The organism is Streptomyces sp. SAI-135, assembly GCF_029893805.1.
Classification (GTDB): domain Bacteria; phylum Actinomycetota; class Actinomycetes; order Streptomycetales; family Streptomycetaceae; genus Streptomyces.
Genome location: NZ_JARXYP010000002.1, coordinates 403,700 through 865,072, shown reverse-complemented (window position 1 = coordinate 865,072; position 461,373 = coordinate 403,700). Strand labels below are relative to the sequence as shown.

Below are 461,373 nucleotides of genomic sequence, written 5' to 3'. Positions count from 1 at the left end.
TGTCCGTCGCCTGGTGGGTGGACGTCGTGGTCCCCGCCGGCGCGTTGCTGGTCGTGGGGATCGCGGCCTTCGTCCCCGCGCTGCGCGCCGGGCGGCTGCGCACGGTCGAGGCCATCGCGGTCGGCAGGGCCCCCCGCACCGGACGCGGTCAGTGGGCGCACCGCGCGGCGGGCCGGCTGCCGCTGCCCCGAGCGGTGACCTACGGCCTCGCCAGCCCCTTCGCGCACCCGGTCCGTACCCTCGCGATGCTGCTCGCCGTGGCCTTCGGCACGATCGCGGCGACCTTCGCCGTCGGGCTCACCTCCTCACTGAACGAGGTCAGCGCCGTACAGGACCCCGAGAGCCGTTCAGCGGTCACCGTCTTCACCGGCGGGCCGTCCGTCGCGGGCGGTGAGCACATCCCGGCGCCGGGCACCCCGGTGCCCGAGCCGGCCGACCCGGCGAAGGTGAGCGCCGCGATCGAGGCGCAGGCGGGGACCGCCTCGTACTACGGGGTGGGCCAGCAGGACGCCACCGTGGCCGGGGTCTCCGGAACCGTCCGGGCGACCCTCTTCCAGGGCGACTCCACGCGCGGCGGTTACGCCATGATCTCCGGGCACTGGCTCACCGGCGCCGGCCAGGTCGTGGTGCCCGGCCGGTTCCTGGACAGCACCGGCACCGAGATCGGCGACACCGTACGCGTGAGCGTCGGGAAGGAGACGGCGACCCTGCGGATCGTCGGGGAGGCCTTCGGCACCTCGGACGACGAGCTGGAGATCCAGGCGAACCTCGCGGACTTCCCCGCGACCGCGCCCCAGCAGTTCATGGTCGACGTGAAACCGGGCGTCACCCCGGCCGCGTACGCCGAGAAGCTCGCCGCGCAGGTCGAGCCCCTCGGCGCCGACGCCCGCGCCAACTCCCCTTCCCAGCAGGACAACTTCGTGTTCATCCTCAACACGATGGCCGTGCTCCTCACCCTGATGCTGGTCAGTGTCGCGGGCCTGGGCGTCCTCAACTCGGTCGTCCTGGACACCCGGGAGCGCGTCCACGACCTGGGCGTGTGCAAGGCGCTCGGCATGTCGCCCCGGCAGACCGTGAGCCTCGTCCTCGCCTCGGTGGCCGGCATCGGCGTGCTGGGCGGTGTCGTCGGCGTCCCCGCCGGCTACGCGCTGCACGGGTTCGTGCTCCCGGTGATGGGACATGCGGCGGGCACCGAACTGCCCAGGTCCGTCCTGGACGTGTACGCGACGCCCCAGCTGGTCCTGCTGGGCCTGGCCGGTCTCGCCATCGCCCTGCTGGGGGCGCTGCTCCCGGCGGCCTGGGCGGCCGGGGCCCGTACGGCGACGGCCCTGCGCACCGAGTAGCCGTCACCCCTCGCCACGCAGGGTCAGCACCAGGTCGCGGGGCAGACCATGGGTGTCGTGGAGGTAGTCGTAGTCCTCCTCGCTCAGCGGCCCCCGGTACCGCGGCCCGGACAGCAGCCGCCTGCCGCGCTCCAGCAGATCATCGAAGCGGCGTTCCTCCTCCAGCAGCACGTCCCGCACGAGATCCGTACCGCGGTCGGTGCGGAAGTGGTCCAGCGTGTGCTGGAGGAGCCCCACCGGCAGGTCGGCGAGGGTGCGGGAGGGGTCGTCGCGCCGCAGGGCGGTGAGCAGGCGGCGCACGACACGGCGCAGGACGTAACCCCGGCCGGTGTTCGACGGCCGCACCCCGTCGCCGGCCACGACGACGGCGGAGCGCAGATGGTCGCAGACCAACCGCAGTGACGGTCCGTCGAGCGGCCACAGGGGCGGCAGCAGCCGCATCCAGGGTTCGAACAGATCGGTCTCGTAGACCGAGTCACGGCCCTGCAGGACGGTGACCAGGCGCTCCAGCCCCATCCCGGTGTCGACGCCGAGGCGCTCCAGGGGCTGGAGCGAGCCGTCGTCGAGGCGTCGGTAGCGCATGCCGACGTGGTTCCAGATCTCCACCCAGCGCGGATCGGTGGTGGGGGTTCCGCGGGGCGGGGTGCCGCCGGTCCACACGAAGATCTCCGAGTCGGGGCCACAGGGCCCGACCGGGCCGTTGGACCACCAGTTGTCCTCCCGGGTGAGCTCCACGGGGACGCCCAGCTCCTCCCAGGTGCGCTGGGATTCCAGGTCGGGGCCCACCTGCTCGTCACCGCCGAAGACCGTGACGTGGAGCCTCTCGCGGGGGATCCCGAAACCGTCACGCAGCAGCTCGTACCCCCAGCGCAGGCTCTGCGAGTGGCCGTAGTCGCCGAGCGACCACGAGCCGAGCATCTCGAACACCGTCAGGTGCGTGGAGTCACCGACCTCGTCGAGATCGGTCGTGCGCAGGCAGCGCTGCACGTTGACGAGACGGCGGCCCCGCGGATGCGGGCGGCCTTCGAGGTGGGGGGTGAGCGGATGCATGCCCGAGGTGGTGAACAGCACCGGGTCCCCGGGCGGTGGCAGCAGCGTGCTGCCCGTGATCAGGTGGTGTCCGCGCTCGCGGTAGAAGTCGGTGAAGACGCGCAGGGTGCGGTCGGTGTCCATGGTGTGGTCCTTCGGGTCTCAGGACCGGAAACGACCATGGAACGGCGGGCCCCGAAGCCCCGCACCGGCGGTCCGTTTCCGGCCGCCGGGGGAGAGGGGTGAGGTCAGGCGTCGGCAGCCGGTGAGCTGGTCGCTCGCGCGGCTGCGGTGCTGGTACGCCTGAGGTGCTTCATGTGATCAACGGTACGCACCGGCCCGTCGGCGCGTCACTCGGTTTTCCCGGAGAGGGCCCCGCCACGGCCCTTGCACCGCTGTTCCGGCCGCACCAGTGGTCGGCCACCGTGCACCGCGCGTGCCTCGACCAGCGCGGCGCGCAGGGCCCGGCGGATCTCCGCGGGCAGGCCGCCTGCCTCGGGCCAGCGCACCACGTGTCGCGCTACGTCCCGCAGCTTGGTGTTGGTGTGCTGGGACACGGTCTTGAGGACCTCCCACCCCTGCTCGGGACGGAGACCGCTGAGGGCGATGACGACACCGATCGCCTGGTCGACGACGGCGTGCGAGACAAGGGCCTGCCGGAGCTGGGCGACTTCCTCCTGAAGTTTCTCGACCTGCTCAGCCGGCTCTTCGTGTTGCGTCATCCACCGTCCTGTCGCCCTCTCCCCCTGTTGCCCGGCGACTCCTACGGACGCCGTCCGTCCAGCCTGCACGCCCTGGCTCGCCGACGACGAGCCGACGGACGCACGCCGTGTGACCTGGCAGGACAGAAAACGAAACGCCACCCGCAGCATCGGGACATTCGCGGGTATGTGCGAGTGAGGAGCAGAGCATGGGAGGCCCTGGCGCGATGGAGACGCTGACGTTCGACAGCGAGGATCTGGACCGGACCGAGGAGTTCCTCAGCCGTGCCTACGCGAAGATGCGCATCGGCAACGGCAGCGCGGACAGCAGCCGGGCACGGATCCACCGCAGCGCCATCGACTCGGTCAGTGTCGACGAGCTCGACCTGGACTTCGACATGAGCTACGCGGTCACCCCGCTGGGCCGGATCTGCCTGTGCGTGGTCCACGAGGGCACCATCGAGGACCACGTCTACCAAGGCGTCTCGGACTCCTTCGGCCCCGGCGACGTGGTGTCCTTCGCCCCGCCCGAGCTATCCTACGCGGGCCGGATCCACGCGGCCCGCTACAACATCACCATGCTGGACCCCGACCTGCTCACCCAGGTCGCGGCGACCGCGGACGGCCCGCGCCCCGAACCGGTCCGGCTCACCGGGCACCGGCCGCTCAGCCCCGCTGCGGGCGACCGGCTGCGGGCGACCATCCGCTATGTGCAGGACCACGTCCTGGTGGACGCCGCCGTCGCCGACCAGCCGCTGGTCGCCTCCACCGCCGCCCAGCACCTGGCCGCGGCCGTCCTGGCCACCTTCCCCAACACCGCCGTCACCGACCCCACCGGCACCGACCGCCAGGACGCCCACCCCGCCGCCCTGCGCCGCGCCCTCGCCCACATCGACGACCACGCCGACCGGCCCCTCACCGTCGCCCAGATCGCGGAGGCGGCCCACATCAGCGTCCGCGCGCTCCAGTACGCCTTCCGCCGGCACCTGGACACCACCCCGCTCGCGTACCTCCGCCAGGTCCGCCTCGCCCACGCCCACGCCGAGCTGGCGGCAGCCGACCCCGAGAGCGGGGCCACGGTCACCGACATCGCCGCCCGCTGGGGCTTCTACCACCCGGGCCGCTTCGCCACCCTGTACCGCCACACCTACGACCGCTCACCACGCCGTACGCTGCGCGAGGGCTGAGACCTCTCTGCGGCTGGTGACAAAGCGTCCACCGGGCCCTGCGTTCTTGTGAGCAACTGCCGGGGGCACGGCCCGCACCGCCCTACGGTCCCCGCATGAACACGAGTCGCAGCACAGGAAGCAGGTGGCGCACCGGGGCGCTGGCGGTATTGCTGACCGCCGGGGCGCTCACCGTGTCGTCGCCGACCGCCCAGGCAGAGAGCGCGAGAACCGAGACGGCCGTGGGCACGAGCGGCGGCGTCACCGAGACCCTGGTGCGGGTCAGGGCCCCGCTGCCCGCGTCCTTCGGTGCCCGGCCCGCGGCGTGCGACTGGCTGTCGTACCTGCGCTACCGGTCCGCCGACGGCCCCGCGGCGGCGGCCGACGCCGACCGGGTCCTGATCGCCCAGCCGGGCATCCTGGAGGGCGCCGGAGCCTTCGACAGCGTCGCCCGCAACACCGTGGCCCGCGCCGCCCGGCAGGGGCGGCACATCGAGTTCTGGGCCCTGGACCGGCGCTCCAACTGCCTGGAGGACCGCACCGGCATCGCCTCCGGCGACCAGCACACCGCGGTCGACTACTACTACCGCGGCAAACAGGTCCAGGGCCGCACCTTCGCCGGCTTCGTCGGCAACGACAAGCTCGGATGGATGGCGAAGCTGGGCATCGAGCAGACCGTCCGCGACGAGTACGACCTGCTCACCGCCGAACTGCCCGACCCGGGCGTGCGCAGGACCAAGGTGCTGTGCGGCGGCCACTCCCTCGGCGGAGTCGTCACCGGCTACTTCGCCACCGCCGACTTCGACGGCGACCGGGCCACCACCGCCGACGCCGGCCAGAACCAGTGCGCCGGCTGGTTCGCCCTGGACACCACCGTCTCCACCTCCCTCGGCGACCTGAGCGGCAGCATCCCCGACGACACCGACCTGCCCGACGTGGGCCTCGGTTACGGCGTCGTGCAGGCCGGACTCGACAGCGGTGTGCTCCCGCGCTCGCTGTCCGCACCCGTCCTGCTCAACCCCGAGACCATGACCCTGCTCGCCATCGCGGGCGTGGGCGCCCTGCAGGACCCGGGCGGCGAGGCCGACCTGCCGGGCTATCTGCCCGCCAACGCCAACATCGAGGCCACCAACCGCTTCCTGTTCTCCAAGGACACCGCCACCTTCCTCACCGGCTCACCCGCGGTGAAGGACTTCCGGCTCACCAACCAGGCGGTGCTCGGCGCCCTGATGGACGACCAGTCCGTACCGCTCGCCTTCCTCCAGAGCAGCGTGGGCTTCTTCGACGGCGGACCGGTCACCGACAAGAACTTCCCCGCGGCCAACGGGAGTTCGGCACAGCCGGGCCTCTTCGGCACCGAGTACAAGGCAATTCCGGCCGTGCCCCACGGGCCCCTCTACACATGGCGCACCTTCGACCGGGTCGGCGATCCGGACGACCCCGGTCACCGGTCGTCCGACGGAACGCCCTTCACCGCCGCGGGCAAGGAGGTCACCGACATCCAGGAGCTGGCGCGCAGCATGGCCGCGCAACCGCTGGACTTCACCGAGCAGTATTTCCCGACCAAACTCGTCACCGACCTCGAACTGTCCACCTCCCCGCAGGTGAAGAAGCTCGTCGTGCACCCGGACGGCCTCACCGCCAACCCGACGCTCACCGTCCTCGCGGGCGACGGACTGCTCGCCGGCCGGGTCCCCGCCGATCTGCACCCCGTGGTCGCGGACGGCTACCAGCACCTCGACGTGCTGACGGCGGCGCCGGTGCAGAACAACGGCCGGCCCGAACCGGTGTCCACCGCGCTGACGGAGTTCGCCCGATCACCCCGATGACCTCCGCAAGGGGGAAGGGCCCGGGAGGAGTTGTCCCCCCCCCCGGGCCCTTCCGTGTGCGGTCGACCCGCTCAGACCTTGCCCGCGGCGAAGGCCGCCGCCGCGTCGGCGTTCGCCGTGTAGCCGAGGTGCGCCAGCGTGTCGTTGCCGCCCGCCTCGCAGACGGGGTCGCCCTTGGCGCAGAAGTCGATGGTGCGGCTCTGGTACGTGCCGGTGACGCTCTTGCCGATCGCCCGGATCGGATTGCCGAACAGCAGCACGGCGGCCACCCGTGACTCCAGTGCGGCGGGAAGGGAGGCCACGATGGGGCTGCCGACCACCGCACCCGCACTGCTGATGCCGATGGAGTTGTCGACGACATTCGCGCCCTGCGAATAGCCGACGAGGATGAAGCGCTGGTTCGGACAGGCGGACGCCTGGCTGTTCACGTGGTTCACCAGGTCCGCGTTGCCCTGCGCGGCCGACGTGAGGGAAAGGTCCGCGGGGTAGTTCACCTTGTAGCTGCTCAGACTCCGGCCCGTGATTTTCCGCTGGAGGGCGGAGTACACCGGGTCGCCGACGATCAGGCCGAGGGTGCCCGGCTCGAACGTGCCGCGAGCTGCGACGACGTCAATGTCCGAGCAGGCCGCGGCGGCCGCCTCCGGTGCCGTGAGGGTGGCCGCGCAGGCGCCGCCGACCAGCGAGAGCGCGGCGAGGCACAAGCGAATACGCATGGGGGGATCCTTTGAGGGTGGGGCGTGTGAAACGCCTGCGGAAAGGATGTCCCGAAGGTATTCGCTGAACCAACCACGGTGTTATGGACGGGAATTCAGGAATTCCTCGTTCTTTTGTGCGGTGGTGAGTGCCAGAATGAGATCAAGGCGCGAAGGGGGATCGTGCAGGGCGTCGCCGAAGACCTTTTCCAACTGGCGCAGCCGGTAACGCACGGTCTGCGGATGGACATGGAGACGGGCGGCGACATCGGGCACGTTGCTGCCGCTGAGCAGCCACGCCAGCAGCGTCTCGGCGAGCCGCTCCCGCTGCCCCTCCGAGACCCTGTCGAGCGGTGCGAGGGCCCGCGCCCTCAGCTGGTCGAGCATCGGTTCGTCGCTGTGCAGCAGCAGCGTCGACAGGTGGTCCGCGCAGCGCACCACCCCCTGCCGGGGGAGGAGGCCACGCCCCATCAACCCGAGCGCCCGGGTGGCCCAGCGCAGCGACTGCGCGGCCTGTGCCAGCGGGACCGTGGGCCCGATCGCGGCCGGCCGCCCGCGCAGGGCGAGGCCGAACGCCCGCCCGCCGAAACGCCCGCAGCCGTCCGGGTCGGGGATCAGCATCCGCGGCGGCCGCGACTCCATGTCCACCAGGGCCCCCGCCGCGGCCAGCGGCCGGTCCTCGTCCCGCTGGTCGGGGGTGGCCGCGAGCGCCACGACCGCGACCTGCGCGGGCACCGTCCACCGGGCGCCGTGCGCCAGGTCCTGCACCGCCGCCGGGGCGGCCGGCCCCTCGCCGAGCAGCAGGTCCAGCAGGCGTCTGCGCCGCCGCTCCAGCTCGTCCGTGTTGCGCGCACGGGCCTCGGAGTACCCGGCCGCCGCGGCCTCCGCGACCTCGTGCACCGTGCGGAAGGCGAGCTCGCCCAGCGCCGTGACCACCGCGGAGTCCAGACCGAGCTGCTCCGCCGTGCGGCCCATCAGCCGCCAGGCGTGCAGTCCACCGACCCGCAGCGCGGACTGCAGCGCGTCCAGGCTGCGCCCCTCCAGGGCCTCGCCGCGGCCGAGTTCGTAGTACGTCGCCGCGATCGCGTCCCCGCGGCCGCGCGGGTCGGCGATGTGGTCGACGAACAGGGTCAGCGCCTGCACCACTCCGGCTCTGAGGTGTTCGCGGTAGGTGCCGTCGGCCGGGCGCGCGTACTCGGGCACCTGCCGGCGGACCTCCTCCTCGACCTCGTCGGCGACCTCCTCCAGCTGGGCGCGCAGCAGTTCGGCGAGGTCGGGCGGGACCGGGGCGCCGCCGAGGCTGTCCGGAGCGCCGTGCGGGACGGGGGTGGCCAAGGGAGACCCTCCTTTCACCCGGAAGCGGCTCACCCGCGGGGCGTTGCCCGTGGGGCGAGGGGTGAGTCCTGGGTTGGACGGGCGGCCCCTGCGTTGCGTTCCGTGCCCCGACGGTAGCGACTTCACTCCGGCACCCCCAGCCCCCGGGCGAGCAACGGCCACGACGCGGTGAACTCCCGCTTCCAGTAGTCCCAGCTGTGCCCGCCCCCTGCGTAGAAGTGCGTGGTGACCGGGATGCGCAGCAGCGCGAGCGTGTCGGTGAAGCTGTGCGCGGAGGGCCACAGGGCGCTCTCCAGGGCCTCGGGCAGCCAGTCGCCGGTGCCGCCCGCGAGTCCGCTGCCGCCGGAGACGTACAGGGCGGTGCCGCGCAGGCCCACCGCGCGGTTTCGCGGGTTGAAGTCGCGCCAGGTGAGCAGGTTCAGGAACGGGTTGCCCCACAGGGAGGCGGGCGCCAGGTTCTCGCGGGCCACGATGGCGTCCATGAGCGGGGGCACACCGGGCGCCGTGGTGTCGAGGATCCCGCTGTAGGAGGCCGCTGCGGTGAACGTCCCCGGGTGCCGTGCCGCGTGCGCCATGGCACCGTAGCCGCCGGTGGACACCCCCGCGACGACCCGTGCGCCGGAGGCACGGTAGTCGCGGGCGAGCAGCGCCGGGACCTCCTCGATCTGGAAGGTCTCGTAGTCGGGCCCGTCGCGCCAGGCGGTGGGGATGCCCGTCGGTCCCGCGTCGGGCATCGCCACGATCAGGTTCCGGCCCTCGGTGAAGGCCTCGATGTCCGTCTCCCGGGTCCAGGACGTGTAGTCGTCGTGGGCGCCGTGCAGCAGGTACAGCACCGGGTAGGTGCGGGTGGGTTCCGCGTCGAACCCCGACGGCAGGATCAGCCGCACCGGGGCGCTGCGGCCGAGCGCGGCGGAGGACACGGACACGTCCCTGGTGCGGGACCCCAGCGCGGCGGCGGTCCGGGCGCCGAACAGGACGGACAGACCTGCTCCGGCCGCGGCCCTGGTGACGGTACGTCGGGACACTCCGGTGGTGCGTCGGTGCATGGCGGCTCTCCTCGGGTCACGTGCGGCGGGTCCCTGCGGCGAGCTCACGCCCCAGGTGGGCGGCGATCTCGTCGACGTGCGGCGGGTCGAGCAGCGACAGATGGTGTCCCGCGACCGGTACGACGGTCAGGCGCGGGCACACCTCGTCCCAGCCCAGCGTCCGGTCGTCGCGCTCGTAGGCGGGGTCGCGCACGGTGTGCGGAGCGGGCTCGGTGGCCCGGTACAGGACCACCCGCCCGTCGTGGCGGCCCGGCTCGTGGGCCTCGCCGATCCTCAGGTCCAGGTACGAGGAGCGCTGGTGCTCCAGGGCGGCGGCCGGCACGTCCGCGGCCGCGCGCAGGATCTCCAGCACCGTGTCGATGCGCTCGCCGTCGTCGTCCATCGCGACGAGGTCCTCGTACGGCAGCTCCAGCGGGACCCCGTAGGCGTCCTGGACGTGACGGGCGAAGCCCTCGAAGTGGTCGCGGAGCCGCTCGGCAGGTGTGCGGCCGGGCCGGCGCAGGGGCCGCACAGAGTCGATGAGGACCACCAGCTGAACGTCCCGGCCCGCGGCGGTGAGGTGCCGCGCGGTCTCCTGGGCGACGAAGCCGCCGAAGGACCAACCGCCCAGCAGACAGGGCCCGTCGGGGTGCACGGCGGTGACGGCCTCGGCGTAGCGGCGGGCCTTCTCGGTCACCGTCGGCGCGTCTTCCAGGCGTTCGAGCCCGTACACGGGCCGGTCGTCGCTCAGGCGTTGGGCGAGGGCCCGGTAGACGTCGGTGGTTCCGCCGGCCGCGTGCACGAGGAAGAGCGGCGGCCGGGTGCCGGTGACGCGCAGCGGGCGTACCGCTCCCGGCCGGACGCGGTCGGCCAGCTGTTGGACCGTGGTGGCGCCGAGCAGCTCGCGAAGCGGCAGCTCGACGGCGAACTCGCGCTCCAGGGCGGTGCGGACGGCGGACCGCCATCAGCGAGTCGAGCCCGAGCCCGGCCAGCGCGGTGCCGGGGGTGACCCGGCCGGCGGGATGACCGGTGACGGCCGCGATGTGGTGGCACAGGCGGGCGGCGACAGAGGTGTCCTGCCCGGCGGGCGCCTCCTCGGCCGGCGCCTGCGGGGAGGCGGGCGTCCGGGCCGGTGAGGCTCCCCGTCCGTCCGTCCACCAGTGCCGCACATGCCTCCAGCGCGGCGCGGGCAGGTCGACGACCCGGCCCGCGGGCAGCGGCAGCCGTGCGCCCGCGCAGTACAGGGCGCCCACCTGGGTGAGGAAGTCGGCGCATCCGTCGGCGTCCCGCCGCAGCGTGCCGAGCGCGAGGGCCCCGGGCGCGTTCTCGGTGACGGCCCGGCCCAGGACCGGGTGCGGGGAGATCTCCACGAAAGCGGTGTGGCCGTCGGCGGCGGCCGCGGCGACGGCCCGGTCCAGCCGCACGGGCCGCCGCAGGTTCGCGGCCCAGTGGGCGGCGTCGAAGACGCAGTCACCGCGCGGGTCGTCCAGGACGGTGGAGTACACCGGCACCCGGGGCGCCCTGCCGCCGACGTCGGCCAATGCCTCGGTCAACTCGCCAAGCAGCGGCTCCACTTGGGGCGAATGACCTGCGCCGACGACCCGCATGGACCGTGCGGTGCGCCCCTGCCCCTCCAGCCGTTGCACCAGACGCGCCACCGCCGGCTCCTCGCCGGTGACGACCTTCTGCCCGGGCGAGGAGTGGACGGCGACCTGCACACCGGGGAAGTCCCGTTCCAGCGCGTCGAGTTCACCGTCGGTGAGGTCGACGACCGCCATCGCGCCGCCCCGCAGCCGGCCGAGCAGCGCTGCCCTGACGGAGACGATCCGGGCGCCCTCCGCGGCGTCCAGGGCGCCCGCGCAGACCGCCGCGGCCACCTCGCCCAGCGAGTGGCCGATGACGGCGGCGGGTTCGACGCCGTAGGAGCGCCACAGCTCGGCGAGCGCCACCTGGAATCCGAACAGGACGGGCTGGGCCACCTCCAGCCGGCCCAGTCCGCTCCCGGACGCGAGACGGTCGTACAGGGACAGTCCGCACTCCGCGTCGAGTTTCTCCACGGCGGCGGCGAAGGCGGGCTCCTCGGCCAGCAGCCTGCGTCCCATCCCGGGCCACTGGGTGCCGTAGCCGGAGAAGACCCACACGGGGCCGGGGCCCATGAGGTCGCGCTCACCGGTGACGACCCGTGCGTGTGGGCGCCCGTGTGCCAAGGCGTCCAGTCCGTCCGCGAGTTCGCCCGGATCCCGGGCGACCACGGCCGCGCGCACCCCTCCGCGGTCCGCCCGCCCGGCCAGCGTGCGAGCCACGTCGGCGGGGTGCGCGGACGCCGTCCGCAGCCAGTCGGCGAGCCGGGCCGCGGTGTCGCGCAGCCGCTCCCCGTCCATGTCGGACAGCTGATGGAGCCGCGCGCCGGGTTCGTCGGCCGGGCGCGCGGGCAGGACGCCGGGCCGCCATTCCTCCAGGACGGCATGCGCGTTGGTGCCGCCGAACCCGAACCCGGAGACGCCCGCGGTGGCCGTACCGGCGTAGCGCGGCCAGGGCTCGCCCTCGGTGACCAGGCGCAGCCGTTCGTCGTCCAGGGCGCTGCCCTCGGCGCAGTGCAGGGTCGGCGGGATGACGTCGTGGTGCAGGGCGAGCACGGTCTTCACCAGTCCGGCGATGCCCGCGGCGGACTCCAGGTGACCGAGGTTCGACTTCACGGAGCCGAGCAGCAGCGGCTGGTCGGGGTCGCGGTCCGCGCCGAGCACCGCGCCGAGGGCGCCCGCCTCGATGGGGTCGCCGAGAGGGGTACCGGTGCCGTGCGCCTCGACGTAGTCGACGTGGGCGGGGGTGAGTCCGGCCCGCGCGTACGCGGTGGCCAACAGGGCTTGCTGGGCGGCCGGGTTGGGGGCGAGGAGGCCGTTGGAGCGGCCGTCGGAGTTGACGGCCGTGGCGCGGATGACGGCGAGCACGCGGTCGCCGTCCCGTTCGGCGTCGGACAGCCGCTTCAGCAGCACGGCCGCACACCCCTCACCGCGTCCGATGCCGTCGGCGTCCGGCGAGAAGGGTTTGCACCGCCCGTCCGGGGCGAGGGCTCCCGCCCGCCGGAACGCCATGCTGACGGTGGGGGAGAGCAGCAGGTTGACGCCCGCGGCGATCGCCGTGTCGCTCTCGCCGGTGCGCAGGCTCACGCACGCGTGGTGCACGGCGACCAGCGAGGAGGAGCAGGCGGTGTCCACGGCCATGCTCGGCCCGCGGGTGTCCAGCACGTACGCCAGCCGTCCCGCGGTCACGCTCAGTGCTCCGCCCGCCGGGGCCCACGGGTCGACGGCGGCCGGGTCGGCGCCGGTGAGCGAGCCGTACTCGGGGGCGGAGACGCCGACGAAGACCCCGGTGGCGGTGCCCGCGAGGGAGGAGGCCGGGACGGCGGCGTGGGCGAGGGTCTCGTGGACGACCTCCAGGAGGATCCGCTGCTGCGGGTCCATGACGGCCGCCTCGCGCGGGGTGATCCGGAAGAAGTCCGCGTCGAACCCGGCGATGTCGTCGAGGTAGCCGCCGTACCGGGGCGCGTCCTCGGGCGGGAAGGCGGTGAAGTCGCGCCAGCGGTCCTCCGGGACCCGTCTGACCGCGTCGACGCCGTCGGTCAGCAGCCGCCAGTAGTCCGCCGGGCCGTGCACCCCGCCGGGGAGCCGGCAGCCGAGGCCGATGACGGCTACGGGCTCCGCGGCGGGAACCGCGGTGGCGCCCACCGGCGGCAGGGTCTCCGGCGGCGTACCGCACAGGTGCGCCACCAGCGCCTCCCCGGTGGGCGCCTCCCACAGCAACGTGGGCGGCAGGTCCCGCCCCGTCAGCCGGGAGAGGTCCCCGGCCAGCACGACCGCCTCCCGCGAGGACATGCCGAGGTCCGCCAGCGGCCGGTCCATCGCAACGTCCGCCGCGGGCGTGCCGGTCCATCCGGCGACGCGCTCCGCGACCAGGCGGCGCACCGCGCTCGCGTCGACGGCCCTCACGCGGCCCCTCCCGCCGCGTAGGCACCTGCGAGATACCGCTCACGCGTCAGCGCCCGTGACACCTTGCCGCTCGACGTCCGCGGCACCGTGCCCGGCGGGACGAGGAGCACATCGGCGAGCCGCAGCCCGTGCCGCCCGGACACGGCCGCGCGCACCTCCCGCACCAGGGCCGGTACGTCGATCTCGGCGAGGCTCGTGGTCCGCGCGTGCTCGGCCACCACGACCACTCGCTCACCGGAGGCGCCGGCCACCCCGAACGCGGCGAGCCGGTCACGCCGGACCGCCGGGTGCGTCTCCTGGACGGTGGCCTCCAGGTCCTGTGGGTAGTGGTTGCGTCCGTCGACGACGATGAGGTCCTTCAGCCGGCCGGTGACGATCAGCTCTCCCTCCAGGACGGTCCCCAGGTCACCGGTGCGCAGCCGGCCGTCCGTGCCGAAGACGCGCCGGGTCTGCTCGTCCCGGTTCCAGTAGCCGCGGCCCACGTTGGGGCCGCGCACCTGGATCTCACCGACTTCGCCCTCGGACAGGTGGGCGCCGGAGACCGGGTCGACGACGGAGACCTCCTGGCCCACCGGGGTTCCGCAGCCCGCCAGCAGCACGGCCCGGGGATCGTCGGGCCGTGCGGGCAGCGCCTTGCCCTCGGCGAGCGCGTCCCGGTCGAGGGCGAACCGGCGCACCGGGTCGCCGGGCCGAGCGGCGCTGACGAAGACGGTCGCCTCGGCGAGGCCGTACGACGGACAGTGCGTGGTGGCCGCGAGCCCCTGGCCGGCGAAGGCGGCCTGGAACCGGTCGGCCGTGGTGGGCCGGACCGGTTCGCTGCCGTTGATCAGCGCGACGACCCCGTCCAGCCGCAGGTCCGCCTTCTGGTCCTCGGTCACCGTCGAGGCGCAGTAGTCGTAGGCGAAGTTGGGCGCCGCGCTGAGCGCCCGCGGGTGGGCGGACAGCAGCCGCAGCCAGCGCGCGGGCTCGTGCAGGAAGGCGACCGGGTCCATGAGCACCGACAACAGCCCGCGCACGACCGGGGCGGCGACACTGAGGACGAGCCCCATGTCGTGGTAGAGCGGCAGCCAGCCCACGCAGGTCACCTGGTGGACGTCGGCGCCGTAGGCGCCCAGCGCCTGCCGGGCGTTGGCGACGACGTTGGTGTGCCCGATCTCCACGCCCGCCGGGGTGCGCGTCGACCCGGAGGTGTACTGGAGGTAGGCGATCCCACCGGCCGGGGGCGGGAGTTCCCGCGCGGCGGCGTCGGGCACCTGGTCCACGGCGACGACCCGAGCGGCGGCGCCCCTGCACAAGTCCCTTACCTCGTCGATTACCTGTTGGACCGTCACGACAACGGCGGGGCGCGCGTCGGCCAGGACGGCCGCCAGGCGGTCGCCGTGCCCGGGCAGACCGGGCGGGTACATCGGTACGGCGACCATGCCGGCCGCGAGCGCCCCCAGGAAGCCGGTGACGTACTCCAGCCCCTGGGGGCACAGCACCGCGACCCGCGCCCCGGGCCCGGCCTCCTCGGCGAGCCGTGCGGCCACCGCCCGGACGCGCACGTCCAGCCGGCGCCAGGTCAGGGTGCGGTGGACACCCCGGGAGTGCGGAGCGGGATGGTCGACGAAGGTGAACGCCCGGCGGTCCGGGGTGGTCCGGGCCCAGTGGCTCACGTACTCCGGCAGACTCCGGAACGCGGGGGCGAGCGGGGGACGGCGCATGTCCATCGGGCAGGTCTCCTCGCGAGGCAGGTCAGAGCGGGATGTTGCCGTGCCGGCGTTCCGGCATCGGGGCGCGCTTGCCGCGCAGCGCACGCAGGGCACGGCAGACGTGGGCGCGGGTCTCGCGCGGGGCGATGACCGCGTCGACGTAACCGCGCTCGGCGGCCAGGTAAGGCGTCCCGTGGGTGCTCTCGTACGCGTCCACCAGACGGGCCCGCAACGCCTCGGGGTCCTCGGCGGCGGCGAGTTCACGCCGGTGCAGCACGCCCACCGCCCCTTCGGCGCCCATCACCGCGATCCGTGCCGTGGGCCAGGCGAGGTTGATGTCGGCGCCCAGGTGCTTGGAACCCATCACCGCGTATCCGCCGCCGTACGCCTTGCGCACCACCACCGTCACCTTCGGCACGGTCGCCTCGGCGTACGCGTACAGCAGTTTGGCGCCTCGCCGGATGATCCCGGCCTGCTCCTGACGGACTCCGGAGAGATAGCCCGGCACATCGGCGAAGGTCAGCAGCGGAATGCCGAACGCGTCGCAGAACCGCACGAACCGCGCGGCCTTCTCGGAGGCGTCGATGTCCAGCACCCCGGCCGCGTGCAGCGGCTGGTTGGCGACCACGCCGACGGACGTGCCCTCGACGAGGGCCAGCGCGCAGATGATGTTCGGCGCGAACAGCTCCTGCACCTCCAGGAGTTCACCGTCGTCGACGACCGCCCGCAGGATGTCCCGCATGTCGTAGGCCTGTCCGAGCCGGTCCGGGACGATCTCGTCGAGCGCTATGCCGTCGCGGGGCGGCAGGGGGCCGTACTGCGGTGGCCGCTCCAGGTTGTTGACGGGCAGGTACGACAGCAGCTCCCGTACGGTGTCCAGGGCCTCGGTCTCGTCGGCGGCGAGGAAGTGGGCGTTGCCGTTGAGGGAGTTGCTGGTCCGGGCGCCGCCGAGCTCCTCGGCGCTGGTGCGCTCCCCGGTGACCGCCTCGATGACGTCGGGCCCGGTGACGAACATGTGCGAGGCGCCGTCCACCATCACGGTGAAGTCGGTGATGGCGGGGGAGTAGGCGGCGCCGCCGGCACACGGACCGAGCACGACGGAGATCTGCGGGATCACCCCGGACGCCCGGACGTTGCGGCGCACCAGTTCGGCGTACAGGGCGAGCGAGACGACGCCCTCCTGGATGCGGGCGCCGCCGCCGTCGTTGAGCCCGATGACCGGGCAGCCGGTTCTGAGCGCCAGGTCCATGAGGGCCACGGTCTTCTCACCGAAGGCCTCGCCCATGCTGCCGCCGAAGACCGTGGAGTCCTGGGAGAACACGCAGACGGGACGTCCGTCGACCGTGCCGTACCCGGTGATCACACCGTCGCCGTAGGGGCGTCGGGCGCTGTCCCCGGCGGGCCGGGCCCGGACGAACAGACCGGTCTCGGTGAAGGAGCCGGGATCCAGCAGCAGGTCGATCCGCTCCCGGGCGCCGAACTTGCCGCGTCTTCTCGGCCTGTTCCCGGCCACGGCCTGCGCTCGGCGGGCTTCGAGCGCCAGGACGCGGTCGGCGGTGCGGTCGGGCGGACGTGTCGTCGTCACCTCTAGTGTCACAGCCACCTCCGAAGTGGCCTTCGAATATGGCAGCGCCTCCGGCGCGGGCCGAGCCCCACGCCGTTCTGTTTGCGTGAGGTGAGTCCCGGGAGGCCCGCCTTAGTCCGTCGGTGACAAGGGTCCGCGTCCGCCAGGCGTTCGCTCTGTGCGCTGCATTTGAGACAACCTGGCCGACGGGAAGGTGCAGACCTATTCCGGACTCCGGCCTTTTCGCAGGCCCCAGGATGCCGCGCAGGGAAATCGAAGCACATGAATGAGTCAGTTTCCCGATTCGGTTCGACCTCCCGGTTGATAGTGCAACGGAGGCGCTGCAACAATCCCGGTCCTGACCTCGGCGCCACCCCCCGACCCCCCGGCCGACCGCCCTCACCGGCTTGTCGGCAAGCGCGCAATGCGCATCACGTGAATTTTGGATTCACGAATTCCCCACACGTCCGCACGGAGCACGACTCCGGCGTGCCATTGATGTCACGACCGGCGCGGCAGCAAAGAAGGTGCATGTGTCACGGCACTCCCCGGGGCTCGGCGGGCCTCCGTCCCCCTACGAAGCGGGCCCCGAAGCGGCGGACCGTCGATCGGTGTCCCGACAGCCCGCGTACCGGTCCTTGCGCCAACGTCACCGGCGCTTCGGTGTCCGGGCCACGGCCGTGGCCGTCGGCGGCTTCCTGCTGTACGTCCTGCTGTCGGGCTTCGCGCCCGGTCTGATGAACACCTCCGTGAGCGGCCCTCTCACGATCGGACTCGCCCTCGGGCTCGGGCAGTTCGTGCTGATGGGCGTGATCGTGTGGCGCTACCTCGTGCACGTGCGCACCCATGTCGACCCGGTGGTCCGGGGGTTGCGCGGCCTGGTCCGCCACCAGGAGAGCGCGGAACGCGAACGCGCGGCCTTCGAGGCGCGCACGGCCCCTCGTGAGGAGGGGTTCCGCCCATGGTGACGTTCGGCGCCTCCGTCGTGGACCGCCTCAGCCTCCAGCTGACGCTCGTGCTCTTCCTCTCCGTGGTCGTCGTGACCCTGTTCACCGCGCTGCTGACCGCACCCCAACGCGACGAGATCGGCGAGTTCTATCTCGGCAACCGCGCCATGTCCCCGCTGCGCAACGGGCTGGCGATGTGCGGCGACTACCTGTCGGCCGCGACCCTCCTGGGCAGCACCGGACTGGTCGCCCTGACCGGCTACGACGGACTGCTCTACCTGTGCGGTACCGCCGTGGCCTGGATGATGGTCCTGCTGCTGATCGCCGAACCCCTGCGCAACGCGGGCAGGTTCACCCTCGGCGACACTCTGGCGATGCGGCTGTCGCGCATGCAGCGGCCGGTCCGTCTCGCCCTGGCCCTGTGCACGCTGGCCATCGCCACTCTCTACCTGGTGGCCCAACTCGTCGGCAGTGTGGCCCTGCTGACCCAGTTCACCGGCGAACCCAGCACGGCCACCCGCACCCTGTGCGTCGTCGTCATCGGCACCGTCGTCATCGTCTACGCCGCCATCGGCGGCATGCCGGGCGCCACCTTCATCCAGGTCGTCAAGGCGGTCATGCTCATCTGCGGTGTCACCGTGGCCGGCGTGATGGTGCTGCACCGCTTCGACTGGAACGTCGAGAACCTGCTCGGCGCGGCCGCGGACAACAGCGGTCAGGGCACGCGGTTCCTGGAGCCGGGACTGCGCTACGGAGCCAGCACCACCAGCAAACTGGACTTCTTCAGCCTGCAGTTGGCCATCGTGCTCGGCCTCGCCGCCCTTCCGCACGTGATGATGCGCCTGCTCGCCCCGAGGTCGGTCGGCGTCCTGCGCACCTCGGTGGTGTGGGCCATGGGCCTGGTCAGCCTCGTCTGCCTGGCGGCCGGCATCCTCGGCCTCGGCGCCACCGCCGTCCTGGGCAGCGACACCATCGCGGAGAACGACCGCACGGGCAACGCGGCCGTCCTGCTGCTGGCGCACGAACTGGGCGGTGCCGTCCTGACCGCCCTGCTGTCCTGCCTGGCCTTTGTCACCCTCCTCGCGGTCGCGGCGGGTCTGACGCTGGCCGCCGCCTCCTCGCTCGCCCACGACCTCTACGGCGAGGTGATCCGCAAGGGCCGGGCGACGGAGACGGAGGAGCTGGCCGTGGCCCGGCTCGCGGCGGCCGTCATCGGCGTGCTCGGCATGCTGCTCGCCCTGATCTCCTGGGGTGCCAACTCCGCGACCCTCGCCTTCCTCGCCTTCGCCATCGCCGCGTCCGCCCTGCTCCCGACCCTCGTCTTCACCCTGTTCTGGCGACGGTTCACCGCACAGGGCGCCCTGCTGAGCCTGTGCGGGGGCCTGCTCACCTCGGTCCTTCTCGTCGTCTTCTCCCCGGTGGTCTCCTCCGTGCCCGCCTCGCTCTACCCGGACGCCGATTTCGCCTGGTTTCCCTTGCAGAATCCCGGAATCGTCTCCATCCCGGCCGGCTTCCTCCTCGGCTGGCTGGGTTCAAAACTGGGCCGGCCCGAAGCAAAGGAGACATACGAGGACTTCGAAGTGCGGACCCTTGTCGGAGTCGACTAGCCGATTTCCCCCGACTTTTCCGGGAAGTGTGTGGTGAACACGTGGATATTTCGTCGACGACGGAGCACGGCTTGCGGCAACAACTCCCGTGCAGTAATTAGGTGATGTATGAACTTGTTCAACCGTGGCACCATGTTCCGTCGTACGGACCGCACGGAACCCGCCGACGATTCCCAGCCCCCCACCGGGTCGTCGGCCACGGCCACAGCCGTCCTTCCCGACCCGGGACTGGCGGCCCTGACCGGGGAATGGGCCATCGACCCCGCCCACAGCAGGATCGGCTTCTCGGTACGCCACGCCATGGTGACCACCGTGCGCGGGGCGTTCCTGGAGTACCAGAGCCGTCTCTACTTCGACGGCCGTGACCCGTCCCGTTCGAAGGCGGAGATCATCATCAACACCGGCAGCGTCGACACCGGCGTGGAACAGCGCGACGGCCATCTCGTGGGGCGGGACTTCCTGGACGCCTCGGCCTACCCGCGCATGCGGTTCGTCAGCACCGCGGTGGAGGTGGTCGGCCCGGACGTGTACCGGATGACGGGAGACCTCACCATCAAGGCGACCACCCGCCCCGTCGTCCTGGAACTCACCTACATAGGCCATGTCACCGACCCGTTCGGCTACCAGCGGGCCGGCTTCGACGGCACCACCACCATCAACCGCTCCGAGTGGGGTCTGACCTACAGCACCCGGCTCGCCGAGGGCGGTGCCATGGTCAGCGAGAAGGTACGCCTCCAGTTCGACATCGCCGCGATCCGCACCCCTCCGGCCGGCTGACCGGTACCTGCCGCGAGGAGCGGGCCACGGACCCGTACGAGTCCGTGGCCCGCTCCGGTGCTTCCCCGGTGGCTCAGCGCCCGCGTACCAGCCCGGCCAGATAGCGCCACAGCGACGAACGCGGACGTACGGCGGACTCGTCGGCCGGGGCGGAGTCCGCCGCGGCGGGCAGGGGCGGGAGCGGTGGCACGGGCAGGGCGGGCGTGCCCGAGAGCGTGTAGCGCACCGGAAGCGACCGCAGGCCGCGCATGAAGGGCGAGGAGCGCCACGGCAGTTGATCGACGGGCAGCGACAACTCCAGCCCGGACAGCCGCTCGAAGAGCCTGCTCACACCGATCGCCGCCGCGCCCCCGGCCAGTTCCCTGGCCGGGCACTGCCGCGGACCGGCACCCCAGGACAGATGGGCCCGCGTGCTGATGGTCGACTCGGGGCACACCTTCCCCGCGAAGGCCGGATCGGCGTGCGCGGCGCCGACCGACACCCACACCGGATCGCCGGCGGCGATGGTGTAGTCGCCGAGCCGCATGTCCTTCAGGGGGAACCGCGGCACGAAGTTGATCAGCGGCGGCTTCTGCATCACCACCCGGTTCATGGTCTCCCTGATCAGCCCGGCCGACAGGCTGGCGCTCGCGGGGAGGTTCCCGGTGATGACCTCGACGACCGTGTTGGAGATCAGGATGCCGACGTGGTCCGAGGTCATCCCGAGCAGCATCATCAGCTCGCGCGACAACTCCTCGACGCTCAGGCCGGGATGGGAGGCGAGCAGATAGGAGGGGAAGTCGTCGCCGGGCTCCTTCATCTTCGACGCGCCCAGCTCCGACAGGGTGGCGAGCAGCCGCTCCAGCGCGGGCCCCGCGTCCGGACCCGCGTCCAGCACCCGCCACATGTCCATCAGTGCGTCGTCGTGCTGCGAGCCGGGGAAGCCGAGCAGATGACTGGCGACCATGAGCGGCAGCGGCCGGGAGAACTGCGCGGACAGATCCGCCCAGCCGGTGCGGCCGCCCTGGGTGAACAGCGAGATCAGTTCGTCGGCGTCCCTGGTGATCTGGGCCTTGAGCCGCTTGGCCACCGGGTGGCGGGGGTCCTGGAAGGGCCGCAGCGCGGTGTCCCAGGCCACCTTCAGGCCGCGGTAGCCCTCACCGCCCTGGATCAGCACATGGTTGACGTCCAGCGACGGCGCGAGCGGCCAGTCCTCGGGCAGTCGCCCCTCCCGCCGCGCCCGCCAGTTCTCCAGCCCCTTGGGCCAGGCGTGGTCGTCGCGGAGGACCTCGTACGCCTCCTCGTAGCCCAGCACGAGCCAGACGGGCACCCCCAGCAGGTCGACCGGCGCGACCGGGCCGTGCGCCCGGCGCAGCCGCTCGTACACGATCGCGGGGTCCCGTTCGTAGTCCCGGGTCATGAGCGGTTCGAGGCTCATCGACTCCAGCGACTCGTGGCCGGCCGCCGATCCACTGTTCAGTTGAACCCCCATGGCTTCCTTCCCTCGCTCAGGCGCTACGCCAGGGTAATGTGACCCCCTGCACTGCCTCCATGGCGGGGGGTGATTGACGGCCCGTCGATCCGGGGAGCCGGGGGAGCGGCGAGGGGCACCGCCCGGGGACGGTGCCGCTCCGGTGCGAAGTCGCCTGCTACGGGGTCCACTTGATGTTCGGGTTCACATTCCCGGTCCAGTTGAAGACGGCCATGTTGTCCCAGCCGTTGCCGCTGTTGTCGATGTCGGCCGGGTCCCAGCCGTTGCCGCTCACGGCGTACCAGGTGGGCTCCCAGTAGAAGACCCCGATCGCGCCGTTGCTGCGGGCCGCGTTCTGCACGGCGGTGAAGTTGTCCGCCTGGCCCTGCCAACTGAGCGGGTAGCCCGAGCAGCCCGTCGTGATGGAGTTGGCGGTGCCGTCGGCGTTGGCCGAGGTGAACGGGTAGGCGGTCTCGGCGATGACGACGTTCTTGCCGTACCGGGACTTCATGTCGGCCACGACACTGCCCATGTTGGCGATCGTGCCGTGCCACGGGCAGTAGTAGGAGAGCCCGGTGATGTCCCAGTTGACGCCCTTGGCCTTGATGCCGTCGTAGAACCAGCGGGCGTTGGCGTCGCTGTCGGCGTCGGCGGTGTGGATGATCACCTGGGTGCCGCTGTTGCACGCCTTGGTCGCGTTGTAGCCCGACTTGAGCAGCAGGCTGAGGTTGGTGAAGTCGTTGTTGACGACCTTGCCCTCGTTCCACAGCATGCCGACGTTGATCTCGTTGCCGATCTGCACGCTGTCCGGGGTGGTGCCCTGCGACTTGAGGCTGGTGCAGACGTCGTACGTGTAGTTGTAGACGTCGGTCTGCAACTGGCCGATGGTGTGGCCGGCCCAGGCCGCGGGCTTGTTCTGGTTGCCCGGGTCCGCCCAGGTGTCGGAGTAGTGGAAGTCGACCAGCAGTTGCAGCCCCTTGGCCTTCACCTGCTTCGCGTACGACAGCACCTTGGCCTTGTTGTTGTAGCCGCTCGCGGGGTTGTTCCAGACCCGCAGGCGGACGTAGTTGACGCCGAGGCCCTTGAGGACGTCCAGCGGGTCCCGGGCGGTGCCGCTCGCGTCGTAGTACTTGGCACCGAGGTCGAGGGCGCGCTGGGCGGTCGACACATCGGCGCCGCGCATGGTGAGCGTCCCGGCGGCGGAGGCGCTGGTGGACGCGGTGAGCAGGGATGCGGGCAGGGCGAGTGCCGCCAGGAGCATGGCGGCCTTCGTCAGGCGACGCGGACCTTTGACGGTCATCCCGACCTCCTTGTCTGACATGACCATGTAGATGAGTTCCGTGAACGTTCACAGTAAGGAGTGCTGTCGGGGCTGTAAATACTCGGGTCCGCTGCATTTCTGCGAGGTTAAAGACGTGTCGAGTTGGGAGATCAGTTGTGTACGTACACAGAGGAGCGAGGTGGGTGGTCACTCCCTATGCGTGGCACGCATAGGGAGTGCGCTCGGAGTGGTAGGTTCCACCCCATGCGGATGACGCTCGACGAACGGGTCCGGTCGGCGGTGGCCGCCCTGCTGTACGCCACCGGTGAGTCGCAGACGGAGCTGGCCTGCGCGCTGGGTGTGAGCCAGGCCCAGGTGAGCCGCCGTCAGTCCGGCACCGCCGCCTGGAGCCTGGCCGACTGCGACGCGGTCGCCGCGCACTACGGCATCGACCCGCTGGACCTCCTGGCCGGCCCCACCCGGGCGACCGAGACCCTCCCCGCCCAGCGGCGCCGCGTCCCCGGCCGAACCCCGCGCCCCGCGACCGCGCCGGACGGGGGAGTGCGATGACCGGCTTCGACGCGATCGACGCGCTGCTCGCCGAGGCGAAGCGGGAGGTCCCGCTGCCGCCGGCCGAGGAGCGGCGCGCGCTCCGCGAGGAACTGAACGTCTCGCGCGCGCAGTTGGCGAGGGTTCTGGACGTCAGCGCGTCCACGGTGGGGGGTTGGGAGACCGGCCGGGAGCCGGGCGGGGAGGTGCGGGAGAAGTACGCGTACTTCCTGGAGGGGGCCCGGACGAAGCTGGCGGCCCGGGAGGCCGAGCCGGAGGCGGCCGACCTGAACGACGCGGCGGTTGCCGAGGCGGCCGACGGGAGCGACGCGGCGGACGCCCCGGCGGAAGCGCACCTCGACGACGTGGACCTGCTCTCCGAGCCGCGGCCCTGTGTCCTGTGCGGGCAGCCGGCCCGTCACCAGGTGGAGGGATTCCCCCAGCACCTGGACCCCGCGGACTGCGGCACGACGGACTACGGCACGACGGACCGCGGTACGGGCGACACCTCGCCACCGCCTCGGCCGGCGCGCCCCGCCCCACGCGGTGTGCAGGTCGTCCCCGTCGGGCGCCGGGTGCGGGCGGCCGACAGCCCGGACCTGATCGCCTCCGCCGTGGCGGCCGCGCTCGACCAGCACTCCGGCGACGTGGAGGCGGCGACCGCCGCGCTGGTCAGGCGGGCGATCCCGGACGCGATGGCGCTCCTCGACGACAGCCGCAAGGGCGGCCGGTACGACGTCGTCGCCCACCCCTGGCTGCCCGACATCCTGCGCAAGCAGACCGCGCGCGGTGCCGACCAGATCTGGGAGGCCCGCCCCAAGTGGACCCGGCCCGAACTGCCGCCCGGCGAGCACGAGGTGACCGCCCTCGACGTCAACGGCGCCTACCTGTCCGCACTCAAGACGCATCTGCCGATCGGCCAGCTGGAGCACTCCACCGGCGGCGACCACGACCGCCGTCGCGCCGGCGTCCACCTGATCACCCCGTCCGCCTGGGACCACGACGCCTACCTGCCGAACCCGCTCGGCAGCCGGGACGAGCCGGGCCCGCTGTGGGTGACCGAGCCGACCCTGCGGCTGCTGCTGCGCCTGGCGGGCCCCAGGTACGGGCTGTGCGACCCGCCGGAGATCCACGAGTCCTGGACCTCCGGTGCCACCGAGAACCTCCTGGAGAAGTTCCGCATCGCCCTCAAGGACGCCCGCGACCGGGCGATCGCCGAGGGCGACGAGGTGACGCTGGAGTACGTGAAGGCCATGTACAGCAAGTTCGTCTCCACGATGGGGGAGTCGAACTACAACCGGGAGCTCTACCGCGCCGACTGGATGCACCTCATCCGCTCCCAGGCCTTCGTGAACCTGTGGTGGAAGGCGCACCGGGCCTACGACGAGGGCCTCACGGTCGTCCGCGCGATGGGAACCGACGAGCTGCACGTGGTCGGCGACTGGCGCGCGGTGTTCGCCGAGGGGCGCGGTGTCACCGAGGTGAAGGTGAAGGACGTCTACACCGTCGGCGCCGAGCCGCCGAACGGATGAGCGTGGGGGGCGGTAGCCTCTGGATGTTCTGCGGTGCAGGCCGGCGAGCATCCTTGGACCAGCGGCGGACGTGAGGAGACGGGGTGCCGGAGAGGAACATCGAGTTCGGGAAGTACGGGGCTCGGGGCATCAGGGGACACGAGGCGGTGGCCCGGCAGCTCGACGCGCTCGCCACCTTCATCGCCACCCCGATCACCACCCGGCGCGGCCTGCTGGCCCGGCTGCACTACCTCACCCGCACCGAACACGCCCGCGCCACCGCCCGGGAGGCCGGGCTCACGGTCACCGACCGCACGCTGAGGGCGTGGCTGGAGGAGCGCCGCAGCCCCTCCAAGCGCAACCTGGAGAAGATCGAGAGCGCCTACCGGACCGTGCGCCGGCAGAACGTCGCCCGGTATCTGCTCGTACGCCTGACCCGTGAGGGCCGCGGCACCCGGGTCGAGTTCCATCCGCTCAACCAGAGCCAGGTGCCCCGGCCCCGCCAACGGGCCGTCGAGTACCGCACTTTGAACGTCCGTCACTGGGACCGCATCGTGCGGGCGTGGGCCGCGGGCGACGACGCCGCGCTCGACGAGGCCTGGGTCAACGACGTCGTGGTGGACCTGGGCAGTCAGTGGGGGGAGTACGAGTTCGTGACCGCCATCGGGTTCGCGGCCTGAGGCGCCGCCCCGGCAGCACGAGCACCACGGTCGACGGCCCCCCGGTGACGGGGACCGCCTCAGCGGGTGGGGATCCCCAGATCCGCGGAGACCGAGTCCGCCCGTACGAAGACCGAGACCGGGAACTGCTCGTCGCAGTACTTGTTGCCGGACGACACGATGCCCACGACCTTGCCGCCGCTGATCAGCGGACCGCCGGAGTCTCCGGGGCAGATGCTGTCGGTGGTGCCGGGGCGGGGCATGCCGCACAGCATCTCGGCGGGATCGGTGTCCTGGTCGGTGTACGGCCGGCAGGCGGTGACGGGCGAGATGACGAGGGTGGCCTGCTTGAGCCTGGTTCCCTTGACGCCGGGCCCGGTACGTCCCCAGCCGAGCACGGTGGCCTTCCGGCCGTCGGCCACCAGCTTGGCGTCGCCGGGGCCTGCCACCTTGATCGTCCGGTACGGCATCGGCGCGTCCAGGGTGAGGACCGCGGCGTCGTGGGCGTAACCGGGCGATCCGTAACGCGAGTCCATCCGGGCCGAGGTGACCGCCCGCTCCGTGCCGCCGGTGCCGTCCACCTGGGTGCGGCCGCCGACGACCGTCAGCGAGGACACGTCACCGGCGCTCTCCACGCAGTGCCCGGCCGTGAGCACCTTCGTGGGCGCGATGAGCGTCCCGGTGCAGAACTGGCTGCCCTCGAACTCGATCAGCATGGCGTACGGCCTGGCCGCCGTGGTGACCGGGCGGCCGCCCTTGACGGCCGAGGCGGGAGCGGCGGTGGACAGAAGCGCGGCCGCGGCGAGCACGGTGGTCGTGACGGCACCGGCCGTGCGGGTGCCCGCACGGGTTCTTGCGGAAGGGCGGATCGGCATGGTGGTTTCCCCCTGGACTGCTCGGCGCGGGGCGTGGACCGGCCCGCGTGATGTGGTCGGTGGGGAGGACGAGCGTCGAGGGCCGATCGGTTTCACCGCGCGCCGTGCTCACCGAGCCTCACGGGATGCAAAAGCCGCGGAAGGTCACGGGCCTGCGGGTGCCGAAGCCGAGCCGTTCGTAGAGCGCGATCGCGGCGGTGTTGGCCTCCGCCACATGCAGGAAGGGGCGTTCGCCGCGGGCGAGGATGCGTGCGCTGAGCGCGTTCACCAGGCGGGCGGCGTGGCCCTGTCCGCGTGCCTCGGGTGCCGTGCACACGGCGCTGATCTCGGCCCAGCCGGGCGGCCGGAGCCGCTCGCCCGCCATGGCCACGAGCCTGCCGTGGGCACGGATCCCGAGGTAGGTGCCGAGTTCATGGGTGCGCGGCCAGAACGGTCCCGGCCGGGTCAGCGCGGCGAGGGCGAGCATCTCGGGCACGTCGGCCGCACCCAGTTCGACCACACCGGTGTCGATGCCCTCGGCCGAATCGGTGGCGGCCCGGATCATCTGCCGTCCTTCGAGGGCGAAGACCGGCGCCCAGTCCGGGGGCGGGGTCCCCTCGGCGCTGAACATGTCGGCGAACGCGCCGGGGCCCAGCAGCCGCGCCAGGTCTTCCCAGTCAGCCGCCTCCGGCTCGGGCGACACCGCGGCGAAGGTCGCCACCTCGGGCAGATAGGCGGCGGCCCGGCCGTGCCTGCGGGCCAGGCTCGTATGGGGACCGCGCAGCGACGCGCCCACCGGATCGTCGAGTACGGCGGCGTCCCGGCTCGTCATCGTGCTGTGCCCCTCTCGGAACGGATGGTCGTGCGCCGTCGCGGCCCACTCGCTCACCGCGAGTACCGGCACGCCCAGTAAATCAGCGAGGTCCGCGCCGGATCGTCCAAGGGGTCGGTGAGCCGGTGGTCAGGTTGGCTGCCGTTGCGCACGTCCGCGTGCAGCACCAGTGACGCCTCCCCGACCAACTCCCCTCGGCTGCGACCACGTAGTGCGTGCGCACCAGGAGGCGTGTCCGGCTGGTCCGGGTGCACCAGGCGGAGACGGCGGCGCAGGACGATGTCCCGTCGGGCGCCGGAAGGAAGGGTTGGAGGCGTGCGCATCCCGCACATCCCCCCTGCCTAGCGGCGTCTGGAGTGATCGACAGGTGGCTACTTTTCTCTACCGGATCGGACGGTGGGCCTTCCGGCGGCGCCGCCTCGTGGGTGGTCTGTGGCTGGGTGTCCTGGTGCTGGCCGTCGGCGCGGCCGCCCTGGCGCCGGCCGGCGAGGAGGAGGACCTCGCCATGCCCGGCACCGAGTCCCAGAAGGCGTTCGACCTGCTGGACGAGCGGTTCCCGCAGAGCAACTCCCAAGGAGCCGAGGCCCGCCTGGTGTTCCAGGCGCCGGACGGACAGCGGGTGACGGCCGGTCGGAACAAGGCGGCCGTCGCGGACGCGCTCGGCTCGCTGGACCGGGGCGAACAGGTCGCCTCGGCCACCGATCCCTACACGACCGGTGCCGTCAGCAAGGACGGCACCATCGCCTACTCCACGATTCTCTACACCGCGGACGCCGTCGATCTGACCGCCTCGACGAAGAGCGCCCTGGAGGACGCCGCGGGCCGGGCCCGTGACGCGGGGCTGACCGTGGAGATCGGCGGCTCGGCCCTGGACGCGGAGGAGGAGCTGGGCGGGACCACGGAGATGATCGGCGTGGCGGTGGCCGCGGTGGTGCTGGTCCTCGCCCTCGGGTCGCTGGTCGCCGCCGGACTGTCCCTGCTGACCGCCTTCGTGGGCGTGGCCATCGCCTTCGGACTGGTCTCCGCGCTGGCCGCTCCACTCGGCCTGACGTCCACCGTCGCCGTCCTCGCGCTGATGCTGGGGCTGGCGGTCGGCATCGACTACGCGCTGTTCATCACCTCCCGCTTCCGTGACGAGCGCGCCCGGGGCAGTGAGCCGGAGGAGGCCGCCGGCCGGGCCGTGGGCACGGCAGGGTCCGCCGTGGTCTTCGCCGGCGCGACCGTGATCATCGCCCTGGTCGGGCTGGGGGTCGTCGGAATCCCCGAACTCACCAAGATGGGCCTGGGGGGCGCGGGTGCCGTGGCCCTCGCCGTACTCGTCGCCCTGACCCTGGTCCCCGCGCTGTTCGGCTTCTTCGGCCGGCGGGTCCTCTCCCGCGCTGCCCGCAAGGCCGCCCGGCGAGGAACCCCGCCCCCGGTGCCCGGCACACCCGCCCGGGCCGGGCTCGGCAGCCGCTGGGCGCGGTTCGTGCTGCGCCGGCCGGTGGCCGTGCTGATGGCCGCCGGGCTCGGTCTGGGCGCCGTGGCCCTGCCGGCGCTGAGCCTCGAACTCGGGCTGCCCGGAGACGAGTCCAAGTCGGTCGAGACCACCCAGCGTCGCGCCTACGACCTGCTGTCCGAGGGGTTCGGCCCCGGCTTCAACGGCCCGCTGACCGTGGTCGTCGACATGTCCGGATCCGCCGACACCCGGGCCACTACGGACCTGGTCGCCAAGACCGTGCGCGCCGTGGACGGGGTGGCGTCGGTCGGCGAGCCGGTGCTCAACCGGGCCGGGAACACGGCCGTCCTCACCGCCGTCCCGCGCACCGCACCGAACAGCGGCGAGACCAAGGACCTGGTGCACGCGATCCGGCACGCGGCTGAGGGCGTCGAGGCGGACACCGGCTCCGGCATCCTGGTGACCGGGACCACCGCGCTGAACATCGACATCTCCGAAGCCATGTCCGACGCCCTCGTCCCCTATCTGAGCGTGGTCGTCGGCCTGGCCGTCCTCCTGCTGACGGTGGTCTTCCGTTCGGTTCTGGTCCCGGTGAAGGCGGCTCTCGGCTTCCTGCTGTCGGTGGGTGCCGCCTTCGGTGTCCTCGTCGCCGTCTTCCAGTGGGGCTGGGCGGCGGACCTGCTCGGCATCGAACAGACCGGACCCGTCATGTCCCTGATGCCGATCCTGATCATCGGCATCGTGTTCGGCCTCGCCATGGACTACGAGGTCTTCCTCCTCACCCGCATGCGGGAGGCCTACGTCCATGGCGCGTCCCCCGGCGAGGCGATCGTCCACGGGTTCCGGCACAGCGGACGGGTGGTGGCCGCGGCGGCGATCATCATGGTGAGCGTGTTCGCCGGATTCGTCGGCATGAACAGTCCGACGATCCAGACGATGGGCGTCGGTCTGGCCGCCGCCGTCGCCTTCGACGCCTTCGTGGTGCGGATGGCGATCGTGCCCGCCGTCCTGGCTCTGCTCGGCCACCGGGCCTGGTGGCTGCCCCGTATCCTGAACCGCGTGCTGCCGAATGTCGACATCGAGGGTGAGGCACTGAGCAGGCGTGTCCCCGCCCCCGCCGGCGCCTCGGACCCCGCGGTGCGGCGACTGCCCGTCGGCCGGGACTGAGCCGGCCATGACGAACACGGGGGGCGGCGGCCCGCGACCGCGCGGCAGGTGGTGGCGGGAGGCGGCGATCACGGCGACGGCGTTCGCGCTCTGTCTGTTCGGCGGTGTGGTGAACGACGGCAGCACGCTGTCACCGCCGTCCGCCACCGGCTACGTGATCGCCGTGGTGTCCTGTGCCGTGCTGCCGGTACGGCACCGGGCGCCGCTGGCCGCCATGGCCGTCACCACCGCGAGCGGTGTGCTGGCGCCCTTCCTGGGGCTGCTGCTCAGCCCCCTCATCGTGGCCCCCGCCGTGATCACCGCGTACTCCTACGCGCTCACCGCGCGCACCGAACGGCGGGCGGCCGGCGCGGTGGCGCTCGTCTCCACCGCACTGCTGGTCGCCTCGACCCCCCTGTTCGGCGCCCTCTCGTGGAAGGACGCCAGCAGGGTGGGGGCGGTGGCGGCGTTCCCGCTGGTGGCCGGAGTGCTGGGGCACTCGGTGCAGAACCGGCGGGCCTACCTGGCGGCCATGGAGGAACGGGCCCTGCGGGCCGAGCAGAGCCGGGACAGCGAGGCGCGTCGCCGGGTGGCCGAGGAGCGGGTGCGCATCGCCAGGGAACTGCACGACCTGGTGGCCCACCAGATCACCCTGGCCAACGCGCAGGCCACGGTCGCGGCCCACCTCTTCGACACCCGCCCGGAGCAGACCCGCAAGAGCCTCCACGAGCTCGTCGAGACCACCAGCGACGCGCTCGACGACCTGCGGGCCACGGTCGGTCTGCTGCGTCAGTCCGGGGACGCGGCCGCGCCCGCCGAACCGGCACCCGGGCTGTCCCGGCTGCCCACCCTCCTGGAGTCCTTCCGCCGCGCGGGACTTCAGGTGTCGGTGCACCAGGAGGGCACGGCCAGGCCACTGCCGCCAGGAGTGGACCTCACCGCCTACCGCATCGTCCAGGAGGCCCTGACCAACGTGACCAAGCACGCCGGCACCGGCACCGCCCGGGTGGGACTGGTCTGGAACCGCGATCGGGTGACCATCACCGTCGCTGACGACGGCGGGGGCGCCCGTACAGCGTCGACGGCGTCCACGGGGCCGAGCGTGCCCGTGGTGGGGGACCGTCCGTCCGGATACGGTCTGATCGGAATGCGGGAACGTGCCACCGCGGTCGGGGGGCAGCTCTCCGCGGGCAGGCGCCCGGAGGGCGGTTTCCTCGTCTCCACCGAGCTGCCCCTCCCGACCGGCAAGGACAGACCGCGGGGGACCGGTGGAGCCACGGTCGCCGAGGGACGGACGGCCGACTCGGCGACCGTCGAGGCGGAGACGGGGGAGGCGCGGTGACGCTGCGGGTGCTGCTCGCCGACGACCAGGCCCTGTTGCGCGGTGCCTTCCGGATGCTGCTCGACTCCGCCGACGACATCACCGTGGTCGGTGAGGCCGCCGACGGCCGGGAGGCGGTGCGACTCACCCGGGAGCTGCACCCGGACGTGGTGGTCATGGACATCCGCATGCCCGAGGTGGACGGACTCACCGCCACGTCCGAGATCTGCGCGGACCCCGGCCTGCGGGCCAGCCGCATCCTGATCCTCACCACGTACGAGACCGACGAGTACGTCGCCCAGGCACTGCGGGCCGGGGCCGGCGGCTTCATCGGCAAGGGCATCGGGGCCGAGGACCTGCTGGACGCGGTGCGGACGATCGCCGCGGGCGACACCCTTCTGTCCCCCGCCGCGACCCGCTCCCTGGTCGCCCGCTTCCTCGCCACACCGGACGACCTCCCCGCGCACCGCCCCGAACGGCTCGCCGTGCTCACCCCGCGCGAACGCGAGATGGTGGCCCTGGTCGCGACCGGCCTGTCCAACCAGGAGATCGCCGAGCGGATGTTCCTCAGTCCCTTCACCGTCCGCGCCCACGTGCAGCGCGCCATGACGAAGCTCGACGCCCGCGACCGCGCCCAACTCGTCGTCATCGCCTACCGCACGGGCCTGGTCCAGGCCGCTCCCGACAGCGGCACCGACGGCAGCCCGTAGGACCGGGCAGGCACTCAGGTCAGGTTCAGGCCGCCGTCGAGCACGATGACCTCACCGGTCAGATAGCCGCTGGCGATGACCGACGCCACCAGGCCGGCCACGTCCTCGGGCCGGGCCGGGCGGTGCATCGGCGCACGCTCCCGCCACAGCTCGTGCGCCTGCGCCCAGTCCTTCGTCATGGGCGTGTCCACGAGTCCCGGTGCCACCGCGTTGACCCGTACCTCGGGCCCGAGCGCGGCCGCGAGCAGCCGGGTCACGTGGTTCAGCGCGGCCTTGCTCGCCGCGTACGGCACCGAGGAGCCCTTGGGCCGTACGCCGGCGTGGCTGGTGATGTTGACGATGCTGCCGCCCCCCGGGGACCGCCGTAGCGCCGGAAGGGCGGCGGTGCACAGCAGCCAGGGCGCGATGAGGTTGACCTCCAGCAGGTGCCGCCAGTCCTCCGCGGTGGCCGCCGCGAGGTCCGCGTGCGGGATCGGCCAACTGATGCCCGCGTTGTTCACCAGGACGTCCAGCCGCCCGAAGTGGTCCAGCGCCCTCTCGACCAGCCCTGTGGCCTCCTCCTCGACGCCGAGGTCCGCCTGGAGGTAGAGGCCGCCGAGCTGCGCCGCCAGCGCCTGCCCGGCCTCAGCGCTGCGCCGAGAGTGCACGACGACCCGTGTCCCGTCCGCCGCGAGCCGCCGTACGACGGCCTCGCCGATGCCCGACGTGGATCCGGTGACCAGGGCGACGGGCCGGTCTCCCGCTTCGATGCTCATGACAGCGGATCCTGTCACGGCACGGCCGGGGCCCGTCGCCGGGTCAGGTGGACCGTCCGCGCCCCCAGGCGGCCAGCGGCCGGAGCGCGTCGTTGAGGCGCTCGCCGTCCTCGGTCAGGGAGTACTCGACGCGCGGCGGCACCTCGTCGTAGGAGACGCGGAGCACCACGCCGTCCGTTTCCAGCTCGCGCAGATGGGAGGCGAGCACCTTCTCGGTGATCCCCGGGAGCAGCCGGCGCAGCTCGCCGAAGCGGCGGCAGGGGTGCTCGTGGAGCGCCCAGAGGATCAGCACCTTCCACTTGCCGCCGATCACCTCCATCGCCGCGTCGATCCCGCAGATGTGCCCGTCCGGCGCGCCGGGCCGGTTCAGCGTCGTCATGTCCCACCCCTTCGACGTGCTCGCTCACCCCGGGGTAACCACCCACTCCGAAGTGCGTACTTGATCTCCCGCGGGCCTGTGACCAGCCTGATCGGCATGACACAGAACACTGTTGAGAAGACCTCCCTCTCACTCCTGGGCCTCGGCGCGATGGGATCGGCACTGGCCCGGGCCTGGCTGGCCGCGGGCCATCCGCTCACCGTCTGGAACCGGACTCCGGCCCGTGCCAGGCCTCTTGCCGCAGAGGGCGCCAAGGTCGCTGACAGCGCGGCCGACGCGGTCTCCGCGAACTCCCTGGTCGTGATCTGCCTGTTGGACGACGCCTCGGTCGAGGAGACGCTGGCCGGCGCCGACCTGGCCGGCCGGGACCTGGTGAACCTGACCACCGGGACCCCCGCCCAGGCTCGCGAGCGCGCCGAGTGGGCCCGCGAGCGGGGAGCCCGCTACCTGGACGGCGGGATCATGGCCGTTCCGCCGATGATCGGTGCCCCCGAGGCCGGTGGCTACGTCTTCTACAGCGGCTCGCAGGACCTGTTCGAGCGGCACCGCGAGACGCTGGCGGTGCCGGCCGGCACCACATACGTCGGCCGGGACGCGGGCTTCGCCGCGCTGCACGACGTGGCCCTGCTCAGCGCCATGTACGGCATGTTCGCGGGAGCCGCGCACGCCTTCGCCCTGATCCGCAAGGAGGACATCGACCCCGCGTCCTTCGCCCCGCTGCTCGCCGACTGGCTCACGGCGATGGCCCCGGCCGTGCACCTGACCGCCGAGCAGCTCCGGAGCGGCGATTACACCCAGGGGGTCGTCTCCAGCCTCGCCATGCAGGTGGCCGGCGTCCCGACCTTCCTGCGCACCGCGCAGCAGCAGGGCGTCAGCCCGGAACTGCTCAGCCCCTACTTCGCGTTGATGCGCCGCCGGCTGGCCGAGGGCAGCGGTGAGGAGGACCTGACGGGGGTGATCGACCTGCTGCTCCGCTGACGGCCGCCGACCGCCCGGGCCGTCCGGCCGCGCGGGTGCGTCCGGGCCCCCGCACGGCCGGCGCCGTGTCACGGCTTGATGCCCACCCCGGCCCATGCGCTGACCTCGGCGTCGGTGAGCTCCGGGCCCGGGCCCTGCGGGTCGTCGGGGCGCCAGCGGTGGGTCAGGGAGACACCCGGGTCGAGCAGATCCAGGCCCTTGAAGAAGCGGGCCACCTCCGCCTGGCTGCGCACCTGGGCCCGGGTGCCGCCGGCGGCGTAGATGCCGACCAGCTTCGCCCAGAGTTCCGGGGCGAAGTCTCCCGTGCAGTGACTGACGGCCAGGGCGCTGCCCGAGGGCAGGGCGTCCAGGAGGCGCGAGACGATGCCGTACGGGTCCCAGTCGTCCGGCACGAAGTGCAGGATGGCGTTGAGGGACAGGGCCACGGGCCGGTTCAGGTCCAGGGTCCTGGCCAGCTCGGGGGAGCCGAGGATGGCCTCGGGGTCGGTGAAGTCGCCCTGGACGTACGCCGTGCGGCCCTCGGGGGTGTTGCGCATCAGGCGCTCGGCGTACTTGAGGACCAGCGGGTCGTTGTCGGCGTAGACCACCCGTGCCTCGGGTGCCACGGACTGGGCGACCTGGTGCAGGTTCGGCTCGGTGGGGATGCCGGTGCCGATGTCGAGCCACTGGCGGATGCCGTACTCCTGCGCGAGGACACGGGTGGCGCGGTGCATGAACGAGCGGATCTCGCGGGCGCACGTGAAGATGCCGGGGTAGGTGGCCGCGACGGTCTCGGCCGCCTGCTTGTCGACGTCGAAGTGGTCCTTGCCGCCGAGGTAGTAGTCGTACATCCGGGCGGAGTGGGGCCGGCTGGTGTCGATCTCCCGCGCGGCGTGGGAGTTGGTCATCCTGTCCCTTTCAGGTGGTGTGCGTGGGGGTGTCGGGCAGGTCGCTGCCGGGGCAGGTCCGGCTCGGGTCGTGGGTCAGCCGGCCGTGAGGTGGTCGGCGAGGCCCCGCTTGACGCCCGCGACGAACGCGGCGATCTCCTGCGGGGTGTAGATCAGCGCGGGTCCGGCCGGATCGGTCGACTGCCGCAGCGCCACCCGGCCGTCGGCCAGGAGCTTGGTCTGCACGCACTGGCCGCCGTTGGGTCCGCTCCACGGGGACTCCCAGCCCTGCTCGCCGAGTTCGGTGGCGGGCATCCCGTTGTAGACGTGACAGTCGGTGCTGGTCATGAGTACTCCTTGCGCATGCGGTTCAGGAGTGCCTTGCTGTCCGCGTCCGAGGTCAGCAGGGACATGCGGTTGTGCGCCTCCAGATGCGCCGCCACGTCGGAACGCTGGTCCAGGTACATCGCCCCGGTGAGGACCTCGGTGTAGACGACGTCCGGGAGTTCCGGCTCCTCGAAGCGGAAGTAGGTGAACGGCGCGCACGCGCCCACGTGGGCGCCCGCGGTGAACGGCACGACGTCCACGCTGACGTGGTCCAGTTCCGAGACCTCCAGGAGCCGCTCGATCTGCTCCCGCATCACCTCGGGGCCGCCGACCACCCGGTGCAGCACGGCCTCTTCCATGACCACCCACAGCGTGGGCGCGTCGGGTCTGTCCAGCAGGCTCTGGCGGCGCAGCCGCAGGTCCACGCGCCGCCCGAGGTCCTCGTCGGCCTCGTTCGGGAAACCGCCCCGCAGCACTCCGCGCGCGTAGGCGTGGGTCTGCAGCAGCCCCGTGACGTAATGGGGTTCGTAGGTGCGCAGGGTCCTGGCCCCCGCCTCCAGGCTGACGTAGGCGCTGAACCAGTTCGGCAGGACGTCCCGGTAGGTGTGCCACCAGCCGGGTTCGTTGGCCCGCTCGGCGAGCACCACGAACTCGTCGATCTCCTGCCGGTCCGCCCCGTAGGTCTCCAGCAGCTTCTCGACGTAGAGCGGCTTGAGGGCGACCTCGGCCTTCTCCAGGCGGCGGATGGTCAGGGAGGTGACCCGGAGCGCCTTGGCCGCGTCCTCCAGGGAGGCGCCCGCGTCCTGTCTGCGTTCCTGCAGTCGCCGGCCCAGGATCATGCGCAGCACGGTGGGAGCACTGGTGCCACCCGTGCCCGTACGGCCTTCGCTCACGTCCTGACCTCCTGAGGGGCTGTCACCGGCCCGAGTGTGTCAGCGACTTGCTGACGCGACCAGGCGGATATCGGCTTTCTGAAATTATCAGGGAGCCGGTTGCAGGTTGAACTTGGGTGCGAGCATGATTACTTGTGTGAACCGTGCCGCCGAACGCGCGCACAGTGACGCCAACCGTCCCCACCCGCGGGCGGGTTGGCAAGACTCTGTCCCCGATGCGTCTCGCCCGGCCGCGCCGCCGCCCCCACGGAAGGCCAACACCGTGTCCCCCCACACGACCTCGTCCCCGCAGCTGTTAGACGCCGTGGACCAGGAACGCACCCACTGGATCGAACTTCCCGCCCACCGCTCCAGCGTCGGGGTCGCCCGGCGCTCCGTCGGCACCCGGCTCAAGGCCTGGAGCCTGCCGGGCGAGCTGTGCTCGGACGCGGTGCTGCTCCTGTCCGAACTGGCCACCAACGCCGTGTGCCACACCCTCAGCGCGCGCATCCTGTGCGGCATCGGACTGGTCACCGACGAGATCCTGCGGCTGGAGGTGCACGACCACGACCACTCGGGTCCCCGGCTGCGCCGGTGCCGTGCGGGCCTCGACGACGAGGGCGGGCGCGGGCTGTTCCTGGTGGAGGAACTCGCGGACACCTGGGGGGTGGACCGCTCAAGACTCACCGGCGGCAACGCCGTGTGGGCGAACCTGATGGCCTGAACTAACGCTTGACGGGCTGGAGTTCGGCGAGCAGCAGGGTCCGGTCGTCGGCCCCGGCCGGATCGGAGGGGGCGTGCAGCAGCCGTCGGCACAGGGAGGGGAGCGGGTCGTGGTCGACGGCCGCCGCGTCGAGTGCCCGGGCCAGACGGGCGATCTCCTGGTCTATGTCGGCGTCCCGGGACTCGACCAGGCCGTCGCTGTAGAGCACGAGCAGGGCCGGATCCTCGATGCTCAGCACGGTCGGCTCGTAGGTGCCCGCGGCGAGGCCGAGCGGCAGGCCCGCGCCGGCCAGCGCGACCGGAGCGGTGCGCCCGTCCGGACCGCGCAGGAGCGGGGGAGGGTGACCGGCGCCCACGAGGGTGCAGGTGCCCTGCCGGGGATCCCACTCGGCGTAGATGCAGGTCGCGAAGGAGGCGCCAGGGGTGTCGCTGGCCAGCGCGTCGAGCCGGCGTACGAGATCGGCTGCGGGGATGTCCATACCGGCCAGGGTGCGTACGGCGGTGCGCAGTTGGATCATCGCCACCGCGGACTCCGGGCCGTGGCCCATGGCGTCCCCGACGATCAGACTGACCCGGTCGCCCGGCCTCCTCAGCACGTCGAACCAGTCGCCGCCGATGATCGAACCCTGTCCGGCGGGCAGCGAGCCGTGGGCGATGCGGCACCCCTCGACCTCCTGGATCGTCCCGGGCAGCAGGCTGCCCCGGATGGCAAGGGCGGTGCGGCGCTCGTGCTCGTAGCGGCGCGCGTTGTCCAGGGCGACGGCGGCCCGCGCGGCCAGCGACTCCACGGCGGCGATCTCGGCGGTCAGGAACGGCCCCCGGTCCGGTCCGCGGGAGCAGGCCACGAAGCCGATCGCCCCGCCCCGCAGCCGGAGCGGCACCACGAGGAAGGAGCGCGTCTTGAGGAGTTCGCCGATGCGTGCGTCCTCACCGGCGGAGGCGGCGAGCCGCTCGGCCGTGTGGTCGTCGACCGAGTCGAGCAGTTGCGCGTGCCCGTCGGTCAGCGCGCGGGCGTACGGGGTCGCGCGGGGGAAGACGAGCACCTCGCCGACCGGCAGGATGCGTTCCCAGGACTCGGGCGCGTCCGTGCCCACGCGCAGGGCCAGTCGGCGCGCCTCGATCTGGGCGGGGTCGGCGCCGGCGTACGTGATCTCCTCGCGCCGCCACCGCTCCAGCAGGTACAGGGACGCGGCGTCGCAGAAGCCGGGCGTCAGCGCGTGCACGACATGGCTGCCCGTCAACCCCAGGTCGAGCTCCGAGCCGATGACGTCGGCCGCGGGGGAGAACGCCGAACGGCGGGGCTGGGGCTTGGCGGTGGGGGTGTCGTCGGAGCGGCTGTGCGGTTCGTTCCGCAGGGTCCTGGGGCCTTTCCGGGTGGGGGTCCGGGCGTCCGGCGGGGCCATTGATCGCCGGACGTCGCAGGGCAACTATATGATGGGGCGTCAAGTAGCTTGGTGCGGAAGGACGTTCTGGTGACCGACTCGGATGCTCTGCCGCCAGGGACGGATCCGGACAAGGCGAGCGTAGCCCGGATGTACGACGCCTTGCTGGGCGGGGAGCACAACTTCGCCATCGACCGGGAGGCGGTCGCGGCCGTCACCGCCATCGACCCCCAGGTGCGGGCGCTGGCCCGGGCCAACCGCGCCTTCCTCGGCCGGGCCGTGCGGTTCCTGGCCGAGACCGGTGTGCGCCAGTTCATCGACCTGGGCTCGGGCATCCCCACGCAGGGCAACGTCCACGAGGTGGCCCAGGCGGCGGACTCGCGGGCCCGGGTGGTCTACGTCGACAGGGACCCGGTGGCCGTCGCCCACAGCACCACCCTGCTCGCCGACAACCCGCGCGCCGACATCGTCGACGCCGACATCCGCCGACCGGACGACGTCCTGTCCTCTCCGCAGGTGCGCAAGCTCATCGACTTCGACCAGCCGGTCGCCGTGCTGATGGTCGCGATCCTGCACTTCGTCGCGCCCGAGGAGAACCCGGCCGGCATCGTCGCCGCCTTCCGGGACGCCCTGCCCGGGGGCAGCTGGCTGGCCCTGTCCCACGCCACCGACCAGGACCGCCCCGACACGGCCGCCGCGGTGACCCAGCTGTACCGGTCCCGGGCCACCTCACCCGTCACGGTCCGCTCCCACGACGAGATCCGGGACCTCTTCACCGGGTTCGACCTGGCCGAACCCGGCCTGGTCCACGTCCCGTTGTGGCGCCCGGACGCGGGTGAGGACATCCCGGAGAACCCCTCCGAGTACTGGGTGTACGCGGGAGTCGGCCGCAAGAGCGAGTGACCGTGCGCACGAGCCACTGAGACCTCGCCCTTGCTGTGCCACGCTCGATCAACTCCCTTGCCCGGTGATCGAGTCGGAGGTGCGAGCATGACTGTTTCCCTGGCGCCCCGCCGGTTCGACACCGGCACCCACGACCTCGGTTGCCTCTTCTACCCTTCCTGGGTCACCGCCTGGCGGCTGACCGGCGACGACACCTCGCGGACGGGTGCCGTGGAGGCGGCCGGCTTCCTCATCCGGCGCTACAACCCGCGCGGGCGGTTCACCCTGGCCTGGGGCGTCCTGACCGACCCGAAGAACGCGGGCCGGGTCATCATCGACACGATGACCAATCTCGACCTGCTGGCCTTCGCCCGCGCGCTCGCCGACTTCGCGGTGCGGGCGCTCGGCCCGGACCACGTCCCGGTGTGGGACCACCGGGCGCCGCAGCAGGCGTACGACATCAAGGACGCGTCGGCCGGCGCGATCATGGCCTGCGGTCTGCTCGACCTGGCCGCGGCCACCGGCCGGACCGGATGCCGGGACGTGGCGTTGCGGCTGCTCACCGCACTGTCGGAGACCTGCCCGGCGAGGAACTCGGCCCGCGCGGAGGCGGTCGTCGCGCGCTGCACCCGCAACCACCCCGCAGAGAACGGCATCGAGATCTCGCAGCATCCTGCGGGTGCTGCGGCCGCAGGACGCGACCGGGCGATCGACCTGTCCACGACGCCCTGACGGCGGCCTTCACCCTGCGATGGAGTCCAGCTGTTCCGCCGCCGGACGCAGTGCCCACAGGTCGCCGCCCGGCGGCGCCTCCAGCGCCGGAACAGCCTCCCGCGCCCGCGCGTCACCCGCGTCCGCCGCCGCGTGCACGACGTCGGTCGCCGCGTACCGGTGGAACTCCAGCTCCGGATGGGGCCAGGCGGCGGCACCGGTCGCGGCGGGCAACAGGTAGTCCACCGCCTTGAACAGGCTCTGCCCCTCCGGACCCTGCCAGGCCCACAGATCGACGCCGACGTGTCGCCCGACGGCGGCGAGCCTGGTGTAGGCGACCAGGTCGAAGGTCGAGTAGTGCCAGCTCCGGGTGCGGGTCAGCTCCTGGGGCTGGCTGCCGTCGGCCGCGATCTGCGGCGCGACGCGCTTGGCCCGGGCGTCCAGGACCGTCCGCCGGGCCAGGGCCCTGTCGCCGGTCGCGCAGGCGAGTGAGGCGAGCAGCAGGTCGTAGAAGGTGCCGTGGTTGTTGGCCGCGGCGCCCTCCTGCCTGCCGAAGTCGCTGTCCCTGAGCCAGCCGAGGAAGTCGCCGTTCCAGCGGGCCATGCCGGCACGGTCCTTCCCGCTCCAGCCCGGCGCGCCGGTGTCCAGGAGGGCGAGCGCGTCGATCACGCTCGTGTACGACTGGGAGAAGTCGATGATGCCGATGGCCCGGCCGTCGTACTTGCAGGGGATGAACTGGGCGTGCTGCAGGTGGGGGTTCATGCGTGTGGCCGGGTCGAGGAACCAGGTGCGCAACACCTGCCCGGCCTTGCGGGCGTACCGCTTGTCCCCGGTGTAGTACCAGGCGAGGGAGAGGTCGTAGGCGGAGTCGACGGTCTTCTCCAGGTCCTGCCGGTCGGTGCCGCTGTCGACCTCGGGGTTGCGCTCGCCGTCGCGCTGGACGTACGGGCAGCCCCACGGGTTGTCGGCGGTGGGGGTCCGGGAGGGCCACCAGTACGGGGCCTGGCTGAGGTAGTCGTGGACGTCGCCGCCGGGAGCCGGCCTCGGCTTGTCGACGACGGTCCAGGGCCCCTGGTCCAGCCACTTGTCGGCGCGGGCGGTCAACGCCTCGACCGTACGGCGGAGTTGCCGGTCACCACGGTCGAGCCGGGCTTTCGTCTGCTGCAGACGGACGCCGTCCAGGACCACGGTGTGCGGGGCGGCGGTGCGTGCCGCCGCCGGGGTGCCGAGCCCTGCGGCGCACGCGGCGAGAACGGTCAGAACGACCACGCACCAGCGGTGTCGCGCGCTCATCGGTCCACCCCCTTCAGCCGGCGCTGCGCCTCGTACAGGTTCCGCGGCCGCACCGCGCCCGGACTGCCGTACAGCTCCAGGCGTGTGTGCAGATCGCCCGTGAAGTCCGGGACGTCGATCTGGTCGAACTCCCTGACCTCGTCGATGCCGACGGTCGCGGACCAGGGCGCCAGCCCGTCGATCCGCACCAGGCCAGCGCGGCCGTTGGTGACGCGGATGTTCCAGTGGGTGAACCGGGCGCCGAAGAGGGGCCCCGCGGACGCGTCGCCGCCGTGGCGGCCGTTGTTGTTCAGGGTGATCTCGGTGCGGACATCGGCGAAGGGCAGGCCGCGATGGCTGTCGAAGGTGCCCATCCGCATGTCGCCGCGCGACCAGACGTTGTACGACGACAGCCCCTCGACGTTGATGCCGTGCAGCTGGGTTCCCGCGGGCGCCGGGCTGGTGCGCTCCTCGATCGTGAAGTCCTCGACGAGGTTGTCGTGCGAGCCCTCGCGACAGAAGTAGGGGTGATGCGAGCCGCGGCCCGCCACGCGGGTCCGGCGCAGGGTACAGGCGGAGGCGGCCACCAGGCCGAACCCGTTGTCGACATGACGGACCGTCACGTCGTCCACCCAGCAGTCGTACGCGCACTGGAGCACGACGCCGTTGTGGCCCTTGTCCAGCAGATGCGGCTGCTGCGGGACCTCGGGCGCCTCCAGGGTGAGCCCTTCGACGCCGCTGCCGCTCAACTCGGGCACGTGGGTGGTCAGTTGCGGGGACCATTCCGGGCGCAGGTCGAGCGGCAGGGGACGTTCCAGGGTGACCTTGCGGCCGTGGACGCGGGCGATGCGGACGGGCCACTCGTAGGGCACGTACGACGTCAGCTTCGTCTTGTCGTCCCAGACGTAGGCCTCGGGGCCGGGCCCGCCGCCGCACATGTGCTCCAGGAGGGTGTGGTCCGCGTCGTCCGCGAGCCGCAGGAGGACCAGCGCGCCCCGACGCAGCGAGGAGGAGTCGGCGACCGTCACCGTCCAGGAACCCTGCCGCGCCGGGGCGAGTGCGGTGAGCGTGCGCCACTCGTCGCGCCGGTTGCCCGTCCAGCCCTCGAACGGCCATGCCCTGGCCCTGATCGCGGCGACGAGCGACTCCAGGCGGCTGCGGGGCGCCAGCCAGATGAGCCCGCCGGCCCAGGACCAGGCCGACTTGTCCCCTCCGTAGCGCGAGCCGTAGGTCCCGATGAGCTCGGTGAGGTTCTTGGTCGCGTACAGCGTCGTACGACCGCTGCCGGCGCCCCTGAGGACCACGTTCGAACGGTCCACGCGGATCACGTCGTCGATGCGGAACGTGCCCGGCGGGATGGTGACCGTGCCACCGCCGGCCTTTCCGGCAGCGGCGAGGGCACGGTTGATCGCGGGGGCGGAGTCGGTCGTCCCGTCCGCCACGGCTCCGAAGTCGCGTACGTCGGCGACGACTCGGCGGCGTGGCAGGTGTGCCGCTCCGCCGTGGCAGCCGGCGCGGCCGACGTACGGGATCTGCGGATGGGTGAAGGGGGTGCGGCTGAACTCCCGCCACAGCGGTGCCGCCTCGACCGCCGATGCCGGACCGGCGCCCACGGCGACGGCGACGGCGCCTCCCAGCAGGGAGCGTCTGCTCATGCGCATGACATTCGGGTTCCTCATGGCGGATCGTCCTCCCATGGGGTTACATGTATGTGAACGTCGTTCAGAAGAGCGTTGAGCGGTGAGAATGCCATGCCGTCGTTGCGCGCGAAAGAGGCTGCGCAGGGATTGCCGGGTCATGTCCCTGAACCGGCGCACGCGGGAAGCCCCGCCGACAGGGTGCTTGTCGGCGGGGCCCGGTGGGGTGGTGAGGTGAACTAACGCCGGCTGCCGCCGAGGGCGATGAACCCGGTGATCTTCGAGCCGGTGGTGTTGTCGTAGACGACCTCGCCGCCGGACTTCTTCCAGATCCGCAGGCGGAAGGTGTCCGGATCCTCGGTGGCGGTGACGCGGAAACCGAATCCGCTCCTGCCGTCGACCGTGCCGGAGCCCTGGTACACGGCCTGCGAGCCGGTGACCACGAGCCAGTCGGAGCCGGTGGAACGGAACTTCAGCCTGGCCGGACCGAAGTCGAAGGAGGCCTCGCCGGCAGGTGCGACCGCTCCGGGCAGATAGACCGCGGCGAAGGAGAAGGCGGCCTTGCCGACCAGGTCCGGCTTGGCGGGGTAGGCGCCGGCGGGGGAGGCGAGGACGCCGGCACCGAGCGCGGGACCGGCCGAGCGGTCGTAGACGATCAGCTCGGGAAGCGTCCTGCTGTCGGAGGCGCCGTCGTCGTCGGTGACGGTGATCACCGGACGCCGGATCCCGGCCTGTGCGTAGACGTGCTCGGCCCGGCAGCCGGAAGCGGTGACCGTGCCGGCCCGGGGCGCGCTCCCGTCCTTCCAGTCGACCACGCAGGTGTGGGTGTCGCCGGTGCCCGGGTCGGTGAACTCGGCCGTGACGACCGTGCGCCTGCCGACCGGGACCGGGGACTGCGGGCCCGAGACGGATACGACGGCGGGAGCCGCGTTGGCCACCTTCACCGTTGCCGTGTCCCTGCTGCGGCCGCCCGCGAGGGTGACCGTGTAGGTGCCGTCGTCCGTGCACGTGACCGTCGTCGCCGCTGAGTTCGGGTCGGCGAACGAACACGGCGCTCCCGCCTCGACGGACCACGTCGGGCCGCCCGCACCCGAGAGGGTGCCGTGCAGCGCGATCGCGTCGCCCTCCGTCCCGCTGACGTCGGCACCGGCGTGCACGACGGTCACCGGGTCGACGCCAGTCAGGGTGGGCGCGACCTTCCTGATCAGGCCTTCCGAGTCGAACTCCAGCCTGTCGACGGTCGTTTCGCGGTGCGTGCCGTCACCGCCGGGAACGGCGAACCGGTGGTAGGCGATGTACCAGTCGTCGGTGTTCGGCACCTGGACGACCGAGTGGTGACCGGGGCCCTTGATGCCGAGCGAGAGGTCCTTCTCCAGGATCACGCCCCGCTTGGTCCAAGGACCGGTGGGGGACGGGCCGGTGGCGTAGGCGACGCGGTAGTTCTCGTCGCGGGTGTCGTTCTCCGACCACATGAAGTAGTAGGTGCCGGACCGCTTGACGACGAACGAGCCCTCGTTGTAGCCGCTGGGCGTGATGTCCTTCGTCTTCGTGAGGTCGACGGAGGTCATGTCGGCGTTCAGGGGCGCCACATAGGCGTGCCCGTTGCCCCAGTAGAGATACGACTGCCCGTCGCCGTCGGTGAACACGGCCGGGTCGATCATCTGGCCACTGAACTGGCCCGCCTTCAGCAGCGGTTGACCCAGCGCGTCCTTGAAGGGGCCGGTCGGCGAGTCGGACACCGCGACACCGATGTTGGCGTCGGCGCAGAAGTAGAAGTAGTACTTCCCGTCCTTCTCGGCGATCGTCGGCGCCCAGGCCCGGCTGTCCGCCCACGCGACGTCCGGACCGAGGTCGAGGATGACGCCGTGGTCCTTCCAGTGGACCAGGTCGGTGGAGGAGTACGCCTTGAACTGCGTGCCGCTCCAGCCCTCGAAGCCGTCGGTCGTCGGATAGAGGTAGAAGGTGTCGCCGAAGCGCACGATGTTCGGGTCGGCGTTGAGCCCCGGCAGCACCGGGCTCCTCATGATCAGCGCCGAGACCGTCCAGGTGCGCTTCTTGCCGTCGGACCCGGTCACCTCGTACGTCACCGGCTTGCTGAAGTCCTGCACGCTGCCGGAGGCGGGGCTGATCGCCGCTCCGTGCGCGAGGGTGAACTCCGGTGCCAGCGCGGTGAGATCGGTGCCCTCCTTCATCGGCAGCGTGACCTTGCTGTCGGCGTTGTCGACGAGGGCGTCGACCTTCAGCTCCGGGTGCGTGGCCTTGGCGATGCCCGCGGTGTTGCCGCTGAGCTCCATGACCTCCGCGGCCGTGAGGGCCCGGTCGTAGACGCGGAAGTCGTCGACCTCACCGCCGAAGTACGGGTCGGCCGAGTACAGGGACCTGCCGATGTAGCCGCTGTAGTCCTTGTTCGCGTCGTAGAGCTCGGACGGCTTGACGGTGGTCGTCGTACGGGCCGCCTCGACGCCGTCGACGTAGAGGACCAGCGTGCCGGTCGCCCCGTCGAGGGTGACGGTGACGTGCCGCCACTCGCCCGGAGTGAGCTGCGAACCGGCCGTCAGCTTCGACTCCGCCGACCAACTGGCCTTGGTGATGGCCGAGTAGAGGCTGTTTCCGCCGTTGGAGGGCGTGGCGAACAGGTACTTGTCGCTGTCCGGACCGAGCCCGAACAGCCACTGGAAGCTGCTGCCGCCCTTCCATTTGGCGAAGGTCGACACCGTCACGCTGTCGGCGCCCTTCAGCACACCGTTCGGTATTTTGACGTACGGCGATCCGGTCGCGTCTCCCGACATCCTGAAGGAGCCGCCCCGCACGCCGGTGCCGAAGGCGGGCGTACCGGCATAGGTGCCGTGATGGCCGTGGCCGCTGGAGTCGAGCGCGATGGTGCCGCCCGACTCGTCGAAGCCGTAGTGCACGAGCAGGTCGGCCGGGACGTCGGGGCCCTCCTGCGACACGGTGACCTCGGCCCGGACCGGGATCGCCGCGCCGTCGGGAAGGCTGCCGGTGACCGCGAAGGTGCCCGCCTGGGCGTACTTCGACGCCGGGACGTCCTCCCACGCGACCGCGACGGGACGCCTGACACCGTCGGCGTAGGTGGCGACGACGGTGGCCGGCAGCACCGGTGCCTCGCCGATCCGCGTCTTGACGGAGATGTCCTCGACGCTCTCGACGAGCCGGTCCGGCTGGTAGGCGCGCAGGAGGCGGTCGTACTCGGCCTGGGTGACCGGCAGGACGGTGCCGTGGCGCGGTCTGGCCGGCAGGTCGTAGTCGGCGACCGGGGACCAGTCGCCGGAGGCGAGGTCGGTCGTCTCGAAGGGGATGTACCCACGACCGCCGAACTCGTCGAGGAACGCGTACCACTTGTCCTCGGTGTTCGACTTGAAGACCAGCGGTCCCTCGGCCGCGCTCATCGCGCCCTTGCCGATGCCCTCCGCGACGGCCGTCCAGTTCGGGTCCAGGATCGAGTCGCTCTTCTCCTCGAAGATGAACTTGCTGTTGGGCGTCGAGGAGCTGTTGTTGCGCTCGTCCTTCGACAAGCGGTAGTAGGTGCCGTCGTGCTGGATCATCGTGGAGTCGATGACCGAGTAGCCGCGGTCGATCCAGACCCTGGGCTCGCTGAAGGTGTAGAAGTCGCGGGTGGTCGCGTACATCATGCGGTTGTACGTGTCGCCGGAGTGGGCCTCGTTGTCGTACAGCTTCGACGCCCAGAAGACGACGTACTCGCCGAGCTTCGCGTCGTAGAACGCCTCCGGTGCCCAGGTGTTGCCCGCGCTGTCCGGGGAGACCCTGACCAGCCGCTGGTTCGTCCAGTGGACCAGATCGGTGGACTCCCACACCATGATGGACTTGCTGCCGGTGCGCTGGGAGGCGTCCCAGTCGCCGTTGCCGTAGATCCTGAGGTCGGTGGCGATCTGGTAGAACTTGTCGCCCTCGGGGGAGCGGATGATGAACGGGTCGCGCAGGCCCTTCTCACCGAGCGTGGAGGTCAGGAGCGGCTTGCCGTCGTTCAGCTCCCGCCACTTGAGGGGGTCGTCGCCCTTGCTGAGCGCCGCGTAGAGCTGCTCGCCGTCCGCGGTGCCCTCGCCGGTGAAGTAGCTGAACATGTAGCCCTTGAGGGCCTGCTCGGCGGGGAGTTCGGGGACCTTCGCGGTGAGGACGCGGGTGGCCTCGGCGTCGCCCTTGGTGACGGTGGCGGTCAGCTCGACGGTGGTGGCGCCGTCGCCGTGCGCGGGGCGGTGGACCACGCCGTCGTCGTCGATGACGTGCTGGTCGGCGGAGGACCAGGTGACGGTGGTGCCGTAGTCGCCCGAGCCCGGGAGCGTGAGGTTGCCGCGCACGTCGTCGAGGTTGTGGACACCGAGGGTCTCGGCCGCCCGCCGGGTGGCCGTCTCGTCGTCGAAGTCCGGCAGGACCGTGACCTCGAAGCTCTTGGTGTCGGTCACGGAACCCTTCTTGAGGATCGCTGTGAGCGTGGCGTGGCCGTCCGGAGCGCCGGCGGGAGGGCGGGTCACCCTGCCGGAGCCGCTCACCACGTCCGTGTTGTCGCTGGTCCAGGTGATGGCCGACCCGCCGGCCGTGCCGGTCCTCGGCAGATCCAGGTCGGCCGTGACCTTGCTGGTGTCGCCGAGGCTCAGCGCGGCCTTGTCGTCGGCCACGCCCTGGACGGCGACGGGGAGGGAGAGCTGCTCGACCTCGGAGGCCGCCAGAGCCCGGTCGTAGACACGGAAGTCACGGATCCGGCCCTTGAAGAGCTTGTCGCCCGAGTACACCGACCTGCCGATGTAGTTGGCGGTGGTGGTGCCGGAGCCGATGGCGCCGGGGGTGAGGGTGACGGCCGTGTTGCGGCCGACCTCGACACCGTCCTCGTACAGGACCCCGGTGGTGCCGGTCTGTGTGTAGGTGAGCTGCTTCCAGACGCCGCGGGCGAGGTTGTGACCGTCGGCGGGCTTCGTGGTCTGCTCGGTCGACCAGTTGCCGCTCGCGACGGAGGTGCGCAGGGAGTTGCCGGTGGTGAACAGGTACCCGTTGCCGTTGCCGCCGCTGGAGTTGCCGAAGCCGTACAGGAAGTACGGCGTGCTCTGGGCGGGGTCGATCAGCACGTCCGTGGAGACGGTGACGGAGTCGAGGCCCCTCATGACGTTGTCCGGCACCTTGATGTAGGTGTCGGAGCCGTTGAAGGCGAGCCCGCGTGCGGGGTCCGACCAGTCGGCGGTCCCGTTCACCGTGCCGTCGCGGCCGTTGCCGGAGGCGTCGGTGACGGTGCTGCCGGTGGCGGCGTCCAGCTTGTACCAGAGGGCCAGGCCCTCGGTGACGTCCGCGGTGTCCGCCGCCCGGGCGGGGATCATGGGCGCGGCGAGGCCCAGGAACAGTGACGCGGCGGTCAGACCGGCGAGGCGGCCCGCCCGGCGTCTCGCGCGCATGCGCGGACGTGCGGTGTACGTCATGTGGGGTTCCCTGCTGAGGCGTGGAGGGTGTGGCGGGGCCTCGGCCGTGGGCGCCCTGCCGTTTCGGCTGTGTGACGTCGTGTTGCGAGAGTGTCAATCGGGTCGTACGGCAGCGTCAAGAGGTTTCGAACGATGTCCGACCAGCCGAACAAGCGGTTCTTCGGCCCCCAACGGTCGGCATGCTCGGACAAGTTGGGGGAATTCGATGGGCACGGGGCGTCAATGACCTCAGTCATGCGAAGGGATGGACACCCATGCTGGCCATCATCTCGGCGGTCCTGTTCTTCATCTCCTTTCTGATCAACGCCGCCGACATATCGACCAACGACACCTTCACCTCGACGAACATCATGCTGCTCGGCCTCATGGTGCTCGCACTGCACCTGGCCGGCATCGGCAGCGGCTGGAACGTGCGCGGCCGCAGGTCCTGAACCTCGTCACGCGCGGGGCAGCCCCGACGAGGGGCTTGCCCCGCGCTGACGGATCGTCAGGGCCTTTGGAGCCAGGCCCGGGTGCCGAACGAGGCACACGCCCGCGAGGCCACCGCCGCCGCGGCGCGCAGGGCCTCCTGGAAGCCGTACGAGGTCAAGTGCCCCTGTGCGGCCAGGTGATGGGTGAGTGCCCCGTGCAGGACGTCACCCGCGCCCAGCGTGTCCGCGACCCGGACGGAAGGCACCTCCACGGTGCCACCGCCGTCGGGGCCCGCCCACTCGATGGGCCGCCCTCCGCGAGTCACCGCGGACCAGGCCACCCCGTGGTCCCGCAGGAACCGCAGAACGTCCTTGGGGGTGTCCGTGCCGGGTGGGCGGAAGTCGTTGGAGCACACGGCCACCTCGATCGAGGGCAGCAGCCGCTCCGTGCCGGCCTTCCAGCTGCCCCCGTCGAGAACCGTGCGCCTGCCGGTGGCCCGCGCGAGGCGGGCGGTCGCCGTCGCCAGCTCCATGTGGTGGCCGTCGAACTCGACGATGTCGCAGGCGGCCACCAGCGCGTCGAGGTCGGGAGGTGGCGCGAGCCGGTACCCGCTCGCGTTGGTCGACGCGACGGCGCGGTCCCCGGTCGAGGCGGTGACGAGAATGGAGGACACGGCGGGCGGCTGAGTCGAGCCGGCCGCCAAGTCCCGCAGCGTCACGCCCAGTTCGCCCAGTTCGGCTGCGACCGCACGGCCCAGCGGATGGGCGCCGACACCGGTCAGCAGACCGGCCGCGCCGCCCAGGTGGGCGAAGGCCACGGCCGCGTTCGCCGCCGGACCGCCCGCCGCCACCACCTGCTCACGGGCCGTCAGTTTCTCGTCGGCGCCGGGCACATGGTCCACCAGCTGAATGACATCGAGCGTGCACAGGCCGACGAACAACCCTGCGGGACGTCGGCTGTTCGTCGGCTCCACCCTCCGGTACCTCTCCTGCTCGCGGTTCCCCGGGCCTCAGCCCGCCGCCCTCTTCACCAGCTCCCCGATCCGCGCCTCGTCGGCGGCGGTCAGCTTCGTGAGCGCGAAGGCGGTCGGCCACATCGTGCCCTCGTCGAGGTTCGCCTTGTCGTTGAAGCCGAAGGTCGCGTACCGCGCGTTGAACTTCTGCGCGCTCTGGAAGAAGCAGACGACCTTGCCGTCCTTGGCGTAGGCGGGCATGCCGTACCAGAGCTTCGGTGCCAGGCCGGGGGCGCTCGCCTTGACGACGGCGTGGATCCGTTCGGCCATGACCCGGTCGGAGTCCTGCATCTCGGCGATCTTCGCGATTACCGCGGCCTCGTCCTCCGCCGCCTTGTCGGCACGCGAGCCGCGGCGTGCCGCCGTCTTGACCTCCTGGGCGCGCTCCTTCATCGCGGCCCGCTCCTCGTCGGTGAACGTCTCGGTCTTCCTGGTCGTCCTGCGGGTGCTCGTCATGTCGTTCCCTCCTGGTTCACTGACGGTCGGATACATCTTGGCGCCCAGCGGGCGCCGCACGGCTCATCCCCAGGCGCCGGCGATCTGCCGGGTCGTGGCGTTGAGCCGGTTGAACAGGTTCGTGACGCCGATCATCAGGACGATCGCGGCGAGCTGCTTCTCGTCGAAGTAGGTGGCCGCCGTGTCCCAGACGTCGTCGCTCACCGCGTCGGGGCGGTCGGCGAGGCGCGTCGCCGCCTCGGCCAGCGCGAGTGCCGCCCGCTCCTCGTCGGTGAAGTAGGGCGCCTCCCGCCACGCGGCGACCGTGGCCAGCCGCTCGTCGCTCACCCCTGCCTTGCGGGCGGTCCTGGCGCCGCCGTCGACACACGCACTGCATCCGTTGATCTGGCTGACCCGCAGATGCACCAGCTCCAGCGTCTGCCCGTCCACCCCGCCGGAGTGCACGGCCTTGAACAGCTGCTGGACGGGCTGCATCGCGTCGGACAGGACGACGGCGGGGTTCTGCATACGGGGCTGCATCGGGAGTCTCTTCTCTGTCGGGCGGTGCCCCGTCGAGGTGGGGCATGACCCCATCTCAGCCTCAAGGGCTTGTCAGGACGACGGCCGTGGGACACCGTGGGACAGCCGAAACGGCCTTGATCAGGCACGATCCGGCCCGGACAAGTTCTGCCGGGGCGGGACAGGGGGCGGGGGACAGTGGTGGAGCACGACAGGACAGTGGGCGGCGACCCGCAGGAGGAGCTGGCCGGACGGCTGCGGCTGCTCCAGGAGCTGTCGAAGCGTGGTGTACGGGCTCTCGCCCGGGACACCGGGCTCAGCTCGTCGTCCCTGTCCCGGTATCTCAGTGGCCGAACGGTCCCGCCGTGGCCCGCGGTCGTCGCCCTGTGCCGCCTCGTCCAGCGCGACCCGCGGCCGCTGCGCCCCCTGTGGGAACGGGCCTCCAGCCCCCTTCCCGCCCCGCCGAGGACCAGTCGCCAGGTCCCCCCGCCGTCGCCGCCCGCCGGGGCCCCGCGCCCGCCCCGCAACGACCTGCCACGGGACGTGCCCGACTTCACCGGCCGTGCGGCCCAGCTCGCGGCGGTGCTCGACGGGGTGACCGCCGGCCGGGTCATCGCCGTCGACGGCATGGCGGGCGTCGGCAAGACCTGCCTGGCCGTGCACGCGGCGCACCGGCTCGCCGCCGACTACCCGGACGCCCAGCTCTACCTGGACCTGCACGGCTTCACCGAGGGCCGCAGACCGCTCGACCCCGACCGCGCCCTGCGGACACTGCTCGCCGCCCTCGACGTCCCCTCCGAGAAGGTGCCCCAGGACGGCGGTGTGGAGGAGCTGGCCGCCTGCTGGCGGTCCGAACTCGCCCACCGGCGGGCCGTCGTGGTCCTCGACAACGCCGCCGACGCCGACCAGGTCCGCCCCCTGCTGCCCGGCGCCGGCCCCTCCGTCGCCCTCATCACCAGCCGCAACCGGCTGCTCGGCCTGGACGAGGTCCCGCCGGTGTCGCTGGACGTACTGACCGAGCAGGAGAGCGCCGAGCTCCTCGCCCGCGCCAGCGGCGAGACCGACAGCCGGGAGGGACGCCTGGCCCGAGACCCCGGGGCCACCGCCGAGGTGCTGCGCCTGTGCGGTCGTCTGCCGCTGGCCCTGCGGCTGGCCGCGGCCCGGCTGCGGCACCGGCCGGGCTGGACGGTGGGCATCCTCGTGGAGCGGATGGCGGAGGGAGCGAGCGAGTTCGACACCGCGTTCGCCATGTCCGTACGGCAGTTGGACCGCGCCAAGGCCCGGCTGTTCCGGCTGCTGGGCCTGCTGCCCGGGTCGTCCTTCGACGAGTACGTGGCGGCGGCGCTGGCGGACGTGCCGCTGCGCAGCGCCCGCGCGATGCTGGAGGACCTGCTGGACGCCCACCTGGTCCAGCAGCCGGCGGCGGGCCGCTACCGCCTCCACGACCTGGTCCACCAGCACGCCCGCCGCGCCACCACCGAGCAGGACTCCCCGGCGGACCGCGAGCGGGCCCTGACCCGGGTGCTCGACTACTACGTGCACGCGGCCGCCGCGGCGGATGCGGCGATGCCCTTCCTGTCGCTGAGCCGCGAGGCCACCGTGGACCGCCCGCCGACCGAACTGCCGGACTTCCACGACAAGATCGCGGCTCTCGTGTGGTTCGGCACCGAGTACCTGAACCTGCTGGCCGCCTTCGAGGCGGCGGAGGACGCCGGGGCCGACCGCCACATGTGCGAACTGCCCCGCTTCATGCGGGCGTACTTCGCCCGGCGCTGCGGCACCACGATGCTCAACGGCCTCTTCGAACGGTCCCTGGCCGCCGCCCAGCGCCTGGCCGACCCCCTGCAACTGGCCGAGGCGCACAGCGACTTGGGCTTCGCCCGGTACAACGCCGGCCGCATGGCGGAGGCGAGCGCCGCGTACGAGGCGGCGGCACCGCTGGTGCTGCGGGCCGGGGACGTCCGGGCGGAGGCCGAACTGACCATGCGGCGCGGCTACTTGCGCTGGGACCAGGGATACGTCGAGGAGCCGCTGGACCTGTTCCGGCTGGCGGGGAAGCTGTACGCGGACGCCGACTGCCCCATGGGCACGGCCCACGCGACCGCGTACGAGGCCTGGGCGCTGCTCCAGCTGGGGCACCGTGACGAAGCGGCGCGGCTGGCCCGTACGGCACTGGAGATCCCGCACGCCGACGGAGCGTGGCCGCCCGCCCTGACGGCCCTGATCACGCTGGGCGTGGCCCTCGCGCACGAGGACCCCGACGAGGCCCTCGGCCACCTCCACCGGGCGCTCGCGCTGGCCCGCGAGGACGGCCACCGGCACAACGAGGCCTGGTGCCTGAACTGCCTCGGTGTCGCCCTGCGCCGGATGGGCCGCCACGACGAGGCCCTGGCGTGCCACGAGCAGGCGTTCGCGCTCCTGGAGGAGCTGTTCGAGGACCACTGGAAGATCCACTTCCTCAGTGCCTACGGCGAGACTTGCCGCCTCGCGGGCCGGCCCGAGCAGGCTCTGCGCCTGCACCGCGAGGCCCTGGAGCTGGCCCCGAAGCTCGGCTACCGGCATGCCGAGTCCCTGGCCCACGAGGGCATCGCGGCGGTCCTCGACGCGACGGATCCGGAGGTGGCGGCCGAGCATCGGGCGGCGGGCCGGGCCGTCCTGCCGGAGGTCGGATCGGGGGTCTGAAGCGCAGGCGCTCCTCTGCACGGGTGCCTCCTCCTTGCAAAAACGGAACCGCGTTCCGTATCGTTGTCGGAACAAGGTTCCGTTTCGTCGTGCCGACGGGGCGGGGCCCGGCAGTCAGCCATGGAGGAGAACGCTCATGCAGTACCGCACCTTGGGCCGCACCGGTGTGCAGGTCAGCTCGCTCGCGCTCGGCGCGATGAACTTCGGCAGGATCGGCCGCACCACCCAGGACGAGGCCACCGCGATCGTCGACGTCGCTCTCGAGGCCGGTGTCAACGTCATCGACACCGCCGACATGTACGGCGACGGCGAGTCGGAGGAGATGGTCGGCAAGGCCATCGCCGGCCGCCGCGACGACATCGTGCTGGCGACCAAGGCCGGCCTGCCCATCGGCGACGAACGCAACCACCAGGGCAGTTCGCGCCGTTGGCTGGTCACCGAACTGGAGGCCAGCCTGCGCCGTCTCGGTGTCGACCACGTCGACCTGTACCAGATCCACCGCTGGGACCCGAGGACCAGCGACGAGGAGACCCTCTCGGCCCTGACCGACCTGCAACGCGCCGGAAAGATCCGCTACTTCGGCTCCTCCACCTTCCCGGCCCACCGCATCGTGCAGGCCCAGTGGTCGGCACGCGAGCACCGCCTGAGCCGGTACGTCACCGAACAGCCCAGCTACTCCGTCCTCCAGCGCGGCATCGAGTCCCATGTCCTGCCCGTCACACAGGAGTACGGCCTCGGCGTGCTCGTGTGGAGCCCGCTGGCCTCCGGCTGGCTGTCGGGGGCGGTCCGCGCGGGGCGGGACATCGCCACCCACCGTTCGGCGATGCTGCCCGAGCGGTTCGACCTGACGGTCCCCGCCAACCGGGTCAGGCTCGACGCCGTGGAACGACTGAGCCGGGTCGCCGACGAGGCCGGCCTCACGCTCATCCAGCTCGCGCTCGGCTTCGTGACCGCACACCCCGGCGTGACCAGCGCCCTGGTCGGCCCCCGCACGGTCGACCACCTGCACGCCCAGCTCGCCGCCGCGGACACCGTCCTGAGCGCGGACGTCCTGGACGCGATCGACGAGATCGTCACCCCCGGCACCGACCTCGCCCCGCAGGAGAACCACGACACCCCGCCGGCCCTCCTCGACCCGTCCCTGCGCCGCCGCTGACCGCCTGGGCAGACCCGCACGAGAGCGACCTGCCGGCGTGGGGCGCGCTCACACCACCGGCTCGCCTCCGCATGCACGAGGCCCCGCCGGCCCGGGCGACCCGTCTGCGTGCCACTGCTGACGACCGGGGGAGTGAAACGACGGCGCCCCGTCGGGCTGGGCGACCCGTCTGCGTGCCGCTGCCGACGGCCGGGGGAGTCCGCGCGACGGTCTACGGGCAAGGGGAGATCGGCGCCCTCGGCACCTCCGTGGCAGGAGAAACGACGGCGCCCCGTCGGGCTGGACAACCCGTCTGCGTGCCGCTGCTGGCGACCGGGAGTCCGCGTACGGCCTAGGGGCAGGGGCAGATCGCCGCCGCGTGGCACCTCTGCGGCAGGAGGACCACGGCGTCCCGCCGGGCCTGGGGGACCCGTCTGCGTGCCGCTGCCGACGGCCGGGGGAGTCCGCGCGACGGTCTACGGGCAAGGGGAGATCGGCGCCCTCGGCACCTCCGTGGCAGGAGAAACGACGGCGCCCCGTCGGGCTGGACAACCCGTCTGCGTGCCGCTGCTGGCGACCGGGAGTCCGCGTACGGCCTAGGGGCAGGGGCAGATCGCCGCCCCTTGGCACCTCCACGGCAGGAGGACCACGGCGCCCCGCCGGGCCTGGGCGACCTGTCTGCGTGCCTTGCTGGCGACCGGGGGAGTGCGCGCAATGGTCTACGGGCACGGGGAGATCGGCGCTCTCGGCACCTCCGTGGCAGGAGAAACGACGGCGCCCCGTCGGGCTGGACAACCCGTCTGCGTGCCGCTGCTGACGGCCGGGGGAGACCCACGGGCAGGGGCAGATCGCAGCCCCGGCACCTCCGCGGCAGGAAGACCACGGCACCCCGTCTGCTTCTCATCCGTCCCTGCGCCCCCGGCCGGCGTACCGGTCCGCCGTCTCGCGCCCTCGCGCGCCCGTCGCGATCCGGCCCGCCAGATCGGCCCCGCACGAGAGCGACGCACCGCCTGACCTGACCGCTTACGCGATCCTCGCCCCGCGCCCCACCGCCTGACCCCACCGTCGCCTCCCAGAAGAGCCACGACACCCCGCCCGCCCTCCGCGACCACTCACCGCACCGTCGATGACCCCCTCGGGGGAGACCCCGTGCCAATCCGAAGGGACCCGCCGTCCATGCCGCAAAGCCCCCCGCCCAGTTTCGGGATCATGACCGCGCCCATGCAGGTCGACTACCACGACGTCCTGCGGGTCTGGCGCGAGGCGGACACCGTTCCCGCCATCGAGCACGCCTGGCTCTTCGACCACCTCATGCCGATCGGCGGTGACCCCGGAGGGCCGGCCCACGAAGGCTGGACCCTGCTCGCGGCGCTGGCCGCGCAGACCCGACGGCTACGGCTCGGCGTCATGGTGACCAGCAACCGCTTCCGGCCACCCGCGATGCTGGCCAAGATCGCCACGACCGTCGACATCGTCTCCGGCGGCCGGCTCGACTTCGGCATCGGCGTCGGCTCCCGCCCAGACCACCCCCTGGCCAGACGCGAGTACGAGGCCCACGGCCTGCCCTTCCACGACCCCGCCCACGCCGTGGAGAGCCTCGCCGAGGCCTGCGGGCTCATCAAGCGCCTGTGGACCGAGGAGAAGCCCTTCGACCACCACGGCACCCACCACCACCTCACCGGCGCCTTCGCCAACCCCAAGCCGGTCCAGCGCCCCCACCCGCCGATCCTCATCGGGGGTCGCTCGTCCGCGACCCTGCGCATCGTCGCCCGGCACGCCGACCTGTGGAACATCCCCGGTGGCGACATCGACGACGTGATCCGTCGCAGCGCCCTGCTGGACCGCTACTGCGCGGAGATCGACCGCGACCCCGCCGAGATCACCCGCTCGATCCACGTGCCGGTCTCCTACGACCGTCCCGGCGCCACCCGTGAGGCGATCACCGAGGCGACCGACGCGGGCTTCACCCACATCGTCCTCGGCCTGCCCTCGCCCTACCCCGCCCACGTCGCCCAGTGGGTCGCCGACGAACTCATCGGCCCCTCGGCCCGCCCGGTCACTTCCAGCCGTACGCGTACGCCGCCACCCAGGTGACGTCGAGCTGGGCGCTGCTGCCCGGGGCCGCGCCCGGTCCCTCCAGGGCGCTCTCGTTCTGGAGCACCCAGGACAGGGGGAGATCGGGCACCCCGCGGGTGTCATGACCGGTCAGCCGGCCGTCGACGTAGAACCGCACATGGCCCGGCGTCCACTCGGTGGACACCGTGTGCCACCGCGTCCAGTCGTCGCTCCCCGGGAACCAGCCCTGCTCACCGCCGCCGCAGGGATGGTGGAAGGAGCTGAGGGAGCCGGTCCACTCACCCTCGGGGTGGTCCATCTCGCAGCCCCCGCCGTAGTGCAGCCAGGCCGACTTGTAACCGGGAGCCGGCTTCGTGACCTTGATGCGCGCGCTGTACTTGCCGTACTTCATCTCCATCACCGCACGCGGCACCACCGCCGCGGCGTGCACGGGGCCGCCGTCCGCGGGCCGCCACATCCGGATCGACATCCGCCCGTCGCCGTTCGCCGCGGGACCCACGCTCACGGTGTCCTCCGGGTGGTAGACACCGACCACGTCCCGCCCCCGGCTGACCGCCGTGTCGGGCCAACCCGTCGGATACGCCCACCAGTTGTCGCGGTACGTCCCCGTCAGGCCCCCGCAGTGGGCCGCAGAGGTGTCGACGTCGTGATCGCAGTCGCTGAACGAACCCAGCGGCACCCGGTCGCCGTTGAAGTCCTCGGCCAGGACCTGCCAGAAGGGCCCGCAGTCACCACGGGGCAGGTGCGTGGCGGTGGTGCGGCACGCGTCGGCGGGAGCGGGGGCCGCGTCGGCCCGGGGGAGGCCGAGGAGGCCGCCGCCGACGAGCAGGAGGCTCGCAGCCGTCACCAGGACCCGCGTGCGGTGGTGCGGCGCTGCGTGTGAACCCATCCCGAGGCTCCTTCAGGCGGCCGGCACCGCCCGCCCCTGCCGCGCCGGACACCGGACAGGCCATGAACCGCGGCGGAGCGGACGGCACTTCGCGAAGGAACATCCTCCGCCCGCCGCACCCCGTCGCGCCATCCCCCGGACGGGCCACGAACCGGAAGGCCCGCTCCGCCGCCCTCGGTGCCCGCTCTCAGAACTCGCTGTCGATGCCGGTCACGACCGCGGGCCCCAACGGCGCGTCCTCCTCCGCCAGGCCGCTGTCACGCAGAGCCCGGGAGACCAGCCGTACCGCCTCCGCCTCGGCCTGCAGCCGGTCGGGGGCCTCGACCTCGACCCGGGCGGCGAACATGCCGTCCTCCTCCGTGGTCAGGACACTCAGTTCCTCGCTCTCCCCGAGATCGGTGTTCCTGGGGTCCTGGGGCCGAAGCCGTCGTCCGATGTCCGAGCGGACGCCGTCGGTCACTTCGCGCAGGAACGTACCGGGGACAGTGATGACGTAGGTGGTCACGGGGACTCCTTTCTGACGTCCTACCCGGTTCCCCGTGAGACCGATCGGAACCGAAGGCGGGGCAGGGACTCCGGATGTGGAGGAGCCGTGTCGCCCAGGGTGATTTTCTGGAACCGGCCCTGCATGGTCCCGCCCGTCGCGGGTAAACGCGGCCAGAACACCGGAATCTCGGGATGGGCGGACGATGACGACGTCGGGGACGACTGACACAGGTACGGCGCAGCCGGGGAGTGAGCGCCGCGCACAAGGAGGCACCGGGCCCGGCCACGCTCCGCGTGACACCGCCGGGCTCCTGGCCGTCCGCCCCGGGCCCCGTGCGGAACCGACCAGGGAGTGAAGATCGGTCACGAGGATCAGGACCGCACGGGCGGCCGCCGGGCCTGCCCGAGCACCGGCCCGCGCGGGGAGGTGTCGTCCCACGGCCGTGGGCGACGGGTGGAGATCGGATCGTCGCTCTGACCGTGTTCGCGTCGTTGTCCTGGGCAACGGCCGGCGTCGGGCGACCTGGATGGAGTGGGGAGGCCGGGACGAGGGTGTTCTCGGGGACTGAGGCTGCCGAACTGGTGGCGACGACGGCAGCCGGTGCCGAGACGGCATGGGAGCACTGGGAGCCGTCGGTTCTCCTCGTGGAGGACGATCCCGGCGACGCGCTGCTCGTGGAGGAACTGGTCGCCGACGGCGCCGTGAAGATGGGGCTGCGATGGGTGCGGTCCATGACCGAGGCGGCCGAGGTGCTGGCGACCGAGACGTTCGACTGCGTGCTGCTCGACCTGCACCTGCCGGACGCCCAGGGACTCGAGGCCGTCTCCCTGGTCCAGGGGCTGGCCGAACGGGTCGCCATCGTGGTCCTCACGGGGCTCGCCGAGGAGCAGACCGGCCTCGCCGCGGTCGCGGCCGGCGCACAGGACTACCTGGTCAAGGGCAGGGTGGAGCCCGAGCTGTTCGGGCGGGCGGTGCGCTACGCGATCCAGCGCAAGCAGACCGAGCAGGCGGCGGTCGCCCTCCAGGCCGGCGCGCTCCAGGCACAGGAGAACGCCCGCCTGGAGCGCGGCCTGCTGCCCCGTCCGCTGCTGCGCGCCGAGGGCGTCCAGGTCGTGGCCCGCTACCGGCCCGGACGCGCGCAGACCCTGCTGGGCGGTGACTTCTACGACATCGTGCAGAGCGCCGACGGCACCCTCCACGCCCTCATCGGGGACGTCTCCGGGCACGGCCCGGACGAGGCGGCCCTGGGCGTCGCCCTGCGGATCGCCTGGCGCACCCTCGTCCTCAGCGGCATCACCGGCGCCCAGCAGATGGCCAGGCTCGAGGAGCTGCTGATGGCCGAACGGGCCCGCGACGAGGTCTTCGCGACCCTCGTGAGCCTGGCCGCCGTACCGGGAGAGCAACAGGCCCACGTGGTACGCGCCGGCCACCACGGCCTGCTCCGGCGCACCGGGACGGACGTGGACTGGGTGGAGGTGCCCGGCGGGCCGGCCCTGGGCATGGTCCCCGGCGGCGCGACGTGGCCGACCGCGGAACTTCCGGTTCCGGCGGGCACGTCGGTGGTGCTCTTCACCGACGGCCTCTTCGAGGGGCACGTGAGCCGGGGCACGGAACGCCTCGGCGAGGAAGGACTGCTGGCCCTGGCCCGGGAGGCGTCGGCACTGGAGCCGGAGTCCTTCGTGGACCGGCTGATCGAGAAGGCCGAGAGCCTCGCCGAGGCGCAGGGCGGCCTGGCCGACGACGTGGCCGTCGTCCATCTGAACTGGAACTGAGTGAGTGGGAACGTGGTGTCGGAGCACAGGGTGAGACGAGGGACGGGCGCGGCGTGGAGCGGACGCCGGCTGACGGTGCAGGGGTGGTTCTACCTGCTCCTGGCCGTCATGACGCTGCTGGTGGTGATCGGCAGCGTGGTCGGCGCCCATCTGCTCGGCCGGACGGCGGAGGCGAGCGACCTGCTGCTGCGCCGCATCCAGCCCGCCCAGACCGAGGCGTACCGACTCCAGACCGCGCTGGTCAACCAGGAGACGGGCCTGCGCGGCTACGCGATCACCGCCGACCGGCAGTTCCTCGCCCCGTACACCCAGGGCAAGAAGGACGAGGCCGACTCGGCCGCGCGGTTGCGCGGGTTCCTCGGCGACCGGCCCGAACTGCTGGCGGACCTGAAGGCGATCGAGATCCAGGCGGCCGACTGGCGCCGTACCTACGCCGAACCCCTGGCGGCCTCGGTCACTCCGGGCCGTCCCGAACCGCTGAACCAGCGGAAGGCCGACCAGGGCAAGAAGGAGTTCGACCGGCTGCGCACTCTGTGGAGCAGGCAGGACACCGACCTGACGAAGGCCGTGGAGCAGGGCCGTTCCCATCTCGCCCATGAGCGGGCGGTGCGCAACTCGGTCCTGGGCGGCATGCTGGCAATCTTCCTGCTGGCCGGAGTCGCCTGCGCGGTCCTGGTCCGGATCCTGGTGACCCGGCCTCTGGAGGCTCTGCGCACGGCGTCGATGCGAGTGTCGGGAGGTGACTTCGCCCATGTCATCACCGGCGGCGGTCCGGCCGACCTGACCGCGGTGAGCAACGCCGTGGAGGGCATGCGCTGGCACATCGTGGCCGAACTCGAGGCCTCACGCGAACAGCAGCGGGAACTGACCCGGCAGGCCGCCGACCTGGACGAGCAGGCCGTGGAGCTGCGCCGCTCCAACGCGGAACTGGAGCAGTTCGCCTATGTCGCCTCGCACGATCTGCAGGAGCCGTTGCGCAAGGTCGCCTCGTTCTGCCAGCTGCTGGAGAAGCGTTACGGCGACGTCCTCGACGACCGCGGCCGGCAGTACGTCGACTTCGCCGTCGACGGGGCCCGGCGCATGCAGGTCCTCATCAACGACCTGCTGACCTTCTCCCGGGTCGGGCGGGTCAACGACGCCCGGGTGCCCGTCGGACTCGACCAGGCGCTGGACAAGGCGCTGGCCAACCTCGGGACGGCCGTGGAGGAGTCCGGCGCCCGCGTCGACCGTCCGGAGCACCTGCCCGAGGTCGTCGGCGACCCGACCCTGCTGGCCATGCTCTGGCAGAACCTGGTCGGCAACGCCCTGAAGTTCCGCCGGCCCGACCGCGCCCCGCACGTGTCCATCACCTGCGCAGCGGACCCCGACGAACCCGACAGCCTGCTCGTGGCCGTCACGGACAACGGCATCGGCATCCCCGAGCAGTTCACGGAGAAGGTCTTCATCATCTTCCAGCGGCTGCACGGCCGGGACGCCTACGGTGGTACGGGCATCGGTCTGGCACTGTGCAAGAAGATCGTGGAGCAACATGGTGGCAAGATCTGGATCGACACCACGTACACGGACGGCACGCGGTTCTGCTTCACCCTTCCGTCCATCGCCGAGAGCCCGGAGGATTCCGGTATCGGCACCGAGGAAAAGGTTCTGACATGACCACCCCCGCCGCCAACCCCATAGACGTGCTCCTCGTCGAGGACGACCCCGGCGACGAGCTGATGACACGTGAGGCCTTCGAGGACAACAAGATCGGCAACACGCTCCACGTGGTCCGGGACGGCGAGGAGGCACTGGACTTCCTCTACCGGCGCGGCGACCACACCGAGGCACCGCAGCCCGATCTCATCCTGCTGGACCTCAACCTCCCCAAGTACGACGGCCGTCAGGTCCTGGAGAAGATCAAGTCCGACCCGGAGCTGGCCCACATCCCGGTCGTCGTCCTCACCACCTCCGCGGCCGAGGAGGACATCCTGCGCAGCTACAAGCTGCACGCCAACGCCTATGTCACCAAGCCGGTGGACCTGGACCAGTTCATCGCCGCGGTGCGTCAGATCGACGACTTCTTCGTCCAGGTCGTCCGTCTGCCACGCCACTTCTGACAACCCGCCCGACCGCGGGCGCCCGAGGACCCGCCCCGTTGGGTCCGTGACGGGCCCTCACCCGCGCTCGCGGAGGTACGCCTCCAGCTCCGCTGCCCCGGCCAGCATCGCCCGGCCGCGGGCGGAGAGCCGGCCGTGCCAGTCGCGCAGCGTGTCCTCCAGCGGCTCCAGTCCGCCCGCCTCGCGCACCTGGGCGATCAGCGGGGCGATCTGCTCCAGCAGACGGCCGCCGCGCCGGAGCTGGTGGACCAGCCGGGCGTCCCGTACGGCGGCCTCGTCGTAGACGCGATAGCCGGTCAGCGCGTCCCGGCGCGGCCGTAGCAGCCCGGCGCGCTCCCACTTGCGCAGCGTCGCCGGCCGGATCCCGAGCCTGCCGGCCAGCGGACCGATGAACGTCCCCCCGGCCCCTGATCCGCCGGTCGGCTCGGCGACCGTGGAGGGGTCCAGGTCGCGCAGTGCCCGCTCCACCGCCTGGAAGGTCCGCCGGTCCTCGAGGAGCTCGACGTGGCTCTCGTCGATGAGACGGAACGCGTCGCCGACCGAGCCCTCGTTCACCGCCCGCATGATCGCCGACGCCCTCCGGTGGCCGTGGCCCGGCAGCAGGGCCAGGAAGGCGCGCAGGGCGCCGGCGTGCAGCCGGGTGTAGACGCGGTATCCGTGAGGCGTGCGTTCGGCGGCCGGGAGGATGCCGGCGTCCTCGTAGTTGCGCACCGCCTGGGTGGACAGTCCGTGCCCGCGCGCCAGGTCGACCGGCCGCAGTCGTCCCTCGGTTTGAAGCTTTTCTCCCACATCAGGGACCATATCGCGGAAAAGTTTCCACCGAAGGTTCAACGATAGCGTTGAAGGCATGGCGACTGACATCAAGGACACCGCCCACGCCGTCGACGCTGCCGCCCTCATGGCACTGCTCCCGTCCCGGCCCCGGCTGCTCGCCCTGGGCGAGCCCACGCACGGCGAGGACTTCCTGCTGGAACTGCGCAACGAGATCTTCCGGCAGCTCGTCGAGCGCGAGGGGTACCGCACGATCGCGCTCGAGACCGACTGCCTCCGGGGCCTGGTGGTGGACGACTACGTCACCTCGGGGACGGGCAGCCTCGACGAGGTCATGGAGCACGGGTTCAGCCACGGCTGGGGTGCGTCCGCGGCCAATCGCGCACTCGTGCGCTGGATGCGCGCCCACAACGACGGCCGGCCCGCGTCGGATCGGGTCCGTTTCGCGGGCTTCGACGGCCCGCTGGAGATCACCGGCGCCGCGAGCCCCCGTGAGGCCCTCACCGCACTGCACGGCTACCTCGCGGACCATGGGGAGGCGGACCTGCTTCCGTGCGGCGCGCGGACGCTCGACCGGCTGCTCGGCGACGACGAGCGGTGGACCGACCCGGCCGCGATGAGGGACCCGGCCCGGTCGGTGGGCCGGTCGGCCCGGGCGGACCGGCTGCGGCTGCTGGCCGACGAGCTGGTGACACTGCTCGACGCGCAGGCACCCCGGCTGATCACGGCGACCTCGCGGGAGGACTGGGACCGGGCGTGCCTGTACGGGCGCACGGCGACCGGTCTGCTGCGCTACCACCACGCGACGGCGGACACCTCACCGGCCCGCATGACGCGCCTGTGCATGCTGCGGGACTCGATGATGGCCCACAACCTCCTCGCTTCGGCCGCCCGGGGCCCGGTTCTCGTCCACGCCCACAACTCCCATCTGCAGCGGGAGAAGAGCTCCATGCGGATGTGGGAGGGAAGGGTGGAGTGGTGGAGCGCCGGTGCGCTGGTGGGCGCCCGGCTCGGTCAGGAGTACGCCTTCGTGGCCACGGCCCTCGGCACGATCCGTCACCAGGGAGTGGACACACCGTCCGAGGACACCGTCGAGGGTCTCCTGTACACCCTCCCGCGGGACGCCTGCCTCATCGGCTCTCGGCGCCTGTCCGAAGCGCTCGGCGACACGCTGCCGGCGCCTCGCGTGTCCCCGTGGTTCGGCTACGCCCCGTTCGACCCGGCCCACGCGGCGGGCATCGACGCCCTGATGTTCGTCAAGGACGTCCCGCGGAGCTGGCCGCCGCCGTCTCCCGGTCGGTCGAACTCCCGTTAGGGCGACCGTCGTTCGTTCGAACCTACGAAGTTCCCGCGCAGTGGGTTACTGATCGCGTCCCGCACTGGTAGGAAACATTCCTAACAATCAGGTCCGGACCAACTCTCCACCCCCCACCTCCACTTGGAGCCCCCGTGGAACCTGAGACAGTGACCCCTGCCGTCCACCCGTCCCGCCGCACCCTCCTCGCCCTCATGGGGGCGGCGACCTGCGTCGGAATGCTCGGCCCGGCGCCCACCGCGGCGGCATCCGCCGCCGCACCGGGTCTCGACGACCCGGCGAAGAAGGAGATCGCCATGAAGCTGGTGTCGAGCGCGGAGAACTCCTCGCTCGACTGGAAGGCGCAGTACGGGTACATCGAGGACATCGGTGACGGTCGCGGGTACACCGCCGGCATCATCGGCTTCTGCTCCGGCACCGGAGACATGCTCGACCTCGTCCAGCTCTACGCCGACCGCAAGCCCGGCAACGTCCTCGCCAGGTATCTGCCGGCACTGCGCCGCGTCGACGGCACCGACTCCCACGACGGCCTGGATCCGGCCTTCCCCGACGACTGGCGCAAGGCCGCCCGGGACACCGTGTTCCAGCAGGCGCAGAACGACGAACGCGACCGCGTCTACTTCAACCCCGCCGTCCGGCAGGGCAAGGCGGACGGGCTGCGGGCCCTCGGCCAGTTCGCCTACTACGACGCCATCGTCATGCACGGCGACGGCGGCGACGCGACCAGCTTCAGCAGCATCCGCCGCCGGGCCCTGCGTCAGGCGAGCCCCCCGGCGCAGGGCGGCAACGAGACGACGTACCTCAACGCCTTCCTCGACGCGCGCGTGTGGGCGATGAAACAGGAGGAGGCGCACAGCGACACCAGCCGGGTCGACACCGCCCAGCGGGTCTTCCTGCGCCAGGGCAACCTCGACCTGAACCCGCCCCTGGACTGGAAGGTGTACGGCGACAGTTACCACATCGGCTGACAGTCCGTGGGCGACGGCCCGGTGCGTCAGGGTGCCGGGTCGTCACCCACGCGAAAACGCGCTCGACGGAGGGTGTTTGCCGTCGATGCGAGCGGTAACGCGATGTCCATGAGTGAATCGAACGAGCAGACGAAACAAGATTCCGCGAGCACCGGGACCGCGGCGGCGAAGGCCCGGCGCAGCACGGCCAAGGCCACCGCCCCGGCGACGAAGGCGGCGAACAAGGCCGCCGGCAAGGCGGATGACGCCGCGTCGGCGGGCACGGAGGCCACGGAGCGGGCGGCCAAGACGGTGAGCGGGGCCGCGCAGACCGCCGCCAAGGGCGTCGAGGCCGGTCGCCAGACCGTCATCGCCGCCTCGGGACAGGCCGCCGCCGTCGCCAGGACGGCCTGGACGGTGATCGCCCAGCGCAAGCTCATCGCCGCGGGCGTGGGCGCGGGCCTGACGGCGCTCACCGCCACGTCCTACGCGGTCGGCCGACGGTCCGGACGCCACACCCACGGTCCGATCACCCGCCTGACCGGTGGGCGGATCTGACGCGGGAGGGACAGGCCGGGAGGCGGTCCTTCGCGGCGGGGCGCACCGACTCGTTGTCACCGTTCCTGCGACAGCAGGTCGTTGAGGCGGGCGCCCGCCGCCCACCGCCGCAGCGCGGAACCGTCCAGCAAGCGGATCGTCCGCTCCCGGCGTGCCCACCGGATGTCGCGGTCGGTGAAGACACCGCGATGCACCACCAGACGCAGCGCCGGCACCTGGCCCCCGCGGTGCGGGTGAGGATGCGGCACGTCCTCGTCGGGGAGGGGTTCGGCCACCGGCCGGAAGGCCACGTCGACACGGCGGCCGGCCGCGTCCCGGGCGCACAGCCGCGGCCGGTCCGGCGCCGGCAGCAGCCGCACCCGCCACCCGTCCCGGCGCAGCATCCGCGCCACCGCCAACGCCAGTTCCTGGGTGTCCAGTTCGAGCAGCTCGTCCGCGGTGTAGTAGCCCAGACGGCGGCGGGCGTCAGGGCGCCCGTGCCGTATCACAACCGCCACCACCAGGGTCAGCAAGGCGACACCGGCCACAGGGACGACCGGCCCCGCGGCCCGGTACCCCGCGGCGAGCACGGCCGCCACCGCGCACACGGCCACCACCACGCCGGCGAATGCGGGCAGCACGTCACGGAACCGGGGCCCGTAGCGCCCCTGGGCCCGCAGCGCGCGCACGTCGTGCCGTGTCCCCGATCGGCGCGACGGGAAGCGGCCGGCCGTCCACGATAGGCGTGCCACAGCCCAGCCCTCCCCGTGCCGCCGATGCGCACCCGTCACTTCACGGATACCCAGCGGACGGCCAAGTGCCGTGCGGGCAGCGGGAATTCGGCCACGCGCGGGCAGCGCATCGAAGCGCCAGGGGGCGCGTTGGACGGCGCCAGGACACTTCTCTTCTCGTGAGCGTCGGTTTTCGCCCTCTTGCGCGAGCATGGACGTTCGCCTCGGCCCAGGCCCGTTCAGCGGGCCCGGAGGCCCGACCCGTGGCCGCTGGGACCACCGGCTCCCCCGACCGGTTGCGCCTGCTCGCTCACAGGCGAGGCTGGATACATGGGCGCCGGGGCACACGGGAAGGACACGGCAGCCGGGTGAACATGCCACGGACCGGCAGGAGCGGTGGCCGACCAGCGAGGAGAGGAAGACATGGCAGGGGTGGAGGACACGGGGAGCCTCGGACGACGGCCGGCACCCGCTGCGGGGCTGACCAGCGCGCTGGAAGCCATCGGGACCGCGGCCTACGTCGTCGACGAAGAGGGCCGTGTCGTCGCCGTCAACAGCCACGCCCAGCAGCTGCTCGGCCGCCCCGCCGAGGAGTTCCTCGGCCGCGACGCGCACGACCTGCTGCACCGCGACGCCCACGGCCATGCCCTGCCGCGCAGCCGGTGCAGCATGCGGCAGGCATTCCACGCCGGGCACACCGCCCAGGCCGACGAGGACCACTTCGAGTGCGGCGACGGCTCCCTGCTGCCCGTCTCATGGCTGATCACGCCGTACGCGGTGGACGGTCCGGAAGCCCGCACCCTCGTCCTCGTCCACGCCCGGCGCCCGCCGGAGAACGACAGCCGGCCCGGGGCCGCGGCCCAGCCGATGCCGGAACTGGAGCGGCTCGCCCTGCTCGCCGAGACCACCACCCGCCTGACGTCCACGCTCGACGTCGAGGAGACGCTGTGGCGACTGGTGGCCCTCGTCGTACCCCGTCTGGCGGACTGGGCCGTCGTCGACCTGATCACCGAGCGCGACGAGGTGTGGCGGACCGTGGTCGTCCACGCGGAGGGCGACACCCTGGTCCGCCACGAGGACCTTCAGGGGCCGATGCCGCCGGTCCCGGAGGAATCGCCGATGCCCCTGTCCCGGGCTCTGCGCGGGGTCGCCTCCGCCCTGGCCGGCCCGCAGACCTACCGGCGGGACCCGGACTCCGGGATCGCGGTGGAACAGCGCCGCCTCCTCGAAGCCACCGGCATCCGCTCCGCCGCCATCGCCCCCATCCGCAGCACGCGCTCCGTCCTGGGGGCCCTGACGCTGGGCCGGGCCAAGGACCCGGTGGACTTCACCACCGCGGATCTGCCGCTGATCGAGGACATCGCCCGCCGAGCGGGCCTGGCTCTGGACAACGCGCGTCTCTACCAGCGTCAGCGCAAGGTGGCCGAGACCATGCAGAACCACCTGCTGCCCCAGATGCCACGGGTGCCCGGACTGCAGATGACGGCCCGCTACCTGCCCGCTCCCGACGCCTCGCAGGTCGGCGGCGACTGGTACGACGTCTTCACCCTCCCCGACGGCGCGACCGCGCTGGCCGTCGGGGACGTCGTGGGCCACGACCTGGAGGCAGCGGCCGGCATGGCACAACTGCGCAACATGCTCCGTGCCTACGCCTGGGCCCATCAGGAACCGCCGAGCCGGATCGTCGCCCGGCTCGACGCGGCGGTCATGCACATCACCGACGTCTCCATGGCCACGATGATCTTCGCCCGGGTCGAGGAGCGGGACGACGGCCACCGGGAACTGACCTGGACCAACGCCGGCCATCCGCCACCCCTCCTGATCACCCACGACGGCCTGGCCCACTACCTCACCGACGGCCACGGCATCCTGCTGGGCACCGGAGTGGGCACCCCCCGCACCGACGCGACCGCCCTGCTGCCGCCCGGCTCCACCCTGCTGCTGTACACCGACGGCCTGATCGAGGCGGTCGGCCATTCCCTCGACGAGGGGCTGCAGAACCTGCGCCGGCACGCGGCCGCCCTCGCCCACCGCCCGCTGGCCTCCTTCACGGACCAGGTGCTGCGCCGGGTGCGCCACGTCCGCAACGACGACGACGTCGCCCTGCTCGCCGTACGAGTGCCGACCAGACCGTGACGCGGACAGCGGACCGGGCACTCGCCCAGGGCGTCGCCCGCCGGTACCCCGCGCCACCCCGGCGACCCACGACCGTGATAGACAACGCCCGTGAACCCACGGGCCATTCGCGCCCGACACCTGGGCGACCGCCCGACAACAGGACTTGGTGCCAGTGATTCTGAAGACCTTTCGCTGGGCGTTCGCGGTCACCGCGCTCGGCCTGGCCGCAGGAGTGCTGTACGACGGCTGGGCCGCGTTCGGCATCGTGGCGATCCTGGCCGTGCTGGAGATCTCGCTGTCGTTCGACAACGCCGTGGTCAACGCCGGAATCCTGAAGAAGATGAACGCCTTCTGGCAGAAGATCTTCCTCACGGTCGGCGTCCTGATCGCCGTGTTCGGCATGCGACTGGTCTTCCCGGTCGTGATCGTCGCGATCACCGCGAAGCTCAATCCGTACGACGCCGTCCAGCTGGCCGTGACCGACAAGGACCGATACCAGCAGCTGGTCACCGACGCGCACCCGGCGATCGCCGCGTTCGGTGGCATGTTCCTGCTGATGATCTTCCTGGACTTCATCTTCGAGGACCGGGACATCAAGTGGCTGGCCTGGCTGGAGCGGCCGCTGGCCAAGCTCGGCAAGGTCGACATGCTGTCGGTCTGCATCGCGCTGATCGTCCTGCTGATCACCGCCTTCACCTTCGCCACCCAGGCCCACCAGCACGGTGGCGCGCACGCCGACAAGGCGCAGACCGTCCTGATCTCCGGTGTCGCGGGCCTGATCACCTACATGATCGTCGGCGGTCTCTCCGGCTACTTCGAGGACAAACTCGAAGAGGAGGAGGAACGCGAGAAGGAGGCCGACCGCTCCGGCTCGCCGGTCAAACTGGCGGGCCAGGCCGCGTTCTTCATGTTCCTCTACCTGGAGGTCCTGGACGCCTCGTTCTCCTTCGACGGGGTGATCGGCGCGTTCGCCATCACCAACGACATCGTCCTGATGGCGCTCGGCCTCGGCATCGGCGCGATGTACGTCCGGTCGCTCACCGTGTACCTGGTCCGCCAGGGCACCCTCGACGACTACGTCTACCTGGAGCACGGCGCCCACTACGCGATCGGCGCCCTCGCGGTGATCCTCATGGTCACCATCCAGTACCAGATCAACGAGATCATCACCGGTCTCGTCGGCGTGATCCTGATCGGCTGGTCCTTCTGGTCCTCCGTGCGCCGCAACAAGGCGCTCGCGGCGGGGGAGGCGGCGACGAGGACGGACTCGGTGCCGGTGCCGTAGGCCCCGACCGCCCGCTCCCGCCCTTGCCATGGCCACGGCGAACGGGGGCATCCGACGGGGTATGAAGGCGATGCCGACACGGCGCCTGACGCGTCTGATGGTGGTACTGGCCCTGCTGCCCCTCGCCGGGGCGTGCAGCGACGATCACGACGGGGCGTCCGGCGGCCCGCGCGCGGAGGACACGCTCCGTGTCGCGGGCGCCGGCGAACAGGTGGTGATCGCCACCGACAACGGTCTGCGGCTGCGCCCGGCGGACGGCCGTGGCGTCACCGTCGACGACCGTGTCTCCGAGCACTGGTCCCACCACGGGAAGGTGTGGACGCTCGACCTGTCCTGCTCCGACCGCGGCGCGGGCGAGGGGGCCTGTCCCCGGATGCCGTACGTGGAGATCCCGGACGGCGTGCGCGTCACCGCGACCGCCCGCAACGCCGGGGTCGACGTGGCGGGAGTCGCCGCCGCCCTGGACATCACGACCGTCAACGGCGATGTGACGGTGACCCGTTCCGGCCGCGACGACGTCGAGGTACGGCTGTCCACCCGCAACGGGTCCGTGCGCGCGACGAGCCTGGAGGCGCGGCGGGTGCACGCGGCGACCACGAACGGTGACGTGGTCGTCGGCTGTGCCGCGGTCCCCTCGGGCGTCAGCGCCGCCACCGTCAACGGCTCCGTCGACGTCACCGTGCCCCACGACAGCCCGCCCTACCGGGTCACCGCCGCCACCGACAACGGCCGTACCACCGTCGCCGTCCCCGTACGCGACGCCGACCGGGCCCACAGCATGACGCTGACCACGGTCAACGGCGATGTCGGCGCCCACCGCGACTGACCCCGGGCGGGCCCCGGCGGCCGACCTCGTCGGCCGAGTGAGACCTCACAGGGCCGGCCGGGCGCCCGTGCCGTCCGCGAGCGGTGCGGCCGTGAACGGTTGAAGATGTCAGCACTGGTTTGAGCTCGAATCGCCAGGGCATTCGGCGGTTCAGGTGCTTGGGATCACAGGCCCACCGCGGAAGCGGCCGAATGCGGCTCTCCTGGTGCGTGCCGCCGAGGCCTCTCCCGCAACAGTCCGAGTGACGGCGGACCCGACCGCCCCACTCCCACTGCGCATACGGAGGAGCGAATCATGCTCATGGCCCACTGCGCATACGGAGGAGCGAATCATGCTCATGGCCCACCCCGCCCTTCTCACCGACCTGCTCGAGCGCTACGAGGCGCTGCACGTCCTGCACGCGGAGGACGGCAGCGACGGAGCGCGTCAGCGCCTCGAGGACGTGTCCTACACCCTGTGCATCGCCACCGGCACCCGCGACATCGAATCCGCCCTGGCGGCGGCCCGCCGCCAGCTCTCCGGCAGCCGCCCCGCGGACGACTCGCTGGTGGCGGGCGCGTGACGTGAGTGGTGCGACGCGATCGGGTACCCGGGTGATCCGCCGAACACCGGCCGGAGGCCGCCCGCTGCGCCAGGGGCTGTCCCCCGCCGGGAACCCGAGAACCCGAAGGAGTCCTCGATCATGACGGACGTGTCCGGTACCGGTCCCGCTCCGGCGGACGACCGCAAGGTGCTCACCAACCGCCAGGGCCACCCGGTCCACGACAACCAGAACCAGCGCACCGTCGGCGCCCGCGGGCCCGCCACGCTGGAGAACTACCAGTTCCTGGAGAAGATCAGCCACTTCGACCGGGAGCGGATCCCCGAGCGCGTCGTGCACGCGCGCGGTGTGACCGCCTACGGCTATTTCGAGTCCTACGGCGCCTGGGGCGACGAACCGATCAGCAGGTACACCCGGGCCAAGCTGTTCCAGGAGCGCGGCAAGCGCACCGACGTGGCGGTCCGCTTCTCCACCGTCATCGGCGGCCGCGATTCCTCCGAGGCCGCCCGTGACCCGCGCGGCTTCGCCGTGAAGTTCTACACCGAGGACGGCAACTGGGACCTGGTCGGCAACAACCTGGGTGTCTTCTTCATCCGGGACGCGATCAAGTTCCCGGACGTCATCCACGCCCTCAAGCCCGACCCGGTCACCTTCGAGCAGCAGCCGCGGCGCATCTTCGACTTCATGTCGCAGACACCGGAGTCGATGCACATGCTCGTCAACCTGTTCAGCCCGCGCGGCATCCCCGCGGACTACCGCCACATGCAGGGCTTCGGCGTCAACACCTACAAGTGGGTCAACGCCGACGGCGAGACCAAGCTGGTCAAGTACCACTGGATGCCCAAGCAGGGCGTCCGCTCGATGACCGAGGAGGACGCCGCCAACGTGCAGGCCGACTCGCTCGGCCACGCCACCAAGGACCTCTACGAGGCGGTCGCCCGCGGTGACCACCCCGAGTGGGAGCTCCTGGTGCAGATGATGGACGACCACGAGCACCCCGAGCTGGACTTCGACCCGCTGGACGACACCAAGACCTGGCCCGAGCAGGACTTCCCGCCGAAGCCGGTGGGCCGGATGGTGCTGGACCGGATGCCGGAGAACTTCTTCGCGGAGAACGAGCAGATCTCCTTCGGCACCGGTGTCCTCGTCGACGGACTGGACTTCTCCGACGACAAGATGCTGGTCGGCCGTACCTTCTCCTACAGCGACACCCAGCGCTACCGGGTCGGCCCGAACTACCTCCAACTGCCGGTCAACCAGGCGAAGAACGCCGAGGTGCGCACCAACCAGCGCGACGGCCAGATGGCGTACCACGTGGACGGCGGGGGAGAGAACCCGATCGTCAACTACGAGCCGTCCATCACCGGCGGTCTGCGCGAGGGGCAGTACCCGACGCACGACGAGCAGGGCCCGGAGATCCACGGCCGGCTCACCCGCAAGCGCATCCCCCGCACCAACGACTATCTGCAGGCGGGCCAGCGGTACCTCCTCCTGGAGGAGTGGGAGCGCGACGACCTGGTGAAGAACCTCACCGGTCTGCTCGCCCAGTGCGACCGGCCCGTGCAGGAACGCATGGTGTGGCACTTCCTGCTGGTCGAGAACGACCTCGGGCTCCGGATCGGCGACGGCCTCGGCATCAGCCCCGAGGACGTGGCCGGCCTCGAACCGCTGGCCGGCCAGGACCTCACCGACGAGGACCGCAAGCGGCTCTCGAACCTCGGCAAGAACCCGCCGCGGGACGTCGAGGGCCTGACCATGACCCACTGCGTGCCGGACGAGCGGCACGTCGTGACCCGCTGAACCCCGGCGGACCGGGGCGGCACCGGCGGCGAGAGCGACAGCATGAGATCGTTGGGCCACCGAGCGGTGAGAGGCGACCCGAACGATGAACGAGGTGGAGCCCGAGGGCTCCGGTACCGCGGCGCGGACACTGGCCCGGCTGGCTCTGCTCTGCCTGGCAGGAGTGGTCGCGGCCGTGGTGGCCGCGGGCCAGTGGCTGCTGTTGCTGCTGGGCCTCGTCGGCCTCGGTCTGGCCGGTGCCGGCCTCTGGTGGGCGCTGGCCCACCGGGGCCTGGCGCGGCTGTGCGGTGCCCTCCTGGCGGTGGCCGCACCCGTCGCCGTCCTGGTCCTGTACGCGGTGTCCGGCCTGTGGCCGTTCGCCGCTTCGGCGCTCGGCCTGTGGGTGGCCGCACTGGCCTGCGCCCGCAGCGCGCTGCGCAGGCTGCGCGCGCCGCGTGGCCCGCACTCCCGTCCGGTCCGGCCGCCCCGCCGACCGGTCCTGATCATGAACCCGCGGTCCGGCGGCGGCAAGGTCGGCGAGCACGGGCTGGTCGAGCGGGCCGAGGCGTTGGGTGCCCGGGTGATCCTCCTCGACGTGGACGGCGACCCCGACCCGGCGGCGCTGGCCCGCCAGGCCCTCGCCGAGGGCGCGGACCTGCTCGGTGTGGCGGGCGGGGACGGCACGCAGGCACTGGTGGCCGGTGTTGCCGCGGAGCACGACGTGCCGTTCATGGTGCTCGCCGCCGGGACCCGCAACCACTTCGCGATGGACCTGGGCCTGGACCGTGACGATCCCGCGAGCGGTCTGGACGCCCTCACACACGGCGTGGAGATCCGGGTCGACCTCGGGGACGTGGCGGGCAGGCCCTTCGTGAACACGGTCTCCTTCGGTACGTACGCGGAGATCGTGCAGAGCCCCGAGTACCGCGACGCCAAGGCGTCCACCACGCTCGACCTGCTGCCGGACCTGCTGGTCGGCGGAGCCGGGGCACAGCTGACCGCCACGGCGGACGGCCGGCTGCTCGAGGCGCCGCACGCGCTGCTGGTGAGCAACAACCCCTACGCGCAGGCCGGCCCGATCGGCGTCGGTCGCAGATCGCACCTCGACGGGGGCCGGCTCGGTGTGATCAGTGTGCGGATCGAGGGCGCGGCGCAGGCCGCCGAACTCGCCCTGCTGGGGGAGCGGGCCAGCGGGATCACCTCGTCCACCTCGCGCCGGGTGACCGTCGCGGCCGACACGGAGACGATCCCGGTGGCCGTGGACGGAGAAGCACTGCTGCTGCCCCAGCCGGTCGTGTGCACCGTACGACACAAGGCGCTGCGGGTGCGGGTACCGACGGACCGTCCCGGTGCGCCGTACACCGCCCCCTCCGTCGACTGGCGCCGTGTGGTGCGCCTCGCCCTCCCCCGGACCCCCTTTTCGGCCGTCAAGAACCAGGAGCAGAGCGATGCTTGACCGACCGCAGCCCGAACAGCGGACCGCCCGAGCGCTGTTGCGGGATCTCGCCGCCCTCGACCAGGCGCTGTACGAGGCCGTCACGGTCACCCGGACACCGGCCCTGGACCACGCCCTGCGGCGGCTGTCGGCGGCGGCGGACCACTCCAAGATCTCCTTCACGATCGCCGGAGTGCTCGCCCTGTGGCCCGGCCGGCCGCGGCGCGCCGCCGCCCTCGGGGTCGCGGCCATCGGTGTCGCCTCGGCGAGCGCGAACATGCTCGGCAAACGCCTGGTGCGCCGGCCCCGTCCGCACCGGGCCGTGGACTCGCCGTTCCCGGGACGGCATGTGCCGATGCCCGAGTCCGCTTCGTTCCCCTCGGGGCACACGGCGTCCGCGGTCGCCTTCGCGGCGGCGGTCGGGCCGGCGCTTCCCGTCGCCACCCTGCCGCTCGGGCTGCTGGCCTGCGCGGTGGGCTACTCGCGGATCCACACCGGCGTGCACTATCCGGGCGATGTCGTCGCCGGTGCCGTGCTGGGCACCGGTGCGGCGGCCGCGGTCCTCGCGGCCGCCGGACGGCACGGAGGCGGCCTCCGTCCCGCGCGGCGCACCGGCTGAACGGGCCGCGGCGGGGCGCCCGTCAGCCGGACTGCTCGGAACCGTCCTCGACGCGTGCGGCAGGTCCGTCCGCGTCGGGTGACGTGTAGAAGACCGAGGTCCCCTGCTTGGTGCGCTGGGCCTGGTTCCTGGCCACCAGCCCCTCGAGGGTGGTGCGTACGACGGTGGCCTTGACCGTGCGCTCGGGGTGCTGCCTGCCGAGCGCGGTGGCGATCTCGGCCGCCGAGCGGGGCTCCTTCTGCTCGCCCAGATGCTCCCGGACCAGGTCGACGAGACTGGGCGCCGACCGTGTGGGCGACTCTTTGCCGGGCGACTTCCGCGCGGGTGACTCTTTCCCGGCCGCCTTCCTCGCGGACTGCTTTCCGCCCGGCCCGGCGGACTTGCGGCCGCCCGACCGCGCGCCCGCGGCGGCCGCCTTCTTGCGGGGAGCGGGCACCGTGGCGCCGGCCGCCGGGGTGCCCAGGACCTGCTGGATGCTCAGCAGGACGGTGTGATCGTGCCGCAAGGCGGCCAACTGGCCCTGGAGCGCCTCGATTTCCCCGCTGAGACGCTCCTGTTCCTTCAGGTTGCGTTCGAGGTCGCCGGCCACCTGAGTGCTGTACTGCGAGGTCAACTCGGTGGTGTCGGGAGCGGATTCGGACATGGGCTCGCACCTCTTCCTGGGGCATGGGCGTGCTGGGTCGCCTGCTTACGGATGCGCGGCGACATCTTCTGCCGCACGCCCATGTCGTAGTGATACTACGCAGGACACCTGTCTTGTTCTGCCCTTGCGTCACACCCACAAGTCTGTGCGGGCAGGGGTGGGGCACGCACAGACGTATGTGCGCCGACACCGTCGCCGTGATCCGCACCGGTAGGTTGGCCGCCATGATGGTGGGCACCGAGGAGACTCGGCTGATCGTCCTGCGCGGAAACTCCGCCTCCGGGAAGTCGAGCGTGGCCGCCGGCCTGCGTGAGCGCTTCGGGCGTGGCCTGGCCCTGGTCGGCCAGGACAACCTGCGCCGGACCGTGCTCCGGGAGCGCGCCCGGCCCGGCGCGGCGAACATCGGTCTGATCGAACTGACCGCGCGCTACGCCCTGGACTCCGGCTACCACGTGGTGGTGGAGGGCATCCTGTCCGCCGACCGCTACGGCGAGATGCTCGCCCGGCTCCGGGCCGACCACCGCGGCCCGACCCACGGCTACTACCTGCACGTGCCGTTCGAGCAGACCCTCGCCCGCCATGCGACCAAACCGATCGCCCACGAGGTGAGCGAACCACAACTGCGCGACTGGTACCGGGAGTTGGATCTGCTGCCAGGTGGCGTCGAGACCGTCGTAGGAGCCGACAGCACCCTGACGGAGACGGTCGGCCGCGTCATGGCCGAAACGGGGCTGGCCGGACTGTCCCCACTCGATCGCTGAAGGTCTGTCACCCGTTCTCCTGCGCGACCGGTGGACCGCGGTGATCGGGGTACACGGGGCGGCATGACTCACACTGACGATCCCACGGTGGGCAGGGCGGCGAGGCAGCTGCGCCGGATACGGTCCTTCTACGCGGCCGGCGTCGTCCTGTGGACGGCGTCCTCGGCCTGGACGATGTGGGATTCCCCCGGCAGCAGGCCCATGTGGACCTCCGTGCTGCTCCTGGCCGTCTTCACGGGACTGCTGGCCATGGCCTCCCGGTGGCTGCGGCACCTGGAGCCCACCGGCCCGGCCCGGACCTCTCACCACGTGTTCTCCGCGGGCGCCGGGCGGCACGCCGTGTCCAAGTCCTGATCACCCGGTGGGTCGTTTGCCGCAGGCGAGGGGGGAGACCCGGCTGCGCATGAGCGCGCCACGACGTCATCCACGGACCCGAGAGAACCGGATGCTGCGGCTGTTCGCCCGCCTGGAGCGGCAGCCGCGGCAGGACCCCCTGATCGACACACTCCGGACGGGGATACAGGCCCTGCCGCTCGGCCGCGGCCGGGACGTACTGCACGGCACATGGCTGGGGCACCCCGTCCACCCGCTGCTGGTGCAGGTGCCGATCGGCAGCTGGCTGTCCGCCGCCGTCCTGGACGCGACGAAGGGCCGCCCCCGCGAGGCGGGTCTGCTGGTGGGCGTCGGCCTCGCGGCGGCCTTCCCCGCCGCGGTGACCGGCGCCGTGGACTGGGCGGAACTCCAGCGCCCGCAGATGCGTGTCGGGCTGGTCCACGCCGTGTCCAACACGGTGGCCGTCGGCCTGTACGCGGCCTCCCTCGCCTGCCGGGTCACCGGCCGTGCGCGCGCCGGCCGGACCCTGGGCCTCCTGGGACTCGCGGCCGTGGGATCCGGCGGCATGCTGGGCGGCCACCTGGCCTACCGGCAGGCCGCCGGGGTCAACCACACCGAGGCCGTACCGCATGTCGTCGCCGACCGCTGGCACCGGATCGGCGCGGTGGACGACTTCCCGGTCGGCCGGCCGGTGCGGCGCAGCGTGGACGACGTACCCGTCGTGGTGGTGCGTGAGCCCGGCGGGGCGATCCACGCGCTGGCCGACCGGTGCAGCCATCTGGCGGGGCCGCTGTCCGAGGGGACGGTGTCCGACGGATGCGTGGAGTGCCCCTGGCACGGCAGCGTCTTCCGCCTCTCGGACGGCCTGAACGTCCGCGGCCCTGCCCTGGCGCCCCAGCCGGCCTTCGACACACGGATCACCGACGGGCAGGTCGAGATACGACTGGTCCGGCATGCCGGGGAGGACGGACGAGAAGAGCGGGCCGGGGATCGCACGGAACCGGACCCGCACCGCAACGAGGCAGGACGGGGACCCGCTCATGGCCACACCCACTGAGCACCGCATCGGACACCGGGCGCAGGCGTTCCTGCGGCGCACGGGCCGTGCCTACGCACGCACCCACGACCGGCCCCTGCGCGGCTACCTCGCCGCCATGGCGGCGTTCGGCACCTACACCGCGGGCTGGGCCACGGCGGTACGGCTGCGCGGCCGGCCCCTGCCCGACCGGCCGGAGCCCTGGGACGTGCTCCTGACCTCGGTGGCCACCTTCCGGCTCAGCCGGCTGCTCAGCAAGGCGTCGGTGACCAGCCCTCTGCGCGCTCCCTTCACGAGGTACGTCGGCCCCCAGGGCCCCGCCGAGCTGCACGAGGAAGCCCGGCCCGAGGCGGGCAAGGAGACCGTCGGCGAGCTGGTGACCTGCCCGTTCTGCATGAGCGTGTGGGTGGCGTCGACCCTGACCGCGGGCCAGCTCCTGTGGCCCCGCGCGACCCGCACCGCGATGGGCGCGCTGACGGCGCTGGCCGGGGCGGACACGTTGCAGCTGGCGTACGGCGCGCTGGTCGGCCGGACCACCGACGGCTGACCGCAAAGCCCGCTCATCTGCGGACCACCTTCTCCAAACGCGCAAAGCCGCGCTTATCCGGCGATCTCCTGGGCACTTGGGGGTCACCCCCCGAGAGGGACGGGACCTTCGGCACATCTCAAGGAGCGACTGTGGCCATGCGTATCGGAGTGGAGGAGGAGTTCCACATCCTGGAAGTGGAAAGCGGGCTGCTCGTGCCGCGTGCCGACGCGGTCCTGCGCCGGCTTCCCCCGCGCACCTTCACCACGGAACTGCACCAGTCCACCGTGGAGTCGAACAGCGGCGTGCACACCACCCTGAGCGGCCTGTACGCCGACCTCACCAGAACCAGACGGCGGCTCGACGCGGCCGCCTCCTCGCTGGGGCTCGCCGTCGTGGCCGCGGGCACGGCGCCCATCGCCCCCGCCGCCTCCGGACACCCCTCCGCCGGCGATCGCTACCGCCACATGGTCGAGGAGTACCGCCAGGTGGCCGACGAGCAGCTCATCTGCGGCGCCCAGGTCCACGTGGACATACCCGACCGGGACACGGCCGTGGCCGTGATGTGCGCGGTCTCGCCCTGGCTGCCCGCGCTGCTGGCGCTCTCCGCCAGCTCACCGTTGTGGCAGGGAGCCGACACCGGCTACGCCAGCTGGCGCACGCTGCTCTGGCAGCGCTGGCCCACCGCGGGCCCCGTCGGCTGCTTCGGCGACGCGGCCGACTACGACGCGGCGGTGGGTGACCTCGTACGGGCCGGAGTCATCAGCGACCCGGGAATGATCTACTACGACGTCCGGCCCTCCGCACACCTGAAGACCCTGGAACTGCGTGTCTGCGACGCCTGCCCACGGGTGGAGACCGTCGTGCTGGTGGCCGGCCTGTTCCGCGCCCTGGTGACCGAGGCCCTGGAGCGCCGCGCGGCCGGCAAGGCCCTGTGCGACGGCCGCCACGACTGGCTGCGCGGCGCCTCCTGGCGGGCCGCCCGCTCCGGTCTGGAAGGCGTGCTGGTGGATCCCCGGACCCATCGGGAAGCACCGGCCGCCGACGTCGTGTGCTCGCTGCTGGCCCGGCTGCGGCCCGCGCTGGAAGCCCACGGCGACTGGGAGACCGTCAGGGACCTGACCGCGGCGGCCCTCGCGGAGGGCAGCGCCGCCGAGCGGATCCGCCGCAAGGCGCGGGAAGAGGATCTGCTGGCCTGCGCCGACCTGCTGATCGCGGAGACCCGCGGCGAGCGGCGCCGCCCCCGGCCGGCCCCCGTCGCGCGCCGGAACGTCCCGCACTCCGTCGCGGGCACGGCGGGCTCCGGCGCGCCGGAGGTCCTGGGCAGCTGACCCGCTTCCCCGCGCCCGGCTGCCCCGTCCGTCCTTCACCCACAACCCTGAGGAGTGTTCTCGTCATGTCCAGCAATTCCGCCCGGGTCACGGTCGGCAGGCCCGACCCGGGAGTCCTGTCCCGGCGCGGAGCCGACGGCTCCAGGGAAGGGGGCAGCACGTCATGTGCGGTCTGAGCGGCGAGATCCGCTTCGACGGCAGCCGGCCCGACCTCGCGGCCGTCGGACGCATGACCGACCGGCTCGCCCCCCGCGGACCCGACGGCGAGGGCGTCTGGACGCGGGGCGCGGTGGCGCTGGGACACCGACGGCTGAAGATCATCGACCTGTCCGACCTAGGCGCCCAGCCGATGACCGACGCGGACGACGAGATCACCGGCGTCTTCAACGGCTGCGTCTACAACTACCAGGAGCTGCGCGAGGAGCTCGGGCGCCTCGGGCACCGCTTCAGGTCGACGTCCGACACGGAGGTCGTGCTCCACGCCTACCGGCAGTGGGGAACCGCCTGCGTGGAGCGCTTCCACGGCATGTTCGCCTTCGCCCTCGTCGAACACCGCACCGGCCGTGTCGTCCTGGGCCGCGACCGGCTGGGGATCAAGCCGCTGTATCTGGCGCCGGCGCCGGGCCGGCTGCGGTTCGCCTCCTCGCTGCCCGCCCTCCTGGCCGCCGGGGACGTGGACACCTCCCTCGACCCGGTGGCCGTCCACCAGTACCTGAGCTGGCACGCCACCGTCGCCCCGCCGCACACCGTCCTCAACGGCGTGCGCAAGCTGCCGCCGGCGACCGTACGGGTCGTAGAACCGGACGGCAGCCACCGCGACCACCGCTACTGGCAGCCGTCCTACACCCGGCGGCCCGAGTACGCGGACATGGGGCCCGACGAGTGGCGGGACGCGGTGCTTGAGGCGCTGCGCACGGCCGTGCGCCGCAGGATGGTGTCCGACGTGCCGGTGGGCGTCCTGCTCTCCGGCGGCCTGGACTCCAGCCTGATCGTCGCGCTGCTGGCCGAGGAGGGGCAGCGCGGCCTGAAGACGTTCAGCGTGGGGTTCGAGGCCGAGGGCGGGGAGCAGGGCGACGAGTTCCGCTACTCGGACCTGGTCGCCCGGGAGTTCGGCACGGACCACCGCCGGATGACGGTGCCCTCGCAGCGCGTCTCGACCGCCCTCGACGACGCCGTCACCGCGATGAGCGAGCCGATGATCAGCCATGACGTGGTCGCCTTCCACCTGCTGTCCGAGCAGGTCGCCAAGGAGGTCAAGGTCGTCCAGAGCGGCCAGGGCGCCGACGAGGTGTTCGCCGGGTACCACTGGTACCCGGAGCTGGCCGCGGTCGCCCGCGAGGAGGAGCCGCGGCAGTACGCCGAGACGTACTTCGACCGCCACCCCCCCACGCCGACCTCGCGGCCGTCCTCCAGCCGCACATGCTGCCCCCGGACGACGTGTCGGGCCGCTTCGTCACCGAACACATGGCACGCCCCGGCGCACAGACCGCCCTGGACGCGGCGTTGCGGCTGGACACGCACGTCATGCTCGTCGACGACCCGGTGAAGCGGGTCGACAACATGACCATGGCCTGGGGCCTGGAGGCCCGCGTCCCCTTCCTCGACCACGAACTGGTGGAACTGGCCGCGGCCTGTCCGCCGGAGCTCAAACTCGCCGACGACGGCAAGGGCGTGCTGAAGGAGGTCGGCCGCAAGCTCCTGCCGCGGGAGATCGTCGACCGGCCCAAGGGCTACTTCCCGGTCCCGGCCATCCGGCACATGGCCGGCCCCGTCCTGGACCGGGTGCGCGAGGCGCTCGCGGCACCCGCGGCCAAGCAGCGGGGCGTCTTCCAGGAGTCGTACGTGGCCGAGCTCCTGGCGGCGCCCGACGAGCACCGGACCAAACGCGGGGCCAACGCCCTGTGGCAGGTGGCACTACTGGAGATATGGCTGCAGACGCACGGAATCACGTGACCGCCGAGCCCCGCACCCGGACCCCGCACGCGCCGGCCCCCGCACCGGGGTGGGAGCCCGCGAGCGCCGCGGCCCCCGCCCCGGTGCCGCTGCCCGAGGCGGAAGGCCCCCGGGACGCCGTGACCCGGCTGCACGCGCACGGCTGCTGGTATCCCTCCGCCGATCCCGACGGCACCCGGGCGGCCTTCATCTGCGACCGGGGCGGCGTCCCCCAGCTGTGGGCCGGCCCCGTGGACGGGGAAGGCGTCCGGCTGCTCGACGCCTCACCGGACCCCGTCAAGGAGGTGTCCTGGTCGCCCGACGGCCGCTGGATCGCGTACACCACCGCGCCGGGCGGCGGTGAGCACACCCGCGTGCTGTGCGTACGGCCCGACGGCACCGGTCGCCGCCTGCTGGCCGGTGCCGACCCGGAGACGTCCGCCTACCTCGGCTGCTGGGCGCACGACGGCTCGGCCGTCGCCGTGACCCTCGCCGCACCGGTGGGCCCCCGGGCCCAGGGGGACGGTGGGTGGACGGCCCGGGACGGCCGGGCGACCCTGCTCGGCACCACCGCGTACGCCGTGGGACCGGACGGCAGCCCGGCGACCAGGGCGGGCGGCGGCCTGTCCGCCTACCTGATCGACCCCGAGGGAATGGCCGCTCCCGTACTGCTCGCCACGGAACCGGACGCGCCCACGCTGCGGGTGTGCGACCTCAGCCACGACGGCCGGCTGGCGCTGCTGCGCCGGGGGCCGCGGGGACGACGGGAGGCGGTGGTGCGGCGCGTCCTCGACACGGCGATCACCTTCACCCTGCCCGTCGCCGACGGCGACCAGTGGATCGGCCGGTTCTCGCCCGACGGACGGACCCTGTGGCTGCGCAGCGACGCCGACCGGGAGTACGCGGCCCTGTTCGCCGTCGCCCTCGGCGCCGACGGCACACCGCGCGGCCGGACCGTCGTGGCCGAACGCGAGGACAGCGACCTCGAACTGCTGGCGATGGCGCACGACGGCCGGACGGCCGTGCTGGCGTGGAACGTGCGGGGCGCCAGCGAACTCGACGTCGTCGAGACCTTGCCGGGCCCCGGGGAACTGGACACCGTCGGACCGGCGCGGCCGGTGCCGCTGCCCCACGAGGTCGTCACGCGGGTCGCGGCGGCCGGGGCGGGGCGGTTGCTGCTCGCGCTGTCCGGCTCACAACGCCGTCCCGGCGTGTGGTGGGCCCACGAGGGGGTGGCCCTGCTGCGCACCCCGTGGTCCTCCCGGGACGAGGACGCCGTCCCGCCGGGCCGCCCGCCCGTGCGCCCCGTTCTCGCCCGCCTCGCCGCCCGGGACGGGCTGCCCCTCAGCGGCTGGTACTACCGGGCTCCGGGCCGTGCCCCGAGCGAGCCGGCGCCCTGTGTGATCCACCTGCACGGCGGGCCCGAAGACCAGGAACGGCCGGTGTTCGACCCGCTCTACCACGAGCTGCTCGGGCGCGGCCTGGACGTCTTCGCCCCCGACGTCCGCGGTTCCGGCGGACACGGCCGCACCTTCGTCGACGCCGACCTGGGCACCGGCCGCTTCGCCGCCCTCGACGACGTCGCCGACTGTGCCGCGCACGCCGTCACGGCGGGCCCCGCGGACCCGACCAGGCTCGCGGTGATGGGGCACTCGTACGGCGGCTACCTGACCTTCGCCTCCCTCGTGTGGCACCCGGACCTGTTCCGCACCGGCGTCGCGGTCTGCGGAATGTCCGACCTCCTGACGTTCTTCGCCGGCACCGAGCCGTGGATCGCGGAGTCGGCGGCGCACAAGTACGGCCATCCGGAGCGCGACCGCGACCTGCTGCGCTCCCTGTCGCCGATGAGCCGGATCGACGCGCTGCGGGCCCCGCTGCTCGCCGTGCACGGAGAGCACGACACCAACGTGCCGCCGGGGGAGTCGGAACAGTTCGTGCGGGCCGCACGCGAACGCGGGGTCCCCGCCGAACTCCTCGTCCTGCGCGACGAGGGGCACTGGTTCCTGCGCGCCGACAACCGGCGCCTGTTCCGCCGGACCGCCGCCGACTGGATGGAACGGCAGCTGCACCCCTCGTGACCAGGGCAGACCGTCTCCGGCGTTTGGGCGGGCGGCTGCGGTCTACACGGTGTGCAGACCGAGCGGACCGTCCGGCCGCGCGATCTGAACGGGGCGGGACGTACTTGGGAGGAACCAATGGATCACTCGCGGGTGCCCGTGCTGGAGGCGCTGGAGGAGTTCCGGCGCCGCGGAGACGTGGTCTTCGGCCCGCCCGGCCACAAGCAGGGCCGCGGCGTCGACCCGAGGGTCGCCGAGATCGTCGGACTCGACGTGTTCCGCTCGGACGTCCTGTCCCTCAACGGCCTCGACGACCGCCGTCAGTCCCAGGGAGTGCTCAGCCAGGCACAGGACCTGATGGCGGACGCGGTCGGGGCCGAGCAGGCGTTCTTCTCCACCTGCGGCAGCTCCCTGTCCGTGAAGACGGCCATGCTGGCCGTGGCGGGCCCCGGGGAGAAGCTGCTGCTGTCCCGCAACGCGCACAAGTCCGTGATCTCGGGCGTCGTCGTCAACGGCGTCGAACCCATTTGGGTCCATCCCAAGTTCGACGCCCACCGGCACCTCGCCCATCCACCCGAGCCCGACGACGTGCGCCGCAGCCTCCAGGAGCACCCCGACGCCAAGGGCATGCTGCTGATCACCCCCACCGACTGGGGGACCTGCGCCGACATCCGGGGCGTGGCGCGGGTGTGCCACGAGTTCGGCGTGCCCCTCATCGTCGACGAGGCATGGGGCGCCCATCTGCCCTTCCACCCCGAGCTGCCGGCCTGGGGCATGGACGCCGAGGCGGACCTGGTGGTCACCAGCGTCCACAAGATGGGCGGGGCGATCGAGCAGAGCTCCGTCTTCCACCTCCAGTACGACCGGGTCTCGCCGGAGGCGCTCAAGCAGCGGGAGGACCTGCTCGGCACCACCAGCGCCTCGTCCCTGGTGTACATGACCCTGGACGGCTGGCGCCGCCAGATGGTCGAGCAGGGCCACGACCTCCTGGACGCCGCCCTGCGCCGCGCCGAGCGGATCCGGCTCGCGGCCGCCGACCTGCCGGGACTGCGCCCCATGGGGCAGGAGGTCGTGGACGAAGGGCTCGTGGCGGCCTTCGACCCCCTGAAGATCGTGATCGACGTACGCGAGCTCGGGATCAGCGGCATGCAGGCCGCCGAGTGGCTGCGCGCCGAGCTGCACGTGGACGTCGGCGGCTCGGACACCTGCCGGATCAGCGCTTCGATCACCCACGCCGACGACGACGAGACCGAGAAGACCCTGCTGGACGCCCTGCGCGCCCTCACGGAAGGCGCCGACACCATCGAACGCAGGCCGCCGGTACGCCTTCCCGAACCCTCGGCCCTGGAGCTGGAGCAGGCCATGCTGCCGCGCGAGGCATTCTTCGCCGAGGTCGACCATGTGCCCGCCGAACAGGCCGCGGGCCGTATCGCCGCGGAGATGATCAGCCCCTACCCTCCGGGTGTCCCGGTGATCGCGCCCGGCGAGGTGATCACCGACGAGGTCCTCGACTACCTGCGCAGCGGCGTCGAGCACGGCGTCCTGATCCCGGACGCCGCCGACCCCAAGGTCGAGACGCTGCGGGTGGTCGCACGGCGCTGAGGCTCACCGCGTCGGCAGCCACCTGTCGATGACGGCTGCCACTTCGTCCTGTCCGCGGAAGAGGTGCCCGTCCATGCCGACTGCTCGCGCCGCGCCGACGTTCTCCTCGCGGTCGTCGACGAAGAGGAAGTCGGCGGGCGCGCCCCGCAGAGCGACGACGCAGTGCTGGAAGGCGGCCGGGTCGGGCTTGGCGGCACCGATCCTGCCGGACAGGGCGAGGTGGTCGAGGTCGTGCAGCCAGGGCTGGGCGGTCAGGAAGGCGTTCGCGTGGTCCGCGGGGATGTTGGAGAGCAGGGCGACCCGGGCCCGGCCCCGCAGGCCCCGGACGTAGGCGACCATGCGGTCGTCGACGCGGGACCAGCTGTCGATGTCGGTGAGCCGCAGCTCCTCGACCGTGTCGGCGTCGGCGGGGCGGGACAGCGCGTGCAGGACGTCGGTCCAGTACGCGGACGCGGTCCGACGGCCGGCGTCGTAGGGCGGGCGGTGGGTCCAGTAGGCCGTGGTGAAGTCCTCGGTGGAGGCGTGGCAGCGGGCGGCCATCTTCTCCAGGGCGCCCGGGCGTTGGTGGCGGGCTATGACGCCGAAGAGGTCGAAGAGCACGATGCGGCGGCGGTCGGTGGACATGGGGGTCCGTCCTTGAGGTCTCGGGGGCGGTCGGGTCAGGGCCGGTGGGGCAGGGCGCGGGCGAGCGAGTCCAGTGCGGCCAGCCGGTCCGGGCCCGCCGGGACGAGGACGACGCCGGTCGCGCCGGCCGCGTGGCGGGCGTCGATCGCCGCGCGGGCCTGGGCGGGGGTGCCGGCGATGCTCAACGCGCGGACCCAGTCGGCGGGCATCGTCCGGGCGAAGTGCTGTGCGTCGGGGCTGGCCGCGCGGTGGGCGCGCAGTTCCCCGGCGAAGGGCAGGGGGTCGACATGGGCGGCCCACTGCGGCTCACCGACCGGTTCCAGGACCGCGCGGACACGGGTCAGGGCCGCGTTCTCGTCGTCGTCCACGGCGGCGGCGTCGTAGACGACGATCTCCGGAGATCTCGCGGCGGCGGAGCCCAGGTGGCGCAGGGAGGCCGTGATGTAGCCGGGTGCGGCGGGCTCGGCCAGCAGGAGCCCGTCGGCGACCTCGCCCGCGACCGCCTGCGACTTGGGGCCGCGCACACCCAGGATGACCGGGGGCACGACGTCCGGGATCTCGGTGAGGACCACGCCCTCGCAGCGGACGTACCGGCCGTTCTCGGGACCGGGCTCACCCGCGATGAGCAGGCGCAGCGCTCTCGCGTACTCCTTGATCAGCGTCAGCGGGCTCTCGGGCCAGGACCCGGCCTGGCGCATCCAGCCCGGCATGCCGTGGCCGATCCCGGCGATGAGCCGACCGGGGTGGAGCTGGGCGAGGGTGGCCAGTTCCATCGCGGCGAAGGCCACGTTGCGGGCGCCGGCGGGCATGATGCCGATCCCGACGGTGAGCTTCGTGGTGGCGGCCAGGACGGTGGCGGCCTGGGCGACACCGCCGCGCCGGCCGAGGTCCTCCACCACCCAGACCTGGTCGAAGCCCAGCTCCTCGGCGCGCCGGACGTAGGGCAGCACCTCGCCGACGGGGAGGTCGAGCGGCAGCATCACACCCACGCGGCCGTGGGCGGAAGGTGCGGGGGACTCGGACATCTGTGGCTCCTTCGATCGGCTGTGGCGTTGCTCCGGCTCAGGCGGCCGGGGGAGAGAGGCTTGTGCGGCACGGTTGTCAGGGACCGTGCCGCACAAGCGGTCAGTGGCGGCCGGCCGCCGGGTCGAGGGGGACCAGGTGCGTCAGCCAGCGATCACGGCCGGGTCGGCGAGCAGTCGGCCGACGGTCATGGTCGAGGCGAAGGTGTCGTACGCGAAGGCCGCCGCACCGGCGGACGCACCCGTCAGGTCCCTCAGGTGCGGGCACCACCCAGGCGCCCGGCAAGGTGCCGTACAGGACGAGAGACAGAGGTCGCCACGCGGGCGGCTCGCAGGGAACGTTCCATGCCGCCCACCGTAACGAACACTGAATGTGTTTGAAAAGCGGGTTGATGAACAAGTTGAATGTTCGTTTCTCGGTGGTGTTCAATCACGGCATGAGCAACGCAGACCGGCACGGGCTGATCGCGAAGGTCGTCAGGGACTCCGGAGGGGCCACGGTCCAGGAACTGGCCGAGCTGACCGGCGCCTCCGAGATGACCATCCGGCGCGACCTCGACACCCTCGCCGCCCAGGGCGTCCTCGAACGCGTCCGCGGCGGGGCCCGCACCCTGCTGCTCCGGGGCGAGGAGCCCCCGTTCGCCCTGCGCGCCCGCGAGGCCGTCGACGCCAAACGCCGGATCGCCGCCGAGATCTGCGCACGCGTCGCCGACGGCGAGAGCGTCCTGCTGGACAGCGGCACCACCTGCCTGGAGGTCGCCCGCCTCCTGCGCGAGCGCCCCGTCACCGTGATGCCCCTGTCCCTGCAGGCCATCCACCTGTTCGCCGAGATGCCCGGCCCCGCCACCCTGGTCGTGCCCGGCGGACAGCCCCGCGCCGCCGAAGGGGCTCTCACCGGCCCCCTCACCCTCGCCTCCCTGGCCGCCCTGCGCTTCGACACCGCTGTCATCGGCTGCTGCGGGCTGACCGCGGCCGACGGCCTGACCGCCTACGACCTCGACGACGCCGCGGTGAAGAAGGCGGGCATCGCCTCCGCCCGCCGAGTCGTCGCCGCCGCCGACGGCAGCAAACTGGGCCACACCGCGTACGCGCACGTCGGCCCCGCCGCCCTGCTGCACACCCTGGTCACCGACAGCACCGCGGCCGCGGACGAGGTCAGCGCGCTGGAAGCCGGCGGAACCGTCGTCCGGACCGTCTGACGGACCCGTTCGCGAGTGCTCACGGGCGAGGCGCATGCACAGCCGGACGCCCTCGCGCAGCCGCAGGCGGTCGTCGGGTCGTCGAGGTAGCTGTGGAAGAGGCGTGGCTTGGCGCAGGGGTGGGATCGCCCCACTGCCTTGCTCAGGCCACGCGGATCCCCACGATGCACGTGTCGTCGTCCGTGTCGGACCTGCTGTGGGTCAGCAGACGGTCCAACTGCTGGTCCAGCGTGGGCGGGACCGCCCGCGCGACCGTGAGGAACTGCGCCAGGGACTCCTCCACGGACCGGTCCCGGCGTTCGATCAGACCGTCCGTGTACATCAGCAGTGTGTCGTCCACGGCGAGCTGCACCTCGTGCTCCTCGTACTTCGCCTCCGGTACGGCGCCCAGCAGCAGCCCCGTCACCAACGGCAGCGGTGCCGCCTCCGAGCCGCGCACCAGGACCGGCGGCAGATGCCCGGCCCGCGCCCAGCGCAGGGTGTGGGTCTCGGGGTCGTACAGGCCGCACACCGCGGTGGCCGTGACGGCGCCGGTCAGATGGTGGGCCACCATGTTGAGCCAGGACAGCAGCTGGCCCGGTCCGGCGCCGGTCACGGCGAGGCCGCGCAGCGCGTTGCGCAGCACCACCATGCTGGTGGCCGCCTCGATCCCGTGCCCCGCGACATCGCCCACGCACAGCAGTACCAGCCGGGACGGCAGCACGACCGCGTCGTACCAGTCGCCGCCGACCAGGTGCTGGGTCTCGGCGGGCCGGTAGCGCACCGCCACGTCCAGTCCCGGAACCTCCAGCGGGGCCTGCGTCGGCGGCATGATGGCGTGCTGCAACTGGAGGGTCAGCCGGTTGCGTTCACTGGCCTGCTGCTCGGTGTGGGCGAGCTGGTCCCGGGTGGCGGCCAGGGCCACCTCGGTCCAGTGGTGCGCGGAGATGTCCTGGTAGGCGCCGCGCAGCAGGTAGAGCTGACCGGAGGAGTCCAGGACCGGCTCCGCCACCACCCGGATGTGCCGGGTGACCCCGTCGGGGCGTTGCAGCCGGAACGCCGTGGACGCGGGACGGCGCTGGTGGAGCAGGGTGCGCAGGAACCGGCCGATGGCGACGGCGTCATCGGGATGGGCGTGGGAGGACAGGGCCTCCAGCGGCACGGGGGAGTCGGAGACGGGCCGGCCGTAGAGGTGGTAGAGCTGGCCGTTCCAGGTGATCTCGCCCGTCAGCAGGTTCTCCTCGAAACCGCCGATGCGGCCCAGGCGCTGGGCGTGCTGGAGCAGGCTCGCCAGGCGGGCCGTCTCGTCCTCGATGCGCCAGATCAGCAGGACGCTGTCGCCGTGCCGGCTGACGTTGATGTCGGCGACCGCGGCCAGCTGCACGTCGTCCACCAGGGCGGTGAGCCGCATGCGGTGGGCGCGGAAGGGCTCACCGGTGGCGTAGACGCGCTCGATCCGGTCGAACAGCTCGCTGTGGCCCGCCGCCATCGGGTACGCCTCCAGCAGCAGCGCACCGTTCACGGCGCCCCGCGGCCGGCCCGCCGGGTCGAGGAAGCGGCTGTTGACGTGGTGGATGCGGAAGTCGACGAGGTGACCGTCGGACCCCAGGTGCGGCACCAGCACCAGGGCGGGATCGTGCAGCCCGTCGGCCAGGTCCATCAGCTCGGAGACGTCCGGCAGGACGCGCGGGCCCGGGACGCCGTCGGGGTGCTGGAGCGCGTACGTCTCCAGGGTGTGCGCGCACAGTTCGGCCAGGGCCTCGATCTGGCGGACGATCTGCGGGGGAGGGGTCTCCAGCGGCGTGGGCCAGGCGATCTCCAGGACGCCGTGGATGCGCCCGCCGGTCCCGGCCGGTACGGCGACCCGGCCGCCGTCGGGGTGGTGGTGCTGCCCGATGGACGGCAGGCCGGTCTCGGACAGACTGCGGATCCAGTCCCCCGCACGCTCGGTGAGACCGCGGCGGGCCACCGTCGTCACGCCCGGCGGCACATGGCGCCAGCGTCCCGCCTCGGCCGAGGAGAACCCGGCGCTGCCCGCCAGCGCGAGGGAACCGTCGGACCCCAGGGCCCAGATGGCCACCGCCTCCGCCCCGAGCGGGGTGAGCGCGTGCTCCAGGAGGGAGTCGGCGACCGCCTGGGTGTCGTCGGCGGCCAGCGCACCGCTCTCCGCCGCACGCAGCCGTACGGCGGAGGAGTGCCCGGCGTCCGGATCGGCGGAAGCGGTCGCCGCGAGGAAGGCGCTCGTCACCTCCGAGAGCCGGTCCCGGGAGGCCTGGTTGATCACCTCGACGGCGAACTCCAGCGGTGTCACCCCGGCCTGCGCGGTGAGCTCGGCGAGCTGCCGCGAGGCCTGCGCGGGACCGCAGCCGAGCCGCTCGACCAGGATGCCCTTGGCCAGTTCGATCAGGGCCCGCCCGTCCGCCTCGGCCTGCGCCGCCCGCACCTCCCGGCGCAGCCGCTCCACGGTCGCCGCCAGCCTGCCGACGGGGGAGGCCTGCCCGTCCCCGTCGGTGCCGTCGACGGCGGACGGGTGGTCCCCGGGCGCACTCTGGGGCTCGGACGGCTGACGGAGATCACTCACGGTGGGCCTGTTCCTCGGCTGGGACGTCACACGGTCGGCTGGGGGGCGCTGCGTGTGCTCACCCGGGCAGCCACCGTCGGACGCGGGCGATGAGGTCGCCGGTGTCGACGGGCTTGGTGACGTAGTCGTTGGCGCCGGACGCGAGGCTCTTCTCCTGGTCGCCCGGCATCGCCTTCGCGGTGACCGCGATGATGGGCAGCTCCGCGTACTGCGGCATCGAACGGATCTCCGCGGTGGCGGCGTAACCGTCCATCTCCGGCATCATCACGTCCATCAGGACCAGCGAGATGTCCGGGTGGGCCAGCAGCATCTCGATGCCCTTGCGGCCGTTGTCCGCGTGCAGGACCTGGAAGCCGTGCAGTTCCAGCACCCCGCTGAGCGCGAAGAGGTTGCGCGCGTCGTCGTCGACCACGAGGACCGTCCGGCCGACGAAGGTGTCGTCCACCACCTGCGCCACGGGGCGCTGCGGATCCTCGGAACGCACCAGCGACAGCACGTCGCCGGGCTGCTCCGCGGACAGGTGCAGGGTGATGCGCTCGCGCAGGTCGTCCAGGCTGGACAGGAAGTCCAGCGGCCGGTCGCCCGCCAGGGCGCGCAGGCCCTGCTCCTGCCCGAGATCCACCCGGTGTCCGGTGTGGATCAGGACCGGAACGCTGGCCAGCGCCGAGTCGCCGCGCATCGCCTCCAGGAAGTCGGCTCCCTCGTCGTGCGGCATGCCGAGTTCGAGGACGACACAGTGGCAGGGGTCGGTCGCCAGCATGCTCGCGGCCTCCTGCGCCCCCACCGCGGTGATGATGTCGACCGGTCCGTGCGGATCGCCGGCGAGGTCCGCGACCGCCCGCTCGGCGACCAGCGTGAGCAGACCACGCGGACGCTCCTCGATGACCAGCAGCCGGCGCCTGCGCTGCTCGGGGGAGGGCGCGGCGGCGGTGAGCTGACGGGGCTCGGCCGCCTCCTGGGAGGCGGAGAGTTCGTGCGGCTGCTCCGCCGGACGGGCGCCGCTCTCCATCAGTTCCTCGAAGTCGGCCCGTGCGACGGGCAGGTACAGCGTGAACGTGCTGCCCTGGCCGGGCATGCTGTCGACCGTGACCGCGCCGCCCAGCAGATGGGCGATCTCCCGGGTGATGGAAAGACCGAGCCCGGTGCCGCCGTACTTGCGGCTGGTCGTCCCGTCGGCCTGCTGGAACGCCCCGAAGATCGTCTCCAGTTGCTGCTGCGGAATGCCGATGCCGGTGTCCTTGACCCGGAACGCCACGATCGGGCCGCCGCGGTGCACACCCGGCGGTACCTCCCGGTCGGTGGCGGGCTCGATCCGCAGCTCCACGTTGCCCTGTTCGGTGAACTTCACCGCGTTCGACAGCAGGTTGCGCAGGATCTGGCGCAGCCGGGAGTCGTCGGTGAGCAGGTCGGCCGGGGTTCCGGGCGCGGTGGCCACGGTGAACTCCAGGCTCTTCTGCGTCGTCATCGGCCGGAACGTGGCCTCGACGTACTCCAGGAGCTGGCGCAGCGGGACCCGCTCCGGTGCCACGTCCATCTTGCCCGCCTCGACCTTGGACAGGTCGAGGATGTCGTTGATGAGCTGGAGCAGGTCCGAGCCCGCCGAGTGGATGATGCCCGCGTACTCGACCTGCTTCGGGGTGAGGTTGCGGGAGGGGTTCTGCGCCAGCAACTGGGCCAGGATCAGCAGGCTGTTGAGCGGGGTGCGCAGCTCGTGGCTCATGTTGGCCAGGAACTCCGACTTGTACTTGGAGGCCAGCGACAGCTGCTGCGCGCGGGTCTCCAGTTCCTGCCGGGCCTGCTCGATCTGGAGGTTCTTCGCCTCGATGTCGCGGTTCTGCGAGGCGAGCAGGGAGGCCTTCTCCTCCAGTTCGGCGTTGGAGCGCTGGAGTTCGTCCTGCTGGACCTGCAACTCCTCCGAACGGGCCTGGAGTTCGGCGGTCAGCCGCTGGGACTCGTCCAGCAGCTCGTCGGTGCGGACGTTGGCGACGATGGTGTTGAGGTTGACGCCGATGGTCGGCGTCAGCTGGGCCAGGAAGTCCTGGTGGATCTGGGTGAAGCGGCTGACGGACGCCAGCTCGATGACACCGAGGACCTGCTCCTCGACCACGATCGGCAGCACCACCAGGGCGGTGGGCGACACCTGCCCGAGACCGGAGGAGATGGTGACGTACCCCTCGGGCAGCTCCTCCACGGTGACGGTACGGCGGTTGCGCGCGGCCTGTCCGACCAGCGAGCGCCCGACCGGGATCCGCGTGGGCCGCTCCTCGTCGTCCGGATAGCCGTACGACCCCACCAGCCGCAGTTCGTGGCCGCGCACGGTGTCCTCGGCCAGGTAGAAGGCACCGTACTGGGCCGACACCAGGGGAGTGAGCTCGTCCATGATGAGCTCGGCGACCACGGGCAGGTCGCGGTGGCCCTGCATCAGGCTGGAGATCCGGGCGAGGTTGGTCTTGAGCCAGTCCTGCTCCTGGTTGGCCCGGGTGGTCTCGCGCAGGGACTCCACCATGGAGTTGATGTTGTCCTTGAGCTCGGCGACCTCTCCGGAGGCCTCCACGTTGATCGACCGGGTCAGGTCGCCCTCGGCGACGGCGCTCGCCACCTCGGCGATGGCCCGGACCTGCCGGGTCAGGTTCCCGGCCAGCTCGTTGACGTTCTCCGTCAGCCGCTTCCAGGTGCCCTCGACGCCCTCGACCTCGGCCTGTCCGCCGAGCCGGCCCTCGCTGCCGACCTCGCGGGCCACGCGGGTGACCTCGGCGGCGAACGACGAGAGCTGGTCGACCATCGTGTTGATGGTGGTCTTCAGCTCCAGGATCTCGCCCCGGGCGTCGACGTCGATCTTCTTCGACAGGTCGCCGTTGGCCACCGCGGTCGTCACCAGGGCGATGTTGCGCACCTGCCCGGTGAGGTTGTTGGCCATGGAGTTGACGTTGTCGGTGAGGTCCTTCCAGGTGCCGGCCACGTTCGGCACGTGCGCCTGACCGCCCAGGCGTCCCTCGGTGCCGACCTCGCGGGCGACGCGGGTGACCTCGTCGGCGAACGCGGACAGCGTGTCGACCATGGTGTTGATGACGTCCGCCAGGGCGGCGACCTCGCCCTTGGCCTCCACGGTGATCTTCTGCGAGAGGTCACCGCGGGCCACGGCAGTGGCGACCTGGGCGATCGAGCGGACCTGCCCGGTCAGGTTGGAGGCCATCACGTTGACGTTGTCGGTGAGGTCCTTCCAGGTCCCCGACACGCCCCGCACGATCGCCTGTCCCCCGAGGTTGCCCTCGGTGCCGACCTCGCGGGCCACCCGGGTCACCTCGTCGGCGAACGCGGAGAGCTGGTCCACCATCGTGTTGATGGTGTTCTTGAGTTCGAGGATCTCGCCGCGGGCGTCCACGGTGATCTTCTGGGACAGGTCGCCGTTGGCCACGGCGGTGGCGACCTGGGCGATCGAGCGGACCTGCCCGGTCAGGTTGCCCGCCATGAAGTTCACGGAGTCCGTGAGGTCGCGCCAGGTGCCCTTCACGCCCTTGACGTCCGCCTGGCCGCCGAGCCGCCCCTCGGTGCCGACCTCGCGGGCGACGCGGGTGACCTCGTCGCCGAAGGCGGAGAGCTGGTCGACCATCGTGTTGATGGTGTTCTTGAGTTCGAGGATCTCGCCGCGGGCGTCCACGGTGATCTTCTGGGACAGGTCGCCCTGCGCCACGGCGGTCGTCACCTGGGCGATGTTGCGGACCTGCGAGGTGAGGTTTCCCGCCATGAAGTTGACCGAATCGGTCAGGTCGCGCCAGACACCGCCCACACCCGGCACCTGCGCCTGCCCGCCGAGTCGTCCCTCGCTGCCGACCTCGCGGGCGACGCGGGTGACCTCGTCGGCGAACGCGGAGAGCTGGTCGACCATCGTGTTGACGGTCTCCTTCAGCTGAAGGATCTCCCCGCGCGCGGGCACGTCGATCTTCTGGGACAGGTCGCCCTTGGCCACCGCCGTCGCCACCTGGGCGATGTCACGGACCTGGGTGGTCAGGTTGCCGGCCATCGCGTTGACCGAGTCGGTCAGGTCCGCCCAGGTGCCGGAGACCCCCGGGACCTCCGCCTGGCCGCCCAGGGTGCCCTCGGTGCCCACCTCGCGGGCCACCCGGGTCACCTCCGAGGTGAACACGGACAGCTGGTCGACCATGCCGTTGAAGACCGTGGCGATGTCGCCCAGCAGCCCCTGGCCGTCGGACGGCAGCCGCGTGCCGAAGTCGCCGTCGCGTACGGCGGTGAGCCCGGCCAGCAACTGCCGTAGCTCCTGCTCGCCCGGGCCCTGTTCCCGGGCCTCCGTGGACGTGCTGGTCATGCGCACCCTCGTTCCGCTCCCCAAGAGCCCCCGCACCGAGGACTCGGAACCGTGCCGGGCTCGTCAAGGGCCCGCTCACCAGCGACAATCCCGCACCCCACGGAGCTGCCCGATGAGAAATCCGTCGAAGATTAACCCAGGTGATGAGCAGCGACAAAAGGCCGGGGAGCGGGTTGTGACACGCCGGAAAAAGGGATCGAGACGATGGTGTGAGGGTGACGATCCGGGGTACTCGAACCGATTTTCACGGATCCGGCCGCGTCGAACCGAGGGCCTCCTCCAGGGTCGGGTGGAAGGGGATGACGGTGTCGAGCCCCACGAGCTGCAGGGTGCGCAGGACGGCACCCCGCACCACCACGAGCCGCAGCCAGCCCCCGGCGGCCCCGGCGGCCTGGAAGGCGGCGATCAGGGCGTTGACTCCGCTGGAGTCCATGAACGTGACCCGGCTCAGATCGATGACGACCCGCTGCTGCACGGAGGCGTCCGCCGGAGCCAGGGCCCGCGTCAGGCCGCCCACGCTCTGGTGGTCGATCTCTCCGTCGAGGCCGAGGACGGTGATGCCGTCGGCGTCGGTCCGGGTCACGGCCAGTGTGCCGTGACCCGCTGCTTCCCGGTTGTCTACCACTTGCGTCCTCTGCGCACTCGATGGGGGCTGCCACGTCCTTGGTGCCACCGCTGCCCCGGAAGTCCCGGCGCGATGCATGAGAGAGCCTTTCAGTTCGTCCGCCGCACAGGAACAGCGCGGCACAGGCGTAAGGAAGGAATCACGGGGTATCCGCGCGCTCATGAACGGGGTACTGGAGATGGTCGGCAGGGTGCGGGTCCTGCCTGAGGAGTGTTCGCGGATGCCGGAAGCCGCACCTGCCGAGGTGACCGTGGCCCTGGACGGAGCGGACGGCTGTATCGCCGACGCGCGGGCCCAGACGTCGAAGTTCCTGACGCGGGTGCAGGGGGAGTACGGGCTGCCGGTCTCGGCCCGCGCCATGGACCTGGGGCAGCTGGTGGTCAGCGAACTGGTCACCAACGCGCTGAAGTACGCGCCGGGTCCGGTGCTGCTGCACCTGCGCATCGCCGACACCATGCTGGAGATCGAGGTCTGGGACACCGACCCGACCCTCCCGCTGGCTCGCGCCGCCGACGCGGGACGGGTGGGTCAGCACGGCCTGGAGATCGTGATGGCGGTCGTCCAGGGCATAGAGGTGCGTCGGGAACCGGTCGGCAAGTGCGTCACGGCCCGCCTGACGCTGTTCGACGATCCGCTGGAGTAGGCGCGCGTCTGCCTGCGCGCCGAAGAATCGACACGCCACGCCACGCCACGCCGGGCTCGGCGACGGCGCGTTTTGCCGACCCTGCGGGCGGGGCCACGCCGGCCGGCCGAGCCTGCCGTGGGAGGCATCCGCGCAGGACCGCGACCCCCGGCCGGATCCGGTCCGGCGGTGCCGCCCACTCGGTGTCACCCGTACGGCTCAGTCGCGTCGCCGATTGCCGTCCCGGGCGGTCGGCGAGGCTGCGGGTGCCAGAACGCATCCGCGGGGGCCCGGATCGGCCCCGCCGGCTCCCCCAGGAGCGGACGGCTCAGGCGCGTCGACGGCTGCTGTCCCGCGCGGCCCGCGGGGCGGGAGATCGGCTTGCCTCGGCGCTTTGAACTCTCCCGGCATGGGCACTCCTCACCGGTCGGACCGCCCAGGGTGCGCGCCGCACCGTGACCCCGAGAAAATATCGGAACAAAACGGTGCATCCGGCCGGGGGCTCACGACGGAAGCCGTCTGTACACACAGTCCTGGAGGTATCCGTGGCTCGTCGCCATCGCCTGATCCGAGTGAGTCCGAGTACTGTGTGGGACGTCCTTGCCGACGGTCACCGTTACGCGGAGTGGGTCGTGGGCACCTCCCGGTCCGAGCCGGTCCGGGGGAAGTGGCCGAACAAGGACGCCGCGATCCGGTTCCAGGTCCGGCTCGGCCCCCTCCGGCTGGAGAACGAGACGGTCGTACGCCGCTGTGAGGAAGGCGTCGGTCTGGAGCTGGAAGCCCACGCCGGCGTACTGGGCACGGCCCGCATCGCGGTCGAACTGCGGCCCTGGGGCGAACAGTGCCTGGTCATCGTGGACGAGCATCCCCTGCGGGGAGCCGGTGGCCGGCTGCACAACGTCGGCTTCGACGCGCTGATCCAGCTGCGCCACCGCACCATGCTGGCCCGGCTGGCCCGCCTGTGCGAGGACGCCGCCCGCGAGGAACCGCGCCCCGCGGCGGTACCGGACGCGGGGGTGGCCGGTCATGCCTGACGCCGTGGTCATCGGCGCGGGTCCCAACGGTCTGGTCGCCGCCAACGTGCTGGCCGACGCCGGCTGGAGCGTCGAGGTGCTGGAGGAACAGCCGGAGCCGGGCGGCGCGGTGCGCCACGACCGTGGCGTCGATCCCGCCTTCGTCAACGACCTCTTCAGCTCCTTCTACCCGCTCGCCGCCGCCTCCCCGGTCCTGGCCGCACTGCGCCTGGAGGACCACGGGCTGCGCTGGAGCAACGCGCCGAGCGTGCTCGCACACCCTCTGACCGACGGCAGCTGCGCCGTCCTGGACCGCGATCTCGACATCACCGCCGAGTCCCTCGACGCCTTCGCACCGGGCGACGGGGACGCCTGGCGCCGGCTTCACGACGTGTGGCAGCTTCTGCGCCCCGACCTTCTGGACGCCCTGTTCACGCCCTTCCCGCCGGTCCGCGCGACGGCCCGCCTGGCCTGGCGGCTGCGGGCCGCGGGCGGTCTGCGGATGGCCCGGTCCCTGGTCCTTCCGGTACGGCGGATGGGTGAGGAGGAGTTCCGCGGACAGGGCGGCCGGCTGCTGCTGGCGGGCAACGCCCTGCACGCCGACCTCGCCCCCGAATCCGCGGGCAGCGGCGGCTTCGGCTGGCTGATGGCCATGCTCGGGCAGACGTACGGCTTCCCCGTGCCCGTCGGCGGCTCCGGCGCCCTGATCCAGGCCCTGACCCGCCGGCTGCAGGCCCGGGGCGGGCGGGTCCGCTGCGGGCAGCGCGTCGACGAGATCGTCGTGCGCGGCGGCCGCGCCGTCGGCGTCCGTACGGCGGCGGGCGACGCGGTACCGGCTCGCCGGGCGGTGCTGGCCGACGTGTCGGTGCCCGCGCTGTACGGGAGCCTGATCGACCCCGAGCACCTGCCGGCGCAGCTCCTGGACGATCTGCGCCGCTTCCAGTGGGACTTCGCCACGTTCAAGGTCGACTGGGCGCTCGACGGCCCGGTGCCCTGGCGGGCCGAGCAGGCATCCCGGGCCGGCACCGTCCACCTCGCCGACGGCGTCGACGAACTCACCCGCTTCGCCGCGCAGCTCGCCATGCGGCAGGTCCCGGACCGGCCCTTCCTGCTGTTCGGGCAGATGACCACCGCCGACTCCACCCGCTCCCCGCAGGGCACCGAATCGGCCTGGGCCTACACCCACGTCCCCCACGAGATCGGCTCCGACGCCGCGGACGAGGGCATCACCGGCCACTGGGACACCAAGGACCAGGAACGCATGGCCGACCGGGTCGAACACCAGGTGGAACGGTTCGCGCCCGGCTTCCGGACCCTGATCCGCGCCCGCCGCATCCTGGCGCCCCCGACCCTCCAGGCCCTGGACGCCAATCTGGCCGACGGCGCCATCAACGGAGGCACCACCGCCCTCCACCAGCAGCTCGTCTTCCGGCCCGTGCCCGGCACCGGACGCCCGGAGACCCCGGTCCCGGGGCTCTTCCTGGCGTCCTCCGGCGCCCACCCGGGCGGCGGAGTGCACGGAGCGCCGGGCGCCAACGCGGCACGGGCCGCCCTGCACCGCCACCGGCCCCCCGGTCTCGCCCGCGCCCAACGACTCCTGACCCGCCGCGACCGCACCGGAAGCAGGCGCTGAACCAGGGCGCCGCCCGCCGGGGCGGCCGTATCCGTCGAGGAGAAACAGTGAACCCACACGAGGAGGCCGCCGGCGGCCCCGACCGTGACCATCGGCGCCCCGCAGGCGTCGACGACACGACCGTCGAGGCCCTCGGGGCGCTGTCCAAGGCACTGGAGACGACCGAGCGGGGCCAGGGGCCGGCTGTACGACTTCCACCAGCTCACCGGTACGGCCGATCTCGAACTGGACCGTGCCGTGCGCCTGTTGGAGGAGGCGGGTCATCCCGAATGGGCCGCGAAGGTCCGCTCCGAAATCCTGGGGCGCAATGTCATCCCCGGACACTGGACGTTCCAGATCGTCGAGGCCTACAACGCCACCTACTACCGGCCCTTCCAGCAGCTGGAGGCGAGCGCGGTCCAGGAACTCGCGCAGGGCCGCGACCACTTGTACGAGGCGGAAATGAAGGAGGACCGCCGCACCCGGGGCCACCCCGACCACACCGCCCGCCCGTCCGCCCGCGAGAGCTGAGAGAGGCCGTGTCAGGGCGCGCGTCTCACGGAAGGAGGCCGACCATGCGCGACAGTCCGCTCGCCGGCCGGACGGTGGTCGTCACCGGAGCCGCCCGCGGTCTGGGCGCCGCCCTGGCCCGCGAGATCGCCGGGCGCGGCGCCCGGGTGGCCCTGCTCGGTCACGAGAAGACGCTGCTCGAAGCCGTGGCCGAGTCCCTGCCGGGGCCGGCTCTGGCCGTGGAGGTCGACGTGACCGACCCCGACGCGCTGGCCGCCGCGGCCCACGCGGTGCGGGCCCGCCTCGGACCGCCCTCCGCCGTGGTGGCGAACGCGGGCATCGCCGAGGGCGGCCCGTTCCTGACCTCGCCGCCGGACGCCTGGAGCCGTGTCGTCGAGGTCAATCTCACCGGCAGCGCCCACACGGCCCGGGCGTTCCTGCCGGACCTCTTCGACACCGCGGGCTACTTCCTCCAGATCGCCTCGCTCGCCTCCATCGGCGCGGCCCCCCTGATGAGCGCCTACTGCGCCTCCAAGGCGGGAGCCGAGGCCTTCGCGCACTCCCTGCGGGCGGAGGTGGCCCACCGGGGTGTCGGCGTGGGCATCGCCTACCTCAACTGGACGGACACCGACATGATCCGCGACGCCGACCGGCATGTGGTCCTGCGTGAACTGCGGGCCGGCATGCCCGCACCGGCCCGCCGGGTCTACACCGTGGAGACGGTCGCCGCCCGGCTGGTGAGTGGCCTGGAGCGACGCCGTACGGCCGTGTACGCGCCGGCCTGGCTGCGTCTGACCCAGCCGGTGCGCGCGGCGCTGCCGCCGCTCGTACTGCGCGTCTCGCGCCGCGCGCTGCCCCGCCTGGAGGCCGAACGGCCCGTCGCGTACACGGGACCGCTCGGCGCCGGAGGCCTGGCCGACCGCGACTCGCGCGGCGAGGACTGAACCGGCTTCCAGGGAACGGGGGTTGTGCTGCGGGGCGGGCTGGTGCCCGCCCCGTTCCGCCGGATGCCCCGCCGTGTGGCGGGGCCGGCGGTCGCCGCGGTCAGGAACGCCGTGCGCGGCGGCGGGTGCCGTAGAGGGCGGCGGCACCGAGGGCGATCACCGCGGCCGCGCCGCCGGCTATCGCGCCGACCGGCGCGCTGGAACCGGTCTCGGCCAGCGGCGGGGTGCTGTCGCTCGGCGAGGGTGCCGGGGAGGTGGGGGGCGTCGACTCCAGCGGAGGCACGTCCGGGGTGGTGGGCGGGGTGGTCTCGCCGGGAGGCGGCGTCGTGGACGTGGCCGGCGGGGTCGTCTCCTGCGCGGGCGGCGAGCTGGCCGGCGGGCTGCTCGGGCTGTCCGGCGTGGACGGGGAGGCCGGGGGCGTGGGGGAGCTCGGCTGCTCGGGCGAACAGGACTTGTCGCCACCGTTCCACGCGGCGATCAGGTGGTAGGGCGTGACGACGTTGTCAGGCTGGTACGGCGCGGGACCGTGGCCCTCTCCCGACCCGCCGTCGTAGATGACGTCGTCGCCGTACAGGTCGATCTGCCCATAGCAGTCGGGCGTCTTGACGGTGAGCTTCTGCCAGGTCCGGTCGGCGTCGTCCTTGCCGGGCAGGTCCGCGGCGCTGAGGTAGACCGTGGCGTGGTCGACGAGCGTCTGGAGGCCGGAGGTGTACCAGTCCGGTCCCTCGGTGGTGTACTCGGCCAGCGAGACCGGGTACTTGCAGCCCTCGCCGACCTGCTGACCCGGAGCCAGCCGCACCTCGACGGTGCCGGGGGCGGCGGACCACTGGTGGAAGCCGCCCTGCGAGGTCCAGTCGGCCTCGACGGGCTTGCCGGCGGAGTCGACCAGGCGGTACTGGACCGTGGCCGTCTGGCAGCCGCCCCCGGGGGTGGCGTGGGCGGTGGCGGCCCCGAACAGGGGGGTGGCCGTGGCGAGGAAGGCGGTCGCGGCGACAGCGGCCGCTGTTCTGGAGCGTGGAAGGCGCGTCAAGATATGCCCTAGCGTTGCGAGAATGTGGGAGGTGGCAGGACACGAGCAGCCGCGGTCGGCGGAGACTGGGAAGGCAAGCCGTGGCCGTGCCACTCGCGTCGCAATACTCGCTTCAGTCACAGCGAGCGAGCCGCATTCTTGTCGCTTCTCACAACCCCCGTCAATCTTTCACCAGTTCGGCACAGAGGGGCGTCCTGGCTTGCGTGTTCTGCCCTGATATCGCTTCCGGGACCGACGAGGGGACAAGTCGCCTTCGGAAGGGATGAACGGGTGAGAATCGTCGTGACGGGTGCGTCCGGGTTCCTCGGACAACTGCTGGCGCGTGCCCTGGCGCGGACGGGAACCTTCGGCGGTGGGCCGATCAGCCGTCTGGTACTGGTCGACCGCGTGCCCCGGCCCGGCATGTCGCCCGGTGCCCACGTGCCGGTCCAGATCGTGCACGGGGAACTGCCGGAGCACCTGGACGCGGTGTTCGCCGAGCCGGTGGACGTGCTGTTCCATCTCGCCGCCGCGGTGTCGGCCGAGTGCGAGGCCGACTTCGACCTCGGGATGCGCGCCAACGTGGACGTCACCCGCGCCCTGCTGGAGGCGGCGCGGGCACAGTCCCGGTCGGGCGGGCCGACGGCGCGCATGCTGTTCGCGAGCAGCGTCGCCGTCTACGGCGCCGATCCGGCCGTGCCCCTGCCGCCCGCGGTCGGCGAGACCACCCTGCCGGTTCCGCGGTCGAGTTACGGCACGCAGAAGCTGATGTGCGAACAGCTGATCGCGGACTGCACCCGCCGCGGCTTCCTCGACGGGCGGGTCGCGCGCCTGGCGACGGTCGCGGTACGCCCGGGCAGGCCCAACGCGGCCGCCTCCGGCTTCCTGTCCGGCATCGTCCGCGAGCCGCTTGCGGGACTGCCCTCCGTCTGCCCGGTCGATCCCGCCCTGCGCGTGGCACTGTCCTCACCCCGGCGCACCGTCGAGGGCATCCTCCGGGTCGCCGAGGCCCGGCGCGGCAGCGGGCCGGGCCGCCTGGAGGGCCCGCTGCCGGTGAACCTGCCGGCTCTGACCGTCTCGGTCGCCGACATGCTCGCCACGCTGCGCGAGGTGGCCGGTGACGAGGTCGCCGACCGGGTCACCCTCGCTCCCGACCCGGCGGTCGAAGCGATCGTCGGCTCATGGCCCGCGGTCTTCGACCACCGGCGCGCCGCCGCGCTGGGACTGGGCCCCGACGCGAGCTTCCGGTCGGTGCTCCTGGACTACCTCACCGATCACCCCGACGCGGTCGCCGGCCCGCCCCGCTGAACCGTGGCACGGGCGGTGCGGTCAGCCGGGGAAACGTCCGGTGGAGCGCAGCAGCCAGCGGCGTTCGGCGTAGGCCAGGTCGTCCCGCCACAGCCGCGCCGCCCCCGCCGCCATCAGCCGGCGCAGTACGGGGGCGGCCGTGCGGGCCATGGCGAAGCCGGGACGCGCGGAGGAGGCCACGACCGCCTCGACGACTGCGGTGCGCGGCCGGCCCGACTCGTCCGGGCCGAGCGGGGTCGCGTGCGTCTCGACCACCGACCCCACGCCCTCGCCCTCGGTGATGCGCATGAGGACCGTCCGCGGTCCGGGCGTGGTGAACACGGCCCGCACCGGCACCACGATCCGCCCGGCGACCTTGAAGGAGACGTCCACGGTGAACCCGTCCTCGCCCGCTCCCTCGGCGTCGGGGGTGTCGACCACGGTGAGATCGACGAACGAGTACGGGTGGAACCATGCGCCGTGCCAGGGGTCCAGCCGGTTGGCCACGACGTCCTCCGGCTCGCACATCCCGACCCCCGTGTACACGGCGGCGACGGAGCGCGACAACCGCGGCCGGGCCGGCACCACCGGTGTCGGGGTCGGCGGTTCACCGCCCACCTGGTCCAAGCGCACCCAGACCAGTACTCCGTCGTCGTGCACGGGCAGCGGCTCCCACCCGGCGAACGACCCGCCCTCCAGGGCCAGTCCGTGCCAGTGGCAGACGAGGGTCCCGCAGCGCACCGGGCTGTCGGCGAGCGGTGCCCCCAGGTGCGGGCAGATGCCGGGACCCGCCGCGAGCCGCCCGTCGGCGGTGCGCCACACCACCAGTTCGTGCCCGGCCACCGTGGCGGACAGCGGCCGGTCGTCGCGTACGTCCCGGGTGGCGCCGACGACGTACCAGTTGCCGGACGGCCGGGCCTCAGCCCGCTTCAGCGCCTCGGCGATCAGCGCGGGCCGGGCCTGCCGCCAGGTCGGTCGCTGTTCCTCCCAGCGCACCGGGCGGCGCCGCAGGGAGAGCGGGTAGCGGGGGCGTCCCGAGGGCCGTCGCGGTGTCATGCGATCCTCCGCCATGTCGACGACGTGTCGTCCGCCGTGTCCGCCAGGGGTGCCGGCGGCTCGCCCGCCGTCCTGTGCCGCAGGCGCGCCGCGCCCACCCGGACCAGGCCGTCGAGGGCCACGACCGCACGGCGGTGTCCGGGGACCACGGCACGGCGCTGCACCGTGCGGTACTCGTCCGCCGCGATCGCGTCCAGGATGCCGCCGTACAGGACGAAGGCGGTGCGGATGCACGGGCGCGAGACGGGGTCGAGCATGGCCAGCCCCGGGGCGGCCTCACGGTAGACGGAGCGGGTCAGCAGTTCGAACTCCCGCAGGGCGGCGGTGATCCGGCGGTCGGGACGGCCGGTGTCCCGGCTCCAGTGCAGGAGTTGCCGGTCGACGCCGTGGGCGGCCAGCAGGTCGGCGGGCAGGTAGACGCGGCCGCGCTCGAGGTCCTCGCCCACGTCCCGCAGGAAGTTGGTGAGCTGGAACGCCACGCCCAGGGCCGCCGCGTGCGGTGCCGCCTCCTCGCGCGGCACGACCGTGCCGAGCACCGGCAGCATCTGCAGTCCGATCACCTCCGCCGAGCCGTAGGTGTAGGTGCGCAGGTCGGCGTAGGTGGCATAGCCCGTGATGTCGAGGTCGGCGCGCATCGCGGTCATGAAGTCGGTGAAGTGGCGGTGGTCGATGCCGTAGCGCCGCGCGGTGTCGGCCAGGGCGCGCACCACCGGCTCGGCGCTGTCGCCCGCCCGCAGTCCCAGCTCCAGCTCGTGCTGCAGCACGGTCAGCCGTCGGGCCCGCTCGGCGGGGGTGGTCGTGCCGTCGAGGGTGTCGACGATGTCGTCGGCCCAGCGGGCGAACCCGTACAGCGCGTGCACGGCCGGCCGGCGTGCCACCGGCAGCAGACGGGTGGCGAGGAAGTACGTCCTGCCGTGCCGGGCGTTCAGCCGCCGGCATCGGGTGTACGCCTGCCGCAGCACCGGATCGGTGACGCCGGCCGCGTCGAGTTCACGGTCGGTCATACCGGCCTCCGTTCCCGGGGTGTGCGGACGGCGGGGCGCGGCCGCCCCGGGCGGGTACCGCCGGTGATGCGGGCCGCGGCGAGCTTGCCCGACAGCAGGACGGTCGGCACACCGACACCGGGAGTGGTGCCGCATCCGGCGATGACGGCGTTGACCGTGCCGCGCACCAGGTTGCGGGGCCGGAACGGCCCGGTCTGCGCGAAGGTGTGGGCGGCGGAGAAGGGCGAGCCCGCCGCATGGCCCTGGGCCTGCCAGTCGGCCGGGGTGACCAGGCACTCCTCCTCGACGGAGGCGGCGAGGCCGGCGAGGCCGCGCCGCTCCAGTTCGGCGAGCAGGCTGTCGCGGTAGCGCGGCCCCAGGTCGCCCCATTCGGCCGCGCCGGGCCCGATCTCCGTGTTGGGACAGGGCGCCAGGATGTAGTGCAGATGGTGGCCGGGCGGGGCCAGGCTCGGGTCGGTGGCGGTCGGGCGGGTGATGAGCAGGGACGGATCGCTCATCAGCTGCCCCGACCGGGTGAGTTCGGCGAAGGTCTGCCGCCAGGCGGCGCCGAAGGAGATGGTGTGGTGGGCCAGCGAGGGCCAGGTGCGGTCCGTGCCGGCGTGCAGGATCACCGCGGACGGCGAGAAGCGCAGACCCACCGGACGCCTCGGAGCGCGGCCCAGCAGCCGGTAGGTGACGGGCAGGTCCGGGGTGAGGACCACGGCGTCGCAGGCGATGCGGCCGGCGTCGGTGATGACGGCGGTGATCCGTTCCCCGGAGCGTTCCAGGCGCGTGACCGTCTGCCCGAAGCGCAGGTCGGCCCCCGCGTCCGTGGCGGCGTCCGCCATCGCCCTGGGCAGGGCGTGCATTCCGCCGCGGGGGAACCAGACACCCGCCACCGTGTCCATGTAGGCGATGACGGCGTACGCGGCCAGGGCGCGCTCCGGTGCCACGCCCGCGTACAGGGACTGGAAGGAGAAGACGCGCCGCAGCCGCTCGTCGTGCAGGAAGCGTCCGATGCGCGCGTCCAGCCGCCCGAACCCGCCGAGCGCGGCCAGGCGGGCGAGGTCGGGATGGAGCAGGTGCAGGGGCGAGTCGAAGTCGGCGTCGATGAAACGTCGCATCTGGACCCGGTAGAGCCGCTCCAGCCAGGCGCGCAGCCGGCGGTACCCGGCGGCCTCGCGGGCCCCGGCGAAGCGCTCGATCTCCGCCTCCATCGCCTCGGCGCCGGTGTGGACGTCCAGGGAGCTGCCGTCGGCGAACCGGGCCCGGTAGGCCGGGTGCAGCGGCACCAGGTCGACCCGGGCGGCCAGGCTGTCGCCGACCGCGGCGAACGCCTCGTCCGCCAGGTGAGGCATGGTCAGCACCGTGGGCCCGGTGTCGAGCTGGTAGCCGCCGCGTACGATCCGCCCGGCCCGCCCGCCGGGTGACGCCTCGCGTTCCACCAGGGTCACCCGGCGTCCGGCGCCCAGCAGGTGCAGGGCGGCCGCCAGTCCGGACAGGCCGGCGCCCACGACCACCACGTGGTCGGTGCGCCCGGGAACGGTACGGGTCATCGTCCGGCCCCCTCGCCGGTCGCCAGGATCAGGGAGACGGGGACCACCTCGGAAGCCGCGGTGTCGGCGACCCCGCTCGCGGCGCGCATCAGCGTCCGCAACTGCCTGGTGGGCTCGGGTTCCAGGGCCGCCGTGTCCAGGTGGCGCAGTCCCTGGGCCACCAGCCTGCGGATCTTCTCCTCCACGGTGTCGCGCGCGCCGGTGGATTCGAACACCTCGCGCACCGCGGCGAGTTCGGCGTCGGAGGCGTCCGCGCGACCGAGCGTGTCGCGCAGCAGGTCCTGGGCGCGCCGGTCACCCGAGGACTCCGCCCGCGCCTGGGCGACGGCCGCCAGGTAGGTGGGTTTGCCGCTGCGGATGTCACCGCCCGCGGGCTTGCCGGTGTCGCGCGGGTCCGCGAAGACGTCGAGGAGGTCGTCGCGCAGCTGGAACGCCAGCCCCACGCAGCGGCCCGCCGAGCACAGGGCCCGGGTGGCGGAGGGGCCGGCGTCGGCCAGCGCCGCCCCCAGCGCGAGCGGGCGTTCCACGGAGTACAGGGCGCTCTTGAGGCAGGCGGCGCGGATCGCCCTGGCCATCGAACGCGCCGAGGTCGCCTCACCCTGCAGGTCCAGGTACTGCCCGGCCACCATCTCCGTGCGCAGGGCGCTCCACAGGTCCCGTACCCGCCGTGCGGTGGGGCGCGGCAGCTCGGTGTCCGCCAGGGTGTCGTCGGCCCACGCCAGGGCCAGGTCACCGGCGAGGATCGCCGCGGCCTCCCCGAGGCGTCCGGCGCGCGGTGTGCCGCAGGCACCGGCGTACTGGGCCGCCACGTCGGTGTGCAGTGCCGGTCGTCCCCGGCGCAGTCGTGCGCCGTCCATCACGTCGTCATGGACCAGGGCGCAGGTCTGGATGAGTTCCAGGGCGGCTCCGATCCGCAGCGCGGCACGGGTCCGCCAGGGCTCGTCGCCGCCGCAGGCCCGCAGGGCCCACCACACGAAGCGGGAACGGCCGAGTTTTCCGCCGCCGCGTGTGAACCGGGCGACCCGCGCGGCCAGGTCCTCGCCGAAGAGCGGGTCCACCGCCCCGGCCGCGTTCAGGTGACGGTCGAGCAGCTCGTCCAGCACCGCGCGCACGGCCCGGGTCACGTCCGCGTCCACGGCCCGTGGGTCCTCGCCGTGTGCCGGCCCGGCCCCGGGAGGGGAGGCACGCTGGTGATCGCCCGGGCCGTGGCCCGGCTCCGGGGCCGTCCGGCGGGGCGGCGCGGGGGAGGACTGCCCCGGGGCCGGGTGGGCGCACGGACTCCGGTCCGCGTGGTGGTCCTTGGTCACGGTGGAGCTCATGCCGGTTCCCCTCATCAAGATCCTCGTGATCGCAACTGCGTCGTCATGACCGGTTCGGCTCGGGTGGCGGAGACGGATGCGGGGCGGAAAGGTAAAGGAGGGAAGGGACGAGCCGGGCCCCGCTGGACAGGTGTTCCACCTTCCCGGCCCGATTCGATGCGAAGTCGATGCAAGTTGCTCCCCTTGAGCGGTGTCCGCAGGGTGGAAGGGCCGCAGTCGCTCTCGGCGACCACCAGGCCCAGCGGAGGAGTGACGATGACGACCGCACAGCGAACCGGCGGGGACATCGACGACAGCGAGCTCGTGGAGGGGTTCCTCAATGGGGACGAGGCATGCCTCACGGTCGTGCACCGCCGGTGGGGGCCGCTCGTCCACGCCCTCGCCCGGCGCTCCCTGGGGGATGCGAGAGAGGCCGAGGACATCACCCAGCTGGTGTTCCTCGCCGCATGGCGGGGCCGCGCCGGATTCGCCCCGGAGCGCGGCACCCTGCCCGGCTGGCTGACGGGGATCGCCCGCCGGAAGATCGCCGACGCGCTCGCCGCCCGCACCCGGCGCAACGAACTCGTCGCCGCCGCGGGCGCCCAGTTGCTGCTGCGGGCCTCCGACGAGGCCGTACTGCCCGAGGCCGCCCTCGACCGGGTCCTGCTGGCCGCCGAGATGTCGCAGCTCCCGGCACCGCAGCGACGGGTGCTCAACCTCGCCTTCTACGACGACCTCACCCAGACCCAGATCGCCGAACTCACCGGCTGGCCGCTGGGAACGGTCAAGAGCCATGCGCGCCGGGGCCTGCGCCGCCTCGCCGGCCGGCTCCGCGAGGACGAACTCGTCGAGTGCGCCGCGTGACAACGACGCAGAATCGATGCACATCCGTACCTCCGGCCGGTGATCCCGACGTGTCCGTACCTCCGGTCGGCGGTACGCGCCGTGCGGAGCAGGTGACATCCGCATCCGGGCGGGTACTGCCACCGGAACACCGCCGCGGAACACGGCGACGGCGCGGAGGGAGTGACCCGGACATGTACGAGGCGGACGTCGCCATCATCGGAGCGGGGGCCGCGGGCCTGTCGCTGGCCCACCGCCTCTCCCGCCCCGCCCCCGGCACGGCCGGCCTGTCCGTCGTTCTCCTGGACGCCCCGCCCGGGCCGCTGCGGCCGCCCCGGCGCACCTGGTGCTTCTGGGAGTCCGGCCGGGGGCCCTACGACGCGGCGGTCACCAGGTCCTGGCAGCGCCTGCGGGTGCACCGGCCCACGGGGGAGCCGATCGAGCAGGACATCTCGCCCCTGCGCTACAAGATGATCCACTCGGACGACTTCGAGTCCCTGGTCCAGCACGACCTCGACCGCGGCGGCCGGGTACGGCGCGTCGAGGCGACGGTCGAGAGCGTCGAAGGCCTTCCGCGGGGTGCCCGCGTCGACGCCCGCACGGCGGACGGGCACGCCGAGTCCGTGCGGGCCCGCTGGGTGTTCGACTCCCGGCCCCTGGGCAGCCTCCCGGCGGCCCGTACGACCCTCCTCCAGCACTTCCACGGCTGGTTCGTCCGCACCCGCCGTCCCGTCTTCGACCCGGCCCGCGCGGAGTTCATGGACCTGCGCACCCGCCAGCCCGCCCAGGGCCTCTCCTTCGGCTACGTCCTGCCCACCCGCCCGGACCAGGCCCTGGTGGAGTACACGGAGTTCTCCCCGGCCGTCCTGTCCGCGGACGCGTACGACGAGGCGCTGACCCACTACACCGGCACGGTGCTCGGGCTGGGGGACTTCGAGGTGACCGGAACGGAATCCGGGGTCATCCCGATGACCGACGCCCGGTTCGCACGGCAGACCGGCGCGTCGGTCTTCCGCATCGGAACGGCCGGCGGAGCGACCCGGCCCTCGACCGGCTACACCTTCGCCGGAGTGCAGCGCCAGACCGCGGCCGTCGCGGCGGCCCTGCACCGGGGCCGCCGGCCCCTGCCCCCGCAGCCCCACTCACCTCGCGCCCGCGCCATGGACGCGGTCCTGCTGCACGCCCTCGACAGCGGCCTGGTGGACGGCGCCGACTTCTTCGCACGCCTGTTCACCAGGATCCCCATGACCCGGCTGCTGCGCTTCCTCGACGGCGGAACCCGGCCGCACGAGGACATCGCCATCGGGTTGCGCACCCCCGTCCTGCCCATGCTGCGAGCCGCCACGGAAGTGCCCCGGCTGCCCCTGCGCCCCTTCCCCGGCCCCTGACCCGCGGCACGGCCCGCCGACCACCGACTCCCCGACGACCCCTCTGAGGAGGCAGCGTGACCGTGCTGCGTGACGCGGACCTGGCCGCCGCGTTCGACCATGCGGCGCACAGCTACGACACCCTCGTGGCCGCCAACCCCGGTTACCACGCCCAGCTGTGCCGCTCGGCACGCCGGCTCGGCCTGCCCCGCCCGGGTACCGGGCTCCGCGTCCTGGACCTCGGCTGCGGCACCGGAGCCTCCACCGCCGCGCTCGCCCGGGTGCTCCCGGACGCGGAGATCACCGCCGTGGACGCCTCCGCCGGGATGCTGGACCGGGCCACGGCCAAGCGGTGGCCCGGCAACGTCCGGTTCGTGCGCGCTCCCGCGGAGACGCTCGCCGACGCGGGCGTGACAGGACCCTTCGACGCGGTGTTCGCCGCCTACCTCTTCCGCAACGTCGCGGACCCCGACGCCGTGCTGGACACCGTCCACGGCCTGCTGGCCCCGCACGGCCGGCTCGCCGTGCACGAGTACACCCTCAGCGGACGCCCCCTCGACCGTGCCGTCTGGACGGGGGTGTGCCGCGGCCTGGTGCTGCCCGTCGCCACCGCCCTCGGCGACGGCGGCCTGTACCGCCATCTGTGGCGCAGCGTCGTCGAGTTCGACACCGTGGACCGGTTCACCGACCGCGTCCGGGCCCGGGGATTCGACCGTGTACGGGCCCTGCCGCTGCCCGGCTGGCAGACCGGCATCACCCACACCGTCGTCGCCCGCCGCGCCGCCCCACTCGCCGGGAGCGCGCGGTGACCCCCGCCGCGGCCGGGGCCGACCGCCCCGGACAGGACCGGCACGCCGTCCTGCTGCCCCCGCCGCCCGGAGCGACCCGGGTAGGCGGGCGGCCACGCAGCACGGCCGTCGTGGGCGGCGGCATCGCCGGCCTCGCCGCCGCCACGGCACTCGCCGAACGCGGCGTCGACGTCACCCTCTACGAGCGCGAGGCCTACCTGGGCGGCCGCGTCGGCGGCTGGAGCACCGCCCTTTCCGACGGCACCACCGTGACCATGAGCCGCGGCTTCCACGCCTTCTTCCGCCAGTACTACAACCTGCGCGGCCTGCTGAGCCGCACCGAATCCCCTCCGGGCCGTCTCACCGGCCTCCCCGACTATCCGCTGCGGCACCGCGACGGACTGCACGACAGCTTCCGCAGGGTGCCGCGCACCCCGCCACTGAGCGCACTGGGCTTCGTGGCGCTGAGCCCTTCCTTCAGCTGGCGGGACCTGGCGCGCATGCGCCCGGCCGCGGCCCTCCCCCTGCTAGACGTCCGCGTCCCGGACGTCTACGCCCACCTGGACGCCGTCAGCGCCCACGACTTCCTGGAGTCCCTGCGCTTCCCGGCGGCCGCCCGCCATCTGGCCTTCGAGGTCTTCTCCCGGAGCTTCTTCGCCGACCCCCGCGACCTCTCGGCCGCCGAGATGGTCCTGATGTTCCACATCTACTTCCTGGGCAGCTCCGAGGGACTCCTGTTCGACGTACCCGACGACCCCTTCCCGACAGCCCTGTGGGACCCCCTCGCCAAACACCTCAGCCGCCACGGCGTCGACCTGCGCCTGTCCACCTCCGTCGAGAACGTCTCGCCCCGAGGGGACAGCACCTTCACCGTCGCCACCGACCGCGAGGAGAGGCCGTACGACACCGTCGTCCTGGCCCTCGACACCGCCGGTCTGCGCTCCCTGGTCGGCCGCTCACCCCGGCTCGCGGACGCCGCCTGGCGCGAGCGCGTCGGCCGGCTCCGCACCGCCCCGCCCTTCCTCGTCTCCCGGCTCTGGCTCGACCGACCCGTCGACGCCGGCCGGCCCGGGTTCCTGGGCACGGCCGGATACGGCTCCCTGGACAACGTCAGCGTCCTGGAGCGCTGGGAGCAGGAGGCCGCGCGATGGACCGCCCGCACCGGCGGTTCCGTGGTCGAACTCCACGGCTACGCGCTGCCCCCGAACGCCGACCCCGGCGCCGAGGCCGAGCATCTGATCGGCCAGCTCCGGAACGTCTACCCCGAGACCCGCGACGCGCGGATCCTGGACGCACGCCACGAGTGGCGCCAGGACTGCCCGCTGTTCACCGTCGGCGGATACGCCGACCGCCCCGGCGTCCGCACCCCGCAGCCCGGCCTGGTGCTCGCCGGCGACCTGGTGCGCACGGACCTCCCGGTCGCCCTGATGGAACGCGCCGCCACCAGCGGCTTCCTCGCCGCCAACGCCCTCCTGCAGTCGTGGGCGGTACGAGGGCACCCGCTGTGGACCGTGCCCAACGGGGGCCGCAACCGCCTGCTGCGAACCCTGGCGGCGGGCGGTGCCCGGCCACGGACGGGCCTCTGAGGCCAGGACCGGGCGCGCCAGGAGAGTTCGGCAGGGCCGGCCGTCGCTCCGGACGAAGGGCCGTTCGGGCCCGGCCAGGGTCTGACGGCCCCCTGCGCGCGGGGGCGTGATCGCGAAACCTTGAGCACGGGCCGGCGCCCTGTCAGGCGCGAAGCGGCCGGAACCGTGATCAGGAGGCACGCGATGGTGCTGCACTCGTCCAAGAGGAACCCCACGGCGTCCCCGGCGCCGGTGCCGGGGCGCGCGTGGCTGATGCTGGGCCTGGCGACGGTCGGCTTCGCCCTGAACTTCTGGGCGTGGGCACTGCTGAGCCCCCTCGGCCCCCGGTTCAAGGACTCCCTCGACCTGTCCTCGTTCCAGCAGTCGCTGCTCGTCGCGGTGCCGGTGGTGGTCGGTTCGCTGGGCCGCATCCCGGTCGGCGCACTGACCGACCGGTACGGCGGACGGGTGATGTTCCCGCTGGTCTCGGCGGTCACCATCGCACCCGTGCTGTATCTCGGCCTGGCCGGGCACTCCTCGCTCGCCGCGCTGCTGGCCGGCGGCTTCTTCCTGGGCGTGGGCGGGACCGCGTTCGCCGTCGGGGTGCCCTTCGTCAGCGCGTGGTTCCCGCCCGCCCGGCGCGGCCTCGCCATCGGAGTCTTCGGGACGGGCATGGGCGGCACCGCGATCAGCGCCCTGACCACGGTCAAGCTGGTGGACGCGAACGGCACGTCCACGCCGTTCGTGATCACGGCGGTCGTCCTGGCCGGCTACGCGGTGCTGGCCGCGCTGGTCCTGCGGGACGCGCCCGGCCGTACGGTCCCCACCGAGCCGCTGGCCCGCCGGCTGGCCGGCACCTTCGAGCTCGCCATCACCTGGCAGGCCTCCGCGCTGTACGCGGTCGCGTTCGGCGGGTACGTCGCCTTCTCGGTCTACCTGCCCACCTACCTCAAGACCGGCTACGGCCTCAGCCAGACGGACGCCGCCGACCGCATGGCCGGCTTCGTGCTGCTCGCCGTGGTCATGCGGCCGATCGGGGGCTGGCTCTCGGACCGGATCGGCCCGGCCCGCGTCCTGGCCGGGGCGCTCGCGGTGGTCGTCGCCGGAGCGCTGGCACAGTCCTTCACACCGTCCCTGGCCCCGCTGGGCACCGTCGCCTTCCTCGCCATGGCCGCGGCGCTCGGCGCCGCCAGCGGAGCGACCTTCGCCTACGTGGCCCTGCTGGCCCCGCCCGACCGGACCGGCTCGGTCACCGGAGTCGTCGGCGCGGCGGGCGGCCTGGGCGGCTTCGTCCCGCCGCTGGTGATGGGCTCGGTCTACGGCGCCTACGACTCCTACGCGCTGGGCCTGGTCCTGCTCGCCGCGGTGGCGGCCGCGGCCCTCGTCTTCACCGGCACCGGCGTCCGCCGGGCCCTCGCCCGCCGCGCCCCCGCGGCGCAGGCCGGCTGACGGGCGCGGAGACCCACCATGTGCGAGTACTGCGGCTGCCAGGCCCTGGAAACCATCGACGAGCTGACCATGGAGCACGAGCGGGTCGTCGCCCTCATCAGCCGGGTGCGCGAAGCCCACCGCGACCGCGCGGTCACGCGGATGGCGGAGCTCGCCCGGGAGATCACGGCCGTGCTCGGTCCGCACACCCGGGTCGAGGAGCAGGGCCTGTTCCCGGCCCTGGCCGTCGAGTTCCCCGAGAAGATCGCCGCGCTGAAGGACGAGCACCGGCGTATCGAGGCCGTGCTGGCGGAGGCGGACGGGCCGTTCCTGGCCGACGCCTCCTGGCCGGAGCGTCTGGTCGAGACGCTCGGCCTGCTGCGCGAGCACATCCTCAAGGAGCAGGACGGGGTCTTCCCCGCCGCCCTGGCCACCCTCGACAGCGAGCAGTGGGAAGCCGTCGAGGCAGCCCGCGTGCGGGTGACCACGGACCGGCCCCGGCCGGTCGAGGGGCCACTGCGCCGGTGACGCGGGGCTGTGGACGGACCCGGCCGCGTGCGGGCGCGCACCGGTCGGAAGCGGGGGCTGCGGCCCACGGTCACTGCTCCGTCCCGGCCGCGGGCCGGAAGGCACAGTGCCGTCCTGCCGCGTGGTCAGGGCCGGTCGGCCCATGCGGATGTCCGCCGTCCGGCTCACGCTGGAGCCGTAGGGCACCCCACCGAAGGAGGAACGGTCATGAAGGGCCTCGTTTTCCACGGTCCCGGACAGTCCGCCTGGCAGGAGGTCCCGGACCCGGTGATCCAGGACCCCACCGACGCCGTCGTCCGGGTCAAGGCCGTCACCATCTGCGGAACGGATCTCCACATCCTCAAGGGCGACGTGCCCGAGGTGGAGCCCGGCACCATCCTGGGCCACGAGGCGGTCGGCGAGATCGTCGAGACGGGCGGCGACGTGCGTACGGTCCGGCCGGGCGACGAGGTCCTGGTCTCCTGCATCACCGCCTGCGGCCGCTGCCGCTTCTGCCGGCAGGCCATGTACGGCCAGTGCCTGGGCGGCGGGGGCTGGATCCTGGGCCACCGCATCCACGGCACGCAGGCCGAGTACGTGCGGGTGCCCTTCGCGGACCTGTCCGTGCACCCGCTGCCCGCCGGGCTGAGCGCTCAGGACGCCGTCCTGTTCGCCGACATCTTCCCGACCGCCTACGAGGTGGGCGTCCTCAACGGATCCGTACGGCCCGGAGACACCGTCGCCGTCGTCGGGGCGGGCCCCGTCGGCCTGGCCGCGATCCGCACCGCACAGCTGTACACACCGGAGCGGATCATCGCCGTCGACCTGGCCGACTCCCGGCTGGACGCCGCCAAGCGGCTCGGCGCCGACGCGGTCGTGACCGTGCGGGACGACCCCGGGCAACTCGTCGCGGACCTCACCGACGGCCTGGGGGCCGACGTGGTCATCGAGGCCGTGGGCGTGCCGGAGAGCTTCGAACTGTGCACGCGGATGGTGCGTCCCGGCGGCCGGGTGGCCAACGTCGGAGTGCACGGCAAGCCCGCCACGCTGCACCTGGAAGACCTGTGGATCAAGAACGTGACGGTGACGACCGGCCTGGTCGACACCTCGTCCACCCCCACCCTGCTGCGGATGGCGGCCGCCGGACGGCTGCCCACCTCGTCGCTGATCACCCACACGTTCCCGCTGGACCGCATGGAGGAGGCGTACGACGTCTTCGGCCGTGCGTCCGACACCGGCGCGCTCAAGGTCGTGCTGGGCGAACCGCGCCACGACACCCTCGCCGTTGCTGCGGCCACGTGAACCCGGAGGCGAGCACTATGCCCGCAGACACGTCACCCACGACCGGCCACGCGACGGCCGGTGCCGGACCGGGGGACCTGGGCCGCCGGCTCCTGCACCGCCGTGGCGAACTGGGCCTGACCCGACGGGAGGTGGCCGACCGGGCGGGCATGGCACCCGGCTACCTCCGCTACCTGGAGGAGAGCCCTGCCGCCACACCCGGCATCAGCACCCTGGTGCGGCTGGCGGACGCCCTGGGCACCGGCGTGACCGCCCTCACCGGCTGTGACACCGAGATGCCGCCCGGCCGCGGAAAGCCCGTGGCAGGCGCGGAGTCCGAGGTGCTCGGCGTCGAGGAGTGCCGCCGCCTGCTGTCGACCCACGGTGTGGGCAGACTCGGGGTGGTCACCGCCGACGGGGTGAGCATCCTCCCCGTCAACTACAGCGTCGTGGACGGCTCCATCGCCTTCAGGACCGCTCACGGCGCCCTCCCGTCCCAGATCCTCGGAAAGCGGGTCGCCTTCGAGGTCGACCACATCGACGACGTGTTCCGGGAGGGCTGGAGCGTGCTGGTGCGCGGCCGTGCCCGGCGTGTGACACGTCCCGAGACGATCCGCCGGCTGAGCGAGCGGGCGTACAGCGAGCCCTGGGCCGGCGGCCGACGCGACCTGTGGGTGTGCGTCGACCCCTTCGAGATCACCGGCCGGTCGATCCGGCACCCCTAGGGCCGGCCCGGTGGACCATCGGCCCCGGCGTCAGGGCCGTCCTGTCCCCTCGCCGGGACCCATGGCCCCTCACCGCCCACCCGGGGGCGGACGCAGAGTGGAGTACACCAGGCAACAGACGGCAAAGGTTGGACCGGCCCATGTATCCCGACGACGGATTCCGTGAACTGAACCGGCAGGAGTGCCTGCGCCTGATGGCGGGGACCCCGGTCGGCCGCATCGTCCACACGCGCCAGGCCCTGCCCGCCGTCCTGCCGGTCAACTTCTGCCTGGACGACAGGGGCGGGGTGCTGCTGCGCACGGCGGCGGACTCGGAACTGGTGCGCGCGGTCGACGGCGTGGTGGTCGCCTTCGAGACGGACGAGGTCGACGCGGTCGCGCGCTCCGGCTGGAGCGTTGTCGTCACCGGCCGCGCCGACGTGGTCACCGACCCCGCCGAGCACGCGCGCCTGTGCCGGGTCGGGCCGCGCTCCTGGGCGCCCTCGCCCGAGGAGGTGTTCGTGCGGATCGAGCCCGAACTCGTCACAGGCCGGCAACTCACCGGCGGCCGCACGCTCTACGGCACCCGGCTGCACGTCTGACAGCGGGCCGTCGTGGTCCTCGCGCACAGAAGGGACAAGGACATGACTCGACGTGTGGTCGTCGGAGTGGACGGCTCACTGATCGCCGTACGGGCACTGGACTGGGCGGCCGAGGAGGCCGAACGGCGGGGGGCCGCCCTGCACATCGTCTACGCGGTGCCCGACCGCGACGAGGCGGAGCCGGTTCTGGCCTCGGCCGAGGCACGGATGCGCGATCACCATCCGCGGCTGACGGTCACGACCGCGTCCGCCCAGGGCAGCGCGGTACGGGCCCTGGCACGGGAGAGCGAGGGCGCCGACCTCACCGTCGTCGGCACCCGCGGTCTCGGGCGGTTCACCGGCGCGGTGTTCGGCTCGGTGAGCCTGCGTCTCGCCGCCCACACGCACGGCCCGCTCCTGGTCGTGCGCGGGGACCACCGGTGCGACGGCGGGCGCGAGGTGCTGCTCGGCCTGGAGAGCGACAGCGACGCGGACGCGGCGGCCTACGCCTTCCAGGAGGCGGAGCGCCGGGGTGTCCGGCTCAGGGTGCTGCACGCCTGGACCCACCGGCACACGACGCCCGAGCTGCCGCCGATCGCCGGGACGAGCCGGGGGCAGCAGGAGGCCGCCCGGCGTGAGGCGGCCGAGGAGGCCGTCCCGCGCTTCGACGTGGCCGAGCTGCGCCGGCGCTACACCGGGGTCGGCGTCGACAGCCTCACGGTCCGCACCGCCCCGGCGCACGCCCTGCTGGAGGCGACACGGCAGGCCGGCCTGGTGGTGGTCGGAGCCCACCGGCACGGACACGCGGACGAGCCCCGGCTCGGCACGGTCGGCCACACCCTCCTGCACCGTTCCCACTGTCCCGTGGTCGTGGTGCCGACCCGATAGGGGCCCCCGGCTGCACCGGGTGGCCCGAACGGCCCTGTCGGGGACCGCCCCCGCCGAAGGAAGGTGGTCGAGTGCGGATTCGCGCGCACGCCCGCCCTGAGACCGCCCCGGAAGGGAACACGATGTCCGTCGACACGAAGCAGGCATCCGCCGAGCTCACCGACGACGAGCTGAAAGCCCTCGACGCCCACTGGCGCGCCGCCAACTACCTGTCCGTCGGCCAGATCTACCTCCTGGCGAACCCGCTGCTCACCGAGCCGCTGCGCCCGGAGCACGTCAAGCCGAGGCTGCTCGGCCACTGGGGCACCTCCCCGGGTCTGAACCTCGTGCACACCCATCTCAACCGCATCATCAGGACCCGCGGCCGGGACGCCCTGTGCGTGTGGGGGCCGGGCCACGGCGGTCCGGCCGTACTGGCCAACTCCTGGCTGGAGGGCACCTACTCGGAGACCTATCCCGACGTCAGCAGGGACGCGGCCGGCATGGAGCGACTGTTCCGGCAGTTCTCGTTCCCCGGCGGTGTGCCCAGCCATGTGGCCCCGGAGACCCCCGGTTCGATCCACGAGGGCGGCGAGCTGGGCTACTCCCTGTCGCACGCCTACGGGGCCGCCCTCGACAACCCGGACCTCCTCGTCGCCTGCGTGATCGGGGACGGCGAGGCGGAGACCGGCCCGCTGGCCGCGTCCTGGCACTCCAACAAGTTCCTCGACCCCGTCCACGACGGAGCGGTCCTGCCGATCCTGCACCTCAACGGCTACAAGATCGCCAACCCGACCGTCCTCGCCCGGCTCCCCGAGGCCGAACTCGACGAACTGCTGCGCGGCTACGGCCACGCGCCGATCCACGTCACCGGCGACGACCCCATGACCGTGCACCGGGCCATGGCCGCCGCCATGGACGACGCCCTGGAGCGCATCGACGCGATCCAGAGCAGCGCCCGCGAGGACGGGGTGACCCAGCGCGCCCACTGGCCGGTGATCGTCCTGCGCACCCCGAAGGGCTGGACCGGCCCCGCCGAGGTCGACGGCCTCCCGGTCGAGGGCACCTGGCGCTCCCACCAGGTCCCGCTGTCCGCCGTCCGGGACAACCCCGAGCACCTGCGGCAGCTGGAGGCGTGGCTGCGCTCCTATCACCCGCGGGAACTGTTCGACGACCAGGGACGCCCTTCCGAGCAGGTGCTGTCCTGTGTGCCCGAGGGCACCCGCAGGCTCGGCGCGACACCGCACGCCAACGGCGGACTGCTGGTGCGCGAACTGCCGCTGCCCGAACTGGAGTCGTACGCCGTCGAGGTCGACAAGCCGGGCGCGACGATGCACGAACCCACCCGCGTCCTGGGCGACGTGCTGGAGTACGTCATGCACCGGACCCGCGAGCGCCGCGACTTCAGGATCGTGGGCCCGGACGAGACCGCCTCCAACCGGCTCCAGGCCGTGTACGGGGCGAGCGGCAAGGCCTGGCAGGCGCAGACCCTGCCCGTCGACGAACACCTGGAGCGGCACGGCCGGGTGATGGAGATCCTCTCCGAACACACCTGCCAGGGCTGGCTGGAGGGCTATCTGCTGACCGGCAGGCACGGACTGTTCTCCTGCTACGAGGCGTTCGTGCACATCGTCGACTCGATGGTCAACCAGCACATCAAGTGGCTGCGCACCACCCGCCGGCTGCCCTGGCGCGCACCCATCGCCTCCCTCAACTACCTGCTCACCTCGCACGTCTGGCGCCAGGACCACAACGGCTTCTCCCACCAGGACCCCGGCTTCGTCGACCACATCCTCAACAAGAGCCCCGAAGCCGTCCGCGTCTACCTGCCGCCGGACACCAACACCCTGCTGTCCGTCGCCGACCACGTGCTGCGCAGCCGCGACTACGTCAACGTCGTGGTCGCCGGCAAGCAGCCCTGCTTCGACTGGCTGTCCATGGACCAGGCCCGTGTGCACTGTGCGCGCGGCGCCGGGATCTGGGACTGGGCCGGGACCGAGGACGGCGGCCGGGAGCCGGACGTGGTCCTCGGCTGCGCGGGTGACGTGCCCACCCAGGAGGTTCTGGCAGCCGTCCAGTTGCTGCGCCGGCACCTGCCCGACCTGGCCGTCCGGGTGGTCAACGTCGTCGACCTGGCCCGCCTGCTGCCGCAGGAGGAGCACCCGCACGGCATGCCGGACGCCGAGTACGACGCCCTCTTCACCCGTGACAAGCCGGTGATCTTCGCCTACCACGGCTATCCCTGGCTGATCCACCGCCTGGCCTACCGCCGGGCCGGCCATGCGCACCTGCACGTACGCGGTTACAAGGAGATCGGTACGACCACCACGCCGTTCGACATGGTGGTCCGCAACGACCTCGACCGGTACCGGCTGGTGATGGACGTCATCGACCGGGTCCCGGGCCTGGCGGTGCGGGCCGCCGCCGTACGGCAGCGGATGGAGGACGCGCGGCTGCGGCACCACGACTGGATCCGCGCCCACGGCACGGACCTGCCCGAGGTCGCCGACTGGACCTGGGACGGCTGAGGGGCCCCGCCCCGTCGCCCGGCCCCGGGCGTCGGGGCGACGGATCAGGCCTTGGCCGCGGTGAGACGCAGGCCGGTGACCAGATCGGGGTGGATACGGACCGCGTAGTCCATGGTCCGGTCCACCCAGGGGCGCAACAGCGCCTGGTACCGGGCCAGTTCGGCGGGTTCCGTGACCAGGTGGGCATACCCGGTGACCACCACGCTCCAGCCGAGGTGGGTGTCCGGGTCGATGGCGTCGGCCTGGTAGGCCACGACGACTCCCGCCTGCGGGGCCTGCCGGGTCCGCGAGGTCAGGGCCGCGCCGGCGTGCGTACGGATGACGATGTCGCCGTCGATCAGGACGTGGTTGACCGGGCGGATCGTCGGCAGCGCGTGCTGGGTGAACACGATCCGCCCGACGGACACGCTGCCCAGCAGTCGCAGCGCCTCGGCGCTGTCGATCCCGATGCTTCGGCGTGGTTCGGCCGGAACCGGCCGGGCGTTGTCGACATACATGACGGTTTCCGTATGTGGGTGAGGGAACGTCGGGTGCGATCAGACCATTCGAACCGTTCGGCACCGATGCCACCAGGGCCGGTCGGCCCTGAGTCGGTGGCCTTACGGCCCCGGTGGGGGTGGGGGCCCCGGACGAGCTGCTCACCCTGATCCGTACCGCCGTCACCGTGCGGACCATTACCGTGGCATGTGACGGCACGTGGCCGGCGCAGGGGATCGGGAGGATCGCAGGTGGGTGGCTCGCAGGAAACCGCGGAGGCTCGTGTCAGGCTGCCGCAGCTGAGGCTGGACGAGCTGTTGGAGGAGCTGCAGGCCCGTCTGGACGCGGCCCGCGGCACCCGCGACCGGGTGCACAGCCTTCTGGAGGCCGTGCTCTCGGTCGGCCGCGAACTGGATCTGGAGCAGGCGCTGCACAGCATCGTCGAGGCGGCCGCCGCGCTGGTGGACGCCCAGTACGCGGCCCTCGGCGTGATCGGCCCCGACGGGAAACGGCTCTCCGCCTTCCACACCGTGGGCGTCTCCGACGAGCAGATCGCGGAGATCGGACCGTATCCGGAGGGGCACGGCATCCTCGGGGAGCTCATCCGCCACCCCGAGCCGCTGCGGCTGAGCAAGCTCTCCGACCACTCCGCTTCCTATGGCTTCCCGCCCCACCACCCGCCGATGAACACCTTCCTCGGCGTCCCGATCCGGGTGCGTGAGCAGGTCTTCGGCAACCTGTACCTGACGGAGAAGCGGGGCGGTGCGCAGTTCGACGAGGAGGACGAGGCGGTGCTGTCCACGTTGGCGGTGGCCGCCGGTGTGGCCATCGACAACGCGCGCCTGTACGAGGACTCCCGGCTGCGCGAGCGCTGGCTGCGGGCCAACGCGGAGATCACCCACCGTCTGATGTCCGGCGGTGCGCGGGCGGAGGTGCTGCGGCCGATCGCGGACCGGGCCCGGGAGAACACCGGCGCCGCCCTCGCGCTGGTCGCGATGCCCATGCCGGACACCGACTCGCTCACCGTGGAACTGGCCGTCGGCACGGAGGCCGAGGCCCACCGCGGGCTCGTGCTCCCGGTCGAGGGCAGTCTCATCGGGCACGCCTTCACCGGAGCGTCTCCGGTCACCAGCGCGGACGTCTCCCGTGACGAGCGGGTCGCGGGTGCCGCGGAGCGTTTCGGCGGGCTGGGTCCGGCGGTCGCGGTGCCGATCGGTTCGGGCACGGAAGGGGTGCGCGGGGTCGTCCTGCTGGTGCGGGAGACCGGCCGGACGCCGTTCACCGACAAGGAGATCGAGCCCTTGCGGGGCTTCGCCGCGCAGGCCGCGGTCGCGATGGAGCTGGCCGAGCGCCGCCAGGACGCCGAGGAGATCGCGGTGCTCAAGGACCGCGACCGGATCGCCCGTGATCTGCACGACCTGGCCATCCAGCGGCTCTTCGCCACCGGCATGACGTTGCAGAGCGCCGGCCGTCTGATCGAGCACGCCGAGGCCTCGGAGCGGGTCGTGCGCGCGGTGGACGACCTGGACGAGACCATCAAGATCATCAGGTCCACGATCTTCGGGCTGCGCTCGCGGGAGGGCGGGGCCGGGTCGGGGCTGCGGGCCCGGGCGGTCCGGGTGGTCGGGGAGGCGGCTACGGTGCTGGGCTTCGCTCCCAGCATCCGGATGGAGGGCCTGGTCGACACGGACGTGCCCCGGGAGATCGCCGACGACGTGATCGCCGTGCTCTCCGAGGCGCTGACCAACGTGGCCCGCCACGCGCGCGCCGGCCGCGCGGACGTCGTCCTGGAGACCGACGGGCGTGAGGTACGGCTGACCGTGTCCGACGACGGAGTGGGCATCCCGGCCGAGGGCCGCCGCAGCGGGCTGCGCAACCTCGCCGACCGCGCCGAGGGGTACGGCGGAGACCTGACCATCGACTGCCCCGCGACGGGCGGCACGACGCTGGTGTGGCGGGTCCCGGTCGGGAACTGAACCGCTCCACGGACCGGCAACCGGGCCCATGGCCGGGGATGGCCTACAGAACGGAGGCCATCCGGCCCTGTACGGGCACCACGACGACGGGGCCCGCGGCGTCACGCAGGACGTTGCGCGCCACGGCGCCGAGCCGACCGTCGCGCCCGCGGCCCACGATCACCAGTTCCGCGTCCGTGGACTGCCGGACCAGGGCATCGGCCGGCGGCAGGTGCCGCACGTCCTCCAGGACGGGCACCTCGGGATACTTCTCCCGCCACGGCCGCAGCGCGTCGGACAGCAGCTGCACCTCGTGGTCCTCCCAGACGCCGCGGTCCTCCTCGGGGATGCCGAAGGGCAGTTCGGCCGCGCAGGAGGGGTACCGCCACGCGTGCACGGCACGCAGACGCGCGCCCCACAGCAGGGCGCAGTCGAAGGCGAGGCGGAGGGCGGCCGCGGCGGGCTCGCGGGCGTCCACACCGAGCACGATCTCGGCGAAACGGTGCGAGGGCTTCTGCATGAGCGTGCCTCCTGCCAGGTGTCGGCTGCCGTTCGGTGTGCGCCTCAGCCGGTCCGGTGTCCCCACCGCGGGCCGACCAGGTCCCACTCCCGTCCCCATGCCTCGACCCGCCGCCGGTCGAGCCGCCGGCGCACGAGGGCTCCCGTGGCGTGGACGGCGCCGGTGAGGCCGAGTCCGGCGAGGGCGCCCAGGACACCTGCCTCGACGGCGGCCTCCCGCGGGCTCGGGGGAGCGGTGGCGAGCCTGCCGTGACCGTCCTGCCAGAGCACGAGACGGCTCCCGGCCCTCAGCCCCGTGTCGACCGGCGTCCGGTCGGTGCGGACCGAGCCGTCGGGGGCCGTCCAGCGGACGGTCCCGAGGGACTTGTCGCTCGACGTGCGCACCGCCGACGTGTGTTTCGACTCGTCGGTGAGCAGGACCGCGTGGACGGGGTGCCGGTCCACTCGCTGGCGGGCGAACACGTCGTCGGCTGCGTGCGCTGTCACCAGACCGACGGCCGTGCCGCCGAGGACGACGACCGCCCACACCACCAGCACGATCCACGCCTCGACGACGTCGTCCCGCCGTCGCAACGGGTTGCTCCGCCACCGCCAGAACCACCTTCCGCCCATGTCCGCGCACCTCCTTCGGGTGTCCCGCCTCCGACGATGGCAGTCGCGGGCGCCGCGCGACATGGGCCGACAGGACAACGACACCGGGCCGCCCGGGACCCGTGCCCGGCGCCGGGTGGGCCGTTCAGCCCCTGCCGAGGGCGTGCGGGCCCCGCCTCAGCTGTGCCCGCCCGGTCTCAGGACGTGGAGTCCGCGAGCCAGAGGTCGGGGCCGAACACCTCGTAGCGGATGTGGCGCGACGGGACGCCCCGCTCCAGCAACTGGGTGCGGACCGCGCGCATGAAGGGCAGCGGACCGCACAGGTACACGGTGGCGTCGGCGGGCACCTCGACTCCGTCGAGGTCCATCAGCCCTGCGCGGGCGTCGGGCTCGGCGGCGCCGGGACGCTCGTACCAGAACACGCTCCGCGCCCGCGGCAGCCGGCCGGTCAGTTCATGGGTCTCGGCGCGCAGGGCGTGTGTGTCCGGGGAGCCGTCCGCGTGCAGGACGAGGACCGGGCGGGTGGAAGCGGTGGCGGTGAGGCGGGCGAGCATGCCGACCATGGGGGTGCAGCCGATGCCGGCGGAGACCAGGACCAGCGGGGTGCCGGCCTCGTCGAGGACGACGTCGCCGAAGGGCGCGGACAGGGTGAGTTCGTCGCCGGGCCGCACGGTGCGGTGGAGCAGGTCGGACACCTCGCCGTCGGGGGCGCCCTCCGTGCCGGTGACGCGTTTGACGGTGATGCGGCGCAGCTCCCCGCCGGGGTCCCCGGACAGGCTGTACTGGCGCAGTTGGCGCACTCCGTCCGGCATCCGCATCCGGACGCTGACGTACTGTCCGGCCCGTGCGGCCGGGGCGGGCAGGCCGTCGGCCGGGCGCAGCAGGAAAGAGACCACGTCCGCGGTCTCCTCACGGCGTTCGACCACCGTCCACGGCCGCCAGGCCGCGCCCGGCTCGACACCGGCCTCCTGGTAGATACGGGCCTCCTGGGCGATGAGCGCCCCGGCCATCAGCCAGTAGACCTCGTCCCAGGCGGCGGCCACCTCGGGGGTGACCGCGTCGCCGAGGACCTCGGCGATGGCGCCGAACAGGTACTTGTGGACGATCGTGTACTGGTCGTCGGTGACGCCGACCGCCGTGTGCTTGTGGGCGATGCGGGCCAGCAGGGCGTCCGGCCGGGTACCGGGCTCGGCGAGCAGGGCGGTCGCGAAAGCGGCGATCGAACCGGCCAGCGCCCGGCGCTGGGCGCCGCTGGCCTGGTTGCCGCGGTTGAACATCCCGTCCAGCAGCTCGGGCCGGTCGTGGAACATCGCGGCGTAGAACCGGGTGGTGATCTCGTCGAGGGCCCCGGCTACGGCGGGCAGGGTGGCCTTCACGAGGGCGGCGGACTCGGCGGACAGCATGAAGTCTCCCGGGACAGTGGGGAATCGGGTGCCGCCGATCGCTTGGCGGCCGACCCTGTATAGCAACAGTGATTCCGGCATTTGCGGTGGTTCCGGGCCTTCGTGGGCGGGTGCGGGACCCTTGGCGCCGAGGTGGGGACCAAGGTCCCGGAGCACCGCTTCGGGCCGGGACCGACCGGGCCGGGACCAGGGCCGTTCGGCCCAGGGTGGCCGCGCCGTGGCATGCCTAGCGTTCCGGCCATGGAGAAGGAGCAGAACGCACGGCAGGGACGGTCGGGCGGGGCCGAAGGCTGGCCGCTGGCCGCACGCCGGCTGCTGACGCGTCGGGAGGTGTCGGCCGACGGCCGCGCGGTGTTCGGCGAGAGCGACGGGAAGTGGGAGGGCTTCTACCGGGACCGCTGGGCCCACGACAAGGTGGTGCGCTCCACGCACGGCGTCAACTGCACCGGTTCCTGCTCGTGGATGGTGTACGTCAAGGACGGCATCATCACCTGGGAGCACCAGGCCACCGACTATCCCTCCGTCGGCACCGACTGCCCCGAGTACGAGCCGCGGGGCTGCCCGCGCGGGGCCTCCTTCTCCTGGTACACGTACTCGCCCAGCAGGGTCCGCTACCCGTACGTGCGGGGCGAGTTGCTCAAGCTGTGGCGTGCGGCACGGCGCAGGCTGGGCGATCCGGTGGCGGCCTGGGCCGAGATCACCTCCGACCCCGCGAAGGCACGTGCCTACAAGAGGGCCCGCGGCAAGGGCGGCCTGGTGCGGGCCGACTGGGACGAGGTCAGCGAGCTCGTCGCCGCCGCCCATGTGCACACCGTCAAGACCTACGGCCCGGACCGCGTCGCCGGTTTCTCGCCCATCCCCGCGATGTCGATGGCCTCCTTCGCGGCCGGCGCGCGCTTCATGTCGCTCATCGGCGGCACCCTGCTGTCCTTCTACGACTGGTACGCCGACCTCCCGATCGCCTCGCCGCAGGTCTTCGGCGACCAGACGGACGTACCGGAGGCCGCCGACTGGTGGAACGCGGGCTATCTGATCATGTGGGGATCCAACATCCCCGTCACCCGCACCCCGGACGCGCACTTCCTCACCGAGACCCGCTACAACGGCACCAAGGTCGTCGCGGTCAGCCCGGACTACGCCGACAACGTCAAGCACGCCGACGAGTGGCTCGCCCCGCACCCGGGCACGGACGGCGCGCTGGCCATGGCGATGGGCCACGTGATCCTGCGCGAGTTCCTCGTCGACCGCGAAGTGCCCTACTTCCGCGACTACTTGAAGACCTACACCGACGCACCCTTCCTGGTGACCCTGCGCGAGCACGGTGACCATGGTCTCGTCCCCGACGGGTTCCTGACCGCGGCCGATCTCGGATCGGACGAGGAGCACGCCGAGTTCAAGACCGTCCTCATGGACCGGGCCACCGGAGATCCGGTGGTCCCCGGCGGCTCGCTCGGCTTCCGGTGGGGGGAAGCCGGGCGAGGCCGCTGGAACCTCGAACTCGGGGACGTCGATCCCGAGTTGAGCCTGCTGGAAAGCGCCGAGGACACCGTCGGGATCGCCCTGCCCCGGTTCGACGAAGGTGCCACCGAGGGCGGCTCGGTCCTGGCGCGGGGCGTACCGGTACGCCGGATCGGCGGCCGGCTCGTCACCACGGTCTTCGATCTGATGCTGGCGCAGTACGGGGTCGGGCGGCCCGGACTGCCGGGCAGCTGGCCCTCCTCCTACGAGGACGCGACGCAGCCGTACACCCCGGCCTGGCAGGAGACCGTCACCTCGGTCCCCGCCGAGCAGGCCGCGCGGATCGCCCGCGAGTTCGCCCGCAACGCCGAGCGCACCAACGGCCGTTCGATGATCGCCCTGGGCGCCGGAACCAACCACTGGTTCCACTCCGACACCATCTACCGGGCCTTCCTCGCCCTGGTGACGATGACCGGCTGTCAGGGTGTCAACGGCGGCGGCTGGGCGCACTACGTCGGGCAGGAGAAGATCCGCCCGATCACCGGGCTCCAGCACCTGGCCTTCGCCTTCGACTGGCAGCGGCCCACCCGGCACATGGCGGGCACCTCCTACTGGTACCTGAACACCGACCAGTGGCGCTACGAGGCCTTCGGGCCGGACGAGTTGGCCTCACCGCTCGGCGAGGGACGGTTCACGGGAAAGGCGACCGCCGACTGCCTCGCCCAGGCGATCCGCCTCGGCTGGACACCCGGCCACCCCGGCTTCGACCGCAACCCACTGGACCTGGCGGACGAGGCGGCGGCACGGGGCCGCACACCCGCCGAGCACGTCGTCGACGAACTCACATCCGGGCGGCTGAAGTTCGCCGCCGAGGATCCCGACGACCCGGCCAACTTCCCCCGGGTCCTGACGGTCTGGCGGGCCAACCTCCTCGGCTCCTCCGGCAAGGGCAACGAGTACTTCCTGCGCCACCTGCTGGGCACCGACGCCGCCGTCCGCTCCGAGGAGACCCCGCCGCAGGGCCGCCCGAAGGACGTGGTGTGGCGGGAGGAGGCGCCCGAGGGCAAGCTCGACCTGCTGGTCGCCATGGACTTCCGGATGACCTCCACCGGCCTGCTCGCCGACGTCGTCCTGCCGGCCGCCACCTGGTACGAGAAGGACGACCTGTCCAGCACCGACATGCACCCCTTCGTGCACGCCTTCACCCCGGCCATCGCGCCGCCCTGGCAGGCCCGCACCGACTACGACACGTTCCTGACCCTCGCCGACCGCTTCAGCGAGCTGGCCGCCGAGCACCTGGGCACCCGCACCGACGTCCTGGCCGTGCCGTTGCTGCACGACACCCCCGACGAACTCGCCCAGCCCGGCGGAGTCGTGCGGGACTGGAAGGCGGGGGAGTGCGAGCCGGTTCCCGGAAGGACCATGCCCAAGCTGGTCACCGTCGAACGGGACTACACGGCCGTGGCCCAGAAGATGCGTGCCGTGGGCCCGCTGCTGGACAGCCTGGGCACCACGACGAAGGGCGTCACCGTCCACCCGGACCGGGAGATCGACGAGCTGCGGCGTCGCAACGGAACCGTGCGGCACGGAATCGCCGCCGGGCGCCCCTCCCTCGCCACCGCCACCGACATGTGCGAGGCGATCCTCGCCCTGTCCGGCACCACCAACGGACGGCTGGCCACCGAGGGATTCAGCCGGCTGGAGGAACGGACCGGCAGCGAGGGACTGGTCGGCCTCGCCGCCGAGCGCGAGGCCGAGCGCGTCACCTTCGCCGACACCCGCACCCAGCCCCGCGCGGTGATGACGTCGTACGAGTGGTCGGGCAGCGAGACGGGCGGACGCCGCTACTCGCCGTTCGTCATCAACGTCGAGCACAAGAAGCCCTGGCACACCCTCACCGGCCGCCAGCACTTCTTCGTCCAGCACGACTGGATCGCCGAGATGGGCGAGCAACTGCCCGTGTACCGGCCGCCGTTGAACACCAACCGGCACTACGGCAACGAGGAACTGGGCGGTGAGCGGGCCGAGGTGACGGTCCGTTATCTCACCCCGCACTCCAAGTGGTCCATCCACTCCGAGTACCAGGACAACGCCTACATGCTCGCGCTGTCCCGGGGCGGCCCGGTGATCTGGATGTCCGTGGCGGACGCCGAGAAGATCGGCGTCAAGGACAACGAGTGGATCGAGGCGTACAACCGCAACGGCGTCGTCGCCGCCCGGGCCGTGGTCACCCACCGCATGCCCGAGGGCACCGTCTACATGTACCACGCCAAGGACCGCACGGTGAACGTCCCGAAGACCGAGGTCAGCGGCCGCCGCGGCGGCATCCACAACTCCCTGACCCGGCTCCTGGTCAAGCCCACCCACCTCGCGGGCGGCTACGCCCAGTTCACCTACGCCTTCAACTACTACGGCCCCACCGGCAACCAGCGCGACGAGGTCACCGTGATCCGCAGGCGCTCGCAGGAAGTGGAGTACTGAGATGCCCCGTGGCGAAGCCACCATCGGACGCGTCATGGCCCAGGTCGCGATGGTGATGAACCTCGACAAGTGCATCGGCTGCCACACCTGCTCGGTCACCTGCAAGCAGACGTGGACCAACCGCACCGGCGTCGAGTACGCCTGGTTCAACAACGTCGAGACCAAGCCCGGCGTCGGCTACCCTCGCCGCTACGAGGACCAGGAGCACTGGAAGGGCGGCTGGATGCTCGACAAGCGCGGGCGACTGGTCCTGCGCTCCGGCGGACGCGTCAAACGCCTGCTGTCCCTCTTCTCCAACCCCGACCTGCCGTCCATCGAGGACTACTACGAGCCCGTCACCTACGACTACGACAACCTGGTCAGCGCCCCCGCCGGTCCGGACATCCCGGTCGCCCGCCCCCGCTCGGTCCTCACGGGCCGGCCCACGACGATCACCTGGGGCGCCAACTGGGAGGACGGCCTCGGCGGCGCCCCCGAGAACGCGGGCGGCGACCCCAACCTGAGCGGCGAGTGGGCCGAGAAGGTGAAGTTCGAGTTCGAGCAGACCTTCCTCTTCCACCTGCCCCGCCTGTGCGAGCACTGCCTCAACCCGGCCTGCGTGTCCGCCTGTCCGTCCGGCGCCCTGTACAAGCGCGTCGAGGACGGCATCGTCCTCGTCGACCAGGACAGGTGCCGCGGCTGGCGGATGTGCGTGACGGCCTGCCCGTACAAGAAGGTCTACGTCAACCACGTCACCGGCAAGGCCGAGAAGTGCACCTTCTGCTTCCCGCGCGTCGAGGCCGGACAGCCCACCGTCTGCTCCGAGACCTGCGTGGGCCGACTGCGTTACCTCGGGCTGCTCCTGTACGACGCCGACCGTGTGGGCGAGGCCGCCGCCACACCCGGCGAACACGATCTGCTCGACGCTCAGCGAGGCGTCTTCCTCGACCCGCACGACCCCGAAGTCCGCGCGGCGGCACGGGAGTCGGGCATCCCCGAGGACTGGCTGGACGCGGCCCGCCGCTCACCCGTGTACGACCTGGTCATGCGGTACAAGGTGGCTCTGCCGCTGCACCCGGAGTACCGGACGATGCCGATGGTCTGGTACGTCCCCCCGCTGTCCCCGGTGCTGGACGCCGTCGACGCGGCCGGCGGCGACCAGGACGATCCGGACCATGTCTTCGCCGCCGTCACCCGGCTGCGCATCCCGTTGGAGTACCTGGCGGAGCTGTTCACCGCCGGGGACACCGACATGGTCGCCGGCGTGCTGATGAAACTCACGGCACTCCGCTCCCACATGCGCTCACGTGTCCTCGGCGAAGGCGGGGACGAGAGCGCGCTGAAGGCCGTAGGACTCACCGCCCGGGAGGCGGAGGACCTACACCGGCTGCTCGCCGTTGCCAAGTACGCCGACCGCTACGTCGTCCCGGCGGCCCACAAGGAGGACGCCGCCGCGCTGAGCGCCCTGGAGAACCGCTGCCCGGTGGAGTCCTCCGACGAGCCGTCCGGCCGCAAGGTGTCGCTCGGCATGCCGACCCTGCGCCGCCGCACCTCTTCCGGAGGCCGACCGTGAGCCCTCTGCCCTCCACCGTGCCCGGCATGGTCCGCACCCGGGTCCGCGCGGCCGTGCGCCGGTCGTCGCGCCTCACCCGGGAGGAGACCGAGGCCCGGGTCCTGCTCCTGCGCCTGTGCTCGCTGTTCCTGCAGTACCCCGACGCCGAACTCACCGCCTCCCGCACCGAGTTGTCGGACGCCGTCGGGACACTGCCGCCCTCGCCGGCCGCCGAGCACCTGACCGCGTTCGCCGCCTGGTTCACCGGGCAGGAACCGGACGCGCTCGAACGTCACTACGTCGAGATGTTCGACCTGCGCCGCAAGAGCAGCCTCTACCTCACCTACTACCTGCACGGCGACACCCGCCGACGCGGCATGGCCCTGCTCACCCTCGCCCAGCGCTACCGCGCGACCGGCTGGGACACCGGCACGGGCGAACTCCCCGACCACCTCCCCGTGGTCCTGGAGTTCGCCGCGCTCGCCGGGCCCCGCACCGGGGAGGGACCGCTGCGACAGCACCGGCGGGGCCTGGAGCTGATCCACCACGCCCTCACCGACGCCGGCTCGCCCTACCGGCACGTGCTCGGCGCGCTGCTCAGCCTGCTGCCGCCGCCCACCGAGTCCGACCTGCGGGCCGTGGCCGAGCTGGCCGCGCAGGGCCCGCCCGAGGAGGAGGTCGGCCTCGAAGGGGGTTACGGGACGGGCGAGTTCGCCCCGCCCGGCACCTTCGTACCGCCCGCACCGGCCCCGCCCACCCTCGCGCCCCAGGAAGGCCCCCGATGAGCACCTCCGCAGCCGACCTCCTCCTGTGGGTCGCCTTCCCCTATGTCTGCCTCGCCGTGTTCGCCGTCGGCCACGTCTGGCGCTACCGGCACGACCAGTTCGGCTGGACCACCCACACCAGCCAGCTCCTCGAACACCGCTGGCTGCGCTACGGCAGCCCGCTCTTCCACCTCGGCGCCTTCATGGTCATCGCCGGGCACGTGGTCGGCCTCGCGGTCCCGGGCTCCTGGACCGACGCGGCCGGCGTCAGCGAGCACGCCTACCACGCCACGGCCGTCTGGGCCGGTTCGGTGGCCGGCCTGGCCATGGTCACGGGGCTCGGCATGCTCTGCGCCCGCCGACTGCTGACGCGCAGGATCCGCCTGGGCACCGATCGCAGCGACAAGGTCCTCTTCCCGCTGCTGTCCGCCACCGTCCTGCTCGGCATCGGCGCCACCGCCGTCCACAACGTCATCGGCGAGGGCTACGACTACCGGGCCACCGTCTCCGTCTGGTTCCGCGGCGTCTTCACCCTCCAGCCGCAGCCGGAGTCGATCAGCGGGGCACCCCTGCTGTTCCAGCTGCACGCCCTCACCGCCTGCCTCCTCTTCGCGGCCTGGCCCTTCACCCGCCTCGTCCACGTCTGGAGCGTCCCCGTCGGCTACCTGGCCCGTCCCTACCTCGTCTACCGCGGCAGGTCCACGACGGCCTCCCCGCCGGGGCCCGACCGGCCGATGCACTCCGCGCATTCGTGACAGACCCTGAGGACAGACACCGAGGACAGGGCGTCGTCAGCCGCTCCGGCCCGCAAGGCCGACGCGGGTCAACCCCGGTGCCACCAGGCCGGAGCCCGGTCACGCCAACTCCGTGACCGGGCTCCGGGTTCAGCCTGACGGGAAGGCGCCGGCCCCCACTAGTTCCGGTACCGGAACACGATCCGGCCGCGCGTCAGGTCGTACGGCGGCAACTCCACCAGCACCCGGTCCTCCAGCATGATCCGGATGTAGTTCTTGCGGATCTTCCCGCTGATGTGCGCGAGAACCTGATGGCCGTTCTCGAGTTCCACCGTGAACATGGCGCTGCGCAGGCACTCGACGACCCTGCCCTCGACCTCGATGACGTTCTTGTTCCTCGTCATCGCACCAGCTCCAGGTTGCTGCTCACCGGCCGGGCGCCGACGCCGTCGAACAGTGCCGAGCCCGCTCGGTTGGACTCCTGGACCTCGGTCCAGGCCTCCATGAAGCCGGAGCGGTGCAAAGTGCCCAGTGCATGGGCGAGCAGTGCCCGCGCGATGCCGCGGCGCTGCTCCCCGGCCCGGACCGCGATCAGCCCGATGCGTGGCCGGATCGCCGTCACCACCCGGATCAGCCCCAGGTAGCGGTCGGGCGCCGCGGCCACCGCGCATTTCGACGGGTCGACGACGGTGTCGCCCTCGCGGCGGGGGATCACCTCGGCGGGCATCGACCGCCACCCGACGGCCGCCTCGACCTCGTCACGGATCGCACGGTCCACCGCCCGCAGCAGGGTCTCGTCCGCCTGACCGGCGGGCACGATCGTCACGCCGGCGGGCGGCCGGACCGCGTCGAGTCCCGTGACGCGGGGGTCGGTGGGCACGGCGTACTCCCACTCGCGGCGCCGGATCGCGAACCCGGCCCGCCGCCAGGCGGCCGTCAGTTCGGTGTCGGCCTCGTCGACCACCGTGTGCACGGGCGCCGGCAGTTCGGCGAGCATGGCTTCGGCGAGCCGGTCGAAAGCGGTGTCGTGCCAGGCGTCGATGCTGACGAACAAGCGTCCGTCGGGCCGGTGGTGGGCATGCCCGCGACCGACCACCAGGTCGTCGTCCAGGGCGTGCCATTGCCTGTCCGCGACGCGCGTGATCATGACCGCGTGTTCGCTCAGGCCAGGTGTGAAAGGCGTTGTGTCCATCGGAGTCTCCCTCCAGGAGTGCCTCGATCTCAGGCGCTCCTGGCGACACCGAACGTCAGCCGCCGGACCGTGACGGGTTGAGGGAGCACCCACGGGTAACTGTGTTCACGGGGCTCACCTCCCTACGACGACTTCACGGTCCACCGGGAAAGTAGCAGCGGCCGTCGCCCGGCTCAAACCCTTTTCGGGAGGCGACCGGGTCCTGGCCTGGCCTGGCCTGACCCCGGCATGGTCCCGGAACGTACTGGCGCGGCCCGGACTTAGGTCCATGTACTGAATGCCGTCGGGGCTCGGGTCGGGTCCCGATCGCGGGCGCCGTGGCTAGCGTTGGCGATCAGCCAAGATCACGCGTGCGCACCCCGCGGAGGGGACGCCTGGCCCAGAGGTCGTGGACGCACCCGAGGAGAGCGATGTCCGGCAGCGGTTATACGTATCTGTGCGCGGTCGACGTGTTGGAGGAGGGTGTGCCCCGCCGGTTCGAGGTGGAGGGTGTTCCCGTCACCCTCGTCCTCGCCGAGCAGCAGGTGTTCGCGATCCACGACGTGTGTTCGCACAGCGCCGTCTCGCTGTCCGAGGGCGAGGTGGACGGGTGCACGGTGGAGTGCTGGCTGCATGGTTCCCGTTTCGACCTGCGCACCGGAAAACCCCTCGACCCGCCGGCGATGCGTCCCGTGCCGGTGTATCCGGTGCGGATCGAGGACCACGGGGTGTACGTGCTCGCGGTGGCGCCGGGTGGGGGGTGACGAAGGGGTCGGCGATGTCACCGGCCCGCGTCAGCCGAAGAGAGCGACGACGCCCTTCACCCAGATCGCGAGGAACGCGACGCTCCCACCAGGCAGCCGGTGCCCGCCCGGACGCCGCCGACCGGCCACGCCCCGGAGGATTCCTCCGCATCCCCGTCGGGGCGGCCCCGGTAGGAGGCCGGATCGTCCCAGTCGACGGGGTGCCCCGGCTCCGCAGCGCATGCCCTGCGTACCGAGGCCGGCTGTCCCTCGGCGAAGGCGGACGCCGCCATGGTCTCCGGCCCGCGCCAGGCGAGGGCTTTCATCCGTCGGCCCGGGTGACCCGTGGCACGCCTCGAAGGCCGCGGTCTCGTCGGCGTCGCCATAGAGCCCGTGACCCTCGCCCAGCTACGGATGCCCGAGTTGACGACCGCCGACATCGAGCAGGCGGAGGCGGACTCGCTGAAGTACCGGTACGAGTAGCCGGTTCGGCCGGCCTGGCTCACCGTTGGCCTTCAGGTGATCACGCCGCGACGCCGAGGAGGATCGCCGGCCGATGAACCGGGTGGGAGGCCACTCTGGTCGGCCGCCGCTGTCGGCGTCGTCGCGCTCCGTTCGAGGCTCGCTGCGTCAGTGCCAGTCGCTGATCTTCACGTCGCGTGGATCGGGGGCACCTTCCCCGGTCTCGAGGAGTTGCTTGAGGCTCAACAGGAAGGTGGCCCACTTGGTGCTGCAGTGGTGCATGAACTCGACCGGCTCACGCCAGCCCTCGTGCCGGAACAGGACGATCGTGTAGTCACCGTCCTGACGGAGGTCCCACTGCACGCTCGTGCCGATCCATTCCTCTGGTCCGTCGATCACGTCCCAGCGGACGAGCCGACCGGGATCGAGCTCGGTGACCTTCATGTCGAACCCACCCGGCCCGAACCGGAACTCGATCACCCCGTCGAGGTCGGTCTCTCCGTACGTCTTCTCGGTCCACCAGCCGGACAAGCCGTCCAGGGTGGTCAGCGCGTCGTACACCTGCTGCGGTGAGGAGTGCTCGACGCCGATGCGGTGAAGGATGTCTGGCATCTTCGTGTTCCTCTCTACTGCTGCGTGCCGGTCTTGTTGTCCGTGTTCCTGGCCTGGTCCTTTTCGCGTTGGATCGTCTCGGCGATGCGCTTGATGCGCTGGAGTCGGGAGTCCCAGGCAGCGCCGACGTCGGCGAGTTGGGCGACGGCGCGGGCGAGCTGGGCCTGATCGACGTGGAACTGCTTCTCGCGACCGGCGGTGGTGGCGTGCACCAGACCGACCCGGTCGAGGACGACGAGGTGTTTCGCGACCGCCTGCCGAGTCACCGGCAGGTGTTCGCTGAGGCTGGTCGCCGTCCCACTGCCGTCACGCAGCAACAGGTCGAGCATCCGGCGCCGGGTCGGGTCGCCGACCGCCGACCAGAGATCGTCGTCCACCATCATGCTCGGCCACCAGCTCCGGCCTTCGCGGCGTACACAGGCAGCCGCGGGAGGTAGAAGTCCCACCCGGTGGTGTGCTCGGCGTACCTGGCGGCAACCTTCGCCTCGTCCCAGCCACGCTCGCGGAACCCGCTCTCGGTCATGCGCAGGAGGGTCCCCGTCCCGGCGGGTTCGAGCTCGAAGACGACCAGGTTCGAATTGCCGGGGGCGGCTGGTTCCCCCTCCTCGTGGGTCCACCGGAAGGAGAAGAGCCGTGGCGGCACGGCGTCGACGACCGTGAACTGCACCCAGGTGCCGCCCTGCGAGCAGTCCCCGAAACCGATCCGCCCCGTTCCCCCGGGCACGGGCGGGAACTCCGCCTCGTCCGGCCACCACTGGCGCAGGTGCTCGGGGCTGCTCACCACGTCGAAGACGACCTCGGGTGAGGCGTCGATGTGGATCTCCCGCTCGATCGTGCCGTACTCCATGTCCACCCACCTTCTGCAACCTTTGGTTGCGAAACAACCTAGCCCACATTGCGAGAAATGTGCAACCTTTAGTTGCGTGACTGTCGTCCTACTGGGGGAAAGGGAAACGACCCCCGGGCCGGCTCAGCGTCTCTGCCGCGGCCTCGACGAAGTCGTGGACGAGAGGAGAGCGCCGGGACGACACCCACGCCAGGGCCACCTCGTTGGGGCCGATGTCTTCCACGGGCAGCGGGACGACGTCCGGGCGGGTGTAGAAGGTCGCGGTGGACAACGGGAGTACGCACACGCCCGCACCGGAGGCCACCAGTTCCAGCTTCTCCTCCACCTGGTGGATGGCCGGGACCTCGCGGCGCCGTCCCTCACGCAACTCCACGGCCACGTCGCGCCACTCGGGTACGGCATCCGGGTCCTGGAGGAGATGTTCGGAGGCGAGGTCGCCCACGGTCACCGAGGCGTTGCCGGCCAGGCGGTGCCCCACCGGCAGCATGACGACCCGGGGTTCCTGGAAGAGCGGACGTACCTGCAGTCCGCGCCGGTCGATCGGCAGTCGTACGATGCCGATGTCCGCCCGGCCGTCCACCAGCACCTCCACCTGGTCGTCCCAACTGGTCCGCAGCAGACGCACGTTCACGCCGGGCCGGCGGGCGGTGAAGGCGGCGGTGGCCGGAGTGACCACGACGCCGGGCATGAAGCCGACGGTCAGCGTGGGGGCGCCCTGCGCCGCCGCACTCACCCGCCGCCGGAGTGCCTCGGCCGAGGCGAGCAACGGCACGGCGTCCTCCAGCAGTTGCCGACCGGCCGGCGTGAGCACCGTGCCGCGCCGGTCACGGTCGAAGACCGAGGCGCCGAGTTCGTCCTCCAGGCTCCGGATCTGACGGGACAGGACCGGCTGGGCGATGTGCAGCCGCTCGGCCGCGCGTCCGAAGTGGAGCTCTTCGGCCACGGCCACGAAATAGCGGAGCTTCCGCAGATCAAGATCCACCCGGACTCACCGCTCACTCTCCTCCAAGCGACGACCCGTCCGGGCAGTCGACCGTCCTGAACGACTCCGCCGGCCCCCCCGTGGGACGACCGGGGCGACCGGGGCGACTGGTCACGAATCTACCGGTTCGGCCGACGGGCGCACCCTGTCCCAGCTGGTCACTCGCGGCCGGCGAGGACGGTCAGCGGATCCGTGTGCGCCGGGACCCAGCCGAGTTCGGCCCCGGCGCGCGCCGGGGTGAGCTGCTGGTCCAGCGCGAAGGCGTCCGCGATCGGGCCCATCTGCTCGCGGGCCTGCTCCAGGGTGAGGGAGGCGACCTTGCCGTCCAGCCCGACGGACTGCGCGATCGCCAGCGCACACTCCTTGGCGGAGGGATTCACCCCGCCCACACCCACGTACACCGAACCGGGCTTCGCCCGCAGGGCGGCGACGTAGAGCTCCGCGATGTCGTCGATGTGCACGAGTGCCCAGCGGTTGTGGCCGTCGCCGATGTACGGAACGGCGCCCGCCTCCCGGCCCGGGACGGTGTAGAAGGCGTCGATCAGGCGGTTCTCTCCGCCGTACAGCAGGCCGGGCTGCACCACGACGGGGCGGCCGCCCTGCTCTGCGCGCCGCAGCACGGCCTGCTCGACGGGCTTGCGCCAGGCGACCGGCGACGGCGGGTTCCAGGGGGCGGTCTCGTCCACGACCCCGTCGGTGTCGCCGTAGACCCAGGTGCCGCCCGTGTGGACGTAGGCGCCGGTGCCGATGCCGTCCTGCATGGCGGTGGCAGCCGCGAGGTCCTCGTCCCCGGTCTCGGCCTGCGCCAGGTGGATCACCGCCTCAGCGCGGGCGGCGGCCGCGTTGAGCACGCCCAGGTCTCGCAGCCCGCCGCGCACCGGAGCCGCTCCGAGGGAGGCGACGGTCTCGGCGGCGCGGTCGTTGCGGGCCAGCGCCTCCAGGGTGTGCCCGTGGCGCAGCAGCGCGCCGATCGTCGCTTTGCCGATGTATCCGGATCCGCCGGTGAGGAAGATCTTCACGGTCATGAGCTCCTGTCTCCGCAGGCCGGTGATGTCGCTGATCAGCCTGCGGCCGGGGGCGGCCCCGCGTCCAAGACCTCTTTCGACGCCTGTGATACCCGCAGGGCATCAGGGCCTGTGGTCCACCCCGTCGAGGCACCAGAAGGATCACGGATAGGTGCCGTAGTGCCGTGGGGTGGGACCGGGTGCGTTCGCTTCCACCCAGGAGTTGACGGAGACGCCCACTAGCCCCATCAGCACAATGGCGGCGATCCCCTGGACGAAGAAGTTCTTGATCTTCCACACTCCGTACCCCAGGAGCAGGAAGAAACCGAACAGCAGGATCCCGCTGACCATGGCTCCGCCACTCATCAGATGCTCCTCGGCGGCTCGTGCGGCGGCCGCTTCCCGGCGTACCGCGCCTCAGCCCGCGCGGCGGTGAGGGCTCCTTTGTCCAGCCGGGTCGACCCCGGCATCGCCTGGACCGTGGGCAGGGCCGGAACCTGACGTACTGGCTCAGATGCCACCTCGGCTGATGCCTCGGTGGACTCCATGTCCCGCGGGATGTGCGCCCGCACCACCAGCCTCTGCGCCGAAGGGGCCCCGATCGGCCTCTTGACTGTCTTCAACGCCCTTTCCGGTGCAGCTTGTTGGCGCGAATTTTCGGCTTTCACCATGTGCCCCCGTCGCCGGTTCGGATCCTGGTAACCCGAGCCAAGGTAGGGAGACAACCGCCGGGCGGGCCTCCGGCACACGCTCAGGGATGTCCCCGGGGTGGGCCGGCAACGCCGTTGTGGGGGAGGGGAAAGCCATGGACGATGCTGTGCCGGACGGGCGGGACAGCCGTACCGGGTTCGTGGGACGCCAGGACGAACTGGCCGAGCTGCGCCGGCTGTACGGGAAGGCGGCCATGCGGTGGCCCGGTCCTGTGGTGGTCGAAGGTCCCCCCGGCATCGGCAAGACGGCACTGGTGAGGCGCTTCGTCGCCGACACGGCGCGCGGCCGCGTCCTGACGGCGGCCGGCGAGGAGAACGAGGTGGATCTGCCCTACGGCGTGCTGGGCCAGCTCCTGGGGCGTCCGGTGCACGTGGACCCGCTCACAGCCGGAGCCGAACTGCTGGACTGCCTCAGCGAGTTGCAGGAGGCCGAGCCTGTCGTGGTGGTCGTGGACGATGCGCACTGGGCGGACGCGCCCTCACTGCACGCCCTCACCTTCGCGTTGCGCCGGCTGCGGGAGGACCACGTCCTGTGTCTGTTCGCGCTGCGTGACGTGGACAGCGGCCGGCTGCCCGGCGGACTGCGCCGGATCCTCCTTGACGACACCACCGTGCGGCTGCGGCTCGCAGGGCTGACAGCGGAGGACTTCGTGGCCTTCAGCGCCCGGTTCGTGGCCGAGCCGCTGCCACCGGCCGCGCTCCGGCGTCTGCACGCTCACACCCAGGGCAATCCATTGCACTGCCGCGCCCTGCTGGAGGAGGCGCCGTCGGCCGTGCTGCGCTCCACCGGGACCCCGCTGCCCGCTCCGCAGTCGTACACCAGGTTCGTCCTGGACCGGCTCGCCCGCTGCGCCTCGCCCGCACGGGCGCTGGTGCGGGCCGCCGCCGTCCTCGGCCAGCAGTGCGGCCTCGACCGGGCCGCCCGCGTCGCCGGCATTCCGGCACCGGTGACCGCTCTCGGACAGGCCATGACCCACGGGCTGCTCCAGGAGATCTCGCAACCCGAGGGCACCGTCATCTCCTTCCCCCACTCCCTGGTCCGAGCGGCCGTCTACCACGGGCTCGGCCCGGTCCGCCGCACCGCGTTGCACGCCCGGGCGGCGGAGAGCGAGGTCGAGGAGTTCACCCGTCTGCACCACACGGCCCTCGCCGCCTACGGGCCCGATGACGGCCTGTCGGCCGAACTCGCCCACTGCGCACGGCGACGCGGCACCGTGGGGCGGTGGGTGGAGGCAGCACCCCTGCTACGCCATGCGGCCCGGCTCGCGGTGCGGCCACAGGAGCGGGGCCGACTGGACTGCGAGGCCGTCGAGGCCTATCTCTTCGACGGCAGGGAGGAGGAGGCCGCCGCAGTCGTGGCGGCGCTGCCCGAGGTGACCGACGAGGCCGTACGAAACTGCGCACGAGGCCATCTCGCGCTGACGGCCGGACACATCACCCAGGCGCGCGTCCTGCTGGACGAAGCATGGCGACTGCGCACACCGGGAGCGGACGTCGGCCTGGAAGCCCGGATCGCCGAACAGCAGGTCATGGTCCACATGATGGGCGGCCACGCCACCGGGGTGTGTCACTGGGCCGAACGGGCCCGCGACGCCGACGGCAGAACCCGCTCCGGCGGGACGCTGCGCTTCATCCACCTTGCCGCGCTCGGTCAACTGGGGCTCTACACGGAGGGGTTCCTGCTGGCCGCGAGTCTTCCCGAAGCCGCACTGGCAGGCCCGGCGGACATCGAACTCCTGATGGGACGGGGGGTGTTGCGCATGTACGCCGACCGCGCCGCCGAGGCCCGTCACGACCTCGAGCGGGCCGCGGAACTCGCGCGCTCCGGACCCGTGCCCTTGCGGGTCGTCGCTCTGGCGATCCTCGCGAAGGCCGAGTTCCTGTGCGGATCCTGGGACGCGGCGACACTGCACTGGGAGACCGCCTCCTCTGTGGCCGCCGACCTCGGTCAGGGATGGATCGCGCCCGTGGTGCACGCGGAGGCGGTCGTCCTGCTCGCGGCCCGCGGGGAGTACGACCTCGCCGCACAGCGATTGAGGACAGTGCGTGATCATCCCGTGGTGCGGGAGTCCGCGATGGTCGAGATCTTCGTGACCTACGCACGCGCCCACCTGGCCTACGTCCGCGGCGACGCCACGGCCGCCGTCGGCCTGCTGCGTACGCTCCTGCCCTACGAGGAACTGGACTTCGCCGCCGAGCCCGGCGTCCTGGTCTGGCGTGACCTGCTGGCCGAGTCCCTGGTCGCGACCGGCCGTCTCGACGAGGCCGAAGAGGTGCTGAGCGCCCTCGAACGGCGTGCGGCTGACCGCTGCCGTGCCTCGACCCTGGCGTCTGTCTGCCGGGTACGGGGCTCCCTGCACGTGGCCCGTCGTGAGCCGAAGCTCGCCGAACAGGCGTTCACCGAGGCCGTCGAGCGCGCTGCTCGCGTCGAGCTGCCGTTCGAACGAGCGCGAGCAGAACTGGACCTCGGCTGTTTCCTGCGACGCACCGGACGCCGTGTGCGAGCGCTGGACCTTCTGAAGAAGGCGCGAGCCCGTCTCGTGGAGCTGGACGCCGTGCACTTCCTGCGCCGCTGCGACCAGGAACTGGCCGCCTGCGGGCAGGCCTCAGGCGGAGCCGCCACGGTCTTCGCGGCAGTACGGGAACGGCTCACCCCGCAGGAGCACGCGGTCGTCCGGCTCGCGACGCGGGGGCTGACGAACCGTCAGATCGCACGCGAGCTCGTCCTGAGCGCGAAGACCGTGGAATATCACCTCAGCCACGCCTACGCCAAGCTCGGCGTACGGTCGCGGGTGGAACTCGTGGCCCGGGCCGCCACGCCTACGGAAGGATCTGGAACGGCTGGCTGACGGCGAAGGTCGACCCCGGCTTCTTGTTGCCGTACACGACCGAGCCGTACGCCTGGACCAGGTGACCCCGATGGGCCTTGAGGTCGGCGCTGCTCATGACGAACTCGAAACTCGTAGGCAGTCCTGCCCAGTTGGGGTCCTGGAAGCGTCCCTTCACCTCACCGGCCTTGGAGGTGTTGGCGACCTGCGCGGGAATGCCCGTGCCGTCGCTGAGGTCGCGGACCGCCAGCGTGACCAGGTAGTCGCCACCGCCGTCCCACAGCGTGTCCCCGGCCTCCGCCTCCAGCACGACGTCACCGTCCTGGTCCGGGTCCAGGGTGAAGTCGGCGATCCCTCCCTTGAGTTGGCGGCTGAAGACCCGCACGATCTGAGCGTCGTTCGGTCCCATCGTTACCCCCTTCGATGCCGGCCGACGGTCGGCCGTCCAGCGGAACGTTAGGGATTCGTCGCCCGCGGTCGCCTCAGGGAGGAGCCCGGGGAAGTCCCCGGGGTGCCTGTCGCCGGCACGCCTCGGGGTGCACGTGAGCGAGATGGCGTCGCCGTGCTGACAGGGCGTCCTTCACTCTGGCCAGGCTGGACAGGCTGTATGGGCTATGTAGAGTACGAGTGTGGGGAAGCCGCGTATGACCCTGCAGACCCAACTGGTGCTGCGGGCTTTGCTGGAGGACCCCGCCAAACAGCGCTACGGCCTGGAGCTGTGCGAGTTGGCGGGACTGCCGTCGGGCACGATCTATCCGATCCTGGCCCGCCTGGAACGCGTCGGCTGGGTCGACAGCGTCTGGGAGGACCCCGCCGTGCACGAGGCGGAAGGCCGTCCGCGCCGCCGCTTCTACCAGATCACCGAGGGCGGCGCCGAGCAGGCGCGCAGCGCCCTCGCGCACGCCTACCGTGCCCGCAGGCAACCTCTGCCGGGGTGGGCCGCGTAGACCCGACGGCGGAGGGGGGGAGCGTCATGAACGCCCGGCGCCGGTCAGCGACCAGGTGGCCCCGGCGGCGTGAGAACGCACCGTCGCCGGCCGAGGTCCTGGCTGCCGTGGGCACGCGTCACCCCCATGCCGACCTCGCCTCCGTCCGGCTCGCTCACGACGAGGCGGCCCATTGGCACGCGGGGCAGGCCCGTCGCGGCGGAGACCCATATGTCACCCACTGTCTGGAAGTCGCCGCCGTCGTCGCGGACATGGGCATGCCGCCGGCTGTGGTCTGTGCGGCCCTGCTGCACGACATCGAGGACACCCCCGTGCCCGCCGGGCCGTGTCGCCGAGCGTTTCGGTGAGGATGTCGCTCGTCTGGTGTCGGCGGTCCGGCTCGCCGAACTCGATATGGTTGCGCCCGACGATCTGCTCCTGGACACCGCCGCTCCGACGCTCGAACAGGCCGTCCTGGCCATCTGTCCTGCCGACCGGCTCCACAACCTGCGCACCATCGCCTTCCTCGCCCCGGCCAAGCAGCGCCGCAAAGCATCTGAAACTCTCGAGGTGCTCGTCCCGCTGGCCCGCGCGACCGGCCTGACCGACGTCAGAAGCGAACTGGAGGCCCTCGCGGCGTCCGTTCCGCACCCTCCGTCATCCGCCTTCGCCGTCACCACACGGGTTCTGGCCCTGCTCAGCCTGGTGCTGCCCGCCCAGCAGCGAGCGCGGTGGCGGGAGGAGTGGCAGGCGGAACTGACCTGTCTGCGCTCATGGCAGGCGCGCGCTCGGTTCACTCTCCACGTTCGACACGCCCCAGGAGCCCTGCCAGGCTCTCCAGACCGACACCGCAACTGCAGAACGACACTTGACGCCGACTCGGCGCGAGAAGCGGTGGGAGGCGGAGGCTGTTGCGACGGGGGTGACCGACAGCGACGGCGAAGCCGTCCAGTACGCAGGGCAGGTCGTCCACGAGGGCGACATGCGGGTCCCTGCTGCCAGCAAGATCGGCAATTGCACTGTGGAACCGGCCTAGCGCTTTCTGGCCTTCGCCGGCCGGGCGGGTGTGCTGTGGCTGTGCACTACCGCACGGACATGTTGCCGATCGGCGTCGGCGTGCGGGAGTGACGGAGAGGTCAGCGAGGGGCCGCGAGTACGTCCTGGAGTACGTTCTCGAGCGTGACGCGGGCCAGTTCGCCCCGCAGGGTCGCCTCGATGCCCTCGTAGATGCCCTGCATCGCCGGCTGGATGCCGTGACCCACCACGCATTCCTGGTCCGGGGTGGTGCGGTGCATCGCGAACAGTGGGCCAGGTTCCACGGCCTCGTACACGTCGAGCAGGGTCATCGACCCCAGTTCCCGTGTCAGAGTCCAGCCCGCGCCCACGCCCCGCCGGGACTCCACGAGCCCGGCCCTGCGCAGCTCGCCGAGCAGCCGCCTGATCACCACGGGGTTGGTGTTCGCGCTGGTCGCGATCTGCTCGGACGTGGCGACCTCGTGGCCCTGGCGCTGGTACAGGCCGATCCAGGCCAGCGCGTGGGCGGCCAGGGTCAACCTGCTGTTGGCACTCATGAGCTCCTCCTGCCGGCCGCAACGCTTCATGTTACGACGAGGCAGTCGTAACAGCTATGGTTGCGACAGGTGGTCGTAACCGTTAGCGTTACGACTGTTCGGAGGATCTATCCACGAGGTGAGAACAATGAGCAAGCCGCTGACGGGCAAGGTCGCCCTGGTCACCGGGGGGTCGCGCGGGCTGGGAGCCGCGACCGTACGACTGCTGGCCGAGCAGGGTGCCGACGTCGCCTTCACCTATGTCAGTTCCGAAAAGCAGGCGCAGGCCGTCGTCGACGACGTGCGTCTCAAGGGAGCGAAGGCGATCGCCTTCAAGTCCGACCAGGCGGACACGAGTCGGGCACCGGCCCTGATCGACGACGTGCTCGCGCACTTCGGCGGCCTGGACATCCTCGTCAACAACGCGGCGATCTCGGTGGAGCAGGGCCGCACGGTGGACGACCCGGACGCCGACACGGCCGCACTGGACCGGATGCACGCCACCAACTACCTGGGCGTGATAGCCGTTACCCGCGCCGCCTCCCGAGTGCTGCGCGCGGGCGGCCGGATCATCACGGTGAGTTCCGGACTCGGCTCCCGGGTCGGCGTCCCCGGCCTCGCCGACTACTCGGCGACCAAGTCGGGGGTCGAGAGGTACACCATGGGGGTCGCACGGGATCTCGGGCCCCGGGACATCACGGCCAACGTCGTGGAAGCCGGACTGATGGACGGGGGCATGGACGGGCCGGACCCCGAGACCCTGAAGGCGCTCGTCAGCTCGCTGTCCCTGCAACGCGTGGGTCGCCCCGAGGAAGTCGCCGCGGCGATCGCCTTCCTGGCGAGCCCCGACGCGTCGTACGTCACGGGTGCGGTGCTGGACGCCCACGGTGGCTACAACGCCTGAATGTCCCGGGCGTGCGGCGAGACCCCATGTCCATCCCGACGAGGTGAGTCCCTCGGTCCGGCCGAGGGCGCCGCGGCGTCACGCGTCCCGGCAGGCGTCGGCCTTGAACTCCTCCAGGGAGACGGTGACTTCGGTTTCGTCGCCGCTCTCGGAGATGCGGCCGTAGCGGACCTTGCCCGGAGTGAGCCGGGCCCGGTCGGCCAGGGTGAAGGTGACGCTGCTCGACGACCACGAGTCGTCCTTGGTCCAGCCGTACAGGGCGTACGTGGTCCCGGCGTCGAGCGCGGCGAGCGATCCGGCGGCCTTCCAACCGGCAGTCGGCGCGTCGAGAGTCCAGGTGGCGAGACCTGCCTCGAGGGGTCGGACGGCGGTCCATGAACCGACCGTCACCTGCTCGTCGGCGTCGTCACTGTCCTCGTGGAGCATCGCGCCGTCGATCTCGTGGCCGCAGACCATCATGACGCCGAGCAGATGACCGTCTTCGGTCACGGAAATGCCGGCGACGGCATCGACGGGCACCGTGCACCCCGAGGTCGCGGCCAGGGCCACTCCGACCGAGAGCACGCCCACGAGGCGCCGGAACGCCGGCCGTGACGCCGTCGACCACATGCCTGCCCCCCTGCCCGGAGGCTCACGTGAGCCCCTGTCCCTGGAATGCTAGAGAGCAAGGGAGACCAGGTCGTAGCCTTGCCACCCACCCGTTGCGCATTCGTTGTCGCCGTTGACGGGTGGCGGGCGGGACGGCGGGTCATCTGCCGGGCCCGATTTCACGGCTGAGATCGGGCCGGGCAGAAGCGGTCAGGGGTGGGTCACGGGTGTCTGGAGTTCTGTCACCCAGTCGTCGTGGTTCTCGGGGCACTCCAGGTTGATCTCGCGCGGATATCCGGCCGACTGGTAGCCGTTGGCGTCGATCCAGTGGGCCAGGGTCTGGGCCGTCGGGAGCACGGTGTCCATGGAGCCGCGGTGGACGATGGTCGCCGCCTGGTCTAGGGACGGCAGGTCGAGGATGCGGAAGACGTCGTCCCGGAGAGGGGCCGAGACCTGGACGGCGGCGTGGACGACGATCTGTCCGCCGCCCTCCGGGGCGTCCTCGTAGTAGGCCACTCCGGGTCCCGTGGGGGTGACTCCCGCCGAGCTGAGGCGCTGGAACAACTCGGCGTAGAGCGGCCCGATGACCGGGCTGATGTCCTCGGGGTCGAAACTCGCGGCGGTCGCGGTCAGCTCCGCCACCCGGACGGCGGGAACGCTCTTGATCACAACGTCGTTCGTGGGCATGTGCCCCTCGCTCTCGATCGCTCGGAGCCTCGCCTCGACCTGGACCAGCCGTGCTCCCGCGGCGGCCATGGCGGTCTCGAGTTCGGACCGTCGCAGTCGCAGCATGCCGCGCAGTTCCTCCGCGCTGACCTTCTCCTCCACGATGTCGTGCACCTGTAGGAGGGTGAAGCCGAGGTCCTTGAGCGCGATGATCCGGTTGAGGCGGGCGAGCTGGGCGGCCGTGTAGTACCGGTAGCCGCTGACAGGGTCGACGTGCGCCGGTCTCAGCAGCCCGGTCGCGTCGTAGTGACGCAGCATCCGAACCGAGACGCGGCCGTGCCGGGCGAAGTCTCCGATGGTGAACATGATGTCTCCAAGCCGACCGCCTGACACGGTGTGAGGGTCAAGAGGCCACCCGGGGACGGGGTGACGCAGCCGGCACCGGACTGGGGGATCACGGTGCCGTCGCCGCAGTGCGTGTGCGCCGGGTCAGCCGGTGAGTTCCGTGTGGAGGCGGATCGTGGTCCCGGTGTCGGGGGTGGAGCGGATCTCGACCAGGTCGCAGAGCTGGTGGGCGAGCCACAGGCCCCGCCCGCCGACCTGGGTGCTGGTCGGCCTGCGCCGTCCGGCCAGGGGATCCGTGATGTAGCCGGTGTCGCGGAACTCGCACACGAGCCGGTGGTCCTCGCTCCAGGTGCGCAGCGTGCCCTGCCCGCCGCCGTGGCGGATGCTGTTGGTGGCGATCTCGGTGGCGGCCAGGTGCAGCTCGCGCAGTCGGCTCCCGCCCAGTCCGAGCTGTGCGGCGCAGGCCGAGATCTTCTCCCGCAGGGCGGGCAGGTCACCGCCGGCGTAGATGAACTCCTCGTAGGGGTCGCACGGGTGGCTCAGCGGGCCGAAGGCGAACGGGGCCTTCGGGTCGTAGTCCGTCGAGAGCGTGCTGTGTCCGCCCGAGCGGATCCGGGGATGGCAGCGGGTGAGCTGCTCCAGGGCGGTGTTCTCCCCGGCCGTGTCGTAGGGGCACAGCAGCCACCAGGCGGGGCCGTCGGCGAAGGCCCTGTTCAGCAGCCACTCGTGATAGCGGAGCTGTTCCGCCTGCGCCTGGCTGCGTACTTCGTCCCAGGGGGATTCGCCGATCCCGCGCACGGGCCGGCCCCCTGCGGCTTGCTCCTTGATCCAGTCCTGCCAGGCTCCGATGAGCCGGCCCGGGTGGTGCGCCACGGCGCTGGTGTCGACGTAACGGACCGTGCCGTCCTCGGGCACCTCGGACCGCAGCAGGGACGCCTTGTGCTCGGGGACGGCCACCACGACGGCCTCGCCTTCGTCCAGGGCCTCCTGGATGAAGCCGACGGTGCCCTGGAGGAACTCGTCGCGGCCCGCGTACGGGTACAGCTCGTGCCGGTACCCGGCCTGCGCGGGCGGGGGAGTGCTGGAGTCGAAAAAGAGCGTCACGGCGCCATCACCACCGGAATCGAGGGGACGGCGAAGCCGGAGAGCTCCCACGCGAGCCGCAGTGTCTCGTTCGTTCCTTCCAGGACCACTTTGCGATCGGGAAGATATCGGGACGCGTCGGCCAGGGTGCTCATCGCTGCCGCGTCGAAGAACTCCAGACCGTGGCAGAGCAGGCGTACGGTCGCGCTCTGTGCGAGCAGCGTGCACAGGACCGCACCGAAAGCGTCGGCGCCTTCGGCGTCGATGGTCCCGTTCACCGTCCAGCCTTCCTTTCCCGTCCGGTACACCTTGAACGCTGGTGATGCCGGACGGCTGCCCAGATGGTGGGGATGCACACACCCGACTTCTTCCAGTGTAGAAGCGTCCCATTCGGCGCCGCGGTACGCGCAGACCACCAGGGCGCCGCTGTCGGCGGCGAACTCCTCCAGATCCAGCTCGCTGCGCAGCAGTTCCTCGGGCCCCTCGGACCACGCGCCGGGGGTCACGTGGTGCAGCACGCGCAACGACCGGTATCCCTCACGCCCGGCGCTCTCCGCCTCGCGGCGCACCGCGGCGATCAGGGAGCCGTCCAGCCGGGCGGGGTCGAGCACCGTCTGTGCGAACTCCCCGGCCGCCTCCACCGCGGGGCCGACGATCATCACCTTGTCGCCGAACAGGGCCCCGTCCGCGACGAAGGCCCGGCTGCGGTCGATGAGATCGTCCGTCGGCCCCATCATCTGGCAGACGTGATCACCGATGCCGGTCTCGTCGAGTGTCGCCAGCGTGCGCGCCGCTCTCACCGATCCTCCTCGCTCTGGTCGTCTCACCCTACTGACTTACCCCTCACAGCGTTTCCGAGTGGCGCGATCTTCGGACGGGACGGGACGGGACGGAACGGGACGGCCAGGTCTGGGCCGCGTCTTGTGCTCATGTCGCCCGCCGCAGAGCTGGTTCGCCGCGTCGGATGCGGACGCGGATGCGGATGCGGAGCGTGCCCGGGCCGGTGGGTGCAGCCGTTCGAGAAGGGGCGCCCTGTCGTCCCTGCCGCCCGTCCGGGCACCACGGTGCGTGCGGCAGCGTGTCCTGCCGGCGGTCAGTCGCCCTCGCGCAGTCGGCCGAGCCCGTCCAGGAGGAGTTCCAGGCCGAAGCGGAACTCGTCCTCCAGCGGCACCGGCATCCAGTCGGCCACCGCCGCGGTGGCGGGATACGTCGAGGGATCCGCGGCCCGGAAGACGGCGGACGCCTGGCTGTCGCTGCCGGACTCTTCAGTGCCGTGGAGCCCGCGCATCTGGATGGCGAAGCCGAGGACGTAACGGGAGAGAGTGGCGTAGGCGTGCGCCGCCACCCGTGGCGGGAACCCGTCCGCGAGCAGGACGGCGATGCAGCGCTCCCGCACGGCCATCGCGTTCGGGCCGACAGGGATCCCCTCGACGAGCAGCGGCGCCACGTTCTCGTGCCGGCTCACCGCGTCGAACATGGCTTGCGCCCCTGCGCGGCAGGCGTCCCGCCAGCCCATGGCGGCGAACTCGTCCTCTTCGATCTCGACGCCGCCGAACATGCGGTCCACGACGTGGGCCACCAGAGCCGCCCGGTTGTCGAAGTGCCGGTAGAGCGTGGCCGTGCCGGAGCCCAGGCGCTGGGCGAGGGTGCGCATCGACAGGGCCTCGGCACCCTCCTCGTCGACGATCTGCACCGCCGCGGCGACGATCCGCTCCAGCGGGATGGGCGGACGGCCGGGAGAGCGCCGCCTCGGCGACTCGCTTCCTCGCAGCTGATCTCGTGATGTCGACACGCGCAAAAGTATGCCGCCTGACAGGAACCGATTATCGGAAACGCTGTATCCGTTCCGCCCCGACCTGCGGAGCTGGGCCGGGACCCACGGACTGGTTCACCGCGAGCTCACCCGGGCACATCGCGTCCGTACGACGAGCTGCCATCATGCCCGGATGGCCCACGACATCGTGTTCTTCCTCGCGCCCGACGACACGACCGCCGCCAGGACGCGGCTGCGGGGACCTGGGGCGGCCTTCCCGACGGTGGCCTGCCGTTTCGTGGAGCCGGACAGTGCCGTCGTCGAGTGGGACATGTACTTCGCGGAGCCCTCGGCCGAGGCCCCGCCGCTTGAGCGGCTCCTCGGGTGGGAGTGGCCGCGATGGGTGACCACCCCCATGAACGACGGCATCGAGGTGTTCGCTCTGCCGGAGCGGCTGACCCGGGCACTGGCCGGCGCGAGCCCCGTCCAACTCGAAGAGCTCGCCGACCGCTGGTCCACGCGGCTCCGGTCCGAGGACGGGGACGACATGACCGACGACGACCTGATGGCAGTCCTTCAGGGGGTTGCCCGGCTGGCGGTGTCCGCGGTGAACACGGGTGGTGGTCTCTACAGTTGGAGCTGTTGACCTTCCGCCTTCGAGGCGGCGAGCTCAATCGTCGGCGTCCCTCTCGCTCAGCTTGCGTCCGATCTGCTTGCGCGATGTGATGCCGAGCTTGCGGAAGACCCTGCTCAGATGGAACTCGATGGTCGAGGTGGTGACGAACAGCTGGGTGGCGATCTCCGCGTTGGTCAACCCCGACGCGGCCCGGATCGCCACATGGAGTTCCTGCGGGGTGAGGTCGAACTGGGTGTCGACCGTTCGTTTGCGTGCGGTCTCCCCGGTGGCCAGCAGCTCCACTCTCGCCCGTTCGGCGAAGGGCGCGGCTCCCCAGGAGGCGAAGGACTCGTAAGCGGCCCGCAGCTGGACCCGGGCATCGGCACGACGCCTGCGGCGGCGCAGCCACTCGCCGAAGAGCAGGCGCGACCATGCCAGCTCCACGGCCACCGGGACCTTCTCGAGCTGCGAGATGGATTCCTGGTACAGCTGCTCGGCTCCGTCGTCGTCGGACATCAGGGCCCGGCAGCGCGCGAGCAGACCCAAAGCCCACGGGGTGCCGGCCAGGGGAGCGCGCTCCTGCATGCGTTCCATGGCCATGACCGCGGCCTTCCGGTCGCCGGCCCGCAGCCCGGCTTCGACCATTCCGGCGAGATTGATGTCGCCGAGGACCAGCGGATCGTGGTCGAAGACGGCGAGCAGGGCGTCGAGAGCCTCTCGGTACCGTCCGCGACCGATCTCGAAGATGCTCAGGGCCTGGCCGATCCACCGCCGGTTCAGTGCGAGTCCCAGGTTCTCGGCCATGGCGTGCATCGTCGCGACCGCGGCCCGCAGCTCGGCCTCCCGGCCGGTCCAGGCGTACAGCAGAGCTCTGTTGAAGTCTCCCGACACGCTGAATCCGGTCGCGGCCATGTAGTCGTCCGCCTCGTCGAAGCAGCTCTCGGCCACGGCGAACCGGCCGTCCCAGATCTCCACGGTCGCGACGGCGACCAGCGCGATGCTGAGCCCGTAGAGCGCTCCGTGGTCGCGATCCGCCGTCACCAGTTTCGCGAGGATCTCCCGCTTGGCCTCGATGTCCCACAACTCGTCGCCGGCGAGGCTGACGACGGCGCTGAACGTGTTCCGGTCCTGGAGTTCGTCGGCGGTGCGCAAGCGGGCCAGGGCCGCGGTCAGCTCCGGAGCTCCCGCGGCGTAGCCGTGGGCGAGCAGGCGGGCCAGCGCCGCCATCAGCGGATCGGGGCTCCAGGCGGGCAACTCCGGCGCGTGCCAGGCGTCGGCGGCGGCCTTGGCGACCTCGCGGGGTGTCGTTCCCGTGATCGCGCGTCCGCCGAAGATCGCAGCATGCGTCGCCTCGCGCAGCAGGTCCCAGGTCGCCGTGGGATCGGCGGTGCCGAGGTCGGCCACCGCGTCCAGCAGCATCGCGGGCACTTCGCGGGGGCGGGCCCAGGCCATCTCGATGGACGCCCGCAGCCGTGTCGCGCGGGCCCGGGCGGCCGGGCCGGCCAGGTCGGGGGTGGCCAGGTCGAGCAGCGGCTGGGCCGCCGGCAGATTGCCGGAGGCGAGGTGCGCCGCCGCCGCGTCGAGATAGCGCTCGGCCCGCTTGCCCGGGTGCGCGGTCAACTCGGCAGACCGGGTGAGGACCAGGGCCTGTTCGGAGTATCCGCCACGGGTCTGGGCCAGTTCGGAGGCGGCTTCGAGCTCCGCGGCCACGCTGTCGTCCGGACCGTGGGTCGCCTCGGCCAGATGCCAGGCCCGGCGCTCGGGGGCGCTCGTGGCGGCGAGTGCCGCCTGCACGGTGCGTCGCTCCTCGGCGGACGCGGCCGAGTGAACCGCCGACCGGATCAGCGGGTGGCGGAATTCCCCGACGACATGGCGGTTCAGTATCCCCGCGGTGATCGCGGGCATGGCCGACCGGATGGACAGCCCCAGGGCGCCGGCGGCGCGCCACAGCGCCGCTCGGTCGTCCGTCGGCGTCGCGGCCATGAGCAGCAACAGGGTCTGGGTGTCGGCGGGCAGCAGCGCCGCGGTCTGCCGGAAGTGTTCCTCCAGATGCCGGCTCAGCGGCAGCGGCTCGGGCAGTGGTGTGACCCCGGCCAGCTGTGTCGCGTCCAGGTTCACGGCGAGTTCCGTGAGCGCGAGCGGGTTGCCTCCGGTGCCGGTGACGAGCCGCTCGGCGACTGTCTGGTCCAGGTGACCTGTCACGCTGTCGGCCAGCAGGGCCCGGGCCTCGTCGGCCGCGAGCCCCTCCAGCCGAAGTCCGGGCAGGGCGCCGAAGACATCGTGACCGCCTGTCCCGGCGCGTCCGGCGAACAGCAGTCCGAGGCAGTCCGCGTACAGGCGCCGGCCGACGAACGCCAGGGTCTCCGCGGACTCGCGGTCCAGCCACTGCACGTCGTCCACCAGGCAGAGCATCGGCGCCGCCGTGGCCGCCTGTGAGAGCAGTGTGAGCGCGGCCAGTCCGACCAGATGGCGGTCGGACGGCGAGCCCTCGGCCAGGCCGAAAGCGCCGGTGAGGGCCTCACGCTGGCGCTGCGGCAGAGCGGACAGCCGGCCCAGGTGGGGGCGCAGGAGCCGGTGCAGGGCGCCGTAGCCCAGTCGGGTCTCGGCCTCCACGCCGACCAGCCTGACGACTGTCAGGTCCTCGGCGGACTTGGCGGCGTACTCCAGAAGCCGCGACTTGCCGACTCCCGCGTCGCCGGTGAGCACCAGGACTCCACTGAACCCGTCCCGGACCGATGCGAGCAGCCTTCCGATCGCCTCACGCTCCGCGTGCCGGCCGACCATCGGCGCTCCCGCCGTCCGATCGACCCCTGACCACACCATGAGCTCCCCTTCGCGCTGCTCCGCCCGGTTCAGACGCTAGGCGCGCTGCCCCACGCCGAGCGAGCGTCACATGACGGTGGTCAGCGCAACGCGCTGACCACCGTCCGCAGCTCGGCACGGGAGACGACGCCGAGTTTGGGGAAGATGCGGTGCAGGTGGGAGCTGACCGTCCGGTGCGAGAGATACAGCTGCCGGCCGATCTCGCGGTTGGTCAGTCCCTCGGCGGCCAGCTGCACGATCTGCAGCTCGTGCGGGGTCAGCTGGTCGCGGGCGTCCGGATCGCGGCGGCGGCTGGTCTCGCCGGCCGCGCGCAGTTCGCGGCGGGCCTTCTCGCCCCACGGGATCGCCCCCAGCGCGTCGAGCATGTCCCGCGCGACACGAAGGTGGTCCCGTGACTCCACGGACCGGCGGCGGCGCCGGAGCCACTCCCCGAAGGCCAGGTGGGTCCGGGCCCGGATCAGCGGCCAAGCGGCCAGGTCCGCCTGCAACGCCGTATCGAACAACACCTCGGCCGCGGCATCGTCGTCAACCAGGAGCGCGCGGGCCAGGCGCAGTTCGGCGTGCAGCACCGGTGCCGGAGTCACGGCGGCGATGTCCTCGAGTTCCGCCACGATCGGCACGACGCTGTCCGCACGTCCGCAGTGCACCGCCGCGTCGACGAGATCGCCGACGGCCGTGAGGCGCAGTGCGACCTGAAAGGCGGGATCGGAGGGATCGTGCACCCGGCGGAAGTGGCCCAGCGCCTCCTCGAACCGTCCCGCGGCCAGGGCGGCCGTCCCGCGGGCGATCAGCGCGATCGCCAGCACGGGACGCGCTCCCGCGGGCAGGCCGATCTCCTCGGCCTCCTCGGCGAGCCGCAGAGCGTCGTCGACCTCCCCGCGCAACGCAGCGAGCTTCGCGGCTATCGCGGTCATCAGCGCGTACATCGTCGTCTGGGTCGTCTCGCGTGCCAGACGGCGTGACTCCTCCGTGGCCGAGATGGCAGCGCCGAGGTCACCGACGACGATGTCGGACCAGGCCTGTGCGCCGGCCGTGCGCGCCAGCAGACCCAGGCGGCCCTGGGCCCGCAGACCGACACTCCCGGCCGCGGCGAAGGCACGCGCGGCGTCGAAGCCGCCGGCCAGCAGCGCCGCCGTGCTCAGCATCCGGTAGGCGCGACCGTCGTCGCCGCCCTTCGGCGTCAGCTCCCGGATCCCGTTCAGGACGAACGCGCCCCGCTCGACCGGCGCCGCATAGGCACATATGGCCAGCCGCCACGGATCGAGGTCGGCCGACACCATGTGCTCGACCGCGTCCAGAATCCGGCGTCGCGCCTCCGGGCCGGGTTCGGACCAGAAGCACAACTGCGCGGCACTCCACAGGATCCGCAGAGCCAGGGCCCGGTCGTCCGCGGCGACGCTCTCGGCCAGCGCCGTGAGGGAGATCACCGAGCCGGGAGGGCCGCCCAGCCCCTCGTCGAAGCTGCCACGGAGCCAGAGCACCGTGGCACGCTGCCGAGGTGACAGTGCCGCGGTCTGCGCGTGGTCGAGCAAGCGGTTCACGGACTCCGGCCGCCCGAGCTCGACGGCGTAGTCGGCGGCGCGCAGCAGGCGTTCGATGCGGTGGACGGGATCGCCGCTGAGCACCGCCGCCTGTTCGAGGGCCGTGACCGCTTCTCCGATAGCCCCGCGGCGTGCGGCTCGAAGGGCGGAGTCCTCCAGCGCCTGGGCGAGGGCCTCGTCCGTGGTCGAGGTGGCCGCGGCTCGGTGCCGCGTCCGGCGGTCGGGGTGGGCGTCGAGCACCGTCGCCAGGGCGGCGTGTGCGGCCTGGCGTTCCGCCGTGGGCATCGTCTGCTGGATCGCCGAGCGCATCAGGGGATGCCCGAAGCGCAGTTCGACCCCGGCGACCGAGACCAGCCGGGCCCGCAGGGCCGGTTCGAGATCACCGATCCCCACGGCCGCACCGGCCAGGAGCCGGGCCGCAGCGAAGATCTCGCTGAGCGACGAACCGCCGTCGAGAGCTGCGACCCGCAGGACGGCCCGCGTGGCCGCCGGCAGTGTCGCCACCCGGTCGGTGAACGCGCGCTCCAGACGTTCGGTGAGCGGCAGGAACGTCTCGTCCGGGTCGGCTGCCTTGTCCAGCGTGCGGGACAGCTCGGACAGGGCCAGAGGATTGCCGGCCGCCGCCGCGAGCAGTCTGCGCCGCGCGGCCGGCCGCAGGCCGGGGGCCCGGCCGTCGAGAAGCGCCGCAGAGTCGTCGTGGGAGAGCGGTTCCAGCGCAACGGTGGTGAGTTCGTCGGGGCTCAGCCGCGACCGGTAGCCGTCCCGCGCGGCGCCGACCACGACGACCGGCTCCGAGCCGATCCGGCGCGCCATGAAGGCGAGGACGCTGACCGTGGCGTCATCGAGCCACTGCGCGTCGTCGGCGAGGATCAGGACCGGCGCGGTCGCGGCGACGTCGGTGATGAGATCGAGCACGGCGAGACCCACCATGAAGACGTCGGGCACCTCGGCCTCGGCATGGCCGAGCGCGGCCGCCAGTACGGGGCGGTGAGCGCTGCCTTCCGTCCGCGCGGGACCGAGCGGTCGCAGCAGCTGCTGGAGACCGCCGAAGGGGAGGTGGCTCTCGACTTCGACACCCACGGCGTGGAGCACTCGGAACCCGAGCGACTCCGCCAGTTCTCCCGTCGCCGCGAGCAAGGAGGTCTTGCCGATGCCCGGTGCTCCGCGGACCAGGACCGCCGCCCCGCGGCTGCCCACCTCCGACAGCACGCCGTGCAGCAACCCGAGTTGCGCTTCCCGGCCGATGAGGTCCACGTTCATCCCTTCGACCGGCCGCCGAGGCCGGTGCCCCGGGCCTGTGCGGCAACGCTCTCGACGAGCGCCGTCAGCGAGTCTACGGAGCCGGGACGGCCGCCCGGTCCCTCGCCGAAGCTGCCGCGCAGCCGGACCACGGTGGCGTACCGCCGCAGCGAGGACGTCGTGCTCCGAGCGTGGCCGAGCGAGCGGCTCACGGACTCGACCTCACGCTGCCGACCCGACGGACACAGCCGGTGGACGAGTGCCACGGGGATGGACGGGGCGTGCATGTCCGGCTCCTGCGGCGAGGTGTGGAACGTCGGGGCCAGGCCCTCTGCGCCTGGGCGGGCGTCCATCGAGGGCAAGCCTTCGGCAGTGCGTCGTGCAGGGCGCTGTGCAGGGTGTCGCAGGCCAGGGCGATGGCCGACGCGGCGGCCTGGGAGCCGCGCAGGGCGTCGAGCAGCACGAAGCCGTGGACGACGCCGAGGTGGCGGACGGCGGTGACCGGCACACCGGCCGCCCTGAGTCCGGCCGCGTACGCCTCGCCCTCGTCGCGCACCACGTCCGCCTCGGCGGTGATGACGAGGCCGGGCGGCAGTCCGGCCAACTGGTCACGCTGCCGAGCGTGCGCACGGCGGTAGCCGGAAGCGAACCTTTCGTACGAAGCGCTGTCGCAGCCCGCGTCGGTGACCGGGCAGAACAGCACCTGGTGAGCGAAGCGCACGTCACCGTGTTCCTTGGCCGGCAGAGTCAGCGCGGCGGCCAGGGTGCCTCCGGCGGAGTCTCCCGCGACGGCCATGCGGGTGCCGTCGAGCCCGCCCGGCCCGTTCTCGCCGGCCGGCCGGCGGGCCACCGTGTGGATCTGCTGGAGGGCGACCGGGTAAGCGGCCTCGGGCGGGCGCGTGTACTCGGGGAAGACCACGGCGGCGTCGGCACCCACCGCCAGTTCACGCACCAGCCGGTCGTGCGTGACGGCGCTGCTGAACACCCAGCCCGGCCCGTGCAGACAAAGGACGACGGGCAGTACGGCGGTGGTGCCGCGCGGGCGGACGATCCGCACCGGCACACCTCCGGTCGGGCCGCCCGGGACCGTCACCCACTCGGCGTCGGTCTCCGGCAGCAAGGCCCGGCCGGACTGCGCCCGTTCCAGAGCTCTGCGGCCACCGGGCGCATCCCGCTCGACGGGGGAGGAGGCGTGGAGGAACGCCTCAACCACCGGTTCCAGAAGGAGCCCATGCGATGTGGTGTACGACGACATGCGCGACCCTTCCGGACCGGGGGCCCGCTGGTCGGGCTGGGACGCATCGCAGTGTAGGAAGCCGGACGGCGGCCGCCTTTGCCCAGCGTGCACCGGTGCTGTGCGTTTCGTGCACTCGCCCCGGCGGCCGAACCGGAACCTTGGCGTCCGCGCTTCGGGAAAAGTCATACTTCATGCCGGGCCCTCGCGGTCCACGAACGTCCTGGTGCAGGGCGTCGCTCGTCGGTGCCTGCGTCGTGGAGCCTGGGGGAATGGCATGAGCGTGGTGTTCTCCGTGCGGTCGACGCCCGGTAGTGAGCGTCTGGAGCACTGGCAGGAAGAGGTCTTCCGCACCTTCGTCCCGCTGCGGATCACTCTTCCCAAGGACGAGCCCTTCAGCGGGACGATCAGCACCGACCGGCTCGGCCCGCTCCAGGCGACCACCGTCGACTGTGATCGTGGCCGGGTCGACCGCACGCCGCGGCTGATCGCCACGCAGAGCGCCGACTACGTGTACGTCGGCCTGCAGCGCAGCGGCCACGCCCACGTGGACCAGGACGGCCGCAGCTCCGAACTGCGCCCGGACGATGTCGCGTTGTACGACACGACCCGGCCGTACACCCTGCGCTTTCCGCAGCGCTTCCGGATGCAGGTGCTGCTCGTGCCCCGCTCCCTGCTGCCGCAGTCCGAGGGAGAGCTCCAGCGGGTCACCGCGACCGCCCTGCACCCGGACGACGGGTTGGGGCGAGTGGTCCTGCCCTTCCTGCAGGGCCTGGCCGACCACGCCCCCACGATCACCCCGGCCGCGGGCGAACGGCTGGCGGTCAGTGCGGTGGACCTCGTGGGGGCGCTCCTCGCCGAGCGGCTGGGCCTTGACACCCGGGACACCCCCGGGGGAAGCCTCGCCCTTCTGCTCCGGATCAAGGCGTTCATCGACCGTCACCTGGCGGACCCCGACCTGTCTCTCGCCTCCATCGCCCGCGAGCACGGCATCTCGGTCCGCTATCTGCACAAGCTCTTCGAGAACGAGCCCGTCACTGCCGCCCGCTGGATCCAGCACCGCCGCCTGGACGGATGCCGTAGCGAATTGTCCCGCCGCTCCCCGGTCACCCTCACGGTCGCGGCGGTGGCACGCCGCTGGGGCTTCACGAACGCGGCCCATTTCAGCCGGGCGTTCCGGGCGGCGTACGGCATCTCGCCGAGCGAGTGGAGAGCCGGTTCGGAGGAGTGACGGCCCGGCCACCCGGGGTGGCCTGCGCGCGTTGCCCTTCCTGGGGCGGCGAGCACGGAGCAGTACGCCGACCGGCCTGATGCGACAGCTCGCACCAGGCCGGTCGGCGACGTTCCGGAAAGCGGGCCCCGGGCTACTTCGCGAGGAAGGACAGCAGCGCGGAGGTGACCTCCTCGGCGTGGGTCCACAGCAGGCCGTGCGGGGCGCCCTCGATCTCGACGTACTCGGCGGCGGGCAGCAGTGCGTGGAAGGGGCGGCCGGTGGCGTCGATGGGCAGGATGCGGTCGCCGGTGCCGTGCAGGATCAGCGCGGGTACGTCGATCTTGGCGACGTCGGCGCGGAAGTCGGTGATCCAGGTGGGCACGCAGGCCACCGAGGCGTGGGCCGAGGCGCCCGCGGCCACGTTCCAGCTGCCGCGGACGGCGGCTTCGCTGATGCGGCTGCCGAGCGTCTCGTCCAGGTTGTAGAAGTCCTGGTAGAAGGCGTCGAAGTAGGCGTAGCGGTCCTTGGTGACGGCTTCCAGGATGCCGTCGAAGACGGACTGGTCGACGCCGGTGGGGTTGTCGTCGGTCTTGAGCAGGAAGGGCTCCAGGGAGGCCAGGAAGGCGGCCTTGGCGACCCGGCCGGAGCCGTAGGTGCCCAGGTAGCGGCCCACCTCGCCGGTGCCCATGGAGAAGCCGACCAGGACCGCGTCGGTCAGGTCGAGGGTGGTGAGGACCTTGTCGAGGTCGGCGGCGAAGGTGTCGTAGTCGTAGCCGGTGGTGGGCTGCGAGGAGCGGCCGAAGCCGCGGCGGTCGTAGGTGATGACGCGGTGGCCGGCCTCCAGCAGGGCGGGGAGCTGCTTCTCCCAGGAGTGGCCGTCGAGCGGGTAGCCGTGGATCAGGACGACGGGCTGTCCGGTGCCGTGGTCCTCGTAGTAGAGCTCGATCGGCGCGCTGTTCTCTTCGCCAACGGTGATGTACGGCATGTCAGCTTCCTTCTTTCCTGCGCGGATTCCCGGGCGGCGCGGTGAGGACGCCGCCGGGGCAGCGCGGATGGTGGTGGCCCGAGCCGTGCTCGGGCGCTCTCCTGACGCATGCTCAGGAGGTGGCGCGGGCGGCGGCCTCGATGAGGCGTGTGGTGGCGCCGGGATGCGAGACGAGGACCGCGTGCGAGGCGCCGCGGATCACCTCGGTGCGGGAACCCGCACGAACGGCCATGGCCTGTTCGGCGGCCGGTGGGACGGCGCGGTCCGCGCCCGCGACCAGGAACCAGGAGGGGATGGACTTCCATGCCGGTGAGCTGCTGGGTTCCGCGAACGCGGCCAGCGCGGCCGGCCGTTGCCCGGCCGCCATCAGGCGGACCTTGCGGGCCGGCACGTCGGCGGCGAAGACCTGCCGGAAGTCCGCCGGGTTGACGTAGGCGTCCTGGCCGCCCGGGAAGGGGCGGACCGTCAGCGCCGACGGGAGGCGGCTGCCCGGGTACTCTCCGAGGATCTCCAGGCTCGACTCGCCCTGGTCGGGGGCGAACGCGGCGATGTACACGAGCGCCTTGACGTTTCGGTGACCGACCGCGGCGTCGGTGATGACAGCACCGCCGTAGGAATGGCCGGCCAGGACGATCGGTCCGGGAATGGTGTCCAGGACGCTGGACAGGTAGGCCGAATCTCCGGCCAGGCCACGGAGCGGGTTCGCGACGGCGATCACGGGATAGCCCCTGTCCTCGAGGCGCGATGTCACCGCGTCCCAGCTAGACGAGTCCGCGAACGCCCCGTGGACCAGGACCACGGTCGGCCTGGGTGTGCTCGGTGCGGTCGGCGCCGTCGCGCTGTTCGTGGCGGACACCGAGCCGGCGGGCGTGGCGGCGGACAGCGCCGGGACCGCGAGCAGTGTCCCGACGGCCAGCGCCGAGAGCATCGGTCTCCTGCGGCGTTGCCGGTCCTCGGGGGATCGGACAGGTGCGATGCCTGTCATGACTGTCCTCCTCATCTCATCTGCTCCTTCCGGGCGGTGGCTCACAAGGACGGCGGCGGTCCGGTGACGCGCAGGTGGAAAGCCTCGGCTGAGGCCACGACCGCCGCCAGGTCGAACTCCGGTGGCAGGTCTCCGGCTTCGGCCACGGGGGTGCCGTTGGCCCTGAAGTACTCCTCGATGAAGGCCGGGCTGTACAGCACCGCCATCCGCGCTCCCTCGGGCGAGCGCACCAAGTAGCTGTGCGGAATGCCGCGCGGCCCGTACGCGACCTGTCCGGGCGTCAGGTCGTGGCGCCGGTCGCCGACGAAGAACGTCACCTCGCCGTCGAGGACGAACCAGACCTCCTCCTCGTCCTCGTGGACATGGTGCGGGGGCGCGTGGCCGGCCGGGTCGGTGAACTCCATCAGGCTGAGCCGGTTGTCGGTCGCGGCGCCGGGAAGCAGAATCCTGGCCTGGCCGCCGAGGAACCAGAAGGGTTCGCGCTCGGCCGTCGGCTCGAAGGTGGGGAAGAACCGGGTCATCTCCGCTCCTGACGTCATCGTCGGCCGCCCAGGAAACGCAGCAGCAGGTCGGTCGTCACTTTCGGTTGTTCCTCGTAGATCCAGTGGCCGGAGTCGGGGACGACGGCCGGGGTGACGTGGGTGGCGTAGTGGCGTACCTGCTTCGCGACCGACGAACCGAGACTGCCGTCGGCGCCGATGGCGAGGACCGGCATCCTCAGCGGCTTCTTCCGGAACCGAGCGTTGTCGGCGATGTCCTGCGGAAACGTCCGGAACCAGGCGAGACTCGCGGCCAGGCGCGCCTCGTCGCGCAATTGGGAGGCGAAGATCTGCAGGTCGTCCGGGTCCAGGGCGTCCTTCTGCACGGCGATGCCCCGCATGAAACCGGTGGTCCAGGTCAGCTCACGGCCCTGGATCAGGCTCTCGGGGAGGCCGGTCCGCAAGGAGAAGAAGCCGAAGTTCCATACGCCGGGGCCCTGGGCGGTCAGCGCGGGGAACTCGTAGATGCCCGGGTCCGGGATCGGGGCCTCGCTGAGCACGAGTTTCCTGACGCTCTGCGGGTACTGCGCGGCGTAGGAGTAGGCGACCATCGTGCCGATGTCATGGCCGACGACATTGACGTCGTGGTCCTTGCCCAGCGACACCAGGAGCGCGTGGAGTCTGGCGGCCATGGTCTTCTTGTCGTAGCCGGACGCCGGGGCGTCGCTCTGCCCCGCGCCGGGCAGGTCGGGTGCGATGACGGTGTAGTGCTCGGCGAGCGCCGGCATGATGCCGTGCCACTCGTACCAGGTCTGGGGGTAGCCGTGGATGAGGACCAGGGTCGGACCGTGGCCGCCGATCACGTAGTTGATGCCGATGCCGGCGACTCGGGTCTTGTGTTCGCCGAAGCCGGCGGGCATCCGCTCGTCGGACGACGATGCCTTGTCGGAGGCCGCGGCCGTGACGGTGACCGACCCGAGGCATACGGCCAGGGCGAAGGCCGCGGCCACCAGGCGGCGGGATCTGGGCAGGCGGAATCTCACTGAGCTCTCCAAGGGATTGCGCCGTCGAGCGCGGCGGGCCGGGAGCGGGCCGCGTCGTGACGGGTCAGAGGGATTCGACGAGGCCGCCGTCGATGACGAAGTCGGCTCCGGTGATGTTCGCCGCCGACGGGCCGGCGAGGTAGACGACGAGCTCGGCGACCTCGGACGGCCGGGTGAAGCGGCCGGTCACCGACTGGTCCGCCGCGCCGCGGGCCACCTCGCGGGGGTCGACGCCGCGGGACTGGCCGACCGTGGCGGCGACACCGTCGGCACCCTGCCACAGCGCCGTCTCCACCGGGCCGGGGCTGACGGTGTTGACCCGCACGCCGCGTGGCCCCACCTCCTTGGACAGGGCCTTGCAGAAGTTGGTCAGTGCCGCCTTCGCCGCGCTGTAGTCGATGACCAGTGGGTCCGGCAGCCGGGCGTTGACGGAGGAGACGGTGACGACACGCCCCGCGCCGGTGGCGAGCAGGTGCGGCAGGGCCGCCCGGGTGGTGCGGACGGCGGTCGTGAAGTTGACCGTGAACGTCCAGTCCCAGTCCTCGTCCGTCACGCTCAGGAAACCGTCCACCCGTGGGCGTAGCGCCCCGACGTTGTTCACGAGGACGTCGAGGCCGCCATGGAGCGCGACGGCCTCGGCGACCAGCGCGTCCGGACCGTCGGGCGTCGCGAGGTCGACCTCCACGACGGTGAGGTCGGCGCCCTGTTTCACGAGCCGGTCGAGGGCTTCGGTGCGTTCTCTCGATCCGGCGACGACGCGGGAGCCGGCGGCCAGGAAGGCCTCGACGACGGCCAGACCGATGCCACGCCCGGCGCCGGTGACGACGACGGTTCGTCCGGCCGGACCGGTGTCGGCGCCGGATGCCGCGGTAGCACGGGACGGACTCGCGCTCATCGCCCGGCCTCCGGAATCTGCTTGCGCAGCCAGTCGAGGACGGTGTCCGCGACCTCGCGCCAGCCGTTGTCGATCGTCAGGGAGTGTCCGCGGTCGGGGAAGTTGAGGATGTCGGTGACGGCCTCGGAGTGCCGGTACTGCTTGAGCGTGGCACGGGTGACGGTCTCGGGCACCGTGTGGTCCTTGCCGCCGGAGATCAGCAGGAGCGGACCGCGTCCGCTGTTCTGTGTGTCGACCTTGGCCGGTGAGTGCGGGTTGAAGTTTGCGGAGGCGGCCTCGTACAGCGGCCTGCCCGGCGCGGGGATGGTCCAGCGTTCGTACAGCGCCGTCGATTCCTCCTCCGAGAGGGCGTTGCCGAACGCGAAGCGGAACTGCTCCGCGGTCAGCGAGACCGACCGGTGCTTGTTGGCCGGATTCCTGAAGACCGGGAACGTCGCCCTCAGTGCGGACAACGGCAGGGGCAGAACGCCCTTGATCTGCGCGGCGTCGATGGCGACCGCGGCGGCGGCGCGGTCCTGGCCGAGCAGCTTCTGCGCGATCATCCCACCGAAGGAGTGGCCGATCACCAGGGGCCGCACGGGCAGGTCGGCGATCAAGGCCGCATAGTGCTCGACGACGTCGTCGATGCCATGGTCGGCGATGCTCTCCGGGTTCTGGCGTGCCTCCTCGACGGTGTCGGGGTCACCGGGCCATCCGGGGGCGGACGGGGCATAGCCCTCGTCGCGGAAGAGGTCGATCCACGGCTGCCACGAGGTGCTGTGCAGCCAGAGGCCGTGGATGAAGATCACGGGAACGGTCATGGCGGGGCCCTTCTCCTACGGGTGCGTTGACCCGGCGTAGGCCCACACAACCGCGAACCCAGCGCTCTCGCACCGGGGTGACACCCCAGTGGGTCACGGCCGGAGCCGACCGGACGGCGCACGGCTCCCCGAAGAACCCCGCATGATTCTCCTCGGGATGGAGGTGAGCTCCAGGGACGGGCAGTCGCGCAGCCGCAGGAGCTGCGGCATGCGGGTCTCCGACCCCTCCGGAGCTACGGCGAGGTGGGCAGGTGTGGGGAGCGGAGGACGAGCAGCGTGATCTCGCTGGGGGCGAAGACGCGGAACGGCGGGCCCCAGAAACCGGTGCCGCGGCTGGTGTAGAGGAGGGTGCGGGGGCCGTGGTGGCTGAGGCCGGCGAGGGCGGGCTGGTCGAGGCGGACCAGGTGGTGGAAGGGCCAGATCTGGCCTCCGTGGGTGTGACCGGAGAGCTGGAGGTCGATCCCGGCGGCTGCCGCCCGGTCGACGAACTGGGGTTGGTGCGCCAGGAGCAGGACGGGCAGGTCGGGGTCGACGCCGTCCAGGGCTCCGGCGAGATGGGCCCGGTGGCCCGCCAGGCCGGAGGACTCGGCGGTGACGTCGTCCACGCCGGCGACCACGAGGGTGTCGCCACCGCGTTCGAGCAGCAGATGGCGGTTGCGCAGCGGCTCCCAGCCCAGTTCGCCCATCAGGTCGACCCAGCCCTGGGCCTCGCTGTAGTACTCGTGGTTGCCGGTGACGTAGACACGGGCCCGAGTCGCCCGCACGGTTCCGAGCGGGACGGCCTGGGCGCGCCGGCGTTCCGCCGTGCCGTCCGCGATGTCTCCGGTGTGGCAGACGAGGTCGGCTTCCAGGGTGTTCACCGTCTCGCACACGCGTGCCGACCAGCGGGCGCGGTCGAGCGGGCCGTAGTGGGTGTCGGTGATCAGGACGACACGCAGACCGTCCAACCCCGCGCCCAGTCGCGGTAGTTGCACGTCGAGCCGACGGACGCGGGGCACGCGGCGGGCCTCGGCGTATCCCCAGACGAGCAGGACGCCTGCGACGCCGAGAACGGCCCAGGTGACGATGCGTGCCCGGTCCTGACTCCCGCCGACGCCCGCCACGGTCAGGGCGAGCCGCAGGAAGACGCCGAGGAGCACGGACCAGGTGAACAGGATCCAACTGGTGCCCAACAGGGTGTCGCCGATGATCGCCGCCCGGTCCTGCTGGCGCCGGCCGTGGCCGCGCGTCATCGCGAGCGGCATGCCGATCAGGCCGAGGACGAACAGGGCGGTGCCGACCGGCGTGACGGGCAGCGGCCAGTGCTGGCCGCCGTACAGGAGCACCCAGCAGGGCACGGTCCACAGCAGGACGGGGGCGATCAGGGGGAGGTAGCGCATCAGGCGGAGCAGTCGGCTCCGCCGAGGTGCCTGTGCTTCGCCCTCGGTGGGACGGGTGTTGCTGGTGTCGGTCACGTCGCTCCTCGCCGACCGGGCTGCCGTCACGCGCAGTCCCTCACCCGGGCTGCCGTCACGCGCACTGTATCCGGTCGGTATCGGGCCGAGCCGGGCCCCTCGGGACGACGTGGGGGAGCCGACCGATTGCAGCCTGAGCCGCCCGCTCCAGCTTTGTCCTGAGAGTGGAGAAAGTTGGTCCTATTCCGCTCCTAAGTTCTTCTCAGTCAGGTAAATCGCTGCTACGTTCCTCCTCGGAAGCCGGACTACTCCGCCGTCGGAGACAGGCGCCTGAACCCCAGCCGTGGGCGAGGGGAGGGGAGAGGCTCGTGAGACGTATGACTGCTCGACCTGAGAACACACATCAGGCGCGGCTGCTTCGTTTACTGCGTGACAGCGGGCCCAACTCCCGTGCCCAGCTCGGCGATCTGGTGGACCTGTCACGCTCGAAGCTGGCCGTCGAGGTGGACCGGCTGCTGGAGACGAGGCTGGTCGTCGCGGACGGGCTCGCCCCCTCACGCGGTGGCCGGCGCTCGCACAACATCCGGCTCGCGCCGACACTGCGTTTCCTCGGCGTCGACATCGGTGCCACGTCGATCGATGTCGCCGTGACCAACGCGGAGCTGGAGGTCCTCGGGCATCTGAATCAGCCGATGGATGTCCGCGAGGGGCCGGTGGCGGTCTTCGAGCAGGTGCTGGCGATGGCCGCCAAGCTGAAGGCCTCCGGTGTCGCGGAGGGCTTCGACGGCGCCGGCATCGGTGTCCCGGGGCCGGTCCGCTTCCCCGAAGGCGTGCCGGTCGCGCCTCCGATCATGCCGGGCTGGGACGGCTTCCCCGTGCGGGAGGCGCTCAGCCAGGAACTCGGCTGCCCGGTCATGGTCGACAACGACGTGAACCTGATGGCCGTAGGAGAACAGCACGCGGGTGTGGCCCGTTCCGTGCGCGACTTCCTGTGCATCAAGATCGGCACCGGCATCGGCTGCGGGATCGTGGTCGGCGGCGAGGTCTACCGGGGGACGACGGGCAGCGCCGGCGACATCGGTCACATCCCCGTGGAACCGGCAGGCCGTGCCTGCGCGTGCGGCAACCGGGGCTGTCTGGAGGCGCACTTCAGCGGTGCCGCACTGGCCGCCGATGCCGAAGAGGCCGCGCGTGCGGGCCGCTCGGTGGAGCTCGCCACCCGGCTGGAGACGGCCGGCCGTCTGACGGCCGCGGATGTGTCGGCCGCCGCGGCGGCGGGGGACGCGGTGGCTCTCGAACTGATCAGGGAGGGCGGGAAGCGCCTGGGACAGGTCATCGCCGGGCTCGTCAGTTTCTTCAACCCGGGGCTGGTGGTGATCGGCGGTGGCGTGACCGGGCTCGGGCACACCCTGCTGGCCAGTGTCCGGACACAGGTCTACCGGCAGTCGTTGCCGCTGGCCACCCGCAATCTGCCCATCGTGCTGGGCGAGTTGGGGCCGACCGCCGGAGTCATCGGCGCGGCCCGGCTCATCAGCGATCACGTCTTCTCACCGGCCTGACGCCGTCGGCGGGCTCCGCCGCGCACGGACCGTCATGAGTACCTCGGCACCCCCATGGCACGGCCATGCCCCGGGGGACTGCAACAACTCCGGCTCCTCCTATCGCTGCTGAACGACCTCACGACACATCGCGGTGACCGGCTCCCGCCCCCGCGATGACCGCACGGCCGCCGAGCCGTTCTCCGCTCAACCGTTAGCCCCGGCGCACTCGACGCCAGGGGCTCCCCAGAGCTGTCCCCACACCCGCACCACCCCGCCCAGCTCTGCCCGCCCACGGACCGCAACCGCCGAGGGGATCCTTCATGGCATCACCACCACCCCTGCTCACCATGTCCGGCATCACCAAGTCCTTCCCGGGCGTCCGGGCCCTGGACGGTGTGGACCTCGAGGTCCAGGCCGGCGAAGTGCACTGCCTCCTGGGCCAGAACGGCGCCGGCAAGTCCACCTTGATCAAAGTGCTGGCCGGCGCCCACCAGCCCGACGGCGGTGAGATCACCTGGCAGGGCAAGCCCGTGACCCTGGGGTCCCCGACAGCCGCCATGCGACTGGGTATTGCCACCATCTACCAGGAACTCGACCTGATCGAGGGGCTGTCCGTCGCGGAGAACGTCTTCCTCGGGCACGAACCGACATCCGCCGGGTTCGTCGTGCGGGGCTCCACCGCCCGTACGGCGACCGGGAAGCTGCTGGAGCGACTCGGGCACTCGGAGATCGATCCGGCGCGGCTCGTCGGCGACCTGTCCGCGGCGCAGCAGCAGATCGTCTCCATGGCCCGCGCGCTGTCCCATGAGGTGCGGCTCATCGTGATGGACGAGCCGTCGGCCGCGCTCGACCCCGAAGAGGTGGACAACCTTTTCCGGATCGTGGCCGATCTGACGGCCGACGGGGTCGCCGTCGTCTACATCTCCCATCGCCTGGAGGAGATCCGGCGCATCGGCGACCGGGTCACGGTGCTGAAGGAGGGCCGGTCGGTCGCGGGTGGTCTGCCCGCCGAGTCCACCCCGACCCATGAGGTCGTGGCCCTGATGACCGGGCGGAACGTGGAGTACGTCTTCCCCGAACGCCCCGCGGCCGAGTCGGTTGCGGGGAGGGAGCCGGTGCTCAGGGTCGAAGGACTGACCCGGCGAGGGGAGTTCGCGCCCGTCGATCTGGAGCTGCGGCCGGGTGAGATCGTCGGTCTGGCCGGGCTCGTCGGGTCCGGGCGCAGCGAGATCCTGGAGACGATCTACGGAGCGCGCAAGCCCGACGGCGGCCGGGTGCTCGTCGACGGCACACCTCTGCGTCCCGGCAGCGTCCGCGCCGCCGTCCGCGCCGGCATCGGCCTCGCGCCCGAGGAGCGCAAGGCGCAGGGCCTGCTGATGCTGGAGTCCGTCAGCAGCAACGTCTCGGTCTCCACCCTGTCGAGGTTCGCCCGCGCGGGCTGGCTCGACCGGCGTACCGAGCGGGCCGCGACCCACCAGGCGGTACGGGAACTGTCGCTTCGGCCGGACAATCCCGATGCCGCGATCAGGACCCTGTCCGGCGGCAACCAGCAGAAGGCGGTGCTGGCGCGCTGGTTGTTGCACGGCTGCAAGGTGCTGTTGCTGGACGAGCCGACCAGGGGCGTCGACATCGGCGCCCGGGCGGAGCTCTACGCCGTGATCCGCCGGCTGGCCGACGAGGGCCTGGCCGTACTTCTCGTGTCCAGCGAGGTGCCCGAGGTCCTGGGCCTCGCCGACCGGGTGCTGGTGCTCCGCGAAGGCAGCGTCGTGCACACGGCGGACGCCCGGGAGCTCGACGAGCACCGTGTACTCGATCTTGTGATGGAAGGGAGCCCGACGTCATGACGCAGCCGGCCACCGCGGCGCAGGAAGAAGCGCCGACGTCCGCCAGCAAGTCCGCGGGGGAGCGGCCGAGTTCGCGCCGCTCCGCACTGCCGTGGGACGTGCGCACGCTGTCCCTGCTCGGCGTCCTCGCGGCCCTCGTCGCGGTCGGCGGGATCACCGCGCCGGACGAGTTCCTGTCGACGAGCAATCTTCAACTCGTCCTCACCCAGGCGTCCGTGATCGGCGTCGTCACCGTCGGCATGACGTTCGTCATCACCAGCGGTGGAATCGACCTGTCGGTCGGCGCCATGGTGGCGCTCTCCTCGGTGTGGGCGACGACCGTGGCCACGCAGGAGTTCGGCTTCGCGGGCATCCTCTTCACCGCGATCGTCGTCGGTGTGGGCTGCGGTCTCGTGAACGGTCTGCTGATCGCCTACGGCCGGATGGTGCCGTTCATCGCGACACTGGCCATGCTCGCCTCCGCCCGGGGCCTGGCGCTGCAGATCACGGACGGCAGCACCCAGATCGTGAGCGTCGAGTCCGTGCTCGATCTCGGCGCCAGGGACTCCTACATCCTCGGCATCCCGCCCCTCGTGCTGATCTTCGCCGCGGTCACCGTCATCGGCTGGCTGCTGCTCAACCGCACCACCTTCGGCCGCCGTACCGTCGCGGTCGGCGGCAACGCGGAGGCGGCACGCCTGGCCGGTATCGACGTCCGCCGCCAGCGTCTGTACCTGTACCTGCTGTCGGGGCTGTGCTGCGGTATCGCCGCGTTCATGCTGATCGTGCTCGCCGGCTCGGGCCAGAACACCAACGGCAACCTCTACGAGCTGGACGCCATCGCCGCGGCGATCATCGGCGGAACCCTGCTCAGCGGCGGTCGCGGCACCATCGTCGGCTCCGTCCTGGGTGTGCTGGTCTTCACCACCATCACCAACATCTTCGCTCTGAACAACCTCGAGACCGCGGTCCAGCAGATCGCGAAGGGCGCCATCATCGTCGCCGCCGTCCTGGTCCAGCGCCGCTCCCTGCAGGGCGACACCTGACGCCGCTGCCGCACACCGCCGGACGGCGGGCCCTGACACCTGCCGTCCGGCACCGCGCGCCTCCGGCATCCCGCACCTCCTCCACCTCCATCCGACGCACACCGCCCAGTCGAAGGGTCGATCCGCCATGGCAAGAACCCCCGCCACCAGCCGCAGAGCACTGCTGTTCGGCACCGCAGCCGTGTCCGCAGGCGCGCTGCTGACCGCCTGCACCAGCAACGAGCCCAAGGACCAGGAACCGGCCGCGGACAACGTCCCGGCCGCGGACGACAAGCCGGGTAAGGAAGTCACGATCGGCTTCGCCGGGCCGCAGGCCGACCACGGCTGGCTCAACGCGATCAACGACAACGCCAAGAACCGGGCGAAGAAGTACTCGGACGTCACCCTGGAGATCACCGAGGGTTCCAACGACACCGCCCAGCAGATCGGGCAGATCGAGACCCTGATCAACAAGAAGGTCGACGTGCTGGTGATCCTGCCGGCCGACGGCAAGGCGCTCACCCAGGTCGGGCTCAAGGCGATGCGTGCCGGGATCCCGGTGGTGAACCTGGACCGGATCTTCAACACCCCGCAGGCGTACCGCTGCTGGATCGGCGGCGACAACTACGGCATGGGCCTCAACGCCGGCCACTACATCGGCGAGAAGCTCAAGGGCAAGTCGAACGCCAAGGTCATCGAACTGGCCGGACTCGACAACCTGGAACTCACCAAGCAGCGCACCAAGGGCTTCGACGACGCCCTGAAGAACTACCCCAACATCAAGAAGGTGGCCCGCCAGGCCGCCGAGTTCACCGTGGAGTCCGGGCAGGCCAAGATGGCGCAGCTCCTCCAGGCCCAGTCGAGCTTCGACGCGCTGTGGAACCACGACGACGACCAGGGCGTGGGTGCGCTGCGCGCCATCGACCAGGCCGGCCGCGACGACTTCCTGATGGTCGGAGGCGCCGGCGCCAAGTCCGCGATGGACGCCATCAAGGCCGACAACAGCGTGCTCAAGGCGACCGTCCTCTATCCGCCGACGATGGCCGCCTCCGCCATCGACCTGGCCCGGGCGCTCGGCCAGGGCAAGGGGATCGGAGGCCTCTCCGAGTTCGAGATCCCGTCCTCACTGACCCTCTACTCGGCCGTGGTCACCAAGGACAACGTCGACCAGTACCTGCCCACCGGCTTCATCTGACCGGCCCGGGCCGCGTGCCCCGCGACACAGCGATGAGTCAGTGACAACTCCGACCAGGAGGAACCCGTATGGAACAGAGGGACAGTCGGACCGCACCCCCGACACTGGGCGTGGGCATGGTCGGCTACGCGTTCATGGGTGCCGCCCACTCACAAGGGTGGCGCACCGTCGGGCACGTCTTCGACCTGCCGTTGCGGCCGGTCATGGCCGCGGTCGCAGGCCGTGACGCGCAGGCCGTGCGGGCTGCGGCCGACAAGCACGGCTGGGCCGCGGCGGAGACCGACTGGCGTGCCCTCGTGGCCCGTGACGACGTGCAGCTCGTCGACATCTGCACACCGGGCGACAGCCATGCGGAGATCGCGATCGCGGCGCTGGAGGCGGGCAAGCACGTGCTGTGCGAGAAGCCGCTGGCCAACTCGGTCGCCGAGGCGCAGGCCATGGTCACGGCAGCCGAAGCGGCCCGCGAGCGCGGGCAGTTGGCCATGGTGGGCTTCAACTACCGGCGGGTGCCCGCCCTCGCCTTCGCCCGTCGGCTGATCGCCGACGGCAGGCTCGGCACGCTGCGCCACGTGCGGGTCAGCTATCTCCAGGACTGGCTGGTCGACCCCGGCTTCCCGCTGACCTGGCGGCTGGAGCGGGAGCACGCGGGGTCGGGGGCGCTCGGCGCACCTCGGCGCGCACATCGTCGACCTCGCGCAGTACCTGGCGGGTGAAGTGCTGGTCGGGGTTTCCGCCCAGATGGAGACCTTCGTCAAGGAGCGGCCCCTCCTCGACGGCGCCTCCTCGGGCCTGAGCGCCACCGGCGGCTCCCGGCGCGGTCCGGTGACGGTCGACGACGCGGCCGTGTTCACCGGCCGGCTCGCCTCGGGGGCCCTCGCCACGTTCGAGGCGACCCGGATGGCGTCGGGGCGCAAGAACGCCCTGCGGCTGGAGCTGAACGGCGAGTACGGTTCGCTCGCCTTCGACCTGGAGCGGCTCAACGAGCTGTCCTTCCACGACCACCGGGAGCCCGCCGCCACGGCCGGGTTCCGCAGGATCGTCGTCACCGAGGCCGAGCATCCGTACCTGGAGGGCTGGTGGCCGCCGGGTCACGGCCTGGGCTACGAGCACACCTTCGTCCACCAGGCCCGCGACCTGGTCGAGGCCGTCGCGTCCGGCACCGAGCTGCTGCCGTCGTTCGCCGACGGGCTCCAGGTGCAGCGGGTGCTCGCCGCGGTGGAGGAGAGCGCCGAGAAGAACTCCGTGTACACCCCGATCGCCGTCTGAGGAGGCCCGGAACCATGCCGCGTCAGTTCACCCTGTTCACCGGCCAGTGGGCCGACCTGCCGCTTGAGGAGGTCTGCCGGCTGGCCCGCGAGTTCGGTTACGACGGTCTGGAACTCGCCTGCTGGGGCGATCACTTCGAGGTCGACAAGGCGCTCGCCGACCCCTCGTACCTGGACTCCCGGCACGCGCTGCTCGACAAGTACGGCCTCAGGTGCTGGGCGATCTCCAACCATCTGGTCGGCCAGGCCGTCTGCGACGCCATCATCGACGAGCGGCATCAGGCGATCCTGCCGCAGGTGATCTGGGGCGACGGTGATGCGGAAGGGGTCCGGCGGCGGGCTGCGGAGCGGATGAAGGACACCGCGCGGGCGGCTGCCGCCTTCGGGGTGGAGACCGTGATCGGTTTCACCGGCTCGGCGATCTGGCATCTGGTGGCGATGTTCCCGCCCGCGCCCGAGTCGATGATCGAGCGGGGCTACGAGGACTTCGCCCGGCGCTGGAACCCGATCCTGGATGTCTTCGACGAGGTGGGTGTGCGGTTCGCGCACGAGGTCCATCCCAGTGAGATCGCCTACGACTACTGGACGACCCGGCGGGCTCTGGAGGCGGTCGGTCACCGTCCGGCGTTCGGGCTGAACTTCGATCCCTCGCACTTCGTGTGGCAGGACCTGGATCCGGTGGGTTTCCTGTACGACTTCCGGGACCGGATCTACCACGTGGACTGCAAGGAGGCGCGCAGGCGTCTCGACGGCCGCAACGGCCGTCTGGGCTCCCATCTGCCCTGGGGTGATCCGCGCCGCGGCTGGGACTTCGTCTCGGCCGGCCACGGGGACGTGCCGTGGGAGGACGTGTTCCGGATGCTGCGCTCCATCGACTACCAGGGCCCGATCTCGGTCGAGTGGGAGGACGCCGGGATGGACCGCCTCCAGGGCGCGCCCGAGGCGCTCAAGAGTCTCAAGAAGTACGACTTCGAGCCCCCGTCGGCCTCCTTCGACGCCGCGTTCGGAGGAGGCGACAACTAGGTGCTCCGCCGCTGGAGCCCGGCGTGCGAACGGGCTTCAGCGGCGCGGCACACAGTGGCTGCTTCTCGCCGGTCCTGATGGCCGGTCAGGTCCTGCCCGGTGGCTGTGAGTCGCCGGGCCGATCCCGGCTGCCTCAACGCCGCTTTGTCCTGGACCTGGAGAAAGTTCGTCCTCTTCGTGCACAAGGGGTTCCGGTCAAGGACGAACGCGACTACGGTCCCCCTCGTGCACAGGAACCCCACAGTGGTCCGAAACTGACGGCTCATTCAGATCGGGCGGCACGCCGCTCGACCGACCGATTCACGAAGGAGGTCCTGCACAGCGCAGGGCCAAGGACCTTCAGGTATCCCGCACCTCTCACCGGCGGTCCACGTACCGCCCGCACGCGCACGCCGTAACCGCGCCGACCACGGAGACAGCCCTCAAGGGGCCGCGGCCGAAGCCGCCCAAGTGCCGGCGGTGGGCGGGAGGCCCTGAAGCCCCCACCCACCGCCCTCCACACCACATCGGAACATCGACATGGCAGGGAGGCAGCCCGTGAACAACGACGGGAACGCAACGGAACCCCAGACCGGCGCATCGGCCGCACGCACCGGTGTCTGGTTCGTCGGCGCCCGCGGATCGGTGGCGACCACCGCCGTCGCCGGATGCGCGGCCGTCACCGCCGGACTGCACGCGCCGACCGGCATGGTCACCGAGACCCCACCGTTCGACGGCACCGGCCTGCCACCGCTGTCCTCACTCGTCTTCGGCGGCCACGACACCGCCCACTGCCCGCTGCCCAAGCGGGCCGAACACCTCACCGACGCGGGCGTCCTGCCGCACGGCCTCGCGCCCGCCGTACGCTCCGAACTCCGGGCCGCCGACGAGGAGATGCGGCCCGGCGGCCCGCTCCCGGACGACCCGCGCGGCGACGAGGAACTCATCGCGGACTTCGCCGCCGACCTCACCTCGTTCCGTGAGCGCAACGCACTGGCACGGGTGGTCGTCGTCAACGTCTCCTCCACCGAGCCGCTGCCGGCACCCGACGCCGAACGGCTGCCGCCCAGCTCCCTGTACGCGGCCGCCGCCGTGCGCGCCGGCTGCCCCTACGTCAACTTCACTCCGTCCACCGGGCTGCGCACCCCTTCCCTGACCGACGCCGCCGCGGCGGCCGGACTTCCCCACGCCGGCCGTGACGGCAAGACCGGCCAGACACTGCTGCGGGCCGTGCTCGCCCCGATGTTCGTCCAACGCGCCCTGCACGTACGGGCCTGGTCCGGCACCAATCTGTTGGGCGGTGGCGACGGGGCGGCGCTGGCCGACCCGGGGGCCGCCGCGGCGAAGAACGCCGGCAAGGAACGCGTCCTGACCGAGTCCCTCGGGCACACCCCGCAGGGCGAGGTGCACATCGACGACGTACCGGCGCTCGGCGACTGGAAGACCGCCTGGGACCACGTCGCCTTCGAGGGCTTCCTCGGTACGCGCATGGTCCTCCAGACCATCTGGCAGGGCTGCGACTCCGCCCTGGCCGCACCGCTGGTGCTGGACCTGGCTCGTCTGGTCGCCCGTGCCCACGAGGCGGGCCTGTCCGGTCCGCTGCCCGAACTGGGCTTCTACTTCAAGGATCCTGACGGGGGCCCGGCGGGCCTGCCGGAGCAGTTCACCGCGCTGCTGTCCTTCGCCGATCGCCTGCGGGAGGCGCGGTGATCCGCCTTCTGCAGGCCCGCCTCGCCCCGACTCGCCTCGCCCCGCCCCGCCTCGCCCGGTCCACCCCGCCACGTGCCCCACAGCCCGTCCCACCCCGGACCGGTCAGGTCCCCGCGGACGCCGGACCGGCGCGCGGACTGCGGACGCGACTGCGGGACTGGGCCGAACTGCTGCGCGTCTCGGCGCTGTTCACCGTGCCCGGTGACGCCCTCGCCGGTGCCGCTGCGGCGGGGCTGCGGCCCAACCGGGGCACGGCTTGTGCGGTGGGCGCCTCGCTCTGCCTCTACGAGGCGGGCATGGCGCTCAACGACTGGGCCGACCGTGACGAGGACGCCGTCGACCGCCCCCACCGGCCCGTCCCCTCCGGCCGCATCTCACCGAGGGCTGCGCTGGGCGCGGCCGGACTCCTGACCGCGGCGGGCCTGACACTGGCCGCCCGCGCCGGCCGCCCCGCACTCGCCGTGGCCTCGGCATTGACCGCCACGGTGTGGGCGTACGACCTGCGGCTGAAGCACACCCCCGCCGCCCCGGCGACCATGGCCGCGGCCCGCGCCCTGGACCTCCTGCTCGGTGCCACGGCCACCGTCTCGGCGGCCGGCGCGACGAGTTCGGGGCGAAGCGGCTCCCCGGCAACACCGGCGCCCGCTCACCACCCGCAGCGCAACGCAGCGGTGGCGGGCGGCGGGGAGCCCCAGCGCCAGAGGGGGAACCACGCAGAGCGACGGACCGCCGCACCGGCATCCGTATCCGCCTCCGCCCCGCGCGTCATGGCCCCCGCCCTCGCGTTGGCCGCCCACACCTACGCCGTCACCGCCGTCTCGCGGCACGAGACACAGGGCGGCTCCACCGCCACGCCTCTCGCCGCCCTCGGCGCGACCGCCGTGCTGGGGCTGCTGCTGGGACGGACCCGCGCGAGCCCAGGGCCCCTCCCGTTACTGACGGCCGCCTCGTACGCCCGTACCGCCGCCGTTCCCTTCCTGCATGCCGCCCTCAACCCGTCCCCACCCCTCACCCAACGCGCCGTCGGCGGCGGGATCCGCGCCCTGATCCCGCTCCAGGCCGCGCTCGCCGCCCGGTCCGGGGCGAACGGCACCGCCCTCGCCCTGCTGGGGCTCGTCCCCGCGGCCCGCACCCTCGCACGGAAGGTGAGCCCCACATGAGCGGTCAGCAGCGACTGCGCCTCGGCTACGGCACCAACGGTCTCACCGACCTCCGCCTGGACGACGCCCTCGGCCTGCTCGCGGAGCTGGGCTACGACGGTGTCGGCCTCACGCTCGACCACATGCACCTCGACCCGGTCGCCCCCGGCCTCGCCGCCCGCACCGCTCACGTCGCCCGTCGGCTGGATGCCCTGGGGCTCACCGCCACCATCGAGACGGGTGCCCGCTATGTGCTCGACCCGCGGCGCAAGCACGGCCCGTCGCTGCTGGACGCGGAGCCCGAGGGGCGCGAAGCCCGCACCCGGCTGCTCCGCACGGCGGTCGAGGTCGCCGCCGACCTCGGAGCGCACGCCGTGCACTGCTTCAGCGGCATCACGCCGGCTGGCACCGACCGCGACACCGCGTGGCAGCGCCTGCACGAGGCACTCACACCCGTGCTCGACGCCGCGGACGCCGCCGGCGTACCGCTGGCCATCGAACCCGAACCGGGCCACCTCCTGGCCACCCTCGCCGACTTCCACCACCTGCGCACCTCGCTCGGCAGCCCCGCTCCGCTCGGCCTGACCCTCGACATCGGCCACTGCCAGTGCCTGGAGCCGGAACCGCCCGCCGAGTGCGTCCGCGCGGCAGGGCCCTGGCTGCGGCATGTGCAGATCGAGGACATGCGCCGCGGGGTGCACGAGCACCTGCCGTTCGGCGACGGCGAGATCGACTTCCCGCCCGTCCTGGAGGCCCTCGCGGCCACCGGCTACCAGGGCCTGACCGTCGTCGAACTGCCCCGTCACTCCCACGCCGGGCCTGAACTGGCCCGTACCTCGATCGAGTTCCTCCGCACAATGGCAGCCACGCCGAAGGGGGCGACGGCAGCATGACGCACACCGCTCCCTGGACCCGCGACGACGTCACCGCCTCGCTGGCCGACGGCACCGCGCGTGCCTGGTTCGGCGCAGCGCTGGCGGCCGCCGCGGCCGCCGCACAGGCACCGCCCGCGGCTTCCTCCCCGTACCTCGCCCACAGCTGGGAGCTGCGCTTCGCCGCAGCCGGGCGGCACTGCGGCCACGACCACGCGGACGCCGTCCGTACGCTGCTGCTGGTCGAGGCCCGGGCAGGGGCCGAGACCCTGACCCGGCTCTACCAGCAGGGCAGTGCCGCCGAACGCCGGGCGGTGCTGCGGGCGCTGCCGGCCCTGGTCGACGGACCGCACGCCGTCCACCTGGTCGAGGACGCCCTGCGCAGCAACGACACCCGGCTCATCGCCGCCGCCGTCGGCCCCTACGCGGCCGCCCACCTCGATGCCCACGCCTGGCGTCACGCCGTCCTGAAGTGCCTGTTCACCGGCGTCCCCGTCGACGCGGTCGCGAACCTGGCCCGACGGGCGGCGGGCGACGGCGAACTCGCCCGCATGCTCACCGACCACGCGGCCGAGCGCACCGCCGCCGGCCGTGACGTCCCCGACGACCTCGTTCGCGTGCTGACCCTGACGGGCGAGGAGCCCAAGGAGGCGTGATGCGCATCTTCGACCCGCACATCCACATGACGTCCCGCACCACCGACGACTACGAGGCGATGCACGCCGCCGGTGTGCGCGCCGTGGTCGAACCGTCGTTCTGGCTGGGCCAGCCCCGGACCAGTCCTTCCAGTTTCTTCGACTACTTCGACGCCCTCCTCGGCTGGGAGCCCTTCCGCGCCGCCCAGTACGGCATCGCCCACCACTGCACCATCGCGCTCAACCCCAAGGAGGCCAACGACCCGCGCTGCACACCGGTCCTGGACGCCCTGCCCCGCTACCTCGTCAAGGACGGTGTCGTCGCCGTCGGCGAGATCGGCTACGACTCCATGACCCCCGCCGAGGACACCGCGCTGGCCGCACAGCTCCAACTCGCCGCCGACCACGGCCTGCCCGCCCTCGTCCACACGCCCCACCGCGACAAGCTCGCCGGCCTCCACCGCACCGTGGACGTCGTCCGCGAGTCGAACCTGCCCACCGACCGGGTGCTGCTCGACCACCTCAACGAGACCACCGTCAAGGCGGCCAAGGACAGCGGCTGCTGGCTCGGCTTCTCCGTCTACCCGGACACCAAGATGGACGAGGACCGCATGGTCGCCGTCCTGAAGGACTACGGCCCGGAGAAGATCCTCGTCAACTCCGCCGCGGACTGGGGGAGGAGCGACCCACTGAAGACGCGGAAGGTCGCCGACGCCATGCTCGCGGCCGGTTTCGGCGAGGACGACGTCGACCAGGTGCTGTGGCGCAACCCGGTCGCCTTCTACGGGCTCAGCGGCCGGCTCCGACTGGACGTCCCGCAGGCGCGGGACCTGCACGAGGGCAACTCCATCCTGCGCGGAGGCGAGTAGAGCGATGCGCTTCCGCCACCCCGACGGTTCCACCGTCCACCTCGCCTACTGCACCAACGTCCACCCGGCCGAGACCCTCGACGGCGTCCTCGCCCAACTGCGCGACCACTGCGAGCCGGTGCGCAGAAGCCTGGGACGGGACCGCCTCGGCATCGGTCTGTGGCTCGCCAAGGACGCCGCCCGCGCGCTGATCACCGACCCGGTGACCCTGCGGGGCCTGCGCGGCGAGCTGGACCGGCGCGGCCTGGAAGTGGTCACCCTGAACGGCTTCCCCTACGAGGGCTTCGGCGCCGAGGAGGTCAAGTACCGCGTCTACCGGCCCGACTGGACCGACCCCGAACGCCTGGAGCACACCACCGCCCTGGCCCGGCTGCTGGCGGCCCTGCTGCCGGACGACGTCAGAGATGGCACCATCTCCACGCTCCCGCTCGCCTGGCGCACCGACTTCGACGAGCGCGCCGCCGCCACCGCCACCGCGGCGCTGACCACGCTGTCGGAACGGCTCGACGCGCTCCAGGAGCTGACCGGCAGGTCGATCCGCATCGCCCTGGAACCGGAGCCCGGGTGCACGGTGGAGACCACCGCGGACGCGATCGGGCCCCTCAGCGCCCTGCCGGGCGACCGTATCGGCGTGTGCGTCGACACGTGCCACCTGGCCACGTCCTTCGAGGACCCGGCGACGGCGCTGACGGCCCTCGGGGCGGCCGGCGTCACCATCCCCAAGGCACAGCTGTCGGCGGCCCTGCACGCCCAGGAGCCCAGCCGCCCCGAGGTCCGCGCGGCCCTCGCCGCCTTCGCCGAACCGCGCTTCCTGCACCAGACCCGCACCCTGACCCCCGACGGACTGCGCGGCACCGACGACCTCGGTGAAGCACTCACCGGCGAGGTGCTGCCCGACGAGGCGCCCTGGCGTGCCCACTTCCACGTCCCGCTGCACACGCCACCCGCCCCACCGCTCACCTCGACCCTGCCCGTGCTCCAGGAGGCCCTGGCGCTGCTGGTGGGAGGCACGGAGCCGCGCACCCGTCATCTGGAGGTCGAGACCTACACGTGGCAGGCGCTCCCGTCCGAACTGCGGCCGCGCACCAGAACCCAGCTCGTCGACGGCATCGCCGCCGAACTGGCCCTCGCCGGCGACCTGCTGACCGACCTCGGCCTGAAGGAGCTGCCATGAGCACCCGCCCGACTCCGCTCCTGGTCCTCGACGTGGTCGGTCTCACCCCCCGTCTGCTGGAGCACATGCCCCGGCTCAAGGCGCTGGCGGCGTCCGGTTCGCAGGCACCCCTGTCGACCGTGCTCCCGGCCGTGACGTGCAGCGCCCAGTCCACCTTCCTCACCGGTGAACTCCCCGCCGAGCACGGCATCGTCGGCAACGGCTGGTACTTCCGCGAGCTGGGCGACGTCCTGCTGTGGCGTCAGCACAACGGCCTGGTCGCCGGCGACAAGCTGTGGGACGCCGCCCGCCGCGCCCACCCCGGCTACACCGTGGCCAACATCTGCTGGTGGTACGCCATGGGCGCCGACACCGACTTCACCGTCACCCCCCGTCCCGTCTACTACGCCGACGGCCGCAAGGAACCCGACTGCTACACCCGGCCCCCGGCCCTGCACGACGAACTCACCGAGAAACTCGGCACCTTCCCCCTCTTCCACTTCTGGGGACCCGGCGCCGACCTCGTCTCCAGCCAGTGGATCATCGACGCCACCCGCCACATCATGGCCACCCGCCACCCCGACCTGACGCTCTGCTACCTCCCCCACCTCGACTACGACCTGCAACGCTTCGGGCCCGACGACCCACGCTCCCTCCAAGCAGCAGCCGAACTCGACCGGGCACTGGCCCCGCTCCTGGACGACGCCCGCGCGGAGGGGCGTACCGTCGTCGCCCTGTCCGAGTACGGCATCACCCGCGTCAGCCGACCGGTCGACATCAACCGCGCCCTGCGCCGCGCCGGTCTCCTCGAGGTGCACACCCAGGACGGCATGGAGTACCTCGACCCGATGGCCTCCCGCGCCTTCGCGGTCGCCGACCACCAGATCGCCCACGTCTACGTCCGCCGCCCCGAGGACCTGGACGCCACCCGCGCCGCCCTCGACGGCCTGCCCGGCATCGACGAGATCCTCGACGACGAGGGCAAGAAGGCGGGCGGACTGGATCACCCGCGCTCCGGGGAACTGGTCGCGATCGCCGCGCCGGACGCCTGGTTCACGTACTACTACTGGCTCGACGACGACCGCGCGCCCGACTTCGCGCAGCTCGTCGAGATCCACCGCAAACCCGGCTACGACCCCGTCGAGCTGTTCATGGACCCCGAAGATCCTTACGTGCGGCTCAAGGCGGCGAAGGCGCTGGCCCGCAAGAAGCTCGGCCTGCGCTACCGCATGGCGGTCGTGCCCCTCGATCCCTCACCCATTCGCGGCAGCCACGGCCGCCGCCCCCCGAGCGACGACGAAGGTCCGCTCGTCCTGGTCTCCACCCCCCGCGCAGTGTCCGGCCGCGTCGCGGCCACCGAAGTGAAGTCCCTTCTCCTGCGGCTCGCCGGCCTCTCCTGAGGCGGCGGACGTCAGGCACCCGCAGCACCGTGACAACGAAAGAGAGAACACTGTGACCGCGTTCAACGACGAAGCCGTCACCGGCGACGCCCTGCGCCGCACGCTCGGCGTCAACCGCCGCCGTTTCCTCAGCACCTGCACGGCCGTCACCGCCGCGGCGATCGCCGCCCCGGTCTTCGGCGCCACACCCGCCCTGGCGCAGGACAGATCACAGGCCGCCGGCCACGACCGGGGCCGTTCCGCCCTGGTCCCGCCGCACAAGCGCGGCATCATCCTCTACACCGTCCGTGACGCGATCGGCCGCGACCCGCTGGCCTCCGACCTGCCCTCCGGTTTCCGCGAGGTGTTCCGGCAGCTGTCGCGCTTCGGCTACCGGCAGGTGGAGTTCGCCGGCTACGGCCAGCACGCCAACGCCCCCGGCGGCGCCGACCTGGGCACCGTCGCGGGGGCCAAGCAACTGCGCTCCTGGCTCGACGAGTACGGCCTGCGGGCGCAGGGCAGCCACGGCTACATCCCGCCGTCGTGGCCGCTGACCCCGTCCGACCTGGACACCTTCAAGCGTTTCCTGGAGATCGCCAACATCCTCGGCATGGAGCACATGGGTACCGGCGCCGACCCCACCAACACCGCTTACCGGGCCGACTGGGACGTGGCCGCGGAGAAGTGGAACACCCTGGGAGCCATAGCCCGCGGCGAGGGCATCAAGCTCTACACCCACAACCACGACGCGGCCTACGACTTCCTCCTCGACGGCGGCCCGCTCGACGCCCAGGGCCGGCCGACCCGCAGCTCCGGCATCCGCAAGCTGGAGTACTTCTTGAAGGTGACGGACCGCAAGAACGTCTATCTGGAGCTGGACGTCTTCTGGGCGCACGTGGCCCAGTACAAGTTCCACACCTACACCGCCCACGACGGCTCGCAGCGCAAGGACGTCTTCGACCCGGCGGCGCTCGTGGTCCGCAACACCAACCGCTTCCCGCTCTTCCACGCCAAGGACGGTGTGGTCAACCTGCAGAGCGGTATGGGCTACGACATGGTGCCGTTCGGCACCGGCGACATCGACTACCGGAGGTTCTTCACCCGGGTGGGCGCGAAGAACTACCACAACCCGATGGTCGAGCAGGACAACGCACCCAGCACGACCCTCCCCGGCCAGTCCCTGGAGTTCGCCAAGGTCGGCTACGACAACCTCGCGGCGCTGCGCGCCTGCAACTGACCGGCCGTCACCCGTGGTGCCCCGCCCGGCGGTGCGCAGCCGCCGGGCGGGTCCCCGGCGCGCCCGAATGAGCCGGAGATACCAAGAAAGACCGGGACAAACTTTCTTCTAATCGATCGAAACTTTGTCCTTGACGAGTTGAAAGTGGGCGCCCTAGCGTCCAACTCACGCATTCCGCCTGGCTTTTCACGTGCCGGGCAGACCAAAGGAGTTCTGAGTGCGCAACAGACGGATCGTCACCCTCGTGGGGGCGGCTGCGATGGCCGGAGCCGTCGGGCTCCTGCCGCTCACCCCGGCCCAGGCCGCCAAATCGGACCCCGCACCGCCGGCTTCGTCGGACTTCCAGAAGGTCACCCTCAACGACCGCCCGGGCGAGCCCATGGCCCTGGCGGTCCTGCCCGACCGTCGCGTGCTGCACACCGCGCGCACCGGAGAGGTGCGCATCCACGACCCCAAGAGCGGCGTGAACTTCCTCGCCGCCGACATGAAGAAGAGCCCCGCCGGGCTGTACCAGCACGACGAGGAGGGCGTGCAGGGCATCGCCGTCGACCCCGGGTTCGCGAAGAACCACTGGGTCTACCTCTACTACTCGCCCCGTCTCGACACCCCCATGGACGACCCGGCCACCCCGGGCGTCAACGAGGGGGACGCACCGCAGTTCGGCACGGACGCGGACTTCGCCAAGTACAAGGGATACACACGGCTTTCCCGGTTCAAGCTCGTGGGCAACAAGCTCGACTTCGCCACCGAGCAGAAGGTCATCGACGTGCCCGCCGACCGCGGCATCTGCTGCCACGTCGGCGGCAAGATCGACTTCGACCACAAGGGCAACCTGTTCCTGTCGACCGGCGACGACTCCAACCCGTTCTCCTCGGACGGCTACGCACCGCTCGACGACCGCGCCGACCGCAACCCGGCCTACGACGCGCGGCGCACCGCGGGCAACACCAACGACCTGCGCGGCAAGGTCCTGCGCATCAAGGTCAAGCACAACGGCGGCTACGCGATACCCGACGGCAACCTGTTCGCGCCGGGCACCGCGAAGACCCGCCCCGAGATCTACGCCATGGGTCTGCGCAACCCGTTCCGCTTCGGCGTGGACGAGCGGACCGGCGAGCTCTACGTCGGCGACTACTCGCCCGACGCCAACACCGCCAACCCGGGCCGCGGCCCCGCCGGCCACGGACGCTGGATGGTCATCGACCGCCCTGCCAACTACGGCTGGCCGTTCTGCGTGACCCAGGACATGCCCTACCAGGACTACGACTTCGCCACCCAGACCTCCAGCGGCGCCTTCGACTGCGCCAAGCCGGTCAACGACTCCCGCCACAACACCGGCCGCACCGAGCTGCCCCCGGTCGAGGACGCGGAGATCGTCTACGGCTACGGCGCCTCCGCGGAGTTCCCCGAACTCGGCACCGGTGGCATCGGCCCGATGGGCGGCCCGGCGTACCGCTACGACAAGCACAACAAGGCCGCCAACCGCTGGCCCCAGTACTTCGACGGCAAGCCGCTCTTCTACGAGTGGACCCGTGACCAGATGAAGGCCATCACCCTCGGCAGGAACAACGAGGTGCGCAAGATCGAGGACGCCATCCCCTCGATCAAGACGGACGGCCCGATCGACGCCGAGTTCGGCCCGGACGGCGCGCTCTACGTCCTCGAGTACGGCACCGGGTACTTCGCCGAGCTGCCCGAGGCCCAGCTCTCCCGCATCGACTTCACCCGCGGCAGCCGCACCCCGGAGCCCAAGGTCGCCGCGGACGTGGTCAACGGCACCAGCCCGCTGACGGTGCAGTTCTCCAGCGCCGGCACGAAGGACGCCGACGGCGACGCCCTGCGCTACGCCTGGGACTTCGACGCCGACGGCACCGTGGACTCCAGGGAGGCCAACCCGAAGCACACCTTCGACAAGAACGGTGTCTACGACGCCACGCTGAAGGTCACCGACAGCACCGGGCGCTCGGCCTCCGCGTCCGTGCCCGTCGTGGTCGGCAACAAGGCGCCGGTCGTCTCCCTCACCACCGACCCGGCCCCGCACGGCGGCACCGCGTTCCACTGGGGCGACACGGTCACCTGGCAGGTCACCGTCACCGACGACCAGCCGGTGGACTGCTCGAAGGTCACCGTCTCGTTCATCCTCGGCCACGACTCGCACGGCCACCCGCTGTCGTCGAGCAACGGCTGCTCCGGATCGTTCAAGACCTTCGTGGACGGCGGTCACAGCGGTTCGGACAACCTGAAGGCGGTCTTCAACGCCACCTACACCGACACGCCTCCGGCGGGACTGCCGTCCCTCTCGGGCAGTGCCGAGGTCGCGCTGACGCCGGCTGACTGATCAGGCACGACCACGGATGCGGGGCGCCGACCCGGGGGAGGGGCGGCGCCCCGCTGGCCGTGCCCGAGCGCGCGGACGGCGCCAAGCGCGCCCCGCTCAGTCCGCTCCGAGGGGAATCCGCAGCCGCACCCGGAAGCCGCCCTCCGTGGTGGGGCCCGCCTCCAGAGTGCCGTGCAGGATGTCGGCCCGTTCCCGCAGGCCGACCAGACCGTGCTGCGAACCGGGCAGGGACAGGGACGGACGGGTGGGCGGGGTGTTGGTGACGGTCACTCCGACGTGGTCGCCGTCCTGCCACAGCTCCACGTCCGCCGTGGCGCCGGGGGCGTGTTTGCGGACGTTGGTCAAGGCCTCCTGGACCGTGCGGTAGAGGGCCCGTTGGGCGGGAGTGCTCACATGGGGCGGCAGTCCACCCGTGAGCTTCGCGTGCGTGCCGCTGGAGTCCACGAGCTTGTGGAGGTCGGCCAGGGTGGGCTGCGGAGTCAGCTCGGTGGCGTTGCTGCCGGACGCCCGCAACAGCGTGACCATGGTGCGCAGTTCGTCGAGGGTGGTGACGCTCAGCGAACGGCCTACGTCGGCCACTTCGTCGCCCAGTCCGTGCTGTCCACGCCCGGCGGGTCCGACACCCAGCAGTCCTGGACGCCGCTGCTCATGTACGTCCTCGGCGCGATCGTGTTCGCCGCGATCTGGTCCCGGTTCTTCCGCCGAGGCCCCCTCGAGTACCTTCTCCACACCGCCACCAAGCCGGCGAAGTACGTCCGCTGAGACCCGGTCCGGGTGGGACGCCTCCGCCGAGCGCGTGCGTGCGGGCTCAGCCCCACCCTGCCGGACCACTCAGGCCATGAGCAGGCGGAGGCCGAGATCTGCCGCGTCGAGGTCGGCGAGGTCGCTGTTGCGGTCGGCCCACCGGCCGGACGCGAGGTCGTCGCCGAGGCGTCGTACCGCGCGCTGCTCGGCCTCCGGCCCGACCCTCGTCCACACCGACATCGCCCGGCGCACGTACTCCTCCAGATACGCCCCCGGCCGACGCCAGTAGGCCTCGAACAGGCCGTCGGCGCAGTCCCACGGAACGGGAACCGGTTCAGCGCGGGCGCCGATCGCGTCGGCCATCCCCGCGAGCGAGGGAAACCCCGACAGGACGGCGGGGAACTCGGGCAGGTAGTCGCGGGTGAGCCAGAACCGGTCCTGCCACGCAGGCTCGTCGGTGTCGAAGGTGAGCACCACGACCCGGCGGGCCACGCGCCGCATCTCACGCAACCCCGCTATCGGGTCCCCCCAGTGGTGGACGGTGGAGACGGCCATCGCAACGTCGAAGGAGTGGTCCTCGAAGGGCAGGCTCTCCGCGGCGGCGGCCACGCAGGGTGCCGAGTCGGCAGGCCGCTGCCCCCGCATGACCGCCGAGGGCTCCACCGCGGTCACATCGCGATCAGCGGGCTCGTAGGAGCCGGTGCCGGCCCCGACGTTCAGTACCGTCCGCGCGTCCCCGAGCGCTTCCCAGATCTGCGCGGCGATCCGCGGATCGGTACGACGGGTAGCGGGGTAGGCGCCGCCGATCGCGTCGTACAGGCGTGCGCCGAGCGTCTCCAGCGGCTGATCCGGTGTCACCTCCGACCCCCTCGCCCGTGCCTCTAGTTCCCTGTCGACGGCCGCCACCATGGCATCGACGCGATCACGCCGCTCCAGCAGCAGTCCGCGCAGCCGGCGCAGGTGCGCGACTGCGTCGGGGGACGGGGCGTCGACCAGTTCCGCGACCTCCCGCAGCGAAAAACCCAACCGCCGATAGGCCAGCACCTCGCGCAGCCGCTCGACGTCACCCGCCGAGTAGACCCGGTAGCCGGCCATGGTCCGAGCCGACGGCCGGACGAGCCCGATCTCGTCGTAGTGGTGCAGCGTGCGGACGCTCACGTCGGCGAGCTCGGCCACGCGTCCCACGGTCCAGTGATCATCCACGGCACCGACTATGCAGCCTGACGCCGCGTGAGGGTCAAGAGCCCCTCACTCACTCCTGCCGCGCGATGTCCCGGTCCTCAGCCAGCCGGCCGGCCGGACACCGGCAGCAGAAGGCGGGCCACCTGGTCGCCGGCGGCGGCCAGATCGGGGAAGCGGGACTTGTCGAGGCCGGCGTTGAAGGTGATGTCGAACAGGGCGGGCTTCTTGGCGGCGAAACGGACGTAGGCGGAGGCGAAGGCCGCCAGTTGCTCCACCGGATCCTCGTGGGCGGCCAGGACTACGGCGAAACGGTTCCGCCGCGGTCGACCTGCCCGCCCAGGAGGTCTGGCGATGGTCGAGGCGGGCGTGCCTACCGTCGTCCTGAGTGACAAGGCGGGCCTGCGCGTGGAGTTCGTCGAGCGGTCCGGTTCGAGTCCGGTCTCGCCCGCCGACCCGCAGGGCAACCTCCTCGAACTGATCGAGACGTCGCGGCACTGACCACGTTTTGTCACCGGAGGTGCAAAGAGGTTCTGAAGGCCGTCGGTGGCTTTGCCGCACCTGATCGCTTCACCGTCACGAGGAAGGTGAGGCGAAGACGGGGGTGTCGGCGTCGAGGGCCGTCGCGCGGAGGGCCGCTGCCACGCGGACGCTCGCGGCGGCCAGCGGGTGGGGGAGATGGGCCAGGAGCAGCCGCCGCTGTTCCTGTGGGCCACCGCGGACCGGAAGGACACGGACGCCCGGAGGCGCGACGGAGGCGAGCACGGCGGGCACGGTCGTCAGTCCGCACCCCGCGGCGACCAGGTGCAGCTTGGCGAGCCAGTCCCGGGCGGTGTGGGCGATCTCCGGCCGCTCGTCCAGACCCGGCCACACGCCCATCAGCTTGTCCTCACCCGAGGAGGAGCCGGCGATCCATCGCTGCCCGCGCAGGTCGGACACATCGACGTAGTCGCCGCGGGCCAGGGCGTGGGTCGCGGGGACCGCCAGGCAGAGGGCGCGTTCGGTGAGGGTCTGGAGCGCCAGCGGGGGCGACTCGGAGTCCGGCGGCCGGAACGGCGGTGCCGAGGCGAGCAGCGCCAGGTCGAGACTGCCGGCCCGCAGGGCGCGCACCAGCGCCGGGGTGCTGCCCTCGCGGCCGACGACCTGGAGATCCGGATCCGTGCGGCGCAGTGCCGCCAAGGCGCGGGGCACCAGAACGGCCCCGGCGCTGGGGAACCAGCCGAGCCTGACCGTGCCCGCCTGCCCGGGCAGGCCCGACAGTTCGCGCGCGGTCGCGTCGATCTCGTCGAGGACGGTCGCCGCACGGCGCATGACAACCCGGCCGGCCGCGGTGAGCCGTACACCCTCGCGCCGCCGCTCCAGCAGTTCGGCGCCCGCGGCCCGTTCGATCGAGGCGATCTGCCGGGAGACCGCCGACTGGGTGTAACCCAGCGACGCGGCGGCCGCGGTGAAGGTTCCCTGCTCGGCGACGGCGCGGAAGACGCGTAGCGCGGTGAGCGACACATCCGTGAAGTCCATGACGAATACGCATACTACCCGTGCCGAACTTTCGTTGGACTCATGGATGTGACCGTCCCTAGCGTGGCGTGCATGACCACTTCACGCATCGCCCTCGTCACGGGCGCCAACCAAGGACTCGGCCGCGCCCTCGTCGAAGGGCTGGCGGCCCGTATGCACCCGGCGGACCTGGTCCTGCTCACCGACCGCGACCAGCGACGTGTGACCGACGCGGCGTCCGAGGCGGGCCGGCTGCCCGGCACGCGCGCCCGCGTCGAGGGCCGGGTCCTGGACGTCACGGACACGGACGCGATCGCCTCCCTCGCCGAGGACCTCCGGGCCCGGTACGGAGGGGTCGACGTCGTCATCTCCAACGCCGTCGCCCGCGTCCTGCCCGACGAATCGCAGGCCGAGCGGGCGGACGAGTTCATCGACGTCTCCAACACCGCCACCCACGCCGTCCTGCGCGACTTCGGCCCCCTCCTTCGTCCGGGCGGCAGGTTGCTCGTGGTGGCCAGCAGTCTGGGCACCCTCGGCCATCTCGACCCGCGGCTGCGCCACCTGTTCGACGGGGCGAGCCTCGAGCAGGTCGAGTACGCCGTCGAGTCCTGGCGCAGCGCCATCCACAACAGGACGGCGCAGGAGGGGGGTTGGCCGGTCTGGCTGAACGTGCCGTCGAAGGTCGCCCAGGTCGCCGCCGTCCGCGCCCTCGCCGCCGAGCGCCGCGCACACGACCTGGCCACCGGCACGCTGATCGCGTCCGTGTGCCCCGGCATGATCGACACCGCCACCTCGCGCCCCTGGTTCAGCGACTACAGCCAGGCGCAGTCACCCGCCCAGGCGGCCTCCGCCGTGCTCGACCTGGTCTTCGCCGAAGGTGCCGATCCCGCCCTGTACGGCGAGTTGATCCGCTTCGGCAAGGCCCTGGACTGGCACGACGGCACCCCTCCGGTGGAGCAGGACCGCATCCTCACGCCCTGAAGCCGCCGAGCCGTCACGCCGCGCCTCAGCACACAGCAAGGAGTTCCTCATGAGTGCCATCACCACCCCGTTCGGTTTCTCCAGCACCGCCGACGACGTCGTGTCGGGGATCGATCTCACCGGCCGACGCGCGGTGGTCACCGGTGCCTCCTCCGGAATCGGGGCGGAGACGGCCCGCGCCCTGGCGGCCACGGGTGCTGCCGTCACGCTCGCCGTCCGGGACGTGGCGGCGGGCGAACGCGTCGCCAAGGACATCACCGTCTCCACCGGAAACCAGGACGTCCGGGCCGTGCACCTCGACCTGACCGATCCCACGTCCGTCACCGCCTTCACCGCCGCCTGGCAGGGCCCGCTGCACGTCCTGGTGCACAACGCGGGCGTCATGGCCTGCCCCGAGCAGTACACGGAACAGGGCTGGGAGTGGCAGTTCGCCACCAACCACCTGGGCCATTTCGCGCTCGCCACCGGCCTGCACGGCGCGCTGGCCGCCGACGGCAACGCCCGTGTCGTCGTGGTGAGTTCCACCGGCCACCAGCGGTCACCCGTCGTGTGGGACGACGTCAACTTCGGCTTCCGCCCCTATGACCCGTGGCTGGCCTACGGCCAGTCCAAGACCGCCAATGTCCTGTTCGCGGTGGAGGCGACCCGCCGCTGGGCCGACGACAACATCACCGCCAACGCCCTGATGCCGGGCGCCATCCACACCAACCTGCAACGGCACACCGGCGGCCGGGGCAGCGGCCGCGTCCCCGCCGAGCTGATCAAGACCGTCGGACAGGGGGCCGCCACATCAGCTCTCCTGGCCACATCGCCGCTGCTCGAAGGCGTCGGCGGCCGCTACTTCGTCGACTGCAACGAGACCGGGATCGTCGACCGCCGCTCCGGCACCCTGCACGGCGTCGCCCGCTACGCCGTCGACCCGGACAACGCCCGACGCCTGTGGGCCTTGTCGGAGGAACTCCTCGACCAGGCCGCGTAAGTCCCGCTCCCGTCAACGCGCCCCCGGGGAGGCGTCACGCGGCAACGTCAGCGTCGTGTCCAGTGCCGCCTCCAGGTGGGTGATGCGGCCGGTGGACATCAGGATGGTCACACCGCCCTGCACCGCGGCGACGAGCGCGGCCGCGACCCGGTCGGCGTCCAGCCGCCGGTCGGCCTCACCGCTGTCCTGCAGGCGCCGGACACCGGCGCGCATGGCCGACTGCCACTGACTGAGCAACTGGCTCGTGAGCGCCTACGCGGCCGGAGTGGTGCGGCCCAGCTTGGTGATCGGCACACCGAGCGGGCAGTTGACGCCCTGCCGCATCTGGCTCTTGCTGGTCGCGGTGCGGGCGCGGATGTCGTCGAGGGTCGTCCCGGCGGCGCCCCGTTCGCGGATCTCCGCGGCGGCGCCTTCCACGATGCGACGCCGGGTCGCGGCGCCCTTTCCGGTCAGGCGCGACGCGGTCCTTCCGCCTGCGGCCACGGAGACCCGGCCCGGGCGAGATCCGCGTGGACATCACCGTGGCCGGGGTGAACTTCATGGACACCGGGTCCCGCCGACTGGGCGCGGCCACCGGCGCCTTGCCCTTCGTCCCCGGTGTGGAGGGCGCCGACCGGGTGAGTGCGCTGGGCGAGGGCGTGACCGACCTCGCCGTCGGAGACCGGGTCGCCTGGGTGTACGCGGTGTCACTGATCTGGTCAGCGATCTTGTCGGGGTGGCCCTCGGTGACGGACTCAGGAGGCCGAGATCTCCCGGCGCGTCGGAGCCGACCACACCGTGATCTCGACCGGGGAGGCCTTCGTCGATCCCGTGCTGGACCTCACCGACGGCGCGGGCGTGGACGTCGTCTTCGACGGCGGAGGCGAGGCCACGTTCCGAGCCTCGACGAAGGTCCTGCGCACGGAGCTCTTCGACCTGGTCCGGAAGGGTGTCCTGCATCCCGCGATCGGCCGACGCCACCCCCTCAAGGACGCTGCCCGGGCCCCACCGGCAAGGGGCGTTTGCGGGCCCCGCGTGCCCGAAGTGCCCCGAAGCGAAGTGCCCCAAGGCCTGCACACATAGCCGTGCTGCGCACAGAAGGCAAATGTCGCTCACTCGAAGGTGTGACGATGCGGAGCTGAAGGACCGATTCTCCGAACGGCGTAGTGTCATATGCCTGTTGCTTCGAGCAGGGGGCAACAGGAAATGCACTAGGCGGGTCAGAGGAGAGGACGGCATCACCGGATGGCGGACACCGACTGGAGTGAACAGGGGCTGTGCCGGACTGCGGACCCCGACGATCTGTTCGTCGAGGGCGCTGCGCAGAACCGTGCCAAAGCACTGTGCAGCGGCTGCACCGTACGGACCGAGTGTCTCGCTTACGCCCTGGACCAGCGCATTGAGTTCGGCATATGGGGAGGAATGACCGAACGCGAACGCCGGGCCCTGCTGAGGCGTCGCCCAACGGTCACTTCCTGGCGCAGCCTGCTTGCGACGGCTCGTGCGGCCCACGAGCGCACTACGATCGCGACCACCGGGAGACCGTCTCATCTGGCAGGTTGAGCGGAGCGGCTGTGGCAGTCGATCATTCGCCCATGAGACTGAGACCAGAGGTGCGGACGTTCGTTGCCCACGGCCCGCTCCCCGACCGTGACGCCGACGAAGAAAAGATCGACCGTCGAGTCCGTCAACTCGACGCGATCGCACGGCCGGTCACGTCCGACGAGGCCAGGGCTCTGGCAACCTGCTTCGGTCCCGACGACTGCTACGGCGTCGCCTGGACGCTTCTGCACCTCGTCGAAACGGCCCCCGGCCCCGTACCCGCAATCGCCCCACCCGCTCCCGACGCCGACGAATGGCACGTCACGCTGTGGGCGCGGTGGGGAAGTGCAGAGGCCCCGTGATCACGGTGGACGCAGTCCTGATCGACGCTCCTCGTTCAGGGAGTGGACCGCAGTGGCGGCGCCTGCCACGTCATGCCGGGCGGCTGGAGCAGGGGCGACGGCTCGGGTCCGGGGTCCTCGGTGATGACGACCCCCGCGGCCGCGTGGTCGAAACCGGCGGGCCAACGGGTGTGCTCACTGACGAGGGCACCGGTCAGGCGCGCTTCGACAAGGTCGGCGGTGCTCAGGTCGGTGCCGCGCAAGTCGGCCATGCGGAGGTCGGCGCGGTGGAAGACGGCACCGTGGGCCACGGCCTTGCGCAGGTTCGCCTCGCGGAGATCGGTGCTGGTGAAGTCGGCGTCACGCAGGTCGGTCTCGACCAGCTTCGCGGCCCGCACATCGGCCAGGACGCAGCGCGTCCGGCGGAGAATCGCCGTCGTGAGGTCGGCGTGCCGCAGGTTGACCGAGGCCAGGGACGCCTGGGTCAGGTTGGCGTGATACAGGCCGGCCGCCTCCATGCAGGCACGGTCGAGGTTGACCTCGGGGAACCACAGCCCGTCGCAGTCGGCCCGGCGCAAGTCGGTGCCGCTGAGGTTGACCCAGGACTGCTCCCGCTGCCGGCACAGCACGCCGAGCGCGGTCAGCGCCACCTGAGCGTCGGCGGCGCGGGTCTCCAGGGGTGCGATGTCGTTGATGGACACGTCTGCCGCCGGTGATTCCGGACCGGCCGGCGGCCACGGGAGGTGTGTCCGCAGATACGCGGCCTGGATGGAGATGATGGCCTCCCGGTCGCGGGTGGACTGCTCCGCGATCCGCCACAGCGCGTGCAAACCGCCGATGCGCACATCCAGCTTGTCGCTGCCGAGTTGGTCGACGGCCCGGCTGAACCGATCGGTGACGTAGCCCTCTTGGGTGGCGCGCAATCCTTCCTGACTGACCCGCAGTTGCCGCCATGTGGCGTAGGCGCCGAACAGCAGGACCAGGCCGCCGACCACCTGAAACAGCGTCGTACGGACATCGTTGACCGCCTTCAGCCGATCCTGCGCGGCCACGCGCGCCCCGGCGAGATCGTGGTCGACCACTATCCCCGGCAGCACGACGAACACTGTGCCCAGAACGAACAGCCCTGTCCCGGCCAGCAGCGCTGCGGCTGCACGACGCCTGACCTGCCCGTCGTGCCACGCCCGCCGTCTGCGGTCCGGCTCCCCCATCCCCATGGGCAAGAGAGCGTAGGCGTCGCCCAGAAGACGATCAAGACCATTGCGCCCCCACGGAATTGAACATGTTCAATATTTCTGCCAAGGTGTCCGCAAGGCCCGCTCTGTGGGTGGGGTGATGCGGGCGGAGGGGGAGATCCTCGTGGCGAGTGGAGACAGACTGCGCGTGTGGGGGGCGCACCTGGCGGGATTGCTGATGGTCCTGGCTGCCCTGACGGCATGCGCCAACCCCTATCAGTACTACGACGGCACAGGGATCCACGACACCACGGCCGCCGAAGTCGCCGGAGACTGGCAGAACGTAGAGGGGACTCGTGTGGTCCTCCGCGAAGACAGAACGGCTCTTCTCGAAAGGCTCGACGGTCAGGACTTCGACTTCGAGGACGGCTGGCGCCTCTCCGGTACGGGAACCTGGCAACTGACCGACGACGAGGGCGGACAGGTCGTCAGAGTCGCCCTGACAGCACGGACCCGAGCAGAGACCCGTTCCTCCACCCCGGCAGCCGCGAACACCTCGGCTCCCGAGCCCCCATCGACGTACACATGGTCCTTCTACGTGGACCGTGACCAGCACGACGAGTTGAAGCTGTTCTTCTTCTACGGCGATACCGACATCGGGAACACCTACGTGATGACGCGCGCGACAGGGACATAGCAGTGTGTTGATCGCCGTGACCGGCGCGTCAACTCCTGGCGGACTGCGAGCTTGCAGTGACGCGTGGCGACATCGTCGCCCGTCGGGCGACCCGGGTCCAGGAGGCGAGGTGGCAGGATGACGTGGTGTCCGACTCTCTCCGTCAACCGTGGCTGCGCGGCATCGCCTTCAACACGGCCGCGCCCGCCGACGCGCTGATACGTCTCCTGGACGAAGCGGCCGGTGAGGCCGGTTTGCTGATGTGCGAGGGTCGCGACCTGCCCGATCCCGTCGTCGACGCCGCCCTGCGCCACTCGGACGAGCGGATCCGCAGCGCCCTCGCCCGCAACCTGCATGTCGACCCCACACGACTCGCTCCCTTGGCGTCGGACCCCTCAGGACTCGTCCGCGCGCGTCTCGCCGCCGGCCCCCGACGCCAGCCCCGGTGGGTCCGGCCGCTGCCGGAGGACATACTCGTCACCTTCCTCACCGCTCAGGAAGGAGGCGAGGACGGCAGGGTCACCGCGAAAGAGATCGCTGGTGAGCTCTGGTCCTCCCGGCAGGTCCCTCCGTCCTTCCCGCGGGACATGGCCGGTCACGACCATCCCGCACTTCGTCTGTACGCCGCCCTTCAGTGGCAGTCACTCACCGCCGAACAGCGCAAAGCCCTGCTGGACGACCCCGACCCGGCGGTCCGGAACGCGGCGCGTCAGAGCAACTGGGTGCTGGACCCGGAGGCGGTGGAGGCCAGGCTGCAGTCCATCGGATCACGCGAATCACGCGAGACGTGGTACATCCTCGGAACCTGTGCCTTGTCACCCGCGGTCGTCGAGCAGTGCTTCGCGGACGACGAGGTGCACCCGCTGGCCAGGAACCGTCATACCCCGGCCTACGCCCTTGCCCGGCTCGCCCGCCACCCGGATGGGGAGATCCGCAGGCTGGTCGCCACCCGACCGGACCTGGGAACGGAGGTGGCGGCGGAGCTGAGGCTGGATCCGGACGAGGATGTGCGAATGCGTGCCCACATCCAGCCCTCCATCCGTAGCTGGGCCGAATTCGAGGCCGTCCACAGGGTCGTCGGGCACGGTCCCGACTGCACCTGCCCGATCACGGTGCCGGGAACCGAGCCGTCGCCCGACTGGTACGCCACCTGCGCGGTGTCCGAGGAACCGGTGCTCCGCAGGGTTGCGGCGAGCTGGCCCGGTCTGTCCGAAGAGCTCGTCGGGACACTCGCGCGGGACGATGACGAGGAGGTACGGATCCGGCTTGCCTGCCACCATCCACTGGCTCCGCCGCAACTGCTCCTGGACGTCTTCGTGACCCGTCCGGCCCACCGTCCCCACCTGCTGACCCTGCGCGCGTTCCCCCGCACCGGCCGGACCCACCTCGTAGGCCACCCGGACCCCGAGGTACGCGCCCTGGCCGCGGCAGACCCCGCTTTGCCCGAACCCCCGCTGAAAGACCCTGACGACGCGGTACGCCGGGCAGCCGCCACCAACCCGGCCCTCACACCGGAGACCCTGGAAACCCTCCTCACCGACCTCCGCACCGCAGAGGGCGCCGCGGCCAACCCATCCCTCCCCGTCCCCCGTATGCACGCACTCCTCGACCACTGCCTGCCCGGCTCCGCCACCCCGCCGACGGCGGTCGGCCCCTGAAGGCCGACAGCCACACAGCGATCGCCGGCATGGCAGCGCCGTTGGCCGTCGCCTGACGCTGAGACTTCGGGCAAGTGTTTCCAAAAGGCGGTTCCGGCACAGATGTTGGGGAGCGGTCACGGAGCGTCATCCGGCACATCACTTCGCGGCTGTGATCACACTTGCGTCATTGATCTCGAACTCCCGGGCAAGGTCCAGCGTGAAGACGGGCGGTCCCACGAAGGCATGGGTCCCGTACTGGAAGAGAGGGCCATCAGCGTCGGGCGTGTCCGCGGTGACGAAGCGTTGGGAGCCGAAGCGTACGAACCTGCGCCACACCTCGTCCGAGTCCAGCTCGGCGAGGGGCTGCCGCCCACGGCTCAACTCATGATGCAGTCGCTCCTCGGCCCGGTCCATGGGCATCGGCACGGCTTCCCCCATCCCGTTAGCCGCTGTCAGGCCAGGAGGATCTCGACAGTGATGGCAGCTGCCAGCACGACATAAACGGCGCACGCGGAATAATTCAGCGCGGTCGTCGCCTTTGTTGAGCCGGTGAGCCGTGCATGAAAGAATCCCGCCAGCACTCCAATGGAACCGTAAAGCAGGACCTCCATCAGAACGTTGATTGCGCCGAGAACGGTCATCTGCAGTTCGGGATTCTCTGCCTTCCCTATGAACTGTGGAAGCACCGCAAGGTAGAAGAGAATTATTTTCGGGTTCGTCAGGCTGACCAATGCTCCTCGCGTATACCACCTGCCTGCCGTGATGCCGTCGCGTCCGTTGACCGCGCGACGCACATTTCGCATTGTCACGTATGCCAGCCACAGCAAGTACGCGGCACCCAGAATTCTCACCGCATCAAGCACCGATGGTTGTGATCGGGCTATCTCCCCCATCCCGGCAACGACGGCGGCGGCATAGACGCTCATACCTGTTGCTATGCCGAGGATGGCTTTCAGAGCGGACAGGCGACCACCTTCAAGGCCCACTGCGAGCATGTAGGCCATATCTGGTCCGGGTGGGGCGAGAAAGAGCAGGATCACCGCAACGTAGCTCGGCAATACCGCTAAATCCACCATGCTCGACTACCTCCCGCTTCGACTGGCGTGCCGGGAACGAACCCTCGACGCCAGTAGTGATCGATCCGCACCTCGTCGCTCCAGCCGATGGCCGAACCATCGCTGTCGACCTCGAAGATTCCGTGGGATCGCCTCGTCGATGAAGAACCATCTAAGGCGGTTCTAACATGCTTGCCCTGCGAGCGGCAACCGGCTAAGGTGGTTCCGTGGCTACCGTTCACTTCCCCGATTTTCGCCTGGGAAAAGTGCTGGCGACCAGCTTTACGGGCACCCTCTCGGAGCGTTACGGTGCACCATTGGAGCGGATCCCCGTACCCTCCCGGCTCACGGACTGGTTGGCGGTCAATGGGCTCGCGGTCGACTCCTGCACCAGGTCCCAGCTCGATCGGGCTCGAGAGCTGAGGGAGTCAATTCATGCAGCGGCCACGGCCGTTGCAAACCAGAACCCGTTCCCCTCTTCGGCTGTCCATGTCATCAATGAATGCAGTACCCGCGGTCTGGCCTCGGTGATCTTGACGCCCGAGAGAGGCCGGGAATGGCGGCTGGGCTCCTCTTCCGTGGAAGATGCCCTCAGCGTGATCGCCGCCGATGCAATCAGCCTCCTCTCGGGAGAACGAGAGGGAAAGATCTCCTTGTGCGCATCGCCCACATGTCGAGCCGCATTTTTGGACACCAGTAGAGGCGGCACGCGGAAATGGTGCGACATGAATACGTGTGGAAATCGCGAGAAGAAGGCGCGCTTCCTCGCCAACAAGCGCAATAGCTCAAGCGTTGCCGACTGACCACTTCCATATCGAATGGCGCGGCCGATGAGACGTCGTGCTCTCCTCCCGAACTCGGGCCTGCCGAGACATGTCGGCAGGCGGTGACGGATCATCACCCACATGTCTCACACAACTCGGCGAAGACTCCTCGCCGCCCTGGCAGGCTCTGCCGCCGCCCCGCTCACCGGTCTGACCGCCGTCCCGGCGCGCGCCGCCGCGCTCGCGGACGTGCCGGCCTTCCCCGGACCGGGCGGACTTTCCTCCGCCCGTTCATGGGTGTCCATGGCGCCGCTCGGCGCCGCACACTTCACCCCGGTGGGCCTGGCCACCCCCCTCACCGCCACCGTGCTGCCCGGCACCCCGGCCCGCACCGAGGTGACGTCCGGGGGCAAGCGCGTCGCGGTGCTGACCCACGGCGCGCGAACCGTCGTACTGCCCGGCCCGCATCGGACGTTCGCGGAGAACAAGCGGCCCTTCGTGGACGACTTCCAGCGCACACTGCCGGACCTCGCGCTGGACGAGGGGGACAGGGCGTACTGGGGTGCCTCGCCCGGCGGCGGCACGTGGGTCACGTCCGAGACCTTCAGGACCGACTTCTCGGTGGTGCCGGGCACCGGAATCGTCGACCTCACGACCGCCGGGTACAGCCGGCACGCGAGCCTGCGCGACGACGAGATCACCGATGTCGACGTACGCTGCACGGCCGCTTTCGACAAGGTGCCGACGGGGCAGGCCTGTTCGTTCGCGCTGACCTTCGGCTACGGCAGCACCCAGAACCACTACCGGGCGCGGCTGTCCTTCCTCACTTCCGGGGCGGTCGAGATGCGCCTGGAGAAGGAGGTCACCAACACGGCGAGTTCGCTGGCGACGGCGATCACCCTGGCCACGGGAGTGCCGGCGGGGACCGAGTGGACGATCCGGGTGCGGCGGGAGGGCGCCCGGATCCAGGCGAAGGCATGGCGGTCCGCCTCGGCGGAACCGGCCTCGTGGGCCTTCGACATCAGCGACTCCACGCCCACATTGGTCAAGGGCCGGGTGGGCGTGCGCGCCCTGGCCAACGAGGGCTGCACCAACCTGCCCGTCCGGCTGTCCGTGAGCCGCCTGGAGGTGGACGCCGCGAACTGGGCGGTCCTGCCGACCGTCAGCCACGGCGACTGGGTGCGTGTGCTGCCAGAGCCGTTCGACGGCACCTGGACGGCTCAGGTGGAGCAGACGATCCGAGCCTGGGCGGGATCCACCGCCCCGGACGTCCTCGCGTACGCTGCGATGTTCCTCGGCGGCGCTGCGGCGGTCACGGCCGGCGCCGGACCGGCCCAGGGAAAGCAGGTGCTGGGCGAGTCCGGCTACGGCTACCTCGACACACATGGCTACCGGCTCGAGGGCGCCGACTTCCACGAGTACATGAAGGTGGGCTGGACCTTCCCGGACGGTACGTACAAGGGGCCGTCCGGCAAGCAGGTCGGCAACCTCGACTGCTCGGGCTACACACGCATGGTCTACGGCTACCACCTGGGCGTGCCCCTGGCCGCCGACGAGGACACCTCCGGTACGCGGATACCGCGCAAGTCACGGCACATGGCCGACTACGCGCCAGGCGTGGTCGTCGACCGCGCCACCGGGACCACTCCGCCCGCCGCAACCCTGCTCCAGCCCGGCGACCTGGTGCTGTTCAACGCCGACTCCAGCGACGACGGGGTCAGTCAGACGATCGACCACGTCGGGATCTACCTGGGGCTCGACGACGACGGCAGACGCCGCTTCCTCTCCAGCCGGAAGACGGTCAACGGTCCCACCATGTCGGACCTCGGTGGCGCGTCCCTCCTCGACGGCTCGGGCACCTACGCCAGGACCCTGCACACCGTGCGTCGTGTCTGAACCAGGTCAGCAGTCACCATGTCCCGTGAATCGGGAGGCAGTTCGGCCGCGGACCGTCCTCCGCGGTGATCTGTGACGCCCCTGTGACCGGAGGTGTGGGTTCCGCCACAGCCCGCAGGGGTGTCTCCTGGTGGGGTGGGCCAATGCCGACCGCTTCCCGCACCGCTCCCGCCGTCCTCGCCGCAGCCCTGCTGCTCACCGCCTGCGGCACCCAGAGCGCTTCGTCCGGCAGCGACGAGGACGGCGGAGGTCCGGTGAAGGCCGAGGCGCTGTGCCCTTCGGACTTCTCCCGGTACGGCAGCCCGCCGTCCTCCGAGCCGTCCGTTCGTCCCTCCGGTACGCGGACCGCGCTGCCCCTGCCCTCGGCGGGCGGTGACGGTACGGCCGGGAACGGCGCGGAGATCACCGCCCTGTACGCCTGGGGCCCACAGAGCGGCTGTACGGGCGTCGGCTACAGCGCGGACTTCGAGATCACCAACCAGCAGACCCACACCGCCACTTACACCTTGACCTTCGGGTTCCTCTCGGCCTCCGGAGGCGCGGTCGACAACGTGGAGCACACCGTTGAGGCGATCGCGCCGGGACGGGCCGTCAAGGGCACCGTCGTCATGGGGGAGGGGGTCGAGCACGCGCCGGAAGTGACGGGGGTGAAGGTGATCAAGGTACGGAGCGTTCCCGAAGCCGAGGAATCGTCTGCCTCCGGCGCGTGCCCGGAATCGGGCATGCGCCTCTACGCCGATGAAGGGAACGCGGCCATGGGCCTGCGCGCCGTCGGCCTGCACCTGGTCAACTGCGGTGCCCGGCCCATCCGGCTCAACGGCTACCCGAAACTGGCGATCCAGGACGAGGACCACCACCCCGTGGACGGGGTGCGGATCCTTCAGGGGACCGATCAGATCAGTACCGGTCTCGGAGGGGACAGCGGCCCTCAACTCGTCGTCCTGCGTCCGGGGGAGGCTGCGGCGGCCACACTGGCCTGGCGCAACACCACCCAAGCAGGTGCACCGGTGAATGCGCCCTACGTCCGCGTCTGGGCCACACCCACCGCTCATCCCGTGACGGTCGTGCCGGAACTCGACCTCGGCACGACGGGAAAGCTCGGGGTCGGCCCGTGGCAGAAGGACGAGACGTACAGGGACCCGGCCACCACCACCGTCCGTCCGTGACCGCGCTCCTCGCCGTGATCGCGTGCGCGCTCGCCGTGTGCCTCTTGGTGCACCCGCGCATCGCATCCGGAATCAAGGTCGTTCTCCTCACCGCGCCACCGGTGGCCGGAGTCGTCTGGCTCCTGGACGAGGTGTACGGCAGGCCGTTCACCGCCGGGGTCGTCATCGCGGTGTTCGTGGTCGTCCTGGTCGCCCTGTACGGGCTCCTCGGACACCCTCGCCTGCCGACCTGGACGAAAATGATCCTGTTCTGCACGGTTCCCGTGGCGGCGGTGTCCTGGCTGCTGATCGTCACGGCGGACGACACGATCAAGGATCCCGGCGAGGATCCGTGCTCCATGTACTACGGAGGCGTCGGCACGTCTAAGGCGTTTCCCCCGCAGGCTTACTGCCGCTACGAGGACGGCACCACCCACGACCTCGCGACCGGCAGCCAGTTCGTGTTCTGGGTCTGCTTCACCATCAGCCTGGCGCTGCTCTCGTTCGGCCTGTGGCAGGTCGTGCGGGACCCGAGGTCGCTCATGCGGCAGTTGGGATGTCCCGAGCGCTGACCGCCTGGGACGTAAGGATTTCGTCATCACGTCCCCGGGTGTGTGACGGCCGTCCGGACCGTTGAATGAGGTGCCGACCGGCCGTCAGGAAATGCGAGGAAGTGAGGCCACGATGGGGCGCGTGCGGGAGAAGCTGGGCAGGCCGTTGGCCTTGGGGGTGTTGGTGGTGGCGGTTGCCGCTGTCGGCTTCGGGCTGTACTGGTTCCAGCCGTGGAAGCTGTGGCAGGACGAGACCGTGCAGGAGGCACTGCCCGGAGCCGTGACCACGCCGACCCCCTCCACGCCCGGGCCCACGTCGTCGGGGCCGGCCGCGCCCAGCCCGGAGGCGGGGCCCCGGACGGTGGCGAGCGGTGACCTGATCAGCCATGAGCACGCGACCTCGGGCACGGTGAAGCTCGTACGGCTCGCCGACGGCTCTCATGTCGTCCGACTGGAGAACCTCGACACCAGCAACGGACCGGACCTGCATGTGTGGTTGACCGATGCCCCGGTGAAGGAAGGAAGCGCGGGCTGGCGGGTCTTCGACGACGGGAAGTACGTCAGCCTCGGCAAGCTCAAGGGCAACAAGGGAAGCCAGAACTACACCGTGCCCGGCGACGTCGATCCCTCCGCGTTCACCAGCGTGAGCATCTGGTGCGATCGTTTCGACGTGTCCTTCGGCGCGGCCGAACTCGCCGCCGCGTAACGGGTGTCGGCCGACGCGAACTGATGCGGGCCGCGGACAGAACGTCCGCGGCCCGCATCAGTTGTGGTGGCATCCGCGCTACACGGCGTTCGAGCTGCGTGTCACGGAGGTCGCCGTATCAGGCGTGGCGGTGGGACCGTCGGTTGCCCGTGACCACTCGGTACAGCACGAGCAGGATCAGAGAGCCGACGATGGCCGCTATCCAGGTCGACAGGTCGAAGAAACCGTCGATCGAGTCGACACCGAAGATCACCTTGCCGAGCCAGCCTCCGAGAAGACCGCCGACGATGCCGATCAGCATGGTGATGATGATGCCGCCCGGGTCCTTGCCGGGCAGCAGAAGCTTGGCGATGGCGCCGGCCAGCAGGCCGATCAGAATCCAGGCGATGATGCCCACGTCTCCTCCTCGTTCAGAAATACCTTCCTCACCCGAATGCACGCGGACGGGAAAGATAAACCTGGAATAAAGATGATCAGTCGGGGATGGGTGGCCGCTCACTCCAGTGCTCAAGGAACGAAGTGTTGGAGCCGGCCTGTGATCAGGTAGCCCGTGAAGCCCCCGGCATTCCTGTGAGGTGTGGTCGATCGCCGCCCGGCGGGGATCGCTTCTTTCACGCCTCACAGTCGGGCGCGCATCCCACCCGCGCACCCTTCGCCGAACGGCCCTTCTGTTGACTCATCGCCACCGGCGAGCGCATGACCACGAGGCAGCGCAGGCGCGGGGCACGATGAGGTCCGTCGTCGCAGCCGGCAGTCCGGCAGCGTGCCGTCAGAAGGCGTAGCGCACGCGCAGCCAGGGCGCGTGGGTGGTGATGAGCTCGCGCAGGGTCTGTACGGCTTCCGCCTTGATGTGGTTGCGGTAGCGGACGTTGTGCGCGCCGTTCTCGGAGCGCTTGCCCTGTTGCAGGTCGGGCTGCCACAGGACGTCCTCGGCGCGTGGATGCCAGCCGAGGTTGACCTGGTGCAGGTCCTGGTTGTGGGTGAGCGTGATGATCTCCGCGGCGGCCTGTCGCTTCACCCGGTGGGGCAGGACGTCGTCGAGCCGGCGCAGGACGTCGGCCCAGTCGTCCTGCCAGCCGGGCCGCAGGACGACGGGGGAGAGGTTGAAGTGGACCTCGTAGCCCGCGTCCAGGAAGTCGGCCGCGGCGGCGACGCGATCGGCCATGGGGGAGGTGCGCAGGTCCAGCAGCCGTGAGTCGCTCGCGGGCATGAGGGAGAAACGGATCCGGGTGTGGCCCCGGGGGTCCAGCCCCAGCAGATCGGGGTTGACGAACTTGGTGGCGAAGGACGCCTTGGCGGTGGGCCACTGACGGAAGGCGGCGATCAGGTCCGCGGTGTTGTCGCAGACGAGCGCGTCCACCGAGCAGTCGCCGTTCTCGCCGATGTCGTACACCCAGGCGGTCTCGTCACACTGGTTGGGTTCGCCCTTACGGCCCTGGCGTGCGATGTGGCGTCCGAGGTGGGCGATGATCTGGTCGATGTTGGTGAAGACGGTGATCGGGTTGGCGTATCCCTTGCGGCGGGGCACGTAGCAGTAGGCGCAGGCCATCGCGCAGCCGTTGGCGGGGCCGGGGGCGATGAAGTCGGCGGAGCGCCCGTTGGGCCGGGTGGTCAGCGTCTTGCGTTCGCCTAGGACCAGGGTCTCGCCCTTGACGCGGACCCAGCGATCGACGTTGTCCTCGTTTCCGTGCAGGCCCGGGATGCGCCAGTGCGAGTCCACCTCGATGACCTGCGCGCCGGGGAAGCGGGCGAGGATCTCGCGGCCCCGGCGGGACGCGGCGGCCGGGGGTTCGGCGTAGACGGTGCGTACCGGCAGCATGGTCCGGGCTGTGGGGGAGTCCCGGAAGGAGGCGGCGGCCGGGGGTGTGCCGTCGGGGGGTGCGCCGCCCGCTGTCGTCCCGGTCAGTGCGTCGAGGCCGAACAGGGGGTCGGCGCCGTGTCCGGGTTCGGTGAAGGGGGATGTCACGCGAGCTTCCCTCCGCCTCTGATGCAGCACTTCGTCACAATTGTACGGAGTGTGCAGCGGACCATGGCCGGAGTGCCGGCGAGGGGGCGGCGCGGCACCTGCTCGGTGGGTTAGGCACCGGCGATCACGGGGCAGGACGTCGACACCCACGCAGCGCAGATCTCCCTTTCGCACCTCCTTTGACGAGAGATACAGGACATGTCTGCTGAAGAAAGCGCGCACCATCCGCCCTGCCGCGTCGGCGTCGTGGCCGAGTCCGTCTCCGGAGAGACCCGGGTCGCGGCGACCCCGGCGACGGCACGGCTGCTGCTCGGCCTCGGCTACGAGGTCGTCGTCGAATCCGGGGCCGGCGAGGCCTCGGGCTTCGACGACCAGGCGTACGCCGATGTCGGCGCGGTGGTCGCCGAGGCCTGGGCGGCGGACGTCGTCCTGAAGGTGAACGCCCCCACCGAGGCCGAGATCCGCCGGTTGCGGAGGGGCGCGGTCGTGGTCGCCCTGCTGGCCCCGGCGCAGAACCCCGAGGTGCTCCAGGCGCTCGCCGGCGCCGGGGTGACGGCTCTCGCGCTCGACGCGGTGCCGCGGATCTCGCGGGCCCAGTCGATGGACGTGCTGTCCTCGATGGCCAACATCGCCGGTTACCGCGCGGTCATCGAGGCCGCGCACGTCTTCGGACGGTTCTTCACCGGTCAGGTCACCGCTGCGGGCAAGGTGCCGCCGGCCAAGGTGCTGGTGGCGGGCGCGGGCGTGGCCGGTCTCGCGGCGATCGGCGCGGCCTCCAGCCTCGGAGCGATCGTCCGTGCCACCGACCCCCGTCCGGAGGTCGCGGACCAGGTGAAGTCGCTGGGCGGGGAGTACCTGCCGGTGAACGCCGCGCAGGAGGTGAGCACCGACGGCTACGCCAGGGCGACCTCCGCCGACTACGACCGCGCCGCCGCCGAGCTCTACCACGAGCAGGCCCGGGACGTGGACATCGTCATCACGACCGCGCTGATCCCGGGGCGGCCCGCGCCGCGACTGCTGACAGCCGAGGACGTGGCCGTCATGAAGCCCGGGAGCGTCATCGTCGACATGGCCGCTGCGATGGGCGGCAACGTCGAGGGCACCGTGCCGGGCCGGATCGTGGTGACCGACAACGGCGTGACCCTCATCGGCTACACCGACCTGGCCTCCCGCCTTCCGGCCCAGGCCTCGCAGCTGTTCGGCACGAACCTGGTGAACCTGCTGACACTGCTGACCCCCGGCAAGGACGGGCGGCTGACGATCGACTTCGACGACGTCGTGCAGCGGGCGGTGACCGTGGTGCGGGACGGTGAGGTCACCTGGCCGCCGCCTCCCGTCGCGGTCTCGGCCGCCCCTGCCGCACCGCCCGCGGCCGCACCCGAGACGCCCGCACCGTCCCGGCCGGGGCTGACGCCTGCCCGGCGCTTCGCACTGATCGGGTTCGGGATGCTCGCGATGTTCCTGCTGGTGGCCTTCGCCCCGGCCCAGCTCGCCGGCAACTTCACCGTGTTCGCGCTGGCCGTGGTGATCGGCTACTACGTCATCGGCAAGGTGCACCACGCGCTGCACACCCCGCTGATGTCAGTGACCAACGCGATCTCCGGGATCGTCGTGATCGGCGCCCTGCTGCAGATCGGGCACGAGAGCCGGCTCGTCACCGCGCTGTCCTTCGTGGCGATCCTGCTGACGAGCGTCAACATCTTCGGAGGCTTCGCCGTCACCCGCCGCATGCTGTCGATGTTCTCGAAAGGCTGAGTCGAGATGACCTCCCTGACCGCCTCCCACGCGGCCGACCTGGTCGCCGCCCTGCTGTTCATCCTCAGCCTGGCCGGCCTCTCCCAGCACCGCACCTCCCGCGCGGGCGTCGTCTACGGCATCGCCGGCATGGCCCTCGCCCTGGTGGCCACCGTGGTGGTCGCGGCGCAGAGCGTCACCGCCGGAGCGGTCGCGCTGATCGTGCTGGCGATGGCGCTCGGCGCGGCGCTCGGCCTGTGGCGGGCCCGGCGCGTCGAGATGACGCAGATGCCCGAACTCATCGCCGTCCTGCACAGCTTCGTCGGCCTGGCCGCGGTGCTGGTGGGCTGGAACAGCTACCTGGAGGTGGAGTCCCACGGCTCGGGGCAGGACCGGATCGGCGCCGACCTGCTGGGCATCCACCACGCCGAGGTGTTCATCGGCGTCTTCATCGGCGCGGTCACCTTCACCGGCTCGATCGTCGCGTTCCTGAAGCTGTCGGCGCGCATCAAGTCCCGGCCGCTGATGCTGCCGGGCAAGAACGCCCTGAACGTCGGGGCGCTCGTGGCGTTCGTCGCGCTGACCGTGTGGTTCACGATCAGTCCGAGCCTGCCCCTGATCATCGCGGTGACCGTGCTGGCCCTGGCACTCGGCTGGCACCTGGTCGCCTCCATCGGCGGCGGCGACATGCCCGTCGTCGTCTCCATGCTGAACAGCTACTCGGGCTGGGCGGCGGCCGCGGCCGGTTTCCTCCTCGACAACAACCTGCTCATCGTCACCGGCGCGCTGGTGGGCTCCTCCGGCGCCTACCTGTCGTACATCATGTGCAAGGCGATGAACCGGTCCTTCCTCTCCGTCATCGCGGGCGGTTTCGGTATCGAGGCGCCGTCCGGTGGCGCGGAGGAGCAGGGGGAACACCGTGAGGTGCGGGCGGCGGAGGTGGCCGAGATGCTCGCCCAGGCCCGTTCGGTGATCATCGCTCCCGGCTACGGCATGGCCGTCGCCCAGGCCCAGCATCCCATCGCGGAGCTGACGCGGCAGTTGCGCGGGCGGGGCGTCGAGGTCCGCTTCGGCGTCCATCCCGTCGCCGGGCGCCTGCCCGGCCATATGAACGTGCTGCTGGCCGAGGCGAAGGTGCCCTACGACGTCGTCCTGGAGATGGACGAGATCAACGACGACTTCAGCGGCACCTCCGTCGTGCTGGTCATCGGCGCGAACGACACCGTCAACCCGGCCGCGACCGACGACCCGGCGAGCCCGATCGCCGGGATGCCGGTGCTGCGGGTCTGGGAGGCCGAGCAGGTCGTCGTCTTCAAGCGCTCCATGGCCTCCGGTTACGCGGGTGTGCAGAACCCGCTGTTCTTCCGGGAGAACAGCAGCATGCTGTTCGGCGACGCCAAACAGAGCGTGGAGGACATCCTGCGGGCACTGGGCGCCGACAGCGGACGAGACGCGGCGCCGACGGTACGACAGCCGAAGGTGCCCAGCCGCTGACGGGGCGGTTCCTCATGCTCACGACCCTGCTCACGTCCCTGCTCACGCGGATCCGGACGGACGGTCACTGAGAAGGGCGCCGCGGATCGCTCTGCGCTGGCTCGCGGTCGTGTCGCCCCAGACGCCGTCCGCCTCACCGTGGCGGACGGCCCAGTCACGGCACGCCACGAGCACCGGGCACCGGCGGCACACGGCCCGGGCGCGCGCCGTCGCCGTGTCCGTCTCCACCAGAGGAAAGAACAGTTCGGGATCCTCGCCGACGCACAGTGCGTGCAGACGCCAGGCGGAACGACGACTGTCGATCGAGGGTGTACGAGCCATACCGCACCTCCGCGGTCCGTCCAGGGCACAGGTGTGAACGCGGCTTGGTCGCCGCGGTCCCGGCAGAGGTGCACAGCATCTTATGCCGCACGACCGGAAAAAGGCCATAGCGGACTTTCGGGAGAACACCGACTGCGACCACATCTCGGAACTGGTCCGAATTCCCGCGAAAGGAGGAGAGAAACCAGGTAAAACCGCTGTGTGTTCTTGCATGTGCCGGGCATGAGGAGCCACGGAGGTTGATAACTATGGTTCCCCTGCTTGTTGTTCTTCTGCTGGCTCTGCTCCTCTTCGGCGCGGGTTTCGCGCTGAAGGCCCTGTGGTGGCTCGCCGTGATCGTGCTGGTCATCTGGCTGCTCGGCTTCGTCATGCGCTCCGCGGACACGGGCGGCCGAAAGGGACGCTGGTATCGCTGGTAACCCGCCGAGCAAACGGCATGTCTGTGGGCCCCTGATGATTCAGGGGCCCACAGGCGTGTTCGGGATCAGGTGGCTATGGGAATGCGGTCAGGAACCGACGATGCGGCGCACGTTGTCGACAGCGCCGCAGCCTGCCTTCAGCTGACGCTCGCGCTCTGCCAGGAACTCCTCGCCCAGTTCCTCGCGGCGCTCCATGGCCACGTTCTCACGGGCCCCGTTCAGAATGGTGCGCTCCTCCTCGTCGGCGTGGTGCGTGACCGCCTGCACGAGTTCTTCGAGCTTCTCGTCCCACTCCTCGGAGCCGACCTCCTCGACCTCCAGGAGTTCCAGGAGCGCCTTGTTGCCCTCCTCGTGCTCCTCCTCGCCGTGTTCCACCTCGTCGTCGTCGATCTTCTTGTAGCGCTTCAGGGCGGGATACACCTTCGCCTCTTCCGCCAGGGCGTGGGCGATCAGCAGATCGGAGAATTCCTGAAGGGCTGCGGCCCGGTCGGCTTCGACGCTGCGCATCAGGTGAAAGAGATCCTCCATCTTCCTGTGGTCCTGGAGAATGAGTTCAACCACGTCTCGGGTCTGCGCCATGGGAGTAGGCATCACTTTCGTGCGAGGGACGTTGCCGGAATCCGGCTACCCCGTCCTGCGGTGTTAAGCAGAGCAACGTGGTCGAATGACAAGGAGTCGCCGGACGGCTACAAGGAGTGCCCTTGTGGTCCCAGGGCACCGGCCGCTTTCGAGCCCGCCGCCGGCATCGATTGAGCAAACGACCGTTGAAAGCAGAACCGTCCGGTCCTCTCCGTCGTCTTGACGGTGAAGCGGAGCCGATACGCGAGTCAACTCGTGGTGCCGCTGCTGCACTTGAGGGTTCAGAGAGAGGTTGCTGGAGTGGTGTTAGTGGATCAGAGGACGAGACGGGTCGGCGCGCTCGCGGGAGCTGTGGTCGCGGCGCTCGTGGGCCTTACGGGCTGCTCGGACGAGACGGAGCCCAGCGAGGCCCCGAAGCAGTCCGCGAGCGGCTCCCCCGTCGACGCCACGAGCGAGTCGGCCGACGCGGACGCGTCACCGGCGTCGGGCGTGGACCGGTCGTCCGCGGAGAACGCCGTGGCCGGGTGGGTCGCGGCACTCGTCAAGGGCGAGATCGAGCAGGCGTGCCTGCTGATGGCGGAACCGGCGGACGGCTCCGAGCCCGCGCAGGTCGGCAGCGAGAAGACGTGCGGTGACGACGCGCCCGAGCGGAAGCGGATGGAGGCGACGCTCGGACAGTTCAAGGAGTCGTTCACCCCCGACCCGCCCTCGGACGACCCCAAGGTCGAGGTCACGCAGGCCGCCGGCTCCGGCGACAAGGTCACGGTCCCCGCGGCCAGGATCAACGTCGACGGCCAGGCCCTCGACAAGATCGTCCTGTCCCACTCCACCGGGGTGACGCAGGATCAGTTGGACATCAAGGTCGAGTCCAGCAGGATCGAGGGCTCCTGGTACGTGACCAACCTGGACTTCAACGTCGGCTGAGCCTGGCGTGTCCGCCCTTCCCCCTGGCGGCCCTCGGGTCCGACAGGGGGAAGAGCGTGGGGGTCAGGCCGCCGCCGAGGGTTGCCACGTCGCCTCGACCAGGGCCCGCTCGGTGCCGGACAGGTACACGGCCGCACTCAGCCACACCCGCGCGTATCCGTCCGGGTCGGCCTGCTGGATGCGGCCGAACACGTCGCGGCCGCGCCGGTCCGCCTCCGCGGCCAGAGCCTCCGTCAGATCCGCTGCCGTCCGGAAACCGCTGCGGCGCAGCGCCGCGGCACCCGAGCCCCGGGCGCCGTCCCTCGCGGGCTCGGCAGCGGCCCGGCGCCCGCCGGACACCGCGACCTCCACCAGCCGCCGCAACCGCCACAGGGGCGCCTCGGCCACCGGGTCCGGCGGCAACGCGCTCGGACCCTCCACCGGCGGCAGGTCACCGGCCGACGGGAAGTGCGCGCCTTCGAGCCGGTCGTACCCCAGGTCGGCGTGGCCCGCCCACTCGGGCGGCAGTCTCAGCGTCGCCGTACCGTCCGGGACGGGGCCGACCGCCAGCGGCCGCAGGGCCGCGGCACGGTCGGGGTCGAGGCGGCCCACGACGCGCAGCCGCAGCCCCGGGCGGGATGCCAGCTTGCGGAAGTTGGCCGCGTGGGCCAGCTCCGGGTGGCCGTTGGCCGGCACCAGCCGTATCAACAGCCCTGCCTGGTCTGTCCTGTCGGGAGACAGTTCTCGCGCGAACAGGTGGTCCGCGCCGGCCCCCACGACGACCACGTCACAGCCGATCAGCTCACCGGCCCGAGATCCTGCCTGTTCCGGGTCGCCGCCCGGGGCGAGCTGTGCCGCGGCGGCCTGGGCGAGCGGGCGGGTGAACAGACGGGCGAGCGGCCCCGACGACGTCCAGGACAGGCCCGGGACCGGGGTGGCCCGCACTCCCTTGCCGGCGCCGAGGCGGCCGTCCGGGGAGAGCGTCGCGCCCGAGATGAGCAGGCCGCCTCGCGACAGCTGCCCGTGATCGACAGTGCCCGAGCCGAGCGCGACCGTGGCGGTGGCGGCGCCGCGTGCTCGCGCCGGGCCGCCGGGCTTGACGTCCGACACGGAGAACCAGCGCCCGTCGTCGGCCAGAACATGGGTGACGACCCCGCCGTATCCGGTGGCCGAGATCACCGGCTCCCGGCACACGCCGTGCACTTTGAGGCTGCCGCCGGGGCGGTAGCTGCGCCGGGCGGTGCCGACCAGGGCCGGGTCGGGGTCGGACGCGGCGAGCAGACCGGTGGTGAGCAGCAGCTCGCGCAGTCCGGCGACCAGGTCGGACAGCCGGTGACCGTCGTGGCGGGCGCGGGCGGCGCGCAGTGCGCGGACCACCCTCAGGGCGGCCGCCTCGGCCCGGTGCAGGCCGGCGAGCCGGGCGGTGTGCGCGGCCCGCAGCACCTCCGCCTGCGGCACGGCGCCCGCACCCTGCACCCCTGCGGCCAGCACTGCCGCCGCCGCGGCCCACAGCGCGGCCGCGGCGGCGACCTGTGCCGCGGTCGGGCCGGCTGGGCCGGGCGGCGATACGGCGGTCGCGTCGGTGTCCGGCGTCCCGGACTCCTGCTCGCCGCCGACGGGTTCGGCCTGCTCGGTGCCGACGGGTTCGGCCTGCTCGCCGCCGACGGGTTCGGCTTGCTCGGTGCCGCCGGTCGGCGGCTGGTCCGCGGCCTCGGCCACCGCGTAGGCGTCCGCCACTGGTGCGGCCCCGAGGACCGCCGCCCGATGCAGGCACCGCGGTGCCAGCAGGCAGCTGCACTGCGCCTGGGCGGGGTCCGTGACCGCCCCCGACGGGCCGGGAGTCAGCGTGACCTCGGCGTCCTCGCCGCACCGCACCCGCCGTACCGTGCCGTCCGCGGTGACGGGCAGCGCCGTGTACGTCTCGATCGCGGCGTCCAGCTTCTTGCGCAGCCGGGACGTCAGCTGCTCCACGGCGTCGGCGACCACCTCGGGCGCCACAGGGGGCAGTTCGGGGTTCATCGGTTCTCTCCGCGGAGGCGGTCGCCCACCCAGCGGGCCAGGGCGAGGGGACTGAGGGCGGCGACCGGCATGCCGGCCGTGACGAGCTGTTGGGCGACGGGCACCGAGTAGCGCGGGGTACCGGTGTCGTCCAGGGCGGCGCAGCCCATCAGATGCACGCCGGAACTCGCCAGGGCCCGTACCTCGCCGAGGAGTCCGCCGAGCGGATACCCCTCCTCGAAGTCGCTGACCACCACGACGAGGGTCCGGCTGGGCACGGTCACCAGCTTCCGGGCCTGGGCCAGACCGGCGGCGATGTGGGTTCCGCCGCCGACCCGTACCTCCAGCAGCAGCGACAGCGGGTCGTCGACCCGGTCGGTCAGGTCGATCACTTCGGTGGAGAAGGCGAGGAAGTGCGTGCTCAGCGTGGGCACTCCGCCCAGGACGGCCGCGGTCAGCGCGGACCAGACGACGGACGCCTCCATCGACCCGGACACGTCGACGACGAGGACGAGCCGCCAGTCCGCCTCGCGGCGGGAACGGGTGCTGAACACCGGCCGCTCCGGGACGATCAGGGCGCGTCCGTCGTCGGTGCGGCGTGTGTGGGCGAGGTTGGCCCGCAGGGTGCGCGGCAGGTCGATGCGTCCTCCCGGGCGATGGGTGGGACGCGGGGTGGCCAGTCCGGTCAGTGCCGGGCGCAGCCGGGTGGCCAGTTCCTTGGCCAGTTCGTCGACCAGGCGGCGCACCAGCGGGCGCAGCTTGGCGAGTTGCTGCTCGGGCATCCCGCCGGCCAGGGACAGCACGGAGGTCAGCAGGTCCACCGAGGGGCGTACCGCCTTGGGATCGAGCTCGGCCAGGACGTCGGTGCGGCCCAGGTCGGCTGCCCGGGCCAGGACCTCCTCGCGGACGTCGGTACCGAACAGCGCGTCCAGTTCCTCCGCCCATTCACGGGCCGTCGGGAAGGAGGTGTCCTGGCCGCCGCCCTGGCCGCCCTCCCGGCCGAGGTCCGAGGAGCCCTCGCCGCGGCCGGTGCCGTACAGCTCGTCGAGGGCGTGGGCGAGACGGCGGGCGTCGTGCGGCAGCTTCTCGCTCTCGCGGCCGAGCAGCAGACGCCAGCGGTCGGTCGGTGTGAGGTGCGGGGCGGGGCCGGCCGGTGCCTCGGCAGCCGGTCCGGGTTCCTCCCGCGCGGAGTCCTCGATGCCCGCGGTGCCGTCCAGCCCCGTCCCCAGGGGCGGGCGCAGGGACGTCACCGCAGCCCGGCCCGCCGTGTCGGCGGCCGTCCACAGGGCGAGCAACTGCGGCGAGGCGCCCAGCGACAGGTCGAGACGGTCCCCGAGGCGCTCGGTCACCGTGGACAGCAGCCGGTCCCGGCCGGCGGGGCTGAGGGTGTCGAAGCCGCCGCGCAGGGCGGGCAACCGGTCCAGGAAACCTTGGTCGGTCAGGGTGTCGATCCGGTCCAGCAGCGGGTCCAGGGCGGTCGGCGCCGACTGGAGCAGCGGGGCGGCGGCGCTGACCAGTCCCGTGAGCCGGCGGCTCATCGCCTGCCGGGCGTCCGGCCCGGTGGCGTTGTCGATCCAGCCGGCGGCCCGGCGGCCGAGGGTGCCGGCGTCGTCCAGGTCGAGCATGACCCGGGCGGCGAGCGCGGCTCCCTGCATCAGCGGGGACCCGTGGCGTGCGAGGTCGTCCAGGGCGTCGTCGATGCGCAGGCCCAGGCGGTGTTCGCCCGCCCGTGCGGCCAGCGCCACGAGGGCGTCCGCGTCCTGCGGGTCGTCACTGCCCGCCAGACCCGGCAGGGACCGCACGGCCGACTCCATGAGTTCCGTGGCCAGTTCGGCGGCGCACTGCCGGCTCGCGGGTGTGGTGCCGGGCAGATGGCCGCGCCGCAGGGCCTCCAACAGGTCCAGGGCGGTGAGGAGTTCGGGCAGGGTGGCGCTGGTGGGGAGAAACTCGGCGGCGTCGGCGAGCCGCTCTGACACCAGCGCGGGCAGATCGCAGCGGGCTGCGTCGCGCAGTCCCGCGAGGACCAGGGCGCTGGTGGCTCCGCCCTCCGCCGCCTCCTTGCGGAAGGTCTCCCGCAGGGTGCCTTCCGCGGCCAGGGCCGCGGTGACGCCGCGGATTCCGGCCAGGTCCAGACGGACCGGCACCGCCGGCGTCCAGGAAAGCCGCCACCGGGTGGTCAGAGCGGCGCCGTCGCCGGTGCCCGCCACCTGGATCGGCTCGCCGTAGCCGGTGCCGCACACCGCGAGGCGCTGGAGGAGGATCTCGCGGCGGGCGTCGAGGGCCGAGCGCAGCGGGTCGAGCCGCACCTCGCGCGGTGCGGGGTCGTCCGGTCCGGGCAGCCGCAGTGCGGCGAGCTCGGCCTCGACGCAGGGGCCGAGGCCGGAGCGGGGGGTGCCGGGGGCGACCCGGCCACGGTCGGTGCCGACCAGGACGGTCTCCAGCGCCCGGGCCAGCGCCCGGCCGCGGCCGAGCGGTTCGCCCTGCCCCATGACCGTGGTGAGCGCCTCCAGCACCTCGCCGCGGCCGGGTGCCGCAAGTCCGCGCAGCCGGGCCAGGTCGCACGCGACCCGCAGGGTCTCACGGGCCTCGCCCGTACCGGCGACGTGTCCGGCGGCCCGCAGTTCGCGGCACACGTCGGTGATCGCCCGTGCGGCCGCGTCGTGCAGCCGGTCGGGGTCGCCGCCCGCGGTGAACACCGCCTGCTGCCAGCGCGGGTCGCGGATGCCCGCCGGATAGCCGGAACGGGAATCCAGCAGGTCGAAGGCGTACGGCACGAGGGAGGTGACCACCTGCGGACGCTCCTCGACGTCGACCGGCCCAGCAGGCCCCACCGTGTCCCGGGCGGTCAGTGCGGGGGCGTGGAAGGCGCCGACGACGGCCGCGACCCGGCGGCCGTCGGCCGAGGCGCGGGCGATCGTCTCGCGCATATGGGCCTCACGCGCCAGATCGACCGCGGGCACGCCGCCTGCCGACTCGGCGTCACGGCGCAGTGCCCAGCCCACGCCCAGTGCGGCCCGGCGGACCGCTTCGGGCGGGCAGCCCGGGGCGAGGACCTCGACACTGCGGTCCCACATGTCGTCGCCCTCACGGCCCGTCCCGGACGCGGTCAGCGCCGCCGCGAACGCGGTGGGCGCCGCGGCGGACCGGACCTGGCCGTCCTCGGCCGCGACGGGCCCCTCGGTGTCCCAGACCTTGCCGTCCTTGGCCCCGGCGGGCCCTTCGGAGTTCCACCGCGGATCAGACATCGGCAGGTCGCAGCAGACGACCTCTGCCCCCCGCTCGCGTGCCCAGCGGATCGCCGCGAGTTCGGGCGAGAAGTCGGCGAACGGGTAGAACCCGAGCCGGCCGCCCTCGCCGGTTCCGGCCAGCGCGACCGGGGCGAGGGTGCCGGGCGCGGCGAGGTGGGGCAGCCACGCCTGGAAGTCGGCGGGCAGTTCCACGCAGACGACCTCGGCGCCGGCGGCGTCCAGCAGGGCGGGCACCGCGGCGGCGAGCGCGGGGCTGTGGTGCCGTACGCCCAGCAGGTACGGGGCGGTGCAGTCGGCGAGGGCGGTCAGGGCCGCCCTCGGTTCCAGGGCGAGGGTCACCGAAGGTTCTCCCGCAGGTCCCACAGGCGCCGCCAGGTCGCCGAGCCGTCCTCGGCGCGGCGGCGCACCGGCCCGTCCCAGTAGCCGAGCAGGCGCGCGTGGTCGGCCGGGTCGTCCTTGCGGACCACGCCCAGCAGATGGCCGGGCACCAGGTCGAGCGAGTCCCCGCCGGGGAGATAGGCGGCGGCCACGCCCAGGGAGGCGGCGACCTGTACCGCCTCCGCGGTGGACATCACCGTGCCCGGACGCTCCACGTCCCAGCCCTCGGCGGAGCGTCCGGCCCGCAGGTCGCGGAAGACCGTGACCAGGACGTCGAGCACCGCGTCGTCCACGCCGAACGCGGCACCCGCCCGTGCGACGGCGGCCGTGGCCTGCCGCTTGACGAGCTCGGTCTCGGCCTCGACGTCCGCGATCGGGTGCACGGTCTCGAAGTTGAAGCGGCGCTTGAGGGCGGCGGACATCTCCGACACCCCACGGTCGCGGAGGTTGGCGGTGGCGATGACGGTGAAACCGGCAGCGGCGGCGACCTGGGCGTCGTCGGTGGCGGACAGCTCCGGGACGCTCATCCGCCGGTCCGAGAGGATCGACACCAGGGCGTCCTGCACCTCGGGCAGGCAGCGGGTGATCTCCTCGACGCGGGCCACCTTCCCGGCGCGCATCGCGGCGAGCACCGGTGAGTCCACCAGGGCCTGCGGGGTCGGGCCCTGGGCGAGGAGCAGGGCGTAGTTCCAGCCGTAGCGCAGGGCGTCCTCGGTGGTGCCCGCGGTGCCCTGCACGGTGAGCGCGCTGGTGCCGCAGACGGCCGCCGACAGCAGCTCCGACAGCATGGACTTCGCGGTGCCGGGCTCGCCGACGAGCAGCAGCCCGCGCTCTCCGGCCAGGGTGACCACGCACCGCTCCACCAGGGCGCGTTCGCCGACGAACTTCGGCGCGACGACGAGTTCGTCCGGCAGCCCCTCGGGCGCTTCGGTCAGTTTGAGGGCTTCGCCGGCGGTGCCGCAGACGAAGGTGATCACGGCGCGCGGTGTCAGCAGCCAGCCGGGCGGGCGGGGGCCGTCGTCGTGGGCGGCGAGGAAGGCCAGTTCGGTGGCGAAGCGTTCTTCGGCGGGCAGGGTCTGCCGGGCCGGAAGGGCCGTCGCCGTGTCGGTCAGGGGCATGGAGGTCCTTGCTCGGTAGCTGGGTCGGTGTCGGTGTGTGGGGGAGGTACAGGTGGGGGGAGGGGCGCCGCGGGTGGGCGGCGCCCCGGGCCGGTGATGCGTCAGCGGCGGCGGCCCCGCCGGACCTTCAACTCCTCGAACCGGGGGGCGTCGCCGTCCTGGACCCGCTGCCACGCCCTGCGGAACAGGTCCGCGGCCGGTTCGAACGGCACGATCACGCCGAACGGGGCGTGTTCGTCGCTCATCTCGCCGAACAGCGGCAGCTTCCAGCGCTCCAGCGGCACCCGCGGGGCCGACTGCTCCACCCAGCCGCCGGGCAGGAACAGCGACCGGCCGGCCCGGGTCCTGGTGGCCTCCACCACGAGGTCGGTGGTGGTCAGTTCGGCGCGCGCGGCCTTCAGCCGTGCGGGCTTCCAGCCGGTCCACCGGGCCGTCATACGGTCGGTCGGGTCGGGCAGGGCCAGCAGCATCAGATAGAGCGTGGCGGCGTCCTCGCCCAGCCCGTGCTCCTTGGCCACCTCGGTGACCAGATCGGGAACCGAGCGGCTGGGGTCCTGGGGCCACCAGGTGGCGTCCTTGCCCCGGTCTCCCGCGATCGGCTCACCGGGGTCGGCGAGCAGGGCCGCGAGCTTCTGGTCACGGACCAGACGCAGCGCCACCTCGGCGCCGTAGGGCTGCTGGCTGTCGAGGCGCACCGCCGGCAGGTAGGGGTCCTGACCTGTCTCGTCGAGGAGGTCGACACGGATGGCCGGGGCGGGCTGGTCGTCGTGGGTGGCCAGGACGACGGCGCCATAGCGCTCGTAGCCGGGGCCGGTCTCGGTGGGGGTGCCCGCGGTCTTGCGGAAGTCGGGGAGGCTGATGTAACGCCCAAGGTCGAGCATGAGGCCGGGGTGGGCGAGCCGTTCGCGTACGGCGGTGAGGGCCGGGGGCAGCGCGGCACGGGCCGGGTCGCCGGCGGGCAGCCGGTGGGCGAGCCAGGCGAGCAGCCCGACCGCGCCGACCAGCGTCTCCGCGGTGAACCCTTCCGTGTCGTCGCCGACGGGCTTGGCCCGGTCCCCGCTGATCGCCCAGGTGAGGTCCCGGCTGAGCCGGGGGGAGGCGGCCGGGTCGAGCAGGGCGGGCAGCGCCTGCCGGATCGGCCAGGAGGGGTGTCTGAAGGCGCGGATCGCGTCACCGAGGAGATCCTCCGGGACGGCCACCCGCTTGCCCACCTTGGCGTTCCACACCGCGGCGGCGGCCGCCACGTCCGGGCCCTCGGTCCACAGCCGGGCGGGTTCGGCGGGCAGCAGCGCGCCTACGACGGCGGCCCGCACCGCGCTGTCGACGCCGTGCAGTTCGTCCTTGGCGACCGCCGCGGGAGCCACCTTCACCCCGATGAGCGTGCGTGTCTCGGGCTTGAGGAAGCTGCGTTCGTACGTGTCGATCCCGGGCAGGCCGGCCACGACGAGCCGGGCCACCGTCTCGGTCACGCCGGTGAGGCGGGAGAACTCCTCGGCTGCCTCCGGGAACCAGGGGGCCGGACCGCGCTCGGACAGTTCGGCGAGGAACGTCCGGATCCGGCCGGGGACCGGGTTCTCGCCCAGCGGCCGCGACTGAAGCGTCTGGTAGGGCCGGGGTGTCTCGAAGCGTCCGGACGGGTCGTGGAAGTAGCCGGTGAAGCAGGCGTGGTCGTCGTCGAGGGAGTTGCGGCCCGTGACGGCGAGGAAGGCGCCGTCGGCGAGCGGGAGCACGCCGCTCCAGGAGCCGTCGCGCCACCCGCCGGCCGTGGTGCGCAGATGCGCCGCCTCCAGGTGCAGGTGGACCTTCCGCCAGGCGGTGGAGTCGTCCGGGGTCAGTCCGAGGCGGTCGCACTCGGCGAGGAGGGCGCACAGGATCTCGCGGTGCTCCTGGGCGGTGGTGGCGCAGGCGGCCCGGTAGGCCAGTGCCGTCGTCTTGTCCAGCAAGGTGGACAGGTCGGGCTGTCCGGAGGGCAGCGGGTGGCCGTCGAGGTGGAGGCGGGCGTCCGCGAGGCCGGGCAGTGCGGTGTCGGCGAGTCCGGTGGCCCGGGCCAGGACGCGCAGGGCGCGGAAGACGGTGTCGGACTCGTCGTCGCGGTTCCACCAGTAGCCGCGGGACGTGCCGAGGCCGTTCATCGCCGCCATGAGCTCGGTGTCCGCCGGTCCTGCCGGCCCTTCGTCCTCCAGGCCGCCTTCCAGGGCGCGGGTGAGCCGGGTGGCCGCCGCGTCCAGCACGGCCTGCTGGGCGGCGGCGTAGCGGGCGACTCCGGCGATGCCGTGCACGAGCGCGTCGTGACTGACCGGGAGGAGGGTGCGGACGGCGTCGGTCAGCGCCTGCCCGTCCTGGTCGGCCGCGGCGGCGAGCAGGGCGGCGGCCGTGTCCCGGTCGATGGCCCGCAGCGCCTTCGACCCCTCAAGGTCGCGGGCCGTCAGGCACTCCCAGAACTGCACGGGAGGCAGCAGCAGGGTGCCCTTGCCGAAGTCGCCGGGGGAGCGGTCGGTCTTGGCCCAGGCGGTGTGGACGCCGTCGGCGTCGACCAGGCGGAGCTGCCAGTTGTCGCGGACGAGGGCGGTGGGCCGGTCCGCGCCCGGGAAGACGATGAGCGCGTCGGGCACGCCGGCCCCGGCGGGCAGGATGACGCGGTGGCCTGCGAGGTTCTCGGCGCGGTGTGCACCGCCGGGCAGCTCGATCACCCGCAGGCCGACCAGGCCGTCCACGGGAGCGCAGGTGGGGGTGGCTTCGAGGGTGGGGGACAGCCGCAGTCTGCCGCCCACGTACCTGCTGCCCTCGGGGGCGTCGCGCAGGGCGTCGGCGAGGAAGGCGGGCTTGCTCATCCGCCCGCGTTCGTTGGTGGCCGGGTCGTACTCGTACCAGCCGTGTGCCGCCCGGTCCTCGGAGTCCGCGTGCCACACCCAGTAGGACGATCCGTCGAAGAGCAGCGGCCGTTCGTCGGGCAGGGTGGTGTCCCCGGCGTGCACCGCTCCGCGACCGGTGGTCCGGCCACCGCCAGACAGGGGCAGTGTGATCGGGAAGTCGCCGCGGTACCAGTCCATCTCGGTGCCCCGGGTGGCGTGCCCGCCCTTGAGGGACTCGACGCGGTCGGCGCGCGAGTGCCAGTAGCCGCGCAGACCGTCCCTGCGGGAGTTCCAGTACACGAGGAGTTCACCGTCCACGTGATGGAAGCCCGGGTCGCCCGAGACGTCGTTCGCCGGGAGTCGCAGGTCGTGCGTGAGTACGGTGCCGTCGGCGCCGATCACACGGGCCTGGGCCTTACCGGCCACGACGAGGTGGGGCCAGGCTTCGGCGACGACGATGTCCTCCACCCGGTCCTTGGCGACCAGCTCGGCGGTCGCCTCTTCCCAGGCGGGCCAGCCCAGTTCGTCGAAGAGTCCGGCGCGCAGGGTCCGGGCCAGCACCGGCGCGAGGTCGGTGCCGACGGCGGCGCGGACGTCGTCCTCGGCCAGCGCCAGCGCCTCGGCGGGCAGCCACCCGAGCCGGTTCAGCGCATGGGGCAGTTCGGGCAGGCCCACGGCCGTGAAGCGCCGCACCACGCTGCTGACCCACTCCGTCAGCCAGGGGCGGCCGCCGGGTGAGGCCGCCAGCAGACGGATGGCGCGCAGCGCCTGGTCGCCCTGGTGGAAACGGTCGGCGCCGAGCAGGAAGGCGTCGCGGAACCGCGGGTCGGCGCCGAGGAAGGTCAGCTCCCGCTGTCCGTCCCCGATGGCCCACGTCGACAGCGGCAGCTCCTGGTCCTTGGCGGGAACGGCGACCGGCACGTCCAACGACAGCAGCAGGTCGATCAGGTCGATGTCGTGCGTGACCCTCAACCCCCGCCCGGACGCCGCGAGTTCGGTGCGCAGCCGGGCCGCCGCCCGCTCCACCAGCGGGTACAGCTCCGGCATCCGGGTGGAGCTGCGCCAGGACCGGGCCCGCTCACGGAACGCCAGGAAGCGCTCCAGCCAGCCCGCGGTGCCATCGCTCGGCCCCTGGTGCGCGGGCAGAGTGTCGTCCCACAGTCCCCTCGTGGCGCCGGACGTCTCCAGGACCTCGAGCCACATGGCGGGCATGTCCGCGTCGCCGCCGGCCGGGAGCATGTCCAGCAGGGCACCGCGTACCTGCGGTTCCCGCTCGGCCAGCGCCACCAGCGCGCCCCGGTGGCCCTTCCACCAGCCGCCCGTGGCACGAAGGGTGGCCGGCAGGCCCAGCAGCTCGGCCAGGTAGTCCTGCTCGGCCCGGTCGGCGTCCTGACCGGCGGCGCGAGCGAGCTTGCGCAGGTCGTTGGCCATCTGAGCGGACGGCGGCAGCCCGCCCGCGGTACGGCGCAGGCACAGGCGGGTGAAGCGCTCCAGTGCCTCCTGCGCGGAGACCCGGGAGGCCAGTTCCTTGCCGTATGCGGAGAGCACCTTCACCGGCAGCGCGCCGGCCAGGGCGAACTCCAGGAACACCGCGTCCAGGCGGTCCTCCTCCACGGTCAGTCCGTGCTCGGCCTCCGCCTTGCGGGCGCGGGTGAACAGCTGGGCGGCGTAGGTGGCGTTCTCCTCGGCGAGGAACACCCGGCCCGCCTGCTCGTAGAAGGTCGGCAGGAAGTGCGGCACCGACGCGGCGAGCCGTCGGCCGAGTTCGAGGTAGGCGTCCAGCGCGGCCTTGGGGCGGGACTTGGCCTGCCGGGCCGCCCGCTCCAGGTCGGGGACGACACCCAGGGCGTGGTGGCCGTCCTCGGGGTGGTGCACCAGCACCCACTCGGGAAAGCCCAGCGACTGGCGCAGCCCGAGGCCCACGACGGCAGGCTCCTCGACGGGCTCCATGCCGAGGAAGCCGGCCGCCAGGTCCTCGGCGGCGCCCAGCTCACCGGCGACCAGCCGGACCACGACACGCTCGTCGAGGCCCGGGTGGCGGTAGACGCGCGCCGTGAGCGGCACCGCCTGCTCACCCGTCCCCTCGGTGTCCGGCGGCAGGACCGCGCCCGCCGACAGCAGTTCCTCGTACGACACCTGCGTCCCCCCGCTCATGCGTTCTTGCCTTCCTCGATCGTGCGCCCGGCGTAGAGCGCCGCGGCCATCCGCATCCCCTCCGACCAGGCCACCGGTCCCACCTCCCGCAGCGGAAGGGCGCGGCCGTCCTGGTCCTGCCAGGTGAGGCCACCGGTCTCCACCGTGTCCTCCCAGTACGGCTCGCCGATCCACACGCTGGCCTCCACGGTGCGGCCGCCGTCGCGGACCCTGGCCGTGGAGTAGCCCCCCGAGACGCGGTAACCGAGCGAACTGGCCCGAGCGGCCAGGGCGAAACGGGAACGGAAGGACCCTCCGGCGAACTCCCGTATCTCTCTGGCCTTCGGGTCGATGACCTCGGGGCGCTGCCAGGTCGCGCGGTGGATCTGCTCCACGCGCTGCACGATGCCCAGCTCCGCCGCGAACTCACGGATGTCGTCGAGGTCCGGGAGCAGCACGGGGTGCGGCAGTGTGACCGTGCGCGGGGACAGCCGTACCGTCTCGCCGTCGAGGTTCACCACGCGCAGTTCGCCGTCCTCGGTGGCCCCGCGCAGGAAACCGACCTCGTCGGGGTCGTCGCCCACCACGGCGAGGTCACGCAGCGCCGACTGCCAGGCCTCGTCCGGCCACACCCGGGCCAGCAGGCCGGTAGGGACGGGGAGCGACGACACCATCCAGGAGTCGACCTGAGCGACGCATGCCGTGGCGTGCCGATCCAGCCATTCGGCGAACCGCCGCAGCCGGTCCACCTCAGGATGGTCGCGCAGCGCCCGCGGCAGCGATTTCAGCTGCCGTCCCGCTGCCCTGCCCGAGGTGGCACGCGCCGCCACCCGCCCGTCCACCAGGGCGACTTCATACCCGTCACCCGCCGAGAGCCAACCCACGAGTCCCCGCCTTCGCCATCAAGTCCGCAAGAAGAAAGCGCAGTTCAGCCGGGGACACCCCGGCGTCAGTGCGACGATGTGAGGAACGTTAGCGGCGATCACTGACAATCGGTGGCGGTAGCGGGTCACGTAGCTGTCGCAGTCCGGTGTCGCGGGTGCGCTGAAGGGGTGTGTCCACGGGTTTCGCGCGGCGCGGGAAGATGTGCGGAGGGGATGGGCGGCCGTGCGGTTTCGGCCAGGCAGTGGTCGGTCGCCGTGAGCGTTCCTGTCAGTTCTTCGGGTGGTGCTCCAGGGCGCGCAAAGCCTCGGCCGCGGCCTCGCGTACGTAGTCGGACGGGTCCGCGTCCAGAGCCGTGAGCCGGTCGTGCAGACGCTCCTGGTCCGGGGGGAGCGTTCCGGTCTCCTCCACCCAGTGGGCGATCCCCTCCGCGGCGGTCTTGCGCACCCAGGTATCGACGTCGTCCAAGTGCCGCACGAAAAGGGGCAGATCGTGCGGGGTGTCGGCGTCCGTCGCATTGTGCGGGTCGAGGAGTGACAGCGCGGCGGATCGGACAAGGGGGGAGGGTGCCCGGTCCACCAGTTCCCGCAGGCCGGGCAGGGCTTCCGACAGGCCCGTGAGAACCCTCTCCGCCACTCCGACCAGGGTGGGTTTGTCGTGAAGACGGGCCACCACAGCCCGGGCGACCGCCGTGCGTTCCCACGGCCGGAATCCTGTGTCGGCCATGGCGTCCAGGCCGCGCAGCGCACCTTCGCACACCTCGGGCTCGGCATGGTTCAGCAGGGGCAGCAGCAGCCAGACGGCGTCCCATCTCCCCATGTCGCCGTAGGCCGTTGCCGCTGCGGCGAGCGTGCGGGGGGTCGTCGCCGGGTCGGTGAGAAGGGTCCGCAGGAGCCGCGCGGCGACCTTGCCGCCGACGGACCCCAGGGCAGCGGCGGCCGGCGGTCCCGCCCGCTCGTCGCTCAGCCATCGGGAGGCCGGGGCCAGCAGCCGTTCGTCCCCCGATCGGCCAAGCAGGAACAGCAGTTGTGTCGCCACGGCCGGCTCCCGCTCCGCCTCCAGGGCGGTGAACAGCGCGTCCTGCGTCTCTGGCCGGCCCCTGAACGTGAGTCGGAAAGCAACAGCGCAGCGCACCTCGGTGGAAGGGTCGTCCGCCAGATCTCTCAGCAGCGACGGCAGCAGCCGGTCGACGTGTTGGTCCGGCAGCATGTACAGGGCGAGCACCCGGGCGGAGTCCGCCCCCCACTGGGCCGTGCGGACCACCTCCGCCTCGATGTCCGGGTTCTTCCCGAACTCGAAGATCATGGCGCGCGCCCGACCCCAGATGGCGTCCAAGGGGTCACCCAGCAGCCTGACGAGTGCGGGAACATCACCGGGGACGCCCAGCTCCCGCAACGCGTCCAAGGCGTTGATCCGGAGGTGATGGTCAGGGTCGCCGAGCAGTCGCGCATAGGCGTCCACGACTTCGCGATCGCGCAATCCGAGGCGGCGAGACGCCAGAGAGGCCTGTCTGCGCACCCAGGGATCGTCGTCGTCCATCAGCGTGCACAGGGTCTCCGCCATGCCCGCGGAGACCCCCAGCCTGCCCAGGCCCACCGCCGCGCCTTCCCGTACCTCGGGCGCGGGGTCGGCGGCCGCCCGGACGAGCACCGTGGCGTGCTCGGTGGTTCTGAGTCTGCCGAGCCCCTTTGCGGCTGCGGCCCGTCCCCAGGTGTCGCCCGTCTCCAGTTCCCGCAGGAAGAAGGCAACCTGATGTTCCGCCGTCATACGCACCCCGTGAAGTAGGACTGCCGAACGGACGGGAGGTTGCGCGCCATCGAGTCGGAAACCGTGTCACGGCCCCTGTGCAGGGGCGAGATCAACTCATCGGCTGAAGCCGGCCCTCAGAAGCTGCGGACGATGAACCACGCGGCGACGCCCAGCACCGCCAGGACCCCGCCGACCGAGACGGTGCGGCCGGCGCCCTCGTGAACGTTGTCGGCCATCGCGTTGCCGGCGAGGCCCACGAGCGGCGCTACGACGATGATCAAAAAGATGCCGATCGCGTGGTACATCACGGCTCTCGCCCCCCGGTGAGGATCACTCTCGCGGTGACCATGGAGCAAGATCGTAGATCTGTTCAGCCGGGCGACCAAGCGATATGGCAGGGCGTCGTGGCTGTGACCGGGGGGCGTCGGCCGACACGGGACCTCAGGGAACCTTGTACCCGGCGGCGCGGAACAGCTCGTACCACTCGGATCGGGTGAGCGGGACGTCGGAGCCGAGTGCGGCGGCCGTGACGCGCTCCGGTGTGGTCGTGCCGAGCACGACCTGCATCTGCGCGGGGTGGCGCGTGATCCAGGCGACCGCGATCGCCTCGGCCGGCACGCCGTACTTGTCGCTCAGCCGGTCGATCACCGCGTTCAACTCGGGGAAGCGCTCGGAACCGAGGAACGGGCCGTCGAAGAATCCGGCCTGGAAAGGCGACCATGCCTGAACGGTGATGTCGTGCAGGCGGCAGTAGTCGACGATTCCGTCGTCACGGACGACCGACTGATCGAGATCCTGCATGTTCGCCGCGACGCCCTGCGCGATCATCGGGGCGTGAGTGATCGACAGCTGGAGCTGGTTCGCCACGATGGGCTGCGTCACGTACTTGCGCAGCAGGTCGAGCTGTCGGGGCGTCTGGTTGGAGACACCGAAGGCGCGCACCTTGCCTGCCGCCGACAGCTCGTCGAAGGCGCGGGCCACCTCCTCCGGCTCGACGAGAGCGTCGGGACGGTGCAGAAGCAGGATGTCGAGATAGTCCGTGCCCAGTGCCTGGAGTGAGCCGTTAACGGACTCGATGATGTGGTCGTAGGAGAAGTCGAAGTACGGCCCGTCCTTGACGATGCCGGCTTTCGACTGAATGACGAACTGCTCGCGCTCCGACGGGCTGAGTTTCATGGCTTCGGCGAAGCGACGCTCGCAACCGTGGTCGTCCGTGCCGTAGACGTCGGCGTGGTCGAGGAACGTGATGCCGGCGTCGCGCGCGGTGTTCACGAGCTTGCGCACGGCCTCGTCGGTCATGTCCTGGATGCGCATCAGTCCCAGGACGACGTTGGGGACCACCATGTCGGTGCCCGGCAGAATGAAGGTCTTCATGTGACTCTTTCGCTGTGACGTGAACGCTTCGGACGGAGCTCGGAACTCCTCCCGGACGCCTTGGGCGAGTGCGCTGTGCAGTGCGACGTCGCGTGCCCACTCTAGAAATCGCCGATCTGGAAATCCAACAGCTGTTGGTTCTGATATTGAGAAGTGTGGGATGTGAATGCATCCGCGCCGGAGTCACGGAAATGTGCGCTGCCGCCGGGTCTGCGGGCGGGCATCAGTGGACGGGACGGTCCTCGACACGGGCCGCCTCAGTGGTCTCGCGCGCGGTGGTCTCCCGCTCGGTGGCCGACAGGGAGCCGAGCAGGGCGAGTGCGGTGGCGGACGGAGTGCCGGGCTCGGCGTGGTGGACGACGAGGAGCAGCCCGTCGGATCCCGTGACCGCCAGCTTCTCGCGGCGCAGATGCAGCTCGCCGACCTGCGGGTGCCGCAGGCGGGTGGTGGCCCCCTCCCAGCGGCGGACGTCGTGACGGGCCCACAGCCGACGAAACCGCTCGCTCTTCAGGCTCAGCTCACCGATGAGCTGCGTCAGGCGCGGGTCATCCGTATCGGCACCGACTGCGGCGCGCAGCTGCGCAACCACGCCGGCCGTGCCCCGCTCCCAGTCCATGTGCAGTTCACGCGCGAGCGGATCGGTGAACAGTGCCCGTAGCCGGTTCACGCCCGGGGCCATGTGCGGCGACAGGGCTACGGCCGCCCGGTTGGCGGCGAGCACGTCCATGCACCGGTTCTGTACGAACGCGGGCACGGCGAACGTGTCCAGCAGCATCGCGATACCGTCGGGGACCCGTTCGGTGCGGGGGAGGGGCTGCCTGCGGCGGGACTCGGGCCGGGCGAGCTCGACGAGATGAGCGGCGCCGTCGGCGTCGAGTCCGAGCACCTTCGCAAGTGCGTCGAGCACCTGGATCGAGGGATTGTGGTCCCGGCCGCGCTCCAGACGGAGGTAGTAGTCGGCGCTGATGCCCGCGAGCATCGCGACTTCTTCCCGCCGCAGCCCCGGTACGCGCCGGATCCCTCCGCCAGGAAGTCCCACTTCCTCGGGCCGCACGAGTTCACGACGAGCCCGTAGGCACTCGCCCAGGACGTTGCGGCCGTCTGCTGTGCCCATGCTCCGACGGTAACGCGCCACTCGTGTCCGTGAGGGGGCCCTGTCACTACCTGGAACGAGGGGGCACTGCCTGACCGCACGGTCCCGGCGCAGGATCGGGAGCACGTCGCAGGTAACTCCGCGGCGCAGGAGACCTCCCTCGTCAAGGAGCACGCGATGACACAGCGCACCTGGTTCATCACCGGCGTCAACAGCGGCTTCGGCCGGCACATGACCGAGCAGCTGCTCGAGAGAGGTGACCGGGTGGCCGGCACGATCCGCCGGTCCGGGACCGTGGACGACCTCGTCGCCAAGTACGGCGACAGGTTCTGGGTGGCCTCCCTCGACGTCACCGACACCCCTGTCGTGAAGGACGTCGTCGGACGGGCGTTCGCCGACCTGGGACGGATCGACGTGATCGTCAACAACGCCGGTTACGGCCTGTTCGGCGCCGCCGAGGAGGTCACCGACGAGCAGATCCTCCATGTCCTCGACACCAACCTGGTCGGTTCGATCCAGGTCACCCGGGCCGCGCTGCCGTATCTGCGGGGGCAGGGTGGCGGACGGATCATCCAGATCTCCACTTACGGCGGCCAGGCCACCAATCCCGGTGCCTGTATGTACCACGCCGGCAAGTGGGGCATCGAAGGCTTCATGGAATCCACCGCCAAGGACGTCGCTCCGTTCGGTATCGGCGTCACCATCGTCGAGCCCGGCGGTGCGCGCACGGAGTTCCGCTACGGCAGCCTCCAGACGGGAAGGCCGCTGGCGGCGTACGACGACACCCCGGCCGCCCTGACCCGCGGAGCCCAGGATCGCAGCCGGCCTTCCCTCGGTGACCCGGCGTTGATGGCCACCCGCATCATCGACAGCGTGGAGCAGAGCCCCGCCCCGCTGCGACTGGTCCTGGGCAGCGACTCCTACCGGTTCCTCCGGGCAGCCCTGTCCGAGCGGCTGGCGGAGATCGAGGCCCAGCGCGACACTGCAGGTCTGACCGACATCACCGAGGGCGTCTGACCGAGGGCGTGGCCGATCGCCCCGAGGCGGCATGGTGCGGCCGCGCAGTGGCTCAGGGCTGTGCGGTGAGCTGGAAGTCCTGCGCCGCCGAACCGTCACAGGTCCGCTGGGTGAGCTGGACGCTGTTCGTCGCCGCTGCGGCGGCCGTCAGACACTTGCCGCTGTGCCGCGCGACGAAGTGGTACCGCCCGCTTGTCGCGCGCACCGGCTGCCATTGCTGGTTCGTGCCGCCGGAGTAGGCCCACAGCTGCAACGGCGCACTGTCGGCCGTCGAGCGGTCGGTCACGTCGATCACCTGCGCGGGGTTGGCGCGGGCGGAGATCCGCAGGTATCCGCTGTCGGTGCTCCGGAACTGGTACTGCTGGGCTGTCGTGCCGTTGCAGGCGTACTGCTGGATCGCCGTCCCGTTCGCGGTGGCCGCCGAACGGGCGTCCACGCACGTGCCGTTGCCACTGTTCTGCACGGTGTACCAGGCGGTCTCGGAGATCTCGTCGCCGCTGGGAGGTGTCGTGGTGCCGCCCCCGCCCAGCCACTTGAGCCCGTCCAGCAGGAACCGGTTCTGCGCCGCGCTCGCGAACGTCGACGACAGCCGTGTGTTGGTCGTGTAGTTCATGGCGTTGTGACCGAAGTTCGCGTACAGCATCCGGTACTTCGTGTTGGTCCACAGGATCGGGTAATAGCCGCTGTACCAGGACTGGTTGGGATCCGTGCCGACCGGGAAGCTGCTGGGGTCGATCGACGCGAGGATCCTGATGTCCGGGTTCTGCCGCAGATCCCTGGACCAGCTGTACCACTCGCTGACCGACGAGGTGAACGTGGCCGGCAGGTTCACGGTGGCCGGGCTCGTGCGGTCCTCCACCTTCAGGGTCACCGCGGTGGGCCCCCACGTGTTGGACGCGAAGTTGCCCGAGCCGAGGAACGTGTTGTGGTACCAGGACCAGCCGGCCGCGTCGGTCGTGAACGCCGAGACGTGGAAGCCCATGAAGCCGCCCCCGCCCCTCATGTACGCCTCGAACCCTGAGCGTTGGGCGGACGTCTGCGGCAGGTCGTCGAGGAACAGGACGACTTGGTAGGCGTTGACCCCACCGTTGGCGAGCAGGTCCCAGTTGGTGCTGGCCGTGTAGGTGAAACCGTTGGCAGCCGCCTGCTGCGGGAACCAGACGTTCGCCTCCTTGTCGAAGTCGATGTGCGCCGCGTCGTAGGTGCCGCTGTAGAGGGCGAGGACCTTGAACGGGGTCGCGGTGGTGCTCGCCTGTGCGGCGGGCGGCACGGTCACGAGGCCCAGCACTGTGGCGAGCAGGAGCAGGACCCGCAGGAGCGCGCGGGTGGAGTCGGATCTGAGGGAGCTCATCTTCTGGTCGGTCCCTTCCGTGAGGTCTGCGCAGCGCGTACGTCAGCCGGTGTACCGGGCGAAGATGCTGGTGAACTGCCAGTTGCTCTGGCTCACGCCCGAGCAGGTGTCGTCATTCGGGTAGGCGCCGGGGCAAGGGCGGTCACGGTTCGCGGACCAGAACGTCAGCCGTGCCAGGTGATGGGCCTGCGCGTAGCCGAGGATGGTCTGGAAGTCGGCGGTGGTGACGGTCTCGTGGTCGTCGGTGATGCCGTTCATCGACGAGATGCCCATGCGGCGGTAGGCCGTGTCGTCGCTGTAGCCGTACGCGTTCCTCAGCGCGGTCTTCAGTCCCTCGGCCGCCCGCTGGGTGAGCGTGCCCATGTTCTGGCCCGCGCCACCGAAGTCGAACGGCATGATCGTCCAGGCGTCCACGGTCAGCCCGGAGGACGCGGCCCGGTTGATCAGACTCGTGTCGGGGCCGCTCTGCCCGGTGCCGATGGTGACGTACACCTTGATGCCGGGGTTGTTGGCCTTGACGGTCTTGAGCGCGTCCACGGTCCGCTGCTGCACGGTGCCGTTGCTGTACGCGTCGGCCTCCAGGTCGATGTCGATCGCCTTCAGCGAGTAGGCGTTGATGACCTTCTGGTACGCCGCCGCCAGCTCGCCGGCGCTGGAGCAGGAACTCTCCAGCTTGTTGCCGCTGTAGCCGCCGAAGGACGGGACGACGTCACCGCCGTTCGCGCGCACGGTGGTGATCGTCTGCTGGTCGACTCCGCCTGTCAGCGACCGACCGCCGTCCCACTGCGGGTTGCAGTAGCCGTTGCTCAGGACGAACGCCAGCGTGAACCACTTCACGCCCGTCGCGTTCATGACAGTCGTAGGGCTGGGCGGATTGCCCCAGCCGTTGTAGAGGTACGGTGCCACGGCCATCGGAGCGGAGTCCGGCGGGGTCGTGCCGCCGTCCGGGGCGGGCGCGTTCCACTTCTGGTTGGCGGCTCCCGTGCAGGTCCAGATCTGGGTGCGAGTGCCGTTGACGGAGGAATTGCCGGTCACGTCCAGGCACTTGTCGGCGGCCGGGTTGACGATGTCGCGTGCGGCGCTGACCGTCCACTTCTGGTTGGCGCCGCCACTACAGGTCCAGAGCTGGAGCTGAGCGCCGTTGGCCGTCGAACTGCCGGTGATGTCAAGGCACTTGCCGAGCGCCCGGATGGTGCCGTCGGAACCGACCGTCCACTGCTGGGCGGCGGTGCCGTTGCAGTCGTAGATCTGTACGGCCGTACCGTCGGCCGTGCTCGCGCCGGCCACGTCGAGGCACTTGCCGGCCAGGCCGGTGATCGTGCCGGTGGCGGCCGAGGCGGAGGGGGCGGCGAGTGTGCCTACGGCGGTGAGGCCGAGTGAGAGGGCGAGAGCGCAGCGCAGGGCCAGGCGTTGCATGGCGAGGGGCCTTTCGTCCAAGGGTGGGGGGTGGACGCCGCCTGTGGAGGGCGGTGAGACGTGCACATGGATGTTCACGTATGTATGCAAGGGATGCATGCATGAAAGCTCTGCTGGCTGGTGAACTTAAAGGTCTATACCAAAGCCGTCAAGGGGTGTGACCGGAGAAGTACGCGACCGCGTCGCTGAGTTGAGAAGTTGTAGGCAGCGTCATCCGGCCTGCGTCCGCCCGATTCCGCTCAGCACGGCGGCTTCCCCATGTCCGTGGGCGTCTGGAGACTGGGAGGCGCGGTTGCAGAGGACGTGCCGGGTGTTCGCCGGTGAACTGGAAGGGGGCGTTCGTGAGGATCGGATCCGGCAAGCGGCCTGGGCGCGTTGCCGTCATCGGCGTCGGTGTTCTCGGGGCCAGTGTGGGATGGCACCTGTCCCGGCTGGGCGCCGAAGTGGTTCTCATCGACGCGGCACGGCCGGGTGAGGGCGTCACCAACTGGTCCTTCGCGTGGGTCAATGCCAGCAACAAGACAGTGCGCAGGACCTACTTCACGCTGAACGTCGCGGGTTTGGCGGCCCACCGTGAACTCGCCACGGCCATCGGGCCGGACCCCTGGTGGCATCCCAGCGGCCACCTGCGCTGGGTGGACGATCCCGCGAGCGAGATGCGGCTGTTGGAGACAGCTGACCTGCTGGCACGTTGGGACTACCGCGTCGAAGTGTTGACGGGGGCCGAGGCGCGCCGCCTAGAACCTGCTCTCGCGGTGCCCGGCGAGGCGCCGGTCGTGTTCTACCCGGACGAAGCCTGGGTGCACGGGCGTCACCTGGTGGACCGCCTGGTCGGCCAGGCCGTGGCAGCCGGCGCCGCGCTCCGGTCGGGCAACGCGGTCCGTGACATCGGGACCGGTGCCGACGGGGGCGTCCGGACGGTCGCCCTGTCCGACGGGACACGGCTTGACGTCGATGTCGTCGTGAACGCGGCGGGCCCCAGTGCCGCGAACGTCGCCGCGCTGGTCGCACGGCAGCTGCCGATGCGCCGGGAACCCGGCGTCGTGACCCGGATCGACTGTGCTCGGGTCCCGATCGGCCGGGTCATGCACGCGCCCGGTATCGAGATCCGCCCTGACGGGGGCGCCTCGGTGGTCCTGCACAGCCGCGACATCGACGCACTCATCGACACAGGCGAAGACGTTTCCGAACTCGCGCGGATGCTCCGGGAAACGGCGCGGAACGTCGTTCCCGCACTCGGCGACTCGCGCATCGCAGGGGCACGGACAGCGCACCGGCCCATCCCGGCCGACGGATTCCCCTCGGTGGGAGCGGTGCCGACGGTACCCGGCTACTACGAGGCCGTCTCCCACAGCGGCATCACGCTCGGCCCGCTCATCGGCCGGCTGCTCGCCACGGAGATCGTCACAGGGAAGAGTGACGCGATGCTGGCGGACTTCCGCCCAGAACGGTTCCCTTCGTGACGTGGAGGCCGGGCGCCGTCGGCCACGGGCTGTTCACCGCGTCCCGGGGATCTCGTCGAGAGCCCCGGGACGCACGTCCGCTCGGTGGCCGTCCGGTCAGGGCGCGTCGATGAGTGTCCGGCCGTCCGCGGGTGCGAGCGCGGCGATCGCGCTGGCGTAGGCGGACTGTACGCGGGAGCGCTCGGTGGCGTTCGGTGTGGCGTTGGTGCAGGCTGTGCCGGCGCTCGACCCCGACATCAGCTGGGAGCAGGGGCCGGGCTTGGTGTCCGGCAGGCCGAGGCTGTGCCCCAGCTCGTGGGCGGCGATCCGGGTCTTGTTGTAGCCCTGGTCCACGGCCTGGCTGCCGAGTTCGACGCGGACCTGGCGGCCCGGACGAACGGGACCGAGCGTGGCCTGCGGCCAGCCCGTGGTGGCGACGATCACGATCTCGGCCGAGGTGCCGGGCGCCGCTTCCACCAGATGGACGTTGCTCACGCTCGCGTTCCAGGAGGCGACTCCGGCCGAGATCGCGGATTCCCAGCCTGCGGCGCGGCTGTCGTCGTAGCGAAGGGTCACCGCTGCCGCCTGCGCGGCGGACGATTCACCGGCGGGAGCGGGAGTGGGGGCGGCGATCGCGGCGCCCGCCGTGGCGAGGACGAGCGCCGTGGCGGAAGTGCCTGCCTTGAGCCAAGTGCCGAGGGGCATTGCTGCTCCTTCATCCGTGGGGGGAATCCGGCCCCGGCGGGGCCGGGTACGCGAAGGAGCGGCTCGGGTTGTCCGGTGGGGGCCGGACGCACCGTCGACCGCCCCTCCGGGGCGTTGCGATGGTATGCCCTGCCCACCCTGTCCGCCATGTACCTGCCATAAATGAAGGGACGTCAGAATCCGGTTTCCAGCCGAAGTTGCCCGGCCCGGGGGACGGTCTGGCGCCGCCCGCAGGGTGAGGTGCCGTGCCCGGGTCGGGCGCTGATCACCTTCAGGTCGTTCGCAGTTCATGTCCCGCCTCGATCCTCCACAGGCGGCGCAGAGGTGCCGCAGAAGGCAGCGGTATCCGGGAGGCGTTCATGGGGCACGGGCATCACCACCACAGACACGACCACGAGCACGGCCATGACCGCGACCACGGGCACGCACCCACCGCCCCGCTGCCCGCCGCCTTCGACACCTCCGTCCCCGACGAGGCCCTCACCCCCGAACAGCAGTCACGGCGCTCGCTGCTGCGGCGCGCCGGACTCCTCGGCGCGGGGCTGACCGCCGGGAGCGTCCTCGGCCCGGTGGCAGCCGCCCCTGCCCAGGCCGCCACCAACGGCCGCCGCACGGGCGGATACCTCTGGCTGGCCGGTGACCACCACATCCACACGCAGTACAGCAGCGACGGGAAGTACCGCGTCGTCGACCAGGTCAGGCAGGGCGCCCGGCACGGCATGGACTGGCTGGTCATCACCGACCACGGCAGCGCCACGCATGCCAGGATCGGCGTGGACAAGGTCAACCCGGACATCAGGGCGGCCCGGGACGCTTACGAGGACACCCTCGTCTTCCAGGGGCTGGAGTGGAACATCCCGGGCGCCGAGCACGGCACCGTCTTCGTGCACCCCGGCAAGAACGAGGTGTCGGTCCTCAAGCAGTTCGAGACCGACTACGACGGCAGTGTGAAGGGCGCCTCCGACTCGACGCCCGCCAACGAGGCCCTCGCCGTCGCCGGGCTCGCCTTCCTCGGCGAGCAGGTGCGCCGCCGCAAGGTCAAGGACGCGCTGATGCTCGCCAACCACCCGGCGCGGCGCGGTGTCGACTCCCCGCACGAGATCCGCGCCTGGCGTGACGCGACCGACCCCGGCCACCGGATCGCGGTCGGCTTCGAGGGCGCGCCGGGCCACCAGGCCGCCGGCCTGCCCGCCCCGCTCGGCATGGCCCGCGCCCGCGGCATCTACGACAACAACCCCGGCGCCAACTCCTTCGTCGGCTACCCGCCGGAGAGCTACCGCACCTGGGGCGGCTTCGACTGGATGACCGCCACCGTCGGCGGACTGTGGGACAGCCTCCTCGCCGAGGGCAAGCCCTGGTGGATCACCGCCAACTCCGACTCCCACCAGGTGTACGCGGACACCGCGGTGCGCGGCCCCGGCGACTTCGACACCGACGGCCGCTACCAGGACCCGGTCTACGGCGGCCGGATCGACATCACCCAGGGCGACTACTGGCCCGGCCAGTACAGCCGCACGCACGTCGGGGCGGACGGCTTCTCGTACGCCGCCGTGATGGACGGCATCCGCGCCGGCCGCGTGTGGGTCGACCACGGTCAGCTGATCAGCGGCCTCGACGTACGGGTCTCGGGGGGCGGCCGCTGGGCCACGCTCGGCGGCGCGCTGCGCGTCAAGAAGGGCGCGGCCGTCACGCTCGGCGTCGACGTCGCCCTCGCCGGCGGTCCCAACTGGGCGGGCTTCACGCCCAAGTTGGCCCGCGTGGACGTCATCCGGGGCGATGTCACCGGTCCGGTCTCCGACCGGGACACGTTCACCGCTCCGACCGCCGCGGTCGTGAAGTCGTACGACATCGGCAAGACGGCGGGCACGGTCCGCCTGAGGTACGAACTCGGCCGGGTGGACCGGCCGTTGTACGTCCGTCTGCGCGGCACCGACGGCAACCGGTCCGGGGTCGGCCCGATGGGCGCGGCGGTCGATCCGGCGGGCCCGGCCATCGACGTCCTCGGTGACGCCGACCCGTGGCGCGACCTGTGGTTCTACTCCAACCCGGTGTGGGTCCTGCCCTCGTGACGCCGTACGTCCTCACCGTGGACGCGGGGATCCGCGACCTGCGCGCGGCCGATCACCTGCTCCACTCGCTCGCGGCCGAACTCTCCGTGCCGGAGGGTGCGTTGGGCTGTACGCATCTCGTGCGCGGGGACCGGCCGCGGGTGGCCGTGTCCCTCACCCTGCCGTCGCCGCTCCCGCGTACCGCCCGGGAGCGGCTGACGGCCCGAGGGCACGAGGTGTCCGAGGGCCTGCCGGACGCGGTCGGCCGGGCCGTGATCTATCCCGGCGTCGCGTCCCTCACCGGCACACTGACGATCGCGGAGCTGCTCGACCGCTCCGCGATCGACCGGGTGACGGTCCTCGGGGCACCCGGTCGCCCCGACCCGCGGACATCGATGGTCACGAGGGATCACGTCCGGCCCCAGTGGCAGGACGGCGCACTCGTGCTGACCGCCATGCCCGCGGCCGGCGGCACCCTCGTCCCCTTCGAGGTGCCGGACCCGACACCGTGCTGCGCCGACCACTGACCGACTCCCGGCACGCCCGCACGCGCGCACGCGCGCTCGCAACAGGTGTCCGGGGGAGGGCCATGGCGTAAGAGGCTCGGCGGATGGAGAGGCATCCGACCGTGGCCCACCCCGCGAAGGAACCGCTCGTGACCGACGGCCGTGGCAACTCCTTGATCTCGCTCACGCGGGGCCGCGAGACAGCGCCGCCGCAGGACGCCCCGCTGCCGGCGGCGTTGGTGGCCCTGTGGCGAGCCGGCCGGGTCCTCATGGTCTTCGACCGGTACCGCCGGACCTGGGAGCTGCCAGGGGGGAGCATCGAAGAGGGCGAATCCCCTCGCCAGGCCGCTGCACGCGAGCTGCTGGAGGAGAGCGGGCAGCAGCCTGACGAACCGTTGAGGTTCATCGGCTACGCGCGGTTCGTGCTGGCGCCTGACCGGCGAGCCGAGAACCTGGCCCTGTACGCGGGATCCTGCGCGGAGCCCCGCGTCTTCGAACCCACCGAGGAGATCGCGGCCATCCGCTGGTGGGACCTCCGCGAACGCCTCCCAGGGGATGTGCAGCCCCTGGACGCCTACCTCGCCCCGCTCACCCGGTAACCGGGAGGTGGGCTCCCCCCTATGAGGGCGCACAACGATGCGGGGCTCAGGCCGAAAACCGGCACTGTGTGTGCCGGTTTGGCCCGACTGGCCTGGTCAATTCAAGCCGTTGTCTTGATGCACTCATGACAAGACCATCTTCACGATGCCACTCTTCTCCCGGTGTTCACAGCCTCCCCACAGCTTCATCACGAGGGGCGGCCGCACTTCCAGCCACGTGTCCACCACCCCCACCCCCCGCCACCCCCAACCTCCTTCAACCCGCATGCCGTGCAGCGCTCCGGACCGGCGTACCCCGCCGCTCCGTCTCCTCCACGGCCCCCACCACGGGCCGGCTTCGTACCGAAGGAGAATCCGTTGCCCCTGTCACACCGCGCGCTCGTGCGGCGCAGACGTGCCGCCGTTGTCGCCCTCACCGCCGTAGGCTCCCTGCTCGGCCTCGCAGCCCCGTACTCGGCGGATGCGGCACCGGCGGACCCCGGACCCGCGAAGATCACCGCCACCCCGCGGGCCGGTGCGGCGCAGACCTCTCTGACCCCCGCCCGTCGCACCGCCCTGGTGAAGAGCGCCCAGTCCGCCGCGGCCGACACCGCGCGGCGCATCGGCCTCGGCGCCGAGGAGAAGCTCGTCGCCAAGGACGTCGTCACCGACGCCGACGGCACCACGCACACCCGCTACGAGCGCACCTTCGCCGGCCTGCCCGTCCTGGGCGGCGACCTCGTCGTCCACGACAGCCATGGCCGCACGACCGTCACCAAGGCGAACGCGGCACGGCTCTCGGTGCCCTCGCTCCGCCCCAAGGTCACGTCCCGCGGTGCCACCGACAAGGCCCTCGCGGTCTCCCGGCGGGACCGGGTCGAGGACGCCGAGGTGGGCAACGCCTCCCGTCTGGTCGTCTGGGCCGGCACCGGCAAGCCGGTGCTGGCCTGGGAGACCCTCGTCGAGGGAGTCCAGAGGGACGGCACGCCCAGCGAACTCCAGGTCGTCACCGACGCCGCCACCGGCAAGGAACTCCTGGCCGCCGAGCAGGTCCACACCGGCGAGGGCACCGGCCAGTACGTCGGCACCGTCCCGCTCGGCACCACCCCCGCCGGATCGACCTACCAGCTCGTCGACCCCGACCGCGCCGGACACAAGACGTACGACCTGAACCAGGGCACCTCCGGGACCGGCACCCTGTTCACCGACGACAACGATGTCTGGGGCAACGGTTCGCCGACCGATCGCCAGACCGCCGGTGTCGACGTGGCCTTCGGCGCCGCGGCCACCTGGGACTTCTACAAGGACGCCTTCGGCCGCAACGGCATCCGCAACGACGGCGTCGCCGCGTACAGCCGTGCCCACTACGGCAGCAACTACGTCAACGCCTTCTGGCAGGACTCCTGCTTCTGCATGACCTACGGCGACGGCTCGGGCAACACCCACCCGCTGACCGCGCTCGACGTGGCCGCCCACGAGATGAGCCACGGGGTCACCGCCGCCACCGCGGGCCTGGTCTACTCGGGTGAGTCCGGCGGCCTGAACGAGGCGACCTCCGACATCTTCGCCGCCGCCGTCGAGTTCCACGAGAACCTCGCCACCGACCCCGCCGACTACCTGGTCGGCGAGAAGATCGACATCAACGGCGACGGCACTCCGCTGCGTTACATGGACAAGCCCTCCAAGGACGGCGACTCCAGGGACAGTTGGAGCTCCACCCTGGGCAGCATCGACGTGCACTACTCGTCCGGCCCCGCGAACCACTTCTTCTACCTGCTCTCCGAGGGCAGCGGAGCCAAGACCGTCAACGGCGTCTCCTACGACAGCCCGACCTACGACGGCCGGCCCGTGACCGGTGTCGGCATCGAGAACGCCGCCGCCATCTGGTACCGGGCGCTGACGACGTACATGACCTCGACCACCGACTACGCCGGCGCCCGCACCGCCACCCTGTCGGCCGCCGCCGACCTGTTCGGCGCCTACAGCCCGACCTACCTGGCGGTCGCCGACGCCTGGGCCGCGATCAACGTCGGCAACCGCATCGCCCTCGGCGTCAACCTCGCCCCGGTCGCCGACCAGATCAGCGGCGTCAACCAGGTGGTGAGCCTCCAACTGGACGCCTACACCACCAACACGGGATCCTCCCTGACCTACGAGGCCGGCGGCCTGCCGGACGGCCTGACCCTCAGCCCGGGCGGCCTGATCAGCGGCACCCCGACCACCCTCGGCACGAGCGAGGTCACCGTCACGGTGACCGACAGCACCGGGGCGAGCGCCACCGACACCTTCAGCTGGCAGATCGCCTACGTCTACGCCAGCTCCACCCGCGTCGACATCCCCGACAACGGCGCCGCCGTGGAGTCCCCGGTGACCATCACCGGCCGCGACGGCAACGCCTCCACGACGACCAAGGTGTACGTCAACATCGTCCACACCTACCGCGGTGACCTCACCGTCGACCTCGTCGGGCCCAACGGCACCGTCTACTCCCTGCTGAACCGCAGCGGCGGCTCCGCCGACAACGTCGACCAGACCTTCACGGTCGACGCCTCCGCCCAACCCCTCAACGGCACCTGGAAGTTGCGCGTCCAGGACCGTGCGTCCATCGACGTCGGGTACATCGCGCGCTGGCAACTGACACCCTGACCCGACACCCCCGGTGAACACCGCCGCCCGGGCCCCGAGGGCCCGGGCGGCGCAGTCAGCCCGCCGACGGAGTCTCCAGGGAGCCCGGTGTGATCAGGCCCGTCTCATAGGCGGCGATGACCGCCTGGGCGCGGTCGCGGAGCTGGAGCTTGGCGAGGATGTGCGTCACGTGGGTCTTGACCGTCGCCTCGCTCAGGTGGAAACGAGCGGCGAGTTCCGCGTTGCTCAGGCCGCGGGCCAGGGATTCGAGGACCTCCAGTTCACGCCGGGTGAGCGTGGACAGGTCGCGGTGCAACGTGGTCTTGCGTCCGGTGGGCATGGCGAAGCGCTCCACGAGACGGCGGGTGATCGACGGGGCGAGCAGCGCGTCGCCGGAGCGGACCAGGCGCACGGCGGCGGAGAGGTGCTCCGGGGTGACGTCCTTGAGCAGGAAACCGCTGGCGCCGACCGCGAGGGCCCCGTAGACGTACTGGTCGAGGTCGTATGTCGTGAGGATGATGATCCGCGGCGGGGTCGAGGGGGTGTCCGGGCCGAGGATGCGGCGGGTGGCCTCCAGGCCGTCGGTGCCCGGCATGCGGATGTCCATCAGCACGACGTCGGGGAGCGTGCGCCGGACGACGGCCACGGCCTCCTCGCCGTCGGTCGCCTCGCCCACGACCTCGATGCCGTCGGCGGCGAGGATCATCCGGAAGCCCGTGCGAACGAGCGCCTGGTCGTCGGCGATCACCACCCTGGGCGGCCCGATGCCGTCGTCCGTGTGCTGTGCCTCGGTGCTCATTCGGCCTCCACCGGGATGATCGCCAGGACGGCGAAGCCCCCGTGCGGGCGGCTGCCTGCGGACAGCGTACCGCCGTACAGGGCGAGCCGTTCGCGCAGTCCGATCAGGCCGCGGCCGCTTCCTGCGACCCGTGGCCTGCGCTGTCCGCCGGTGTCCTCGACCGCCACCCTCACCTCGCCCGGCGCGTGCTCCACGGACACCGTCACCGCGGCACCCGCGGCGTGCTTGACGGCGTTGGTGAGTGCCTCCTGCACCACCCGGTACGCGGCCAGGTCCACGCCCGCGGGCAGCGGGACCGGAGTGCCGGTGACGGACAGTTCGACGGGTACGCCCGTGCTGCGCACCCGCCCGGTCAGTTCGGCCAGTTGTCCCAGGCCCGGCTGCGGGGCCAGGTCCGCGGTCGCGGCCGGATCCGGCCCGTCCGAGGCCATCGTCAGCAGACCCATCACGTGCCGCAGTTCCGCCAACGCGGCCCGCCCGCCCGCCTCGACGGCCTGCAACGCCTCGCGGGCCAGGTCGGGAGAGGCGTCGAGGGTCTTGCGCGCGGCGCTGGCCTGAATCGTCATCATGCTGACGTTGTGGGTGACGACGTCGTGCAACTCCCGTGCGATGCGCGAGCGTTCGCGCTCGACGGCGAGCCGGGTCGCGTCCTGCTGGGCGCGGACCCGCTGCTGCCAGGCGTGCACCAGGTTGGCGCCGAGCGCCACCGGCAGCAGCACCAGCAGGGGGATCAGACCGCGGTCTATCTCCGGCAGCAGGGACAGGGCGCAGAACGCGCCGCCGCCCAGCACCAGACTCACCAGCGCGGCCACGCGGTGGGGGCTGTACATCGCCGCGCTGTACGCCGCGATCAGCGCACTGGCGAAGGCGAACACCGCCGCGTCCGTGGTGATCTCGCCCAGGTGGAAGAGCCAGGTCGCGACGAGCACCGCCCAGAACGCGGCCAGCGGACAGCGCCGGCGCAGTGCCAGCGGTGCCGCGGACAGCACGGCGAGCGCCAGCTCCCACGGCTCGGCGGGAGGCAGCTTCCGGTCGCTCTGCTGAGCGGGCGCGGAGTCCTGCTCGCGCGGGGGGACCGGGCGGGTCGGCGCCGCGGCGGCCGGATCCGATGCCGAGGGCGAGGCCGGAGCCGAGGCCGTGACACGCGGCGCCCGCGGCCGGTCGTCGTGGGCCGAGCGGTCCAGGTCCGCGGAGAACGTGCCCACCGCGAGCACCGCGGCGAGCAGCACATCGGCGATCCAGGTCCAGCGTGAGCGCCGCGGCGGCATGCCCGTGGCGCGCAGCACCGAGGCTGCGCGGGCACCGTACGACCGCATGACACTTGTCCGCGGCGCGCTCGTGGGGAACGGTGGGCGTCGAAGGATCCGCCTCGCTGAATTCACCCCGCCATTGTGGCAAGGGGCCGTCCGCCGTGGATCAGTCCACGAGCCGGTCGGCCTCCCCCTCTCGACTACATCGCAGGGATGAGACCGCCGGGCCTCCGCCACACACGGTAGGAACCTTCGACACAGCGGCCGACGCGGTACGGGACCCCTCACACCTAGCTTCTTCGAGTACGCAACGAGAACTGGCACACCTGGAGGCGCCGTGAGGGACCTGATCGACCCGCTCATCGAACTGCGTGACGTGAGCAAGGCGTACGACGAGGGCCCGCCCGCGCTGTCCGGACTGACCCTGGACGTGCAGCCCGGCGAGGCGGTCGCCGTGCTGGGTCCGTCCGGCAGCGGCAAGTCGACGCTGCTGAACCTGGTCGCGGGGCTCGACCGGCCGACCCAGGGCAGCGTGAGCGTCGCCGGAGTACGGGTGGACGAGCTGAACGAGACCGGCTCCGCCAAGTACCGCCGGACCTGGATCGGCATGATCTTCCAGTTCTTCAACCTGCTGGACGATCTGACCGTCGCCGACAACGTCCTGCTGCCTGCCCAGCTCGCGGGCATGCCCCGCGCCCGCGCCGCGGCCCGCGCCGACGAACTCCTCGGCTACCTCGGCATCGCCCGGCACCGGCACGCCTACCCGGGCCGGCTCTCCGGCGGCGAACGCCAGCGGGTCGCCGTGGCCAGGGCGCTGATGAACAGTCCCGCACTGCTGCTGGCCGACGAGCCGACCGGCGCACTCGACTCCGCGTCGGGCGCGGACGTCCAGGCGCTGTTGCGCGAACTCAACGCGGACGGACAGACGATGATGCTCGTCACCCACGACCTGTCGCTGGCGGAGGCCTGCGCGACCCGGACCGTCGAACTGGTCGACGGACAGGTCGCCCGCGACACCGCCCACAGCATGCCGAAGGTGGCCCGATGAGCGCGCTGGGGCCGGCGCGCCCGACCGGCACCCGGCTCGCGGAGCCCGGTGCGATCGCGTCCCCGCCACCCGCGGGCAACCAGGACGGCAGAGACGGGCCGAGCGGCGGCGGAGGCGGTGCGCTCGGCCGAGTGGTCCGCGCGGGCGTGGGACGACGCCGGGTGCAGACCGTCGTGATGGTGCTGACCACACTGCTCGCGGTGGCGGCCTCGGTGCTCGGCGCCGGGCTGCTGGTGGCCTCGCAGGGACCGTTCGAGCAGGCCTTCTCCAAGCAGCACGGGGCGCACCTCAGCGCGGAGTTCGACGCGACGAAGGTGTCGTCGGCCCAACTGGCGGCGACCGCGGACGCCGAGGGCGTGGCCGCGGCGGCCGGACCGTTCCCCGTGGCCTCGCTGCGGCTGGAGTCGGCGAACGGCGGGCCCCCGGGCATCGAACCGCCGCCGGTGACGGTGGTCGGCCGCGCCGAGGCGGACCAGCCGGTGGACCAGGTGAGCCTCGTCGAGGGCGAGTGGGCCACGAAGTCCGGCGAGATCGTGCTGGAGACCAGTGCCCGTACCCCCGGCATCGCGGTGGGCAGCAAGGTGGACGTCACCGGCCCGGACGGCAAGGCCGAGTTGACCGTGACGGGGATCGCCGAGTCGGTCGGCGAGAGCGCCGACGCGTGGGTGCTGCCCGCACAGCTGAGCCGACTGGCCGCGTCGGGCGCGGACTCGAGCTACCAGATGCTGTACCGCTTCGACGACGCCGACAGCCCGTCCGCGGTCGCGGCCGGCAAGAAGGCCGTCTCCGCAGGGCTTCCCGGGGGCGCCCTGCGCGGCGCGCAGTCGTGGCTCGACGTCAAGCAGATCGCCGACAACAACGTCTCGGCGTTCGTCCCGTTCGTGAGCGCGTTCGCGCTCATCGCCCTGGCGATGTCGGTGCTGATCATCTCCATCGTGGTCAGCGGTGCGGTGGCCGCTTCCACCCGCCGCATCGGCATCCTCAAGTCGATCGGCTTCACGCCCTCGCAGGTGGGGCGCGCCTACGTCGGACAGGCACTGATCCCGGCCTCGCTCGGCGCGCTGCTGGGTGTGGTGGTCGGCAACCTGCTGGCGATCCCGATGCTGAACGAGGTCGAGACCGCGTACAACACCAGCGCCTTGCTCATCCCGCTGTGGATCGACATCGTGGTGCCCCTGGCTGCACTGGCGCTGGTCGTGGCCGCCGCGCTGGGCCCGGCCATGCGCGCCGCCCGGCTGCGCACGGCGGTGGCGATCAACGTCGGGCGCACGCCGAGCGAGGGGCGCGGGCGTCATGTCCGTGCGCTGCTGGCCCGGCTGCCGGTACCGCGCTCCGTCAGCCTCGGCCTCGCGACCCCGTTCGCGCGTCCGGCGCGGGCGGCGACCACCGCGGCGGCCGTCGGCTTCGGCGCGCTCGCGATCACCTTCGCGGTGGGGCTGGGCAGTTCGCTGTTCGCCATCCAGACGCACGGCAACCCGGACTCGGTCGGTGACGTCACCGTCAGCACCATGGGACGGCCAGGCGCGCCCGAGCGGAGCGGGGCCGGCGACCGCGAGGCGCCGACACGCGGCGACGAGGGCACGGTGCCCGGGACGGGCTCCCGCTCGGACGGCGGCGCCACGGCCCGCGAGGACCACGACGGCCGCGGCGCGCCCGGCACGGCGACGGGTCCGCAGGAGGATGTGAAGCCGGCCGACCCGGCCGAGGTCGAGGCGGCGATCAAGGCGCAGTCCGGCACGGGATCGTACTTCGGCACCGGCAAGACCTTCGTGAGCGTCGCCGGCGTCAAGGGCGGTACACCGCTCGTGGTCTACGAGGGTGACGCCGAGGGCGCCGGTCAGGTGATGGTGTCGGGGCGCTGGTTCTCCGCACCCGGCGAGGCGGTGGCACCGGCCCGGTTCCTGCAGGCCACCGGCGCCAAGATCGGTGACACCGTGACGCTGACCGACCAGGGCCGCAGTGTGCGGCTGAAGCTGGTCGGTGAGATCTTCGACCTCGGCGACCAGGGCATGGCGGTACGCGCCGACGCCGCGTCGGTGGCACAGATCGTGCCCGACGTGAAGCTGGACCACTTCACCGTCGAGCTCGCCTCGGGCACGGACAAGGGCGACTACCTCGACGGGCTCAACACCCGGCTGAAGGAGATCGGCGGGGTCGCCACGAGCTCCGACGACGCCCGCACCTCGACCGTCATCGTGGTGATGCAGTCACTGATCGCCATGCTGACGGCCATGCTGGTGGTCGTGGCGTGCCTGTGCGTCCTCAACACGGTGGTGCTCGACACCCGCGAACGGGTCCATGACCTCGGGGTGTTCAAGGCGCTCGGGATGAGCCCGCGCCAGACCGTCACCATGGTCCTCACCTCCGTGGCCGCCACCGGTCTGGTGGCCGGCGCCATCGGCGTACCTCTCGGCGTGGCCCTGCACCACCTGGTCATGCCGGCGATGGGCCGCTCGACCGGCACGGAGATCCCGGCCGCGGACATCGACGTCTACGGGGCCGGCATCCTGGTCCTGCTCGCCCTGGGCGGCGTGGTCATCGCGGCGGCGGGCGCGTTGCTGCCGGCGGGGTGGGCGGCCCGGACGGGGACGGCCCGGGCCCTGCGTACGGAGTGAGCGGCAGGCCTACGGCGTGAACCGACAAGGAACGCCCGTCCGGTACACCGGTGGATCCGGTACCGGACGGGCGTTCTTCTTGCGCGAGCGGAGGACGGGGAGTGGCCTGTCAGCCGGGCGGCTCAGCCGGGCGGTGCGGCGCCGGGACGGGTGGAGCCCTCCGTGCTCTTCGTGCTCTTCGTCGTGAAGCGGTCGACCTTGGTCAGCACATCCGTGCTGTAAAGGCGTTGGGCCTGCTCCAGGGAGAACTCCGCCATGTAGCGGCGGAACGCGTCCAGGTCCTCCTCGGCCGAGTTCAGCATCTTGCGGTTGGCTGCCACGGCCTGGCCACGCAGGCGGGCGACGCTGTCCTCGACGGCCTGGTCCAGCTCCTCGGCCGGGTGCACCTCGTCCACGAGCAGCCGCGCCTCCGGGTCCGTGGCGTGGATCCTGCGGCCCTCCAGGATGATCTGCCGGGCCAACCGAGGGCCCGTGTACCGGGCCAGACGGAAGTTGGCGGCGCCCGGCACGATGCCCTCCTGGGCGGCGGGGAGGCTGAGATACGCGTCGTCGGCGGCGAGTACGTGGTCGAAGACGAGGAGCAGCTGCATGCCGCCGCCGATCGCGAAGCCGTCGACCGCTGCCACCCAGGGCTTGGTGCGCACCGGCGGTGGCCACGCGCCGTCCTCGCCGGTGCGCAGGCCGCTCCAGATCTTGTGGAGGTAGCCCATCTCGCGGCGCAGCAGGAAACCGGTGAGTGAAATTCCGCCGGCGTGCAGGGACTTGAGGTTGATGCCGGCGCTGAAGACCCGTCTGCCCTGGTACCGGGGGTGCGTCATGACGCCGCCGCGCAGCAGGCACAGTTCCACCGCCGGGTCGAGCAGGGCGAGGTCCACCGCCGTCTCCATGTCGTCGACCTGGCGGTCGTCCTCCGCGTTCAGGCAGTCGTCGCGGCACATCGTCAGCCGGGCCACGCCGTCCCGTCGCTCGATCCGCACCGAGCCCAGGTCGGCCTCGCCCACCGCCGTGTACCTGGGCAGCAGTTCCAGAGCGCGCGAGGTCGGTCGCAGCATCGTCCCCATCAGGTGCCGACCCGCGGCCGGCGCGTGCAGGACGGCCCCGAAGAAGATGCCGAGATCGATCTCGTGCCCCTCCTTCAGCGCCTGCGGCAGCCGCTGGTCCGACGCCAGTTCGGCCGGCGTCGGCAACAGCCCCGGAAAGGCCGCACCGGCGGATTCGGCCAACTCGGCCAGCCGCAGCCGGCGCGTGTACTCCTCGGTGACCTCGGCGTAGACGGCGTCGGCGTGCACGGCGAGGAACGCGGACCGCAGCGCCCGGCGTTCGTCCGCGCGCGGTGGGCCGAGGGCGGCCGCGCGGCGGAGGGCGGCGCGATCGTGCGCGAGCCGGTCCAGCTGCTCACGGGCGCGCAGGTCGGGTGTGGCGTACGTGCCAGTCGTCGGTACGTCTGTCACAGGCATGTCCGTCAGGGGTGTGTCCGTCAGGGGTGTGTCTGTCATGGGCTCGCCTCCGCTGTGGTGCGGGGTAGGTGGCGTTCGGGGCCGTTGACGCCGGTTGCCGGCGCTGCCACCACGTACGCGAGCCCGGCCCGCAGAAGGTACGGGCCGGGCTCGTGGTGCGTGTGGGTCATGCGGGCGCCTCCGCCGCCGTGCGTCGCAGGGCTCGGTCGCAGGCCGCCAGGTGGGCACCGAGAGCCTCTTCGAAGGGGACGGCGTGGGCGTCCAGGAGGAGTTGGCGGCGGATGGCCATTTCGGCACCGTTGACACCCGCCGCCAGGCCTGTCGCCGCTGCGGCCGCGCCCGCCGCGTCGTCCGCGACCTCGTCGATCAGGTGCAGGGTCAGGGCCTCCGAGGCGTCGATCGGGGTGCCGAACAGGGCCGCACGGCGGATCGACGCGATGCCGCGGGTCTGTTGGGCGAGGCGGTGGAGGGCCATGCCGGGCCAGGTCGTGCCGTCCAGGGCCGGGAGCCGGAGGCGCAGGGAGCGGGTCGCCACACGGAGGTCGGTGGTGAGGAGCGCGTCCAGAGCGGTGCCGCCGCAGGCGCCGTCGGCGATGGCGATGGTGACCTCCGGCAGCCGTTCGAGCCGACGCAGGGCCCGCTCCCACTTGCTGACGAGCCCCACCGTCAGGCCGTCCGTCCAACCGGGGCCGGCGGGACTGCCGGTCAGTTCGAGGACGACCGGGCCCCGCGCCCCGCCGTCCTCAGCGGCGTCGCACACGGCGCCCACCGCCGCGACGGTCTCCGCGCTCATCGGCCGGCCGCCGTCGATGCGCAGTCTCAGATGGTCGTTCACCGGATTCTCCTCACCACTGGACGAGTGCTGTCTCGATCGTGGAGCCGGGTCCCATGGTCATCAGGACCCCGAACTCGCCCGCCCGCACGACGCGTTCCCGCATCAGCCGCTCGTACGAGAACAGGAAGGAGCCGCTCGACAGGTTGCCGTAGTCGCGCAGCACGCCGCTGGTGTGGCGCAGATCGTGCCGGGTGAGCCCGAGGTTGACCCGCACGGCGTCGATGACCTTCTTGCCGCCCGAGTGCACCAGCCAGTGGGCGATGTGGGAGCGCCGCAGCCCTTCGGCGGACAGCAGCCGGTCCACCACCTGCTCGGCGTTCGCGCCGACCACGTACGGGATGTCCGGGTCCAGATAGAAGCTGAACTTGTGCTGGTCGTCGTCCCAGTCGTAGCGCATCGCGTCGATCGCGCTGTCGATGAGATGGCTCGCGAATCCGAGCAGCCGCGGTCCGGCCGAGGCGACGGGCGCCGGGGACGGATCGAGGTCGTCGGACGACGGACCGGCCGCGTCCGGCGGATCGGCCAGCAACGCGATGGCGGCGGCTCCGTCACCGAAGAGGCTGTTCACGACCGCCGTACGCATCGTGGCGTCCATGACGTACGCGGCCGAACACGCCTCCACGCACAGCATGACGGCGACCCGCCCGGGATTGGCCGTGGCCCAGGAGGAAAGGGCGTTGAGGGCGTTGAGGCCCGCGTTGCAGCCCATGCCCACCACGTCCATCCGGCTGGTGGCGGACGAGATGCCCATCTCACGCATCAGGTGCGCGCTGAGCCCCGGCGTGAGCAGCCCGGTGGTCGTGACGACGCACAGGTAGTCGATGTCCGCCAGGGTGAGTCCGGCGTCCGCCAGACACTGCCGTACGGCCCGGGCGCCCATGTCGAGCGCGAGGCGTTTGTGCTTGGCCAGCAACTTGCCCTGCGGCTCGGTACCGAAGGCGCCGGTGGCCTCGCGCGGCGGGAGCGTGAGGTGGCGCCGCTCGATCGCGCTGTTGAGGAAGACGGACCGGATCCGCGGGTCGGTGATGCCGAACAGGTCGAGCAGCGTGCGCTGTTCGTAGCTGTTCCCGGTGACGGCGGTGCCGACGCCGATGATCCGGGGCGGCGTCAGGGTGTGCTTGCCGAGCGGCTCCACGGCCGCGGGGGCCGCAGGTGCGGCGACGGGAGGTGCACCGGTGGTCATCGGTAGGTCCACCCCCACATGCGGGGCTTGCTGCGCGGACGGCGTACGACGGTCATCACTTTCAACGCCTTTCAGAGCCGGGCCGAGTCCGTGATGAACCGCGCCAGGCGGGCGATCCCCTCACGGATGTCGGCGTGGGTGAGATAGCTGATGGACAGTCGGAGGACGTGCTCCCCGCCGCCCTGCGGATAGAAGTAGGACATGGGCGTCCAGATGACGCCGAACTCCTCGGCCGAGCGGGCGAGCGCCGCGTTGTCGGCGGTGAACGGCACCGTGACGGTGAGGAAGAACCCGCCGCTGGGCCGGTTCCAGCGCACCCCCAGGGCGGTGCGCTCCGGCTCCGGCAGGAAGACCTCGAGCTGTTCGAGGGTGGCCTCCATGGCCGCGCCGTAGTGCGCGGCGGTGTCGGCGTTCAGCGCGGCGGCGCCCCCGCCCGCGGACAGCAGCATGCCGGCGACCGCGGCCTGGCTCAGCGGTGAGGTGTTGACCGTCACCATGCTCTTGATCCGGGTCAGTTCGTCGGCCAGCAGTCCGGTGCCGCCCGCGCGGTCGACCACGGTCTGGTCGGCGACCACGTAGCCGACGCGGGCGCCGGGGAACAGGGACTTCGCGAAGGAGCCGAGCTGGACGACCCGCCGCTTGCGGTCCAGCGCCTTGAGCGTGGGCAGTTGGGCTCCCGGACTGACCAACCGGTACGGGCTGTCCTCCAGGACGAGGATGTCCTCGCGGGCCGCCAGGTGCAGCAGCGCCTGCCGCTCGGCTGCGGACATGGTCGCGCCGGACGGGTTGGAGTGGTCGGGGATCACGTAGAAGGCGCGCGGGCGCCGGCCACGGGCCCGTTGGGCGGCGACGGCGGCCTCCAGGTCGGCGCACCGGAACCCGTCGGGCCCCTCCTCGACCGCGACCGTCTCGATGTCGAGCAGCCGGGCTGCGCCCGTGATGCCCACGTAGCAGGGGCTGGAGACCAGCAGCACGTCCTCGGGCCCGGCGATCAGTGCGCGCAGCGTGAGCAGCATCGCCTCCTGAGCGCCGACCGTGACGACGATCGCCTCGGGCGCCACCTCGATCTGCTCGTCCAACCGCAGTGAGTCGGCGACCAGTTCACGGATCTGGCCGCCGGTCGGCCCGTACTGGAAAAGAGCGTCCCGGATCCGCTCGGGAGAGTAGCCCGCCTTGTCCAGGTGCTGCATGTAGCGGCGGATGTGGCCGAAGATGTCCTCGGGATCGAAGAAGCCGTCGTACGGGCGCCCGGGGGCGAAGGACACGGCGTCCGGGTAGCGGTGGGTGATCTCGTTGAGGAAGTTCATGGTGTCCAGCACCGGGTCGCTGACGCTGGCGTGGAGGTCCTCACGAGCCAGCGCGCCGGACGCGACCGGCGGATCCGTCGGGGACACCGAGGACCCCGTGGAGGTCAGGGGAGGCAGCTCCCGCACCTCGGCGCCGGCCACCAGCTCCGGCCCCGCGTCCGCCGCCGACGACACACCCGCCAGCGCCATCGCGTCCCTCAACTCCTCGGTCACGATGCCCAGTACGTCCGCGACACCGTCCCGCCCGTCCACCGCGAGACCGTGCAGCACGGGCCGCCCCAGCAGCACCGCGTCCGCGCCCAGGGCGAGCGCCGCAAGGACGTCGACCCCGCGCCGGACCCCGCCGTCGAGGAGCACCGGAACGCGTCCGGCGACCGCCGCGGCGATCTCCGGCAGCGCCTCCAACGCCGCGGACACGCCGTCCAGTTGGCGGCCCCCGTGGTTGGAGACCACGAGCCCGGCCGCACCCGAGGCCACCGCGCGCCGGGCGTCGTCGGCGGTGAGGACGCCCTTGATCAGCACCGGAAGGGCGCTGACCGTCCGCAGCCACGCCACGACGGTCCAGTCGAGCTCCGTGTCGAAGGCCTGGAGGGCGTGATCGGCGGGAGAGTCGAAGCCGGTGCCGGTGAGGTTGGCGGGTGTGATCTCCGGCGGCAGCCGGAAGCCGCCCCGCAGATCCCGCAGGCGCCGTCCCAGACGCGGGGCGTCCGCGGTCAGTACCAGGGCCTCCACACCGGCGCGTTCGGCCCGTTCGATCAGGGCCCGAATCGTGTCGCGGTCGCGGAAGCAGTACACCTGCAACCACAGCGGCGCGCCGGCCACGGCGGCGATGTCCTCGACGGTGCGGCCCGCGAAGGTGCTGACCACCAGCGGGAGGCCCGCCGCTCCGGCCGCCGCCGCGGTGGCGACCTCGCCGTCCGGGTGCACCAGGGTGTGGTAGCCCATCGGGGCGACGCCGATCGGCGCCGCCCACTCACGGCCGAGGACCCGGGTGGCGAGGTCGGGCCGGCCCACGCCGGTGAGCACGCGCGGCCGCAGCCGGACCCGGTCGAACGCCGCCGTGTTCGCGGCCAGCGTCCGCTCGTCCCCGGCGCCGCCGGCGACGAAGTCCCACACGCCCGGGGCCAGTCGGGTACGGGCCCGGGCCGCGTAGTCGGCCAGCGTGAGCGGCGCCGGCTCGCCGGCGTGGGAGCTCATTCGGTGGCCAGCCGGTCGCGCTCCACCGCTTCGTACAGCGCGCGGATGTTGGCGCTGCCGAAGCCACGGGAGCCCCGGCGCTGGATGAGCTCGTAGAACAGCGTGTTGCGTTCGTACGGGGAGCGGCTGAACAGTTGGAGCAGGTAGCCCCACTCGTCGCGGTCCGCCAGGACCTGTGCGGAGCGCAGCTCGTCGATCTCGTCCCGCATGCCGCCGAAGCGGGCGAGCAGGCCGTCGTAGTAGCTGTCCGGGACGCTCAGGAAGTCGACGCCCCCGGTGTGGAGGTCCTGTACGGCCGGGATGATCTCGTCGACCAGGAAGGCCAGATGCTGCACTCCGGGGCCGCCGTTGCGCTCCAGGAAGGCGTCGAGCTGGCCGGTGCCCTTGGACAGGTCCGGGGCGACGAGGGTGAACGTGATGCGGCCCGACGCGCTGCGCACCACGACCGAGTCCATCGCGTGTGCGCCGACGTCCACGTACTCGGAGGAGTAGCGGGAGAACCCGAACGCGTCCCGGTAGAAGTCCGCGTACTTCTCCAGCGAGCCGCCGTCGAGGCAGATCGCGACATGGTCGAGTGACTGGATGTGCTGGGTGCGCCCGGCCGGGGCGGCAGCCGAGTCCGGCACCGGGGCCCAACTGCGGCCCGGCGGCAGCGCGTTTGGCCAGGCGCCCGCGGGCACCAGGGTGTGCGTGACGCCGCCGAAGCCGGAGACGGCCGGGTCGCCCTGCGCGGAGGCGGAGAGCCGGGCGCCGGCCGCGACCGCGGCCCGTACCGTCTCGTCGACGTCCTCGCAGGTGAACGCGATGTCGGCGATACCGTCGCCGTGCGCGTCCAGGAACCCCCAGGTCGCCGGTCCCGTCGTGACCACCAGGTGCACGGACCCCTGGCGCAGCAGCGCGGAGCTGCTGTCGACGGCCACCGTGTCGGCGGTCCGCACGAAGCCCATCGAGGTGACGAAGTAGTCGACGACCGCCTTCTTGGTGCTGGTGTACAGCTCGATGTACGCGATGTCTGTCCCGGCCACTGTCACCAACGCCATTCCTGCTGACCGTACAGATGCCCCGACTTGATGCCGCGGTCCGCGCACCAGGTCATGAACTCGTCGATCTGCTTGATCTGGTAGGTGTCCTCGTCGTAGGAGGTGGCCATGACGTGGCCGAGCCAGGGCTCCTCGCCCATCGCGTACACATAGGCCTCGCCGGCGCCCAGCTCCGTCATGATCGCCGCCGCCTGCTCGGCGTTGGAGCCGGACAGCTTGCGGGAGTTGCTCATCTTCTTGGTCACCGGCTTGGTGAGCAACGCCTGGTACAGCCAGGTCAGCGGGGCACCGTCGCACTCCATGCCGAGGAAGGCGTAGTCGGCCGTGCCCAGGTGCTGGCGCACATAGCGGTACAGCGTCGGGTCGATGCCCGAGGAGTCGGCGCCGACATACGCGGAGCGGTCCGCGAGGTCCACCCAGTACGTCGACTTGCTGCGGATGTCGAGGTCGCAGTGTTCGCCGAGGAACGGCGTGGCGACCACCTTGCCGCCGGGGAAGGGGAACTCGTCGTAGTCGTCCGCCTCGACCACCGGGAAGCCCAGGTGCTTGAGGTACAGGCCGATCGAGGGGTCCTCCAGGTTGCCCCGCGAGGAGCGGGGGACCACGATCTGGCCGACCCGGCCGCGCAGTTGGAGCAGTGTCTCCAGAACGATGTGGTCCTGGTGGCCGTGGGTGATCAGCACCAGGTCGATGAAGTCCGGCAGGTCGTCGAGGGTGTAGCGGTCCTCCGCGTCCCCGTCGGCGCTGATGAACGGGTCGGTGAGCACGGCGCCCTGAGGGGTCTGGAGCAGCAGACAGGCGTGGCCGAAGTAGCGGATCCGGCCGCCGCCCTCGATGTGCCTGTCGGGTGACAGGCTGGGCTCCGGGGCGAGCAGACCGGAGAGCTGGGCCGCCTGCGCGTCGTCGAGACCGAGCGCCTCCCGCAGGTGCGCGAGCGTCGTGGGGCGGACCCGGGTCTTGAACAGCTCCTCCAGACCGGCGTGCCGGAACGGGAGCTTGAGCTCCAGGACGTCCGGCGAGGGCAGCCGCGGGGTGCTGAGGATGAACGGCCGCTCCACACCCGGCTCCAGCGACAGCTGTACCGACTGCCGGTCCTCCATGTAGAACGGGCTCTGGTAGACGAGCGGTTCGATGAACCGCAGGGCCGCCTGGTTGTCGGTGTCGTAGGCCAGCTCCACCAGACCGCCGAGCTCCGCCGGCAGCTTCGGGTACAGCGGCGTCAGGTCGTAGCCGGTGGCGTTGGTGCGCAGCAGCTCCTGGCCCTCGGCGATCGCCGCGGCGAACCGCAGCATGCCGGCCCGGTCGCGCTTGATCTCGTCGAGGAGTTCTGCCACCTGAGGGCTGCGGTCCTCCGGGATGTTGACGAAGTATCCGCCGCGCAGCTCGGGATTGTTGCTCGCCGTGACATGCACTTGCGGCGACTGCAAATACGATTCGAGCATCGGCACGTGCAGAAAGGCCAGATTCATCGCGGCCTGCACAGGAGCCACTGTATGGAACCATCCGTAAAAACGGTCCACCAGTGGCTCGACTATTGCTTTCGACCGCAGAAACAGCTGCTCATCGGGCATGCGCGCCCCTACCTCCCAAAGAAGGAACATAATTCCCGTTCTCCGTGCAGCACTATGACTCGCCTGCGGCCCGTGGAACAAGAAGCGCCGGGTGGTGTTCAACTGCGTATTGCCGCAGTTGAACACCACCCGGCGTGAAATAGGAAGGTGCAAGGGATTTGAATCCGAACCGGAAGTGACTGCCCCGCGGTGCAGGTCAACGCCTGCGCCAGCCCCGGGCGCCGAGCGACTCCTCCAGCCCGATCGCGGTCCCCTGGGCGACGCTGAGGCGCACCAGACCGGTCGGCTGCACCGTGGAGTGCTCCAGATGTACGTCCTCGATGTTGACCCCGGCCCGGCCGACATCGGTGAACAGCCGTGCCAGTTCCCCCGGTTGGTCACCGATTCGAATCGTCACGGTCTCGTAGGGCGTCGCACGGACACCGTGCTTGCCTGAGATCCGTGCCCGGCCGGCCACGCCCCTGCGGAGCAACTCCTCGACGTCCCGGGCGCCTTGGTCGCGCTTGGCCTCGTCCGTCGCGGCCATCGCGCGCAGTGCGCCCACCGCGTCCTCCAGGCCCGCCGACAGACTCTCCAACAGGTCGGCCACGACGAGTGAGTTGGCGCTGAGTATGTCCACCCACAGGCGCGGGTCCGCGCCCGCGATCCGGGTCAGATCGCGCACCCCGGGACCGGCCAGCCGCACCTCGCGGTCCTCCGCCCGTGTCAGCAGGGCGGCGACCAGGCTGGCCACCACGTGCGGGACGTGCGAGACCAGCCCCACGGCCCGGTCGTGGGCCTCCGCCGCCATCACCACCGGCACCGCCCGGCAGGCGGACACCAGCTCCAGCACGGTGTTGAGGGTGTCCGTGCCGGTGTCCGCGGTGGGCGTCAACACCCAGGTGCAGCCCTCGAAGAGGTCGGCCCGGGCGGCCAGCGGTCCACCGCGCTCGCCGCCCGCCATCGGATGCCCGCCGAGATAGCGGGCGGTGTCGCAGTCGAGGGCGAGGGCGTCCTGGCGAGGTCCCGCCTTGACGCTGGCCACATCGGTGCAGTGCCGGGCCACGCCTTCGGCCTGGACGTCGCTGAGGACCTCGGCGACCAGGGCGGGCGGAACGGCGAGCACCGCGAGTTCCACCGGTTCCTCGGGCGGTACGACGGTGCCGGCGCCGAGGGAGGCGGCGGTTCGTGCGGCGCCGGAGTCCGTGTCCCGCAGATGCACGGTCGCGCCGTGCGCGCGCAGGGCGAGCGCGACGGAGGTTCCCATCAGGCCGGTGCCGATCACCAGGGCGGTCTTCATCGCGGCTGCGTCCGTTTCCGGGAGAGGGAGAGGGAGAGGGGGAGGAGAGAGGCGAGCGCGGGCGGGGGCCGCGAGAGCCGTACGGTTCGTCGGCCTCTGGGTGAATACGAGGAGGATCGAGACGGACGCGGGACGGATATACGCGCCCCGTCCGCATCGGTGTGTCCGTGGATTCCGAACAATCGGGAGTATCCGCCGGCGCCACCGGCGACCTGAACGGCGTGTGTGCGTCCGTCGGCTGAACAGATCATTCCGTGGTTCGGAATTATGTGTTCCGCGTTGCGGCCCGTAACAGAAGATGAACCGCGACGTCCGGTTCGCTGTGCTGGCGACTATGTTTGCCCGGGGCGCGTGCTCTGTCCAGATGGGCCGTCGGGGCCTTGCGCCGGCGGGTGGAATTAAGACGTCCGCTTATTGCGATGAGAATCCGGTAAGAAGGCTCAGGTGCGGATCTTGACACTCGATGGCCTGATCGGCGCGGGTGCCGCGTTCGCGTGTCTAGACCTTTCGTCAGCATCGGTCGAGAGGGTCGACAGTGCCGTGGCGACTGATGAAGATGGGGGTTGGTCTCTTGCACAGGGCCCGCAGTGTCATGAGTGCCGAGCGCGTGAAGGGGTGACGGGCGGAGTTCGAGGGAAGCCGTGGGCTCGTCGGACGACCGGCTTCCGCAGAACCTGAACACCGTTCCGTCAGAGCCAGCCGGAGTGCCCCGTTCGCGGCTCGATATCTCGGGCGGCAGGTCCAGTTGATTGTTCAGCGCCATACGGGACACAGCTGCACAGAAGAAGCCAACGGGGGATACATGGAACTAATGGTCGCCGGGCTGCCGGAACGAGTCGGTGAACCGCGAGCTGTCAATTCCGACGGGACGGAGAGAGTTGGGTCAGAGAGGCGATCGAATATCCGGAGCAAAGAGACGACGACGGTCCCCATAGCATCCCTGCGGCCGGGCGAGTCGCCGCGGATGGAAGGTCAGGACCGCGAGCACATAGCCAGACTCGCCGAGATCGAGACGCCGTTCCCTCCCATACTCGTCGATCGGCACACCATGCGGGTGATCGACGGGATGCACCGGCTGCTCGCGACCTTATGGCGCGGCCAGCAGGAAATCGAGGTCGAATTCTTCGACGGCCCCGAGGAGGACGCTTTCCTGCGAGCGGTCGAAGCCAATGTGACGCACGGCTTCCCCCTCTCCCAGGCCGACCGGCGAGCCGCCGCCACCAAGATCATGATCACCCATCCGCATCTGTCGGACCGGGCCATCGCGCGGTCAGCCGGACTCGGCGCGAAGACCGTCGCGGCCATCCGACGCCGTTCGGCCGACGCACTGCCCCAGCTGAACGCGAGGGTCGGCCGGGACGGCAAGGTCCGCCCGGTGAACAGCGTGGAAGGCCGGCTGCGGGCCGCGGAAGTGCTGGCCGACCGGCCGGAGGCATCGCTGCGGGAGGTGGCGCGGCTGGCGGGGATCTCCCCGGCGACCGCGAGCGACGTACGAAGGCGCCTCAGTTCCGGTCTCCCACCGGCTTCCATGCCGGTGGTACCGCCCCCGAGGGACGGTTCGGCGGACACCGTGGACACGGGCGAACCATTAGAGGAGCCGGGCACCTCGGCGGAGCAGCGGGCCACCCAGAGCCATCAGCCCCCACGGGTGCCGCCCGAGCCGGGCCCGGTGCTCGACAAACTGATGCGGGACCCCTCCTTGCGGCACAAGGAAGGCGGTCGGCATCTGCTCCGCCTGCTCCAGCAGAACGCCATCGGCCCGGCGGTGTGGTCAGAGCTGAGCACCGTGGTGCCCCCGCACTGCGGTGACCTGGTGGCCCGGCTCGCACGGCAGTACGCCGAGACATGGCAGGAGTTCGCGCAGGAACTCGAGGAGCGGGAACGCTCCTGACAGGAGTCCCGGCCCCCGGGCCAGCACGTGAAGCGGGCGCGATGAACGCGATACGGCGCCTGCCCCGGTCAAAGAGACCGGGGCAGGCGCCGTATCGCGTTGCACGGGGTGCGGTGACGCCCGGTGGATCCCCGCGCTTGTCACACCATCGGCCGGCGGATCCAGCGCAGGCTGAACGCCGCCAGCAGACCGGCCGCCGCCGTGTAACCGGCGAACTCCGTCCACTGGAAAGCCCAGTAGCGGTCGGCCGGCTGGTACGTCACCTCGAAGTGCAGGTCCTTCGCGGACAGACAGGCCACGTCCTTGGCCCGGTTCCCGGTCAGACAGCCCTTGACGTCGTCGGTCAGTACCGGCTTGTCCTCGGAGTCGAGCAGGTCGTGGGTGGAGTCCAGCACCCAGGCGCCAGCGATCACGTAGTCAAGGACCTGCACATGCTGCCCGCCCAGATGGAGACGCGCGGTTGCCGCCGCCTGAGCGGTCAGCGCCTGCGTCGTCCGCACCGGCTCCCGCAACTCCGGGCGGACCAGGAACGGAACCGCCAGCTGGACCGCCACCAGGACGGCCAGGGTGACGGCCATCGCCGCCAGCGTGTGCCGCACCAGGATCCCGAGGGTCGTGGCAAGGACGAAGGCGAACACCGAGTACGCCAGCGGGGTGACATTGCGCGAGCCGAACGACAGCGCACCGAAGCGGTCGCCCTCCACGGTGTCGTACGGACTCGCCGCCCAGGTCAGCAACAGGCTGAAGGCGCCGGAGAACACCACCGCGGCCAGCGCGGGCACAGCCAGTTTCACCGCCAGCCAGCGGGTGCGCGTCACGCTCTGGCTCCACACCAACCGGTGGGTGCCCGACTCCAGTTCACGGGTGACCAAAGGGGCGCCCCAGAAGATGCCGACCAGCGCGGGCACCGCGAGGAGCACCACGCTGACCAGGAACAGCAGGGTGTCGTACTGCTCCAGGAACGCGTCCCGGGCGGTGCCGCAGCTGTTCGCGGAACCGCAGCCGGCGATGTCCTGGTCGTAGCTGTCGCGCAGCCGCAGACCGAGGACGACCAGCAGGCCCGCGAGGACGGCGAGCGCGGCCGCCGCGGTCACGGCCTGGGCGCGGAACTGGCGCCAGGTGAGCCAGGTCATGGGCGGGCCTCCCGGCTCTGCTGCGAGACGGCCGCGGAAGGGTTCGCGGCCCGCTCCAGGTACGCCAGGATCACGTCCTCCAGATCCGGATGCTCGGCCCGGATGCCGTACGGCACGGGGCCGGGGGAGTGGACGATCAGCGTGCTGCGGCCCCCGGTGTGCTCGGACTTGACGACCTCGGTCGTGTCCGGGAGTTCCGCCAGGTCCTCGCGGCTGCCGGTCAGCCGGTAGTGGTCGGCCACCAGATCGTCGGCCTCGCCGGTGAGCCGCACCCGGCCGTCGGCCAGCACCACCAAGTGGTCGCAGACCTTCTCCAGGTCACCCAGCAGATGCGAGGAAAGGACCACACCCACATCGAGATCGGTGACGAACTCCATCAGCGTGTCCAGGAACCCGCGGCGCGCCAGCGGGTCCAGCGAGGCCACCGGCTCGTCGCAGACCAGCAGTTCGGGCCGCTTGGCCGCAGCGACGGTCAGGGCGAGCTGCGCCCGCTGCCCGCCCGACAGGCGCCCGGCCTTCCGACCGGGGTCGAGTCCGGTCTGCCGGATACGGCCCTCCGCCAGGCCCTGGTCCCAGCGCGGGTTGAGCTTGGCACCCAGCCGCAGATGCTCCCCGACCGTCAAGTTGCCGTACACCGGCGTGTCCTGGGCCACGAACCCCACGCGCGCCAGTTGCTCAGCGCTGCTGCCGGGCCGCCGTCCGAGGACCGCGATGCTGCCCTCGGACGGCTCGATGAGCCCGCAGGTCAGCCCCAGCAGGGTCGACTTGCCCGCCCCGTTCGGGCCGACCAGGCCCACCACCCGGCCGGACGGTATCCGCAGCTCGACGTCCGAGAGCGCGGCGTGCCGGCCGTACCGTTTGCCGAGGCCGTCCGCCTCGATCGCCAACGTCATCTCCATTGCTCCTCATGTGGGGGGTCCCCGTCAGGACGGGTCCGGCATCGGTACTCCGAGCCGGCGCCCCGCGCCGTTCGTCGGCGCCTGCCGGGAGAACTGCGTGTGGTACAGCTGCGCGTACAGCCCGTCCGCCGCCAGCAACGAGTCATGGGTGCCGCGCTCCCGTACCCGTCCCGAGTCGATGACCAGGATCTGGTCGGCGTGCCGGATCGTGGACAGCCGGTGCGCGATCACCAGGGACGTGCGGCCGTGCAGCGCGTTCGCCAGCGCCTGCTGGATCGCCGCCTCCGACTCCGAGTCCAGATGTGCCGTGGCCTCGTCGAGCACCACGATTGGCGGCGACTTCAGCAGCACCCGCGCCAGCGCGATGCGCTGCTTCTCACCACCGGAGAGCCGGTAACCGCGGTCGCCGACCACGGTGTCGAGACCGTCCGGCAGCGCGTCGATGACGTCCCAGATACGCGCCGAGCGGCACGCCTCCTCCAGCTCGCCGTCCGAGGCGTCCGGAGTGGCGTACAGCAGATTGGTGCGGATCGTGTCGTGGAAGAGGTGCGCGTCCTGTGTCACCACACCGATCTGCTCACGCAACGACGCGAACGTCAGCTCGCGCACATCGTGCCCGCCGATCCGCACGGAACCCTCCAACGCGTCGTACAGCCGCGGCACCAGATGCGTGATCGTGCTCTTGCCCGCGCCCGACGGCCCGACCAGAGCGGTCAACTGCCCGGCGGGAGCACGGAAGTTGACGTCCCGGAGGATCCAGCTGTCGTCGACCTTCTCCGGCGCGCGGCGCTCCAGCGTCTCCAGCGACCTCAGCGAGACCTGCGAGGCCGCCGGATAGCGGAACGACACCCCGTCGAACTCGATGTCCGGGGCCGTCTCTGCGGACCTGGGCAGTGGCCGGGCGTCCGGACGCTCCTCCAGCAGGGGCTTGAGGTCCAGGACTTCGAAGACACGGTCGAAGCTCACGACCGCCGAGATGATGTTGCGCTGGATGCTGGTCATCTGGTTGATCGGCCCGTACAGCCGGAACAGCAGCGTCGTCAGCGCGACCAGGGTGCCGATCTGCAGTACCCCGTCGATGACCAGGCTGCCGCCCAGGCCGTACACCAGGGCCGTGGTGCAGGCGGTCAGGAGTGTGGTGGCGATGAAGAACATCCGGCCGTACACGTCCTGCGTGACCCGCAGATCGCGCACCTTCCCCGCCTTGGCGTCGAAGGAGTCGGCCTCCTGCTCCGGCCGGCCGTACAGCTTGGAAAGCATCGCGCCGGCCACGTTGAACCGCTCGTTCATGATCGAGCCCATCTGGGCGTCCTGCTCCATCGCGGCCCGCACCAGCCGCTGCACCCGCTTGCCGAAGATCTTCGCCGGCAGGAAGAAGATCGGGATCATCAGCAGTGCGACCGCCGATATCTGCCAGGACAGGTAGAACATCGCCGACACCACCAGAGCCATCGTCAGCACGATGGACACGGACTGGGACAGCACCGAGGAGACGACCTGCTGCGCCCCGATGATGTCGGTGTTCAGCCTGCTCACCAGGGAACCGGTCTGGGTCCTGGTGAAGAACGCGACCGGCTGCTTCTGCACATGCCGGAACACCTGGGTACGCAGCGTGTAGACGAGGCCGTGGCCGATACGTCCGGAGAACAGCGCCTGGCAGTAGATCGCCCCGGCATCCAGGATCGCCAGACCCACCAGTGTCAGCGACAGGCCGACCACCAGCGAGAGACGGTCGTGCACGATGCCCTCGTCGATGATCACCTTCAGCAGTACCGGACTCGACGCCGTGATCAGCGCGTCCGCCGCCGTCGCCAGCAGCATCGCGGTCAGGGCGCCACGGTGACGCAGCGCGTACGGCACGATCCTGCGCACGGTGCCGGGCTTGATCTGCTGACGGGTGATCGACTCGTCGTTGAACCTCATACGCCGGGGACCGAGGGGTTCCGGGCCGCCCATCATCGCCATGGGGACTTCCTTCCGATCGGGGCCCGGCTGCGGTCAACCGAGCGAACTGTGCTTGTCGAGGAACTCGATGACCGCCTGGTTGAAGGGCTCCGGGCGCTCCAGGTAGCCGAGATGGCCGCAGTCCTCCAGCTCCACGAGGTCGCAGTCGGGGATCGCCTCGGCGACCTCCGCGCCCAGATGGGGCGGGCTGATGCGGTCATCGGTGAACGTGATCACCCGGCAGGGCGCCGTGACCCGCGCCAACTCCGTACGCCGGTCCTGACCGGTGTCGATCCAGCCCTGGCCGCCGCCGGCAGTGCCGTCGCCGGAGTACTCGAACAGGTCGAGCCACTCCGCCACGGCGCCGTCGTCGTCGACGGTCACGGGCGACAACATGTCGAAGACCGTCTTCGCCGCCCGGTACGCGCGCGGCAGTTCGATGCCGCTCTCGCGCAACGCCCGGTTCGCCGCGTCCTGCGCCCGACGCGCCCGATCGGACCGGGACTTGGTCGCCGCCAGCACCGCGGAGCGCACCAACTGAGGTTGCTCTATCGCGAGTTCCTGCGCGATGAGCGCGCCCAGGGAGACTCCGACGACATGGCACGGTGCCAGGTCCAGGGCCTCGATCAGGCCGGCGGTGTCCGCCACCATGTCGTCGAGCGAGTATTTCCCCGGAGGAATCGCGGAAGGCGCTATACCCCTGTTGTCAAATGCGCAGGTACGGTATCCGGCGGCGTTGAGCGCCGGCGTCTGGTACATCTCCCAGACCCGCGCCGAGGCACCCGAACCCATGATGAGCAAGACATTCGCACCGGATCCGGAAACCTCGTAGGCGAGCTGGATGCCGTTGCTCCGTACGTAAGGCAAGATGGCCTCCGTGTCCGCGCGTTGTGGAGTTGGCTTCACCAGGACACCGCGCACACTATGCCAGCCACTGATGGAACGCGGAGAGGCAGTGTTCAACCGCTGCCGAGCAGCAGTTGAACGCCCCGGTGAGGGGCTGTTGGACACTGCATAGGGCGCTTGTCATCCTGGTTCCGGCGGGCGAGAGTTGCGAATTGCGTCACCCGGTCAATTCGGCCAGGGAGATGTCCCCGCCCGTCATAGGGACCGAGAATCCGCTGGTCGCCACGGTCCGAGAGGAAGGCTTGCCATGAACCCGTTCGAAGATCCCGACGCGAGCTATCTGGTCCTGGTCAACGAGGAAGGACAGCACTCGCTCTGGCCGGTCTTCGCCGACGTGCCCGAGGGATGGACCAAGGTGTTCGGCGAAGCCGGACGTCAGGAATGCCTCGACTATGTCGAGAAGAACTGGACCGATCTGCGTCCGAAGAGCCTTATCGAGGCCATGGAGAAGAATCGCGTGTAACGCTCCGCGGGTGTAGCGGTGGCGGACCGCGCGAGAGGCGGACGGCTTGCCGAGTCGTCCGCCGACCCTCGTTCGCGCGAACGGAAACGCGTAGAAGCACGCAGAAAATCGCAGTAGGTCATGACAGCTCGCAACAGTTCGCAACGGATTTCCGGCATCTGGAGATGGGAATGGCTGTGCCTCGAATCGGGATGACAGACTTGACGGCCGGCCAGTCGGGAAACACGAGCGAATACGTCGAGATGCGCGGCGGTCTCGATCTGGATCTGTTGCGGCAGGCGATCCGCACCGCACGGGCGGCAGCGCCCGCCGAAGACGGCGCCGTCGACGTCCCGTTGGTGGATCTGCGCACGGCAGCGGACCCGCGGGAGGCCGCGAAGCTCCACATGCGCGAGGACGCCCGCACCCCGGGCGCCGCCCAGGCCCTCTACCTCCTCGGCCCCGACCATGTGCTCTGGTACGGAGCGCAGTCCCGCGACCGGGTGGCCGCCCACTACGCCGCCCTCGTCGCCGGCACGGCCGGCACGCCGGCCCCTGAGCCGTGGCAGAGCCAGGCAGCAGCCGACGACTGCACGGCCCCCACGACCGACGTGGCCCCCACAGCCTGCACGCCGGAGTACCTCGACTCCGCGGCGTACGAGGACGACCGGCGCTACTGGGCCGACACCCTCGCCGACCTGCCCGAACCCTCCGGTGACTTCGGGCGCCTGCACGCGACGGCGGACACCGACGCGATCGCCGTCGCGGCCACCGCGCTGACCCTGCGCCTGCTCACCGGCGGCGACGACGTGGTCATCGGCATCCGCGTACCCACCGAGCCCGAGACCGAGTCCGCCCACGCCCGGCCGGCGGTCAACCTACTGCCCGTACGCGTGCGCCTCGCACCACAGATGAGCGTGCAGGACCTCCTGCGGGCGAGCGCGGACGCGCTGAACTCCGCGTGGGAACACCGGCGTTTCCCCTACGCCCACATGCTTCGCGAACTCGGCCTCGAGACCGGCTCCCCCCTCTGCGGCCTCGAGGCCGACCTCCTTCCCCTGCGCCCCGCCCCCCGCTTCGGCGACTGCGCCGTCTCCGTCCACCGCCTCTCCGCCACGGAGCGCGACGAGGAGACCGAGCTGCGGTACCGACGGGCGCTGGAGTGGCTGAGCGGTGCGGGCGCGGAGGAACCCGTTGTCCGTGCCGATGTGCTGCTCGCGTCGGAGTGGGACCGGTTGGCGGGCTGGGGTGGGCTGGGCCCGGATTCGGACTGGGCCCCGGAGGCCTCGGAGCCGGCGACGGGGCTGGGCTTGTTCGAGCAGTGCGTGGCGCGGGGCGCCGGCTCGATGGCGGTGCTCGGCGCGGGAGTCGAGGCCACCTACGCGGAGCTGGACGCACGGGCCGGTCAGGTGGCGCGCTGGCTGAAGGGTGTGGGGGTGAGCGTCGGCTCGCCGGTCGGGGTCGTGCTGGGCCGTGGGCTCGACGTCGTCACCGTCCTGCTGGGGGTGTGGAAGGCCGGGGCGGTGTTCGTGCCGGTCGATCCGCGAGTGCCGCGAGAGCGGATGCGCTTCGTGTTCAAGGACTCCGGTACGGAGTGTGTGGTGACGTCCCGTGAGTGCGCCGGGGCGGTGCCCGGCGACCTGGGCGTACCGGTGCTGGTCATCGATGAGCCGGTGGTGGTCCGGGAGGTGGCCGAGCTGCCCGGCGGACCGGTGTCGGATGCCGAGCGCGGCGGCGCGGTGTCGGCGTTGAGCGCGGCCTATGTGACGTACACGTCGGGGTCGACCGGCCGTCCGAAGGGTGTCGTGCTGACGCACGGTGGCCTGGCGCGGCTGGTGGCCACGCAGCGTGAGCGGTTCGGTGTGGGTGCGGATGCGCGGGTGCTGCAGTTCGCGTCGATCGGCTTCGACGGGGCGATGGCCGAGTGGGTCATGGCCCTGTGCTCGGGCGGGACGTTGGTGGTGGCTCCGGCCGAGGAGATGGTGCCGGGGTCCGGCCTGGAGCAACTGCTGGACCAGTGGCAGGTGACCCACACGACGGTGCCGCCGGCGGTGCTCGCGGTGCTGGACCCGGAACGCGACGCGCGCTCGGTGCGGACGCTGGTCTCGGCCGGTGAGGCGATGGACGCGCGGCTGGTGCGCCGGTGGGGTGCCGGGCGGCGGTTCTTCAACGGGTACGGCCCGACGGAGACCACGGTCGCGGCCACGATCTCACCGGCACTGACACCCGGGGACGAGCCGGTCATCGGCACGCCGATCGTCGCTACGGGCGCGTTGGTGCTGGACGACTGGCTGCGGCCGGTGCCGGTCGGGGTGGCCGGGGAGCTTTATGTGACCGGTGCCGGGCTGGCGCGCGGCTATGTCCGCAGCGGTCCGCTGAGCGCGGAGCGGTTCGTGGCGTGCCCGTTCGTCGCGGGTGAGCGGATGTACCGCACCGGGGACCGGGTGCGGTGGAACGCGGACGGGCAGCTGGTGTTCGCCGGGCGCGCCGACGATCAGGTCAAGATCCGTGGATTTCGCATCGAGCCCGGTGAGGTGCGGGCCGTGCTGGCCGGTCATCCGGGTGTGGGCCAGGTCGCGGTGGTGGTGCGCGAGGACGAGCCCGGCCAGAAGCGGCTGGTCGCGTACGTCGTCGCCGAGCCCATGGAGAGTGCGGCGGGTGGCGTCGATGTGGCGGAGCTGCGGGAGTACGCGGCTGCCCGCCTGCCGTACTACATGGTGCCCTCAGCCGTCGTACCCCTCGACACCCTCCCCCTGACCGTCAACGGAAAACTCGACCACCAGGCCCTGCCCTCGCCCGAGCAGAGCCGTCGGAAAAGGCCCGTCCGCCGGCCCGCCGATGCCCGCGAGGCGCTGCTCTGCCAGGCGTTCGCCCAGGTGCTCGGTGTGGAATCGGTCGGTGTCGACGACGACTTCTTCGCGCTGGGCGGTCATTCGCTGCTGGTGGTCCGGCTCATATCGCGGGTCCGGGTCCTCCTCGGCGCCGAGGTGCAGGTACGGGCTCTGTTCGAAGCGCCGACCCCCGCACTGCTGGCGCGGCACCTCGACGAGCAGGGGGCCGGACGGACGCGACTTGCCCTGACCACAGGGCAGCGCCCGTCGCGCGTGCCGCTGTCGTTCGCTCAGCAACGGCTCTGGTTCCTAGGCCAGTTGGAGGGCGTCAATCCCACGTACAACCTGCCCGTCGCCCTGCGCCTGACCGGCGATCTGGATCGGGCCGCGCTCGCCACCGCCCTGCGGGACGTCATCGGCCGGCACGAGAGCCTGCGCACGGTCTTCCCCAGCGTCGACGGAGAGCCGTACCAGGAGGTCGTGAACCTCGGGGACCTGGACTGGGACCTGGAGGTCGTGGACCTGCGGGCGGCGCCGGACGGGCCGGGCCTGGTCGAGACCGTACGGGAGAAGGCGGCGTACGCCTTCGACCTCTCCCGCGAAGTCCCCTTCCGCGCCTGGCTGCTGGAGACCGGACCCGCATCCGCGGACCTGGCCGACGAGCTTCCCGCGGACCTGATCGAGACGAGCCTCGGCGAACTGCGCCTCAGCGGTGACGCCCACGCCGCGGACGCCGACGGAGCTGGAGGTGGTGACGAGGACCAGGCGGTTCTGGTCTTCGTCGTGCACCACATCGCCAGCGACGGCTGGTCCATGCGCCCGCTGGCCCGCGACCTGTCCTTCGCCTACGCGGAACGCCGCGCGGGGAGGGAGCCGCAGTGGTCACCGTTGCCGGTGCAGTACGCGGACTACGCGTTGTGGCAGCGGGAGCTGCTCGGCACGGAGGACGACCAGGACAGCCTCCTCGCCCGGCAGGTCGGCTACTGGCGCGAGGCGTTGGACGGTGTTCCCGAGGAGCTGGAGCTGCCGTTCGACCGGGCCCGGTCCGCCGTGTCCGACCACCGCGCCCACGTCGTGCCGCTGGCGGTACCGGCCGAAGTGCACGCCCGTCTCGTGGAGTTGGCCCGTGCCGAGGGCGTGACCGTGTTCATGGTGCTCCAGGCCGCGCTAGCGGTGCTGCTGTCGCGGCTGGGTGCGGGCACGGACATCCCGATCGGGTCGGCCGTGGCCGGACGTACGGACGAAGGCCTGGACGACCTCGTCGGCTACTTCCTCAACACCCTCGTCATCCGGACCGATCTGAGCGGTGACCCGACCTTCCGCGACCTGCTCACCCGGGTGCGGGAACGCAGCGTCGAGGCGCTGGCCCACCAGGACGTGCCGTTCGAGCGGCTGGTCGAGGAACTCGCCCCGAGCCGGTCCATGGGCCGACACCCGCTCTTCCAGGTCATGCTCACCCTCCAGAACGTGGAGCGCGCCGCCCTCGATCTGCCCGGAGTACGGGCCGGCGGCGCGGTACCCGCCGACGCGCTGGTGCTCGCCGCCAGGTTCGACCTCGAAATGGCCCTCTCCGAGACCTACGACGCCACCGGCGCCCCTGCGGGGCTGCGCGGCGGACTGACCACGGCGGCCGACCTCTTCGACCCGGCCACGGCAGCCGCGATCGCCGAGCGCTGGAGCCACGTGCTCGACCAGCTCATCACCCGCCCCGACCTCGCACTTCATGCCGCCGACGTGTTGGTGGCGGGGGAGCGGGAGCGGTTGGCGGCTTGGGGCGGGACGGATTCGGACGCCGAACCCGATCTGCGTGAGGTGCTGGAGTCGTCCGGGCTGACGTTGTTCGAGGAGCACGTGAGGCGGGACGCGGACGCTCCGGCCGTGGTGGGCGCGGGAGTCGAGGTCTCGTACGACGAGCTGGACCAGCGGGCCAACCGGGTGGCGCGGTGGCTGCGCGGCGCCGGAGTGGGCGTGGGCACTCCCGTGGGCGTGGTCCTGGAGCGCGGCGTCGACGTCGCCACCGTGCTGCTGGGGGTGTGGAAGGCCGGGGCGGTGTTCGTGCCGGTCGATCCGCGAGTGCCGGGCGAGCGCATGGGGTTCGTGTTCGCGGACTGCGGTGCCGCGTGCGTGGTGACGTCCCAGGAGTGCGTCGCGGCGGTGCCCGCGGACCTGGATGTGCCGGTCCTCGTCATGAACGAACCCGCCGTGGCCGCTGAGTTGGCCGCGCTGGACGACGGGCCGGTGCCGGATACCGCGCGCGCCGGGTCCCCGACGGCGTTGAGCGCTGCGTACATGACGTACACGTCGGGGTCGACGGGGCGGCCGAAGGGTGTCGTGCTCACCCACGGTGGCGTGGCGCGGCTGGTCGCCACGCAGCGTGAGCGGTTCGGTGTGGGTGCGGATGCGCGGGTGTTGCAGTTCGCGTCGATCGGCTTCGACGGCGCGGTGTGGGAATGGGTGATGGCGCTCTGCTCAGGCGGGACGTTGGTGGTGGCTCCGGCCGAGGAGATGGTGCCCGGGGCAGGCCTGGAGCAGGTGCTGGACCGGTGGCAGGTGACCCACGCGACGGTGCCGCCGGCGGTGCTCGCGGTACTGGATCCGGAACGCGACGCGCGCTCGGTGCGGACGTTGATCTCCGCGGGTGAGGCACTGGACGCGCGGCTGGTGCGCCGGTGGGGTGCCGGGCGGCGGTTCTTCAACGGGTACGGCCCGACGGAGACCACGGTCGCGGCCACGATGTCGCCCGCGTTGTCTCCCGGAGTCGAGCCGGTCATCGGCACGCCGATCGTCGCTACCGGCGCGTTGGTGCTGGACGACTGGCTGCGGCCGGTGCCGGTCGGGGTGGCCGGGGAGCTTTATGTGACCGGTGCCGGGCTGGCGCGCGGCTATGTCCGCAGCGGTCCGCTGAGCGCGGAGCGGTTCGTGGCGTGCCCGTTCGTCGCGGGTGAGCGGATGTACCGCACCGGGGACCGGGTGCGGTGGAACGCGGACGGGCAGCTGGTGTTCGCCGGGCGCGCCGACGATCAGGTCAAGATCCGTGGATTTCGCATCGAACCCGGTGAGGTGCGGGCCGTGCTGGCCGGTCATCCGGGTGTGGGCCAGGTCGCGGTGGTGGTGCGCGAGGACGAGCCCGGCCAGAAGCGGCTGGTCGCGTACGTCGTCGCCGAGGACGCCGGGAGTGGTGTGGGTGGCGTCGATGTGGCGGAGCTGCGGGAGTACGCGGCTGCCCGCCTGCCGTACTACATGGTGCCCTCAGCCGTCGTACCCCTGGACACCCTCCCCCTGACCGTCAACGGGAAGCTCGACCACAACGCCCTGCCCGTTCCCGCACACACCGCCGACGCGCAGACCCGCACCCCGGTGAACGAGCGCGAGCAGGCCACGTGCGCCGTGTTCGCCGAGGTGCTGGACGTGGCTTCGGTCGGTGTCGACGACGACTTCTTCGCCCTCGGCGGTCATTCGCTGCTGGCGGTCCGCCTGGTGGAGCGGCTGAGGGCGCACGGGTACGTGGCCTCGGTGCGGGCTCTGTTCGAGGCGCCGACCCCCGCCGGCCTGGCCGCGGTTGCCGAGATCGCCGGCCCCGCATCGGATGCGACGGTGGTGACCACCGGTGGAATTCCGGTCGGCGCCACGCGGATCACTCCGGACATGGTGCCCCTGGCGGGACTGTCGGAGGCGGAGATCGAGCGGGCGGTGTCCTCAGTAGCCGGAGGCGCGCTCAACGTGGCGGACATCTATCCGCTGGCCCCCCTCCAGGAAGGGCTGCTGTTCCACCACCTGCTGGCCGAGGGCGGGGTGGACGCCTATGTGACGGTGGTGGTGCTGGAGTTCGACACCGCCACCCGTCTGGACGCCTTCGTCTCCGCGTTGCAGCAGGTGGTCGATCGGCACGACGTGTACCGCACGGGAGTGGTCTGGGACGGACTCGCCGAGCCGGTACAAGTGGTGTGGCGGCAGGCCCGGTTGCGGATCGAGCAGGTGGTGCTGGACGCCGGATCGGTCACCGACCCGGTGGAGGCGCTGATCGGTGCGGTGGGACGGTCGATCGACCTGGCCTCGGCACCGCTGATGGACGTGCACACCGCTCACACCGCCGATGGCCGGCACCTGGGTCTGCTGCGGATGCACCACCTGATCCAGGACCACACCGGCATGGCGCTGCTCCTCCAGGAAGTACGCGCCTTCATGCACGGTGAGGGCGCGCTGCTGCCCGCTCCGGTACCGTTCCGGGACTTCGTCGCCCAAGCCCGCAACGACCTCTCCACGGCTGATCACGCCGGATTCTTCGCCGAGTTGCTGGGAGACGTGACCGAGCCGACCGCGCCGTTCGGCCTGCTCGACGTGCACGGTGACGGCGGCCAGGTCGACCGCGCCCAGAGGCTGGTGGACCAGGGCGTGGCGGCCCGGGTACGACGAGTGGCTCGTCGCCTTGGTGTCAGCCCGGCCACCGTGTGGCACGTGGCCTGGGCGCGAGTGCTGGCCGCGGTCTCGGGACGGGACGACGTCGTCTTCGGCACCGTGCTGCTGGGCCGCATGAGCGCGGGCGCCGGTGCCGATCGCGCGTTCGGGCTGTTCATGAACACCCTGCCCGCCCGAGTCCGCACCGGGGGTGTCGGAGTCACGGCGGCGGTCACCGCGATGCGTGCGCAGCTGGCCGGCCTGGTGGCGCACGAACACGCCCCGCTGGCGGTCGCCCAGCAGGCCAGCGGTGTCTCCGGCGACGCGCCCCTGTTCACCTCACTCTTCAACTACCGCCACAACGACCGCGGCCTCTGGGTCGACGACGTCAACAACGAGCTCAACGAAGGCCTCGAAGGCATCTCCACCCGATACGTCGAGGAACGCGACAACTACCCGCTCAACGTCTCCGTCGACGACCTCGGCGACAACGGCTTCGAGCTGGCCGTCGACGCCGTGAGCCCCGTCGCCCCGCAGCTCGTCGCCGACCTGGTCCACACCGCGATGGACCACCTCTCGACCGCCCTGGAGACCGCCCTCGACGGGGGACCCGAGGCTGCCCTCAGCGCCATCGAGATCCTCGATGCGGAGATGCAACGACAGCTGATCGACGAGTGGAACGACGACTCCGTCGGACCCGTCGATGCCACTCTCACCGAGTTGTTTGCGGTGCAGGTGGGGCGGTCGCCGGATGCGGTGGCGGTGTCTTGTGAGGGTGAGGCTCTGACGTATGCGGAGCTGGATGTGCGGGCGAACCGGCTGGCTCACTGTCTGATCGGGATGGGTGTGGGGCCGGAGTGTGTGGTGGCGGTGGTGATGGACCGTGGTGTGGACACGGTCGTGGCGTTGTTGGGTGTGGTGAAGGCGGGGGCGGCGTATTTGCCGGTGGATCCGCAGCAGCCGGTGCAGCGGCTGGGGTTCATGCTGGCTGACAGTGATGTGGTGTGTGTGGTGGCGTCGGGGTCGGTGGCGAAGGTGCTGGCGGGTTCGGTGGGTGAGGTGCCGCTGCTGGTGGTGGATGATCCTGGCACGGTGGCGGAGCTGGCCGCGATGCCTGAGGGTGCGCCGCGGGTGGGGGTGGTGCCGGATCATCCGGCGTATGTGATCTATACGTCGGGTTCGACGGGGCGTCCGAAGGGTGTGGTGGTCACGCACCGGAATGTGGCGCATTTGTTCGCGTCGGCGCGGGGTGTTTTCGAGTTCGGGCCGGATGAGGTGTGGAGCTGTTTCCACTCGTTCGCTTTCGATTTCTCCGTGTGGGAGATGTGGGGTGCTCTGCTGCACGGTGGCCGGGTGGTGGTGGTGGGTTTTGCGGTGTCGCGGTCGCCGGTGGAGTTTTTGGAGCTGCTGGTGCGGGAGCGGGTCACCGTTTTGAGTCAGACGCCGTCGGCGTTCTATCAGTTGATGGCGGCCGAGGCGGGTGGTGCGGGGCTGGGTGAGCGGCTGGCGTTGCGGTATGTGGTGTTCGGCGGGGAGGCGCTGGACCTGGCTCGGCTGGAGGGCTGGTTCGCGCGTCGTGCGGCGGGTGGGCCGGTGTTGGTGAACATGTACGGGATCACGGAGACGACCGTGCATGTGAGTCATCTGGCGCTGGACGCCGCGATGACCGGAAGCGGCGGTGGTGGCGGTGGTGGTGGGGGGAGTCTGATCGGTCGGGGTATTCCGGGGTTGCGGACGTTTGTGCTGGATGCGGGTCTGCGTCCGGTGCCGCCGGGGGTGGCGGGTGAGTTGTATGTGGCTGGTGGTGGTCTGGCGCGTGGGTATGTGGCGCGTGCGGATCTGTCGGCGCAGCGGTTTGTGGCGTGTCCGTTCGGTCGTGGTGAGCGGATGTATCGCACGGGTGATCTGGCGCGGTGGAGTGGTGCGGGGGTGCTGGAGTATCTGGGGCGTGCGGATGAGCAGGTCAAGATCCGTGGTTTCCGGATCGAGCTGGGTGAGATCGAGACCGTCCTGGCCGGCCATCCCGCTATCGAGCAGGCCGCAGTAACCGTCCGCGAAGACCAGCCCGGTGGCCCCCGGCTCGTCGGTTACATCACGCCGGACCAGGAGACCGCGGGCCGGGTGTCCACCTGGTTGCGCCTCCAGCGGGCGGGTGAGCTGGAACGCGCGGAGCGGCACGAACTGCCCAACGGCATGACCGTACTCGGGCACAACCGCACCAACATGGAGTTCCTGTACCGCGAGATCTTCGAGCAGAACGAGTACCTGAAATTCGGCGTCTCCCTCCCCGACGACGCCTGTGTGGTGGACGTGGGCGGCCACGTCGGGATGTTCTCGATGTACGTCAACGAGGTCGCGCCGACCAGCCGCATCTACGCCTTCGAGCCCATCCCCGAGCTCGCCGAGCTGTTCCGGGTCAATGCCGAACTCAACGACGTGGACGTCGTCGTGACCAACTGCGGGGTCGGCGAACACGCCGAGTCGGCGACCTTCACGTACTACCCCCAGATGTCGATCCTCTCGGGCCGCTTCGCCGACGAGGCGGCCGAGCGCACGACCCTGGAACGCTTCCTGCACAACGAGCACGTGGCCGAGGTGCGCGACGCCGACGACTCGCTCATGGGCGAGATGCTCACCGAGCGACTGCGCGGCGAACAGGTCGAGGTGGAGCTGCGCAGCCTCTCCGACCTCATCCGGGAGCACGACATCCCGGTCATCGACCTGCTGAAGATCGACGCGGAGAAGAGCGAGCTGGAGATCCTGCGCGGAATCGAGGAGAAGCACTGGCCCCTCGTCCGCCAGATCGTCGCCGAGGTGCACGACACCGACGGCCGACTCGCCGACGTCGTCGCCATGCTGCGCGACCACGGCTTCGAGGTCCGGCACGACACCGCCCCGGACGTCGCCGGAACCGGACTGCAGATGGTCTACGCCGTCCGCCCGGACGCGGTCGTCGACGGCCGTACCGAGCCCCTGCGGGCCTCGGACGCGGAGGCGGACGGCCCTCGCCGCCACGCCCCCGACCAACTCGTCGACGACGTGCGCGCACACCTCAAGCGGTGGCTCCCCGGCTACATGGTGCCCTCGTCGCTGATGCTGCTCGACAGCCTTCCGCTCACCGTCAACGGCAAGCTGGACCGCAAGGCGCTGCCCGCCCCAGACCAGGCCGCCGGCACCGGCGGGACCGGCCGGGGACCCGCCGACGCCCGCGAAGAGATCCTGTGCGCCGCCTTCGCCCAGGTGCTCGGAGCGGAGTCGGTGGGCGTGGACGACGACTTCTTCGCTCTCGGCGGCCACTCCCTGCTGGCCGTACGGCTCATGTCCCGCATCCGTGTGCTGCTCGGCGCCGAGGTGGAGATCCGGGCGCTGTTCGCCGCCCCGACCCCGGCCGGCATCGCCGCCCACCTCGCCGAACGCCGGGACGGCACCGCGCGCCGACCCGCCCTCACGGCCGCCGACGTACGCCCGGAGCGGGTACCGCTGTCCTTCGCACAACGCCGGCTGTGGTTCCTGGGCCAACTCGAAGGCCAGAGCTCCACCTACAACGCACCCTGCGTGCTCCAGCTCACCGGACGCCTCGACCAGGAAGCCCTCGCCGACGCCCTGCGCGACGTACTCGCCCGGCACGAGGCGCTGCGCACCGTCTTCCCCGCGGCGGACGGCGAGCCGTACCAACATGTCGTACCGGTGGAGGAGCTGCACTGGGAGCTGGAGCCCGTCGACCTCGTCGGGGCCGCTGCCCACGAGGTCACGGAGGCGATACGGCAGCGCGCCCGACACGCCTTCGACCTCGCGCAGGACGTGCCCTTCAAGGCGTGGCTCCTGCGCACCGGCCCGGACGAGCACGGTCTGATGCTGGTGGCCCACCACATCGCCAGCGACGGTTGGTCACTGGCACCGCTCGCACGCGACCTCTCCGCCGCCTACGCCGCACGGTGCGCGGGCCAGGCGCCGGAGTGGACCCCCCTGAGCGTGCAGTACGCGGACTACGCACTCTGGCAGCGCGAGCTGCTCGGCGACGAGAACGACCCGGACAGCCTGATGTCCCGTCAGATCGACTACTGGCGCACGGCCTTGGCCGACGCACCGGAGGAACTGGCCCTCCCCTTCGACCACTCCCGCCCCGCTGTCGCCACCCACCGCGGCCACGGCGTACCGCTGGAGGTGCCGGCCGAGGTGCATGCCCGGCTGGTGCAGGTTGCGAGGGCCGAGGGGGTGACGGTGTTCATGGTGTTGCAGGCCGCGCTGGCGGTGCTGCTGTCCGGGCTCGGTGCGGGCACGGACATTCCCATCGGTTCGGCGGTGGCGGGCCGTACGGACGAGGGTTTGGACGATCTCGTCGGCTGCTTCGTGAACACGCTGGTCGTGCGTACGGACTTGAGTGGTGATCCGACGTTTCGTGACGTGCTGGCGCGGGTGCGTGAGCGCAGTCTCGAAGCGCTGGCGCATCAGGACGTGCCGTTCGAGCGGCTGGTGGAGGAACTGGCGCCGTCACGGTCGATGGCCCGGCACCCGCTCTTCCAGGTCGTGCTCACGATGGAGAACACCATCGACGCCGCCCTCGACATCCCGGGCATGGGAGTCGAGTTGGTCTCCGTCGAACGGCCCGTGGCCAAGTTCGACCTGGACGTGATGGTCGGTGAGACCTATGACGAGCAGGGTCGTCCGGCGGGGCTGCGGGGTTCCGTGACGGTGGCAGCCGATCTCTTCGAGGCCGCGACGGTGAAGTCCGTCGCGGAGCGGTGGGTCCGCGTCCTGGAGCAGGTGGCCGAGGACCCGGCACGTCACGTGCGCGAGGTCGAGCTGGTCAGCGATGCCGAGCTCAGGCGGGTCCTGGACGACTGGAACGACACCGCGGTGGAGCCGGTCGGCGAGACCGTGTTGGGGTTGTTCGAGGCGGGGGCACGGCGGTCGCCGGGCGCGACGGCGGTGGTCGCCGGTGGCGTCGGGGTTACGTATGGCGAGTTGGATGCTCGCGCGAACCGGCTCGCCCGCTATTTGCGGGGGCAGGGTGTGGGTCCGGAGTCGGTGGTGGCGGTGGCGATGGACCGCGGCATCGACATGATCGCCACGCTGTTGGGTGTGTGGAAGGCGGGGGCGGCGTATTTGCCGGTGGATGCGGCTCTGCCGGTGGAGCGGATCGCGTTCATGCTGGCCGACAGCCGGGCCGTGCTGTTGCTGGGCATGGAGGAGGTGGTCGGGGATCTGCCGGCGGGCCGGGTGCGGGTGGTCGCGCTGGACGCGCCGCTGACGGCCATGCAGCTGGAGCAGCTCGGGGACGGGCCCCTGTCGGACGGGCCGGAGCTGCTGGCGGAGCACACGGCGTACGTCATCTATACGTCGGGTTCTACGGGGCGGCCTAAGGGTGTGGCGGTAACCCAGCGGGGGCTTGCGAACTACGTGTGCGATGTGCCGGGGCGGTTGGGCTGGGGTGAGCCTGGTGAGCGCTACGGGCTGCTGCAAGCCCAGGTGACAGACCTGGGCAACACGGTCGTCTTCACAGCGCTGACCACCGGTGGTGAGCTGCACATCCTCGACGCGGACGCGGTGGTCGACGCGGGCGCCGTTGCCCGCTACGTGGCGGAGCACCGCATCCAGCACATGAAGGTGGTGCCTTCTCATCTGGCCGCGTTGTCGTCGGTGGCCGGCATCGGGCCGGTGCTGCCGTCGCGATCGCTGGTGCTGGGTGGTGAGGCGGCCTCGCCGGAGTGGGTGCGGGAGGTCGTGGGCACCGGCGGGTGCGCGGTGTTCAACCACTACGGGCCGACCGAGACCACGATCGGCGTCCTGACCACCGACCTCGACCAGGAGTCGTTGTCCGGGGGCGTGGTACCGGTGGGAACGCCCGTCGCCAATACGCGGGTGTTCGTGCTGGACGAGTGGCTGCGGCCGGTGGCGCCCGGAGTGACGGGTGAGCTGTATGTCGCCGGAGCGCAACTCGCCCGCGGCTACACCGGGAACGGCCCACTGACGTCTGAGCGGTTCGTGGCTTCCCCGTTCCTCCGTGGTGAGCGGATGTACCGCACCGGGGACCGGGTGCGGTGGACTTCCGACGGCAAGGTGGTCTTCGCAGGGCGGGCAGATGAGCAGGTGAAGATCCGCGGGTTCCGGATCGAGCCCGGCGAGATCGAGACGGTCCTCGCCGCTCACCCCGAGGTCGACCGGGCCGTGGTCGTGGCCCGCGAGGACACGCCGGGTGACGCCCGGCTGGTCGCCTACGTCGTTCCCGCCGACGCGGACGACGTGCTGGACGAGGCCCAGCTCAAGGGGTTTGCCGCAGCTCGGTTGCCGGAGTACATGGTGCCGTCGGCGGTCGTGGTGCTGGACGCGCTCCCGTTGACGTCGAACGGCAAGCTGGACCGGCGGGCGCTGCCGGCACCCGAGTACGCGGCCTCGGGTGGTGTGAGCCGTCCCCCGGCCAACGCCCGTGAAGAGGCTCTGTGCATCGCGTTCGCCCAGGTGTTGGGCCTGGCGCCGGACTCGGTCGGTGTCGAGGACGACTTCTTCGCCCTGGGCGGGCACTCGCTGCTGGCGGTGCGCCTGATCTCCCGCGTCCGGGCCCTGCTGGGCATCGAGGTCGAGATCCGGGTGCTGTTCCAGACACCCACCCCCGCCGGCCTCGCCGCGCACCTCGAAGTGAAGGACACCGGCCCGGCCCGACCTGAACTCACGGTCGTGGAACGGCCGGAGCGCGTGCCACTGTCCTTCGCACAGCGCCGACTCTGGTTCCTGGCCCAACTGGAGGGCGACAGTGCCACGTACAACGCGCCCAACGTGCTGCGCCTCACGGGGGACTTGGACACCGGCGCGTTCGCCGAGGCGCTGCGCGATGTCGTGTGCCGTCATGAGGCGTTGCGTACGACGTTCCCGGCCGCCGACGGGGAGCCGTACCAGCGCGTCCAGCCGATCGAGGATCTGGACTGGGCCCTCGAGTACGTCGACGCAACGGCCGTGACCACGGAGGAACTGGAGGCGGCGATCCGGGAACGGGCACATTACGCCTTCGACCTGTCGGCCGAGCTGCCGATCCGTGCCACGCTGCTCAGGACGGGCACCCGGGAACACCAGTTGGTCCTGGTCGTCCATCACATCGCCAGTGACGGCTGGTCCATGACACCGCTGGCCACCGACCTCGCGCGCGCCTACGCGGCTCGCCGCCGGGGGGAGCGGCCCGAGTGGGCGCCGCTGCCGGTGCAGTACGCCGACTACACGCTCTGGCAGCGCGGGCTGCTGGGCGACGAGGACGATCCGGAGAGCCGGCTCTCCCGTCAGATCGACTACTGGCGCGGTGCCCTGGACGGCGCGCCGGAGGAACTGGCCCTTCCCTTCGACCACTCCCGCCCGGTCACCGCCACGCACCGCGCGCACAGCCTGCCGCTTCAGGTACCGGCCGAAGTCCACTCAGGACTGGCTGAGCTGGCGAGGGCCGAGGGCGTGACGGTGTTCATGGTCTTGCAGGCCGCGCTCGCGGTACTGCTGTCCCGGCTGGGTGCGGGCACGGACATTCCCATCGGTTCGGCGGTGGCGGGCCGTACGGACGAGGGCTTGGACGATCTCGTCGGCTGCTTCGTGAACACGCTGGTCGTGCGTACGGACCTGAGTGGTGATCCGACGTTCCGTGACGTGCTGGTGCGGGTGCGTGAGCGCAGTCTTGAGGCGCTGGCGCATCAGGACGTGCCGTTCGAGCGGCTGGTGGAGGAACTGGCGCCGTCACGGTCGATGGCCCGGCACCCGCTCTTCCAGGTCGTGCTGACCACCGACGCCATGGGCGAGTCGATGCTCGAACTGGACGATCTCGAAGTCGAGTTGCTTCCGATCACCCGGCCCGCGGCCAAGTTCGATCTGGACGTGATGGTCGGTGAGACCCATGACGAGCAGGGTCGTCCGGCGGGGCTGCGGGGTTCCGTGACAGTGGCAGCCGATCTCTTCGAGGCCGCGACGGTGAAGTCCGTCGCGGAGCGGTGGGTCCGCGTCCTGGAGCAGGTGGCCCATGGGCCGGAGCTGCGCCTGCGCGAGGTGGACGTCGTCGCTGACGCGGAGATGCGACAGCTCTTGGACGACTGGAACGACACTGCGGTCGAGCGTCCGGACACGTCGGTGGTCGCGCTGTTCGAGGAGCAGGTGCGGCGGACGCCGGGTGCGGTGGCCGTGGTCTCGGGTGAAGTGGGGCTGTCGTACGAGGAGTTGGACGTCCGGGCCAATCGGTTGGCTCACTACCTGCGGGGCCAGGGGGTCGGCGCGGAGTCCGTGGTCGCGGTGGCGATGGACCGGGGCGTGGACATGATCGCCACGCTGTTGGGTGTGTGGAAGGCGGGGGCGGCGTATTTGCCGGTGGATGCGGCTCTGCCGGTGGAGCGGATCGCGTTCATGCTCGCCGACAGTCGGGCCGTGCTGTTGCTGGGCATGGAAGACGTCGTCGGAGACTTGCCGGCCGGTCGGGTGCGGGTGGTCGCGCTGGACGCGCCGCTGACAGCGATGCAGCTCGCTGCCGCCGAACCGGAGGCGCCCGGGGCAGAGGTCTGTGCTGATGCGCTCGCCTACGTCATCTATACGTCGGGTTCGACGGGCCGGCCGAAGGGTGTGGCGGTCACCCACGGTGGGTTGGCGAACTACGTGTGCGATGTGCCGGGACGGTTGGGTTGGGGTGAGCCGGGTGAGCGCTACGGGCTGTTGCAGGCCCAGGTGACCGACCTCGGCAACACGGTCGTGTTCACCGCGCTGACCACCGGCGGCGAGCTGCACATTCTCGACGCGGACGCGGTGGTGGACGCGGGCGCCGTTGCCCGCTACGTGGCGGAGCACCGCATCCAGCACATGAAGGTGGTGCCTTCCCACCTGGCCGCGCTCTCCTCGGTGGCCGGCATCGGTCCGGTGCTGCCGTCGCGATCCGTGGTGCTGGGTGGTGAGGCGGCCTCGCCGGAGTGGGTGCGGGAGGTCGTAGGCACCGGCGGGTGCGCGGTGTTCAACCACTACGGGCCGACCGAGACCACCATCGGCGTCCTGACCACCGGCCTCGATCGGGAGTCGGTGTCCGGGGGCGTGGTACCGGTGGGAACGCCCGTTGCCAACACCCGGGCCTTCGTGCTGGATGAGTGGCTGCGGCCGGTGGCGCCCGGTGTGACGGGGGAGCTGTATGTCGCGGGGGCGCAGTTGGCACGTGGATACGTCGGCAACACACCGCTGTCCGCTGAGCGGTTCGTAGCCTGTCCGTTCCGTTCCGGGGAGCGGATGTATCGCACCGGGGACCGGGTGCGGTGGAGCCCTCGGGGGCAGTTGGTGTTCGCCGGGCGCGTGGATGACCAGGTCAAGATCCGTGGGTTCCGGATCGAGCCTGGTGAGGTCGAGGCGGTGGTCGCGGCGCATCCGGAGGTCGATCGGGCTGTGGTGGTGGCCCGCGAGGACACCCCGGGGGACGTCCGCCTAGTGGCTTACGTCGTAGCGGCTGATCCGGAAGATGCTCTGGATGGCGGTCAGTTGAAGGACTTTGCCGCTGCCCGGTTGCCGGAGTACATGGTGCCGTCGGCGGTCGTGGTGCTGGACGCATTGCCCCTGACGTCGAACGGCAAGCTGGACCGGCGGGCGCTGCCGGCGCCCGAGTACGCGGCCTCGGGTGGTGTGAGCCGTCCCCCGGCCAACGCCCGCGAAGAAGCCCTGTGCACCGCGTTCGCGCAGGTGCTGAGCCTGGCACCGGACTCGGTCGGTGTCGAGGACGACTTCTTCGCCCTGGGCGGGCACTCCCTGCTCGCCGTGCGCCTGATCTCCCGCATCCGGGCCCTGCTGGGCGCCGAGGTCGAGATCCGGGTGCTGTTCCAGACACCCACCCCGGCGGGCCTCGCCGCCGAGCTCGACCAACAGCCGGCTCGGCCGGAAAGGCCGGCACTGCGGCCGATGCGTATGGAGGAGCACTGATGATCCCGTTGTCATTCGCTCAGCGCCGGCTGTGGTTCCTCGGTCGGCTAGAGGGCCCCAACCCGATGTACAACAGCACTGCCGTGGCCCGTATCACCGGCGAACTGGACCGGGACGCTCTCGCCGCCGCATTGCTGGACGTCATCGGCCGACACGAGTCGCTGCGTACGGTCTTCCCGGCCACGGACGGCGAGCCGTACCAGCACATCATGACGCCGGAGACGCTCGACTGGCAGCTGCAGACCGCCGACCTGAGCGCGGCCACCACCGACGAGCTGAACGCGGCCATCGAGGAGCGAGCGCGCTACGCCTTCGACCTGGCCACCGACACGCCGATCCGGGCATGGCTGCTGCGCACCGGAGCCGACGAGCACGTCCTGGTGCTCGCGCTGCACCACATCGCCAGCGACGGTTGGTCCCTGGGCCCGCTAGCCCGCGACATCTCCACCGCGTACGCGGCTCGGCGCGACGGGCGGGAGCCGGACTGGGTGCCGTTGCCGGTGCAGTACGCCGACTACGCGCTGTGGCAACGGGAACTGCTCGGCGACGAGAACGACCCGCAGAGCCTGATGTCGCGGCAGGTGGACTACTGGCGCGAGGCATTGGCCGGCATCCCCGACGAGCTGGTCCTGCCCGCCGACCGGCCACGTCCCTCCGTCGCCTCGCACCGCGGGCACTCCCGCGACTTCGCCGTCCCCGCAGATGTGCATGCCCGGTTGGTGGAGTTGGCCCGGGCCGAGGGCGTAACGGTGTTCATGGTCTTGCAGGCCGCACTCGCGGTACTGCTGTCCCGGCTGGGCGCGGGTTCGGACATCCCGATCGGTTCGGCGGTGGCCGGTCGTACGGACGAAGGGCTGGACGACCTCGTCGGCTGCTTCGTGAACACGCTGGTCGTGCGGACGGACTTGAGCGGTGATCCCACGTTCCGGGATGTGCTGGCGCGGGTGCGGGAGCGCAGCCTTGAGGCGCTGGCCTATCAGGATGTGCCGTTCGAGCGGCTGGTGGAGGAACTGGCGCCGTCGCGGTCGATGGCACGGCACCCGCTCTTCCAGATCGTCCTCACCACGCATGCGATGGGCGAGGCCGAGCTGCAACTCGAAGGCGTCGACGTTGAGCTGCTGCCGGTGGACCGGCCCGCGGCGAAGTTCGACCTGGACGTGATGGTCGGTGAGACCCGTGACGCGCGCGGCCGGCCGGCTGGGTTGCGCGGCGCAGTGACCGCGGCGGCGGATCTGTTCGACCCCGAGACGGTGGAGTCCATCGCCGAGCGGTGGGCGCGGGTGCTCCACCAACTCGTTGCTTCCCCCGACCGGCGGCTGCGCGAGATGCAGGTACTGACCGGCGCCGAGCGGCGGCGGGTGCTGGAGGAGTGGAACGACACCGAGACCGAGGCGCCTGGAGCACCTACCACGGTTGTCGAGGGCTTCGAGGAGCAGGCGCGGCGGTCGCCGGGCGCGACGGCGGTGGTTGCCGGTGGCGTCGGGGTGACGTATGGCGAGTTGGATGCTCGCGCGAACCGGCTCGCCCGCTATTTGCGGGGGCAGGGTGTGGGTCCGGAGTCGGTGGTGGCGGTGGCGATGGACCGCGGCATCGACATGATCGCCACGCTGTTGGGTGTGTGGAAGGCGGGGGCGGCGTATCTGCCGGTGGATGCGGCTCTGCCGGTGGAGCGGATCGCGTTCATGCTGGCCGACAGCCGGGCCGTGCTGTTGCTGGGTATGGAGGATGTGGTCGGGGATCTGCCGGCGGGCCGGGTGCGGGTGGTGGCGCTGGACGCGCCGCTGACGGCGATGCAGCTTGAGGCGGCGGAGCCCACCGCGCCCGGAGTGGCGGTGGCCGGGGACGGGCTTGCGTATGTCATCTATACGTCGGGTTCGACGGGGCGGCCGAAGGGTGTGGCGGTCACCCAGCGGGGGCTTGCGAACTATGTGAGCAGTGTTCCCGGCCGGTTGGGCTGGGGTGCGCCGGGTGAGCGGTACGGGCTGTTGCAGGCCCAGGTGACCGACCTGGGCAACACGGTCGTGTTCACGGCGCTGACCACTGGTGGTGAGCTGCACATCCTTGACGCGGACGCGGTGGTGGATGCGGGTGCCGTTGCCCGCTACGTGGCGGAGCACCGGATTGACCACGTCAAGGCAGTGCCCTCCCACCTTGCCGCGCTTTCGTCGGTGGCCGGGATCGGCCCGGTACTGCCCCGCAAGTCCCTGGTGCTGGGCGGCGAGGCGGCCTCGCCGGAGTGGGTGCGGGAGGTCGTGGACGCCGGGGTGTGCGCGGTGTTCAACCACTACGGGCCGACCGAGACCACGATCGGCGTGCTGACCGGCAGTCTGGACGGGCCGAGCGTCGCGCAGGGTGTGGTGCCTGTGGGGACGCCGGTGGCGAACACGCGGGTGTTCGTGCTGGATGAGTGGCTGCGGCCGGTGGCGCCCGGTGTGACGGGTGAGCTGTATGTCGCGGGGGCGCAACTCGCGCGTGGCTATGTCGGCAATGCGCCGCTGTCCGCTGAGCGGTTTGTGGCCTGTCCGTTCCGTTCCGGTGAGCGGATGTACCGCACCGGGGACCGGGTGCGGTGGACTTCCGACGGGCGGGTGGTGTTCGCAGGTCGGGCAGATGAGCAGGTGAAGGTCCGCGGGTTCCGGATCGAGCCCGGTGAGATCGAGACGGTCCTCGCCGCTCACCCCGAGGTCGACCGGGCTGTGGTCGTGGCCCGCGAGGACACGCCGGGTGACGCCCGGCTGGTTGCCTACGTCGTTCCCGCCGACGCGGACGACGTGCTGGACGAGGCCCAGCTCAAGTCGTTTGCCGCCACCCGCTTGCCGGAGTACATGGTGCCGTCGGCGGTCGTGGTGCTGGACGCGCTCCCGTTGACGTCGAACGGCAAGCTGGACCGGCGGGCGCTGCCAGCACCTGAGTACGCGGCCTCCGGTGGCGTGAGCCGTCCCCCGGCCAACGCCCGCGAAGAAGCCCTGTGCACCGCGTTCGCGCAGGTGCTGGGCCTGGCACCGGACTCGGTCGGAGTCGAGGACGACTTCTTCGCCCTGGGCGGGCACTCCCTGCTCGCCGTCCGCCTGATCTCCCGCATCCGCGCGCTGCTGGGCATCGAGCTGGAGATTCGGGTGCTGTTCCAGACACCCACCCCCGCCGGCCTCGCCGCCGAGCTCGACGCCCAGGACACCGGCCCCGCCCGGCCCGAGCTCACGGTCGTGGAACGGCCGGAGCGCGTGCCGCTGTCCTACGCGCAGCGCCGACTCTGGTTCCTGGCCCAGTTGGAGGGCCCCAACCCCTCGTACAACCTGCCCGTCGTGCTGCGGCTGACCGGAGATCTGGACGCCGACACGCTCGCCGTGGCGTTGCGTGATGTCATCGGCCGGCACGAAGCGTTGCGTACGACCTTCCCGGCGGCGGACGGCGAGCCGTACCAGCGGATCGTCCCCTCCGAGGAACTCCACTGGCAGCTGGAATACCTCGACCTCACGTCCGGGTCGCAGGACGACGTCGTGAACGCCGTCGCCGAACGCGCCCGGCACGTACTCGACATCGAGCACGACATCCCCATCCGCGGGACGCTGCTGCAGACCAGCGCGGACGAATACGTACTCGTTCTCCTGCTGCACCACATAGCCACCGACGGCTGGTCGATGAGCCCGTTGGCACACGACCTGTCGCTCGCCTACGCGGCCCGCCGCCAGGGGCGGCAACCCGAGTGGACACCGCTGACAGTGCAGTACGCGGACTACACGCTGTGGCAGCGGGAGCTGCTCGGCGACGACAACGACCCGGACAGCGTCGTCTCCCGCCAGATGGCGTACTGGCGTGAGGCCCTGCGCGACACACCGGAAGAGCTGGCGCTGCCCTACGACCATCAGCGCCCGGCCGCCGCCACGCACCGCGCGCACAGCCTGCCGCTTCAGGTACCAGCCGAAGTCCACTCAGGGCTGGCGGAGTTGGCCAGGGCCGAGGGCGTGACGGTGTTCATGGTCTTGCAGGCCGCGCTCGCGGTACTGCTGTCCCGGCTCGGGGCCGGCACGGACATTCCCATCGGTTCGGCGGTGGCGGGCCGTACCGATGAGGGGCTGGACGACCTTGTCGGGTGCTTCCTGAACACGCTGGTCGTGCGCACGGACCTGAGTGGTGATCCGACGTTCCGTGACGTGCTGGCGCGGGTGCGGGAAGGGAGTCTTGAGGCGCTGGCGCATCAGGACGTGCCTTTCGAGCGGTTGGTGGAGGAGCTGTCGCCGTCGCGGTCGCTGGCCCGACACCCGCTGTTCCAGGTCGTCCTGACGAAGCAGAACACCGTTGAGGCGGTTCTCGACCTGGACGGCGTCCACGTCGAGCCCGTATCGGCGACCCGGCGTTGGGCGAAGTTCGACCTGGACGTGATGGTCGCGGAGACCCATGACGAGCAGGGGCGTCCGGCGGGGCTGCGCGGCGCGATGACGGTGGCTGCGGATCTGTTCGAACCATCGACGCTCGAGTCGATCACAAGATGGTGGGTGCGCGTACTGGAGCAGGTCGCGGCCACGCCGGACGAGAGCGTGCGTGCCATTGAGCTGTTGACGGGTGCGGAGCTGTGGCGGGTGGTGGGGGAGTGGAACGACACCACGGCGGAGCGTCCGGACACTTCGGTGGTCGCGCTGTTCGAGGAGCAGGTGCGGCGGTCGCCGGAGGCGGTGGCGGTGGTCGCCGGTGGTGTGGGTGTGTCGTACGGGGAGCTGGATGCCCGCGCGAATCGGCTTGCCCGCTACCTGACGGGTCTTGGTGTGGGGCCGGAGTCGGTGGTGGGGTTGTGTCTGCCGCGTGGGGTGGACATGGTCGCGGCGATTCTCGGGGTGTGGAAGGCGGGGGCGGCGTATCTGCCGGTGGATGCGGCTCTGCCGGTGGAGCGGATCGCGTTCATGCTGGCCGACAGCCGGGCCGTGCTGTTGTTGGGCATGGAGGATGTGGTCGGGGATCTGCCGGCGGGGCGCGTGCGGGTGGTGGCGCTGGACGCGCCGCTGACGGCGATGCAGCTGGAGGCGGCGGAGCCCACCGCGCCCGGAGTGGCGGTGGCCGGGGACGGGCTCGCGTATGTCATCTACACGTCGGGTTCGACGGGGCGGCCGAAAGGTGTGGCGGTCACCCACGGTGGTTTGGCGAACTACGTGTGCGATGTGCCGGGACGGTTGGGCTGGGGTGAGCCGGATGAGCGCTACGGGCTGCTTCAAGCCCAGGTGACCGACCTCGGCAACACGGTCGTGTTCACGGCGCTGACCACTGGTGGTGAGCTGCATATCCTCGACGCGGACGCGGTGGTGGATGCGGGTGCTGTTGCCCGCTATGTGGCGGAGCACCGCATTCAGCACATGAAGGTGGTGCCTTCCCACCTGGCCGCGCTCTCCTCGGTGGCCGGCATCGGTCCGGTGCTGCCGTCGCGATCGCTGGTGCTGGGTGGTGAGGCGGCCTCGCCGGAGTGGGTGCGGGAGGTCGTGGGCACCGGCGGGTGTGCGGTGTTCAACCACTACGGGCCGACCGAGACCACGATCGGTGTCCTGACCACCGTCCTCGATGGGGAGTCGGTGTCCGGGGGCGTGGTACCTGTGGGAACGCCCGTCGCCAATACGCGGGTGTTCGTGCTGGATGAGTGGCTGCGGCCGGTGGCGCCCGGTGTGACGGGTGAGCTGTATGTCGCGGGGGCGCAGCTCGCGCGTGGCTATGTCGGCAATGCGCCGTTGTCTGCTGAGCGGTTCGTGGCGTGTCCGTTCGGCCGGGGTGAGCGGATGTATCGCACCGGGGACCGGGTGCGGTGGAGCGCTCAGGGGCAGTTGGTGTTCGCCGGGCGGGCTGATGAGCAGGTGAAGATCCGTGGGTTCCGGATCGAGCCGGGTGAGGTCGAGGCAGTGGTTGCGGCGCATCCGGAGGTCGATCGGGCTGCGGTGGTGGCCCGCGAGGACACCCCAGGCGATGTCCGGCTGGTTGCCTACGTCGTTCCGGCCGATCCCGAAGACAGCCTTGACGGCGGTCAGTTGAAGGACTTTGCTGCTGCCCGGTTGCCGGAGTACATGGTGCCGTCGGCGGTCGTGGTACTGGACGCGTTGCCCCTGACGTCGAACGGCAAGCTCGACCGGCGGGCGCTGCCGGCGCCCGAGTATGCGGCCTCCGGTGGTGTGAGCCGTCCCCCGGCCAACGCCCGTGAAGAGGCTCTGTGCACCGCGTTCGCGCAGGTGCTGGGCCTGGAGTCGGTCGGGGTCGAGGATGACTTCTTCGCCCTGGGCGGGCACTCCCTGCTCGCGGTGCGCCTGATCTCCCGCATCCGGGCCCTGCTGGGCGTCGAGGTGGAGATCCGGGTACTGTTCCAGACACCCACCCCGGCCGGTCTCGCCGCCGAGCTCGACGCCCAGGACACCGGCCCCGCCCGGCCCGAGCTCACAGTGGTGGAACGGCCGGAGCGCCTGCCGCTGTCCTACGCGCAGCGCCGACTCTGGTTCCTGGCCCAGTTGGAGGGGCCGAGCCCGACGTACAACATCCCGATGGTGCTACGGCTGTCCGCGGACGTCGACCGGGCCGCGCTGGCGGCGGCGTTGCGGGACGTGATGGGCCGGCACGAGGTGCTGCGGACGACGTTCCCGGCGGCGGACGGCGAGCCGTACCAGCGGATCGTCCCCTCCGAGGAGCTCCACTGGCAGCTGGAGGTCGTGGACCTCATCGGTGCATCGGAGGACCGGGTCACGGCCGCGATAGCGGAGCGTGCGCGGCATCCGTTCGATCTGGGGGCCGAACTTCCCCTTCGGGGCTCGCTGTTGGAGACCGGCGCGGGCGAGTGTGTGCTCGTGCTGGTGGTGCACCACATCGCCAGTGACGGCTGGTCGAAGGGGCCGTTGGCGCGGGATCTGTCGGTCGCGTATGCGGCGCGGTGCGATGGCGGCCGGTTGCCGCAGTGGGCGCCGCTGGCGGTGCAGTACGCGGATTACGCGCTGTGGCAGCGGGAGTTGCTCGGCGACGAGAGCGATCCGGAGAGCCTGATATCGCGGCAGGTGGCTTACTGGGCCGCGACGTTGGACGGTGCGCCCGAGGAGCTGGCCCTGCCCGCAGATCGGCCGCGTCCAGCCGTGCCGTCGTACCGCGGGCACGCGAACGAGTTCGTCGTCTCTGCTGATGTGCACGCACGGCTGGTGGAGTTGGCCAGGGCCGAGGGCGTGACGGTGTTCATGGTGCTCCAGGCCGCGCTTGCCGTTCTGCTGTCGCGGCTCGGGGCGGGCACGGACATTCCGATCGGCTCCGCAGTGGCCGGTCGTACGGACGAGGGCCTGGACGACCTCGTCGGCTTCTTCATCAACACCCTCGTCATCCGTACCGACCTGACCGGCGACCCCACCTTCCAGGACGTGCTGGCCAGGGTCCGCGAGCGCAGCCTTGAAGCCCTCGCTCACCAGGACGTACCGTTCGAGCGGCTGGTGGAGGAGCTGTCCCCGACTCGGTCCCTGGCTCGTCATCCGCTGTTCCAGGTCATGCTCACCCTCCAGAACCTCGACGAGCGGCACCCGGCCGACCTTCCGGACGGCCGACTCCCGGTCGTCGCCGGCGTTTCCGGGGCTGCCGGTGCCCTGACCGCCGTATCCAAGTTCGACCTGGATGTCGTCGTGCGCGAGGTGCTGACACCGGACGGTGGCGCGGCCGGGCTGCGCGGCTCCTTCGGTGGGGCGGCTGATCTCTTCGACACGGAGTCCGTGGCGGCGCTCACCGAGCGATGGGTGCGGGTGCTGGAGCAGATGGCGGTGGCTCCGGAACAGCGGTTGCACGACGTGCAGGTGCTCTCCGACGCGGAATCGCGGCAGCTGGCGGGTCAGTGGAGTGCGGCGGAGGACCTCGGTTCCGCGGCGTCCGTGATCGAGCTGTTCGAGGCGCAGGTGCTGCGCACGCCGGGCGGGCCCGCACTGCTGGGCGACGGCGTCGAGGTGTCGTACGCGGAGCTGGACGCAAGGGCGAACCGTCTGGCGCGCCACCTGCTCGGCCGCGGTGTGGGCGCCGAGTCCGTGGTGGCTGTCGTGCTGGAGCGCGGCGCGGACCTGATCGCCGCCCTGCTGGGTGTGTTGAAGGCGGGCGCGGCGTATCTGCCGATCGATCCGCGACAGCCGGCCGAGCGGCTGGGATACATGCTCGCCGACAGCGGCGCTCAGCATGTCGTGACCTCCCGGGCTTGCGCCCGGCTCCTGGACGACGCCGCCATGGCGACCGAGCCGCCGCGCACGGTGGTGGACGATCCGTCGGTGGCGGAGGGGATCGCCCACCAGGACGCGGTAGCCGTGACCGAAGCCGAGCGCGGCGGAGCGGTGTTGGCGGAGCAGGCCGCGTACGTGATCTACACCTCCGGCTCCACGGGGCGCCCCAAGGGAGTCGTGCTCTCCCACGCGGGCGCCGTGAACCTCGCTCGTGCCCAGGCGCGCCGGCTCGGCGTCGAACCGGGCAGCCGGGTGCTGCAGTTCGCCAGTGCCGGATTCGACGCGGCGACCTCTGAGTTGCTGATGGCGCTGACCGCCGGCGCGGCCCTCGTCGTCGCTCCGGCCGAGACGCTGGCCCCCGGCGCAGGGCTGGCGGAGGTCGTGGCGCGGTGGCGGGTCAGCCATGCGACGTTGCCGCCGGCGGTGTTGGCGGTGGAGCAGGCAGCCGACTACTCCTCGCTTCGTACGCTCGTGTCGGCAGGTTCTGCGCTGGACGCGCGGGTGGCTGCGCGTTGGGCGCAGGGCCGGGATCTGGTCAACGCCTACGGGCCCACCGAGACCACCGTGTGCGCCACGATGTCCGCGCCGCTGGCCGGAGACGGTGCGGGAGGAGTGGCGGGCCCGGCGGGCGGGAAGAGCCCGGACGTCGGGGAGGGCCCGGCGGGCGGGATGGTCGGGCTCGTCGACCTCGGCTCGCCGATCGCGAACACCCGGGTGTTCGTGCTCGACGAGTGGCTGCGGCCGGTGGCGCCCGGGGTGACCGGAGAGCTGTACGTCGCCGGCGTCCAACTCGCCCGCGGCTACGCGGGAAACGGACCGCTGACCTCCGAACGGTTCACCGCCTGCCCGTACCCGCTGAACGGCTCCGGGGAGCGGATGTACCGCACCGGCGACCGGGTGCGCCGGACCTCCGACGGCCGGCTGGTGTTCGCCGGCCGGGCGGACGACCAGGTGAAGATCCGTGGGTTCCGAATCGAACCGGGTGAGGTGCAGGCGGTCGTCGCCGCGCACCCGGGGGTTGCACAGGCCGCAGTGGTGGCCCACGCGGACGGGGCCGACGAGCTGCGGCTTGTGGCCTACGTCGTCCCGGTCGCCGGAGACCCGACAGCAGCCGGCACCGGAACCGGAGCTGGAAACGGCGCCGGGGTCGACACCGACCAGGCACGGCGGGCGCTGCCCGAGGACGTGCGGTCGCTGGTGCGGGAGCGGCTGCCGGAGTACATGGTGCCGTCGGCGGTCGTGGTGCTGGACGCTCTGCCGCTGACCGTGAACGGCAAGGTGGATCGCGCGGCGCTGCCCGCACCCCACCTCACCGCCGGCGGTTCCGGCCGAGCTCCTGCCGACGCTCGCGAGGAACTGCTGTGCGCGGCGTTCGCGCAGGTCCTCGGGGTCGAGTCGGTCGGTGTCGACGACGACTTCTTCGCCCTCGGCGGGCATTCACTGCTGGCGGCGCGACTGATCTCCCGGATCCGCGTGCTGCTGGGCGTGGAGGTGACGATCCGGTCGCTGTTCCAGACGCCGACTCCCGCCGGGCTCGCGGCACTTGTGGCCGAGCGGGAAGCGGAAGGTGCGGAGCGGCCGTCGCTGACCGAGTCGCGGGAACGGCCCGAGCGGGTGCCGCTGTCCTTCGCGCAGCAGCGGTTGTGGTTCCTCGCTCAGCTGGAGGGCAGTGACCTCGGTACGTACAACACCCCCAGTGTGCTGCGTCTTTCGGGTGCGGTGGACCGGGTGGCGTTGGAGCGGGCGCTGCGGGACGTGATCGGGCGGCACGAGGTGCTACGGACGGTCTTCCCGGCGGTGGACGGCGAGCCGTACCAACGGGTGCTGTCCGTCGAGGAGTTGGACTGGCACCTGGAGGTCGTGGATCTGCTCGGGACGCCGGCGGAAAACATGACGCCGGTGGGGCCATCGGCGGACGACCCGACAGCCGACGCGGTGGCTCAGCGGGCGCGCCGTGCGTTCGACCTCGCCGTCGAGGTACCGATCCGGGCGTCGCTGCTGCGGACCGGTGCGGACGAATGGGTGCTGGTGCTGGTGGTGCACCACATCGCGAGTGACGGTTGGTCGATGGGGCCGCTGGCACGGGACCTGATGGCGGCGTACTCGGCACGGTGTGACGGGGGCCGGCCCCCGGAGTGGGCGCCGTTGCCGGTGCAGTACGCGGATTACGCTCTGTGGCAACGGGAGTTGCTCGGCGCCGAGAGCGATCCCGACAGCCTTCTCTCGCGCCAGGTGGATTACTGGCGGGAGGCGCTGGCCGGTGCGCCCGAGGAACTGGAGCTGCCGTTCGACAGGCCGCGCCCTACCGTTGCCGGCCATCGCGCCCACAACGTCCACGTCGACCTGAACGCCGAAGCACACGCCCGTCTGGTGGAGTTGGCCAGGACCGAGGGCGTCACGGTGTTCATGGTGCTGCAGGCCGCGCTGGCGGTGCTGCTGTCCCGGCTCGGTGCGGGCGAGGACATCCCGATCGGCTCGGCGGTGGCCGGCCGTACGGACGAGGGGCTCGACGACCTCGTCGGGTTCTTCGTCAACACCCTCGTCATCCGTACCGACCTGAGCGGCGATCCGACGTTCCGTGACGTGCTCGTACGGGTCCGGGAGCGGAGCCTGGAAGCGCTCGCGCACCAGGACGTGCCCTTCGAACGGCTGGTACTGGAACTGGCGCCGACGCGGTCGCTGGCCCGCCACCCGCTGTTCCAGGTGACCCTCAACCTCCAGAACCTGGAACAGCGTGGCGTGGACGACGTGGTCCGCTCGTCGCGGCTGCCTGTCGTGGAGGAACCGCCGGGCGAAGCTGACCGGTTGGCGGCCGTGTCCAAGTTCGACCTGGAGGTCGTGGCCAGGGAGACCCGGGACGCCCAGCGACGGCCGAACGGACTGTGGCTCTCCGTCAGCGGTGCTGTCGACCTTTTCGACGCGGTTTCCGTGGAACGAATCGCGCAGCGTCTCCTGCGCGTGCTGGAGCAGGTGCTGGCCGCCCCGGGGGTCCGGGTGCGACAGGTAGGAGTGCTGTCGGAGGCGGAGTTCCACCAAGTGGTGGAGGAGTGGAACGACACGGCCGTGCCGCCCCCGGCCGAGTTGGTGGTGGACAGGTTCGAGCGGTGGGTGTCGCGTACGCCGGAACGGGTGGCGCTGGTCGGTGCTGACGGCGCCGAGCTGACCTACGCCGACCTCGACGCGCGGGCGAACGGAGTGGCGCGCCGACTCGCCGACCTCGGAGTGGGCCCGGAGTCCACCGTGGGAGTCGTGCTCGACCGCGGCATCGATCTCGTGGTCGCGCTGCTGGGGGTGTGGAAGGCGGGGGCGGCATTCGTGCCGGTCGACCCCGAGTATCCGGCGGAACGGACCACCTTCATGCTCACCGACAGCGCCGCCGCCTGCGTGCTGACGTCGAACGTCTATGCCTCTCGGATCACCGGGCTGCCCTCCATCGAGGTCGCGGGAGTCGGGCCGTCGGCCGAGTTCGCCCCGTCCGCCGGACGGGGCCCCGCCGGACATCGACCGGCCGACCGGAGCTCGGACGGACTGGCGTACGTGATGTACACCTCCGGCTCTACCGGGCGGCCGAAGGGTGTGGCAGTCACGCACGGAGACGTGGCGGCGCTCGTGTCGGACCGGTGCTGGGGGCTGACGCCGGATTCGGCGGTGCTGTTCCACGCGCCGCACGTCTTCGACGTGTCGGTGTACGAGGTGTGGGCACCCCTGGTGGCAGGCGCCCGGGTCGTCGTGGCCCCGGCGGGGCGCGTCGACGGGGCGTTGATCCGGAGGTGCGGGGCGTCGCATGTGCATGTGACGGCCGGGTTGTTCCGCGTACTGGCGGCCGAGGACCCGGAGTGCTTCGCCGGGACGGTCGAGGTGCTCACCGGCGGTGACGTGGTGTCGGCCCCGGCCGTGGACCGGGTACTGCGGGCCTGCCCGGACGTACGGGTGCGGCACCTGTACGGGCCCACGGAGGTGACCCTCTGCGCCACCCAGGCACAGGTGTCGCAACCGGTGGGATCGGTGCTGCCGATCGGCCGACCCCTGGACGGCGTACGCGCGCTGGTGCTGGACGACTCGCTCCACCCCGTCCCCGCGGGCGTGGTCGGCGAGTTGTACGTCGCCGGCGCCGGCCTGGCGCGCGGCTATGTGGACCGACCGGGCCTGACCGCCGACCGGTTCGTCGCCTGCCCCTATCCGCTCGACGGCGTCGGCTCCGGCGAGCGGATGTACCGCACCGGCGACCGGGTGCGCTGGACCGCGGACGGACAGCTGCTCTTCGGCGGCCGCGCCGACGACCAGGTCAAGATCCGCGGTTTCCGTATCGAACCGGGCGAGGTCGAGGCGGCGCTGCTGGCCCACCCGGACGTGGTCCAGGCCGCCGTCGTGGCCCGCGAGGACACCCCGGGTGACACCCGCCTGGTCGCTTACGCCGTCCCGGTCTCCGTCACCGACACCGGGATCGAGGTCGACCTCGACACCGACGGCGCAGGGCTGCGGGAGTTCCTCGCCGCCCACCTGCCGGACTACATGGTGCCGTCGGCCGTGCTCGTGCTGGACGGACTGCCCCTGACCTCCAACGGCAAGCTCGACCGAAAGTCGCTGCCCGCCCCGCGGTTCACCACCGACACCCCCTCCAGGGCACCCGGAAACGCCCGCGAGGAAGTGCTCTGCCAGGTCTTCGCCGACGTCCTGGACACCGACAGCGGGACCGTCGGCGTGGACGACGACTTCTTCGCGCTGGGCGGGCATTCACTGCTCGCGGTCCGGCTCGTGGAGCGGCTGCGGATGCGGGGGCTCGTGGTGTCGGTCGGTGCGCTGTTCGAGGCGCCGACACCCGCCGGTCTGGCGGCCGTCGCCGAGACCGCCGGCACCACGTCGGACGCGACGGTGGTGGCCTCGGGCGGGATCCCGGTGGGGACCTCGCGGATCACTCCGGAGATGGTGCCCTTGGTCAACCTGTCGGAGACGGAGATCGAGCAGGTTACGTCGTCCGTACCCGGCGGTGCGGCCAACGTGGCGGACATCTACCCGCTGGCGCCGTTGCAGGAGGGGTTGCTGTTCCACCACCTGCTGGCCGAGGGCGGGGTGGACGCCTATGTGACCGTCGTGGTGCTGGAGTTCGACGACGGCCGACGACTCGACGCTTTCACCGCCGCGTTGCAGCAGGTCGTCGACCGGCACGACGTGTTCCGCACGAGCGTGGTGTGGGAGGGCGTCGCCGAGCCCGTACAGGTGGTCTGGCGCGAGGCACGACTGCCCGTCGCCTCTGTGGACTTGGCGCCCGAAACAGTCGCCGATCCGGTGGCGGACCTGATCGGCGCGGTGGGCCGGTCGATGGACCTGGCGGCGGCTCCGCTGATGGACGTACACACCGCCCGTACGGCCGACGGTCGGCACCTGGGTCTGCTGCGGATGCACCACCTGGTCCAGGACCACACGGGCATGGCGCTGCTGCTCGAGGAAGTACGCGCGTTCATGCGCGGCGAAGGTGCGCGGCTGCCCGCTCCGGTGCCCTTCCGGGACTTCGTCGCCCAGGCCCGTACGGAGGTCTCCGCCGAGGAACACGCTGCGTATTTCGCCGAGTTGCTGGGGGACGTGACCGAACCGACCGCGCCCTTCGGACTGCTGGACGTACGCGGCGAGGGAGGCGAGGTCGAGCGCGCACACCGGCCGGTGACCGACGGCGTGGCCGCGCGTGTGCGGCAGGTCGCCAGCCGTCTCGGCGTCAGTCCGGCCACTGTGTGGCACGTGGCGTGGGCACGGGTTCTGGCCGCTGTCTCCGGCCGGGACGACGTGGTCTTCGGCACCGTGCTGCTGGGCCGTATGAGCGCGGGCGCCGGTACGGATCGGGCGTTGGGGCTGTTCATGAACACCCTGCCCGCCCGCGTCGACACGCACGGGGTCGGAGTCAAGGCGGCGGTGGCCGCGATGCGGGCGCAGCTGGCCGGCCTGGTGGCCCACGAGCACGCCCCGCTGGCGGTGGCGCAGCAGGCCAGCGGCATCGTCGGCGACGCGCCTCTGTTCACCTCACTCTTCAACTACCGGCACAGTGACCGAGCCCAGGGCGTGGACGGGTACGCGGACGACAGCCTCGGGATCCGCGCCGTCTCCACCGAGCAGCACGACAACTACCCGCTCAGCGTCTCCGTCAGCGACATGGGCGAGCGCGGCTACGCCCTGAGCGTCGGAGCGACGGCGCCCGCGGACGCCGGGCTGGTGGCCGACCTCGTGCACACCGCGGTCGACAACCTCTCCGCCGCCCTGGAGGCCGCCCTCGACGGTGGCCCCGACACCCGGCTCGCCGCCGTGGACGTCCTCGACGCGGCCCGGCGGGAGCAGGTACTCCGTCGCTGGAACGACACCACCAGCCCGGCTCGCGCCACGTCGGCCCCCACCACGCACGGCCCCGCGCCCGACACCGTCCTCGACAGGTTCGAGGCACAGGTGCGGCGTACACCGGAGGCGGTGTCGGTGGTCGCCGACGGGACCGAACTGTCGTACGCGGAACTCGACGTCCGTGCCAACCGCCTCGCCCACCACCTCGTCGCCCAGGGAGCGGGCCCCGAATCCGTGGTCGCGGTCGTCATGGACCGCGGCATGGACGTGACGACCGCTCTGCTCGCGGTGTGGAAGGCGGGTGCGGCGTATCTGCCGCTCGACCCGCAGCAGCCGTCCGAACGGCTGGGCCACCTGCTCGCCGACAGCGGCACGACCTGCGTCCTGACCTCACGGTCCGTGCGCGCCGTCCTTCCCGAGGCCGGCCCTGAGGCGGACGGGGTGACCTCGATACTCGTCGTGGACGACCCGGTGACCGCCGTACGCCTCGCCGAGCTGCCCGGCACTGCGCCTGTGCGCCCGGACGGTGGCGTGCGGGCGCTGCCCGACCAGTCCGCTTACGTCGTCTACACCTCCGGTTCCACCGGCCGGCCCAAGGGGGTCGTCGTCACCCACCGCGGGCTGGCGAACTACATGGCCGCCGTGCCGGAGCGACTGGGCTGGGGCGGGGCCGGGGAGCGGTACGGGTTGTTGCAGGCGCAGGTGACGGACCTGGGGAACACCGTCGTGTTCACCAGCCTCACCACCGGGGGTCAGCTCCACATCCTCGGGGCCGGGACCGTGGTGGACGCGGAGGCCGTCGCCCACTACCTGCGTGAGCACCGCATCGACCACCTGAAGGCGGTGCCCTCGCATCTGGCCGCGCTGTCCGCCGAGATCGGCATGGGCCCGGTCCTGCCGCGGAGATCGCTGGTGCTGGGTGGCGAGGCGGCCTCGCCGGACTGGGTTCGGGAGGTGCTGGACACCGGGGCGTGTGCGGTGTTCAACCACTACGGGCCGACCGAGACCACGGTCGGCGTCCTGACCACGGCCCTCGACGACGACACCCTCGCCTCCGGTGACCTCCCGGTCGGCGCTCCGCTCGCCGACACGCGGGTCTTCGTGCTGGATCGGTGGCTGCGGCCGGTGGCGCCCGGTGTCACGGGCGAGTTGTACATCGCGGGCGCCCAACTCGCCCGTGGCTACGCCGGCAACGAGCCGCTGACGGCCGAGCGCTTCGTCGCCTGCCCCTACCCGGTCGGCGGCTCGGGCGAGCGCATGTACCGCACCGGCGACCTCGCCCGCTGGACCACCGACGGGCAGATCGTCTTCGCCGGACGGGCCGACGACCAGGTGAAGATCCGCGGGTACCGGATCGAGCCCGGCGAGGTCCAGGCCGCCGTCGCGGCCCACCCGGAGGTCGGACAGGTCGCCGTGGTGGCGCGTGAAGAAGGCCCGGGGAACGCCCGGTTGGTCGCGTACGTCGTGCCCGCGGCGGACCTGACGCAGAAGGCGCCTGCCGCGGAACTCGCCGCCTCGGTGCGGCAGTTCACACACAACCGGCTGCCGGACCACATGGTGCCGTCGACGGTGGTCGTGCTGGACGCGCTGCCGCTGACCGGAAGCGGCAAGCTGGACCGCCGGGCGCTGCCCGCACCGGAGCACACGGCGAGCGGCGGCGCGAGCCGGCCGCCGGCCGACGCCCGCGAAGAGGCCCTGTGTGCCGCCTTCGCCCAGGTGCTCGGTGTGGAGTCGGTCGGAGCCGAGGACGACTTCTTCGCCCTCGGCGGCCACTCGCTCCTGGCCATCAGGCTCATCTCGCGGATCAGGTCCGTCCTCGGCGCCGAGGCGGACATCCGCATGCTCTTCCAGCACCCCACACCGGCCGCGCTCGCGGTCGGTCTGCGAAACCCGAGGCGGTCCAAGCCGGAACGGCCGGCACTGCGGCCGATGCGTAGGGAGACACGTTCATGATCCCTCTGTCCTTCGCGCAGCGTCGGCTGTGGTTCCTGGCCCAGTTGGAGGGCCCGAGCCCGACGTACAACATCCCGATGGTGCTCCGCCTGTCGGGCGACGCCGACCGCGCAGCGCTGGCCGCGGCGCTGCGGGACGTCATCGGCCGGCACGAGGTGCTGCGCACGACGTTCCCGGCCACGGACGGCGAGCCCTATCAGGACATCCGGTCCCTCGACGAACTGGACTGGGCACTGGAGGTGGTCGACCTTACCGGCGCCTCCGCGGCCGAGGTCACCGACGCGGTGACGGAGCGCACCCGGCACCCCTTCGACCTGGCGAATGACCTACCGATCCGTGGCTGGCTGCTGGACACCGGGACCGAGGGCTGTGTCCTGGTGCTGGTCCTGCACCACATCGCAAGCGACGGCTGGTCGAAGCGGCCGCTGGCGCGCGACCTGTCCCTCGCGTACGCCGCACGGTGTGCGGGCCGGGAGCCGGAATGGGCGCCGCTGCCCGTGCAGTACGCCGACTACGCCCTGTGGCAACGGGAGTTGCTCGGTGACGAGAGCGACCCGGACAGTGTCGGGTCCCGCCAGCTGGCCTACTGGCGCGAGGCCCTGCGCGACATTCCGGCGGAACTGGCACTGCCCTTCGACCACCCACGCCCCGCCGTGGCCTCCCACCGCGGCCGATCGAGCGCCTTCAGTCTGCCGGCCGAGGTTCACGCCCAACTCGTGGAGCTGGCACGGTCCGAGGGCGTGACGGTGTTCATGGTGCTCCAGGCCGCGCTGGCGGTACTGCTGTCGCGCCTGGGCGCCGGCACGGACATTCCGATCGGTTCGTCGGTGGCGGGCCGTACCGACGAGGGCCTCGACGACCTCGTCGGGTTCTTCGTCAACACCCTCGTCCTGCGTACGGACCTGAGCGGTGACCCGACGTTCCGTGACGTGCTGGCACGGGTCCGGGAGCGCAGCCTCGAAGCTCTGGAACACCAGGACGTGCCGTTCGAGCGGCTGGTGGAGGAACTGGCCCCCACCCGCTCGCTCGCGCGGTACCCGCTCTTCCAGGTCATGCTCAGCATCCAGAACGTCGAGCAGGCCACCATCGACCTGCCCCGGGCCCACCCCCAGGCGCAGACCGGGGCTCAGGTCCAGCCGGCCGCCGAACCCGGCCGATCCGCACCGGATGCCGTCGGGTCGCCGACGGCCGCGGCGAAGTTCGACCTGGAACTGCTGGTCCGTGAAATCCGCGACGAGCGCGGTCGCCCGGCCGGCATCCGCGGCGCGGTGAACGCCGCCGCCGACCTGTTCGACCAGCCATCGGTGGACTCCCTCGCCGCACGCTGGGTGCGCGCGGTCGAACAGCTCGCGGCCACGCCCGACGAGAGCGTGCACGCCGTGGAACTGCTCACCGACGCGGAACTGCGACGGGTGCTGGACGACTGGAACGACACTGCGGTGGAGCGTCGGGACACGTCGGTGGTCGCGCTGTTCGAGGAGCAGGTGCGGCGGGCGCCGGGTGCGGGGGCCGTGGTGGCGGGTGAAGTGGGTCTGTCGTACGAGGAGTTGGACGTCCGGGCCAATCGGTTGGCTCACTACCTGCGGGGCCAGGGGGTCGGTGCGGAGTCCGTGGTCGCGGTGGCGATGGACCGGGGCGTGGACATGGTCGCGGCGATTCTCGGGGTGTGGAAGGCGGGGGCGGCGTATTTGCCGGTGGATGCGGCTCTGCCGGTGGAGCGGATCGCGTTCATGCTCGCCGACAGTCGGGCCGTGCTGTTGCTGGGCATGGAAGACGTCGTCGGAGACTTGCCGGCCGGTCGGGTGCGGGTGGTCGCGCTGGATGATCCGCTGACAGCGATGCAGCTGGCTGCCGCCGGATCGGAGGCGCCTGGTGCGGAGGTGTGTGCTGATGCGCTCGCGTATGTCATCTATACGTCGGGTTCGACGGGGCGTCCGAAGGGTGTGGCGGTCACCCAGCGGGGGCTTGCGAACTATGTGAGCAGTGTTCCCGGCCGGTTGGGCTGGGGTGAGCCGGGTGATCGGTACGGGCTGCTGCAAGCCCAGGTGACCGACCTGGGCAACACGGTCGTGTTCACGGCGCTGACCACTGGTGGTGAGCTGCACATCCTTGACGCGGACGCGGTGGTGGATGCGGGTGCCGTTGCCCGCTATGTGGCGGAGCACCGGATTGACCACGTCAAGGCAGTGCCTTCCCACCTTGCCGCGCTCTCGTCGGTGGCGGGGATCGGCCCGGTACTGCCCCGTAAGTCCCTGGTGCTGGGTGGTGAGGCGGCCTCGCCGGAGTGGGTGCGGGAGGTCGTGGACGCCGGGGTGTGCGCGGTGTTCAACCACTACGGGCCCACCGAGACCACGATCGGCGTCCTGACCACCGTCCTCGAACGCGAAGCGGTGAGCGGTCAGGTGGTCCCCGTTGGGACGCCCCTGGCCAACACCCGGGCCTTCGTGCTGGATGAGTGGCTGCGGCCGGTGGCGCCCGGTGTGACGGGCGAGCTGTATGTCGCCGGAGCACAACTCGCCCGCGGCTACACCGGGAACGGCCCACTGACGTCTGAGCGGTTCGTGGCCTCCCCATTCCTCCGTGGTGAGCGGATGTACCGCACCGGGGACCGGGTGCGGTGGACTTCCGACGGCAAGGTGGTCTTCGCCGGGCGGGCGGACGACCAGGTGAAGATCCGGGGATTCCGCATCGAGCCCGGCGAGGTCGAAACGGTCCTCGCCGCTCACCCCGAGGTCGACCGGGCCGTGGTCGTGGCCCGCGAGGACACGCCGGGTGACGCCCGGCTGGTTGCCTACGTCGTTCCCGCCGACGCGGACGACGTGCTGGACGAGGCCCAGCTCAAGTCGTTTGCCGCCACCCGCTTGCCGGAGTACATGGTGCCGTCGGCGGTCGTGGTGCTGGACGCGCTCCCGTTGACGTCGAACGGCAAGCTGGACCGGCGGGCGCTGCCGGCACCTGAGTATGCGGCCTCCGGTGGTGTGAGCCGTCCCCCGGCCAACGCCCGCGAAGAAGCCCTGTGCACCGCGTTCGCGCAGGTGCTGGGCCTGGCGCCGGACTCGGTCGGAGTCGAGGACGACTTCTTCGCCCTGGGCGGGCACTCCCTGCTCGCCGTCCGCCTGATCTCCCGCATCCGGGCGCTGCTGGGCATCGAGGTGGAGATCCGGGTGCTGTTCCAGACACCCACCCCCGCCGGCCTTGCTGCCTACATCGAGGATCACGCCCCCGCCCAGTCGCACAGCGCGCTCGTGGCACGAGAACGCCCCGACCGGGTGGCACTGTCCTTCGCACAGCAACGACTCTGGTTCCTGGCCCAGTTGGAGGGGCCGAGCCCGACGTACAACATCCCGATGGTGCTACGGCTGTCCGCGGACGTCGACCGGGCCGCGCTGACGGCGGCGCTGCGGGACGTCGTCGGCCGGCACGAGGTGCTGCGGACGACGTTCCCGGCCGTTGACGGCGAGCCGTACCAGCGCATCACCCCGTTCGACGAACTGGACTGGAGTGTCGAGACAGTCGACCTCGCGGCCGCGTCGGCGGACGAGGTGGCGGCTGCCGTGGCGGAGCGGGGGCAGTACGCCTTCGACCTGGCACGAGAGCTCCCGATCCGTGGCTGGTTGCTGGAGGCGGGTACCGAGGGCTGTGTCCTGGTGCTGGTGGTGCACCACATCGCCAGCGACGGCTGGTCGAAGGGCCCGCTCGGGCGCGACCTGTCCCTCGCCTACGCGGCGCGGTGTGCGGGGCAGGAACCCCGGTGGTCACCGTTGCCGGTGCAGTACGCGGACTACGCGCTGTGGCAGCGGGAGGTACTGGGCGACGAGGACGACGCCGAGAGCCTCATCGCACGGCAGATCACCTACTGGCGCGAGGCGTTGGCGGGAGTCCCGGAGGAACTGGCTCTGCCTGCCGACCGGCCGCGACCGCCGGTTGCCGGCCATCGTGCTCACACGGTGCCCTTCGAGGTCTCGGCCGAAGTGCACGTACGTATGGTCGAGTTGGCCAGGGCCGAGGGCGTGACGGTGTTCATGGTCTTGCAGGCCGCGCTCGCGGTACTGCTGTCGCGCCTGGGTGCCGGTACGGACATTCCGATCGGCTCGGCGGTCGCGGGCCGTACCGACGAGAAGCTGGACGACCTCGTCGGCTGCTTCCTCAACACGCTGGTCGTGCGTGCGGACCTGAGTGGCGGTCCGACGTTCCGTGACGTGCTGGCGCGGGTGCGGGAGCGGAGTCTCGAAGCGCTGGCGCATCAGGACGTGCCGTTCGAGCGGCTGGTGGAGGAGCTGGCGCCCTCGCGGTCGCTGGCCCGACACCCGCTGTTCCAAGTGATGCTCACCCTTCAGAACCTGGAAAGCACGACCGTCGACCTCCCGCGTGCGCAGGCGCAGACGCCGGAGCCGGTGCCGGGAACCACCGGATCCACGACGGCCGTGTCGAAGTTCGACCTCGACCTGGCAGCCAGCGAGACGCATGACGAGGACGGCCATCCGGCCGGGCTGCGGGCCGCCCTGCGGGCCACCGTCGATCTGTTCGACGCGTCGTCGGCTGCTGCGATGGCGGAGCGTTGGGTGCGGGTGCTGGAGCAGGTCACGGCTGAGCCGGATCTTCGTCTGGATGCGGTGGAGGTGTTGTCGGAGGGGGAGCGGCGACAGGCTCTGGTGGAGTGGAACGACACTGCGGCGGTGGTGCCGGATGGTTCGGTGCTGGACCTGTTCGAGGCGCAGGCGCGTCGGGCGCCGGATGCGGTGGCGGTGGTTGCCGCGGATGGTGAGCTGACGTATGCGGAGCTGGATGCTCGCGCCAATCGTCTGGCTCGTCATCTTGTCGCTTCGGGTGTGGGGGTGGAGTCCCGGGTGGCTTTGTGTCTGCCGCGTGGGACGGACATGGTTGCGGCTTTGCTGGGGGTGTGGAAGGCGGGGGCGGCGTATGTGCCGGTGGATCCGGAGTATCCCGCCGAGCGGGTGGCGTATCTGCTCGCGGACAGCGGTGCCGCCTGCGTACTGGCCCATCGCGAGACGGCGGCCGAGCTCTCATTGGACGCGATCGGCGTTCGTACCATCTGGCTCGACGATGCCGCGACGGTGGCCGAGATCGACTCCCGTAGCGACGCACTCGTGCGCGACCCTGAGCGCGGCGGTGCCGTGCTGCCTTCGACGCTGGCGTACGTGATCTATACGTCGGGGTCTACCGGGCGTCCCAAGGGTGTTGCGGTCGAGCATGCTGCGGTGCGCAATCTGGCGTCGGTGTTCGTGCCGGTGATGGGTGCGGAGCCGGGGGTGGGGGTGTTGCAGTTCGCGTCGTTTAGTTTCGATGCTTCGGTGCTGGATGTGGCGGTGGCGTTGTCGTCCGGGGCCACGTTGATGGTGGCCGGCCACGAGGAGCGGGAGCAGCCGACGAGGCTGCGTGAGTGGGCCGGTCTGCACGCGGCGAGTGTGGTGCCGTCGCTGCTGGAGGTGCTGGAGCCGTCGGACCTGTCCGAGGTGCGTACTCTGCTTGTCGGTGCTTCGGCGATCAGTGTGGCGAGGGCGCAGGTGTGGGCGTCGAGCCTTCGCCTGGTGAACACGTATGGGCCGACCGAGTCCACGGTGATGGTCACCGCGGGCGTGGTGGACCCGGCTCATCCCGGACCGGTGCCGATCGGCTCACCGATCGCGAACACCCGCCTGTATGTGCTGGACGAGTGGCTGCGGCCGGTCGCCCCCGGAGTGACGGGGGAGCTGTATATCGCGGGCGCCCAGCTCGCCCGCGGCTATGTGGGTAATCCAGTGTTGTCGGCGGAGCGGTTTGTCGCCTGCCCGTTCTCCGCAGGTGAGCGGATGTACCGCACCGGGGACCGGGTCCGGTGGGCGAGCGATGGGCAGTTGGTGTTCGCCGGCCGGGTCGACGACCAGGTCAAGATCCGCGGCTTCCGTATTGAACCCGGTGAGGTCCAGGCCGCGATCGCCGCACACCCGCATGTCTCGCGGACGGCTGTTGTCGCCCGGGACGACCTGGCCGACGAGTTGCGGCTGGTCGCGTACGTCGTACCGGATCAGGAGACTTCACCTGGGACCGATCTGGCGGCCGACATCAGGGAGTTCACCGCATCCCGGCTGCCGGAGTACATGGTGCCGTCGGCGGTGGTGGTGCTGGATGAGCTGCCGTTGAATGCGAACGGCAAGGTGGACCGCGCGGCACTCCCCGCTCCCGAGTACGTGGGCAGCGGCTCGGGCCGTGTCCCGGCCGATGTCCGCGAGGAACTGCTCTGCGCCGCCTTCGCCCACGTCCTCGGTCTGGAATCGGTCGGCGTGGACGACGACTTCTTCGCCCTCGGCGGGCATTCACTCCTCGCCGTCCGCCTCATCTCCCGCATTCGGGTGGTACTCGGCGAGGAAGTGGAGATCCGTGCCCTGTTCCAGGCCCCGACACCCGCACGACTCGCGGCACACCTGACGACCGCACGCAGCGGCCAGGCCCGCCCCGCACTGACGGCCGGCGCCGAGCGGCCGGACCGGATCCCGCTGTCGTTCGGGCAGCAACGGCTCTGGTTCCTGGCCCAGTTGGAGGGCCCCAGCCCGACGTACAACATTCCGACGGTTCTTCCCCTCGCGGCAGACGTGAACCGGGACGCGCTGGCCGGGGCGTTGCGGGATGTGCTCGGCCGGCACGAGGTGCTGCGTACGACCTTCCCCGCCGTCGACGGGGAGCCGTATCAGCAGGTGACTCCTGTCGAGGAGGTGGCGTGGGATCTGGAGACGGTCGATCTCACCGGTGCCTCGCCCGACGAGGTCGCCGCGGCGATCGGCGAGCGGGCGGGGTATGGCTTCGACCTGACCTCCGAGTTGCCGGTCCGGGGTTGGCTGTTGGAGATCGACGCCGAGGCGTGTGTGTTGGTGCTGGTGGTGCACCACATCGCGGGCGACGGCTGGTCGATGGGTCCGTTGGCACGGGATCTGTCTGTCACGTATGCGGCGCGGTGTGACGGCGGACGGTCGCCGGAGTGGACGCCGCTGCCCGTGCAGTACGCCGACTACGCCCTGTGGCAGCGGGAGTTGCTGGGCGACGAGGACGATCCGTCGAGTCTGGTTGCCCGGCAGGTGGCTTATTGGCGCGAGGCGCTGGCAGGCTCTCCGCAGGAGCTGGAGCTCCCCTTCGACCATCCGCGCCCCGCTGCCGCCAATCACCGGGCACATGTGAGTGAGCGCAGGGTGGCCGCCGATGTGCACGCGCGGCTGCTGGAGGTGGCACGGGCCGAGGGCGTGACGGTGTTCATGGTCTTGCAGGCCGCGCTCGCGGTGCTGCTGTCGCGCCTGGGTGCAGGTACGGACATTCCGATCGGCTCGGCGGTCGCGGGCCGTATCGATGAGAAGCTGGACGACGTCGTCGGGTTCTTCGTCAACACTCTCGTCATCCGCACTGATCTGGCCGGTGACCCGACGTTCCGGGATGTGCTGGCAAGGGTGCGGGAGCGGAGCCTCGAAGCCCTGGCGCACCAGGACGTGCCGTTCGAGCGGCTGGTCGAGGAACTGTCCCCGACCCGCTCGCTGGCCCGGCACCCCCTCTTCCAGGTCATGCTCACCCTCCAGAACCTGGAGAGCCAAGCTGTCGGCCTGCCGCGCCCCGAGACGACTCTGCCGGCTCCGGCGGGCGCCCCGGCGACCACCGTGTCGAAGTTCGACCTCGACGTGACCGCCGCTGAGTTGCGCGACGAACAGGGCGCTCCGGCCGGGCTGCGTGTCGCTGTACGGGCGGCGACCGACGTCTTCGACGCGTCGTCGGCTGCTGCGATGGCGGAGCGTTGGGTGCGGGTGCTGGAGCAGGTCACGGCTGAGCCGGATCTTCGTCTGGATGCGGTGGAGGTGTTGTCGGAGGGGGAGCGGCGACAGGCTCTGGTGGAGTGGAACGACACTGCGGCGGTGGTGCCGGGTGGTTCGGTGCTGGACTTGTTCGAGGCGCAGGTGCGTCGGGTGCCGGATGCGGTGGCGGTTGTGGCCGAGGACGCCGTCCTCACCTATGCGGAGCTGGATGCTCGCGCTAATCGTGTGGCCCGTCATCTTGTTGCTTCGGGTGTGGGGGTGGAGTCCCGGGTGGCTTTGTGTCTGCCGCGTGGGACGGACATGGTTGCGGCTTTGCTGGGGGTGTGGAAGGCGGGGGCGGCGTATGTGCCGGTGGATCCGGAGTATCCCGCCGAGCGGGTGGCGTATCTCCTCGCGGACAGTGGTGCCGTCTGTGTGCTGGCCCACCGGGAGACGGCTGGGCAGCTGTTGGCGGACGTGTCCGACGTGCGGGTGTTGTGGCTGGATGATCCTGAGGTCTCCCGTGGCATCGAGGGCCTGGACGGCTCGGCACCGGATGTGGTCCGGTGTGTGGAGAGTCTTGCCTATGTGATTTATACGTCGGGGTCTACCGGGCGTCCCAAGGGTGTTGCGGTCGAGCATGCTGCGGTGCGCAATCTGGCGTCGGTGTTCGTGCCGGTGATGGGTGCGGAGCCCGGGGTGGGGGTGTTGCAGTTCGCGTCGTTCAGTTTCGATGCTTCGGTGCTGGATGTGGCGGTGGCGTTGTCGTCCGGGGCCACGTTGATGGTGGCCGGCCACGAGGAGCGGGAGCAGCCGACGAGGCTGCGTGAGTGGGCCGGTCTGCACGCGGCGAGTGTGGTGCCGTCGCTGCTGGAGGTGCTGGAGCCGTCGGACCTGCCACACGTGCGGACGCTGCTCGTCGGTGCTTCGGCGATCAGTGTGGCGACGGCGCAGGTGTGGGCCTCAAACCTTCGCCTGGTGAACACGTATGGGCCGACCGAGTCCACGGTGATGGTCACCGCCGGTGTGGTGGAGCCGGCTCATCCCGGACCAATCCCGATCGGCTCACCGATCGCGAACACTCGCCTGTATGTGCTGGACGAGTGGCTGCGGCCGGTCGCACCCGGCGTGACGGGTGAGTTGTATATCGCGGGCGCCCAGCTCGCCCGTGGGTATGTGGGCAACCCGGTACTGACGGCGGAGCGCTTCGTGTCCTGCCCGTTCTCCGCAGGTGAGCGGATGTATCGCACCGGGGACCGGGTCCGGTGGGCGGTCGATGGCCAGTTGGTGTTCGCCGGCCGGGTCGACGACCAGGTCAAGATCCGCGGGTTCCGTATCGAGCCCGGTGAGGTCCAGGCCGCGATCGCCGCACACCCGCGCGTCTCGCGGACGGCTGTCGTTCCCCGGGAAGACACCGTCGGCGAACTGCGCCTGGTCGCCTACGTCGTCGGGGACCAAGGGACGTCAGCGACCGACCTCGCGGCCGAAATCAAGGAGTTCACCGCATCCCGGCTGCCGGAGTACATGGTGCCGTCGGCGGTGGTGGTGCTGGACGAGCTGCCGTTGAATGCGAACGGCAAGGTGGACCGCGCGGCACTCCCCGCTCCGGAACAGGCAACCGGCGCCCCTGGCCGTGTCCCGGCCGATGTCCGCGAGGAACTGCTGTGCGCGGCCTTCGCCCACGTCCTCGGTCTGGAATCGGTCAGTGTGGACGACGACTTCTTCGCCCTCGGTGGGCATTCGCTCCTCGCCGTCCGCCTCATCTCCCGCATTCGGGTGGTGCTCGGCGAGGAGGTGGAGATCCGTGCCCTGTTCCAGGCCCCGACACCCGCTCGACTCGCGGCGCACCTGACGACCGCACGCAGCGGCCCGACCCGACCCCCGCTGACGACCCGCGCCGAGCGGCCGGACCGGACCCCGCTGTCATTCGCGCAGCAACGACTGTGGTTCCTGGCCCAGTTGGAGGGCCCCAGCCCGACGTACAACCTCCCCATGGCGCTGAACCTGTCGGCCACCATCGACCGCACGGCACTGGGGACGGCGCTGCGGGACGTACTCGGCCGCCACGAGGCGCTGCGCACCGTTTTCCCGGCCGTCGACGGGGAGCCGTACCAGCGGGTGACCCAGGTGGAGGACCTGGCGTGGGAGCTGGAGTCCGTCGATCTCACCGGTGCCTCGCCCGACGAGGTCGCCGCGGCGATCGGGGAACGGGGTCGGTATGCGTTCGACCTGACCTCCGAGTTGCCGGTCCGGGGTTGGCTGTTGGAGATCGATGCGGAGACGTGCGTGTTGGTGCTGGTGGTGCACCACATCGCGGGCGACGGCTGGTCGATGGGTCCGTTGGCACGGGATCTGTCTGTCGCGTATGCGGCGCGGTGTGACGGCCGAGCGCCCGAGTGGGCGCCACTGCCGGTGCAGTACGCCGACTACGCCCTGTGGCAGCGGGAGTTGCTGGGCGACGAAGAGGACCCCTCGAGCCTGCTTTCCCGGCAGGTCACCTACTGGCGCGAGGCGTTGGCAGGCATTCCCGAGGAACTGGCCCTGCCCGCCGACCGTGCGCGCCCGGCAGCCGCCGGTCATCGCGCTCATACCGTGCCCTTCGAGGTTCCGGCCGAGCTGCATGCCCGTTTGGTGGAGGTGGCGCGGGCCGAGGGCGTGACGGTGTTCATGGTCTTGCAGGCCGCGCTTGCCGTGCTGCTGTCGCGGCTCGGTGGGGGTACGGACGTGCCGATCGGTACGGCGGTGGCGGGGCGTATGGACGAGGGCCTGGACGACCTGGTCGGGTTCTTCGTCAACACCCTCGTCATCCGCACTGATCTGGCCGGTGACCCGACGTTCCGGGATGTGCTGGCAAGGGTGCGGGAGCGGAGCCTCGAAGCGCTGGCGCACCAGGACGTGCCGTTCGAGCGGCTGGTGGAGGAGCTGGCCCCGACGCGCTCGCTGGCCCGGCACCCCCTCTTCCAGGTCATGCTCACCCTCCAGAACCTGGAGAGCCAAGCTGTCGGCCTGCCGCGCCCCGAGACGACACTGACGGCCCCCGTGGGATCAGCGACGGCCGTGTCGAAGTTCGATCTCGACATGACTGTCAGCGAGTCGCACGACGAGCACGGTGACCCTGCGGGGCTGCGCGTCATCCTGCGGGCGACCACCGACCTGTTCGACGCCCCGTCCGCCGCCGCTCTCGCCGACCGCTGGAATCGGGTCCTGCAACAACTGCTCACCGCGCCCGAACTGCGCCTGCACGCTGTGGACGTGCTGACCGAACCGGAGTACGAGCAGGTCGTCACGGAGTGGAACGACGCTGCGGTGGTGCCCGATGAGGCTTCCCTGGCGGAGTTGTTTGCGGTGCAGGTGGGGCGGTCGCCGGATGCGGTGGCGGTGTCGTGTGAGGGTGAGGCTCTGACGTATGCGGAGCTGGATGTGCGGGCGAACCGGCTGGCTCACTGTCTGATCGGGATGGGTGTGGGGCCGGAGTGTGTGGTGGCGGTGGTGATGGACCGTGGTGTGGACACGGTCGTGGCGTTGTTGGGTGTGGTGAAGGCGGGGGCGGCGTATTTGCCGGTGGATCCGCAGCAGCCGGTGCAGCGGCTGGGGTTCATGCTGGCTGACAGTGGTGTGGTGTGTGTGGTGGCGTCGGGTTCGGTGGCAAAGGTGCTGGCGGGTTCGGTGGGTGAGGTGCCGCTGCTGGTGGTGGATGATCCTGGCACGGTGGCGGAGCTGGCTGCGATGCCTGAGGATGCGCCGCGGGTGGGGGTGGTGCCGGATCATCCGGCGTATGTGATCTATACGTCGGGTTCGACGGGGCGTCCGAAGGGTGTGGTGGTTACGCACCGGAATGTGGCGCATTTGTTTGCGTCGGCGCGGGGTGTTTTCGAGTTCGGGCCGGATGAGGTGTGGAGCTGTTTCCACTCGTTCGCTTTCGATTTCTCCGTGTGGGAGATGTGGGGTGCCCTGCTGCATGGCGGCCGGGTGGTCGTGGTGGGTTTTGCGGTGTCGCGGTCGCCGGTGGAGTTCCTGGAATTGTTGGTGCGGGAGCGGGTCACCGTTTTGAGTCAGACGCCGTCGGCGTTCTATCAGTTGATGGCGGCCGAGGCGGCCGAGGCGGCCGGTGCGGGGCTGGGTGAGCGGCTGGCGTTGCGGTATGTGGTGTTCGGCGGGGAGGCACTGGATCTGGCTCGGCTGGAGGGCTGGTTCGGGCGTCGTGCGGTGGGTGGGCCGGTGTTGGTGAACATGTACGGGATCACGGAGACGACCGTGCATGTGAGTCATCTGGCGCTGGACGCCGCGATGACCGGAAGCGGCGGTGGTGGCGGTGGTGGTGGTGGTGGGGGGAGTCTGATCGGTCGGGGTATTCCGGGGTTGCGGACGTTTGTGCTGGATGCGGGTCTGCGTCCGGTGCCGCCGGGGGTGGCGGGTGAGTTGTATGTGGCTGGTGGTGGTCTGGCGCGTGGGTATGTGGCGCGTGCGGATCTGTCGGCGCAGCGGTTTGTGGCGTGTCCGTTCGGTCGTGGTGAGCGGATGTATCGCACGGGTGATCTGGCGCGGTGGAGTGGTGCGGGGGTGCTGGAGTATCTGGGGCGTGCGGATGAGCAGGTCAAGATCCGTGGTTTCCGGATCGAGCTGGGTGAGATCGAGACCGTCCTGGCCGGCCATCCCGCTATCGAGCAGGCCGCAGTAACCGTCCGCGAGGACTCTCCGGGCGAGAAGAGGCTGATCGCCTACGTCGTGAGCGGTACCCATGGTGCGGGTCCCGACGAGGCGGCTGACCTCCGCGACTACGCAGCCGACCGGCTCCCGTACTACATGGTCCCCTCCGCCGTCGTTACCCTCGACCACCTCCCCCTGACCGTCAACGGAAAGCTCGACCGCAAGGCGCTGCCCGCCCCCGACTACGCCACCCCGGGCGATCGCGGCCGCGCCCCCGCGAACGCGCGGGAGGAGTTGGTGACGCAGGTCTTCGCCGAGGTTCTGGGCGTCGACGAGACAGGGGTGGACGACGACTTCTTCGCTCTGGGCGGGCATTCGATGCTGGCGGTGCGCTTGGTGGAGCGGCTGCGGGTGCGCGGGCTGGCGGTGTCCGTTCGGTCCCTGTTCCAGGCGCCAACTCCCGCAGGACTGGCCGCCGTCGCCGAAGCGACGGACGACGTTTCACAGGACCCGTCGGAGCCCGCCAGGGGCGGCATCCCCCTGGGCACGACGTCGATCACGCCGGAGATGATCCCGCTGGCGAAGCTCTCGGCGGCGGAGATCGACCGCGTGACGTCGTCGGTACCCGGCGGCCCAGCGAACGTCGCGGACATCTACCCGCTGGCACCGCTCCAGGAGGGGCTGCTGTTCCACCACCTGCTGGCCGAGGGCGGGGTGGACGCCTATGTGACCGTGATGGTGCTGGAGTTCGACGACAGTCGGCGGCTGGAAGCGTTCACGACCGCACTCGGGCAGGTCATCGACCGCCACGACGTGTACCGGACCGGAATCGTCTGGCAGGGCGTCTCCGAGCCGGTTCAGGTGGTCCTGCGTCAGGCGGAACTGCGGGTCCACTCCGTGCTCCTGGACGCACAGGCGACCACCGACCCGGTCCCGGCGCTGGTACGAGCGGTGGGCCGGTCGATGGACCTGTCGCAGGCACCGTTGCTGGACCTGCACACCACCCGGACCGAAGACGGCCGGCACCTGGCACTGCTGCGGATGCACCACCTGATCCAGGACCACACCGGTATGGCACTGCTCCTGAAGGAGCTGCGGGCCTTCATGGTGGGCGAGGGCGACCAGTTGGCGACGCCGGTGCCGTTCCGGGACTTCGTGGCCCAAGCCCGCACCGAGGTCTCCAGCAGTGAACATGCCGCGTATTTCGCGGAGTTGCTGGGTGATGTCACCGAACCGACGGCGCCGTTCGGGCTGCTGGACGTGCACGGCAACGGCGATCAGGTGGCCCGCGCCCACCGCTCGGTGACGGACGCGGTGACCGAGCGGGTCCGTCGCGCGGCCCGGAGTCTGGGGGTCAGCCCGGCCACGGTGTGGCACGTCGCCTGGGCCCGAGTGCTGGCGGCGGTCGCGGGCCGCGACGACGTGGTCTTCGGCACCGTACTGCTGGGCCGGATGAGCGGCGGCGCCGCGTGCGGATCGGGCGCTGGGGCTCTTCATGAACACTCTCCCCGCCCGCGTCGGCACACGTGGCATCGGGGTGACCGCGGCGGTGGCCGCGATGCGCGCCCAACTGGCCGAACTGGTGGCGCACGAACACACCCCGCTGGCGGTCGCCCAGCAGGCCAGCGGCATCACCGGTGACGCGCCCCTCTTCACCTCCCTCCTGAACTACCGCCACAATGACCGCGACATCGTCGGAGCAGCCCCCGTCGACCCTCGCGACGCACAGCTCGGTGTCCGCGCTCTCTACACGCAGGAGAGCGGCAACTACCCGGTCATCGTCTCCGTGAACGACCACGGTCAGCGGGGCTACACCCTGAGCGTGGAGGCCGTGGAGCCGGCGGACGCGAACCTGGTCGCCGACCTCCTGCACACCGCGGCCGACAACCTCTCCGCCGCTCTGAATGCCGCCGTGGACGGCGGCCCGGACACCGAACTCGCCTCCGTCGATGTTCTGGACGCCGCCCAGCACGAGCAGGTGCTCCGCCGCTGGAACGACACTGCGGCGGTGGTGCCGGGTGGCTCGGTGCTGGACTTGTTCGAGGCGCAGGCGCGTCGGGTGCCGGATGCGGTGGCGGTCGCGGCCGAGGACGCCGTCCTCACCTATGCGGAGCTGGATGCTCGCGCCAATCGTGTGGCCCGTCACCTTCTTGCTGTGGGTGTGGGGGTGGAGTCCCGGGTGGCTTTGTGTCTGCCGCGTGGGACGGACATGGTTGCGGCTTTGCTGGGGGTGTGGAAGGCGGGGGCGGCGTATGTGCCGGTGGATCCGGAGTATCCCGCCGAGCGGGTGGCGTATCTGCTTGCGGACAGCGGTGCCGCCTGCGTACTGGCCCACCGGGAGACGGCTGGGCAGCTGTTGGCGGACGTGTCCGACGTGCGGGTGTTGTGGCTGGATGATCCCGAGGTCGTCCGCGGCATCGAGGGCCTGGACGCGTCGGCACCGGATGTGGTCCGGTGTGCGGAGAGTCTTGCCTATGTGATTTATACGTCGGGTTCTACCGGGCGTCCCAAGGGTGTTGCGGTCGAGCATGCTGCGGTGCGTAATCTGGCGTCGGTGTTCGTGCCGGTGATGGGTGCGGAGCCCGGGGTGGGGGTGTTGCAGTTCGCGTCGTTCAGTTTCGATGCTTCGGTGCTGGATGTGGCGGTGGCGTTGTCGTCCGGGGCCACGTTGATGGTGGCCGGCGGCGAGGAGCGGGAGCAGCCGACGAGGCTGCGTGAGTGGGCCGGTCTGCACGCGGCGAGTGTGGTGCCGTCGCTGCTGGAGGTGCTGGAGCCGTCGGACCTGTCCGAGGTGCGGACGCTGCTTGTCGGTGCTTCGGCGATCAGTGTGGCGACGGCGCAGGTGTGGGCGTCGAACCTTCGCCTGGTGAACACGTATGGGCCGACCGAGTCCACGGTGATGGTCACAGCCGGGGTGGTGGACCCGGCTCATCCCGGACCGATCCCGATCGGCTCACCGATCGCGAACACCCGCCTGTATGTGCTGGACGAGTGGCTGCGGCCGGTCGCCCCCGGAGTGACGGGGGAGCTGTATATCGCGGGCGCCCAGCTGGCCCGCGGCTATGTGGGCAACCCCGTCTTGACGGCGGAGCGCTTCGTGTCCTGCCCGTTCTCCGCAGGTGAGCGGATGTATCGCACCGGTGACCGGGTCCGGTGGGCGAGCGATGGCCAGTTGGTGTTCGCCGGCCGGGTCGACGACCAGGTCAAGATCCGCGGGTTCCGTATCGAGCCCGGCGAGGTCCAGGCCGCCATCGCCGCACACCCGCGCGTCTCCCGCACCGTGGTGATCGCCCGGGAAGACACCGTCGGCGAACTGCGCCTGGTCGCCTACGTCGTACCGGACCAGGAGACTTCACCCGGGACCGACCTCGCGGCCGAAATTAGGGAGTTCGCCGCGTCCCGGCTCCCCGCGCACATGGTTCCGTCCGCCGTCGTTGTCCTCGACGAACTGCCACTCAACGTCAACGGCAAGGTGGACCGCGCGGCACTCCCCGCTCCGGAACACGCAACCGGCGCCCCAGGCCGTGTCCCGGCCGATGTCCGCGAGGAGTTGCTGTGCGCGGCCTTCGCTCACGTCCTCGGTCTGGAATCGGTTGGCGTGGACGACGACTTCTTCGCCCTCGGTGGGCATTCGCTCCTCGCCGTCCGCCTCATCTCCCGCATTCGGGTGGTGCTCGGCGAGGAGGTGGAGATCCGTGCCCTGTTCCAGGCCCCGACACCCGCTCGACTCGCGGCGCACCTGACAACCGCACGCAGCGGCCCGACCCGACCCCCGCTGACGACCCGCACCGACCGTTCAGAACGCGTACCGCTGTCGTTCGGCCAGCAACGCCTCTGGTTCCTGGCGCAGTTGGAAGGGCCCAGCCCGACGTACAACATCCCCACGGTTCTCCGACTCTCGGCGGATGTGGACACGGTGGCTCTCGCCGCCGCACTGCGTGACGTCCTCGGTCGGCACGAGGTGCTGCGCACGACCTTCCCCGCTGTCGACGGGGAGCCGTACCAGCACGTCGTACCGCTTGATGAACTCGACTGGGAACTGGAGATCGTAGACCTCGACGACGCGTCGGCCGAGGAGGTGTCCGAGGCGGCCACGCAACGGGCGCGGTACGCCTTCGACCTGGAGCACGAGATACCCGTACGGGCCGCGCTGCTCCGGAAGGGGGATGCCGGGACGGCACTGGTGCTCGTGGTGCACCACATCGCGGGCGACGGGTGGTCCATGGGTCCGCTGGCGCGCGACCTGTCGACCGCGTACGCGGCGCGGAGCGATGGCGACAGGTCACCGGACTGGGCGCCGCTGCCCGTGCAGTACGCGGACTACGCCCTGTGGCAGCGGGAGTTGCTCGGCGACGAGGACGACTCGGACAGCCTGATGTCCCGCCAGGTGGCCTACTGGCGCGAGGCATTGGCCGGCGCTCCGGAGGAACTCGACCTTCCCTTCGACCACCCTCGGCCCCCGACGGCGACACACCGCGGCCACACTGTGCCCCTGGCCGTACCGGGCGAAGTGCACGCCAGACTCGCGGAGTTGGCCCGTGCCGAGGGCGTGACGGTGTTCATGGTGCTGCAGGCCGCGTTCGCGGTGCTGCTGTCGCGCCTGGGTGCCGGTACGGACATTCCGATCGGCTCGGCGGTCGCGGGCCGTACGGACGAGGGCCTGGACGACCTGGTCGGCTTCTTCGTCAACACCTTCGTCATTCGAACCGACCTGACCGGCGATCCCACCTTCCGGGACGTGCTGATCCGGGTGCGGGAGCGCAGTCTCGAAGCGCTGGCGCACCAGGACGTGCCGTTCGAGCGGCTGGTGGAGGAGCTGGCCCCGACGCGCTCGCGGGCCCGGCACCCGCTCTTCCAAGTTGTCCTCAGCATGGAGAACGTCCAACACACGGCTGTCGACCTGCCTCGTGCGGACGCCCCCGAGGGCAAGGGTGAGGACGCGTCAGCCGGAGGTGCCGGCCCGCTGACCGCGGCCGCGAAGTTCGATCTGGAACTGACGGCCAGGGAGACGCTGGACGCGAACGGTCGGCCCGCCGGACTGCGAGGCGTGGTCACCGCCTCGGCCGACGTGTTCGCCCCGGAGACCGTCCGCCTGCTGGCCGAGCGGTGGGTGCGTGTGGTGGAGCAGGTGGCCGCCGTTCCTGAGCGCAGTCTTCACGAGATCCAGGTCCTCGGAGATGCCGAGCGACAGGAGGTGCTGACGGCCTGGAACGACTCCGCTGCCCCGGTGCCCGCCCGCACGGCGGTCGAGTTGTTCGAGACGCAGGCGCAGCGCACGCCACAGGCACCCGCGCTGCTGGGTGACGGTGTGGAGATCTCGTACGCCGAACTGGACGCCCGAGCAGATCGGTTGGCGCGGCACCTGGCCGACCGGGGCGTGGGGGCGGAGTCGGTGGTCGCGGTCCTGCTGGAGCGCGGCGCGGACCTGATCACCTCCCTCCTCGGCGTCCTGAAGGCGGGCGCGGCGTATCTGCCGATCGACCCGCAGCAACCGCCCGAGCGACTGGGGCACATGCTCGCCGACAGCGGCACCGTGCACATGCTCACCTCCCGGGCCTGCGCCGGACTCGTGGACGAGGTCCCTCTGGCGGCCGCGCTGCCGTGCACCGTGGTGGACGACCCGGAGACGGCCGCCCTCATCGACACTGGGGTCGGCGACTGCAACGACGCCGCCGTCGGTAAGCGCCAGGACCGGCACCCCAGCTCCGCCATCGCCCCCCACCAAGCCGCCTACGTCATCTACACCTCCGGCTCCACCGGCCGCCCCAAGGGCGTGGTGCTCTCCCACGCGGGCGCCGTGAACCTCGCCGAGGCACAGCGCCGGCGCCTCGGCGTCGGACCGGGCGACCGCGTGCTGCAGTTCGCCAGCGTCGGCTTCGATGCCGCGACCTGGGAACTCCTCATGGCACTGGGCGCCGGTGCAGCCCTGGTGGTGGCGCCGGCCGCAACCCTGGCGCCGGGCACGGGTCTGGCCGAGGTCGTGGACCGCTGGCAGGTCACCCATGCGACGCTGCCTCCTGCCGTACTGGCAGTGGAACAGCCCACGGACTACGCCTGCCTCCGCACCCTCGTGTCGGCCGGCTCGGCGCTGGATCCGAAGGTGGCCGAACGCTGGGCCCAGGGAAGGGAGTTGATCAACGCCTACGGGCCCACCGAGACCACCGTGTGCGCGACCATGTCCGCGCCCTTGGCCCCCGAGCGGGTGGCAGCCGGCGACATCGGCATCGGCGGTCCCGTCGCCAACACCCGCCTGTACGTGCTGGACGAGTGGCTGCAGCCCGTACCGGTCGGGGTGACAGGTGAGTTGTACGTGGCCGGGGCAGGCGTGGCCCGTGGCTACGCGGGCCGGGCCGGGATGACGACGGAACGGTTCGTGGCCTGCCCGTTCGTCCCCGGGGAGCGGATGTACCGCACCGGTGACCGGGTGCGCTGGACCACCGACGGCACGCTCGCCTTCGCCGGACGAACCGACGACCAGGTCAAGATCCGCGGTTTCCGGATCGAGCCCGGCGAGATCCAGGCCGTACTCACCGCGCACCCACGGATCGCCCAGGCGGCGGTGATCGCCCGCGAGGAGATCCCGGGCGAGCCCCGCCTGGTCGCCTACGTCGTCCCGACCGACGACACTGCCGGCATCAAGGAGGCATCCGAACTGCCCAACAGGCTCAGGATTTTTGCAGGTGACCGTCTGCCCGAGTACATGATCCCGACAGCGTTCGTCGTCCTTCCCGACCTGCCGCTCACCGTGAACGGCAAGCTCGACCGCGCCGCCCTGCCGGTCCCCGAACGGACCCTCGGGGAGCGGGCCCGCGGCACCCGCCGCGGCCCCGGCACGGTCCTGGAGGACCTGCTCTGCGAGGCGTTCGCCGAGGTGCTCGGCCTGGAGTCGTTCGGTGTCGACGACAACTTCTTCCAGAACGGCGGTCATTCACTGCTGGCCGTCAAACTCGTCGCACGCCTTCGTGAACGCGGCGTCTCGGTCACCGTCGGCACCCTGCTCGCGGCACCCACGGTCGCCGAGCTGCTGAACCGGATGGACCTCTCGTCCGTGGCCGACTCGCTGGACGTGCTCCTCCCCATGAAGACCGACGGCACCCACGCCCCGTTCTTCTGCGTCCACCCCGCCGGCGGCCTCGCCTGGTCCTACAGCCCGCTCGTCCGCCACGTACCGAAGGAGACGCGCCTGTACGGGCTGCAGGCCCGCGGCTTCGACGGGAGCGGCCAGTTCGCCGCCTCCGTCACGGAGATGGCGTCCGACTACATCCAGCAGATCCGCACGATCCAGGAGACCGGTCCGTACCACATCCTCGGCTTCTCGGCCGGCGGCATCCCGGCCCACGAGATGGCCGTACAGCTGGAGGCGGCGGGGGAGGAAGTCGTACTCGTCATTCTCGACGCCTATCCCGAGGACCCGGCCGCGGAGTCGGAGCCGGAAGCGGGTCCTGGTGCCGGCCGCGACGATGCGGATCCCGACGTCGGGGACCGGCCGAGGCGAGGCCCCGACATGGACCGTCTGGTCGCCAGGATGCAGGCGGAAGCCGGCGAGACGCTGGGCGGTCTCTCCGACGCGGACATCCGGACCTTCGCCCGGATCTACCTCAACAACGCCTCGATCAACGCCGAACACCGCTGCGGCCGGTTCGGCGGTGACGTCCTGCTGATCGTCGCCGAGGCGGACAAGGCCGACGACGAACCCACCGCCGAACGCTGGCGGCCCTACCTCTCCGGCGCACTCACCGTGGAACGTGTGCCCTGCCGGCACACGGACCTGCTGGCGCCCGACAACCTCGGCGCGGCCTGGGCGCGGATCGCCGCCTGGCGCGGCCTGGAGAACTGAACCCGCCACTGCGGACCCGACCAGGGGGCGGGACCGCAGCGGATCCACATGGGGAAAAACAAGCGAAATGGAGTGACAAAACATGAATGCTCCTGCAAGAGATCAGTCCCGTTCGGCCGCCGTGGAGAACGTCGTCATCGTCGGCGGGGGCACCGCGGGATGGATGACGGCCGCGTACATGACCGCCGCCTTCGGCGACCGGGTCAAGATCACCCTGGTGGAGTCGGCGGACGTCGGCGCGATCGGCGTCGGTGAGGCCACCTTCAGCGACATCCGTCACTTCTTCGAGTTCCTCGGCCTGGCCGAGCGGGACTGGATGCCGGCCTGCAACGCCACGTACAAGCTCGCGGTCCGGTTCGAGAACTGGCGCGAGCCGGGACACCACTTCTACCACCCGTTCGAGCAACTGGGCTCGGTCAAGGGCTTCCCGCTGACGGACTGGTGGCTGCGCTATCCGACCACCAAGCGGTTCGACGTCGACTGCTTCGTGATGGCCAACCTGTGCGACGCCGGGCGCAGCCCGCGCTACACCGACGGGCGGCTGCTGGAACAGGAGTTCGTGGAGAACGAGGACCTCCCCACCACGATCGCCGACTACCAGGGGGCCCAGTTCCCCTACGCCTACCACTTCGAGGCGCACCTGCTGGCCAAGTTCCTCACCAAGTACGCCACTCAGCGCGGGGTGCGGCACATCGTCGACAACGTGCAGGACGTCGGGCTCGACGAGCGCGGCTGGATCTCGCACGTGCAGACCGCGGAGCACGGCCGCCTCGAGGGCGACCTGTTCGTCGACTGCACCGGTTTCCGCGCCCTACTGCTCAACAAGGCACTGGGCGAGCCGTTCGTGTCGTACCAGGACACCCTGCCCAACGACAGCGCGGTCGCGCTGCAGGTGCCGATGGACATGGACAAGGACCCGATCCGGCCGTGCACCACGGCCACCGCCCAGGACGCGGGCTGGATCTGGACCATCCCGCTGATCAGCCGGCTCGGCACCGGCTACGTGTACTCCCGGGACTACCTGGAGCCCGAGGAGGCGGAGCGGACCCTGCGTGAGTTCGTCGGCCCGGCCGCCGCGGACGTACCCGCCAACCACATCAAGATGCGCATCGGGCGCAGCCGGCGCGGCTGGGTCAACAACTGCGTGGCGATAGGGCTTTCGAGCGGCTTCGTCGAGCCGCTCGAGTCCACCGGCATCTTCTTCATCCACTACGCCATCGAGCAGCTCGTCAAGTACTACCCGGCCGCCGACTGGGACGCCTCGCTGCGCGAGCAGTACAACAACTCGCTGATGAACGTCATGGACGGCGTCCGTGAGTTCCTCGTCCTGCACTACCGGGGCGCCAAGCGCGCCGACAACCAGTACTGGCGCGACACCAACACCCGCAAGATCCCCGACTCGCTCGCCGAGCGGCTGGAGCAGTGGGAGAGCAAGGTCCCGGACGCCGGCACGGTCTACCCGCGCTACCACGGGCTGCCGCCCTACTCCTACAACTGCATCCTGCTCGGCACCGGCGGCATCGACGTACGGCCTTCGCCGGCGCTCGACCTCATCGACGAGAAGGACGCGCTCGCCGAGTTCCAGCTCATCAAGGACAAGGCCCGCACGCTGGTCGCGAGCCTGCCGACGCAGAACGAGTACTTCCGGAAGATGCGTGATGGCGCATGAGCGACGGGGGCCGGTTCCGACCGCCACGGGGGAGAAGGGGGCGCCGGTGGACGGTGAGCTCCGAGAGATGATCGGCGGTGACCGCCGCGAGACGGTCGACGGCGAGTTCCGCGACATGATGGCGGCGTTCCCCACCGGAGTCTCGGTCGTCACCGCCCAGCGGGGCGGCGACGCCCCGTGGGGGATGACGTGCTCGTCCCTGTGCAGTCTGAGCATGGCCCCGCCCACGCTGCTGATCTGCCTGCGCGCCCAGAGCCCGACCCTGGACGCGGTGCTGGCCGGTGGGGCGTTCGCGGTGAACCTGCTGCACGGGGACGCGGAGTCCGTGGCGGCGCTCTTCGCCTCCGGGGCGGCGGACCGGTTCGAGCGAGTGGCGTGGAAGCCGTCCGCCCGCACCGGCAGCCCCGCGCTGGTGGAGGCCGCCCACGCGGTCGCCGACTGCACCGTCGTCCGTTCCCACCCCGCCGGCGACCACGTGATCGTCGTCGGGGCGGTACGGGCCGTCGAGCACTACGACCGGGGCAGCGCCCTGCTCTACGGCTTCCGCCAGTACGGTGAGTGGGCCCGGCCGCTGCCCGTGTCGCGAGGTGCGCATGGCTGACCTCGGGATGACCGCGTCCGGGACGACCGCGGCCGACTACCTGTCGGCCGCGCCGGTCGCGCCGATCGCCGCACACCCGATGCTGCTCTTCCTGCTGACGGTGGGCGTCCTGTTGACGCTGGCCATCGCGCTCGGACGACTGGCCGTACGGTTCGGAATGCCTCCGATCGTCGGGGAGTTGTGCGCGGGCGTGCTGCTCGGGCCGTCGCTGTTCGGGTGGCTCGCCCCGGGCGCGGCCGGCTGGCTGCTGCCCAGGCAGCCCGAGCAGATGCACCTGGTCGACACGGTCGGACAGGTCGGCGTACTGCTGCTGGTGGGCCTCACGGGCATGGAGACCGACCTGCGGATGATCCGCCGCCGCCGGAACACGGCGCTACGGGTCAGCCTCGCCGGTCTGCTGATCCCGCTGGGACTCGGCATCGCGCTCGGCTATCCGCTGGCCCGACTGCTCGACGCGGGCTCCGACACCCATGTGTTCGCGCTCTTCCTGGGTGTGGCGCTGTGTGTGAGCGCCATTCCGGTGATCGCCAAGACGCTGATGGACATGCGTCTGATGCACCGGGACATCGGTCAACTGACGCTCGCCGCGGGCATGATCGACGACGCGTTCGGCTGGCTGATGCTGTCCGTGATCTCGGCGATGGCGGTGGGCGGGCTGACCGCCGCAACCGTCGGTCACGCCGTCGGCGCCCTGGTGTTGGTCCTGGTCCTGGCCGTGGTGGTCGGCAGACCGCTGGTACGGCGCATCCTGCGCTGGAGCGGCGACTCCGCCGAGCAGACGGTGGCAGCGGTCGGGGCGATGCTGCTCCTGTCGGCAGCGGGCACGCACGCGCTGGGCCTTGAACCGGTGTTCGGGGCGTTCGTCTGCGGCATGGTGATCGGCTCCAGCCGGGAGTGGTCGCCGTCGAGGACGGCGCCCCTGCGCACGGTCGTACTGGGCGTGCTGGCACCGGTGTTCTTCGCCACGGCGGGCCTGCGGATCGACCTGCGTGCCCTGGCGAAGCCCTCCGTACTGGCGGCGGCGATCATCGTGCTCGTCGTCGCGGTCCTGGGCAAGTTCACGGGCGCGTACGTCGGTGCACGACTGAGCCGACTGGGCCGTTGGGAGGCGCTGGCGCTGGGCGCGGGGATGAACGCACGCGGCGTGATCGAGGTGATCGTCGCGATGGTCGGACTCCGCCTGGGCATCCTGACGACCGCCTCGTACACGATCATCGTGCTCGTCGCCGTCGCCACCTCCGTCATGGCACCGCCCATCCTGGGTTTCGCCATGAAACGCGTCGACAGCACCCAGGAGGAGGAACTGCGGCTCAGGGCGAGTGGCGCTTCGTTGGGTGCAGGTGTGTGAGTTGCTCAAGAACACGCGGAAAGTGTGAACACGCAACGGAACATGCCGGCCTCGCGCCAGTACGTGAACCAGCCGCTCGGCGATCCGCTGCCGGCCAGGGCAGCGGATCGCCGAGCGGCTGTGCGAAGTCGCCAGGCCCGAGGTGTGAGCCGTTCCCCAAGGAGGGCAAGGCGTCCGAGGCACGGCGCTGCCTCAGCGTCTCCCGCGCCCGCACGGTTACAGGACTCAGGCGTCGAACAGGCCCAGTACCACGTTCCTCACACCGGTGATGTTCTGCGGCCCCCCGGACCAGTCCGACGGGTCGTAGTCGAAGGACACGTACGGACCTCCCGCATGGCCGCAGGCCACAGGAGCGAAGCTTAAGTCGTCTCCGGCGGCGGTCTCCCAGGTCATGTACCAGGCCACGCACTCCCCGTCATACCAACCGCCCGGGATCAGGTCCTCCACCCAGCCGGTGACGTGCGCCCGTCCGTTCTCGATACAGATGCTGATCTCGCCTCGGCCGTACCTCTCCGTCGCGCTGTCGGTGACGCAGGTGGGCGCGGCAGTCCCGGAGGACGCTGCCGAGGCTGTCGGTGCTATAGCGAGGGACATGGCAGCTGCTGCGAGTGCCGCCATGGCCTTCACGCGAGTCGATCGTTGCATGGTCGCTTCCCTTCCTGACGGTCAGGGACCGAAGTCGCGTCATGTACACGACAGCAGTTCGGGAACAGTTCCGAATGAGCGGCGCCTCAGCGCCAAAGGAGCAAGCAGCCTCAACGGACACGGCCCATGCCGTCCGACTGACTTCGTCGACTCCGGTGCCACCGCCCCCAACGGGCGGAGGGAGCACAGCGTAGCCCGCGGGCGGATCGCCGGGCCAACGGCTGTTCAACTGCTGCCCTCATGCAGCAGGGCCCGGGTGCGGGGTGTCGTAGACGAAGACCCTGCCCGTGGCGCCTCCGGCGACGATGAGCAGGCCCGCGCGGTCGGTCCGCATGCCGACGACCGACAGGCGTCCGTTCCGCCCGCCCGGCAGTGAGGGCTTGTTGGTCAGGACGGGATGCTGGGGTACGTCGCCGCCGGGGTGGCGTCCGCCCCGGACGAGCAGGGCGGCCGTAGCGACAGCCGCGCCACGGAGGCCGCGAAGACGTACTGAGGGCGTGCTGCCAGCCGGTGATGTCGTTGTTGCCCAGGTAGAGGTGGACGTCGTTGTAGACGAGGTCCTGAGCGATCAGGACGCCCTGCGCGGGCAGCTTGACGAGTAGTTCGTCGGCGGGACCACGGAGGGCAGCGCGGAGCACGCGGTCGACTTCGTGACCTACCCCTGCCGCCCCCGGCACCCTGCTGTGGATCCGCCCCGGCCAGGTGCAGCGCTTCGTCCGACCGGGAGCCGCCAAGGGCACCCACCTCCTGTTCACACCGGCCTTCCCGCCGCACAGCAGCAGCGCCGACCGGCTGGTGAAGGAGTGGTACGGGCCGGCCTGTTGGCAGCTGGGCGCGCGTCCCGAGTACGCCGTGCTGTCGACCCTGCTCGGTCAGATGCGGTCCGAGTACGGCCGTCCCGAAGGGACCGTCTCGGCAGAGATCCTCCAACTCCTCCTGGCCGCCGTGCTGTTGCACATCGACCGGCTGCCCCACCCCGACGGCGGTGGCGACCCGAACGCGGGCGGCGAGGTGTACGCGCGCTTCCGCGCCGAACTGGAGCGCGAGTATGCCACCACCCGCCGAGCCGCCGACTACACCCACCGCCTCGGGTACACCGTCAAAACCCTCACGCGCGCCTGCGCCGCCGCCACCGGACAGCCCGTGAAGCACGTCATCGACGCCCGGGTCGCCCTCGAGGCCCAGCGTCTGCTCGCCCACACCGACGAACCGGTGGCGACGATCGCCCGCCGACTGGGATTCCCCGAACCCACCAACTTCGGGGAGTTCTTGACCCGCCGCACGGGTGCGGCCCCGGGCGCGTTCCGTCGGACCCATCAGGGTGGATAGTCACGTCTTGTCTCTCGAGGAGCAACAGCCACGGACCCGTTCACTCCACGTCCGGATTCCGTAACCGGTGCCGATGGCCTACAACGCCGGCCGGGTGACGGCGGTCAATCCCTTCGAGGTCGACAAGCTGTCGGAGCAGTCGACGGACAACGGGGGATTCACATGAACATCATTCAGCGTGCCGCAGCGGTCGGAGCGGTCACCGCCGCGGTGGTCGGCGCCATGGGGGCCATCGCACCGCAGGCCGGGGCGGCGACGCCCGTGGCGAAGTACAACGGTGTCTGCGGGGCGGGCTACACGGTGGTCCACTCGGCCTCGGTCGGTACCGCGGGCACCGTCTACCTGACGTACAACCCGTCGACCGGACTGGACTGCGTGGTGACCGTACGCGCCCGTCCCGGCACCGCCGTGTCCATGATGGCAGCGATCACGGACGCTCAGGACGTCGATCCCGAGTTCGACGACGGTTCTTACACGACCTACGCCGGCCCGGTGTACATCGGCCACCCCGGGCACTGCGTGAGCTACTGGGGGCGGATCTCGGAGCAGAGCGGCGGAGCGAACAACGTGCACTGCACACCGCTGTCCGACTGAGCGGGTCCCTACTGTATGTCGACCAGGCGGAGGCACTTGAGTCTCCAGTAGGGGGAGACACAAAGGTGGGGGCATGGACGGCGACACGCTCTACTCGATCGGTGAACTCGCTCGACGGACCGGTCTGACGGTCAAGACCATTCGGTTCTACTCCGATCGCGGAATCGTGGCGCCGACGGACCGCAGCCCGGCCGGCTACCGCCTCTACAGCATCGACGCCGTCGCTCGCCTGGACCTCGTGCGGACCTTGCGCGAGCTGGGACTGGACCTTCCCACGATCCGCAAGGTCGTGGACCGCGAGCTCTCGCTGCCCGAGGTCGCCGCGGCGCACGCCGAAGCAGTGGCAGTGCAGATCCGCGTCCTGCGCCTGCGGCACGCGGTGCTGACGGCGGTGGCCGAGCGCGGGTCCACACCTGAGGAGACGGAACTCATGCACCGGCTGGCCCGGCTTTCCGAGGACGAACGCAGACGTATGATCGGCAATTTTCTCGACGCCTCCTTCGGCGGTCTCGGCGCGGCCCCCGCATTCGCGGGGGTCATGCGCTCGATGACCCCCGAGTTGCCCGACAACCCGGAGCCGGAGCAGGTCCAGGCGTGGGTGGAGTTGGCAGAAATGACCCTGGACCAGGGCTTCCGCGCCGTCGTGCGGCGGATGGCCCAGGACCTGGCAGTCGACCAGACCCGAAGCGACATGACGGGCCCGTGCCGTGACGTCTCCGCAGTCGTCCGTGACCAGGTCGGCCCGGCCCTGGCCGCAGGCATCGACCCGGCCTCGCCCCAGGCCGACCCGATCGTCACGGCGTTCACGGCGCAGTGCGCGCAACTCCTCGGCCGCCCTGACGACGTAGAGCTTCGCCACCGGCTGGCGACTCGGCTGGAGAGCGTCAATGACCCCCGCAGGGAGCGGTACCTGCAACTGCTCGCAGTGGTCAACGGCTGGCCGGCCCCGGAGAATCTGGCTCCGGTATTCGACTGGTCCGTCCAGGCTCTGCGCGTCCGGACACAGCAATGAGGGTGATCGGTTGATGAGTGTTCCGGTCGTACTTCAGGTGGCCGCGTCGCTGGTCTCTCCCGCTCTCCTTCTGCGCCCTTGGTGCATGGAGGATGTTGCCGCTTTGGTCGAGGTGAGGCGGGATCCCGTACTGCGCCAGCGGGTGAGCTCTGTGGTGGACAACGATGCTGACGGGGCACGGTGGGTGCGGGCCCAGCAGCAGGGCTGGGCGGCGGGGGACCGGTTCGGCTTCGCCGTCCTTGAGACACAAGCCGGTTCAGATCGCGAACAGTTGGTGGGCAACGTGGTCCTCAAGGAAGTCGCCTCCGGCAAAGCGGCGGCCGAAGTGGGCTACTGGACCGCGGCGCACGCTCGCGGGCGGGGAGTGGCCTCCCGGGCTCTGGAGGCACTCACCAACTGGGCCTTCGACACCTTCGAAGCCGACGGGCTGGAGCGTCTCGAACTCCTGCACCAGGTGGACAACCTGGCATCGTGCCGGGTCGCGCAGAAGGGCCGCTACGACTTCGACACCGTCCTGCCCGCGGCACCACCCACCTATCCCCGCGATGGCCACCTGCACATACGGCGCGCGGGTACCTGAGATGCTCCGGGGTTCTGCGGATCGGCTGAGGCTGCTCACGCCGAGAGGGGCTGAGGGCGTTCGTCGGACCTGACCGGCCGTTAGCCTCAGCAGATGATTCCTGCGCCACCACCGAGAGTCGTCACGCGTCACCGCGACGGCCACATTCACGCCTACGTCGTGGACTCCACTGCCTGCGGGACGCTGGAAGTCGCCGCGGTGTTCCAGCCGCTTCCTGGCGACGAGGTCGTGGAGTCGGTGGTCCGACACGATCTGGAGCAGGTCGTGTACACGACGCTGAACGGCGTCATCTGCCTCTCGCGTGCCGGTGACCTCGTATGGGCTTCGGACTTCGAGCCGTTCTCCGACGTACGCCATGGCCACCGGCCTGGATGTGCGCTGTCTCTGGATGGCCGAACGGTGTGGGTGTACCGGCCTGACGCGATGGCGGGACGCCCTGGCGGGGACCAGTGGGTGGTGCACGACGCCGAAAGCGGCGTGATCCTCGCCCGCCGTGAGCTGGAAACGGCCGGGCACGGTGGCAGCCATCACGTGAACCCCGCGGACGGCAGCATCTACCTCGACATCGGTGAGGGCCAGGACGGCTCCGTCATCATCCGAGGTACCGCCGGGGCGGACGGTCAGCCGGAGTTCGTGGCGTACCCATGGTCGGATCGCTGCCTGATCGACCTGGCGCCGTCCGGGCAACAGTTCATGACCGTCGACCACGATCAGGCGGACGTCGCCTTTCACTCTCACCCCGACGGGGACGTGCTCTTCACCCTCCCCGTCGAGGCCTTCGGGTACGACCCGGAGGAGTGCTTCGTGGAATGGAGCGGTGGCTACCTGACCGAGGACATGGCCGTCGTCACCCTGGGCGGTGAGAGCGAGGACGAGGAGGAGTGGTTCCGTCACCACTTGGTCGACGTACGCACAGGCACGCTCAGCGGCGAGTTCACCGTCGAGGTGAGCCATCCGTACGAACTGGTGCCGCTGGGCGACGGATCCTGGCTCACCGGCGGCCCCGGCGGCCGTCCCGTCCGTCGGTCGTAGACGTCAGTCCTTGCAGGACAGGGGTGGCTCGGCCGGTACGTCCCGGACCAACCCGGTGATGGAATCGAGGTACTCCTTGGTCCGCCGGTCGCGGGAGAGCTGGGCGTACACCGGCCGCACGGCTTTGCGCAGTGCCGCCAACTGTGCCGAATCCGCGGCGGCGAACTCTTGGCCCCGGGCGCAGAGGCTTTCGAGGGCGCGGTGCTCCTGTCCGCGCAAGTCAGCTCCCGCCCCGTGCACGGCTTGTCGCGCCGCGTCCCGCAACAGCGCGCGCTGGCCCTGGCTGAGCCGCTCGACGGCCCTGGTGTTGGCGACCAGGACGATGGGGCGCGGCCACAGCACGACGTCGGCGGTGCCGATCATCCCCGCTTCGTCGTAACGGTTGCCGTCGACAGAGACGAGTTGCTGTTCGAACCCGTCGAAATCGCTCACCGAGCTGCCCGAGCCGAACCATTGCGGTTTCGCTCCGAGGGCGCGCGCGGGGGCGTCGGCGACCTTGGACTCCTGGATACCGATCGTGCGTCCCTTGTAGTCCTCCGGACCCAGCAGTGGTGTCCCGGCGCCGAAGGGACGGCGCAGGCTGCCCGGGAGCAGGTCCACGCCGGTGAGGCCGCCGCCGTCGACCTCGCGGATCATGCGCTCGGCGACCGGTGCGCGGAGGACCCTCTCCTCGGCGTCGAAGCTGTTGATCAGGAGCGGGGCGGTCAGGGCGGCGAGGGCAGGGGCCCGACCGATGTCGAAGACCCGACTGCCGAGTGCGGCCATGTCGCCCGTCCGGACCGCACGTCGCCCAGCAGTTGCTCCTCGAAGTCCGGCCCCTCCTCATGGTGGGCGTCGAACTCGGCGGAGATCTGGATGGAGCCGTGGGACAGTGTCCTCACGTTCTGGAGGAAGGCGCGGAACTCGTCACTCGCGCCCATCGGCGTTGCCGGCGACAGCACGACCGGCCCAGCCGTGCCACTGCCCTGCGTGTCGGTGACGGGTTTCCCCGCGCTCGCGGTGCCGGAGCAGCCGACGGCGAGCAGCACCAGCCCGACGGCCGCGCTCAGCGCGGAACCTGCCGTCGTACCTCGGGAACGCATGGCGTCACGCTTCCTTCTCGATGAGCCGCTCACAGCCTGACAAGCGAGTAGGCGCGGCGCACGGGCCGGCCTCACGGTCCGCCTGTGCCGACGGTAGGGGCCGGAGACGTCCTGCGCATCCGTATGCCTCGGCCGGCCGTACGCAGACACTCGCCACGAGGTGTCCGTAGCACCACCCCGGGTCCGGTGTTCAGGCCCAGCGACGTTGCGCCGCGTGTGCGGGAGAGTTTCCTCGTCGGTACCACACGGACATGGGACAGGGCACTCACACACTCACTCGGGGGACAACACATGAATGACATCATCGCCAGGCGCCTGACAGGACTGGCCGGCATCGCGGCGGCGGTCTGCTTCATCATCGAAGTGCCGCTGTACTTCCTCTACTCGGGACCGCCGCCGGACGCCAACGTGCTGGCGCGGTTGCTCATCGGCATCGTCGCGCTCGCGGCCCTGATCCTCTTCGTCACGGGTCTGCGTGAACTGTTCAAGCAGGCCAACCCCGCCTACGAATGGGTCGGCACGGTGGCCTTCGCCAGCGGACTGGTCTACGCGACCGTCACCCTGGTCTCCAGCGGGTTGGAGGCCGGCGCCGTCATCGCCGCCGACCACCCGATCGACCCGACCATCACGGTCAGCGGCACGTACATCCTCTACGGTTCGATCGGCCGCCTGCTGCTCGCACTCTTCCTGACAGCGCTCGGCTACGGAGTCACCCGCGCGAAACTGCTTCCCCGCTGGATCGGCCGCTCGGCCTACGTCCTCGCCGCGGTGAACCTGGCCTTCGTGCCGTCCCTGTTCTTCGGCAACACCCCCGCACACTTCTACGCGGCGAACGGGTGGGGCAGCACGGCCCTGATGGGGGCCTTGCTGAGCTACTGGCTGCTCGCGGTGGGCATCTCCACCTACCGCAGCGCCGCACGCCGTACGCCGGCTCCCGCAGCGGCCCTCCGACCCTGACACGCATCCGCAAGGAGCGGCCCGTGGTGCCCGGCCTTCGAGCCGGGCACCACGGGCCGACAGGGCTGGGAGCAGGACCACGGTCCCCGAAGCAGCTGCTCCTATGGCAGGCGTTCCCCACGGTGTGACCGGCCAGGACCGGTTGCTGCGACGACCCGTGGGCCTTGTCGCGTGCCCGGCAGACATGCCGCTCTAGTGGTTCTGGTGAGGCCGGCCCGGGCTCGGCCCGAGGAAGGCCGCGAGGATCTCGGTGAGTTCCTCGGGGCATTCCTCCTGTACGTGGTGTCCCGCGTCCAGTACCCGCGCCTGGACGTCGGTGGCCCACTCGTGCCAGGGCGCGGCAGGGTCGCCGTAGAGGTCGGGCAGATCGTCGTGTTTGCCCCACGTCACGAGGACGGGGCACTCTAGTTTGCGTCCCGCAGTCTTGTCCCGCTCGTCGTCGCGTCGGTCGACGGTCAGACCAGCTCGGTAGTCCTCGCACATGGCGTGCACGACCTCGGGGTCGCGCCGGGCGGCGAGGTAGTCGCTGAACACCTCGGGCGCGCAGTGGTCGGGCCGGTCGCCGTACCAGGCGTCGGGGTCTCGGTTGATGAACTCCTCGGCCGGTTTCTCGGTCTGGCCGAGGAAGAACCAGTGCCACCACGTGCGAGCGAACCGTTCGCCGGCCCTGCGCAGGGCCTCGGCGGCCGGCGGGCCGCCGATGTTGACCAGCCGGCTCACCGCTTCTGGGTGATCGAGGGCCAGGCGGAAGCCGACGAGTGCGCCGCGGTCGTGCCCCACCACCGCGAAACGGCGGTGGCCCAGTTTGTTCATGAGCGCGACGATGTCACCCGCCATGGCCTTCTTCGACATCTGGGCGTGCTCAGGCACGTCCGCCGGGGCGCTCGAGCCGCCGTATCCCCTCAGGTCGGGGCAGACGACGGTGAAACGGTCGGCGAGCCCGACCGCCACCTCGTGCCAGGTCGCGTGGGTGCAGGGGTGGCCGTGCAAGAGGACCACGGCGGGCCCGGCCCCTCCATGGCGCACCCGCAGGACGACGGGTCCGACATCGATGTGATCCAGCCTGAAGCCCTCGAACATGAGTGATCCCTCATTCCTCCCTCGCCCCGGCAGGCCGGTCCTGTGTACCCGCAGCTATAGGGTCCGATGCATGACGCAGTTACCTGGCATGGTCTTCCGCGACCACATGTCCACGGTTCCGCTGGTCCACGGCCGCCCCGGCTCACCGACGATCGAGGTCTTCGCCCGTGAGGTCGTGGACGTGCGGCGCCAGGACGACGAGCTGCCCTGGCTGTGTTTCCTCAATGGCGGCCCCGGCAGCAAGGCGCCGCGACCGCCGATGCCGAGCTGGCTCGGAACGGCTCTGCGGACCCATCGCGTCGTGCTGCTGGACCAGCGCGGCACCGGACGCAGCACCCCGGTCTCCGCCTCCAGCACCGCCGGCCGCTCGGACGGCGAACTCGCTGCGTATCTGGGTCACTTCAGGGCCGACAGCATCGTCGCGGACGCGGAAGTGGTCCGTCGGCGGCTCACGCGGGGTCGCCCGTGGACGATCCTCGGGCAGAGCTACGGGGGTTTCGTGGCCCTGACCTACCTCTCCCACGCTTCGGAAGGCCTTGCGGGCTGCCTGGTCACCGGAGGGCTGCCCGCTTTGGCGGCGGACGCGACGGAGGTCTACAGCCGGTTGTACGCACGTGTCGCGGCCAAGAACGCGGCGTACTACCGGCGTTACCCGGAGGACATGGAACGGGTCCGGCACATGGCGGAACATTTGGCGGCGGGGGATGTGCGGCTGCCGGACGGGGACCGGCTCACGGTCGACCGGTTCCGCCATCTGGGGAAGACGCTCGGAACCAGCGGCGGGTTCGAGCGGGTGCACTGGCTGCTGGAGGACGGCTGGGACGGGACGGAACCGTCCGAGCCTTTCCGCTATCTGGTCATGTCCGCGACCGCGGCGGTGGGCAACCCGTTCTTCGCGCTGCAGGAGTACATCTACGGCCGTCCCGGCGCGGCCACCGGCTGGGCGGCCGAGCGGGTGATGGCGGGACGCCCGGATTTCGCCCCCGACGCGGTCCCGTTGCTGTTCACGGGGGAGATGATGTATCCGTGGATGTTCCGGGACATCCGGGCGCTGCGGCCGTTCGCGGGTGCCGCCGAACTGCTGGCCGCCCGGACCGACTGGCCGGCCCTGTACGACACCGGCCAACTGGTACGCAACGAGGTCCCGGTGGTCGCCGCGGTGTACCTGGACGACATGCACGTGGACGCCGATCTGCAACTGGACACCGCGTCCCGGGTCGCCAACGTGCGCACATGGGTGACCAACGAGTACGAGCCCGTGTTGGCCACCAGAACGATGCCGGACGTCCACTGGGGTTGTCGCCATCGCGCTGCTGCAGGTCCGCTTCTCCCGGTCCGCCGAGACGGTGCCCGGCGCAGGCAGGGCGACCCAGCAGTCGGGCCTGCTGCTCGCGCTGTCGTGCACGGTCTTCGCCTTGACGGCCGTGACCGCCCACGGTCTGACCGTCGTCGTGCTGTTCGTCGCGGCGGCGATCCATATCGCCGGGGAACTGTTGTACGTAGCGGGATCCTGGGGCCTGTCGGTCGGTCTGATGCCTGACGATGCCAAGGGTGAGTACCAAGGCGCCATGGCTGCGGGCACCGCGACCGCGCAGGCCCTCGGTCCGCTGCTGATGACCACCCTGGTGCTCGGCTGGCCCGGCCCGGGCTGGCTCGCCCTCGGCGCGCTGTTCGTCGCGGCGGGTTGCACCGCGGCGAGGATCGCCGAACGCACCTACCGGGCGCGGGGGGAGGCGGGCGGGCCAGGCGGGGTGGGCACGCGGGCTTCCGGCGGCCAGCGAGGGTAGACGGCTTCACCGGGGCGAGCTGTGAGGGTGACGGCCGAGGTCCGTGGGCGGTGTCGGTCGTCGAAGGCGCGTCGATGACTGGTGCGGGTGGCATCGGCGCGTACGTGCCATGAACTCACCGATCAGGACTCGGTGACCGCAGTGTGATGCTGAATTGCAAAATTTCGCAATTGGTTAGATGCTGGCTTAGCTGTGTTTGCAGATGGCCGTAGGCACAGTCTTTCGCTTCCGCCCCGTTCGCGGGGCCCTGCAGGAGAGTCCGAGGGGTCGTGTCCGTTCCGCTGTACCAAGCCAAGGCCGAGTTCTTCCGGATGCTCGGTCATCCCGTACGGATACGCGTGCTGGAACTGCTGCAGGACGGGCCGATGCCGGTGCGGGGCCTGCTGGCTCAGATCGAGGTCGAGCCCTCCGGTCTGTCGCAGCAGCTGGCGGTGCTGCGCCGCTCGGGTATCGTCACCGCGACCCGCGAGGGCTCGACGGTCGTCTACGAGTTGGCCGGCGGCGACGTCGCCGACTTGATGAAGGCCGCGCGGCGGATCCTGACCGAGATGCTCGCCGGGCGGAACGAGTTGCTGGCCGAGCTGCAGGACGTAGAGGTCGTCGGCTGATGACCACGCCATTCAGCCGGACATGGGCCCGGATCGTGTTGTTGCTGCCGAGGCGCACCGACCTCGCGGAGATGCGGCGTGACCCGCGCCGGGACCTTCTGGCGGGCTGGACCGTGGCGATCGTCGCGCTACCGCTGGCCCTCGGCTTCGGTGTCTCCTCCGGTCTGGGCGCGGCGGCGGGCCTGGCGACCGCGGTGGTCGCGGGCGCGCTCGCTGCCGTGTTCGGCGGGTCCAACCTGCAGGTGTCCGGGCCGACCGGCGCCATGACGGTGGTCCTGGTGCCGATCGTGAGCCGGTACGGGCCCACAGGGGTGCTCACCGTCGGACTGATGGCGGGCGTCATGCTCGTCGCTCTGGCGGTGCTGCGGGCGGGGAAGTACATGCAGTACGTGCCTGCCCCGGTCGTCGAGGGCTTCACCCTCGGTATCGCCTGCGTGATCGGCCTCCAGCAGATCCCGAACGCGCTCGGGGTACCCAGGCCGGAGGGCGACCGGGTGCTGGTGGTGACCTGGCGGGCCGTCGAGGAGTTCGCGCAGTCCCCGAACTGGACGGCCGTCGGTTTCGCGGTCGCGGTGGCCGCGGTCATGCTGCTCGGGGCCCGCTGGCGGCCGACCGTGCCGTTCTCGATCGTCGCCGTGATCTCGGCGACGATCGTGGCGCAGCTCGCCGGCCTGGACGCGGCGAAGCCGATCGGTGAACTGCCGTCGGGGCTGCCCGTGCCGTCGCTGTCCTTTCTCGACCTGGGCTCGCTCGGCAGCCTGCTCGCGCCCGCCCTGGCGGTCGCGGCGCTCGCCGCGCTGGAGTCCCTGCTGTCCGCCTCGGTCGCCGACGGGATGACGGTCGGCCAGCGGCACGACCCGGACCGGGAGCTGTTCGGCCAGGGCTTGGCGAACATCGCCGCCCCGCTCTTCGGCGGCGTACCCGCGACGGGCGCGATCGCCCGCACCGCGGTCAACGTGCGCACCGGCGCCGGCTCCCGGCTCGCCGCCCTCACGCATGCCGCCGTCCTCGCCGTGATCGTCTTCGGGGCGGCGCCGCTCGTGTCGAGGATTCCGCTGGCCGCTTTGGCCGGTGTCCTGCTGGCCACCGCGATCCGCATGGTCGAGGTCGGCTCGCTCAAGGCCATGGCGAAGGCCACCCGCTCCGACGCACTGATCCTCGCCCTCACCGCCGTGGCGACGCTGGCCCTGGATCTCGTGTACGCCGTGATCATCGGCCTCGTCGTCGCCGGTGCCCTCGCCCTGCGCGCCGTGGCGAAGCAGGCCCGCTTCGATCAGGTGCCGCTCGACCGCGGTGACCACAGTGCCGCGGAGCATGCGCTGCTGGCCGAGCACATCGTCGCCTACCGCATCGACGGGCCGCTGTTCTTCGCCGCCGCGCACCGCTTCCTGCTGGAGCTGACCGAGGTCGCCGATGTCCGGGTGGTCATCCTGCGCATGTCACGGGTGTCGACCATGGATGCCACCGGCGCCCTCGTCCTCAAGGACGCCGTGGAGAAGCTGCGCCACCGCGGCATCGTGGTCCTCGCCTCGGGGATCCGCGCAGGCCAGCGCCAGGTCCTCGACTCGGTCGGCGCGCTCCAGCTGCTTCTCCCGGAGGGCCGGGAGTACGCCGGCACTCCCGAGGCGATCCGCGCCGCTCGGGACCACTTGGAGAGGGCGGGCGTACTTCCTGGCGTCCCCGCGCAGAAGCGGCAGACGACGAGCCCGAGAGCGGCAGACGTCAGTGAGGAACCAGTCCGATGAGCACGACTCCCGCCCCCGTGCGCATGGCCGACATCTCCGGCGCGGAGGCGCTGTGGCTGGTGGAGAGCAGCAGCCTGGGACGGCTGGTGTTCGTACAGCGGGAGCAGCCCGTCGTACGGCCTGCCCGGCACGTTTGGGAGTACGGCCGCCTGGTCGTGCGCACCCCGGTGCAGGTGACCGCCGTGCCCACGACGGCGACCTACCACGTGGACGAGATCCTCGCCGTGACCAGCACCGGATGGACGGTGACCGTGACGGGTCCCACCGACGTGATCGCGGACCCGGATGAGGCCGCCCACTACCGCCGTACGCTTACCGGCTGGACGCACGGCCCGCACGACACGATCCTTCGTGTCCACCCGCGGACGGTCACCGGTTTCCGCCTCGCCCGCGCGGAGGGGTGAGCGATGTCCACGCGGCTCGATGCCCTGCCCTACCGGCATGTCCTCACCCTGCCCACCGAACCGGCGGCCGTGCGGTTGGCCCGCCAGACGGCCGAGCGGGCGTTGATCGAGTGGGGCGTGAGCCTGCGCCATCCCGCGGTGGACCCGGCCCTGTTGATCCTGAGCGAGCTGGTCACCAACAGTGTCCGGCACGCCGCTGCGCTCTCGCCGACGGTGACCGTGATCTATGCGGCGGGGCCTGACTGCCTGGCCTTCGCCGTCCATGACCGCCACCCCTACCAGCCGTCACTGCACGAGCCCTTCACGGAGACGGGAGCCGGCGGTCTGGCCACCGTCATGGAGCTCACCCTCGGCCTGGGCGGCAGCGCCAGGGTTCGAGGTGACGCCGACGCCGGGGGCAAGAGCATCTGGATCACCCTCCCGCTCCGACCGTTGAGCGGATCTCCATGGGTACCCGGACAAGGAAGTGCACTTTCATGACCATCGACTGGCGTTACACGATCGAGCAGGATCTCGGTGTCCTGTCCGTTGCCGGTTACCTGGGTCCGGATGCGGCCCGTCGTTTCGCTGGTGCGATCGGCTGGGTCGTGGCCCGTGGCACCGGCCCGGTTGTCGTCGAGCTGAGCGAACTGCGCAGCTGGTCGGTCGAGGGGCAGCTGGCCATCACGGAGGCGGCGCGCCGCCTCGCCGCGGCGGGCCGGCGGCTGGAACTGGCCGCGATCCCCGCCGACGGCTCACTTGTCCCCGCCCGCGACTGTCCGGACATCCCTGTGCATGCCGATCTGGCTGCGGCGCTCGCCGCGCATCGCACAGGCGAGACAGCAGGTGAAGGACTCACCGAGGAACGTCATGAGTGGCGTACGACGGGGTGGCTCAGCGGCCACGACCAGGCGGCGGAGTAGCCCGCAGGTTTGCTCACCCTGTGGCGCAGGGACCATCACCGCTGTACGCCCGACGGCCGACCGTGCACCCGACAACGACCAGGCGGGCGGCCTCGGCGGAGCGTCGGTCCGTACCGGCAGGACCCCACTCGTAGCGCATTCCGTCGCAGGCCTGCCCAGCGAGGTGCTCCGTATGCAGACCTCCCTGACGACCTCAGGAATTGCTAACGTTGGCAACTCCTGAGGTCGTCACTGCTGGATTCCGAGGTGCTCCTGCTCGGGTGCGGATTCGGTCCGGCCGGTGACGCACGCGAGGATGGGCCGCATGTTGTTGATGAGCGGGTGGATGCGATACGCCGAGGCCCGGCCGGTGGGGCCGTGCGACGGCACGGGGGAGGGGACAACCAGGTGAGTACGCCGCTGTACCAGCTGAAGGCCGAGTTCTTCAAAACCCTCGGCCACCCGGCCCGCATTCGCGTTCTTGAACTGCTCAGCGAGCGCGAGTACGCGGTGGCGGAAATGCTGCCCGAGGTGGGTATCGAGCCTGCGCACCTTTCGCAGCAGTTGGCAGTGCTGCGGCGCACGAACCTGGTCAAGAGCCGCAAGGAGGGCTCGACCGTGTACTACTCGCTGACCAGTCCACACGTCGCCGAGCTGCTCCGGGTGGCCCGCACGATCCTGTCGGGCGTGCTGGCCGGGCAGGCCGAACTGCTCGCCGACCTGCAGGCCGCACAGATGGAAGGAAAGCGGCCGTCGTAGCGGCGGCCCATAAACAGCTGCCGTTTCCCGGGAGTAGACGGCGCTCTGCGGCGGGTGCGAAGGCCGCCTCCCCGGCCGGCAGGGCTGTGCCACACCCACCTGGACCGGCACGCGGACGGCGGCCGAGCCCGGCCCGGCCTGCGCCCGAGGGGCAGCGTGCATGCGGTGATCGTGCATGAGTGGCCGGCGGGCATGGCCGGAGCGGGGCCGAGTGGTGCATCCCGTGGCTCGGTGGGTGCCGCGCGAGCCCGTGGCCCGGCCCCGGCAGGAAGCGCCGGCAATGACCTTCGGGCCCACGGCAAGTGCCGGCCCGGAGCGTTGTGTGCGGCTCCCAGGCCAGTGGCGGTGGCGCGGTCGGAGCAGGACGGATCAGAGCAGGACCGAGCGGACGGACTCCGGTGTGCGGCCGATCACCGTCGTTCCGTCGTCCGCGGTGATGATCGGGCACTGGATCAGGGACGGGTGGGTGGTCAGCGCGGTGATCCAGCGTGCACGGGAGGTGCTCTCGCGGGGCCGGCCGGCAAGGCCAAGTCGGTCCGCTTTGGGTTCGCTGGTGCAGGTGAGGTCCCTGGGCTCCAGCCCGAGGCGGAGCCTTGTCCTCGAGCACCCGGGCGTCCCACGGCGGCACTTGAGAAGACCGACTGACCCTGTGACTCAGCACGATGCCCGGCACCGGGAGAGTGCCGGGCATCGTGGGCGCCGGGTTGCAGCCGTGGTGCGGTCACCGTTCACAGGCCGGCGGCCCTGGCACCCAGCGCCTTCACCTTGCAACGCGGCCCCTTGGCAGGTCGGGCAATTCCTTGGTGCCGAGGGCGTAAAGCGTGTGCTGGGGGTACGCGTGGGGGTGTGAAAGGGGTGAAGGGGGCCGCGATGCAATCAGTCCCGGTGAGGGAGAACGTCCCGGTGCCGAAGGAGCAGACCATACAGACCACGGTGGCGCTGGAAGGGGACAGTGCGTCCATCGCCCATGCCCGCCGGCACGCCGCGGACTTCCTCACGCGCGTCCAGGCCGAGCACGGCCTGGACGTCTCGCAGCGTGCCACGGACCTGACCCGGCTGGTGGTCAGTGAGCTGGTCACCAACGCCCTCAAGTACGCGCCGGGCCCGGTGCTGATGGACCTGCGGATCGCCGACGACGTGGTCGAGGTGGTGGTGTGGGACTGCGATCCGGTGCTGCCGGTGGCCCGGGCCGCCGACATCGGGCGGGTGGGCCAGCACGGCCTGGAGATCGTGATGGCCGTCGCCCAGGGTTTTGAGGCGCAGCGGGAGCCGGTCGGCAAACGCATCACCGCCCGCATCGCACTCCTCGACAACTCCGACGAGCCATGACCGGGCATCCGCCCGTCCGCCGTGGACGCTCACGTGGACGGACGGTGATGCCGTCGTGCTGCGGGACTGCTGGGGAAGGGCCGTTGCGGCCTCCCCTGGCGTTACGGCCCTTCCCTCGTCGGCGTCGTCCCGCTACGCGGTGATCCGTTCTCATCCCTGACTGACCTGACCTGCCAGTCCTTGACGGCCGCTGCCAGGTGTCCTTGAAGGTGCTCGGGAACGGGGGTGCCCGTGACGGCCTGGGTGATGGCGTCGGCGACGACGTGGAGTCCGGTGTCGGCGTGCTGCGAGACGGCCAGCAGTATCTCCCAGGCCTCTCGGGGCGGGCAGCCGTAGCCCGCCATCAGCACGCCACGGGCCATGTCGATCACAGGGCGGCTCTTCATCGCGCGTCTGAGCTGGTCGCGCTCTTTCAGCAGTTCGGCGGCCGGATCGAACAACTGGGGTTCGTCGCCGCGGTAGGCCACCTGCTCAGGGATCAGGTGATGGCGTGGGGGAGGTCGCATGGACTACGCCTGCCCTTCGCTCTCTCCAGCACACAGATGTACACGGCATGGGTTCGGGTGGCCGTCGAACGCACCGGGAATCAGCAAGCGGCCTGTTGCGTGAGTGCCGGTTTCAGCTCACGTGTCGGTTGACCAGTATTCCTTCAGTTGGGACGCTGATTTCATGGACAGGGTGCCAGCGCCCGGTGGCCGACTGCGTATCTCCAGCACGACGGTTGGCGATCGGATGATCGTGCCGGTAGTGGGCGAGGTGGATGAACTGACGTCGCCCCAGTTGCGTGCCGAATTGCTGGCCGCTGTCATCAGCGGTGCGCGATGTGTCGAGGTGGACTTCACACAGGTGTCCTTCTGTGACTGCTCTGGACTGACTGCCCTGCTCAGTGCCCGTCGGCAGGCTCAGGAAGCGGGAATCCGCTTCGGTGTGTCGGGCCCAGTCACGCCAGTGGTCGAGCGGCTGTTCTCACTGACCGGAGTGGACGCTGTGCTGCGGAGTTGATCCAGGCCGTGACGGTGGCGGGATCGATGTCGCGGCTCAGGCCGCAGCCACACATGGCCTGGCAGCCGTCCTGCGGATTGCCGTGTGTGCGTACGGGCCCCCGGGGTTCGCTCCTTCACAAGAGCTGGTGCCGCTGAGATGCCCGATGAGTAATGCCGCCGTGCCGGGTCTACAGCACTGTTGAACCACTCCGGATCGAAACCACAGGAGGTCGAAGTGTCCGCATCAGTGCTCGACATGTCGATGTCACTCGACGGATATATCGCCGATCCAAACGATTTTCTGGGCGGCGACGATGGTGAACGACTGCACAAGTGGGCCGATCCGGAGGGCGAGACCGGCACGTTGTCCGAGCCGGCCGCGCAATTCCAGGACGAATGGAAGAAAGCCGGTGCGGTGCTCGCGGGACGACGCACTGCCGAGCTCATGGATCACTGGGGCGGTGATCACGGTGGTCTTCCGATCTTCGTGCCCAGTCACCGCCCGCCCGGCCCCGCCGCCCGTTGGGGCTATCCGTTGGTGACCTACGTGACCGACGGGATCGAGAGCGCGATGGCACAGGCCAAGGCTGCCGCCGGGGACAAGGACGTGCAGGTGCGTGGCGCGTACACGGCGCAACGGGCGCTTGAGGCCGGGGTGCTGGATGAGGTGCAGATCCATCAGATCCCGGTGCTGCTGGGTGCCGGCCGTCGCCTGTTCGACGTCTTGCCGTCGGAGATCGAGTTGGAGATCATCCGGGTGATCGACACGCCGGAGGCCACGCACATCCGATATCGCGTCCGTCGCTGAGCCGGTCGAATCGACTCCGGAAGCGCTGGCGTACGTCGCCGCAGGGCGCGGGAAAGCCGGCAAGGTCGTTGTCAGGGTGCCGTGAGGGACCCACGTCCTTCGGGTGACGCGGTTCTTGGTGCGGCCGTTCGAGCCGCGTCCGGCTAAGTCGATGATGTGGAGCTGGGTGTCGGGCTGGCAGTGGGTGCAGGCCCGCAGTCCGTCGGCGAGGAGGCGGCGGGCTTCGTCGCGGCTGACGGGGCGGCGGCGTGAGCCGATCATGTGGCAGGTGCCGGCGTGCACCTGGACGGGCGGTGTGCCGGTGCCGATGCCGACCTCCACGACCCACTCCGGCGGCCGTGGCCGTGCGCGACGGCCGTGTTCCTCTTCTGCGTTGCGGCGTTCCAGTCGGGCGATCTTCGCGTCGATGCGGTGCAGCCAGAGGGCGTGCCACACGCGCAGGGTGCGGAGTCGGTCCAGGTCGGGTGGCAGATCATCGAACACGTTTTTGATTCTATGCTCATGATCACGTCCCGTCCCCTCGCGTGTTCGATTTTATGTTCGATAACGTGGCGGGGGAGGTGAGCACGATGAGCACGCAGGTGACGCCGGGCGGCCGGCAGGGTGTGGTGATGCATGTGCGCTGCCCGGACCGGCTGCCGGAGGAGACCTACCGGCAGGTTCTTGAGGAACTGGCCGGGCTGTCGCCGGTGGTGCAGGCACTGCCGCCGACCGCGGCCCTGGTGGACTTGCGCGGGGCACTGCCGTACCACGGCGTCGACGCCCGTCGGCTGGGGGAGGTGCTGCGGGTGCGGACGGTCTCCCGTCTGGGGGTCGACGTCCGCGTCGGGATCGGCCCCTCCATCACCGTCGCGGCGACCGCCTCCGGCCAGGTTCCCCGGCCGGGCGGCGTCCTCTCGGTCGCCCCCGAGGAGGTCGCGGACTGGCTCGGGCCGCTGCCCGTCGAGGCGCTGCACGGGATCGGTCCGCGGCGGGCCGCTGTGCTGCGGGACTACGGTGTGCACTGCGTGGGCCTGCTCGCCGCGGTGCCGCCCGCCACTGTGCAGCGCCTGCTGGGTGGGAAGGTGGGCCGGCTGGCCGCCGATCGGGCCCGCGGGATCGATTCCCGCCCCGTCGTGCCCCGCGCGCTGCCCGCCGCGGCGAGTGTGCGCTGTCGCTTCGCTGAGCACACCCTGGACGGCGCCGTCGTCCGCGCCGCGCTGCTCGAGCTGGTGGTCCGGCTCGGCACCCGCCTGCGCGGCCGCGGCCAGGTGGCCCGCGCTCTGACCCTGTCCCTGAAGTTCGCCGGCGGCGGTAGTTGGGACAAGACACGCCGCCTGGCCGCCCCCTCCGCGCACGAGGACGATCTGCGCCTGCTCGCCTATCAGTTGATGGATGCCGCGGGCTTGCAGCGCGGTCGCCTGACCGGGCTGGTTCTGAAGGGGGAGGACCTCGTCGACGCCGACCGGGTTGCCCGGCAGATGTCCCTCGACGACGCCTGCGAGAACCGCCTCGCCGCGGAAGACACCGTCGACCGGATCCGCGACAGGTTCGGCCCGCGAGTGATCGGCCCCGCCGCCGTCTTCCGCCGCGCCTCCTAGCCCTCACCCTGACCGCGCCCCCTGAGTCAGGGGCGACGCTCGCCCTCTGCGGGCCGCCGTGCGGCGGCCAAAAGGCCGTGAGCGGCGACCGCGGACGACGGGCACCGTCGTGCGGAGGTCAGCGGTGTTCCTTCTCCGCGGTCGGGTCTTTCGGTTTCGCTGACTTCTCGGGCGGTTTCTTGTCGGTGGCCTGAGCGGCGCCCGGGCGGGGGCGGCTGTTCTGCGCGTCTTTGGGATCCGCTGACGTTCCCGGGCCGGGACTGTCCGTCGGAGCGGCCGACGGCGTACGGGCCTGCGGGCCGGCAGCAGCCGACGTCGCGGGACGATGAGCCTTCGACGGAGGTGGGGCCGACACGGCCGACTGACCGGCCGCTGTCCGTGGGCTTTCCGGAGAGGTGGTGGGGGAGGGCTGCTGCAACGGCGTGGATTCGAGCGAACCGGCGGCGGACCGGCCGTCGCTGTTGCCCTCACCGTCCGCCGAGACGACCAGGGTGGTGCCGAGGAGCGCTGTGAGCACGGCAGCACCGGTGGCCAGCAGTGGGCGACGGGTGCGGAAGGCCTTGGACGCCTGTTGCGGGACGCTCGGCACGGTTGGCGTGAACCTCTCAGCGGACAGGGCGGAGAGTTGCTTGGCGCACTGCTCGGCGTCAGGCCGTGCCTTGTCCTCAAGAGCCGTCATGGCATGCAGCAGTTCGGCCAGCCGCGGGGACACCGAGCTCGGAAGTACGGGCGGGCGGTGCAGGCGAGCCACGGCGGCTTCAAGGGGCGTGCCGCCGTATTCGAGTTCGCCCTTCAGACATTCCAGCAGGACCAGTCCGAGTGCGTAGATGTCGGCGGACTGTCCCACTGCCTTGCCCAGTACCTGCTCCGGTGCGAGGTAGGCGGCGGTCCCGAGGAGTGCCCCGGAAGCCGTGTGCCGGGTGGCGTCCATCATCCGTGAGATGCCGAAGTCGGCGAGGCGCGGTCGGTCTTCGGTGTCCAGCAGGACGTTCGACGGTTTGACGTCGCGGTGGACGATGCCCGCCGCGTGGACATGAGCGAGGGCTCTGGCGAGTGCGGTGCCGAGCTGGATCACATGGGGAGGTTCCATGGCCCCTGCCGAGATGCGCTGGGCCAGGGTGGGGCCTTTGACCAGCTCCATCACGAGGAAGGGGCGGTCCTGGTGGCGGCCGGCGTCGTGGAGAGTGACCAGCCCCGGGTGCTGCAGCCCGGCCAGCAGCACGGCCTCGTCCCTGAAGCGCTGCTCCAGCGCAGGCTCGCCGCCGGGCCGGAAGACCTTGACGGCCACCTGACGTCTGAGGCGGCGATCGATCCCCTCGTACACGTCGGCGGCGCCACCGGAGCCGAGCTTGGCTCCCAACCGGTATCGGCCGGCCACGACTTCGGCGGGCATGTCAGGCGCCGTGGAGAAGGGTGATCGGCGCACCTTCATATGTAATCTCCCGGTGCTGCGCCGCGATCTGGACGCGGACATCGACAAAGTTCCGTGGCGTGTACCCGCCACGGCTCTGCTCACCCTCACCGATTCGGCGCCGGGCAGGGCGGATGCGCCCACCGGCTGGAGGACGCCTCGATGTCTCCCGGGATGACAGGGTTCGACGCTCGGTGGAGGCGGGCGCCTGGCCTCCGCCTGCCGCTGCCGATGAGTTTCGGGGACGGGGGTCCGTGCGGCGTCCGCAAGCATCGGTGCGGGCCCTACGGACCCGGTTACGGATGGTCACGTTGGGTTCCGTGGCCCCTGACCCGGCCTTGTGTTTCCGCTGTCTCCGAAGTGAAGCCCTCGCGCAGCTGCAACGGGGCCATGCCGTGCCAGCGGCGGACAGCCCGGCGCAGGGCGCGTTCGTCGGAGAAGCCCGCCTGGCGGGCCACCTCACGCAGGGTCAGCTGAGGGCGATGCAGCAGCTGTTCGACGCGCTCACGACGGACGCCCTCGACGATCGCCTCGTAGGAGGTGCCGCAGTCGGCCAGGCGACGGCGCAGCGTCCGCTCGCTCGACGCGTGTCTGCGGGCCTGCTCGGAGAAGGAGGGGACGACCGGGAGGCTCTGCGCGACGGAGATCTCCAGAATTTCCAGCAGGTCCTGCTGCCGCCGGCGCGAGGCCATCTGCCCTTCGAGGAGTTCGAGGGTCGAGGCGTAGGTGACCGGATCGCGGCCCGGCATCGGCCGGTTGATCCAAGCCTGCGGTACCACCAGCCGGTTGTGGGAGGCGCCGAAGCGCAGGGGGCAGCGGAAGAGGTCGTGGAAGGGCTGGACGTCGCGCGGAGCGGCGAAGGCGAAGTGCACCTCTTGAGGGGCCAGGTCGCCGTCGGCGACGAGGCGGCCGAGGGTGACGACGCTCGAGAACGCCTCCTCGACGAGGAAGACAGCGACGTTCGGATCGATCATCGGGTCCGGCAGGTCGGCTCGGACCACGTAGTCGGAGCCCTCCCGGCCCGCCGACCAGACCGTCATGGCCCCGGACACGTTCTGGAAGCGCACCCCCGCCTCGATGGCGACCTTGAGGGTGTCGCTGGCGAGCATGGCGAAGCCCACCAGCCCCCAGGCGGTGAGGTGCTGCGCGGCTCCCACCCGCAGGCCCAGGTTCTCGTCCCCGGTGAGTTCGACAGCGCGCAGGATGACGGCACTGCCCTGGCGGTAGGAGACGCGCAGGGCCGCCGAGCGCATCAGGGTCTCGGTCAGGCCGACCTCGTCCAGCTCCGGCTGCAGGTCGACTCCGTACTCCTCGGTGACCTGGTGCAGGTAGCGCAGAATGCTCGGGGAGATCGTCGCCGACGTGCTGCGGGTGGTGCCGTTCTCCGGACGGGGTGCCTTGGTCATGGCTGCTCTCCAGGGCCGTGCTCGCGACCACTTTAGGCATCCGCGTCCGGTTTCGGCCGCGCTAGCGGGTACGGATCCAGACGGTCTTCTCCCTGGTCCACTGCGCGAAGGCGTCCGTGGACCGCTCCGCCCCGCCGAATCCGGACTGTTTCCAGCCGCCGAACGGGGCGGTGATGTCGCCCTCGCTGTAGGAGTTGACGGAGACCACTCCGGCCTCGATGCCACGGGCGAGGCGGAAGGCGGTGTCGAGGTCGTGGGTCCACAGTGAGGCGGCAAGGCCGTAAGGGGTGGCGTTCGCCGTCCGGATCGCCTCCTGCTCGCAGGCGAAGGTCTGGACGGTGACCACGGGTCCGAACAGTTCCTCGGTGAGGACCCGGCTGCCGTCGGGGGCGCCGACGACCACGGTGGGCGGGTAGTAGGCCCCGCGCGGGTGCAGGCCCGCCGGCATCCCGGCGGTGTGGGTCACGGCTCCGGCGGCGACCGCCTCGTCCACGGCGCGGGCGACCCGGTCTCGCGCCGCGGTGCTGATCAGCGGCCCTGTGCGGGTGTCCGGCTTGGCCGGGTCCCCGATGACCAGGTTCCCGGCGGCGGCCGTGAACCGTGCGACGACCTGGGCGGCGATGTCCTCGTGGACCAGGATCCGGGAGCCGGCCGTGCAGTTCTGTCCCATCGTCAGGAACGCGGCCTCGATCATGTCGTCGATGAGTTCGACACCGAAGTCGAGCGCGTCCGGCATCAGCACCTGGGGGCTCTTGCCGCCCATCTCCAGGGAGACCCGCTTGAAGTTGGTCTCCGCGGCGTCGGCCAGGATCCGCCGTCCGGTCGCCGTCGAGCCGGTGAACGAGAGCGCGCCGATCCCGGGGTGGCGGGCGAGGGCCCGGCCGGCCTGCGCGCCGTAGCCGGGCAGCACGGCGAGGGTGCCGTCCGGCAGTCCCGCCTCCGTCGCCAGCCGGGCCACGTGGAGGGCCGAGCGCGGGGTGGCCTCGGCAGGCTTGAGCAGCAGGCTGTTTCCCGCGGCGAGGGCGGGCCCGATCTTCCAGGCGGCCATGGCGAGAGGATAGTTCCAGGGGAGGACGGCGGCGACCGCTCCGACGGGTTCCCGGCTCATCAGACCCAGGTGGTCGTGGCCGGTGGGGGCTATGCGGCCGAAGACCTTGTCGGCCGCCTCCGCGAACCAGCGGATCGATTCGATCGCGCCCGGCACATCGCCGGTACGGCACTCCGTGATGGGTTTGCCCGCGTCCTCGCAGTCCAGGCGCGCCAGGATCTCGGTGTCACGCTCCATCAGTTCGGCGAGGCGCAGCAGGACCGCGGCCCGCTCCCGGGGCGGCCGGGCCGCCCACACCCCGCTGTCGAAGACGCGGCGCGCCTGGTCCACGGCCGCGTCCACGTCGTCCGCGGTGGCGGCCGGCAGGGTGTCCAGGGTCTCTCCGGTGGCCGGGTTGACGACGGTGAGCAGGCGGTCGTCCGGGCGGGTGCTCGGGTCGGTGTTCATGGTCATGCCTCCTGCACCAGTTCCCAGCGGCCGTCGTCCTGCCGGGCCAGCCCTCTGCGCCGCAGGTCCTCCAAGTACCGGGCCAGGCCGCGTTCGCCGCGCCTGCGGAAGAACGGGAGAAGACGGGGGAGCAGGTTCGGCACCAGCATGGAGAAGCGGACCAGGAGCGATTCACCGAGGCGTGGATACGCCTCGAGCCGCGGCCGGTCGAGCAGACTCACCACCGCGGCGACGACGTCGGACGGCTGCTGCGGCGGATCCTGGAACTGCAGGGAGTTGCCGCCGTCGACGGCTTCCCGGCGCAGCATCGGGGTGTCGGTGGCCGACGGCAGCACCGAACCGACGCGAATGCCCTTGGCGCCCAGGTCGAGGGCGATGGACAGCATCGCGCCGCGCAGCCCGAACTTCGACGCCGCGTAGATGGGAGTCTCTCCCTGGGGGAAGATGCCGGCGAGGGACACCGTGGTGACGACGCGGGGATCGGCCGAGGCCCTCAGCAGGGGTATGGCCAGCCGGGTGGCCACGAGCGGGGAGACCATGTTGAGCTCGATCTCCCGCTCGATGGTCTCCACCGGGCGCACGTCGAACCGCTCGGTGCTGGTCATTCCGACGTTGTTCACCAGCACGTCGAGACGGCCGAAGGCGGCGCCGACCTGTTCGAAGAGGTCCGCGACCCCGGCCCGGTCCAGCAGGTCGCAGCCGAGGCCGAGGTGACCGGCGCCGGGCAGGGTGGCGGCGACCTGCCGCGCGCGCTCACCGTCGATGTCGACGACGACGCACACCGCGCCGCCGATCGCGAACCGTCGGCACAACGCGCTGCCGATGCCGCCCGCGCCGCCGGTCACCAGCATCACCTTGCCGGTGCAGTCGTAGCCGCTCATGCCACCGTCTCCTTGCCGCGGACGGCCCGCATGGCCGGCGGGCGGCCCTCGGTCGGCCAGCCCATGGCCGCGGCGACCTTGGCCAGGTATTTGGTGTACGCGGCGCTGTCGACGTAGCCGGTGTGGCGGGGGGAGTCCACGAACCGCAGACCGCCGGTCAGGTCCGGGCGGTCGCCGCGAATCATGCGGGCGAACCGCTCCGCGTTCGGCAGGCCCCGGCGGCTGTCCTGGATGAAACCGGCAATCAACTGCGCCTGTGCGTCGAAGAGTTGGTAGGCGCCGGAGTTGGTCTCGATGAACCCCACGCCGAACAGTCCCTCATGCTCGCGGGAGAACGACGACAGGTACAGGTCGGGGTGCTGCTCGTCGCCGAAGTAGGCCTGCGCGACGGGCACTTTGTGCACATAGCCGGTCGCCAGCAGGATCAGGTCGAAGTCGTTGCTGCTGCCGTCGGTGAAGTGGACGGTGCTGCCCGCGGCCCGCAGGACACCCGGCCGCGCGGTGATGTCGCCGTGCTGCAGGTGGTGCAGCAGCAGCGAGTTGACGGTGGGGTGGGTCTCGAAGAGCTTGTGGTCCGGCTTCTGCAGGCCGAGGCGGGTCGGATCGCCGTTGACGATCCGCAGGAGCGCGCCGAACAGCCTCTGCTCCAGCCACTTCGGCATCCGGGGACCGACGCCTTCGAGGGTGTCCACGGGCCTGCCGAACAGGTGCTTGGGGATGAACCAGTAACCGCGGCGCATGCTGATCTCCGCGTGGTCGGCGGCACGGGCCGCGTCGCAGGCGATGTCGCAGCCGGAGTTGCCGGCGCCGACCACCAAGACCCGCTGGCCGCGCAGTTCGTCGCTGCTGCGGTAGGACACCGTGTGCCGGATCTCGCCGCTGAAGTCGCCCGGGATCTCGGGGACGTTGGGGTGCCACTGCGAGCCGGTGCAGACCACCACCTGCGCGTGCCGGCTGGTGCGTCCGTCGGCACGGGTGACCGTCCAGGTGCCGTCCGCGTTCTTCGCCACGTCGCGCACCGCGGTACCGAACTCGATGCGCTCCGACAGTCCGTACGCGTCGGCGAACGACGTCAGATACGACAGGATCTCCCGCCGCGGCGGGTAGTCGGCGAAGTGGTCGGGCATCGGCCAGCCGCCGAAGCCCGAGAGGGTCTTGCTGGAGATGAAATGGGCCGACTCGTACATGGGGCTGCCCGGGTTGTCGATGTCCCACAGGCCGCCCGGACCGGTGTGCCGTTCGATGTGCGTGTAGGGGAGCCGTCGCTCACCGAGCGCCCGTGCCACCGCCAGCCCCGCGGGACCCGCACCGATGACACACGTGTCCCATTCGGACTCCTTCATGAGTCCACCTCCTCTCGTCGCCGCTTTCGGCGTGAGAGGAACTTAGGCAGCGGGCGAGTACCGGCGGACTGGCCCGTGCGGCCACAAAGGGGGCCGCAGCGGCCACCCCACTGGCCGCCCCGGCGCGCCGCAGACCGATGCCCCCGCCGCCCGGCCGACGGCGAGGCCGCCCCGTGAGACACCCCCAATCCGTCGTGCCGGCCGCCATGGTCCTGCGTGTGGCCGTCGGAGTCCTCCGACGGGCCGGTGCGGATTCCTACGGTTGCTCCCGTTCGCGTACGCCGGCCCGTCCACGGTCCGCGACAGGAAGAGGGCCCCCATGACCGCACCCGTCGAAGCGACGGCTCCGCCCCGGCCCGCGAGCGGCGGCCCGCTGGCGGGAGCCCGTCGGGTCACGGCCACCGTGTTCGCCGCCCAGGGCGTGGCGGTGGCCGCCGTGTCCACCACCGTGCCCGCCGTGGAGAGCCGTCTGGGGCTGTCGCCCCTGGCGATGACCACCCTCACGCTCGCCCTCACCCTGGCGGCGGGCGCCGGCAGCTTCGCGGGCCTGGCCGCCGTACGCCGCTCGGGACCCGTCGCCGTCATGCGCGCGGCGGTACTGACCGCGGCCGCGAGCCTGCTGGCCGTGGCGTGGGCACCCGGCCGGACTACGGCCGCTGCGGCCTACGTCACCTTCGGGCTGGCGCTGGGCGCCATCGACGTGTCCGTCAACACCCGCGCGGCCACCGTCGAACGCCACTACGGGCGCAGCATCCTCTCCTCCTTCTACGCCGCATGGAGCGCAGCGGGCGTGGCAGCCGCGCTGCTGACGGCGGGCGTCTCCCGGCTGGGCCGGCCTGTCCCGTACGTCCTGACCGCGCACGCCGTACTCGTGGCCCTCCTGGCACTGACCGTCCGGCCCCACGCCCTCGCGCCCCCGCCCTCCTCGTCCGGCGACCGCCCGGCGCCGGACGAGGAGAGCCCGGGGCGACGGGTGTGGGCGCGGCTCGTCCCCTTCGGCGTCGTTCTTCTCGTCGCCTACGTCGTCGACTCCACTGTCTCGGCCTGGTCGACGGCCTACCTTCACCAGACACTCGCCGCGTCCCTGGCCGCCGCGCCGCTCGCGTACGCGGCCTACCAGGTGGGCACCGTGACCGGCAGGGCCGGCGCCGACCTCATGGTGCGCAGGGTCGGGCCGGTAGTGGTGGTCCGTGTGGCGGCCCTGCTCGCGGCCGTCGCGCTGGCCGGTCTGACGGTGGCCCCGAGCTGGCCGTACGCGGTCGGCGCGGCATGCTGCGCGGGCCTCGGAGTCGCCGCACTGACCCCGTTGTGCGTCGCCGCGGCCGGTCGGTTGCGACCCGATGCCCCCGAGACGGTGCTGGCCCGGCTCAACGTCTTCAACTACGTCGGCGTGCTCGTCGGAGCCGGCGCGAGCGGGGGTCTGGGGGCCACAGGCCATTTCCGCATCGCCTACGCGATACCCGCCGTCCTCGCCCTGGCCCTGGTGACCACGGCGCGCTTCTTCCGTCCGACCAGCCGTCCGGACGGTCTACGCCTCCACCCGGTACCGTCGAACGACCGTGTGGTGATCGTTCACGACTGATCCGGCAGGTTCGTCGAGGCGCTGTCGGGCGCGTTGGCGTCGGGTGCCCCCTGTTGCTGTCGTGGCGTGTGCGTCGCGGTCGAGGCGAGCGGTACGCCGGATTGTTTCTGGAGCTGCGACGCGTCCCGCAGCAATTGGCGCATGCTGCTGATCGCACGTTCCAGACGGGCGGCCGTGTTCCTCACCGTCGTGCTCGATCCCTGGAGGTGTCCGGTCAGTTCACGTGCCTGCTTCTCGGCTTCGGACAACGGAGTGGACAGCCGCGCCGCCACTTCGCTCGTGCCCGCGGCGCGCAACATGGCTACCTGTTCGGCCAGTTGCACGTTCTTGAGGTGCACGTCGACGAACACCAGCACCTTGGCCCGCAGCGTCCAGGGATCGTACGGCCGTGACAGATAGTCCACCGCACCGGCCGCATACCCTCGAAAGGTGGCGTCGGGATTCAGCCCGTACGCGCTGACGAGGATGACCGGGGTGTCGCGACTGCGCGAACGGCGCTTGATGTGTGCGATGGTCTCGTAGCCGTCCATTCCCGACATCTGGGTGGCGAGGAGAACGAGGGCGAATGCGTCGTTGTCCAGTGCCTCGAGTGCTTCCTCGCCCGACGAGGCGCGGATGAGTGTCTGGTCGAGCCTGGACAGGGCCGCCTCCAGTGCCAGCAGGTTGTCCGGGCGGTCGTCGACCAGAAGGATTTTGGCTTTCGTCTCCGCTGTGGAGGGCGTCGCGGGGGGCTTGGCGCCAGCGCGCTGAGCTGCGGGCGGCAGTGACTGGGCTCGTGCCCGAGCCTCCGGTGGTTCCTGGGCCGGGGGAAGCCGGCCGGCGTTCGAGGACTCGATGTGCGTGGTGACGCCGAGGCGTTTCAGCAGTCGCTCCTCCAGTTGCGCGAAGGACCGTTCGGGTGTGTCGACGGCGGCGGCGCCTCCCGGGTGCGCCACCCAGGCGGTGAAGCTCGGTGAATGCCGGACGCTCGCTGCCAGGCGGTCGGCGATGAGTCGTGTGGTGCGCAACAACTCGCGGGCCGGGAGTGTGCCGAGGAGGATGCGCCGTGCGTCGTCGGCGAAGTCGAAGAACTCCGGCTGCGGCGACCGCCCGGTGGGGTCCGCGGTGGCGTTGCGCATCAGGCCCCCGAGGAGGACCTCCACGAGATGCCCGGCGTCCGTCGGAGGGCCCAGTGCCTCCTGCACCATCCGCATGACGGGCGGAGTGACAGGCGCTACGGCCGCGAGGTGGGCGGCGAGCCGATACGCCTCCGGGCTCGCGGCACCGCGGAAGCGCAGGACGGCTTCGGCGTCCGCTTCCTGCTGGATCTCGGCACGCCAGTGCCGGGGGACGGGCTGTCCGGTGTCCCACAGGGGCAGCACCGCGCTCGCGCTTGGTGAGGCGACCAGCCGGGCCCAGTCTCCGAGGGCGGCGAGTGTGGGTTCGAGTACCGGGACGGGGGCGGCGTGGAAGCCGGCCAGATCCGCCGGCAGTGTCGGGTCGGTGACGTGCCAGGCGGTGGTGGGACCGCCTCGGCGGACACTGGTGACGTGCCAGGACCGAGTGGTGATGCCGGAGTTCGGCCACAGCCGGAAGGGCAGCACCTGCAGGATCGCGGTGGGTTGCCGTCGGGCCCACAGGGCTGCCGCCTCGCTCATCCGGCCGTCCCACCATGCGTCGCCGACACCGTCGCTGACCATCAGGACAAGGGTGCCGCCGGTGGGGTCGCAGAGGGCGGCCGGCGGCAGGTAGGGGCCTTGCTGCCGGAAGGGGCGGTTGCTCAGCAACGGTGCCTGGGGATCCCGGGTGTCGAGTCCGAATACGCGGACGTCGCGGAAGGCCCCGGCCCGTTCCGTCAGCGTGCGGATCTCGGAGGCCAGCCGCTTCCACAGGACCATGGACACGCCGTCGTCGATCAGCAGAGCGAGGGAGAGCCAGCGGCTACGGGCGGGACTCGTCACGATCTCGGGCAGACCGGTCTCGGCCATGGCGTCCACCGTCCGTGCCACGTCCAGGGCCCGGCGGCGCCGATCAGGCAGCCGCTGCCGCAGCGGCCGTAACGCCCTGCCGAGCGTGGGATGACGGCTGGGCAGCGCATGGGGGCCGGGGGCGCGTACGGCGTGCGCCCGGTAGAGGTCCGGCTCCAGCGTGCTGCCCGCCTTCCCCCGCGGGGCCGCGTGCAGGGGGAACAGGCGGTGAGAGACGGCGTCCGGTGGCGGGTGCACGCTGGGGTGCGAGGGATCGTCCGTTTCGGTCCGGGACTTGCCCTGCCCGGTGTCCTGCTGCGAGGGGGCGGCCGGGAGCGGACGCCGCGCCATCGGGCGGACGTCGCCCGGCAGGTTCCTCGCCAGCCACAGGACGTCGAGGAGCTCCTCGTCGGCGAGGTCGATGCCGCTCTTGGCCAGGATCTCTCTCAGGTGTCCGAACATGCCCTCATACCGACCCGCCGAGTTGGTGCAGGACGGCGTCGAGCAGACGGCCCGCGTCCAGGTCGATGCCGCCCTTGCGGAGGAAGACCGCGTTGAGGAGTTGATCGGTCGCGAGTTCGCCGGGCGCCCGGCGGCCGAGGAACTCCTCCAGCAGGTCGTCGATGTCGTGCAGCGCTTCGTGGCCGAGGTGTGCGGCGACGATGTCCCGCAGTCGCTCCTCGTCGGGCTCGGGCAGGTCGAGACGGACGCATCGGCGGAGGAAGGCGGGCGGGAACTCGCGTTCGCCGTTGCTGGTGATGACCACGACGGGAAACTCACGGCAGCGGACGCGGCCGCGCACCACCGGAGCCGGCGCGTTCGGGTCGTCGGTGCGGACGTGGACCGTCGAGTGCTCCTCGGGGAGGCGACTGAGCTCCGGAATCTCGAACTCGCCCTCTTCGAACACGGTGAGCAGGTCGTTGGGCAGATCGACGTCCCCCTTGTCCAGCTCGTCGATGAGCAGGACCCGGGGCCGTTCCCGGGCCAGCAGTGCGTTGCCCAGCGGGCCGAGCCGGACGTACTGGCCGATGCCGGGTTCGGGCCCGTCCGTGTCCCGGCGGAGGTTCGCTTCCCGCAGCCGGCCGATCGCGTCGTAGTGGTAGAGGGCGTCCTGCAGGCTGGAGCGGCTGTTGACCGGCCAGTGCAGGACGCGGCCGAGGGCCAGTTCGTGGGCGATCGCGTGGGCCAGTGAGGACTTTCCGGTGCCGGGGTGTCCCGTGACCAGCAGGGGCCGGCGCAGGTGGAGGGCGGCGTTGACGATGTCCGCGTCGTCGGGGTTGATCAGGTAGGGGCGGGGGCCTGCGGTTCGCGAGCCGTCGGGCTCCTCCGGGCGGAGTCGGCGCCACGGCGGGGCGGGCGGGAAGGTGACCGCGCGGGAGGCTCCATCGCCGCGGAAGAGCCGCCAGTCTCCGTCGCTGGACGGGGTGGGGCGGTCTGCGGCAGCGGATTCTGCGGCGGTCATGATGCGTGGGCTCCTTGTCGGGGGTCCTGCAGGGTCAGTGATTCCGGCCGCGGTCGCGGGCCGTGTTCCTCCCATACGAGTGCCGGGCGCGCGGGAAGTGTGTCCGGCTCGTCGAACGCGGCCCCGCGGAAGACGCGGATTCGCTCGGGCAGATCGGCGAGCGGGCCGGTGGGGTCCAGCTGTTGCAGCCCGGCGGCGTCCGTGGGGCAGTCGGTCCGGCGGTCCCAGAGGACGACGGGCACGCCAAGGGCGAGGCACAGTTCGAGCAGTGCGTCCCGCTGTTCCGGGGGGCCGTGGAGCACGACCTGGGTGGCGTCCCGGTGAGTGGTCTGCAGCAGCCGCCTGAGCCGTGGCGCAGTGACGCGTTCGTCGTCGACGACCAAGGGAGCCGCGTGTCCGCTCTCCCAGCGCCGCCGGTGCTCACGGTCTCTGCTGCGCACCAGGTCGCTCATCTCCGGGCAACTCAGGGTGATGCAGAACTCCGCGCCGATCGGCTGGTCGGGCACGAACTCGTTGGGTGCCCCGGGGTTCCATTCGTCGATGGGCAGATGCAGGCTGTCGCGGGCCACCAGAACCGTGGCGTGGGGCGTGGCCGTCGCGCCGAGCTCCTCCGCGACGACCTCGACGGCCTCGCGCACCCGCCGGGCAACTTCCTCGGGTGTCCTGGGCGCGCTCTCCGCCTCGTGGAGAGGGATGTGCGTGCCGTCGGCGCGTGCGAGCAGGATGCGGCAGTAGTAGCTCTCGCGCGGTGCGGTTCGCGCGCGGGACACCTCGACCACGACGCGGGAGAAGGGCGGCGACTGCCGGGCGGCCCAGCGGCCGGCGTCGGCACGGCGCTCGGCAAGCGCCGCCGGATGGATGCCGGTCCGGGTCGCCACCTGATCGGACCAGCGGCGCAGTTCCGCACCCGCCTGCCTTCCCAGGGCGGCGGCCACGCATTCGGCCAGGCGGAGCAGGGCCGGTACGGGCGGTGTGCCGTCCGGAACGCGTTCACTGTCGGACACGGACTCCAGGTGCTCGACGACGCGTTCGAGGTCGTCGACGCAGAGATGGGTGCCGTTCAGCGGCTCGGGCAGCCAGGCGTAGCGCAGGACCTCGCGGGCGGCGCGAGGTATCAGCATGGGCTGCTCCTTGCAGATGCCACGGAGCAGTTCCAGTAAGTGCTCGCACTCGTCCAGGGACAGGAGAAGGCACAGTCCGCCGGCACGGGCGCGAGTGAGGACGTCCGTCAGGCGGGTGCGGTCCCCCTCGCCCGTGAGGGCCGGGGCCAGGGTGCCGCTCAGGGAGGGCAGGGCGCGGGGATGGGCCGCCACGAGTGCCGCGAGGTCGGCCATGGTCGGTTCGTAGCTGTCGGGGACGGTGTATCCGAGACGCTGGGCGAGGGCGCGGGCATGTGCCGCGTATGTGATCGAACCGCCGAGCACCGACCACAGGAGCATCTCCGTCTCCTGCTCGGCCGGGCTGCGTTCCGCCGCGGACCGGGCCGCCGGGAGGGCGGCGCCGATCTCGGTCAGTCGGGGTGGAGCGTCGGCGTACTGCTGCATCAGTGCCCTGAAGCCGTCGTCCTGGACGAAGCAATGCGCCGGGAGGGCCCGCAGGCGGCGGTTGCCGTAGGACCGGTCGTCCCGAGTCACCACGCCTACCAGGAGGTTGTCGCAGAACACCGCGGTTCCCGAGGCGCCTGCCCAGGCCTTGCGGCCGTCGTCGCGGAGGTCGGGTGCGGGCTCCTGGTCGAGCACGTAGAGGCCGCGAGACCCGGAGGACAGCGGAGGCAGGACGCCCCGGAGGTGTTCGGCGTCACGACCGTCCTCCGCGGACGCCAGTGGGAAGCCCAGTCCCTCATAGCGCAGCGGGGCCGTACCCACGGGCCGGCCCCATCGGACCGGCCCCGGTACATCGATCTCGTCGTCCGTGAGAAGCAGGGCGACGTCCAGGTCGTGCGGATGGATCCAGATCCGCTGCGCGCCGGTGCGCAGCGTCTTGCCGCGGCCCGGGTGCCCCACTCTGACCTGGATCTCCTCCCAGTAGGCGTCGTTGTCGCCGCTGCGGAGAATGTGTGCGGCGGTGAGCACCAGGCGGGGTGCGACGAGATAGCCGGAGCCGACGCGGTGGCGCTGCCGTGTGGTTCCGCTTCGGATCATCACCAGTCGGTGCGGATCCATCAGTCTTCGTCCCAGGACCCGTTGTCGGTGTCGCTGATCTCCGGACTGGCGCCACCGCGGGCCCGGTCCCGGACCGACAGTTTCAGCCTCAGTCTGTGGGTGCGGACGGCAGAGCGTTCACCGCCCGCCCCGACGGTTGCCACACCGAAGCTGACCTTGCCGTCGCCCTTGCCGCTGTTGCGCAGCTCCAACTGCAGCTCCAGTTCGGCCTCCTCGATGCCGAACGCGAACTGCTGATCTGCCCCCAGGTCCTGCGCCTGATAGAGCTCCTGCCGCAGTTCCTCGATCGCCGCAGCAAGACCGATCTCCGCCATCCGTCCCCCAACCGCATCGTGCCTTCGGGGCAGTCTGTCAAGGATGTAGGCCCGGACGCCTGGGGTTTGGGGGAACGGGCGCGTCGGTGGCGTGTCCGCCGGGAGACGCGCTGCGGCGATGCCCACTCGCCGCCGGGCCGACCATCGCGCACCGGTCAGCGACGCGGAAGGCGTACGGCGGCGCGGCGACCCTCCCGTCGCCGAGGCCGTTCGGCAAGGATGGCGGGTCATGACGATCGTGTTCCGGGTCCCGGCCGGCGGTGCGGAGCGGGTGGGGTTCGCCTATTCGCCGACGATGGAGGCCGTACTGAGCCTCCATGTGCTGGTGGAGCCCAAGCACCACCCCGTCCAGCACGGCTGGGTGCGTGCGATGCGCAAGCTGTCCCCGGTGTTGAAGCGGGAGATCGAGGCGTTCTCCTACGCGGTGCGCTCGTACTTCCCCGAGTTCCTGTTTCCGCAGCCGACCGGCGGCCTTGCGGACTTCGAGGACGAACTGGCCGGCCTGCGCGGGGCGGATCCGGAGCTGGTCCGCCTGGAGTTCGCCGTCCCTCTGCTCACGCCCTGGCCGGGCGGCGGAGAGGGCAGGGATCCGCACGTGCTGGACGAACCGGAGGTACGCCGTCTGGTGCGGGAGCGCCTCGCACGGGAAAGTGACGGTGCTGTGGCCGCGATGCTCCTCGACGACCCCCGCGCGCTGCTGGAGCGGTTCCTGAGCATGCTGGAGCGCTACTGGCAGGAGGCGTTCGAGGAGGAATGGGCACGGCTCGAACCCGAACTCGCCGCCGGCGTCAGCGAGGCCGGACACCAGATCGAGCAGCGCGGCCTGTACGGGATGCTCCGCGGCCTGTGGCCCGAAGTGCGCAGCGATCCGCAGGCCGAACGCTTCTGGCTGGAGCGGCCGCACGACCACGAGGTCGCCATCGGACCGGACGACACGTTCGTGCTCGCCCCCAGTGCCTATGTGTGGCCGCACGTACGCGTCAACTGCGACGGCCCGTGGCCCCTCGGGCTCGTCTTCCCCGTCTCCTCGATCGTCCGGGAAGCCCGCCCGAGGATTCCGCCGACCAGGCTCGTCGGCACACTGCGCGCGCTCGCCGACGACACCCGGCTGCGCGCCCTGCGACTGCTCGCCGAACGTCCCCGCAGCACACAGGAGTTGGCCCCGCTCGTCGGCGTCAGCGAGGCCGCCCTGTCCAAGCACCTGAGGGTGCTGGCGGACGCGGGCCTGCTGGAGCGCCGACGCGAGGGCTACTACGTCCTGTACCGGCTTGCGTCCGGACAGGTGGCGGGCCTGACCCCCAGCCTGGAGAGCTTCCTGCACGGCGACGGCGACGGCCACGGTGACGTTTACGGTAAGGCGTCCGACCACGACTGATTAGCCATCTGCCTAATAAGTAGATCAGGGGCCTGACGGGACCCGACAGTGGCCGCATGCCACTGCTGAAGGACCGCAACTTCCTGCTCCTCTTCGCCGGCCAGGGCATCTCACGCTTCGGGGACGGCCTGTACACCGCCGCGACCGCCTGGCTGGCCTGGTCACTGACGAAGGACCCCACGGCCGTCGCCGTGGTGAGCGTCTCCGCGTTCGCGCCCGCGTTCGTGGCCACCTTCGTCGTCGCCTCGTACGCCGACCGCCGCGACCGCCGGAAGCTGATGATCGCCACCGACCTGGCCCGGGTCGCCGTGGTGGCCGCGGCTTCACTCCTGCTCTCCCTCGGCCTGCTGAACCTGCCCCTGCTCGTGGCGACCACGGCACTGCTGGCGTTGATCGGCGCCCCGTTCGCCCCGGCGCGCAACGCCATCGTCACGCAGATCGTGCCGGACGACCGCCTCCAGCAGGCCAACGGACTGCTGCAAGTCGCCTTCCGGGCCGCCTTCTTCGTCGGCCCGCTCATGCTGGCACCGCTGCTGGCCTTCGGCTCGCTCCAGGCGGTGCTGGTGGTGAACGGACTCACCTTCCTGGGCTCTGCGGCCGCCGTGGCCGCCATCCGCGTCACCCGGCCCGCTGCGACCGGCGCTCAGGCGGGACTGTGGTGCGATCTCAGCGCCGGGCTCCGGGCGGTGCTGGCCGCTCCCGACGTACTCGTGGTCATCGTGACGTTCGTGCTCGCCCTCGCCCTGACCAACGGGTTCCTGACCGTAGGACTGGTCGCGGTCGTCGGACAGGGCGGCCAGTACGGCCTGCTGCTCGGTGTCGCCGGGGTCGCCGAAGTGGTCGGCGCCCTGCTCCTGGCCGGGTTGCGCATCCGCAGACTCGCACTGGCCGCGGTGCTGGCGTGGGCCCTGCTCGGGGTCTTCCGGGCTCCGCTGGGAACGGTGACCTCCCCCGCGGTGGCGGCGGTCTTCCTGACCGCCACGGGGCTGGCCTCGGCCCTCACGGACATTCCCTTGATCGCACTGGTGCAGCAGCGCATACCGAGCCGTCATCTGGCGAAGGCGCTCGGCCTGTGGGAGGCCGGGGTGGCGGGAGCCCTGGCGATCTCCCCCTTCGTGGCCTCCACCGCCATCACCCTCGCCGGAGTCGAGAACGCCTTCCTGCTCTCGGGAGCCGCTGTTGTCGCCCTGGCCGTGACCGCCACGCTCACCCTCGCCTGCGTCGGCACACGGCAGGCCGGTCAGGAGCCCTTCGTCACGGCCGACGGCACGACGCGCGGCGCGGTGGCGGTGGAGACGGCGGTGATCACGGCCAGATCGGAGTGACTCGCGGACCAGAGCCCGGCAGAGCGGCCCGAGCGGCTGGGGAAGCATGCCGCTCGGGCCGGGCTGCGGGAGATGACGTGCATCAAGAAGGGGAACGCCAGCTCGGACAGCGGGAGTTCCGGAGGCGTTGAGCCTCGGCGGGACGCTCAGTAGGACCCGGTGCGCCCTTCGTAGATACGCGCCCCGCTGTCCCACATTCCCTTCGTGTACGACGTGACGTTGGCGTCGTTGACCATGCGGGTGTAGCAGTCGGTGTCGCCGTTGGGCACGGAACAGGAGTACTCACGCCCGTCGCTGTTGCGGTGCACAGTGGCGTACGGGGTGAATTGGTCCCGCGGGTCATAGCCCGCGTTGGATATCCGGCCCCAGGCGGCCCGGCAGCTGGGGCTGTAGCGGAGTTCGAGCAGCGCCTGCCCGAGCCTGGTGCTCTCCACGGTCCGCGCGTCGTCCTGGCAGTAGACGGCGGGGTCCTTGCCGTCGCAGGCCGACCCCGAGCACGCGCTGGCGGCCGCCTGAGCCGGCGTTGCCGCGAGCAGTCCGCCGCCTGCGAGCAGGATCGCGGCCGCGGCGCGCGCCCAGGTTGTGCCGTTTCTCATCTGTTCTCCCCTATCCGAAGCGGTGGTTGAGCCAGTGGCGGGGCCGTCGTCGACGCGTCCACGGGGGAGGGCGAACGACGCGGAGGGCACTGACGGCGTCACGGTGGCGGGCCCGGCGGATCCAGGCAAGCGGAATGGGCCGGCCTGGGACGCTGACACTCCCACTCCCCGTCTGAGCTGTGTGTTCATGAAGCGGTTGGGATGCGCGTGGGATGCGGGCGGAGCGACCGACGGCATCCGCAACGGCCAACCTCCGGCTCGGTCGGGGAACTTCTGGCACATTGGACCGCCGGGACCGTGACCACGTCCCCAGCCGGCGGAACGTCAGGCCGTCGGCACGCGCCGATACGCAGCCGGGACGGGCGGGCGTGTCCGAACAAAACAGGGGGGTTCTCCATGAACCAGTACAAGGAAGTTGAGCGGCTCGCCGCTCAACTGCGTGCGCTGAAGAAGAGATCCGGGCTCAGCTACGACGCTCTCGCGCAGCGAGCCGGCATCAGCCGTTCCAGCCTCCACCGCTACTGCGCGGCTTCCTCGGTCCCGCAGGACTACGGCGCGGTGCACCGCATCGCCACCGCCTGCGGCGCCACCTCCGCCGAACTGCGCGAACTGCACCGGCTGTGGGCTCTCGCCGACACGGAACGCGAGAGACGGGTGCCGCAGGAAGAGACCGTGCACGGCGATGTCCTGGGTGAGGAGGCCGAGGCCGGACAGGCAGCGGCCGTAGCCACCGACCCGGCACCAACCGCGACGGAACAGGAACCCGCCACCGCGCACCGGGAGTTGCCCACGGATCCCGCTCCCGCGCCCGGCAGCCACGAGCCGAGGACGAAGCCCGCCGGCCTCCCGGCGAATCGTCGGGCCGTCGCTCTGACCGCCGCGGCCGCCGTCACCGTTCTCGGGACCGTCGGCTGGGCCATGTCCCTGGCCTCCACCCACGACGAGCCGGCCGACACGTCAGATTCACGGACCCTGTTCTCCTCCGTCTGCTCGCCCGTCGTGAGCATGGGCCAGCACGACGAGTGCGTACGCGAAGTACAGACGCTGCTCGAACGTCACGGCGCCGTCATCGACGTGGACGGCGACTTCGGTCCGCAGACACTGCGCCGAGTGACGGCTTTCCAGGTGGTCGCCGGCCTCCCGCCGAACGGCGTCGTCACGACAGCCACCAAAAAGGCGCTCTACGAGTCGAAGGCCCGTATGGACACCTGGCAGCCGGAGAAGGTTCGCCAGCGTATCCGTGAGGTCTTCGCCGAGACACCGGACGACGCCGTCGCCATCGCCGACTGCCAGTCGTTCCTGGACCCTCTGCACATCCTGCCGAACACCAACGGCAGCAGGAACTGGGGCCTGTTCCAGATCTCCGACACCCGGTTGCGTGAGCTGGGCGGGACTCCGCTCAGGGCGCTGGACCCCGAGTGGAACATCCAGGCCGCCAAACGTCTGTGGTCCCGCGACCAGGACTTCCACGACTGGCCGCACTGCGAGCGCGCCCTGCGGACCAAGGCATCGGCAGTCCCGTCTTCGGCCCCGTCCGCCGCCGCGGAGACGGTGGGGCGGGACTCGCGCGGCTAGGACGACGCGAGGAAGAGCGGCCCCGTGTGCCTTTGGCGGCTGTGCCGGGCACCGACTCACGCGTCGGTCATGACTGGACGGCCGGCTTCAGGACGTTCTGGCACCACTGGCGGAAGTCGGTGGCGGCGGCCGGATCATGGGTTTCGGCGTCGTAGATGCCGTTGTTCTGGGCGTTGACCATGTCGGCCATGTCCCGTGCCAGCGAAGGGCTCGCTCCGTGCTGCACCATTCGGCTCCGGAAGTCCGCGAGCGGTACCTGCTGATAGCGCACCGGTCGGCCCAGGGTTTCGGAGATGATCTCAGTCATGGCGTCGGGGGACAGGCTGTCGGGGCTGACCAGGGGAATGCGGGCCTGGCCGGTCCAGGTGGTGTCCAGCAGAAGGGCCGCTGCCGCGGCGGCCACGTCCTGGGTGGCGACGGTCGCCAAGGGCCGGTCCGCGGTGTTCGCCATGGAGAACACGCCCTGCTGGGCGATCGGCTGGGCCTGCCGGAGGATGTTCTCCATGAAGAACGGCAGCGCCAGGGCGCGGTGCTGCACGCCGGTGCTCTCGATCAGCTCGTCCATGTCGAGCGCGGCCGACAGAAGTCCCGCCTCGCCGCTGTACCCGTGCCCCAGGGAGGTGACGTGCACCATCCGCACGCCTCGGCTCGCGGCTTCCCTGGCTGCGGCCCGGGTGAAGTCCGAGTAGTAGCTCCTGGCGGGGCCGGCGTCCCGGAAGCCGGCCGGGGGTACGAGCCAGAACAACCGGTCAGCGTCCTCAAGGGCCTTCGTGATCGTGTCCGCGTCGGCGTGTGAGCCCTCCACCACCTCCGCCTGCGCGCGCACGTGCTCCGGCAGGCGGGAGGAGTCGCGAGCGATCACCCGGACGGGTTGACCGCTGTCCAGGACGCGGTTCAGGACCTGGCGGCCGATGTCACCGGTCGGGGTAGTAATGACGATCACGAGTGCCTCCACGCATGGCGGTCGGTCGAGGGCGAACCCCGGCGGGCGTGCCGGGCGGTCGCTCTTGAGTGAACCCGGTGCAACAGCGCAGGTGAAGGACCGTTTCGATCGCTATTGATACCCTGGAGGTATGGATGATCTGGAGGTGCGGCAGCTCCGCTACTTCGTCGCGGTCGCGGAGGAACTGCACTTCGGGCGCGCCGCCGGCCGGCTGGGCATGGCGCAGCCTCCACTGTCCCGGTCGATCCGTGACCTTGAACGACAGCTCGGCGTGACGTTGTTCGAACGGACCACCCGGCAGGTGAGGTTGACCGGCGCCGGAGAGGTTCTGCTGCGTGACGCCAGAACCGCTCTGGAGGCGGTCACCGCCGCCGCCCACCGTGCCCGGAACGCGGGCAGCGCCTCGCCCAGGCTGCGCGTCGCCCTCAAGGCCGACATCGACGGCGGCCTGCTGCCGCAGATCCTGGACGTCTACGGCACCGACCCCGCGGCCCTGCCTCCCGAGCTGGTCCTCGGAGGGTTCGGCGCTCAAGCCCAGGCAGTACGCGATGGCCTCGCCGACGTCGCGCTCGTGCTCCGCCCTGTGGACGAACGCGGACTGGACGGCGAGCCCCTGCTGACCGAGCCCGTCCTGGTCGCCATGGCCGCCGGCGACCCGCTGGCCGCGCGAACTGAGCTGTGCCTGGCGGACCTGGCCGGACGGAGCCTCCCCAACGGCGCATCGGCAGACGACGGCCCGACCGCGTCACCCCGGCCCGGAGCGACGACACCGGTCTCCAACTTGGCGGAGATCTTCAGCCTCGTCGAGACGGGCAGCGTCGTGTTCTTCGCGCCCACCTCGGTCGCCCGACGCAACCCGCGTCCCGGGGTCGCCTACCGGCCGGTCAGCGACCTGCCGCACTGCACACTGGCCGTCGTATGGCCCCAGGACGCCGGCTCACCGGCCGTCGCAGCGTTCGTACGCGCCGCTGTCGAGGTTGCCGACCACGCACACGCACACGCAGAGACTTACGCGCACGGCAGGACCGCCTGACGAGGCATTACCGGGCCAGGTCCCGCGGCCCGTTCAGCGCGCCAGGCGGCTGCCGATCGACCGGGCGGCCTCGGTGTGGGAGAGGTACTCCACGATGCTGTGGGCCCGGTCGCGGGCGTTGATGACGGCGAGGTCGGACAGGCCGTCGGCCCAGTCGTCGGCCAGCGGGCAGCCGATGGCGACCGCGTCGTTGGGGCACCACACGTTGGACCAGTCCGCGACCACGTCGGGACGCTTCGGTCCGCCGACGAGGAGCCTGCTGTACACGCTGTCCAGGCCGAGGGGACTGCCGGCCGTGGTCAGATGGACGGCGCTGACGCCGGTGGAGAGCCGGGTGGTGAGGTCCAGGGCGACGACCGTGCCCAGGCTGTGGCTGACGAGGACCACCTCGCCCGAGTCCGGCACCGCTTCGAGGACACAGTCCAGGACCTCCTCCCGGACGGGCCGGGCGTCGTCGAGGTATGCGGCGACGTCGCGGAAGATCAGGGCGATGGCCCAGGCGTCGAGGTCGCTCCGGGCGGCCAGCCAGCTCAGCTTCTTCTGCAAGGCGCCCACGACGTCGCCCAGGCCGAAGCCCTCGGTGGCCAGTTGCCGCTCCTGCGGCATGTTCCACTTCAGGGACGCCTCGCCGACGATCTCCTCGTACACCGCGCGGGCGGACGGAGCGGAGGGCGCGACGACCTCCGCCGCAGAGGCGGTCGGCGCCTCGACCACGTGGGGGACGGCCTCGTGCGCGGTGAGGGCCTGCGCCAGCCGGTCACCGTAGTACGGGAACCAGACGTCCTCCGGGTCGACGGGAGGGAGCCCGGCCCGCACGAGCCCCTGGTTGAGCCCGGCCGTCCAGTCGCGGCGCAGCTTCTCGGGGTCCTTGCCCTCCTGGGAACGACCGTGCAGGAAGACCAGGTGCCGGTCGCCGCCGAACGCGCCCTCCCGGGCGCGCAGGCCCGCGTGCGCGGCGGCCCGCTCGGGAGCCGGTGGTGGCGCGGCGACGGCAACAGTCGCCGAGGCTGGAGCGGGTGCCGGGACGGGAGCGGTGGCGGTCCCCGCCTGGGGCTGGCCCGCCTCGGGGCCGAGGTCGTCCAGCGGTGACGGCTGTGGGGAGGTGCGGGGAAGTGCCGCGAGGTGCTTGAGGATCGAGCTGATGCGCACGCCTTCGTTGGCCACCCAGTCGATGGCGTCGTCGCCGTCCCCGGGGCGCCAGACCTGACCGTCCTGGCGCAGGACGCGGCCCTGGTCGTCCATCCTGGGTACCCCGCTGTGGTGGAGGGCGACGACCTCCCACTGGTCGTTGAAGACCGGGGAGCCGGAGTTTCCGGGCTCGGTGTCCGTCCGGTAGTGGAGGAAGTCGTCGAGGCGCGTCTGCAGCATGTTGTCGCGCACGGCGATCTCCTTGAGGCGGCCCATCGGGTGGCCGATGACGTTGACGGGCTCGCCGATCACCAGCTTCCCCGTCTGGATGCTGAGCCGGTTCCAGCCGAACGTCTCGCCGGGGGGCCGCCCGTCCGGGCCGGGGGCGACGAACACCAGCGCGAAGTCGAGGCGTTCGTCCGCGGCGAAGAAGGTGTCGGGGGCGAGCTCAAGGCGGGTCGGCGCCTGCGGTGTGTTGTCGACGGTGACCTGGGCGTCGAACTCCACGAAGCACTGCCGGCAGGCGTCCGCGTCGGTGAGGACGTGATGGTTGGTCATCAGCAGGCTCGGCGAGACGAGGAAGCCGGTGCCGAGCGGCAGTTCACGGCCGTTCTCCCGGATCGAGATGCGGGCGACGGTCCGCGCGGCCCGGCTGCCGCGTGGCAGGAAACTCCAGGCCTGGAGCTCCTTGGAGACCCCGAGGATGCGTTCGTACGCCGCTGTCGGGGCCAGGGGCTCCGCGCGGACGGCCTCCACCACCATGGCGGGCGGCACCGCGTGCCGTTCGAGCAGACGGGTCGCGCGGGCCGCGAGTGCCTCGTCGGAGTCCGGGAAGGCCACCCCGGCGTCCTGCTGCCGCTCGACCGCGCGCCGTTCGTCGCCGGCCGCTCCGTAGCGTGCGGCGGCCGCGGCTACTTGCCGCCGGCGTTCATCGCGGGTTCTGTCCGTTGCAGCCATGTCAGTTGACCGTCCTTCCGGCGGCTGTTGTCGTCGTTCCATGCCATACCGGCTGGGGAGTTGACCTCGGGTGGCAGTACTCGGACAGGACAAGAAACGATCGCTGTGCAGCCGGCGCGAGGACATGAACACGAAGATGCGGAACGCTGTGTCGCTGAAGGCGCATCCGGCCGGTCCCGCTTGCGGCACCGACGGGCAAATACCCTCAAAACACTGCAAATACCATGCTAGGAGAGTTGCCGCTCACCCGCACCTCAGGGACCGGACCGGTGTCGTGTCACCGGTGTCTTCTGCGCCCGGCCGCACCCTGACGGCCCTGACGGGCGCGGAGACGGGGCTTCGGCTGGTGCCGCTTGCGCCGCTTGCCCGGCGGGTTCACGGCCGTCTGCGCGCGCGCCTGGGCGGGCGGGCCGGCTTGCCGCAGGTTCTCGATCGTGTCCTCGATCGCGTGCAACTCCGCCTCGGCACGCCCCGGTTCCTCCGCGTCGAGCCGGGCGAACGCGTTGCGCGCCTGCTCGTGCGCGCGCAGCACCTTGGCGCGGGGGCGGCCCCGGCCCCCGTACGACTGGGCCAGCACCGCCTGAGCCCGGGCCCTGTTGAACCTGAGCCGCCAGGCACGTACGTCCAACTCGTCGTACAGCGTCAGGGCCCGGCGGGCGGCCGCCTCGGCCCGTCCGCAGGTCTGCCGGAGCGCGGGCGCGGCACGCTGCGGCCGGCCCGTCGCGTCCAGCGCGAGCAGAACCTCCGCCTCCAGACAGCTCGTCCAGGCCTCGTGGACGCGGTTGGCCCACCGGTCCTCCTTGCGCATCCCCTCGTACTGTTCCAGCGCCTGCTCGACGTGTTCCAGCGCCTTCAGCAGGTCAGGCCGGCTCTCCGTCGGACGGGGCGCGCGCCCTGCCCAGGTGCGCCTCCGCCAGTCGGCCCAGCGCGAGGGCGTGCTGGGGCCGGACGGCCTCGCGGTACTCCCGCTCCAGGGCGTCGTAATGACGGTTCAGGGCTTCGGTGTGCCGCTCGACGCTCTCGTCCCACTCCTGCCGGGCGGCATGCTGCACGCCCAGGACGGACAGGGCCTCGGCGATGTCCCGTTTCCACAGACCCGGACACCTCTCGCGCAGCTCCTCGTAGATCTCGACGCTCCGCGAGGCCCTGGACACCGCGTCGTCGACGCGTCCGCTCGCGCCGAGCTGCCACGCCAGACCGCGCAGCGCGAACGCCCGCATGCCCTGGATCTCGTCCGGCCCGTGTTCGTCGCCGTGTTGGGCCTGCGGCAGCCGTTCGATCAGCTCGCACGCCTCGGTCGCCGCTTGCAGTGCCTCGCGCTGGCGGCCGATGCGGTGGGCGGCTGTGGCCAGCGTGCACAGGGACTTGACCAGACCGAAGGCGTTCTGGCGGCTGGGGTTGCGCTGGAACAGCGGTTCCAGACGCCGTATGGAGTCCCGGGCACACAGGTCCGCGTCCTCGAACCGCCCCACGTCGACGAGCCGGTCGGCCAGGTCCTTGAGGGCCTCTGCCAGGGCGAACTCGTGCTCCTCGGACGGACTGAGCTGGTGCAGCGCATGGTACATGTCCACCGCCTGCCCGGCGATCTCGTGCGCCTGGATGCGCAGCCCCGAACTGGCCAGGTACAGCGACCAGCGCTGAAGGGCCCGGGCCAGCTCCTTGCGGTTGTCCTGGGCGGGCGCTCCGCCGCCCCGCCGGTAGTGCTGCACCGCGTGTTCCGCGACGGCCGTGGCCAGCTCCAACAGGACGTCCGGGCAGGCGAGGTCGAGTTCCCCGAGAACCTGGGCGGCGACCTCCTGCGCCGACTCCTTGCGCAGCGTGGAGTTCAGCGCGCAGGCCAGCGAGGTGCCGATGGCGCTCGCGAACTGGTCCTGATCGGTGGCCGCGACCTGCTTGACCAGCTTGACGAGAGGGCGGGCGTGGCTGCGCAGGGCGGCGTCCAGCGCCTCGCGGGCCCGCTGCTGGGCCGACGGCTCACCCGTCCCGTCGGTCCGGCAGCCGTCGGAGCCGGCGGTGAGCTGAAGGACGTGCAGCACATTGAGTATCTGGCGCGCCTGGTCCGTCGCGGCCTGGGGGATCCCCGGACCGTCGCCGCCGACGTCGAGCAGTCGCGGGGCGATGTCGGGGAACGCGGCGATGACCTTCGCACCGAGCCGCTCGGCGAGCCTCAGCGGCTGGAGCGACCGCAGGTAGCCCTCTCCGGCGAGCTCCGCGTGCTGCCAGCGGGCGAAGGCACGCGTGAGCCACTCCGGTTCGTCGGCGAGGTCGGGAACCAGCCGCAGCCGGCGTGCCGCCTCGGTCTCCCGCTCCCCGTCCGTCTCGCCGTCGGCCACCGCCAGACTCGACACGGCGACGATCCGTTCGAGCAGGACCGGGTCGTGCGGCAGCCGCTGACGCTCGGCGGACGCCTGCCACCTCTGGCGTTCCACGTCGAGGGCGTAGTCCAGCAGGGCGTTGGCGCGTGAGCGCGTGGGCGGTCCCGCGCTGGCCGAGTGCGTTTTGTGCAGCAGGGTGCGGGCGTCCACCAGCGCCTGGATGAGGATGAGCAGATAGCTGCCGAAGTCGGGCTCCTGGAGACCGGGGACGTCCGGTACGGCGGGCTCGGCGGCGTCCGTCGAGCTCTCGCCCCGCGGCACCGCACCGGCCTGTGGAGCGGCGCCGGTCTTGCTGTCGCTCTCCTCGTACCAGCCCCGGAAGGCGGCGTAGGCCGACCGGTAGACGTCCTCGCGGTCGGCTTCGGGCAGCGGGGGAAGCGGGGCGGGATCCTCCGCGTCGACCAGTGCCTCGTAGCGCCTCCTGACCGCTTCCCACCACGGACCGCCCCGGTGGGCGACCGCCAGGACGCGCAGCGGATGGTGGCCGCCGCGCTCGGTGGCCTCTGCGAGGAGGACGTGCAACTGCCCGGCGTGGGCGTCGGCGTCGTCGATGACGAGCAGTCGGCTCTCGGGCAGGGCGCAGGCACCGGAGAAGTCCACGTGCAGCGGGTCGACGACACCGGCGACCCACCCCCTCGCGGCCATCGTGCGGCACAGTTCACGGGCGAGACGGGTCTTGCCGACGGTGCTGCCGCCCGTGAGCAGCCGTATGCGTTGTCCGCCGCCCCGGTCGTCCTCGTGCTCACACCAGTCGACCAGCGCCCGGAGCTGCTGCGCGCGCCCACGGAAGGGCACGACACCGTGGCGGGATTCGAGCAGGTCCGCCTCGGACCACTGCTCGCGTGGCGGCAGGGGGCTGTACGCGGGCTGCAGGATCTCGCCACCCGCCCAGACGGGGTCCAGCGTTACGCGTTCCTCGGGGTCGGTGCTGCCGCGGGCGGCAAGCAGGCAGGCGTTCGCCTCGGCCGGCCCGTCGTCGCCGAAGACCGCGGTGACGGGCAGCGCGATCAGCCGTCCCTCGATCGTGGCGCGGTCCTCCGTGATCACGCCGATGAGGTGATCCCCGCTGAACAGGGCCGCACCCGACATGCCGCTCCAGAGCGACGCGCCCCGGGCGAGCGGCGAGGTTCCTGTCCTGATCTGCAGGTTCAGACGACGCACCGCGCGCCTCCACCCGGTGAGCGGAAGAACGCGCCCGCGTACGTCCTCCGGGTTCAACAACTGTCGCGTCCCGGACTGCTGCACCCCTGACTTCGGAAAGCCCAGCGCCTGGGCGGCGACGGCGCCCTCGCCGATGAGCCGGCCCAGGCGCACCTCACCGGACGGGACGTCCCGTGCCGTCCGGAACGGATCCCCGGCGGTGGATTCCAGGAGCGCGAAGTCGCGCTCCTCGTCTCCCCGGACCGCCACCCGGAAGGTGTGCCGCTCCTGCGAGAGGTCGTAACTGCCCTCGATGCGCGCGTAGGCGCGGGCGGTGACCGCGGAGCCCTTCGGCCCGACGCAGTGACCCGCGGTGAGGATGAGCTCCGGGCTCAGTAGATACCCCGAGCCTCGTGTGCCGTCCGCGGAGAGCGAGACCAGCCGCTCGGCGTCGAGCCCGGTCATTGGGCGACGTCTCCGTCGTCGGAGATGAGCGTGGTGGGCGGCAGCGTGAGGTTCAGCTTGATCCGGTGGGTGGTGGCGTTGCCGCGCGCGTAGTCGCCACCGGCCTGGACGACCCAGAACTGGATGCCGGCCCGGCCCCCGGCGTTCCGGGTGATCTGGACCGTCGCCTCCACCTCGACGTCGGCGATACCGAAGCGCAGCGCTTCCCCCGCGGCTCGCCGCTGGGCCTCCTCCAGTTCCCGTCGCAGGCCGCCGAGCATGTCCGCAAGACCCAACTCGTCGGTGTCCAGAGCCTGTTGTCCTTGTGCCATTGCCCTACTCCTTCGCAGGGGAGGTTCCGATCAGGAGGAGCGGAAGGGCCCGCGACGGAAGGCGGCGACACGGTCAATTGTCCGATCGCAGTCAGGGGCGGGCAACTCGATCACCCGGGGTCGGCAGGGCTCGTCGACGCGCACGGCCTCACCCTGTCGGCCTAGTGTGGGAAGAGGGGTGACTCTTCGTCCGGACCGACACGGAGGAGCACCGTGATGAGCAAGGTCGCCACCAACACCTTCCAGACGTATCGAGCGGTCGCGAGTTTCGAGCGGGCCAGAGAGCTGGCCCGCACGACGTCACCGTTCACCATCGAGATCCGCTTCCTCGGCGGACTGACGACCACTCAGCAGGACGCCTTCGCCGCCGCGGCCGACCGCTGGGCGAAGGTCGTCATCGGGGATCTGGACACCGCGCTCGTCAACGGCGACGTCATCGACGACCTGCTCATCGAGGCCGAAGGAGTCACCATCGACGGCCCCGGGCGGGTACTGGGGATGGCCGGTCCCACCGACTTCCGCGACGAATCAGCGCAGTTCGGTGCGTTCCTGCCGGCGAAGGGCGTGATGCGGTTCGACTCCGCCGATCTCGCGCAGATGGAAGCGGACGGCACGCTCGTCGACGTGATCACGCACGAGATGGGTCACGTCCTGGGTCTCGGCACCCTGTGGACGGCGTTCGACCTCCTCAAGGGCGCCGGCACCCAGAACCCCACCTTCGTCGGCCCCGGCGCGATGGCCGAGTTCGCCGCGCTCCTCGGCGAGGAGGACCCGGCCCCGGTACCGGTCGCCAACTTCGGCGGGCCCGGCACCCAGGACAGCCACTGGCGTGAGGCGGTCTTCGTCACCGAACTCATGTCGCCGTTCATCTCCGGAGCCGGGAACCCGCTGAGCCGGATGACCGCGGCGAGCCTCGGCGATCTCGGCTACCAGGTCGACCTCGAGGGCGCCGAACCCTACGCACTGCCCAACCTGCTCCAGATCGCGAGGGAGGGCGCCCTCGTGCCGCACACGGCGCCGCTCGGTGACGGCATGATGCTCCCGGTGGTGCCGACGCGGCTGCCCGCCGCGACACCGTAGGCGGTCCCGCCGGAAGAGGTCCGCCGCGTACGGACCTCTTCCGGCACCGGGTCGTCGCAGGACCGCCGCCAGGTGCCCACGGTGTTCCGGCCGCGGGCGGCACAGCGCGGGACATGTGACTGACGCCGGATTCCCTGTCGCGCGACGATCCCTTGCTGCCTGTCCCGGCACCTGGCTGTCCCGGCACCTGGCTCGGAGCCGGCGGTGATCCGTCGTACGTTCGGTCCTCCGTCGACGGCCGATCGGCCGGGGAGACACCTCAGCCGAAGAAGACCGCGAACTCGTCGTACAGCGAAGGATCCAACACCTTGGTCCTGCCGCGCGTCTCGTCGAGGGGAATGCGGACGATGTTCGTGCCGCGCAGGGCGACCATCGTGCCGAAGTCGCCGTCCTTGACCGCGTCGACGGCGTGCAACCCGAAGCGTGTGGCCAGCCAGCGGTCGAATGCGCTGGGCGTACCGCCGCGCTGGACGTGTCCGAGGACCGTCGTGCGGGCCTCCGTTCCGGTGCGCCCCTCGATCTCCTGGGCCAGCCACTCACCGATCCCGGACAGGCGTACGTGGCCGTACTCGTCCAGAGACCGGTCCTTGAGGATCATCTGGCCTTCCTTGGGGACAGCCCCCTCGGCGGCGACGACGATCGGCGCGTAGTTGATCCCGAAGCGGCTCTTCACCCATGCGCAGACCTGGTCGATGTCGAACGGCCGCTCCGGCACGAGGATCACGTTGGCGCCTCCCGCGACCCCCGCGTGCAGGGCGATCCACCCGGAGTGCCGACCCATCACCTCCACCACCAGCGTGCGCATGTGCGACTCGGCGGTGGTGTGCAACCGATCGATGGCCTCGGTGGCGATACCGACGGCCGTGTCGAAGCCGAAGGTGTAGTCGGTGCCGGCCACGTCGTTGTCGATGGTCTTGGGCACGCCGACCAGGTTGATCCCCTGGCGACTGAGCTCCGTGGCCGCGCCCAGGGTGTCCTCGCCGCCGATCACGATGAGCGCGTCGACCTGGTGCGCGGCCAGGGTGTCCCGGATGCGCCGCACTCCGTCGTCGTGCTTGAGGGGGTTGGTGCGGGAGGAACCGAGAATGGTTCCGCCGCGGGGCAGGATTCCGCGCACCTCGGCGATGCCCAGCGGCAGCACACTGTTGTGGAGGGCGCCGAGCCAGCCGTCGCGCAGTCCGACGAACGAGAAACCGTAGTCCTGGGTTCCCTTGCGGACGACGCTGCGGATGACGGCGTTGAGACCGGGGCAGTCACCGCCACCGGTCAGTACTGCGATCTTCATGGCTTCCTCCCTTTCTCCCCGGGCGGAGGCCGGCCTTCGCCCACGCTGCGGTGCGCCGCGGGACGGCTCCGCGCTGTGTGTCCGGAGAGCCAGGTGTCTCTTTTCCATCATGAGCGCCCGGGTCTTCGGCGGCGACTTTCCCGAGGTCCTGGCAGTCACGTCTCGGCAGGGGCTGTCCCGGGGACGTCGAACCGGTACCCGATGTGTGCGGAGACCGAGACCACGCCGTCGACGTTGCAGCACAGCCGTTCGATGACGGGGATCAGGCTGCTCGCCTCGACGGCTCCTCGGAGGGTCACCACGCCCTCGTGCACCTCGGCCGTCACGTCCGAGGGGGCGAGGTTCAGTGTCCGCTGGAGCACGTCCTTGGTGATCTCGTCGCGGATGGCGTCGTCCCGGCGCAAGAAGGTCCGCAGGAGATCGCCGCGGCTGACGATGCCCTTGAGCCGGTCCGCCTCGTCCACCACGGGCAGCCGTTTGACCTTGTGGAGCGCCATGAGGCGGGCCGCCTCCGTGACGGTCCACTCAGGCCGTGCGCACAGGGCGGGAGCGGACATGAGTTCCACGGCGGTGGCGCCCTCTGCCCTGGCCCGTTCCCCTGTGTCCAGGTGCGGCTGCGGAGACCGGCTGAACGGGTCGCTCCGGGTGGAGCACTTGCGCAGCAGGTCCGCCTCGGACACGACCCCCAGGGGGTGGTCCAGTTCGTCCACCACGGGTACGGCGGTGATGCCGTTGTCGGCCAGCAGTTCGACGATCTCCTTGAAGGGCGTGTCGCGCCTGACCCGGACGACATCGTGGCTCATCAGGTCGGCAACAGTACGGTGGTGCTGCATGTCGTCCTCCCTTCGTGGCGTGACAGTCCACGCGGTCATATCTCAAGCGTGTCAAGGACGGGCCGTGCGCAGGAGTGCCGCTCAGTACCCGTTCAGGTCCGGTCGGACCGGAAACAGGGCCGTCCGGCCCCCTCGGCTCAGGGTGGTCGAGCCCTTGCGACCGAAGCCTGTTCCTTGCCGTGCGGAGTCAGCGGGCGGTCGGCCCGTTGCGCGGGCACGCACAGCACCTTCTCGTCACGCGGTCGCTCGCGGCGCCGTCAGTCGTTCGAGCCTGCCGCCGTGAGTGAGGCGAGGGCCGCGTCGAGGCGGCGGGTGGCCTCTTCGGCGACCGGGCGCAGGGCGTCGAGTTCAGTGAGGGCGACCATCGTGCCCGGGTTCACGGCCTGTACGACCGTGCCCTCGCCTTCGCGGCGCACGACGACGTTGCAGGGCAGCAGGAGGCCGATGCTGCGGTCGGTCTCCAGCGCGCGGTGGGCGAGGGGCGGGTTGCAGGCGCCGAGGATGACGTAGTCCTCCATGTCGTGGTCGAGTTTGGCCTTCAAGGTGGCCGTGACGTCGATCTCGGTGAGGATGCCGAAGCCCTGCTCCGCCAGGGCCTCGCGGACGCGCTCCACGGTGGTGGCGAAGTCGGTGTCGAGGCGGACGGTGCGGTCGTAGCGCATGGGCGGGGCCTTTCTCGGTGGCTTGTGCCGGATGGGTGTCCGGCCGTGTGCGAGGTACTCGTAGCGCGTTCCCAGGGCCTTTCCCGATCCCGAGAATACCCCCCGGGGTACTGTGCTACCTTCGAATGTATACCCCCCAGGGTATTGATTCACCGGAAGGGAGTACGGAGTGTTCTTCGTCGACACAATCGAGGTGTCGGGGCTCGGCAACCGCAGCTACCTGACGGGCGGTGAGCGGACAGCGGTCGCCGTCGACCCGCCGCGCGACGTCGACCGGGTCATCGAGGTGGCCGCTCGGCGTGGAGTGCGGATCTCGCACGTGGTCGAGACACACGTCCACAACGACTACGTCACCGGCGGTCTGCAACTCGCCCGGGTAACAGGTGCCGCCTACCTGGTACCGGCCGGGGCGCGGGTCGCCTTCGACCGGGTGCCGGTGCACGACGACGACCGGACAGCCGTCGATCCCGCCGCCGGCCTGGTCCTGCGCGCTCTGGCCACCCCCGGGCACACCCCCCACCACACCGCCTACGTGCTGGAGGAGCACGGCACGGCGGTCGCGGCGTTCACCGGCGGCTCGCTGCTCATCGGCACCGTCGGCCGTCCCGACCTGGTCGAACCCCGGCTGACCGAGCAGTTGGCCCGCGCCCAGCACGCGTCCGCCCACCGGCTGGCGTCCGAGCTGCCCGACGAGACGGCCCTGCTGCCCACGCACGGCTTCGGCAGCTTCTGCTCCTCCTCCCAGGCCGAGGGCGGCGAGACGACCATCGGCAAGGAGAAGGTGTCCAACGAGGCGCTCACCCGGGACGTGGACACCTTCGTCGCCGACCTGCTGGCCGGCCTGGACGACGTGCCCGCTTACTACGCGCACATGGGGCCGGTCAACGCCGCCGGACCCGCGCCCGTCGACCTGACCCCGCCGTCCGTCGCGGACGCCGACGAGATCGCCGCACGGCTGGCGGCGGGGGAGTGGGTCGTCGACCTGCGCAACCGGGTCGCCTTCGCGGAGGGGCATGTGGCAGGCTCGTTCAACTTCGAGGCGGAGGGGCAGCTCGCCACGTATCTGGCCTGGCTGATCCCTTGGGGCAAGCCCGTCACGCTGCTCGCCGAGTCGCCCGACCAACTCGCCGGCGCGCAGCGCGAGCTGGCCCGAGTGGGCATCGACCGCCCGGCCGCCGCGGCGAGCGGCGGGCCGGCCGCCTGGACGCGCGCGGGGGAGAGGCCGGCCTCCTTCCCGCGGAGGACCTTCGCCGACCTGGCGGGACGGGCCGCGGACGTCGTCGTGCTGGACGTGCGCCGCGCCTCGGAACGCTCCGCCGGACATGTCGAGGGCTCCGTGCACATCCCGATCCACACCCTGCCCCGCCGCATCCACGAGGTTCCCGAGGGCGAGGTCTGGGTGCACTGCGCCGGCGGCATGCGCGCCGCGATCGCCGCCTCACTGCTGGACGCCGCCGGCCGGGACGTCGTCGCCGTGGACGACTCCTTCGAGGGCGCCGAGAAGGCGGGACTGGTCCTGCGGGTCCCCTGACGGTGCCGACGCCGGCGACGCATACCGAACTTCCGTGACGAACTGGAGCCAGAATCCGAGATGAGCATCTTCCGACGGGCCCGGGGTGGCCCCGGCCGCGTGAGTGTGCAGGAGGCGGCCCTGCGCACGGGGCACGACCGCGGCGAGGGCGGCGGGGACGCCGTTCTGCTGGACGTGCGCGAGCCCTACGAGTGGCAGGCGGGCCATGCGCCGGGCGCCGTCCATCTGCCCCTGTCGGCGTTGGCCGCCGGGGCCGGGCTGCCCGCGCACGCGCAGGCGCGACCCCTGTTGGTGATCTGCCGTTCCGGCAACCGTTCCCGGCAGGCCGCCGAACTGCTCGTCGCGCGCGGCGCGCAGGCCGTCGACGTGGTCGGCGGGATGCGGGACTGGGCCAGGGCGGGACTGCCGGTGGTCGACGCGCGGGGACAGGACGGCACCATCGCGTGAGCGCACTCCTGTTCGCCCTGGCCGCCGGAGCGGTCATAGGCCTGGCGCTGGGCGCGCTCGGGGGCGGCGGCAGCGTCCTGGCCGTTCCGGCGCTGATCTACCTGCTCGGTTTCAGGCCGGTCGGCGCGACCACCGCGAGCCTGGTCATCGTCACGCTCACCTCGGTGACCGCCATGGTCGCGCATGCCCGCGACGGCAACGTGCGCTGGCGCACGGGGCTGTTGTTCGCTGCGGCCGGAATCGGCCCGGCGATGGTGGGCGGCGCGCTCGCCGACCGAATCCCCGGGGCCGTGCTCACGGCGGCCTTCGGTGTGGTCGCGGGGGTGGCGGCCGTGCGCATGCTGCGCTCCCGGCCCGCCGCGAACGGCGCTGTGACGGTACGGCCGGGGCGGGCGGCGGCGACCGGCGCCGGCCTTGGAGCGGTCACCGGTGTCCTCGGTGTCGGCGGCGGCTTTCTCGCCGTCCCGGCGCTGGTGGGAGTGCTGGGCATGCGGATGCGCAACGCCGTGGGGACCAGCCTGCTGGTCATCACCGTCAACTCACTGGCCGCACTGTCGATGCGCGCCGGCACGCTCGAGGGGCTGGACTGGGCGGTCGTCGGACCGTTCGTCGGGGCCGCGGTCCTCGGCGCGTGGGACGGCAAGCGGCTGGCCACGAAGGTCTCCGGGCACACGCTCCAGCGGCTCTTCGCGATGGTGCTGCTGGCCGTGGCGGCCTTCATGTTCATGGACGCGCTGCTGTGAAGGCCGACGCGGCGACCGTCCTCATGCCAGCGACAGGAACAGTCTCTCCAGGCGGGCGCGCATCGCCTCGGGATCCTCGCCGTTCTTGCGCCCCGACTCCATGTCGGTCACGCACTGCTGAAGGCCGGTGGCGATGATCGCGAAGCCGGCCCGGTCCAGCGCGCGCGAGGCGGCGGCGAGCTGCGTGACGACGTCCTCGCAGTCACGCCCCTCCTCGATCATCCGGATCACTCCGGAGATCTGACCCTGTGCCCGGCGCAGCCGGTTCAGCACGGCCTTCAGGTCCGCGCCCTCGAGTTCCAGTTCCACGTCCACTCCCTCAAGAAATACCCCTAGGGGTACTGTACGTCCCGATTCGGGACGTCGACGACCATCAAGGATCACATCTGACATGACCGACACCCCCGCCCCTGTTGCGTACGGCACCGAGCAGGCCCGCACGCGGCTGCACGAGCTGACTGTCATCGACGTACGCACACCCGCCGAGTACGCCTCCGGCCATCTGCCCGGCGCGCTCAACATCCCCCTGGATCATCTCCGGCGGGCGCTGCCGGAGATACGGCACGCCGCAGAGCGCGGCGACGTCCTCGTCGTGTGCGCCTCGGGCGCCCGCTCGGAGAACGCCTGCAAACTGCTGGCCGAGCAGGGCGTCACCACGGCGACGCTGGCCGGCGGCACAGGCGCCTGGGCCGCCCAGGGGCACGACCTGCACACCCCGGCGGCCTGCGCCACCCGTTCCGGCTGGAGCATGGAGCGCCAGGTGCGCTTCACCGCCGGCAGCCTGGTTCTCCTCGGCATGGTTCTGGGCCTGTTGGTGCATCCGTTGCTCCTGCTGATCTCGGCCGGCGTCGCGGGCGGCCTGGTCTTCTCCGCCCTCACCAACACCTGCGGCATGGCGGTCGTGCTCGGCAAGCTGCCGCACAACCGCCCGCGCTCGGCCGACCTCGACGCAGCGCTCGCCGCGCTCCGCGGCCGTTGACCCCGATGTCCCGGGGCGTCCCTCGTCCGCGTGACGGGCGCCTCGGGCGTCAGCTCGCCTGTGCCGAGCCCGCGGCGGCCTCGCGGCGCACGTCGTCCATGTCGACGGCGCGGATCTTCCCGATGAGTTCCTCCAGCGCCTGCGGTGGCAGTGCGCCGGGCTGTGAGTACAGCACGGTCCGGTCGCGGACGGCCATCAGGGTGGGGATGGAGGAGATCTGGAAGGCGCCGGCGAGTTCGGGCTGTGCCTCGGTGTCGACCTTGCCGAAGACGATGTCCGGGTGACGCTCGGACGCCTTGTCGTAGACGGGGCCGAACATGCGGCACGGTCCGCACCAGGCGGCCCAGAAGTCGATCAGCAGGATGTCGGAGCCCGTGACGGTCTCCTCGAAGTTGTCCTTGGTCAGGTCGACGGTCGGCACGAGGTTCCTCCGCTCTCTATACCCATGGGGGTATTTTCGTCCTGCTCGGTCCAACCGGAGCCGGTGTGGGTTTGTTCCACGCAGGCGGGCGGCAGCGGGAACCAGCGCATGCGCTCGAAGCCGGCCGGCAGCCCGGAGGGCCCGTCACCGACCTCGTCGGGCCCGGCCGTCAGTACCCCGCGGGCACGGTCGAGCTGGCCGGACAGTGCCTCCTCGCCCAGCCGGCGGTGGCCGGGCGCCGGGGCGGTGATCCGGCCGTCCGCGCCGAAACGCACGTCGGTCAGCCGCAGCGGAGGTGCGGCGGGGCCGCCGTGGTGGCGCCACTGCCCGGTATGCGGATCGAAACGGTAGTCGGGCAGGAGCTGATGTCCGTGCAGGGCGATCAGCTCGACGGCGTCGATGAGGTAGTCGCGGACGGTGTCGCTGATGAAGTAGTTGAAGTTGACGCGGATCCACCCGGGCTTGATGCCGTCGCAGCCGCGGGCGACCTCGTCCCGCAGGGCGTGCGAGGTGGCGGTGTCGATGGCGAGCAGGCGGTGGCCGTAGGGGCCCGCGCAGGAGCAGCCGCCGCGGGCCTGGATGCCGAAGAGGTCGTTGAGCAGGGCGACGACGTAGTTGTGGTGCAGGTAGGCGTGCTCGCCGTGGCGGATGCGGAAGGAGACGATGGACAACCGGCGGGCGTGGTGGTTGCCGAGGATCTCGATGCCGGGAAGGCGGTCCCAGCGGGCGAGCGCGTGGCGCCAATGGCGCTCCTCGGCGGCCTGGATGGTGTCGGTGCCGACGGCCTGCTTGAGAGCGAAGACCAGTCCGGCCCGGACGGACTCGACGATCGCGGGCGTGCCGCCCTCCTCGCGGGCCACCGGGTCGTCGAGGTAGCGGTGACCGAGCGGGCCCACGAAGGCGACGGTCCCGCCGCCGGGCACGGTCGGCACCGGGTTGCGCACCAGCTCGCGCCGCACGACCAGAACGCCGGGCGTCTGCGGGCCCCCGACGAACTTGTGCGGAGACAGGAACAGCGCGTCCTTGTGGTCTCCGGCGCCCGGTGCGCTCTCCCGCATGCGCAGGGGGATGTACGGTGCCGCCGCCGCGTAGTCCCAGAAGGACAGGGCGCCGTGCGCGTGCAGCAGGCGTGCGATGCGGTCGGTGTCGGTGAGGATGCCGGTGACGTTGGAGGCGGCGGAGAAGCTGCCGATGCGCAGCGGGCGTGCCGCGTACCGCCGTAGACCGGCCTCTAGCTGGGCAAGGTCGACGTGGCCGTCGGTGTCCTCGTCGATCACCACGACGTCGGCGACGGACTCGCGCCAGGGCAGTTCGTTGGAGTGGTGCTCGTAGGGGCCCACGAACACCACCGGCCGTTCGTCCGGCGGTGGTGGGTCCGGGCGGCGCAGCTGAAGGATGCCGACCAGCTTGTTGACCGCGGCGGTCGAGCCGGAACCGCAGAAGATCACCAGGTCGTCCGCCGTGCCGCCGACCGCGTCGTGAATGATCCGCCGGGCGTCCTCGCGCAGCCGGGTCGTCTGCAAGCCGGTGCTGGAGCTCTCGGTGTGGGTGTTGCCGTAGCGCGGCAGCACCTGCTCGCGGACGAAGTCCTCGATGAAGTCGAGCGAGCGGCCGGAGGCGGTGTAGTCGGCGTAGACGATGCGCTTGGGGCCGTACGGCCCGTCCAGTACCTCGTCGTCGCCGATCAGTCCGCCGCGAATGCGGTCCAGCAGCGGCGACATGGTCGGCGCCGAGGTCGTGCTCATGGCTCCAGCTCGACGTCGGTCTCGGGCCGCTGAGGCAGCGTGTCGTGGGTCGCGAGCCGCAGCGCGGCCGCACGAGGCGGCCGGTGGCTCGTAGCGGGGGTCCCTGATGTGGTGCGGGTCATGGCCGGGTCCCTCTCCGGTGTCGGTTCTTCCGTACTCCAGTCGACCGCGGGGCGCCAGGCGGAGCGGGGGACCGACGGGGACCGTCCGGCCCTCGTGCCTGATGACGCCGAGATATACCCTGGCGGGTATTTTAGCAGGGTTTTCGTGCGCGTCGCATGGGACATGGGGCCCAATGGACCCGGCCGAACACATACCCGGGCGGGTACCGGGATGGGGACCAGCGGCCCATGCCAGGCTTCCATCTTCCGCACGACAGTGGGGACATGGGCAAACACATCGTGATTCTCGGTGGTGGAACCGCCGGCACCATGGCGGCCAACCGTCTGTGTCGCACCTACGACAGAAGCGAGTGCCGGATCACGGTCGTCGACCAGAACGACGACCACCTCTACCAGCCCGGCCTGCTGTTCGTGCCCTTCGGGCTGGCCCAGCCGCGCCACCTCGTCCGCTCCCGTCCGCGACAGCTCGCCCCCGCGGTCGACTACAAGATGGCGCGGATCGACCGGGTCGACCTGGACGCACGAACCGTCCGTCTTGCCGGAGGCGTACGGCTGTCGTACGACGTCCTGGTGGTCGCCACCGGGGCCACCCTCCTGCCGGAGGAGACCGACGGGCTCACCGGTCCCGGATGGCGTGAGAAGGTCTTCACCTTCTACGACCTGCCCGGCGCAGCCGGTCTGCGCCGGGCGCTGGAAGTGTTCGAGGGCGGCCGCCTGGTGATCGACGTCGCCGACCTGCCCCTCAAGTGCCCGGTGGCGCCTTTGGAGTTCGCCTTCCTCGCCGACTGGTACTTCCAGCAGCGAGGCATCCGAGACCGGGTCGAGCTGACGTACGTCACCCCGCTCGACGGCGCGTTCACCCAGCCGGTCGCGGCCGGGGCGCTGGGCGGTCTGCTCAAGGACAAGGGCATCGAGCTGGTCACGGAGTTCGCGCTCGGTGAGGTCGACGGCGAGGGCGGGCGGCTGGTGTCGTACGACGAACGGGAGGTGCCCTTCGACCTGGCGGTCGTGGTGCCCCTGCACGGTGGTGCCGCGTACGTGGAGCGCTCCGAGGGGCTGGGTGACGAACTCGGCTTCGTGCCCGTGGACCCGCACACCCTGCAACTCCCGGGCCGTCCCGAGGTGTTCGCGATCGGTGACGCTGCCGGCCTGCCGGCGTCCAAGGCCGGTTCGGTTGCCCACTTCGAGGGCGAGGTACTGGTGCACAACATCGGCCGTCACCTTGCCGGGCAGCCGCTGGACGCCTCCTTCGACGGGCACGCGAACTGCTTCGTGGAGACGGGCTTCCACAAGGCCCTGCTGATCGACTTCAACTACGACACCGAACCGTTGTCCGGCCACTTCCCGGGTCCGGTCGGGCTGCCGCTGCTGAAGGAGTCGCGCGCGGCCCATCTCGGCAAGCTCGCATTCGAATGGCTGTACTGGCACAGCCTGCTGCCCGGCCGGGAGCTGCCCGGCATCGGCTCGGCGATGCCCGAGCACGGCAAGCGCCGCATCTTTCACTGAGCGGAGGACTCCGTCATGCCTGTCGTCACTTACGACAACACCGACATCCCGGTCGACGACGAGGGCTTCTTCACCGAGCCGGCCCGCTGGACCGAGCCGATGGCCGAGCAGGTCGCGAAGGAGGCCGGCATCGACACGCTGACCGAGCGGCACTGGATCGTCATCCGCTTCATGCGTGCTCAGTATGCGGCCAAGGGCACCGGTCCGACCGTGCGTGTGCTCGGCAAGACCTCCGGAGTGAGCGTCAAGGAGCTCTACCAGCTCTTCCCCAAAGGACCGGCGAAGACCGCCGCCAAGATCGCCGGTATCCCCAAGCCCCGCGGCTGCATCTGAGAGGGAGCGCACGCTCATGACCGGTACCGCCACGATCGAGAAGGTCTCGATCATCGTCTCCAAGGGCTCACTGGAGGGCATCTACCCGGCCCTGATCATGGCCAACGGCGCTCGCGCCGAGGGCATCGAGGCCGACCTGTTCTTCACCTTCTTCGGCCTGGACGCGATCACGAAGAAGCGCTGGGAACACATCAAGCTGGCCACCGTCGGCAACCCCGGACTGCACCTGCCGACTCTGCTCGGTGGCATGCCCGGCGTCCCTGACCTGGTGACCCGCTACATGGAACGCAAGATGGACAAGCTCGACATCCCACCGATCCCCGAGTTCATCGAGATGATCGCCGACACCGGGGCGGGCATCTACGCCTGCAAGGCCTCCGTCGACCTCTTCGAACTCGACAAGGACGACCTCGTCGACCAGGTCCAGGGAATCATCACGGTCGGCGAGTTCTACGAACACGCGGCCGGCGGCCAGATCGTCTACACCTGAGACAGCCGACGGGCTGTCTTGCCGTCGTCCGGAACCCCAGGGCGAGTGCAGAGCGTCGCGCACTCGGAGGTGACTCAGGCGAAGGGGGCCCCTTCGGGTGCCGGGCCCACCGGCTCGGTGCCGTGCTCGGCCAGGGTGGCCTGCAGGAGGAGCAGGCGTGCCAGATCACGTGCCTCGTCGGCGGTGAGTGCCGCCCACGCACCCGGCTCGCCGCCCTGGTCGCGGCCCACGTCCAAGGTGACCCGGCTGATGGGGTGTTCCGCGGGCGCGAGCTCCAGGCGCCGCACGGCGATCCTGCGCCCGCAGGCGGTGACGACGCAACGGCCCTCGTTCGCCGGGCCGGGGTCAGGTCCTGCCGTGGTCATCGTCCTCACGCTCCTTCGGGGGTGGCGGTGCCCGACGGGTGGTGTCCGGGGCAGTGGTGCCGTCCGCGTCTCGAATACCCGCTCGGGTATACACGACAGCGCTGGACAAGCCCGCGTTGTTCCCTTCCGCGGGTGGACGCGTTCGGCACGGGTGGGCCAGGGTGGCGACGGCGACCGGGACGTGTCGCGCAGTGCGTCGGGGGCGTCGTAGGAGAAGGGGGCGCGGGGGGAGATCGCCGGGCGGACGTGCGCACGCCCTGACGCCTTCGAGCGGCCGGGGGTGGCGGTCGGTTTCCGTGACCGCCACCCGGTCGGTGAGAGATCAGACTTCGGCGGCTGCGGACAGGCTGAGCCAGGCGCCGTAACCGCCGAGCAGGTCGGAGACGTCGGTGCGGCCCTGGTGACGGAGCAGGCTGGCGGCGATGGAGGAGCGGTGGCCGCCCGCGCAGTGCACGACCAGGGGCCGGTCGGCCGGGATCTCGTCGGCGCGGCGGGCGAGTTCGGCCAGCGGGATGTGCAGGGAGCCCTCGATGAAGCCCTCTTCGCGTTCGGCGCTGTTGCGCACGTCGAGCACCAGCGGAGCTTCGTCGCCGTCGAGCAGACGGTGCAGCTCGTCGGCGGTCAGCCGGCCGGCCTGCTCCATCTCGTCGGCGAGGGCCGGGAAGGCGCCCTCGGATTCGCGCAGGTAGCCGCCGACCTTGTCGAAGCCGATCCGGGCGAGCCGGGTGACGATCTCCTCCTCCCGGTCCTGGGGTGCGACGACGAGGACCTCCTGTTCGGGGTCGACGACCATGCCCGCCTGCTCGGCGAAGCGGCCGTCCGCGGGCACGTTGAGCGAGCCGCGCAGGTACCCGGGCGCGAAGTCCTGCGGTGCGCGGGCGTCGACCACGACGGCTCCGGCCGCGCGCCGCTCCATGAACTCCTCCACCGACAGGGGCCGGGGCGCGGTGGCCACGTCGAACAGGCCGTGTTCCTTGCGGTTGAGGATGGCGTCGTAGACGAAGTAGGCGGGAGCGGAGGGCTGGCCCTCCGTCACCAGCTGGACGAACTTCTCCTCGCTCATGGGCCGGCATGCGTAGTTGGTGGCGCGCTGTTCGCCGATGGTGGACTGGCGCTGGGTGGAGAGGTTCTTGCCGCAGGCGGAGCCGGCACCGTGGGCGGGGAAGACCCGGACCGCGTCCGGGAGGTCCATCAGCTTGTGCTGGACGGTGTCGTAGAGCATGCGGCCGAGTTCGTCGGCGGTGACGCCGATCGACGCGAGCAGGTCGGGCCGGCCGACGTCGCCGATGAACAGTGCGTCGCCGGTGAGGACGCCGTAGGGGACGGCGTCGCCTGTGTGCTCGTAGACCAGGACGCTGATGGACTCCGGTGTGTGCCCGGGGGTTTCGAGGATCTGCAGCTGCACGTCGCCGAGGCTGATGCGCTCGTCGTCGGCCAGTTTGCGGATGGGGTAATCGGCTTCGGCACGCTGTCCGTAGCCGATCCAGGCGCCGGTCCGGGCGGCCAGCTCAAGGTGACCGGCGAGGAAGTCGGCGTGGAAGTGGGTGTTGATGACGGCCTCGATGGTGAAGCCGTGTGCGGCGGCGTCGGTGAGGTACTCGGAGACGTCGCGGCGCGGGTCGACGACGACGGCCTTGCCGGTGGTCTCGTCGGCGATCATGTACGACGCCTGGGAAAGGCAGTCGAGGTAGTACTGGGCGAAGAACATGGTCAGGTGACCTCCGTGTCGGTCGGGTGCGGGACCCGCCCGCGGGTGTGTACGACGGTCCGGTTCGCCCTATGCGCTGGGCGGGGACGGTGGCCGGCCCGGTCGGGGGATGCCCGGGCCGGCCGGTCAGAGACGGCCGGTGAGCATGCCGTGCCAGTAGATCGGCGGCAGTCCGTACCGCTTGAACAGCCACATCGTGCGCCGTTCCTTGAACGGGTCGAGCAGCGGGAAGGTGGGCGTGGGGGTCAGGTCGTAGTCGAACTCGGCGAGCAGCATGCGGTCGCGGGCGGTCACCAGTGGGCAGGACGTGTAGCCGTCGTACCGGTGCGAGGGAGAGCGCCCGTTCATGACGTCGAGCAGGTTGCCCGCCACCACCGGCGCCTGCTTGCGCACCGCGGCACCCGTCTTGGACGTGGGCAGGTTCGCCACGTCCCCGAGGGCGAAGACATTGTCGTAGGAAGGGTGTTGGAGGGTGTGCTTGTCGGCGGCGACGAAGCCCTGAGGGCTCGCCGGATCGGCGAGCGGACCCGTCTTGACCCAGTCGGGTGCGCTCTGCGGCGGCACCGCGTGCAAGAGGTCGTAGCCGACGGTCTCCTTCGTGCCGTGCGCGTGGTCTGCGACGGTGATCTCGCGGGCGTCGCCGTCGACGGCGGTCATCTCCGAGTTCAGCCGCACCTCGATGCCGTACCGGGAGGCCACCTGCTGCAGGACCTGTGACCAGGCGGGCACCTTGAACATCGCCGGGTCGGGAAGGACGAGGATGATCCGGATGTCGTCGAGGACCTTGCGCCTGCGCCAGTGGTCGGCGGCGAGGTAGGCGATCTTCTGCGGGGCTCCGCCGCACTTCAGCGGGGTCGCCGGGTGGGTGAAGACGGCCGTGCCCGAGCGCATGCGCTTGATGAGGTCCCAGGTGCGCGGGGCGTACTCGGGCGCGTAGTTGCTGCTCACCCGGTCATGTCCGACGGCCTGGGCGAGGCCGGGGACGCCGTCCCAGTCGAGTTGCAGGCCGGGTGCCGTCACCAGGTGTTCGTAGGTGAGTTCGGTGTCGCCGGAGAGGCTCACTGTGCGGGCCTCGGGGTCGACGGCCAGGGCTCGGCGGCGGATCCAGCGCACGCCGTCCGGTATCACCGAGCTCTCGGGCCGACGGGTGGCCCGCAGGGGAGCCTGGCCGCCGCCGACGAGGGTCCACAGCGGCTGGTACCAGTGCGTGTCGGACGGTTCGATCAGGGTGATGTCGCTGACGCCGGCGCGGCGCAACCGGGCGGCGACGCTGATGCCGGCGCTGCCGCCGCCGATGACGGCGACACGGTGACGGCCGGAGAGCGGGGCGTCGGAGGGGGAGGGGGTGGCGGCCAAGGCGGAGCTCCTTTCCGGCCGGCTGTTGTGCGGGTGTCGCACGAGGTCAGGCGGCGTGCTCGTGGGAGCCGGCTGCGACGGGACGGCCGGCGCGGGCCCAGGCAGTCGTGCCGCCGGTCACCGAACAGGCGTCGATGCCCTGGGAGTTCATCCAGTCGGCGGCCGTCATGCTGCGGTTGCCGCTGGCGCAGATCACGAACACCGGCCGGTCGACAGGCAGTTCACCGCAGCGGGCGGGCACGGTGCGCAGTGCCATCAGGCGGGCGCCGGGTACGTGCCCGGCGGCGTACTCGTCCGCCTCCCGTACGTCGATGACGAGCGCGCCGTCGGCCCAGGCAGCGGCGAACGCTTCCTGTGTCACTTCACGAGCCACTTGGTTGCCTCCTCAATTACCCCGGGGGGTATCTCTTCGGCGAGAGTACGGCGGCCGTGAGGCGGGCGTCAAATACCCCCGGGGGTATTTGCCCGAGGGGCAATGCGCGGCTTCGCCCCCGGACCGGAGATGAGTAGTTGCTCGTCGGTCACGGCCCGTGGCAGGTGGAGCGTCATCCGCGTCCCACCGCCTGGCCCGGAGTCCGCGGTGACCGTGCCGCCGTGGGCGGTGACCAGCTCCTTGACGACGGCGAGGCCGATGCCGCTGCCGCTACCGGCACGAGCGTGGGCCCCGCGCCACAGCCGGTCGAAGACGTGCGGCAGCTCGTCGGCGGGGATGCCAGGGCCGGTGTCGGCCACCTCGACGAGAGCTTCGGTGGGCGTGGCGGACGTCGTGACGGTGACGGTGTCGCCGGGACGGCAGTGCCGGGCGGTGTTGCTCAGCAGGTTGCCGAGGGCCTGGTGCAACCGGTCCGCGTCCGCACGGATCCGGAGGGGTGCGGGACCGCAGACGGCATGCACGGTCAGCCCGGCGCCACGGAGTTCGGCCTCCCGCTCGGTCACGGCTGCGCGGGCCAGGGCGGTCAGATCGACCTCGGCCAGGCGAAGGGACAGCCGGGCGGATTCGGCGTCCGCAAGTTCTCCCAGGTCACCGACGATGCGGCCCAGTCGCAGGGCCTGGTCGTGCAGGGCAGCCAGACGCTCAGCCGACGGGTCGGCGTAGCCGTCGCGGAGTTCTTCCAGACCCGCTTGCAACGATGCCAGCGGAGTGCGCAGTTCGTGGGCCACGTCAGCGGCCAGGCGGTGGCGGGCCCGTTCGGCGTGCGTGACGTCATCGGCCATGGCGTCGAAGGCGCGGGCGAGGTCGCCCAGTTCACCGGGTGCGTCGATGCCGGCTCGTGCGCTGCGGTCCCCGCCGGCCAGTGCGCGGGCGCCGGCCGCGACCCGGACCACGGGAGCTGTCAGACGCCGGGTGACGAACCAGCTCACGGCCAGCGCCAGAGCCAGCGCGCCAAGGGCAGCCGCGGCCACCCAGCCCCAGGCGACCAACCGGCCCGCCGACCCGGAGCCTGCCGAGAAGGCCAGCTGAACGGAGCCCACCGTGCGGCCGTCGACCGCCACCGGCGCGCTCGCACCGGGGCCCGAGCCCATGCCCTGCCCATGGTGGCCCTGTCCCGAGCTAGACATCCCGTGCTCGCCCTCAGCCCCGGAATCGGAGCCCGAGCCGGAATCGGAGCCCGAGCCGGAATCGGAGCCCGAGCCGGAATCGGAGCCGCTGGAGACCGTCTTGTCGTCCGCGTCGCGCACCGTGAGCACCGCCCCGGCACCCAAGGCCAGTGACCGGGCCGCGGACAGGTCGGCCGAGGCCCAGTCACCCGCCGTCCGGTAGGCGTCGGCGGTCGCGGCGGCCACCCGGTCGGCGGCGCGCTGCCGCTCGGCCTGGTGCGCGCTGCTGAGCCCGCGGTCGGTGCCCACGAATGCCGCGACGGTCAGCAGGGCCACGGACGCCAGCGCGACCACGGCGAACGCGGTGAACAGGCGCCGCCCGAGCGGGCCGAGCCCACCGGACCGCACGCCGAAGTGCTGCGAACGCGGCTCAGGGGTCACGGGCCCACCCCAGCCGGTAGCCGACGCCCAGCACCGTCTCGACGAGTCCAGGGCCGGCCGCCGCGAGCTTGTGCCGCAGGTTCTTCACATGCGAGTCGACCGTCCGCTCGTATCCGGCGAACTCGTAGCCGCGCACCCGGTTGACGAGCTCGTAACGCGAGTACACCCGGCCCGGCACCGACGCCAGCGTGGTCAGCAGACCCCACTCGGTGGGCGTCAGATCCACCGGCACCCCGTCCAGGACCGCCTCGTGCCGGGCCTCATCGATGTGCAGCCGTCCGTTTCCGTACGTCGCGACCGGCGCCGCCCCCGCCGCCGTGCCCCCGGCCCGCTGCAGCACCGCGCTCACCCGCAGTACCACCTCGGTGGGGCTGAAGGGCTTGGTCACGTAGTCGTCGGCTCCGAGCCGCAGCCCGTGGATGCGGTCCTCCACGGCGGTGCGGGCGGTCAGCACCACCACCGGCACCCGCCCCCGCTCCTGGGCCTCGCGCAGCACCTCGTCGCCGTCCACGTCCGGCAGCCCGAGATCGAGCAGTGCCAGGTCGATCCCCCGCTCGCCGAGCAGCCGTACCGCCTCGGCGCCCGAGCCGGTCGTCAGCACGCCGTACCCCGCGCGCTCCAGGTAGCGGCGCAGCAGCTCGCGGATCTCCTTCTCGTCCTCGACGACGAGCACGGTGGCGGCCATGTCCCACGTCTACGCGACGCGCGCACGCCCCGAGAAGGGCCGAACAGCCCCAAGTCACCGGCCGTCGTCTCCATCTCGTCTCCACACGCACGGCACGGCGACTGCAGGGGCCGGGGCGACGGTGAGGATGCGGGAACGCAGGACGCTCCCGCAGACCCCAGGAGGTTCGCCATGAAGCGCAATATCAAGATCGCGACGGCGGTCATCGCGGGCGCCCTCGCCATCGGCGCAGTGCTGACCGTCGCCCCGGTGACCGCGGGCACCGGCGGTGCCGCACCGACGGCCGCGCAGACCATGTCCCAGAGCATGATGACGAGCGCCGAGCACCAGGCGCCCCACCACGGCGACCGCTGGGACGGCATCCGGCGGCACGAGGGCCCCTGCGACGCATCCGCCCTGGCCGATCAGGGCACCCTGACGGCCTCCCAGAAGGCCACGCTGTCGACCATGGCCGAGGAGGAGAAGCTCGCTCACGACCTCTACACGGCGTTCGCCGCACGCTACGACGTGCGCGTCTTCCAGCGGATCGCGGCGGCGGAGACCCGGCACCTCACCGTCGTGCGCACCCTGCTGGACCGCTACGACGTCAGCGACCCGACCGCAGGCAAGCCGGCCGGTGAGTTCACCGACCCTGGCGTCCAGGCCACCTACGACAGGCTCCTGACACAGGGCGAGGACAGTCTGACCGGAGCCCTGAACGCGGGCCGCGCGGTCGAGAGCGACGACATCGCCGCACTGACCAGGGCACTGTCCGGACTCACCGCCCCGGACACACGCGAGGTCTACACCCACCTGCTCGCCGCGTCCGAGCGGCACCTGACCGCGTTCGAGCACTGGGCCGCCGACGAGCAGGGTCGATGACGCCCAGGCACGGCGGGTCAGGACGTAGGTGACGGCGCACGGCCGACGCCTGACCCGTTCTCGGCCTCGGCGAACGGCTTCATCGCCCCAGGCGGCGAGAGCGAACGCAAGCCGACGAGGACCATCGCCCGCCGGCGCCCGGGCACATGGTGCTTGTGGAGGTGGTGCAGGTCGGTGGGATTCCTGACGTAGGGGGTGGTGGATCCAAGGTCAGACCAGCGATCAGGGCGAGGTCTCCGGGGCGGACTTGTGGGCCGATCATGGCTGTGGGCGGTGAGGGTCCGAGCCGGACCGGGTTCCGATCGGGCGATCGAGCCAGATCCGGTCGCGCAGTTCGATGCCGTCGACGAGGGTGCCGGGTTCGTAGCCGGTGCGGGCGGTGAAGGCGTCCCGTTCGACGGTCCGTACACGGAATCCGTGCCGCTGATAGAAACGCAGGTTGCCGGTGTCTGCCGCGGCGGTGGCAACCAGCAGGCGTCGTCCCGACGCCCGCGAGACCAGGTCGATGGCACTGCGCACCAGAAGTCCGCCCACACCGGTGCGCTGTACGTCCTCCCGTACGGCCATGTTCTTGATCTCGAAGGTGTCGGCCCGGTGGGTGGCGACCCATTGCAGATGACCGACCACTTCCGTTCCCCGCAACGCGACCAGCACGCGCCCGTCCTCGATGTAGGAGTCGAGTTGCGCCGCTGAGTCCTCGGCCAGTTCGAACAGCGGCCTGATGTCCTTCCGCGGACCGTCGTACGGCACCACGCGCACCTCGTGCGGGATGGTGACCGGCGCATCAGGACGAGGCACAGGTTCTCTCGGCTGCATCCGTCTCACCAGCACGGCACGGGTGTACAGCAAGTGGAAGCCCTGGCGATGCACGTTCTGCTGGGAGGTGGAACCCGGTTGCGTGGTCACGACGGCGATGTCGCAGCCGGCAGCCGCGGCGTCGGAGAGCCGGGCCGAGAGCAGGGCCGACTGCACGCCGCGTCGGCGGTGGGCAGGGGCTGTTGCCGCGCCCGTGAGCTGGGCGACGCCGTCCGCGACACGGAGGCTGCCGCCGCCGGCGACGGTGCCGTCGTACAGCGCGATGTAGGGCACCACGCCTGCCGACGTGAAGTCCCGTTCAGCGTTCGTGAGGACCTCACGGGAGAATTCCTCGTGTGAGGGGACACCTTGCCCGTCGGGATGAGCGAAACCGTCGGCCACGACGTCCAGCCACGCCTCGAACTCCTCGTCGCGTGCCACCCGGACTTCGATACGTGGGTGCGTGGCGCGCTCGTGCGTGCCGTCGAGTGCGAGCCCGAGCACGTTCTCGAACGACTCCAGCCGATATCCGCGGGCCGTGAGAAGGGTGCCGACCGCCGGATCGGCCAACTCCGATATCTCGGCCTGCACCGGAGCACCACGATCGTCGAAGGTGCGCTCGATCTCGGCCAATGCGGCCGCCTCGGGCATTCCGGCGAACCCCAGTCCGGCGATCTTGTTGAACGGTGAGTCGTCCTCGGCAAACGCGGCCACTGCGCCGGCCACCCACCGCACGAACCCGACGTCGTCCCCCCGGCGCAGGCGAGCAGCCTCAGCGGCCGCGGCCATCAGATGGGCCTCGACGCGTTCGATGCGTCGCGCGAGAGGGACGTCGCAGAAGAGCGGTTCCCGGTTCATGTCCGTCCGCATGCCGTTTCGGTACTCACGAGTCGAGGCTAGCCGCCGTCCTGCGCGCAGGAGCGGTCGAGATTCTTACGGTCCCGGGACGGGTGGGCAGCGTCCCACGCATGGACGGCTGGTCCACGCGTGGGACCGCACCTCGTCGCGAACCCCTTGAGCGGGTGGGTCAGCGCTGCAAGGTCAACAGGCCGGGACGGTACGGCAGTTGGATGTAGGGGGTGCCGGACGGTGTGTTGGGGGACAGGCCCTGGTAGAGCAGTTGCAGGTTGCAGGGGTCGACGGTCATGGTCTGGTCGGGGTTGTTGCGGACCAGGTCACCGTGGCTGATGTCGTTGGTCCATGTGGCACCGCTGTTGGCCTTCCCGGCAAAGGGATTGCTCTCGGTGGCGGCCTGCGGGGTCCACGAACCGTTCAGGCCGGATGCCGTGAACGAGCGGAAGAAGCGCTGCTCACTCGCCCCCCGAGCCTCGACGATCATGAGGTACTGGTTCTGTCCCTGGACCTTGTACACCTGCGGCGCCTCGAACAGGTTCTTCACCGTGTCGCTCATGATCGTCGTGTACGACGAGCCGAAGCTGGCCGGGAAGTTCCCGATCGGCATGGTCGACCTGTAGATCTTGCCGTTGTCGCCGGCGAAGAACAGGTACATGTTCTGGTCGTCGGCGATCACGGTCGGGTCGATCGCGCTGCCGTCGGGGACGCTGCCGGTGAACAACGGTTGCGCCGCGGACCAGCCGTTGGGGTTGGTGGGGTCACTCGACGTGCGGTAGACGAAGGGCCATTGGGTGCCCCACCCGTTCGAGGTCAGCACCCAGATGTTCTTGGGCGCGAAGTAGAGCAGCGTGGGAGCCACCGCGCCCTGGCTCATCCCGGTCTGGCCGGCCGATGCCATGTCCGACCAGTTCGTGAAGGGGCTGAACGCCATCGATTTCCATGACGATCCGTCCGAGGCGGTCGCGTAGACCAGGTGCTTGCCGTTGTACGTCACGGTGGTGAAGTCCTTCAACGAGGCCCACCCGTTGGCGGGTTGCGCCAGCGGGCCGGTCGAGCTCCATCGGTAGGTCGACGGAAGAGTGCAGGTGCCGCCGGGCGGTGCGGACAGGCCGGTCCACTTCTGGTTGTTGCCTCCGCTGCAGTTCCAGAGCTGCACCGCCGTGCCGTTGGCCGTGGCGCCGCCCGACACATCCAGGCACAGCCCGGACTCGACGGCGACGACCGTGCCGTCGGCATTGCCCCGCCACTGCTGGTTGGTGCCGCCGTTGCAGGACCAGATCACCGGCCGGGTGCCTGCCGTGGTGGCGTGGCCCGGAACATCGAGGCACTTGTTGCCGTACACCGTCAGCTGGTTGGTGTCCGTGAGCGTCCACTGCTGGTTGGTGCCGTTCGTGCAGTCCCAGATCTGCACGTTCGTGCCGTCGCTCTGGCCGGCGCCCGATACGTCGAGGCACCGGCCGGAACCGACGCCGCGCAGGGCGGCGGTGGTGGCGGCCTGTGCCGGTGCGGCGACGAGCAGCGCCGCCACGGCGAGGAGGGCCGCGAGCATCACGGACAGATGCTTGCGGCGGAAGGTGTGCCTGCGCATGGAGTCCTCATTCCTGAGTGAGCGGTTCCGTCGAAATCTCGAACAGTGGTCGAAACATCGAGCGCGCGGAAGGAAGAGAGTGAGAGATCTGCGAACCTGAGAAGAGGTGCCCTTGGGTGCGGGGTGCCACCGATCAGACTCCATCGATCCACTCCGCTGATACATGGGATGGATTAGCGGGTATCGGTGGGGCCGGTGTCTAGTCCTGCGACACAAATTCCTGTCCTGTGGCGGTTAATGTGCAGTCCGTCCCCGGATCACCGCGTCAGACATGGGGTGTTCTGAGGGAGGGGTCTGGGTAGTGTGAGGGGGCCGGGCATGCCAGCTCGCAGGGTGAGGGCTCGCGCCAAGGAGCAGTGCTTGGCGTACGTCGGTGGCGCGTGGCTGACGGACCGACAGCAGCTGTTGACGGAGACCCCCTTGACCCGGCCCAGGCGCTTTCCGCCTGCCCCGGCGGCCCTGATCGGTCCCTGAGCCGACCCGGAAAAGTCCCTGACGCGGGCGCCGAACCAGGAACAGCGCGCCTAACGTGACGACAGCGTCCCGGCCGGGTCCGCACGCCTGACACCACCGCGCTCGTCACGAGGAGGACTCATGCAGTTGGGGGACGGATCCGCGCTACGGCGGATCGCCATCCGGGCCACGGCCTTCACTGGGGGAGTCGCCATGGCCGCCGTCACCGGCCTCGCCGCCGCTCCCGCGGTCCACGCGTCGCCGTCCGCCCCAGAGACCCTGCGGTGGGCACCGTGTGACGCCCCGGAGAAGCCGGGAGCCGAGTGTGCCACCTTGTCCGTACCGGTCGACTGGGCCCGTCCGAAGGGACCGAGACTCGACCTGGCCGTGGGGCGGCGCAAGGCCACCGACCCCGACGCACGCGTCGGCTCGATGGTGTTCGGCCCTGGTGGGCCGGGCGACTCGGGTGTGCAGATGGTGGTGGGCAACGTCAGCCGCTTCAGCCCCGAGGTCCGTCGCCGGTTCGACATCGTCAGCTTCGACCCGCGCGGGGTGGGCGCCAGCAACCCGGTGACCTGCTCCACCGCCCTGCTCGCTGAGCGGCCGTCACCGGTGCTGAGGAGCCAGGCGGATTTCGACGCCACCATGGCGTACAACAAGCGGCTCCGCGCGGACTGCCGCGCCCGTACCGGTCCGGTCTTCGACCACCTTGACACTGCTCAGACGGTCCGGGACCTGGACGCCCTCCGGGCCGCCCTCGGCGAGCGGAAACTGACCTTCCACGGCAGCTCGTACGGCACGCTGCTCGGCGCGCAGTACGCCGAGACCTACCCACGCCGCGTGCGCGCGATGGTGCTGGAGAGCGTCATCGACCACAGCGTCCCGACCGCCCGTGCCTTTCTTCACGCCGAGGCCGCCACAGCGGAGGACTCCTTCCAGGAGTTCGTGCAGTGGTGCGGCCGTGCCACGGACTGCGTGCTGCACGGCCGCGACGTCCGTGCCGTCTGGCAGGACCTGTTGGCTCGGGCCGGGCGCGGCGAGCTGGAGGACCCGGCGAGGCCCGGCACCTCGCTGTCGTCGTCGGACCTGGTCAACAAGATCGCGTTCCGGAGGTTCTACCAGGCAGACTACGCGGGCCTGGCAACGGCGATCGCGCGGATGGAAGCGAGCATGCCGCTGCCCGCGTCGCCCACTTCGACAGCGCCGCTTCCTGCGGCCACCCCGGTCTTCTGCGCCGACTGGCACCTGCCCGTGCGTGACTACCGGGACTACGCCTCGCTCGTCACCATGATGAACACGACCGCGCCCGACCTGCCTCACCTGCTGCCGCTGCACATGACAGCGGCGTGCCTGGGCGCACCGACCGCCAATCCCCAGCACCGCCTGGACGTACACGGTGCCCCACCGATCCTGGTCTCCAACGCGCTGCACGACCCCGCCACCGGGTACCCATGGGCGGTCTCGGTGACCCGGCAGCTCGGCCGCAGCGGCGTGCTCCTCACCTACGAGGGCCACGGCCATGGCAGCGTCACCAGCGGCCCGTGCATGCAGGACGCCGTGGACCGCTATCTCGCCGACCTCTCCGTCCCACCCCGCGGTACCCGCTGCCCCGCCGTGCCGCTCTGACATCGCTGGGCGTCAGCCAATGGCACGCCAGACCAACGCTTGGATGATCTGGCAGAAATGACCTTGGCCGACGCACGCGGCCTGTTCGGACGCGCTCGCGGACACGTCGGCTCAGCGTGTCCCACCTGCGTGGCCTCCCCTGAGAGGTATCGGTCAAGAAGGCCTGACCGCCGATACGGCGGTGACGGTGACGGTGTCGTCGCACTCGGCGAACTGCCCGTCGTCCAGGGCCACCTGGTGCGCTCCGGACCCGGGCAGTCGGACGACCATCGTGGGATACACCACGGGTGCCGAACCGGACGCGCAGTACCCGTCGCCTTCTCCCTGCACCTGCACGAAGGTCAGCTTCACCCAGGCCCTGCCCCCGGGGGCCACCTTCACTGAACCAGCGGCTCCGGTCGGCTTGACGGTGAGCGGCACGTTCATCTCGGGAGAGCCGTTCCCGGCGCCGGCCACCGCGGGATGCCCCTTGAGGACGCACGTTCGTGCCGACACGTTGGTGAACTCGACGACGGCAGCGCCCGTCCCCGTACCGGATGGCCGTACGGCGGCCTGACGGGCGGTCGCCTTCAGACTGCCCGCGGCGCAGGTCGCCGCCGAACCGGCCGGAGCGGGTGCGGACGGCAGAGGTGCGGAGGTGGTGGGCGCGGGCAGGGAGCCGGAGGGCGCCGGGGAGCCGGGCGTGAAGGAGGAGGGCGCTGAGCTGACGGTCCCGGACGAAGTGGTGCCGCCGTCCGCGGTGTCGGCGCCGCCAGCACCGGGCTGGCATGCTGCCACCGCCAGCGCCGTCGAAGCCACGACGACCGTCAGCACCGAACCGCGCACTTTGTTCACGTACCGCATGCTGTCCCCCGAGTCCCGTGGTCCGGAGCGTGGCTCCTTGCCGCTCCCGACGAACCAGACATCACCCAGGAGCCGACAGTTCACCCGCATCGCGACCTGTTACCCGCCGGTGACGAAATCCGGCCACAACGACCTGGAACGGCCGGGAGAGGCGGCGGGCAGCGGTTCCCGACCACTCGACCACGGCCGCGGGACGGCAAGGACCGTGACGGCACGGGAGCAGCCTTTTCGACGTGCGCACCATGCTCGTCGAGACCGACGTGATGGCGTACGGGTCGGGCTCGGCGGGCCACGACAAGGTGCCGTTCTCGACCTGTTCCCGTGCGCCGCCGGCGAGGTGCTGTCCGCCGACGAAGTGCGCCTGTGCGTTCACGTCCACGTACGCCGCGTCGGCGCCTGCCTCGTCGACGCTACAACGCACCCGTCGTGAAGATCCGCCCCTGCATCGCAGCCTGCTCGCGGCGAGTCGGTCAGCGATCGTCCAGCGGGGGCAGGAATCGGCCCTGCCGCGAGACTCTTCGCCATTGGCTGGGGGTGGTGCCGTAGGTCTGGCGGAAACGGCGGGAGAAGAAGGCCGGGTTGGTGAAGCCCCAACTGCGGGCGATGCTTTCGATCGTGCGGTGCGAGTGCCCGGGCGCTGCGAGGTCGGCACGCGCGCCTTCGAGCCGACGGCGGATGATCCACTTTTCGAGACTGACTCCGCCGTCGTCGCACAACCGGTACAGCGTCCGCACGGAGGTGTTGTGCGCCCAGGCGATCCGCTGAGGGGTGAGGTCGGGCTCCCGCAGATGGACGCGGGCATAGGCCAGAACACGTGTGAGGAGGGTTTCCCTGCCGACTGCCCGGCGGGTGGAGTCGTCGCCGGCTACCGAGACCACCCAGGCCCGGACGAGTTCCACGGTGGCGGAGGCGAGGGCATCGGCTTCGGGGCCCGCGCTGATCTGGTCGGCGATGTGGTGCACGCCGAGCACGTGGTGGATCAGCAGCTGTCCGATGGGGCTGTGCTGGAGCGACGGGATGGAGCTGCGGATCGTCGCTTCGGGCAGGCTGAGGCGTTCGGTGTCGAACATCAGGGCCAGCGTGCTGCCGAGGCCGGACCACCAGTACTCGTAGCCGGCAGGCATGTGGTGCATGGTCGCGCTGTTCGGGCCGATGCGCCGCTGATGGTCGGCCCAGGTGAAACCGCCGGTTCCCTGGCGGTGGATGTTGATCGCGACAGTGTCCATCGCGTCGCGCCGCGCCTGCCGGAGCGAGCGGGAGATGCGCACACCTGTGCCCTGGGTGTGGAAAAGCGTCAACGGGCCGAGAGGCCAGAGTTCGAGTCGTTTCCAGACCCCCTCCTCGGTCTCCTCCTCCTGGACGGAGGAAACGCCGCCTTCACCGGCGGCCACCGCCTCGAAGGCTGCGATCCGGTCGCCGAGTCGAAGATCGTTCGTGTCGAGGACGAGCACGACCCCTCCCGTTCCGGCCGCGCCAGGTCGCCGCCCAGGAAGCGAGTGTCCGCCGTGTGAAGCTGCGCGGGCAAAGATGCATGCATACAGCACGAGCAGGCGCGCACCTCTGCCGCGGCCCGCGATGCGGCAGGTGCGCGGGTCGCCTGCGGTAGGGGCCGTGGCACACAGGGGACAGCCCTGGACAGGCAGGGTAAAGGCGACCGGCCATCTCCGTGCCAGGCTCCCACGCAAGTCCTTCACAACTACGGGGTGCGGCAGGGAGGACGGCATTGCGGCGCCCCGGCCACCAGTCGGGAGAAGCCCATGCCCTTCGTCACCGCATCCGACGACGCCCAGATCTACTACAAGGACTGGGGGACAGGTCGCCCCGTCGTCCTCAGCCACGGCTGGCCGCTGAACTCCGACAGCTGGGAGGCCCAGCAGCTGTTCCTGGCCACCCATGGCTACCGGGCCATCGCACACGACCGGCGCGGCCACGGCCGCTCCACCCAGACGTGGAACGGCAACGAGATGAACACCTACGCCGACGACCTGGCGACCCTCATCGACACCCTGGACCTGCGTGACGCCACCCTGGTCGGATTCTCCACCGGCGGAGGCGAAGTCGCCCGCTACGTCGGCCGTCACGGCACCGCCCGGCTCGCCCAGGTCGTACTCGTCTCCGCGGTCCCCCCGTTCATGCTCAAGACCGACGACAACCCCGGCGGCGTCCCGATCGAGACCTTCGACGCGATCCGGGCCGGATCGCTGGCCGACCGCTCGCAGTTGTACCGCGACCTGTCCGACGGGCCGTTCTTCGGCAACAACCGGCCGGGTGCCGAGGTATCCCAGGGCATCCGGGACGCCTTCTGGCGCCAGGGCCTCCAGGCCGGGCACCGAGGGGCGTACGAGTGCATCGCCGCCTTCTCCGCGACCGACTTCCGCGCGGACCTGGACGCGATCGACGTGCCCACGCTGGTCATCCACGGCGACGACGACCAGGTCGTGCCCATCGAGGTCGGGGGCAAGGCGTCGGCCGCCCGCATCAAGAAGGCGACGCTCAAGGTGTACGCCGGCGCCCCACACGGGATCACCGACACCCACAAGGAGCAGCTCGGCGCCGACCTGCTGGAGTTCCTCAATTCCTGACGGAGTACCGCCCGCCTCCCCGGCCGCCCTCCGGGGAAACCCGAGCACAGGAGCCAACACATGATGTTCAGCGGTCCACGGCCTCGCCGTCGTACAGTCAGCTCGTGCCTGCTCGCCGCCGCGCTCGTGGCCGGCGTAAGTGGCGCGGTCGCCCCCGTCTCCGCCACCACGGCGCACACGAGCGGCCCCAGGCCGACCGTCGTCCTCGTCCACGGCGTGTTCGCCGACGCCTCCGGCTGGTACCAGACCATCGCCGCCTTGCAGAAGGCCGGCTATCCGGTCATCGCTGCGGCCAACCCGCTGCGCGACCTGGGCGGCGACTCGGCCTACGTCTCCAGCATCCTCGACAGCATCGACGGCCCGGTCATCCTGGTCGGCCACTCCTACGGCGGCGAGGTCATCACCAACGCCGCCCGCGACCACCACAACGTCAAAGCCCTCGTCTACGTCGCCGCCTTCGCCCCCGACCAGGGCGAGAGCGCGCTGCAACTCGCGGGGAGATTTCCCGGCAGCAAGCTGCCGGACGCACTGATCACCCGCGACTACCCGCTGCCGGACGGCAGCACCGGCAAGGACGGTTACGTCGACCCGGCGAAGTTCCGCGAGGTGTTCGCCGCCGACCTGCCGTCCTCCCAGACCCGGCTCATGGCGGCGGCGCAACGTCCCGGCAGCGTGGGAGGGCTGGCCGGCCCCAGCGGCGCCCCGGCATGGAAGGACCTGCCGTCCTGGTACGTCATCCCCACCGCGGACAACGTCATCCCGGCCGCCGCGCAGCGCTTCATGGCCGAGCGAGCCCACAGCCGCACCGTCGAGGTCAAGGGTGCGTCCCACGCCGTGATGATGTCCCGCCCCGACATCGTGGTCCGCCAGATCCAGGCCGCCCACCAGGCCACTCGCTGAGGAGCACACCGATGCAACCCGACACCATCGTTCTCGTCCACGGCTTCTGGGTGACACCGCGCGCCTGGGAAAGCTGGATCGCCCACTACCAGGACAAGGGCTTCCGGGTCATCGCCCCGCCCTACCCCGGCTTCGAGGTGGAAGTCGAGGCTCTCAACGCCAATCCGACCCCGATCGAGACCGTGACCGTCCCCGCCATCATCGCCAGCCTGGAGAAGGTCATCGCAGAGCTGGACCGACCGCCCGTCATCATGGGGCACTCCGCCGGCGGCGCGTTCACCCAGATCCTGCTCGACCACGGCTTCGGCGCCGCCGGAGTGGCGATCAACTCCGCGCCCACCGAAGGCGTGGCCGTCGTACCGCTGTCCCAGGTCCGCTCGACCTTCCCGGTACTGAGGAACCCGGCCAACCGCCACCGCGCCGTCGGCTTCGACTACGACCACTGGCGTTACGCCTTCACCAACACCTTCCCCGAGGACCAGGCCCACGCCACCTACGAGCGTTACCACATACCCGCCCCCGGCAGCATCGTATGGGGGAGCGCCCTGGCCAACATCCACCCCGGCCACACCGACACCTACGTCGACTACCACAACACGGGCCGGGTACCACTGCTGTTCTGTTCAGGTGAGAACGACCACCTCATGCCCCCCAAGGTGCAGCAGTCCAACGCCAAGCACTACAAGGCCGAGGGCACCATCACCGAGGTCACGGTGTTCCCCGGCCGCTCCCATCTGATGCCCGCCCAGGACGGCTGGGAGGAAGTCGCCGACCACGCCCTGGACTGGGCCCTCGCCCACGCCTGACCGCACCCGCGGCGCGCACCGCGCCCGGGCGGGCACCCTACGGCCTGGGCGCGGGAACGGAGTCTCCCCATGAGCGACCTGCGTATCACCCACATCGGCGGCCCGACCACCCTCATCGAGACGGGCGGCTGGCGGCTGCTGACCGATCCCACCTTCGACCCGCCCGGACAGCGCTACAGCTTCGGCTGGGGCACCTCCTCGCACAAGGCCACCGGGCCCGCCCTGGCCGCCGCCGACCTGCCGCCGATCGACGCCGTCCTGCTCAGCCATGACCAGCACGGCGACAACCTTGACCGCACCGGCCGTGACGTCCTGCGCACCGCCCGGACCGTCCTGACCACCCCGGCCGGAGCCCGCCGCCTCGGCCGCGCAGCTCACGGTCTCGCCCCATGGACCACGACCCGCCTGCACGCCCCGGATCGCACCACCGTCACCGTCACCGCCACCCCAGCCCGCCACGGGCCGCCCCTGTCACGGCTCCTGACCGGACAGGTCACTGGTTTCGCCCTCACCTGGGAGGGCCAGCAGCACGGCGCACTGTGGATCTCCGGGGACACCGTCCTGTACGGCGGTGTGCGCGAAGTGGCCCGGCACCTGACCGTGGGCACCGCGCTGCTGCATGTCGGGGGTGTGCGCTTCCCGATCACCGGACCGGTCCGCTACACCATGACCGCCGCCCAGGCCGTGCACCTGTGCCGCCTGCTGCGACCCCGCACCGCCATCCCCGTCCACTACGAGGGCTGGCACCACTTCCACGAGGGCCGCGATGCCATCGAGTACGAACTCGCCCACGCGCCCGCCGATATCCGCAGTCGCTTCCGCTGGCTGCCCACCGGAGCTGCCACGGACATCAGCGCCTGATCCGTGGGACACAACTCCCACACGACGCTCACTCACACGTGAGCCGGCAGGTGATGGTCGACGCCCCACCGAGCCTGCCGCTGCCCTCACCGCCCAAAGCGCGGAGGACCGTTGAACGTGCGCGTGACCGTCAGTTCCGGACGCCACCGGCGTATGGGCCCCGACCGCGGTTACACCCCGGTCGGGGCCCATGTTGCGTGCTGATTCCAGGCGTTGCCGGGCCCTGCGCTAGAAGGTCAGGTTCCAGGCGTCGATCTTGCCGGTGTCGGAGGCGGCGTTGTCGTTGACGCGCAGCTTCCAGGTGCCGTTCGCGACCTCCGAGGAGGCGTTCACGGTGTAGGTCTGCGCGATGTTGTCGGCGCTGCCGCCGGTGTGGTTGTGCAGCGTGTAGACGGTGCCGTCCGGCGCCACCAGGTCGACCTTCAGGTCACCGATGTAGGTGTGCTTGATGTCCACCCCCACCTTGAGGGTGGCCGGGGCGTTGCCGGTCACACCGGTGACGGCGATCGGGCTCTCCACGGTCGCGTTGTCGTTGACGGCGAAGTCCGCGAGGTTCTCGAAGTACTTGCCGGGCGGCGGGGTGGCCCCGACGGCCTTGAGGGCGTCGACCTGGCCTTCGCCGAAGAACGAGTTGTTGGCCGTCGTGCCCGTGCAGCGGCTGTCCGAGGGGCAGGCGATGTCGTTGGCCTGTTCGGCCAGCTTGGCGCGGAGCTGCGCCGGGGTGATGCCCGGGTTGGCGCTGGCGAGAAGTGCCGCCACCCCGACCACGTGCGGGGTGGCCATCGAGGTGCCGCTCTTGCTGCCGTAGCCGCCGCCGGGGACGGTGGAGTACACGTTGCTGCCCGGCGCCGCGATGTCGATGACGCCCTGGCCGAAGTTGGAGAACGAGGCCTTGGTGACGCCGGTGCCGTTGGCCGCGACCGTGACCACGCCCGGCAGCTCGGTCGGGATGTCGAGGCAGGCGTTGGTGATGGTGCGGGTGACCGGCGTCGAGTCGTTCGGGCTCGCGGAGTCGGTCGTCTTGTGGGCGAGGTCGTAGTTCTCGTTGCCCGCCGCGGCGACCTGGAGGGAACCCTTGCCCTCGGCGTACTCCTGGGCGCGCTTGACGCCCTCGATGATGGCGGCCTGGTCGATGTTGTCCGGGCAGTTGAACTGCCAAGGGTCCGTGTAATAGCTGTTGTTGGTGACCTTGAAGCCGTGGTCGCCGGCCCAGACGAAGCCGCAGATCGTGTTCTCGGCGAAGAAGAAGGAGTTGCCCGGCTCGGCGACCCGGACCGCGGCGATCTTCACGCCGGGGGCCACGCCGACGACGCCCTTGCCGTTCTTGGCCGCGGCGACGGTGCCCGCTACGTGAGTGCCGTGCGTGTCCACGTCCCGCCACGCGCCGGCACGGGTGTCGGGCTTGCCGTAGGCGCAGGAGACCGAGTCGGCCGCGTCGAAGTTGGGCGCCAGGTCCTGGTGCTGGTCGTCCACACCGGTGTCCAGGATGCCGACCGTGACGGAGGCGGAGCCAGGGTTCACCGCCCAGGCCTGGTCGGCCTTGATCTGGCTCATGTCGGCCCGGACCGGTTCTCCGGCCGGGGTCGAGGCCTGGGGCGGATTGGCCGGGAGGGCCGGGTTGTAGGCGTCGGCCGGGACGTCCGACGTACGCGTGGCGCCGACCTGCTGCACGCCGGAGACGCCGCGCATGGTGGCGGCGAAGGAACTGGACGCCGAGTGGGCGACGATCACGCCGATGGCGTCGTAGTTCGAGAAGACGGTGCCGCCGTTGGCCGTGATCGCCGAGCGGACCGCCGAAGTGTCACCGGGGGCGGTGATCACGAGGTAGGCGCGCGTCCCGGCCACCCAGGCCGCGCTCTGGGAAGCCGACACGGCGGCCGGAGCGGAGACCTTGGCGGCCGGCGCGGCGGAGGAGACGACGGGGAGCGTGCCCGCGAGGGCGCCCGGGACGCCGAACGCGAGGGTGGCGCCGAGCGTGGCCGCGAGCACCAGCGTGCGTCTGGAGCGGCTGAGGACGTGGGGTGTCAAGGCAACCTCCGGAGACAGCCCGGTCGTGCTTATGACACGGGCCGGGCCCTACGAAACAAGTGGTGGATGCAAGATGTCAGGTGCATGATCCCGGGCGGAAGTACCTTTCCGTACAGGGACGTTGTGGAGGCATGGCTGAAAAGAGACGTCCTGGGGGCATCTGGCGTCGAGATCCCCAGGACATGCGTTTCGGTACCGCGGACCCTTCTGGCCCGCGCCTCACGCCAGATGCCCTGTTCGCCAGTCGCCTCTGTAATCAACTCTGTCTGCTTCATTGACATCTCACTCAGAAGTCCTAACTTTGGGAGCGCTCCCATCACAGCCTTGCCAACTGGAAGGAGTCCCCCCACATGCGTAACAAGATTCCGTTAACCGGGCGGTCGCGTCCCTCTGCCCGCCGACCTCTCCAGGTGCTCGTCATGCTGTTCGCCGTGGTCGTCGGCGCCCTCGCCTGGTCGACCCCCGCCCAGGCGCACGGCACCATCGTCGGCCCCGCCACCCGCGCGTACCAGTGCTGGAAGACGTGGGGCAGCGATCACATGAACCCGGCCATGCAGACCCAGGACCCCATGTGCTGGCAGGCCTTCCAGGCCAACGCCGACACCATGTGGAACTGGATGAGCGCGCTCCGCGATGGTCTCGGAGGCCAGTTCCAGGCGCGGACGCCCGACGGGACGCTCTGCAGCAACAACCTCTCGAGGAACGCCAGCCTGGACAAGCCCGGACCGTGGAAGACCACGACCATCGGGAACAACTTCTCGGTCCAGCTGTACGACCAGGCGTCCCACGGTGCCGACTACTTCAAGGTCTACGTGAGCAAGCAGGGCTTCGACCCCAAGACCCAGACCCTGGGCTGGGGCAACCTCGACTTCATCACGCAGACCGGCCGGTTCGCCCCGGCACAGAACATCACGTTCCCCGTGCAGACCTCCGGCTACACCGGACACCACATCCTGTTCGTGATCTGGCAGGCCTCGCACCTCGACCAGGCCTACATGTGGTGCAGCGACGTGAACTTCGCCTGAGCCGCCACGCACTGCACACGGCACCGGCCTGTGCCGGGCGCCGGTAACCCGCCGCCCGGCCGACCGAGCCCCGTCGGGGCAGGGATCCCATGTGGTCACCCTGTCCCGACGGGGCTTCCTGCGTTCCTCGTCGCTCGAACTGGCCGCGGCGCACGGAGCCCTCCAGCCGGTCGGCGTGGACCTGGTTCGTGACGTTCGCGTGCCGCTGCCGACCGAAGACCCGAAGGCGGAGACAGCAAGGCTTGCTGTGTGACATGGATCACGGCGCCGCGAAAACCTGTCGTCCGGGCCGGGCGTCTAGCAGGTGTGAGATCAGTCAGAGCAGCGCTGCACGAGGTGGACGAGGAGCGTCTCGTCCGGCTGGTGGCCAAAGGCGACCGTGCCGCGTTCGAGGAGTTGTACCGGCGTACGTCACCGTGGATGGCGGTGCGGTTGCGCCGCCGGTGCGAGGACGAGCAGATCGTCGCGGAGGTCATGCAGGAGACCTACTTGGCGGTCTGGCGCGCGGCGGGTGCGTTCGCCGGGGCCGCGGTCGGGGGGACGGCGACCGGTTGGCTGTGGACGATCGCGGCGCGTCGCCTCGTCGACGCGTTCAGGCGCAGGGCGCACCACGCGCAGCCACCGCCGGCCGCTGCCGTGCCCGAGGCGGTGCCCGCTGCCGAGGAGTCGGCGCTCGCGGGAACCGTCGACGGTGATGTCGGGGACGCACTGAGGTGCCTGGCGCCGGAGTTGAGACAGGTACTGCAGGCCATGGTGCTCGACGGGCTGTCCGTCCGTGAGACCGCGGTGCTGCTCGGGCTGCCCGAAGGCACGGTCAAGACCCGTGCCCGCCGGGCCCGTATCGAGATGCGGAGGGCGCTGGCATGAGTGTGGAACACGCGTCGATGCGGATCATCGAAGGCTATGTGCGCGGCGGCGCGGACCTGTTGGCCGACGAGGTGTGGGCCGTGGAGGCGCATCTGGAGATGTGCCGGGTGTGCCGCGACCGGTTGTCTGCCGCTGTCGCTGCCGGGGTGCCCGCCGTTACGTCACTGGTCGACACCGTGTGGTCCGGCCTGGAGCCCCAACTCGCGGTCACGGCCCCGATGCCGCGCCGACGGCGCTGGTCGGCGCCGCTGTCGCGGTGGATGACGCCGGCGATGGTGCCGTGGCTGGCCATGGTCGTGGGCGTGACGCTGGCCGCCCTGCTGCTCGATCTGTCCGGCACGGGCTCCGGCGAGGTGTCGTTGGTGCTGCTGTTCGCGCCGGTCCTGCCGGTGCTCGGCGTGGCGGCGTGCTGGTCGCGCGGTCTGGACCCGGCGTACGAACTGACGGCCTCGGTTCCCAGGGCCGGGCTCTATCTGGTGTTGCGACGCACCGCGTCCGTGCTCGCCGTGGTCGTCCCCGTGCTGGCGGTGGGCGGTTGGGCGACGGGGGTGATGGTGGCCCAGTGGCTGCTGCCCTGTCTGGCCTTCACCTCGATGACCCTGGCGCTCGGCGGTGTCGTCGGTGTGCGGCGCGCAGCCGTCGTGCTGGCCACCGTCTGGGCCGCCGTGGTCGTGGTTCCGACGCTGGCCACCAGCCGTACGGCCTTCGCTCTGCAGACGGGCGGTTTGCCCGCGTGGGGGCTCATCCTCGCGGTCGGTATCGGTGTCGTGATCGCCCGCAGAGGCGCGTACACCGTGCTGGGAGCTCATCGATGACCATCGGAAAGAACATGCGAAAGGACCACCACATGACGACCGCCGTGAGCGCGGCCGACATCGCACCGACGCCCTACGCCTGGCAGATCCAGGCCACCGGTCTGAAGGTCAGGGTCGGCAGGAAACGGATGGCCGTCGACGGCCTGGACCTGTCGCTGGGCACCGGCGTCCACGGACTGCTCGGCCCGAACGGGGCGGGCAAGACCACTCTCATCCGGACGCTGGCCACCGTACTGCGACCCACCGAGGGCAGCCTGGAGCTGCTCGGCGAATCCGTGGCCGGCGGGGGCGAACACCGTGCGGTGCGCCGCCGGATCGGCTATCTGCCGCAGGAGTTCGGCTACTACAAGCGCTTCACGGTGCGCGAGTTCGTCGAGTACATGGCGTGGCTGAAGGAGGTGCCCAAAGCGGACATCCCCGCGGCGGTGCAGCGCGCGGTGGAGCGGGTGGGTCTGGCGGACCGCGCCGACGAGAGGATGAAGGCCCTGTCGGGCGGCATGGTGCGCAGGGTCGGCATCGCCCAGGCCATCGTCAACGACCCGACGATCCTGCTCCTCGACGAGCCGACGGTCGGCCTGGACCCGGCGCAGCGGCTGCGCTTCCGCGAGCTGCTGCAGGAGTTGGGCAGGGACACCTGCGTGCTCGTCTCGACTCATCTGGTGGAGGACGTCGCCGCCGCCTGCACCGACGTGGTGCTCTTCAACGAGGGTCGGCTGGTCTTCCAGGGCCCTCCGGATGAGCTGGCCTCGGTGGGCGGCCCCGAACACGTGGGGGACAACCCGCTGGAGCGCGGCTACTCGGCCCTGCTGCTCAATCCCGAGCAGGGAAGGGGCACGTGGTGAACGGCAGCGTCCTGCGTATCGAGTTGAGGCGTTCGGTCGCCCCATGGGCGGGCGTCGTGGTCCTGGTGCCGGCGCTGGCGTTCCTGTACCTGCTGGACGGCGCCTGGTGGAACGGCACCACGGCATGGACGGCCCAGTGGACACCACTGGCCCTGTGGACCCGCGGCCTGCTGTTCTACCTGTGGCCGCTCGCCGTGGGGCTCGGGGCGCTGCAGGGGCTGCGCGATCACCGCTCGAAGATGTCCGAACTGCTGACGAGCACACCGCGCCCGGCCCGGCACCGCGCGGCCACCCTGGCGGGCGCGACGGCGATCACGCTGGCCTCGGCTTTCGCGTTCCTCGTCCTCGTGGGCGGGGTCCAGGTGCTCGCCCACACCGAGTACACGCACGTGGGGTGGCTGCCGGTCTCGCTGGTGGGGGCACTCTTCCTCGTCGCGGGGTCGGTGCTGGGCATGGGGGCCGGGAGGGCCCTGCCGTCCCCGCTCACCCCGCCCGCGCTGGCCATGAGCGCCTTCGTCTTCACAGCCCTCATGCACATGTCGCTGGGCCGGACGCAGACGAACACGGCGGACGGGTTCACGAGCACGGAGCCGAACCGGATCTCGCTGCTGTCACCAACCGTGGAGGAGGTGCGCGAGGCGTTCGTCACGCTCTCTGCCTCCGTGCACGTCGGGCAGACGATCTGGCTGCTCGGCATGGCCGTGACCGGCTTCGCGCTGCTCGTCGCCGCGACCCCGCGCGCCCGGCTGGCCGCCCTGGCGCCCGTCCTGGCGGGCGCGACGGTCGCCCTGCTCATCCTCCCCTCCGATCCGCGCCGGATGTACGTCGTCGACGAGGCCGCTGCGGAGCTGGTGTGCGACGGACCGGTGTGCGTGACAAAGACGCAGCAGGCACGACTCGCGGACCTCGCGGGTCCCGGCAAGGAGGCGCTGCGGCTGCTGCACGGTGTCCTGGGTGATCAGGCGCCGCTCTCGGTCCGGGAGAACACCGCCGTACTGCCGGAGGGCTCCACACCGCAGTGGTCTCGCAAGACCGTGCTCCTCGACTTCGACGACGCCATCGTCGCCGCCGCGAAGGGCGGGGAGCTGACCCGCGCCCTGATCGCCAAGGGCATGGTGCCAGGGTGCACCCCGGTCGGCTGGGGCAGCTTCGGGGGAGACGACTACGCGCAGACCATCGCGGCGGGCTGGGTCCTGGGGGACCTCAAGCCGCTGCGCGGCACGCCGGCACGGATGCGCCGCGAAGTCGAATCCGAGACCCGCCCGGTGTGGGAGAAACTCACGGCGCTTCCTCGGTCCGAGCAGGCCGCACGGATCAACGCGATGCGCGCCGCCGCGCTCTCCTGCGAGGGTGATCCGTTCGAGGTGCTGTCCGGCGGTGCGTCCCGGTGAGATGGCTGACGCTGTACGCCCGCTCGCGTCAGGTTCCCGCCTCGCTCGCCGCGGTGGTGATCGGAGTGGCAGCGGTGTGGGCACTCGCCCGGCACGAGGGGGCGGACCCCGTTGATCCACGGCTGCCCGTGCTCGTCCTCGCCACGGGGGCGATGGCCTTCTCGATCGGGCTCGGCGGGCAGGACCTGGCGTTGGACCGGACGGCCGCGATCCGCTGGGTACCCCGCAGAACGGGGCACGTGCTGCTTGCCGGCGTGGTCGTCGCCGCGGCACTGCTGACCGTGCAGACCATGGGCGCGCCCATGGCCACCACCGCGTTCGTCGTCCGGGACAGCGCGGGCCTGATGGGCCTGGTCGCCCTGGGCGCGGCGCTCTGGGGCGGCCAGTACGCATGGACGCTGCCGTTCGCCTGGCTGTCGTTCTCGTTCTTCGCCCCGCCCCCGACGAGTGTGCCGATGGAGGTGGCGGTGTGGATGCTGCTGCCTCCCGGCACGGCAGCGGGCACCTGGACGGCCCTGGCCCTCACGGTCGTCGGCTGCGCGGCCTACGCCGTCGCGGGACCGAGGCGGTAGTGGGTGGCGGCGCCGTGTCAGGTCTTCCTCTTGCTGATGGTCCGCTCGTTGGTGTTGCGCTCTTCGTGAAGGGCGGGCCGGGGGTCGCTCACGGGCCGCCTTGTAGTCGCAGCTCGCCGCCGCGCCCGCGGCAGGAGGACCGTCGTCGCGGAGGACGAACCTCAGCTCGGCGATGGCGCCGAGCTCGTTGGCCCAGCAGACCAAGGCATTTGTGCTCACCCGAACAGTTCGGTCGCTTGTCCGCGGTTCCGACGGCCTCGCGCACTCACCCGCTCGCGGTGGTGCGATGCCTCCCGTTCCCACCGACATCGCTGGGCCGCTGGTCACAGCGCAGCACGGCACCGCCCGCACGATGCCGGTGCCCTACCCGGCGGACAGGCACGCCTCGGCGCCGTACTGTCGCTGCGCCGGCAGTCCGGGCGCGCGATCCTGGTCGGCTGCGCGCTGCCGGGCCTGACAGAGATGACCCCGTCGTGCGCTCGACGACACAGCGGAGGATGCCGTTCACTAGACCTGCTGCTCGAACTCCAGGGCTTCGTATCGGCACGCGGCGATGTCTTCGCGGGTGCCGACAATGAGGGTCTGGGTGTAGACGTGGGGGTCGATCGACTGTCCGTGTATCTGTGCAAGGAGGACGAGGTCGCCTTCGTCGGGTGGTGACTGCCAAGGGGTGGAGAAACCGCCGAGTTGGACGGCGATTCCGCGCGAGGCACCCCCCGCTGCCCCTTCGCGCACGGCGTCCTCGAAATCGTCCAGGATGTCGTCGCGGTCCGCGCTGCCTTCCACGAACGCGCTGGTCGCCGGGGCGTCGCGCCAATCGTGTGAGACGGTCAGTCCCGGTACCGGATACAGATCATCCGGCTGGTAGACCTTGACCTCCTCCGGCTCGCCGTCGAGCTCATACGCCGCCGAGCGTTGTGTGGTCCGCACGTCGGCGGGAACGTGGAGCACCACCGACGACTCCGGCTCGTATTCGATCTGGGTGAAGAACAACAGGCTCCCGTCGGATGGCAGTGCGATGTCGAGGGCTTCGCGAGGGAGCGCCGCACAATCGACGGTCAGCACCAGAGGACTGCGCCCATCGGGCCAGTCCACGCCGTCGGGCAGGCGGGGGAGGCCTCCCGTGCGCGCGGCGGGACGGGCCTCGTGCTGCTGAGCGGGCGTCAGGCACTGGATGGGGAGCAGGTGAAGGCACGGTCGGGAGCCGGAGAGCAGTTCCTGCGCTACCGGCACGGGAACGCCATGCTTCTCGGCCGCCCTCAGAACGAGCTCTTCCGTGAAGGGAGTGGTCATGACCGCGATCATGCCAGGACCCACTGACACCGAGGGCCCCCAACTCCCGATCCCGACAACGTAGTTCTCGCGCCTGAAACGACATGCGACAACGGGTGATCGGTCACCAGGAGTCTCGTGGGCCCGAACGCTGCGCTGGTGGTGAGGGGCCAACGGGCCGTATCGTCGCTTGCTCAGGCGGGGAAGTGTCTCCATGTGCCCTCGGAGACGACCTCCAGCGCACCGTCGACCACCGTGATGGCGGTGTCGTCGTCGATCGCGTACGCCGGATTCGGCAGACCGCTCGCCCACCTCTGCGCTGCGGCCATGGTGTTCTCCGGCAGGTCGACGTGATCCACGTGCGGGAAGATGGAGAAACCGACGACGCCCAGCGCGCTGTCGTCGCCGGTGGGCGCCTTCCACTCGACGAAGGACTCCCCGATGCGGGGTGTCATCACCATGCTCCCGGCGCTGAGCCCCACCCAGACCTTGTCGGGCAGTGACGGCAGGAAGTCCGCCAGTCCGCACTGGCGCATCCAGTGCGCCAGATACAGTGCATCGCCGCCGTTCACCAGCAGGACGTCCGCCTCCTGGACCCAGGGAATCCAACGCTCCTCCCCGATGCTGGAAAGCGCGGTCAGCTCCAGCACCCCCAACGATCTCCACCCCAGGCCGCACATGGGCAGGCGGGACTGTCCGCTGATGAAACGCCAGGCCGCCGCCGGGCCACCCATCGGGTGCCCGTAGCCCGCAGTGGGGATACACAGGGCAGCCGACTCGGCGATCGGCTTGCCCAGCAGCTGCACAAGGGCAGCATGGATGCTCGGGTTGGTAATACCCGCCGACGTGAGAAGAAGTTTCAAGGCGACTCCGATGCGGACGCGATGGGGACGGTCTGACAGGCAGACCTGGGGGCGTCACGAAACTCATCGCTTGGCGGCGAGGGATCGACCAGGTGTTTCCCTGTCCTCCGTGACGGACGGCAGCACCTCTGCGGCCCGGGCACCCGCGCCTTCCGGGTCATTGCACCACTTCTGGGGATGCCATCGACGCGGGAGTGTTCCGTCAGACCAGCGTCACGCCGTGGTCCGCCTCGACGTCGGCCCCGAGAACCGGACGGTTCCCGTCAACGAACCCAGCGTCCGGCTGCGACCGCGCCCCACGTGGTGAAGACTGAGTGAAGTTCCTGTGGGGCGAGCGGGGTTGCCCACAGGAACGCTCCATGCGCGACGTGACACAGCACCACCACCGTGCCATTCCGATGAAGTCCACGAGACGGGGAATTCGCGTCATGAGCATCGGCATCAGAGCCCTGCGGTCCGCGGGCGCAGCCACTCTCACCCTGGCCACCGTCTGTACCCTCACGCTGGCCTCGGCCGTCAGCGCGTCGGCCGGCGCCGGCTCGACGGCCAACATGGCCGCCGACCTGCCCCTCCCGCCCGGCGCCACCTCGAGCTACCCCGCCGCAGTCAACGACAACGGGGTGATCGTCGGCCACACCCAGGGCTCCAACAACCAGCTGTCTCCTACCGTTGGAACCCGGACCTCAGCCCCACGACACTCCCGCTGCTGCCCGGCGACCCGATGGGCTATGCCGAAGCCGTCAGCGACGACGGGACCGCCGCCGGCTGGTCGGGGAGCCACACCGTGCGCTGGGCGCCCGACGGCACGGTCACCCAACTGCAGCCCCTGCCCGGCGACACCTGGACCGTCTTCCGCGCGATGAGCCGCACCGGCACAGCGGTGGGAGAGTCCGCGCTCGGCGGGACCTACCACGCCGTGAAGTGGCTCCCGGACGGCCAGGCCGTCCAACTCGCACCGCTCCCGGGTGACACCCTCGCCTTCGCCCTCTCGGTCAACAGCTCGGGCACGGTCGCCGGTGTGTCCTTCTCGGACTACAGCGCCTATCACCCCGTGAAGTGGCTCCCGGACGGCACTCCGGTCCCACTCGACCCCACCTCGGCCTACTCCACCGCGTGGGTCGTCCAGATCAACGACGCCGGCACCGTAGTCGCGCGGGGGGCCGTGCCGACCGGTGGCACGAGGAACCAGTCCCGCTCCGTGACCTGGGGTGCCGACGGCACCGTCACGGACCTGGGCCCGCACTCGAACGCGAACGCCATCAACGCTTTGGGCACAGTCGTCGGCTGGCAGCTCGGAGCGGACAACATCGACTACACCGCCACGAGCTGGAGCCCCGACGGAACCGCCACGGCGATCGGTTCCGCGTACGAATACACCACGGCCGTCGCCGTCAACGACGCCGGTGTCTCCGTCGGGCACACCGGGGTCATGGTCCCGTCCGATCAGCACCGCTTCGCCCTTCGCTACGAGGCCGACGGGAGCCTGACCGAACTGGACGTGACACCGGACGGCAGCAACTCCTACGCCACGTCGATCAACAACGCCGGCGTGGCCGTCGGCGTCCGGATCACCTTCCCGACACCGGGAAGCTCCACGAGCACCGCGGTGATCTGGCGGCCGTAGCCCCGCCCACCCGCCTGGGGCTCGCCTACGCGGGCGGACGCCAGGCTTCGCCATGGCCAGCCTGACGCTGTGCCTGTGAAAAACGCCGGGGGTCGCGGAAATTCACTCCACCACCCAACCGAGTGGGCGCGGTTCACAGCGATTTGCTCAGCATGGCGATGACGAATCCGGTGAGGGATACGACGAACACGACGGCAGCCCAGCGCAGGACTCGGGTTGCGGCGCGTAGCCGTAGGTACCGGTGACGGTGCTGGCGTATCCCGATCCACAACTCAATCTGCGCCGCCGCGAGTATCGCCTGGTAGGACTGGCTTTCTACGCTGGATCTGAAATCTTCATAGGACTCCAACTCGCGAACGGTGTCGGTGGGGTTGAAGACCAGGGCCGCAGGGAGGTTCCGGGCGTCCATGAAGGTGTCCCGGCTGGGCTTGGGTGTGACCAAGACTCCGGTTGCCAAAGTCAACGACAATACGACGAGCCCGACACTGAGCAATAGCCCGAGGCCGAAGGCCAGCGTGGTCGCGCTGCTGAGTCCCGAGTCAGGGCTGTCGATGAGGCGGGCCAGGACAACGGCGTTGCCGGCGGACAGGATGGCCCCGGCACTGAGTACGACAGAAGCCCTGGAGGCTGTGGAGGCACGAAGCCGGTCGTACCGGTCAAGGTGCCACCTCAACAGAGTCAACCTGTCCCCGGGATCCGGGACCCTGTCCTCCGAGCCGTGCCCGTTCCGGTTCGATCGCACCACCAGTTCCTCCTGCTGGGGGATCACCTCAAGGTTGTTCGTGACGGGCTTAGTTGTCACGGCTTTGTGAAGTGAGGACACACGCAACTGCTGAGAGCGGGCGGCTCCTGCGTTGACGCACTGTTCTGATGATGGCGGGCGGTCGAAGTATCCGTAGAACAGGGATAATTCCATGGTTTGTGCGGGCAGAAACATTCGCAGCACGCCGCATCCGCGCAGGGAGGGTTCCTGATCATGGCAGGGCTTCGCTTCCCACCTCGACTGACCCCAACGACCTGGGAGAACGTATTGCTGTCCCGGCGTGCCCCGCTCGCGGCGGACGGACGCTGGACCCCGCGGATCCAGGAGCAAGGACTCCATCTGGACTTCTCGCGTGTGGAGTTCGCGGACCTGTCGGCCCTGGCGCGAGGCCTGCTGCTGGTGGACGCGGCCGTACGGGACAGCGTTCCGGTGCGCGTCACCCTGCCCACGGCCGAATTGCCCGACGCACACGAACCGGTGGACATCGAGTCCAAGGAGCAGAGCCGGGCTGCTGCACAGCGACTGCTGACCCGGCGGGCTCGCGGGCGCGGTGACGCACGGGACTTCATGCGTCAAGTCGGCTTCCTCGACGCGCTGGTGCCGGCCCGCTGGCCGGAGGGCACGGTCAGACTGGACGATGCTGCGACCGTGGAACATCTCGCGCACGCCGATGACACTCTCGGACCCAAGCCGGCAGCGCCGGACGAATCTCCGTATGTGCGCCGCCGGATTCTTCCCTTCCACTGGCTACCGCCTCTGGACGCGCAGGCGCTGGTCGTCTCCCAGGATTTCCAGGGGATCGTTGCCAGGCTGCGCGACCTCGGCCTGTCGCAACCGGACGCTGACGCGCTCAGCCAGACCGTACTGATGGAACTGCTGACGAATGTGGCTGAGCACGCTGCCGCGGGCGTCGGCGGCCGGCCTCCGCACTCCCTCGTGGGGGCGGTGTTCTTGGACTCGGCGACGTACGGCCGCCGGTACACGGACATGCCGCCCGCCTCCAGCGAACTGGCCGAGTTGGCCGCGATCAGCCGCAGCGAGGTACTGCGGTTGCTGGTGGGTGACTCGGGCAGTGGCCTGGTCACCAGGCTCGACCCGGTACAGGCGCGCCGAGGTGTCCCCTCCGGTGTACGGCCGGTGTCGGGTCAGCGGCTCACCGAAGCCGAGGACACGGTGTTCTACGCCTTCGGACACAGTTCAGAAGCGCCGGAAAGCTACGGCACCCGCGGAGCGCACCACGGGCTGTGGCGAGTGAGACACCTGGTCAAGAGCTACGGGGGCAGTGTCGTCGTCCGCACCGCCGACGCGCTGGCAGGGCTCGTTTACACGGAGTCGGACAGCCAGTTCGCCATCGCGGAGAGCGGACTCAGCCGCGCCCCCGGCACTCTGCACGAGGTACAGGTACTCACCGATCCGAAGTCGCACCGCAACCCGCTGTCCTGGGTCGACCGCCCGGAGGCGGCGACTGGACGGCAACTGCGTTGGGTGCGTTGCATGTTCGATCCGGTAGGCGGACTCGGTGAGACGGGGCGGGCGAACCTCCTGTCGGCCGCTCGGGAAGCGGCACGTGACCCGTCGGTGGGCGGCGTCGTGCTGTCGATGTCCCTCCGGGACACGGACCACCTGAGCCGGTCGGGCCTTCAGAGCGCACTCACGTCTGCCCTCGGCGTCGCGGGCACACTCGCGGATCTCACCGCTGTCGCGGTGCTTTTCCCCGACGCGGACCCCAAGATCCTCGACCTCAGTGTGACCGGATTGCACGCCGAACACCACAGCGGAGCGGCTGTGCTGTCCAGCCCGATCCTGGTGCACGGCTGTTACGGCTCACCGATCTGGTACGGCGGCTCGATCCCTCTGCGTGCCGTCCTGCGTGAGCTGAGCCGGAACGGCGGCGTGATGGCAGTGGAGGCAGCGATGCGGCGGTGGACGGCGGCCGGCGGAGAACCGGGGGCGGAACTGTGGAGGATGCTGGACCGGTGCCCCGGGCTCGTCGACGTGTCCGGCGGACAGGTCTCTCTCGTCCTGTCTCCGCACGGCGTCCTGCGAACCCTCCAGCGAGAGGTGCAGAGCCAGTTGGCCGAGGTGGTGGAGGAGGGGGGTGAGGACGAGGGCGTGGCCAGAGGCCTGTTTCGTACGCCCGGCCTGCGGATCACCCGGCGCTGGGTCGACTCGGCGAAGATGCTGACGGCGACGATCGGCACTGCCACGGCCGCATATGTGCTGGCTCGTAAGGTGGAGCAGGTACTGGCCGGACGAGGCAAAGGCGAGCCGCCCACGATGGTGGCTCACGTCTCGGCGGCACCACGGCTCCTTGCGGCCCGGCTCAGTGAGAGCCTCGCGCTCGGCGGCCGACATCACGCCATGCCCGGCGAACTCGACCTGGAAGGCCTGAACCCGAGCGAGCGGGTCCAGGCCGGCGAACGCGTGGTGCTCATCACTGATCTTCTCTCGACCGAGAACACCACTCGCAGGGCCGCGGCCGCCGTCGCGGCGGCCGGAGCGGAACCCGCCGTCATCGCATGTGTCGTGGACGCCCGGCCGGAGCGCCGGGACATCCAACTGCTCAACCGCAGCATTCCTGTGGTCTCCCTTACCGATGTCTCCATCGACATCTACGCCGTGGACGGCCGTACCCCGCCTTCCACTGACGCAGGCCTTGACGTTGTGGACATCGACCCGATACTGCGTCACCCCGTGGTTCCCTCCCCTCCGGAACCCCCGCGCATCTCCGAAATCGACTTCTTGCGCCTGTGTACCGGCGCCCCCGACACGCTTTCCCTGGGGCATCTGGCCGGACCGCGCTCGCACTCGAGCGCCATGCTGCACCTCGACCGTGCGCTGCGGCACCCGGAGACGGGTGCGAAAATCACGGACATCCTCCTCGAGGTGCTGCGCGAGGCTGTGGCGACCGTGCAGGAGGTGCCCGGACCAGCCGGCCGACGGCCACTGCAACTGTGGTACGCGGGCACACCGGACAACTCCTACGACAGCAGGCTTCCCGTAGCCGTGCACCGACGTCTGCGCGAACTCGATCACGAAGTCGGGCAGTTGGTCGCAGTGCCGCGCGGGGTTGCACGGAACCAATGGATCTTTCCAACCGCCGTGCGGCACGAATCTGTGGGCCAGACCGTCGTTGTCCTGGACGGGCGAACGACGACCGGCACGACGCTGCAGCAGATGATCCGGCTGGCAGCCGCGAGCGGTGCCGCGGCGGTCGTCGCCGTCGTCCTCCTGGACAGGCTCGAACACCAGGAAGCCGCTGCCCTTCGCATGCTCCAGGCGGTGGTGCCGACCGGCGGGGGAGGTCCCGTGCCGACCGTCGTACGCTTCGTGAGCGCCAGCAGCATTCCGGGCGAACCCCCGCACGACTGCGCGATCTGCGCCACCCGCATGCGTGTGCAGGACGACACGGCGGCTCCCGACCGGCTGCGTCGACATGCTGCTCAGCTGCGTGAACTGCTGCGTCCGCGCCGTAGGGAGGAAGTGTTCAGCAGTGCGGCCGCGGACCTGTTCGCCGTGCCGATCATTTCCGACGACGTGATCGACTACATCCGCTGGCGCGCGCTGCTGCGCCAGGCCCTGCGGGACACCGGCTCCCGGCAACGTGTCGTGGACCAACTGCGCGCCCTCCTCGACGACACCGCTCCCGGCGAGGAGTTCAGCCGAGTCAACCTGCTGCGCCTACTGGCCGCTGAGCAGCAGTGGCTCAAACTGCCCCCGCTGCGCTTCACGGTGGGACGAGATCTGCTGGCGCGGCTTTGTGTGGCAGGTCTTGGTAAGTCGGCCAACGTCTCTCCGTGGTTGCGTGTTCAAGCGCTGATGGTGCTCGCGGCCACCACACCGCAACAGCTGACCGAGGTGCTTCCGCGCTTGCTGGCCCTGGCCCTGGACGAGCCGCTGCTCGTGGATCAGATGTTCCTGGAGTGCTACCGGCTGTTGCAGCGCCCGCCCCACGACTCGCCGATCGATCTCTCACGGTTGCGTGAGAGTCTGCTGCGCTGCCGCAAATCACTGGAGGAGCAGCGCACATCGGACTCGCCCGGGCTGGCCGACGAACATCTGCACGTGGTGCAGCAGTTGATCACCATCGCTGACCACAAGGCACGGCCCAAACCCGATGATCCGCAGAAGGCGTGGGAACACCTGAGGGAGGACCTGGGGCACGCGGTGATGCGGCATCGCCTGGACTCCGGCCTGCTGCGCGTGCGTGACTACGTCGAGGATCTGGAGGACGCCGCGCCCTCGCAGCGCGCCACCCAGGACGCTCGTTCTGACTGGGAGACGTGCAAGCGGCATCTAGCCGAGCGGGCCCTGGTGTGCCTGCCGGTGCTGCGGCACATCCTGGCGGGCGAGTACGTGGACGACCAATTCGGCAGGCGCGAGCACGAACGGCTGATGCGACTGCTGTCCAGCGGCATCTCCGCGCTCAGCGAGGTCACCGAACGCCTGGACCGCCTGCTGCGCGGGCCGCGGCGTGTGGACGACCTGGACTGGCAGCTCACGCGCAACGAACTGCTCGACAGGCTCGACTGGTGGTACAGGATGTTCCTGGCCACCCATCTGCCGGAGACCGGGAAGCGGGCACTCGTCGTCGACCTGGTCTCCTCGGCGCCGACCATGCTGGAACCCGTGTTAGGCACCCTGCAGAGCGCGCCTGTGTCCGACATCCATGTGGCGCTGCCGGCCTCGGCGACCGAAACGGAGGTGTTCTGCCCTGCGCCTTTGCTGCACGACGCGATAGATCACGTGCTGGACAACGCCCGGCGTCATCGGGTGCCCGGTGCAGAGTGCCGACTCGAGGTCATCCGGATGAACGAGACCTCCGGTACGGCGCGCGTCCGGTTGCGAACAAGCGGGACACGGCCCAGTTCCTCGCCCGGCCAGGGCCTGCGCACACTGGATGCCAAGCTGCGGCCGTTCGGGGCCTCTCTCACTGGGCAGGCAGTTCACGACGACGGGGAGTGGACGTTCGAGACGCTCCTGACACTGCGGTTGTGGGAGGGGGCCTGAGCATGCAGGTCATCCGAGGGCTGATGGTCGACGACGAAGAGCGAAACCAACGGCGTTCGACGGCACGGCTCAACACCCACTTCGAGAAGTTCGGCTGGCAGGTGCGCTGGGAGACGAAGACCGAGCCTGACGAGGGACAGGAATGCATCCGGCTGGCGGACCCGCCTTACGACGTCGTCCTCGTCGACCTGCTCTTCGCACGGGAAGACCTCCCCGATCTCATCGAGCCACGCGGCCTGGAACTCATCACCGAGGCCAGGGAACGCTCGGACCGTACCTATATCATCGCCGTGAGTTCCGGCGATGAGTCGATGCCCGATCTGTTCGACCGCGCGCGACGCTCAGGGGCGCATCACGTCTTCCGCCGTTACGAGTTCACCCAGGGGTCGCTCGACAACAGTCCGGCCGCGATCGTGAAGGCCGTACGCGAGCATCTGCTGAACAACGGCACCGTGTGCACCATCCAAGTCGACGCGGACGCGGAGGACCCCGCCGTCCAGTCGATCATCGACGAGGTCGGTGAACCCACCTTGTCCCAGCTCTACAGCAGGATCCTTGAGGCGGAAGGGACCGAGACGGCGAGCATGCGTCTCACGTACCTCACGCCTGGAGCGTCCGGAGCAGTCGTCTGCTCAGTAGCTGCGACGACTCCGGGCAGTCCCGTGCGGCGCCATGTACTCAAAGCCTCCCGGGACCATCAGGGTCTTGTGCATGAGGCGGAGCAGAACGCCAGAGCCGCAAAGGTGTTTCCGGCCTTGCTGTTGATCAGGCAGCGCCCGGACCGACCCGTCGGCCCGGTCAACGGCTGGTACGCGCTCGGAGCCCCGTTGCCCGACCACGCCACCACGTTGCGAGACTGGTTGGCGGCCGGTCCCGGCGAGGCGGACGTCGCAGATGTGATGATCAAGCTGTTCGGGGAGGGACTGCGGGCCGCGCACGTCGAGAACCGTGAGGTGGGCCCACCGCTGACCAAGCTGCTGCAGTTTCGACCGCTGCGGCGGCGTCGGGTGCTTGAGGCCTTGGAGCAGCTCTCGCCTGCGCTGCTTCGACCCGATGGTGGCGGATTGTCGGATCTGAAAGAGCTGACGAGGGAGTTGAAGTCGTTCCTGGAAGAGGGCAGGCCGCTGGGCGTGCCCCTGAGCGAGTTGGGCCGGCCGTCATCGACCACATTCGTCCACGGTGATCTGCACGGTGGAAACGTGTTGATCTGCCAGGGCCGCCATCCGACACCAGTCCTCATCGACACCAGCGCTTTCGCACGGCTGAACTGGGCTGCCGACGCGGCGAGGTTTGGTGTCGACCTGCTGATGAGGTCGGTGGACTCGGGTGTGGAATCGATGTTCTTCACCCGCTTCCGGGCTTGGCGGGAGTTGGCTCTGTGCCTGGGCCGACGCACGCTCGCGACCCCGACCGATGCCGTTTCGCCCGGCCCGGCGGCGGTGGTGGCTTTGTCATGGCTGGCTACGAACCTCGCTTCGGTTTGTCCGGACGCCGCCGAGCCGGACCGAGCCTGGGAGTGGCATGCCATGCTCGCCGAATACCTGCTGCGGGCCGCCTGCTACCCCGACGTACCCCCTCCAAAGCGTGCGGTCGCCCTAGTGGCGGCGCACGACCAACTACGCGAGGTGACGAGGCTGTTGGTGTCCTGAACGGTGCCAAGAGCGGCCTCGTACCCGTAGCACGGCGCATGCTCGCGTCGCCCGCAGCCGGGGGCCCGCGACAGGGGAGCGAGGGGGCCCCTTCGCGCTCGGGACTCGTCCGCGAAGGTGATGTAGTCCTCAAGCACTTGGTGCGACCCCGGCCCCGGACAGCTGGACGACCATGGTGGGATACGGCACGGGCGAGGCCGGACACGCAGCACCCGTCGCCCTCTCCCTGCACCTGCACGAACGTCAGCTTCACCCACGCCTTGCCCGGAGACCACCTCCGCTGATGCCGCGGCCCTGGCCAAGCGTCTGGACGAGGTCGAGGCGGCCCGGCGTGACACGGCAGGTCTGACAGACATCACCGACGGCCCCCGACCAGCGGCGTGGCTCTCCCGGGGCCGCTCTTCCCCGCGGAATGTCCTGCTCGCCTCCGGCAGGGGCCGCCCCGCGCGATCGCTTCGACGGGGCGGCCCTGCCCGTCCGGTTCAGCGGGGCGGCCCCACCGTCCGGTTCAGCAGCTGGCGTCCAAGCCGGCCCAGTCCGCGCGGTCGTTGTAGCCGCCGTCCCCGGCGTCGCCGACCACCAGGTCCAGGACGCGGACGCCGGTGAGGTCGACGTCGGCCTGGCGGGTGCCGTCGCGGTTGAGGACTCCGCTGTCGAACAGCACCTTGCCGTCACCGAGCACCTGGAACGTCGAGGTGCCGCCTTCCGGACCGACGTTGCGGACCGCGTCGTCGATGCCGACGGTGGCCGTCAGCCGGGTGCAGCGGTCGCCGAGGTAGTAGCGGATGGTGGAGGGGGATGCGACGCCGATACCGGTGGGGTGTTCCTGGCCGAGCATGCTGATCGGCGTCCAGCCGCCTACGCTGCGGTCGACGGTCGGGGTCATCCATCCGCTGGTGGCGCTGATCCAGTCGTGGTGGGACAGGGCGACGTCGCCGTGCGGTGGCGCCGGCGCCACCACGAGCGTCGTGGCCGTCTCCTGCCGCAGACGCTGCTTGCCGGTGGTCTCGTAGGTGGTGGTCGCGGCCAGGGTGGCGCTGCCCGGTGCCGCGGTGTCCGGCAGGGTGAGCGTGAAGGTGAAGGTCGCGGAGCGGCCTGGCATCAGCAGTTTCGGCACGGTCCCGGTCGGGCGAGCGGTCCATCCGGTGGGGGCGGCCAGCTCGACGCGGGGAGTGAAGACGGGCTGCGGGCTGTCGTTGCGGACGTCGACCTCGACCTGCGCCTGGTCACCGCCGGCGATCACGGGGGCGATGCCGGCCGGCACGGTGTCGCCGCCGACCTTCGTGACCTGGGGGAGGCCGGCGACGACGTGCGGGAGGCCGGGCTTGCCCGTGGCCCGGGCGACGCGGAAGAGGGCCGCGCCGTGGGCCGGGACGGCGGCGCTGATCGTGCCGGCGCTCTCGGTGACCCGGTCGGTCCAGGCGTTCTTCAGGGTGAACCGGCTTCCGCTCAGGCCGACCGAGGACGCCTTCGTGGTCAGGGTCGCCGGGCTGTCGCCGCGGTTGAGCAGCACCACGGCCCGGTCGCCGTTCGCGAGCCGCTTGACCCAGGTCTCCGTCGTGCCGGCCGGACCGACGCGGACGGCCTGGACTCCGGCGCTGTCCTGGTTGATGGCAAGGACGTCGGGGTCGTCGAGGATGTCGAGCGAGGTCTTGCTGAGTCTGCGGATGTCGCTGCCGATCACCAGCGGCGCGGCGGCGACCGACCAGAGCGTCATCTGGGTGCGGAACTCCTCGTCGCTCATGCCGAGTTCGGGTCCGAGGTAGTCAGGGTCGTTGAAGTGTCCCGGGCCGGCCGCCTCGGGGTGCCGCGCGTTGGCGTCGTAGTTGCGCAGTACGTCCTTGAACTTGATCTCACCGACGAATCCGACGTCTGTGTAGGTGCGCCAGGACTGGGCGATGGCCGGTGCGTAGGACCAGGAGTACGTTGACTGCTGCTCCTCGGGGTAGTTGCCCCAGTCCGGGGAGGTGACGGGGTTGCAGAGGTTGAAGATCATGGGGCGTCCGCTGGCGTTGTTCCGCAGCGCCTTGGCGAACTCGGTGTACACGGTCTTCGGGTCGAGGTCGGCGGCGATGCCGCAGAGGTAGTCCACCTTGACGGCGTCGAACTTCCAGGCGGCGAACTGGTCGGCGTCGCGCTGGTAGTAGCCGTGGCTGCCGAGCCCGCATTTGCCGGGGATGTAGGGGCCGGCGTCGGTGTAGATGCCGGCCTTGAGGCCCTTGGAATGGATGTAGTCGACGAGGGGCTTCATCCCGTCGGGGAACTGGGCGGGGTTGGGGACCAGGTCCCCGGCCGCGCTGCGCGGGGTGGGGGCGGCCCAGTTGCCGTCGATCCAGACGTACTTGTAACCGGCGTCGCGCAGGCCGCTGCTGACGAGGAAGTCGGCGGTCGACTCGATTTCCGCCGCGGTGGGGTCGCCGCCGAGTGCGTAGTAGGTGTTCCAGCCCATGTAGGGCGTCGGGCTCAGAATCTGTGCGGATGCCGACGTCGAGACGGCGTCGTCGCCGCGCGGGGGAGTGGCGTGGGCGGGGGCCTGCACGGCCAGCAGCGTGGTCAGCAGGGCCAGGAGGACGGTGAGATGTCGTTTCACGTCGGATCCTTCGTTGTCCGATCAGGCTGCCGGACCGTCGCGATCGCGCGGCGGGGTACGTGGGACCGGTCGCGGTCCGCGTGCCTGCGGGTGGTTGCGAGGATCTTGCAGGTGGTGTGGGGGCCCGTCAAGATTAATTACTAAATTAATCATTAGGGCTCTGCGTCCAGGTGGGGAGCCGCCCGGGCGCAGCGCCGCGGTGGTCAGCCGCTCGGCGACAATAATTAGGAATAAATATTGACAGGGCTCTGGTCGGCTGTCAGAGTCGTCGCCGCGCAGCCCCCGAACCTGGGGGAGTGGCACGAGGCTTGACGCCGCGATGACCGCGCCGGAAGTCGACGATGCCGATCCACGGCCGATGTGGCCGCAGTCGCGAATCCCGCCCCGCACCCCCTTCGAGCCGCCGAAGGCTCCCCGTCCCGCCGCCCTCCGCCCTAGAGAAAATAAATTAGTAATTATCTTGACGTGGCCACACCGCCACGCGAATCTTGGTTGGCCGCGCCGGGCCCGTCCGAGCCCCGAACCCACGGACCCGCCGCGTGAACCCTCAGGGAGACCCACCCATGTCGAACCCGCACACCAGCCGCAGACGCTTCCTCGCCGGGCTCGGCGCCACCGGTACGGCGGCGCTGCTCAGCGGCTGCGTCACCTCGACCTCGACCTCGAAGTCATCGTCCTCGGGCGCGGTCAGCCTCCAGTCCAACCTGTCCGCGCCGCAGGCCAAGGCCGCGATGGAGGACCTCGTCGCGGCCTACGGCAAGAAGAACAGCGGACGCGTCAGTCTCAACACGGTCGCCGCGGAGACGTTCCGCACCCAACTGCCGACCTACCTGACCTCCGCCAACCCCCCGGACGTCTACACCTGGTACCCCGGCTCGGTGGCGGACGCCTACGCCAAGAAGGACCTGCTGCTCGACCTCGACGACCTGTGGGCCTCCTCGCCCGACCTCAAGCGCTACTCCAAGGCGCTCAACACGCTGTGCACCGCGAGCTCCGGCAAGAAGGTGTTCGTGCCCTCCACCTACTACTGGTGGGGCATGTTCTACCGGAAGTCGAACTTCGCCAAGTGGGGCGTGAGCGAGCCCAAGACCTGGGACGACTTCCTCGACCTGTGCGACAAGCTCAAGTCCAAAGGAGTGGCACCGATCGGGCTCGGCGCCGGCGGCAACACACCCTGGGTGGCCTCGGCCTGGTTCGACTACCTCGACATACGCATCAACGGCGCCCCGTACCACCGTGAACTCCTCGCAGGCAAGCACCGGTTCGACGACCCCGAGGTCCGCAAGGTCTTCGACCGCTGGACGGAACTGCTGCCGTACTTCGACCCCGACGGCACCGCCATCGCCTTCCAGGACGCCACGACCGCGCTGCTCAACGGACGCACCGGCATGATGCTGATCGGCACCTTCTTCGCCGACGCGGCCCCCAAGGACGCCCTCGACGACATCGACTTCTTCCGCTTCCCGGTCATCGACCCCAAGGTGCCGGTCGCCGAAGAGGCCCCCGTCGACGGCTACTTCGCCAGCGCACGCACCGGTCGCGCCGAGCGGGTCACCGAGCTGATGGGCTACCTTGCCACCGCGCAGGCGCAGGAGATCTACATCAAGGGCTCCTCGGGCACGGTCCTGCCCTGCAACCCGGACGCCAAGGACGCCGGCACGGCACTGGTGAAGAAGGGCCGCGCCCACATCGACGAGGCGGTCGAGATCACCCAGTTCTTCAACCGGGACTCCAGCGACGCCCTGCAGCCCACCGCCGACACCGCGCTGACCAAGTTCATCGCCAAGCCCAAGTCGATCGGCTCGATCCTCACCGACTGGCAGCGCGACGCCCAGAAGATCTGGAGTGCCTGAGGTGGCCGTGCTCACCCCCGCACGCCCGGCCCCGGCCGTCACGCCCACCGGCGGACGCGGCCGGGGACCCGTCCGCCGTGTGCCGCCGCTCGTCCTCGCCTTCGTCCTCGTGCCGCTGCTGGCGGAGGCCGTGTGGGTCTTCTGGCCCGCTCTCCAGGGTTTCTACCTCGCCCTGACCTCCTGGGACGGCGTCTCCGCGCCCCGCTTCATCGGCCTCGGCAACTTCCGGGAGATGGCCGGCGACGAGGTCTTCAGGACCGCGGCGATCGACACCGTCCTGTGGCTGGTGCTGTTCGGCGGACTGTCGGCGCTGCTGGGTCTCGCGACGGCTCTGCTCCTCCAGCAGGAGCGGCGCGGGGTCGGGTTCTACCGGGCCGCCCTCTTCCTGCCCGTCGTGTTCTCCCTGGTCGCCACCGCCCTGGTGTGGCAGGCCATCTACCAGCCGGACGGCGTCCTCAACCAACTGCTCGACGCCGTCGGGCTGGAGAGCCTGCGGCACGCCTGGCTCGCCGACCAGGACACCGCCCTGTACGCGGTCATCGTGCCCGCCCTGTGGCGCCAGATCGGCTACGTGATGGTGCTGTACCTCGCCGGACTCAAGGGCATCGACCCGGCCCTGTACGAGGCCGCCAAGGTCGACGGCGCGAGCGCCTGGCAGCGCTTCCGCCACGTCACCCTGCCCCAACTGCGCAGCGTCAACGCGGTCGTCCTGTCCGTCATCGTCATCGACTCGCTGCGCTCCTTCGACGTCGTGTGGTCGCTGACCCGCGGCGGCCCGTACCACTCGTCCGAGCTGCTGAGCACCTACATGTACTCGACCGCCTTCCAGTCCCTGCGCCTGGGCTACGGCTCCGCGCTCGCCGTCGTCATCTTCGCGCTGGCGTTCGGCGTCATCTGCTCCTACCTCGTGCGCGCCTTCCGGGAGGCCGACTGATGTCCGCCCACTCGACCGCCGTGAAGCGCCGGCGAGCCGCCACCGCGGGCTTCCACCTCGGAGCGGGCGCGCTGTCCGTGCTGTGGCTGCTGCCCATCGCCCTGGTGCTGGTCACCAGCCTGCGCTCCTTCGACGACATCGCCGCGCACGGGCTCGGCAGCCTCCCGCACTCCTTCATCCTCGACAACTTCCGTCTGGCCTGGGTCGACGGCGGCCAGCAGCGCGCCCTGATCAACAGCCTGCTCGTCACCGTCCCGTGCGTGCTGATCACGCTGGCGCTCGCCGCGATGGCCGCGTTCGCTCTCAGCCGCTACGACCTTCCCCTGCGCCGGACGCTGTTGCTGCTGATGCTCGGCGGCAACCTGCTGCCCCCGCAGATCCTGCTCATCCCCGTCGCCAAGCTCAGCGAGATGATCGGCGTCTACGACACGCTGCCCGCCCTCGTCGGCGTGCAGATCGGCTTCGGCGTCGGCTTCTACGTCTTCGTCCTCCACGGCTTCATGCGGGCCATCCCCGACGAGATCCAGCAGGCCGCCGTCGTGGACGGCGCCGGGCCCTGGCAGATCTTCTGGCGGATCATCCTCCCCCTGACCCGCCCCGCGCTCGCCGCGCTCAGCGCGCTGTCGTTCACCTGGATCTTCAACGACCTGCTGTGGGCGATCACCGTGCTGCGCAGCGACACCAAGATGCCGATCACCGCCGCCCTCATCGGCCTGCAAGGGCAGTACGTGTCGATGTGGAACGTCATCGCCGCCGGCTCCGTGATCGCCGCCGCGCCCACCGTCGCCGTCTTCCTGCGCTTCCAGCGGCACTTCGTGGCGGGCCTGAACCTGGGAGCGGTGAAATGACGACCCCGCACGACTTGAAGAACAACGACCATGTGAACCCGTACGACCGCGTGAATCGGTACGACCACAGCGCCTCGCACCACGACGGGACCCGCCACGACGGCATGCCCCACGACGACCGCTGGACCCTGCACACCCAGCACACCAGCTACACCGTCCGGCTCTCCCCAGACGGCCCCTGGGCCGAACTCGCCGCCTGGGGACCGCACGGCGTCGAGCACGGGCCGTCGGCACTCGACTGGTCCCGGCGCACCCACTTCATCACCCCCGCCGACGCGGCCCCCGCCGAGTACATCCCGCAGGGCCTGCGCCCGTTCACCGGTGCCGACCTCGTCGTCGGGCACGCGGGCGGCGAACGCGGACTGTGGTGGCACTTCGCCGGCGCCACCCAGGACGATCGAGGGCTGCGGCTGCGGTTCACCGACGACGTCGCCGGTGCGGACGTCACCCTGTGCTACGCCACCGTGCCCGACACGGACGTCATCCTGCGCTGGATGGAGCTCACCTGCACCGGCGCGGACGAACTGCGCGTGGAACGCCTCGACTCGGCCGCCGTCAACGTGCCCGTCACCGACGGAGCCCGCCTCACCTACCTGACCGGACAGTGGTCGCAGGAGTTCACCCGCACCCAACTCCACCTGCGGCGCGGTACGTTCACCATGGGCAGCACCCAGGCGGTCCCCGGGCACGCCTACGCCCCCTGGATCGCCGTACAGGACGCCGCCCTTCCCGACGACACGGCGCCCACCTACGGCATCGCCCTGGAGTGGCCCGGCAACTGGCACATCACCGCCGAGGCCGAGCCCGGCGGCGCCGTCCGCGTCCGCGCCGGACGTCAGCCGCACGAGGGCGCCGTGTTCCTCGCACCCGGCGACACCCTGACGACGCCTCGGCTCGCCTGCGCCTTCAGCACGGACGGACTCGACGGCCTGTCCAGGGTCTGGCACCGGTACGAGCGCCACCTCAGCGGCGAACGCCTGCACCGCCCGCGCAAGGTCCTCTACAACTCCTGGGAGGCCACCGGCTTCGACGTCGACGCCGCGGGCCAGCTCGAACTCGCCAAGGCGGCCGCCGACATCGGCGCCGAGCTGTTCGTCGTCGACGACGGCTGGTTCACAGGCCGTGCCGACGACACCGGCGGCCTGGGCGACTGGCATCCCGACCCGGCGAAGTTCCCGCAGGGCTTCGGTGCCTTCGTGGACGAGGTGCGGGCGCTGGGACTCGGCTTCGGCCTGTGGGTCGAACCGGAGGCCGTGAGCCCCGGCAGCCGTCTGTACGCCGAGCACCCCGACTGGGTCTACCGTGTGGACGGCCGTCCCGGCCGACTGGTGCGCAACCAGCTCCTGCTGGACCTCGGCCGCCCCGACGTGCAGGACTTCGTGATCGGCACACTCGACCGGCTGCTGGGGGACCACCCCGTCGAATACCTCAAGTGGGACATGAACCGGCCACCCACCGAGCGGGGCCGGCCCGCAGCAGGCCCCGCCGACCGCCTCGACCTGGACGCCGCGCACGTCGCCGGATACCTGCGGGTCCTGGACCATCTGCGCGCCCGCCACCCGCACGTCACCGTGGAGGGGTGCGCCGGCGGCGGCGGACGCGTCGAGCACGCCGCCCTGGCCCGCACCGATGTGGTCTGGCCCAGCGACAACACCGCTCCGCTGGACCGGCTCGCCATCCAGTACGGCTTTCTGCACGCCCACGCCCCACACGTCATGAGCTCCTGGGTCACCGACGCCCCCGGCGTCTTCGACCCGCGCCCCCGCTCGCTCGCCTTCCGCTTCGTGCTGGCCATGTGCGGCGTCCTGGGCGTGGGAGCCGACCTGCGCTCCTGGGACGCCGACCGGCGCACCGAGGCCGCCCACTGGATCGCCCGCTACAAGCAGATCCGTGACGTCGTCCACCACGGCCAGGCCCGCTTGCTCGGCACGCCTGACGACGCAATCTGCGGCGTGCAGTACACCGAGGCCGACGGCCCGCGTGTCGTGGTCGCCGCCTTCAGCACCGGCCGCCTGGACGGGGCCCCGCTGGTACCCGGCCGCCCGGCCCGGCTGCGGCTGCGCGGACTGGACCCGGCAGCCGGGTACACGGACGAGGAGACCGGTACCGAGTACAGCGGCGCCCACCTGCTGCACTACGGTCTTGCGTTCAGCTGGAGCGCGGGCCACGACGCCGACCTCGTCGTCCTGACCCGCCGATGACCGCACACCCCACCGAGGAGCCGAACCCCACGATGGACCAGCCCGCACGACGGCACGGCGCCCGCTTCACCGGCCGCACGGCCGTGGTCACCGGAGCGGCCTCCGGCATCGGAGCCGCCACCGCCGCACGCCTCGCCGAGGAGGGAGCCGCCGTCGTCCTCACCGACATCGCCGAGGAGCCCGGTACGGCCGCCGCGGAGCGGATCGTCCAGAGCGGCGGGCAGGCGCGTTTCGTCGCCGCCGACGTCGCGGCCGAGGAGGACTGGGCGCGCGTCGTCTCCGCCGCCCACGCCTTCGGACCGGTGGACGTCCTGGTCAGCAACGCGTTCACGGTCGACGTCACGCCCGCCCACGAGATGACCCTGCCCTCCTGGCAGCGCCAGCTGGACGTGAACCTCACCGGCAGTTTCCTCGGCGTGCGCGCGGTCCTGCCCGATCTGCGGGCCAGGGGCGGAGCGGTAGTGTTGATCTCATCCGTCCATGCGCACCGGGGCATTCCCGGTCACCCCGCCTACGCCGCCGCGAAGGGGGCCCTGCTCTCCCTGTGCGGGCAACTCGCCGTCGAGTACGGGCCCGAGGTGCGGGTCAACGCCGTCGTACCGGGGCCGATCCTGACCGCGGCCTGGGACCGGGTGCCCGAGGACGAGCGCGAGCGCAGCGTCGCCGAGACCGCCGCCCGCCGCTTCGGCACCCCCGAGGAGGTGGCTGCGGCCATCGCCTTCCTCGCGGCCGACGAGGCGTCCTACATCACCGGCACGAGTCTCGTCGTGGACGGTGGCTGGAGCGTCGTGAAGGCCTCCGCATGAGCACCCGCACCGTGCCTCCGACGAACCCCGCCCGGCCCCTCGCGGGTCCCGGGCACCGGACCCAGCAGAAAGGCTCGACGACATGACGCCCTACGCCAGCCGCGGCGTGCACGGCCAGACGGTGGAGGCCCTCGCCCGCCGCATCCTGGGCGGCCAGATTCCCGAGGGGGCCACCCTCGACCTGGTGGCGCTCCAGAGCGAGCTGGACGTGAGCCTGACCGCGCTGCGCGAGTCGCTGAAGGTGCTCGCGGCCAAGGGCATGGTGGACGCCCGTCAGAAGCGCGGCACGTTCGTACGGGCGCGGGCCGACTGGAATCTGCTCGACGCCGACGTCCTGCGCTGGCAGTTCGAGGGGGGCCGCGCCGGCGAGGCCGACCAGGCCCTGCTGCGGAACCTGTCCGAGGTCCGCTCCATCATCGAGCCCGCGGCCGTCCGCCTTGCCGCCGAGCGCCGCACCGACGCCGACCTCACCGCCCTCGAGGACGCGCTCACCGCGATGGGGGACACCGGCCCCGATCCCGCGCACGCCATCGACGCCGACCTCGCCTTCCACCGCGCGCTGCTCGCCGCCACTCACAACGAACTCCTCGAACGCATGGAGATGGTGCTCGAGTCCGGCCTCGCCCACCGCGACCGGATCGTGCACTCCTCCCCGCACAGCGAGGACCCCGTCCCGGCCCACCGCGCTGTCCTGGACGCCGTACGCGCCCAGGACCCGCTGGCGGCCGAGGCTGCCATGCGTGCCCTGCTCGACCAGGCCGGCCGCGACCTGGACCGCGTCGGCACCACCGACGAAGCGGAAGGCACCACCTCTCAGTGAAGATCACCCGTATCGAGACCTTCCTGGTCCCCCCGCGCTGGCTGTTCTGCCGCGTGGAGACCGACGACGGTGTGGTCGGCTGGGGCGAACCCGTCGTGGAGGGCCGGGCCGAGGTCGTCCGGGCCGCCGTGGACGTCCTGGCCGAGTACCTCGTCGGGCAGGACCCGCTGCGCATCGAGGACCACTGGCAGGTGCTCACCAAGGGCGGCTTCTACCGGGGCGGCCCCGTCCTGTCGAGCGCCGTCGCTGGCCTCGACCAGGCCCTGTGGGACATCGCCGGCAAGACGTACGGCGCCCCCGTGCACGCCCTGCTCGGCGGCCCCGTCCGTGACCGCGTGCGGGTCTACGCCTGGGTCGGCGGCGACGAACCCGAGCAGCTCACCGAGCAGGTCACCGAGCAGGTCGAGGCGGGTTTCACCGCGGTCAAGATGAACGCGGCGGGCCCGACCTCACCGATGGCCACCGCCGCCGAGACGGCGGCCGTCGTCGGCCGGGTCGCCGCCGTCCGCGAGGTCCTGGGCCCCGGCCGCGATGTGGCCGTCGACTTCCACGGCCGCTTCACGGCCGCCGCCGCCCGCCGCGTGCTCACCGAACTCGCCCCGCTGCACCCGCTGTTCGTCGAGGAACCCGTCGTTCCCGAACACGGCCACCTCCTGGGCCAACTCGTGGCCGCCGGCCCCATACCCCTGGCGACCGGCGAACGCCTCTTCTCACGCGCCGAGTTCCTGCCCGCGCTCGCCGCCGGCATCGCCGTCGCCCAGCCCGACCTGTCCCACGCGGGCGGCATCTCCGAGGTCCACCGCATCGCCTCCCTCGCCGACACCTACGGCGCACAGCTCGCCCCGCACTGCCCCCTCGGCCCGATCGCCCTGGCGGCCAGCCTCCAAGTCGCCTTCGCCACACCGAACTTCCTGATCCAGGAGCAGAGCCGGGGCATCCACTACAACAGGGACGCCGATCTGCTCTCCTACGTCGTCGACCCCGAGCCGTTCCGCTTCACCGCCGGACACGCCCACCGGTGTGTCGCGCCCGGTCTCGGCGTCAGGGTCGACGAGAACGCCGTACGTGCCGCCGACCGCACCGGTCACACCTGGCGCAACCCCGTGTGGCGGCAGCCCGACGGCTCGTTCACGGAGTGGTGACCATGCCCCTGACGTTCACCACCGACCCCGCACACGGCGGACGCTGGACCTCGCTGCGTGACGGCGACCGCGAATGGCTGTGGCACCGTCCGGACCCCGCGCGGCAGCGGGTCGCACCCGGCGACGCCTTCGTGGACGCGGGTGGCCTGGAGGAGTGCCTGCCCACCGTGCGCGGCCTGCCCGACCACGGGGACGCCTGGTCCCGGCCGTGGTCCCGCGACGGTGACACCGAGCGCGTGGACTGCGACGCCTTCACCCTCACCCGCACCATGCGGTCCACCGCCGACGGTGTTGAGGCGGACTACACGCTCCAGGCCGACCCCGGCTACCGCTTCGTATGGGCCGCCCACGCACTCCTCGACCTCTCCGAGAGAGCCCAACTCCGGGCCAGGACAGGCGTGTCCACCCGGATCTTCCCCGAGGCCTCCTCCCTGCTCGACGCGCCCTGGCCGGACGGAGCCGCCTGGGTCGAAGGCGACTGGCCCGCACCCTGCGGACTGCGCCTCGACCGGTTCGGCCCCGAGGACGGCACCGCCGTCGGTGCCGTCCTCGCGGCCGACCGGGTCTGCGTCCACGACGGAAACGACCGGCTCACTCTCGCCGTGGCGGCCGAGGGGCAGCCGGTGTCGGTCGCCCTGTGGCGCAACCTGGGCGGCTTCCCCGCGACGGCCCCCTACCGCAGCACAGGTGTCGAGCCCATGCTCGGCCGCACCTTCGACCTCGCCGAAGCGGGCCCGGTGGACGCGGCGAGCGTCCCCGCTTCCGGGGAAGTGCGCTGGCGCCTCACCCTGACCGCCGGCTGCGGCTGCCCCTGACCCCCGCTGGTCCACGGCCCGCCCTGCCGAGAAACGACCCGACACACAAGGAGTTCCTGTCCGTGGACCTACGAGCCGCCCTGGCCGACCGCCGCCTCGTCGCCATCGTCCGCGGAGGCGACGCCGACGCCGCGCTGCGCACCGTCCTGGCCCTGGCCCAGGAGGGCATCGACCTGATCGAGGTGTCCCTCAGCGGCGCCGACGCGCTCGGTGTCCTCACCCGCTGCGCACGGGAACTCGGGCCCGACCGGCCGATCGGCGCGGGCACCGTCCTGACCGCCGACGACGCGCGCGCCGCACGCGATGCCGGCGCCGCGTTCGCCGTCACCCCCGGCCTCGGAGCGGGCGCCGACACCGCCCACGAGCTGGGCCTGCCCGTCCTCGCGGGCGTCATGACCCCCACCGAGATCATCACGGCCCAGGCCCGGGGCGCCGACGCGCTGAAACTGTTCCCCGCCGCCCAGGCCGGAGGACCGGCCTATCTCAAGGCACTGCGCGCGCCTTTCCCCGACGCCGCGTTCGTGCCCGTCGGCGGAGTGGACCTGGACGCCGCCCGCGCCTACCTCGCCGCCGGTGCCACCGCCGTCGGTGTCGGCTCTCCGCTCGTCGGCGATGCCGCCGACGGCGGCAGCCTGAGCGCCCTGCGAGAGCGTGCCCGTGCCTTCATCGCCGCCGTCGAGGAGACCGCCGGATGACCGCGAAGCATCCTTGGGTCACCGGTCCCGATCGTCTCGACCTGGGGGAGGGAATCCGCTGGACGGCCGACGGTGTCGTCCTGGTGGACATCCTCCAAGGACGCCTGCTCAGCGCCGCCGACGATCCCCGCCTGCCGCTTCGCGAGATCCTCCGACTGCCCGTCCCGCTGGGCGCGGTGGCGCCCGTCGCCGACCACCCCGGCACGTGGATCGCCGCCGCCGGCACCGGCGTGTGCCTCCTCCCACCGGACGGCACCCCCCGATGGCTGGCCACACCCGAGGACCGTCCCGGACCGGACATGCGCATGAACGACGGCGTCGCGGACCCCTCCGGCCGGTTCTGGGCGGGCAGCATGGCCTACGACGGCACCCAGGGCGCCGGCACCCTGTACCGCGTCGACCACGACGGCACCGTGACCCCGGTCGTCGAGGGCCTCACCATCCCCAACGGCCCTGCTTTCACCGAGGACGGACGCACCATGTACCTGGCCGACAGCGCCCGGGGTTTCGTCCGCCGCTACCCGGTCGATCCCGACACCGGCCATGTCGGCAGCCCCGAGGACTTCTTCACGGTGGACGGGGGCAGCCCGGACGGCATGACCGTCGATGCCCAGGGCGCCGTGTGGTGCGCGGTCTGGGGCACGGGCACGGCACGACGGTACCTTCCGGACGGCGGCCTCGACCGGGTCGTCCGCATTCCCGCCGGGCAGCCGGCCGGCGTCTGCCTCGAAGGCACGCTGCTGCACATCACCACCGCCACGGTGGGCCTGGAAGCACCCGGCCCATATGACGGGGCCGTGTTCACCCTTCCCGTCGACGTGCCAGGTACGCCGACCCCCGCGTTCCGGCTCGCCCCCTCGGCACCGATCGCAGGAGACCTCGCATGACGGACTCGTGGCGCCCGCAGTCCGGGCGCGTGGTCTGCGTCGGCGAAACCATGGCCGCCCTGGCCCCCGCCCCCTCCGGGCCGCTCGCCGACGCCGACCACCTCGCCCTGTCGGTCGCGGGAGCCGAGTCGAACGTGGCGATGTACCTGGCCGATCACGGCATCCCGTCAACCTGGCTGTCGGCACTCGGCGACGATCCGCTGGGGGCCCGGGTGCGCGCCGTCGTGGCCGCCGCCAAGGTCGACGTCTCCCACGTGAGCACCGACCCGGACCGGCCGACGGGCCTGATGCTGAAGAACCCCTCGCCGTCAGGCACCCGGGTCCACTACTACCGCAAGGGCTCAGCCGCCTCCGCGCTCGGCCCCGGCCTCCTCGACCACGAGACGATGCGCACGGCAGCCCTCGTGCACTTCACCGGCATCACACCGGCCCTGTCCGCCTCCTGCCGCGAGCTGGTCACCCAAGCCCTTGCGGTCCCTGCCCCCGAACGCCCGCACGCCATCAGCTTCGACGTCAACCACCGCGCCCAGCTCTGGCCCGAGGCCACCGCCCCGCAGGTGCTGCACGACCTCGCCGGGCGCGCCGACATCGTCTTCGTCGGCCTGGACGAGGCCCAGGACCTGTGGGGTGCCCATTTGACCGCCACCGCCGTACGTGAACTCCTGCCCGCACCACGCATCGTCGTCGTCAAGGACGGCCCCCGCGAGGCAACGGCCTTCACTCCCGCGGGCTCGGTGACGGTCCCCGCCCCACCGGCTCACGTGACCGAACCGGTCGGCGCGGGCGACGCCTTCGCGGCGGGCTTCCTGGCCGGCCTGCTGAGGGGAGAGCCGCTGAGTCGATCCCTGCGCCTCGGCCACGTCACAGCGGCGTCGGCCCTGAGCGTGACAGGAGACCACGGTCCACTCCCACCCCACTTGACCATCGACCGCCTCCTGGACCTAACGGATGAGCAGTGGAAAAACGTGCGGGTCACCGGTGGTGGTGTCGGGCATGCCGACGAGTGATCACCGAACCTTGCGACTTCCCTCGTCTCGCAAAGTCTCCTGCGCGAGCCGCCGGGCAGCGAACAGCCGGGCCCGTCGCTGGGGGTTGGCCGTCCGCCCAGGCGGCCCGGCGTGCTCTTCGCGGACCCCCGCGCTCCTGCGACCTGTCCACGCGCCTGCATTTCATCACCGTTCACCGAATGCGCCAGGAGGCGCCGACGCACCTCCTGGCGTAATCGGTCAGGCCAGATCGAGGATCCGGTCGATCTGTTCGTCGTGTTCGTCCGTGGCGAGCCACAACGAGCAGGGGAACGACCATTCCTTGTCGGCTTCCTGATCGCGGATGACGATCCGCTCCAGGAACCAGCCGGGCCAGTGCCCCGAGTTGTCGTGGCGGATCCGGACCTTCTGCAAGTCGCCCAGGTCCCGCATCGTATGGACGAAATTCGACACGCTCGCGCGTTCGAAGTCGTCCCGCCCGCTTTCGAGCTGGATTTCCTCGCTGCTGCCGGCGCTTCCGTAGATGGTCAGAAAGACGTTCGCGTCGGTTCCCGCGCCGTCGACGTTCCCCGTGGCGACCTGAATCCGGTATTCGGGCATGTGCTCACTCCTCACTCAGGCGGCGAAGACCGCAGCCACGGCGGCCACGCTGGAGACCAGGGATGCCACCTTCTCGCCGGACTCGGCCCAGCGGCCGAGAATCTTCTCGAAGGAATCGGGCGCCCACGTCAGGAAGACGGCGTGGCGCGTGATCCGGGCGGTGTCGGCTGCCGGCATGCTTTCCCACCAGGCATCGGTCCGGTCCGAGGTGCCGATCACCGTCCCGTCCACGCCGTAGCGGTGCATGCCGGTCTGGAAGACCGGGGCGTCGTCCGCGTCACCGAAGATGACGTACGTGGCGCCGTGGTAGCCGCCGAACCAGGTGAAGGTGGCCGTGCGGGTCTGGGCGGACACCTGGCCGGTGCCGAGGTCCAGAACTCCCCAGGTACGCATCCAGTGGTTCGCTCCGAGGTGCATCAGCCCCGAGTCGAACTGCCGCGTCCCCGCGGGGGCGAGCATGCCGGCCGACGGGATGCGCTGGAGCTGGTCCTCGGAGAGCGTCAGCTGCTGCGCCGCGCTCGAGCGGAGGTCGACTCCGGCGGCGAGGACGCCGGCAGGGCTGAGGATCCGCTTGCGCCGACCGTCCTGGAGGAGATACGGCACCCCGTCCGCGGCGGAGGTGAGGATCGTTCCGTCCGCCAGGGCGCCCGGCTCCACTGCCGGATCCGCTCCGGGATGCGAACTGCGTTGTTCCGTATTGCGTTGAGGCATGGAAAACCCTCCGTGAGGTGTGTTGCGAGTGGGCGGGATGCGCGGACCGATGTGTTCATTCATCCGCGTGGAAACAGGCTGCCGTTCTGGCGCCTTCGGAGATATAGAGAGAATTACCTAGAAAGGATCAGCTCCAGGTAGGAGGCTGGTCTCATGGCCGACTTATCGCAGCGCGACTACGCACACATGCTCGACATGGCGGTCGCGGTCCTGGAAAGCCGCACCCCTGAATCAATGTGGCATCTGGTAGGCCAGGAAATGCTTGAGGTCTTCCACGCAACAACCACAATCTTCGTAGACCTGCGCTGGCGGCAGAAAGTCGGCCACTCGGAGGGCTGGGCACCGGAATGGGTGGGACGCACTCCGATTGCGGAACTCGTCGGGCGGCGCATGCGCCAGGAGCATCCGCTCTTCCGCTACACCGCGAGCGGGGAACGGCGCCCCGCCACCGTGGACGAAGTCTGCGACCGCGCGGACTGGTTGAGGTCGGACTGCTATCACGAAGCCTTCGAGATCTATGGGACCACGCGGCAGATGGCACTTCCACTGCCCGTGACCGGGGAAGTGATCCGCGGCTTCATCATGGGACGCCCGGGCAAGGACTTCACTCGGCGGGAGACCGCTCTCGCGCACCGGCTCCAGCCCCTGCTGCGCAGCGTCGACATCCACGTGCGGGAGATGCGCAGACTCCGAAGGCCCTCGGAGGGGGAAGGGGAGCCGCCCCAGCCCGAACGAATTGCCTGCGGCATGGGAATCACGCCCCGCGAGCTCACCGTGCTCAATGTGCTGGCCGAGGGGCTGACCGCCGCGGCCATCGCGCGCCGTCTGGGCATCTCGGTACGCACCGTCCACGCCCACCTGGACAGGCTCTACCGCAAACTCGGGACGCGCGATCGCCTTGCCACGGTCCTGCTGGCGAAGGACCTGGGGCTGACGTGCCACCCCGAGGACAGCGCCTGAAGACGGCTGGTCGTCGGGTGTCGCTTGCCGAGGCTGTACGTAGCGTGCGACACGGTCGGAATCCACGCAGTCGGGCAGGCGGATACGCGAGCCGAACAGCACAGGTGCCGGCGGGATCGAGAAGTCGTTGGTCATGCCGCTGTCCAGGTACTTCTGGATCGTCTCGGAGCCCTGGGCGATGCGGGCATGCGACGGCGCCTCCCGCCTCGCGAGTCTGGTCCAAAGGTCTCCGTCCGGCCCATCGCGTGTGTACGAGTGTTCAAAATGGAAGGCTGAGATCCAGAGGGGGGCCGCATCGTCAGTACAGGGCCCCATGAACCATTGCGCAGGAGGACGAGCTGGTGACCACCACGGTGCGACGCTACGGGCTGACGTGGACGGACCCCGACGGTGCGGCGCAGGCTTCGGCCAGTCTCTTCGACAAGCCGGCCGCCGTGCACAGGCGTCGGGCTTTGAAGGCTGCGGGCTGCACACACGTGAAAGTGGTGAAACTCCACGCCGGCGAGCTTCCCCAACCTGTCACGTGATCGCCCCCAAGCCGACGGCGTCTCACGCACCTTCGCCGACATCGACTCGCACGGAGCGAACCTGCGAGCTCGGTGCCTCCGACCTGATGGCGACACCGATCGAACACGCGCCCCGCGCGGGTCCTCGGGATGACACCTCCGGACCCTCGGCTCATCGACAAGACTGACCCGCCAGGCGGAGGCGGTTCCACTGTCGGGGGTCGTAGCTGCGCATCCTGGCTCCTGGGGCAGGTACTCCCATCGGATGCCGGCGTGCAGCACGAACGGGGACCACCGACCGGCAATGAGGCATGACCGGTCGGTGGTGCGTTCTCTCGGGCGTGCGAAGGGACTCACCCGTGGGCCGGAACCACCCGTGTCGTCGCGGTCACACCCGGCAGAGGCCGCTTGCCGGTCAGTATCGGCAGCCCGTCCCGGTCTCCGTAGAGCTCGTAGCGGTAGAACGCGATCGCGTAGGCGGTGAGCGCGTTCTGCTGCCGAGCCGGGGCGAGTTCCCGGTCCGGGCAGGTGCTGTCGTCCTCGCCGAACAGGGACGGCGGCGTCCATGCCGTGTTGTAGAAGTTGTGGTTTGCGTCCCGCAGTGACACCGAGTAGACCGTCGTGGTGTTGAGCCCGGCCGCGTCGTCGAGGTATTCCTGGCCCTCCTCGTGGACCGCGCCGTCACAACCGCTGGTGACCACCGTGAACGGCAGCGTGGTGATGAGGGTGTCGCTGTGGTCGCCCTGCGGGTCGTCGAACTTGACCGGCGCCAGCCCCAACACCGCGCGGATGCGCACCCCGCTCGGCCATTCGTCACGGTGCTTGTCCGACGCCTGCCACATCACGCCCTTCCCGCCGCGTGAGTGCCCGAGGGTGCCGACGCGAGCCATGTCGACATGGCCGGTGAAGTCCGGCGCGACCGAACGCCCGGACGGATCGACGAGCCGCCCTGTCAGAGGGCCGTCTCCGCCGACGGCCAACTGCCGCCACAGGCGCAGGTGCTCGTTGATGAGCCGGGCACGATCGCCGTAGTCGAAGGACGTCTGGTTGATGCCGTCGACACTGATCGACACCACGACGAAGCCGCGGGCGGCCAGCGCGGCGCCCAGGTAGTCGTAGCCGCGGTAACTCGGGAATGGGCGGGAGCCGTACGGGCAGGGCCAGGTGGCGGCGTCCTGGGCGTCACAGGCCCACCACGAGCCGTGTGCCAGGACGATCAGGGGGAGCCGGTCGGTCAGGTGCCGCGGATAGTGCACCACCGCCCGGAGTTCGCTGACCGTGCCGCTCTGAGGATCGGTGAACGCCGTGTCACCCAGGTCGTATTGAGCGACGGCGACCGAGCCGCCCCTGTCCTGTGCCGTGGCGGGAACCTGTACGCCCACGGCTGACACGGCGGCCACGAGAAGCAGCGCGACCGCGAGTCGAAGCGTAGTTCGAAGCTGTAATTCCATATCCCGCATGACGGGTTGTGCCGCCACATCCGTTGCATCGCCGTGGCCGGACAGTCCTTCCAAGCCCGTGCAGAAGGGCCCGCCCGGCGGGCCGTCCACGGCGTCGTGATCACAGGCTTGTGTTCGGTCGTGGCCATGCCGGACTGCGTCATGACCGCCGGCGCGCCTCAGCGGGTTCCGGCCTGGAGGCGCAGGCCCGCCAGGGTCAGTTCCAGTGCGGCGAGGAACTGGTCCCTGTCGTCGTGCTCGGCGAACTCGTCGACGATCTCGTGCATGAAGGGGAACTGTGCGGCATCGAGCTTCCGCCAGGACTCGGCGTAGCGGCTGAGGAACTCCACGCGGGTCATCGTGCCGTCCAGCACTTCCTGGGGCGGTTCCGCGCCCAGGTCGGCGGCTGTGCCGACCACGACGCCGACGATCGCCGACACGGCGTGGAACCGCTGCCGCGGTGTGAGGTCGAGGCGCAGGGTCTGTTGGCCGAGTTTCTCGTACAGCCTGAGTGAGTGGCCCTGGACGTCGGTGTTGCGCATGAAGTAGGCCGACAGCCACGGTCGGTCGATCATCGCGTCGAAGAGGGTGATGGCCATCTCCCGCAGGTCGGCGATCGGGTCGTCGCTCTGCGGCTGTTCCTCGACGGCGGTCAGGATGCCGCCGATGACGTGGTCGGTGGCGCGGTCGAGCAGTTCGTCCTTGCTGGAGACGTACCAGTAGATGGTTCCGACGCCCGTGCCGAGTCGGGTGGCGAGGGCGCGGAAGGTCAGGGCTGACTGGCCCGCTTCGTCGAGCAGGGCCACGGCCGCGCTGAGGACCGCCTCCATGGAGTGCGAGGCCCGTTGGCGGCCTCGGGGGGAGGTCTCGGTGGAAGTGCGCGGTCGCGGGCGTGGCATGCAGCCATCCAACCACAAGCTTGCCCTCCCATCGAACGATGTTCTACGATCGAACGGCGTTCCAGCATGGAACGATGTTCCTTTATCGAATCCCGTTCTAGCGCCGGGTGCGTCCTGCGACGACCGGCGACGTTATGAGAGGAGGCCGGCCATGGCCGCGACCACCACAGCCGAGCCCGCTTCGACCCGCACCTACTCATCCCTGCGTGCGGCCTGGATCCCGCTGACCGCACTCTGCCTGGCCTTCTTCGTCGAGATGGTGGACAACACCCTGCTGTCGATCGCGTTGCCGACCATCGGCCGCGACCTCGGTGGCGGCACCACCGCCCTGCAGTGGGTCACCGGCGCCTACTCGCTCACGTTCGGAGGCCTTCTGCTCACAGCGGGATCCCTGGCCGACCGTCTCGGACGCCGACGGGTGTTGCTGATCGGCCTCGCCGTGTTCGGCCTGCTGAGCCTGTGCGTCATCGCCGTCGACTCCGCCGGGCAGCTCATAGCACTGCGCGCCGGGCTCGGCGTGGCCGCTGCCGCCATGGCGCCCATCACCAACTCGCTCGTCTTCAGACTGTTCGACGAGCAGGCGTTGCGGATGCGCGCGATGACCCTGATGATCGTCGTCGGCATGTCCGGGTTCGTGCTCGGCCCGCTGCTCGGCGGTACGGCGCTGGCCCACGTGAGCTGGCAATGGCTCCTGCTGATCAATGCGCCGATCGCGCTGATCGCCGGCATCGGGGTGCGGCTCGGGGTCGCCGCCGACCGTCCTCAGGATTTGACGAACGACAGGCTCGACCTGCCGGGGGCCGTCCTGAGCGTCCTGGCCATCGGCCTCGCCTGTTACGCGCTGACCAGCGGCGTCGAGCACGGCTGGCTCTCCACCCTCACACTCGCCTCGATTCTCGGCGCGGTGGCCGCCGGTGTCGGGTTCGTCGCCCACGAGCGCCGCAGCTCAGCACCCATGCTGGACCTCGCCCTCTTCTCCGGCGGAACCGTCCGCGGCGCGGCCATCGCCCAGATCGGGACGTCCATCGCCATGGCCGGCGTGATGTTCGGGCTGATCCTCCACTTCCAGTACGCCTACGGATGGAGCCCGGTGCGGGCCGGCCTGGCGAACCTGCCGATCATCGTGACCATGATCGTCGCGACCCCCCTGTCGGAAGGGCTCGCCAAGAAGTTCGGCCATCGCGTCGCCTGTCTGGTCGGCGCGGCCTGCCTGGCCGGCGCGCTCGCCGGGCTCGCCTGGGGCGTCGACCACGGGTACGCCGCCATCGCCGCCTCCATGGTGGTGATGACCATCGGGCTGCGCACCGTCATGACGATCTGCGCGATCGCCCTGGTCGAGGCGATGCCGGAGAACCGCACCTCGATCGGCGCGGCGCTCAACGACACCGCTCAGGAGGTCGGCACGAGCGTCGGCACCGCGGTGACCGGAACCCTGATCGCGGCACTGGTCACCACCCGGCTGCCCGCCGGCACCTGGAGCAGCGACCTCGTGCGGTCGTTCTTCCATGGCGAGCGGATCATCTACGGCGTACTCGCGGTCGTCGTCGGTCTGATCGCGGCGGGCGGCGCACTCACCCTGACCGACTCCCACGCGGTCGAGGAGTCGCCTGAAACACTGACCGAAGCCGCCTGAGCCCAGGACCTGGCCAGTCCCGGTGGCCCGCGCGGCCCGAAGACAGCCTGGCTCACCGGCGCGGACGGCTACCGGAGCGAGCTGGTGGAGTGGCCCCTGAGCACCTCGACAGCATCACCGCCGCGGACTTCTCCCGAGCGGTCCTGTCGAGTGCAGCCAGGAGCCACTCCACCCGCACGTCTCAGTTCTCCAGGCGCCAGTGCTGGTTCGCGCCGCCCGAGCAGCTCCACAGCTGGAGCTTGGTCCCGTTGCCGGTGCCCTGGCCCGCGGCGTCCAGGCAGAGCCCCGACTGCGCCGCCGTGATCGTGCCGTCGGTATTGACGTTCCACTGCTGGTCGGCCTGGCCGTTGCAGTCCCAGATCGCCGCCGCGGTCCCGTTGCCCGCCGCTTGGCCGACCCCCAGGCACTTGTTGCCGTAGACGACCAGCTGCTTGGCGGCGGTTTGGGTCCACCGCTGGTTGGAGCCGCCGTTGCAGTCCCACAGCTGGGCCTGTGTGCCGTTGGCGGTGGCGGAGTTGTTGATGTCGACGCAGCGTCCCGACTGCTGTCCGACGATCTTCTGGCTTCCGGAGGGCTGCGGGGGCTGGTTCGAGCCGAACTGGGAGAAGAACTGCCACACCGCTCCCGAGGTCCAGGTGCGCCAGCCGCCCCCGGTGGAACCGTCGATGGGGCCGGGGTCATGGCCCGCTCCGTCGAACGCGGCCCAGACGACGGGGTAGCCGGCCCTGCAGCCGGAGTAGGTGGTGATGATGTGCGTCAGGCTTCCGTTGGCCGGCTCGGGCGGGTTCTGCGCGGTGCAGCCGTTCGCCCGGACGAAGGTGTCGCGCAGTTGCCGTCCCGAGGCGATGGGCAGCACGTTGTCCCGGAGGCCGTGCAGCCCCATGTAGGCGATGGGCTGGCCGCCGCCGTTGCATCCGCTGAGGTTCGCGCCGGAGTAGACCGCGACCGCACGGAAGACCGTCGCCCGGGAGCAGGCGAGGGCGTACGACATCGCGCCGCCGTAGCTGAAGCCGGCCGCGAACAGCTGGGTGGTGTCGACGCACAGACCTGCTTCGATCTGGTTGACCATGGCGTCGACGAAGGCCACGTCCTGGCCGCCGGGGTTGGCCCAGCCGTTGCCGTTGCCCTGGGGGGCTACGAAGATCGTGCTGTTGTTCGCGTTGTCCGCAAGGCGCCTGAGGCCGTAGTAGGACCAGTTGTACCCGTCCGTGCCGCCCGAGTCGACGTCGTTCGCGGTGCCGCCCCGCCAGTGGAAGCCGAAGACCAGCCGGTAGGGGCGGTTGCTGTCGTAGCCGGCCGGGACCCGCAGGAGGTAACTGCGGTTCTGGCCGCCGCTCTGGATCGTGTGGTTGCCGCTGGTCAGCGTCGGGGCCTTGCCGCAGCCGGGACTGGCCGCGGCGGCGGACTTCGTGGCCGGCGCGGGTGCGCCCAGGGCGTCGCCGAACGAGGTGCCCGCGGTCGTCAGGATGAGGAGCAGTGCGGCCGCGATGGACATCAGGAGCGGTTTGCGTTCCATGCTCTCCTTCTTCCGTGCTCCGGTGGGGGACAGGGCGTGCCGGTGTTCAGACGGCGGTGACCGTCCACGCGTTGTTGGTGCTGGAGTTCGGCGTCCACAGCACCGTGCTGGAGCCGGCCGTGGTGCTGCCGCTGCCGTCGAGGGCGGTGCCGGTGCCGCGATTGACGATCTGGTAGCGGTTGTTGCCGAGGCTGGTCAGCGACCACTGCTGGTTGTTGCCGCCGTTCCAGGGCTGCTGGCGGGCGGGAGCGCCGTTGGCGGCGTTGCCGTAACTGTCGGCGGCCATGCCGTTGGTGCGGTTCACGATGCGGTGGTAGCCGTTGCCGAGGTCGATGAGCTGCCACTGGAGGTTGGTGCTGCCGTCGTAGTTCCACTGCTTGAGGTTGGAACCGGCGGCGACGTCGCCTCCGCTGTCGAGCACCAGCCCGCTGGTCACGTTGGCGATCCTGACCCAGGTGGTGGAGCCGCCGGGCGCGCCCAGGACGGGTATCTCACCGGAGAAGGTGAGCTTGACGGTGTAGGCGAGCGCAGCGAAGGGCGGGCCGGCCGAGGGCATGGTCAGGTGCAGGCCGGACGCGTCCTGGGTCGGTGCGGGCAGGTCGATGTAGGTGCCGGCGGTGTTGCCGAGCAGTTGGGCGCGCGTCAGGCTGCTGAGGTTGATCCGGTTGGAGTTCAGGGTCGTGATGGTCATGGTGCCGCCCTGCCAGCCCAGCGCGGTGGCGTACAGGACCTTGTTGTCCCGGCTGCGGGTGAACCGCACGTCCTGCGGTTTGCCGGCCACCGGTCCGCTGAACGAGCCTCCGCCCATCTTGGTGGGGCCCTCGCCGTAGCTGGACCAGGAGCGGGTGGCGTAGATCCCCTCTCCGAAGCGGCCGAGCCAGTCGCCCATGGCCAGCAGGATGGACTGCTGCCCGGAGGGAATGGTGCCGTCCGCCATCGGCGCGATGTTCAGCAGCATGTTGCCGCCCTTGCTGACCCGGTCGATCAGCGAGTGGAGCATGGCCTGCGTGGAGTAGTAGCCGATGCCGACCGTGTAGCACCAGCTGGAGGAGGAGATGCTGTCGTCGGTCAGCCAGTAGGGGGTGAGCAGGTCCGCCGGGCCTCCGCGCTCGAAGTCGAAGACCTCACCCTTGTTGTTGAGACCGTCCTTGTAGGTCGCGACCACGTCCTTGTTCCACGCGACGGCCTGGTTGTAGTAGTGCGCGAGGAACTGCAGCCGGTAGGACTCCTGCACCTGGTTCAGGGCGAAGTCCTGCCAGACCAGGTCGGGTTGGTAGCCGTCGATCACCTCGACCAGCTTGTCGTACCAGAGCTTGTTCTCCGCGGCTGAGCCCTGCTGTCCGTAGAGGATGCGCAGGCTGGGGTCCGACTGGCTGGGCACGTGGTCGTAGAAGCCGTTGAAGTGGTAGGCGTGGTGCAGGGAGGCCATGAACTTCAGCCCCTGCCCGCGGATGGCCTGCGCGTGCACCCCCACCAGGTCGAGCCGGGGACCGCGCTGGACCGAGTTCCACGGACTGACGCGGCTGTTCCACATGGAGAAGCCGTCGTGGTGCTCGGCCACCGGGCCGGCGAACCGCGCACCGGCCGCCTTGAACAGCCGCGCCCAGGCGTCGGGATCCCATCTGCCGCCCTGGGAGACGAGCTTGGGGGCGAACTGCACGTACGTGCCGGCCTTGTCGCGGGCGCCGTCGATGAAGTTGTGGTACGGCCACGCCGAGGGGTCGCCGTAGGTGGCCTTGTGGTGGTTGTTCTCGGCCGAGCCGCCGATGTACATGTTGCGCGGGTACCACTCGTTGCCGAACGCGGGAACGCTGAAGGCGCCCCAGTGGTAGTAGATGCCGAACTTGGCGTCCTGGAACCAGGCCGGGGCCGGGGGATGCTGGTCCACGGACGACCAGCTGGGGGTGTAGCTGGTGGGGCCGTCGGTCGCGGCGGCCTCGGGGGCGAACCGCAGCAGGCCGAAGGCCGTCGCCGCGCCGGCCGCCGCCAGCAGTCGGCGCCGGCTCAACGGCAGGGGGGAGGAGGACATGTGGGGGCCTCTCGGGTGAGGGGACGGGGGTGCGGGCTTCGGTGCGTGGGGGCCGGTCGTCTCGTTCAGTCGCGCGACCACTTCTGGTTGCTGCCGCCGGTGCAGGTCCACAGCTGCAGCGGGGTGCCGTTGGCGGTGCCCGCGCCGGTGGCGTCCAGGCACAGGCCGGACTGGTCACCGGTGATGGTGCCGTCGGCGTGGATCGTCCACTTCTGGTTGGCGCCTCCGGTGCAGTTCCAGATGTCGACCTTGGTGCCGGGGCTCGTGCCCTGGCCCGCGGCGTCCAGGCAGGAGCTGCCGTACACGCGCAGCTCACCTGACGAGGTGTTCGTCCACTGCTGGTTGCTGCCACCGTTGCAGTCCCACAGCGCCACCTGGGTGCCGGCCGTCTGCGACTGGTTCGGTACGTCCACGCAGCGGCCGGAACCGGTCCCGACGATCGCGCCGGTCGTGCCGCCGTTTCCGCCGCTGCCGGGGGTGACGGACAGGTTGTCGAACTGAGCCGTCTCTCCCTGGCTGGTCCCGTAGCCGATCTGTCCGCTCGCCCACGTGCCGTCGTTCACGGAACCGACCGTGGCACCGTCGATGACCGCGGTGATCGTGGTGCCGGAAAAGGTGAGACCGAGGGTGTGCCACCGGTTGGTGCCCAGTGCCGCGGTTGTGCCGCGGGCCAGGGTGGAGACGGTGCCGTTGGTGTTCGAGTTCAGGATCGACCAGGCCCCGGTGTCGCTCACCCGCAGGCGGTAGGCGTTCTGGCCGCCGGTTCGGTCGTAGTCGTGCCCGCCGGCACGGCCTATCAGCTCGACGTATCCGGGCTGTTCGAGCAGCACGTCGGAGGCAACGGTGTAGTTGCCCCAGCCCACGTCCCCGAGCAGGGCGTGCGGATCGGTGAGCGCGTCCCAGGTGATCGGCTTCTGCGGGCTCATCTGGCGCACGCAGGTGCCGGCGCGGCCGCCTCCGCAGCCCGCCGCTTCGAAAGCGCCCTGCCAGTCCATCAGGTACTTCGCCTCGGTGCCGGTGGCGTAGCCGTCGAAGGAGTCGCTGTACGGCAGCTTCAACGGGGCCTTGGCGGGGCCGGTGGCGGTGCCCTTGCCCTGCCCGGTCGTGGTGGTCAGGGTGTACAGGTGCCCGGGCTGCACGGTCAGGCTGTAGGCACCGCCGGACGGGGTGATGTCGGTGGCGTGCACGAAGTGGTCGGCCGGGTTCGCGGACCTGAGGTCGGTGGACCAGACGTGCACGGTGCCGGTGGACAGGCCCCCGGTGACGTTGAGGTTCAGCGTCTGGGCGCTGCCGGCGTCGATGGTCTCGATCACCGTGGACCAGTCGGAGTTGTTGGTGGACTTGAGCGATACGTAGCTGCCGTTGTTCCGGTTGCCGCCGAGGTAGCCGCTGGAGGAGTCGAGGTAGTGCCAGCCCGGGGCGGTGAACTGGCTGGTGTGGGCCATCACCCAGGTGTTCTTGCCGACCGAGTAGGAGCCGGACCACGGCTGTGCGGCCAGGGTGAGGCCCATTGTGGGGTACGGCAGATTGGGGGTCAGGGCGGCGACCACGGGCCAGTTGAGATAGGCGGTCATCCGTCCGTCGATGTATCCGCGGTTGATGCCGCGGGCCATGGCCTGCGCTCCGCCGTTGTAGTCGTCCGAGCCGTTCTCGCTCGCCCACAGCGGTTTGCCGGACGAAAGGGCGGCCGCCGGTACCGAGCAGCTGGTCTGGGCGGAGCGGTAGCCGCACGGGTAGTGCGTGCCGATGGCGCTCACCGCGGAGGCGAACGCCTGGTTGGAGTTGATGTCGTTCGCCACGGCCCAGTCCGAGTCGGCCGCGACGAGCTTGACGCTGCCGTAGCCGTTGCTGTCGAGGGCGGTGCGCAGCTGCTGGTACCAGGAGACGTTGTAGCCCCGCTCGTTCCATCCGCCGAGGTAGTCGATGCTCAGTCCGTGCCGCTTGGCACAACCGAGCCACGACACCAGGTAGTTGACCATGTCGGTGGACCAGAAGTTGCCGTTGCCGATCCAGCCGGGCGCTCCCCAGGCGAGCCCGTACAGCTTGAGGGCGGGGTTGCGGGCCTTGGCCTGCTCCATCAGCCACCACTCGTAGCCACGGTCGCAGTTCAGGTCGGAGCGGGTGTGCTGGTGGCTCGGCTCGGCGCCCGAGGTGGAGTTGGTGTCGCCGCCGATCTCCGCTTTGAGGATCTGCAGGGAGGCGCCGTAGCCGGGCCGGAACAGGTAGTCGAGGACCTGGCCGCGCTGGGGCTCGGGATAGTCGATCAGGAGTCTGCTGTTGCCGCCTCCGCCGCTGATCGCGCCGACGCCGTCGAAGGTCCGCCCGCCGGACGCGCCGTTGACGGTGAGGGAGGTGGCGGCCTGGGCGGGTGCGGCGGCCGTCCCCACGATGCCGCCGGAGGTCAGGAGGAGGCCCGCGAGTACGGCCGTCGGGACCCGCAGGCGCCGTAACAGCCGTGCGAATGCTGACACGGTGGGTTCCTTTCACAGGTGGGGGTGTCCACGGCCGGTGCGGTCGGCGGACGGTGCAGGACGTTTCAGCGGACGAAGAAGTCCTGGTTGGTGCCCGGTGCGTTCTTGCACTGCCACTGGTCGAGTTGTTGGCCCGGGTTGCTGCCGCCGCCGTAGACGTCCAGGCACAGACCGCTGTTGCGGTTCTGGAAGGCGTAGGAGCCGTCGGACTGGCGCACGGGCAGCCAGAGGGCGTTGTCCGTGGTGCCGGGGGGCTGTTGCACGATGTTCGGGGTGCCTGCCGTGGTGGAACCGCCGGCGACCGCCACGTCCTGGCCGGAGTGCTGTGCGCGCAGTTGGCCGTAGCCGCCCGAGACCGGCGCGAACTGGAACTGCTGGTTGCTCTGCCCGTTGCAGGTCCACTGGTCGATCGCGGCGCCAGCGCTGCCCGAGTTGCCGTACACGTCCAGGCACAAGTCGTCGTGGGCGACGACGAGTTGGTGGTAGCCGGCCGGGAAGCTCTCGCCGCCGGAGGAGGCCGGTGTGAGGTAGACGGCGAACGCGTCGTGCGCGCCCTGGAACGTCAACGGCACGGTGATGGAGCCGCCCGAGGCGTTCAGGTTCTGGTCGTGGACGGTCTGCGGCGCACTGAGCGGTGCCTGGTCCGGGATGCGGTGCACGGTGACGTGCACACTGCCGCCGTTCGTCAGCCAGGGCACGGACGACAGTCCGTTGAAGGTCACGGACGTGGTGCCGGAGGTGCCGTTCGAGTCGCCGATGATCGCCACCGCGCGCTTGTTGGCGGGGTCCTCGGAGGCCGAGATCGCCGTGGAGCCGACCTGGCCTGAGGTGTCGACGAGGGTGCCGGTCATGTCGGCGTAGTCCCGCAGCGCCCACCAGTTGCCGGTCGGCTGCCAGGTGCCCCCGCTCTGGGTGAGGACGCCGGTCAGGTTGGGGGTCACGCAGCACACCCAGTTGCCGCGCATCGCGTTGGTGTACCCGGACTGTGCGAACCGGGCCAGGTACCAGGCCGTCACCCCGGCGGTCTGCCGGTCGGCCGGCTGGTACTCGTTGGAGGACAGCGGCAGCGGACCGATGCCCGCTGTGGTCAGGGCACTGTTGAGGGCCCGTGCGACGGTGACCGGGTCGTCGACGTCCCCCTCGTTGTGGTTGGCGATCATGTCCGGTACGGTCCCGGCCGCCTTCACGTGCGCGAGCCAGGTCCGCCATTGACCGGGGTTGCGTTCCGGGGTGAACGCGAAGGACGGGCCGACGATCTGCGCGCCGGGGGCGATGCGACGTATCTCGCGGTAGGCGGTGTCCCACATCTGGAAGTACTGGGCGCTGTTCACGCCACGGGTCCAGAAGGCGGAGATGTCGGGCTCGTTCCAGATGTCGTAGGAGAACGTGAGCCCTGAAGCCTGCAGTGCCCCCACCGTGGAGTCGATGAAGCCGATCCAGTTGGAGCAGTCGCCGTTGTCGCACGGGTACCTGGTGTTCGACGGCTGGCCGCCGTTGGCGCCGTAGATGTCGCTGACCAGTACCTGGTACTGCGCGTGGTACGGCGGCTGGGTGAGGCGTTTCGCCTGTGCGACGATCGAGTCGATGTCGGCCCGAGTCGCCGATCCGTACTGGTAGTTGTCCCTGATCCAGCCGCCGGAGAACCAGCCGCCGCCGCGGAACGCGTTGATCCCCAGTGGCTTGATGAACTGGTCCGCCGGCTGGCTGCCGTCCTGCGTGAAACCGTAGAGGAATCCCTCACCCACGCCGGTCGACGGGCCCCGCGTCGACGCCAGGTCCACGCTCAGCGCCTCGCCCGAGACGGCTCGGCTCTCAGCTGTCGCCGACAGTTGCAGCACGAACGCCAAGACGATGCCGACGGCCAGTACCCAAAGTCCGGGTCTCGCTCTCGTCCTCATTCGCTCCTCCTGCGCGCTCAGCGGTATCCGGCCGCGGTGATGTTGGCCTGCACCGCGTTGTCGGTCGCGTCGGAGGGATAGCCGGCGACGATGGCCCCCTCGTAGAAGGTGCCGGCGCTCAGGTTGGCGCCGCCGCCGGGCTTGCAGCAGTCGCCGCCGCTGCCGAGGACGATGGCGCCCTGCTTCTTCATGGGGCTGTATCCGGCGGGGAGTGCGCCGTCCCACAGGGTGGTCAGGCTGCCGGACTGGGCGTTGCCGCCCTTGAGGGCGAACCTCGACGTCCCGTTGTTCTTCAGCATCGCGGTGACGAACTTGCTGGTGAAGGCCCGCTGGTTGCCGTTCCAGGACTGGCTGCCGCCGGAGTACAGGCCCCATTCGAGGTCGGCCTGGACCCAGGGTCCGCTTCCCGAGCAGCCGCCGAACCAGCACTGGGTGCCGAAGTTGATGGCGTCCATCGCCCCGGCGGCGTCGGCCTTCCGGGTCGTCTCGCTGTTGCCGTAGTCGAAGCAGCAGCCGTTGTTGACGTGGGTGCCGCTGGTCACCATGTACGCCCCTTCGGGCGCGCTGCCGGTCGGCACGCCCGTCAGATGGCCGTCCCGCCAGTAGCTGTTCCCGGGATTGATGTACAGCGAGTACGCCTTGGTGCCCCCGGCGGTCAGCGACTCCGAGGTGGCCTTCGCGGGACTGCTCTGACTCGATCCCGGGACCTGGGCCGACCCCTGGTACCACAGGTCGTTGCCGCGTCCGGACTGGTCGTAGACGACCGTGATCACACAGGAGGTGCCCCCGCAGAACGAGTCCTGCGCCGCCGCGTCGGCGAAACCGCCGGCCGCCCGGACGCCGATGTTCCTGGTCGCGTTGTCCGAGGCGCGCCTGACCTGGTAAAGGCTGCCGCCGTACGACCCGTAGAGCGCCCGCACGGTGCTGTGCGCGGCCACGCACGGAGTGCCGCCCGCGGAGTAGAGGTCGCACGGGCCCGACCCGCCGGGGGCGGGCGGAGGGGTCGACGTGGTCCACTTCTGGTTGCTCTGGCCGTTGCAGGTCCACAGGATGACCGCGGTGCCGTTGGCCGTGCCCGCCCCGTTGACGTCCAGGCACAGGCCGGACTGGACACCGGTGACGGACCCGTCGGCGTTCTGTCGCCACGCCTGGTTCGCCTGCCCGTTGCACGACCAGATGATCACCGGGGTTCCCGGCGCGGTCCGGTTGTCGTAGGCGTCCACGCATCGGGTGCCGCTCATCGTCCTCAGCTCGCCCGCCGAGGTGAACTCGAACGCCTGGTTCGGCTGGTTGTCACAGTCCTGGATGTCGAGGGCCGTTCCCGGAGTGTCGACGTTGCCCCTGACGTCCAGGCACCGCCCGGACGCCGAACTCACCAAGGGGGACGGCGTCGACGCGAGGGCGGGGGCCGGTGCCGACAGCATGGCCAGCAGCGCCGTCACGGCCACGGCGGCGAACGCCGGTAAGCGTGGTGTGCGGGCCGTGCGACTCCGGCGGGAAAAGGGTGAGGGCCGCATTCTGTTCCTCGCGTGTGTGGGGGAAGGTGACGAGGGCTGTGCCTGGCCGAACGGGATGGTGACGAGGGCGATGGTGAGCACCCACAGGAACCACTCAGACATCCCATGTCCAAGTGATTCCACAGCTGTCTGATGGAGTCAATACGCTCCGCACTCCGAATCGAATTCGGATCCATCCCATGTATCGCCCCTGGTCGGGCCGTTGTGAGGGCATGCCGAAGCCCGCGTCCGGCGACGGCCGCCGTACCGGACGCGGGTCGTCGTTGCGTCAGGACAAGAGGGGAACAGCCTCCTTGTGCGGGGCGGAGTGGCGTGACGAGGTCAGGACACGGGCAGCGCGGTCCACTGCTGGTGGGCTCCGCCGTTGCAGTCCCACAGGACCAGTTGCGTACCGTCGGTGGTGGACGCGTTGGGGTCGTCGAGGCAACGGCCGGAGACCGGGTTGCGGTAGCCGCCGTTGTACGTCTGCCATTGCTGGTTGGTGCCGCCGTTGCAGTCCCAGATCTCGATCTTGGTGCCGTTGGCGGTACCGCGGCCGGTGACGTCGAGGCACTTCCCGAGGGCCCGCAGGGTGCCGTCGGAGCGCGCTGACCATGTCTGCGCGGCCGAGCCGTCACAGGTTCGGATCTCCGCGGGGGTCCCGTTGGCGCTGTTGCCGCCGGTGACCCCCAGGCACTTCCCCGCGATCCCGGAACGCACCTGCCCGACCGCGGAATCCGGCGGCTTGATCCAGCCTGCCGCGTCCGCGGCCTGGATGCCCGCGTTGAAGGCGTCCGCCATCTTGCCGAAGCCGCTGTCGTTGGGGTGCAGGGCGTCGGAGAGGTCCGCGGTGGTCAGGGCGCTCATGTCCACCAGGCGTACGCGCTTGCCGGCAGCCTGCTGGGCCTGGACGATTCCGGGCAACTTGGCGTTGAACGCGGGCCGGTTGGCCTCCTCGGTGGCGCTGGTGGAGATGATCACGGTGCCGACGAGCACGGTTGCGTCGGGTGCGGCCCTGGTGATCTGGTCGATGAGCGCGCGGAGCCGGTCGGCCGCGGTCGGGATCTGGTAGTTGCCGTTCAGGTCGTTGGTTCCGATCTCCAGGGTCACCACGTTCGGCCGGTAGCGCGCCAGCACGGAGTCCGCGATGCCCGCGATCTGGTCGATCCGCCAGCCGGAGTGGCCTTCGTTGTCCGGGTCGGACATGGTGCCGTTGCGTCCCGAGCCGACGAAGTCCAGGGTGTGTCCCTCGGCCGTCAGCTTGTTCGCCAGAAAGCTCCGGTAGCTGTTCCCGGACGGGCTGCCGACGCCCCAGGTGATCGAGTTGCCCAACGGCATCAGCCGCAGGGGCGTGGGCGCTGCGGCCCGCGTGACGGAGGCCGGCGCCTCGGTGGCGGTGGCCGTGGCAGGCCACGCTGCGCCCATTCCGAGGGTGGCCGCGAGCGCTGCGGCCAAGGGTGCCCAGTACTTCTTCATCAGCGTTCCTCACTGGGTGCGGGACAGTGGGTGGGGTGAACGAACTGCTCTTCTGTGCAGGGGTTTTGGGGCGCGAGCAGATCAGCGGGGAGTGAAGTCCTGGTTGGTGCCGGGTGCGTTCTTGCACGGCCACTGGTCCAGTTGCTGGCCCAGGTTGCTGCCGCCGCTGTAGACGTCCAGGCACAGACCGCTGTTCTGGTTCTTGAAGGAATACGAGCCGTCGGACTGCAGAACCGGCAGCCACAGAGCGCCAGCCGCTCCGCTCGCGGCCTGCTGCACGATGTTGGGCGTGCCGGCGGTCGTGGAGCCGCCCGACACCGCCACGACCTGTCCGGAGTGCTGTGCGCGCAGTTGGCCGTAGCCGCCCGAGACCGGCACGAACCCGAACTGCTGGTTGCCCTGCCCGTTGCAGGTCCACTGGTCGATCGCGGCGCCGGCGCTGGTGGAGTTGCCGTACACGTCCAGGCACAGGTTGTTGCTTGCGATCACCAACTGGTGGTAGCCCGTGGGGAAGCCGCCGCCGCCCGAGGACTGGACGCCCGCCTGCTGGATGACGTCTCTGGCACCCTGAGGCCAGTTGGTGCCGCTGACCAGGACGTTGCCGGTGAGGACGTTGTTGTGCGGGGGGCCGGTGGCCACGTACGTGTTGCCGCCGTTGTACCAGTTGCCGGAGAACGTGCTGTCGTCGGTGTGGTTGTTCGCGTTGGCGTTGGTGAGCGCCCAGTTGCCCGCGTCCTGCACCACGTTGGCCGACACCTTCAGGTACCGGGAGCCCTCGTCGAGGTACAGCGCGGTGGTGCGGTTGTTGTCGTACATGTAGTTGTCGGAGATCACCGACCCGGGGGCCGCGGACAGGCTGTAGATGCTGCCGCCGTCGAACATCGCGTTCTTGGTGTCGAAGACCAGGTTGTGGGAGACGGTGTTGTTCTTCAGCGTGGTGGGAGTGCTGTAGATCGGCTGGTAGTTGTACGTGCCCCGGTTGACGTAGTCCTGGCTGCCGCCCGGGTCGTTCATCCCCCAGCCCCAGCCGATGTCGATCCCGTCGTAGGGCAGGTGGTCGCACTGGTTGTGGGTGATCGTCGCGTTGGTGACGTAGGTGGACAGGATTCCCGCGGTCTCCTTGTAGTCGGTGCCGACCCCGCTGACCTTGTTGTTGCTGATGGTGATGTTCTGGTTGGTCATCTGCGGGTTGGCGGGGTGGTGCGCGTCCGGCTGGATCCCGCCGACCTGGATGCCGCTGCCGGCGATGTCGGTGAACGTGTTGCCGGTGATGGTGACACCGTTCGCGCCGAGTCCGGTGCCGGAGGCCGTGGCGACGCCGTCGTTGCCCACGCCGAGTCCGGCCTGCCCGAGTTCGGAGAACGTGTTGCCCGAGAAGGTGATGCCGGTGGCGGCGGAGACCTGGACGGCCGCGGGCATCTGCACCCAGTGGTTCCGGGTGGCCTCGAACTGCGTGCAGCCCGACTTGCAGGTGCTCAGCCAGTTGGCCGGCATCGCGTAGGCGCCGGTGATGTGCGCGCCGCTCTGCTGGTCCGCGTACCCGTCGGGTCCGCTCGGGCCTAGCCAGGAGGTCCCGGTGAACCGTATGCCGACGAATCCCAGGCCGGTCGCGGGTGAGCCGTAGCTGCCGCTGATGCCCAACAGGTGCTGAAGTCGGGGCAGTTCGACGTCGAGGCTGTTCGGGTTCTGCCCCGGCTGGGCCCGGTAGTACAGGTCACCGGTGGGCGAGTCGAGGTACCACTGCCCGGCCTGCTTGAGGAACGCGTAGTTGTTCTCCAGGTACATGGTCCCGCCGGCGAACGGCGCGTTGATGGTGTCGTAGCCCCACGAGTTGTTGTTCCACGCGGGCTGCTGCATGGTGATGGTCCTGCCGCTGATCGACCGGACCGGCGCGTAGCGGTCGGTGAAGGAGTTGACGCTCTCGACTTCCATGTGGCTCTGGTCCGTGAGGCCGGCCAGGTAGTCGAGGGAAGAGTCGTTGACCGTCAGTCCGGTCTGCGTGAAGGTGAACCCGGAACGGGGCACCTGGATCGCCGCTCGGGGTGCCTGCTTGCCGTTCACGTACAACTGGCGTGTGTTCACGCCGCTGCCGACGTGGGCCGACCAGATGTTGCTGCTCTGATCATGCACCTGCCAACCTGATATCTGTTGGGCACCGCTCACGACCGGTTGCTGCCCGGACATGGCCTGGTAGGTGATCGTGTGGCCGTTCTGGCCGCCGTCGCCGGAGCCGAAGGTCAGGGGCTTGGACTGCCGGTAGGTGCCACCGGCCAGGTGGACCACGACGTCCGCATCGGCCGAGAGCCGGTGCGCGGGCTGCCGTGCCTGGTCGATCGTCGCGAACGGCTGCCCGGCGGTGCCGTTCCCGCCGGGAGCCGCATCCGGGGCCACGTACAGGTCGGCGGCCGCTGCCTGGCGCTCGGCCGGCGCGGCGAACGCGGCCCCGGCCGAGGGCAGGCCTCCGGCCAGTAAGGCGAACAGAGCCATGGGGGCGGCCCAGAGGCCGCGGAGTGCTCTGGTTCCGGACATCGTCATCCTCCTGTGGGGGCGGTGGCGCCTGGTGTGGGGGACCGGCGGGTTTTCTCCCGCCGGGGCCGCGGGCACCGTCTGCATGACCCGCCCCCTCGGTCCAGGGCGAGGGTCGAGCGATTCAGTCGGTCGGTCGGACGTCCTTGGCGACGGTGAACCCGGCAAGGCTGGAGCCGTTCCTCAGCTCAGTGCCGGGTGCCACGAAGACGCCGTAGGCCTTGTGACCGCCCACCGTGGTGGGCGCGGCCGTCGCGTTCGCGAGGTTGTCGGTACCACCCGCGGCACCGCCGCCGGGCGCCTGGGTGAGGTGGTTGCCGCGACCGGACTGGTCGTACACGATCGTGATCAGGCCGGTGGTTCCGGAGCAGAACGAGTCCTGGGCGGCGGCGTCGGCGTACCCGCCGGTGCTCAGGAGGCCGATGGTGCGGATGGTGTCGTCCGAGGCGCGCCGCACCTGGTACAGGGGTCCGACCGCGGCTCCCGCGCGGGTGAACGCCCTGCGGGCGGAACCGCTGGGGTGGCGTGATGTCCGTGTGGTTCCCATCCGATCTCCCTACCGTGCCGGCGCGACCCGTGCGGGCCGTGTGGGGGTGGCGCTGTCGATCCGCAAGCGCTTCGAGGTGCCGTATGTGCAGCGGATTGCAGAGAGGTTTCGGGGGGAGACGGTGCTCCTGCACCTGACGGGCTGTCAAGGGTGTTGCGGCTCCTGTTGCGAACCTTGTCGCGGAATCGGTTCGACGGCCGGATCCCGCGGTTCGCCTCCGACGGGCACACCGAAATGTTGCGACGGCGGGGGTGTGGTCGGCTGCGTGTGCTTCCGCCGAGCGGGTGTGGGCGACGGGCCCGTCGCGCACGGTGAAACAGTGAGGTAGCCGTCACGTCCGGGTGGGACGGGGTGGGCCCGCAAGGCGCGGGCCGACGCAGCGGCGGTCGGCGCGCGCGTCGCCGCCGTTGGTGCCGCACGGCACGTCGCGTTCCCGGCCGCCGCCCGTCCTGCGAGCCCGTCGAAGCGCTTGCGTGCGAATCGGTTCGCTTTCGGATGAAGGCCGGGGTGGCAGCTGGGGCGTGTCCTCAATCGATCCGCTGTGCAAGATCGATTGAGGACACGCCCCAGGCTCAGGACCGGTCTTCGAAGGTGTTGCAGCCCTCCGCGCTCAGCGGTTTCCGCTGTTCCCTTCCGGCAGGACGCCCGTGCGGGCCACGTCGGCGTACCACCGCGCACTGGCCTTGGGGATGCGCTTGCCGGTGGGGTAGTCGACGTAGACGGCACCGAAGCGTTTGCTGTAGCCGTAACCCCACTCGAAGTTGTCCAGCAGCGACCACAGGAAGTAGCCCCGGACATCCACGCCGGCCTCGATGGCCCGGTGCACGGCTGACAGGTGGCCGTGGAGGTAGTCGATGCGTTCGGGGTCGGACACCTCGCCGTCCGGGTTCACGTAGTCGTCGAACGCGGCACCGTTCTCGGTGATCACCAGAGGCATCCCGGGGAAGTCCGCCTTGAGACGTGTCAGCAGGTCGTAGAGACCGCTGGGGTCGACTGCCCACCCCATCGCGGTGGTGTCGCCCGGTGGCCGGAGGAAGGTGACGTCGTCGGCGCCCGGCCAGGGGCTGTGCTCGCTCGCGCCGTGGCCGTCGGAACCGTGGCTGCCCGCGCCGGTGCCGGCGGCGACCAGGGTCGGCGTGTAGTAGTTGACGCCCAGGAAGTCCAGCGGCTGGTGGATGGTGTCGGTGTCGCCGTCCCGTACGAAGGACCAGTCGGTCAGGCTCGCCGTGTCCTGAAGGAGGTCCTGGGGGTAGGCGCCTTCCAGCAGGGGGCCGGTGAAGACGCGGTTGGCCAGAGCGTCGATCCGCCGGGCCGCGTTCAGGTCCTCGAGTGTCTCGGACAGCGCGCGGACGTGATGCAGGTTGAGGGTGATGGACGCCTGGGCGCGGCTGGGCAGTTCGGCGCGCAGCGCCTGAACGGCCTTGCCGTGGGCGAGATTGAGATGGTGCGCCGCACGCAGGGCGGCGACCGGGTCGGTGCGTCCGGGTGCGTGGACACCCGAGCCGTATCCGAGGAAGGCACTGCACCAGGGCTCGTTGAGGGTGATCCAGGTCTTCACCCGGTCTCCCAGCGCACGTGCCGCCAGGGCCGCGTAGTCGGCGAACCGGTCGGAGGTGGCGCGCTCCGGCCAGCCGCCGGCGTCCTCCAACTCCTGTGGCAGGTCCCAGTGGTAGAGCGTGACGACCGGTTCGATGCCCTTGTCCAGCAGTGCGTCGGTCAGCGCGCGATAGAAGTCGAGGCCCTTTTCGACAGCCGGGCCGCGGCCGGTCGGCTGCACGCGCGGCCACGACAGGGAGAACCGGTAGGCGCTCACCCCGAGGTCGGCCATGATCTCGACGTCCTCGCGCCAGCGGTGGTAGTGATCGGTGGCGACGTCGCCGGTGTCACCGTTGCGCACCCTGCCGGGCGTGTGCGAGTAGGTGTCCCAGATCGACGGAGTGCGCCCGTCCGCGGAGGCGGCGCCTTCGATCTGGTACGCGGCGGTCGCCGTACCCCAGGTGAATCCCCGCGGAAAGGTGCGGGCGGTGATGTTCTCCGGGGCGGGTGCGACGCGTCGGATTACGGTGCTCACGTGGGTCCTTCCAGGTGACGTGCGGGGCGGGAGAGGGGAGACGGTGTGGAGCCGTCGGGGAGCCTCGGCAACGGGGGAGACGGCACGGCTTTCACCCCTTGACCGCGCCCTGCATGATGCCGCCGACGATCTGACGGCCGAAGACGACGAAGAGGGCGAGCAGCGGGAGCGTGCCGAGCAGTGCGCCCGCCATGATCAGCGACTGGTCGCGCACGTACCCCGCGCTGAGCTGGGTGAGGGCGACGGGCACCGTCGGATTGGTCATGTCGAGCACGATGAAGGGCCAGAAGAAGTCGTTCCAGGCGTGCACGAACGTGATCATGAACAGCACGGCCATGGGGGGCCGGGCGATCGGCAGCACGATGCTCCAGAAGATGCGCAGGGAGTGCGCACCGTCCACCCGTCCGGCCTCGACGAGTTCGTCGGGCAGTGCTTCGCTCAGGTACTGCCGCATGAAGAACACGCCGACGGCGCTGACGAGCGTGGGGAAGATGACGGCGGGCAGCTTCTGGCCCCAGCCCAGTTCCGTCATCATCATGAACAGCGGCACGACACCCAGTTGCGGCGGCACCATCATCGTGCCGATCACGAGCATCAGCAGGATGTTGCGGCCCTTGAAGCGGAGTTTGGCGAACGCGAAGCCGGCGAGGGTGGCGAAGAGGACCGTGGACAGGGCGATCACGCCGGCCACGATCAGGCTGTTGAGCATGGCCTTGCCCAGCGCGGCGTCCTCCCAGGCCTTGCCGAGGTTCTCCAGGAGATGGGGTCCCGGCAGGAAGGGGGGAGGCGTCTGGGTGACGCGCGTGTTGTCGGTCGACGCCGCCACCATGGTCCAGTACAGCGGGAACAGCGAGAACAGCGCGGCGAGTCCCAGCAGGATGTAGGCGACGGGGCCCGCGTGGTGCTGACGCCCGGCGCCCGGGCGCCGCAGCAGTCGGCGGCGCGGTCCACCGGGCGGGGTGGCCTTGCCGGTCTTCCGTCCGCTTCCGGCAACCGCGTCCATCGCCTGGACCGGGATGCTGTCTGTGGTCATGGAGATCTCCCGGTCAGGTCCTGCGCGTGGTGACGCGCTGAACGATGCGTTGGACGACGAACACGAGGATCAGCAGCAGGAACATCGCCCAGGCGACCGTGGCGGCTCGGCCCATCTGGTAGTTCTTCCAGCCCTCCTCGTACAGCAGCAGACCCAGCGTCTGGTACTGGTTGTCGGCTCCTCCCGTGATGCCGTTCGGGCCCTGGCCGAAGATCAGGGGTTCACCGAAGAGCTGGGTGGCGCCGATCGTGGACAGGACGATGGTGAACACGATGGTGGAACGGATGCCGGGCACGGTGACCTTCAGGAACTGCTGCCACCGCGAGGCGCCGTCGATGGCCGCGGCCTCGTAGCGGTCACGGGGGATCGCCTGCATCGCCGCGAGGTACAGCAGCGCGTTGTAGCCGGTCCAGCGCCAGATCACGATGGAGGAAATGGCCGTCTGCGCGGCCCACTTGTTGTTCTCCCAGTCGATGTGGTCGACACCGACGAGACTCAGCATCCAGTTGATCATGCCGAAGTCACGTTCGAAGAGCATCGTGAACACCAGGGCCGCGGCACCGACCGACGTGGCGTACGGCGTCAGGGCGGCGACGCGGAAGAACGTCGAGCCGCGCAGCCGGTAGTTGAGCAGGTGGGCCAGACCGAGCGCCATCAGCAACTGGGGCACGGTCGACAGCACGCCGATGGTGAAGGTGTTGAACAGCGCGTTCCAGAACCGGTCGTCTTCCCACAGCGCTGTGTAGTTGTCGAAGCCGACCCACTCCATGAGGTTCAGGGTCGACAGTTCGACGCGGTGCAGCGAGATCCACGAGGTGTAGATGAGGGGGTAGAAGCTGAAGGCGGCGAACACGATGAAGAACGGGGCGACGAACGCGTACGGCGCGCCGCGGACGTCGAGGCGGTGCAGCAGCGTACGGCGCCGCTGACGCTCCGCGCCGATGGCGGGCGCACCGTCTGGGGGTGTCGAGGTGGAGATGGCCACCGGAAGGCGTCCTTCCTTGGGGGAGGGGAGAGGCGGGCAGGGGCCCGGCGCCCCGGAGGGGCGGAGCGTGGGGCGCCGGGCTTGCGGTGGGCAAGGGCCCCAGTTCAGCCGGCGGCCTTCTCGATGCGCTCGTCAGTGGTCTTCCACGCCTCGTTCGGGCTCTTGTTCTGCGCCTCGATCAAGGTCAGGCCCTGCGAGAAGATGTCCTTGATGGTGCCGTCCTTGCGGCCGAGGACCTGCTCGTCGGGGATCTCCTGGGCCGCGGCGCCGAAGATCTTGCCGATGGGGGCGCCACTGAAGTAGTCCGACTTGGCATTGACGACTTCGGGCATCTCCAACGCGGTCTGCGACGAGGGGAAGTTGCCGATCTTCTCGAAGAGGTACGCCTGCTGCTCGGGAGCGGTGAGCCAGGCGACGAGGTCCTGTGCCTCCTTCTTGACCGGGCTCTTCTCCATCACGCCGAGGAACGAACCGCCCCAGTTGGCGCCCTTGGGCGCCTTGGCGACGTCCCACTTGCCCTTGTTCTTGGGGCCGGCCTTCTCGCTGATGTGCGCGAGCATCCACGCCGGGCAGACGGTGCTGGCGAAGGTGCTGTTGGCCAGTCCGGGGTCCCAGCCGGGCTGGAACTGGCGGAGTTTGGCGGTCAGATCGGACGTGGCCGCTTCGGAGGCCAGCTTCCACGCGTCCTTCACGACAGGGTTGGTGGCGTAGATCAGCTTGCCCTGCTTGTCGTAGAACTGCTGGGAGTTGCCGTAGATCATGGCGTTGAACAGCCCGCTGGAGCTGTCCATGAAGGCGACCTTGTCGTCCTTCGAGTTCTGCTTGAACCGCTTGCCCGCCTCGACGTACTTCGACCAGTCGCCCTCCCACAGTTTGGCGACCTCGTCGCGGTCGGTGGGCAGGCCGGCCTGTTCGAAGAGGTCCTTGCGGTAGCAGACCGCCATCGGGCCGATGTCGGTGCCGAGGCCGATGACCTTCTTGTCGTCGGCGGTGACCTGGCTCTGCTTCCAGGGAAGGAAGTGGTCCGTCCCGGCCACGCCGGCCAGATCGACGAACTTGTCCTTCTGGGTGTCGGACAGTTCCTTGGCCCTACCAATTTCTATGCCCTGGATGTCCTTGAGCCCGCTGCCCGCGGCCAAGTGGGTCTGCAGGGCGGTGTAGTAGGTCTGTTCGTCGCCCGCGACGTCCGCCTTGATGACGACGTCCGGGTGTTCCTTCATGTACTTGTCGAGCAGACCGGTCTCCTTGAAGCCCATGACACCGAAGAGCCCCATGGTGATGGTGGTCTTGCCGTCCTTCTTGCCCCCACCGGTTCCCCCGTCGCTGCCCCCGCAGCCCACGACCAGACCCAGTGCCGACGCGACGGACACCGCGGCCACCACCCTCGTACGCAACTTCCTTCGGAACTTGTCCATTTCGTCCTCCCAGCGGCGGCGCTGACGCACCGGAGTTCGAGCCCGCACACCTCGCTATCGAAGGTGTGATTTGTCCGTTGGGCACGTTCCCACTCATTGATGGGAACGTACCCACCCAGGAGCCCGCAGCCTGGCCGCCGTGTAAGGCGTCTGTCAAGAAGTTGAATCCACTTCGTTGCCGAAAGATGTCGCGGGCCCGCACCCGGACCCTGAGGGTGCTCTCCTCAGGTCTGGCACAATGCGCAGGTGAAAGCCGTCCGGGCATCGCTGAGCGAGGGAGGCGTCGTGGGGGACAGGCAACGTCCGACCATCATCACCGTGGCCGCGCGCGCCGGTGTCGGACGTACCACGGTTTCACGAGTCATCAACGGCTCCGAACTCGTCAGTGACAAGGCGAGGGCCGCCGTGCTCGCCGCCATCGCGGAGCTGAACTACGTCCCGAACTCGGTTGCCCGCGGGCTGAAGACGAGCCGTACGAACTCCGTGGCCCTGGTGATCCCCGAGTCGGAGAGCCGACTGGGCTCGGAGCCCTACTTCTCGGCGGTCATCCGCGGCGTCAGCACCGCCCTCGCGGAGACCCGCACACAGCTCCAACTGGTGCTCGTACGCGACCAGGCCGAGCGGGACCAGCTCACCGAGTCGGTCGCGGAACGGCGTGTCGACGGCGTGCTCCTGGTCTCGGTGCACGAGCACGACCCGCTGCCCGGCCTGCTGGAGGACATGGGACTGCCCACGGTGCTCGCCGGACGCCGTTCCTCCGACGAGTCGCTCAGCCATGTGCACTCCGACAACGCGGGCGGAGCCGCGACGGCTGTCAACCACCTCCTCGCGCGGGGGCGGCGCACCGTCGCCACCATCAGCGGACCGCTCGACATGGACGTGGCCCGCAGCAGGCTCCAGGGCTGGCGCGAGGCCCTCGAGAAGGCGGGCCACCAGGCCACGGACCGGCTCGTGACCGCGGCCGACTTCACCGAGGAAGGCGGCGCGGCGGCGATGCGTTCACTCCTTGAACGGGTCCCTGACCTCGACGCCCTGTTCGTCGCCTCGGACGTCATGGCGGCGGGGGCTCTGGCGGAGCTGCGCAGGCAGGGGAGGGGGGTCCCCGACGACGTGGCCGTGGTCGGATTCGACGACTCCATCATCGCGCGTCACACCAACCCGCCGCTCACCACCGTGCGGCAGCCCGTCGAGGAGATCGGCGCGATGATCGCCCAGATCCTTCTGGAGGAGATCGACGATCCCGACAGGCCGCGTCGGCGCGTCACGCTTCCCACGGAGCTCGTCGTACGCGACTCGTCGTGAGTCAGTGGGGGCGTGCGGATGAGCCGTCCAAGAGGTGGGCGAAGTTCGTTGCGGCGACTCGCAGTTGCCCGGACTTCCGTCGGCGCCGCCCCGGACGAGGAGTGCGCACCGCACGGGCGAAGATCGGCCTAGCACCCGTCCAACGTCGTGACCCGGCGAAACCGTGCCGGTGTGAGGCGTATGTGTCCGTCCCGGGGGCAGGTTGCGACCGCAGGGGCCGATAGGAGACTGTTGCCGTACGGCAGTAATTGTCAATTGCAGGAAGGTGGTGAGGTGCGCACGACGCGTGCCTCCGCTTGTGTCTTTCTACCGTGGTACGTCCGCCCGTCCGTCCGAGCCCGGCCTCCGGAGCGGCGTGACCAGGGCCGAGGCCCCCTACCCTGTGCTCGTCACCGACCCAGAGGGCGGTCTCGTACGACTGAACGAGGCGGCCCGGCTGCTCCTGTCCGACCCCGCCGACGGCGACCCGCTCGACCGGAAGGTGCCGTCCTGGCTCACCCCGCCCCCGCCCGGTGACGGTGACAAGGGGCCCGGCGCCGCGCGGCCCGTGACCGGTTCCGTCGACGGGCGCTTCTTCGAGGCGCACCACACCGTCGACCACGACGGCCACCTGGTGTGGTGGCTGATCGACTGCACCGACCGCCACCTGGCCGAGACCGCGCTGCGGGACGCGCGGACCCGCTCCGAGGTGCTCTCCGAGGTGTCCAGTGCCCTGCTGTCCACACTGAACGTTCCGCGCTGCATGGAAGTGGCCGCCTCCATGGCCGCCGAGCACCTCGCCGAGGCCGCCGTCCTCATCGCCCCGCCCCAGGGGCGGCGCCATCCGCTGACGTACGCGCATCGCGGCGGGTCGGTCACCCAGGAGCAGCGCAAAGTCGACGTCTCGGGCGTGCCGGGGCTCGGCGAGGCGCTCCAGGGCTTCCCGCCGGTGCCGGCCCGCTGGATCGATCCGCACAGCATCCCCCCGTGGGTGATCCCAGAGGGCTTCGCCGGTCCCGTCGGCTCCGTCATCGTCACCCCGCTGCCCGGCCACGGCGTCCCGGCCGGCGCGCTGATCCTGCTGCGCTCCAGCACCGAGCGCGCCTTCACCGAGGGCGAGGAGGTGTTCGCGCGCCTGTTCGCGGCGCGGGCCGGCGCGGCCCTGTCGGCGGCCCGGCTCTACACCGAGCAGACGGCCATCACCGCCACCTTGATGCGCGACCTGCTGCCGCCCGCGCTCCAACACGTCCACGGCGTCGAGTACGCCGGGAGCTACCGGGCCTCCAAGGACCACGAGCAGGTCGGCGGGGACTTCTACGACGTCCACCCCGGCACCGATCCCTCGCAGGAGACCCTCGTCGTCCTGGGCGACGTCGCGGGCAAGGGACTCGACGCGGCGGTCCTCACGGGCAAGATCCGCAATACGCTCCAGGCGCTGCTGCCCCTGGCCGAGGACCACGAACGCGTCCTGAACCTCCTCAACGGAGCCCTGCTCTCCTCGCACCACACCCGCTTCGCCACCCTCGTGCTCGCCTCCGTGCGCCGCCGGGCCGGCCGGGCGGAGCTGCGCCTGACCAGTGCCGGACATCCACCGCCGCTGATCGTCCGCACCGACGGCACGGTCGAGGAGGTGCCCACCAAGGGGACGCTGGTCGGCGCCTTGCCCACGGTGCGCGCGCGGACGGTGGAGACGGTCCTCGCCCCCGGAGAGACGTGTCTGCTCTACACCGACGGCGTCATCGAGGCCCGCGGCGGCCCCCTGGGCGACGACTTCTTCGGTGAGCGCCGGCTCGCGCGGGCGCTGTCGGACTGCGCGGGCATGCCGGCCGAGGCCGTCGTCGAGCGGGTGCAGATGCTGGCCACCCAGTGGCTGGGCGGCGGCCGCCACGACGACATGGCCGTGGTGGCCGTCAGCGCACCCAGGCCCGGCTCGCTGACGGCCGTCAACGGGCACCCGCACGGCATCGACGGCAGGAGCGGCGGATGAACGAGTCCACGGCGGTGGCCGAGCGGCTGTGGCAGGCTGTCGCCGCCGGCGACGAACGCACCGCCGCCCTGACCGTCCGCCAGGCGTTGCAGGACGGCATGGACGAGGAGACCCTGCTGCTGGAGGTCGTCGCGCCGGTTCAGGCGAGGGTCGGGACCGAATGGGCCGCCGACCGCATCACCGTCGCCCAGGAGCACGCCGCCACCGCCATCAACGAGCGCCTGGTCGCCTTCATGGCCCACCTGAGGCACCAGGACGGCGAGACGCACCGTACGGCTGTCCGCGGCCGGGTCACCGTGAGCTGCGTCGACGGCGAGTGGCACGCCTTCCCCGCCCGGATCGTCGCCGAGGTCCTGTCGCTCAGAGGCTGGCGAGTCGACTTCCTCGGCGCCCAGACGCCCACCCTGCACCTGGTCGCGCACCTGCACCACAGCAATCCCGAGGCCGTTCTGCTGTCCGGGTCGCTGCCCGTGCGCCTGCCGACCGCGCACGCCGCCATCACGGCCTGCCAGGCCGTCGGCGTGCCCGTCCTGGCAGGCGGACGGGCCTTCGGACCCGACGGCCGCTATGCCCGCAGCCTGCGCGCCGACCGCTGGGCGGCGGACGCGCGTGGCGCCGTGGCCGTCCTGGAGGAGGGGATGGCCCGCCCCGACACCTCGGCCAGCCGACATGCGGTCGACGACCTGCCGCACCTGACCGACCAGGAGTACACCATGGTCGTCCAGTCCCGTCCCCAGCTCGTCAAGCAGGCGCTGGTCGACCTGGAGTCCCGCTTCCCCGCCGTGCGCGGGTACAGCGACGACCAGCGCGAGCGGACGGTCGAGGACCTCGCCCACATCGTCGACTTCCTGGCAGCCGCCCTCTACGTCGACGACGCCGAACTGTTCACCGACTTCCTCACCTGGACGGCCCACATCCTGCAAGTCCGCAACGTGCCCGCCCACTCCCTGACCGCCGGCCTGGAGGTACTCGGCGGGCGGCTGTACGACTTCCCCCGCGCCTCCCGGCTGATCGGACAGGGCGTCACGGCCCTGGCCGCGAGCCCCGCTCCTCCCGTGCCCGGTCCCGGGGCCGCCGTATGAGCGGCCTTTCACCGGCGGAGTTCGCCGTCACCGTCACCCGGGAGAACGCCACCCTGGTCGCGCGGGTGGACGGAGAGCTCGACTACGACGCGAGCGACGACCTGGTCACCGTGGTCACCGAGAACCTGAACGGCGACGACGGCCCCCCGGGCGCCGTGCGTCTCGACTTCAGCGGCCTGACGTGGATCGACTCCTCCGGGCTGTCCGCCCTGCTGATGATCCACCGGCGGGCCCGCGCGCTCGGGGCCGACTTCCACCTGGACAACCGCCCGGAGGTGCTCGAGCGCATGCTCCTGATGACCAACGTGCTGGACCACCTCCTCGGGCGCGACCGCTCCGACGCTCCGGGCGGGCGTGTTCTTCCCGGGCCGGGCGGATCGGCGCCGGGCGGGATTGCGGCGGGATCTTGAGGGCACGTGCGGTGCATGGACACTGACAGCGTCAGGGTGCCGCCGCTGCGCCCCGGTGCCTACGATCCCGCCGACTACGCCGACGCGGTGGTACGCAGTGCCGAGGAGGCCGGCGTCTCCCCTCGACTGGTGATGGGCGTCCTCCACAACGAGGCGTACAAGCCCCACCATCCGCTGCTGGAGCGGCTGTGGCAGTGGTGGAAGCCGGAGGCGTCCTTCGGGGTGGCCAACATGCACCGGGCGGCCTTCGAGCAGGTACGGCGGACACACGGCCTGTCCGGGCGCTGGCAGGACCTGCGGGACGACCCCGCCTTCGCGATCCGCGCGGCGGCGCTGCACCTGAAGGACCTCGACGGCAGACTTCCGGCGCGCCACGTGCGCCGGTACACCCGCGAAGAACTCCTCGCCCTCGGGTACAACGCGGGCGAACGCAACATGCGCGCCTTCGCCCGCGGCGTACCCCCGGGCCCCATGGCGTGGTCCTACCTGCGCCGCTTCCGCGCCGGCCGGCGGCGCGCCGCCGAAGCCCTGGCAGGCTGAGCGAGAGTCAGACGTGTGCTGTCACCTCCCCAACGCCTCATCACGAATGAGGCGCCCCACACCTGGCCACTGCGCACGCGGGCAAGGCGGCCGGTGCGGCGAAGGGAAGTTGTACCTCTGCGATGAATCCCGCCTGCCCTGTGCCCGTTGTGGACGACGCCGTGTCCCGACGGGAGCACGTCCGCAGGGTCATCCTGCACAGGGTTCGCGGATCGCAGTACCGGTCTCGCACCTTCGCCCAGGCCCCCGACCGTCACCGGATGACCGGCTCTGCAGGTCGAGTTGGGGCGACAGGCGACAACGCGGCCATGGAGTCCTTCCTCGGCCTGTTGCGGAGGGCTGCGGAGGAACACCTTCGACTGCCGGGTGTGGGCAACGCGCGAGGTACGGATCGCGGCACGAGCCGCCGGCAGGAATTACCCGACGGGAGCCAGGTCTTTGCGCTCCTCGGTTTCGGTGAGCCCGACGCGGTCGTGGAGCCGGCGCAGCGGGCGGGGCGCGGTCCAGGCGTGCCGGCCGAGCAGCCGCATCGCGGCCGGCACGAGGATGCCGCGGATCAGGAGAGCGTCGAGAAGGATGGCCAGTCCGCAGCCGAGGCCGAACATCTGCAGGAAGCTGACGGAGGCGGTGGCGAAGGCGAAGAAGCTCACCGCGAGGAGGACGGCTGCGGTCGACACGATCCGTCCGGTGCGCGCCAGTCCTTCGGTGACGGCTTCGAAGGTGGTGGCGCCGCCGTCGTGCAGTTCCTTGATGCGGCTGGTGAGGAAGACTTCGTAGTCCATCGACAGGCCGAAGGCGATGCAGAACAGGGCTACGGTCATCGCGGTGTCCATCGGGCGTGGGGTGAAGCCGAGCCATGAGGAGAGATGACCGTCCTGGAAGATCCACACCATCGTGCCGAGGGACGCGGTCATGCCGAGGGCGTTGAGGACGAGGGCCCGGATCGGTTGGGCGACGCTGCCGGTGAACAGGAAGAGCACGATCAGTGTGGTGAGTCCGATCAGGCCTGCGGCGTACGGGAGGCGCGTGTCGATGGCGTGGTTGGTGTCCACGAGTCGTGCGGAATCGCCGGTGACCAGGACGTTGGCGTCGTGCGGGGCGGGCAGCGCCCTGATGTCGCCGACCAGTTGCTGCGCGGCCGCGGAGTGGCTGGTGAGGTCGGTGGAGACGGTGAGCAGGCTGGTGTCGGTGTCCGCGGCGGTGCGGCTGGTGACGTGGGCAACGTGGGGCAGGTGCCCGATCGTGTCGGGCAGGGCGCCCGGGTCGCCTTGGACAACCACCTGCAGGGTGGTCGCCTGGTCGCCGTTGAATGCGGTGCGCAGTTCGTCGGAGGTGTGGCGTGCCGGAGCGGAGGCGGGCAGGACTCCTTCGTCGGGGGTGCCGAAGACGGCGTGTGCCAGGGGGCTCGCCATCGCCAGCAGGAGCGCCAGGGGCGCGAGCGCGAGCAGGGGGCGGCGCATCACCGCGCCGGCCAGCCGGCCCCAGATGGGGGCCTCGCTGCCGCGGTGGCCTCGCGACCATGGCAGGCGCCCGGCCTCGACACGTGGACCCAGGACGGTGAGCAGTGCCGGCATGAGGATCAGGGCCGCTGCTGCGGCGATGGTGACGACGCCGATGCCCGCGTAGGCGAACGAGCGCAGGAAGTACAAGGGGAACATCAGCAGCGCGGCCAGTGCGGCGATGACGGTTGCCGCGGAGAACAAGATGGTGCGTCCCGCGGTTCGAACGGTGACCACGACTGCGGTGCGGCCGTCCAGTCCCTGGGCGGCGAGTTCGCGGTAGCGGGCCACCATGAGCAGGGCGTAGTCGACGCCGAGCGCCAGGGCGAGGGCGGTCGTCAGATTGATGGCGTAGACGGCCACGTCGGTGACGCGGCCGAGCAGCGAGAGCTCCGCGAAGGTGCCGAGGATGGCCACCAAGCCCACTGCCAGCGGCAGGGTGGCCGCGACGAAGCCGCCGAAGGCAAGCACCAGCAGGAGCAGCGTCAGAGGGATTGCTATGGCCTCTGCGCGGGCGAGGTCCTCTCTGACGTGGGAGTTGACGGTGCGGTTGACCGCCGCGCCTCCGCCTGCCTCCACGGTGACGGTTTTCGTGTCGTGGGTATAGGTCTGCACGATGTGGTCGATCAGCTCGTTGTCGTCGGCGTCGACGTTCGCGACGATCTCGGCGGCTGTGCCGTCCTTCGATTTCAGGGCCGTATTGCGCGTCTGCCAGTACGAGGTGACGTTGTGGACGCCGCTCTCCTGGGCGAGATCGTCGGTCAGTTCGGTCCCGGAGGCTGCCGCAGCAGGTGAGTCGATCGATCCGCTGCGTGCTTTCACCAGAAGAACCAGGTTGGGTGGGCCGCCGAAGGTGCTGTCCACGATCTCGGTGGCGCGGGTGGACTGTGCGCCTTCGGCGTCGAAGCCCCCGGTTTTGAGTTGTCCGAAAGCGCTGACGCCCACGGCACCCATGGCGATGAGTGCGACAGCGCACAGGGCCAGTACGAGTTTCGCTCTGCGGTGGACTGCCTCGGCAAATGCGGTGAGCACGGCATATTCCTCTCAGTAATGCGTTAAGTGGTGGTGACGGTGCAGGTCCGGGCCCAGCCGTTGCGTCGCTGCACGAACTTGGGCCGGTACTTGGCGCGGTCATGGGCCGGGCCGGCTAGGAAGCGGCAGCCGCCCGGGCGTTGTGTGCTCGCAGCGTCAGAGCCGCGGCCTCAAGTCGGGGAACGGCCAGACCGAAAGCGTGGGCGCGGTTGATCAGGTCGCCCAGGACGTTGTCCACCTCGGTGGTCCGGCCCGCGAGGAGTTCCCGTGACAGCGAGGAGGTGAGGGGAAGCGCGGCAGCGGCCACCAGTTCGCGGTAGCTGGCACGCTCGCTCTCGCTCAGCGGGTGTCGCGCCGCTGCGGCAACGGACGCCGCCTCGTCGAGGGTTCTGGTCGCGAAGGCCGCTCCGCCCTGGACAGCAGCGGCGTCGCTGATCGTGCCGCGCACCAGCGAGGTCACGGCTCCGATCGTCGCGATCATCACCCACTTGGACCACATGGCGTCCACGATGTTGTCCAGCGCGGTGACGTCGAAGTCCGGTATGGCCAGTGCCTGTGCAGCCGCCTCGACCCGCTCGGAGACGACGCCGTTGAGTTCGCCGATGAGGATCTGCCCGCCGGGCAGCAGCTGGCGGACGTCGCCGTTCGCCTCGAGCTGCGTGACGATCTTCACCACGCCCCCGAGGACGGCTTGCGGGTATCGCTCGGTGAGCAGGTCCACGTGCCCCATGCCGTTGAGGAGGGGCACCGCGGCTGTGCCTCGCCCCACGGCGGGTGCGAGGTCGTCCAGAACGGCGGGCAGTGCGTCGGGCTTCACGCACAGCAGGATGAGGTCGTAGGGCGAGGTCAGCTCGTCGGCGGTGAGAAAGCTGGCGTCGAACCTCTCGACCTGCTCGCCGTCGACGATGCGCAGTCCGGTTTCGCGCAGTTGGGCCGCTCGCTTCGGGCGGACCAGAAAGTCGACCTGCCGGCCGGCGCCCACCAGCCGTCCACCGAGGAAGCCGCCGAAAGCTCCAGCCCCAACTATCAGAATGTTCATGGTTTTTCCTCTATTGAAACTCTTGTCATGGATCGATGTACTTGTTGAATAAATGGGTCAGTCTGTGAGGTACAACGCCAGTTGGAGATCGGTGAAGGACGCCATCAGGCGGGAGTGCAGAGCAGAGGCGATGTGCGCGCCGAGGACCGCGAGGCTGTTAGCGCCTCGTGATGGGCTGAATGGGCATCAGGCCCACGCCGGGCTCAGGGCGTAATCTGGCGTGCTGATCACAGGGTGCGGGCTGCGCGCGTTTGGTCTGGCACCCGATGCGCCGGCAGGTCCGCGTGTCCCGGCTGCTGCGGTGGCTGGGCGGGCAGGAAGAGGGCAGCCAGGAGTGCCCCGGCGATCGCGACGAGTCCCGCGACGACGCACGCGATGCTCAGGCCGTGGTCAAGGGCCCCGATCGTGCTGTGGCGGACTGCCTCGGCGAGGATCGGCCGTCCTTGGGCGGCGAAGTGGCCGGAGACCTCGGACGCCGCCCCGACGGACTGATGAGCCAGGGAGGCCAGTTGGGGAGACAGCCAGGCCGGCAGGGCGTCGTCGAGCCGCGAGCTGTACAGCGTGGCGTAGATGCTG

Annotated in this window: 347 protein-coding genes and 16 pseudogenes (2 of these 363 only partly in view); 189 read left to right on the top strand and 174 right to left on the bottom strand. The window is 71.1% G+C overall.

From position 1 onward, the window contains the following. Positions 1-1,343 carry the 3' portion of an FtsX-like permease family protein gene (locus M2163_RS08275; protein ID WP_280893591.1) on the top strand. 1,006 nt of this gene lie to the left of the window's left edge, so the window shows 1,343 of its 2,349 coding nt (coding positions 1,007-2,349); its start codon lies beyond the left edge, outside the window; it ends in the stop codon at positions 1,341-1,343. A gap of 3 nt (positions 1,344-1,346) precedes the next feature. Here the strand turns inward: M2163_RS08275 and M2163_RS08270 are convergent, their stop codons facing one another. Beyond that, a complete protein-coding gene (locus tag M2163_RS08270; RefSeq protein ID WP_280893590.1) occupies positions 1,347-2,516 on the bottom strand; it encodes an alanine--tRNA ligase-related protein in 1,170 nt (389 codons plus the stop codon). A 206-nt stretch (positions 2,517-2,722) separates the two neighbouring features. Beyond that, positions 2,723-3,094 (bottom strand): ANTAR domain-containing protein, encoded by a 372-nt coding sequence (locus M2163_RS08265; RefSeq protein WP_280853465.1) that lies wholly within the window; start codon positions 3,092-3,094, stop codon positions 2,723-2,725. 206 nt (positions 3,095-3,300) lie between these two features. Between M2163_RS08265 and M2163_RS08260 the strand changes: the two genes are divergently transcribed. Together M2163_RS08260 and M2163_RS08255 are read left to right on the top strand one after the other, a co-directional pair. After that, entirely contained in the window at positions 3,301-4,260 is a 960-nt protein-coding gene (locus M2163_RS08260) for an AraC family transcriptional regulator (protein WP_280854287.1), read from the top strand. Between the two features lie 95 nt (positions 4,261-4,355). Continuing rightward, a complete protein-coding gene (locus M2163_RS08255) occupies positions 4,356-6,068 on the top strand; it encodes a hypothetical protein (protein ID WP_280853466.1) in 1,713 nt (570 codons plus the stop codon). Positions 6,069-6,139: 71 nt separating this feature from the next. Here M2163_RS08255 and M2163_RS08250 read toward each other — a convergent pair whose 3' ends face one another. The 7 genes and pseudogenes from M2163_RS08250 to M2163_RS08220 form a co-directional block, all read right to left on the bottom strand. Next, positions 6,140-6,781, bottom strand: coding sequence for a cutinase family protein (locus M2163_RS08250; RefSeq protein WP_280853467.1), 642 nt, complete (start codon positions 6,779-6,781; stop codon positions 6,140-6,142). An 81-nt stretch (positions 6,782-6,862) separates the two neighbouring features. Then, positions 6,863-8,095: a PucR family transcriptional regulator gene (locus tag M2163_RS08245; RefSeq protein ID WP_280893589.1), complete on the bottom strand. Its 1,233-nt coding sequence runs from the start codon at positions 8,093-8,095 to the stop codon at positions 6,863-6,865. A 122-nt stretch (positions 8,096-8,217) separates the two neighbouring features. Continuing rightward, positions 8,218-9,141: an alpha/beta hydrolase family protein gene (locus M2163_RS08240; RefSeq protein WP_280893588.1), complete on the bottom strand. Its 924-nt coding sequence runs from the start codon at positions 9,139-9,141 to the stop codon at positions 8,218-8,220. A gap of 16 nt (positions 9,142-9,157) precedes the next feature. After that, entirely contained in the window at positions 9,158-9,922 is a 765-nt protein-coding gene (locus M2163_RS08235) for an alpha/beta fold hydrolase (protein WP_280897230.1), read from the bottom strand. Between the two features lie 484 nt (positions 9,923-10,406). Continuing rightward, positions 10,407-13,019, bottom strand: a pseudogene (locus tag M2163_RS08230) (beta-ketoacyl synthase N-terminal-like domain-containing protein); the annotation flags it as partial. A gap of 83 nt (positions 13,020-13,102) precedes the next feature. After that, positions 13,103-14,815: a fatty acyl-AMP ligase gene (locus M2163_RS08225; protein WP_280893587.1), complete on the bottom strand. Its 1,713-nt coding sequence runs from the start codon at positions 14,813-14,815 to the stop codon at positions 13,103-13,105. A gap of 25 nt (positions 14,816-14,840) precedes the next feature. Further along, on the bottom strand, positions 14,841-16,382 hold the full coding sequence (locus M2163_RS08220) for an acyl-CoA carboxylase subunit beta (RefSeq protein WP_280853472.1): 1,542 nt from the start codon (positions 16,380-16,382) through the stop codon (positions 14,841-14,843). A 590-nt stretch (positions 16,383-16,972) separates the two neighbouring features. Here M2163_RS08220 and M2163_RS08215 point away from each other — a divergent pair. The 3 genes from M2163_RS08215 to M2163_RS08205 all read left to right on the top strand — a co-directional run bounded on the left by M2163_RS08215 (position 16,973) and on the right by M2163_RS08205 (position 19,692). Continuing rightward, positions 16,973-17,329 (top strand): DUF485 domain-containing protein, encoded by a 357-nt coding sequence (locus M2163_RS08215; RefSeq protein WP_280853473.1) that lies wholly within the window; start codon positions 16,973-16,975, stop codon positions 17,327-17,329. Continuing rightward, on the top strand, positions 17,323-18,915 hold the full coding sequence (locus M2163_RS08210; RefSeq protein ID WP_280853474.1) for a cation acetate symporter: 1,593 nt from the start codon (positions 17,323-17,325) through the stop codon (positions 18,913-18,915). The genes M2163_RS08215 and M2163_RS08210 overlap by 7 nt, the downstream gene beginning before the upstream one ends. 108 nt (positions 18,916-19,023) lie before the next feature. Next, complete coding sequence (locus M2163_RS08205) at positions 19,024-19,692, top strand: YceI family protein (protein ID WP_280853475.1); 669 nt, start codon at positions 19,024-19,026, stop codon at positions 19,690-19,692. 73 nt (positions 19,693-19,765) lie between these two features. Here M2163_RS08205 and M2163_RS08200 read toward each other — a convergent pair whose 3' ends face one another. Next, on the bottom strand, positions 19,766-21,163 hold the full coding sequence (locus tag M2163_RS08200) for a cytochrome (RefSeq protein WP_280853476.1): 1,398 nt from the start codon (positions 21,161-21,163) through the stop codon (positions 19,766-19,768). A gap of 157 nt (positions 21,164-21,320) precedes the next feature. Then, on the bottom strand, positions 21,321-22,442 hold the full coding sequence (locus tag M2163_RS08195; RefSeq protein WP_280893586.1) for a glycosyl hydrolase 53 family protein: 1,122 nt from the start codon (positions 22,440-22,442) through the stop codon (positions 21,321-21,323). Positions 22,443-22,667: 225 nt separating this feature from the next. Between M2163_RS08195 and M2163_RS08190 the strand changes: the two genes are divergently transcribed. The 3 genes from M2163_RS08190 (at position 22,668) to M2163_RS08180 (ending at position 25,143) form a co-directional block, all read left to right on the top strand. Next, complete coding sequence (locus M2163_RS08190; RefSeq protein ID WP_280853477.1) at positions 22,668-22,973, top strand: helix-turn-helix transcriptional regulator; 306 nt, start codon at positions 22,668-22,670, stop codon at positions 22,971-22,973. Continuing rightward, positions 22,970-24,484, top strand: a complete 1,515-nt coding sequence (locus M2163_RS08185) for a helix-turn-helix domain-containing protein (RefSeq protein WP_280893585.1) — start codon at positions 22,970-22,972, stop codon at positions 24,482-24,484. Before M2163_RS08190 ends, M2163_RS08185 begins: the two co-directional genes overlap by 4 nt. Positions 24,485-24,567: 83 nt before the next feature. Next, the gene (locus tag M2163_RS08180; RefSeq protein ID WP_280853479.1) at positions 24,568-25,143 is read left to right on the top strand and encodes a transcriptional regulator; all 576 of its coding nucleotides are present in this window, start codon (positions 24,568-24,570) and stop codon (positions 25,141-25,143) included. 59 nt (positions 25,144-25,202) lie between these two features. Here the strand turns inward: M2163_RS08180 and M2163_RS08175 are convergent, their stop codons facing one another. Together M2163_RS08175 and M2163_RS08170 are read right to left on the bottom strand one after the other, a co-directional pair. After that, positions 25,203-25,997 carry a serine protease gene (locus M2163_RS08175; RefSeq protein WP_280893584.1) on the bottom strand — a complete coding sequence of 265 codons (795 nt, stop codon included), beginning with the start codon at positions 25,995-25,997 and terminating at the stop codon, positions 25,203-25,205. 118 nt (positions 25,998-26,115) lie between these two features. Continuing rightward, entirely contained in the window at positions 26,116-26,808 is a 693-nt protein-coding gene (locus M2163_RS08170; protein ID WP_280893583.1) for a GNAT family N-acetyltransferase, read from the bottom strand. 367 nt (positions 26,809-27,175) lie between these two features. On the opposite strand from M2163_RS08170, the gene M2163_RS08165 reads away from it, so the two are divergent. Genes M2163_RS08165 through M2163_RS08155 form a run of 3 tightly spaced genes read left to right on the top strand, consistent with a single transcriptional unit; the run spans position 27,176 to position 31,423 of the window. Further along, positions 27,176-29,413, top strand: a complete 2,238-nt coding sequence (locus M2163_RS08165) for an MMPL family transporter (protein ID WP_280893582.1) — start codon at positions 27,176-27,178, stop codon at positions 29,411-29,413. A 7-nt stretch (positions 29,414-29,420) separates the two neighbouring features. Then, positions 29,421-30,734, top strand: coding sequence for a sensor histidine kinase (locus M2163_RS08160; protein WP_280893581.1), 1,314 nt, complete (start codon positions 29,421-29,423; stop codon positions 30,732-30,734). After that, positions 30,731-31,423 carry a response regulator transcription factor gene (locus M2163_RS08155; RefSeq protein ID WP_280893580.1) on the top strand — a complete coding sequence of 231 codons (693 nt, stop codon included), beginning with the start codon at positions 30,731-30,733 and terminating at the stop codon, positions 31,421-31,423. Before M2163_RS08160 ends, M2163_RS08155 begins: the two co-directional genes overlap by 4 nt. Before the next feature lie 14 nt (positions 31,424-31,437). Here the strand turns inward: M2163_RS08155 and M2163_RS08150 are convergent, their stop codons facing one another. Both M2163_RS08150 and M2163_RS08145 read right to left on the bottom strand, forming a co-directional pair. Further along, a complete protein-coding gene (locus M2163_RS08150; protein ID WP_280853486.1) occupies positions 31,438-32,178 on the bottom strand; it encodes an SDR family oxidoreductase in 741 nt (246 codons plus the stop codon). A 43-nt stretch (positions 32,179-32,221) separates the two neighbouring features. Then, on the bottom strand, positions 32,222-32,557 hold the full coding sequence (locus M2163_RS08145) for a helix-turn-helix domain-containing protein (protein ID WP_280853487.1): 336 nt from the start codon (positions 32,555-32,557) through the stop codon (positions 32,222-32,224). Positions 32,558-32,653: 96 nt separating this feature from the next. Here M2163_RS08145 and M2163_RS08140 point away from each other — a divergent pair, with 96 nt between their 5' ends. Further along, entirely contained in the window at positions 32,654-33,535 is an 882-nt protein-coding gene (locus tag M2163_RS08140; protein ID WP_280893579.1) for an NAD(P)-binding domain-containing protein, read from the top strand. A gap of 68 nt (positions 33,536-33,603) precedes the next feature. Here M2163_RS08140 and M2163_RS08135 read toward each other — a convergent pair whose 3' ends face one another. The 3 genes from M2163_RS08135 to M2163_RS08125 form a co-directional block, all read right to left on the bottom strand. Further along, positions 33,604-34,422: an SAM-dependent methyltransferase gene (locus M2163_RS08135; RefSeq protein WP_280893578.1), complete on the bottom strand. Its 819-nt coding sequence runs from the start codon at positions 34,420-34,422 to the stop codon at positions 33,604-33,606. Positions 34,423-34,497: 75 nt separating this feature from the next. Next, on the bottom strand, positions 34,498-34,749 hold the full coding sequence (locus M2163_RS08130; RefSeq protein ID WP_037708986.1) for a DUF397 domain-containing protein: 252 nt from the start codon (positions 34,747-34,749) through the stop codon (positions 34,498-34,500). After that, positions 34,746-35,621 (bottom strand): helix-turn-helix transcriptional regulator, encoded by an 876-nt coding sequence (locus M2163_RS08125; protein WP_280853490.1) that lies wholly within the window; start codon positions 35,619-35,621, stop codon positions 34,746-34,748. Before M2163_RS08125 ends, M2163_RS08130 begins: the two co-directional genes overlap by 4 nt. A gap of 262 nt (positions 35,622-35,883) precedes the next feature. Here M2163_RS08125 and M2163_RS08120 point away from each other — a divergent pair, with 262 nt between their 5' ends. Next, positions 35,884-36,324, top strand: coding sequence for an ATP-binding protein (locus M2163_RS08120; protein ID WP_280893577.1), 441 nt, complete (start codon positions 35,884-35,886; stop codon positions 36,322-36,324). Between the two features lies 1 nt (position 36,325). Here the strand turns inward: M2163_RS08120 and M2163_RS08115 are convergent, their stop codons facing one another. Beyond that, entirely contained in the window at positions 36,326-37,726 is a 1,401-nt protein-coding gene (locus M2163_RS08115; RefSeq protein WP_280893576.1) for a SpoIIE family protein phosphatase, read from the bottom strand. 69 nt (positions 37,727-37,795) lie between these two features. Here M2163_RS08115 and M2163_RS08110 point away from each other — a divergent pair, with 69 nt between their 5' ends. Further along, the gene (locus M2163_RS08110; RefSeq protein ID WP_280893575.1) at positions 37,796-38,608 is read left to right on the top strand and encodes an SAM-dependent methyltransferase; all 813 of its coding nucleotides are present in this window, start codon (positions 37,796-37,798) and stop codon (positions 38,606-38,608) included. Positions 38,609-38,695: 87 nt separating this feature from the next. After that, positions 38,696-39,319, top strand: a complete 624-nt coding sequence (locus M2163_RS08105; RefSeq protein WP_280893574.1) for a hypothetical protein — start codon at positions 38,696-38,698, stop codon at positions 39,317-39,319. Positions 39,320-39,328: 9 nt separating this feature from the next. Here the strand turns inward: M2163_RS08105 and M2163_RS08100 are convergent, their stop codons facing one another. The 3 genes from M2163_RS08100 to M2163_RS08090 all read right to left on the bottom strand — a co-directional run bounded on the left by M2163_RS08100 (position 39,329) and on the right by M2163_RS08090 (position 47,648). Then, on the bottom strand, positions 39,329-40,591 hold the full coding sequence (locus tag M2163_RS08100; RefSeq protein ID WP_280893573.1) for an alginate lyase family protein: 1,263 nt from the start codon (positions 40,589-40,591) through the stop codon (positions 39,329-39,331). Then, positions 40,588-42,231, bottom strand: a complete 1,644-nt coding sequence (locus M2163_RS08095; protein ID WP_280893572.1) for a glycosyl hydrolase family 28-related protein — start codon at positions 42,229-42,231, stop codon at positions 40,588-40,590. The genes M2163_RS08100 and M2163_RS08095 overlap by 4 nt, the downstream gene beginning before the upstream one ends. A 215-nt stretch (positions 42,232-42,446) precedes the next feature. Then, positions 42,447-47,648 carry a family 43 glycosylhydrolase gene (locus M2163_RS08090; RefSeq protein ID WP_280893571.1) on the bottom strand — a complete coding sequence of 1,734 codons (5,202 nt, stop codon included), beginning with the start codon at positions 47,646-47,648 and terminating at the stop codon, positions 42,447-42,449. A 254-nt stretch (positions 47,649-47,902) separates the two neighbouring features. Here M2163_RS08090 and M2163_RS08085 point away from each other — a divergent pair, with 254 nt between their 5' ends. After that, complete coding sequence (locus M2163_RS08085) at positions 47,903-48,079, top strand: hypothetical protein (protein WP_086723861.1); 177 nt, start codon at positions 47,903-47,905, stop codon at positions 48,077-48,079. A gap of 56 nt (positions 48,080-48,135) precedes the next feature. Here the strand turns inward: M2163_RS08085 and M2163_RS08080 are convergent, their stop codons facing one another. The 3 genes from M2163_RS08080 to M2163_RS08070 all read right to left on the bottom strand — a co-directional run bounded on the left by M2163_RS08080 (position 48,136) and on the right by M2163_RS08070 (position 50,046). Further along, positions 48,136-49,032 (bottom strand): PfkB family carbohydrate kinase, encoded by an 897-nt coding sequence (locus M2163_RS08080; RefSeq protein ID WP_280893570.1) that lies wholly within the window; start codon positions 49,030-49,032, stop codon positions 48,136-48,138. 36 nt (positions 49,033-49,068) lie between these two features. After that, the gene (locus M2163_RS08075) at positions 49,069-49,527 is read right to left on the bottom strand and encodes a DUF1801 domain-containing protein (RefSeq protein ID WP_280893569.1); all 459 of its coding nucleotides are present in this window, start codon (positions 49,525-49,527) and stop codon (positions 49,069-49,071) included. A 63-nt stretch (positions 49,528-49,590) separates the two neighbouring features. Then, positions 49,591-50,046: a carboxymuconolactone decarboxylase family protein gene (locus M2163_RS08070; RefSeq protein WP_280853499.1), complete on the bottom strand. Its 456-nt coding sequence runs from the start codon at positions 50,044-50,046 to the stop codon at positions 49,591-49,593. Between the two features lie 177 nt (positions 50,047-50,223). On the opposite strand from M2163_RS08070, the gene M2163_RS08065 reads away from it, so the two are divergent. From M2163_RS08065 to M2163_RS08055, 3 genes are all read left to right on the top strand, one after another. Continuing rightward, positions 50,224-52,707, top strand: a complete 2,484-nt coding sequence (locus M2163_RS08065) for a tetratricopeptide repeat protein (RefSeq protein ID WP_280893568.1) — start codon at positions 50,224-50,226, stop codon at positions 52,705-52,707. A gap of 136 nt (positions 52,708-52,843) precedes the next feature. Then, positions 52,844-53,863: an aldo/keto reductase gene (locus M2163_RS08060; RefSeq protein ID WP_280893567.1), complete on the top strand. Its 1,020-nt coding sequence runs from the start codon at positions 52,844-52,846 to the stop codon at positions 53,861-53,863. A 1,155-nt stretch (positions 53,864-55,018) separates the two neighbouring features. Further along, on the top strand, positions 55,019-55,936 hold the full coding sequence (locus tag M2163_RS08055; protein WP_280893566.1) for an LLM class flavin-dependent oxidoreductase: 918 nt from the start codon (positions 55,019-55,021) through the stop codon (positions 55,934-55,936). Here M2163_RS08055 and M2163_RS08050 read toward each other — a convergent pair. After that, a complete protein-coding gene (locus tag M2163_RS08050) occupies positions 55,899-56,807 on the bottom strand; it encodes a glycoside hydrolase family 16 protein (protein WP_280893565.1) in 909 nt (302 codons plus the stop codon). The genes M2163_RS08055 and M2163_RS08050 overlap by 38 nt on opposite strands. A gap of 187 nt (positions 56,808-56,994) precedes the next feature. After that, positions 56,995-57,312: a hypothetical protein gene (locus M2163_RS08045; RefSeq protein ID WP_280853504.1), complete on the bottom strand. Its 318-nt coding sequence runs from the start codon at positions 57,310-57,312 to the stop codon at positions 56,995-56,997. A 533-nt stretch (positions 57,313-57,845) separates the two neighbouring features. Between M2163_RS08045 and M2163_RS08040 the strand changes: the two genes are divergently transcribed. From M2163_RS08040 to M2163_RS08030, 3 genes are all read left to right on the top strand, one after another. Next, on the top strand, positions 57,846-59,066 hold the full coding sequence (locus tag M2163_RS08040; protein WP_280853505.1) for a fused response regulator/phosphatase: 1,221 nt from the start codon (positions 57,846-57,848) through the stop codon (positions 59,064-59,066). 108 nt (positions 59,067-59,174) lie between these two features. Continuing rightward, the gene (locus M2163_RS08035) at positions 59,175-60,719 is read left to right on the top strand and encodes a CHASE3 domain-containing protein (RefSeq protein WP_280854289.1); all 1,545 of its coding nucleotides are present in this window, start codon (positions 59,175-59,177) and stop codon (positions 60,717-60,719) included. Further along, a complete protein-coding gene (locus tag M2163_RS08030) occupies positions 60,716-61,162 on the top strand; it encodes a response regulator (RefSeq protein WP_037708963.1) in 447 nt (148 codons plus the stop codon). The genes M2163_RS08035 and M2163_RS08030 overlap by 4 nt, the downstream gene beginning before the upstream one ends. A gap of 57 nt (positions 61,163-61,219) precedes the next feature. Here M2163_RS08030 and M2163_RS08025 read toward each other — a convergent pair whose 3' ends face one another. Next, positions 61,220-61,951, bottom strand: coding sequence for a TioE family transcriptional regulator (locus M2163_RS08025; protein ID WP_280853506.1), 732 nt, complete (start codon positions 61,949-61,951; stop codon positions 61,220-61,222). A 58-nt stretch (positions 61,952-62,009) separates the two neighbouring features. Between M2163_RS08025 and M2163_RS08020 the strand changes: the two genes are divergently transcribed. From M2163_RS08020 to M2163_RS08010, 3 genes are all read left to right on the top strand, one after another. Next, positions 62,010-63,248, top strand: a complete 1,239-nt coding sequence (locus M2163_RS08020) for an erythromycin esterase family protein (protein WP_280853507.1) — start codon at positions 62,010-62,012, stop codon at positions 63,246-63,248. 194 nt (positions 63,249-63,442) lie between these two features. Then, on the top strand, positions 63,443-64,216 hold the full coding sequence (locus tag M2163_RS08015; protein ID WP_280854290.1) for a chitosanase: 774 nt from the start codon (positions 63,443-63,445) through the stop codon (positions 64,214-64,216). 102 nt (positions 64,217-64,318) lie between these two features. Next, entirely contained in the window at positions 64,319-64,753 is a 435-nt protein-coding gene (locus tag M2163_RS08010) for a hypothetical protein (RefSeq protein ID WP_280853508.1), read from the top strand. Between the two features lie 56 nt (positions 64,754-64,809). Here the strand turns inward: M2163_RS08010 and M2163_RS08005 are convergent, their stop codons facing one another. Beyond that, positions 64,810-65,421 carry a hypothetical protein gene (locus M2163_RS08005; RefSeq protein ID WP_280853509.1) on the bottom strand — a complete coding sequence of 204 codons (612 nt, stop codon included), beginning with the start codon at positions 65,419-65,421 and terminating at the stop codon, positions 64,810-64,812. Between the two features lie 465 nt (positions 65,422-65,886). On the opposite strand from M2163_RS08005, the gene M2163_RS08000 reads away from it, so the two are divergent. From M2163_RS08000 to M2163_RS07970, 7 genes are all read left to right on the top strand, one after another. Beyond that, positions 65,887-67,599 carry a SpoIIE family protein phosphatase gene (locus M2163_RS08000; protein ID WP_280853510.1) on the top strand — a complete coding sequence of 571 codons (1,713 nt, stop codon included), beginning with the start codon at positions 65,887-65,889 and terminating at the stop codon, positions 67,597-67,599. 154 nt (positions 67,600-67,753) lie between these two features. Then, complete coding sequence (locus tag M2163_RS07995; RefSeq protein ID WP_280893564.1) at positions 67,754-68,866, top strand: DUF475 domain-containing protein; 1,113 nt, start codon at positions 67,754-67,756, stop codon at positions 68,864-68,866. Positions 68,867-68,936: 70 nt separating this feature from the next. Then, positions 68,937-69,692 carry a DUF4097 family beta strand repeat-containing protein gene (locus tag M2163_RS07990; protein WP_348540962.1) on the top strand — a complete coding sequence of 252 codons (756 nt, stop codon included), beginning with the start codon at positions 68,937-68,939 and terminating at the stop codon, positions 69,690-69,692. Positions 69,693-70,023: 331 nt separating this feature from the next. Further along, positions 70,024-70,254, top strand: coding sequence for a DUF5133 domain-containing protein (locus M2163_RS07985; RefSeq protein WP_280853513.1), 231 nt, complete (start codon positions 70,024-70,026; stop codon positions 70,252-70,254). Positions 70,255-70,374: 120 nt separating this feature from the next. After that, positions 70,375-72,033 carry a catalase gene (locus M2163_RS07980; RefSeq protein ID WP_280853514.1) on the top strand — a complete coding sequence of 553 codons (1,659 nt, stop codon included), beginning with the start codon at positions 70,375-70,377 and terminating at the stop codon, positions 72,031-72,033. Between the two features lie 85 nt (positions 72,034-72,118). Then, the gene (locus M2163_RS07975) at positions 72,119-73,468 is read left to right on the top strand and encodes a diacylglycerol kinase family protein (protein WP_280893563.1); all 1,350 of its coding nucleotides are present in this window, start codon (positions 72,119-72,121) and stop codon (positions 73,466-73,468) included. Continuing rightward, positions 73,461-74,066 carry a phosphatase PAP2 family protein gene (locus M2163_RS07970; RefSeq protein WP_280893562.1) on the top strand — a complete coding sequence of 202 codons (606 nt, stop codon included), beginning with the start codon at positions 73,461-73,463 and terminating at the stop codon, positions 74,064-74,066. Before M2163_RS07975 ends, M2163_RS07970 begins: the two co-directional genes overlap by 8 nt. Positions 74,067-74,088: 22 nt before the next feature. On the opposite strand, the gene M2163_RS07965 is transcribed toward M2163_RS07970, so the two are convergent. Further along, entirely contained in the window at positions 74,089-74,709 is a 621-nt protein-coding gene (locus tag M2163_RS07965) for a hypothetical protein (RefSeq protein WP_280893561.1), read from the bottom strand. Between the two features lie 227 nt (positions 74,710-74,936). On the opposite strand from M2163_RS07965, the gene M2163_RS07960 reads away from it, so the two are divergent. The 8 genes and pseudogenes from M2163_RS07960 to M2163_RS07925 all read left to right on the top strand — a co-directional run bounded on the left by M2163_RS07960 (position 74,937) and on the right by M2163_RS07925 (position 84,287). Next, positions 74,937-75,470 (top strand): AAA family ATPase, encoded by a 534-nt coding sequence (locus M2163_RS07960; RefSeq protein WP_280897229.1) that lies wholly within the window; start codon positions 74,937-74,939, stop codon positions 75,468-75,470. Positions 75,471-75,533: 63 nt separating this feature from the next. After that, positions 75,534-75,824, top strand: a complete 291-nt coding sequence (locus M2163_RS07955) for a hypothetical protein (RefSeq protein ID WP_280853518.1) — start codon at positions 75,534-75,536, stop codon at positions 75,822-75,824. A 49-nt stretch (positions 75,825-75,873) separates the two neighbouring features. Then, the gene (locus M2163_RS07950) at positions 75,874-76,860 is read left to right on the top strand and encodes a Rieske 2Fe-2S domain-containing protein (protein WP_280893560.1); all 987 of its coding nucleotides are present in this window, start codon (positions 75,874-75,876) and stop codon (positions 76,858-76,860) included. Further along, positions 76,844-77,386 (top strand): DUF1360 domain-containing protein, encoded by a 543-nt coding sequence (locus M2163_RS07945; RefSeq protein ID WP_280853520.1) that lies wholly within the window; start codon positions 76,844-76,846, stop codon positions 77,384-77,386. Before M2163_RS07950 ends, M2163_RS07945 begins: the two co-directional genes overlap by 17 nt. 137 nt (positions 77,387-77,523) lie before the next feature. Continuing rightward, positions 77,524-78,696: a glutamate--cysteine ligase gene (locus M2163_RS07940; RefSeq protein WP_280893559.1), complete on the top strand. Its 1,173-nt coding sequence runs from the start codon at positions 77,524-77,526 to the stop codon at positions 78,694-78,696. 163 nt (positions 78,697-78,859) lie between these two features. Continuing rightward, positions 78,860-80,649 (top strand): annotated as a pseudogene (locus tag M2163_RS07935) (N-acetylglutaminylglutamine amidotransferase). Beyond that, the gene (locus tag M2163_RS07930) at positions 80,646-82,706 is read left to right on the top strand and encodes an alpha/beta fold hydrolase (protein ID WP_280893558.1); all 2,061 of its coding nucleotides are present in this window, start codon (positions 80,646-80,648) and stop codon (positions 82,704-82,706) included. Before M2163_RS07935 ends, M2163_RS07930 begins: the two are co-directional and overlap by 4 nt. A gap of 117 nt (positions 82,707-82,823) precedes the next feature. Further along, positions 82,824-84,287: a PLP-dependent transferase gene (locus M2163_RS07925; protein ID WP_280893557.1), complete on the top strand. Its 1,464-nt coding sequence runs from the start codon at positions 82,824-82,826 to the stop codon at positions 84,285-84,287. Between the two features lie 3 nt (positions 84,288-84,290). Here the strand turns inward: M2163_RS07925 and M2163_RS07920 are convergent, their stop codons facing one another. Both M2163_RS07920 and M2163_RS07915 read right to left on the bottom strand, forming a co-directional pair. Further along, the gene (locus M2163_RS07920) at positions 84,291-84,911 is read right to left on the bottom strand and encodes an HAD family phosphatase (protein WP_280893556.1); all 621 of its coding nucleotides are present in this window, start codon (positions 84,909-84,911) and stop codon (positions 84,291-84,293) included. A 35-nt stretch (positions 84,912-84,946) separates the two neighbouring features. Beyond that, positions 84,947-85,936 (bottom strand): LLM class flavin-dependent oxidoreductase, encoded by a 990-nt coding sequence (locus M2163_RS07915; protein WP_280893555.1) that lies wholly within the window; start codon positions 85,934-85,936, stop codon positions 84,947-84,949. A gap of 434 nt (positions 85,937-86,370) precedes the next feature. On the opposite strand from M2163_RS07915, the gene M2163_RS07910 reads away from it, so the two are divergent. Next, positions 86,371-87,132 carry a DeoR/GlpR family DNA-binding transcription regulator gene (locus M2163_RS07910; RefSeq protein ID WP_280853526.1) on the top strand — a complete coding sequence of 254 codons (762 nt, stop codon included), beginning with the start codon at positions 86,371-86,373 and terminating at the stop codon, positions 87,130-87,132. A gap of 142 nt (positions 87,133-87,274) precedes the next feature. Here the strand turns inward: M2163_RS07910 and M2163_RS07905 are convergent, their stop codons facing one another. The 3 genes from M2163_RS07905 to M2163_RS07895 all read right to left on the bottom strand — a co-directional run bounded on the left by M2163_RS07905 (position 87,275) and on the right by M2163_RS07895 (position 94,599). Then, positions 87,275-89,692, bottom strand: coding sequence for a SpoIIE family protein phosphatase (locus M2163_RS07905; protein ID WP_280893554.1), 2,418 nt, complete (start codon positions 89,690-89,692; stop codon positions 87,275-87,277). 58 nt (positions 89,693-89,750) lie between these two features. Then, the gene (locus M2163_RS07900) at positions 89,751-94,016 is read right to left on the bottom strand and encodes a HAMP domain-containing protein (RefSeq protein ID WP_280893553.1); all 4,266 of its coding nucleotides are present in this window, start codon (positions 94,014-94,016) and stop codon (positions 89,751-89,753) included. Between the two features lie 244 nt (positions 94,017-94,260). Beyond that, complete coding sequence (locus M2163_RS07895; RefSeq protein ID WP_280893552.1) at positions 94,261-94,599, bottom strand: STAS domain-containing protein; 339 nt, start codon at positions 94,597-94,599, stop codon at positions 94,261-94,263. A gap of 202 nt (positions 94,600-94,801) precedes the next feature. On the opposite strand from M2163_RS07895, the gene M2163_RS07890 reads away from it, so the two are divergent. The 5 genes and pseudogenes from M2163_RS07890 (at position 94,802) to M2163_RS07870 (ending at position 99,342) form a co-directional block, all read left to right on the top strand. After that, entirely contained in the window at positions 94,802-95,284 is a 483-nt protein-coding gene (locus M2163_RS07890; RefSeq protein WP_280893551.1) for an ATP-binding protein, read from the top strand. A 524-nt stretch (positions 95,285-95,808) separates the two neighbouring features. Continuing rightward, entirely contained in the window at positions 95,809-96,297 is a 489-nt protein-coding gene (locus tag M2163_RS07885; protein ID WP_280893550.1) for an SRPBCC family protein, read from the top strand. Then, a complete protein-coding gene (locus M2163_RS07880) occupies positions 96,290-97,909 on the top strand; it encodes an NAD(P)/FAD-dependent oxidoreductase (RefSeq protein ID WP_280893549.1) in 1,620 nt (539 codons plus the stop codon). Before M2163_RS07885 ends, M2163_RS07880 begins: the two co-directional genes overlap by 8 nt. Positions 97,910-97,956: 47 nt before the next feature. Further along, positions 97,957-98,419: pseudogene (locus tag M2163_RS07875) on the top strand (hypothetical protein). Positions 98,420-98,463: 44 nt separating this feature from the next. After that, the gene (locus M2163_RS07870) at positions 98,464-99,342 is read left to right on the top strand and encodes an SDR family oxidoreductase (RefSeq protein ID WP_280893548.1); all 879 of its coding nucleotides are present in this window, start codon (positions 98,464-98,466) and stop codon (positions 99,340-99,342) included. Between the two features lie 100 nt (positions 99,343-99,442). Here the strand turns inward: M2163_RS07870 and M2163_RS07865 are convergent, their stop codons facing one another. Continuing rightward, on the bottom strand, positions 99,443-100,372 hold the full coding sequence (locus tag M2163_RS07865; RefSeq protein ID WP_280893547.1) for a hypothetical protein: 930 nt from the start codon (positions 100,370-100,372) through the stop codon (positions 99,443-99,445). A 270-nt stretch (positions 100,373-100,642) separates the two neighbouring features. Here M2163_RS07865 and denD point away from each other — a divergent pair, with 270 nt between their 5' ends. Continuing rightward, complete coding sequence (gene denD, locus M2163_RS07860; protein ID WP_280853535.1) at positions 100,643-101,659, top strand: D-erythronate dehydrogenase; 1,017 nt, start codon at positions 100,643-100,645, stop codon at positions 101,657-101,659. 21 nt (positions 101,660-101,680) lie between these two features. Here denD and M2163_RS07855 read toward each other — a convergent pair whose 3' ends face one another. The 4 genes from M2163_RS07855 to M2163_RS07840 are packed head-to-tail and all read right to left on the bottom strand — an operon-like array spanning position 101,681 to position 106,552. Next, positions 101,681-102,694: a DUF5914 domain-containing protein gene (locus tag M2163_RS07855; RefSeq protein WP_280893546.1), complete on the bottom strand. Its 1,014-nt coding sequence runs from the start codon at positions 102,692-102,694 to the stop codon at positions 101,681-101,683. Continuing rightward, positions 102,691-103,698 (bottom strand): phytoene/squalene synthase family protein, encoded by a 1,008-nt coding sequence (locus M2163_RS07850; protein ID WP_280853537.1) that lies wholly within the window; start codon positions 103,696-103,698, stop codon positions 102,691-102,693. The genes M2163_RS07855 and M2163_RS07850 overlap by 4 nt, the downstream gene beginning before the upstream one ends. Further along, the gene (crtI, locus tag M2163_RS07845) at positions 103,695-105,233 is read right to left on the bottom strand and encodes a phytoene desaturase family protein (protein ID WP_280853538.1); all 1,539 of its coding nucleotides are present in this window, start codon (positions 105,231-105,233) and stop codon (positions 103,695-103,697) included. The genes M2163_RS07850 and crtI overlap by 4 nt, the downstream gene beginning before the upstream one ends. After that, positions 105,230-106,552 (bottom strand): polyprenyl synthetase family protein, encoded by a 1,323-nt coding sequence (locus M2163_RS07840; RefSeq protein ID WP_280853539.1) that lies wholly within the window; start codon positions 106,550-106,552, stop codon positions 105,230-105,232. Before M2163_RS07840 ends, crtI begins: the two co-directional genes overlap by 4 nt. Positions 106,553-106,807: 255 nt before the next feature. Here M2163_RS07840 and M2163_RS07835 point away from each other — a divergent pair, with 255 nt between their 5' ends. The 11 genes from M2163_RS07835 (at position 106,808) to M2163_RS07785 (ending at position 118,990) form a co-directional block, all read left to right on the top strand. Next, positions 106,808-107,395 carry a sigma-70 family RNA polymerase sigma factor gene (locus M2163_RS07835; RefSeq protein WP_280853540.1) on the top strand — a complete coding sequence of 196 codons (588 nt, stop codon included), beginning with the start codon at positions 106,808-106,810 and terminating at the stop codon, positions 107,393-107,395. A gap of 173 nt (positions 107,396-107,568) precedes the next feature. Then, a complete protein-coding gene (locus M2163_RS07830; protein WP_280853541.1) occupies positions 107,569-108,762 on the top strand; it encodes a lycopene cyclase family protein in 1,194 nt (397 codons plus the stop codon). A 56-nt stretch (positions 108,763-108,818) separates the two neighbouring features. Then, positions 108,819-109,550 carry a methyltransferase domain-containing protein gene (locus M2163_RS07825; protein WP_280853542.1) on the top strand — a complete coding sequence of 244 codons (732 nt, stop codon included), beginning with the start codon at positions 108,819-108,821 and terminating at the stop codon, positions 109,548-109,550. Beyond that, the gene (locus M2163_RS07820; RefSeq protein ID WP_280893545.1) at positions 109,547-111,115 is read left to right on the top strand and encodes an FAD-dependent oxidoreductase; all 1,569 of its coding nucleotides are present in this window, start codon (positions 109,547-109,549) and stop codon (positions 111,113-111,115) included. Before M2163_RS07825 ends, M2163_RS07820 begins: the two co-directional genes overlap by 4 nt. Before the next feature lie 252 nt (positions 111,116-111,367). Continuing rightward, on the top strand, positions 111,368-112,543 hold the full coding sequence (locus tag M2163_RS07815) for an MFS transporter (protein WP_280897228.1): 1,176 nt from the start codon (positions 111,368-111,370) through the stop codon (positions 112,541-112,543). A gap of 18 nt (positions 112,544-112,561) precedes the next feature. Next, positions 112,562-113,050, top strand: coding sequence for a hemerythrin domain-containing protein (locus tag M2163_RS07810; RefSeq protein ID WP_280893544.1), 489 nt, complete (start codon positions 112,562-112,564; stop codon positions 113,048-113,050). 207 nt (positions 113,051-113,257) lie between these two features. Next, positions 113,258-114,331 (top strand): zinc-dependent alcohol dehydrogenase family protein, encoded by a 1,074-nt coding sequence (locus tag M2163_RS07805; RefSeq protein WP_280853544.1) that lies wholly within the window; start codon positions 113,258-113,260, stop codon positions 114,329-114,331. Between the two features lie 17 nt (positions 114,332-114,348). Next, a complete protein-coding gene (locus M2163_RS07800; RefSeq protein WP_280853545.1) occupies positions 114,349-115,035 on the top strand; it encodes a pyridoxamine 5'-phosphate oxidase family protein in 687 nt (228 codons plus the stop codon). Between the two features lie 140 nt (positions 115,036-115,175). Beyond that, positions 115,176-115,616: a pyridoxamine 5'-phosphate oxidase family protein gene (locus M2163_RS07795; RefSeq protein ID WP_280853546.1), complete on the top strand. Its 441-nt coding sequence runs from the start codon at positions 115,176-115,178 to the stop codon at positions 115,614-115,616. A gap of 42 nt (positions 115,617-115,658) precedes the next feature. Further along, on the top strand, positions 115,659-116,483 hold the full coding sequence (locus tag M2163_RS07790) for a universal stress protein (protein WP_280853547.1): 825 nt from the start codon (positions 115,659-115,661) through the stop codon (positions 116,481-116,483). A 122-nt stretch (positions 116,484-116,605) separates the two neighbouring features. Continuing rightward, positions 116,606-118,990 carry a phosphoketolase family protein gene (locus M2163_RS07785; protein WP_280893543.1) on the top strand — a complete coding sequence of 795 codons (2,385 nt, stop codon included), beginning with the start codon at positions 116,606-116,608 and terminating at the stop codon, positions 118,988-118,990. A gap of 44 nt (positions 118,991-119,034) precedes the next feature. Here the strand turns inward: M2163_RS07785 and M2163_RS07780 are convergent, their stop codons facing one another. Next, complete coding sequence (locus M2163_RS07780; protein WP_280853549.1) at positions 119,035-119,487, bottom strand: pyridoxamine 5'-phosphate oxidase family protein; 453 nt, start codon at positions 119,485-119,487, stop codon at positions 119,035-119,037. 231 nt (positions 119,488-119,718) lie between these two features. Between M2163_RS07780 and M2163_RS07775 the strand changes: the two genes are divergently transcribed. Beyond that, on the top strand, positions 119,719-121,443 hold the full coding sequence (locus M2163_RS07775; protein WP_280893542.1) for a GAF domain-containing protein: 1,725 nt from the start codon (positions 119,719-119,721) through the stop codon (positions 121,441-121,443). A 43-nt stretch (positions 121,444-121,486) separates the two neighbouring features. Here M2163_RS07775 and M2163_RS07770 read toward each other — a convergent pair whose 3' ends face one another. The 3 genes from M2163_RS07770 to M2163_RS07760 all read right to left on the bottom strand — a co-directional run bounded on the left by M2163_RS07770 (position 121,487) and on the right by M2163_RS07760 (position 123,935). After that, complete coding sequence (locus M2163_RS07770; protein WP_280893541.1) at positions 121,487-121,942, bottom strand: universal stress protein; 456 nt, start codon at positions 121,940-121,942, stop codon at positions 121,487-121,489. Positions 121,943-121,986: 44 nt separating this feature from the next. After that, complete coding sequence (locus M2163_RS07765) at positions 121,987-122,553, bottom strand: hypothetical protein (protein WP_280893540.1); 567 nt, start codon at positions 122,551-122,553, stop codon at positions 121,987-121,989. A 176-nt stretch (positions 122,554-122,729) separates the two neighbouring features. Further along, positions 122,730-123,935, bottom strand: a complete 1,206-nt coding sequence (locus M2163_RS07760; RefSeq protein WP_280893539.1) for a globin domain-containing protein — start codon at positions 123,933-123,935, stop codon at positions 122,730-122,732. A 240-nt stretch (positions 123,936-124,175) separates the two neighbouring features. On the opposite strand from M2163_RS07760, the gene M2163_RS07755 reads away from it, so the two are divergent. Genes M2163_RS07755 through narI form a run of 4 tightly spaced genes read left to right on the top strand, consistent with a single transcriptional unit; the run spans position 124,176 to position 130,924 of the window. Continuing rightward, positions 124,176-127,874, top strand: a complete 3,699-nt coding sequence (locus tag M2163_RS07755; protein WP_280893538.1) for a nitrate reductase subunit alpha — start codon at positions 124,176-124,178, stop codon at positions 127,872-127,874. Position 127,875: 1 nt separating this feature from the next. Further along, positions 127,876-129,426 carry a nitrate reductase subunit beta gene (narH, locus tag M2163_RS07750; protein ID WP_280893537.1) on the top strand — a complete coding sequence of 517 codons (1,551 nt, stop codon included), beginning with the start codon at positions 127,876-127,878 and terminating at the stop codon, positions 129,424-129,426. After that, positions 129,423-130,190: a nitrate reductase molybdenum cofactor assembly chaperone gene (gene narJ / locus M2163_RS07745; protein WP_280853556.1), complete on the top strand. Its 768-nt coding sequence runs from the start codon at positions 129,423-129,425 to the stop codon at positions 130,188-130,190. Before narH ends, narJ begins: the two co-directional genes overlap by 4 nt. Beyond that, entirely contained in the window at positions 130,187-130,924 is a 738-nt protein-coding gene (narI, locus tag M2163_RS07740) for a respiratory nitrate reductase subunit gamma (RefSeq protein ID WP_280893536.1), read from the top strand. Before narJ ends, narI begins: the two co-directional genes overlap by 4 nt. Before the next feature lie 158 nt (positions 130,925-131,082). Here the strand turns inward: narI and infA are convergent, their stop codons facing one another. Both infA and M2163_RS07730 read right to left on the bottom strand, forming a co-directional pair. Then, entirely contained in the window at positions 131,083-131,307 is a 225-nt protein-coding gene (gene infA / locus M2163_RS07735) for a translation initiation factor IF-1 (protein WP_168720805.1), read from the bottom strand. Beyond that, complete coding sequence (locus M2163_RS07730; protein ID WP_280893535.1) at positions 131,304-132,095, bottom strand: GNAT family N-acetyltransferase; 792 nt, start codon at positions 132,093-132,095, stop codon at positions 131,304-131,306. Before M2163_RS07730 ends, infA begins: the two co-directional genes overlap by 4 nt. 410 nt (positions 132,096-132,505) lie before the next feature. On the opposite strand from M2163_RS07730, the gene M2163_RS07725 reads away from it, so the two are divergent. Further along, positions 132,506-132,838 carry a non-heme iron oxygenase ferredoxin subunit gene (locus M2163_RS07725; protein WP_280893534.1) on the top strand — a complete coding sequence of 111 codons (333 nt, stop codon included), beginning with the start codon at positions 132,506-132,508 and terminating at the stop codon, positions 132,836-132,838. Between the two features lie 56 nt (positions 132,839-132,894). Here the strand turns inward: M2163_RS07725 and M2163_RS07720 are convergent, their stop codons facing one another. Further along, positions 132,895-133,110 (bottom strand): hypothetical protein, encoded by a 216-nt coding sequence (locus M2163_RS07720; RefSeq protein WP_348542164.1) that lies wholly within the window; start codon positions 133,108-133,110, stop codon positions 132,895-132,897. 100 nt (positions 133,111-133,210) lie between these two features. On the opposite strand from M2163_RS07720, the pseudogene M2163_RS07715 reads away from it, so the two are divergent. Further along, positions 133,211-133,300 (top strand): annotated as a pseudogene (locus M2163_RS07715) (pyridoxamine 5'-phosphate oxidase); the annotation flags it as partial. A gap of 147 nt (positions 133,301-133,447) precedes the next feature. Here the strand turns inward: M2163_RS07715 and M2163_RS07710 are convergent. From M2163_RS07710 to M2163_RS07685, 6 genes are all read right to left on the bottom strand, one after another. Then, entirely contained in the window at positions 133,448-133,891 is a 444-nt protein-coding gene (locus M2163_RS07710; RefSeq protein WP_280853566.1) for an SRPBCC domain-containing protein, read from the bottom strand. A gap of 14 nt (positions 133,892-133,905) precedes the next feature. Further along, a complete protein-coding gene (locus M2163_RS07705; RefSeq protein WP_280853567.1) occupies positions 133,906-134,274 on the bottom strand; it encodes a helix-turn-helix domain-containing protein in 369 nt (122 codons plus the stop codon). Continuing rightward, positions 134,271-134,738 carry an SRPBCC family protein gene (locus M2163_RS07700; protein ID WP_280893533.1) on the bottom strand — a complete coding sequence of 156 codons (468 nt, stop codon included), beginning with the start codon at positions 134,736-134,738 and terminating at the stop codon, positions 134,271-134,273. Before M2163_RS07700 ends, M2163_RS07705 begins: the two co-directional genes overlap by 4 nt. 88 nt (positions 134,739-134,826) lie before the next feature. Further along, positions 134,827-135,720 carry a LysR substrate-binding domain-containing protein gene (locus tag M2163_RS07695; protein WP_280893532.1) on the bottom strand — a complete coding sequence of 298 codons (894 nt, stop codon included), beginning with the start codon at positions 135,718-135,720 and terminating at the stop codon, positions 134,827-134,829. Between the two features lie 158 nt (positions 135,721-135,878). Beyond that, entirely contained in the window at positions 135,879-136,739 is an 861-nt protein-coding gene (locus M2163_RS07690; RefSeq protein ID WP_280897227.1) for an NAD-dependent epimerase/dehydratase family protein, read from the bottom strand. 147 nt (positions 136,740-136,886) lie between these two features. Then, complete coding sequence (locus M2163_RS07685; RefSeq protein ID WP_280893531.1) at positions 136,887-137,090, bottom strand: hypothetical protein; 204 nt, start codon at positions 137,088-137,090, stop codon at positions 136,887-136,889. A 439-nt stretch (positions 137,091-137,529) separates the two neighbouring features. Between M2163_RS07685 and M2163_RS07680 the strand changes: the two genes are divergently transcribed. Continuing rightward, a complete protein-coding gene (locus tag M2163_RS07680) occupies positions 137,530-140,283 on the top strand; it encodes a LuxR family transcriptional regulator (RefSeq protein ID WP_280893530.1) in 2,754 nt (917 codons plus the stop codon). On the opposite strand, the gene M2163_RS07675 is transcribed toward M2163_RS07680, so the two are convergent. After that, on the bottom strand, positions 140,255-140,671 hold the full coding sequence (locus M2163_RS07675; protein ID WP_280893529.1) for a hypothetical protein: 417 nt from the start codon (positions 140,669-140,671) through the stop codon (positions 140,255-140,257). The genes M2163_RS07680 and M2163_RS07675 overlap by 29 nt on opposite strands. A gap of 235 nt (positions 140,672-140,906) precedes the next feature. Here M2163_RS07675 and M2163_RS07670 point away from each other — a divergent pair, with 235 nt between their 5' ends. Beyond that, positions 140,907-141,209 carry a PadR family transcriptional regulator gene (locus tag M2163_RS07670; protein WP_280853573.1) on the top strand — a complete coding sequence of 101 codons (303 nt, stop codon included), beginning with the start codon at positions 140,907-140,909 and terminating at the stop codon, positions 141,207-141,209. A 1,115-nt stretch (positions 141,210-142,324) separates the two neighbouring features. On the opposite strand, the gene M2163_RS07665 is transcribed toward M2163_RS07670, so the two are convergent. After that, positions 142,325-142,759, bottom strand: a complete 435-nt coding sequence (locus tag M2163_RS07665; protein WP_280893528.1) for an Rrf2 family transcriptional regulator — start codon at positions 142,757-142,759, stop codon at positions 142,325-142,327. 127 nt (positions 142,760-142,886) lie between these two features. Here M2163_RS07665 and M2163_RS07660 point away from each other — a divergent pair, with 127 nt between their 5' ends. Beyond that, a complete protein-coding gene (locus tag M2163_RS07660) occupies positions 142,887-143,642 on the top strand; it encodes an SDR family oxidoreductase (protein ID WP_280853577.1) in 756 nt (251 codons plus the stop codon). Between the two features lie 78 nt (positions 143,643-143,720). Here the strand turns inward: M2163_RS07660 and M2163_RS07655 are convergent, their stop codons facing one another. The 5 genes from M2163_RS07655 to M2163_RS07635 all read right to left on the bottom strand — a co-directional run bounded on the left by M2163_RS07655 (position 143,721) and on the right by M2163_RS07635 (position 148,047). Beyond that, complete coding sequence (locus M2163_RS07655) at positions 143,721-144,251, bottom strand: hypothetical protein (protein WP_280893527.1); 531 nt, start codon at positions 144,249-144,251, stop codon at positions 143,721-143,723. A gap of 189 nt (positions 144,252-144,440) precedes the next feature. After that, on the bottom strand, positions 144,441-145,262 hold the full coding sequence (locus M2163_RS07650; protein ID WP_280893526.1) for a MerR family transcriptional regulator: 822 nt from the start codon (positions 145,260-145,262) through the stop codon (positions 144,441-144,443). A gap of 123 nt (positions 145,263-145,385) precedes the next feature. Beyond that, positions 145,386-146,345 carry a sensor histidine kinase gene (locus M2163_RS07645; protein WP_280893525.1) on the bottom strand — a complete coding sequence of 320 codons (960 nt, stop codon included), beginning with the start codon at positions 146,343-146,345 and terminating at the stop codon, positions 145,386-145,388. Continuing rightward, on the bottom strand, positions 146,342-147,124 hold the full coding sequence (locus M2163_RS07640; RefSeq protein ID WP_280853581.1) for an MEDS domain-containing protein: 783 nt from the start codon (positions 147,122-147,124) through the stop codon (positions 146,342-146,344). The genes M2163_RS07645 and M2163_RS07640 overlap by 4 nt, the downstream gene beginning before the upstream one ends. 293 nt (positions 147,125-147,417) lie before the next feature. Further along, positions 147,418-148,047, bottom strand: coding sequence for a TetR/AcrR family transcriptional regulator (locus tag M2163_RS07635; protein ID WP_280854295.1), 630 nt, complete (start codon positions 148,045-148,047; stop codon positions 147,418-147,420). A 223-nt stretch (positions 148,048-148,270) separates the two neighbouring features. Between M2163_RS07635 and M2163_RS07630 the strand changes: the two genes are divergently transcribed. After that, the gene (locus tag M2163_RS07630) at positions 148,271-148,723 is read left to right on the top strand and encodes a hypothetical protein (RefSeq protein ID WP_280853582.1); all 453 of its coding nucleotides are present in this window, start codon (positions 148,271-148,273) and stop codon (positions 148,721-148,723) included. Positions 148,724-148,747: 24 nt separating this feature from the next. Here the strand turns inward: M2163_RS07630 and M2163_RS07625 are convergent, their stop codons facing one another. From M2163_RS07625 to M2163_RS07610, 4 genes are all read right to left on the bottom strand, one after another. Continuing rightward, positions 148,748-151,516, bottom strand: a complete 2,769-nt coding sequence (locus M2163_RS07625; RefSeq protein WP_280853583.1) for a helix-turn-helix transcriptional regulator — start codon at positions 151,514-151,516, stop codon at positions 148,748-148,750. Positions 151,517-151,596: 80 nt separating this feature from the next. After that, the gene (locus M2163_RS07620) at positions 151,597-154,317 is read right to left on the bottom strand and encodes a LuxR family transcriptional regulator (RefSeq protein ID WP_280853584.1); all 2,721 of its coding nucleotides are present in this window, start codon (positions 154,315-154,317) and stop codon (positions 151,597-151,599) included. After that, positions 154,314-154,508 carry a hypothetical protein gene (locus M2163_RS07615; protein ID WP_280853585.1) on the bottom strand — a complete coding sequence of 65 codons (195 nt, stop codon included), beginning with the start codon at positions 154,506-154,508 and terminating at the stop codon, positions 154,314-154,316. Before M2163_RS07615 ends, M2163_RS07620 begins: the two co-directional genes overlap by 4 nt. Beyond that, positions 154,505-155,509, bottom strand: a complete 1,005-nt coding sequence (locus M2163_RS07610) for an alpha/beta hydrolase (protein WP_348541385.1) — start codon at positions 155,507-155,509, stop codon at positions 154,505-154,507. The genes M2163_RS07615 and M2163_RS07610 overlap by 4 nt, the downstream gene beginning before the upstream one ends. 298 nt (positions 155,510-155,807) lie before the next feature. On the opposite strand from M2163_RS07610, the gene M2163_RS07605 reads away from it, so the two are divergent. After that, positions 155,808-156,761: a helix-turn-helix domain-containing protein gene (locus M2163_RS07605; RefSeq protein WP_280853586.1), complete on the top strand. Its 954-nt coding sequence runs from the start codon at positions 155,808-155,810 to the stop codon at positions 156,759-156,761. 133 nt (positions 156,762-156,894) lie between these two features. Here the strand turns inward: M2163_RS07605 and M2163_RS07600 are convergent, their stop codons facing one another. From M2163_RS07600 to M2163_RS07570, 7 genes are all read right to left on the bottom strand, one after another. After that, positions 156,895-157,728 (bottom strand): alpha/beta hydrolase, encoded by an 834-nt coding sequence (locus M2163_RS07600; protein WP_053846192.1) that lies wholly within the window; start codon positions 157,726-157,728, stop codon positions 156,895-156,897. 112 nt (positions 157,729-157,840) lie between these two features. Further along, positions 157,841-158,713 carry an alpha/beta hydrolase gene (locus M2163_RS07595; protein WP_280893524.1) on the bottom strand — a complete coding sequence of 291 codons (873 nt, stop codon included), beginning with the start codon at positions 158,711-158,713 and terminating at the stop codon, positions 157,841-157,843. 41 nt (positions 158,714-158,754) lie between these two features. Beyond that, positions 158,755-159,234, bottom strand: coding sequence for a cupin domain-containing protein (locus M2163_RS07590; protein WP_280893523.1), 480 nt, complete (start codon positions 159,232-159,234; stop codon positions 158,755-158,757). A gap of 14 nt (positions 159,235-159,248) precedes the next feature. Continuing rightward, on the bottom strand, positions 159,249-160,235 hold the full coding sequence (locus tag M2163_RS07585) for an alpha/beta hydrolase (RefSeq protein ID WP_280893522.1): 987 nt from the start codon (positions 160,233-160,235) through the stop codon (positions 159,249-159,251). A gap of 64 nt (positions 160,236-160,299) precedes the next feature. Further along, positions 160,300-161,130, bottom strand: a complete 831-nt coding sequence (locus M2163_RS07580; protein ID WP_280853591.1) for an SDR family oxidoreductase — start codon at positions 161,128-161,130, stop codon at positions 160,300-160,302. Further along, positions 161,127-161,930, bottom strand: a complete 804-nt coding sequence (locus M2163_RS07575) for an alpha/beta fold hydrolase (RefSeq protein WP_280853592.1) — start codon at positions 161,928-161,930, stop codon at positions 161,127-161,129. Before M2163_RS07575 ends, M2163_RS07580 begins: the two co-directional genes overlap by 4 nt. A gap of 233 nt (positions 161,931-162,163) precedes the next feature. Next, a complete protein-coding gene (locus M2163_RS07570) occupies positions 162,164-163,384 on the bottom strand; it encodes a metallophosphoesterase (protein WP_280853593.1) in 1,221 nt (406 codons plus the stop codon). A 317-nt stretch (positions 163,385-163,701) separates the two neighbouring features. Here M2163_RS07570 and M2163_RS07565 point away from each other — a divergent pair, with 317 nt between their 5' ends. The 15 genes and pseudogenes from M2163_RS07565 (at position 163,702) to M2163_RS07495 (ending at position 182,507) form a co-directional block, all read left to right on the top strand. Further along, positions 163,702-164,883, top strand: coding sequence for an ROK family protein (locus M2163_RS07565; RefSeq protein WP_280893521.1), 1,182 nt, complete (start codon positions 163,702-163,704; stop codon positions 164,881-164,883). Positions 164,884-165,185: 302 nt separating this feature from the next. Next, the gene (locus M2163_RS07560; RefSeq protein ID WP_280893520.1) at positions 165,186-166,709 is read left to right on the top strand and encodes a sugar ABC transporter ATP-binding protein; all 1,524 of its coding nucleotides are present in this window, start codon (positions 165,186-165,188) and stop codon (positions 166,707-166,709) included. Next, positions 166,706-167,734, top strand: a complete 1,029-nt coding sequence (locus tag M2163_RS07555) for an ABC transporter permease (RefSeq protein WP_280853596.1) — start codon at positions 166,706-166,708, stop codon at positions 167,732-167,734. Before M2163_RS07560 ends, M2163_RS07555 begins: the two co-directional genes overlap by 4 nt. 127 nt (positions 167,735-167,861) lie before the next feature. Then, on the top strand, positions 167,862-168,908 hold the full coding sequence (locus M2163_RS07550; protein WP_280893519.1) for a substrate-binding domain-containing protein: 1,047 nt from the start codon (positions 167,862-167,864) through the stop codon (positions 168,906-168,908). 68 nt (positions 168,909-168,976) lie between these two features. Next, positions 168,977-170,174, top strand: a pseudogene (locus M2163_RS07545) (Gfo/Idh/MocA family oxidoreductase). A 14-nt stretch (positions 170,175-170,188) separates the two neighbouring features. After that, entirely contained in the window at positions 170,189-171,196 is a 1,008-nt protein-coding gene (locus M2163_RS07540) for a sugar phosphate isomerase/epimerase family protein (RefSeq protein WP_280853599.1), read from the top strand. A gap of 537 nt (positions 171,197-171,733) precedes the next feature. Next, positions 171,734-172,885: an inositol-3-phosphate synthase gene (locus M2163_RS07535; RefSeq protein ID WP_280893518.1), complete on the top strand. Its 1,152-nt coding sequence runs from the start codon at positions 171,734-171,736 to the stop codon at positions 172,883-172,885. A gap of 137 nt (positions 172,886-173,022) precedes the next feature. After that, positions 173,023-174,045, top strand: coding sequence for an SCO3242 family prenyltransferase (locus M2163_RS07530; RefSeq protein WP_280897226.1), 1,023 nt, complete (start codon positions 173,023-173,025; stop codon positions 174,043-174,045). Next, the gene (locus tag M2163_RS07525; protein ID WP_280893517.1) at positions 174,042-174,917 is read left to right on the top strand and encodes a sugar phosphate isomerase/epimerase family protein; all 876 of its coding nucleotides are present in this window, start codon (positions 174,042-174,044) and stop codon (positions 174,915-174,917) included. The genes M2163_RS07530 and M2163_RS07525 overlap by 4 nt, the downstream gene beginning before the upstream one ends. After that, the gene (locus M2163_RS07520; RefSeq protein ID WP_280893516.1) at positions 174,914-175,552 is read left to right on the top strand and encodes an EboA domain-containing protein; all 639 of its coding nucleotides are present in this window, start codon (positions 174,914-174,916) and stop codon (positions 175,550-175,552) included. The genes M2163_RS07525 and M2163_RS07520 overlap by 4 nt, the downstream gene beginning before the upstream one ends. Then, entirely contained in the window at positions 175,552-176,400 is an 849-nt protein-coding gene (locus M2163_RS07515) for a TatD family hydrolase (protein WP_280893515.1), read from the top strand. Before M2163_RS07520 ends, M2163_RS07515 begins: the two co-directional genes overlap by 1 nt. 4 nt (positions 176,401-176,404) lie before the next feature. Further along, the gene (gene eboE, locus M2163_RS07510) at positions 176,405-177,574 is read left to right on the top strand and encodes a metabolite traffic protein EboE (RefSeq protein WP_280893514.1); all 1,170 of its coding nucleotides are present in this window, start codon (positions 176,405-176,407) and stop codon (positions 177,572-177,574) included. Continuing rightward, complete coding sequence (locus M2163_RS07505) at positions 177,571-178,953, top strand: nucleotide pyrophosphatase/phosphodiesterase family protein (protein ID WP_280893513.1); 1,383 nt, start codon at positions 177,571-177,573, stop codon at positions 178,951-178,953. Before eboE ends, M2163_RS07505 begins: the two co-directional genes overlap by 4 nt. A 52-nt stretch (positions 178,954-179,005) precedes the next feature. Then, positions 179,006-180,169 (top strand): sugar phosphate isomerase/epimerase family protein, encoded by a 1,164-nt coding sequence (locus M2163_RS07500; protein WP_280893512.1) that lies wholly within the window; start codon positions 179,006-179,008, stop codon positions 180,167-180,169. 217 nt (positions 180,170-180,386) lie between these two features. Beyond that, on the top strand, positions 180,387-182,507 hold the full coding sequence (locus M2163_RS07495; protein WP_280893511.1) for a PQQ-dependent sugar dehydrogenase: 2,121 nt from the start codon (positions 180,387-180,389) through the stop codon (positions 182,505-182,507). A gap of 96 nt (positions 182,508-182,603) precedes the next feature. On the opposite strand, the pseudogene M2163_RS07490 reads toward M2163_RS07495, so the two are convergent. Further along, positions 182,604-183,071, bottom strand: a pseudogene (locus M2163_RS07490) (ATP-binding protein); the annotation flags it as partial. A gap of 30 nt (positions 183,072-183,101) precedes the next feature. Between M2163_RS07490 and M2163_RS07485 the strand changes: the two are divergent. Then, positions 183,102-183,269 carry a DUF418 domain-containing protein gene (locus tag M2163_RS07485; RefSeq protein WP_280893510.1) on the top strand — a complete coding sequence of 56 codons (168 nt, stop codon included), beginning with the start codon at positions 183,102-183,104 and terminating at the stop codon, positions 183,267-183,269. A 69-nt stretch (positions 183,270-183,338) separates the two neighbouring features. On the opposite strand, the gene M2163_RS07480 is transcribed toward M2163_RS07485, so the two are convergent. Together M2163_RS07480 and M2163_RS07475 are read right to left on the bottom strand one after the other, a co-directional pair. Continuing rightward, entirely contained in the window at positions 183,339-184,436 is a 1,098-nt protein-coding gene (locus M2163_RS07480; protein WP_280897225.1) for a MerR family transcriptional regulator, read from the bottom strand. 95 nt (positions 184,437-184,531) lie between these two features. After that, a complete protein-coding gene (locus M2163_RS07475; RefSeq protein WP_280893509.1) occupies positions 184,532-184,708 on the bottom strand; it encodes a WHG domain-containing protein in 177 nt (58 codons plus the stop codon). Positions 184,709-184,784: 76 nt separating this feature from the next. On the opposite strand from M2163_RS07475, the gene M2163_RS07470 reads away from it, so the two are divergent. Next, the gene (locus tag M2163_RS07470) at positions 184,785-184,931 is read left to right on the top strand and encodes a hypothetical protein (RefSeq protein WP_280893508.1); all 147 of its coding nucleotides are present in this window, start codon (positions 184,785-184,787) and stop codon (positions 184,929-184,931) included. Positions 184,932-185,006: 75 nt separating this feature from the next. Here M2163_RS07470 and M2163_RS07465 read toward each other — a convergent pair whose 3' ends face one another. After that, the gene (locus M2163_RS07465; RefSeq protein ID WP_280893507.1) at positions 185,007-185,948 is read right to left on the bottom strand and encodes a LysR family transcriptional regulator; all 942 of its coding nucleotides are present in this window, start codon (positions 185,946-185,948) and stop codon (positions 185,007-185,009) included. A gap of 72 nt (positions 185,949-186,020) precedes the next feature. Here M2163_RS07465 and M2163_RS07460 point away from each other — a divergent pair, with 72 nt between their 5' ends. Together M2163_RS07460 and M2163_RS07455 are read left to right on the top strand one after the other, a co-directional pair. Further along, positions 186,021-186,908 (top strand): SDR family NAD(P)-dependent oxidoreductase, encoded by an 888-nt coding sequence (locus tag M2163_RS07460; protein WP_280893506.1) that lies wholly within the window; start codon positions 186,021-186,023, stop codon positions 186,906-186,908. 49 nt (positions 186,909-186,957) lie between these two features. Beyond that, entirely contained in the window at positions 186,958-187,887 is a 930-nt protein-coding gene (locus M2163_RS07455) for an SDR family NAD(P)-dependent oxidoreductase (protein WP_280893505.1), read from the top strand. A gap of 12 nt (positions 187,888-187,899) precedes the next feature. Here the strand turns inward: M2163_RS07455 and M2163_RS07450 are convergent. Then, positions 187,900-188,340, bottom strand: a pseudogene (locus tag M2163_RS07450) (TetR/AcrR family transcriptional regulator). An 86-nt stretch (positions 188,341-188,426) separates the two neighbouring features. Between M2163_RS07450 and M2163_RS07445 the strand changes: the two are divergent. From M2163_RS07445 to M2163_RS07430, 4 genes and pseudogenes are all read left to right on the top strand, one after another. Beyond that, positions 188,427-188,504: pseudogene (locus tag M2163_RS07445) on the top strand (hypothetical protein); the annotation flags it as partial. A 160-nt stretch (positions 188,505-188,664) separates the two neighbouring features. Then, positions 188,665-188,949, top strand: coding sequence for a hypothetical protein (locus M2163_RS07440; protein WP_280853610.1), 285 nt, complete (start codon positions 188,665-188,667; stop codon positions 188,947-188,949). A 162-nt stretch (positions 188,950-189,111) separates the two neighbouring features. Beyond that, on the top strand, positions 189,112-189,429 hold the full coding sequence (locus tag M2163_RS07435) for a WhiB family transcriptional regulator (RefSeq protein WP_280853611.1): 318 nt from the start codon (positions 189,112-189,114) through the stop codon (positions 189,427-189,429). Between the two features lie 32 nt (positions 189,430-189,461). Continuing rightward, positions 189,462-189,770: a hypothetical protein gene (locus M2163_RS07430; RefSeq protein WP_280893503.1), complete on the top strand. Its 309-nt coding sequence runs from the start codon at positions 189,462-189,464 to the stop codon at positions 189,768-189,770. Positions 189,771-189,805: 35 nt separating this feature from the next. Here the strand turns inward: M2163_RS07430 and M2163_RS07425 are convergent, their stop codons facing one another. Next, complete coding sequence (locus tag M2163_RS07425; RefSeq protein WP_280893502.1) at positions 189,806-190,966, bottom strand: pentapeptide repeat-containing protein; 1,161 nt, start codon at positions 190,964-190,966, stop codon at positions 189,806-189,808. Between the two features lie 142 nt (positions 190,967-191,108). On the opposite strand from M2163_RS07425, the gene M2163_RS07420 reads away from it, so the two are divergent. Together M2163_RS07420 and M2163_RS07415 are read left to right on the top strand one after the other, a co-directional pair. Continuing rightward, complete coding sequence (locus tag M2163_RS07420) at positions 191,109-191,621, top strand: hypothetical protein (protein WP_280893501.1); 513 nt, start codon at positions 191,109-191,111, stop codon at positions 191,619-191,621. Positions 191,622-191,746: 125 nt separating this feature from the next. Further along, on the top strand, positions 191,747-193,258 hold the full coding sequence (locus M2163_RS07415) for a hypothetical protein (RefSeq protein ID WP_280893500.1): 1,512 nt from the start codon (positions 191,747-191,749) through the stop codon (positions 193,256-193,258). A 138-nt stretch (positions 193,259-193,396) separates the two neighbouring features. On the opposite strand, the gene M2163_RS07410 is transcribed toward M2163_RS07415, so the two are convergent. Both M2163_RS07410 and M2163_RS07405 read right to left on the bottom strand, forming a co-directional pair. Next, the gene (locus M2163_RS07410) at positions 193,397-193,666 is read right to left on the bottom strand and encodes a hypothetical protein (protein ID WP_280893499.1); all 270 of its coding nucleotides are present in this window, start codon (positions 193,664-193,666) and stop codon (positions 193,397-193,399) included. Positions 193,667-193,692: 26 nt separating this feature from the next. Beyond that, positions 193,693-194,316, bottom strand: a complete 624-nt coding sequence (locus M2163_RS07405) for a LysE family translocator (protein WP_280893498.1) — start codon at positions 194,314-194,316, stop codon at positions 193,693-193,695. A gap of 206 nt (positions 194,317-194,522) precedes the next feature. Here M2163_RS07405 and M2163_RS07400 point away from each other — a divergent pair, with 206 nt between their 5' ends. From M2163_RS07400 to M2163_RS07380, 5 genes are all read left to right on the top strand, one after another. Further along, positions 194,523-195,098 (top strand): CGNR zinc finger domain-containing protein, encoded by a 576-nt coding sequence (locus tag M2163_RS07400; RefSeq protein WP_280893497.1) that lies wholly within the window; start codon positions 194,523-194,525, stop codon positions 195,096-195,098. Between the two features lie 102 nt (positions 195,099-195,200). Then, complete coding sequence (locus M2163_RS07395; protein ID WP_280893496.1) at positions 195,201-196,955, top strand: NlpC/P60 family protein; 1,755 nt, start codon at positions 195,201-195,203, stop codon at positions 196,953-196,955. A 143-nt stretch (positions 196,956-197,098) separates the two neighbouring features. Next, complete coding sequence (locus tag M2163_RS07390; protein ID WP_280893495.1) at positions 197,099-198,121, top strand: DUF4232 domain-containing protein; 1,023 nt, start codon at positions 197,099-197,101, stop codon at positions 198,119-198,121. Then, positions 198,118-198,672 (top strand): hypothetical protein, encoded by a 555-nt coding sequence (locus M2163_RS07385; protein ID WP_280893494.1) that lies wholly within the window; start codon positions 198,118-198,120, stop codon positions 198,670-198,672. Before M2163_RS07390 ends, M2163_RS07385 begins: the two co-directional genes overlap by 4 nt. A gap of 112 nt (positions 198,673-198,784) precedes the next feature. After that, a complete protein-coding gene (locus tag M2163_RS07380; RefSeq protein WP_280893493.1) occupies positions 198,785-199,357 on the top strand; it encodes a DM13 domain-containing protein in 573 nt (190 codons plus the stop codon). Positions 199,358-199,475: 118 nt separating this feature from the next. On the opposite strand, the gene M2163_RS07375 is transcribed toward M2163_RS07380, so the two are convergent. Beyond that, positions 199,476-199,754, bottom strand: a complete 279-nt coding sequence (locus M2163_RS07375) for a GlsB/YeaQ/YmgE family stress response membrane protein (RefSeq protein ID WP_020120489.1) — start codon at positions 199,752-199,754, stop codon at positions 199,476-199,478. A gap of 372 nt (positions 199,755-200,126) precedes the next feature. Then, positions 200,127-201,263 carry a spore photoproduct lyase family protein gene (locus M2163_RS07370; RefSeq protein ID WP_280897224.1) on the bottom strand — a complete coding sequence of 379 codons (1,137 nt, stop codon included), beginning with the start codon at positions 201,261-201,263 and terminating at the stop codon, positions 200,127-200,129. 258 nt (positions 201,264-201,521) lie between these two features. On the opposite strand from M2163_RS07370, the gene M2163_RS07365 reads away from it, so the two are divergent. Beyond that, the gene (locus tag M2163_RS07365) at positions 201,522-203,078 is read left to right on the top strand and encodes a Re/Si-specific NAD(P)(+) transhydrogenase subunit alpha (protein ID WP_280893492.1); all 1,557 of its coding nucleotides are present in this window, start codon (positions 201,522-201,524) and stop codon (positions 203,076-203,078) included. Between the two features lie 6 nt (positions 203,079-203,084). After that, positions 203,085-204,551 (top strand): Re/Si-specific NAD(P)(+) transhydrogenase subunit beta, encoded by a 1,467-nt coding sequence (gene pntB, locus M2163_RS07360; RefSeq protein WP_280893491.1) that lies wholly within the window; start codon positions 203,085-203,087, stop codon positions 204,549-204,551. Positions 204,552-204,593: 42 nt separating this feature from the next. Here the strand turns inward: pntB and M2163_RS07355 are convergent, their stop codons facing one another. Next, positions 204,594-204,872 (bottom strand): WhiB family transcriptional regulator, encoded by a 279-nt coding sequence (locus M2163_RS07355; RefSeq protein ID WP_280853684.1) that lies wholly within the window; start codon positions 204,870-204,872, stop codon positions 204,594-204,596. A 248-nt stretch (positions 204,873-205,120) separates the two neighbouring features. Between M2163_RS07355 and M2163_RS07350 the strand changes: the two genes are divergently transcribed. After that, positions 205,121-205,291, top strand: a complete 171-nt coding sequence (locus tag M2163_RS07350; protein WP_280853685.1) for a hydrophobic protein — start codon at positions 205,121-205,123, stop codon at positions 205,289-205,291. A gap of 87 nt (positions 205,292-205,378) precedes the next feature. On the opposite strand, the gene M2163_RS07345 is transcribed toward M2163_RS07350, so the two are convergent. Next, complete coding sequence (locus tag M2163_RS07345) at positions 205,379-205,870, bottom strand: hemerythrin domain-containing protein (RefSeq protein WP_280853686.1); 492 nt, start codon at positions 205,868-205,870, stop codon at positions 205,379-205,381. A 309-nt stretch (positions 205,871-206,179) separates the two neighbouring features. Between M2163_RS07345 and M2163_RS07340 the strand changes: the two genes are divergently transcribed. After that, positions 206,180-206,794: a hypothetical protein gene (locus M2163_RS07340; protein WP_280893490.1), complete on the top strand. Its 615-nt coding sequence runs from the start codon at positions 206,180-206,182 to the stop codon at positions 206,792-206,794. Between the two features lie 63 nt (positions 206,795-206,857). Here the strand turns inward: M2163_RS07340 and M2163_RS07335 are convergent, their stop codons facing one another. The 9 genes from M2163_RS07335 to M2163_RS07295 form a co-directional block, all read right to left on the bottom strand. Next, positions 206,858-208,792, bottom strand: coding sequence for an SWIM zinc finger family protein (locus M2163_RS07335; RefSeq protein WP_280893489.1), 1,935 nt, complete (start codon positions 208,790-208,792; stop codon positions 206,858-206,860). Continuing rightward, positions 208,789-212,358 carry a DUF5682 family protein gene (locus M2163_RS07330; protein ID WP_280893488.1) on the bottom strand — a complete coding sequence of 1,190 codons (3,570 nt, stop codon included), beginning with the start codon at positions 212,356-212,358 and terminating at the stop codon, positions 208,789-208,791. The genes M2163_RS07335 and M2163_RS07330 overlap by 4 nt, the downstream gene beginning before the upstream one ends. Further along, the gene (locus M2163_RS07325; RefSeq protein WP_280893487.1) at positions 212,355-213,515 is read right to left on the bottom strand and encodes an AAA family ATPase; all 1,161 of its coding nucleotides are present in this window, start codon (positions 213,513-213,515) and stop codon (positions 212,355-212,357) included. Before M2163_RS07325 ends, M2163_RS07330 begins: the two co-directional genes overlap by 4 nt. Positions 213,516-213,616: 101 nt before the next feature. Next, complete coding sequence (locus M2163_RS07320) at positions 213,617-218,521, bottom strand: DNA-binding protein (RefSeq protein WP_280893485.1); 4,905 nt, start codon at positions 218,519-218,521, stop codon at positions 213,617-213,619. Then, on the bottom strand, positions 218,518-219,384 hold the full coding sequence (locus M2163_RS07315; RefSeq protein ID WP_280853691.1) for a DUF4132 domain-containing protein: 867 nt from the start codon (positions 219,382-219,384) through the stop codon (positions 218,518-218,520). The genes M2163_RS07320 and M2163_RS07315 overlap by 4 nt, the downstream gene beginning before the upstream one ends. A gap of 268 nt (positions 219,385-219,652) precedes the next feature. Continuing rightward, on the bottom strand, positions 219,653-221,149 hold the full coding sequence (locus tag M2163_RS07310) for a HEAT repeat domain-containing protein (RefSeq protein ID WP_280893484.1): 1,497 nt from the start codon (positions 221,147-221,149) through the stop codon (positions 219,653-219,655). A 116-nt stretch (positions 221,150-221,265) separates the two neighbouring features. After that, positions 221,266-221,436, bottom strand: a complete 171-nt coding sequence (locus M2163_RS07305) for a hypothetical protein (RefSeq protein WP_280893483.1) — start codon at positions 221,434-221,436, stop codon at positions 221,266-221,268. 136 nt (positions 221,437-221,572) lie between these two features. Continuing rightward, complete coding sequence (locus tag M2163_RS07300; RefSeq protein WP_280893482.1) at positions 221,573-222,505, bottom strand: aldo/keto reductase; 933 nt, start codon at positions 222,503-222,505, stop codon at positions 221,573-221,575. A 223-nt stretch (positions 222,506-222,728) separates the two neighbouring features. Then, on the bottom strand, positions 222,729-223,619 hold the full coding sequence (locus tag M2163_RS07295) for a helix-turn-helix transcriptional regulator (protein ID WP_280893481.1): 891 nt from the start codon (positions 223,617-223,619) through the stop codon (positions 222,729-222,731). Between the two features lie 156 nt (positions 223,620-223,775). Between M2163_RS07295 and M2163_RS07290 the strand changes: the two genes are divergently transcribed. Further along, positions 223,776-224,615 (top strand): SDR family oxidoreductase, encoded by an 840-nt coding sequence (locus tag M2163_RS07290; protein ID WP_280893480.1) that lies wholly within the window; start codon positions 223,776-223,778, stop codon positions 224,613-224,615. Positions 224,616-224,667: 52 nt separating this feature from the next. Here M2163_RS07290 and M2163_RS07285 read toward each other — a convergent pair whose 3' ends face one another. Together M2163_RS07285 and M2163_RS07280 are read right to left on the bottom strand one after the other, a co-directional pair. After that, on the bottom strand, positions 224,668-225,966 hold the full coding sequence (locus tag M2163_RS07285; RefSeq protein WP_280893479.1) for a ThuA domain-containing protein: 1,299 nt from the start codon (positions 225,964-225,966) through the stop codon (positions 224,668-224,670). A gap of 42 nt (positions 225,967-226,008) precedes the next feature. Then, positions 226,009-227,382, bottom strand: a complete 1,374-nt coding sequence (locus M2163_RS07280) for a ricin-type beta-trefoil lectin domain protein (protein ID WP_280897223.1) — start codon at positions 227,380-227,382, stop codon at positions 226,009-226,011. Between the two features lie 341 nt (positions 227,383-227,723). Between M2163_RS07280 and M2163_RS07275 the strand changes: the two genes are divergently transcribed. Continuing rightward, positions 227,724-228,845 (top strand): FAD-dependent oxidoreductase, encoded by a 1,122-nt coding sequence (locus M2163_RS07275; protein WP_280893478.1) that lies wholly within the window; start codon positions 227,724-227,726, stop codon positions 228,843-228,845. Between the two features lie 96 nt (positions 228,846-228,941). On the opposite strand, the gene M2163_RS07270 is transcribed toward M2163_RS07275, so the two are convergent. Then, the gene (locus M2163_RS07270) at positions 228,942-229,529 is read right to left on the bottom strand and encodes a snapalysin family zinc-dependent metalloprotease (protein ID WP_280853697.1); all 588 of its coding nucleotides are present in this window, start codon (positions 229,527-229,529) and stop codon (positions 228,942-228,944) included. Between the two features lie 359 nt (positions 229,530-229,888). Between M2163_RS07270 and M2163_RS07265 the strand changes: the two genes are divergently transcribed. From M2163_RS07265 to M2163_RS07250, 4 genes are all read left to right on the top strand, one after another. Beyond that, positions 229,889-231,598: a PHP domain-containing protein gene (locus M2163_RS07265; protein WP_280893477.1), complete on the top strand. Its 1,710-nt coding sequence runs from the start codon at positions 229,889-229,891 to the stop codon at positions 231,596-231,598. Continuing rightward, complete coding sequence (locus M2163_RS07260) at positions 231,595-232,104, top strand: hypothetical protein (protein WP_280893476.1); 510 nt, start codon at positions 231,595-231,597, stop codon at positions 232,102-232,104. The genes M2163_RS07265 and M2163_RS07260 overlap by 4 nt, the downstream gene beginning before the upstream one ends. 128 nt (positions 232,105-232,232) lie before the next feature. Further along, entirely contained in the window at positions 232,233-232,682 is a 450-nt protein-coding gene (locus tag M2163_RS07255; protein ID WP_280893475.1) for an NUDIX hydrolase, read from the top strand. Positions 232,683-233,039: 357 nt separating this feature from the next. Beyond that, positions 233,040-235,307 carry a M4 family metallopeptidase gene (locus tag M2163_RS07250; RefSeq protein ID WP_280893474.1) on the top strand — a complete coding sequence of 756 codons (2,268 nt, stop codon included), beginning with the start codon at positions 233,040-233,042 and terminating at the stop codon, positions 235,305-235,307. Between the two features lie 55 nt (positions 235,308-235,362). On the opposite strand, the gene M2163_RS07245 is transcribed toward M2163_RS07250, so the two are convergent. Together M2163_RS07245 and M2163_RS07240 are read right to left on the bottom strand one after the other, a co-directional pair. Next, complete coding sequence (locus M2163_RS07245) at positions 235,363-236,085, bottom strand: response regulator transcription factor (protein ID WP_280893473.1); 723 nt, start codon at positions 236,083-236,085, stop codon at positions 235,363-235,365. After that, entirely contained in the window at positions 236,082-237,401 is a 1,320-nt protein-coding gene (locus tag M2163_RS07240; RefSeq protein WP_280893472.1) for a histidine kinase, read from the bottom strand. The genes M2163_RS07245 and M2163_RS07240 overlap by 4 nt, the downstream gene beginning before the upstream one ends. A 271-nt stretch (positions 237,402-237,672) precedes the next feature. Between M2163_RS07240 and M2163_RS07235 the strand changes: the two genes are divergently transcribed. Next, a complete protein-coding gene (locus tag M2163_RS07235) occupies positions 237,673-238,383 on the top strand; it encodes an ABC transporter ATP-binding protein (protein ID WP_280853703.1) in 711 nt (236 codons plus the stop codon). Beyond that, a complete protein-coding gene (locus M2163_RS07230; RefSeq protein WP_280893471.1) occupies positions 238,380-240,998 on the top strand; it encodes an ABC transporter permease in 2,619 nt (872 codons plus the stop codon). The genes M2163_RS07235 and M2163_RS07230 overlap by 4 nt, the downstream gene beginning before the upstream one ends. A 122-nt stretch (positions 240,999-241,120) precedes the next feature. Here the strand turns inward: M2163_RS07230 and dpgC are convergent, their stop codons facing one another. The 8 genes from dpgC to M2163_RS07190 form a co-directional block, all read right to left on the bottom strand. Next, positions 241,121-242,494 carry a (3,5-dihydroxyphenyl)acetyl-CoA 1,2-dioxygenase DpgC gene (gene dpgC / locus M2163_RS07225; protein ID WP_280893470.1) on the bottom strand — a complete coding sequence of 458 codons (1,374 nt, stop codon included), beginning with the start codon at positions 242,492-242,494 and terminating at the stop codon, positions 241,121-241,123. Beyond that, positions 242,491-242,625 carry a hypothetical protein gene (locus M2163_RS07220; protein WP_280893469.1) on the bottom strand — a complete coding sequence of 45 codons (135 nt, stop codon included), beginning with the start codon at positions 242,623-242,625 and terminating at the stop codon, positions 242,491-242,493. Before M2163_RS07220 ends, dpgC begins: the two co-directional genes overlap by 4 nt. Further along, a complete protein-coding gene (gene dpgB / locus M2163_RS07215) occupies positions 242,622-243,290 on the bottom strand; it encodes an enoyl-CoA-hydratase DpgB (protein ID WP_280893468.1) in 669 nt (222 codons plus the stop codon). Before dpgB ends, M2163_RS07220 begins: the two co-directional genes overlap by 4 nt. Before the next feature lie 10 nt (positions 243,291-243,300). After that, the gene (gene dpgA / locus M2163_RS07210) at positions 243,301-244,473 is read right to left on the bottom strand and encodes a 3,5-dihydroxyphenylacetyl-CoA synthase DpgA (protein WP_280893467.1); all 1,173 of its coding nucleotides are present in this window, start codon (positions 244,471-244,473) and stop codon (positions 243,301-243,303) included. Positions 244,474-244,544: 71 nt separating this feature from the next. Continuing rightward, the gene (locus M2163_RS07205; RefSeq protein ID WP_280893466.1) at positions 244,545-246,977 is read right to left on the bottom strand and encodes an aminotransferase class I/II-fold pyridoxal phosphate-dependent enzyme; all 2,433 of its coding nucleotides are present in this window, start codon (positions 246,975-246,977) and stop codon (positions 244,545-244,547) included. Continuing rightward, positions 246,974-248,017 carry a 4-hydroxyphenylpyruvate dioxygenase gene (gene hppD, locus M2163_RS07200; RefSeq protein ID WP_280853710.1) on the bottom strand — a complete coding sequence of 348 codons (1,044 nt, stop codon included), beginning with the start codon at positions 248,015-248,017 and terminating at the stop codon, positions 246,974-246,976. Before hppD ends, M2163_RS07205 begins: the two co-directional genes overlap by 4 nt. Continuing rightward, complete coding sequence (locus tag M2163_RS07195; protein WP_280853711.1) at positions 248,005-249,588, bottom strand: MBL fold metallo-hydrolase; 1,584 nt, start codon at positions 249,586-249,588, stop codon at positions 248,005-248,007. The genes hppD and M2163_RS07195 overlap by 13 nt, the downstream gene beginning before the upstream one ends. A gap of 196 nt (positions 249,589-249,784) precedes the next feature. Next, positions 249,785-250,867, bottom strand: a complete 1,083-nt coding sequence (locus M2163_RS07190; protein ID WP_280893465.1) for a prephenate dehydrogenase — start codon at positions 250,865-250,867, stop codon at positions 249,785-249,787. Between the two features lie 802 nt (positions 250,868-251,669). On the opposite strand from M2163_RS07190, the gene M2163_RS07185 reads away from it, so the two are divergent. Then, entirely contained in the window at positions 251,670-252,758 is a 1,089-nt protein-coding gene (locus M2163_RS07185) for a ParB/RepB/Spo0J family partition protein (protein ID WP_348542158.1), read from the top strand. 140 nt (positions 252,759-252,898) lie between these two features. On the opposite strand, the gene M2163_RS07180 is transcribed toward M2163_RS07185, so the two are convergent. The 4 genes from M2163_RS07180 to M2163_RS07165 are packed head-to-tail and all read right to left on the bottom strand — an operon-like array spanning position 252,899 to position 257,640. Next, positions 252,899-253,891 (bottom strand): transporter, encoded by a 993-nt coding sequence (locus M2163_RS07180; RefSeq protein WP_280853714.1) that lies wholly within the window; start codon positions 253,889-253,891, stop codon positions 252,899-252,901. Then, positions 253,888-254,784, bottom strand: coding sequence for an ABC transporter ATP-binding protein (locus tag M2163_RS07175; protein WP_280893463.1), 897 nt, complete (start codon positions 254,782-254,784; stop codon positions 253,888-253,890). Before M2163_RS07175 ends, M2163_RS07180 begins: the two co-directional genes overlap by 4 nt. 30 nt (positions 254,785-254,814) lie before the next feature. Continuing rightward, entirely contained in the window at positions 254,815-256,755 is a 1,941-nt protein-coding gene (locus tag M2163_RS07170) for an ABC transporter ATP-binding protein (RefSeq protein WP_348540966.1), read from the bottom strand. A 33-nt stretch (positions 256,756-256,788) separates the two neighbouring features. Next, entirely contained in the window at positions 256,789-257,640 is an 852-nt protein-coding gene (locus M2163_RS07165) for an alpha/beta hydrolase (RefSeq protein WP_280853716.1), read from the bottom strand. Between the two features lie 247 nt (positions 257,641-257,887). On the opposite strand from M2163_RS07165, the gene M2163_RS07160 reads away from it, so the two are divergent. From M2163_RS07160 to M2163_RS07125, 8 genes are all read left to right on the top strand, one after another. Further along, entirely contained in the window at positions 257,888-258,103 is a 216-nt protein-coding gene (locus M2163_RS07160; protein ID WP_004004252.1) for an MbtH family protein, read from the top strand. A gap of 191 nt (positions 258,104-258,294) precedes the next feature. Continuing rightward, complete coding sequence (locus tag M2163_RS07155; RefSeq protein ID WP_280893462.1) at positions 258,295-275,217, top strand: non-ribosomal peptide synthetase; 16,923 nt, start codon at positions 258,295-258,297, stop codon at positions 275,215-275,217. Continuing rightward, positions 275,217-291,686 (top strand): non-ribosomal peptide synthetase, encoded by a 16,470-nt coding sequence (locus tag M2163_RS07150; protein ID WP_280893461.1) that lies wholly within the window; start codon positions 275,217-275,219, stop codon positions 291,684-291,686. The genes M2163_RS07155 and M2163_RS07150 overlap by 1 nt, the downstream gene beginning before the upstream one ends. After that, positions 291,683-305,743, top strand: coding sequence for a non-ribosomal peptide synthetase (locus M2163_RS07145; RefSeq protein ID WP_280893460.1), 14,061 nt, complete (start codon positions 291,683-291,685; stop codon positions 305,741-305,743). The genes M2163_RS07150 and M2163_RS07145 overlap by 4 nt, the downstream gene beginning before the upstream one ends. Further along, the gene (locus tag M2163_RS07140; protein ID WP_280897222.1) at positions 305,661-311,939 is read left to right on the top strand and encodes a non-ribosomal peptide synthetase; all 6,279 of its coding nucleotides are present in this window, start codon (positions 305,661-305,663) and stop codon (positions 311,937-311,939) included. Before M2163_RS07145 ends, M2163_RS07140 begins: the two co-directional genes overlap by 83 nt. 82 nt (positions 311,940-312,021) lie before the next feature. Next, positions 312,022-313,608: a tryptophan halogenase family protein gene (locus M2163_RS07135; RefSeq protein ID WP_280853719.1), complete on the top strand. Its 1,587-nt coding sequence runs from the start codon at positions 312,022-312,024 to the stop codon at positions 313,606-313,608. A gap of 46 nt (positions 313,609-313,654) precedes the next feature. Beyond that, complete coding sequence (locus M2163_RS07130) at positions 313,655-314,209, top strand: flavin reductase family protein (protein WP_280853720.1); 555 nt, start codon at positions 313,655-313,657, stop codon at positions 314,207-314,209. Further along, entirely contained in the window at positions 314,202-315,557 is a 1,356-nt protein-coding gene (locus M2163_RS07125; protein WP_280853721.1) for a cation:proton antiporter, read from the top strand. The genes M2163_RS07130 and M2163_RS07125 overlap by 8 nt, the downstream gene beginning before the upstream one ends. 225 nt (positions 315,558-315,782) lie before the next feature. Here the strand turns inward: M2163_RS07125 and M2163_RS07120 are convergent, their stop codons facing one another. Continuing rightward, positions 315,783-316,202, bottom strand: coding sequence for a hypothetical protein (locus M2163_RS07120; RefSeq protein ID WP_280853722.1), 420 nt, complete (start codon positions 316,200-316,202; stop codon positions 315,783-315,785). 485 nt (positions 316,203-316,687) lie between these two features. Then, positions 316,688-316,813 (bottom strand): annotated as a pseudogene (locus M2163_RS07115) (MBL fold metallo-hydrolase); the annotation flags it as partial. Positions 316,814-316,819: 6 nt separating this feature from the next. Here M2163_RS07115 and M2163_RS07110 point away from each other — a divergent pair. The 5 genes and pseudogenes from M2163_RS07110 to M2163_RS07090 form a co-directional block, all read left to right on the top strand. Then, a pseudogene (locus M2163_RS07110) lies at positions 316,820-317,531 on the top strand (helix-turn-helix domain-containing protein); the annotation flags it as partial. A 162-nt stretch (positions 317,532-317,693) separates the two neighbouring features. Further along, a complete protein-coding gene (locus tag M2163_RS07105; protein WP_280853723.1) occupies positions 317,694-318,125 on the top strand; it encodes a spore-associated protein in 432 nt (143 codons plus the stop codon). 73 nt (positions 318,126-318,198) lie between these two features. Then, positions 318,199-319,137 carry a MerR family transcriptional regulator gene (locus M2163_RS07100; protein WP_280853724.1) on the top strand — a complete coding sequence of 313 codons (939 nt, stop codon included), beginning with the start codon at positions 318,199-318,201 and terminating at the stop codon, positions 319,135-319,137. 13 nt (positions 319,138-319,150) lie between these two features. Further along, on the top strand, positions 319,151-319,717 hold the full coding sequence (locus tag M2163_RS07095; RefSeq protein ID WP_280853725.1) for a GNAT family N-acetyltransferase: 567 nt from the start codon (positions 319,151-319,153) through the stop codon (positions 319,715-319,717). A 93-nt stretch (positions 319,718-319,810) separates the two neighbouring features. Further along, a complete protein-coding gene (locus tag M2163_RS07090; protein ID WP_280853726.1) occupies positions 319,811-320,749 on the top strand; it encodes a hypothetical protein in 939 nt (312 codons plus the stop codon). A gap of 3 nt (positions 320,750-320,752) precedes the next feature. Here M2163_RS07090 and M2163_RS07085 read toward each other — a convergent pair whose 3' ends face one another. Continuing rightward, positions 320,753-321,514 carry a hypothetical protein gene (locus M2163_RS07085; RefSeq protein WP_280853728.1) on the bottom strand — a complete coding sequence of 254 codons (762 nt, stop codon included), beginning with the start codon at positions 321,512-321,514 and terminating at the stop codon, positions 320,753-320,755. Then, complete coding sequence (locus M2163_RS07080) at positions 321,454-321,831, bottom strand: hypothetical protein (protein WP_280853729.1); 378 nt, start codon at positions 321,829-321,831, stop codon at positions 321,454-321,456. The genes M2163_RS07085 and M2163_RS07080 overlap by 61 nt, the downstream gene beginning before the upstream one ends. A gap of 291 nt (positions 321,832-322,122) precedes the next feature. Between M2163_RS07080 and M2163_RS07075 the strand changes: the two genes are divergently transcribed. After that, positions 322,123-322,788, top strand: a complete 666-nt coding sequence (locus M2163_RS07075) for a hypothetical protein (RefSeq protein ID WP_280853730.1) — start codon at positions 322,123-322,125, stop codon at positions 322,786-322,788. A gap of 192 nt (positions 322,789-322,980) precedes the next feature. Here the strand turns inward: M2163_RS07075 and M2163_RS07070 are convergent, their stop codons facing one another. Beyond that, positions 322,981-323,868, bottom strand: a complete 888-nt coding sequence (locus tag M2163_RS07070; protein ID WP_280853731.1) for an alpha/beta hydrolase — start codon at positions 323,866-323,868, stop codon at positions 322,981-322,983. 70 nt (positions 323,869-323,938) lie between these two features. Between M2163_RS07070 and M2163_RS07065 the strand changes: the two genes are divergently transcribed. The 7 genes from M2163_RS07065 to M2163_RS07035 all read left to right on the top strand — a co-directional run bounded on the left by M2163_RS07065 (position 323,939) and on the right by M2163_RS07035 (position 329,314). Then, positions 323,939-325,408 carry an alpha/beta fold hydrolase gene (locus M2163_RS07065; protein ID WP_280893459.1) on the top strand — a complete coding sequence of 490 codons (1,470 nt, stop codon included), beginning with the start codon at positions 323,939-323,941 and terminating at the stop codon, positions 325,406-325,408. A gap of 28 nt (positions 325,409-325,436) precedes the next feature. Next, entirely contained in the window at positions 325,437-325,655 is a 219-nt protein-coding gene (locus M2163_RS07060; RefSeq protein WP_280893458.1) for a hypothetical protein, read from the top strand. 269 nt (positions 325,656-325,924) lie between these two features. Further along, positions 325,925-326,263: a metalloregulator ArsR/SmtB family transcription factor gene (locus M2163_RS07055; protein WP_280853736.1), complete on the top strand. Its 339-nt coding sequence runs from the start codon at positions 325,925-325,927 to the stop codon at positions 326,261-326,263. After that, on the top strand, positions 326,263-328,008 hold the full coding sequence (locus M2163_RS07050; protein ID WP_280893457.1) for a SulP family inorganic anion transporter: 1,746 nt from the start codon (positions 326,263-326,265) through the stop codon (positions 328,006-328,008). The genes M2163_RS07055 and M2163_RS07050 overlap by 1 nt, the downstream gene beginning before the upstream one ends. After that, on the top strand, positions 328,005-328,412 hold the full coding sequence (locus M2163_RS07045; protein WP_280853738.1) for a pyridoxamine 5'-phosphate oxidase family protein: 408 nt from the start codon (positions 328,005-328,007) through the stop codon (positions 328,410-328,412). The genes M2163_RS07050 and M2163_RS07045 overlap by 4 nt, the downstream gene beginning before the upstream one ends. Before the next feature lie 3 nt (positions 328,413-328,415). After that, a complete protein-coding gene (locus M2163_RS07040; protein WP_280893456.1) occupies positions 328,416-328,892 on the top strand; it encodes an ATP-binding protein in 477 nt (158 codons plus the stop codon). Further along, positions 328,889-329,314 carry an anti-sigma factor antagonist gene (locus M2163_RS07035; protein WP_280853740.1) on the top strand — a complete coding sequence of 142 codons (426 nt, stop codon included), beginning with the start codon at positions 328,889-328,891 and terminating at the stop codon, positions 329,312-329,314. Before M2163_RS07040 ends, M2163_RS07035 begins: the two co-directional genes overlap by 4 nt. A gap of 228 nt (positions 329,315-329,542) precedes the next feature. Here the strand turns inward: M2163_RS07035 and M2163_RS07030 are convergent, their stop codons facing one another. Beyond that, positions 329,543-329,683 (bottom strand): hypothetical protein, encoded by a 141-nt coding sequence (locus M2163_RS07030; protein WP_280893455.1) that lies wholly within the window; start codon positions 329,681-329,683, stop codon positions 329,543-329,545. A gap of 18 nt (positions 329,684-329,701) precedes the next feature. Between M2163_RS07030 and M2163_RS07025 the strand changes: the two genes are divergently transcribed. Beyond that, the gene (locus tag M2163_RS07025) at positions 329,702-330,052 is read left to right on the top strand and encodes a metalloregulator ArsR/SmtB family transcription factor (protein ID WP_280853741.1); all 351 of its coding nucleotides are present in this window, start codon (positions 329,702-329,704) and stop codon (positions 330,050-330,052) included. A 369-nt stretch (positions 330,053-330,421) separates the two neighbouring features. Here the strand turns inward: M2163_RS07025 and M2163_RS07020 are convergent. After that, positions 330,422-330,640, bottom strand: a pseudogene (locus M2163_RS07020) (ArsC/Spx/MgsR family protein); the annotation flags it as partial. A 282-nt stretch (positions 330,641-330,922) separates the two neighbouring features. On the opposite strand from M2163_RS07020, the gene M2163_RS07015 reads away from it, so the two are divergent. After that, complete coding sequence (locus M2163_RS07015; RefSeq protein ID WP_280853742.1) at positions 330,923-331,381, top strand: ATP-binding protein; 459 nt, start codon at positions 330,923-330,925, stop codon at positions 331,379-331,381. Positions 331,382-331,482: 101 nt separating this feature from the next. Here the strand turns inward: M2163_RS07015 and M2163_RS07010 are convergent, their stop codons facing one another. Continuing rightward, a complete protein-coding gene (locus tag M2163_RS07010; protein WP_280853743.1) occupies positions 331,483-331,887 on the bottom strand; it encodes an ANTAR domain-containing protein in 405 nt (134 codons plus the stop codon). A gap of 121 nt (positions 331,888-332,008) precedes the next feature. Between M2163_RS07010 and M2163_RS07005 the strand changes: the two genes are divergently transcribed. Both M2163_RS07005 and M2163_RS07000 read left to right on the top strand, forming a co-directional pair. Then, on the top strand, positions 332,009-332,383 hold the full coding sequence (locus M2163_RS07005) for an STAS domain-containing protein (protein WP_280853744.1): 375 nt from the start codon (positions 332,009-332,011) through the stop codon (positions 332,381-332,383). Between the two features lie 216 nt (positions 332,384-332,599). Continuing rightward, positions 332,600-333,172, top strand: a complete 573-nt coding sequence (locus M2163_RS07000) for a dihydrofolate reductase family protein (protein ID WP_280853745.1) — start codon at positions 332,600-332,602, stop codon at positions 333,170-333,172. 168 nt (positions 333,173-333,340) lie between these two features. Here M2163_RS07000 and M2163_RS06995 read toward each other — a convergent pair. Then, positions 333,341-333,493 (bottom strand): annotated as a pseudogene (locus M2163_RS06995) (DUF6233 domain-containing protein); the annotation flags it as partial. Between the two features lie 248 nt (positions 333,494-333,741). Here M2163_RS06995 and M2163_RS06990 point away from each other — a divergent pair. Continuing rightward, positions 333,742-334,752, top strand: a complete 1,011-nt coding sequence (locus tag M2163_RS06990; RefSeq protein ID WP_280893454.1) for a hypothetical protein — start codon at positions 333,742-333,744, stop codon at positions 334,750-334,752. Between the two features lie 118 nt (positions 334,753-334,870). Here the strand turns inward: M2163_RS06990 and M2163_RS06985 are convergent, their stop codons facing one another. From M2163_RS06985 to M2163_RS06965, 5 genes are all read right to left on the bottom strand, one after another. Beyond that, positions 334,871-336,226 carry a serine/threonine-protein kinase gene (locus tag M2163_RS06985; protein WP_280893453.1) on the bottom strand — a complete coding sequence of 452 codons (1,356 nt, stop codon included), beginning with the start codon at positions 336,224-336,226 and terminating at the stop codon, positions 334,871-334,873. A gap of 233 nt (positions 336,227-336,459) precedes the next feature. Next, positions 336,460-337,569, bottom strand: a complete 1,110-nt coding sequence (locus tag M2163_RS06980; RefSeq protein ID WP_280893452.1) for an AraC family transcriptional regulator — start codon at positions 337,567-337,569, stop codon at positions 336,460-336,462. Between the two features lie 61 nt (positions 337,570-337,630). Beyond that, on the bottom strand, positions 337,631-339,070 hold the full coding sequence (locus M2163_RS06975; RefSeq protein ID WP_280893451.1) for an aldehyde dehydrogenase family protein: 1,440 nt from the start codon (positions 339,068-339,070) through the stop codon (positions 337,631-337,633). Beyond that, on the bottom strand, positions 339,067-339,945 hold the full coding sequence (locus M2163_RS06970; RefSeq protein ID WP_280893450.1) for an SDR family oxidoreductase: 879 nt from the start codon (positions 339,943-339,945) through the stop codon (positions 339,067-339,069). The genes M2163_RS06975 and M2163_RS06970 overlap by 4 nt, the downstream gene beginning before the upstream one ends. After that, positions 339,942-341,288, bottom strand: coding sequence for an NAD(P)/FAD-dependent oxidoreductase (locus M2163_RS06965; protein ID WP_280893449.1), 1,347 nt, complete (start codon positions 341,286-341,288; stop codon positions 339,942-339,944). Before M2163_RS06965 ends, M2163_RS06970 begins: the two co-directional genes overlap by 4 nt. A 319-nt stretch (positions 341,289-341,607) precedes the next feature. Here M2163_RS06965 and M2163_RS06960 point away from each other — a divergent pair, with 319 nt between their 5' ends. After that, positions 341,608-342,870 (top strand): MFS transporter, encoded by a 1,263-nt coding sequence (locus tag M2163_RS06960; protein WP_280893448.1) that lies wholly within the window; start codon positions 341,608-341,610, stop codon positions 342,868-342,870. Between the two features lie 128 nt (positions 342,871-342,998). Here M2163_RS06960 and M2163_RS06955 read toward each other — a convergent pair. The 5 genes and pseudogenes from M2163_RS06955 to M2163_RS06935 form a co-directional block, all read right to left on the bottom strand. Further along, positions 342,999-343,562, bottom strand: a pseudogene (locus tag M2163_RS06955) (response regulator); the annotation flags it as partial. A 282-nt stretch (positions 343,563-343,844) separates the two neighbouring features. Next, positions 343,845-345,278, bottom strand: a pseudogene (locus M2163_RS06950) (SAV_2336 N-terminal domain-related protein); the annotation flags it as partial. Positions 345,279-345,282: 4 nt separating this feature from the next. Then, positions 345,283-346,278: a MoxR family ATPase gene (locus M2163_RS06945; RefSeq protein ID WP_280893447.1), complete on the bottom strand. Its 996-nt coding sequence runs from the start codon at positions 346,276-346,278 to the stop codon at positions 345,283-345,285. Continuing rightward, on the bottom strand, positions 346,275-348,419 hold the full coding sequence (locus tag M2163_RS06940; protein WP_280893446.1) for a hypothetical protein: 2,145 nt from the start codon (positions 348,417-348,419) through the stop codon (positions 346,275-346,277). Before M2163_RS06940 ends, M2163_RS06945 begins: the two co-directional genes overlap by 4 nt. A 20-nt stretch (positions 348,420-348,439) precedes the next feature. After that, positions 348,440-348,754, bottom strand: coding sequence for a trypco2 family protein (locus M2163_RS06935; protein WP_280853755.1), 315 nt, complete (start codon positions 348,752-348,754; stop codon positions 348,440-348,442). Positions 348,755-348,983: 229 nt separating this feature from the next. On the opposite strand from M2163_RS06935, the gene M2163_RS06930 reads away from it, so the two are divergent. Together M2163_RS06930 and M2163_RS06925 are read left to right on the top strand one after the other, a co-directional pair. Then, a complete protein-coding gene (locus M2163_RS06930; protein WP_280893445.1) occupies positions 348,984-350,129 on the top strand; it encodes a DUF5937 family protein in 1,146 nt (381 codons plus the stop codon). A gap of 56 nt (positions 350,130-350,185) precedes the next feature. Beyond that, on the top strand, positions 350,186-351,454 hold the full coding sequence (locus tag M2163_RS06925) for an MFS transporter (protein ID WP_280893444.1): 1,269 nt from the start codon (positions 350,186-350,188) through the stop codon (positions 351,452-351,454). Positions 351,455-351,600: 146 nt separating this feature from the next. Here M2163_RS06925 and M2163_RS06920 read toward each other — a convergent pair whose 3' ends face one another. Next, positions 351,601-352,050, bottom strand: coding sequence for a DUF2690 domain-containing protein (locus M2163_RS06920; RefSeq protein WP_280893443.1), 450 nt, complete (start codon positions 352,048-352,050; stop codon positions 351,601-351,603). Between the two features lie 396 nt (positions 352,051-352,446). Here M2163_RS06920 and M2163_RS06915 point away from each other — a divergent pair, with 396 nt between their 5' ends. Further along, complete coding sequence (locus M2163_RS06915; RefSeq protein WP_280893442.1) at positions 352,447-353,625, top strand: helix-turn-helix domain-containing protein; 1,179 nt, start codon at positions 352,447-352,449, stop codon at positions 353,623-353,625. A 67-nt stretch (positions 353,626-353,692) separates the two neighbouring features. Here the strand turns inward: M2163_RS06915 and M2163_RS06910 are convergent, their stop codons facing one another. Then, positions 353,693-354,568 carry an NAD(P)H-binding protein gene (locus M2163_RS06910; protein ID WP_280893441.1) on the bottom strand — a complete coding sequence of 292 codons (876 nt, stop codon included), beginning with the start codon at positions 354,566-354,568 and terminating at the stop codon, positions 353,693-353,695. Between the two features lie 130 nt (positions 354,569-354,698). On the opposite strand from M2163_RS06910, the gene M2163_RS06905 reads away from it, so the two are divergent. Then, positions 354,699-355,601: a LysR family transcriptional regulator gene (locus M2163_RS06905; protein WP_280893440.1), complete on the top strand. Its 903-nt coding sequence runs from the start codon at positions 354,699-354,701 to the stop codon at positions 355,599-355,601. A 33-nt stretch (positions 355,602-355,634) separates the two neighbouring features. Here the strand turns inward: M2163_RS06905 and M2163_RS06900 are convergent, their stop codons facing one another. From M2163_RS06900 to M2163_RS06885, 4 genes are all read right to left on the bottom strand, one after another. After that, positions 355,635-357,686 carry a serine protease gene (locus M2163_RS06900; RefSeq protein ID WP_280893439.1) on the bottom strand — a complete coding sequence of 684 codons (2,052 nt, stop codon included), beginning with the start codon at positions 357,684-357,686 and terminating at the stop codon, positions 355,635-355,637. 277 nt (positions 357,687-357,963) lie between these two features. Continuing rightward, positions 357,964-358,494 (bottom strand): hypothetical protein, encoded by a 531-nt coding sequence (locus M2163_RS06895; protein ID WP_280893438.1) that lies wholly within the window; start codon positions 358,492-358,494, stop codon positions 357,964-357,966. Between the two features lie 52 nt (positions 358,495-358,546). Beyond that, positions 358,547-361,666, bottom strand: a complete 3,120-nt coding sequence (locus M2163_RS06890) for a serine protease (protein WP_280893437.1) — start codon at positions 361,664-361,666, stop codon at positions 358,547-358,549. Then, a complete protein-coding gene (locus M2163_RS06885) occupies positions 361,663-361,977 on the bottom strand; it encodes a trypco2 family protein (RefSeq protein WP_280853764.1) in 315 nt (104 codons plus the stop codon). Before M2163_RS06885 ends, M2163_RS06890 begins: the two co-directional genes overlap by 4 nt. A gap of 216 nt (positions 361,978-362,193) precedes the next feature. On the opposite strand from M2163_RS06885, the gene M2163_RS06880 reads away from it, so the two are divergent. Beyond that, the gene (locus tag M2163_RS06880) at positions 362,194-363,057 is read left to right on the top strand and encodes a leishmanolysin-related zinc metalloendopeptidase (RefSeq protein ID WP_280853765.1); all 864 of its coding nucleotides are present in this window, start codon (positions 362,194-362,196) and stop codon (positions 363,055-363,057) included. Between the two features lie 259 nt (positions 363,058-363,316). Here M2163_RS06880 and M2163_RS06875 read toward each other — a convergent pair whose 3' ends face one another. The 3 genes from M2163_RS06875 to M2163_RS06865 all read right to left on the bottom strand — a co-directional run bounded on the left by M2163_RS06875 (position 363,317) and on the right by M2163_RS06865 (position 365,837). Continuing rightward, positions 363,317-364,342: a 6-phosphofructokinase gene (locus M2163_RS06875; protein ID WP_280893436.1), complete on the bottom strand. Its 1,026-nt coding sequence runs from the start codon at positions 364,340-364,342 to the stop codon at positions 363,317-363,319. A 155-nt stretch (positions 364,343-364,497) separates the two neighbouring features. After that, positions 364,498-365,175 (bottom strand): CBS domain-containing protein, encoded by a 678-nt coding sequence (locus tag M2163_RS06870; protein ID WP_280853767.1) that lies wholly within the window; start codon positions 365,173-365,175, stop codon positions 364,498-364,500. A gap of 257 nt (positions 365,176-365,432) precedes the next feature. Then, positions 365,433-365,837: a DUF302 domain-containing protein gene (locus tag M2163_RS06865; protein WP_280853768.1), complete on the bottom strand. Its 405-nt coding sequence runs from the start codon at positions 365,835-365,837 to the stop codon at positions 365,433-365,435. Between the two features lie 169 nt (positions 365,838-366,006). On the opposite strand from M2163_RS06865, the gene M2163_RS06860 reads away from it, so the two are divergent. From M2163_RS06860 to M2163_RS06850, 3 genes are read left to right on the top strand one after another with little or no spacing between them, the layout of a single operon-like run. Then, positions 366,007-367,368 (top strand): MBL fold metallo-hydrolase, encoded by a 1,362-nt coding sequence (locus M2163_RS06860; protein ID WP_280893435.1) that lies wholly within the window; start codon positions 366,007-366,009, stop codon positions 367,366-367,368. 60 nt (positions 367,369-367,428) lie between these two features. Then, positions 367,429-367,815 (top strand): rhodanese-like domain-containing protein, encoded by a 387-nt coding sequence (locus tag M2163_RS06855; protein ID WP_280893434.1) that lies wholly within the window; start codon positions 367,429-367,431, stop codon positions 367,813-367,815. Beyond that, complete coding sequence (locus tag M2163_RS06850) at positions 367,812-368,558, top strand: sulfite exporter TauE/SafE family protein (protein ID WP_280853770.1); 747 nt, start codon at positions 367,812-367,814, stop codon at positions 368,556-368,558. Before M2163_RS06855 ends, M2163_RS06850 begins: the two co-directional genes overlap by 4 nt. A 21-nt stretch (positions 368,559-368,579) precedes the next feature. On the opposite strand, the gene M2163_RS06845 is transcribed toward M2163_RS06850, so the two are convergent. Further along, complete coding sequence (locus tag M2163_RS06845) at positions 368,580-368,867, bottom strand: metal-sensitive transcriptional regulator (protein ID WP_280853771.1); 288 nt, start codon at positions 368,865-368,867, stop codon at positions 368,580-368,582. An 82-nt stretch (positions 368,868-368,949) separates the two neighbouring features. Between M2163_RS06845 and M2163_RS06840 the strand changes: the two genes are divergently transcribed. After that, the gene (locus M2163_RS06840; RefSeq protein WP_280853772.1) at positions 368,950-369,537 is read left to right on the top strand and encodes a rhodanese-like domain-containing protein; all 588 of its coding nucleotides are present in this window, start codon (positions 368,950-368,952) and stop codon (positions 369,535-369,537) included. Between the two features lie 49 nt (positions 369,538-369,586). Here M2163_RS06840 and trxA read toward each other — a convergent pair whose 3' ends face one another. Both trxA and M2163_RS06830 read right to left on the bottom strand, forming a co-directional pair. Beyond that, positions 369,587-369,958: a thioredoxin gene (trxA, locus tag M2163_RS06835; RefSeq protein ID WP_280893433.1), complete on the bottom strand. Its 372-nt coding sequence runs from the start codon at positions 369,956-369,958 to the stop codon at positions 369,587-369,589. Next, positions 369,940-371,703 carry an aminotransferase class V-fold PLP-dependent enzyme gene (locus tag M2163_RS06830; protein ID WP_280893432.1) on the bottom strand — a complete coding sequence of 588 codons (1,764 nt, stop codon included), beginning with the start codon at positions 371,701-371,703 and terminating at the stop codon, positions 369,940-369,942. The genes trxA and M2163_RS06830 overlap by 19 nt, the downstream gene beginning before the upstream one ends. Positions 371,704-372,089: 386 nt before the next feature. Between M2163_RS06830 and M2163_RS06825 the strand changes: the two genes are divergently transcribed. From M2163_RS06825 to M2163_RS06815, 3 genes are read left to right on the top strand one after another with little or no spacing between them, the layout of a single operon-like run. Continuing rightward, positions 372,090-373,331 (top strand): FAD/NAD(P)-binding oxidoreductase, encoded by a 1,242-nt coding sequence (locus tag M2163_RS06825; protein WP_280893431.1) that lies wholly within the window; start codon positions 372,090-372,092, stop codon positions 373,329-373,331. A gap of 15 nt (positions 373,332-373,346) precedes the next feature. Next, the gene (locus M2163_RS06820; protein WP_280853776.1) at positions 373,347-373,664 is read left to right on the top strand and encodes a TusE/DsrC/DsvC family sulfur relay protein; all 318 of its coding nucleotides are present in this window, start codon (positions 373,347-373,349) and stop codon (positions 373,662-373,664) included. A 16-nt stretch (positions 373,665-373,680) separates the two neighbouring features. Continuing rightward, positions 373,681-374,154, top strand: coding sequence for a DsrE/DsrF/DrsH-like family protein (locus M2163_RS06815; RefSeq protein ID WP_280853777.1), 474 nt, complete (start codon positions 373,681-373,683; stop codon positions 374,152-374,154). Positions 374,155-374,228: 74 nt separating this feature from the next. Here the strand turns inward: M2163_RS06815 and M2163_RS06810 are convergent, their stop codons facing one another. The 6 genes from M2163_RS06810 to M2163_RS06785 form a co-directional block, all read right to left on the bottom strand. Beyond that, entirely contained in the window at positions 374,229-374,519 is a 291-nt protein-coding gene (locus tag M2163_RS06810; protein WP_280853778.1) for a hypothetical protein, read from the bottom strand. A 322-nt stretch (positions 374,520-374,841) separates the two neighbouring features. Then, positions 374,842-376,227: an MBL fold metallo-hydrolase gene (locus M2163_RS06805; RefSeq protein ID WP_280893430.1), complete on the bottom strand. Its 1,386-nt coding sequence runs from the start codon at positions 376,225-376,227 to the stop codon at positions 374,842-374,844. Between the two features lie 126 nt (positions 376,228-376,353). Then, the gene (locus M2163_RS06800) at positions 376,354-377,583 is read right to left on the bottom strand and encodes an FAD/NAD(P)-binding oxidoreductase (protein ID WP_280893429.1); all 1,230 of its coding nucleotides are present in this window, start codon (positions 377,581-377,583) and stop codon (positions 376,354-376,356) included. A gap of 46 nt (positions 377,584-377,629) precedes the next feature. Further along, complete coding sequence (locus M2163_RS06795) at positions 377,630-377,956, bottom strand: rhodanese-like domain-containing protein (RefSeq protein ID WP_280893428.1); 327 nt, start codon at positions 377,954-377,956, stop codon at positions 377,630-377,632. 68 nt (positions 377,957-378,024) lie between these two features. Continuing rightward, positions 378,025-379,563, bottom strand: coding sequence for a HAMP domain-containing sensor histidine kinase (locus tag M2163_RS06790; protein WP_280893427.1), 1,539 nt, complete (start codon positions 379,561-379,563; stop codon positions 378,025-378,027). Then, positions 379,553-380,248: a response regulator transcription factor gene (locus tag M2163_RS06785; protein ID WP_280893426.1), complete on the bottom strand. Its 696-nt coding sequence runs from the start codon at positions 380,246-380,248 to the stop codon at positions 379,553-379,555. The genes M2163_RS06790 and M2163_RS06785 overlap by 11 nt, the downstream gene beginning before the upstream one ends. A 171-nt stretch (positions 380,249-380,419) precedes the next feature. On the opposite strand from M2163_RS06785, the gene M2163_RS06780 reads away from it, so the two are divergent. Continuing rightward, positions 380,420-381,109, top strand: a complete 690-nt coding sequence (locus M2163_RS06780; protein ID WP_280893425.1) for a DUF2202 domain-containing protein — start codon at positions 380,420-380,422, stop codon at positions 381,107-381,109. Positions 381,110-381,367: 258 nt separating this feature from the next. Here M2163_RS06780 and M2163_RS06775 read toward each other — a convergent pair whose 3' ends face one another. Next, positions 381,368-382,774 (bottom strand): GNAT family N-acetyltransferase, encoded by a 1,407-nt coding sequence (locus M2163_RS06775; RefSeq protein ID WP_280893424.1) that lies wholly within the window; start codon positions 382,772-382,774, stop codon positions 381,368-381,370. A 157-nt stretch (positions 382,775-382,931) separates the two neighbouring features. Then, positions 382,932-384,347 carry a non-reducing end alpha-L-arabinofuranosidase family hydrolase gene (locus M2163_RS06770; RefSeq protein WP_280893423.1) on the bottom strand — a complete coding sequence of 472 codons (1,416 nt, stop codon included), beginning with the start codon at positions 384,345-384,347 and terminating at the stop codon, positions 382,932-382,934. A gap of 666 nt (positions 384,348-385,013) precedes the next feature. Between M2163_RS06770 and M2163_RS06765 the strand changes: the two genes are divergently transcribed. Next, positions 385,014-386,426: an alpha/beta hydrolase gene (locus M2163_RS06765; protein ID WP_280897221.1), complete on the top strand. Its 1,413-nt coding sequence runs from the start codon at positions 385,014-385,016 to the stop codon at positions 386,424-386,426. A gap of 153 nt (positions 386,427-386,579) precedes the next feature. Here the strand turns inward: M2163_RS06765 and M2163_RS06760 are convergent, their stop codons facing one another. Together M2163_RS06760 and M2163_RS06755 are read right to left on the bottom strand one after the other, a co-directional pair. Further along, entirely contained in the window at positions 386,580-387,269 is a 690-nt protein-coding gene (locus M2163_RS06760) for a DUF4232 domain-containing protein (RefSeq protein WP_280853787.1), read from the bottom strand. Positions 387,270-387,739: 470 nt separating this feature from the next. Continuing rightward, the gene (locus tag M2163_RS06755; protein WP_280893422.1) at positions 387,740-388,720 is read right to left on the bottom strand and encodes a helix-turn-helix domain-containing protein; all 981 of its coding nucleotides are present in this window, start codon (positions 388,718-388,720) and stop codon (positions 387,740-387,742) included. Between the two features lie 306 nt (positions 388,721-389,026). Between M2163_RS06755 and M2163_RS06750 the strand changes: the two genes are divergently transcribed. The 4 genes from M2163_RS06750 to M2163_RS06735 all read left to right on the top strand — a co-directional run bounded on the left by M2163_RS06750 (position 389,027) and on the right by M2163_RS06735 (position 392,418). After that, complete coding sequence (locus tag M2163_RS06750) at positions 389,027-389,851, top strand: alpha/beta hydrolase (RefSeq protein WP_280853789.1); 825 nt, start codon at positions 389,027-389,029, stop codon at positions 389,849-389,851. A gap of 63 nt (positions 389,852-389,914) precedes the next feature. After that, positions 389,915-390,751: an alpha/beta hydrolase gene (locus M2163_RS06745; RefSeq protein ID WP_280897220.1), complete on the top strand. Its 837-nt coding sequence runs from the start codon at positions 389,915-389,917 to the stop codon at positions 390,749-390,751. A gap of 11 nt (positions 390,752-390,762) precedes the next feature. Continuing rightward, on the top strand, positions 390,763-391,557 hold the full coding sequence (locus tag M2163_RS06740; protein WP_280853790.1) for an alpha/beta hydrolase: 795 nt from the start codon (positions 390,763-390,765) through the stop codon (positions 391,555-391,557). Positions 391,558-391,626: 69 nt separating this feature from the next. Then, a complete protein-coding gene (locus M2163_RS06735; RefSeq protein WP_280853791.1) occupies positions 391,627-392,418 on the top strand; it encodes an MBL fold metallo-hydrolase in 792 nt (263 codons plus the stop codon). A gap of 228 nt (positions 392,419-392,646) precedes the next feature. Here M2163_RS06735 and M2163_RS06730 read toward each other — a convergent pair whose 3' ends face one another. Beyond that, positions 392,647-394,407, bottom strand: coding sequence for a S8 family serine peptidase (locus M2163_RS06730; RefSeq protein WP_280854304.1), 1,761 nt, complete (start codon positions 394,405-394,407; stop codon positions 392,647-392,649). A gap of 458 nt (positions 394,408-394,865) precedes the next feature. Between M2163_RS06730 and M2163_RS06725 the strand changes: the two genes are divergently transcribed. The 7 genes from M2163_RS06725 (at position 394,866) to M2163_RS06695 (ending at position 399,958) form a co-directional block, all read left to right on the top strand. After that, positions 394,866-395,471, top strand: a complete 606-nt coding sequence (locus tag M2163_RS06725) for a lytic polysaccharide monooxygenase (protein ID WP_280893421.1) — start codon at positions 394,866-394,868, stop codon at positions 395,469-395,471. Positions 395,472-395,562: 91 nt separating this feature from the next. Beyond that, the gene (locus M2163_RS06720; RefSeq protein ID WP_280893420.1) at positions 395,563-395,724 is read left to right on the top strand and encodes a hypothetical protein; all 162 of its coding nucleotides are present in this window, start codon (positions 395,563-395,565) and stop codon (positions 395,722-395,724) included. 53 nt (positions 395,725-395,777) lie between these two features. Further along, on the top strand, positions 395,778-396,338 hold the full coding sequence (locus M2163_RS06715) for an RNA polymerase sigma factor (RefSeq protein ID WP_280853792.1): 561 nt from the start codon (positions 395,778-395,780) through the stop codon (positions 396,336-396,338). Continuing rightward, positions 396,335-397,153 (top strand): zf-HC2 domain-containing protein, encoded by an 819-nt coding sequence (locus M2163_RS06710; protein ID WP_280893419.1) that lies wholly within the window; start codon positions 396,335-396,337, stop codon positions 397,151-397,153. The genes M2163_RS06715 and M2163_RS06710 overlap by 4 nt, the downstream gene beginning before the upstream one ends. Positions 397,154-397,185: 32 nt before the next feature. Beyond that, the gene (locus tag M2163_RS06705) at positions 397,186-397,995 is read left to right on the top strand and encodes an ABC transporter ATP-binding protein (RefSeq protein ID WP_280893418.1); all 810 of its coding nucleotides are present in this window, start codon (positions 397,186-397,188) and stop codon (positions 397,993-397,995) included. Next, positions 397,992-399,386, top strand: coding sequence for a hypothetical protein (locus M2163_RS06700; RefSeq protein ID WP_280893417.1), 1,395 nt, complete (start codon positions 397,992-397,994; stop codon positions 399,384-399,386). The genes M2163_RS06705 and M2163_RS06700 overlap by 4 nt, the downstream gene beginning before the upstream one ends. Next, a complete protein-coding gene (locus M2163_RS06695; protein ID WP_280893416.1) occupies positions 399,383-399,958 on the top strand; it encodes a hypothetical protein in 576 nt (191 codons plus the stop codon). The genes M2163_RS06700 and M2163_RS06695 overlap by 4 nt, the downstream gene beginning before the upstream one ends. Before the next feature lie 507 nt (positions 399,959-400,465). On the opposite strand, the gene M2163_RS06690 is transcribed toward M2163_RS06695, so the two are convergent. Both M2163_RS06690 and M2163_RS06685 read right to left on the bottom strand, forming a co-directional pair. Further along, positions 400,466-401,251 carry a DUF1963 domain-containing protein gene (locus M2163_RS06690; protein ID WP_280893415.1) on the bottom strand — a complete coding sequence of 262 codons (786 nt, stop codon included), beginning with the start codon at positions 401,249-401,251 and terminating at the stop codon, positions 400,466-400,468. A gap of 173 nt (positions 401,252-401,424) precedes the next feature. After that, positions 401,425-402,036 carry a Type 1 glutamine amidotransferase-like domain-containing protein gene (locus tag M2163_RS06685; protein ID WP_348540968.1) on the bottom strand — a complete coding sequence of 204 codons (612 nt, stop codon included), beginning with the start codon at positions 402,034-402,036 and terminating at the stop codon, positions 401,425-401,427. A gap of 778 nt (positions 402,037-402,814) precedes the next feature. Here M2163_RS06685 and M2163_RS06680 point away from each other — a divergent pair. Next, the gene (locus tag M2163_RS06680) at positions 402,815-403,717 is read left to right on the top strand and encodes a hypothetical protein (protein ID WP_280893414.1); all 903 of its coding nucleotides are present in this window, start codon (positions 402,815-402,817) and stop codon (positions 403,715-403,717) included. Positions 403,718-403,850: 133 nt separating this feature from the next. On the opposite strand, the gene M2163_RS06675 is transcribed toward M2163_RS06680, so the two are convergent. Then, on the bottom strand, positions 403,851-404,540 hold the full coding sequence (locus M2163_RS06675; protein ID WP_280893413.1) for a hypothetical protein: 690 nt from the start codon (positions 404,538-404,540) through the stop codon (positions 403,851-403,853). Positions 404,541-404,693: 153 nt separating this feature from the next. Here M2163_RS06675 and M2163_RS06670 point away from each other — a divergent pair, with 153 nt between their 5' ends. Together M2163_RS06670 and M2163_RS06665 are read left to right on the top strand one after the other, a co-directional pair. Beyond that, complete coding sequence (locus M2163_RS06670) at positions 404,694-409,490, top strand: hypothetical protein (protein WP_280893412.1); 4,797 nt, start codon at positions 404,694-404,696, stop codon at positions 409,488-409,490. Between the two features lie 2 nt (positions 409,491-409,492). Next, a complete protein-coding gene (locus tag M2163_RS06665; RefSeq protein WP_280893411.1) occupies positions 409,493-411,139 on the top strand; it encodes a phosphotransferase in 1,647 nt (548 codons plus the stop codon). Between the two features lie 508 nt (positions 411,140-411,647). On the opposite strand, the gene M2163_RS06660 is transcribed toward M2163_RS06665, so the two are convergent. Next, entirely contained in the window at positions 411,648-413,729 is a 2,082-nt protein-coding gene (locus M2163_RS06660; protein ID WP_280853801.1) for an NPCBM/NEW2 domain-containing protein, read from the bottom strand. Between the two features lie 563 nt (positions 413,730-414,292). Here M2163_RS06660 and M2163_RS06655 point away from each other — a divergent pair. The 11 genes from M2163_RS06655 (at position 414,293) to M2163_RS06605 (ending at position 425,737) form a co-directional block, all read left to right on the top strand. Then, the gene (locus M2163_RS06655) at positions 414,293-415,582 is read left to right on the top strand and encodes a substrate-binding domain-containing protein (RefSeq protein WP_280853802.1); all 1,290 of its coding nucleotides are present in this window, start codon (positions 414,293-414,295) and stop codon (positions 415,580-415,582) included. Position 415,583: 1 nt separating this feature from the next. Further along, positions 415,584-416,516 (top strand): sugar ABC transporter permease, encoded by a 933-nt coding sequence (locus M2163_RS06650; RefSeq protein ID WP_348540987.1) that lies wholly within the window; start codon positions 415,584-415,586, stop codon positions 416,514-416,516. After that, positions 416,516-417,364 carry a carbohydrate ABC transporter permease gene (locus M2163_RS06645; protein ID WP_280853804.1) on the top strand — a complete coding sequence of 283 codons (849 nt, stop codon included), beginning with the start codon at positions 416,516-416,518 and terminating at the stop codon, positions 417,362-417,364. The genes M2163_RS06650 and M2163_RS06645 overlap by 1 nt, the downstream gene beginning before the upstream one ends. A gap of 104 nt (positions 417,365-417,468) precedes the next feature. Beyond that, a complete protein-coding gene (locus M2163_RS06640; protein ID WP_280854305.1) occupies positions 417,469-419,565 on the top strand; it encodes an alpha-galactosidase in 2,097 nt (698 codons plus the stop codon). A gap of 32 nt (positions 419,566-419,597) precedes the next feature. Beyond that, the gene (locus M2163_RS06635) at positions 419,598-420,371 is read left to right on the top strand and encodes an SDR family NAD(P)-dependent oxidoreductase (protein WP_280854306.1); all 774 of its coding nucleotides are present in this window, start codon (positions 419,598-419,600) and stop codon (positions 420,369-420,371) included. 82 nt (positions 420,372-420,453) lie between these two features. After that, positions 420,454-421,191 (top strand): FadR/GntR family transcriptional regulator, encoded by a 738-nt coding sequence (locus M2163_RS06630; RefSeq protein WP_280853805.1) that lies wholly within the window; start codon positions 420,454-420,456, stop codon positions 421,189-421,191. Continuing rightward, entirely contained in the window at positions 421,188-422,333 is a 1,146-nt protein-coding gene (gene dgoD, locus M2163_RS06625) for a galactonate dehydratase (RefSeq protein ID WP_280853806.1), read from the top strand. The genes M2163_RS06630 and dgoD overlap by 4 nt, the downstream gene beginning before the upstream one ends. Positions 422,334-422,335: 2 nt before the next feature. Then, entirely contained in the window at positions 422,336-423,148 is an 813-nt protein-coding gene (locus tag M2163_RS06620; protein ID WP_280853807.1) for a hypothetical protein, read from the top strand. A 62-nt stretch (positions 423,149-423,210) separates the two neighbouring features. Then, complete coding sequence (locus M2163_RS06615; protein WP_280893410.1) at positions 423,211-423,843, top strand: bifunctional 4-hydroxy-2-oxoglutarate aldolase/2-dehydro-3-deoxy-phosphogluconate aldolase; 633 nt, start codon at positions 423,211-423,213, stop codon at positions 423,841-423,843. Next, positions 423,840-424,730 carry an SMP-30/gluconolactonase/LRE family protein gene (locus tag M2163_RS06610; RefSeq protein WP_280893409.1) on the top strand — a complete coding sequence of 297 codons (891 nt, stop codon included), beginning with the start codon at positions 423,840-423,842 and terminating at the stop codon, positions 424,728-424,730. The genes M2163_RS06615 and M2163_RS06610 overlap by 4 nt, the downstream gene beginning before the upstream one ends. Beyond that, on the top strand, positions 424,727-425,737 hold the full coding sequence (locus M2163_RS06605) for a sugar kinase (protein ID WP_280853810.1): 1,011 nt from the start codon (positions 424,727-424,729) through the stop codon (positions 425,735-425,737). Before M2163_RS06610 ends, M2163_RS06605 begins: the two co-directional genes overlap by 4 nt. Before the next feature lie 219 nt (positions 425,738-425,956). Here the strand turns inward: M2163_RS06605 and M2163_RS06600 are convergent, their stop codons facing one another. After that, a complete protein-coding gene (locus M2163_RS06600; RefSeq protein ID WP_280853811.1) occupies positions 425,957-426,316 on the bottom strand; it encodes a PLAT/LH2 domain-containing protein in 360 nt (119 codons plus the stop codon). 15 nt (positions 426,317-426,331) lie between these two features. After that, the gene (locus M2163_RS06595; protein WP_280853812.1) at positions 426,332-427,027 is read right to left on the bottom strand and encodes a hypothetical protein; all 696 of its coding nucleotides are present in this window, start codon (positions 427,025-427,027) and stop codon (positions 426,332-426,334) included. 153 nt (positions 427,028-427,180) lie between these two features. Here M2163_RS06595 and M2163_RS06590 point away from each other — a divergent pair, with 153 nt between their 5' ends. Then, the gene (locus M2163_RS06590) at positions 427,181-427,987 is read left to right on the top strand and encodes a LuxR C-terminal-related transcriptional regulator (RefSeq protein ID WP_280853813.1); all 807 of its coding nucleotides are present in this window, start codon (positions 427,181-427,183) and stop codon (positions 427,985-427,987) included. A gap of 341 nt (positions 427,988-428,328) precedes the next feature. Further along, complete coding sequence (locus M2163_RS06585; protein ID WP_280853814.1) at positions 428,329-428,514, top strand: hypothetical protein; 186 nt, start codon at positions 428,329-428,331, stop codon at positions 428,512-428,514. Between the two features lie 332 nt (positions 428,515-428,846). Here the strand turns inward: M2163_RS06585 and M2163_RS06580 are convergent, their stop codons facing one another. Together M2163_RS06580 and M2163_RS06575 are read right to left on the bottom strand one after the other, a co-directional pair. Further along, the gene (locus M2163_RS06580) at positions 428,847-429,893 is read right to left on the bottom strand and encodes an alpha/beta hydrolase (protein ID WP_280853815.1); all 1,047 of its coding nucleotides are present in this window, start codon (positions 429,891-429,893) and stop codon (positions 428,847-428,849) included. A 218-nt stretch (positions 429,894-430,111) separates the two neighbouring features. Then, a complete protein-coding gene (locus tag M2163_RS06575) occupies positions 430,112-430,762 on the bottom strand; it encodes a TetR/AcrR family transcriptional regulator (RefSeq protein WP_280854307.1) in 651 nt (216 codons plus the stop codon). Positions 430,763-430,982: 220 nt separating this feature from the next. On the opposite strand from M2163_RS06575, the gene M2163_RS06570 reads away from it, so the two are divergent. Both M2163_RS06570 and M2163_RS06565 read left to right on the top strand, forming a co-directional pair. Next, positions 430,983-432,464, top strand: a complete 1,482-nt coding sequence (locus M2163_RS06570) for an MFS transporter (RefSeq protein ID WP_280853816.1) — start codon at positions 430,983-430,985, stop codon at positions 432,462-432,464. A gap of 18 nt (positions 432,465-432,482) precedes the next feature. Continuing rightward, a pseudogene (locus tag M2163_RS06565) lies at positions 432,483-432,598 on the top strand (VOC family protein); the annotation flags it as partial. 47 nt (positions 432,599-432,645) lie between these two features. On the opposite strand, the gene M2163_RS06560 reads toward M2163_RS06565, so the two are convergent. From M2163_RS06560 to M2163_RS06505, 12 genes and pseudogenes are all read right to left on the bottom strand, one after another. Continuing rightward, positions 432,646-433,959 carry a ricin-type beta-trefoil lectin domain protein gene (locus M2163_RS06560; protein WP_280897219.1) on the bottom strand — a complete coding sequence of 438 codons (1,314 nt, stop codon included), beginning with the start codon at positions 433,957-433,959 and terminating at the stop codon, positions 432,646-432,648. Between the two features lie 67 nt (positions 433,960-434,026). Further along, a complete protein-coding gene (locus M2163_RS06555; protein WP_280893408.1) occupies positions 434,027-436,009 on the bottom strand; it encodes an alpha-L-fucosidase in 1,983 nt (660 codons plus the stop codon). 65 nt (positions 436,010-436,074) lie between these two features. Beyond that, a complete protein-coding gene (locus M2163_RS06550; RefSeq protein WP_280893407.1) occupies positions 436,075-438,480 on the bottom strand; it encodes a ricin-type beta-trefoil lectin domain protein in 2,406 nt (801 codons plus the stop codon). A 65-nt stretch (positions 438,481-438,545) separates the two neighbouring features. Further along, positions 438,546-440,378, bottom strand: a complete 1,833-nt coding sequence (locus M2163_RS06545; protein ID WP_280893406.1) for an RICIN domain-containing protein — start codon at positions 440,376-440,378, stop codon at positions 438,546-438,548. Positions 440,379-440,395: 17 nt separating this feature from the next. Beyond that, positions 440,396-441,802, bottom strand: coding sequence for an arabinofuranosidase catalytic domain-containing protein (locus M2163_RS06540; RefSeq protein ID WP_280897218.1), 1,407 nt, complete (start codon positions 441,800-441,802; stop codon positions 440,396-440,398). A gap of 414 nt (positions 441,803-442,216) precedes the next feature. Continuing rightward, positions 442,217-443,350: a ricin-type beta-trefoil lectin domain protein gene (locus M2163_RS06535; RefSeq protein ID WP_280893405.1), complete on the bottom strand. Its 1,134-nt coding sequence runs from the start codon at positions 443,348-443,350 to the stop codon at positions 442,217-442,219. Positions 443,351-443,431: 81 nt separating this feature from the next. Further along, a complete protein-coding gene (locus tag M2163_RS06530) occupies positions 443,432-445,879 on the bottom strand; it encodes an RICIN domain-containing protein (RefSeq protein WP_280893404.1) in 2,448 nt (815 codons plus the stop codon). 175 nt (positions 445,880-446,054) lie between these two features. Further along, positions 446,055-446,423, bottom strand: a pseudogene (locus M2163_RS06525) (arabinofuranosidase catalytic domain-containing protein); the annotation flags it as partial. Between the two features lie 610 nt (positions 446,424-447,033). Next, positions 447,034-448,494: a GH1 family beta-glucosidase gene (locus M2163_RS06520; RefSeq protein ID WP_280893403.1), complete on the bottom strand. Its 1,461-nt coding sequence runs from the start codon at positions 448,492-448,494 to the stop codon at positions 447,034-447,036. A 91-nt stretch (positions 448,495-448,585) separates the two neighbouring features. Further along, positions 448,586-449,527: a carbohydrate ABC transporter permease gene (locus M2163_RS06515; RefSeq protein ID WP_280853823.1), complete on the bottom strand. Its 942-nt coding sequence runs from the start codon at positions 449,525-449,527 to the stop codon at positions 448,586-448,588. 13 nt (positions 449,528-449,540) lie between these two features. After that, positions 449,541-450,470, bottom strand: a complete 930-nt coding sequence (locus M2163_RS06510; RefSeq protein WP_280854310.1) for a sugar ABC transporter permease — start codon at positions 450,468-450,470, stop codon at positions 449,541-449,543. A gap of 146 nt (positions 450,471-450,616) precedes the next feature. After that, on the bottom strand, positions 450,617-451,927 hold the full coding sequence (locus M2163_RS06505; protein ID WP_280853824.1) for an extracellular solute-binding protein: 1,311 nt from the start codon (positions 451,925-451,927) through the stop codon (positions 450,617-450,619). A gap of 285 nt (positions 451,928-452,212) precedes the next feature. Between M2163_RS06505 and M2163_RS06500 the strand changes: the two genes are divergently transcribed. From M2163_RS06500 to M2163_RS06480, 5 genes are all read left to right on the top strand, one after another. After that, positions 452,213-453,229, top strand: coding sequence for a LacI family DNA-binding transcriptional regulator (locus tag M2163_RS06500; RefSeq protein WP_280893402.1), 1,017 nt, complete (start codon positions 452,213-452,215; stop codon positions 453,227-453,229). A 355-nt stretch (positions 453,230-453,584) separates the two neighbouring features. Next, positions 453,585-455,195, top strand: a complete 1,611-nt coding sequence (locus tag M2163_RS06495; protein ID WP_280893401.1) for a PP2C family protein-serine/threonine phosphatase — start codon at positions 453,585-453,587, stop codon at positions 455,193-455,195. After that, positions 455,192-456,277 (top strand): B12-binding domain-containing protein, encoded by a 1,086-nt coding sequence (locus M2163_RS06490; protein ID WP_280853827.1) that lies wholly within the window; start codon positions 455,192-455,194, stop codon positions 456,275-456,277. Before M2163_RS06495 ends, M2163_RS06490 begins: the two co-directional genes overlap by 4 nt. After that, on the top strand, positions 456,274-456,687 hold the full coding sequence (locus tag M2163_RS06485; RefSeq protein WP_280893400.1) for an STAS domain-containing protein: 414 nt from the start codon (positions 456,274-456,276) through the stop codon (positions 456,685-456,687). The genes M2163_RS06490 and M2163_RS06485 overlap by 4 nt, the downstream gene beginning before the upstream one ends. A gap of 15 nt (positions 456,688-456,702) precedes the next feature. After that, the gene (locus M2163_RS06480) at positions 456,703-457,227 is read left to right on the top strand and encodes a lytic transglycosylase domain-containing protein (RefSeq protein WP_280893399.1); all 525 of its coding nucleotides are present in this window, start codon (positions 456,703-456,705) and stop codon (positions 457,225-457,227) included. A 416-nt stretch (positions 457,228-457,643) separates the two neighbouring features. Here the strand turns inward: M2163_RS06480 and M2163_RS06475 are convergent, their stop codons facing one another. The 3 genes from M2163_RS06475 to M2163_RS06465 form a co-directional block, all read right to left on the bottom strand. Next, positions 457,644-459,758, bottom strand: a complete 2,115-nt coding sequence (locus M2163_RS06475) for an MMPL family transporter (RefSeq protein ID WP_280893398.1) — start codon at positions 459,756-459,758, stop codon at positions 457,644-457,646. Positions 459,759-459,873: 115 nt separating this feature from the next. Then, entirely contained in the window at positions 459,874-460,797 is a 924-nt protein-coding gene (locus M2163_RS06470) for a 2-dehydropantoate 2-reductase (protein WP_280893397.1), read from the bottom strand. A 227-nt stretch (positions 460,798-461,024) separates the two neighbouring features. Next, positions 461,025-461,373, bottom strand: the 3' portion of a protein-coding gene (locus M2163_RS06465; protein ID WP_280893396.1) for an MFS transporter. Its footprint extends 1,208 nt past the window's final position; 349 of the gene's 1,557 nt are visible here — the last part of the coding sequence; its start codon lies beyond the right edge, outside the window; the stop codon is at positions 461,025-461,027.

Coding starts and splice junctions, on each gene's coding strand:
- M2163_RS07290 (WP_280893480.1), top strand. CDS start 223,776: ATGACACAGCGCACCTGGTTCATCACCGGCGTCAACAGCGGCTTCGGC.
- M2163_RS08205 (WP_280853475.1), top strand. CDS start 19,024: ATGAACTTGTTCAACCGTGGCACCATGTTCCGTCGTACGGACCGCACG.
- M2163_RS08115 (WP_280893576.1), bottom strand. CDS start 37,726: ATGGCCCCGCCGGACGCCCGGACCCCCACCCGGAAAGGCCCCAGGACC.
- M2163_RS07390 (WP_280893495.1), top strand. CDS start 197,099: ATGCCGACCGCTTCCCGCACCGCTCCCGCCGTCCTCGCCGCAGCCCTG.
- M2163_RS07590 (WP_280893523.1), bottom strand. CDS start 159,234: ATGACCCGGTTCTTCCCCACCTTCGAGCCGACGGCCGAGCGCGAACCC.
- M2163_RS07815 (WP_280897228.1), top strand. CDS start 111,368: ATGCTGGGCCTGGCGACGGTCGGCTTCGCCCTGAACTTCTGGGCGTGG.
- M2163_RS07920 (WP_280893556.1), bottom strand. CDS start 84,911: ATGTCCACCGACCGCCGCCGCATCGTGCTCTTCGACCTCTTCGGCGTC.
- M2163_RS06865 (WP_280853768.1), bottom strand. CDS start 365,837: ATGCGCTACGACCGCACCGTCCGCCTCGACACCGACTTCGCCACCACC.
- M2163_RS07160 (WP_004004252.1), top strand. CDS start 257,888: ATGAACCCGTTCGAAGATCCCGACGCGAGCTATCTGGTCCTGGTCAAC.
- pntB (WP_280893491.1), top strand. CDS start 203,085: ATGACCTCCCTGACCGCCTCCCACGCGGCCGACCTGGTCGCCGCCCTG.
- M2163_RS07265 (WP_280893477.1), top strand. CDS start 229,889: ATGGGGCACGGGCATCACCACCACAGACACGACCACGAGCACGGCCAT.
- M2163_RS07010 (WP_280853743.1), bottom strand. CDS start 331,887: ATGCGACCTCCCCCACGCCATCACCTGATCCCTGAGCAGGTGGCCTAC.
- M2163_RS07685 (WP_280893531.1), bottom strand. CDS start 137,090: ATGAGTGGCGGAGCCATGGTCAGCGGGATCCTGCTGTTCGGTTTCTTC.
- M2163_RS07335 (WP_280893489.1), bottom strand. CDS start 208,792: ATGAACCCCGAACTGCCCCCTGTGGCGCCCGAGGTGGTCGCCGACGCC.
- M2163_RS06630 (WP_280853805.1), top strand. CDS start 420,454: ATGACGCCCTACGCCAGCCGCGGCGTGCACGGCCAGACGGTGGAGGCC.
- M2163_RS06595 (WP_280853812.1), bottom strand. CDS start 427,027: ATGCCTCAACGCAATACGGAACAACGCAGTTCGCATCCCGGAGCGGAT.
- M2163_RS07955 (WP_280853518.1), top strand. CDS start 75,534: ATGACTCACACTGACGATCCCACGGTGGGCAGGGCGGCGAGGCAGCTG.
- M2163_RS07120 (WP_280853722.1), bottom strand. CDS start 316,202: ATGCAACGATCGACTCGCGTGAAGGCCATGGCGGCACTCGCAGCAGCT.
- M2163_RS08195 (WP_280893586.1), bottom strand. CDS start 22,442: ATGACCGTCAAAGGTCCGCGTCGCCTGACGAAGGCCGCCATGCTCCTG.
- M2163_RS06515 (WP_280853823.1), bottom strand. CDS start 449,527: ATGACCACAGACAGCATCCCGGTCCAGGCGATGGACGCGGTTGCCGGA.
- M2163_RS07100 (WP_280853724.1), top strand. CDS start 318,199: ATGGACGGCGACACGCTCTACTCGATCGGTGAACTCGCTCGACGGACC.
- dpgC (WP_280893470.1), bottom strand. CDS start 242,494: ATGACAGACACACCCCTGACGGACACACCCCTGACGGACATGCCTGTG.
- M2163_RS06780 (WP_280893425.1), top strand. CDS start 380,420: ATGAAGCGCAATATCAAGATCGCGACGGCGGTCATCGCGGGCGCCCTC.
- M2163_RS06690 (WP_280893415.1), bottom strand. CDS start 401,251: ATGACCACTCCCTTCACGGAAGAGCTCGTTCTGAGGGCGGCCGAGAAG.
- M2163_RS07990 (WP_348540962.1), top strand. CDS start 68,937: ATGCCGACACGGCGCCTGACGCGTCTGATGGTGGTACTGGCCCTGCTG.
- M2163_RS06620 (WP_280853807.1), top strand. CDS start 422,336: ATGCCCCTGACGTTCACCACCGACCCCGCACACGGCGGACGCTGGACC.
- M2163_RS07050 (WP_280893457.1), top strand. CDS start 326,263: ATGACCACGCCATTCAGCCGGACATGGGCCCGGATCGTGTTGTTGCTG.
- M2163_RS07595 (WP_280893524.1), bottom strand. CDS start 158,713: ATGACAGGCATCGCACCTGTCCGATCCCCCGAGGACCGGCAACGCCGC.
- M2163_RS06705 (WP_280893418.1), top strand. CDS start 397,186: ATGACGACCGCCGTGAGCGCGGCCGACATCGCACCGACGCCCTACGCC.
- M2163_RS07520 (WP_280893516.1), top strand. CDS start 174,914: ATGACGCACACCGCTCCCTGGACCCGCGACGACGTCACCGCCTCGCTG.
- M2163_RS07785 (WP_280893543.1), top strand. CDS start 116,606: ATGTCCGTCGACACGAAGCAGGCATCCGCCGAGCTCACCGACGACGAG.
- M2163_RS07810 (WP_280893544.1), top strand. CDS start 112,562: ATGTGCGAGTACTGCGGCTGCCAGGCCCTGGAAACCATCGACGAGCTG.
- M2163_RS08075 (WP_280893569.1), bottom strand. CDS start 49,527: ATGACGAGCACCCGCAGGACGACCAGGAAGACCGAGACGTTCACCGAC.
- M2163_RS06855 (WP_280893434.1), top strand. CDS start 367,429: ATGAGCATCTTCCGACGGGCCCGGGGTGGCCCCGGCCGCGTGAGTGTG.
- M2163_RS07550 (WP_280893519.1), top strand. CDS start 167,862: ATGGCAAGAACCCCCGCCACCAGCCGCAGAGCACTGCTGTTCGGCACC.
- M2163_RS06760 (WP_280853787.1), bottom strand. CDS start 387,269: ATGCGGTACGTGAACAAAGTGCGCGGTTCGGTGCTGACGGTCGTCGTG.
- M2163_RS08015 (WP_280854290.1), top strand. CDS start 63,443: ATGGGGGCGGCGACCTGCGTCGGAATGCTCGGCCCGGCGCCCACCGCG.
- M2163_RS07560 (WP_280893520.1), top strand. CDS start 165,186: ATGGCATCACCACCACCCCTGCTCACCATGTCCGGCATCACCAAGTCC.
- M2163_RS06920 (WP_280893443.1), bottom strand. CDS start 352,050: ATGAGAAACGGCACAACCTGGGCGCGCGCCGCGGCCGCGATCCTGCTC.
- M2163_RS07625 (WP_280853583.1), bottom strand. CDS start 151,516: ATGGTGTGGTCAGGGGTCGATCGGACGGCGGGAGCGCCGATGGTCGGC.
- M2163_RS06535 (WP_280893405.1), bottom strand. CDS start 443,350: ATGAAGAAGTACTGGGCACCCTTGGCCGCAGCGCTCGCGGCCACCCTC.
- M2163_RS06810 (WP_280853778.1), bottom strand. CDS start 374,519: ATGACCACGGCAGGACCTGACCCCGGCCCGGCGAACGAGGGCCGTTGC.
- M2163_RS07245 (WP_280893473.1), bottom strand. CDS start 236,085: ATGAGCACCGAGGCACAGCACACGGACGACGGCATCGGGCCGCCCAGG.
- M2163_RS07525 (WP_280893517.1), top strand. CDS start 174,042: ATGAGCGGTCAGCAGCGACTGCGCCTCGGCTACGGCACCAACGGTCTC.
- M2163_RS07155 (WP_280893462.1), top strand. CDS start 258,295: ATGACAGACTTGACGGCCGGCCAGTCGGGAAACACGAGCGAATACGTC.
- M2163_RS06900 (WP_280893439.1), bottom strand. CDS start 357,686: ATGGCTGCAACGGACAGAACCCGCGATGAACGCCGGCGGCAAGTAGCC.
- M2163_RS06975 (WP_280893451.1), bottom strand. CDS start 339,070: ATGACCATGAACACCGACCCGAGCACCCGCCCGGACGACCGCCTGCTC.
- M2163_RS06875 (WP_280893436.1), bottom strand. CDS start 364,342: ATGAAGATCGCAGTACTGACCGGTGGCGGTGACTGCCCCGGTCTCAAC.
- M2163_RS07730 (WP_280893535.1), bottom strand. CDS start 132,095: ATGGACACAACGCCTTTCACACCTGGCCTGAGCGAACACGCGGTCATG.
- M2163_RS07285 (WP_280893479.1), bottom strand. CDS start 225,966: ATGAGCTCCCTCAGATCCGACTCCACCCGCGCGCTCCTGCGGGTCCTG.
- M2163_RS08100 (WP_280893573.1), bottom strand. CDS start 40,591: ATGAGCGCGCGACACCGCTGGTGCGTGGTCGTTCTGACCGTTCTCGCC.
- M2163_RS08090 (WP_280893571.1), bottom strand. CDS start 47,648: ATGACGTACACCGCACGTCCGCGCATGCGCGCGAGACGCCGGGCGGGC.
- M2163_RS06570 (WP_280853816.1), top strand. CDS start 430,983: ATGGCCGCGACCACCACAGCCGAGCCCGCTTCGACCCGCACCTACTCA.
- M2163_RS07620 (WP_280853584.1), bottom strand. CDS start 154,317: ATGAACGTGGACCTCATCGGCCGGGAAGCGCAACTCGGGTTGCTGCAC.
- M2163_RS07720 (WP_348542164.1), bottom strand. CDS start 133,110: ATGGCGGCGTCCGCCTTCGCCGAGGGACAGCCGGCCTCGGTACGCAGG.
- M2163_RS06600 (WP_280853811.1), bottom strand. CDS start 426,316: ATGCCCGAATACCGGATTCAGGTCGCCACGGGGAACGTCGACGGCGCG.
- M2163_RS07270 (WP_280853697.1), bottom strand. CDS start 229,529: ATGCCCCTCGGCACTTGGCTCAAGGCAGGCACTTCCGCCACGGCGCTC.
- M2163_RS08130 (WP_037708986.1), bottom strand. CDS start 34,749: ATGACCAGCACCGACTGTCACGTCTACAACGGGATGCCCGCCACCGAA.
- M2163_RS06610 (WP_280893409.1), top strand. CDS start 423,840: ATGACCGCGAAGCATCCTTGGGTCACCGGTCCCGATCGTCTCGACCTG.
- infA (WP_168720805.1), bottom strand. CDS start 131,307: ATGACGAGGAACAAGAACGTCATCGAGGTCGAGGGCAGGGTCGTCGAG.
- M2163_RS06680 (WP_280893414.1), top strand. CDS start 402,815: ATGGGCTATGCCGAAGCCGTCAGCGACGACGGGACCGCCGCCGGCTGG.
- M2163_RS07840 (WP_280853539.1), bottom strand. CDS start 106,552: ATGAGCTCCACCGTGACCAAGGACCACCACGCGGACCGGAGTCCGTGC.
- M2163_RS07650 (WP_280893526.1), bottom strand. CDS start 145,262: ATGTTCACCATCGGAGACTTCGCCCGGCACGGCCGCGTCTCGGTTCGG.
- M2163_RS06505 (WP_280853824.1), bottom strand. CDS start 451,927: ATGGACAAGTTCCGAAGGAAGTTGCGTACGAGGGTGGTGGCCGCGGTG.
- M2163_RS07850 (WP_280853537.1), bottom strand. CDS start 103,698: ATGACCGACCGTGAACTCGACGCGGCCGGCGTCACCGATCCGGTGCTG.
- M2163_RS06745 (WP_280897220.1), top strand. CDS start 389,915: ATGTTCAGCGGTCCACGGCCTCGCCGTCGTACAGTCAGCTCGTGCCTG.
- M2163_RS06825 (WP_280893431.1), top strand. CDS start 372,090: ATGGGCAAACACATCGTGATTCTCGGTGGTGGAACCGCCGGCACCATG.
- M2163_RS06935 (WP_280853755.1), bottom strand. CDS start 348,754: ATGGCGGAGATCGGTCTTGCTGCGGCGATCGAGGAACTGCGGCAGGAG.
- M2163_RS08055 (WP_280893566.1), top strand. CDS start 55,019: ATGCCGCAAAGCCCCCCGCCCAGTTTCGGGATCATGACCGCGCCCATG.
- M2163_RS07835 (WP_280853540.1), top strand. CDS start 106,808: ATGACGACCGCACAGCGAACCGGCGGGGACATCGACGACAGCGAGCTC.
- M2163_RS07855 (WP_280893546.1), bottom strand. CDS start 102,694: ATGACACCGCGACGGCCCTCGGGACGCCCCCGCTACCCGCTCTCCCTG.
- M2163_RS08050 (WP_280893565.1), bottom strand. CDS start 56,807: ATGGGTTCACACGCAGCGCCGCACCACCGCACGCGGGTCCTGGTGACG.
- M2163_RS07355 (WP_280853684.1), bottom strand. CDS start 204,872: ATGGCTCGTACACCCTCGATCGACAGTCGTCGTTCCGCCTGGCGTCTG.
- M2163_RS07095 (WP_280853725.1), top strand. CDS start 319,151: ATGAGTGTTCCGGTCGTACTTCAGGTGGCCGCGTCGCTGGTCTCTCCC.
- M2163_RS07580 (WP_280853591.1), bottom strand. CDS start 161,130: ATGAGCGCGAGTCCGTCCCGTGCTACCGCGGCATCCGGCGCCGACACC.
- M2163_RS07310 (WP_280893484.1), bottom strand. CDS start 221,149: ATGACGGCGGAACATCAGGTTGCCTTCTTCCTGCGGGAACTGGAGACG.
- M2163_RS06840 (WP_280853772.1), top strand. CDS start 368,950: ATGACCGACACCCCCGCCCCTGTTGCGTACGGCACCGAGCAGGCCCGC.
- M2163_RS07800 (WP_280853545.1), top strand. CDS start 114,349: ATGCCCGCAGACACGTCACCCACGACCGGCCACGCGACGGCCGGTGCC.
- M2163_RS07180 (WP_280853714.1), bottom strand. CDS start 253,891: ATGACCTGGCTCACCTGGCGCCAGTTCCGCGCCCAGGCCGTGACCGCG.
- M2163_RS07540 (WP_280853599.1), top strand. CDS start 170,189: ATGCCGCGTCAGTTCACCCTGTTCACCGGCCAGTGGGCCGACCTGCCG.
- M2163_RS07945 (WP_280853520.1), top strand. CDS start 76,844: ATGGCCACACCCACTGAGCACCGCATCGGACACCGGGCGCAGGCGTTC.
- M2163_RS08255 (WP_280853466.1), top strand. CDS start 4,356: ATGAACACGAGTCGCAGCACAGGAAGCAGGTGGCGCACCGGGGCGCTG.
- M2163_RS07170 (WP_348540966.1), bottom strand. CDS start 256,755: ATGGCGATGATGGGCGGCCCGGAACCCCTCGGTCCCCGGCGTATGAGG.
- M2163_RS06965 (WP_280893449.1), bottom strand. CDS start 341,288: ATGAAGGAGTCCGAATGGGACACGTGTGTCATCGGTGCGGGTCCCGCG.
- M2163_RS07870 (WP_280893548.1), top strand. CDS start 98,464: ATGCGCGACAGTCCGCTCGCCGGCCGGACGGTGGTCGTCACCGGAGCC.
- M2163_RS08030 (WP_037708963.1), top strand. CDS start 60,716: ATGACCACCCCCGCCGCCAACCCCATAGACGTGCTCCTCGTCGAGGAC.
- M2163_RS06590 (WP_280853813.1), top strand. CDS start 427,181: ATGGCCGACTTATCGCAGCGCGACTACGCACACATGCTCGACATGGCG.
- M2163_RS07770 (WP_280893541.1), bottom strand. CDS start 121,942: ATGCAGAAGCCCTCGCACCGTTTCGCCGAGATCGTGCTCGGTGTGGAC.
- M2163_RS07880 (WP_280893549.1), top strand. CDS start 96,290: ATGCCTGACGCCGTGGTCATCGGCGCGGGTCCCAACGGTCTGGTCGCC.
- M2163_RS06915 (WP_280893442.1), top strand. CDS start 352,447: ATGAACCAGTACAAGGAAGTTGAGCGGCTCGCCGCTCAACTGCGTGCG.
- M2163_RS08260 (WP_280854287.1), top strand. CDS start 3,301: ATGGAGACGCTGACGTTCGACAGCGAGGATCTGGACCGGACCGAGGAG.
- M2163_RS07710 (WP_280853566.1), bottom strand. CDS start 133,891: ATGCCAGACATCCTTCACCGCATCGGCGTCGAGCACTCCTCACCGCAG.
- M2163_RS07060 (WP_280893458.1), top strand. CDS start 325,437: ATGGCTGCGGGCACCGCGACCGCGCAGGCCCTCGGTCCGCTGCTGATG.
- M2163_RS06740 (WP_280853790.1), top strand. CDS start 390,763: ATGCAACCCGACACCATCGTTCTCGTCCACGGCTTCTGGGTGACACCG.
- M2163_RS07980 (WP_280853514.1), top strand. CDS start 70,375: ATGACGGACGTGTCCGGTACCGGTCCCGCTCCGGCGGACGACCGCAAG.
- M2163_RS06830 (WP_280893432.1), bottom strand. CDS start 371,703: ATGAGCACGACCTCGGCGCCGACCATGTCGCCGCTGCTGGACCGCATT.
- M2163_RS07320 (WP_280893485.1), bottom strand. CDS start 218,521: ATGAGCGGGGGGACGCAGGTGTCGTACGAGGAACTGCTGTCGGCGGGC.
- M2163_RS07660 (WP_280853577.1), top strand. CDS start 142,887: ATGAGCAAGCCGCTGACGGGCAAGGTCGCCCTGGTCACCGGGGGGTCG.
- M2163_RS08185 (WP_280893585.1), top strand. CDS start 22,970: ATGACCGGCTTCGACGCGATCGACGCGCTGCTCGCCGAGGCGAAGCGG.
- M2163_RS07830 (WP_280853541.1), top strand. CDS start 107,569: ATGTACGAGGCGGACGTCGCCATCATCGGAGCGGGGGCCGCGGGCCTG.
- M2163_RS07145 (WP_280893460.1), top strand. CDS start 291,683: ATGATCCCTCTGTCCTTCGCGCAGCGTCGGCTGTGGTTCCTGGCCCAG.
- M2163_RS06985 (WP_280893453.1), bottom strand. CDS start 336,226: ATGTCCGCGTCCAGATCGCGGCGCAGCACCGGGAGATTACATATGAAG.
- M2163_RS07795 (WP_280853546.1), top strand. CDS start 115,176: ATGTATCCCGACGACGGATTCCGTGAACTGAACCGGCAGGAGTGCCTG.
- M2163_RS07105 (WP_280853723.1), top strand. CDS start 317,694: ATGAACATCATTCAGCGTGCCGCAGCGGTCGGAGCGGTCACCGCCGCG.
- M2163_RS07280 (WP_280897223.1), bottom strand. CDS start 227,382: ATGCAACGCCTGGCCCTGCGCTGCGCTCTCGCCCTCTCACTCGGCCTC.
- M2163_RS06540 (WP_280897218.1), bottom strand. CDS start 441,802: ATGCTGTCGGCACCGGCCCCCGCCCTCGCGTCGACGCCGTCCCCCTTG.
- M2163_RS07230 (WP_280893471.1), top strand. CDS start 238,380: ATGAGCGCGCTGGGGCCGGCGCGCCCGACCGGCACCCGGCTCGCGGAG.
- M2163_RS06470 (WP_280893397.1), bottom strand. CDS start 460,797: ATGAACATTCTGATAGTTGGGGCTGGAGCTTTCGGCGGCTTCCTCGGT.
- M2163_RS08225 (WP_280893587.1), bottom strand. CDS start 14,815: ATGGACATGCGCCGTCCCCCGCTCGCCCCCGCGTTCCGGAGTCTGCCG.
- M2163_RS06665 (WP_280893411.1), top strand. CDS start 409,493: ATGCAGGTCATCCGAGGGCTGATGGTCGACGACGAAGAGCGAAACCAA.
- M2163_RS08160 (WP_280893581.1), top strand. CDS start 29,421: ATGACGAACACGGGGGGCGGCGGCCCGCGACCGCGCGGCAGGTGGTGG.
- M2163_RS08200 (WP_280853476.1), bottom strand. CDS start 21,163: ATGGGGGTTCAACTGAACAGTGGATCGGCGGCCGGCCACGAGTCGCTG.
- M2163_RS06815 (WP_280853777.1), top strand. CDS start 373,681: ATGACCGGTACCGCCACGATCGAGAAGGTCTCGATCATCGTCTCCAAG.
- M2163_RS07325 (WP_280893487.1), bottom strand. CDS start 213,515: ATGCCCCTGACCGACACGGCGACGGCCCTTCCGGCCCGGCAGACCCTG.
- M2163_RS08145 (WP_280853487.1), bottom strand. CDS start 32,557: ATGACGACGCTGAACCGGCCCGGCGCGCCGGACGGGCACATCTGCGGG.
- M2163_RS08070 (WP_280853499.1), bottom strand. CDS start 50,046: ATGCAGCCCCGTATGCAGAACCCCGCCGTCGTCCTGTCCGACGCGATG.
- M2163_RS06940 (WP_280893446.1), bottom strand. CDS start 348,419: ATGATCCGAAGCGGAACCACACGGCAGCGCCACCGCGTCGGCTCCGGC.
- M2163_RS07680 (WP_280893530.1), top strand. CDS start 137,530: ATGGACGATGCTGTGCCGGACGGGCGGGACAGCCGTACCGGGTTCGTG.
- M2163_RS07470 (WP_280893508.1), top strand. CDS start 184,785: ATGGTCGAGGCGGGCGTGCCTACCGTCGTCCTGAGTGACAAGGCGGGC.
- M2163_RS08000 (WP_280853510.1), top strand. CDS start 65,887: ATGGCAGGGGTGGAGGACACGGGGAGCCTCGGACGACGGCCGGCACCC.
- M2163_RS06970 (WP_280893450.1), bottom strand. CDS start 339,945: ATGAGCGGCTACGACTGCACCGGCAAGGTGATGCTGGTGACCGGCGGC.
- M2163_RS07305 (WP_280893483.1), bottom strand. CDS start 221,436: ATGTACCACGCGATCGGCATCTTTTTGATCATCGTCGTAGCGCCGCTC.
- M2163_RS07790 (WP_280853547.1), top strand. CDS start 115,659: ATGACTCGACGTGTGGTCGTCGGAGTGGACGGCTCACTGATCGCCGTA.
- M2163_RS07195 (WP_280853711.1), bottom strand. CDS start 249,588: ATGCCCGATGAGCAGCTGTTTCTGCGGTCGAAAGCAATAGTCGAGCCA.
- M2163_RS07045 (WP_280853738.1), top strand. CDS start 328,005: ATGAGCACGACTCCCGCCCCCGTGCGCATGGCCGACATCTCCGGCGCG.
- M2163_RS07755 (WP_280893538.1), top strand. CDS start 124,176: ATGGAGAAGGAGCAGAACGCACGGCAGGGACGGTCGGGCGGGGCCGAA.
- M2163_RS07090 (WP_280853726.1), top strand. CDS start 319,811: ATGATTCCTGCGCCACCACCGAGAGTCGTCACGCGTCACCGCGACGGC.
- M2163_RS07365 (WP_280893492.1), top strand. CDS start 201,522: ATGTCTGCTGAAGAAAGCGCGCACCATCCGCCCTGCCGCGTCGGCGTC.
- M2163_RS08095 (WP_280893572.1), bottom strand. CDS start 42,231: ATGCGCATGAGCAGACGCTCCCTGCTGGGAGGCGCCGTCGCCGTCGCC.
- M2163_RS06770 (WP_280893423.1), bottom strand. CDS start 384,347: ATGCGCAGGCACACCTTCCGCCGCAAGCATCTGTCCGTGATGCTCGCG.
- M2163_RS07890 (WP_280893551.1), top strand. CDS start 94,802: ATGAACGGGGTACTGGAGATGGTCGGCAGGGTGCGGGTCCTGCCTGAG.
- M2163_RS07425 (WP_280893502.1), bottom strand. CDS start 190,966: ATGGGGATGGGGGAGCCGGACCGCAGACGGCGGGCGTGGCACGACGGG.
- M2163_RS06960 (WP_280893448.1), top strand. CDS start 341,608: ATGACCGCACCCGTCGAAGCGACGGCTCCGCCCCGGCCCGCGAGCGGC.
- M2163_RS07430 (WP_280893503.1), top strand. CDS start 189,462: ATGAGACTGAGACCAGAGGTGCGGACGTTCGTTGCCCACGGCCCGCTC.
- M2163_RS07700 (WP_280893533.1), bottom strand. CDS start 134,738: ATGGAGTACGGCACGATCGAGCGGGAGATCCACATCGACGCCTCACCC.
- M2163_RS07780 (WP_280853549.1), bottom strand. CDS start 119,487: ATGTATGTCGACAACGCCCGGCCGGTTCCGGCCGAACCACGCCGAAGC.
- M2163_RS07555 (WP_280853596.1), top strand. CDS start 166,706: ATGACGCAGCCGGCCACCGCGGCGCAGGAAGAAGCGCCGACGTCCGCC.
- M2163_RS06575 (WP_280854307.1), bottom strand. CDS start 430,762: ATGGAGGCGGTCCTCAGCGCGGCCGTGGCCCTGCTCGACGAAGCGGGC.
- M2163_RS07965 (WP_280893561.1), bottom strand. CDS start 74,709: ATGTCCGAATCCGCTCCCGACACCACCGAGTTGACCTCGCAGTACAGC.
- M2163_RS06545 (WP_280893406.1), bottom strand. CDS start 440,378: ATGAGGACGAGAGCGAGACCCGGACTTTGGGTACTGGCCGTCGGCATC.
- M2163_RS08035 (WP_280854289.1), top strand. CDS start 59,175: ATGACGCTGCTGGTGGTGATCGGCAGCGTGGTCGGCGCCCATCTGCTC.
- M2163_RS08170 (WP_280893583.1), bottom strand. CDS start 26,808: ATGACGAGCCGGGACGCCGCCGTACTCGACGATCCGGTGGGCGCGTCG.
- M2163_RS08060 (WP_280893567.1), top strand. CDS start 52,844: ATGCAGTACCGCACCTTGGGCCGCACCGGTGTGCAGGTCAGCTCGCTC.
- M2163_RS06490 (WP_280853827.1), top strand. CDS start 455,192: ATGAACGAGTCCACGGCGGTGGCCGAGCGGCTGTGGCAGGCTGTCGCC.
- M2163_RS08190 (WP_280853477.1), top strand. CDS start 22,668: ATGCGGATGACGCTCGACGAACGGGTCCGGTCGGCGGTGGCCGCCCTG.
- M2163_RS06635 (WP_280854306.1), top strand. CDS start 419,598: ATGGACCAGCCCGCACGACGGCACGGCGCCCGCTTCACCGGCCGCACG.
- dpgA (WP_280893467.1), bottom strand. CDS start 244,473: ATGACCACCGGTGCACCTCCCGTCGCCGCACCTGCGGCCCCCGCGGCC.
- M2163_RS07765 (WP_280893540.1), bottom strand. CDS start 122,553: ATGGGCGGAAGGTGGTTCTGGCGGTGGCGGAGCAACCCGTTGCGACGG.
- narI (WP_280893536.1), top strand. CDS start 130,187: ATGAGCACCTCCGCAGCCGACCTCCTCCTGTGGGTCGCCTTCCCCTAT.
- M2163_RS06555 (WP_280893408.1), bottom strand. CDS start 436,009: ATGTCCTCCTCCCCCCTGCCGTTGAGCCGGCGCCGACTGCTGGCGGCG.
- M2163_RS06890 (WP_280893437.1), bottom strand. CDS start 361,666: ATGACCGGGCTCGACGCCGAGCGGCTGGTCTCGCTCTCCGCGGACGGC.
- M2163_RS07630 (WP_280853582.1), top strand. CDS start 148,271: ATGGCCCACGACATCGTGTTCTTCCTCGCGCCCGACGACACGACCGCC.
- M2163_RS06805 (WP_280893430.1), bottom strand. CDS start 376,227: ATGTTCTTCGCCCAGTACTACCTCGACTGCCTTTCCCAGGCGTCGTAC.
- M2163_RS07175 (WP_280893463.1), bottom strand. CDS start 254,784: ATGACGTTGGCGATCGAGGCGGACGGCCTCGGCAAACGGTACGGCCGG.
- M2163_RS08105 (WP_280893574.1), top strand. CDS start 38,696: ATGACTGTTTCCCTGGCGCCCCGCCGGTTCGACACCGGCACCCACGAC.
- M2163_RS07605 (WP_280853586.1), top strand. CDS start 155,808: ATGAGCGTGGTGTTCTCCGTGCGGTCGACGCCCGGTAGTGAGCGTCTG.
- M2163_RS07070 (WP_280853731.1), bottom strand. CDS start 323,868: ATGTTCGAGGGCTTCAGGCTGGATCACATCGATGTCGGACCCGTCGTC.
- M2163_RS07655 (WP_280893527.1), bottom strand. CDS start 144,251: ATGTGGTCGACGGCGTCACGGCCGGCGTTCCGGCGCCTCGTGGGCGTG.
- M2163_RS07900 (WP_280893553.1), bottom strand. CDS start 94,016: ATGACCAGCACGTCCACGGAGGCCCGGGAACAGGGCCCGGGCGAGCAG.
- M2163_RS08085 (WP_086723861.1), top strand. CDS start 47,903: ATGCTGGCCATCATCTCGGCGGTCCTGTTCTTCATCTCCTTTCTGATC.
- M2163_RS08135 (WP_280893578.1), bottom strand. CDS start 34,422: ATGACCAACTCCCACGCCGCGCGGGAGATCGACACCAGCCGGCCCCAC.
- M2163_RS07975 (WP_280893563.1), top strand. CDS start 72,119: ATGAACGAGGTGGAGCCCGAGGGCTCCGGTACCGCGGCGCGGACACTG.
- M2163_RS07705 (WP_280853567.1), bottom strand. CDS start 134,274: ATGATGGTGGACGACGATCTCTGGTCGGCGGTCGGCGACCCGACCCGG.
- M2163_RS06670 (WP_280893412.1), top strand. CDS start 404,694: ATGGCAGGGCTTCGCTTCCCACCTCGACTGACCCCAACGACCTGGGAG.
- M2163_RS07040 (WP_280893456.1), top strand. CDS start 328,416: ATGTCCACGCGGCTCGATGCCCTGCCCTACCGGCATGTCCTCACCCTG.
- M2163_RS07185 (WP_348542158.1), top strand. CDS start 251,670: ATGGAACTAATGGTCGCCGGGCTGCCGGAACGAGTCGGTGAACCGCGA.
- M2163_RS06925 (WP_280893444.1), top strand. CDS start 350,186: ATGCCACTGCTGAAGGACCGCAACTTCCTGCTCCTCTTCGCCGGCCAG.
- M2163_RS08250 (WP_280853467.1), bottom strand. CDS start 6,781: ATGCGTATTCGCTTGTGCCTCGCCGCGCTCTCGCTGGTCGGCGGCGCC.
- M2163_RS07190 (WP_280893465.1), bottom strand. CDS start 250,867: ATGAAGACCGCCCTGGTGATCGGCACCGGCCTGATGGGAACCTCCGTC.
- M2163_RS06885 (WP_280853764.1), bottom strand. CDS start 361,977: ATGGCACAAGGACAACAGGCTCTGGACACCGACGAGTTGGGTCTTGCG.
- M2163_RS06765 (WP_280897221.1), top strand. CDS start 385,014: ATGGCCGCCGTCACCGGCCTCGCCGCCGCTCCCGCGGTCCACGCGTCG.
- M2163_RS07140 (WP_280897222.1), top strand. CDS start 305,661: ATGCGCGCCCAACTGGCCGAACTGGTGGCGCACGAACACACCCCGCTG.
- M2163_RS07465 (WP_280893507.1), bottom strand. CDS start 185,948: ATGGACTTCACGGATGTGTCGCTCACCGCGCTACGCGTCTTCCGCGCC.
- M2163_RS07455 (WP_280893505.1), top strand. CDS start 186,958: ATGAGTGCCATCACCACCCCGTTCGGTTTCTCCAGCACCGCCGACGAC.
- M2163_RS07065 (WP_280893459.1), top strand. CDS start 323,939: ATGACGCAGTTACCTGGCATGGTCTTCCGCGACCACATGTCCACGGTT.
- M2163_RS06990 (WP_280893454.1), top strand. CDS start 333,742: ATGAGCACGCAGGTGACGCCGGGCGGCCGGCAGGGTGTGGTGATGCAT.
- M2163_RS07295 (WP_280893481.1), bottom strand. CDS start 223,619: ATGGGCACAGCAGACGGCCGCAACGTCCTGGGCGAGTGCCTACGGGCT.
- M2163_RS07220 (WP_280893469.1), bottom strand. CDS start 242,625: ATGACCCACACGCACCACGAGCCCGGCCCGTACCTTCTGCGGGCCGGG.
- M2163_RS06735 (WP_280853791.1), top strand. CDS start 391,627: ATGAGCGACCTGCGTATCACCCACATCGGCGGCCCGACCACCCTCATC.
- M2163_RS06560 (WP_280897219.1), bottom strand. CDS start 433,959: ATGTCCATCGCGGCCGCACTGCTCCTCATCCTGACGACCGCGGGCACC.
- M2163_RS07940 (WP_280893559.1), top strand. CDS start 77,524: ATGCGTATCGGAGTGGAGGAGGAGTTCCACATCCTGGAAGTGGAAAGC.
- M2163_RS08265 (WP_280853465.1), bottom strand. CDS start 3,094: ATGACGCAACACGAAGAGCCGGCTGAGCAGGTCGAGAAACTTCAGGAG.
- M2163_RS07575 (WP_280853592.1), bottom strand. CDS start 161,930: ATGACCGTTCCCGTGATCTTCATCCACGGCCTCTGGCTGCACAGCACC.
- M2163_RS08270 (WP_280893590.1), bottom strand. CDS start 2,516: ATGGACACCGACCGCACCCTGCGCGTCTTCACCGACTTCTACCGCGAG.
- M2163_RS07085 (WP_280853728.1), bottom strand. CDS start 321,514: ATGGCCGCACTCGGCAGTCGGGTCTTCGACATCGGTCGGGCCCCTGCC.
- M2163_RS07405 (WP_280893498.1), bottom strand. CDS start 194,316: ATGGTGGATTTAGCGGTATTGCCGAGCTACGTTGCGGTGATCCTGCTC.
- M2163_RS07240 (WP_280893472.1), bottom strand. CDS start 237,401: ATGCGGTCGTACGGTGCCCGCGCAGCCTCGGTGCTGCGCGCCACGGGC.
- M2163_RS07015 (WP_280853742.1), top strand. CDS start 330,923: ATGCAATCAGTCCCGGTGAGGGAGAACGTCCCGGTGCCGAAGGAGCAG.
- M2163_RS06905 (WP_280893440.1), top strand. CDS start 354,699: ATGGATGATCTGGAGGTGCGGCAGCTCCGCTACTTCGTCGCGGTCGCG.
- M2163_RS06530 (WP_280893404.1), bottom strand. CDS start 445,879: ATGTCCGGAACCAGAGCACTCCGCGGCCTCTGGGCCGCCCCCATGGCT.
- M2163_RS06980 (WP_280893452.1), bottom strand. CDS start 337,569: ATGACCAAGGCACCCCGTCCGGAGAACGGCACCACCCGCAGCACGTCG.
- M2163_RS07505 (WP_280893513.1), top strand. CDS start 177,571: ATGAGCACCCGCCCGACTCCGCTCCTGGTCCTCGACGTGGTCGGTCTC.
- M2163_RS06750 (WP_280853789.1), top strand. CDS start 389,027: ATGCCCTTCGTCACCGCATCCGACGACGCCCAGATCTACTACAAGGAC.
- M2163_RS07665 (WP_280893528.1), bottom strand. CDS start 142,759: ATGAGTGCCAACAGCAGGTTGACCCTGGCCGCCCACGCGCTGGCCTGG.
- M2163_RS07805 (WP_280853544.1), top strand. CDS start 113,258: ATGAAGGGCCTCGTTTTCCACGGTCCCGGACAGTCCGCCTGGCAGGAG.
- M2163_RS06655 (WP_280853802.1), top strand. CDS start 414,293: ATGTCGAACCCGCACACCAGCCGCAGACGCTTCCTCGCCGGGCTCGGC.
- M2163_RS07150 (WP_280893461.1), top strand. CDS start 275,217: ATGATCCCGTTGTCATTCGCTCAGCGCCGGCTGTGGTTCCTCGGTCGG.
- M2163_RS07300 (WP_280893482.1), bottom strand. CDS start 222,505: ATGAAGACCTTCATTCTGCCGGGCACCGACATGGTGGTCCCCAACGTC.
- M2163_RS06725 (WP_280893421.1), top strand. CDS start 394,866: ATGCTGTTCGCCGTGGTCGTCGGCGCCCTCGCCTGGTCGACCCCCGCC.
- M2163_RS08175 (WP_280893584.1), bottom strand. CDS start 25,997: ATGCCGATCCGCCCTTCCGCAAGAACCCGTGCGGGCACCCGCACGGCC.
- M2163_RS06485 (WP_280893400.1), top strand. CDS start 456,274: ATGAGCGGCCTTTCACCGGCGGAGTTCGCCGTCACCGTCACCCGGGAG.
- M2163_RS06870 (WP_280853767.1), bottom strand. CDS start 365,175: ATGCAGCACCACCGTACTGTTGCCGACCTGATGAGCCACGATGTCGTC.
- M2163_RS07600 (WP_053846192.1), bottom strand. CDS start 157,728: ATGCCGTACATCACCGTTGGCGAAGAGAACAGCGCGCCGATCGAGCTC.
- M2163_RS07460 (WP_280893506.1), top strand. CDS start 186,021: ATGACCACTTCACGCATCGCCCTCGTCACGGGCGCCAACCAAGGACTC.
- M2163_RS06645 (WP_280853804.1), top strand. CDS start 416,516: ATGTCCGCCCACTCGACCGCCGTGAAGCGCCGGCGAGCCGCCACCGCG.
- M2163_RS07205 (WP_280893466.1), bottom strand. CDS start 246,977: ATGAGCTCCCACGCCGGCGAGCCGGCGCCGCTCACGCTGGCCGACTAC.
- M2163_RS08150 (WP_280853486.1), bottom strand. CDS start 32,178: ATGAGCATCGAAGCGGGAGACCGGCCCGTCGCCCTGGTCACCGGATCC.
- M2163_RS06895 (WP_280893438.1), bottom strand. CDS start 358,494: ATGCGCAAGGAGGACCGGTGGGCCAACCGCGTCCACGAGGCCTGGACG.
- M2163_RS07345 (WP_280853686.1), bottom strand. CDS start 205,870: ATGGCGCAGACCCGAGACGTGGTTGAACTCATTCTCCAGGACCACAGG.
- M2163_RS07725 (WP_280893534.1), top strand. CDS start 132,506: ATGTCCGGCAGCGGTTATACGTATCTGTGCGCGGTCGACGTGTTGGAG.
- M2163_RS07960 (WP_280897229.1), top strand. CDS start 74,937: ATGGTGGGCACCGAGGAGACTCGGCTGATCGTCCTGCGCGGAAACTCC.
- M2163_RS06820 (WP_280853776.1), top strand. CDS start 373,347: ATGCCTGTCGTCACTTACGACAACACCGACATCCCGGTCGACGACGAG.
- hppD (WP_280853710.1), bottom strand. CDS start 248,017: ATGGCGTTGGTGACAGTGGCCGGGACAGACATCGCGTACATCGAGCTG.
- M2163_RS08210 (WP_280853474.1), top strand. CDS start 17,323: ATGGTGACGTTCGGCGCCTCCGTCGTGGACCGCCTCAGCCTCCAGCTG.
- M2163_RS06785 (WP_280893426.1), bottom strand. CDS start 380,248: ATGGCCGCCACCGTGCTCGTCGTCGAGGACGAGAAGGAGATCCGCGAG.
- M2163_RS06710 (WP_280893419.1), top strand. CDS start 396,335: ATGAGTGTGGAACACGCGTCGATGCGGATCATCGAAGGCTATGTGCGC.
- M2163_RS07515 (WP_280893515.1), top strand. CDS start 175,552: ATGCGCATCTTCGACCCGCACATCCACATGACGTCCCGCACCACCGAC.
- M2163_RS07915 (WP_280893555.1), bottom strand. CDS start 85,936: ATGTCCGAGTCCCCCGCACCTTCCGCCCACGGCCGCGTGGGTGTGATG.
- M2163_RS07910 (WP_280853526.1), top strand. CDS start 86,371: ATGAGCAACGCAGACCGGCACGGGCTGATCGCGAAGGTCGTCAGGGAC.
- eboE (WP_280893514.1), top strand. CDS start 176,405: ATGCGCTTCCGCCACCCCGACGGTTCCACCGTCCACCTCGCCTACTGC.
- M2163_RS07080 (WP_280853729.1), bottom strand. CDS start 321,831: ATGCGTTCCCGAGGTACGACGGCAGGTTCCGCGCTGAGCGCGGCCGTC.
- M2163_RS06930 (WP_280893445.1), top strand. CDS start 348,984: ATGACGATCGTGTTCCGGGTCCCGGCCGGCGGTGCGGAGCGGGTGGGG.
- M2163_RS08020 (WP_280853507.1), top strand. CDS start 62,010: ATGGCGACTGACATCAAGGACACCGCCCACGCCGTCGACGCTGCCGCC.
- M2163_RS07970 (WP_280893562.1), top strand. CDS start 73,461: ATGCTTGACCGACCGCAGCCCGAACAGCGGACCGCCCGAGCGCTGTTG.
- M2163_RS06775 (WP_280893424.1), bottom strand. CDS start 382,774: ATGCGGACGGACATGAACCGGGAACCGCTCTTCTGCGACGTCCCTCTC.
- M2163_RS06480 (WP_280893399.1), top strand. CDS start 456,703: ATGGACACTGACAGCGTCAGGGTGCCGCCGCTGCGCCCCGGTGCCTAC.
- M2163_RS06640 (WP_280854305.1), top strand. CDS start 417,469: ATGCCCCACGACGACCGCTGGACCCTGCACACCCAGCACACCAGCTAC.
- M2163_RS07565 (WP_280893521.1), top strand. CDS start 163,702: ATGACTGCTCGACCTGAGAACACACATCAGGCGCGGCTGCTTCGTTTA.
- M2163_RS07395 (WP_280893496.1), top strand. CDS start 195,201: ATGTCTCACACAACTCGGCGAAGACTCCTCGCCGCCCTGGCAGGCTCT.
- M2163_RS07670 (WP_280853573.1), top strand. CDS start 140,907: ATGACCCTGCAGACCCAACTGGTGCTGCGGGCTTTGCTGGAGGACCCC.
- M2163_RS07035 (WP_280853740.1), top strand. CDS start 328,889: ATGACCATCGACTGGCGTTACACGATCGAGCAGGATCTCGGTGTCCTG.
- M2163_RS06945 (WP_280893447.1), bottom strand. CDS start 346,278: ATGACCGCCGCAGAATCCGCTGCCGCAGACCGCCCCACCCCGTCCAGC.
- M2163_RS08010 (WP_280853508.1), top strand. CDS start 64,319: ATGTCCATGAGTGAATCGAACGAGCAGACGAAACAAGATTCCGCGAGC.
- M2163_RS07675 (WP_280893529.1), bottom strand. CDS start 140,671: ATGGGACCGAACGACGCTCAGATCGTGCGGGTCTTCAGCCGCCAACTC.
- M2163_RS07135 (WP_280853719.1), top strand. CDS start 312,022: ATGAATGCTCCTGCAAGAGATCAGTCCCGTTCGGCCGCCGTGGAGAAC.
- M2163_RS07350 (WP_280853685.1), top strand. CDS start 205,121: ATGGTTCCCCTGCTTGTTGTTCTTCTGCTGGCTCTGCTCCTCTTCGGC.
- M2163_RS07125 (WP_280853721.1), top strand. CDS start 314,202: ATGGCTGACCTCGGGATGACCGCGTCCGGGACGACCGCGGCCGACTAC.
- M2163_RS06880 (WP_280853765.1), top strand. CDS start 362,194: ATGAGCAAGGTCGCCACCAACACCTTCCAGACGTATCGAGCGGTCGCG.
- M2163_RS08240 (WP_280893588.1), bottom strand. CDS start 9,141: ATGCACCGACGCACCACCGGAGTGTCCCGACGTACCGTCACCAGGGCC.
- M2163_RS07760 (WP_280893539.1), bottom strand. CDS start 123,935: ATGCTGTCCGCCGAGTCCGCCGCCCTCGTGAAGGCCACCCTGCCCGCC.
- M2163_RS07380 (WP_280893493.1), top strand. CDS start 198,785: ATGGGGCGCGTGCGGGAGAAGCTGGGCAGGCCGTTGGCCTTGGGGGTG.
- M2163_RS07950 (WP_280893560.1), top strand. CDS start 75,874: ATGAGCGCGCCACGACGTCATCCACGGACCCGAGAGAACCGGATGCTG.
- M2163_RS07075 (WP_280853730.1), top strand. CDS start 322,123: ATGAATGACATCATCGCCAGGCGCCTGACAGGACTGGCCGGCATCGCG.
- M2163_RS07985 (WP_280853513.1), top strand. CDS start 70,024: ATGCTCATGGCCCACCCCGCCCTTCTCACCGACCTGCTCGAGCGCTAC.
- M2163_RS07925 (WP_280893557.1), top strand. CDS start 82,824: ATGGATCACTCGCGGGTGCCCGTGCTGGAGGCGCTGGAGGAGTTCCGG.
- M2163_RS08140 (WP_280893579.1), top strand. CDS start 32,654: ATGACACAGAACACTGTTGAGAAGACCTCCCTCTCACTCCTGGGCCTC.
- narH (WP_280893537.1), top strand. CDS start 127,876: ATGCCCCGTGGCGAAGCCACCATCGGACGCGTCATGGCCCAGGTCGCG.
- crtI (WP_280853538.1), bottom strand. CDS start 105,233: ATGACCCGTACCGTTCCCGGGCGCACCGACCACGTGGTGGTCGTGGGC.
- M2163_RS06605 (WP_280853810.1), top strand. CDS start 424,727: ATGACGGACTCGTGGCGCCCGCAGTCCGGGCGCGTGGTCTGCGTCGGC.
- M2163_RS07435 (WP_280853611.1), top strand. CDS start 189,112: ATGGCGGACACCGACTGGAGTGAACAGGGGCTGTGCCGGACTGCGGAC.